432 protein-coding genes, 4 tRNA genes, 1 other RNA gene, 2 pseudogenes and 1 riboswitch (2 of these 440 running past the window's edge) are annotated in these 453,382 nt (G+C 68.8%); of the genes and pseudogenes, 254 read left to right on the top strand and 185 right to left on the bottom strand.

All coding sequences use genetic code 11. The features are described 5' to 3' along the window. Positions 1-146: the 5' end (the start) of a YqaJ viral recombinase family protein gene (locus KVY00_RS06495; protein WP_255572849.1), read on the bottom strand. It extends 409 nt beyond the left edge of the window; 146 of the gene's 555 nt are visible here — the first part of the coding sequence; it begins with the start codon at positions 144-146; its stop codon lies beyond the left edge, outside the window. A gap of 343 nt (positions 147-489) precedes the next feature. Here KVY00_RS06495 and KVY00_RS06490 point away from each other — a divergent pair, with 343 nt between their 5' ends. The 6 genes from KVY00_RS06490 (at position 490) to KVY00_RS06465 (ending at position 7,267) form a co-directional block, all read left to right on the top strand. Continuing rightward, positions 490-1,212, top strand: a complete 723-nt coding sequence (locus tag KVY00_RS06490; protein ID WP_223044871.1) for a response regulator transcription factor — start codon at positions 490-492, stop codon at positions 1,210-1,212. A 477-nt stretch (positions 1,213-1,689) separates the two neighbouring features. Further along, entirely contained in the window at positions 1,690-2,199 is a 510-nt protein-coding gene (gene rplJ / locus KVY00_RS06485; RefSeq protein ID WP_223044870.1) for a 50S ribosomal protein L10, read from the top strand. A gap of 80 nt (positions 2,200-2,279) precedes the next feature. Next, complete coding sequence (rplL, locus tag KVY00_RS06480) at positions 2,280-2,663, top strand: 50S ribosomal protein L7/L12 (protein WP_017883632.1); 384 nt, start codon at positions 2,280-2,282, stop codon at positions 2,661-2,663. A 230-nt stretch (positions 2,664-2,893) separates the two neighbouring features. Next, the gene (locus KVY00_RS06475) at positions 2,894-4,030 is read left to right on the top strand and encodes a nucleoside/nucleotide kinase family protein (protein WP_223044869.1); all 1,137 of its coding nucleotides are present in this window, start codon (positions 2,894-2,896) and stop codon (positions 4,028-4,030) included. Continuing rightward, the gene (locus tag KVY00_RS06470; RefSeq protein WP_223044868.1) at positions 4,023-5,207 is read left to right on the top strand and encodes a nucleotidyltransferase family protein; all 1,185 of its coding nucleotides are present in this window, start codon (positions 4,023-4,025) and stop codon (positions 5,205-5,207) included. Before KVY00_RS06475 ends, KVY00_RS06470 begins: the two co-directional genes overlap by 8 nt. 119 nt (positions 5,208-5,326) lie before the next feature. Beyond that, entirely contained in the window at positions 5,327-7,267 is a 1,941-nt protein-coding gene (locus tag KVY00_RS06465) for a right-handed parallel beta-helix repeat-containing protein (protein ID WP_223044867.1), read from the top strand. 20 nt (positions 7,268-7,287) lie between these two features. Here the strand turns inward: KVY00_RS06465 and KVY00_RS06460 are convergent, their stop codons facing one another. The 6 genes from KVY00_RS06460 to KVY00_RS06435 all read right to left on the bottom strand — a co-directional run bounded on the left by KVY00_RS06460 (position 7,288) and on the right by KVY00_RS06435 (position 15,071). After that, entirely contained in the window at positions 7,288-8,472 is a 1,185-nt protein-coding gene (locus tag KVY00_RS06460; protein WP_223044866.1) for a right-handed parallel beta-helix repeat-containing protein, read from the bottom strand. 13 nt (positions 8,473-8,485) lie between these two features. Continuing rightward, positions 8,486-9,466 (bottom strand): acyltransferase family protein, encoded by a 981-nt coding sequence (locus KVY00_RS06455; RefSeq protein WP_223044865.1) that lies wholly within the window; start codon positions 9,464-9,466, stop codon positions 8,486-8,488. A 106-nt stretch (positions 9,467-9,572) separates the two neighbouring features. Then, positions 9,573-10,895: an O-antigen ligase family protein gene (locus tag KVY00_RS06450; RefSeq protein ID WP_223044864.1), complete on the bottom strand. Its 1,323-nt coding sequence runs from the start codon at positions 10,893-10,895 to the stop codon at positions 9,573-9,575. Next, entirely contained in the window at positions 10,892-12,232 is a 1,341-nt protein-coding gene (locus tag KVY00_RS06445) for a lipopolysaccharide biosynthesis protein (protein ID WP_223044863.1), read from the bottom strand. Before KVY00_RS06445 ends, KVY00_RS06450 begins: the two co-directional genes overlap by 4 nt. A gap of 31 nt (positions 12,233-12,263) precedes the next feature. Continuing rightward, positions 12,264-13,949 (bottom strand): asparagine synthetase B family protein, encoded by a 1,686-nt coding sequence (locus tag KVY00_RS06440; RefSeq protein ID WP_223044862.1) that lies wholly within the window; start codon positions 13,947-13,949, stop codon positions 12,264-12,266. Positions 13,950-14,072: 123 nt separating this feature from the next. Then, positions 14,073-15,071 (bottom strand): glycosyltransferase family 2 protein, encoded by a 999-nt coding sequence (locus tag KVY00_RS06435; RefSeq protein WP_223044861.1) that lies wholly within the window; start codon positions 15,069-15,071, stop codon positions 14,073-14,075. Between the two features lie 53 nt (positions 15,072-15,124). Between KVY00_RS06435 and KVY00_RS06430 the strand changes: the two genes are divergently transcribed. Next, complete coding sequence (locus tag KVY00_RS06430) at positions 15,125-16,249, top strand: glycosyltransferase family 4 protein (RefSeq protein WP_223044860.1); 1,125 nt, start codon at positions 15,125-15,127, stop codon at positions 16,247-16,249. Positions 16,250-16,329: 80 nt separating this feature from the next. Here the strand turns inward: KVY00_RS06430 and KVY00_RS06425 are convergent, their stop codons facing one another. The 4 genes from KVY00_RS06425 to KVY00_RS06410 form a co-directional block, all read right to left on the bottom strand. Continuing rightward, complete coding sequence (locus KVY00_RS06425; protein ID WP_223044859.1) at positions 16,330-17,586, bottom strand: nucleotide sugar dehydrogenase; 1,257 nt, start codon at positions 17,584-17,586, stop codon at positions 16,330-16,332. Positions 17,587-17,606: 20 nt separating this feature from the next. Continuing rightward, positions 17,607-19,139, bottom strand: a complete 1,533-nt coding sequence (locus KVY00_RS06420) for a sugar transferase (RefSeq protein WP_255572802.1) — start codon at positions 19,137-19,139, stop codon at positions 17,607-17,609. A gap of 262 nt (positions 19,140-19,401) precedes the next feature. Further along, positions 19,402-19,950 (bottom strand): hypothetical protein, encoded by a 549-nt coding sequence (locus KVY00_RS06415; protein WP_223044858.1) that lies wholly within the window; start codon positions 19,948-19,950, stop codon positions 19,402-19,404. Positions 19,951-20,103: 153 nt separating this feature from the next. Beyond that, positions 20,104-20,943, bottom strand: a complete 840-nt coding sequence (locus tag KVY00_RS06410) for a helix-turn-helix domain-containing protein (RefSeq protein ID WP_223044857.1) — start codon at positions 20,941-20,943, stop codon at positions 20,104-20,106. Between the two features lie 125 nt (positions 20,944-21,068). On the opposite strand from KVY00_RS06410, the gene lepB reads away from it, so the two are divergent. The 15 genes from lepB (at position 21,069) to KVY00_RS06335 (ending at position 40,662) form a co-directional block, all read left to right on the top strand. Then, complete coding sequence (gene lepB / locus KVY00_RS06405; RefSeq protein ID WP_223044856.1) at positions 21,069-21,827, top strand: signal peptidase I; 759 nt, start codon at positions 21,069-21,071, stop codon at positions 21,825-21,827. Positions 21,828-21,990: 163 nt separating this feature from the next. Then, positions 21,991-23,592: a polysaccharide biosynthesis tyrosine autokinase gene (locus tag KVY00_RS06400; RefSeq protein ID WP_223044855.1), complete on the top strand. Its 1,602-nt coding sequence runs from the start codon at positions 21,991-21,993 to the stop codon at positions 23,590-23,592. Between the two features lie 41 nt (positions 23,593-23,633). Then, positions 23,634-24,146: an arsenate reductase/protein-tyrosine-phosphatase family protein gene (locus KVY00_RS06395; protein WP_223044854.1), complete on the top strand. Its 513-nt coding sequence runs from the start codon at positions 23,634-23,636 to the stop codon at positions 24,144-24,146. Between the two features lie 195 nt (positions 24,147-24,341). Then, positions 24,342-26,090 (top strand): ABC transporter ATP-binding protein, encoded by a 1,749-nt coding sequence (locus KVY00_RS06390; RefSeq protein ID WP_223044853.1) that lies wholly within the window; start codon positions 24,342-24,344, stop codon positions 26,088-26,090. Next, positions 26,090-28,081 (top strand): ABC transporter ATP-binding protein, encoded by a 1,992-nt coding sequence (locus KVY00_RS06385; protein ID WP_223044852.1) that lies wholly within the window; start codon positions 26,090-26,092, stop codon positions 28,079-28,081. Before KVY00_RS06390 ends, KVY00_RS06385 begins: the two co-directional genes overlap by 1 nt. A gap of 91 nt (positions 28,082-28,172) precedes the next feature. Continuing rightward, positions 28,173-28,391, top strand: a complete 219-nt coding sequence (locus KVY00_RS06380; protein WP_223044851.1) for an LPXTG cell wall anchor domain-containing protein — start codon at positions 28,173-28,175, stop codon at positions 28,389-28,391. A gap of 56 nt (positions 28,392-28,447) precedes the next feature. Continuing rightward, positions 28,448-28,544, top strand: an RNA gene (gene ffs / locus KVY00_RS06375) — signal recognition particle sRNA small type. A gap of 20 nt (positions 28,545-28,564) precedes the next feature. Beyond that, positions 28,565-30,067 carry a phytoene desaturase family protein gene (locus tag KVY00_RS06370; RefSeq protein WP_223044850.1) on the top strand — a complete coding sequence of 501 codons (1,503 nt, stop codon included), beginning with the start codon at positions 28,565-28,567 and terminating at the stop codon, positions 30,065-30,067. A gap of 77 nt (positions 30,068-30,144) precedes the next feature. Further along, a complete protein-coding gene (gene pta / locus KVY00_RS06365) occupies positions 30,145-32,265 on the top strand; it encodes a phosphate acetyltransferase (RefSeq protein ID WP_223044849.1) in 2,121 nt (706 codons plus the stop codon). A 21-nt stretch (positions 32,266-32,286) separates the two neighbouring features. Then, entirely contained in the window at positions 32,287-33,474 is a 1,188-nt protein-coding gene (locus KVY00_RS06360; RefSeq protein ID WP_223045215.1) for an acetate/propionate family kinase, read from the top strand. 123 nt (positions 33,475-33,597) lie between these two features. Further along, positions 33,598-36,795, top strand: a complete 3,198-nt coding sequence (locus KVY00_RS06355) for a DNA polymerase III subunit gamma and tau (RefSeq protein WP_255572800.1) — start codon at positions 33,598-33,600, stop codon at positions 36,793-36,795. A gap of 46 nt (positions 36,796-36,841) precedes the next feature. Then, positions 36,842-37,438, top strand: a complete 597-nt coding sequence (gene recR / locus KVY00_RS06350) for a recombination mediator RecR (RefSeq protein ID WP_223044847.1) — start codon at positions 36,842-36,844, stop codon at positions 37,436-37,438. A 440-nt stretch (positions 37,439-37,878) separates the two neighbouring features. Next, complete coding sequence (locus tag KVY00_RS06345; protein ID WP_223044846.1) at positions 37,879-38,178, top strand: hypothetical protein; 300 nt, start codon at positions 37,879-37,881, stop codon at positions 38,176-38,178. Positions 38,179-38,296: 118 nt separating this feature from the next. After that, positions 38,297-39,574 carry an aspartate kinase gene (locus KVY00_RS06340; protein WP_223044845.1) on the top strand — a complete coding sequence of 426 codons (1,278 nt, stop codon included), beginning with the start codon at positions 38,297-38,299 and terminating at the stop codon, positions 39,572-39,574. Between the two features lie 20 nt (positions 39,575-39,594). Continuing rightward, on the top strand, positions 39,595-40,662 hold the full coding sequence (locus KVY00_RS06335; RefSeq protein ID WP_223044844.1) for an aspartate-semialdehyde dehydrogenase: 1,068 nt from the start codon (positions 39,595-39,597) through the stop codon (positions 40,660-40,662). A 266-nt stretch (positions 40,663-40,928) separates the two neighbouring features. Here the strand turns inward: KVY00_RS06335 and KVY00_RS06330 are convergent, their stop codons facing one another. Both KVY00_RS06330 and KVY00_RS06325 read right to left on the bottom strand, forming a co-directional pair. Beyond that, positions 40,929-41,972 carry a metallophosphoesterase gene (locus KVY00_RS06330; RefSeq protein ID WP_255572799.1) on the bottom strand — a complete coding sequence of 348 codons (1,044 nt, stop codon included), beginning with the start codon at positions 41,970-41,972 and terminating at the stop codon, positions 40,929-40,931. Further along, positions 41,965-44,643: a transglycosylase domain-containing protein gene (locus tag KVY00_RS06325; RefSeq protein WP_255572798.1), complete on the bottom strand. Its 2,679-nt coding sequence runs from the start codon at positions 44,641-44,643 to the stop codon at positions 41,965-41,967. The genes KVY00_RS06330 and KVY00_RS06325 overlap by 8 nt, the downstream gene beginning before the upstream one ends. A 111-nt stretch (positions 44,644-44,754) precedes the next feature. On the opposite strand from KVY00_RS06325, the gene KVY00_RS06320 reads away from it, so the two are divergent. After that, positions 44,755-44,922, top strand: coding sequence for a DUF4177 domain-containing protein (locus KVY00_RS06320; protein ID WP_017883616.1), 168 nt, complete (start codon positions 44,755-44,757; stop codon positions 44,920-44,922). A gap of 1 nt (position 44,923) precedes the next feature. Further along, positions 44,924-45,400 carry a RidA family protein gene (locus KVY00_RS06315; RefSeq protein ID WP_223044843.1) on the top strand — a complete coding sequence of 159 codons (477 nt, stop codon included), beginning with the start codon at positions 44,924-44,926 and terminating at the stop codon, positions 45,398-45,400. A gap of 136 nt (positions 45,401-45,536) precedes the next feature. On the opposite strand, the gene acs is transcribed toward KVY00_RS06315, so the two are convergent. Next, on the bottom strand, positions 45,537-47,525 hold the full coding sequence (gene acs / locus KVY00_RS06310) for an acetate--CoA ligase (RefSeq protein ID WP_223044842.1): 1,989 nt from the start codon (positions 47,523-47,525) through the stop codon (positions 45,537-45,539). A 257-nt stretch (positions 47,526-47,782) separates the two neighbouring features. Between acs and KVY00_RS06305 the strand changes: the two genes are divergently transcribed. From KVY00_RS06305 to tmk, 7 genes are all read left to right on the top strand, one after another. After that, complete coding sequence (locus KVY00_RS06305) at positions 47,783-48,784, top strand: CpaF family protein (RefSeq protein WP_223044841.1); 1,002 nt, start codon at positions 47,783-47,785, stop codon at positions 48,782-48,784. Beyond that, positions 48,781-49,815, top strand: a complete 1,035-nt coding sequence (locus tag KVY00_RS06300; RefSeq protein ID WP_255572797.1) for a type II secretion system F family protein — start codon at positions 48,781-48,783, stop codon at positions 49,813-49,815. Before KVY00_RS06305 ends, KVY00_RS06300 begins: the two co-directional genes overlap by 4 nt. 179 nt (positions 49,816-49,994) lie before the next feature. Then, positions 49,995-50,327 carry a DUF4244 domain-containing protein gene (locus tag KVY00_RS15620; RefSeq protein WP_317133969.1) on the top strand — a complete coding sequence of 111 codons (333 nt, stop codon included), beginning with the start codon at positions 49,995-49,997 and terminating at the stop codon, positions 50,325-50,327. Between the two features lie 145 nt (positions 50,328-50,472). After that, positions 50,473-50,832 carry a TadE family type IV pilus minor pilin gene (locus tag KVY00_RS15555; protein ID WP_394358283.1) on the top strand — a complete coding sequence of 120 codons (360 nt, stop codon included), beginning with the start codon at positions 50,473-50,475 and terminating at the stop codon, positions 50,830-50,832. Then, positions 50,829-51,632, top strand: a complete 804-nt coding sequence (locus tag KVY00_RS06285; protein ID WP_223044839.1) for a M23 family metallopeptidase — start codon at positions 50,829-50,831, stop codon at positions 51,630-51,632. Before KVY00_RS15555 ends, KVY00_RS06285 begins: the two co-directional genes overlap by 4 nt. 198 nt (positions 51,633-51,830) lie before the next feature. After that, positions 51,831-54,692, top strand: a complete 2,862-nt coding sequence (gene topA, locus KVY00_RS06280) for a type I DNA topoisomerase (protein ID WP_223044838.1) — start codon at positions 51,831-51,833, stop codon at positions 54,690-54,692. Positions 54,693-54,941: 249 nt separating this feature from the next. Continuing rightward, complete coding sequence (gene tmk, locus KVY00_RS06275) at positions 54,942-55,574, top strand: dTMP kinase (RefSeq protein ID WP_223044837.1); 633 nt, start codon at positions 54,942-54,944, stop codon at positions 55,572-55,574. A gap of 18 nt (positions 55,575-55,592) precedes the next feature. Here tmk and KVY00_RS06270 read toward each other — a convergent pair whose 3' ends face one another. Both KVY00_RS06270 and purL read right to left on the bottom strand, forming a co-directional pair. Continuing rightward, positions 55,593-56,111 carry a SecDF P1 head subdomain-containing protein gene (locus KVY00_RS06270; protein WP_223044836.1) on the bottom strand — a complete coding sequence of 173 codons (519 nt, stop codon included), beginning with the start codon at positions 56,109-56,111 and terminating at the stop codon, positions 55,593-55,595. 328 nt (positions 56,112-56,439) lie between these two features. Beyond that, positions 56,440-58,854, bottom strand: coding sequence for a phosphoribosylformylglycinamidine synthase subunit PurL (gene purL, locus KVY00_RS06265; RefSeq protein WP_255572796.1), 2,415 nt, complete (start codon positions 58,852-58,854; stop codon positions 56,440-56,442). A 719-nt stretch (positions 58,855-59,573) separates the two neighbouring features. Between purL and KVY00_RS06260 the strand changes: the two genes are divergently transcribed. From KVY00_RS06260 to KVY00_RS06240, 5 genes are all read left to right on the top strand, one after another. Continuing rightward, positions 59,574-60,569: a hypothetical protein gene (locus KVY00_RS06260; RefSeq protein ID WP_223044835.1), complete on the top strand. Its 996-nt coding sequence runs from the start codon at positions 59,574-59,576 to the stop codon at positions 60,567-60,569. A 395-nt stretch (positions 60,570-60,964) separates the two neighbouring features. Beyond that, positions 60,965-61,966 carry a siderophore ABC transporter substrate-binding protein gene (locus tag KVY00_RS06255; RefSeq protein WP_223044834.1) on the top strand — a complete coding sequence of 334 codons (1,002 nt, stop codon included), beginning with the start codon at positions 60,965-60,967 and terminating at the stop codon, positions 61,964-61,966. Between the two features lie 83 nt (positions 61,967-62,049). Further along, positions 62,050-63,042, top strand: coding sequence for an ABC transporter permease (locus tag KVY00_RS06250; protein WP_394358282.1), 993 nt, complete (start codon positions 62,050-62,052; stop codon positions 63,040-63,042). A 2-nt stretch (positions 63,043-63,044) separates the two neighbouring features. Then, positions 63,045-64,076 carry an iron chelate uptake ABC transporter family permease subunit gene (locus tag KVY00_RS06245; protein WP_255572794.1) on the top strand — a complete coding sequence of 344 codons (1,032 nt, stop codon included), beginning with the start codon at positions 63,045-63,047 and terminating at the stop codon, positions 64,074-64,076. Between the two features lie 104 nt (positions 64,077-64,180). Then, a complete protein-coding gene (locus tag KVY00_RS06240; protein ID WP_305069222.1) occupies positions 64,181-64,897 on the top strand; it encodes an iron ABC transporter ATP-binding protein in 717 nt (238 codons plus the stop codon). A gap of 177 nt (positions 64,898-65,074) precedes the next feature. Here KVY00_RS06240 and KVY00_RS06235 read toward each other — a convergent pair whose 3' ends face one another. After that, the gene (locus KVY00_RS06235; protein WP_223044832.1) at positions 65,075-66,355 is read right to left on the bottom strand and encodes a glutamyl-tRNA reductase; all 1,281 of its coding nucleotides are present in this window, start codon (positions 66,353-66,355) and stop codon (positions 65,075-65,077) included. Positions 66,356-66,470: 115 nt separating this feature from the next. On the opposite strand from KVY00_RS06235, the gene hemE reads away from it, so the two are divergent. The 6 genes from hemE to KVY00_RS06205 are packed head-to-tail and all read left to right on the top strand — an operon-like array spanning position 66,471 to position 73,784. Continuing rightward, on the top strand, positions 66,471-67,589 hold the full coding sequence (gene hemE, locus KVY00_RS06230; protein WP_223044831.1) for a uroporphyrinogen decarboxylase: 1,119 nt from the start codon (positions 66,471-66,473) through the stop codon (positions 67,587-67,589). Then, entirely contained in the window at positions 67,579-69,237 is a 1,659-nt protein-coding gene (locus KVY00_RS06225) for a protoporphyrinogen/coproporphyrinogen oxidase (protein WP_223044830.1), read from the top strand. Before hemE ends, KVY00_RS06225 begins: the two co-directional genes overlap by 11 nt. Before the next feature lie 8 nt (positions 69,238-69,245). Then, positions 69,246-70,310: a hydroxymethylbilane synthase gene (gene hemC, locus KVY00_RS06220; protein ID WP_223044829.1), complete on the top strand. Its 1,065-nt coding sequence runs from the start codon at positions 69,246-69,248 to the stop codon at positions 70,308-70,310. A 53-nt stretch (positions 70,311-70,363) separates the two neighbouring features. Next, the gene (locus KVY00_RS06215; RefSeq protein ID WP_223044828.1) at positions 70,364-71,494 is read left to right on the top strand and encodes a uroporphyrinogen-III synthase; all 1,131 of its coding nucleotides are present in this window, start codon (positions 70,364-70,366) and stop codon (positions 71,492-71,494) included. Continuing rightward, positions 71,491-72,462: a porphobilinogen synthase gene (gene hemB, locus KVY00_RS06210; RefSeq protein ID WP_223044827.1), complete on the top strand. Its 972-nt coding sequence runs from the start codon at positions 71,491-71,493 to the stop codon at positions 72,460-72,462. Before KVY00_RS06215 ends, hemB begins: the two co-directional genes overlap by 4 nt. Next, on the top strand, positions 72,459-73,784 hold the full coding sequence (locus KVY00_RS06205; RefSeq protein ID WP_223044826.1) for a glutamate-1-semialdehyde 2,1-aminomutase: 1,326 nt from the start codon (positions 72,459-72,461) through the stop codon (positions 73,782-73,784). The genes hemB and KVY00_RS06205 overlap by 4 nt, the downstream gene beginning before the upstream one ends. A gap of 235 nt (positions 73,785-74,019) precedes the next feature. Here the strand turns inward: KVY00_RS06205 and purQ are convergent, their stop codons facing one another. The 3 genes from purQ to KVY00_RS06190 form a co-directional block, all read right to left on the bottom strand. Beyond that, a complete protein-coding gene (gene purQ / locus KVY00_RS06200; RefSeq protein ID WP_223044825.1) occupies positions 74,020-74,724 on the bottom strand; it encodes a phosphoribosylformylglycinamidine synthase subunit PurQ in 705 nt (234 codons plus the stop codon). Continuing rightward, the gene (gene purS, locus KVY00_RS06195) at positions 74,724-75,011 is read right to left on the bottom strand and encodes a phosphoribosylformylglycinamidine synthase subunit PurS (RefSeq protein ID WP_223044824.1); all 288 of its coding nucleotides are present in this window, start codon (positions 75,009-75,011) and stop codon (positions 74,724-74,726) included. The genes purQ and purS overlap by 1 nt, the downstream gene beginning before the upstream one ends. A gap of 236 nt (positions 75,012-75,247) precedes the next feature. Continuing rightward, positions 75,248-76,147 (bottom strand): phosphoribosylaminoimidazolesuccinocarboxamide synthase, encoded by a 900-nt coding sequence (locus KVY00_RS06190; RefSeq protein ID WP_223044823.1) that lies wholly within the window; start codon positions 76,145-76,147, stop codon positions 75,248-75,250. A gap of 254 nt (positions 76,148-76,401) precedes the next feature. Between KVY00_RS06190 and KVY00_RS06185 the strand changes: the two genes are divergently transcribed. Beyond that, positions 76,402-77,313, top strand: a complete 912-nt coding sequence (locus KVY00_RS06185) for an SRPBCC family protein (protein WP_223044822.1) — start codon at positions 76,402-76,404, stop codon at positions 77,311-77,313. A gap of 32 nt (positions 77,314-77,345) precedes the next feature. Here KVY00_RS06185 and purD read toward each other — a convergent pair whose 3' ends face one another. Further along, the gene (purD, locus tag KVY00_RS06180; RefSeq protein WP_223044821.1) at positions 77,346-78,608 is read right to left on the bottom strand and encodes a phosphoribosylamine--glycine ligase; all 1,263 of its coding nucleotides are present in this window, start codon (positions 78,606-78,608) and stop codon (positions 77,346-77,348) included. Between the two features lie 58 nt (positions 78,609-78,666). On the opposite strand from purD, the gene KVY00_RS06175 reads away from it, so the two are divergent. From KVY00_RS06175 to KVY00_RS06160, 4 genes are all read left to right on the top strand, one after another. Further along, the gene (locus tag KVY00_RS06175; RefSeq protein WP_223044820.1) at positions 78,667-79,020 is read left to right on the top strand and encodes a sterol carrier family protein; all 354 of its coding nucleotides are present in this window, start codon (positions 78,667-78,669) and stop codon (positions 79,018-79,020) included. A gap of 105 nt (positions 79,021-79,125) precedes the next feature. Further along, positions 79,126-79,569, top strand: a complete 444-nt coding sequence (locus KVY00_RS06170) for a hypothetical protein (protein WP_223044819.1) — start codon at positions 79,126-79,128, stop codon at positions 79,567-79,569. A gap of 34 nt (positions 79,570-79,603) precedes the next feature. Beyond that, positions 79,604-79,891 carry a Sec-independent protein translocase subunit TatA/TatB gene (locus tag KVY00_RS06165; protein ID WP_223044818.1) on the top strand — a complete coding sequence of 96 codons (288 nt, stop codon included), beginning with the start codon at positions 79,604-79,606 and terminating at the stop codon, positions 79,889-79,891. Positions 79,892-79,923: 32 nt separating this feature from the next. Beyond that, positions 79,924-80,193, top strand: coding sequence for a twin-arginine translocase TatA/TatE family subunit (locus tag KVY00_RS06160; RefSeq protein WP_223044817.1), 270 nt, complete (start codon positions 79,924-79,926; stop codon positions 80,191-80,193). A 106-nt stretch (positions 80,194-80,299) separates the two neighbouring features. Here the strand turns inward: KVY00_RS06160 and purF are convergent, their stop codons facing one another. Further along, positions 80,300-81,760 (bottom strand): amidophosphoribosyltransferase, encoded by a 1,461-nt coding sequence (gene purF / locus KVY00_RS06155; RefSeq protein ID WP_223044816.1) that lies wholly within the window; start codon positions 81,758-81,760, stop codon positions 80,300-80,302. Positions 81,761-81,824: 64 nt separating this feature from the next. Here purF and purM point away from each other — a divergent pair, with 64 nt between their 5' ends. Further along, positions 81,825-82,979, top strand: coding sequence for a phosphoribosylformylglycinamidine cyclo-ligase (purM, locus tag KVY00_RS06150; RefSeq protein ID WP_394358274.1), 1,155 nt, complete (start codon positions 81,825-81,827; stop codon positions 82,977-82,979). A gap of 86 nt (positions 82,980-83,065) precedes the next feature. On the opposite strand, the gene ispF is transcribed toward purM, so the two are convergent. The 3 genes from ispF to KVY00_RS06135 all read right to left on the bottom strand — a co-directional run bounded on the left by ispF (position 83,066) and on the right by KVY00_RS06135 (position 85,021). Further along, complete coding sequence (gene ispF / locus KVY00_RS15650) at positions 83,066-83,551, bottom strand: 2-C-methyl-D-erythritol 2,4-cyclodiphosphate synthase (RefSeq protein WP_255572793.1); 486 nt, start codon at positions 83,549-83,551, stop codon at positions 83,066-83,068. Then, entirely contained in the window at positions 83,548-84,345 is a 798-nt protein-coding gene (gene ispD / locus KVY00_RS15645) for a 2-C-methyl-D-erythritol 4-phosphate cytidylyltransferase (protein WP_223044814.1), read from the bottom strand. Before ispD ends, ispF begins: the two co-directional genes overlap by 4 nt. Before the next feature lie 190 nt (positions 84,346-84,535). Next, complete coding sequence (locus KVY00_RS06135; protein WP_223044813.1) at positions 84,536-85,021, bottom strand: CarD family transcriptional regulator; 486 nt, start codon at positions 85,019-85,021, stop codon at positions 84,536-84,538. A gap of 170 nt (positions 85,022-85,191) precedes the next feature. On the opposite strand from KVY00_RS06135, the gene KVY00_RS06130 reads away from it, so the two are divergent. Then, positions 85,192-85,785 carry a DNA modification methylase gene (locus tag KVY00_RS06130; protein WP_223044812.1) on the top strand — a complete coding sequence of 198 codons (594 nt, stop codon included), beginning with the start codon at positions 85,192-85,194 and terminating at the stop codon, positions 85,783-85,785. A gap of 258 nt (positions 85,786-86,043) precedes the next feature. On the opposite strand, the gene KVY00_RS06125 is transcribed toward KVY00_RS06130, so the two are convergent. Continuing rightward, positions 86,044-86,739, bottom strand: coding sequence for a response regulator transcription factor (locus KVY00_RS06125; protein ID WP_223044811.1), 696 nt, complete (start codon positions 86,737-86,739; stop codon positions 86,044-86,046). Continuing rightward, positions 86,739-87,974 (bottom strand): sensor histidine kinase, encoded by a 1,236-nt coding sequence (locus KVY00_RS06120; RefSeq protein ID WP_223044810.1) that lies wholly within the window; start codon positions 87,972-87,974, stop codon positions 86,739-86,741. Before KVY00_RS06120 ends, KVY00_RS06125 begins: the two co-directional genes overlap by 1 nt. Before the next feature lie 139 nt (positions 87,975-88,113). Between KVY00_RS06120 and phoU the strand changes: the two genes are divergently transcribed. The 3 genes from phoU to rlmB all read left to right on the top strand — a co-directional run bounded on the left by phoU (position 88,114) and on the right by rlmB (position 91,335). Next, on the top strand, positions 88,114-88,755 hold the full coding sequence (gene phoU, locus KVY00_RS06115; protein WP_223044809.1) for a phosphate signaling complex protein PhoU: 642 nt from the start codon (positions 88,114-88,116) through the stop codon (positions 88,753-88,755). 124 nt (positions 88,756-88,879) lie between these two features. Next, on the top strand, positions 88,880-90,331 hold the full coding sequence (gene cysS, locus KVY00_RS06110; RefSeq protein WP_223044808.1) for a cysteine--tRNA ligase: 1,452 nt from the start codon (positions 88,880-88,882) through the stop codon (positions 90,329-90,331). Beyond that, complete coding sequence (rlmB, locus tag KVY00_RS06105; RefSeq protein ID WP_223044807.1) at positions 90,328-91,335, top strand: 23S rRNA (guanosine(2251)-2'-O)-methyltransferase RlmB; 1,008 nt, start codon at positions 90,328-90,330, stop codon at positions 91,333-91,335. The genes cysS and rlmB overlap by 4 nt, the downstream gene beginning before the upstream one ends. 12 nt (positions 91,336-91,347) lie before the next feature. Here rlmB and KVY00_RS06100 read toward each other — a convergent pair whose 3' ends face one another. Beyond that, positions 91,348-91,728 (bottom strand): Rv3235 family protein, encoded by a 381-nt coding sequence (locus tag KVY00_RS06100; protein ID WP_394358273.1) that lies wholly within the window; start codon positions 91,726-91,728, stop codon positions 91,348-91,350. Positions 91,729-92,152: 424 nt separating this feature from the next. Here KVY00_RS06100 and KVY00_RS06095 point away from each other — a divergent pair, with 424 nt between their 5' ends. Next, positions 92,153-93,664: a sensor histidine kinase gene (locus KVY00_RS06095; RefSeq protein ID WP_223044805.1), complete on the top strand. Its 1,512-nt coding sequence runs from the start codon at positions 92,153-92,155 to the stop codon at positions 93,662-93,664. Between the two features lie 121 nt (positions 93,665-93,785). On the opposite strand, the gene KVY00_RS06090 is transcribed toward KVY00_RS06095, so the two are convergent. Together KVY00_RS06090 and KVY00_RS06085 are read right to left on the bottom strand one after the other, a co-directional pair. After that, positions 93,786-94,328: a hypothetical protein gene (locus KVY00_RS06090; RefSeq protein WP_223044804.1), complete on the bottom strand. Its 543-nt coding sequence runs from the start codon at positions 94,326-94,328 to the stop codon at positions 93,786-93,788. After that, on the bottom strand, positions 94,325-96,145 hold the full coding sequence (locus tag KVY00_RS06085) for a PspC domain-containing protein (protein WP_223044803.1): 1,821 nt from the start codon (positions 96,143-96,145) through the stop codon (positions 94,325-94,327). Before KVY00_RS06085 ends, KVY00_RS06090 begins: the two co-directional genes overlap by 4 nt. A gap of 114 nt (positions 96,146-96,259) precedes the next feature. On the opposite strand from KVY00_RS06085, the gene KVY00_RS06080 reads away from it, so the two are divergent. Both KVY00_RS06080 and KVY00_RS06075 read left to right on the top strand, forming a co-directional pair. Beyond that, positions 96,260-97,639, top strand: a complete 1,380-nt coding sequence (locus KVY00_RS06080; RefSeq protein ID WP_223044802.1) for an ATP-binding protein — start codon at positions 96,260-96,262, stop codon at positions 97,637-97,639. An 87-nt stretch (positions 97,640-97,726) separates the two neighbouring features. Further along, the gene (locus tag KVY00_RS06075; RefSeq protein ID WP_223044801.1) at positions 97,727-98,422 is read left to right on the top strand and encodes a LuxR C-terminal-related transcriptional regulator; all 696 of its coding nucleotides are present in this window, start codon (positions 97,727-97,729) and stop codon (positions 98,420-98,422) included. Between the two features lie 28 nt (positions 98,423-98,450). Here the strand turns inward: KVY00_RS06075 and KVY00_RS06070 are convergent, their stop codons facing one another. Beyond that, positions 98,451-99,974, bottom strand: a complete 1,524-nt coding sequence (locus KVY00_RS06070; protein ID WP_255572792.1) for a phospholipid carrier-dependent glycosyltransferase — start codon at positions 99,972-99,974, stop codon at positions 98,451-98,453. Between the two features lie 39 nt (positions 99,975-100,013). Between KVY00_RS06070 and KVY00_RS06065 the strand changes: the two genes are divergently transcribed. The 9 genes from KVY00_RS06065 to infB all read left to right on the top strand — a co-directional run bounded on the left by KVY00_RS06065 (position 100,014) and on the right by infB (position 114,507). Continuing rightward, positions 100,014-101,801: a proline--tRNA ligase gene (locus KVY00_RS06065; protein WP_223044800.1), complete on the top strand. Its 1,788-nt coding sequence runs from the start codon at positions 100,014-100,016 to the stop codon at positions 101,799-101,801. A gap of 464 nt (positions 101,802-102,265) precedes the next feature. Beyond that, positions 102,266-102,559 (top strand): WXG100 family type VII secretion target, encoded by a 294-nt coding sequence (locus KVY00_RS06060; protein WP_223044799.1) that lies wholly within the window; start codon positions 102,266-102,268, stop codon positions 102,557-102,559. Between the two features lie 55 nt (positions 102,560-102,614). Next, positions 102,615-102,917, top strand: coding sequence for a hypothetical protein (locus KVY00_RS06055; RefSeq protein WP_223044798.1), 303 nt, complete (start codon positions 102,615-102,617; stop codon positions 102,915-102,917). 26 nt (positions 102,918-102,943) lie between these two features. Continuing rightward, on the top strand, positions 102,944-104,968 hold the full coding sequence (locus tag KVY00_RS06050; RefSeq protein WP_223044797.1) for an alpha/beta hydrolase: 2,025 nt from the start codon (positions 102,944-102,946) through the stop codon (positions 104,966-104,968). Positions 104,969-104,988: 20 nt separating this feature from the next. Further along, positions 104,989-105,615, top strand: coding sequence for a hypothetical protein (locus KVY00_RS06045; protein ID WP_223044796.1), 627 nt, complete (start codon positions 104,989-104,991; stop codon positions 105,613-105,615). 1 nt (position 105,616) lies between these two features. Then, the gene (locus tag KVY00_RS06040) at positions 105,617-110,269 is read left to right on the top strand and encodes an FtsK/SpoIIIE domain-containing protein (RefSeq protein ID WP_223044795.1); all 4,653 of its coding nucleotides are present in this window, start codon (positions 105,617-105,619) and stop codon (positions 110,267-110,269) included. Positions 110,270-110,377: 108 nt separating this feature from the next. Beyond that, the gene (nusA, locus tag KVY00_RS06035) at positions 110,378-111,373 is read left to right on the top strand and encodes a transcription termination factor NusA (protein ID WP_223044794.1); all 996 of its coding nucleotides are present in this window, start codon (positions 110,378-110,380) and stop codon (positions 111,371-111,373) included. Between the two features lie 105 nt (positions 111,374-111,478). Continuing rightward, positions 111,479-111,736, top strand: a complete 258-nt coding sequence (locus tag KVY00_RS06030) for a YlxR family protein (protein ID WP_223044793.1) — start codon at positions 111,479-111,481, stop codon at positions 111,734-111,736. Positions 111,737-111,810: 74 nt separating this feature from the next. Continuing rightward, the gene (gene infB / locus KVY00_RS06025) at positions 111,811-114,507 is read left to right on the top strand and encodes a translation initiation factor IF-2 (protein ID WP_223044792.1); all 2,697 of its coding nucleotides are present in this window, start codon (positions 111,811-111,813) and stop codon (positions 114,505-114,507) included. Positions 114,508-114,684: 177 nt separating this feature from the next. Here the strand turns inward: infB and KVY00_RS06020 are convergent, their stop codons facing one another. Together KVY00_RS06020 and KVY00_RS06015 are read right to left on the bottom strand one after the other, a co-directional pair. Beyond that, on the bottom strand, positions 114,685-115,095 hold the full coding sequence (locus KVY00_RS06020) for a VOC family protein (RefSeq protein WP_223044791.1): 411 nt from the start codon (positions 115,093-115,095) through the stop codon (positions 114,685-114,687). A 10-nt stretch (positions 115,096-115,105) separates the two neighbouring features. Beyond that, positions 115,106-115,549, bottom strand: a complete 444-nt coding sequence (locus KVY00_RS06015) for a helix-turn-helix transcriptional regulator (RefSeq protein ID WP_223044790.1) — start codon at positions 115,547-115,549, stop codon at positions 115,106-115,108. Between the two features lie 195 nt (positions 115,550-115,744). Here KVY00_RS06015 and rbfA point away from each other — a divergent pair, with 195 nt between their 5' ends. Then, entirely contained in the window at positions 115,745-116,179 is a 435-nt protein-coding gene (gene rbfA / locus KVY00_RS06010; protein ID WP_223044789.1) for a 30S ribosome-binding factor RbfA, read from the top strand. Positions 116,180-116,252: 73 nt separating this feature from the next. Here the strand turns inward: rbfA and KVY00_RS06005 are convergent, their stop codons facing one another. Further along, positions 116,253-117,137, bottom strand: a complete 885-nt coding sequence (locus tag KVY00_RS06005) for an HhH-GPD family protein (protein ID WP_223044788.1) — start codon at positions 117,135-117,137, stop codon at positions 116,253-116,255. 299 nt (positions 117,138-117,436) lie between these two features. Between KVY00_RS06005 and truB the strand changes: the two genes are divergently transcribed. The 11 genes from truB (at position 117,437) to hpf (ending at position 130,159) form a co-directional block, all read left to right on the top strand. Further along, positions 117,437-118,423 carry a tRNA pseudouridine(55) synthase TruB gene (gene truB, locus KVY00_RS06000; protein WP_255572791.1) on the top strand — a complete coding sequence of 329 codons (987 nt, stop codon included), beginning with the start codon at positions 117,437-117,439 and terminating at the stop codon, positions 118,421-118,423. Then, positions 118,420-118,776 carry a hypothetical protein gene (locus KVY00_RS05995; protein WP_223044787.1) on the top strand — a complete coding sequence of 119 codons (357 nt, stop codon included), beginning with the start codon at positions 118,420-118,422 and terminating at the stop codon, positions 118,774-118,776. Before truB ends, KVY00_RS05995 begins: the two co-directional genes overlap by 4 nt. 264 nt (positions 118,777-119,040) lie before the next feature. After that, the gene (locus KVY00_RS05990; RefSeq protein WP_255572847.1) at positions 119,041-119,259 is read left to right on the top strand and encodes a WhiB family transcriptional regulator; all 219 of its coding nucleotides are present in this window, start codon (positions 119,041-119,043) and stop codon (positions 119,257-119,259) included. A 77-nt stretch (positions 119,260-119,336) separates the two neighbouring features. After that, entirely contained in the window at positions 119,337-122,543 is a 3,207-nt protein-coding gene (locus KVY00_RS05985) for a glycosyltransferase (RefSeq protein WP_223044785.1), read from the top strand. After that, a complete protein-coding gene (locus tag KVY00_RS05980; protein ID WP_223044784.1) occupies positions 122,540-123,937 on the top strand; it encodes a DUF5719 family protein in 1,398 nt (465 codons plus the stop codon). Before KVY00_RS05985 ends, KVY00_RS05980 begins: the two co-directional genes overlap by 4 nt. Positions 123,938-123,998: 61 nt before the next feature. Next, entirely contained in the window at positions 123,999-124,436 is a 438-nt protein-coding gene (locus KVY00_RS05975) for a hypothetical protein (RefSeq protein ID WP_223044783.1), read from the top strand. A gap of 57 nt (positions 124,437-124,493) precedes the next feature. Further along, positions 124,494-125,177: an MtrAB system response regulator MtrA gene (gene mtrA / locus KVY00_RS05970; RefSeq protein WP_305069218.1), complete on the top strand. Its 684-nt coding sequence runs from the start codon at positions 124,494-124,496 to the stop codon at positions 125,175-125,177. 8 nt (positions 125,178-125,185) lie between these two features. Continuing rightward, positions 125,186-126,910, top strand: coding sequence for an MtrAB system histidine kinase MtrB (mtrB, locus tag KVY00_RS05965; protein WP_223044781.1), 1,725 nt, complete (start codon positions 125,186-125,188; stop codon positions 126,908-126,910). Beyond that, positions 126,907-128,607, top strand: coding sequence for a GerMN domain-containing protein (locus KVY00_RS05960; RefSeq protein ID WP_223044780.1), 1,701 nt, complete (start codon positions 126,907-126,909; stop codon positions 128,605-128,607). Before mtrB ends, KVY00_RS05960 begins: the two co-directional genes overlap by 4 nt. A gap of 118 nt (positions 128,608-128,725) precedes the next feature. Then, positions 128,726-129,508, top strand: coding sequence for a ComF family protein (locus KVY00_RS05955; RefSeq protein ID WP_223044779.1), 783 nt, complete (start codon positions 128,726-128,728; stop codon positions 129,506-129,508). Positions 129,509-129,526: 18 nt separating this feature from the next. Then, positions 129,527-130,159, top strand: coding sequence for a ribosome hibernation-promoting factor, HPF/YfiA family (hpf, locus tag KVY00_RS05950; RefSeq protein ID WP_223044778.1), 633 nt, complete (start codon positions 129,527-129,529; stop codon positions 130,157-130,159). Positions 130,160-130,262: 103 nt separating this feature from the next. Here the strand turns inward: hpf and KVY00_RS05945 are convergent, their stop codons facing one another. Next, on the bottom strand, positions 130,263-130,997 hold the full coding sequence (locus KVY00_RS05945; protein WP_223044777.1) for a polyprenol monophosphomannose synthase: 735 nt from the start codon (positions 130,995-130,997) through the stop codon (positions 130,263-130,265). Between the two features lie 132 nt (positions 130,998-131,129). On the opposite strand from KVY00_RS05945, the gene secA reads away from it, so the two are divergent. From secA to KVY00_RS05920, 5 genes are all read left to right on the top strand, one after another. Further along, entirely contained in the window at positions 131,130-133,916 is a 2,787-nt protein-coding gene (gene secA / locus KVY00_RS05940) for a preprotein translocase subunit SecA (protein WP_223044776.1), read from the top strand. A gap of 67 nt (positions 133,917-133,983) precedes the next feature. Then, positions 133,984-134,958, top strand: a complete 975-nt coding sequence (locus KVY00_RS05935) for a DsbA family protein (protein ID WP_223044775.1) — start codon at positions 133,984-133,986, stop codon at positions 134,956-134,958. 35 nt (positions 134,959-134,993) lie between these two features. Continuing rightward, positions 134,994-135,069, top strand: a tRNA-Thr gene (locus KVY00_RS05930). A gap of 230 nt (positions 135,070-135,299) precedes the next feature. Next, entirely contained in the window at positions 135,300-136,268 is a 969-nt protein-coding gene (locus KVY00_RS05925) for a DMT family transporter (RefSeq protein ID WP_223044774.1), read from the top strand. A gap of 206 nt (positions 136,269-136,474) precedes the next feature. Beyond that, on the top strand, positions 136,475-137,419 hold the full coding sequence (locus tag KVY00_RS05920; protein ID WP_223044773.1) for an HtaA domain-containing protein: 945 nt from the start codon (positions 136,475-136,477) through the stop codon (positions 137,417-137,419). Positions 137,420-137,533: 114 nt separating this feature from the next. On the opposite strand, the gene KVY00_RS05915 is transcribed toward KVY00_RS05920, so the two are convergent. Both KVY00_RS05915 and KVY00_RS05910 read right to left on the bottom strand, forming a co-directional pair. Next, positions 137,534-138,349 carry a heme ABC transporter ATP-binding protein gene (locus KVY00_RS05915; protein ID WP_255572789.1) on the bottom strand — a complete coding sequence of 272 codons (816 nt, stop codon included), beginning with the start codon at positions 138,347-138,349 and terminating at the stop codon, positions 137,534-137,536. Continuing rightward, a complete protein-coding gene (locus KVY00_RS05910; RefSeq protein ID WP_223044772.1) occupies positions 138,349-139,416 on the bottom strand; it encodes a FecCD family ABC transporter permease in 1,068 nt (355 codons plus the stop codon). The genes KVY00_RS05915 and KVY00_RS05910 overlap by 1 nt, the downstream gene beginning before the upstream one ends. A gap of 163 nt (positions 139,417-139,579) precedes the next feature. Between KVY00_RS05910 and KVY00_RS05905 the strand changes: the two genes are divergently transcribed. From KVY00_RS05905 to KVY00_RS05890, 4 genes are all read left to right on the top strand, one after another. Next, positions 139,580-140,719: a heme/hemin ABC transporter substrate-binding protein gene (locus KVY00_RS05905; protein WP_223044771.1), complete on the top strand. Its 1,140-nt coding sequence runs from the start codon at positions 139,580-139,582 to the stop codon at positions 140,717-140,719. A 136-nt stretch (positions 140,720-140,855) separates the two neighbouring features. Next, entirely contained in the window at positions 140,856-141,641 is a 786-nt protein-coding gene (locus KVY00_RS05900) for a LytR C-terminal domain-containing protein (RefSeq protein ID WP_255572788.1), read from the top strand. A 200-nt stretch (positions 141,642-141,841) separates the two neighbouring features. Then, a complete protein-coding gene (gene groL, locus KVY00_RS05895; RefSeq protein ID WP_223044769.1) occupies positions 141,842-143,461 on the top strand; it encodes a chaperonin GroEL in 1,620 nt (539 codons plus the stop codon). 1,037 nt (positions 143,462-144,498) lie between these two features. Further along, positions 144,499-144,858: a hypothetical protein gene (locus tag KVY00_RS05890; protein ID WP_223044768.1), complete on the top strand. Its 360-nt coding sequence runs from the start codon at positions 144,499-144,501 to the stop codon at positions 144,856-144,858. A 176-nt stretch (positions 144,859-145,034) separates the two neighbouring features. Here KVY00_RS05890 and KVY00_RS05885 read toward each other — a convergent pair whose 3' ends face one another. Then, positions 145,035-145,820 (bottom strand): ABC transporter permease, encoded by a 786-nt coding sequence (locus KVY00_RS05885; protein WP_223044767.1) that lies wholly within the window; start codon positions 145,818-145,820, stop codon positions 145,035-145,037. Beyond that, positions 145,817-146,695 carry an ABC transporter ATP-binding protein gene (locus tag KVY00_RS05880; RefSeq protein ID WP_223044766.1) on the bottom strand — a complete coding sequence of 293 codons (879 nt, stop codon included), beginning with the start codon at positions 146,693-146,695 and terminating at the stop codon, positions 145,817-145,819. Before KVY00_RS05880 ends, KVY00_RS05885 begins: the two co-directional genes overlap by 4 nt. Positions 146,696-146,804: 109 nt before the next feature. Between KVY00_RS05880 and KVY00_RS05875 the strand changes: the two genes are divergently transcribed. Then, the gene (locus KVY00_RS05875) at positions 146,805-148,121 is read left to right on the top strand and encodes a sensor histidine kinase (RefSeq protein ID WP_255572787.1); all 1,317 of its coding nucleotides are present in this window, start codon (positions 146,805-146,807) and stop codon (positions 148,119-148,121) included. Further along, complete coding sequence (locus tag KVY00_RS05870; RefSeq protein WP_223044765.1) at positions 148,118-148,777, top strand: response regulator; 660 nt, start codon at positions 148,118-148,120, stop codon at positions 148,775-148,777. The genes KVY00_RS05875 and KVY00_RS05870 overlap by 4 nt, the downstream gene beginning before the upstream one ends. 84 nt (positions 148,778-148,861) lie before the next feature. Here the strand turns inward: KVY00_RS05870 and KVY00_RS05865 are convergent, their stop codons facing one another. Genes KVY00_RS05865 through KVY00_RS05850 form a run of 4 tightly spaced genes read right to left on the bottom strand, consistent with a single transcriptional unit; the run spans position 148,862 to position 152,736 of the window. Then, complete coding sequence (locus KVY00_RS05865; protein WP_223044764.1) at positions 148,862-150,346, bottom strand: sensor histidine kinase; 1,485 nt, start codon at positions 150,344-150,346, stop codon at positions 148,862-148,864. A 1-nt stretch (position 150,347) separates the two neighbouring features. Continuing rightward, positions 150,348-151,049 carry a response regulator transcription factor gene (locus tag KVY00_RS05860; RefSeq protein ID WP_223044763.1) on the bottom strand — a complete coding sequence of 234 codons (702 nt, stop codon included), beginning with the start codon at positions 151,047-151,049 and terminating at the stop codon, positions 150,348-150,350. 57 nt (positions 151,050-151,106) lie between these two features. Further along, a complete protein-coding gene (locus tag KVY00_RS05855) occupies positions 151,107-151,748 on the bottom strand; it encodes a beta/alpha barrel domain-containing protein (protein WP_223044762.1) in 642 nt (213 codons plus the stop codon). Between the two features lie 10 nt (positions 151,749-151,758). Then, positions 151,759-152,736 (bottom strand): sugar-binding transcriptional regulator, encoded by a 978-nt coding sequence (locus KVY00_RS05850; protein WP_223044761.1) that lies wholly within the window; start codon positions 152,734-152,736, stop codon positions 151,759-151,761. A gap of 114 nt (positions 152,737-152,850) precedes the next feature. Here KVY00_RS05850 and KVY00_RS05845 point away from each other — a divergent pair, with 114 nt between their 5' ends. From KVY00_RS05845 to KVY00_RS05820, 6 genes are all read left to right on the top strand, one after another. Continuing rightward, the gene (locus tag KVY00_RS05845; protein WP_223044760.1) at positions 152,851-153,858 is read left to right on the top strand and encodes an ABC transporter permease; all 1,008 of its coding nucleotides are present in this window, start codon (positions 152,851-152,853) and stop codon (positions 153,856-153,858) included. A gap of 38 nt (positions 153,859-153,896) precedes the next feature. Beyond that, complete coding sequence (locus KVY00_RS05840) at positions 153,897-154,892, top strand: substrate-binding domain-containing protein (RefSeq protein ID WP_223044759.1); 996 nt, start codon at positions 153,897-153,899, stop codon at positions 154,890-154,892. A 2-nt stretch (positions 154,893-154,894) separates the two neighbouring features. Next, positions 154,895-156,424: a sugar ABC transporter ATP-binding protein gene (locus KVY00_RS05835; RefSeq protein ID WP_223044758.1), complete on the top strand. Its 1,530-nt coding sequence runs from the start codon at positions 154,895-154,897 to the stop codon at positions 156,422-156,424. A gap of 87 nt (positions 156,425-156,511) precedes the next feature. After that, entirely contained in the window at positions 156,512-157,135 is a 624-nt protein-coding gene (locus KVY00_RS05830; RefSeq protein ID WP_223044757.1) for a KpsF/GutQ family sugar-phosphate isomerase, read from the top strand. Between the two features lie 37 nt (positions 157,136-157,172). Next, a complete protein-coding gene (gene xylB, locus KVY00_RS05825) occupies positions 157,173-158,675 on the top strand; it encodes a xylulokinase (RefSeq protein ID WP_223044756.1) in 1,503 nt (500 codons plus the stop codon). Beyond that, positions 158,672-159,334 (top strand): transaldolase family protein, encoded by a 663-nt coding sequence (locus KVY00_RS05820; RefSeq protein WP_223044755.1) that lies wholly within the window; start codon positions 158,672-158,674, stop codon positions 159,332-159,334. The genes xylB and KVY00_RS05820 overlap by 4 nt, the downstream gene beginning before the upstream one ends. 10 nt (positions 159,335-159,344) lie before the next feature. Here KVY00_RS05820 and KVY00_RS05815 read toward each other — a convergent pair whose 3' ends face one another. The 3 genes from KVY00_RS05815 to KVY00_RS05805 all read right to left on the bottom strand — a co-directional run bounded on the left by KVY00_RS05815 (position 159,345) and on the right by KVY00_RS05805 (position 163,463). Next, a complete protein-coding gene (locus tag KVY00_RS05815) occupies positions 159,345-161,021 on the bottom strand; it encodes a DNA repair helicase XPB (RefSeq protein ID WP_223044754.1) in 1,677 nt (558 codons plus the stop codon). Between the two features lie 209 nt (positions 161,022-161,230). Further along, the gene (locus KVY00_RS05810; protein WP_223044753.1) at positions 161,231-163,183 is read right to left on the bottom strand and encodes a helicase-associated domain-containing protein; all 1,953 of its coding nucleotides are present in this window, start codon (positions 163,181-163,183) and stop codon (positions 161,231-161,233) included. 13 nt (positions 163,184-163,196) lie between these two features. Then, a complete protein-coding gene (locus tag KVY00_RS05805) occupies positions 163,197-163,463 on the bottom strand; it encodes a hypothetical protein (protein ID WP_255572786.1) in 267 nt (88 codons plus the stop codon). 160 nt (positions 163,464-163,623) lie between these two features. On the opposite strand from KVY00_RS05805, the gene KVY00_RS05800 reads away from it, so the two are divergent. Further along, entirely contained in the window at positions 163,624-164,001 is a 378-nt protein-coding gene (locus KVY00_RS05800) for a cold-shock protein (RefSeq protein ID WP_223044751.1), read from the top strand. Next, complete coding sequence (locus KVY00_RS05795; protein ID WP_223044750.1) at positions 163,994-164,692, top strand: DUF3027 domain-containing protein; 699 nt, start codon at positions 163,994-163,996, stop codon at positions 164,690-164,692. Before KVY00_RS05800 ends, KVY00_RS05795 begins: the two co-directional genes overlap by 8 nt. Before the next feature lie 100 nt (positions 164,693-164,792). Here the strand turns inward: KVY00_RS05795 and serC are convergent, their stop codons facing one another. Continuing rightward, positions 164,793-165,911 carry a phosphoserine transaminase gene (serC, locus tag KVY00_RS05790; protein WP_223044749.1) on the bottom strand — a complete coding sequence of 373 codons (1,119 nt, stop codon included), beginning with the start codon at positions 165,909-165,911 and terminating at the stop codon, positions 164,793-164,795. A 168-nt stretch (positions 165,912-166,079) separates the two neighbouring features. Here serC and KVY00_RS05785 point away from each other — a divergent pair, with 168 nt between their 5' ends. The 4 genes from KVY00_RS05785 to KVY00_RS05770 all read left to right on the top strand — a co-directional run bounded on the left by KVY00_RS05785 (position 166,080) and on the right by KVY00_RS05770 (position 169,361). Beyond that, positions 166,080-166,772, top strand: coding sequence for a metal-dependent transcriptional regulator (locus tag KVY00_RS05785; RefSeq protein ID WP_223044748.1), 693 nt, complete (start codon positions 166,080-166,082; stop codon positions 166,770-166,772). Between the two features lie 90 nt (positions 166,773-166,862). Further along, complete coding sequence (gdhA, locus tag KVY00_RS05780; protein WP_223044747.1) at positions 166,863-168,215, top strand: NADP-specific glutamate dehydrogenase; 1,353 nt, start codon at positions 166,863-166,865, stop codon at positions 168,213-168,215. Between the two features lie 302 nt (positions 168,216-168,517). Beyond that, positions 168,518-169,183, top strand: a complete 666-nt coding sequence (locus KVY00_RS05775; protein WP_223044746.1) for an NlpC/P60 family protein — start codon at positions 168,518-168,520, stop codon at positions 169,181-169,183. A 102-nt stretch (positions 169,184-169,285) separates the two neighbouring features. After that, a tRNA-Arg gene (locus KVY00_RS05770) sits at positions 169,286-169,361 on the top strand. A 273-nt stretch (positions 169,362-169,634) separates the two neighbouring features. Here the strand turns inward: KVY00_RS05770 and KVY00_RS05765 are convergent. Then, entirely contained in the window at positions 169,635-169,907 is a 273-nt protein-coding gene (locus KVY00_RS05765; RefSeq protein WP_223044745.1) for a hypothetical protein, read from the bottom strand. A gap of 449 nt (positions 169,908-170,356) precedes the next feature. Here KVY00_RS05765 and KVY00_RS05760 point away from each other — a divergent pair, with 449 nt between their 5' ends. Then, positions 170,357-170,578 carry a hypothetical protein gene (locus tag KVY00_RS05760; protein ID WP_223044744.1) on the top strand — a complete coding sequence of 74 codons (222 nt, stop codon included), beginning with the start codon at positions 170,357-170,359 and terminating at the stop codon, positions 170,576-170,578. Positions 170,579-170,617: 39 nt separating this feature from the next. Continuing rightward, a complete protein-coding gene (locus KVY00_RS05755) occupies positions 170,618-171,268 on the top strand; it encodes an SOS response-associated peptidase family protein (protein ID WP_223044743.1) in 651 nt (216 codons plus the stop codon). 82 nt (positions 171,269-171,350) lie between these two features. On the opposite strand, the gene KVY00_RS05750 is transcribed toward KVY00_RS05755, so the two are convergent. From KVY00_RS05750 to KVY00_RS05615, 29 genes are all read right to left on the bottom strand, one after another. Continuing rightward, positions 171,351-171,698 (bottom strand): DUF7882 family protein, encoded by a 348-nt coding sequence (locus tag KVY00_RS05750; RefSeq protein ID WP_223044742.1) that lies wholly within the window; start codon positions 171,696-171,698, stop codon positions 171,351-171,353. 152 nt (positions 171,699-171,850) lie between these two features. Beyond that, positions 171,851-172,282, bottom strand: coding sequence for a hypothetical protein (locus tag KVY00_RS05745; protein ID WP_223044741.1), 432 nt, complete (start codon positions 172,280-172,282; stop codon positions 171,851-171,853). A 157-nt stretch (positions 172,283-172,439) separates the two neighbouring features. Then, complete coding sequence (locus KVY00_RS05740) at positions 172,440-172,760, bottom strand: hypothetical protein (protein ID WP_223044740.1); 321 nt, start codon at positions 172,758-172,760, stop codon at positions 172,440-172,442. Then, the gene (locus KVY00_RS05735; RefSeq protein WP_223044739.1) at positions 172,757-173,092 is read right to left on the bottom strand and encodes a hypothetical protein; all 336 of its coding nucleotides are present in this window, start codon (positions 173,090-173,092) and stop codon (positions 172,757-172,759) included. The genes KVY00_RS05740 and KVY00_RS05735 overlap by 4 nt, the downstream gene beginning before the upstream one ends. Continuing rightward, positions 173,089-173,220 (bottom strand): hypothetical protein, encoded by a 132-nt coding sequence (locus KVY00_RS15550; protein ID WP_255572785.1) that lies wholly within the window; start codon positions 173,218-173,220, stop codon positions 173,089-173,091. The genes KVY00_RS05735 and KVY00_RS15550 overlap by 4 nt, the downstream gene beginning before the upstream one ends. Continuing rightward, positions 173,221-173,949, bottom strand: coding sequence for a CHAP domain-containing protein (locus KVY00_RS05730; protein WP_223044738.1), 729 nt, complete (start codon positions 173,947-173,949; stop codon positions 173,221-173,223). Between the two features lie 54 nt (positions 173,950-174,003). Beyond that, entirely contained in the window at positions 174,004-174,318 is a 315-nt protein-coding gene (locus KVY00_RS05725; protein WP_223044737.1) for a hypothetical protein, read from the bottom strand. A gap of 16 nt (positions 174,319-174,334) precedes the next feature. Continuing rightward, positions 174,335-175,615, bottom strand: a complete 1,281-nt coding sequence (locus tag KVY00_RS05720) for a M14 family zinc carboxypeptidase (protein ID WP_223044736.1) — start codon at positions 175,613-175,615, stop codon at positions 174,335-174,337. After that, on the bottom strand, positions 175,615-176,934 hold the full coding sequence (locus KVY00_RS05715; RefSeq protein ID WP_223044735.1) for a hypothetical protein: 1,320 nt from the start codon (positions 176,932-176,934) through the stop codon (positions 175,615-175,617). Before KVY00_RS05715 ends, KVY00_RS05720 begins: the two co-directional genes overlap by 1 nt. Positions 176,935-176,944: 10 nt before the next feature. Continuing rightward, positions 176,945-177,274, bottom strand: coding sequence for a hypothetical protein (locus KVY00_RS05710; protein WP_223044734.1), 330 nt, complete (start codon positions 177,272-177,274; stop codon positions 176,945-176,947). Continuing rightward, complete coding sequence (locus tag KVY00_RS05705) at positions 177,275-177,733, bottom strand: hypothetical protein (protein ID WP_223044733.1); 459 nt, start codon at positions 177,731-177,733, stop codon at positions 177,275-177,277. Positions 177,734-177,743: 10 nt separating this feature from the next. Continuing rightward, the gene (locus KVY00_RS05700; protein ID WP_223044732.1) at positions 177,744-178,892 is read right to left on the bottom strand and encodes a peptidoglycan DD-metalloendopeptidase family protein; all 1,149 of its coding nucleotides are present in this window, start codon (positions 178,890-178,892) and stop codon (positions 177,744-177,746) included. 26 nt (positions 178,893-178,918) lie between these two features. After that, the gene (locus KVY00_RS05695) at positions 178,919-179,980 is read right to left on the bottom strand and encodes a hypothetical protein (RefSeq protein WP_223044731.1); all 1,062 of its coding nucleotides are present in this window, start codon (positions 179,978-179,980) and stop codon (positions 178,919-178,921) included. A 12-nt stretch (positions 179,981-179,992) separates the two neighbouring features. Then, entirely contained in the window at positions 179,993-180,766 is a 774-nt protein-coding gene (locus KVY00_RS05690; protein WP_223044730.1) for a hypothetical protein, read from the bottom strand. Next, positions 180,763-183,696 carry a phage tail protein gene (locus KVY00_RS05685; RefSeq protein WP_223044729.1) on the bottom strand — a complete coding sequence of 978 codons (2,934 nt, stop codon included), beginning with the start codon at positions 183,694-183,696 and terminating at the stop codon, positions 180,763-180,765. The genes KVY00_RS05690 and KVY00_RS05685 overlap by 4 nt, the downstream gene beginning before the upstream one ends. Positions 183,697-183,730: 34 nt before the next feature. Beyond that, complete coding sequence (locus KVY00_RS05680) at positions 183,731-183,973, bottom strand: hypothetical protein (RefSeq protein WP_223044728.1); 243 nt, start codon at positions 183,971-183,973, stop codon at positions 183,731-183,733. An 86-nt stretch (positions 183,974-184,059) separates the two neighbouring features. Further along, positions 184,060-184,512, bottom strand: coding sequence for a hypothetical protein (locus KVY00_RS05675; RefSeq protein WP_223044727.1), 453 nt, complete (start codon positions 184,510-184,512; stop codon positions 184,060-184,062). A gap of 88 nt (positions 184,513-184,600) precedes the next feature. Next, positions 184,601-185,197: a hypothetical protein gene (locus KVY00_RS05670; RefSeq protein WP_223044726.1), complete on the bottom strand. Its 597-nt coding sequence runs from the start codon at positions 185,195-185,197 to the stop codon at positions 184,601-184,603. A gap of 66 nt (positions 185,198-185,263) precedes the next feature. After that, on the bottom strand, positions 185,264-185,674 hold the full coding sequence (locus KVY00_RS05665; protein WP_223044725.1) for a hypothetical protein: 411 nt from the start codon (positions 185,672-185,674) through the stop codon (positions 185,264-185,266). 2 nt (positions 185,675-185,676) lie between these two features. Next, on the bottom strand, positions 185,677-185,958 hold the full coding sequence (locus KVY00_RS05660; RefSeq protein ID WP_223044724.1) for an HK97 gp10 family phage protein: 282 nt from the start codon (positions 185,956-185,958) through the stop codon (positions 185,677-185,679). Positions 185,959-185,973: 15 nt separating this feature from the next. Then, positions 185,974-186,384: a hypothetical protein gene (locus KVY00_RS05655; RefSeq protein ID WP_223044723.1), complete on the bottom strand. Its 411-nt coding sequence runs from the start codon at positions 186,382-186,384 to the stop codon at positions 185,974-185,976. 2 nt (positions 186,385-186,386) lie between these two features. Next, positions 186,387-186,743 carry a hypothetical protein gene (locus tag KVY00_RS05650; protein ID WP_223044722.1) on the bottom strand — a complete coding sequence of 119 codons (357 nt, stop codon included), beginning with the start codon at positions 186,741-186,743 and terminating at the stop codon, positions 186,387-186,389. Between the two features lie 20 nt (positions 186,744-186,763). After that, entirely contained in the window at positions 186,764-187,081 is a 318-nt protein-coding gene (locus KVY00_RS05645; RefSeq protein WP_223044721.1) for a hypothetical protein, read from the bottom strand. Beyond that, on the bottom strand, positions 187,081-187,995 hold the full coding sequence (locus tag KVY00_RS05640; protein WP_223044720.1) for a phage major capsid protein: 915 nt from the start codon (positions 187,993-187,995) through the stop codon (positions 187,081-187,083). The genes KVY00_RS05645 and KVY00_RS05640 overlap by 1 nt, the downstream gene beginning before the upstream one ends. Positions 187,996-188,006: 11 nt before the next feature. Then, on the bottom strand, positions 188,007-188,372 hold the full coding sequence (locus tag KVY00_RS05635; protein WP_223044719.1) for a DUF2190 family protein: 366 nt from the start codon (positions 188,370-188,372) through the stop codon (positions 188,007-188,009). A 1-nt stretch (position 188,373) separates the two neighbouring features. Continuing rightward, entirely contained in the window at positions 188,374-189,579 is a 1,206-nt protein-coding gene (locus KVY00_RS05630) for a head maturation protease, ClpP-related (RefSeq protein WP_223044718.1), read from the bottom strand. After that, positions 189,576-191,018, bottom strand: coding sequence for a phage portal protein family protein (locus KVY00_RS05625; protein WP_223044717.1), 1,443 nt, complete (start codon positions 191,016-191,018; stop codon positions 189,576-189,578). The genes KVY00_RS05630 and KVY00_RS05625 overlap by 4 nt, the downstream gene beginning before the upstream one ends. A gap of 13 nt (positions 191,019-191,031) precedes the next feature. Further along, complete coding sequence (locus tag KVY00_RS05620; protein ID WP_223044716.1) at positions 191,032-192,615, bottom strand: phage terminase family protein; 1,584 nt, start codon at positions 192,613-192,615, stop codon at positions 191,032-191,034. After that, complete coding sequence (locus KVY00_RS05615; RefSeq protein WP_223044715.1) at positions 192,545-193,003, bottom strand: hypothetical protein; 459 nt, start codon at positions 193,001-193,003, stop codon at positions 192,545-192,547. Before KVY00_RS05615 ends, KVY00_RS05620 begins: the two co-directional genes overlap by 71 nt. A gap of 128 nt (positions 193,004-193,131) precedes the next feature. Here KVY00_RS05615 and KVY00_RS05610 point away from each other — a divergent pair, with 128 nt between their 5' ends. Beyond that, positions 193,132-193,611, top strand: coding sequence for a GNAT family N-acetyltransferase (locus tag KVY00_RS05610; protein ID WP_223044714.1), 480 nt, complete (start codon positions 193,132-193,134; stop codon positions 193,609-193,611). A 5-nt stretch (positions 193,612-193,616) separates the two neighbouring features. Here KVY00_RS05610 and KVY00_RS05605 read toward each other — a convergent pair whose 3' ends face one another. The 19 genes from KVY00_RS05605 to KVY00_RS05520 all read right to left on the bottom strand — a co-directional run bounded on the left by KVY00_RS05605 (position 193,617) and on the right by KVY00_RS05520 (position 205,110). After that, entirely contained in the window at positions 193,617-193,916 is a 300-nt protein-coding gene (locus KVY00_RS05605) for an HNH endonuclease (protein ID WP_223044713.1), read from the bottom strand. Between the two features lie 77 nt (positions 193,917-193,993). Beyond that, positions 193,994-194,707: an FxLYD domain-containing protein gene (locus tag KVY00_RS05600; protein ID WP_255572783.1), complete on the bottom strand. Its 714-nt coding sequence runs from the start codon at positions 194,705-194,707 to the stop codon at positions 193,994-193,996. 442 nt (positions 194,708-195,149) lie between these two features. Then, positions 195,150-195,803 (bottom strand): hypothetical protein, encoded by a 654-nt coding sequence (locus tag KVY00_RS05595; RefSeq protein WP_223044712.1) that lies wholly within the window; start codon positions 195,801-195,803, stop codon positions 195,150-195,152. Next, positions 195,793-196,095, bottom strand: a complete 303-nt coding sequence (locus KVY00_RS05590; RefSeq protein ID WP_223044711.1) for a hypothetical protein — start codon at positions 196,093-196,095, stop codon at positions 195,793-195,795. Before KVY00_RS05590 ends, KVY00_RS05595 begins: the two co-directional genes overlap by 11 nt. An 84-nt stretch (positions 196,096-196,179) precedes the next feature. Next, positions 196,180-196,314: a hypothetical protein gene (locus KVY00_RS15545; protein WP_255572782.1), complete on the bottom strand. Its 135-nt coding sequence runs from the start codon at positions 196,312-196,314 to the stop codon at positions 196,180-196,182. Continuing rightward, positions 196,311-196,544: a hypothetical protein gene (locus tag KVY00_RS05585; RefSeq protein WP_223044710.1), complete on the bottom strand. Its 234-nt coding sequence runs from the start codon at positions 196,542-196,544 to the stop codon at positions 196,311-196,313. The genes KVY00_RS15545 and KVY00_RS05585 overlap by 4 nt, the downstream gene beginning before the upstream one ends. 13 nt (positions 196,545-196,557) lie before the next feature. Then, positions 196,558-196,923 (bottom strand): hypothetical protein, encoded by a 366-nt coding sequence (locus KVY00_RS05580; protein WP_223044709.1) that lies wholly within the window; start codon positions 196,921-196,923, stop codon positions 196,558-196,560. Positions 196,924-197,194: 271 nt separating this feature from the next. Then, positions 197,195-199,660, bottom strand: a complete 2,466-nt coding sequence (locus KVY00_RS05575) for a phage/plasmid primase, P4 family (RefSeq protein ID WP_223044708.1) — start codon at positions 199,658-199,660, stop codon at positions 197,195-197,197. A 4-nt stretch (positions 199,661-199,664) separates the two neighbouring features. Further along, entirely contained in the window at positions 199,665-199,853 is a 189-nt protein-coding gene (locus KVY00_RS05570; protein ID WP_223044707.1) for a hypothetical protein, read from the bottom strand. A gap of 62 nt (positions 199,854-199,915) precedes the next feature. Continuing rightward, complete coding sequence (locus KVY00_RS05565; RefSeq protein WP_223044706.1) at positions 199,916-200,548, bottom strand: hypothetical protein; 633 nt, start codon at positions 200,546-200,548, stop codon at positions 199,916-199,918. 51 nt (positions 200,549-200,599) lie between these two features. Further along, positions 200,600-201,472 (bottom strand): hypothetical protein, encoded by an 873-nt coding sequence (locus KVY00_RS05560; protein ID WP_223044705.1) that lies wholly within the window; start codon positions 201,470-201,472, stop codon positions 200,600-200,602. Positions 201,473-201,481: 9 nt separating this feature from the next. After that, positions 201,482-201,829 carry a hypothetical protein gene (locus tag KVY00_RS05555; protein ID WP_223044704.1) on the bottom strand — a complete coding sequence of 116 codons (348 nt, stop codon included), beginning with the start codon at positions 201,827-201,829 and terminating at the stop codon, positions 201,482-201,484. Then, positions 201,826-202,182, bottom strand: a complete 357-nt coding sequence (locus KVY00_RS05550; RefSeq protein WP_223044703.1) for a hypothetical protein — start codon at positions 202,180-202,182, stop codon at positions 201,826-201,828. The genes KVY00_RS05555 and KVY00_RS05550 overlap by 4 nt, the downstream gene beginning before the upstream one ends. Then, positions 202,179-202,451 carry a hypothetical protein gene (locus KVY00_RS05545; RefSeq protein WP_223044702.1) on the bottom strand — a complete coding sequence of 91 codons (273 nt, stop codon included), beginning with the start codon at positions 202,449-202,451 and terminating at the stop codon, positions 202,179-202,181. Before KVY00_RS05545 ends, KVY00_RS05550 begins: the two co-directional genes overlap by 4 nt. Further along, positions 202,448-202,888 carry a hypothetical protein gene (locus KVY00_RS05540; protein ID WP_223044701.1) on the bottom strand — a complete coding sequence of 147 codons (441 nt, stop codon included), beginning with the start codon at positions 202,886-202,888 and terminating at the stop codon, positions 202,448-202,450. Before KVY00_RS05540 ends, KVY00_RS05545 begins: the two co-directional genes overlap by 4 nt. Next, positions 202,885-203,484 (bottom strand): hypothetical protein, encoded by a 600-nt coding sequence (locus KVY00_RS05535; RefSeq protein ID WP_223044700.1) that lies wholly within the window; start codon positions 203,482-203,484, stop codon positions 202,885-202,887. Before KVY00_RS05535 ends, KVY00_RS05540 begins: the two co-directional genes overlap by 4 nt. 226 nt (positions 203,485-203,710) lie before the next feature. Next, a complete protein-coding gene (locus KVY00_RS05530) occupies positions 203,711-204,013 on the bottom strand; it encodes a hypothetical protein (RefSeq protein ID WP_223044699.1) in 303 nt (100 codons plus the stop codon). 84 nt (positions 204,014-204,097) lie between these two features. Then, complete coding sequence (locus tag KVY00_RS05525; protein ID WP_223044698.1) at positions 204,098-204,337, bottom strand: hypothetical protein; 240 nt, start codon at positions 204,335-204,337, stop codon at positions 204,098-204,100. Then, complete coding sequence (locus tag KVY00_RS05520) at positions 204,334-205,110, bottom strand: phage antirepressor (protein ID WP_223044697.1); 777 nt, start codon at positions 205,108-205,110, stop codon at positions 204,334-204,336. Before KVY00_RS05520 ends, KVY00_RS05525 begins: the two co-directional genes overlap by 4 nt. Positions 205,111-205,182: 72 nt before the next feature. Between KVY00_RS05520 and KVY00_RS05515 the strand changes: the two genes are divergently transcribed. Beyond that, positions 205,183-205,653, top strand: coding sequence for a hypothetical protein (locus KVY00_RS05515; protein WP_223044696.1), 471 nt, complete (start codon positions 205,183-205,185; stop codon positions 205,651-205,653). Here KVY00_RS05515 and KVY00_RS05510 read toward each other — a convergent pair. Genes KVY00_RS05510 through KVY00_RS05500 form a run of 3 tightly spaced genes read right to left on the bottom strand, consistent with a single transcriptional unit; the run spans position 205,625 to position 206,327 of the window. After that, positions 205,625-205,813, bottom strand: coding sequence for a hypothetical protein (locus KVY00_RS05510; protein WP_223044695.1), 189 nt, complete (start codon positions 205,811-205,813; stop codon positions 205,625-205,627). The genes KVY00_RS05515 and KVY00_RS05510 overlap by 29 nt on opposite strands. Next, positions 205,810-206,091 carry a hypothetical protein gene (locus KVY00_RS05505; protein ID WP_223044694.1) on the bottom strand — a complete coding sequence of 94 codons (282 nt, stop codon included), beginning with the start codon at positions 206,089-206,091 and terminating at the stop codon, positions 205,810-205,812. Before KVY00_RS05505 ends, KVY00_RS05510 begins: the two co-directional genes overlap by 4 nt. Next, positions 206,088-206,327, bottom strand: coding sequence for a helix-turn-helix domain-containing protein (locus KVY00_RS05500; protein WP_223044693.1), 240 nt, complete (start codon positions 206,325-206,327; stop codon positions 206,088-206,090). The genes KVY00_RS05505 and KVY00_RS05500 overlap by 4 nt, the downstream gene beginning before the upstream one ends. A gap of 121 nt (positions 206,328-206,448) precedes the next feature. On the opposite strand from KVY00_RS05500, the gene KVY00_RS05495 reads away from it, so the two are divergent. The 4 genes from KVY00_RS05495 to KVY00_RS05480 all read left to right on the top strand — a co-directional run bounded on the left by KVY00_RS05495 (position 206,449) and on the right by KVY00_RS05480 (position 209,383). Continuing rightward, positions 206,449-206,922 (top strand): helix-turn-helix domain-containing protein, encoded by a 474-nt coding sequence (locus KVY00_RS05495; protein WP_223044692.1) that lies wholly within the window; start codon positions 206,449-206,451, stop codon positions 206,920-206,922. An 11-nt stretch (positions 206,923-206,933) separates the two neighbouring features. Then, complete coding sequence (locus KVY00_RS05490; RefSeq protein WP_223044691.1) at positions 206,934-207,332, top strand: ImmA/IrrE family metallo-endopeptidase; 399 nt, start codon at positions 206,934-206,936, stop codon at positions 207,330-207,332. 18 nt (positions 207,333-207,350) lie between these two features. Then, a complete protein-coding gene (locus KVY00_RS15540) occupies positions 207,351-208,022 on the top strand; it encodes an SHOCT domain-containing protein (RefSeq protein WP_255572781.1) in 672 nt (223 codons plus the stop codon). Between the two features lie 140 nt (positions 208,023-208,162). Next, on the top strand, positions 208,163-209,383 hold the full coding sequence (locus KVY00_RS05480; RefSeq protein WP_223044690.1) for a tyrosine-type recombinase/integrase: 1,221 nt from the start codon (positions 208,163-208,165) through the stop codon (positions 209,381-209,383). A gap of 316 nt (positions 209,384-209,699) precedes the next feature. Here KVY00_RS05480 and KVY00_RS05475 read toward each other — a convergent pair whose 3' ends face one another. Beyond that, positions 209,700-210,227 carry a hypothetical protein gene (locus KVY00_RS05475; protein WP_223044689.1) on the bottom strand — a complete coding sequence of 176 codons (528 nt, stop codon included), beginning with the start codon at positions 210,225-210,227 and terminating at the stop codon, positions 209,700-209,702. Positions 210,228-210,271: 44 nt separating this feature from the next. Between KVY00_RS05475 and KVY00_RS05470 the strand changes: the two genes are divergently transcribed. The 6 genes from KVY00_RS05470 (at position 210,272) to KVY00_RS05445 (ending at position 218,678) form a co-directional block, all read left to right on the top strand. Beyond that, the gene (locus tag KVY00_RS05470) at positions 210,272-211,042 is read left to right on the top strand and encodes a CYTH domain-containing protein (protein WP_223044688.1); all 771 of its coding nucleotides are present in this window, start codon (positions 210,272-210,274) and stop codon (positions 211,040-211,042) included. Further along, positions 211,039-211,248: an HPP family protein gene (locus KVY00_RS05465; protein WP_223044687.1), complete on the top strand. Its 210-nt coding sequence runs from the start codon at positions 211,039-211,041 to the stop codon at positions 211,246-211,248. The genes KVY00_RS05470 and KVY00_RS05465 overlap by 4 nt, the downstream gene beginning before the upstream one ends. Before the next feature lie 175 nt (positions 211,249-211,423). After that, on the top strand, positions 211,424-212,845 hold the full coding sequence (locus KVY00_RS05460; RefSeq protein WP_223044686.1) for an NAD(P)/FAD-dependent oxidoreductase: 1,422 nt from the start codon (positions 211,424-211,426) through the stop codon (positions 212,843-212,845). Then, the gene (locus KVY00_RS05455) at positions 212,842-213,222 is read left to right on the top strand and encodes a cupin domain-containing protein (RefSeq protein ID WP_223044685.1); all 381 of its coding nucleotides are present in this window, start codon (positions 212,842-212,844) and stop codon (positions 213,220-213,222) included. Before KVY00_RS05460 ends, KVY00_RS05455 begins: the two co-directional genes overlap by 4 nt. 218 nt (positions 213,223-213,440) lie before the next feature. Further along, positions 213,441-214,805 carry a uracil-xanthine permease family protein gene (locus KVY00_RS05450; protein ID WP_223044684.1) on the top strand — a complete coding sequence of 455 codons (1,365 nt, stop codon included), beginning with the start codon at positions 213,441-213,443 and terminating at the stop codon, positions 214,803-214,805. Positions 214,806-214,874: 69 nt separating this feature from the next. Next, on the top strand, positions 214,875-218,678 hold the full coding sequence (locus KVY00_RS05445) for an AAA family ATPase (RefSeq protein WP_255572780.1): 3,804 nt from the start codon (positions 214,875-214,877) through the stop codon (positions 218,676-218,678). A gap of 275 nt (positions 218,679-218,953) precedes the next feature. Here the strand turns inward: KVY00_RS05445 and KVY00_RS05440 are convergent, their stop codons facing one another. Next, entirely contained in the window at positions 218,954-219,232 is a 279-nt protein-coding gene (locus tag KVY00_RS05440) for an FmdB family zinc ribbon protein (RefSeq protein WP_223044683.1), read from the bottom strand. A gap of 144 nt (positions 219,233-219,376) precedes the next feature. Next, positions 219,377-220,015, bottom strand: coding sequence for a 5-formyltetrahydrofolate cyclo-ligase (locus tag KVY00_RS05435; RefSeq protein ID WP_223044682.1), 639 nt, complete (start codon positions 220,013-220,015; stop codon positions 219,377-219,379). A gap of 70 nt (positions 220,016-220,085) precedes the next feature. On the opposite strand from KVY00_RS05435, the gene galU reads away from it, so the two are divergent. From galU to KVY00_RS05410, 5 genes are all read left to right on the top strand, one after another. After that, on the top strand, positions 220,086-221,012 hold the full coding sequence (galU, locus tag KVY00_RS05430; RefSeq protein WP_223044681.1) for a UTP--glucose-1-phosphate uridylyltransferase GalU: 927 nt from the start codon (positions 220,086-220,088) through the stop codon (positions 221,010-221,012). 3 nt (positions 221,013-221,015) lie between these two features. Further along, the gene (locus KVY00_RS05425) at positions 221,016-221,639 is read left to right on the top strand and encodes a GNAT family N-acetyltransferase (protein ID WP_223044680.1); all 624 of its coding nucleotides are present in this window, start codon (positions 221,016-221,018) and stop codon (positions 221,637-221,639) included. A gap of 29 nt (positions 221,640-221,668) precedes the next feature. After that, entirely contained in the window at positions 221,669-222,766 is a 1,098-nt protein-coding gene (locus KVY00_RS05420) for a hypothetical protein (RefSeq protein WP_223044679.1), read from the top strand. Between the two features lie 166 nt (positions 222,767-222,932). Beyond that, positions 222,933-223,008 (top strand) — tRNA-Ala (locus tag KVY00_RS05415). 250 nt (positions 223,009-223,258) lie between these two features. Next, complete coding sequence (locus KVY00_RS05410) at positions 223,259-223,693, top strand: hypothetical protein (protein ID WP_223044678.1); 435 nt, start codon at positions 223,259-223,261, stop codon at positions 223,691-223,693. Positions 223,694-223,948: 255 nt separating this feature from the next. Here the strand turns inward: KVY00_RS05410 and KVY00_RS15640 are convergent. The 13 genes and pseudogenes from KVY00_RS15640 to KVY00_RS05345 form a co-directional block, all read right to left on the bottom strand. Beyond that, a pseudogene (locus tag KVY00_RS15640) lies at positions 223,949-224,866 on the bottom strand (recombinase family protein); the annotation flags it as partial. Between the two features lie 261 nt (positions 224,867-225,127). Further along, entirely contained in the window at positions 225,128-225,991 is an 864-nt protein-coding gene (locus KVY00_RS05400) for a hypothetical protein (protein ID WP_223044677.1), read from the bottom strand. Then, positions 225,991-226,437, bottom strand: a complete 447-nt coding sequence (locus tag KVY00_RS05395) for a hypothetical protein (RefSeq protein ID WP_223044676.1) — start codon at positions 226,435-226,437, stop codon at positions 225,991-225,993. Before KVY00_RS05395 ends, KVY00_RS05400 begins: the two co-directional genes overlap by 1 nt. Continuing rightward, positions 226,434-226,745: a hypothetical protein gene (locus KVY00_RS05390; protein WP_223044675.1), complete on the bottom strand. Its 312-nt coding sequence runs from the start codon at positions 226,743-226,745 to the stop codon at positions 226,434-226,436. The genes KVY00_RS05395 and KVY00_RS05390 overlap by 4 nt, the downstream gene beginning before the upstream one ends. Then, the gene (locus KVY00_RS05385; protein WP_223044674.1) at positions 226,742-227,599 is read right to left on the bottom strand and encodes a replication-relaxation family protein; all 858 of its coding nucleotides are present in this window, start codon (positions 227,597-227,599) and stop codon (positions 226,742-226,744) included. Before KVY00_RS05385 ends, KVY00_RS05390 begins: the two co-directional genes overlap by 4 nt. 238 nt (positions 227,600-227,837) lie before the next feature. After that, positions 227,838-230,009: a type IV secretory system conjugative DNA transfer family protein gene (locus tag KVY00_RS05380; protein ID WP_223044673.1), complete on the bottom strand. Its 2,172-nt coding sequence runs from the start codon at positions 230,007-230,009 to the stop codon at positions 227,838-227,840. After that, a complete protein-coding gene (locus KVY00_RS05375; protein ID WP_223044672.1) occupies positions 230,002-230,226 on the bottom strand; it encodes a hypothetical protein in 225 nt (74 codons plus the stop codon). Before KVY00_RS05375 ends, KVY00_RS05380 begins: the two co-directional genes overlap by 8 nt. A gap of 178 nt (positions 230,227-230,404) precedes the next feature. Next, positions 230,405-230,578, bottom strand: a complete 174-nt coding sequence (locus tag KVY00_RS05370) for a hypothetical protein (protein WP_223044671.1) — start codon at positions 230,576-230,578, stop codon at positions 230,405-230,407. Positions 230,579-230,628: 50 nt separating this feature from the next. Continuing rightward, positions 230,629-231,321 (bottom strand): MT-A70 family methyltransferase, encoded by a 693-nt coding sequence (locus KVY00_RS05365; RefSeq protein WP_223044670.1) that lies wholly within the window; start codon positions 231,319-231,321, stop codon positions 230,629-230,631. 246 nt (positions 231,322-231,567) lie between these two features. Then, entirely contained in the window at positions 231,568-231,864 is a 297-nt protein-coding gene (locus KVY00_RS05360; RefSeq protein WP_223044669.1) for a hypothetical protein, read from the bottom strand. Position 231,865: 1 nt separating this feature from the next. Further along, positions 231,866-232,192, bottom strand: a complete 327-nt coding sequence (locus KVY00_RS05355) for a hypothetical protein (protein ID WP_223044668.1) — start codon at positions 232,190-232,192, stop codon at positions 231,866-231,868. Positions 232,193-232,219: 27 nt separating this feature from the next. Further along, on the bottom strand, positions 232,220-232,900 hold the full coding sequence (locus KVY00_RS05350; RefSeq protein ID WP_223044667.1) for a hypothetical protein: 681 nt from the start codon (positions 232,898-232,900) through the stop codon (positions 232,220-232,222). A gap of 219 nt (positions 232,901-233,119) precedes the next feature. After that, a complete protein-coding gene (locus KVY00_RS05345; protein WP_223044666.1) occupies positions 233,120-233,686 on the bottom strand; it encodes a hypothetical protein in 567 nt (188 codons plus the stop codon). Positions 233,687-233,770: 84 nt separating this feature from the next. On the opposite strand from KVY00_RS05345, the gene KVY00_RS05340 reads away from it, so the two are divergent. The 3 genes from KVY00_RS05340 to KVY00_RS05330 all read left to right on the top strand — a co-directional run bounded on the left by KVY00_RS05340 (position 233,771) and on the right by KVY00_RS05330 (position 236,703). Next, complete coding sequence (locus KVY00_RS05340) at positions 233,771-235,456, top strand: hypothetical protein (protein ID WP_223044665.1); 1,686 nt, start codon at positions 233,771-233,773, stop codon at positions 235,454-235,456. Positions 235,457-235,602: 146 nt separating this feature from the next. Further along, a complete protein-coding gene (locus KVY00_RS05335) occupies positions 235,603-235,935 on the top strand; it encodes a hypothetical protein (RefSeq protein WP_223044664.1) in 333 nt (110 codons plus the stop codon). Positions 235,936-236,106: 171 nt separating this feature from the next. Continuing rightward, entirely contained in the window at positions 236,107-236,703 is a 597-nt protein-coding gene (locus tag KVY00_RS05330; protein ID WP_223044663.1) for a DUF3846 domain-containing protein, read from the top strand. A 155-nt stretch (positions 236,704-236,858) separates the two neighbouring features. Here KVY00_RS05330 and KVY00_RS05325 read toward each other — a convergent pair whose 3' ends face one another. Both KVY00_RS05325 and KVY00_RS05320 read right to left on the bottom strand, forming a co-directional pair. Continuing rightward, the gene (locus KVY00_RS05325; RefSeq protein WP_223044662.1) at positions 236,859-237,542 is read right to left on the bottom strand and encodes a hypothetical protein; all 684 of its coding nucleotides are present in this window, start codon (positions 237,540-237,542) and stop codon (positions 236,859-236,861) included. Next, complete coding sequence (locus KVY00_RS05320) at positions 237,539-239,011, bottom strand: glycosyltransferase family 2 protein (RefSeq protein ID WP_223044661.1); 1,473 nt, start codon at positions 239,009-239,011, stop codon at positions 237,539-237,541. Before KVY00_RS05320 ends, KVY00_RS05325 begins: the two co-directional genes overlap by 4 nt. A 375-nt stretch (positions 239,012-239,386) precedes the next feature. Here KVY00_RS05320 and KVY00_RS05315 point away from each other — a divergent pair, with 375 nt between their 5' ends. From KVY00_RS05315 to KVY00_RS05280, 8 genes are all read left to right on the top strand, one after another. Beyond that, positions 239,387-241,258 carry a DNA methyltransferase gene (locus tag KVY00_RS05315; RefSeq protein ID WP_223044660.1) on the top strand — a complete coding sequence of 624 codons (1,872 nt, stop codon included), beginning with the start codon at positions 239,387-239,389 and terminating at the stop codon, positions 241,256-241,258. Further along, entirely contained in the window at positions 241,255-244,179 is a 2,925-nt protein-coding gene (locus tag KVY00_RS05310) for a DEAD/DEAH box helicase family protein (protein WP_223044659.1), read from the top strand. Before KVY00_RS05315 ends, KVY00_RS05310 begins: the two co-directional genes overlap by 4 nt. After that, entirely contained in the window at positions 244,176-246,059 is a 1,884-nt protein-coding gene (locus KVY00_RS05305; protein ID WP_223044658.1) for a KAP family P-loop NTPase fold protein, read from the top strand. Before KVY00_RS05310 ends, KVY00_RS05305 begins: the two co-directional genes overlap by 4 nt. Then, complete coding sequence (locus KVY00_RS05300; RefSeq protein WP_223044657.1) at positions 246,049-246,891, top strand: hypothetical protein; 843 nt, start codon at positions 246,049-246,051, stop codon at positions 246,889-246,891. Before KVY00_RS05305 ends, KVY00_RS05300 begins: the two co-directional genes overlap by 11 nt. Then, positions 246,888-248,186: a hypothetical protein gene (locus KVY00_RS05295; RefSeq protein WP_223044656.1), complete on the top strand. Its 1,299-nt coding sequence runs from the start codon at positions 246,888-246,890 to the stop codon at positions 248,184-248,186. Before KVY00_RS05300 ends, KVY00_RS05295 begins: the two co-directional genes overlap by 4 nt. Further along, positions 248,186-248,974, top strand: a complete 789-nt coding sequence (locus tag KVY00_RS05290) for a TatD family hydrolase (RefSeq protein ID WP_223044655.1) — start codon at positions 248,186-248,188, stop codon at positions 248,972-248,974. Before KVY00_RS05295 ends, KVY00_RS05290 begins: the two co-directional genes overlap by 1 nt. After that, on the top strand, positions 248,971-250,428 hold the full coding sequence (locus tag KVY00_RS05285; RefSeq protein ID WP_223044654.1) for an ApeA N-terminal domain 1-containing protein: 1,458 nt from the start codon (positions 248,971-248,973) through the stop codon (positions 250,426-250,428). Before KVY00_RS05290 ends, KVY00_RS05285 begins: the two co-directional genes overlap by 4 nt. A gap of 128 nt (positions 250,429-250,556) precedes the next feature. Beyond that, the gene (locus KVY00_RS05280) at positions 250,557-253,181 is read left to right on the top strand and encodes a TrlF family AAA-like ATPase (RefSeq protein WP_223044653.1); all 2,625 of its coding nucleotides are present in this window, start codon (positions 250,557-250,559) and stop codon (positions 253,179-253,181) included. 12 nt (positions 253,182-253,193) lie between these two features. On the opposite strand, the gene KVY00_RS05275 is transcribed toward KVY00_RS05280, so the two are convergent. From KVY00_RS05275 to KVY00_RS05250, 6 genes are all read right to left on the bottom strand, one after another. Next, positions 253,194-253,493: a hypothetical protein gene (locus tag KVY00_RS05275; RefSeq protein ID WP_223045360.1), complete on the bottom strand. Its 300-nt coding sequence runs from the start codon at positions 253,491-253,493 to the stop codon at positions 253,194-253,196. A 263-nt stretch (positions 253,494-253,756) separates the two neighbouring features. Continuing rightward, on the bottom strand, positions 253,757-254,830 hold the full coding sequence (locus KVY00_RS05270) for an IS1249 family transposase (protein WP_255572618.1): 1,074 nt from the start codon (positions 254,828-254,830) through the stop codon (positions 253,757-253,759). A gap of 170 nt (positions 254,831-255,000) precedes the next feature. Beyond that, on the bottom strand, positions 255,001-255,618 hold the full coding sequence (locus KVY00_RS05265; RefSeq protein ID WP_223044652.1) for a methylated-DNA--[protein]-cysteine S-methyltransferase: 618 nt from the start codon (positions 255,616-255,618) through the stop codon (positions 255,001-255,003). Next, the gene (locus KVY00_RS05260; protein WP_223044651.1) at positions 255,615-256,106 is read right to left on the bottom strand and encodes an RNA polymerase sigma factor; all 492 of its coding nucleotides are present in this window, start codon (positions 256,104-256,106) and stop codon (positions 255,615-255,617) included. Before KVY00_RS05260 ends, KVY00_RS05265 begins: the two co-directional genes overlap by 4 nt. Positions 256,107-256,272: 166 nt before the next feature. Further along, the gene (locus tag KVY00_RS05255; RefSeq protein WP_223044650.1) at positions 256,273-257,463 is read right to left on the bottom strand and encodes a MarP family serine protease; all 1,191 of its coding nucleotides are present in this window, start codon (positions 257,461-257,463) and stop codon (positions 256,273-256,275) included. Between the two features lie 52 nt (positions 257,464-257,515). Continuing rightward, complete coding sequence (locus KVY00_RS05250; protein ID WP_223044649.1) at positions 257,516-258,139, bottom strand: hypothetical protein; 624 nt, start codon at positions 258,137-258,139, stop codon at positions 257,516-257,518. 146 nt (positions 258,140-258,285) lie between these two features. Between KVY00_RS05250 and KVY00_RS05245 the strand changes: the two genes are divergently transcribed. Continuing rightward, positions 258,286-259,209, top strand: a complete 924-nt coding sequence (locus KVY00_RS05245) for a LysR family transcriptional regulator (protein WP_223044648.1) — start codon at positions 258,286-258,288, stop codon at positions 259,207-259,209. Positions 259,210-259,337: 128 nt separating this feature from the next. Here KVY00_RS05245 and fdhA read toward each other — a convergent pair whose 3' ends face one another. Then, positions 259,338-260,555, bottom strand: a complete 1,218-nt coding sequence (gene fdhA, locus KVY00_RS05240) for a formaldehyde dehydrogenase, glutathione-independent (protein WP_223044647.1) — start codon at positions 260,553-260,555, stop codon at positions 259,338-259,340. A gap of 130 nt (positions 260,556-260,685) precedes the next feature. Here fdhA and KVY00_RS05235 point away from each other — a divergent pair, with 130 nt between their 5' ends. Further along, positions 260,686-261,945, top strand: coding sequence for a LuxR C-terminal-related transcriptional regulator (locus KVY00_RS05235; protein WP_255572775.1), 1,260 nt, complete (start codon positions 260,686-260,688; stop codon positions 261,943-261,945). Between the two features lie 19 nt (positions 261,946-261,964). On the opposite strand, the gene KVY00_RS05230 is transcribed toward KVY00_RS05235, so the two are convergent. From KVY00_RS05230 to KVY00_RS05220, 3 genes are read right to left on the bottom strand one after another with little or no spacing between them, the layout of a single operon-like run. Next, complete coding sequence (locus KVY00_RS05230) at positions 261,965-262,252, bottom strand: DUF6457 domain-containing protein (RefSeq protein WP_223044646.1); 288 nt, start codon at positions 262,250-262,252, stop codon at positions 261,965-261,967. Further along, positions 262,249-262,965, bottom strand: a complete 717-nt coding sequence (gene mobA, locus KVY00_RS05225; RefSeq protein ID WP_223044645.1) for a molybdenum cofactor guanylyltransferase — start codon at positions 262,963-262,965, stop codon at positions 262,249-262,251. The genes KVY00_RS05230 and mobA overlap by 4 nt, the downstream gene beginning before the upstream one ends. Further along, the gene (locus KVY00_RS05220) at positions 262,962-264,302 is read right to left on the bottom strand and encodes a molybdopterin molybdotransferase MoeA (protein ID WP_223044644.1); all 1,341 of its coding nucleotides are present in this window, start codon (positions 264,300-264,302) and stop codon (positions 262,962-262,964) included. The genes mobA and KVY00_RS05220 overlap by 4 nt, the downstream gene beginning before the upstream one ends. 151 nt (positions 264,303-264,453) lie before the next feature. Here KVY00_RS05220 and fdhD point away from each other — a divergent pair, with 151 nt between their 5' ends. The 4 genes from fdhD to nrfD are packed head-to-tail and all read left to right on the top strand — an operon-like array spanning position 264,454 to position 270,753. Then, the gene (gene fdhD / locus KVY00_RS05215; RefSeq protein ID WP_223044643.1) at positions 264,454-265,314 is read left to right on the top strand and encodes a formate dehydrogenase accessory sulfurtransferase FdhD; all 861 of its coding nucleotides are present in this window, start codon (positions 264,454-264,456) and stop codon (positions 265,312-265,314) included. A 9-nt stretch (positions 265,315-265,323) separates the two neighbouring features. Then, positions 265,324-268,644 (top strand): formate dehydrogenase, encoded by a 3,321-nt coding sequence (gene fdh, locus KVY00_RS05210; RefSeq protein ID WP_223044642.1) that lies wholly within the window; start codon positions 265,324-265,326, stop codon positions 268,642-268,644. Further along, positions 268,641-269,627: a 4Fe-4S dicluster domain-containing protein gene (locus KVY00_RS05205; RefSeq protein WP_223044641.1), complete on the top strand. Its 987-nt coding sequence runs from the start codon at positions 268,641-268,643 to the stop codon at positions 269,625-269,627. The genes fdh and KVY00_RS05205 overlap by 4 nt, the downstream gene beginning before the upstream one ends. 28 nt (positions 269,628-269,655) lie before the next feature. Then, positions 269,656-270,753, top strand: coding sequence for an NrfD/PsrC family molybdoenzyme membrane anchor subunit (nrfD, locus tag KVY00_RS05200; protein ID WP_223044640.1), 1,098 nt, complete (start codon positions 269,656-269,658; stop codon positions 270,751-270,753). A 93-nt stretch (positions 270,754-270,846) separates the two neighbouring features. On the opposite strand, the gene selD is transcribed toward nrfD, so the two are convergent. Then, positions 270,847-271,839, bottom strand: coding sequence for a selenide, water dikinase SelD (gene selD, locus KVY00_RS05195; RefSeq protein WP_223044639.1), 993 nt, complete (start codon positions 271,837-271,839; stop codon positions 270,847-270,849). A 175-nt stretch (positions 271,840-272,014) separates the two neighbouring features. Here selD and KVY00_RS05190 point away from each other — a divergent pair. The 10 genes from KVY00_RS05190 to KVY00_RS05145 all read left to right on the top strand — a co-directional run bounded on the left by KVY00_RS05190 (position 272,015) and on the right by KVY00_RS05145 (position 282,000). Further along, a tRNA-Sec gene (locus KVY00_RS05190) sits at positions 272,015-272,110 on the top strand. Positions 272,111-272,202: 92 nt separating this feature from the next. Continuing rightward, on the top strand, positions 272,203-273,531 hold the full coding sequence (gene selA / locus KVY00_RS05185; RefSeq protein ID WP_223044638.1) for an L-seryl-tRNA(Sec) selenium transferase: 1,329 nt from the start codon (positions 272,203-272,205) through the stop codon (positions 273,529-273,531). Between the two features lies 1 nt (position 273,532). Next, a complete protein-coding gene (gene selB / locus KVY00_RS05180) occupies positions 273,533-275,359 on the top strand; it encodes a selenocysteine-specific translation elongation factor (protein WP_223045199.1) in 1,827 nt (608 codons plus the stop codon). A gap of 123 nt (positions 275,360-275,482) precedes the next feature. Further along, a complete protein-coding gene (locus KVY00_RS05175; protein WP_223044637.1) occupies positions 275,483-275,890 on the top strand; it encodes a TOBE domain-containing protein in 408 nt (135 codons plus the stop codon). Beyond that, positions 275,887-276,726 carry a molybdate ABC transporter substrate-binding protein gene (modA, locus tag KVY00_RS05170; protein WP_223044636.1) on the top strand — a complete coding sequence of 280 codons (840 nt, stop codon included), beginning with the start codon at positions 275,887-275,889 and terminating at the stop codon, positions 276,724-276,726. The genes KVY00_RS05175 and modA overlap by 4 nt, the downstream gene beginning before the upstream one ends. Before the next feature lie 78 nt (positions 276,727-276,804). Next, entirely contained in the window at positions 276,805-277,617 is an 813-nt protein-coding gene (locus KVY00_RS05165; RefSeq protein WP_255572774.1) for an ABC transporter permease, read from the top strand. Between the two features lie 56 nt (positions 277,618-277,673). Beyond that, a complete protein-coding gene (locus KVY00_RS05160; RefSeq protein WP_223044635.1) occupies positions 277,674-278,807 on the top strand; it encodes an ABC transporter ATP-binding protein in 1,134 nt (377 codons plus the stop codon). Between the two features lie 318 nt (positions 278,808-279,125). Next, complete coding sequence (moaA, locus tag KVY00_RS05155) at positions 279,126-280,208, top strand: GTP 3',8-cyclase MoaA (RefSeq protein WP_223044634.1); 1,083 nt, start codon at positions 279,126-279,128, stop codon at positions 280,206-280,208. Positions 280,209-280,378: 170 nt separating this feature from the next. Continuing rightward, on the top strand, positions 280,379-280,846 hold the full coding sequence (locus KVY00_RS05150) for an apolipoprotein A1/A4/E family protein (protein WP_223044633.1): 468 nt from the start codon (positions 280,379-280,381) through the stop codon (positions 280,844-280,846). Between the two features lie 38 nt (positions 280,847-280,884). Next, positions 280,885-282,000, top strand: coding sequence for a cysteine desulfurase family protein (locus KVY00_RS05145; RefSeq protein WP_223044632.1), 1,116 nt, complete (start codon positions 280,885-280,887; stop codon positions 281,998-282,000). A 47-nt stretch (positions 282,001-282,047) separates the two neighbouring features. On the opposite strand, the gene KVY00_RS05140 is transcribed toward KVY00_RS05145, so the two are convergent. Both KVY00_RS05140 and KVY00_RS05135 read right to left on the bottom strand, forming a co-directional pair. Continuing rightward, a complete protein-coding gene (locus KVY00_RS05140; protein ID WP_223044631.1) occupies positions 282,048-282,461 on the bottom strand; it encodes a molybdenum cofactor biosynthesis protein MoaE in 414 nt (137 codons plus the stop codon). Then, positions 282,454-283,620 carry a ThiF family adenylyltransferase gene (locus KVY00_RS05135; RefSeq protein WP_223044630.1) on the bottom strand — a complete coding sequence of 389 codons (1,167 nt, stop codon included), beginning with the start codon at positions 283,618-283,620 and terminating at the stop codon, positions 282,454-282,456. Before KVY00_RS05135 ends, KVY00_RS05140 begins: the two co-directional genes overlap by 8 nt. A gap of 227 nt (positions 283,621-283,847) precedes the next feature. On the opposite strand from KVY00_RS05135, the gene KVY00_RS05130 reads away from it, so the two are divergent. From KVY00_RS05130 to KVY00_RS05105, 6 genes are all read left to right on the top strand, one after another. Then, the gene (locus KVY00_RS05130) at positions 283,848-284,108 is read left to right on the top strand and encodes a MoaD/ThiS family protein (RefSeq protein ID WP_223044629.1); all 261 of its coding nucleotides are present in this window, start codon (positions 283,848-283,850) and stop codon (positions 284,106-284,108) included. Between the two features lie 13 nt (positions 284,109-284,121). After that, complete coding sequence (locus tag KVY00_RS05125; RefSeq protein ID WP_223044628.1) at positions 284,122-285,513, top strand: molybdopterin molybdotransferase MoeA; 1,392 nt, start codon at positions 284,122-284,124, stop codon at positions 285,511-285,513. Further along, positions 285,506-286,006 carry a cyclic pyranopterin monophosphate synthase MoaC gene (moaC, locus tag KVY00_RS05120; RefSeq protein ID WP_223044627.1) on the top strand — a complete coding sequence of 167 codons (501 nt, stop codon included), beginning with the start codon at positions 285,506-285,508 and terminating at the stop codon, positions 286,004-286,006. Before KVY00_RS05125 ends, moaC begins: the two co-directional genes overlap by 8 nt. Further along, positions 286,003-286,548 carry a MogA/MoaB family molybdenum cofactor biosynthesis protein gene (locus tag KVY00_RS05115; RefSeq protein ID WP_223044626.1) on the top strand — a complete coding sequence of 182 codons (546 nt, stop codon included), beginning with the start codon at positions 286,003-286,005 and terminating at the stop codon, positions 286,546-286,548. The genes moaC and KVY00_RS05115 overlap by 4 nt, the downstream gene beginning before the upstream one ends. A 46-nt stretch (positions 286,549-286,594) precedes the next feature. Then, entirely contained in the window at positions 286,595-288,133 is a 1,539-nt protein-coding gene (locus tag KVY00_RS05110; RefSeq protein WP_223044625.1) for a SulP family inorganic anion transporter, read from the top strand. A gap of 80 nt (positions 288,134-288,213) precedes the next feature. Continuing rightward, positions 288,214-289,044 (top strand): HNH endonuclease family protein, encoded by an 831-nt coding sequence (locus KVY00_RS05105; protein WP_317133967.1) that lies wholly within the window; start codon positions 288,214-288,216, stop codon positions 289,042-289,044. A gap of 71 nt (positions 289,045-289,115) precedes the next feature. On the opposite strand, the gene KVY00_RS05100 is transcribed toward KVY00_RS05105, so the two are convergent. The 4 genes from KVY00_RS05100 to KVY00_RS05085 form a co-directional block, all read right to left on the bottom strand. Continuing rightward, the gene (locus KVY00_RS05100) at positions 289,116-290,108 is read right to left on the bottom strand and encodes a C-terminal binding protein (protein ID WP_223044624.1); all 993 of its coding nucleotides are present in this window, start codon (positions 290,106-290,108) and stop codon (positions 289,116-289,118) included. Continuing rightward, positions 290,105-291,748, bottom strand: a complete 1,644-nt coding sequence (locus tag KVY00_RS05095) for a thiamine pyrophosphate-binding protein (protein WP_255572773.1) — start codon at positions 291,746-291,748, stop codon at positions 290,105-290,107. Before KVY00_RS05095 ends, KVY00_RS05100 begins: the two co-directional genes overlap by 4 nt. Before the next feature lie 11 nt (positions 291,749-291,759). Further along, positions 291,760-293,115: an MFS transporter gene (locus KVY00_RS05090; RefSeq protein ID WP_223044623.1), complete on the bottom strand. Its 1,356-nt coding sequence runs from the start codon at positions 293,113-293,115 to the stop codon at positions 291,760-291,762. Positions 293,116-293,237: 122 nt separating this feature from the next. After that, positions 293,238-294,908 (bottom strand): amidohydrolase, encoded by a 1,671-nt coding sequence (locus KVY00_RS05085; protein ID WP_223044622.1) that lies wholly within the window; start codon positions 294,906-294,908, stop codon positions 293,238-293,240. Between the two features lie 198 nt (positions 294,909-295,106). On the opposite strand from KVY00_RS05085, the gene KVY00_RS05080 reads away from it, so the two are divergent. Then, positions 295,107-296,030: an Lrp/AsnC family transcriptional regulator gene (locus KVY00_RS05080; protein WP_223044621.1), complete on the top strand. Its 924-nt coding sequence runs from the start codon at positions 295,107-295,109 to the stop codon at positions 296,028-296,030. A 196-nt stretch (positions 296,031-296,226) separates the two neighbouring features. On the opposite strand, the gene KVY00_RS05075 is transcribed toward KVY00_RS05080, so the two are convergent. Beyond that, a complete protein-coding gene (locus KVY00_RS05075; protein WP_255572771.1) occupies positions 296,227-296,919 on the bottom strand; it encodes a lysophospholipid acyltransferase family protein in 693 nt (230 codons plus the stop codon). Positions 296,920-297,076: 157 nt separating this feature from the next. Between KVY00_RS05075 and KVY00_RS05070 the strand changes: the two genes are divergently transcribed. The 5 genes from KVY00_RS05070 (at position 297,077) to KVY00_RS05050 (ending at position 301,974) form a co-directional block, all read left to right on the top strand. Then, a complete protein-coding gene (locus KVY00_RS05070; protein ID WP_223044620.1) occupies positions 297,077-297,889 on the top strand; it encodes an ABC transporter ATP-binding protein in 813 nt (270 codons plus the stop codon). Then, the gene (locus KVY00_RS05065) at positions 297,886-298,527 is read left to right on the top strand and encodes an ABC transporter permease (protein WP_223044619.1); all 642 of its coding nucleotides are present in this window, start codon (positions 297,886-297,888) and stop codon (positions 298,525-298,527) included. Before KVY00_RS05070 ends, KVY00_RS05065 begins: the two co-directional genes overlap by 4 nt. Next, positions 298,524-299,345 (top strand): ABC transporter permease, encoded by an 822-nt coding sequence (locus tag KVY00_RS05060; RefSeq protein WP_255572770.1) that lies wholly within the window; start codon positions 298,524-298,526, stop codon positions 299,343-299,345. Before KVY00_RS05065 ends, KVY00_RS05060 begins: the two co-directional genes overlap by 4 nt. Then, positions 299,342-300,301, top strand: coding sequence for an ABC transporter substrate-binding protein (locus KVY00_RS05055; RefSeq protein ID WP_223044618.1), 960 nt, complete (start codon positions 299,342-299,344; stop codon positions 300,299-300,301). The genes KVY00_RS05060 and KVY00_RS05055 overlap by 4 nt, the downstream gene beginning before the upstream one ends. A 107-nt stretch (positions 300,302-300,408) precedes the next feature. Beyond that, positions 300,409-301,974: an FAD-dependent oxidoreductase gene (locus tag KVY00_RS05050; protein WP_223044617.1), complete on the top strand. Its 1,566-nt coding sequence runs from the start codon at positions 300,409-300,411 to the stop codon at positions 301,972-301,974. A gap of 13 nt (positions 301,975-301,987) precedes the next feature. On the opposite strand, the gene KVY00_RS05045 is transcribed toward KVY00_RS05050, so the two are convergent. Together KVY00_RS05045 and KVY00_RS05040 are read right to left on the bottom strand one after the other, a co-directional pair. Further along, on the bottom strand, positions 301,988-302,410 hold the full coding sequence (locus KVY00_RS05045; protein WP_223044616.1) for an NUDIX hydrolase: 423 nt from the start codon (positions 302,408-302,410) through the stop codon (positions 301,988-301,990). Positions 302,411-302,622: 212 nt separating this feature from the next. Beyond that, positions 302,623-303,405 (bottom strand): M15 family metallopeptidase, encoded by a 783-nt coding sequence (locus KVY00_RS05040; protein WP_223044615.1) that lies wholly within the window; start codon positions 303,403-303,405, stop codon positions 302,623-302,625. A 32-nt stretch (positions 303,406-303,437) separates the two neighbouring features. Between KVY00_RS05040 and KVY00_RS05035 the strand changes: the two genes are divergently transcribed. Then, complete coding sequence (locus tag KVY00_RS05035; RefSeq protein WP_223044614.1) at positions 303,438-304,688, top strand: CapA family protein; 1,251 nt, start codon at positions 303,438-303,440, stop codon at positions 304,686-304,688. Positions 304,689-304,717: 29 nt separating this feature from the next. Here KVY00_RS05035 and KVY00_RS05030 read toward each other — a convergent pair whose 3' ends face one another. After that, the gene (locus tag KVY00_RS05030; RefSeq protein WP_223044613.1) at positions 304,718-305,593 is read right to left on the bottom strand and encodes a carbon-nitrogen family hydrolase; all 876 of its coding nucleotides are present in this window, start codon (positions 305,591-305,593) and stop codon (positions 304,718-304,720) included. A 76-nt stretch (positions 305,594-305,669) separates the two neighbouring features. On the opposite strand from KVY00_RS05030, the gene KVY00_RS05025 reads away from it, so the two are divergent. Further along, positions 305,670-306,245, top strand: a complete 576-nt coding sequence (locus tag KVY00_RS05025; protein ID WP_223044612.1) for a DUF4916 domain-containing protein — start codon at positions 305,670-305,672, stop codon at positions 306,243-306,245. 24 nt (positions 306,246-306,269) lie between these two features. On the opposite strand, the gene KVY00_RS05020 is transcribed toward KVY00_RS05025, so the two are convergent. The 4 genes from KVY00_RS05020 to KVY00_RS05005 are packed head-to-tail and all read right to left on the bottom strand — an operon-like array spanning position 306,270 to position 308,589. Further along, positions 306,270-306,734, bottom strand: a complete 465-nt coding sequence (locus KVY00_RS05020; protein ID WP_223044611.1) for a SprT-like domain-containing protein — start codon at positions 306,732-306,734, stop codon at positions 306,270-306,272. Continuing rightward, positions 306,727-307,602 carry a spermidine synthase gene (locus tag KVY00_RS05015; RefSeq protein ID WP_223044610.1) on the bottom strand — a complete coding sequence of 292 codons (876 nt, stop codon included), beginning with the start codon at positions 307,600-307,602 and terminating at the stop codon, positions 306,727-306,729. The genes KVY00_RS05020 and KVY00_RS05015 overlap by 8 nt, the downstream gene beginning before the upstream one ends. Then, positions 307,599-307,910 (bottom strand): glutaredoxin domain-containing protein, encoded by a 312-nt coding sequence (locus KVY00_RS05010; protein WP_223044609.1) that lies wholly within the window; start codon positions 307,908-307,910, stop codon positions 307,599-307,601. Before KVY00_RS05010 ends, KVY00_RS05015 begins: the two co-directional genes overlap by 4 nt. A gap of 10 nt (positions 307,911-307,920) precedes the next feature. Then, the gene (locus KVY00_RS05005; RefSeq protein WP_223044608.1) at positions 307,921-308,589 is read right to left on the bottom strand and encodes a phosphatase PAP2 family protein; all 669 of its coding nucleotides are present in this window, start codon (positions 308,587-308,589) and stop codon (positions 307,921-307,923) included. Positions 308,590-309,018: 429 nt separating this feature from the next. Here KVY00_RS05005 and rpoB point away from each other — a divergent pair, with 429 nt between their 5' ends. The 9 genes from rpoB to tuf all read left to right on the top strand — a co-directional run bounded on the left by rpoB (position 309,019) and on the right by tuf (position 323,526). Further along, the gene (gene rpoB, locus KVY00_RS05000; RefSeq protein ID WP_223044607.1) at positions 309,019-312,516 is read left to right on the top strand and encodes a DNA-directed RNA polymerase subunit beta; all 3,498 of its coding nucleotides are present in this window, start codon (positions 309,019-309,021) and stop codon (positions 312,514-312,516) included. A 43-nt stretch (positions 312,517-312,559) separates the two neighbouring features. Next, complete coding sequence (locus KVY00_RS04995; RefSeq protein WP_223044606.1) at positions 312,560-316,456, top strand: DNA-directed RNA polymerase subunit beta'; 3,897 nt, start codon at positions 312,560-312,562, stop codon at positions 316,454-316,456. Positions 316,457-316,630: 174 nt separating this feature from the next. Next, complete coding sequence (locus KVY00_RS04990) at positions 316,631-317,695, top strand: hypothetical protein (protein ID WP_223044605.1); 1,065 nt, start codon at positions 316,631-316,633, stop codon at positions 317,693-317,695. Beyond that, entirely contained in the window at positions 317,692-318,174 is a 483-nt protein-coding gene (locus KVY00_RS04985; protein ID WP_223044604.1) for a hypothetical protein, read from the top strand. The genes KVY00_RS04990 and KVY00_RS04985 overlap by 4 nt, the downstream gene beginning before the upstream one ends. A gap of 2 nt (positions 318,175-318,176) precedes the next feature. Beyond that, a complete protein-coding gene (locus KVY00_RS04980) occupies positions 318,177-318,812 on the top strand; it encodes a spermidine/putrescine ABC transporter substrate-binding protein (protein WP_223044603.1) in 636 nt (211 codons plus the stop codon). 276 nt (positions 318,813-319,088) lie between these two features. Next, a complete protein-coding gene (rpsL, locus tag KVY00_RS04975) occupies positions 319,089-319,460 on the top strand; it encodes a 30S ribosomal protein S12 (RefSeq protein ID WP_017885335.1) in 372 nt (123 codons plus the stop codon). Beyond that, positions 319,460-319,930: a 30S ribosomal protein S7 gene (gene rpsG / locus KVY00_RS04970; protein ID WP_223044602.1), complete on the top strand. Its 471-nt coding sequence runs from the start codon at positions 319,460-319,462 to the stop codon at positions 319,928-319,930. Before rpsL ends, rpsG begins: the two co-directional genes overlap by 1 nt. 116 nt (positions 319,931-320,046) lie before the next feature. After that, positions 320,047-322,167 carry an elongation factor G gene (fusA, locus tag KVY00_RS04965; RefSeq protein ID WP_223044601.1) on the top strand — a complete coding sequence of 707 codons (2,121 nt, stop codon included), beginning with the start codon at positions 320,047-320,049 and terminating at the stop codon, positions 322,165-322,167. Between the two features lie 165 nt (positions 322,168-322,332). Continuing rightward, the gene (gene tuf, locus KVY00_RS04960; RefSeq protein ID WP_223044600.1) at positions 322,333-323,526 is read left to right on the top strand and encodes an elongation factor Tu; all 1,194 of its coding nucleotides are present in this window, start codon (positions 322,333-322,335) and stop codon (positions 323,524-323,526) included. Positions 323,527-323,727: 201 nt separating this feature from the next. On the opposite strand, the gene KVY00_RS04955 is transcribed toward tuf, so the two are convergent. Continuing rightward, positions 323,728-325,965 carry a M1 family metallopeptidase gene (locus tag KVY00_RS04955; RefSeq protein WP_223044599.1) on the bottom strand — a complete coding sequence of 746 codons (2,238 nt, stop codon included), beginning with the start codon at positions 325,963-325,965 and terminating at the stop codon, positions 323,728-323,730. Positions 325,966-326,238: 273 nt separating this feature from the next. Here KVY00_RS04955 and KVY00_RS04950 point away from each other — a divergent pair, with 273 nt between their 5' ends. The 35 genes from KVY00_RS04950 (at position 326,239) to glmM (ending at position 349,537) form a co-directional block, all read left to right on the top strand. After that, entirely contained in the window at positions 326,239-328,038 is a 1,800-nt protein-coding gene (locus tag KVY00_RS04950) for a polysaccharide biosynthesis protein (protein ID WP_223044598.1), read from the top strand. Next, positions 328,035-329,132, top strand: coding sequence for an MraY family glycosyltransferase (locus KVY00_RS04945; RefSeq protein ID WP_223044597.1), 1,098 nt, complete (start codon positions 328,035-328,037; stop codon positions 329,130-329,132). Before KVY00_RS04950 ends, KVY00_RS04945 begins: the two co-directional genes overlap by 4 nt. Positions 329,133-329,642: 510 nt before the next feature. Then, positions 329,643-329,951, top strand: coding sequence for a 30S ribosomal protein S10 (rpsJ, locus tag KVY00_RS04940; RefSeq protein WP_010156393.1), 309 nt, complete (start codon positions 329,643-329,645; stop codon positions 329,949-329,951). Positions 329,952-329,966: 15 nt separating this feature from the next. After that, positions 329,967-330,620, top strand: coding sequence for a 50S ribosomal protein L3 (gene rplC, locus KVY00_RS04935; RefSeq protein WP_223044596.1), 654 nt, complete (start codon positions 329,967-329,969; stop codon positions 330,618-330,620). A 3-nt stretch (positions 330,621-330,623) separates the two neighbouring features. Next, positions 330,624-331,292: a 50S ribosomal protein L4 gene (rplD, locus tag KVY00_RS04930; RefSeq protein ID WP_223044595.1), complete on the top strand. Its 669-nt coding sequence runs from the start codon at positions 330,624-330,626 to the stop codon at positions 331,290-331,292. Continuing rightward, positions 331,289-331,588 (top strand): 50S ribosomal protein L23, encoded by a 300-nt coding sequence (gene rplW, locus KVY00_RS04925; protein ID WP_223044594.1) that lies wholly within the window; start codon positions 331,289-331,291, stop codon positions 331,586-331,588. The genes rplD and rplW overlap by 4 nt, the downstream gene beginning before the upstream one ends. Before the next feature lie 22 nt (positions 331,589-331,610). Further along, a complete protein-coding gene (rplB, locus tag KVY00_RS04920; RefSeq protein ID WP_223044593.1) occupies positions 331,611-332,447 on the top strand; it encodes a 50S ribosomal protein L2 in 837 nt (278 codons plus the stop codon). A 24-nt stretch (positions 332,448-332,471) separates the two neighbouring features. Beyond that, positions 332,472-332,753: a 30S ribosomal protein S19 gene (rpsS, locus tag KVY00_RS04915; RefSeq protein ID WP_105804995.1), complete on the top strand. Its 282-nt coding sequence runs from the start codon at positions 332,472-332,474 to the stop codon at positions 332,751-332,753. 25 nt (positions 332,754-332,778) lie between these two features. Next, entirely contained in the window at positions 332,779-333,159 is a 381-nt protein-coding gene (rplV, locus tag KVY00_RS04910) for a 50S ribosomal protein L22 (RefSeq protein WP_223044592.1), read from the top strand. A 4-nt stretch (positions 333,160-333,163) separates the two neighbouring features. Then, complete coding sequence (gene rpsC, locus KVY00_RS04905) at positions 333,164-333,922, top strand: 30S ribosomal protein S3 (RefSeq protein WP_017885321.1); 759 nt, start codon at positions 333,164-333,166, stop codon at positions 333,920-333,922. A 2-nt stretch (positions 333,923-333,924) separates the two neighbouring features. Beyond that, positions 333,925-334,344, top strand: a complete 420-nt coding sequence (gene rplP / locus KVY00_RS04900) for a 50S ribosomal protein L16 (protein ID WP_223044591.1) — start codon at positions 333,925-333,927, stop codon at positions 334,342-334,344. Continuing rightward, entirely contained in the window at positions 334,344-334,655 is a 312-nt protein-coding gene (rpmC, locus tag KVY00_RS04895) for a 50S ribosomal protein L29 (protein ID WP_017885319.1), read from the top strand. Before rplP ends, rpmC begins: the two co-directional genes overlap by 1 nt. A gap of 2 nt (positions 334,656-334,657) precedes the next feature. Next, positions 334,658-334,930 (top strand): 30S ribosomal protein S17, encoded by a 273-nt coding sequence (gene rpsQ / locus KVY00_RS04890; RefSeq protein WP_017885318.1) that lies wholly within the window; start codon positions 334,658-334,660, stop codon positions 334,928-334,930. Positions 334,931-334,961: 31 nt separating this feature from the next. Beyond that, positions 334,962-335,330 (top strand): 50S ribosomal protein L14, encoded by a 369-nt coding sequence (gene rplN / locus KVY00_RS04885; RefSeq protein ID WP_017885317.1) that lies wholly within the window; start codon positions 334,962-334,964, stop codon positions 335,328-335,330. A 4-nt stretch (positions 335,331-335,334) separates the two neighbouring features. Continuing rightward, a complete protein-coding gene (gene rplX, locus KVY00_RS04880; protein WP_223044590.1) occupies positions 335,335-335,697 on the top strand; it encodes a 50S ribosomal protein L24 in 363 nt (120 codons plus the stop codon). Beyond that, positions 335,698-336,258, top strand: a complete 561-nt coding sequence (rplE, locus tag KVY00_RS04875; RefSeq protein ID WP_223044589.1) for a 50S ribosomal protein L5 — start codon at positions 335,698-335,700, stop codon at positions 336,256-336,258. It abuts the gene before it with no gap. 117 nt (positions 336,259-336,375) lie between these two features. After that, a complete protein-coding gene (gene rpsH, locus KVY00_RS04870) occupies positions 336,376-336,774 on the top strand; it encodes a 30S ribosomal protein S8 (protein WP_130109250.1) in 399 nt (132 codons plus the stop codon). 6 nt (positions 336,775-336,780) lie between these two features. After that, positions 336,781-337,317, top strand: coding sequence for a 50S ribosomal protein L6 (gene rplF / locus KVY00_RS04865; RefSeq protein ID WP_223044588.1), 537 nt, complete (start codon positions 336,781-336,783; stop codon positions 337,315-337,317). A gap of 3 nt (positions 337,318-337,320) precedes the next feature. Beyond that, positions 337,321-337,695 carry a 50S ribosomal protein L18 gene (gene rplR / locus KVY00_RS04860; protein WP_223044587.1) on the top strand — a complete coding sequence of 125 codons (375 nt, stop codon included), beginning with the start codon at positions 337,321-337,323 and terminating at the stop codon, positions 337,693-337,695. A 23-nt stretch (positions 337,696-337,718) separates the two neighbouring features. After that, positions 337,719-338,387 (top strand): 30S ribosomal protein S5, encoded by a 669-nt coding sequence (gene rpsE, locus KVY00_RS04855; protein ID WP_255572769.1) that lies wholly within the window; start codon positions 337,719-337,721, stop codon positions 338,385-338,387. Continuing rightward, positions 338,387-338,575 (top strand): 50S ribosomal protein L30, encoded by a 189-nt coding sequence (rpmD, locus tag KVY00_RS04850; RefSeq protein WP_223044585.1) that lies wholly within the window; start codon positions 338,387-338,389, stop codon positions 338,573-338,575. Before rpsE ends, rpmD begins: the two co-directional genes overlap by 1 nt. Next, complete coding sequence (rplO, locus tag KVY00_RS04845) at positions 338,572-339,033, top strand: 50S ribosomal protein L15 (RefSeq protein ID WP_223044584.1); 462 nt, start codon at positions 338,572-338,574, stop codon at positions 339,031-339,033. The genes rpmD and rplO overlap by 4 nt, the downstream gene beginning before the upstream one ends. Before the next feature lie 213 nt (positions 339,034-339,246). Beyond that, positions 339,247-340,572, top strand: a complete 1,326-nt coding sequence (gene secY, locus KVY00_RS04840; RefSeq protein WP_223044583.1) for a preprotein translocase subunit SecY — start codon at positions 339,247-339,249, stop codon at positions 340,570-340,572. Next, complete coding sequence (locus KVY00_RS04835) at positions 340,569-341,168, top strand: adenylate kinase (RefSeq protein WP_223044582.1); 600 nt, start codon at positions 340,569-340,571, stop codon at positions 341,166-341,168. Before secY ends, KVY00_RS04835 begins: the two co-directional genes overlap by 4 nt. Positions 341,169-341,171: 3 nt before the next feature. Continuing rightward, complete coding sequence (gene map, locus KVY00_RS04830) at positions 341,172-342,014, top strand: type I methionyl aminopeptidase (protein WP_223044581.1); 843 nt, start codon at positions 341,172-341,174, stop codon at positions 342,012-342,014. 196 nt (positions 342,015-342,210) lie between these two features. Further along, positions 342,211-342,432, top strand: a complete 222-nt coding sequence (gene infA / locus KVY00_RS04825; RefSeq protein ID WP_017885304.1) for a translation initiation factor IF-1 — start codon at positions 342,211-342,213, stop codon at positions 342,430-342,432. A gap of 67 nt (positions 342,433-342,499) precedes the next feature. Next, positions 342,500-342,616 (top strand): 50S ribosomal protein L36, encoded by a 117-nt coding sequence (gene rpmJ, locus KVY00_RS04820; protein WP_017885303.1) that lies wholly within the window; start codon positions 342,500-342,502, stop codon positions 342,614-342,616. A 241-nt stretch (positions 342,617-342,857) separates the two neighbouring features. Continuing rightward, complete coding sequence (gene rpsM / locus KVY00_RS04815) at positions 342,858-343,226, top strand: 30S ribosomal protein S13 (RefSeq protein WP_017885302.1); 369 nt, start codon at positions 342,858-342,860, stop codon at positions 343,224-343,226. Positions 343,227-343,274: 48 nt separating this feature from the next. After that, the gene (rpsK, locus tag KVY00_RS04810; RefSeq protein ID WP_017885301.1) at positions 343,275-343,673 is read left to right on the top strand and encodes a 30S ribosomal protein S11; all 399 of its coding nucleotides are present in this window, start codon (positions 343,275-343,277) and stop codon (positions 343,671-343,673) included. Between the two features lie 201 nt (positions 343,674-343,874). Then, complete coding sequence (locus KVY00_RS04805) at positions 343,875-344,861, top strand: DNA-directed RNA polymerase subunit alpha (protein ID WP_223044580.1); 987 nt, start codon at positions 343,875-343,877, stop codon at positions 344,859-344,861. A gap of 45 nt (positions 344,862-344,906) precedes the next feature. Beyond that, complete coding sequence (gene rplQ, locus KVY00_RS04800; RefSeq protein ID WP_223044579.1) at positions 344,907-345,422, top strand: 50S ribosomal protein L17; 516 nt, start codon at positions 344,907-344,909, stop codon at positions 345,420-345,422. A 493-nt stretch (positions 345,423-345,915) separates the two neighbouring features. Then, positions 345,916-346,785: a tRNA pseudouridine synthase A gene (locus KVY00_RS04795; RefSeq protein WP_223045194.1), complete on the top strand. Its 870-nt coding sequence runs from the start codon at positions 345,916-345,918 to the stop codon at positions 346,783-346,785. Between the two features lie 421 nt (positions 346,786-347,206). Beyond that, positions 347,207-347,653 (top strand): 50S ribosomal protein L13, encoded by a 447-nt coding sequence (gene rplM / locus KVY00_RS04790; RefSeq protein ID WP_223044578.1) that lies wholly within the window; start codon positions 347,207-347,209, stop codon positions 347,651-347,653. 37 nt (positions 347,654-347,690) lie between these two features. Next, complete coding sequence (rpsI, locus tag KVY00_RS04785) at positions 347,691-348,170, top strand: 30S ribosomal protein S9 (protein WP_223044577.1); 480 nt, start codon at positions 347,691-347,693, stop codon at positions 348,168-348,170. A gap of 17 nt (positions 348,171-348,187) precedes the next feature. Continuing rightward, entirely contained in the window at positions 348,188-349,537 is a 1,350-nt protein-coding gene (glmM, locus tag KVY00_RS04780) for a phosphoglucosamine mutase (RefSeq protein WP_223044576.1), read from the top strand. 101 nt (positions 349,538-349,638) lie between these two features. On the opposite strand, the gene coaA is transcribed toward glmM, so the two are convergent. Beyond that, positions 349,639-350,661, bottom strand: a complete 1,023-nt coding sequence (coaA, locus tag KVY00_RS04775) for a type I pantothenate kinase (protein ID WP_394358272.1) — start codon at positions 350,659-350,661, stop codon at positions 349,639-349,641. A 32-nt stretch (positions 350,662-350,693) separates the two neighbouring features. Between coaA and glmS the strand changes: the two genes are divergently transcribed. From glmS to KVY00_RS04735, 8 genes and pseudogenes are all read left to right on the top strand, one after another. Continuing rightward, positions 350,694-352,544: a glutamine--fructose-6-phosphate transaminase (isomerizing) gene (gene glmS, locus KVY00_RS04770; RefSeq protein WP_223044575.1), complete on the top strand. Its 1,851-nt coding sequence runs from the start codon at positions 350,694-350,696 to the stop codon at positions 352,542-352,544. 59 nt (positions 352,545-352,603) lie between these two features. Further along, a pseudogene (locus tag KVY00_RS04765) lies at positions 352,604-352,951 on the top strand (holo-ACP synthase); the annotation flags it as partial. Between the two features lie 134 nt (positions 352,952-353,085). Then, on the top strand, positions 353,086-354,222 hold the full coding sequence (alr, locus tag KVY00_RS04760; protein ID WP_255572768.1) for an alanine racemase: 1,137 nt from the start codon (positions 353,086-353,088) through the stop codon (positions 354,220-354,222). Next, positions 354,219-354,896: a tRNA (adenosine(37)-N6)-threonylcarbamoyltransferase complex ATPase subunit type 1 TsaE gene (gene tsaE, locus KVY00_RS04755; RefSeq protein ID WP_223044573.1), complete on the top strand. Its 678-nt coding sequence runs from the start codon at positions 354,219-354,221 to the stop codon at positions 354,894-354,896. Before alr ends, tsaE begins: the two co-directional genes overlap by 4 nt. Further along, positions 354,893-355,582 (top strand): tRNA (adenosine(37)-N6)-threonylcarbamoyltransferase complex dimerization subunit type 1 TsaB, encoded by a 690-nt coding sequence (gene tsaB, locus KVY00_RS04750; RefSeq protein WP_255572767.1) that lies wholly within the window; start codon positions 354,893-354,895, stop codon positions 355,580-355,582. The genes tsaE and tsaB overlap by 4 nt, the downstream gene beginning before the upstream one ends. Then, on the top strand, positions 355,579-356,136 hold the full coding sequence (gene rimI, locus KVY00_RS04745; RefSeq protein ID WP_317133966.1) for a ribosomal protein S18-alanine N-acetyltransferase: 558 nt from the start codon (positions 355,579-355,581) through the stop codon (positions 356,134-356,136). Before tsaB ends, rimI begins: the two co-directional genes overlap by 4 nt. 91 nt (positions 356,137-356,227) lie before the next feature. Next, positions 356,228-357,310, top strand: coding sequence for a tRNA (adenosine(37)-N6)-threonylcarbamoyltransferase complex transferase subunit TsaD (tsaD, locus tag KVY00_RS04740; protein WP_223044572.1), 1,083 nt, complete (start codon positions 356,228-356,230; stop codon positions 357,308-357,310). A gap of 124 nt (positions 357,311-357,434) precedes the next feature. Further along, positions 357,435-357,866, top strand: a complete 432-nt coding sequence (locus KVY00_RS04735) for a hypothetical protein (RefSeq protein ID WP_223044571.1) — start codon at positions 357,435-357,437, stop codon at positions 357,864-357,866. A gap of 330 nt (positions 357,867-358,196) precedes the next feature. On the opposite strand, the gene KVY00_RS04730 is transcribed toward KVY00_RS04735, so the two are convergent. The 3 genes from KVY00_RS04730 to KVY00_RS04720 form a co-directional block, all read right to left on the bottom strand. Then, positions 358,197-359,417, bottom strand: a complete 1,221-nt coding sequence (locus KVY00_RS04730; RefSeq protein WP_255572766.1) for a class I SAM-dependent methyltransferase — start codon at positions 359,415-359,417, stop codon at positions 358,197-358,199. Positions 359,418-359,497: 80 nt separating this feature from the next. Then, positions 359,498-359,905 (bottom strand): DUF4190 domain-containing protein, encoded by a 408-nt coding sequence (locus KVY00_RS15530; protein ID WP_255572765.1) that lies wholly within the window; start codon positions 359,903-359,905, stop codon positions 359,498-359,500. 48 nt (positions 359,906-359,953) lie between these two features. After that, positions 359,954-360,391, bottom strand: coding sequence for a DUF4190 domain-containing protein (locus KVY00_RS04720; protein ID WP_223044569.1), 438 nt, complete (start codon positions 360,389-360,391; stop codon positions 359,954-359,956). 255 nt (positions 360,392-360,646) lie between these two features. Here KVY00_RS04720 and groES point away from each other — a divergent pair, with 255 nt between their 5' ends. The 3 genes from groES to guaB all read left to right on the top strand — a co-directional run bounded on the left by groES (position 360,647) and on the right by guaB (position 363,546). Then, positions 360,647-360,943, top strand: a complete 297-nt coding sequence (groES, locus tag KVY00_RS04715; protein ID WP_223044568.1) for a co-chaperone GroES — start codon at positions 360,647-360,649, stop codon at positions 360,941-360,943. Between the two features lie 108 nt (positions 360,944-361,051). After that, entirely contained in the window at positions 361,052-361,975 is a 924-nt protein-coding gene (rarD, locus tag KVY00_RS04710; RefSeq protein ID WP_223044567.1) for an EamA family transporter RarD, read from the top strand. A gap of 68 nt (positions 361,976-362,043) precedes the next feature. Next, entirely contained in the window at positions 362,044-363,546 is a 1,503-nt protein-coding gene (gene guaB / locus KVY00_RS04705) for an IMP dehydrogenase (RefSeq protein WP_223044566.1), read from the top strand. A 60-nt stretch (positions 363,547-363,606) separates the two neighbouring features. Here guaB and KVY00_RS04700 read toward each other — a convergent pair whose 3' ends face one another. Beyond that, positions 363,607-364,548, bottom strand: coding sequence for a helix-turn-helix transcriptional regulator (locus KVY00_RS04700; protein ID WP_223044565.1), 942 nt, complete (start codon positions 364,546-364,548; stop codon positions 363,607-363,609). A gap of 103 nt (positions 364,549-364,651) precedes the next feature. Between KVY00_RS04700 and KVY00_RS04695 the strand changes: the two genes are divergently transcribed. The 7 genes from KVY00_RS04695 to guaA all read left to right on the top strand — a co-directional run bounded on the left by KVY00_RS04695 (position 364,652) and on the right by guaA (position 373,098). Then, on the top strand, positions 364,652-366,631 hold the full coding sequence (locus tag KVY00_RS04695) for an AMP-binding protein (RefSeq protein ID WP_305069216.1): 1,980 nt from the start codon (positions 364,652-364,654) through the stop codon (positions 366,629-366,631). 47 nt (positions 366,632-366,678) lie between these two features. Continuing rightward, positions 366,679-367,089 carry a DUF485 domain-containing protein gene (locus KVY00_RS04690; RefSeq protein ID WP_223044564.1) on the top strand — a complete coding sequence of 137 codons (411 nt, stop codon included), beginning with the start codon at positions 366,679-366,681 and terminating at the stop codon, positions 367,087-367,089. Beyond that, the gene (locus tag KVY00_RS04685; protein ID WP_223044563.1) at positions 367,086-368,702 is read left to right on the top strand and encodes a solute symporter family protein; all 1,617 of its coding nucleotides are present in this window, start codon (positions 367,086-367,088) and stop codon (positions 368,700-368,702) included. Before KVY00_RS04690 ends, KVY00_RS04685 begins: the two co-directional genes overlap by 4 nt. A gap of 100 nt (positions 368,703-368,802) precedes the next feature. Then, positions 368,803-369,924 (top strand): GuaB3 family IMP dehydrogenase-related protein, encoded by a 1,122-nt coding sequence (locus KVY00_RS04680; protein WP_223044562.1) that lies wholly within the window; start codon positions 368,803-368,805, stop codon positions 369,922-369,924. 195 nt (positions 369,925-370,119) lie between these two features. After that, positions 370,120-370,926 carry an SURF1 family protein gene (locus KVY00_RS04675; RefSeq protein WP_223045187.1) on the top strand — a complete coding sequence of 269 codons (807 nt, stop codon included), beginning with the start codon at positions 370,120-370,122 and terminating at the stop codon, positions 370,924-370,926. Positions 370,927-370,989: 63 nt separating this feature from the next. Further along, complete coding sequence (locus KVY00_RS04670; RefSeq protein ID WP_223044561.1) at positions 370,990-371,457, top strand: DUF3817 domain-containing protein; 468 nt, start codon at positions 370,990-370,992, stop codon at positions 371,455-371,457. A 57-nt stretch (positions 371,458-371,514) separates the two neighbouring features. Then, positions 371,515-373,098 carry a glutamine-hydrolyzing GMP synthase gene (guaA, locus tag KVY00_RS04665; protein ID WP_223044560.1) on the top strand — a complete coding sequence of 528 codons (1,584 nt, stop codon included), beginning with the start codon at positions 371,515-371,517 and terminating at the stop codon, positions 373,096-373,098. A 567-nt stretch (positions 373,099-373,665) separates the two neighbouring features. Here guaA and KVY00_RS04660 read toward each other — a convergent pair. Next, positions 373,666-374,520, bottom strand: coding sequence for a Bax inhibitor-1/YccA family protein (locus KVY00_RS04660; RefSeq protein WP_223044559.1), 855 nt, complete (start codon positions 374,518-374,520; stop codon positions 373,666-373,668). Positions 374,521-374,657: 137 nt separating this feature from the next. Between KVY00_RS04660 and KVY00_RS04655 the strand changes: the two genes are divergently transcribed. Further along, the gene (locus KVY00_RS04655) at positions 374,658-375,698 is read left to right on the top strand and encodes a glycerophosphodiester phosphodiesterase family protein (protein ID WP_223044558.1); all 1,041 of its coding nucleotides are present in this window, start codon (positions 374,658-374,660) and stop codon (positions 375,696-375,698) included. A gap of 140 nt (positions 375,699-375,838) precedes the next feature. Here KVY00_RS04655 and KVY00_RS04650 read toward each other — a convergent pair whose 3' ends face one another. Further along, positions 375,839-376,831, bottom strand: a complete 993-nt coding sequence (locus tag KVY00_RS04650; protein WP_255572764.1) for an asparaginase domain-containing protein — start codon at positions 376,829-376,831, stop codon at positions 375,839-375,841. A 215-nt stretch (positions 376,832-377,046) separates the two neighbouring features. On the opposite strand from KVY00_RS04650, the gene KVY00_RS04645 reads away from it, so the two are divergent. After that, positions 377,047-379,632, top strand: a complete 2,586-nt coding sequence (locus KVY00_RS04645; protein ID WP_223044557.1) for an ATP-dependent helicase — start codon at positions 377,047-377,049, stop codon at positions 379,630-379,632. A gap of 82 nt (positions 379,633-379,714) precedes the next feature. Here KVY00_RS04645 and KVY00_RS04640 read toward each other — a convergent pair whose 3' ends face one another. After that, complete coding sequence (locus tag KVY00_RS04640; protein ID WP_223044556.1) at positions 379,715-380,344, bottom strand: TetR/AcrR family transcriptional regulator; 630 nt, start codon at positions 380,342-380,344, stop codon at positions 379,715-379,717. Between the two features lie 241 nt (positions 380,345-380,585). Here KVY00_RS04640 and KVY00_RS04635 point away from each other — a divergent pair, with 241 nt between their 5' ends. From KVY00_RS04635 to sucD, 4 genes are all read left to right on the top strand, one after another. After that, positions 380,586-381,563 (top strand): GGDEF domain-containing protein, encoded by a 978-nt coding sequence (locus KVY00_RS04635; protein WP_255572763.1) that lies wholly within the window; start codon positions 380,586-380,588, stop codon positions 381,561-381,563. Then, complete coding sequence (locus KVY00_RS04630) at positions 381,556-382,584, top strand: GGDEF domain-containing protein (protein ID WP_223044555.1); 1,029 nt, start codon at positions 381,556-381,558, stop codon at positions 382,582-382,584. The genes KVY00_RS04635 and KVY00_RS04630 overlap by 8 nt, the downstream gene beginning before the upstream one ends. Positions 382,585-382,793: 209 nt before the next feature. Continuing rightward, complete coding sequence (sucC, locus tag KVY00_RS04625; protein ID WP_223044554.1) at positions 382,794-383,960, top strand: ADP-forming succinate--CoA ligase subunit beta; 1,167 nt, start codon at positions 382,794-382,796, stop codon at positions 383,958-383,960. Positions 383,961-383,991: 31 nt separating this feature from the next. Then, positions 383,992-384,894: a succinate--CoA ligase subunit alpha gene (gene sucD / locus KVY00_RS04620; RefSeq protein ID WP_223044553.1), complete on the top strand. Its 903-nt coding sequence runs from the start codon at positions 383,992-383,994 to the stop codon at positions 384,892-384,894. 177 nt (positions 384,895-385,071) lie between these two features. On the opposite strand, the gene KVY00_RS04615 is transcribed toward sucD, so the two are convergent. Further along, positions 385,072-386,082 carry an epimerase gene (locus KVY00_RS04615; protein WP_223044552.1) on the bottom strand — a complete coding sequence of 337 codons (1,011 nt, stop codon included), beginning with the start codon at positions 386,080-386,082 and terminating at the stop codon, positions 385,072-385,074. 83 nt (positions 386,083-386,165) lie between these two features. Here KVY00_RS04615 and KVY00_RS04610 point away from each other — a divergent pair, with 83 nt between their 5' ends. Beyond that, entirely contained in the window at positions 386,166-387,212 is a 1,047-nt protein-coding gene (locus tag KVY00_RS04610) for a hypothetical protein (protein ID WP_223044551.1), read from the top strand. A 30-nt stretch (positions 387,213-387,242) separates the two neighbouring features. Here KVY00_RS04610 and KVY00_RS04605 read toward each other — a convergent pair whose 3' ends face one another. Then, positions 387,243-388,112, bottom strand: a complete 870-nt coding sequence (locus tag KVY00_RS04605; protein WP_223044550.1) for a GAP family protein — start codon at positions 388,110-388,112, stop codon at positions 387,243-387,245. Positions 388,113-388,220: 108 nt separating this feature from the next. Between KVY00_RS04605 and KVY00_RS04600 the strand changes: the two genes are divergently transcribed. From KVY00_RS04600 to purH, 11 genes are all read left to right on the top strand, one after another. Continuing rightward, entirely contained in the window at positions 388,221-389,453 is a 1,233-nt protein-coding gene (locus KVY00_RS04600) for a sensor histidine kinase (protein WP_223044549.1), read from the top strand. Next, the gene (locus KVY00_RS04595; protein WP_223044548.1) at positions 389,440-390,126 is read left to right on the top strand and encodes a response regulator; all 687 of its coding nucleotides are present in this window, start codon (positions 389,440-389,442) and stop codon (positions 390,124-390,126) included. Before KVY00_RS04600 ends, KVY00_RS04595 begins: the two co-directional genes overlap by 14 nt. Before the next feature lie 220 nt (positions 390,127-390,346). Next, positions 390,347-391,369, top strand: coding sequence for an aliphatic sulfonate ABC transporter substrate-binding protein (locus KVY00_RS04590; protein WP_223044547.1), 1,023 nt, complete (start codon positions 390,347-390,349; stop codon positions 391,367-391,369). 2 nt (positions 391,370-391,371) lie between these two features. Continuing rightward, positions 391,372-392,193, top strand: coding sequence for an ABC transporter permease (locus KVY00_RS04585; RefSeq protein ID WP_255572762.1), 822 nt, complete (start codon positions 391,372-391,374; stop codon positions 392,191-392,193). Continuing rightward, positions 392,190-392,984: an ABC transporter ATP-binding protein gene (locus KVY00_RS04580; RefSeq protein WP_223044546.1), complete on the top strand. Its 795-nt coding sequence runs from the start codon at positions 392,190-392,192 to the stop codon at positions 392,982-392,984. Before KVY00_RS04585 ends, KVY00_RS04580 begins: the two co-directional genes overlap by 4 nt. 64 nt (positions 392,985-393,048) lie before the next feature. Next, complete coding sequence (locus KVY00_RS04575; protein ID WP_223044545.1) at positions 393,049-394,794, top strand: cell division protein PerM; 1,746 nt, start codon at positions 393,049-393,051, stop codon at positions 394,792-394,794. Between the two features lie 20 nt (positions 394,795-394,814). Continuing rightward, a riboswitch (TPP riboswitch) is annotated at positions 394,815-394,924 on the top strand. Further along, positions 394,918-396,054 (top strand): thiamine ABC transporter substrate-binding protein, encoded by a 1,137-nt coding sequence (locus KVY00_RS04570; RefSeq protein ID WP_223044544.1) that lies wholly within the window; start codon positions 394,918-394,920, stop codon positions 396,052-396,054. (Overlaps the previous riboswitch by 7 nt.) Position 396,055: 1 nt before the next feature. Beyond that, entirely contained in the window at positions 396,056-397,801 is a 1,746-nt protein-coding gene (locus KVY00_RS04565; protein ID WP_223044543.1) for an ABC transporter permease, read from the top strand. Beyond that, positions 397,801-398,382 (top strand): nucleoside/nucleotide kinase family protein, encoded by a 582-nt coding sequence (locus KVY00_RS04560; protein ID WP_223044542.1) that lies wholly within the window; start codon positions 397,801-397,803, stop codon positions 398,380-398,382. Before KVY00_RS04565 ends, KVY00_RS04560 begins: the two co-directional genes overlap by 1 nt. Positions 398,383-398,549: 167 nt before the next feature. Beyond that, the gene (gene purN, locus KVY00_RS04555; protein WP_223044541.1) at positions 398,550-399,209 is read left to right on the top strand and encodes a phosphoribosylglycinamide formyltransferase; all 660 of its coding nucleotides are present in this window, start codon (positions 398,550-398,552) and stop codon (positions 399,207-399,209) included. A gap of 117 nt (positions 399,210-399,326) precedes the next feature. Continuing rightward, a complete protein-coding gene (purH, locus tag KVY00_RS04550) occupies positions 399,327-400,985 on the top strand; it encodes a bifunctional phosphoribosylaminoimidazolecarboxamide formyltransferase/IMP cyclohydrolase (protein WP_223044540.1) in 1,659 nt (552 codons plus the stop codon). Between the two features lie 280 nt (positions 400,986-401,265). Here purH and KVY00_RS04545 read toward each other — a convergent pair whose 3' ends face one another. The 13 genes from KVY00_RS04545 to KVY00_RS04485 form a co-directional block, all read right to left on the bottom strand. After that, complete coding sequence (locus KVY00_RS04545; RefSeq protein ID WP_223044539.1) at positions 401,266-401,586, bottom strand: hypothetical protein; 321 nt, start codon at positions 401,584-401,586, stop codon at positions 401,266-401,268. A gap of 2 nt (positions 401,587-401,588) precedes the next feature. Then, positions 401,589-402,527 carry a phage major capsid protein gene (locus KVY00_RS04540; RefSeq protein ID WP_255572846.1) on the bottom strand — a complete coding sequence of 313 codons (939 nt, stop codon included), beginning with the start codon at positions 402,525-402,527 and terminating at the stop codon, positions 401,589-401,591. A 35-nt stretch (positions 402,528-402,562) separates the two neighbouring features. Continuing rightward, a complete protein-coding gene (locus tag KVY00_RS04535) occupies positions 402,563-402,754 on the bottom strand; it encodes a hypothetical protein (protein WP_223044538.1) in 192 nt (63 codons plus the stop codon). An 11-nt stretch (positions 402,755-402,765) separates the two neighbouring features. Continuing rightward, on the bottom strand, positions 402,766-403,188 hold the full coding sequence (locus KVY00_RS04530) for a hypothetical protein (protein ID WP_223044537.1): 423 nt from the start codon (positions 403,186-403,188) through the stop codon (positions 402,766-402,768). Positions 403,189-403,200: 12 nt separating this feature from the next. Beyond that, entirely contained in the window at positions 403,201-403,749 is a 549-nt protein-coding gene (locus KVY00_RS04525) for a hypothetical protein (protein ID WP_223044536.1), read from the bottom strand. Then, complete coding sequence (locus tag KVY00_RS04520; RefSeq protein WP_223044535.1) at positions 403,746-405,053, bottom strand: phage portal protein; 1,308 nt, start codon at positions 405,051-405,053, stop codon at positions 403,746-403,748. Before KVY00_RS04520 ends, KVY00_RS04525 begins: the two co-directional genes overlap by 4 nt. Further along, the gene (locus KVY00_RS04515; protein WP_223044534.1) at positions 405,050-406,501 is read right to left on the bottom strand and encodes a terminase large subunit domain-containing protein; all 1,452 of its coding nucleotides are present in this window, start codon (positions 406,499-406,501) and stop codon (positions 405,050-405,052) included. Before KVY00_RS04515 ends, KVY00_RS04520 begins: the two co-directional genes overlap by 4 nt. Then, positions 406,501-406,887 (bottom strand): DUF6093 family protein, encoded by a 387-nt coding sequence (locus tag KVY00_RS04510; RefSeq protein ID WP_223044533.1) that lies wholly within the window; start codon positions 406,885-406,887, stop codon positions 406,501-406,503. The genes KVY00_RS04515 and KVY00_RS04510 overlap by 1 nt, the downstream gene beginning before the upstream one ends. Positions 406,888-407,497: 610 nt before the next feature. Continuing rightward, positions 407,498-407,908, bottom strand: a complete 411-nt coding sequence (locus KVY00_RS04505; protein WP_223044532.1) for a helix-turn-helix domain-containing protein — start codon at positions 407,906-407,908, stop codon at positions 407,498-407,500. A gap of 33 nt (positions 407,909-407,941) precedes the next feature. After that, positions 407,942-408,238 carry a hypothetical protein gene (locus KVY00_RS04500; RefSeq protein ID WP_223044531.1) on the bottom strand — a complete coding sequence of 99 codons (297 nt, stop codon included), beginning with the start codon at positions 408,236-408,238 and terminating at the stop codon, positions 407,942-407,944. Next, the gene (locus KVY00_RS04495; RefSeq protein ID WP_223044530.1) at positions 408,231-408,464 is read right to left on the bottom strand and encodes a hypothetical protein; all 234 of its coding nucleotides are present in this window, start codon (positions 408,462-408,464) and stop codon (positions 408,231-408,233) included. Before KVY00_RS04495 ends, KVY00_RS04500 begins: the two co-directional genes overlap by 8 nt. A gap of 2 nt (positions 408,465-408,466) precedes the next feature. After that, positions 408,467-408,868, bottom strand: a complete 402-nt coding sequence (locus KVY00_RS04490; protein WP_223044529.1) for a hypothetical protein — start codon at positions 408,866-408,868, stop codon at positions 408,467-408,469. Then, a complete protein-coding gene (locus KVY00_RS04485; protein ID WP_223044528.1) occupies positions 408,861-409,055 on the bottom strand; it encodes a helix-turn-helix transcriptional regulator in 195 nt (64 codons plus the stop codon). The genes KVY00_RS04490 and KVY00_RS04485 overlap by 8 nt, the downstream gene beginning before the upstream one ends. Before the next feature lie 127 nt (positions 409,056-409,182). Between KVY00_RS04485 and KVY00_RS04480 the strand changes: the two genes are divergently transcribed. The 3 genes from KVY00_RS04480 to KVY00_RS04470 all read left to right on the top strand — a co-directional run bounded on the left by KVY00_RS04480 (position 409,183) and on the right by KVY00_RS04470 (position 411,443). Then, positions 409,183-409,893 carry a helix-turn-helix domain-containing protein gene (locus tag KVY00_RS04480; RefSeq protein ID WP_223044527.1) on the top strand — a complete coding sequence of 237 codons (711 nt, stop codon included), beginning with the start codon at positions 409,183-409,185 and terminating at the stop codon, positions 409,891-409,893. Then, positions 409,868-410,944, top strand: a complete 1,077-nt coding sequence (locus tag KVY00_RS04475; RefSeq protein WP_223044526.1) for a tyrosine-type recombinase/integrase — start codon at positions 409,868-409,870, stop codon at positions 410,942-410,944. Before KVY00_RS04480 ends, KVY00_RS04475 begins: the two co-directional genes overlap by 26 nt. Before the next feature lie 145 nt (positions 410,945-411,089). After that, positions 411,090-411,443, top strand: coding sequence for a hypothetical protein (locus KVY00_RS04470; RefSeq protein ID WP_223044525.1), 354 nt, complete (start codon positions 411,090-411,092; stop codon positions 411,441-411,443). Positions 411,444-411,668: 225 nt separating this feature from the next. Here KVY00_RS04470 and KVY00_RS04465 read toward each other — a convergent pair whose 3' ends face one another. From KVY00_RS04465 to KVY00_RS04445, 5 genes are all read right to left on the bottom strand, one after another. Then, complete coding sequence (locus tag KVY00_RS04465; RefSeq protein WP_255572761.1) at positions 411,669-412,055, bottom strand: META domain-containing protein; 387 nt, start codon at positions 412,053-412,055, stop codon at positions 411,669-411,671. A 48-nt stretch (positions 412,056-412,103) separates the two neighbouring features. Further along, entirely contained in the window at positions 412,104-413,630 is a 1,527-nt protein-coding gene (locus KVY00_RS04460) for an aldehyde dehydrogenase (NADP(+)) (protein ID WP_223044524.1), read from the bottom strand. 183 nt (positions 413,631-413,813) lie between these two features. Then, positions 413,814-415,640, bottom strand: a complete 1,827-nt coding sequence (locus KVY00_RS04455) for an ABC transporter ATP-binding protein (RefSeq protein WP_223044523.1) — start codon at positions 415,638-415,640, stop codon at positions 413,814-413,816. A gap of 95 nt (positions 415,641-415,735) precedes the next feature. Next, entirely contained in the window at positions 415,736-416,761 is a 1,026-nt protein-coding gene (locus KVY00_RS04450) for an agmatine deiminase family protein (protein WP_223044522.1), read from the bottom strand. 170 nt (positions 416,762-416,931) lie between these two features. After that, positions 416,932-420,663, bottom strand: coding sequence for a multifunctional oxoglutarate decarboxylase/oxoglutarate dehydrogenase thiamine pyrophosphate-binding subunit/dihydrolipoyllysine-residue succinyltransferase subunit (locus KVY00_RS04445; protein WP_223044521.1), 3,732 nt, complete (start codon positions 420,661-420,663; stop codon positions 416,932-416,934). 242 nt (positions 420,664-420,905) lie between these two features. On the opposite strand from KVY00_RS04445, the gene KVY00_RS04440 reads away from it, so the two are divergent. The 3 genes from KVY00_RS04440 (at position 420,906) to KVY00_RS04430 (ending at position 426,377) form a co-directional block, all read left to right on the top strand. Beyond that, positions 420,906-422,249 carry a hemolysin family protein gene (locus KVY00_RS04440; RefSeq protein WP_223044520.1) on the top strand — a complete coding sequence of 448 codons (1,344 nt, stop codon included), beginning with the start codon at positions 420,906-420,908 and terminating at the stop codon, positions 422,247-422,249. Continuing rightward, on the top strand, positions 422,246-423,292 hold the full coding sequence (locus KVY00_RS04435; protein ID WP_223044519.1) for a hemolysin family protein: 1,047 nt from the start codon (positions 422,246-422,248) through the stop codon (positions 423,290-423,292). Before KVY00_RS04440 ends, KVY00_RS04435 begins: the two co-directional genes overlap by 4 nt. Before the next feature lie 115 nt (positions 423,293-423,407). Beyond that, the gene (locus KVY00_RS04430) at positions 423,408-426,377 is read left to right on the top strand and encodes an Ig-like domain-containing protein (protein ID WP_223044518.1); all 2,970 of its coding nucleotides are present in this window, start codon (positions 423,408-423,410) and stop codon (positions 426,375-426,377) included. Positions 426,378-426,538: 161 nt separating this feature from the next. Here the strand turns inward: KVY00_RS04430 and KVY00_RS04425 are convergent, their stop codons facing one another. From KVY00_RS04425 to metX, 6 genes are all read right to left on the bottom strand, one after another. After that, the gene (locus KVY00_RS04425; RefSeq protein ID WP_223044517.1) at positions 426,539-427,126 is read right to left on the bottom strand and encodes a hypothetical protein; all 588 of its coding nucleotides are present in this window, start codon (positions 427,124-427,126) and stop codon (positions 426,539-426,541) included. 92 nt (positions 427,127-427,218) lie between these two features. Next, on the bottom strand, positions 427,219-428,490 hold the full coding sequence (locus KVY00_RS04420) for an ABC transporter permease (RefSeq protein ID WP_255572759.1): 1,272 nt from the start codon (positions 428,488-428,490) through the stop codon (positions 427,219-427,221). Next, a complete protein-coding gene (locus tag KVY00_RS04415; RefSeq protein ID WP_223045180.1) occupies positions 428,487-429,152 on the bottom strand; it encodes an ABC transporter ATP-binding protein in 666 nt (221 codons plus the stop codon). The genes KVY00_RS04420 and KVY00_RS04415 overlap by 4 nt, the downstream gene beginning before the upstream one ends. A gap of 248 nt (positions 429,153-429,400) precedes the next feature. Beyond that, entirely contained in the window at positions 429,401-431,056 is a 1,656-nt protein-coding gene (locus tag KVY00_RS04410) for a hypothetical protein (protein WP_255572758.1), read from the bottom strand. A gap of 3 nt (positions 431,057-431,059) precedes the next feature. Then, the gene (locus KVY00_RS04405) at positions 431,060-432,112 is read right to left on the bottom strand and encodes a hypothetical protein (RefSeq protein ID WP_223044516.1); all 1,053 of its coding nucleotides are present in this window, start codon (positions 432,110-432,112) and stop codon (positions 431,060-431,062) included. Between the two features lie 334 nt (positions 432,113-432,446). After that, positions 432,447-433,652 carry a homoserine O-acetyltransferase MetX gene (gene metX / locus KVY00_RS04400; protein ID WP_223044515.1) on the bottom strand — a complete coding sequence of 402 codons (1,206 nt, stop codon included), beginning with the start codon at positions 433,650-433,652 and terminating at the stop codon, positions 432,447-432,449. A 308-nt stretch (positions 433,653-433,960) separates the two neighbouring features. Between metX and KVY00_RS04395 the strand changes: the two genes are divergently transcribed. Beyond that, complete coding sequence (locus KVY00_RS04395) at positions 433,961-434,815, top strand: EamA family transporter (RefSeq protein WP_223044514.1); 855 nt, start codon at positions 433,961-433,963, stop codon at positions 434,813-434,815. Between the two features lie 218 nt (positions 434,816-435,033). Here KVY00_RS04395 and KVY00_RS04390 read toward each other — a convergent pair whose 3' ends face one another. The 4 genes from KVY00_RS04390 to KVY00_RS04375 form a co-directional block, all read right to left on the bottom strand. Next, on the bottom strand, positions 435,034-436,356 hold the full coding sequence (locus KVY00_RS04390; RefSeq protein WP_223044513.1) for a bifunctional o-acetylhomoserine/o-acetylserine sulfhydrylase: 1,323 nt from the start codon (positions 436,354-436,356) through the stop codon (positions 435,034-435,036). A gap of 145 nt (positions 436,357-436,501) precedes the next feature. Continuing rightward, on the bottom strand, positions 436,502-437,842 hold the full coding sequence (locus tag KVY00_RS04385) for an amidase family protein (protein WP_223044512.1): 1,341 nt from the start codon (positions 437,840-437,842) through the stop codon (positions 436,502-436,504). Then, positions 437,839-439,287, bottom strand: coding sequence for an MFS transporter (locus KVY00_RS04380; RefSeq protein ID WP_223044511.1), 1,449 nt, complete (start codon positions 439,285-439,287; stop codon positions 437,839-437,841). The genes KVY00_RS04385 and KVY00_RS04380 overlap by 4 nt, the downstream gene beginning before the upstream one ends. Before the next feature lie 70 nt (positions 439,288-439,357). After that, positions 439,358-440,050, bottom strand: coding sequence for a helix-turn-helix transcriptional regulator (locus KVY00_RS04375; RefSeq protein WP_223044510.1), 693 nt, complete (start codon positions 440,048-440,050; stop codon positions 439,358-439,360). A 123-nt stretch (positions 440,051-440,173) separates the two neighbouring features. On the opposite strand from KVY00_RS04375, the gene KVY00_RS04370 reads away from it, so the two are divergent. The 6 genes from KVY00_RS04370 (at position 440,174) to KVY00_RS04345 (ending at position 447,931) form a co-directional block, all read left to right on the top strand. Continuing rightward, positions 440,174-440,965 (top strand): SDR family oxidoreductase, encoded by a 792-nt coding sequence (locus KVY00_RS04370; RefSeq protein WP_394358281.1) that lies wholly within the window; start codon positions 440,174-440,176, stop codon positions 440,963-440,965. Positions 440,966-440,970: 5 nt separating this feature from the next. Beyond that, positions 440,971-441,663: a uracil-DNA glycosylase gene (locus KVY00_RS04365; RefSeq protein ID WP_223044509.1), complete on the top strand. Its 693-nt coding sequence runs from the start codon at positions 440,971-440,973 to the stop codon at positions 441,661-441,663. A 205-nt stretch (positions 441,664-441,868) separates the two neighbouring features. Next, positions 441,869-442,459, top strand: coding sequence for a 50S ribosomal protein L25/general stress protein Ctc (locus KVY00_RS04360; protein WP_223044508.1), 591 nt, complete (start codon positions 441,869-441,871; stop codon positions 442,457-442,459). A gap of 164 nt (positions 442,460-442,623) precedes the next feature. Further along, positions 442,624-443,214 carry an aminoacyl-tRNA hydrolase gene (pth, locus tag KVY00_RS04355; RefSeq protein WP_223044507.1) on the top strand — a complete coding sequence of 197 codons (591 nt, stop codon included), beginning with the start codon at positions 442,624-442,626 and terminating at the stop codon, positions 443,212-443,214. Next, entirely contained in the window at positions 443,211-447,005 is a 3,795-nt protein-coding gene (gene mfd / locus KVY00_RS04350) for a transcription-repair coupling factor (RefSeq protein WP_223044506.1), read from the top strand. Before pth ends, mfd begins: the two co-directional genes overlap by 4 nt. 98 nt (positions 447,006-447,103) lie before the next feature. Continuing rightward, complete coding sequence (locus KVY00_RS04345; protein WP_223044505.1) at positions 447,104-447,931, top strand: MazG nucleotide pyrophosphohydrolase domain-containing protein; 828 nt, start codon at positions 447,104-447,106, stop codon at positions 447,929-447,931. Positions 447,932-447,938: 7 nt separating this feature from the next. Here the strand turns inward: KVY00_RS04345 and KVY00_RS04340 are convergent, their stop codons facing one another. Continuing rightward, a complete protein-coding gene (locus KVY00_RS04340; RefSeq protein ID WP_223044504.1) occupies positions 447,939-448,304 on the bottom strand; it encodes a GntR family transcriptional regulator in 366 nt (121 codons plus the stop codon). Beyond that, on the bottom strand, positions 448,301-449,371 hold the full coding sequence (locus KVY00_RS04335) for a hypothetical protein (RefSeq protein ID WP_223044503.1): 1,071 nt from the start codon (positions 449,369-449,371) through the stop codon (positions 448,301-448,303). The genes KVY00_RS04340 and KVY00_RS04335 overlap by 4 nt, the downstream gene beginning before the upstream one ends. A gap of 224 nt (positions 449,372-449,595) precedes the next feature. On the opposite strand from KVY00_RS04335, the gene hisS reads away from it, so the two are divergent. Beyond that, positions 449,596-450,903, top strand: a complete 1,308-nt coding sequence (gene hisS / locus KVY00_RS04330; protein WP_223044502.1) for a histidine--tRNA ligase — start codon at positions 449,596-449,598, stop codon at positions 450,901-450,903. Positions 450,904-451,072: 169 nt separating this feature from the next. On the opposite strand, the gene KVY00_RS15525 is transcribed toward hisS, so the two are convergent. After that, a complete protein-coding gene (locus KVY00_RS15525) occupies positions 451,073-451,972 on the bottom strand; it encodes a cytochrome b/b6 domain-containing protein (protein ID WP_255572756.1) in 900 nt (299 codons plus the stop codon). Between KVY00_RS15525 and KVY00_RS15520 the strand changes: the two genes are divergently transcribed. Continuing rightward, complete coding sequence (locus KVY00_RS15520; protein ID WP_255572755.1) at positions 451,971-452,099, top strand: hypothetical protein; 129 nt, start codon at positions 451,971-451,973, stop codon at positions 452,097-452,099. The genes KVY00_RS15525 and KVY00_RS15520 overlap by 2 nt on opposite strands. Before the next feature lie 1,037 nt (positions 452,100-453,136). On the opposite strand, the gene KVY00_RS04320 is transcribed toward KVY00_RS15520, so the two are convergent. Then, positions 453,137-453,382, bottom strand: the 3' portion of a protein-coding gene (locus tag KVY00_RS04320) for an electron transfer flavoprotein subunit alpha/FixB family protein (protein ID WP_223044500.1). The gene runs 807 nt beyond the window's last position; 246 of the gene's 1,053 nt are visible here — the last part of the coding sequence; its start codon lies off the right edge, out of view; its stop codon occupies positions 453,137-453,139.

The raw sequence follows: 453,382 nt of genomic DNA, 5'->3' as shown, positions 1-453,382 counted from the left end.
TTGCCGGTGAAGCGGCTGCCGTGCAGCTTCTCGTGAGCGGCGGCCTCGATCGCACGGGCGCTCGTGAGTTTCGCGACGTCGGTCGCGGTGATGCCGCGCGCCCGGGCTCGCATCCACGCCATGCGATCCGTTCCGTCGGTGACCATGCGGGTCAGGTAGGAGGGGATCGTGTCGCTCACCGCTCCAGTCTTCCACGCCCGGACGCGGAGTGCGCTCCAAGCCCTCCCGCGCGCCTCGAAATCCAGCTGTTGTCGCCTAAAAGACCTGAGTAGAAAGGAAATCTGGAAAGTTTGCTGATAATCCTGCCAGGGGGTGCAGATGCTCATCATCTGTTGGGTGCGGTGGCGGAGAGGGAAGCATTAGGCTCGTACCGACAGATTCCCGCGCGCTCGGCAGTCATCGCGCTCGGGGGTACAGAGTTCTGGTGCGTCTCGGCGCTGACTTCTTCTCAGCGCATGCGTGCCAGGTGAGAAGGGCACTCAGGCAGACATGGAATCTCAGGCATTGAAACGCGCCGATGGCGGAAAGATGCGCGCGCTCGTCGTCGACGATGAGGAATCGATCACGCAGCTCGTCGCAATGGCGTTGCGCTACGAGGGGTGGGATGTCGACACCGCTTCGACGGGTGAGGAGGCGCTTCAGAAGATCCGGTCGTTCGAACCCGACGTCGCGGTCTTCGACATCATGCTTCCCGATTTCGACGGCATGCAGTTGCTCACGCGCGTGCGCTCCGACGGTCGGATGTTCCCGGTGCTGTTCTTGACGGCGCTCGATTCGGTCGAGGATCGCGTCAACGGTCTCACCGCGGGCGGCGATGACTACGTGGTGAAGCCGTTCAGCCTCGAGGAGCTCATCGCGCGGCTGCGCGGCCTGGTGCGCCGCTCGCAGATGGCGCTCGCGCAGCAGCCCGATCCGGTGCTGCGGGTCGGCGACCTCACCCTCAACGAGGACAGCTACGAGGTCGCTCGCGCCGGCGAATCGATCACCGTCACCAACACGGAGTTCGAGCTGCTGCGCTACCTGATGCGCAACCCGAACCGCGTGCTGTCGAAGGCGCAGATTCTGGATCGGGTGTGGGCCTACGACTTCAACGGCAAGTCGACCGTGGTCGAGCTCTACATCTCCTACCTGCGCAAGAAGATCGATGCCGGCCGCGAGCCGATGGTGCATACGGTGCGCGGTGCGGGCTACATGCTGAAGCCCGCTGGCTGAGGCGGCTTTCTGGGAGTCGCCGCTGCGGCATTGCCGCGGAGACGCGCCTCTGTGCTTCCGCGGGACGCGGAGACTGCGCCGAGCCTGACTGTTTCAGTGAGACAGACTGTTCTAGAGCCCCTGAAACAGTCAGTCTCACTGAAACAGTCGCGTTCGGCGGGGGCGGGGCGAGTGGCGGCGGGCGAGCGGTCCCGGGAACAGACAAGATCGGGCTCTTCGCGAAAGTGTGATAGAGTTTCCGACGGCCAAAGACCGTCGGTAGGGTCCGTGAGGATCCCGTAACGTTCGCGCAAGCGAAGACCTGCGCAGGTACGAACTCCTTGAGATACGGGATCGCGATCCCGATCTTCACAGAAGCTCCGTGCGTGCGCGCCGGAGCTTTCGTCGTTTCTGAGCCCGGCTCAGGGCGCGGGGCATCCGAGCGGCACGGCCCCCGAGCGGCATCCGCCGCACGGGTACGACAAGCTAGGGAGCGCCATGGCTACGAAGGACGCTACGGTTGCCGATCTTCAGAAGAAGTTTGAAGAGTCGACCGCCGTTCTGCTGACTGAGTACCGCGGTCTCACGGTTGCCCAGCTGCGGGATCTCCGCAACAGCATCCGCGAGCACGCGACGTACGCTGTGGCGAAGAACACGCTGACCAAGATTGCGGCCAACAACGCCGGGATCACCGCTTTCGATGACGAGCTCGCCGGTCCCTCGGCTCTCGCCTTCGTGCACGGTGACACCGTCGCGGTCGCCAAGGCTCTGCGTGACTTCGCCAAGGCAAACCCTCTTCTGGTGGTGAAGGCGGGCTACTTCGATGGCAACGCCCTGACCGCTGCAGAGGTAGGCAAGCTTGCCGATCTCGAGAGCCGCGAGGTGCTGCTGGCCAAGGCCGCAGGCGCCATGCAGGCTGCTCTGGTCGGTGCAGCACAGCTGTTCGCCGCCCTGCCCGCCAAGGCCGCACGCGGTTTCGGTGCGCTGCAGGAGAAGCAGGACGCGTAAGGATTCGGCACACGCCGGTTCACTACACACAAACCCGCCTTGCACGCACCGCGTGAGGGCAAACATCAAGGAGAAACACAATGGCTAAGCTTTCGACTGAAGAGCTGCTCGAGCAGTTCAAGGAGCTCACCCTCATCGAGCTCTCCGAGTTCGTGAAGGCGTTCGAGGAGACCTTCGACGTTTCGGCTGCTGCTCCGGTTGCGGTTGCTGCTGCTCCGGCTGCCGGTGGCGCTGCCGAGGCCGTCGAGGAGAAGGACGAGTTCGACGTCGTTCTCGAGTCGGCCGGCGACAAGAAGATCCAGGTCATCAAGGTCGTGCGCGAGCTGACCGGCCTGGGCCTGGGCGAGGCGAAGGCTCTCGTCGAGGAGGCTCCCAAGAACGTGCTCGAGGGCGCGAAGAAGGAGGACGCCGAGGCGGCCAAGGCTAAGCTCGAGGAGGCCGGCGCGGGCGTCAAGCTCGCCTAAGTCTTCGGGCTTACGGCTCTTCGCATCAGCGAAGCGGGGCGGGATCACCTTCGGGTGGTCCCGCCCTTTTGCGTTTGCGGGGCTGTGCCGCTTCGAAGCGGTGCGCGCAATACGAAATGCGCCAGGCTGGCGCCGAAACCTGCGGTGGCGACCTGCTCTTCGAGAGCTGCCTGCGAGAATGGAACGGGGGAATTGTCGTTTTCTGGGGGGCGCAGAAGAGGTGCAACCGCTTGAACACGAATCCTTCCCGGGTAGTCGCCGGTGTGGAGGCGCTCGGCGCAACGGTGCTGGTGCGGGCGGTCGAGCCGATCGACGAGCGTCTGCTCGAAGCGCTGCTCGCCCCTTGGAGCGACGCGGGAATGCGACGATCGCCCCGATCGCCGCACGGCGAGCCGATGCCCGGAGCACCGAGCGTCGCGCTGCACCCCCTGGTCGAGGCGCATCTCGATGAGGCTGCCTCGCGGCTCAGCACGGAGGTCACGCTCGCGGCGCTGAGGGATCGCGCGGGCACTCACCTGCTGTTGCACGCTGCGGGTGTCGCGCGCGCCGACGGTGCTGTGCTGGCGATCATCGGCCCCTCGGGCAGGGGCAAGACGACGACTGCGCGGCAGCTGGCGGTCCGCCTCGGGTACGTGACCGACGAGGCGGTCGCGATCGCGCGCGACGGGAGCGTGCTGCCGTATCGCAAACCGCTCAGTGTGGTGACGGCGGGGCGCACGGAGAAGGTGCAGATCGCGCCGACGGATCTCGGTCTGCTGCCGCTGCCCGACGCCGGTCTCGGGATCGCGGGGCTCGTGCTGCTCGAGCGCGCGGGCGAGGGCGAAGAAGCCTCCAGTGTGGAACCGGTGGGCCTCGCCGAGGCGCTGGTCGAGATCGCGCAGCAGACGAGCTATCTGGCCGAACTGACCGACCCGCTGGTCGCGATCGCGCGCACTGCCGAGGCGACGGGCGGGGTGCGGCGGTTGCGTGTGGGGGTGCCGGATCGGATCCCGGAGGCGATCGACGACCTCTACGCTGCGGGGGAGTGCGAGCCCTGGGAGCAGATCCTGCCGATCCGCGATTCCAGCCCCGCCGGCCCGCACGTCCCCAGCGTCGGCTACGCCCCAGCGGAGCGCGTGCTCGACGCCGTCGAGTGCGCGACAGGTACCGTGGTGCTCACCGCTGATCGCGAGGTGCGCCTGCTCACCGGTATCGCTCCGCTGGTATGGCGCGGCCTCTGCGAGGGGGACGACTGGGCGCGCCTCGAGCGTCGCGCGGTCGAACGCTTCGGCGCACCCCCGCACGGCACGGTGCGCGAGGCCCTGGTGGAGGTCTGCGACGCGCTGGTCGACGCGGCCGTGCTCGAACGCGATGAGCGCGGTGAGTGAGATGGGCGCCGCGCACGATGCGGGAGTCGCGGTGGATGGCACCTCGACGGTCTGGGTCGCGATCGCCTACGCCGCGCTCGATATCCGCGGGCTCGACACCGCGGCGCAGCGCGGGATCGAATGCATGGTGCTGCCGACGCTGCCCTGCGACGAACCGATCGGCCTGCACGGCGACGCGGCCGAGCTGTGGATGCAGATGGTCGATGGACCGGTCGCCGATGCGATCCTGACGGATCCGCAGCGCGCCCTGGCGCGGGAGTTCGCAGAGTTCGGCCTCGCCTCCCAGAACCCGGATCACCCGGCGCGGGTCACGGCGGTCGCAGCCCCCTGGCTGTCGTCGCCGCTGCACGAGATGCTCTACGCGCTGGTGCACAGCGCGGCCTTCGAGCGAGGCATCGAGCTCGTGTTCATCAAGGGGCCGGCGCTGCACCGGCAGGGGTTGCGCGACCGTGAGCACTCGGCCGACATCGACGTGCTGGTCGATCCTCGTCGCATCTCCGAGTTGCAGGAGGCGCTGAGCCCCTGGGGATGGATCGTGCGTCACATTCTCTGGGACGTCACCGATCTCTCGCACTCCGTGACGCTCGCGCCGACGATGTGGGGCTGTGAGATCGACCTGCACCGCCGATTCCCCGGCGTGGGGCTGGGCGACGACGAGGCCTTCGCCGTGGTGCGCGACTCCGCGGAGCAGATGGAGTTCGCCGCCGTGAAGGCTCCCGTGGCCGAGCCCCTCGTCAACGGCCTGTTCTCGGCGTTGCACTTCGCGCGCCCGGCCCCGCCCGGCCAGCGCCCGCACAGCGGCGGGCCGGAGGAGGCGGTGGGGGTGCTGCGACGCTGCGGGGCCGGGGTGATCGGGATCGCGGATCGCCTCGGGGCTGACGCTGCCCTCGAACCGCATCTGCGGCGCGCGTTCCCCGAGGAGACGATCGTGGTCACGAACCCGTTGCCTTTCAACTGGACCTGGCTCACGCAGCCCACCCGCGCGAGGTACTACCTCGCCGCGCTCGCCCACGTGCGCTGGCCCGATAAGCCGCGTCTGGTGAAGCGGCTGCTGTGGCCGACACAGTCCGATGTGGGGGAGCGGGACGAGGGTGCGGAGCCCGGCGGGAGCGCGCTCAGTGTTCGGGATCGTCTCGCCCGACTCGGCCGGATCTTCGCGGCGTTCAGGAGGAGCTGATGAAAGCGCGTAGTTCAAGAAATACGAGGGATTCTGTCGGGCCGCATGCTGTCGGGATCGACGTCGACGTGGCTCTTCCCGAAGCATGACATAGCCCATTACTCGAAAGGCAGCATTCAATGACGAATCAATTCTTCGACCGTGAACCGGTGACGGAGCCCAGTGCCGAGGCCGGCGCGGTATCTCGGGCTGCCGGCACAGGTGACAGCGTCGACGCCGCAGATGACCAGGCCGTGACTTTCGCAACGCCCACTCCAGAATTAGATAGCGCAGTGGCGCAACTGCTGTCCGATGACAGCTCGCAGACGTATGACGCCGGCGGGCGATCGTTCTACCTGAGTGTCGGCGTGGCCGCCGCGGGTACCGCGGACAATCGGACTGCTCTGGTGGCTGGAGCCAGTCGAGCAGAGGCTCTCGGGCAGCACATCGCGTTGCTGCCCGGAGTGCATCGAGTCGCATCGAACCTCACCATTTCTCAGCCGGTGCTGATGCATCCTGGCGCCGTTATCCGCCCGGATAACGGCGTCGCCGTCACGCTCGCCGGAGGTCTCAGTTCTCCGGTCGGCATGTGCTTCGATCAGTCTCAGGGCGGTGTCGTGAGGCCGGAGCGAGTCGACTGGCACCCGTACTGGTGGGGGCCTGTCGGCACGAACGATGACAGCTCAACCTGGCGCGAGATGGTTCGTGCCCAGATGTCCGTCTCGAGCGATGAGGATCGCAAGATCACGGTTATCGCTCCGCTCGGCGTGAATCGCATCGCCGGCGTGTATTTGGAGAGCACCCACCTTTCTGCCTCCAGCAGCATTTTCAAGCCACCGGTGGGCCACACCGGTAATCACGGATATATGGTCCGGATGGGTCCCTGGACCGTCATCGACGACGGCACCTGGCACAGCGATGGGCTGCACAACTTCAGGGTCTTCCAGCAGGAGGGTCCCCGGTGCGCAATTCGGGGTGCTGCAGTGATCTGCCTCGGCAATCGCGAAACGTACGGTCTGTACGTGGTCAATACTCCCGGAGCGTCGGTCACTCCGAAAGTCATGAACTGCCGATTTTATGGCGGTGACGGGACAGGAGTCGCTATCCGCCTCGGGTCGCCTGACGCCGAGTTGACGAACATCTGGATCGGTCTCAACGAGATCGGCATCTTGGATGAGGGAGGCGCGGCAACGCTGATCAACTGCCATGTCTGGGGATGCTCTCAGTGCGGCGTGTCTCTCAGATCGGGGTCGAAGCTGTCAGCCTCGTATATCGAGACGAACCCTGTCTGGGGGCTGATCCTCCGTGAATCTCTCGGAGTAGCGGTTGAAGGCACGAGATTCTGGCTCAACGGCACCACAGGCAACACCGAGAGCGGGGGTGTGCTCATCACCCAGACTAGGGCGAATGGAACTACCGCCGCCGGCGGCGACAACATCATCACGGGTTGTGTGTTCGACGACTCCTACGAGACCGCCGTGACGATCGTGAATGCTCGTTCGAATCAGATTGTGAACTCGAATTTTACGTCTCGGCGGTTCCTGAACGGCACGCAACCAGCAGCGAGAAGCGCAGTGAGAATCGATGAGGCTTCGCGTGACAATGTGGTCGAGATCCATGCTGTGAAGCAGTTCTTCACTGGCGATGTTGTAGTGGACGAATCACAGTCGAACACCGTCACGGCAGGCCGCATCGAAGCTGCGAAGTTCGATGGCATGAGCATCGGCACCGGCGGCTTCACCCCCTATCTCGTGCGTCGATCCATAGGCATCGGGCAGTACACCTTCAGGGGGCACGCCTTCATCACCTCGACGCAACAGGTGAATCTGCGGCTGAACCAGGAGAACGTGAGTGCGGGGTACTGGGGCGCCTCCGATGTCGGTGGAGTCGCCCGGCCTCTGAGACATGCCGGAGGAGGCTTCCAGTCGATCCCCTCAACGGGAGGAGAAGCGAGGCGCGTGGAGTTCTCCGGTTATGCCGACGTCAGTTCGAGGGGAAGCTTCACTCTCTCGGTATCAGCCGAAGGAACGGGAACGGCGCAGATTCACTTCGCGAGTATCGAATTCACAAAGTACCTGTAACGGACTCTCGGCGGCACGCCTCAGGTGATGTTGCCGAGAACCTGGTTGCTCGTTCCGACGAGTCTGATTCCGAAGTTCACATGGTGGTCGTCAGGCGCATTGCAGCCCATGACGATGATCCGGTCGGAATCGCCTGCGCTCACGATCCCGTACGCCTGTGTCTTCGTGGGGCGCTCGTCGTAGAAGACGCACCCCTGCACGATGGCGTCCGTGTGATTGTAGAAGTTGAGTCCGACCCCATTGTTCTCCTGGATATCGCACCCGATGAACCGGTCGCGCTTGCCATACTGCGTACGGGCACCTCCGAGTTCGTTTCTCCAGAGCCGAACTCCGACGAACGTCGCTCCGAACACATCGTAAGAACCCGAGAACAGCCCGTACCCCTTGTTGTGCTCGAGGTACATGTTCACGAATCGGGATCCGCCGCAAGCGATGAGATAGAGCCCGTGGCTGTCGCACTCCCATACATGAATATTCGTGAACATGTGACCACCGTCATTCAGGCGGATCCCCTGCTCGCTGCACAGCGCCACCCAGAGATTGAGCGCTTCAGTGTCGTAGCAGTAGGAGCGTCCCCAGATTCCGCGTCGGCACCGGACGATCATGACGTTCTGGATCCGGTTCGCGTGGGCACTGTTCGAAGCAGAGGTGCCCCACAGATGGATGCCGACGCCGGCTCGCTCAGAGTCCCTGGTGCTGCTGCCGTAGATATAGATATTGTCGATCAGGGCGCGGGAGGTGTTGGTGATATCGATCGCAACAGTCTCGACACCATCGAGGTGGAATGCGAGATCGCGCAGTATGGCGCCGGTACGAGTTCGGATGATGAACTCCGCGCCGGGAGCAGGCTTGAGGATCGTTCCGCCCCAGTTCGCGCCCGCGCCGCTGATCCTCATCACCTCACCGGGAATAGTGATCTCACCCATCGTGTAGGTGCCGGCCGGGAACACCAGAGGCCAGCCCTGAGCGTAGGCCAGGTCGACCGCCGCCTGCACTTTCGCGGATTCGTCTCCCACACCGGTCAGGTCAGGGACAACGTATCCGGCGCGATCAATACGCTTCGATAGGAGCGCACCGGTCTGCGATTGCCGATCTGCGATGAGTGCCGCGGTGAGAGAATCGAGACTGCTCTCGAGAACGTAGGGCGAGTCGTCTCGTTCCACGCCCTCCTGGTTGGGCCGTTCGGGAATCAGTTCGCTGTTCATGCCGCCAACCTCTCTATCGTTGTTCTGCGGTTCTTGGAGTCACTCGGGGCACGCCGGTGAGCCACTGAGAGAAGCGCGTTCTCAGGGCGATCAGGGCTACCCCGACGGGGATCAGCAGCGCCAGCGCGAATAGGAGCGGCAGGGGAACGCCTGCCTCGAATCCGAGCCAGATGACGGTCGAGTGCACGAGGACGACCGTGAAGCCGGTGAGCGCTGCGTAGCTGATCGCAGCGCTCACCCTCGGAATGAGATTTCTCGCCCAGGTCTCGGCGAGTATCACGAGAGCCCAGCTGATGAGAATCGCCACGAGATAGCTCAGCACGGGCGTGCCCCAGTCTCCGCTCTTGATGTTCACGGGCAGGGAGAGGCCTGAAGCCACCAGCGCTCCGGAGACCACGAGAGCGGTGACGGAGGTGAGAATTCTTGCCCCTGTGCGCTCGATAGGGAGATGTCTCGCGAGCTGCCCCGCAGCCAGGAACACGAGCGCGGGGAGAGCGTTGCCGAGTGCGAGGGGAGTGGAGGCCAGTTGGGGGCCGAAGAGCGTGCCGAGCAGCGCGCCCACCACCGTACACCCGACACGGACTGCGATCGGCGTGGTGCTGAGCATTCGCCAGATCACTGCCGTCGCGAAGAGCGCGAAAACGAACCAGAACGTGTTGAACGGGCCTCCGACCCCGCGCCCTCCATAGAGCGGTTCCCAGAGCTTTGCGGGCGTCGCCTCGTCGAAGATGAAAAGCGCGATGGACCAGGGGACGTACAAGGCGATCAGCCAGAACGCGTACGGCTTGAGCAGCGTCGAGGTGCGACGGCTTATCTCCTCGCGCAGCCCGCGCCCCGATTTCCACAGATAGCCGCTGAGGAAGAAGAACACCGGCACGTGCCAAGGGAAGACGAGTTCGCGCATTACGGGCGTCATCCATACGTGGCCCGCAACGATGGCGACAATGCCGAGGATTCTGACGGCGTCGACTCCTGCGTTGCGATTACCTGCCATGCTCCGAATGTATTTCAGCGACTCCCCCCAGGCCTCAGGTCTGCGTGAACTTGGCGGAAACGGTGTCGAACGGGTGCGCATTCACCCAAGACACACTCAGAGACAGCTATCGCAGGGTGGTTTCCTCGCTGCTTTCTGAGTGCTCACTCTGATCAGAGAACTTCGTAGTCTGCCGGTTGTTTTTCGTTGAGCCGGTCAGTATCCCATTAGGAACGGCGAAGAGCGACAGCGCGATCCAGAGGGTCCCATCCAGAGCCATCGGATTCGAAACCACCTCGAGCAGGCCGAGCATGAGGAAAGCCGTTCCGAACGCCGCGGCAGGCGCAAGTCGCTTCTCGAACATGGCAGTCGAGACCAGACTCTGCCGCACCCAGAGGAAGAGCAGAATGAGCCCGATGACGCCGCCGCCGAAATAGACGAAGATGTAGAGGCTGTGCTGGTACAGCTGAGAAACCAGGCCAGAGCTCTGCAAATACGCCCAGCGGTCGACTCCAAGACCCCCGATACTGTTCTCGGAGACGGCCTCCAGCGCGCGCGACCAGATCCGCCCCCGTCCGCTGAAATCGGTAGGTAGAGCGGTCATTGCGAGCCTGAAGGCGATGACGAAGAAGGTGAGCGCGAGTGCGGTGAGTGTAAGCCGACCGACAATCCCGGGTGCCCCGTCGCGTCGTCGATCGACCATCGAGATGATGAGAGCGAGACCCAGCGCGACGAGCAATGTGTACTGCGAAGTGCGGGATTCGGTTGCGAGCAGCCACGCGATGCTCAGCAGCAGGGGGAGCAAGGACTTACGGAGTCCGTAGGTGAAGAGCCACAGCAGCAGAGCGACTACCACCTGCTGCGACAGGTAATTTTCTGAGATGTACGGGCCCTTCAGCATGCCGTCGAAGACGCCGCACTTGTACTCATCGCAGGCACGCCAGGCGTCGGATATGAACGGGGTCATCAGTCCCGGGATGCTCACGGCGATCATTGCGAGTGGGGAGAGCTGTTCCCGGGTGACCGGGCTGTGTTTCCAGCTGAATAGGAAGATCAGCCAGATCGCTCCCGGTGCGAAGCGCATCAGCAGTTCCCCTACACCGGTGAAGAACTCGTTCTGCACGATGTTCACGCCGAACAACCATGCCCATACGAGGGTGATCAGCAGCACCGGCGCCAGAGACGCCGGAGGGGCCATCTGCCTCCTGCGGCGAGCCAGAGAGAAGAGCATCAGCAGCACGAAGAACGCGGCGTAGGCGAGCTTGAACACACTGGTGCCTCGAAGAATCTCCATGTCGCCGACGACGCCCCCGATGATGAGGGCCGCGAGCGCGAGTGTGCTCGCGCGGATATCGGGATCGCGCAGCAAGCGGGCCAACGGAGGAAGGGAACGCAGCAGCACCAGGAGGGAGAGTACTGCGATGACGATTTCTGCGGTGTTCTGGATCATGCGATGTGCGCCTCATCATCACTCAGCGAATCGGCGTCCGGTCGACTGGACGCGCCCCTCCGGTCGAATCTGTGCGCAAGCAGGAACGCATTGGCGAGCCAGAACAGAAGGAATCCGGCGAGCACTCCTCCGAGGAGGCGCACCGTTCCCAGCAGCTCGAAGGGACTCATGATGAGCAGCGAAAACACCACGATCACCTGGAGCAACGCGAGGGCGAGTGCCCAGCCCTGCGCCTCCAGCGCAACGAAGATCGTCGAGATCGGGGTGGTCAGTGTGAGCATGAACGTCCAGGGGACCAGCGCCTGCGCGATCCGCCCTGCCTCCGCCCACTCGTTCCCGAACAGTGCGGGGAAGAACCAGGGGGCGAGGAGATAGAAGAGCGTGAAGCCGGGCAGTGAGATCAGCAGGGCGCGAGCAACCGTCGCTCTCACAAGCCGGAACATGTGGCCGGGCCCGGTCGTTGCGAGCTTCTGCAGGAAGACCGATGAGACCGCACCGTTCAGCAGCTTCACGGGCGCGATGGTGCCGCTGAACGCGAGGTTGTACTGACCGAGCCCTGAGACCGCGATGTTGCCGATCAGAATGTTGACCCCGGCCTCTCTCACCGCGTCGAGTACCACGTTCGGCCCATTGAGCAGCGGCATCCTGCGATAGCGGACCGCCACCTCACGCATGGTCGGCGCATCTCGCGGCATCGGGGCGCGCAGTTCGGGGGCTCTCAGCGCGACGAGCACCAGGGCCAGCGCCTGGCCGAGCAACAAGCCGAGCAGCAGGCCCTCGAACCCGCCGGTGACGAAAGCGAAGAGCAGTTGGAAACCCCCGACGGCAATGGCAGCGACGGCCTTATTCGCCGCGAGGACCGCGAAAGCCTTCTGCCGCGTGAGCCAGAACTGCGTGTTCGCGATCTGGGCGGTGAAGAAGACGACACCCGCGGCAGCGAGGGCCCAGTAGGAGAAGGCCCGGTTGTCGTAGACCTCCTCGATCCATCGCCTGGCGAGGAACAGAACCGACGCGAGTAGCAGAGAGGTGATCGCGATTGTGCGGGAGGCGAGCCGATGCAGCACTCGCGCCGTGGTGTTCGAATCGGGTAGCACGATGGCCATGTCGTAACGCAGCGAGGCGAGACTCGTGCCCACGATCGCGACCGACTGGATGATCACGAACAATCCGAAGTCTGCCGGACTGTACAGCCGGGCGAGCGGCACCATGATGAGGAAGGTGAACGCGTGAGCGGCAGCCGTACCGGTGAATACGGTGGTCACGTTCTTGAACGAACGCCCCGAGCCCACGAACCATCTGAACGCCTTCGGCGCCGGTCTTCGTGTTCGCTGAGTCATGGGCATCACCCCGCGTTCGACAGCATCTGCATCAACGGACCTGATCGCTCAGGAAGTACATGCGGTGCATGGTGGTAACCGTGATCGCCTGCACCCGATCCCACGCCGTGCCGTCGCCGCGCAGCGAGCGTTTCAGGTTCGAGCGCGTCTGCGCATTGATCGGGATCCGATCCGCATATTGCTCGGCCTCCTCTACGAGTTGTCGGAACGCCTGGTTCTCGGCGTACCAGAAATCGGCAGGGTTCATATTGTTCAGCAGGAATCGCAGGGGGAGTCGGCGCGGCTCAGAGCTTCGATTGAGTCGAGCCTGCGCCTCCACGAGAATTCTGTTCATCGCCTTGCGCGCGAACCTGCCGACAGTGCGTATGGGACGCTTCTCGCGAGGCAGGATCTGTGTGCTGGGGGTATCGAGCGCGTGGGGATAGAAGGCCTGAATCCAGTCGAGTTGGAACCGATGGCTCAGCCGCCATTCGAGCGGCATACGGAACGCGAAGTCGAGGACATCAATGTCGGCGAATGGGGAGGCTGCAAAAGTGAAATGCGACCTCATCAGGTACGTTGCTGCCTGTCCACGGAATCCCCGTGTGGTCATGATGAAGATCTCCTCATCATCAGTGCTGACGCCGCGTCCGGGAGGCTCGATGTTGATGCGGGAATTCGCGCCTGAGCCAGGCTGGGCCGGTCGTCGTTGGGGCGAGGAAGCATAGGTGTCTGCAACTGCACCACCGAAAAGCCCTGTGTGCTCGAGCCCGAACTTCGAGAAGTTGAGCGCCTGCAGAGTCGAGAAACCACCGGTGATGCTGCCGTAATAGCACATCCCGGAGTTGAGCTGCAGGATCGCTTCGGGGGAGAGGAGGGAGCGACCGCTTCCGGTCGGGTGGTAGAAGCTGTCATTGCCGAGTTGCTCGGCGAGTCGAAGCGCATAGCGCCGGTCATCGCTGTGCCAGTCGCTGTAGGTGACATTGGTGATCGGGCCGTAGCCGAGATCGCGTGCGACCACGTTGACCATGCGGGCGTCCAAACCCCCGGAGATGTCGGCCAGGTGACTGTACCCGTACTCGAGATCCTTATCGAAGCAGCGTCGCACCGCGGTGCGGAACAGCTGGTCGAACCGCGCGAGTGCGTCATCGTAGCTGAGGTTGGAGTGAACGGGCGTGTGCTCCAAGCGCCAGTATTCGATCTCGACGGCAGGCATGCTTCCGTCGAAGGGAACCGAGAGCAGAGAGCCCGGGGTCGCCCGCCGAACCTCCTCGGCGAACGTGTGGTCGTCGGTCATGAATCCGTAGCTGAGCATCATGCGGGCTGCGTGCTCGTCGAAGGTGGGCCGCTGCCCCGCACCGTCGAGCAGGCGCATGAGCAGGTCGAAGCTGTTCGACGCGAGTGGCCCGGCAGTGCCCTGATACAGGAAGGCGGCGGTGTCCCCGGTGTGGTTGCCGAATACCTGCAGCGTGTTCTTGGCGAGGTCGAGAACGGCACCGCTGAAGGGTCCTCGCAGCGTAGCCAGCGTTGCCGTCACGCCATCGGCGTTCATCATCGAGTGGAGCAGGGCCTCGATGGAGTCCACTCCGCGCTCGTGGAGCAGCTCGTGCTTGTTGAGCAGCACCCCGTCGAACAGAATCACGCGTTCGTCGGTCACGCTGAGGCAGCGATCCTCCATGAATCGCCCGTCGGGACACCAGCCGAGCACCATCCCCGAGACCTCGACGGTCTCGTACACCGCTGGGATGCATGCAGCAGCCGAAGACGGGGCGACGACCCAGTTGTTGCGATCCCGGTCGGGAACTCGGTTTCTCATCTGTGCCTTTCTCTGAGCGTGGGGTGTCGAAGAAGCCGACGCCCTTCAGGCCTGTTGTGATACCTCGGAGGAGCGTTCGGATGCTTGTGATGATCCGCGTCCCCTGCTCATCAGCCGGTTGATGAGCGGTCTCGGCACGAGGCCTCCCAGGCCCAGGATCAACGTCGAGGCCGCCGGGAGACGCCGGGTCGCTGCGATCGCCCGCGCGGTGCGCGCCACCCCGGCCGGCGACCGCGATTGGAAGGCGTATCTGAGCACCTGCCCTGCGAGGAAATCGGATAGCACGCTCGGATCCCAGACGCCGCGCCGGGTCTGCGCCCAGGCGAGCGAGGATCGCCAATCGGCGCTGGAGGAGATGGATCCGTCGGAACCGGTCCACACGGTCGCCAGCGGCTCGGGGATCTGCATGATCGATGCGCCGGCCCGCTCGAGCCGATCCAGCCAGTCCCAGTCCTGATGGCGGGGGAGCGTCTCATCCCACGGAACCCGACGGGCAAGCTCGGTGCGCGCCACGAGCGTGATGGAGAAGATCGTCGGGCGCCCCACCGAAGCCCTGCGTCGGCGGAACAGGTACTCGGCGAAGGGCTGGTCTTCGCGCTTGACCGTCGTGGGGATCGGCGGGCTCGTGGTGTGCGTACCGGGATTGCGGTAGACGGCCTGCGAGCCCACCACATCGGCCTCGCCGGAGACGAGCACCGGCATCTGCACAGTCAGCTTGCGAGGCGACCACTCGTCGTCATCGTCGAGAAAGGCGACGTAGGGGTGGGAAGCATGCTGAATGCCGAGATTGCGCGCGGCCCCCGCTCGCCGGCCCCCGCCGGTGTAGAGCACGGCATCCGCACCCGCGGCGAGGCCCTGGTCGAGCGCTCCATCGGCCAGATCCGCGATCACGAGGATTTCGATATCGCCCGAGTAGTCCTGGCCTCGAACCGAGGCGATGGCGCGGGCCAGATCGGCGCGCCCCACGGTGGGGATGACGACGGATACTCCGGGGCTTTCCGCGCCCCGAGCGGGCACGCCGACTCGCCGTGAGGGTCTCTTCATCACAGGGTGAGCCTAATTGAGTGGTGGGCGGAAATCGCGCGTAAACTGGGATTATGTCGCGTATCGTTGCGGTCACCCCCTGGTTCCCCAGTGAGAAGAAGCCCGCAGCGGGGGTCTTCAATCTTCGCGACGCTCAACTGCTGGCGGCATCGCACGAGGTGACCGTCGTTCATCTCGCGGAGAGCCGGGACCGGTTCCCCGACGAGCCGTCGCAGCGGCGGCTCGACTCGGGTATCGAGGTGATCCAGGTTCCATACCGGCAGCTCGACCCGGTGTCAGCCCTGACGGCGCGACGAGTCGTGCGTGATCAGCTCGCATCGGCCGACTTCGTGCACACGATGGCCGCTCACGCGCTGCTGCCGGTGCGGCTCGCGACGCCGAGAGTGCCCTGGGTGCACACCGAGCACTGGTCGGTGCTCATCGGTTCCCGGCTCGCCCCTCGGAAGAGGATCGCGAAACAGATTTATGCGCCGCTGCTGAAGCACCCGGATGCGGCTGTTGCCGTGGGAGGCGCGCTCGCCGCCGCCGTGGACGCCTACCGCTCGGAACGCACACGCATCATCGACAACTGGGTCGCGCAGGCGCAGCCCGGCAGCGGCACCCCGGTTGCGCCTGAAGCCAGGGGCGACTCACCGCTGCGCCTCGTATCGATCGGCAACCTGATCGAGCGCAAGGGCCCGAAGCAGTCGATAGACGCGGTGGCCGAACTGCAGCGCCGCGGAGTGTCGGCCAGGCTCACCTGGCTGGGGAGCGGGGAGCTGCGGGAGGAGGCCGAGCAGCACGCGCGGCGGCTCGGGATCGCGGATCGCATCGACTTCGTCGGCGCCGTTCCCCCTGAGGGCGTGCCGGGCTACCTGCGGGATGCGCACCTGTTCATCGCAGCGACGAGCAGCGAGACCTTCGGCGTCGCGATCGCAGAGGCACTCGGCCACGGTCTGCCCGTCGTCGCGAGCGGTTCGGGCGGCCACGTGGAGTTTCTGCCGCCCGAGGCCTCGCGCATCGTCCCGCGCCGCGACGGGGAGTCGTTCGCCGATGCGATCGAGGCCCTCTGCGCAGACCCCGCGCGCTGGAGCGCCGAGCAGATCATGGGCTACGCCGCCGAGCGATTCTCCCCGCGGCGGCGGGAGGAGGCCTACCTCGAGGTGTACGCGGCGGCGGCCGAGCGGTTCGCGCGCTGAAACGCGGAGTCCCGAATTGCTGCTTCCGGGTCGGGGGAAACAGCAATTCGGGACTCCGCGTCTCGTGGGGGCGCGCCCGCTCAGAGGCGCTTCGCGTCGCCGGCTCGGCTGATCCCGCGAGTATCGAAGAACCGTGATGCCTCCGCGGCCAGCGCGTCGACATCCACGCCGGGCAGCCGCTGCAGCAGCAGTGTGAGGTCGCTCGCGCGGTTCGCGTCGGCGAGATCCTGAACCCGGGCCAGGGCCGGTGCACCGTTCAACCGCCACTCGGGCACGAGCGGGTCGTAGTAGCTCACCTCCGCGCCCTTCCTGATGAGCAGATCGGCGATCGTCGAGGCGGGGCTCTCGCGAGTATCGGCGATCCCGCTCTTGTAGGTGACCCCGAGCAGCAGGATCCTGCTGCCCTTCAGCGGCTTCCGGTCGTCGTTCAGCAGATCCTGCACCCGCGAGACGACGTACGCGGGCATCGAAGAGTTGATGTCCTCGGCGAGTTCGACGAAACGGAACGGGCGCCCGAGCACCTGCCGCACGCGGTGACTCAGATAGTTCGGATCGATGGGAATGCAGTGACCCCCGACGCCGGGGCCGGGGGTGAAGGCCTGAAACCCGAAGGGCTTCGTCGCCGCCGCCCCGATGACCTCCCACACGTCGATGCCGAGTTCGTGGCACACCATCGCGAGTTCGTTGACGAGGCCGATGTTGATGTGGCGGTAGGTGTTCTCGAGCAGCTTGGTCAGCTCTGCCTCCGCCGTGCCCGACACCGGCACGACCTCGTCGATGAACCCGGCGTAGAACTCCACTGCGCGGCGCAGCGACTCGGGGTCGTCGGCCCCGACCACCTTCGGCGTGTTGCGAATGCCGTAGACCGGGTTGCCCGGATCGATCCGCTCGGGGGAGAACGCGACGAAGGCGTCCACGCCCACGGTGAATCCGGCGGCCTCGAGCACGGGCACGACCTCGGTGGCGGTGGTGCCCGGGTACGTCGTCGATTCGAGCACGACGAGCACACCCTTGCCCGCGTGCTCCGCGATCGCGCGTACGGCATCGTGCACCGGCCCGAGGTCGGGTGCCTTCCCCTCCCGCAGCGGCGTCGGCACGCAGATGATGATGGCCTCGGCGTCGCGATACTCAGAGACCTCGGTCGAGGCGCGGTAGCCTCGCGCCAGCATGTCGGCGATCGCGGCATCGGAGAGGTCGTCGACGACCGATCGGCCCGCATTGAGCCGCGCCACCCGCTGTGCGCTCAGGTCGAGGCCGATCACGCTGTGGCCCGCCTCGACGGCACCCTGGGCGACGGGAAGCCCCACGTAGCCCTGCCCGACAACAACAACCCTCATTCGGGGTCCTCTCTCGATCTTCAGTGCGCGCCCACGGGGCGGATCACCGTTCTGACGGTCTTCAGGAGCAGTACGAGGTCGCCGACCAGCGACCAGTTCTCGACGTAGTAGAGGTCGAGCCTGATCGCGTCCTCCCACTCGAGGTCGCTGCGGCCGCTGACCTGCCAGAGTCCGGTGATCCCCGGCTTGAGCAGGAGACGGCGGTGATGCGAATCGGCGTAGAGGGCGACCTCGGCCGCCCGCTGCGGGCGGGGGCCGACCAGGCTCATGGTGCCGAGGAACACGTTGAAGAGCTGGGGCAGTTCATCGAGCGAGTACTTGCGGATGAACCTGCCGACGGGCGTGATCCGCGGATCGTTCTCCACCTTGTGCAGCGGCTTCTCGGCGGTACCCTGCGCGTCGAGCAGCGAACGCAGCTGATCGTCGGCCCCCTGCACCATGGAGCGGAACTTGAACATCGGAAACGGCCGGCCGTTCAGACCGATGCGCTCCTGCGAGTAGAAGACGGGGCCGCGGCTCGACAGCTTGACTGCCAATGCGACGGCGAGCATGACCGGTGAGGCGAGAATCATGAGGGCGGCCGAACCGAGGAGGTCGAGCATCCGCTTGAGGAAGTACTTGCGACCGCCGAATGTCGGCAGCTCGACGTGGATCAGCGGCAGGCCCGAGACCGGTCGCGTGTGGATGCGTGGCCCGGCGATATCGGTGATCGTCGGGGCGACGACGAGATCGATATCGCGGTTCTCGAGCTGCCAGCTCAGATCCCTCACCTGCGCGGGGTGGAAATCGTCGGATCCGGTCAGGATCACGATGTCGGCGTCGAGCCGATCCACCGCTTGCATCGCGTCGTCGAAACCGGCCACGACCTCGACTCCCTCGACCAGTTCACCGGTGGTGCCCTTCTGAGTCGCGGCCCCCACGATCCAGAACCCGTTGGCGGGGCTGCGCATGATCTCCCGTGCCACGTGCTCGCTCTTCACTCGGTCGCCGATGAGCAGGGTGCGGTAGACGCTGCGGCCCTCGGAGCGCCATCGGTGCAGACGTTTGCGCCAGAGCCAGCGGCCGAGCAGCAGGAGCAGGAGCCCGACCGGGAGCGCGATGAGCAGGTAGCCCCGGCCGACGTTGGCCTTCGCGAGGTAGGCGACGACCGCGAACATGCCGAACGTCGCGAGGGTGGAGGTCAGCACGCGCTTGTACTCGGTGGAGCCGACCCCGAACACCTTGGAGTCGCGGCTGCCCGCGGCGCTGAGGCAGAGAAGCCAGCCGAGGGCGATCACCGAGGAGAGCAGCGCGTAGGCGAGCTCGAACTCCGAGGGGCCCCGGAAGCGCACCTGCACGTCCTCATCGATGCCGTAGCGCAGCAGTTGCGCGCCGAAGACCGAGAACACCACGATCGCGATGTCGGTGAGCAGGATCCTGCGCCGGTAGCGCCGTTCCCAGCGCCGGTTGTCTCGTGCGGAGGGGTGTATCGAAGGGCGCATCGACGGGCGCGTCGTCGCGCGCGTCTGCGGTTGCGCATCGGCTGAGACGGGGTGCCGACGGGTGACCAGCATTGAGCGCCCTTCCACCGGAGGAGAATCCGGGAGTCGAAAAGGTGCATCCGCGGTCAGGGTGCTCGTGACCGCGAACGCGAAGGACAGATGAGCGGTTGCGCCCGCAGGTGTCCGATGTGAGGCGCGAAGGGTGGTGCAGAAGCCGCGTCTGCCCTCGAGCGTGCGCTCGAGTTCCCCGCAAACGGGCCGCTGGGAGCACGGGAGCTGTTCCAGAGGAGAAAACATCCTCCGGAACAGCTCCCATGCGTGCCGGTGAGCTTCTTCAGCTCGGGGCGACGGTGTGCTTGTTCAGGTTCGAACGGTTCTGAACGCGCAGATCGGCCGTGATCTGGTTGGTGTTTGAGAGCGGGGGCTCCGCGCCGCCATCGTGAGTGATGACGATGCCCGGCACGTTCACGGTCGTGGTGCCCGCGTTCGACAGGGTGATGCCCTGGTGGGTGAAGGTGTAGACGCCGCTCGCGCTGTCGAAAACGTAGGTCCACTCGCCGATGGCGCCGCTCGCGCCGAGAGCCGAGCCCTCGTTCGAAGCGGTGAAGCCGGCGGGCACGTTGAAGGTGAAGGTGATCGGACCGGTGAAGTTGTCGCCCGCGCCGCCGTCGCCGACGAACTCGACGTAGTTCTCGTTCGGGCGGAACTCGGCGTTCGTACCGGCGTTGTTCGAACGGATGTTCAGACCCGAATAGCCGTCGGTGATCGATGCCGCGGCGAGAGGAGCCGAGACGGCGACCGCGACGACGGGGGCGGCCCAGGCGGCGCCCTTGATGACGGTGCGGCGGTCAACGCCCTTGCTCTTGTTGATGTTCTCGGTCATATGTCGCGACCGTCCTTTCTTCGTTGAGGAGTTCACACTGGGAAACCGGACCGGTGGCCCGGCGAAGTCTCACAGCCCAATTTCAGCCCGGTGAGTCGTGGAGCAGACGTGCGAGCCGTCTCCTTGTCGCAGTCGGTATCGCTCACGGCGCAATTAGCGCTCGTCGCCCGAGCGGGGAGGGGCGCCGCCCACCGACGATTTCGCGGCTCGGCGAATGCGCGACGGCGAGTCGTACCCGGCCTCACCGAACGCCCTCGCCAGGCTGGAGGCCCCGCTGAACCCCACGTGGATCGCGATCTGGGAGATGCTCAACGCCGAGTAATCGGGGTCGCGGAGCATGTCGTGCGCGTGCTCGATGCGCAGGCGACGCATCTCCCGACGGATCGTGGTGCCGTGCTTGGCGAACTCCCGCTCGAGCTGGCGCCGGGAGAGGTTCACCGCCTCGGCGAGATCGTCCGACGTGAGGCTGCCATCGGTGAACTGCGCCTCGAGCACCGACATCGCGCGGCGGTACGGATCCCGAGCGCCGCGGGGCGTCGGCCCCGCTCCCGTCGTGTCTGCGAAGAGACCCTGGATCATCTCCTGCATGAGGCGCTCGATGTAGTAATCGCCGATGCGGGATCGCTCGGCCGTGCGCAGCGTCTGCCTGGCGAAGGAAGCCGCGGGCCCGAGCAGCGCGGTCTGGTTCGTCAGCATGCGCGGGGCGCTCTGCACGAGCGAGCTCGCGAGCTCTCCCGGGCCCGAGATGACGAGGGCCTCCGTGCCGTACTCTGCGATCGCCTCGAAGCTCTGCCCGGGCAGCGCGAGCACGCCATGCCCTTCCGAGAGGGCGCCCGTCAGACCCCGTCCGCGCACCACCGCGCGCCCTTGACCGATGAGCAGCAGCATGATGCCGGCGCCGGATGCGCAGTGCAGACTCTCGTTCGTCGAGAGCAGAGCCGAACGTACGCTGACGGAGCCGAACGCAGCCGTCTCCCACCTCGGGGAACCCATAGGATCATGCCTTTCCGAGGCCACGACGGCCCCAAACCTGATCCCCCAGGTAGGTGACTAAGCGTACCCGCATTCTCGCGACTCGGGTGCACGACGGCCTCGCGAGTGGTGAGACACTTGGGCGCATGACCGTGCAGACCTCCCGTGCAGAAGCGAAGCCCGAGGCGCGGCGCAGGGTGTTCTCTCACCCGCTCGCGCACTTGCTCGCGGCCCTGATCCTCATCGGGCTCGTGCAGGCGTTCGTGGTCAAGCTCGTTCTGGTGCCGTCGGGGTCGATGGAGCAGACGCTCGAGACGGGGGACCGGGTGCTGGTCGATCGGCTCGCCTACGCGTTCGGTGATGCGCGGCCCTCGAACGGTGACGTCGTCGTGTTCAGCACGCGGGAGGAGCTCTGGCCCGGCGGCAATCACCCCGAGCCGGCCTCTGCCGCGGGCTGGTTCAAGCACGGGGTGCGATGGGTGCTCGGCGACCTCATCGGGATCGGGCCGACGACGGATCGGCTCATCGTGAAACGGGTCATCGGCACTCCGGGCCAGATGGTCGAGTGCTGCGGCGAGCACGGTCGCGTGATGGTCGACGGCCGGGAGATCCCCGAGCCCTACGTGTTCGAGGACCTGCCCTTCCGCCCCGAGGAACTCGACTGCGATACGGCGCAGGTCTCGCTCCGCTGCTTCGGCCCGGTGGCCGTGCCCGAGGGCATGCTGCTCGTGCTCGGCGACCACCGCAGCAGGAGCGAAGACGGCGTCGCGGAGTGCCGTGGATCCGCCTCTCCCCAGGCCGACGGCAGCGGTGCTGACTGCGTGCGGTGGGTCAGTGAGGAGGACGTGATCGGCGAGGCGTTCGCGGTGGTGTGGCCGCTGGGGAGGATCGGGAACGTCGAGTAGAGCCGGGGAGTTCTCTCCGCGCGGCCTCCGATACCGTACGCGACATCTTTGCGATATCCGCGGATTCCACCTCCGTCGGGCTGGGTACCATACCTGGGAATCGTCGTTCGTTTGCCGCCGACGAGCGCAAGACGGATACGGCAGAAGCTGAGGAGAATGCCGGGTGGAACTCACCGATTACTGGAAAGTGCTGCGCGCCCACTGGGTCTCCATCCTCGCCATCGCCGTTCTCGGAACGCTGGTCGGGTTCGGGTGGGCCCTGCTGCAGCCCAAGGTCTACACCGCGAACGCCAGCGGCATCGTGTCCGCCGGAGTCGGCACCGACATCGGTTCGGCCATGGCCGGTGAGAACTACGCCAAGTCGAGGGTGAAGTCCTATCTCGACCTCGCCATGTCCCGTTCGGTCGCCGCGAGTGCGGCGGAGGCGACCGGGCTCAGCGACTCCCCGGACGCACTGCTCACGCGGGTGCGGGTCGAGAACCCGCTCGACACCGCGACCCTCAAGGTCTCGGCATCGGCGGGGACGCCGGAGGAGGCGCGGGACCTGGCCGAGGCCTGGGTCGTGGCCATCGGAGACCACGTCTCCGAACTCGAGAACAGCGGTGCGGGGGCGGACGGGGCGATGTCGATCGTGACCTTCCGATCCCTCGATGCCGCGCAGCTGCCGTCCTCTCCGTCATCTCCGAACACGAAGCTCGCCGTGGCCATCGGTTCGCTCGTCGGCGTCGTCGTCGCCATCGGCTACGCCCTGCTGCGCCGTGTGTTCGACCGCCGGGTGCGCTCGACCGCCGAGGTCGAGCAGGAGACCGGAACGGCCGTCATCGGCACGATCCCCGCGCACAGGGGCTTCGACGACGATAACCGCATCATCCTCAGCACCGGCGGCAACGACCGCAGCCAGCGCGGCGCAGACGAGTACGCGGTCGCCGAGTCGCTGCGCGAACTGCGCACCAACCTGCAGTTCATGAACATCGACGACCCGCCGCGCAAGATCGTCGTCACCAGCGCGCTGCCGGGGGAGGGCAAGTCCACCGTCATCAGTAACCTCGCCAACGCCATCGCGGCCTCCGGGAGGCCCGTCATCGTCATCGACGGCGATCTCCGCAGGCCGATGCTCGCCAAGACCTTCGGCCTGCCCGAGGGGGCGGGGCTCACCGACGTGCTCATCGGGCGGGCGAAGATCGTCGACGTGCTGCAGCCCTGGGGCACCTCGGGGAAGCTCTTCGTGCTCGGCGCGGGCAAGGTACCCCCGAACCCCAGCGAACTGCTCGGGTCCAAGAGGCTCCACAGCCTGCTCGACGAGCTGGCCGAGCTCGCGACAGTGCTCATCGACGCCCCGCCGCTGCTGCCGGTGACCGACGCCGCGATCCTCACCGCGCGCACCGACGGCGCGCTCGTCGTGACCCGCGCCCGCCGCACCACCTACGACGAGCTCAAGGCGGCGCTCGCGAACCTGGGGAAGGTCAAGGCCCACACCCTCGGCATCATCATCAACGGCGTGCCGATGCGAGGGGTCAGCGCCGAGGGTTACGGATACCGGTACCGCTCCTACTACGGGCGCACTGCGACCGAGCCCGCCGCGGCCGCTCCGTCAGCTGCCCAGTCGGCCGCCTCGTCGGCTGCCCCGTCACCCGCCTCGTCGGCCGCCTCGTCGTCGGAAGCGCCGGCGCAACCGGTCAAGCGCTCCTCGTACCGGGCTCCCCAGCAGAGCGAACCCGTGCCCGCTGCTCCGGCCAGCCGGCGGAGAGCGAGAACGGCTGAATGAGTCGGAGGGCGAGGCGTGAGACCCCCGTCGCTATTCTCACGGTGTGCACGGGCAATATCTGCCGCTCGCCGCTGGCCGAGCAGATGCTCCGCCTGCGACTCGGGGGAGATCCCCGCTTCGAGATCGGCAGCGCCGGTCTGCACGCGGTCGTCGGTTCGCCGATGGACGAGGAAGCGGCTGCGCAGCTGCGCCTGCACGGGGGCGATCCCTCGACTCCGAGAGGCGAGCAACTCGGCGAGGGGCACGCGGCGGCCGCCGATCTGATCCTGACCATGACCCGGGGCCAGCGCGACGAGGTCGTGCGACGCCACCCCGAGACGATCAAGCGCGTATTCACCCTCGCCGAGCTGCGGCAGCTCATCGAGCAGGTCGAACCCGTGGGCGATCCGCGATCCCGTCTTGCCCGGGCAGCGGAGATCCGCGGTGCCGTGCGCCTCCGCTCCGAAGACGACGTGCCCGACCCCATCGACGCTCCCACTGCCGTGCACGCCGCGGTCGCCGCGCAGATCGTGGAGCTCACGGACGCGATCGCGGAGGGCCTCGCCCGTCCCTGAACCGATTCTTGCCGTCGAGGTGCTGGTCACAGTGGGAGTTTTCTGCTAGCGTTGCTGGGCCGAACTCTCAGCGTTTCCGTGCGCAAGCCTCGCAGGTGCCGCTTTTCTCCCGTCTCGTAGACCGCTTCTCCATGAATGTCAGTGGTCGTCGGTAGCGTGCGTGCATCGACCTCACCACCTCTAGGAAGGATTCCGGTGGCTCTTCTCCAACTGACCCTGCACCACGCGAAACGGTACTGGCCGTTCGTCGTCGCGGTGCTCGTACTGCAATTACTCGCAACCATCGCCGCCCTGTGGCTGCCCAGCCTCAACGCCCAGATCATCGATCGCGGCATCATGACGGGCGACACCGACTTCATCTGGAGCACCGGCGGTGTCATGCTGCTCGTGTCGCTCGGGCAGCTCGTGACGGCGGTCGGCGCGGTCTACTTCGGCGCCCGCGCGAGCATGGGCATCGGCCGCGATCTGCGCCGCCGGGTCTACCGCAAGGTCGACTCGCTCTCCACGCTCGAGGCCACCCGCTTCGGGGCGGGCACGCTCATCACGCGCGGCACGAACGACGTGCAGCAGATCCAGATGCTCGTGCTGATGACCTTCAACTTCATGGTCACCGCACCGATCATGGCGATCGGCGGCATCATCATGGCGCTCCGCGAGGACGCGGGGCTGTCCTGGCTCGTGTGGGCCTCGGTGGCGGTGCTCGCGGTCATCGTGGGCTTCCTGGTGTGGTTGCTGCTGCCGCTGTTCCGCAAGATGCAGGATCGCGTCGACGCGATCAACGGCGTGCTGCGCGAGCAGATCATGGGCATCCGCGTCGTGCGCGCGTTCGTGCGCGAGGATTTCGAGGCCGATCGCTACCAGACCGCCAACCGCAACATCACCGAGGTGTCGGTGAAGGTCGGCAACGTCTTCGTGCTCATGTTCCCCGTCATCATGATGGTGCTGCACATCGCGACCGGCGCGGTGCTGTGGTTCGGCGGGCACCGGGTCGACGCCGGCCTGGTCGAGGTCGGATCTCTCACCGCGTTCCTGCAGTACCTGCTGCAGATCCTCATGGCGGTCATGATGGGCGTCTTCATGACCATGATGATCCCTCGCGCGGTGGTCTGCGCCGAGCGTCTGCGCGGACTGTTCGACACGACCTCGGAGCTCTCCTTCCCGGAGGCGGAGACCGTCCCCTCGCCGCAGGCGGGGCGCGTCGAGTTCTCCGGGGTGACCTTCGGGTTCCCCGGCGCCGAGCTGCCCGTGATCAAGAACGCGTCCTTCGTCGCCGAGCCCGGTAAGACCACCGCGATCATCGGCTCGACCGGTTCCGGCAAGACGACACTGCTGAATCTCGTGCTGCGTCTCTTCGACCCGCAGAGCGGCAGCATCTCGATCGACGGCGCACCGGTGAACGCGCTGACCCGCGAGCAGCTGGCAGCCGCCGTGAGCCTCGTGCCGCAGCGCCCCTACCTGTTCTCGGGCACGATCGCCTCGAATCTGCGCTTCGGCAACGAGCACGCGACCGATGACGAGCTGTGGCAGGCGCTGCGCGTCGCGCAGGGCGAGGACTTCGTGCGCGCGAAGGAGCACGGCCTCGACGAACCGGTCTCGCAGGGCGGCACGAGCGTGTCCGGCGGGCAGCGCCAGCGGCTCTCGATCGCCCGCGCGCTCGTCGCGAAGCCTCGCGTCTACCTGTTCGACGACTCGTTCTCGGCGCTCGACGTCGCCACCGACGCCAGGCTGCGCGAGGCGCTGCCGTCGGCGACGGAGGGCGCGACGACCATCATCGTCGCGCAGCGCGTTTCGACGATCACCGAGGCCGACCAGATCCTCGTGATGGAGGACGGTGAGATCGTCGGGCGCGGCACCCACGAGCAGCTGCTCGAGAGCAACGCGGTGTATCAGGAGATCGTCGAGTCGCAGCTCGAAGCGGCCGACGCGAGCGGAGGTGTGGCCTGATGGCGCGCAAGAAGAAGCAAGACGCCGGCTCGGCCCCCGACGGTGCGGTGACCACCGCGACCGACGAGTTCGAGCTGCCCGACGACTACCAGCCCGATAACGACGACTGGTCGGGCTCGCAGCCCGTCAAGAAGGCGAAGCACTTCTGGCCCTCGGCGAAGCGGCTGTTCGGCCTGCTCGCGCCCGAGAAGGGGCTGTTCTCCTTCGTCGTCGTGCTCGTGGTGTTCTCGGTGGTGCTGACCGTGATCGCTCCGAAGGTGCTCGGCCAGGCCGTCGACGTCATCGTGACGGGCGTGATGGGGTCGCAGATCGACTTCGGGCACCTCTCGCGACTGATCCTCGCCGTGATCGCGCTGTACTTCGTCGCCTCGGCCCTGATGTGGCTGCAGGGCTACATCCTGAACCGGCTGGTGATGCGCATCGTCTACGGCCTGCGCGAGGACATCGAGGCGAAGCTGAACCGACTGCCGCTGAGCTACTTCGACAGCCGCCAGCGCGGCGACGTGCTGTCCCGCGTCACGAACGACGTCGACAACATCCAGCAGGCGCTGCAGCAGGCGTTCTCGCAGCTGGTGCAGTCGCTGCTGACCGTCATCGGCATCACCGTGATGATGTTCGTGGTGTCGTGGCAGCTCGCCCTGATCGCCCTGATCGCGCTGCCGCTCTCGGCCGTGATCGTGGGCATCGTGGGCGTCCGGGCCCAGAAGCTGTTCGTCTCGCAGTGGAAGTACACGGGCGCGGTCAACGGTCACATCGAGGAGTCGTTCACCGGCCACGAGCTGGTGCGCATCTTCAACCGCGACCGCGAGATGGCCGAGGAGTTCGACCGCCGCAACGAGGAGCTGTTCCAGGCCGCCTACCGCGCGCAGGCGCTGTCGGGCACCATCATGCCGTCGATGCAGTTCGTGCAGTACCTCACCTACGTGCTCATCGCGGTCGTCGGCGCGCTGCGCGTCACCGGCGGCCAGATGACGCTGGGCGACGTCACCGCGTTCATCCAGTACTCGCGCGAGTTCGCGCAGCCCCTCGCCGAGATGGGCGGCATGGCCAACATGCTGCAGTCGGGCGTCGCCTCGGCCGAACGCACGTTCGAGCTGCTCGACGCCGATGAGCAGGAGCCCGAGAACGCCGCGGAGAGACTGCCCGAGCGCAGCGAGGGCCGTGTCGTGTTCGAGAACGTGTCGTTCAGCTATGATCCGGCCGAGCCGCTGATCGAGGATCTGTCGCTCACGGCCTCGCCGGGCGAGACGGTCGCCATCGTCGGGCCGACGGGTGCGGGCAAGACCACGCTCGTCAACCTGGTGATGCGGTTCTACGAGCTGAACTCCGGCAGGATCACGCTCGACGGCGTCGACATCACCCGGCTGTCGCGCGCCGAGCTGCGCGGGCACGTCGGCATGGTGCTGCAGGACGCGTGGCTGTTCGACGGCACGATCCGCGAGAACATCCGCTACGGCCGCCTCGACGCGAGCGACGACGAGGTGGTCGAGGCCGCACGGGCCACGATGGTGGATCGCTTCGTGCGCCAACTGCCCGACGGCTACGACACTGTGATCTCCGAGAACGCGTCCTCGCTGTCGGCGGGGGAGCGCCAGCTGCTCACGATCGCGCGCGCGTTCATCGCGAACCCGTCGCTGCTGATCCTCGACGAGGCCACCTCGTCGGTCGACACCCGCACCGAGGTACTGGTGCAGCAGGCCATGCAGGCGTTGCGTACCGATCGCACCTCGTTCGTGATCGCGCACCGCCTGTCGACGATCCGCGACGCCGACACCATCCTCATGATGGAGAACGGCAGCATCGTCGAGCAGGGGTCGCACGAGCAACTGCTCGCCCGCAAGGGTGCCTACTACGAGCTCTACCAGGCGCAGTTCGCCGGCGAGGTCGACGAGGCGCACGCCGAGGAACTGCTGACCGGGGCGATTCCCGTCGCCACCGGTGAGCCTCCGCTCGGAACCGGTGCGGCGCCCGCACCGGAAAGCGGGCAGTAGTTCAGTCGGAGCGCGGGCGGTGAACCATTACCGCCCGCGCTTTCCGTATCCGCGGCTAAGCTGAGACCCAAACACGGGGAGGACAGAGCATATGAGGTCACTGTCGAATGACCTGGCCGTCACCGGCGGCTCGGACAACACGGTGTTCATCGTCGTTGCGATCATCGTCGTCGTCATCGCGCTCGCGCTGATCCTGTTCGGCGTCATGCGCAAGCGACGCGCATCAGCGACGGAGGGAGCGGAGCCTGAAGCCGGGGGTGCCGTCCCCGGTGAAGACGGGAGTGCCGGAGACACCGGCGTCGAGCGCTGACCTCGAATGATCCGTCCCCACGATTCGATGCGGGCGGGGTGCGTCCGGTAGACTGACATGGCTCCCCACGTGGCGCTATCTTCGGAAACTCCCCCAGGGCAGAAATGCAGCAAGGGTACCGGGGCTCTAGCGGGTGCGTGGGGAGTCTTATCTTTCCGCGCTACGCTGTGCACATGACTTCAGCAGGCGCCGCCGTCATCGGAGCAGGCCCGAACGGCCTCGCCGCGGCCGTCACCCTCGCTCGTGCCGGAGTGCCCGTGACGGTCTACGAGGCGGCGGAGACCATCGGCGGCGGAACCCGCACCCAGGAGCTCGTGCGCCCGGGCGTGCTGCACGACGTCTGCTCCGCGATCCACCCCATGGCGCTCGCCACCGGGTTCTTCCGAGCCTTCGAACTCGAGCGCCGCATGGAGTTCGTGATCCCCGAGGTGTCGTACGCCAACCCGCTCGACGGCGAGGCCGGGCGCTGGGGCGGCGGGGCGGATCGCGCGGCGCTCGCGTATCGCGACCTCGAGCGCACGGCGACCGAGCTGGGCCGTGACGGCTCCGCGTACGCGCGCTTCTACCGGCCGCTGCTGAGCCACCTCGAGGGCGTCGTCGATTTCGCGCTCGGCGGGTCGATGCTGCGCTGGCCGAGCGATATCCCTGCGGCGATCCTCACGGGCCTGCGAACCCTCGAGCAGGGCACGCCGCTGTGGAACGCCCGCTTCCGAGAGCAGGCGGCGCCCGCCCTCATCTCCGGGGTCGCGGCGCACAGCATCGGCCGCATGCCGAACCTGGCCACGGCCGGGGTAGGGGTCGTGCTCGGCGCGCTCGGGCACGCGCGCGGGTGGCCGGTACCGGTGGGCGGATCCCGAGCCATCACCGATGCGCTCGCCGCCGACCTGCTCGCCCACGGAGGCAGGATCGAGACCGGCCACCCCGTCAGCGACGTCCGCGAGCTGAGCGCATTCAAGGTGAAGCTCTTCGACACGTCGGCGCGCGGGCTGGCCCGGATCGCCGGCTCTGCGCTGCCCGGACGCTACCGGCGGGCGCTCGGCCGCTTCCGCTACGGGGACGCCGCCACGAAGGTGGACTTCGTGCTCGACGGGCCGATCCCCTGGAAGGATCCGCGGGTCGCCGCCGCGCCGACGGTGCACCTCGGCGGCAGCCGCGCAGAGGGCGCCGCTTCCGAGCTCGAGGTCTCGAGGGGGAGGCATCCGAGGCAGCCGTACGTACTGCTCGCGCAGGCGGCGGCGTTCGACCCGTCCCGGGCCCCGCAGCGCGAAGGCGGTCGGGATCTGACGCCCATCTGGAGCTACACGCACGTGCCGAGCGGTTCGACCGTCGACATGTCGGAGGCGGTGATCGCGCAGATCGAGCGGTTCGCACCGGGGTTCCGGGATCGGATCGTCGACCTGCGGGTGATCACGGCGGCCGAGTTCGCCGACTACAACCGCAACTACGTCGGGGGCGACTTCAGCGCCGGCGCCGTCTCGGTGCCGCAGTTGGTCGCGCGCCCCGTGATCTCGGCGGAGCCCTGGCGCACGCCCGCGGCGGGGATCTACCTCTGCTCCTCCTCCACGCCGCCCGGGCCGGGGGTGCACGGTCTCTCCGGGTGGTACGCCGCCCGCTCCGCGCTGCGGCACGAGTACGGTCTGCCCGAGCCCGACCTGGGGTTCGACGGCTCGGTCTGAGCGGTCACGGCGGTCCGAGCGCCGTCCGCCGACGGACCGAGCGATGAATGTCAGCGGCCCGGCATAGGGTGGAGAACGTGGCAGCAAGCATCTATCTCACCTCGGCCGAGGGGCGCACGGGCAAGAGCGCGGTGGCGCTCGGCGTGCTCGACGCCCTGCTCGCCGACGCTCCGCGCGTCGGTGTGTTCCGCCCGCTGATCCGCGCGGGCGACGAGCGGGATCGCGTGCTCGACCTGCTCCACTCCCGGGCCACGGCCGATGCGCCCTACAGCGCCTGCGTCGGCGTCACCTATGAGGAGGCGCACGCTGATCCTGACGCCGCTATGGCCCGCATCGTCGCGGCCTTCCGACGGCTGCGAGACCGCTGCGATGCGGTGGTCGTGGTCGGGTCCGACTTCAGCGATGTGGCTGCTCCGACCGAGCTCGCCTTCAACGCTCGGATCGCCGCGAATCTCGACACCCCGGTGCTGCTGGTATTGGGCGGCCGATCGAATGATGAGGCGGAGCACCTCGGCCAGCAGCCGGCCCGCACCGCGACCGAGATCGCGCAGCTCGCCGAACTCGGCATGGCCGAGCTGCGCAGCGAGCATGCGGAGGTACTCGCCGCGCTGGTGAACCGGGCCGATCCCGAACGCCTCGACGAGATCGAGCGCGCGGTGGCGGCCTCTCTGCCCGAGGGGCTCCCGGTCTGGGCGCTCCCCGAAGAACTCGTGCTGGTTGCACCGCCGGTGACCGAGGTGATCGAAGCGGTGAACGGCGAGCTGGTGCGCGGCTCCGAAGAACTGCTGGCCCGCGAGGTGCGCGACGTGGTGATCGCGGGCATGTCCATGGAGAACGTGCTGCCGAGGCTGCTCGAGGGCGCTGCGGTGGTGATCGCCGCGGATCGGGCGGAGACGCTGCTCGCAGTGACGATGGCGCACGAGGCGCCCACCTTCCCCACGATCGCCGCGGTAGTGCTCAACGGGGGCTTCGAGCTGCCCGCCCCTGTCGAGCAGCTGCTCGACGGTGTCGATTCGACGCTGCCGATCGTGCGCACGAGCTTCGGCACGTTCGATACGGCCCGGCGCATCTCTCGGGCGAGGGGGTTGCTCACCGAGGAGTCCCCGGCGAAGTTCGACACTGCACTCGCACTCTTCGCGCAGCACGTCGACGGGGCCGTACTGAGGGAACGGCTGCGCTTGCATCGGGGCGGCGTGCGCACACCCGTGATGTTCGCCTACGACCTCTTCGAGCGAGCCGCCGCCGCGAACGCGCACATCGTTCTTCCCGAGGGCGGTGACGACCGGATCCTGCGCGCCGCCAGCACCCTCCTGGCGCGAGGCACGGTGCGGCTCACGATCCTCGGCGATGAGGCCGCGGTGCGCAAGCGGGGCGGCGAACTCGGTCTCTCGATCGATGCCGCCGAGGTGATCGATCCGCTCGCCTCCCCGTTGCGCGAGCGTTTCGCCGCCGAGTACGCACGTCTGCGTGCGCACAAGGGCGTCACACTCGAACAGGCCCACGACGTGATGCGCGACGTGAGCTACTTCGGCACCATGATGGTGCATCTCGGGCTCGCCGACGGGATGGTCTCGGGGGCCGCGCACACGACGGCGCACACGATCCGTCCGAGCCTGGAGATCATCAAGACGAAGCCGGGCGTCTCGGTGGTCTCGAGCGTGTTCTTCATGGCGCTGGCGGATCGGGTGCTGGTCTACGGCGACTGCGCGGTCAACCCCGATCCGACAGCGGCTCAGCTGGCCGACATCGCCGTCTCCTCTGCCGAGACCGCCGCTCAGTTCGGCGTCGAACCGAGAGTCGCGATGCTGTCGTACTCGACCGGTGAATCGGGATCGGGTGCTGACGTCGAAAAGGTGCGCGAGGCGACCGCGTTCGCGCGAGCCGCGCGCCCCGACCTGCCGATCGAGGGGCCGCTGCAGTACGACGCCGCCAGCGACCCGGCCACGGGCGAGGCGAAATTGCCCGGCTCGGCCGTCGCGGGGCACGCGACCGTCTTCATATTCCCCGACCTGAATACCGGCAACAACACCTATAAAGCGGTGCAGCGCTCGGCCGGTGCCGTCGCCGTCGGCCCGGTGCTGCAGGGGCTCGCGAAGCCGGTCAACGACCTCTCCCGCGGGGCGACCGTTGAGGACATCCTGAACACGGTGGCGATCACCGCTGTGCAAGCCGGCGAGCAGCGCGGATCGCGCGAATAACACGGTAGGAGCGTCATGTCAGTGCACACCATCCTGGTCGTCAACGCCGGATCGTCATCGGTGAAGTACCAGCTGATCGACCCGGAGACGGAGGCCCGTCTCGCCTCCGGGCTCGTCGAGCGAATCGGAGAGGCCGATGGGCGCCTGGTGCACCGCAGCGATGATGGTCGCAGCGAGGAGCGGAGCGTCCATGTGCCCGATCACACCTCGGCGTTCTCGGCCATGGTCGATGCCTTCGAACGGGCCGGCACGCCGGTCATGGCTCTCGGTATTCAAGCGGTCGGGCATCGTGTGGTGCAGGGCGGCAGCGTATTCATCGCGCCGACGCGCATCGACGATGCGGTGGCCGAGCAGATCCTCGACCTCGGATCCCTCGCGCCCCTGCACAACCCGGGGCAGTACCAGGCGATCGTGGCGGCGCGCCAGATGCTCCCCGAGGTGCCGCACGTCGCGGTCTTCGACACGGCCTTCCATCAGAGCATGCCGGAACGCGCATACAGTTACGCGATCGATGCCGAGGTCGCCGAGCATCACGGCATCCGCCGCTACGGATTCCACGGAACGTCGCATCAGGTGGTGTCGCGTCGAGCCGCCGAGTATCTGGGGCGCCCGCTCGAGTCGCTGCGGCAGATCGTGCTGCACCTCGGAAACGGGGCCTCGATGTGCGCGATCGACGGGGGCAGATCCATGGACACCTCGATGGGGTTCACCCCGCTCGAGGGGCTGGTGATGGGCACGCGCAGCGGCGACATCGATCCCGGTGCCCTGCTGCATCTGCTGCGCGCCGGGTACTCCGCCGACGAGCTCGACCGTCTGCTGAACCACGAATCCGGGTTGATCGGCTACACGGGCAGCGGCGATTTCCGCGACGTACGCGCAGCCGCCGCCGGGGGAGATGCAGCGGCTCGACTGGCGATAGAGGTCTATGTGCACCGGATCCGCCACTATCTGGGGGCCTACCTCGTCGAGCTGGGCGGAGCCGACACCGTGGTATTCACCGCGGGAGTGGGCGAGAACAACGCTGCCCTGCGGGCGGAGGTGTGCGCCGGGCTCGAATGGTTCGGGATCCGGATCGACCCCGAGCGCAACGCGTCGAGCGCCTCGGGGGCCCGTCGCATCAGCTCCCATGACTCCCGCGTCGAGGTGCTCGTGGTGACGACCGATGAGGAAGCCGAGATCGCGCGGCAGACCCGCGCGCTCGTGGGGTGAGAGCGGACGCCGGCGGCGAGATTCGAGACGCCGGGCCGCCGTTTCGCGCCTGAAACGGAAGCGGTTCGGTGCTGCGGGCGAACGGACCGAAGAATGTCAGAGGTCGCAGGTAGCATTGACCCCGTGGTTGCCGCACTGTATCGCCGTTATCGGCCAGAATCGTTCGCCGAGATGATCGGTCAGTCCCAGGTGACCGAACCGCTCATGACCGCCCTGCGCACCGGGCGCATCGGGCACGCGTACCTCTTCAGCGGCCCTCGGGGCTGCGGCAAGACGACCTCGGCGCGCATCCTCGCCCGCTGCCTCAACTGCGCGGAGGGGCCGACCGACACGCCGTGCGGCGAGTGCCCGAGCTGCCGCGAGCTCAGCCGAGACGGCGGCGGGTCACTCGACGTCGTCGAGATCGACGCGGCGAGCCACGGCGGTGTCGACGACGCGCGCGACCTTCGCGAGCGCGCCGTGTTCGCGCCCGCCCGCGACCGCTTCAAGATCTTCATCATCGACGAGGCGCACATGGTGACGCCGGGCGGCTTCAACGCCCTGCTCAAGATCGTCGAAGAGCCGCCGCCCCACGTGAAGTTCGTGTTCGCGACGACCGAGCCCGACAAGGTGATCGGCACGATCCGATCGCGCACGCACCATTACCCGTTCCGCCTCATAGCTCCCGGCACCCTCATCGACTACGTGCAGTCGCTCTGCGACAGCGAGGGCGTTCGAGTCGAGCCGGGCGTGCTGCCGCTCGTGGTGAGGGCCGGCGGCGGATCGGTACGCGACACGCTCTCGATTCTCGACCAGCTCATCGCCGGTTCCGAGGGAGACCTCGTCACCGCCGAGCGCGCTGCCGGGCTGCTCGGTTTCACGCACGCCGAGCTGCTCGACGACGTGGTGGCCGCACTCGGGGTCCACGATTCGGCCGCCGCCTTCCGCGCCACGGACCGTGTGGTGCAGACGGGGCAGGATCCGCGACGCTTCGTGGAGGATCTGCTCGAGCGGTTGCGCGACCTCATCGTGGTGAGCGCGACGACGGTCGATGGCGCGGCGGCGGTGTTCCGCGGTGTGCCGCAGGACCAGCTCGCGCGCATGTTCGAGCAGGCTCAGAGCTTCGGCGCCGGTGAGCTCTCGCGCATCGCCGACGTCGTGAGCGGGGCACTCGACAAGATGGCCGGTGCCACGGCGCCCCGCCTCCAGCTCGAACTCATGATCGCTCGTGTGCTCGTCGCCCAGCAGAACGCTCCCCAGACGGCAGCCGCACCGCAGCGCGCAGCGGCTTCCGGTGGAGGCCCTGCGCAGAGCGGGGGCGGCCGGCTCGGGGTGGCGCAGGGCGGAGCAGCTGCCGGAGGGGCTCAGGTGGGTGCCGCGGGTGCTGCGGGTGCGGCCGCGGCTCGATCCGAGCAGGGCGGATCGCCGACGCCGGGCGCTGGAGGTCAGCACCAGCCCGTGCAGCAGACATCGCGTCCTGACCCGCTCGCCGCGGTCGCCGCGGCCCGGGGCGCCGCGGCCGGGGGGTCCGAGGAGGCGCGGCCGAACGCAGCAGAGACGGCTGCCTCGATCCGGGAGTTCCTGCGGGGGGATCCGGCCGGGGCGGAGCCTGCCGGTGCTGTGACGGCTGATCCGACTGCGGCAGAAACTGGAGGTGCTGGGACAGCGGATCCGACTGCGGCAGAGGCGGCCGGGACGGGCCCGGCCGATCCCGCCTCGTCTGCCGGTCCCGGGCAGTCAGCCGACCCGGTCGAGGCGGACTCGGCGGCGCCGGTCGCGCCTGCGTCGACCGCGCAGTCGGCCGCACCCACCGCCGATGATTCGAGCAGCAGGGCCTCGTCCCCGGCGGCCCACCCGAACGCGGGTGCCGCAGGTTTCGGTCGGCCCATCTCGGAGGTGCTGAGCGCGGCGCAGCTCGAGGGGATCGGGCGCGATACCGCATTCCAGGCATCTCCCGCGCCGGCCGAGCAGCGGCCCGCGCCGCAGACGCCCGTCGACGCAGCCGAATCTCGCAGCGGCGGACCGGATGAGCAGCCGCAGGCGCAGCGACCCGTGCAGCCCGCCGCGGCTCCCGGTGGCGCCGACTCGCAGGCACCGCGAGATCTCTCGCAGACGGGTGCGTCGGGAGCGGCTGAAACGGGGGCCGACGAAGCAGGGGAAGCGGAACCCGCTGCGTCGGGCGGCTTCGACGACCTGGTCGAGCTGTGGCCCGAACTGCTCGAAGAGATTCTGCACGCCGATCGCGATGCGTGGAACGCGGTTCGGGTCGTCACGCCTCTCGGGCTCGACGGAGAAGTGCTCACTGTCGGTCTCGCCTCGCAGTCCGACCTGGCGGCATTCAAGACCGTGGGGGCGAACCCGCTCCGCGAGACGATCAACGCTGCCATCGGCATCAACGTCAAGTACGTGCCGAAGCGCATCGCGCCCGGCACCGGCGCTCGGGAATCCGGGCCGCAGGGCGAGAGCTCCCAGAGCGGGCCGCAGCGCGAGCCCGACGCAGAGGAGCCTCATCGAGCGGGTGCGTCGGGCGCTCCGAACGGCCTGTCCTCTGACGACCCGGTGGCGCGAGCAGCAGCCCGGCTGAGCGGGCTGGGTCCGGCTCTGGCGGCACCCGCCTGGGCCGATCCGCCCCCCGCTCCACCGGCCGAGCCGGCAGCGGCACCGGCCGAGCCGGCCGTGGCACCAGTGGAGCCGAGCCCGGCTCCGGCGCAGGCTCCGGCTCCGGCTTCGGCTTCGGCTTCGGCTTCGGCTTCGGCAGAGGATACGGGATCCGCTTCTGCCGTGGATCGCGGCTTCGACGGGCGAGGCACGGTCGACCCGGGCTCCGCCGAACAAGGTTCCGCCGAAGCGGGCCCCGCCGAAGCGGGCTCTGCCGAACCAGGCCCCGTTGCGCCAGCGCCTACCGGATCAGGTCCTGACGAATCGGACGCCGATGGCTCGGGCGGCGGTGAACCAGGCCCTGCGGCTCGCAGCGATTCGGGGGCCGCGATCCCGCATCCCGCCAGGCAGCCGGATGACGACTACATCCCCGCGTCGTACGACCCCGACGGCGACCCGTACGCCGGTATGGCAAGTGACCCGTACGCTGACGGAGGAGGCGCGCCGGATGCGATCGGCGTCGGTCACGTCGCGAGTGCCGCGAAGCCGGCGGCGATCCCGGAACCGGCAGTGGAAACGGCATCGAAAGCGCCCGCGTCTGCCCCCGATCCTTCGTCCGATACCGACTCGAGCGCGGCGAAGCGCACCGCTCCGACTTTCACCCGCTACGGGGAGGCGGTCGTGCGCGAGGTGCTCGGAGCGCGATTCGTCGAGGAGCGGCCGCTCCCGCCGCGCGCGCCCTGACCGAAGCTCAACAGACCCCTCGACCCACTCCTGAGGAGATCCACTCGTGTACGACGGCATCGTCCAAGACCTGATCGACGAGTTCGGCAGGCTGCCCGGCATCGGCCCGAAGTCGGCGCAGCGCATCGCGTTCCACATTCTGCAGACGCAGAACTTCGACGTGTCTCGCCTCGCCGAACTGCTCACCGAGGTGCGCGAGAAGGTCAGGTTCTGCGAGGTGTGCGGCAACATCACCGAGCAGGAGCGCTGCTCGATCTGCCGCGACCCCCGCCGTGACCAGACGCTGATCTGCGTCGTCGAAGAACCGAAAGACGTGGTCGCGATCGAGCGCACCAGGCAGTACCGAGGGCTGTACCACGTGCTCGGCGGGGCCATCAGCCCCATCGACGGCATCGGGCCCGACGACCTCAGCATCCCGGCGCTCATGCGTCGCCTGGGGGAAGCCGAGGTGCGCGAGGTCATCATCGCGACCGACCCCAACCTCGAGGGGGAGGCGACCGCCGCGTACCTCTCTCGGCTCTTGACGAGCATAGAGGTGCCCGCCTCGCGCCTGGCCTCCGGCCTGCCCGTCGGCGGCGATCTCGAGTTCGCCGATGAGGTCACCCTGGGGCGCGCCTTCGAGGGGCGCCGCGTCATCGACTGACATCCCGGGGCTGGCCCGGCGGGGGAAAACGGGGTCGCTTGCGACTCTTCCCAGGCTCGGGAGGCGCCGCAAGCGACCCCGATTCCGGTGGGCGATGCCCGCGGCGGCCGTGCAGGATACTCCCGAGCACGCCCTGAGACCAGCCCCTGGACTCGTCACCCGCGAGAACGCGACCCTGGATGCGTGGACATGCGAGCAGCGCGAAGGGAATGACGATGAACGGGCAAGAGCCTCGGGGAGCGCGGGATCCGCAGGAACCGCGGGGTTCAGGGGATCCGCGGGAACCGCGAAGCCCGCGAGAGCCGCGGGATCCGATGGGCCCGCAGGAGCCGAGAGATCCGAGGGAGCCGATGGGCCCGCAGGAGCCGAGAGATCCGAGGGAGCCGCGGGATCCGCGAGGCCTTTCCGCCGAAGAGCGCCGGCGTCGCGACCCGACCAGCATGACCAACCAGCCCGCACTCCAGACCTCGACGGGGAGGATCTGGCTCGTGATGGGCGGTCTCTTCGCCGCGCTGAGCCTGATCCCGCTCGTCGCCCTGGCCCTCGGCGGCGGCCCCTCCATGCCGCTGGCGGTGACGACCATCGCAGCCGTGATCGTGCTCTACGCGGCGATGGTCGCGATCAGATTCACCGTCGAGAAGCGGCAGCGGAGGCTGTGGTGGATGGCCGCCTGCATGCTGATGATGGCCGCCGTAGCGCTGGTCGGCGTGTGGAGCTCGGCGATCGCGGAGGCTGCCTGAGCCGGCCCGCCGCACGGTCCGTCGCACGGTTCGTCGCAGGAGCGCACGCGGAAGGCGTCTGATGCGCGCCCCGCCTTCCGGTAGACTGGCCTCTCGCGTAGTTTTGAGGAGGACCCGCGTGGCGTTGATCGTGCAGAAATTCGGGGGCTCGTCAGTCGCTGACGCGGAGAGCATCAAGCGCGTTGCAAAGCGCATCGTCGAGACCCGCCGAGCAGGCAACGAGGTCGTCGTGGCCGTGAGCGCCATGGGCGACACCACCGACGAGCTGCTCGACCTGGCGGCTGCGTGCACCCCGATCCCGGCCCCGCGCGAGCTCGACATGCTGCTCACCGCGGGGGAGCGCATCTCGATGGCGCTGCTCGCGATGACCATCAAGGGGATGGGGATCGAGGCACTGTCGTTCACCGGCAGCCAGGCCGGCATGATCACGACCGCCGAGCACGGCTCCGCGAAGATCGTCGACGTGACGCCCGGGCGCGTTCGCGAGGCACTCGAACAGGGCGCTGTCGCGATCGTGGCGGGCTTCCAGGGTTTCAGTCGAGACTCCCGCGACATCACCACGCTCGGGCGGGGCGGATCCGACACGACCGCGGTGGCCCTCGCAGCTGCGCTGGGCGCCGACGTCTGCGAGATCTACACCGACGTCGATGGCATCTTCACGACGGATCCCCGAATCGTGCCCAAGGCTCGCAAGATCGACGCCATCTCGGCGGAGGAGATGCTCGAGCTCGCCGCCTCCGGCGCCAAGGTACTGCACCTGCGCGCCGTCGAGTACGCCCGCCGGCACGGCGTCGCACTGCACGTCCGCTCCTCGTTCTCGGACGAGCAGGGCACTATCGTCTACGACCCCGAGAAGGGGCATCCGAAGGGAGATCAGGTGGAAGAGCCGGTCATCACAGGTATCGCCGCAGAGAAGAGCGAGGCCAAGGTCACGGTCGGCGGAGTGCCCGACGCTCCGGGCAAGGCCGCCCAGATCTTCGAGATCGTGGCGAAGACGCACGCCAACGTCGACATGATCGTGCAGAACGTGTCGGCAGCCGACACCAACCGCACCGACATCTCGTTCACCATCCCCCTCGGCGACGGCCGCCGCGTGATCGAGGCGCTCGAAGCCGAGCGCGCGACCCTCGAGTTCGAAAGCCTGCAGTACGACGATCAGATCGCCAAGGTCGCCGTCGTGGGCGCGGGCATGCGCACCAGCACGGGAGTGTCGGCGCAGCTGTTCCGCGCACTGTACGAGGCCGACATCAACATCGAGATGATCTCGACCTCCGAGATCCGCATCTCGGTGGTCACCCGGGCCGACCTCATGGACAAGGCCGTGCGCGTGCTCCACACCGCCTTCGGCCTCGACTCCGACACCGAGGCGACGGTCTACGCCGGCACCGGCCGCTAGGCCGCCAGAAGGAGAAACACATGGCAGAGCAGCAGAGCTTCAACGTCGCGGTCGTCGGCGCGACCGGTCAGGTGGGGGCGGTCATGCGCCGCCTGCTCGACGAGCGCGACTTCCCGATCAAGAGCCTTCGTCTCTTCTCGAGCGCCCGTTCCGCGGGCAGTGTGCTCGAGTTCCGCGGCGAGTCGATCACGGTCGAGGACGTCGAGACCGCAGACAAGAGCGGCATCGACATCGCGCTCTTCTCGGCGGGCGGCACCGCCTCCAAGAAGTACGCGCCGGAGTTCGCCGAGGCCGGCGCGATCGTCATCGACAACTCGAGCGCCTGGCGCCTCGATCCCGAGGTGCCCCTCGTGGTGAGCGAGGTCAACCCTCACGCGATCGACGGCATCGTCGCGGCGGGCAAGGGCATCATCGCGAACCCGAACTGCACCACCATGGCCGCCATGCCCGTCATGAAGGTGCTCGACAGCGAGGCCGGCCTCGAACGCCTGATCGTCACCACCTTCCAAGCGGTGTCGGGTTCGGGGCTCGCCGGTGCGCGCGAGCTGGCGAACCAGGCGGTCGCCGCGGTCGAGTCCGGCGACCTAGAGCGCCTCGTGCACGACGGCTCGGCCGTCGCCCTCCCCGAACCCGAGGTCTACGTGAAGCCCATCGCGTTCGACGTGCTGCCGCTCGCGGGGTCCATCGTCGATGACGGCGCCGGCGAGACCGACGAGGAGAAGAAGCTTCGCAACGAGAGCCGCAAGATCCTCGAGCTGCCCGATCTGCTCGTCGCGGGCACCTGCGTGCGCGTTCCGGTCTTCACCGGGCACTCGCTCTCGATCAACGCCGAGTTCGCGCGCCCCATCTCCGCTGAGCGCGCGAGAGAGGTGCTGGCTCAGGCCCCCGGCGTCGAGCTGAGCGATGTGCCGACTCCGCTTGAGGCGGCGGGCCAGGATCCCTCGTTCGTGGGACGCATCCGCGAGGACCAGTCGGCGCCCGAGGGGCGCGGCCTGGTGCTCTTCATCTCGAACGACAACCTGCGCAAGGGCGCGGCTCTCAACGCCGTGCAGATCGCGGAGGCGGTTGCGGCCAATCTCGCGGCGTAGTCGCTGCGGGGAGCGGGGGTGCGGATCCTGATCTGCATCCCCGCTTTCGTCTGTCAGCGGGGCGCGTGTGCGTTCCCAGCCCGAGCGGGGCGCGGGCGCAGCGGGGCCCGGGCGCCGCAGCGGGACTCGGGCGCGCAGCGGGGCCCGGGCGCACCGGGACTCGGGCGCGCAGCGGGGAGCCGGCCGGGGCGGCATGCCTGGGGCGGCCCGCCTGGGCCAGGGGCCGCCCGCCTGAGGTCGGGGCCGCCCGCGCGCACCGGCGGCGGCTACCGAGCTGCCTCGAGCGTGATGAGCGTGGCCTCGGGGCGGCAGGCGAACCTGACGGGGGCGTAGATCGAATTGCCGAGCCCGGCGCTCACGTTCAGGAAGGCCGCGTGGTGCGCGTCGTACCAGACGCTGAGGCCCCGCGCCTGAGCCGTGGGCAGGTCGCAGTTCGACGTGAGCGCGCCGAGACCGGGCACGCGCACCTGGCCGCCGTGGGTGTGGCCGGCGAGAATCAGGTCGACCCGGTCGTCCAGCAGCTCGCCGAGCGCCTCCTGGTAGGGCGCGTGCACGACGCCGAGGCGCAGGGGCGCGGTCTCGGACGGGGTGGGGAGGATCGGGCTCTCAGCGGGAGCGGCTGAGGCCGGGGCGCCGCCGTCAGCGGGAGACTTCGCCGAGGACTCGGCAGGGGCAGGTGACTCCGCTGCGCCTTCGACGACGAGTGCGCTCAGCGCATCCCGCATCGCGCTCGGATCGTCGAAGCGGATATGCGGGTCGTTCAGGCCGAGCAGCTCGATTCGGGTGCCCTTGATCTCGAGGCGCGCGGCCGAGTTGTTGAGATCGATGGCGCCGAGCTGTTCGAGGCCCTTGGTCAGCGCGGCGTTATCGATGTCGGGCTCGCGGGTGCTGAGGCGACTCGGCTCCTTGAGGTACTTGACCGGATTCTTGAGGATCGGGCCGTAGTAGTCGTTGGATCCGTGCACGAACACCGTGGGGGTGTGCTCGATGAGCGGCGCCAGAGCCCGCAGCAGTGCCGGGCGGGCCTCCAGGTGCCCCATGAGGTCGCCCGTCAGCACCACGAGGTCGGGGCGCAGCTCCACGAGGGAGCGCACCCACTCGATCTTGCGGGTCTGCCAGGGGGCGAGGTGCAGGTCGGAGAGCTGCAGCACGCGAAGCGGGGCCGCGCCCTCGCCCAGCAACGGCAGCGTGTGCCGCCGCACGGTGAAGAGGCGCCGCTCGATGAGCGTGGACCAGACGGCGACGCCGACTGCGGCCGTTCCGAGAACGGCCGCAGCGGAGCGTCGAGACGTGGACACGGCGTTAGTCATCGCACGAGAGGGTCAGCGTGATCCGCGAACTCACTCGAGCCTCGGAGCCGCTCTCGGGGGAGACGGATACGACCTCGTCCTTGCGCGGGTTCGCCTTGCCGCCGGCCTCGCACGCGAAGGCGACCGACGAGAACCCGGCCCGATTCAGGGTGGATTTCGCGTCGTTGCCCGTCTCGCCGACCAGCCCGCCGGGAACCTCCGCAGCCTGGCCGTTACTGCGGTAGACGGTCACCGCCGAGCCCAGCGGCACCGACGAGCCGCCGGCAGGATCGCTGCTGGCCGCCAGACCCTGTGCGACGGAGGAGTCGACCTCGCCGCCGTCCACGACGGAGAACCCGACATCGTTGAGCATCTTCGATGCCTCGTCGAAGGACTTGCCCTTCACATCGGGGACGGTGACCATCGTCTGGCGGATCGACGCCTGCGAGGGCTCGGGGAACGCAGAGCCGCCATACTTCTGGTCGGCCACGTTCATCATGGCCGGCCAGATCGTCTGGTCGGCGTACATGAGGTTGCCGAAGGGCATGGTCGACACACGCGCCCAGGTGCCGTCGGGCAGCTGGATCGGGTCGGCGTTGCCCACCCAGGTGGCGGTCGAGACCGTCGTGCTCGAGCCGACGGTCCAGTTATCGACCACGTCGTCCGTGGTACCCGTCTTCGCGAGGTGCGGGATGCCGGTAGCCGAGCGAGCATGGCTCGCGAGCCCGTTGTTGACCGTGTACTCGAGCGCGTAGGCCACACCCGCGGCGACCTCGGGGGAGAGCGCCTCGGTGCACTTGCTCTTGGTGAACTTCACCTGCTCGTTGTTCGAGTCGAGGATCTGATCGATCGGCACCGGTGTGCAGACCGTGCCGTCGCCGGCGAACGCGCCGTAGGCGGTCGCCATGGTGATCGGGGCGATCTCGTCGATGCCGCCGTAGACGTTCGAGGGCACGACCGACAGGTCGCGGTCATCGCCGTTCAGGGTCGGAACCCGGATCTGCCCGACCTGCTCCTGGTTGATGTAGCCGGCATCGGCCTCCTCCTGCGTGAATCGCGGCTGATCGGAGGCGCGGTGGATCCCGAGCTTCTGAGCGGTGGCGAAGGTGTCGCAGAGATCCATGCGCTGCTGCATCGAGACCAGACCGCCGTTGACGGATCGCGCGATGGCCGTGAGCACCGACTGGTTGCCGCGTGTGCCCTCGTTGTCGTTGGTGAACTTGAACGATCCGTAGCCGTAGACCCCGTCGGGCAGGCACGAGGCCTGGAAGCTGCTCTCCTGCACCGAGCGACTGTTCACGTTCACTCTGTCTTGAACGGAGTGCCCCGTGCGGATCCACTCGGCGAGAGTGACCGGCTTGAATGTCGAACCGACCTGGAAACCGCTCGAGCCGCCGTACTCCTCATCGGTGTTGTAGTTCACCGTGGTGTACTCGGGGTTCGATTTCAAGAAGTCGTCGGCGTCGTTGAAGGGCCGGTTCTGCACCATCGCCAGCACCCGACCGGTGCCGACCTGCGTGCTGACGCTCGCGCCGCCCACCTTGATGCCGTCCATGAGTGCCGGAACCGTGTTGCGCATCGCCTCGAGGCCCGCCGCCTGCATGTCGAGGTCGATCGTCGTGTAGATCTGGAAGCCGCCGCGGTTGAACCTGAACTGGCGCTCCTCGGGGGTATCGCCGAAGGAGGGATCCTGCTTGATGTAGCGCAGCACGTAATCGCAGAAGTGGCCGAGGCCGAAGTTCTGCTCGGCGACGTAGCAGCCCTGCACGCGCGGGGTGATCTTGGGCTCGATCGGGGTGGCGACGGCCTCGTCGTACTGCGCCTGGGTGATCTTGCCGTGGCGCAGCATGCTGCCGAGGATCTTGTCGCGGCGCTCCTTGTTCGCGTCGAGGTTGTCGGGAACATCGAGCTGGTACAGCGACGGATTGTTCACGATCGCGACGAGGCTCGCGGCCTCGGCGAGCGACACGTCCTTCGCCGACTTGCCGTAGTAGTACTGCGCTGCCGACTCGATGCCGTAGATCTGGCGGCCGAAGAGGGCGATGTTGAGGTACCCGAGCAGGATGTCGTCCTTCGAGTACTGCTTCTCGATGCTGATCGCGTAGCGCATCTCCTTGAGCTTGCGATCCGCGTCTTGACGCATCGCGTCCTCGTAAGCCTTGTCGCGCTCATCCTTGTCGAGGATCGAGTACGCCTCCTGGATGAGCACGTTGCGCACGTACTGCATGGTGATGGTAGACGCGCCCGAGAGGCTCTGCCCGGCGGCGTTCTGCAGCACGGCGCGGCTCGTCGCGAGGATGTCGACGCCGCCATGGGTGTAGAACCGCGGATCCTCCTCGGCGACCGCCGCGTCCTTCACGAACTGCGAGATGCTGTCCCACTCGACCGTCTCGCGGTTCTGATCGTAGAAGGTGGCGAGCTCGTACACCGTCGTGTCGGCGCCCGTCGCGTAGAGCGTGGACGGCTCGGCGAGCTGGCCCGGGTCGAGGTGGCTCGGGAGCTTCTCGAAGATATCGACGGCTGTCTTCGCGGTGTGCCCGCTCAGCGCGACGACGGGGGTGACGGCTGCGGTGACGAGCACCCCGGCGATGACGCTCATGGCGATTGCGCCGAGGATGCCGCCGAGGGCACCTCCCGCGCTGCGTGGCCTGAAAGTGCGCACGCGCGCGGACATGGATGTCTGACGGGTCATAGAATCTAGGGTAGGCGACATAGCTGAAAAAACAGCAATGCGGGCGGCTTCGCGGTCGTGCGCGCCGTCGTCCGGACCGTATCGTCACCGCATACCGAGGGAGATCCGCACGTGAGTGAATCGACCGAAGCACCTCGCTGGGAGTACTTCGTCACGCCGCTGCTGCTGCACAACGAGGCACAGATCCTCAACAACTGGGGAGCCCAGGGATGGGAACTGGTGCAGATCATCGAGGGCCCGGCCGGCGGCAACGTCGCATATCTGAAGAGGAAGGCCTGAAATGACGTCTGTGATCGAGGAGCGCCTGAGCGATCTCGGCTTCGAGGTTCCCGAGGTAGCCGCGGCCGTGGCCGCCTACGTCCCCGCCCTGCGCGACGGCAACTACGTTTACACGGCGGGCCAGCTGCCCTTCGTGAACGGCGGGCTGCCGGCGACCGGCAAGGTCGGAGAGGGCGAGGGTCTCGTCTCGCCCGAGCAGGCCGAGGAGCTCGCGCGTCTCTGCGCGCTCAACGCCCTCGCCGCCGTCCGCGGCGTCATCGGCTCGCTCGACAAGATCGTGCAGGTCGTCAAGGTGACCGCGTTCGTCGCGTCCGATCCCTCGTTCACCGGCCAGCCGGGCGTCGCCAACGGCGCCTCGGTGTTCCTCGGCCGCGTCTTCGGCGACCTCGGCATCCACGTGCGTTCGGCGGTGGGCGTCTCCGTGCTGCCGCTCGACGCCCCGGTCGAGATCGAGTTCGTGTTCAAGGTCGAGGACTGAGCGACTCGCGCTTGAACGCTCGAGGGGCGGATCCGCACTGCGCGGATCCGCCCCTCGTCTCGTTCGCGGGCGACGGCTCTTCGCCGGCTCGCTCCGGGAGCAGCGCTCGTAGTCGGTGCGCCTACGAGCGCTGCTCCTAGCCCCTCTCGCTGCGAACGCGGGCCGAGATCGTCTGCATGACAGAGGTGTCGGCGAGCGTGGTGGTGTCGCCGATCTCCTTGCCCTCGGCCGCATCCTTGAGGAGGCGGCGCATGATCTTGCCCGAGCGCGTCTTGGGCAGCTCGGTGACCACGAAGATCTGCCTCGGGCGGGCGATGGCGCCGATCTGCTCGGCGACGTGCTTCTTGAGGGCGGTCTCGGCCTCCTCGGGGGTGAGCAGGGTCTGCTGCGATTTCAGGATCACGAACGCCACGACCGCCTGCCCGGTCGTCTCGTCGTCGGCGCCGACGACCGCGGATTCGGCGACCGCGTGGTGCTCGACGAGCGCGGACTCGATCTCCGCGGTCGAGAGCCGGTGGCCCGAGACGTTCATCACGTCGTCGACCCGGCCCAGCAGCCAGATGTCGCCGTCGTCATCGTAGCGAGCGCCGTCGCCCGCGAAGTACTGGCCGTCGAACTTCGACCAGTAAGTGTCGATGAACCGCTGATCGTCTCCCCAGATGGTGCGCACCATCGACGGCCACGGACGCTGCACCACGAGCAGACCGCCCTGGCCGTGATCCACCTGCTCGCCCTGCTCGTTGACGACGGCGGCGGTGATCCCCGGCTGCGGCACCTGCGCACTGCCCGGCTTCAAACCGGTGAGTCCCGGCATCGGGGCGATCATGATCGCGCCGGTCTCCGTCTGCCACCAGGTGTCGACGATGGGGGCCTGCCCTCCGCCGATCACCTCGCGGTACCAGCGCCACGCCTCGGGGTTGATCGGCTCTCCGACGCTGCCGAGCACGCGGATCGACGACAGGTCGTACTGCTCGGGCACCTGACGTCCGACCTTCATGCAGGCTCGGATCGCGGTCGGGGCGGTGTAGAAGATCGTGACGCCGTACTTCTGGATGATCGACCACCAGCGACCCCAGTCGGGCGTCTCGGGAGTGCCCTCGTACATGACCTGGGTGGCGCCGTTCGCGAGCGGACCGTAGACGACGTAGCTGTGACCGGTGATCCAGCCCACATCGGCGGTGCACCAGTAGACATCGGTCTCGGGCTTGAGATCGAACACGTCGCTGTGCGTGGCCGACGCCTGCGTCAGGTAGCCCGCGGAGGTGTGCAGGATGCCCTTCGGCCTGCCGGTCGTGCCGGAAGTGTAGAGGATGAACAGCGGGTTCTCGGCGGGGAATCCCTTGGCCTCGTGCTGGCCGTCGAACGAGGTGATCTCCTCGTGCCACCACAGGTCGCGCCCCTGCTGCATCGCCACGTCGTTGCCGCCGCGCTGCACCACGAGCACGCGCTCGACCGAGAGCGGCGTGCCGGTGTCGAGGGCGAGCGCGTCGTCGACCGTGGGCTTGAGCGCCGAGACGCGGCCCTTCCGATAGCCCCCGTCAGCGGTGATGACGAGCTCGGCCTGTGCGTCGTCGATGCGGGCGCGCAGGCTCTCGGCGCTGAAACCTCCGAACACGACGGAGTGCGCCGCTCCGAGCCGGGCCACCGCGAGCATCGCGATCACGGTCTCGGGGATCATCGGCATGTAGATCGCGACACGGTCGCCCGCCGAGACGCCGAGGCTCGTGAGCATGTTCGCGGCCCGCTTCACCTCATAGGTCAGTTCGGCGTAGGTCAGCGTGCGCGTATCGCCCGGTTCGCCCTCGAAGTGGATCGCCACGCGTTCCCCGAGGCCCGCTGCGACGTGGCGATCCAGGCAGTTCGCAGCCACGTTCAGCTCGCCGTCGGCGAACCACTTCGCGAACGGCGGGTTCGACCAGTCCAGGGTCTCGGTGAACGGTTTGGTCCACTTGAGCTGCCGCGCGCGTTCCGCCCAGTAGGCTTCGGGATCTTCCGCCGCCCGCCAGTACGTCGACGGATCGTTCACGTTCGCCTGCGCGCGGAACTCGGGTGTCGGCGGGTATACCTCCACCTCCTCGCGATGCTGCAGCGGGTGACTTTCGATGGTGCCGTTCTGGTCAGTCATGGACGCCCTTATCCGTTGTTGCCGGTGTAGCGCTCGCGGGAGCGACTCTGGCGGTCGAACCCGCGAAGCACGCGATTATTGCAGTTTCAGGCTATACCGTTTCGGGGCCCTCGTGCTCCCGCGATCTGTTCGCTCTGCTGCTCCGTATCTGCCCCATACTCCGCTCACAACGAGGCGAATCGAGCGAATGCGACTGACTTGTCCACAATCGGAGCGAATCGGCCGCGACGGCGCCTGAGGGCTGCTTTTCTTGGGGCATGACCGCTGATCCCGCCCCCGCGCTCCGTGCCCCGCCCGCCCGTACCGGCGGGCTCGGGATCGCGGCGAAACGCGCGCTCGGCGGCCTACTTCCGCTGCTCGACGACCCCGAGCTGAGAGATGTGCTGGTGCAGGTGCGCGGCGGACGGGGACAGCTCTGGGTCGATCGGAGCGGCAGGCTGGAGGCCGTCACCGGCTGGCACGCGGATGCCGCCGCCGTGGGGCGTCTGGCCACCGAGCTGATCGCCGCGGGCGGGCGCCACATCGACGAGCTGAATCCCTGCGCCGACGTGCGGCTCGGCGACGGGATCCGAGTGCACGCGGTGCTGCCGCCGGTCGCGGTGGAGGGGGCAGCGGTCTCGATCAGGGTGCCCAGGATCGGCCCCCTGAGTTTCGACGCGCTGGTACGCCGCGGGCTCTGCGATCCGGTCATGGGGGCCGCGCTCCGCGACGCCGTGGCGGCTCGTCGCAACCTGCTGGTCACGGGAGGCACCGGGAGCGGCAAGACCGCGGTGCTGGCCGCGCTCATGGATCTCGCCGACCCGCGAGAGCGGATCCTGGTGATCGAGGACGTCGCCGAACTGCGGCTGCGGCACCCGCACGCGCTCTCCCTGGAGACGCGGCAATCGAGCGCCGAGGGAGTGGGGGAGGTGACCCTCGACCGGCTGCTGCGGGAGGCGCTGCGCATGCGGCCCGACAGGATCGTGCTCGGCGAGTGCAGAGGCGCTGAAGTCGCGACGCTGCTCTCCGCGCTCAACACGGGTCATGACGGCAGCGCGGGCACACTGCACGCGAGCCGGATCACGCATGTTCCGGCCAGGCTCGAGGCGCTCGGCGCGCTCGCCGGGCTCGAGCCGCGCGCGCTCGCGCGTCAGGCGGTCTCGGCACTGCACGGGGTCATCCATCTGGAGCGGGCGCGAACGGGGCACCGGGTGGCAGGCGTCGGCAAACTCGTGCTCGACGGCGCGGGGCTGCTCGGAATCGAAGAGGTGCGGCCGTGAACCCGGAGCGGAGACGGGAGCCGCTGCTGATGGTGCGGCGGGTGCTGCTGGGGCTACCGGCGCTGCTGCGATCGTCTCGATCGCTGCGCGCGCCGACGCGGAGGGGGAGCGGCGGTACGGGCATCGGCGACGCTGGGGCGGCGACGTCGCCGACGAATGCCTCCGCCGCCGAGGTCGCTCTGCGCTGCTCGTCGATGCTGCGGGGCGGGGTGTCCCCGAGCCGGGCTCTGGCGCGGGCCACCGCGGAGACCGGCGCAGACCGCGAGGCCGGGATCGCGGACCGTATCGCCGGGGGCCTGTCGCCGCCGGAGGCGCTCGCCGCCTGCGCTGACCCGGAGTGGCGGATCCTCGCCGTCGCGTGGCGTCTCGCCGAGCAGAGCGGGGCGCCGCTGACTCCCGCGCTGCACCGGATCGGATCGGCGCTGCGGGAGTTGGAGCGCTTGCGGGAGCGCCGAGAGGTGCTGCTCGCCGGGCCGAGAGCGACGGTGAGGCTCGTGTCGTCCCTACCGCCCCTGGCACTGCTGCTCGGCTCGCTGCTGGGATTCGACCCGCTGCCGGTGCTGCTGAGCCCGATCGGGGCGGCGCTGCTCGGCTCGGGGGCCGTTCTGCTCGCAGCCGGGGTCGCCTGGAGTCGGAGCCTGCACCGGAGCGTCGCGCGTGAGGACCGCGTCGGCGGGATCGAACTCGAACTCGTCTGGATCGCGCTCGGGGGCGGCGCGCCTCCCGCGACGGCGCGACTCCGCACCGTCGACGCCGTCGACTCGCTGGGCGCGGAGTGGGTGCCGTTCGCGGCTTTCGAGAGTTCGGGGCTGCTGGCGAGAACCTTGGATGTCTCCTCCGGCACCGGCACGCCCCTGCGGCCCCTCCTGCTAGAGGAAGCCGGTGCCGCGCGCATGCGGTCGCACGCGGAGCTCGAGCGGGCCGCCGAGAAACTCGGCGTGCGGGTGCTCGTGCCGCTGGGAGTGTGCGTGCTCCCAGCCTTCATCGTGCTCGGCGTCGTTCCCGTGCTGATAGCGATGCTGGGGGTGTGAGACGCGCGAGGCACTTCGCTCACAAACCGTGGATTTCCGCGAACTCGCACGACTTATCCACGGATCCCCCGTTTTGCTCCAACCGGGTCTCTGCGCCCCCTCAGGATGGGGTGACCGGCGACAGCCGGGGCGGAACACCGCCGAGAAAACGTCCGAAACACACCACCAAGGGAGAACCCATGAATACCAGACTCGAACTCGCCTCGGACCGCGGAACCAGGGTGGCGAAGCGCCGCTCGGCATCTGCCCGCCCACGGAGATCGGCGCGGACGCCGCACCCGGCCCCGGATCCGATCCCGTTCACCGATGCAGGTGCCGGCGCGCGAGGCCCCGGCCTCGCGCGTGCTCGACAACTGCTCGACGACGAGCGCGGCGCGATCACCGCGGAGTATGCGGTTGTGATCATGGCCGCGGTAGCCTTCGCCGGGCTGCTCGTCGCGATCATGCGATCCAACGAGATACGCAGCATGCTCGTAGAACTGGTGCAGAATGCGCTGGGCACGGGCGGATGATCGCGGTAGCCGCGGTGGCGGTCGGGGCCGCAGTGGCCGCGGGGGCCGCAGCGATTGCGGGGGCCTCCGCGACCGTGGTGGCCGCAGCGGTCTCGGCTTCCGCGCCGGCTGCCCACGCGGGAATCGGTGCGCGCCCGCTCGAGCCATCCTCGATGCGTTCGGGCGCGATGAGCGGGGCACGGTCACCGCGGAGTTCGCGATCGTGATGCCGGCGGTGCTCGTGGTGCTGGGACTCGCCATCGGCGGGATCTTCATCGCGGCTCAGCGCATCACCCTGGTGACGACGGCTGCCGAGGTGGCCAGGCTCGAAGCCCGGGGTGATGAGGACCGAGCGCGGGCGAGGCTCCAGGAAAGCGGATCGGAGACCTCGGTGCACCGGGAGCGCAGTGGGCCGCTGCACTGCGTCACGCTCGGTTCGCGGCCGGGAGGAGGGCTGCTGTCGGCGATCAGTATCGAGAGCCGGGCGTGCGCCGCCGTGAGCGGTGAGCACGGGGTGGGGCCATGAGCGCTCCGTCTCTGCTCGCGTGCGCCGCGGCAGCCTTCTGCATCGGGTTGCCGGTGATCGCGGCCAGCGCTCAACTCGAAGCCGGCCATCGGGCGGCGGGGGCCGCGGACGCAGCGGCGCTCGCCGCAGCCGACGCCGTCTCCGGTTGGGCGGAGGGCGAGCCGTGCGCCCTTGCAGCAACGGTGGCCGCGGAGGTGCGGGGCGAGCTGACGCTCTGCGAGGTATCGGCTCCGCGAGCAGAGGCGAGGGTGGAGGTGCGGATCGGGGCACCGCTCGGCGGCGCTGTCGCCCGTGCGCGTGCCGGATCGGTACCGGGGGTACCGGGAGCATCGGGCGCGCCCGACGGCGTGGTCGGCGCGAACGGTTGGGCCTGGCCGTCGGATCGTCGAGCGCTCTCACAGGGGTTCCACGACGGATTCTCGATCGATCTCGCGGTCACCCCTGACGGCGCGCTCTACGCTCCCTACGAGGGTACGGTCGTGCGCGCGGGGCCCGACGGAGGCGGGGTGCCCGCGGCTTGCCTGGCGCGTCCCGAGTGGTGGCGCGGTACGAATCACACCGTGCTCATCCGCCATGAGTTCGAGGGCCGGGTGATCTACAGCTCTCACAACCACGTGGCGCCCGGTTCATCCCAGCAGCTCGGGGTGACACCCGGCGCGCGTGTGAGAGCGGGGCAGCGCGTGGCGAGTGCGGGGATGAGCGGCTGCACCTCCGGCCCGCACACCCACTTCACCCTCTCGACGACGCCCTCGAACGCGTACCCCGACATAGACCCGTTCGAATACCTCGGACGCCCCTGAGGAGGGGTGGCGGGCGAAGAGTGGCACGGAGGGGCGATGAGCGGTGATATGAATAGAGGATCGCCGGAGAACCCCGATGAGGGTTTCTTGCACGAGAGTGTGTATCGTGTCGGTGCAGAACCGCGTGGCGGTGCAAGGCGGGCGATCGGTAGGAGTGCGATCCCGCCGTCTGTGAGTTCGAAGCAACGAAGGAGCCCCGTGGAGGGTACGAAGAAACTCGTGATCGTCGAGTCGCCGACCAAGGCGCGCACGATCGGTGCCTATCTCGGCGACGATTACGAGGTCATCGCATCGGTCGGGCACATTCGCGACCTCGCCGAGCCTTCGGAGCTTCCGAGCGAGCTGAAGAAGGGGCCCTTCGGCAAGTTCGCCGTCGACGTCGAGAACGACTTCGCGCCCTACTACGTCGTCAACGACAACAAGAAGAAGACGGTCTCCGAGCTCAAGCGTGCCCTCAAGGGAGCCGACGAACTCTGGCTCGCCACTGATGAGGACCGCGAGGGAGAAGCCATCGCCTGGCACCTGCTCGAGGTGCTGAAGCCCAAGGTGCCGGTGCGGCGAATGGTGTTCCACGAGATCACGCGGGAGGCGATCGAGCAGGCGAAGCAGAACACCCGCGACCTCGACACCTCGCTCGTGGATGCGCAGGAGACCCGCCGCATCCTCGACCGTCTGTACGGCTACGACATCTCGCCGGTGCTGTGGCGCAAAGTCGCCCCGAAGCTCTCGGCGGGCCGCGTGCAGTCCGCCGCCACGCGCCTCGTGGTCGACCGCGAGCGCGAGCGGCAGGCGTTCCGCGCCGCAGAGTACTGGGGCCTGACCGCGACGTTCCGCCCGGGCGCGGACGCGCAGGACACCACCGACTTCGAGGCCAGACTCGTGCGTCTCGGCGAGAACCGCCTCGCGACGGGCGGCGACTTCGGCGACGACGGCGAGCTCACGGCGAAGGCGGCGAAGGCCGGTGTGATCGGTCTCGGGCAGCAGCGAGCCGAACGCCTGGCGCAGCTGCTCGCCGAGGAGGTACCGGCCACCGTCATCTCGGTCGAGACGAAGCCGCACACCCGCCGGCCTGCCGCACCGTTCACCACCTCCACGCTGCAGCAGGAGGCGTCTCGCAAACTGCGGTACAGCTCGCGCCAGACCATGTCGTTCGCGCAGTCGCTGTACGAGAACGGCTACATCACTTATATGCGTACTGATTCGCCGACCCTGTCGAGTCAGGCGATCCAGGCCGCGCGCAAACAGGCCGCAGAGCTCTACGGAGCCCAGACGGTGCCCGAGAAGCCCCGCGTGTTCAAGGGCAAGTCGAAGGGCGCGCAGGAGGCGCACGAGGCGATTCGTCCCGCGGGTGACACCTTCCAGCGCCCGAGCTCACTGAAGGGCAAGCTCACGCAGGGGGAGTTCGCGCTGTACGAGCTGATCTGGAAGCGCACGGTCGCGAGCCAGATGGCCGATGCCAAGGGATCGACCGACACCGTCACCGTCGGCGCAACCGTGGCAGAGGACGGCGCAAACGCCCCCATCCCGCTCGAGTTCACCGCCAGCGGTACCGTGATCACCTTCCCGGGCTTCCTGCTCGCCTACGAAGAGGGACGCGATGAGAAGCGCGGCGATGCCGAGCAGAACGTGTCGCTTCCCCAGCTCGCGGAGGGCCAGGCACTCGGCGTGGCCGACCCGGAGGCGAAGGGGCACGAGACGAGCCCGCCGCCCCGCTACACGGAGGCGAGCCTCACGAAGCGTCTCGAGGAGCTCGGCATCGGTCGGCCTTCGACGTATGCGGCGATCATCAGCACCATCATGGATCGCGGCTACGTGGCGAAGAAGGGCCAGGCGCTCGTACCGAGCTGGATCGCGTTCTCGGTCGTGCGTCTGCTCGAGGAGCATTTCAGCGAGCTCGTCGACTACGACTTCACCGCCGAGATGGAGAACGACCTCGACCGCATCGCTGCCGGAGACGAGGCGCGGGGCAAGTGGCTCGGCGACTTCTACTTCGGCACCGACAACCACCCCGGCCTGCGCGGCGTGGTCGACAACCTCGGCGAGATCGACGCCCGCGCGATCAACACCATCAAGATCGACGACCAGATCTCGCTGCGCAACGGCAAGTACGGTCCCTACCTCGAGGTCTTCGACGAGAAGTGCGAGGTCGGCGAGGACGGGGTGCTGAAGCCCCGCAGCGTCAACATCCCCGACGGCATGGCTCCCGATGAGCTGACACCGGAGAAGGCTCACGAGCTGGCGGAGGCCGAACCCGCCGAGGATCGCGTGGTCGGCCTCCACCCGCAGACCGGCAAGCGAGTCGTCGCCAAGAACGGCCGCTTCGGCCCATACGTTACGGAGCTGCCCGACGAGGGTGAGGAACTGCCGAAGGGGCAGAAGCCGCGCACGGCATCGCTCTTCAAGACCATGGACCCCGCGACCATCGACCTCGACACCGCGGTCGCGCTGCTCGACCTGCCCCGGGTCGTGGGTCAGGATCCCGAATCGGGTGCCGAGATCACGGCCCAGAACGGCCGCTACGGTCCCTATCTGAAGAAGGGGACCGACACCCGATCGCTGCCGAGCGAGGATGCGATCTTCTCGATCGACCTCGCCGGTGCTCAGGAACTCTTTTCCCAACCGAAGTACGGCGCACGGAAGGCGTCGAGCGCCCTCAAGGAGTTCGACGCCGATCCGGTCAGCGGCAAGCCGATCAAGGTGCGCGACGGCCGCTTCGGCCCGTACGTCACCGACGGTGAGACCAACGCCACGATCCCTCGCGGTGACAGCGTCGAAGACATCACCTTCGAGCGCGCAGTCGAACTGCTCGCCATCAAGCGCGCCAAGGGTCCGGCGAAGAAGAAGGCTCCGGCGCGCAAGACGGCTGCGAAGAAGACGGCAGCCTCGAGCGCGAAGTCCACCACTGCGAAGAAGACCGCGACGAAGCCCGCCGCGAAGAAGAGCACGGCGAAGAAGGCGGTCGACCCCGCCCGCTCGGCCGCGGCCAAGAAGGCCGCGGAGACGCGCAAGGCCAATGCGGCCAGGAAAGCCGCGGAGGCTGCGGAGGCCGCGGGCGAGTAGCCTCCCCGCGGTACCCCGCTGGACCGCGCGGTACCCTGCTGGAGCTTGCCGATACCTCGCTAGACCTCGCCGAAAGATCGAAAACGCATGTGTTTCCTCTGGGGAGCATGCGTTTTCGACCTTTCGGGGATGGATTGCGGGGCGGGGTGCGACGGGCGCGGGCGGGGCAGCCCCGTGCGCCGGGCGCGCCGGCGCCAGAGCGCCCGGACGCTCAACCAGCGGGGAACCGGAGATGAGAGACTGGACCCCATGAGCGGAATCTTCATCACTCTCGAGGGCGGCGATGGCGCGGGCAAGAGCACGCAGGCGGAGCTGCTCGGCGCCTGGCTCGAAACGCGCGGTTACGAGGTGGTTCGTACCCGGGAACCGGGAGGCACGCGCCTCGGCGCCGAGATACGCCGGCTGCTGCTGCATGGGGGAGAGGATGTCGGCGACGTCGATCCGCGCGCGGAGGCTCTGCTCTATGCGGCCGATCGTGCGCAGCACGTCGCCAAGGTGGTGCGGCCCGCGCTCGAACGCGGGGCCGTCGTGGTGCAGGATCGCTACATCGATTCCTCCCTCGCCTACCAGGGCGCCGGCCGCGTGCTCGAGGTCTCCGATGTGCGGCGCATCAGCGAGTGGGCCTCCGAGGGGCTGCGACCGCAGCTGACGGTGCTGCTCGATGTCGATCCGGAGGTCGCGGCCTCCCGGCGGGAATCGCGGGGAGGCACCGATCGGCTCGAGGGCGAGACCGACGACTTCCACCGCGCGGTTCGCCAGGGGTTCCTGGAACTCGCCGAGGCCGATCCCGACCGCTACCTGGTGCTCGACGCCGACCAGCCCGCCGAAGAGCTCAACGAGGCCGTCATCGCCCGCGTGGCGCCGCTGCTCTCCGCGCTGTAACGCCCGCAGGAGACAGGCTCAGCCCGTCATCCGCTCGTAGAGGCCCACCAGCCCTTCGCCCGAGAGGCTCACGACCCCGCCAGTGAGCTCGGACATCACTGCAGGCGTCGACTGCACCTCCCCGTCGACGATGATCGCCATCTGGTTCTGGGGCGCCGCGCGGTCGACGAGTCTCCCGGTGAACTCGCCGAGTCGTGCGGCATCCTCATCCTCCAGGTGGAGTTCGATGGACTCCGGGGTCGAGGGGGCGTCCTCGCTCTCGGCGATGAGCACTGCGCGGCCGCCGCCCAGGGTGATCTCGTCCTCTGGGTCGACGCGTACGCAGTGCGCATCCGCGGTGGCCGATGCAGGGACTTCGAATGCGTCGGTCGCATCGTCGGCGCAGTCTCCCGGATCGATATTCTTGACCGCGGCGAAGACCACGTCCGTCGTCAACGGCTCGCCGCTGTCATCGACCGCGCTCGTCTGCGCGCACCCCGTTGCGCCGAGCGCGATCGCGGTGAGCATGACGATGGTCGACATCCGACGGCGAGACATGCCCTCACCCTAACAAAGGCCCCGCGAGGCGCCGGGCGCGGCAGAAGGGGCCTGCCGGGGTGGCAGGGGTCGACCGAGGTCGGCCGGTGTCGGCGGGCTCTGCGACGGAAGCCGCCCTCCCGCCGGTGTAGACCTCTCGCACCGTTGCAGACCTCCCGCACCGCGTGAGAGGTCTGCAACGGTGCCGCAGGTCTACAACGGCGCCGAGCGGGGCGGCGTTAAGAATCGATGACCCCGCCTGGGCGACCGACGAAGGGCCCGGCTGCCGAGGCGCGAAGAAGCCCCTGCGGCGCTCGCGCCGCAGGGGCCGTGACACTGCTTCGGCAGGCTACTCCGAGATGCCGGGACCGGGGGCCTGCATCGAGCGCTCGAAGCGCGCCGCAGCGGCATCCGCGACGGCCTCGCGCGGATCCTCTGCAATCACTGCGCCGAAGCGCTCGGGCAGCGTGGCCTGAGACGCCGCGCGCAGCTCCGCGAGCGGCAGGGTGAAGCGATCCTGCACCTCGATGACCGCGGCATCGCCCGCACCGTCGGTGACGCCCACGCGCAGCACCGGGAAGCCGCGGCCCTCGCACAGGCCGCGGAACTTCACCTCCTCCTCGTGCGGCACCGCGACCAGCACGCGCGCCTGCGACTCCGAGAACAGGGCTGCCGTCTCGTCGACGCCGTCGCGCGACACGATCTCGTCGATCCACACTCGCGCGCCCACACCGAAGCGGAGCGCGCCGTCGGCCAGTGCCTGGGCCAGGCCGCCCTCGGAGAGGTCGACCGCACCCGAGATCAGCCCGCCCTGGGTGCCGGCCTGGAGCAGCTCGGCGAGCGCGCGCTCGGCGTCGAGGTCGGCGACCGGCGGGCGTCCGCCCAGGTGCTGGTGCACGGCCTCGGCCCACGCCGAGCCGTCGAGCTCGTCACGGGTCACGCCGAGCAGGTACAGGTGCTCGCCCTGATCCTGCCAGCCGCTCGGCACCCGGCGCGCGACGTCGTCGATGATGCCGAGCACACCCACCACCGGGGTGGGATGGATCGGGGTGTCGCCGGTCTGGTTGTAGAGCGACACGTTGCCGCCGGTGACGGGCACCTCGAGTGCGAGGCACGCGTCCGAGAGACCCTCGACCGAGCGCGAGAACTGCCACATCACCTCGGGGTTCTCGGGGCTGCCGAAGTTGAGGCAGTCGGTGACGGCGGTGGGCACCGCGCCCGCGGCCGCCACGTTGCGGTAGGCCTCCGCGAGCGCGAGCTGCGAGCCGACGTAGGGGTCGAGCTGGCAGTAGCGGCCGTTCGCGTCGGTGGAGATCGCGACGCCCAGACCGGACTCCTCGTCGACGCGGATCATGCCGGCGCCGTCGGGGAACGAGAGCGCCGTGTTGCCGAGCACGTACTTGTCGTACTGGTTGGTGACCCAGTCGACGGCGGCCTGGTTGGGGGAGGCCGCGACGGCGAGCATCTGCGCGCGCAGATCGTCGCCCGACGCGGCGCGGGCGAGGCCGGCCGCGCGAACGCCGGAGGCCTGCAGCTCGTCGATCCAGGCGGGGTAGGCGACGGGACGCTCGTAGACCGGGCCGTCGACCGCCACGGTCGAGGGATCGACGTTCACGATCTCCTCGCCGCGCCAGTTGATGACGAGGCGGCCGGTGTCGGTGACCTCGCCGAGGACGCTCGTCTCGACGTCCCACTTCTCGGTGACCGCGAGGAACGCGTCGAGCTTCTCGGGCGCGACGACCGCCATCATGCGCTCCTGGCTCTCCGACATGAGGATCTCCTCGGCGGTGAGCGAGGGATCGCGCAGCAGCACGCTGTCGAGCTCGATGAACATGCCGCCGTCGCCGTTGGCCGCGAGCTCGGAGGTGGCGCAGGAGATGCCGGCAGCGCCGAGATCCTGGATGCCCTCGACCAGCTCGCCGCGGAACAGCTCGAGGCAGCACTCGATGAGCACCTTCTCGGCGAAGGGATCGCCGACCTGCACGGCGGGGCGCTTGGTCGGGCCGCCCTCGCTGAAGCTGTCGGACGCGAGGATCGAGGCGCCGCCGATGCCGTCGCCGCCGGTGCGTGCACCGAACAGCACGACCTTGTTGCCAGCGCCGGAGGCGTTGGCGAGGTGCAGGTCCTCGTGCCGCAGCACGCCCACGCCGAGGGCGTTGACAAGGGGATTGGCCTGGTAGACGCGGTCGAAGACGGTCTCGCCGCCGAGGTTCGGCAGACCGAGGCAGTTCGCGTACGAGCTGATGCCCGAGACGACGCCGTGCACGACGCGCGCGGTGTCGGGGTCGTCGATGTCGCCGAAGCGCAGCTGATCCATCACCGCGACCGGGCGCGCACCCATCGAGATGATGTCGCGGATGATGCCGCCCACGCCCGTCGCCGCGCCCTGGAAGGGCTCGATGTAGCTCGGGTGGTTGTGGCTCTCGACCTTGAAGGTGACGGCCCAGCCCTCGCCGATGTCGATGACGCCGGCGTTCTCGCCCATGCCGACGAGGAGGCGCTCCTTCATCTTGTCGTTGACCTTCTTGCCGAACTGGCGCAGGTAGATCTTCGACGACTTGTAGGAGCAGTGCTCGGACCACATCACCGAGTACATGGCGAGCTCGCCCGAGGTGGGGCGGCGGCCGAGGATCTCGCGGATCCTGTCGTACTCGTCGGGCTTCAGACCGAGGGCGCCGTACGGCTGCTCCTTATCCGGTGTCGCGATCGCGTCCGCCACCGTGTCGGGGCGAGGGGCATGGGTGGGGGCGGCGGTGTCGGTCACGCTCGATGTGCTCCAGTGAGTGAGGGATCGGGATCGGCTCCGCGAGCCGAAACATGCAGGCTCCAGTCTATCCCTCCTCGTGCCGGGAGTCCTCCGTCGTGCAGGATGACTGAGGCGACTCGCGAGGCGATCCGTTGCCGTTTCACAGGCGGACGCGCGAGACTTGGTGCATGAGCGATCCGAACACGAACGCACCTCAACCGAATTCGTCGGAGTCCGAGTCCGAGCTGACGGCCGGGTCAGAGCCGACCCAGGCTTCACAGCCGACCCCGGAATCCGAGCAGGTGTCGGGTTCCGAGCCTGCGCCGTCGCCTCAGTCGACGCCGGAATCCGAGCCATCGTCTGAGCCGGCAGCATCGGAGCCGGCGTCGTCGGGTCACTGGCTGAAGCCTGATCCGGGGTCTCGCCCCGCGCGCGAGGAGGCGCCGCAGCTCGACCTGCAGGAGCCCTTCTCCTGGCAGAAGGAGTCGAGCGCCGGATCGGAGGAGCCGGCTCCGAATCCCGACGCGTCGGCTGCTCCTGCGGGGCAGGGCCCCGCGGCGCCGAGTGCTCAAGCCCAGGGCTCTCAGCACCCCAGCCCCCCGGCAGCACCGGCGTCGAGCGCGGCACCGCCGGCACCGAGCCCGGCACCGCCGGCGCCGAATGCGACAGCCCCGACCCAGGGCGCGCCCGCTCCGGAGCCGAGTCCGGCTGCCCACGCACACGGCACGGCCGCCCCGGTGCACGGTGCGCCGGCCGCGGCCGCTCAGGCGCCCCAGCAGCCCGCGAAGAAGCGCGAGCGCGCTCCGAAGCCCGGGCGAGCGGCGAAGTCCGAGGACGCCGGCCTGTCGACGTTCCTGAAGGTCAGCATCATCCTGCTCGCCGGCCTCACGGTCGCATCGATCTCCCTGCTCTTCATCGGCGACTTCGAGGGCAAGTTCGAGCGCGTCTTCTCGACGTTCGCGCTCTTCGCCGTGTTCGTGCTGTTCACGGCGCTCGACACCCGTCGCGAGCAGAAGTCCGAGTGGTATGCGCCGGTGGCGCTCATCGCCAACGCGTACATCCTGGGTCTGCTGCTCATCGTGATCTGGATGACGCCGTACGCGGCGTTCGGGCTCATGCTCGAGATCTTCTGGAAGTCGGTGTTCGTGATCCTCGTGACGAGGCTCGTGATCCTCTGCTGCCAGCTGCTGCTCGGCATGGGCGTGAAGCTGCCCGTCGTGGTGACCCGTTTCGCCTTCGTGACGAGTGTGCTGGCCGTGCTGTCGGGCATCCTCTTCACCGCTCCCGTGGGCATCGAGGCGTTCGATCTGCATATCCCGGATCTGTACTGGAAGATCGCCACGGCGCTGCTGATCCTGACCGCCCTCGGGCTTTCGATCACGCTGCTGCTGCGCTGGTCGTACGGTTCCGCGGCCCGAGAGGCCGCCCGTGCCGCGCGGGGGCCGGCGCCCTACATCGGCGCTCCCCAGTCGGGCGCACAGGCTCCTCGCGTGCAGCAGGCCGGGCCGGTGCAGCAGGCCCCCGCGCAGCCCCGGCCTGCGCAGCCGGTCGCTCCGCAGCAGCCGGCTCAGCAGCCCCAGCAGGCCCCGAGGCCGTCCGGATCGCAGGGGCCCCAGCAGCAGCCTCAGTCCCAGCCGTTGCTGCCGTGGCCGACGTTCCCCGACGGGCGCCCGCTGCCGGCCGGCCCCGACGGCCAGCCCGACTTCTCCGCGCTGCAGCAGCACCGCGGCTGATCCCGGGGCTCGAGATCCGCGGATGCGGGTCGAGCATGGGTGCTGAGGGCCTCTTTGCGCGCCGGGAGACGTTCGGGATACACCCCTCCTGAGTGTCTCAGGATCCTGACGAATGCCCAGCCGCCCTCAGGGCTGCTGGGCATTCGTGCGTCCGAAATGGCTCTGATCAGCGATTTCGAGAAAGAGGCGGGAATCGTCTTGAACATCAGATGAACGTATGTATAGGCTTACTACGGGTTCCCCCGAGCGCTTCATGAGGGTCGGGGGTCGTGAAGCACTGACGCGCGCACCGCCTCGGTGCTCTTGGCCTGAGGGCCTGCTCTTCTGCACGCCCAGTGCTGCTCGGTGCCCGTTGCATCTCGCCCGTCGTACCTCGAACATTCAGGAGCCGAACCGTGTCCATCCGCACCACCCGCAGCGCCGCAGCTGCTCTGACCCTGGGCGCCGCGCTCGCACTCTCCGCCTGCGCCTCCAGCGCCCCCGCCTCGGAAGAGCCGTCGGAGCCTGCGAAGGCCGCCACCGTCACCATCACCGACAACCACGGTGAGGTCGAGGTGCCGGTCAACCCCGAGACCGTCGTAGCGCTCGACAACACGGCCTTCGACACGCTCGACGAGTGGGATATCGAGCTGGCTGCGGTGCCGAAGGATGTCATGGGCACGGTCTGGCCCGACTACATCGACGACGAGAACGTCGCCAACGTCGGCAACCACCGCGAGCCGAATCTCGAGGTCATCGTGGCCGAGCAGCCCGACCTCATCATCGGCGGTTACCGCTTCGGCGACTACTACGACCAGATCAAGGAGCAGAACCCGCAGGCCGTGGTCATCGAGATCGCTCCGCGCGAGGGCGAGGACGAGTTCAGCGAGCTCAAGCGCCAGACCGAGATCCTCGGCCAGATCTTCGATCACGAGGACGAGGCGGCCGCGCTGAACAGCGACCTCGACGAGGCGATCGCCGGCGCGAAGGACGCCTACAACGGCAGCGACACCGTCATGGCCGTGAACACCTCGGCCGGACAGATCGGCTACATCGCCCCCGTGGTCGGCCGCTCGCTCGGCCCCGTGTTCCCCGAGCTCGGCTGGAAGCCGGCGCTCGAGGTCGAGGGTGCGACCGACGACCACCAGGGCGACGACATCAGCGTCGAGGCCATCGCGGATTCCAACCCCGACTGGATCGTCGCGCTCGACCGCGATGCTTCCTTCGTGCCTGAGAACCGCGAGCCGGGCTCGGCGCCCGCGGACGAGCTCATCAGGGCCTCGGAGGCACTGCAGAACGTCACCGCCGTGCAGAAGGATCAGATCGTGATCCTCGACCCCAACTTCTACCTGACCGAAGGCATCCAGGCGTACACTGAGCTGTTCAACCAGCTCGAGGAGGCATTCTCCGCCGCATGAGCCGCACGGCCATGACCCCAGAGGGTCGCGACAGCGGGGCGCACGTTCACGAGAACGGGCGCCCCGCTGGGCGTGTCCACGACATGACGGTGGTCGGGGGCACCCGACCTGTCGCGCCCGAGCTCGCCCCGCCGAAGCGCCGCCCCTGGCTGCTCATCGCCGCGATCGCGGTCGTGCTGGCGCTGCTCGTGGCGTCGCTCGCCGTCGGCGTCTACGACATCGCGGGCAGCGACTTCGGGTCCGAGATGTTCTGGATCACCCGCGTGCCGCGCACCATCGCGCTCGTGCTCGCCGGCGCCGCGATGGCGACGAGCGGGCTCGTGATGCAGATGCTCACCCAGAACCGCTTCGTCGACGCCACGACGTCGGGCACGACCGAGTGGGCGGCGCTCGGGCTGCTGCTCACCACGCTGCTGCTGCCGGGCGCCGGCCTGGTCGGCAAGATGGTGATCGCGAGCTGCTTCGCGTTCGTCGGGGCGATGCTGTTCATGCTGATCCTGCGCCGCATCGTGATCCGCACCACGCTCGTCGTCCCCCTGATCGGCATCATGCTCGGGGCGATCGTCAGCTCGCTCACCACCTTCATCGCGGCGCAGACCAACCTGCTGCAGATGCTCGGGGTCTGGTTCATGGGCAGCTTCACCTCGGTGGTGCGCGGTCGCTACGAGGTGCTGTGGGTGGTGGCGATCGTCACGCTGCTCGTGTTCCTCATGGCGGATCGGATCACCGTCGCCGGCCTCGGCAAGGACGTGGCGACGAGCGTTGGCGTGCGCTATGAGGCGATCCTGCTCGGCGGCACCGCGCTCGTGGCGGTCGCGGCGGGGGTGACGACGGTGGTCGTGGGCTTCCTGCCGCTGCTGGGGCTCGTGGTGCCCAACATCGTCTCGATGATCCGCGGCGACAACGTCCGCAGCAATCTGCCGTGGGTGTGTCTCGGTGGCATCGCGCTCGTGGTGCTGTGCGACCTGGTGGGGCGGATCATCATCATGCCGTTCGAGATCCCCGTGTCGATGGTGCTCGGTCTCGTCGGCTCGGCGGTCTTCATCACGCTGCTGCTGAGGCAGCGGGGAAGGTGAACGTGGAGAGCAGCATCGTCAGACTGGCGAGCACCGGCGAACCGCCGCTCGTCGCCCAGCCCCGCGGGGCCCGGTGGCGGGAGGCCCTGCCGATCGTGATCGTCTTCGCAGTGGCGGCGGCCCTCGCCGTCGCGATCCTCGTCTACGGCAATCCCGCGCCCGTGGGCAGCCCCGGATTCTGGATCATCGCCCAGACGCGCCTCACCTCGCTCGGCACCATCGCGTTCGTCGCAGTGAGCCAGGCGCTCGCGACCGTGCTGTTCCACACCGCCACGTCGAACCGGATCCTCACCCCCTCGATCCTCGGCTTCGACGCACTCTACGTGCTCACCCAGACCGTGCTCGTCTTCGTGTTCGGCACCGCGGCGGCGAGCATGGAGGGCATTCCGAAGATCATCGCGCAGAGCGTGCTGATGGTCGTGTTCGCGACGCTGCTGTACGGCTGGCTGTTCTCGGGGCCGCGCGCGAATCTGCACCTGCTGCTGCTCGTCGGGGTGGTGCTCGGGATCGGATTCGGCTCCGTGTCGACCTTCCTGCAGCGCATGCTCACGCCGAGCGAGTTCGACGTGCTGAGCGCCCGACTCTTCGGCAGCATCAGCAAGGGCAACCCCGACTACCTGCCGATCGCGGCCGGTCTCGTCTGCGCGATCCTGGTTTTCGTGTGGCTGCGCCGCCGCACCTACGACGTCGTGGCGCTCGGGCGGGACGTGGCGATCGGCCTCGGGGTGAACTACCGGCGCGAGGTGGTCACCGTGCTCGTGCTCGTCGCGGTGCTGGTCTCGGTGTCGGCGACGATGGTCGGGCCGATGACGTTCTACGGCTTCCTCGTCGCGACGCTCGCCTACCAGTTCGCGCGGGGCGACTCGCACGCCGAGATCATCCCGCTCGCCATCGGCATCGCGCTCGTCACCCTGCTGGGCGCCACGTTCGTGCTCAAGCACGTATTCGCCGCGGCCGGCCTCGTCACCGTGATCATCGAGTTCGCGGGCGGCCTGCTGTTCCTGATCGTCCTGCTGAGAAAGGGGATGCGTTGACCGACGCACACATCGAGACCGCGGCGGAGGCCCCGTCGGGGTCCGATCCCGCCGCCTCCGGCATCGAGCTGCGCGGCGTCGAGAAGACGTACGCCGGCCGCCACGTGCTCGGGCCGGTCGACCTGAGCCTCGAGCGGGGCGGAGTGACCGCGCTCATCGGGCCGAACGGGGCGGGCAAGTCGACGATGCTCACCATCATCGGGCGCCTGCTCGACCCCGACTGCGGTCGCGTCTCGATCGGCGGCCTCGACGTGCGCACCGCCAAGTCGAAGCAACTGGCCAAGGTGGTGTCGATCCTCAAGCAGGAGAACCACTTCATGGCCCGCCTCACCGTGCGCCAGCTCGTCACCTTCGGCCGGTTCCCGCACTCCGCCGGCAGGCTCACCGAGACCGACCAGCGGGCGATCCACGCGGCCATCGCGTTCCTCGACCTGGCCGGGCTCGAGGACCGCTTCATCGACGAGCTCTCGGGCGGGCAGCGGCAGCGCGCCTTCGTGGCGATGGTGCTCGCGCAGGACACCGACTTCGTGCTGCTCGACGAGCCGCTGACCGGGCTCGACATGCGGCACGCGGTCAGCATGATGGGCCAGGTCCGCGCGGCCGCCGACGCGCTCGGCAAGACGGTCGTGCTGGTGATCCACGACGTGAACTTCGCCGCGGCCTACGCCGACCGCATCGTGGCGCTCGCCGAGGGGCGCGTCGTCGCCTCGGGCACCCCCGAGGAGATCATCACGTCCGAGGTGCTCGAGCGCGTGTTCGAGACGCCGGTCGACGTGGTCGAGCACGGCGGGCACCGCGTCGCCGTGTACTACCGGCCGTAGGGGCGCCGGGGCCTCGCCCGAACTTCGGATCTTACCCGAAGCTCGGATCTCGCCCGAAGCTCGGATCTCACCCGAAGCTCGGAGCTCACCCGTTATTCGGACGGGCAGGCAGTGATCTGCTCCGAAGTTCGGGTGAGCTCCGAACGAAGGGACGAGGATCGACGCGCGAGCGTCAGCCTACTCCCCGAAGAGCGCCGACACGGCCGCGGCGGCCTCGGTTGCGCGACCCTCCCGGCCGAGCTCGCGCAGCCGCACGGTCGGGCGGTGCAGCAGCCGCCCCGCGAGGTGCCGCAGGGCGGCCTCGATCTCGCCGCCTCCGTCGCGACCCGCACCCCGGGAACGGGCGCGCGCGATCTCGTCGTCGAGGATGTCGTTCACGAACGACCTCAGCTCGCGCAGAGCCGGCACCGCCTCCCGCTCGGCGCGGGTCGCGGCGTACTCCGCGGCGGCGGTGCGCACGATGTCGCGGGCCTCGAGCTCGGCGCCCAGCTCGGGGATGGGGGCGTGCAGCGCGATCGTCTCGAGGTCGAGCAGCTCGACGCCCGCCACTCCCGCGACGTCGGGGGCGATGTTGCGCGGCAGCCCCATGTCGATGAGCAGCCTGGGCCGAGGGGCGGGGCGGGGGCGGGGATCGGCCTCGAGCCCGCCGAACCGCGCGCAGAACGGCGGCGCGCCCTCGGTCACGGTCTCGTCGAAGCGCTCCCTGGTGAGCAGGGGCTCGTGCACCGCGCTGCAGGCGACCACGAGGTCGGTGTCTCGCAGCTCGGCGTCGAGCGCGTCGGAGGCGACCGGGCGGATGCCGTGGGAGTCGGCGAAGGCCTCCGCACGACCTGAGGGCGAGTAGACCCCGATCCTCGTCGCTCCCCGGGCGCGCAGCGATGCGAGACTCGCTCCCGCGTATGCGCCCGTGCCGATCAGCAGCACCCGCGCCTCGGCCCAGTCGCCGACGCGGCTGTCGACCATCGTCAGCGCGAGCTGCACGAGCGAGCGGCCCTTGCGCTGCAGGCCCGTCCGGTGCTTGATCTGCTTCGAGACGAGCAGGGCGCGCTGGAAGAGGCGCTCGAGCTCGGCGCTCGACCGGCCGGCGTCTCGTGCGGCGTCGATGGCGCGCCGCACCTGACCGGCGATCTCGCCCTCGCCGACGGCGGCCGATTCGAGGCCGCTGGAGACGGCAAACAGGTGCTCGGCCACGGTGTCGCCCCGGTGCACGGTGCAGGCCCGCTCGAGTTCGGCGGGGTCGAGGCTCGCCGCTCTGGCGAAGCCGCTGAGCGCCTCCTCCGGTGCGAGCCCCGGTGCGTCGAGGTAGGCCTCGAATCGGTTGCAGGTCGCGAGCACGACGGCCCCGCGTGCGAACTCGGAGTCGCTGAGGGCGGCGGTCACCGGCTCGGTGCGACGCTCGATGCGCTCGAGCAGTGCGAGGTCGGCGCGTCGATGATCGACGGTGAGGCAGAGCAGCATGGGGGTTCTCGGCAGGGTCTCGATCGGGGCTGGGGCGGTGACCGGATCATCCCAGCACCCGAAGCTGAGTAGATCAGATCTTTCACATCAGATCTATAAGCTAACATCTCGATCGATGAGATCACTCCCAGCTTCGCACCCGCTCGTCGACGCACGCACGAGCGACGCCCCTCTGATCCGCGCCCTCCGGGGCGATCGACCGGAGCGCCAACCCGTCTGGTTCATGCGCCAGGCCGGCCGCTCGCTGCCCGAATACCGCAGCATCCGCGCAGACCATCGTATGCTCGACGCCTGCGTGAATCCCGAACTCGCGAGCGAGATCACCCTGCAGCCCGTGCGGCGGCACGGCGTCGACGCCGCGGTCTTCTTCAGCGACATCGTGGTGCCCATGAAGCTCGCGGGGGTCGACGTCGATCTGGTCGCCGGCCGCGGGCCGGTCTTCGCCGAGCCCGTGCGCACGGCCGCCGACGTGGCGCGCTGCCGAGCCGAGTTCACGGCGGATCGCCTGCGCGAAGCACTCGAACCCGTGCGCGAGGCGGTGCGCCTGACGGTCGACGAGCTGGGCGGCACCCCGCTCATCGGCTTCGCGGGCGCCCCGTTCACGCTGGCCGCATACCTCGTCGAGGGTGGCCCGTCCCGCGATCACCTGCGGGCCCGCACCCTCATGCACTCCGACCCCGAGACCTGGCGCGAGCTGCTCGCCTGGGTCGCCGACCTGAGCGGTGTCTTCCTCGAGGCGCAGGTCGAGGCCGGCGCGAGCGCGGTGCAGCTGTTCGACTCGTGGGCCGGGTCGCTCAGCGCGGCCGACTACCGCGCGCACGTCGCCCCGGCTTCCCGGCGCACCCTCGACGCGGTGCGCGGGTTCGGTACCCGGCGCCCCGTGCGCGAGGGGCAGGACGCTCGCGACGAGACCGTGCCGATGATCCACTTCGCGGTCGGGTCGGGGCACCTGCTCGAGGAACTCGCCGAGGTGGGCGTGAGCGCGCTCGGCGTGGACTGGCGCACCCCGCTCGACGAGGCGAGCCGCCGACTCGGCGACGCGCTGCCGCTGCAGGGCAACCTCGACCCCGCGTACCTGGGAGCGCCGGCCGAGCGGCTCGAGGCGCATCTCGACGATGTGCTGCGGAGGGGATCGCGCGCTCCCGCGCACGTGCTGAACCTGGGGCACGGGGTGCCGCCGGAGGCCGATCCGGCGGTGCTCACGCGCATCGTGGAACTCGCGCATGACCGCTGATCTACCCGATCCGGGTCGCGTCGACCCCCGCGGCACGGTCGCGGTGGTCGGCGGGGGCGTCTCGGGACTCGTCGCGGCCCGGAGACTCGCCCAGGCGGGGTGCGCGGTCACGCTCTTCGAGAGCGAGCCCCGGCTGGGCGGGCGGATCCGGAGCGCCGATCACGACGGCGCCGCATTCGACATCGGCGCCGAAGCATTCGCGACCCGCGGCGGCACGGTCTCCGAGCTGCTCGCGGAGCTCGGGCTCGAGCACGAGGTCGTGCGCCCGGCGGCGCTCGGATCCTGGCTCGTGACCGCCGATCGTGCGGTGCCGCTGCCCCCGGCGGGCACGCTCGGGATCCCCGCGGCCCCGCTGTCGTCCGCCTCGCGACGGGCGCTCGGCCTCGCCGGAGCGCTGCGCGCCGCGGTCGAGCCGCTGCTGCCGCGCGGTTTCGGGGCGCGCTCGGGGCCGGGTGCGGATGCCGAGGCCACGGTCGGCTCGGTCGTGCGTCGACGGCTGGGTTCGCGCGTGCTCGATCGTCTCGTGCGCCCCGTCTGCCTCGGCGTGCACTCGTCCGACCCCGAGCGGCTCGCCCTCGGCTCGGTGCCGGGGCTCGCGGCCGCCTTCGAGCGCACCGGATCTCTGATCGCCGCGGCCCGTGAACTGCGGGGGAGCCAGCAGGCCGCCGGGGGCGCGGTCGCGGGCCTGCGCGGCGGCATGACCGTGCTGATCGATGCGCTCGCGGCAGAACTCGACCGCCTCGGAGTGCGCGTCGAGACGGGTGTGCTCGTCGAGAGCGTCTCGGGTGAGGCGGGCGCGACCGATCCTGCGGGCCGTGAGAGTCGCGAGCGCCGGATCGCCGTCCGCTCGGCTCCCGACTCGACCAGCGGCGCGACCCCCGAACCCGACCCCGATGCGGTACGCGAGACGCACCGCTTCGACGCCGTGATCCTCGCGGTTCCCGAGTCTGCGGCGAGGGCGATGCTCGGCGCGCCCGATCGGGCGGGAGCCGAGACCCTCGTCGAGGTCGTCGCGCTCGTGCTCGACGACCCTCGCCTCGACGCCGCGCCGCGCGGCACCGGAGCGCTCGTCGCGAGAAGCGCCGAAGCGGATGGTGGATCGGGCGGCTCCGTGCACGGCGCGAGCGGATCGGCAGGGGAGCCGATCCGTGCGAAGGCCCTGACCCACGTCACCGCCAAGTGGGCGGAACGCGCGCGGGAGATGGGCCGAGGAAAGCACGTGCTGCGCCTCTCGTACGGCCGAGCGGGCTCCCCGCCCGAGACGCTGCAGCTCGACGACACCGCCGCCCGCCGCCTCGCGGTCGAGGACGCATCGCGGATCCTCGGCCTCCGACTCGCCGAGCGCTCGGTGCTCGCCTCGACCCGTCGCACCTGGACCATGGGGGCGCCCGCCGGAGGCCGGGCCGCCGATCCCGAGATCATCGCGCCGCCCGGCGTCGTGCTCGCGGGGGACTGGGTGAGCGGCACCGGTCTCGCCTCGGTCATCCCCGGAGCGCGCGCGGCGGCGCAGGATGTCATCGAGCACCTCCGCGGAGCGGAGCCCGGCGCCGTGGCGCACGATCCCGCGGCGCAGACCCCCGAGACCGGGGCCGCCGGCCCCGATCCCTCGCCCAGAACCCAGCACAGAGCAGAAAGCCGAGTGGCATGAACAGCGGTATGAACGCACACCCCGACGACACGCGCACGAGCGGGCGGGTCTTCCGATCCGACACGCCCCTCGCCGCAGCCCCCGGGCTGCTGCGCGTCGGCACCCGGGGCAGCGCGCTCGCCGTCGCGCAGACCACGACGGTGGCCGAGACGATCGCCGCGGCCACCGGTCTCGACGTCGGGCTCGTGATCGTCACCACCCACGGCGACACCTCGCGAGCCCCGCTCTCGCAGCTCGGTGGAACGGGCGTCTTCGTGAGCGCTCTGCGCGACGCCCTGCTCACCGGCGAGTGCGACCTGGCGGTGCACTCGCTGAAGGATCTGCCGACCGGGCCCTGCCCCGGCATCGCGCTCGGCGCCGTGCCCGAGCGCGCCGACGCCCGCGACGCCCTCTGCGCGCGCGACGGGCTGACGCTGCAGGAGCTGCCGACCGGAGCCCGAGTCGGCACCGGTTCCCCCCGCCGCGTCGCCCAGTTGCTCAGGCGCCGGCCCGACCTCGACGTGGTCGACCTGCGCGGCAACGTCGACACCCGGCTGGGGCGCGTCGAGAGCGACCTCGACGCGGTCGTGCTGGCGTGCGCCGGCCTCGACCGCCTCGGCCGTTCGAGCGTCATCACCGAGCGCTTCCCGCTCGACGAGATGCCGGCCGCCCCCGGGCAGGGCGCACTGGCCATCGAGGTGCGGGCCGACGACCTCGCGCGCGAGCCCTACGCCGAGGCCCTGAGCGCACTCGATCACGCCGAGTCGCGCGCGTGCGCGCTCGCGGAGCGTGCGGTGCTCGCAACCCTCGAGGCCGGGTGCGCGGCTCCCATCGGAGCCACCGCGCGCGTCGTGGACGGCGCGCTCGAACTGAAAGCCGAGGTTTCGGCACTCGACGGGACGCAGGGGCTCTCCACGGGGGGCGCGCTGCCGTGGACGGCGGCGGATCCCGAGCACCGGCAGATCCCCGACCGCCTCGGGCGCACCGTGGCCGAGAGCCTGTTCGAGATGGGTGCAGCGATGATCGCTCCGCTCGGCGGAACCGAGCCCGGCGCCGAGCGGCCGGGCGGCACGAGACCCGGGGGCCCGCGGTGACTCCGACGGACCTCCCGGAGGCCGGATCCCGCGATCCGCTTCCCTCCAGCGAGATGAGGACCGCGTCCCGGCCGCGCTCTGGCTCTGGCGCCGGCTTCGGCTCTGGCGTCGGCTCTGGCGTCGGCCCTGACCCCGCCTCCGCTCTGCCGCACGATGGGCAGCCGCTCGCCGCGCGACGCGTGCTCGTGCCGCGCGGCGGTGCCGCGGGGGAGCGCTGGGCCGCCGCGATCCGAGAGCTCGGCGGCGAGCCCGTTGTATCGCCGCTCACCGAGACCGCTCCGCCGGCCGACACGGGCGCGCTCGCCGCGGCCGCGGAGCGCTGGAACCGGGGCGAGTACGACTGGCTCGTGGTCACGAGCGCCAACGCGGTCCGCGCTTTCGCCGAGGCGGGCGCGCGGCCGGGAAGTGCTGCCGTCGCCGCGGTCGGCCCGGCCACCGCCGAGGCGCTGCGTGAGCGCGGCTTCGAGGTCGCGCTCACGCCCGAGCGCGACTTCTCGGCGACCGGGATCGCCGAGGCGCTGCTCGCGCGGATCGGGCCGGGCGGGAACGCCCGGGGCGCCGGTGCCGATGCCCGGACCTCCGACGACCGGGCCGCCGATGCCCGGACCGCCGACGGTCGAGCGGCCGATGCCCGGGGAGCCGACGGCCGCGGAGCCGACGGCCGGACCGCGCCGCAGGAGCGGAACGGCAGCGCGGCGACGGCACCCGTCCGACTCCTGCTTCCGCTGTCGGAGATCGCATCGACCGAACTCGAGACCGCGCTCGCGGCAGCGGGCCACGACCCCGACCGAGTCACCGCCTACCGCACCGTCCCCGCGGCCCGCGACGCCGCCGCCGAGGCGGAAGTCGCAGCAGGTCGCATCGACGCGATCCTCGCGATGAGCGGCAGCGGCGCCCGTGAGATCGCCCGCCGCTTCGCGCCCCTGCCGCCAGGCACGCTGATCATCGCGATCGGCGGCCCGACGGCCCGCGCCCTCGCCGGATGCGGTGTAGAGGCTGCGGCGGTCGCGTCCGAGCACACCGTCGACGGGGTGCTCGCGGCGTTCGTCGCGGCGCTCGATCCCGCGTCTGAACCGGATCCCACGTCCAGGCCCGATCCCGCACCTGAACTCGATCCCGCCGCGGATCCCGCCAGCCCAGCCCGAAGCACCCGCCGATCCGACCACGGAGGAACCACCGCATGATCCCCACCGTCCGCCCCCGCCGCCTGCGCAGCACCCCGGCCATGCGCAGGCTCGCAGCAGAGACCCGGTTGCATCCGGCCGAGCTGATCCTGCCGGTCTTCGTGCGCGAGGGAATCGACGAGCCGCGCCCGATCGCCTCGATGCCCGGTGTGCTGCAGCACACGCTCGACTCGGTGCGCCGCACCGCCGCAGAGGCGGCAGAGGCCGGCATCGGCGGCGTCATGCTGTTCGGCGTGCCCGCCGTGCGCGACGCCGAGGGCAGCGCTGCAGACGATCCGCAGGGCATCCTCAACGTCGCCACCCGCGCTGTCGCGGCCGAGGTCGGCGACGCGCTCGTCGTGCAGACCGACCTCTGCCTCGACGAGTTCACCGACCACGGCCACTGCGGTGTGCTCGACGCGCGCGGGGAGGTCGACAACGACACCACACTCGAGCGCTACCGGGCGATGGCCCTCGCGCAGGCGGAGGCGGGATCGGCCCTGCTGGGACTCTCGGGGATGATGGACGGCCAGGTCGCCGCCGTGCGCGACGCGCTCGACGAGGCCGGGTACGAGAGCACCGCGATCCTCGGCTACTCGGCCAAGTACGCCTCGGCGTTCTACGGGCCCTTCAGGGAGGCCGTCGACTCGCAGCTGTCGGGCGACCGGCGCACGTACCAGCAGGATCCGGCGAACCGCCGCGAGGGCCTGCGCGAAGCCGAGCTCGACATCGCGGAGGGCGCCGACGTCGTCATGGTGAAGCCCGCCATGAGCTACCTCGACGTGCTCTCCGACGTCGCGTCGGTGAGCCCCGTCCCCGTCTGGGCCTACCAGGTGTCGGGCGAAGCGGCCATGATCGAGGCCGCGGCCGCGAACGGCTGGATCGACCGGCGCCGCACCATCGAGGAGTCCGTGACCGGCATCAAGCGCGCGGGGGCCGATGCGATCCTGAGCTACTTCGCCATCGAGCTCGCGGGGTGGATCCGATGACCGCCGCGCAGACCGATCGCAGCGCCCTGCTCGCCGAGCGCGCCGCGCGCGTGATCCCCGGCGGGGTGAACTCGCCGGTGCGCGCGTTCGGCTCCGTCGGCGGCACCCCGCGCTTCCTCGTCTCCGGACGGGGCCCCTACGTCACCGACGCCGACGGCAACGAGTACGTCGACCTGGTCGCCTCGTGGGGGCCGGCACTGCTCGGGCACGCGCACCCCGCCGTGGTCGAGGCCGTGCAGGCCGCTGCCGCGCTCGGTCTCGGCTTCGGGGCCTCGGTGCCCGAGGAGGCCGAGCTCGCCGAGGAGATCATCGCCCGCATGCCCGAGGTCGAGCGGCTGCGCCTCGTCTCGACCGGCACCGAGGCCACCATGACCGCGATCAGGCTCGCGCGGGGCGCCACCGAGCGCCCGCTCGTCGTCAAGTTCGCGGGCCACTACCACGGTCACTCCGACGGCCTGCTGGCGGAGGCCGGATCGGGGCTCGCGACCCTGGCCATGCCCGGTTCTGCGGGGGTCACCGCCGAGACCGCCGGTCAGACGCTCGTGCTGCCCTACAACGACCCGGCGGCGCTCGCCGCGGCCTTCGCGGAGCACGGCGAGCGCATCGCCGCCGTGATCGCCGAGTCGGCGGCTGCGAACATGGGGGTGCTGCCTCCCGCGCCCGGGTTCACGGAGTTCATGATCGAGACCGCTCACCGGCACGGTGCGCTCGTGATCCTCGACGAGGTGCTCACCGGATTCCGGGCAGGTCCCTCGGGATACTGGGGGATCGAGCAGGCGCGCGTGACCTCGGGGGAGGCGCCCGACCTCTTCACCTTCGGCAAGGTCGTGGGCGGAGGGCTGCCGCTCGCTGCGCTCGGCGGGAGGGCCGAGATCATGGATCTGCTCGCGCCCCTCGGGCCCGTCTACCAGGCGGGCACGCTGTCGGGTAATCCGCTCGCCGTCGCCGCCGGGCTGACGACGCTGCGCCACGCCGACGTCGCCGCCTACGCCGCACTGGGGGCGGCCGCCGACGCGATCTCGGGCGCGGTCGCCGATGCCCTGAGCGCCGAGGGCGTGCCGCACCGCGTGCAGCGCGCGGGAACGCTCTTCAGCGTGCTCTTCGGGGAGTTCCCCGAGGCTCCGCTGGACTATGCGACGGTGCAGCGCCAGGAGACGCAGCGGCACCGGGCGTTCTTCCACGCGATGCTCGAGGGCGGCGTCAATCTGCCGCCGAGCGCCTTCGAGGCCTGGTTCGTCACCTCGGCGCACGACGAAGCGGCGATCTCGCGCGTGCTCGAGGCGCTGCCGGCTGCGGCTCGGGCCGCTGCGGAGGCCGTGTAGCGTTCGGCGCGTCGCAGCGGGTGGCGGCCGGTAGGGGGCAGCGGTACAGCAGCGGCCGTTGTAGACCTCCTGCACCGGTGTGGACCTCTAGAACAGTGCGAGGGATCTACACCGGTGCCGGAGGTCTACACCGGCGAAGGGAGCCGTCCTCTATTGAGCGCCGGCGACACCCGACGAAGACGATGAAGGGCGGCGGATCATGCGATCCGCCGCCCTTCACCGTTGTCCGTCGCGGCTACACCCGGGCCGCGAGTGCGGCGACGGCGCTCTCGAAGAAGCGCAGACCGTCGATGCCCGACCGCATGGCCTCGGCGGTGTCGGGGCCGAAACCGGGCTCGACCGCGTGCTCGGGGTGCGGCATGAGGCCGACCACGTTGCCGCGCTCGTTGGTGAGGCCCGCGATGTCGTCGAGCGATCCGTTGGGGTTGACGCCCGCGTAGCGGAACGCGATGAGCCCCTCGCCCTCGAGGCGATTCAGGGTCTCGTCGTCGGCGATGAAGCCGCCGTCGCCGTTCTTGAGCGGGATCACGATCTCCTCGCCCTGCTCGAAGCGGTTGGTCCACGCGGTGTCGGCGTTCTCGACCACGAGTCGCTGATCGCGGCGGATGAACTGCTGGTGCGCGTTGCGGATCAGGCCGCCGGGCAGCAGGTGGGACTCGACCAGCACCTGGAAGCCGTTGCAGATACCGAGCACGGGCAGGCCCTTACGGGCGGCCTCGACGACCTCCGTCATGATCGGGGAGATCGCCGCGATCGCGCCGGGCCGCAGGTAGTCGCCGTAGCTGAAACCGCCGGGCAGCACGATCGCGTCGACGCCCTGCAGGTCGTGATCGGCGTGCCAGAGAGCGACCGGTTCGGCGCCCGCGATCCGGATCGCGCGCTGTGCATCGCGATCGTCGAGAGAGCCGGGGAAGGTGACGACGCCGATGCGGGCGGTCATCAGCGGGCCTCGCCCGCGGCTGCGCGAGTCTCGACGGGGGCGCCGTCGACGCTGATCGCCACGACGTCCTCGATGACGGAGTTCGAGAGGATCTCGTCGGCGACCTGGCGCACCTCGGCGAGCACGGCGTCGGTCACCTCGCCCTGGACGGTGAACTCGAAGCGCTTGCCGATGCGCACGTTCTCGAACTTGTCATGGCCGAGGCGGGCGAGCGCCCCGGTGGTCGCCTTGCCCTGCGGGTCGAGCAGTTCGGCCTTGGGCATGACATCAACAACAATCGTGGGCACTAGAGAGCCTCCAACTCGAGAACACAGAAGTCGAGCATCAGTCTACCCGGTGCGGGCGCGTCCCAGGCGGTTCGGCACTTCGTGATCGAGATGACGCTTGCAGCCCTTCTTCGGCACCGTAGGGGCCACAGGCGTCATCTCGATCACGGGAGGGGGAGCGCAGGATCCTGCAGCTCGAAACTCCCGCCGGATGACGTGGCGCGAGCTGCGCGCAGGATGAGGGCTAAAGGCCCCGATCAGGATCGGGCCGTGAGGCGCTCGTAGAGCTCCGCGTAGCGGTCGTAGGTCTGCGCGACGATCTCGTCGGGGAGCACGGGCGGCTCGCCCGTGCGATCCCAGTTGGCCGAGAGCCAGTTGCGCACGATCTGCTTGTCGAACGACGCCAGGCGATCCGCCCGCGAGTTCTGCTCGTCGAAGTACGCAGCGGCGTCCCAGTAGCGCGATGAGTCGCTCGTGAGCACCTCGTCGGCGAGCACGAGATCGGCGGGACCCCCGGATCGCGGATCACGACCGAACTCGAACTTGGTATCGGCGAGCACCACGCCGCGCTCCGCGGCGAGGTCCCGAGCGGCGGTGAAGATGCGCAGCGAGGCCTCGCGCAGCGCGGCGGCCACGTCGGCCCCGACGAGCTCGACGCTCTGCTCGTAGGTGATGTTCTCGTCGTGCTCGCCGAGCGGCGCCTTGTACGCCGGGGTGTAGATCGGCGTCTCGAGCAGATCCCCGTCCTCGAGGCCCGCGGGCAGCTCGATGCCGCACACCGCCCCCGTGCGCTGGTACTCGGCGAAGCCGGATCCGGTGAGGGCCCCCCGGACCACGCACTCGATCGGGTGCATCTCGAGCCTGCGAGTCACGACCGCGCGATCGGCGACCTCCTCGGGAACCCCGGGAGCATCTTCGCCGGCCAGGTGATTGGGGAGGTCGATGCGCTCGAACCACCAGTTCGACAGCGCGGTGAGCAGGGCCCCCTTACCCGGGATCGGCGGCTCGAGCACGTGGTCGAACGCGCTCACGCGGTTGCTCGCGACGACGAGCAGGTGGGCGTCCGATCCGTCGGCGGGAACGTAGAGATCGCGCACCTTTCCGGAGTAGACGTGCTTCCATCCGGCGAGCTGCTGGGGCGAGGAGAGATCGGTCACCGCTCCATTCTTCCACGCGAATGATCATTCGAATGGCGGCTCGAACGGCTCTGCCGAGCATCGACCCGGCCGCTCGGCGAATTGCCACACGAATGAGACCTCGTTGTCAGCGGGTGCGACTACTCTTCAATAGTGAGGGGAACCTCCGCGCCCGGTCGCTCGCCGGGAGCCGGGCGCGAGGAACGTGGTCATCCCGGTGAGCGACGCTGAGGAGAAACATGATCCCGCTGGGACCGGTGGTTGCGCGGAGCCGGATGAGGGCAGCGCGGGCCGGCGTCTGGACGTACGTGAGCGACCCGGAGCGCCGCTCGGAGTGGTGGCCCGACCTGCAGATGGAGGGCCGCATCGGCGGAGAGGTCGTCGAGCGCTGGAGCGAGGGCTCTGGCGAGGAGATGGTGAGCCGTGACGCCTCGGGCCGCATCGACGTCTGGGTCGAGGGTCACGCGATCGGGTTCACCTGGCGAGAGGCCGGGGATGCGCGCGACACGGCCGTGCTGCTGACCCTGCGCGCCCAGGGCGAGGAGACCGGCGTCACCGTCACGGAGACAGGGTTCGACGCGCTGCCCGCCCCCGCGGAACGCGCGGCCGCTTCGCAGCAGGGCTGGGAGGTGCTGCTCTCCGCGCTCTCCGATGCGATCGATCGCGGCGTCGCCGCGGGCACGATCGGAGCAGATGGCGGGGCCGGGCGGGGTTTCGCGGCGGATCCCGTAGCCGAGCCCGCGTCCGCGTCCCAGGGGGCGCCCGAGGCGGAGACCCCAGTGGATAGCTCAGTGGGGACGGATGCCCCGGCTGAATCGGATGCCCCGGCTGAATCGGATGCCTCGGCAGACCCGGGGACGCCGGTCGAACCCGCGCCCGGCTCGGTGTCGGAACTGCGGCCCCTCGCCGCCCTGGAGCCGAGCCCGGCCTGGACCGGCGAGATCGAGCTCGCCCCCGAGGAGGTGGACGGCGAGGTCGTCGAGGTGGAGGCCGAGATCGAGATCGAGGTCGACGCCGAACCGCAGCCGGGCGAGCACCTCGAACTGGACACCGCGGTGGTGCCGGTGATCGGACCCGGACGCTCGGGCGATCGGGAGCGCTCCTCCGACGGCGATCGGGATCGCTCCTCCGACGAGGAGAGCCTGACGGGCGATCCTGATTTCGACAGCCTTCTCCGAGGCCTCTGACCGCCGCCGCTCAGTCGGCCTCCGATCCGCCCCTACGCGACCCGCGCTGCGATGTCCGTGCGGTGCTGCGAGCTCTCGAGGCCGATGCGTCCCACTGCCTCATAGGCTCGGGATCGGGCCTCGCCGAAGTCGGCGCCCCGCGCGACCACGCCGAGCACGCGACCACCGGTCGCGATCCAACCCCCCTCGTCGTCCCGCTGCGTGGCGGCGTGCACCAGGTGCACGCCTTCGACCTGCTCGGCCGCGTCCAGCCCGGTGATCTCGCGGCCGGTCGCGACCTCTCCCGGGTATCCCTCGCTCGCGACGACCACGATCACCGCGGGGTCGTCGGAGAACTCCGGGGCGGGCTGAGCGGCGAGCTCGCCCCTCGCCGAGGCCAGCAGGTAGCGGCTCAGCGGCGACTCGAGGCGGGCCAGCACGACCTGGGTCTCCGGGTCGCCGAATCGCGCGTTGAATTCGATGACCCGCACGCCCTTCGAGGTCACGATGAGCCCGCAGTACAGCAGGCCGACGAACGGAGTGCCCTCCTCCTCGAGGCGGCGCACCGTCGGCAGCGCGACGGTGCGCGTGATCTCCTCGACGAAGGAATCCACGCCGCCCGGCAGCCAGGGAAGGGGCGAGTACGCCCCCATGCCTCCCGTGTTCGGCCCCTCGTCGCCGTCGAAGATGCGCTTGTAGTCCTGGGCGGGGGTGAGCGGCAGCACGTCGTGCCCGTCGGCGAAGAAGAACAGCGATACCTCCTGCCCGTCGAGGAACTCCTCGATCAGCACGTCCCCCTGCGGGGCCCACGTCGCGACGTGGTTGAGCGCGGCGGCACGATCCTCGGTCACGAGCACGCCCTTGCCCGCGGCCAGGCCGTCGGCCTTCACCACGTAGGGCGCGCCGAACTCGTCGAGCACCGATCCCGCATCCTCGACCGAGGCGACCCGCACCGCGCGCCCCGTCGGCACCGAGGCGGCATCCATGATGCGCTTGGCGAAGGCCTTCGACCCCTCGAGCTGGGCGGCCGCACGATCGGGCCCGAACACCGGCACTCCGGCCGCGCGCAGCGGATCCGCCACGCCCGCCACCAGCGGCGCCTCCGGACCGACCACCACGAGGTCGAAGCCGCGCGCGCTCACGAATTCGGCGACCGCTGCGGGGTCCGTGTAGGCGAGCGCCGGGGTCTCGACCCCGCTGGCCGCGATACCGGCGTTGCCAGGCGCGCAGACGATCTCATGATCGGCGGACTCGGCGAGGAGAGCGAGGACGATGGCGTGTTCGCGGGCACCCGGCCCCAGGACGAGAATCTTCACGCTTCCAGGATAGTCGGGCGACGGGGTCTGCCCCGTGTTCGGAGTAGGGTTGGGCGACATGGCGAAGCGGAAGGTGTCGATCGAGGACGGGCGGGCGGCGCTCGCCGCCGCGCGGGCGGGGGAGAGGGGCAGGATCGTGCTCGCGACCGCGGTGCGCTATCTGCTCGAGGAACTGGCCGAGCGAGCTCCCGGCAACTCCGTCGAGGTGCGGGTGCCTCCCTTCGGCGCCACCCAGTGCGTGCAGGGGCCCCGCCACACGCGCGGCACCCCTCCCAATGTGATCGAGACGGATCCGGAGACCTGGATCGCGCTCGCGACGGGCGAGCTCGGCTGGGAGACCGCGCTGGGCGAGGCGCGCGTGGTGGCCTCGGGATCACGCGCCGACCTCCACGGCTTGCTGCCGCTGGCCTGAGAGGGCGCGCCGACGGGCCACGGCGCCGCGCATCGCGGCACGCGGATCCTTCCACGACCCCTGAACCGGGAGGCGACGCACAGCCGCCGCTGCGAGAATGGACCCATGAGTATTTCCGATGCAGCGAGCGGCCAGCCGCAGCGCGCCGCCGTCGATCCCGAAACCGCTGTGCCCGAAACCGCCGTATCCCAGTCCGCCGTACCGGGGACCCCCGTTCAGAACGGGCAGAGTCCGCTCGAGGATGCGCTCGACCAACCCGCAGCCGTGATCGAGGAGACCGAGCACGAGGTGGAGTTGCAGCGCACGGTGCGCTACGGACGGGTGCTCGTCGGAGCCGCGGCCCTCGGAGCGATCGTCGCCGCGATGGTCTGCCTGCTCTTCCCGATCCCGGAGGGCGCCGAGTACACGATGGGGCAGGTGGTCGGCTTCAGCGCGATCATCGGAGCCGCGATCGGCCTGGCCGTCGGGGGCCTCTTCTCGCTCGTGCTGGGGGTGCTTGCGCGTCGCGGCAGCGGATTGGGCATCGCAATCCAGCGGGACGTGCGATAATCGCCCCATCCTACTCACGAACGGAGTTCACCGGATGCTTGGAAACCTGAGCGGAGCGCATCTCGTCGTCATCCTCTTCATCGTGCTGCTGCTCTTCGGTGCGCCGAAGCTGCCGGGGCTCGCGAAGAGCCTGGGTCAGTCGATGCGGATCCTGAAGAAAGAGGTCACCACCGATACCGCGTCCGAGACGTCGCAGACGGTGGCTGACGAGGCTGCCGTGTCGCAGCCTGTATCGGCAAAGGCCGCTGCCGCGGCCCCTGCGGCTCCCGCAGCAGCGCCCACGGGTGAGAACGCTGGGCCGCAGCGCCCCGACGTGCCATAATGATCTGACGCTGACGATCGGAGTCTCACCGCATGCTCGGTAACCTCAACGGCCCCACCCTGGTGGTCATCCTCATCATCGTGCTGCTGCTCTTCGGCGCGCCGAAGCTGCCGGGGCTCGCGAAGAGCCTGGGTCAGTCGATGCGCATCCTGAAGAAAGAGGTGCGCAGCGACGACGAGGGGTCGGCGGGGCAGAGCAACGATGCCGCGGATACGACGTCCCCCGCCGCACCGCGGAGCGACGCCGATGGCAACGAGCGGCGAGATCCCGGCAGCGGGGCCGCTCCGGGCGACCGGCCGTAGACCTTCGAGCAGAAGCGGGTGCCGTGCTGAGAAGCACGGCACCCGCTTCTGGCGTTTCCGGGGGCCCTCCGGTGTTCGATCGCGGCCCGATCGCCGCTGGAGCCGCTCAGCTCTCCTGGGTCTGCTCGACCCAGGAGAGGTACTCCGCGTCCACGGTGCCGGCGATGTACTCGCCCGTGAAGCAGCTCTGCTCGAGCTCGGTGACGCGATCCTGACCCTGCATGATCGCCCGGTTCATGCCCTCGACGCTCATATAGATGAGGTGGTCGGCACCCAGTTCTGCGGCGATCTCGGCGGGGGTGCGGTCGTGGGCGATCAGCTCGGCCCGCGAGGGCATGTTGATGCCGTAGACGTGGGGGAAGACGACCGGGGGAGCTGCCGAGGCGAAGACGACGGACTTCGCGCCGGCCGCTCGGGCCATCTCGACGATCTCGCGTGAGGTGGTGCCGCGCACGATCGAGTCGTCGACGATCAGTACGTTCTTGCCCTTGAACTCGATGCTCATGGCGTTGAGCTTCTGGCGCACGCTCTTCTTGCGCACCGCCTGGCCGGGCATGATGAAGGTGCGGCCGACGTAGCGGTTCTTGAAGAAGCCCTCGCGATACTCGATGCCGAGCTTCTGCGCGACCTGCATGGCGCTGGGGCGGGCGGAGTCGGGGATCGGCATGACCACGTCGATGTCGAGGTCGGGGAGCTGCTGCTTGATCTCCTCGGCGAGCACGTCGCCCATGCGCAGACGCGCGTCGTAGACGGCGATGCCGTCGAGCACGGAGTCGGGTCGCGCGAGGTAGATGTACTCGAAGGCGCAGGGCACGAGACGGCTCTGAGCCGCGCACTGTCGCGACGCCATCGAGCCGTCGGGGGAGATCAGGATCGCTTCACCCGGTTCGACGTCTCGCACGATCTCGTAGCCGCCCGATTCGAGCACGAGCGACTCCGAGGCGACGACCCACTCGTCGGCGCCGTTCTGAGCGGTGCGGCGGCCGAGCACGAGCGGGCGGATGCCGTTCGGGTCGCGGAAGGCGAGCAGCCCGTATCCGGCGATGAGGGCGATCGTGGCGTAGGAGCCCTCGACGCGCTCGTGCACACGGGAGACGGCGTCGAAGACCTGCTCGGCGTCGAGCGACAGGCCCGAGATACCTGCCTGGAGCTCGTTGGCGAGCACGTTGAGCAGCAGCTCGGTGTCGGAGTGCGTGTTGAGGTGGCGGCGATCCACGTTGTAGAGCTCCGCGGTGAGCTCACGCGTGTTGGTGAGGTTGCCGTTGTGCACCAGGATGATGCCGTAGGGGGCGCCGACGTAGAACGGCTGCGCCTCCTCTTCCGCGGCGGCCGAGCCGCGCGTGGCGTAGCGCACGTGCCCCAGGCCGATACTGCCCATGAGGGTGCGCATGTCGCGGGTGCGGTAGGCCTCGCGCACCTGACCCTTGGCCTTCACCATGTGGAAGAAATCGCCGTCGAGCGTGGCGATCCCCGTGGAATCCTGTCCGCGGTGCTGCAGGAGCAGGAGGCTGTCGTAGATCTGCTGGTTGACCGGTTCTTGCGAGACGATTCCGACGATGCCGCACATGCTGGTGTGAATGCTCCCTGGGATGCGATGGAGCGTCAGACAGACGCACGGACTAGTGTCCCACATGCCGCTGTGCTCTGCTGCCGGGGCGCGGACGGCACGGTACGCTGGTGGGGTGAGCGAAAACGCGTATGCCCGGTCCGGAGTCGACACTGCAGCCGGCGATCTCGCCGTCGAACTGATGAAGTCGGCGGTTGGCCGCACTCACGGCCCCGAGGTGCTCGGCGGTGTGGGCGGCTTCGCCGGCATGTTCGATGCGAGCGCGCTGCTCGGCTACCGCCGCCCGCTGCTCGCCTCCTCGACCGACGGTGTCGGCACGAAGGTCGCGATCGCCCAGGCCATCGACAAGCACGACACGATCGGGCAGGATCTGGTCGCGATGGTCGTCGACGACATCGTCGTGGTGGGCGCGAAGCCGCTCTTCATGACCGACTACATCGCCTGCGGCAAGGTCGTGCCCCAGCGCATCGCCGATATCGTGCGCGGCATCGCCGAGGCCTGCGAAGCCACGGGCACGGCGCTCGTCGGCGGCGAGACGGCCGAGCACCCCGGCCTGCTCGGACCCGACGATTACGACGTGGCGGGCGCCGCGACGGGCGTGGTCGAGGCCGATCGCATGCTGCAGCCGGCGCTCGTGCGCGACGGCGACGTGGTGCTCGCGATGGCGGCCTCCGGGCTGCATTCGAACGGGTTCTCGCTCGTGCGCCACATCCTCGCCGAGCGCGGCATCGGTTACGGCGACCGCAGCGAGGAGCTGGGCGCCAGCTACGGCGAGGCGTTGCTCACCCCCACCGCGCTGTACACGGCGCCGCTGCTGCGCGTGCTCGAGGATCCCTCGCTCGACGGCGCCGTCCACGTGCTGAGCCACGTCACCGGCGGCGGGATCGCGGCGAACCTGGCGCGCGTGCTGCCACAGGGGGCGTGGGTCGAGCTGGATCGGGCCTCGTGGTCGCCGCTGCCGGTATTCAGGCACCTCGCCGAGCTGGGCGGGCACACGCTCGAGTCGCTCGAGGGCGCGTGGAACCTCGGCATCGGCATGTTCGCGGTCGTCGAGGCGGATCGCGCCTCGCAGGTCGCGGCGGCGCTCACCGCCGAGGGGCTCGACACCTGGGTCGCGGGCACGATCTCGACTGCGGCTCGCGATCTGGAAGGCTTCGAGCAGGGCGCCAAGGGCGTCGACGGCGGCGCCGTGAAGCTCGTCGGAGCGTACTCGCGGTAGGGGCGCTCCCGCTCGTTCAGAGTTGATTGCTCAGGGCTGTTCGGTCAGACCTGTTCGATAGATCAGAGCTGTTCGATCAGAGCTGCTCAGACCTGCTCGATGAGCGCGGTCGCGATCGCGGCGAGGCCCTCGCCGCGGCCGGTGAAGCCGAGGTGATCGGTGGTCGTCGCAGCGAGGGAGACCGGAGCTCCGACGAGTTTCGACATGCGCCACTGCGCCTCGTCTCTCCGCGGAGAGAACCTGGGCGAGTTGCCGACGATCTGCACCGAGACGTTGACGGGGCGCCACCCGTGCTCGGCGAGTCTCGCGAGCGCGAGCCGCACGAACCGCGTGCTGTCGGCTCCCTCGGTTCCGGGCTCATCCACGCCGACGAGCCCCCCGATGTCTCCGAGCCCGGCGGCCGACAGCAGGGCGTCGACGACCGCGTGGCAGACGGCGTCGCCATCGCTGTGACCCGAGAGGCCCGGCTCGCCCGGCCACTCGAGGCCCGCCAGGCGCAGGGGCGATTCCGCATCGTAGGCGTGCACGTCGAAGCCGTTGCCCACGCGGATCGCCGGGATCTGCGCGTTCACAGGGAGGCCCCGTGCGATCCGGCGGGCGCGGCTTCGCGGCCGAGCAGGTTCTCCGTGAGGAAGTGCTCGAGGATCGCGAGGTCGGCCGGCGTCGTCAGCTTGTGAGCGCGCTGCTCGCCCTCGATCGTGCGCACCCGAGCACCCGCGCGCTGCACGACCTCGGCGTCGTCGGTGGGGGCGTCGTTCTCCCGCTGGATCTGCGCCGTGGCGTGCGCGGCAGCGAGCGTTTCGCGCACGAAGCCCTGCGGGGTCTGCACGGCGACCAGCGTCGCGCGATCCACGGTCTCGTGCACGATCCCGTCCTCATCGACGCGCTTGAGGGTGTCGACGACGGGCAGCGCCGGCACCACCGCGTCACCGGTGCGCACCACCTCGGCGAGCACGCGCTCGAAGAGCTCGGCGCTCGCGAAGGGGCGGGCTGCATCGTGCACGAGCACCGTCTCGACGCTCTCGGGCAGCGCCTCGAGGCCGAAGCGCACCGATTCGTGGCGCTCGCGGCCCCCGTGCACCACCGAGACCTCCCACGGCGACTCCTGGGGCAGCACCTGATCGACGATCTCGAGCGCGAGCGCGGCGTGCGATTCGGGGGCGACCACCACGAGGTGCCCCGTGTGGGGGAGCGAGGTGACGACCCCGATCCCGAACTCGAGCAGTGCCCGTCCGTGCAACTCGACGAACGCCTTCGGGGCGCCTGCGCCGAGGCGCTCGCCGCGGCCCGCGGCGACGAGCACCACGCCCAGCGAGGGGAGCGCGTGCGGAGTCGATCCGGAGATGTCGTTCGCGAGTGAGTTCATGGCCCCAGCGTACCGCCGGAGCCGGGCGAACGATGAGGAGATCGTTCCCCAGGTAGGAAGAAATCCCAGGATCGGCCCGCGTGGGAGCGGATCTCCTCCTTGGAGGCCGAAACGCGCCGGAAACGCGAAACGCCCCGCTCGGGGCGGGGCGTTTCGGGTGCGGGGTCGGGATCCCGAGGTCCAGACCTACTTAGGAGGCGAGCACCTGATCGAGAACCTCGGAGGCCTTGTCCTCATCGGTCTTCTCGGCGAGCGCGAGCTCCGAGACGAGGATCTGGCGAGCCTTCGCGAGCATGCGCTTCTCGCCGGCGGAGAGCGAGCGCACCTCCTGGTCGCGGCGCCACAGGTCGCGCACGACCTCGGACACCTTGATCACGTCGCCCGAGGCGAGCTTCTCGGTGTTGGCCTTGTATCGGCGCGACCAGTTGGTGGGCTCTTCGGTGAAGGGCGCACGCAGCACCTCGAACACGCGCTCGAGCCCCTCCTTGTCGATGACGTCGCGCACGCCGACGAGCTCGCAGTTCTCGGCCGGGACCTCGATGGTGAGGTCGCCCTGGTCGACCTGCAGCTTCAGGAAGAGCTTCTCTTCACCGCCGAGCTTGCGCTTCTTGACATCGATGATCCTGGCGGCACCGTGGTGGGGGAAGACAACGGTCTCTCCGACCTCAAATTGCATCGAGTTTGCTCCTTCTACAGCAGTTCAGGTACTAGAATACCACACTCGTCACTTGTTGGTTAGGGTTGCCTAAGCTGCAAGCGCCGAACGCGGACGGTTATGATGAGTTCAAACTGTGTTCGCGGTTTGCGACGCACGTCAACGAATCGACCCACGGCTCGGAGGACCTCTTGAAGATTCGGATCGCCTCGTCCGTCGCTCTCGCGGCGGCACTCGCGCTCGGCGCGACCGGATGCAGCCTGATCGCGCCCCAGGGCACGCTCGAGCCCTACGCTCCCAGCGACGGCCGCGATGTCTCCACGGAGCACGTGGATGTGCGCAACATCATGCTCGTCGCGGATGAGACCGGCGAGAACTTCAACGTCGTGTTCAGCGCAGTGAACCGCAGCGGCAGCGACCAGCAGCTCACCATCAACTTCGTCGGCGAGGGGTCCGCTTCGGCGAGTGCCGAGTTCGACGTCCCCGAGGGGAACACCCGCTTCGGCAACCCCGAGGGCGAGCAGACTCCCGTGCTGGTGGCACTGCCCGGGGTCGAGGTCGGTTCGACGGTCACCGCGTACTTCCAGGTCGCGGGTACCCCCGAGGTCGAGTACGAGATCCCCGTGCTCGACGGCACGCTCGCCGAGTACCGCGATTACGTGCTCCCCGCCGATTTCTCCGACAGCAAGGCCGATAAGACCGACAAGGCCGACGAGGCGACCGCCGCCGACCAGGAAGCCGATCAGTCGCACGTCGCCGAGAACGAAGAGGGCGAGCCCCAGTAAGGTTCCCGATCGCAGAGAGCCCCGGATCCCGAGCGGATCCGGGGCTCTCTGCGTGAGGCGCCGCTTCCCGCGCCTGTTTCTCTTGCCCTGAGCTTGTCCAACGGGGCGGATCTCGCGTCCTGTTCTTCGGAGCTCTCCCGTATTTCGGATCGGAGCCAAGCGAATCGATCCGAAATACGGGAGAGCTCCGAACGAGTGGCGGTGTCCCCCGCGATCTCAGGGGGCGAGGAGGTTCAGGCGGCTCAGCGAGCCGAGCCCTCAACCGAAACGGTAGCCCACGCCCCGCACGGTGGAGATGAGCTTGGGGTTCGAGGGCTCCTCCTCGATGCGGGCGCGGATGCGCTTGACGTGCACGTCGAGCGTCTTCGTGTCGCCGTAGTAGTTGCTGCCCCATACGCGGTCGATGAGCTGCCCGCGCGTCAGCACGCGCCCCGAGTGACGCATGAGCATCTCGAGCAGTTCGAACTCGCGCAGCGGCATCGCGATCTCCTCGCCGCGCACGGTCACGGCATGGCGTTCGGAGTCGAGGCGGATCCCGAGCTCTTCGAGCACCATCTCGTCGCCGGGGCCCACGCGCTCTTCCTCGCTCACCCCGGATCGGCGTAGAGCGGCGCGCACGCGCGCGAGCAGCTCGCGCGTCGAGTAGGGCTTCGTGATGTAGTCGTCGGCCCCCAGCTCGAGGCCCACGACGACGTCGATCTCGCTGTCCTTCGCGGTGAGCATGATGATCGGCACCTGCGAGGTCTGCCGGATCGCGCGGCAGACCTCAGTGCCGGGCAGCCCGGGCAGCATGAGGTCGAGCAGTACGAGATCCGGCTGCGCGCTGGTGAACGCTCCGACCGCCTCGCCGCCGTCGTCGACCACGGTGACCCGATAGCCCTCGCGTTCGAGCAGGAAGGAGAGCGGTCGGGAGATCGACTCCTCGTCCTCGACGAGCAGGATGTGCTGTGCCACTACCGGTGTCCTTTCTGGGGGGCCGCCGGAGCGGCAGGCTGCTGCGGGGTCTCCGCGTGCTCGCGGGCGGCGCGCTTGGCCTTCTTCGCGCGCTTGGAGATCTTGGCGGAGCCCTCGGGGTCGTAGAGCGGGAAGGTGAGTGTGAAGCTGGATCCGATGCCGGGCTGCGACCACACGTCGACGTCGCCCCCGTGCGCGCGCATCGTGTGCCTCGTGATGCTGAGCCCCAGCCCGGTGCCGCCCTCGCCGCGGGTGCGGGCGCCGTCGACGCGGTAGAACCGCTCGAAGATGCGGCCGAGGTGCTCGGGTGCGATGCCCTCGCCCTGATCGGTGACGGTCACGAGGAAGTTGCGGCGCTCGATCGTCATGCCGATCCCGACCCTCCCGCCCTCGGGTGAGTGCCTGATCGCGTTGCTCAGCAGGTTCGCGACGGCGGCGCCGAGCGAGGTGGGGCGGCCGAGGATCAGCGCGTCGCGCCCCTTCGCGGAGTCGTCGGTGATGACCAGCTCGATGCCGTGCTGCGCCGCGAACTCGCGATGGGACTCGGTCTCGCTGCGCACGAGGTCGCGCAGCGAGACGGTCTCGCGATCCTCCGGGCGCAGCGACGACTGGGCCTCGGAGAGCTGGATGATGTCGCGGCTGAGCTCCCCGAGCCTGCGCGACTCCTTGACGAGGCTCTTCGCGAACCCGCGCACGAGCTCCGGCTCATCGGCGGCCTGCTGGACGGCTTCCGAGAGGAGGCCGATCGCGGCGATGGGGGTTTTGAGCTCGTGGCTCACGTTCGCGATGAAATCGCGTCGCATCGCGTTCACCCGTTGTTCCTCGCCGAGGTCTTCGGCCAGCACGACCACGAAACGGCGCTGGATGCGCACGATGTGAATGCGGACGGTGTCGGAGGGGTCGGTCGGATCCGGCTCGTGGGTGTCGGGCACCCCCGAGGTCATCACCCGGCGTACTCGGAGCAGGAACTCCGGGTTTCGGATGTCGTCGTCGCTGATGTGGCGCTCCTGGCGGGCAACCGGATTCGCATACACGGGAGTGAGCGAGGAGTCGAGGATCACCGCGAACATGTCGATCTCGTCGAGGATCGTGGTGGCCACGTCACCCAGCTCGGGTCTCAGCTCTGCGGCCCTGCGGATGCCGGCTCTGCGCAGGCTCAGGATCGCGACGGCGACGGCCGCGCCGGCCACTGCTCCCAGTGCTGTCGAAGCGAGAACGAGCAGGGTCGGGTCCATGTCTTTTATCGTAGAGGTGGCCCCCGGTGCGAGATCCAGAGTTCAACTGTTGTTCACCTGCCCGTGCGCAGGGGTTCATCGGCCCGGCCCAGACTGGTGAGGGTGCCCGTGGGGCGCGAAGACTCAGAGAGGAAACCGCATGCGTGAGGTCTTTCAGCAGGAACTGCGCGAGGTGCAGGAGCGCCTGGTCAAGATCGCCGAGCTCGTAGAGGAAGCGATCGAGAATGCGACCGCGGCGTTCGGCAACTCCGACGTGGCGCTCGCGGAACGCGTGCTCGACGGCGCCGACGAGATCGATGTGCTCGCGGCGGAGCTCGACCAGCTCACCATCGACATCCTCGCCAGGCAGCAGCCCGTCGCCTCTGACCTCCGGCTCATGGTCGGCGCGCTGCGCATGAGCGCCTCGCTCGAGCGCATGGGCGACCTCGCGCAGCACATCGCCCAGCTCGCGCGCTACCGCTACCCCGAGAGTGCGATCCCGAAGGGGCTGAAGAAGATCTTCGTGCGCATGGGCGCGCTCGACGTCGAGATGGCGAGCAAGATCGTCGAACTGCTCAGCACGCAGGAGCCCAGGGTGATCGCGGAGGTGCGCGACCTCGACGACGACCTTGACGAGCTGCACGCGAAGGTGTTCGAGAAGGTGCTGAGCGACAAGCTCGCCGCGAACCCGATGGGCGCGGTCGACGCGACGCTCGCGAGCCGGTACCACGAGCGCTTCGGCGATCACGCTGTGAGCATCGCCAAACAGGTGCAGTTCTTCCTGAGCGGCACACTGGACTGATCCGCGCGGACGCGACTGCGTCGGAGTCGCAGGATCCTGCGACTCACTCCGTTCACGCAGGACGACCACGTCGAAACAGTCCTGATGCACCGCTTCGATCAGCTGACGGCAGTAGGCTTGCAGGGTGAGACAACGCATCTACGATTCGCGTGCGCAGCAGGTCGTCGATTTCGAGCCCATCGAGACGGGCCGGATCGGCCTCTACGTCTGCGGCCCGACCGTGCAGTCGGCGCCCCACATCGGGCACCTGCGCAGTGCGCTCGTCTACGATCAGATGCGGCGCTGGTTCGAGGCGACCGGTCACGATGTCACCCTGATCCGCAACGTCACCGACATCGACGACAAGATCCTCGACAATGCGCGTGCCGCGCAGGAATCGGGATCAACGGAGCAGTGGTGGGCGCTGGCCTACCGGGTGGAGCGCGACTTCACTGCCGCCTATGACGCGATCGGCGTGCTGCCGCCCACCTACGAACCGCGGGCGACGGCGAACATCGCCGAGATGATCGCTCTCATCGAGCGGTTGATCGAGCGGGGGCACGCCTATACCGCGGCCGACGGCTCGGGCAGCGTCTACTTCGACACCGCGAGCTGGGCGGAGTACGGCGCGCTCACGCGGCAGAGCCGCGAGCAGATGGAGGACGCGGCCGATTCGGAGCCGGTGGGAAAGCGGGATCCGCGCGACTTCGCTCTGTGGAAGGCCCACCGTGCGCACGAGCCGGAGTCGGCTTCGTGGCCCTCGCCGTGGGGTCGTGGCCGACCGGGGTGGCACATCGAATGCTCGGCGATGGCGACGCGCTATCTCGGCGAGGAGTTCGATATCCACGGCGGCGGCCTCGACCTGCGATTCCCGCACCACGAGAACGAGTTGGCCCAGTCGACCGCTGCCGGGCAGCCGTTCGCGCGGCACTGGATCCACAACGGCCTCGTCAACACGGGTGGTCAGAAGATGTCGAAGTCGCTCGGCAACTCGCTCTTCGCCGCTGATCTGCTCGCGGCGTCGCGGCCGATCGTACTGCGCTACTTCCTCGGTTCGGCCCACTACCGCTCGGTACTCGAGTTCTCGGAGACCTCGCTCGCCGAGGCCGAGGCGGCGTTCTCGCGGATCGAGGGGTTCCTGGAGCGGGCGGAGGGCGCGGATCTGCGCGAGCGACGCGAGTCGCAGAATCGCGGAGAGGGCCTCGCTTCGGCAGTACCCGCAGCCTTCGCGGAGGCGATGCTCGACGACTTCGCGATCCCGCAGGCCCTCGCCGCTCTGCACGGCTCGGTGCGCGCCGGCAACGCGGCGCTCGACGCCGGGGACGCCGAGCAGGTTCTCCGCTCCGCAGCCGAGGTGCACGCCATGCTCGATGTGCTCGGCCTGAACCCGACCGATGCGGCGTGGGCCTCGGGATCCGGCACCGACGATGCGTCTCGCACCGCGCTCGACGCGCTCGCAACCGCGCTCATCGAGCAGCGCGCCGAGGCCCGCAAGAACAAAGACTTCGCCACGAGCGATGCGATCCGCGACAGCCTGTCGGCTGCGGGGATCGCGCTGGAAGACACCCCGAACGGAACCCGCTGGAGCCTGTCATGAGTAATAAGAAGAGCCGTACCGGCGCCGTTCGCAAGAAGGGTCTCGGCAAGGCCGTCGGCTCCGGGGGGCAGGGCCGTCAGGCCCTCGAGGGCCGCGGGCCCACACCCCGTGCCGAGGATCGCGAGTACCACCCCGCCCACAAGGCGAAGAAGGCGCGCGAGCGCTACGAGGCCGCCAAGCAGCGCCATGCGGCGGGCGGGGCGGGGCGGCCCGCGGGAGGCGGGACCCGCGGCGGCTCGAAGAAGGACGAATCGGAGCTCGTTACCGGCCGCAACGCGGTGCTCGAGGCGCTGCGCACGAGGATCCCCGCTACCGCGCTCTACGTCGCCGCCCGCATCGAGATGGACGACCGCACGCGGGAGATCCTGCGCCTCGCGACCAACAGGAACCTGCCGGTGCTCGAGGTGATGCGTCCCGAGATGGACCGTATGACCGAGCGCGACACGGTGCACCAGGGCGTCGTGCTCAAGGTGCCGCCCATGGAGTACGCCCACCCGCTCGAGATGCTCGACGAGATCATCGACCGCGACGAGGTGCCGCTGATCGTGGCGCTCGACGGCGTGACCGATCCCCGCAATCTCGGGGCGATCATCCGCTCGACCGCGGCATTCGGGGGACAGGGAGTGGTCGTGCCCCAGCGCCGCTCGGCCGGCCTCAACTCGGCGGCGTGGAAGACTTCGGCGGGTGCTGCCGCGCGCATCCCCGTCGCCATGGCCTCGAACCTCACGCAGACCCTCAAGGAGTTCAAGAAGCAGGGGGTGTTCGTGCTCGGCCTCGACGGCGGCGGGGACGTATCGCTGCCCGGGCTCGAGCTCGCCGACCGACCGCTCGTGCTGGTCGTGGGCAGCGAGGGCAAGGGGCTCTCGCGACTCGTGACCGAGCACTGCGACGCCGTGGTGTCGATCCCGATCTCCTCGGCCACCGAGTCGCTGAACGCCGGGATCGCCGCGAGCGTGGCGCTCTACGAGGTGTCGAAGCTCCGCGCGGAGCAGTCTTCACGGTGAGGCCATGCGCCGTCAGAGCACGGTGAGGTCGGTGGCGCGCCAGCGACCCGAGACGTACTCGAAGCGCAGGGCGACCGCGCGGGTCCTGGGCTCCGCATACAGCACCACGGTCGCCTCGACGATGTGAGGCAGGGGCTGCCCGATATGCGCTCGACCGGGAGTCGCCACGATGCGTCGCTCATCGCCGTAGAGCGTGCGGCGCTCTGTGCGCGCCGCACGGCGCTCTCGCAGCTGCTGGACGACCTCCGGGGTCACCCAGCCGCCGAGCTGGGCGACGGCGCGCGACCCCTCGAGCGCTTCGAACGCGAAGAGCGCCAGCTTCTGGATCAGCCGCGTTGCGGGTGGCGGGATATCGGTGCTCGTCAGGCTGCCGAACGACGGGTGGACCGGCACCTCCTCCTCAACGAGGCGGAGATGGCGCTCGGACCGGGAGTCGGGCGAGCGCGGCGGTTCGGGTGGAAGCGCGGGAACTGCTGCGAGCGGCCGTTCTTCTTCGAACGACGGTACGGACTGCGCGGGCGCTACCGGGAGCGATTGAAGGCTGCGAACGGCCGTGAGGGCTGCGGAACGGGGCATGGCGGAGTCCTTTCGGTGTGTGAGTTCGTGATCTGCGAGGCCGTGAACCGGAGCCGTCTCCGTGTTCCACCGCCCTGATTTCAGCGATAGATGTTGTAGAACTCGGTGGAAGCCCCACACTAAGGAACGCGCATTGTGAGGGGTCAAGAGACTTCTTCGCCCTGGTCGTGAAGTGTTCGAAGGCACCCGTTGCGCCCGGAGCTGCACACGCGCCGTGCATGCGGGCCACTAGGCTGGTGGGGTGGCAACTCTGCGTGATCTCGCGACGAAGTACTCGACCCTGAACGAAGAGGAGATCGAGTGGCTCGAGCTGCTCGCCCTCGATTGGCAATTGCTGGCCGATCTCGCACTCAGCGACGTCGTGCTCTGGGTGCCGACCGAAAACGGCGATTACCTCGCGGTGGCGCACAGCCGCCCCGCGGGCTCGGTGACCCTCTTCTACCGGGACATCGTCGGCGAGTTCCTGCGCCCGGACTGGCGCGAACTGGTCGATGCGGCCATGGGATGCGGAGAACCCGTCATCTCGACCTCGCCGGCCTGGTACGAGGAGAACCCCATGCGTCTCTCCGCCTACTCGGTGAGCCGACGAGACGGACAGGGCGCCGAGCACGGCCCCTTCGCGGTCGCGACCGTGCACACGAGCGTCGCCGACACGCAGACGGCCTCGCGCATCGGCGCGGCATTCCGCGAGGTCTCCGGTGACATGTTCTCGATGATCCAGCACGGTCTCTTCCCGTCGCCCGGCACATCGTCGGTGCGCGAGCACGGGGCGCCCCGCGCCTCGGACGGACTCGTGCGCATCGACCTCGAGGGCATCGCAACGTTCGCGAGCCCCAACACCCAGACGATCTTCAACAGGCTCGGCTACCGCGACGAGCTCGAGGGCGAGAACTTCTCGGAGGTCATCGCAGACATCGTCAAGGGACAGTTCGACACGAACGAATCGCTGCCGCTCATCGCGCAGGGCAAGGTCGCCAAGCGCGGCGAGATCACCGCGCGGGGCCGCACGGTCAACCTGCGTTCGATCCCGGTGATCCGCGACGGGGCCAGGGTGGGCGGCATCGTGCTCACGCGCGACGTCACCGAGATGCGCCAGCAGGCGCAGGAGCTCATCACGAAGGACGCGACGATCCGCGAGATCCACCACCGGGTGAAGAACAACCTGCAGACCGTGGCATCGCTGCTGCGCGTGCAGGCGCGCCGCGCTCGGAGCGAGGAGGCGAAGCAGGTGCTCGGCCAGGCGATGCGTCGTGTCGCCGCCATCGCGGTGGTGCACGACACGCTGTCGACGGGGCTCGCGCAGATCGTCGACTTCGACGTGGTCTTCGACCGCGTGCTCGGACTCGCCGCCGAGGTCGCGAGCCTGCACAACACCACTGTTCACCTGCGCAAGGAGGGCGAGTTCGGGGAGCTGCCGTCGGAGTACGCCACGCCGCTCGCGCTGGCGCTCACGGAGATCGTGACGAACGCGGTCGAGCACGGCCTGGCCGGTCGCGAGGGCGAGGTGTTCATCCACGCGGATCGCACCGACGAGCGTCTCTCCGTCGAGATCGTCGACACCGGCACCGGGCTTCCCGGCGGTACCGTGGGCGACGGGCTCGGCACCCAGATCGTGCGCACGCTGGTCGAGGGCGAGCTGGGCGGCAGTATCATCTGGGGGCCCGACCAGGGCGGCGGAACCCGCGTCGCCGTGCAGGTACCGCTGCACTGGATCTCGGCCCAGACTCGCGAGATCCCGCGCATCCCGGCATAGCGGAGGCCGCGTCGGTGAGCGTCTCACCGACGCGGCCTCCGGGCTGCCGGATCGGCTAGCGCTTGCCGACCCGGCGCTCGCTGCTGACCCGCGTGAGCCGCTGATCAGCGCTTGCCGCCGATCAGCGCTTGCCGCGCAGCAGGATCACCGCCCCAACCACCAGCAGCAGAACTCCGAGACCGATGACGGTCGCGGTGATCCACCAGGCGGTGTCGAGTTCGCCGGATCCGAAGGCGCGCTGCGCCGTGTAGCCGCAGAAGGCGAGGATCAGCGCTCCCCAGACGATCGGACCCGTGCGGGGGCCGACGCGACTGCATCCGTGAGACTGCTGCGGGAGTTTCGTCTCGGTGGCCGTCGCGGTGGTCGTGCCGGTGGTCGTGCCGGTGGCGGCTGTGCTCGGCTCGCCGATATCCGGTCCTCCCGCAGCGGTTCCGCCGACGGTCGGCCAGTCCGCGCCGGATCCACCCGAACCGGGACCGCCCGAACCGGGACCGCCCGCACCGCCTGCCCGAGTGCTCTCGAAATCGGCCGGGGGCGGTGGGGGCACGAGGTCGTCGTGCCCGTCGGCGACGGGACCCTGCCCGCCCTGATCCTGCGCGCCGCGGTTCTCCGAACTCCGGTTCTCCGCGCTCCGCCCCTCGGTGGGGCCTCCGCTGATGCTCATCGTGCCATCTCCTGTTCGAGGTCGTCCACAGTCTCGCGCAGATCGTCGCGCCGTCGCTCAAGCTCCTGCCGGTCGCTCGAACTCAGCCCGGGCTCCTCGAGCTGCCACTCCACGCGGTCGAGCTCCTCCTGCGCCTCGCTCAGGCGCTCGCGTTCGGCTTCGGTCTGCCGCTCAGTCTGCTCATCGGCTCGCCGCTGCTCTTCGAGGCGCAGGCGTTCGGCAGCACTCGGGTTCGAGCCGTCGCCCTCGATGCGCACGTTGCCGGCGAGCAGGTAGACGGTGACGTGCGCGACCGAGTCGTCGTCGAACGCGTCCCGAGTGCCGGACAGCGCTGTGCCTGTGGCGTGGGAGAGGAAGGGGCCGGACACCCGGAACCCGTCTCGCCCCGCGGTCTGCTCCTTGATGTTGCCTGCGAGCACCCTCACCCGCACAGCGGTGGGGCGGTGCTCGGGGAGCTGCACGGTCGTGCTGCCCGCCAACTGCCAGACCTCGATATCGCGCTGCTCGTCGGGATTCGAGTCGAGCCCGCGCAGATCGAGATTGACGTTGCCTGCCACGACCACGCTGCCGGCCGAGCCCAGGCCGTCCACCTGTACGTTGCCGAATGGCTGGAAACGGATGCCCCAGGGCAGCACCACCGTGATGAGGAGCGCGAACACACCGCAGGCGGAGAGGAACCCGACCCATCCGGTGTGCCGGCCGCGCACACCGGCGACGATGAGCGAGAGCGCCAGCACCGCGAGCGCCGCGACGATGGCCGCGATCAGCGGAGCGGGAGCAACGCTGCTGACGGCCGGAACCGTACCGAGGCTCATCATCCAGAGCGCCGTGCCGCCCGCGGCGAGCAGTGCGAGGGCGAGGGTGATCACCGCTTGCGCAGGCCCCATGCGGTGCGCATCGTGATGCTCCGCGTAGCGCGCGCTCCACTCGTCCGCCTGGCGACCGACCTCCTCGCCCCAGCGAGCAGCCTTGACCCCCGCCTGCTCGCCCCAGGCCGCCGCTCCGTCGGAGGCGCGGCGCGCGAACTCGTCGGCGCGCTCGGCGAACGAACGGGTATCGGCGGGAGGAGCTGACGCGGGGTCGGCCTGCGGGTGGCCGAGACGCTCTGCGCCAGAGCCGTCAGAAGCCGCGGCGAAGCCCGCTCCGCGGGGCGGCTCCGGCGACATCGGCTCCGGCGCTGCGGAGCCCGGTGCCGAGGAACTCGGAGGCGCGGCACCGGAGGCCGCGTCGCGTGCAGCTGAGGCGTGTCCCTGATGGTCAGCAGCGCTGTGCTGCTGCGCGCGCTGCTCCCGACCGCGCTGCAGCAGCACTCTGCGCAGCCACAGGAAGCCGAGCACCAGCACGGCGATCCAGAACAGCCACGCGGCCGTGCGCGGGATCCAGAGCGGCACGTTCAGCGAGGACCACAGATCCCAGCCCCAGAAGCCGGGAGCGCCGAGCAGCGGTGCCCCGGTCAGCACGAAGCCGAAGAGCGCCGGAATGATGACGAGCGAGGCGAAGATGATCGCCGCCGTCAGCACCCCGGCCGACGCTCGCCCCCGGAAGATGTCCTCCACGTGGATGCGACCGGTGAAATCGGGGAGCAGCAGCCAACCGACGAGGTAGAGGATCACTCCGGGGCCGCCGAGCAGCGCGAGCACCACGAAGATGCCGCGCACGATGAGCGGGTCGATCCCGGCCTTCGCCGCGATGCCGCCCGCCACGCCGGCGAACCAGCGATCGGTGCCGCGTACGATGCCGAGGCCGCGGAGCCAGGCGAAGAAGCCCTGCCCTGCGGGGGCGCCTCCCTGGCGTTCGGATTCTGATGATTCGTTCATGCTTCGAGTCTGACGCCGACCACTGACATCGTGCCATCGGGGATCACCCTGATCGATCCCTGACGTTTCGCCCCCGAGCCCGTCAGTGTCGGTGGTGCGTGCTTGGATGGAATCATGCAACGACCGCCCCTCACCCGCTCGCGCGACGCCGGCGTCCTCGCCGGTGTCTGCGCCGGCCTCGCCGAGCATCTCGGCTGGTCGGTCACGGTGGTGCGCGGCGCCATGCTTCTCGGGTGCCTTCTGGGAGGCGCCGGCGGGTTGCTCTACCTCTGGTTCTGGGCGACGGTGCCCCTCGCGGGCGAGACCGACGGCGTCGTGCCGCTGCGGCGCGCGCTGACCCGGCCGTCCACGGGATCGGTGCACTCCGCACGGCCCTCGCCCCGGGTGGCGGGTGCTCGCGGGTCGAAGCAGTGGGAGCCTTCCCTCTCCGATCGAAGGGCTCGGGCGACTTCGCCGGAGGACCCCGATGACGACCCGACGGCTCCGAACGGCGATGAATCGCCGAGGCGCGCGCGATGGCCGATCGCCGAGCTGCTGCTCGGGGTATGCCTGCTGGTCGCGGGCACGGGTCTCGTGCTCGATCGCCTGGGCGCCCATCTCGAACTCGAACTGCTGCTTCCCGCGCTGGCGGTGCTGGTCGGAGTGGGGTTGACCTGGTGGCAGATCGCCGATCGCGATCGCCCCGACCGCAATCAGCTGCCGCGCGTGCTCGGCGCCCTCGCCCTGGTGGCGGTAGGGGTGCTCATGATCTTCGTGACGTCGCGCGAACCGAATGCCTGGACGGTGATCGCGGCCTCGCTCGCGGTGCTCGCGGGCGTCGCGCTCGCCATCGCACCCTGGCTGCTGCGCATCAATCGCGAACTGATGGCCGAACGGGCAGCGCGAGCCCGCGAGGCCGAGCGCTCGGACATCGCGGCGCACCTGCACGACTCGGTACTGCAGACCCTTGCGCTCATCCAGCAGCGCTCCGAGCCCGGAAGCGAGGTCGCGAGGCTCGCTCGCGGTCAGGAACGGGAGTTGAGGGAATGGCTGTTCCGCGCTGCGGACGGCGCTCCGCAACCGCCGCGCGAAGCCGTCGAAGCCGACCTTCGGTCGCAGGCGGCGGCTCTGGAGGAGGGACACGCGGTGCGGTTCGAGATCGTCTCGGTTGGAGGGAGTGCGCTGGCACCCGAACCGATCGTGCTCGCTGCGCGGGAGGCGATGCTCAACGCGGCGCAGCACGCCGGCGGAGATGTGACGGTCTACATCGAATCGACGAGGGATCGGATCTCGATCGACGTGACGGATCGAGGCCCGGGGCTCGACCTCGACCAGCTGCCAGAGGGGCGGATGGGCGTGCGGGAGTCGATTCTCGGGCGGATGGAGCGGGCCGGGGGCACGGCGAGGATACTGCCCGGCCCCGGTGGGGGCACATCGGTGAGACTCGAGATGCCCGTCCAGGGCGCCGAGCCGGAAACCGCGCCGCAGCATGACGGCTCGGGGAGCGAACAGTGATGGAACGGGCGGCAGCGGAGCGAGTGGTGAGGGCACGATCGGCGATGGAACGGGCAACGGATATCGAATGGCTGCGGAGAGAATGAGATGACTGATTCAACGACGGATGACCTCGATCGATCGGCGGCGCGGATCAGGGTGGTGATCGTCGATGATCACCAGATCTTCCGCACCGGTCTGCGCGCCGAACTCGGCGAGCAGCTCGATGTCGTGGGTGAAGCCGCGAGCGTCGACGAGGCCGTGGAGCGCATCGCCGCGCTCGTGCCGGACGTCGTGCTGCTCGACGTGCACCTCCCCGGCGGTACCGGCGGGGGTGGCGCCGAGGTCGTGCAGAGACTATCGGGCCAGCCGGCGCTGCGGGGGACGCGGTTTCTCGCACTCAGCGTCTCCGACGCCGCCGACGACGTGGTGAGTGTGATCCGAGCGGGCGCGCGCGGCTACCTCACCAAGGCCGCTTCGGGTTCCGAAGTGACAGCGGCGGCGGTGCGGGTGCACGGCGGCGACGCGGTGTTCTCGCCGAGGCTGGCGGGTTTCGTGCTCGACGCCTTCGGCGCCGGCCTCGGGGAGACTGCGGCGGCCGACGACGAGCTCGACCGGCTCTCGGCGCGCGAGCAGGAGGTGATGCGCATGATCGCCAGGGGCTACGCCTACAAGGAGGTCGCGGCCGAGCTGTTCCTCTCGGTGAAGACCGTCGAGACACACGTCTCCAACGTCCTACGGAAGCTGCAGCTCTCGAACCGCCACGAGCTCACTGCGTGGGCGCTCCAGCGTCGGCTGCTCTGAACCGCGGTGCTCGCAGAGCGCCGCCGCGTCAGCTCCACCCGGGCAGCCACATATGCATCTGCCAGAACCAGTCCGCGATCGGCATGCCCGACCAGACCGGGAAGAAGAGCACCGCCAGCAGTACCGCCGTGATGAGGAAGATGAGCACGGAGATCCTGCGACCGAGCAGCGTCGCATCAGTCGGGTCGAGCGGGCGAGGCGCGGAGGGCTCCGTGGACGAACGGATCGGGATCCCGCACAGCGCCCCCAGCACGAGTGCCAGCGCGAGCGCCGAGAACGGGGTCAGCACCACCGCGTAGAACTGGAACACCGCCGATCGCGAGAACGTCAGCACCCACGGCAGCCACCCCGACAGGTAACCGATGAGCACGAAAGCCCCGGCCAGGGTGCCCGGCCTGCCGAGAAACTCTGCTCTGCCGGGCTCGGGGCCGATCCCGAACCGACCCCGCGAGCCGAGGAACGCTCTCAGTACCCACCACATGAGCACGCACAGCGCGACGACGCCGCCCCAGGTGATGAGCGGGTTCGGCAGCGGAGAGATGCCCGACACGCACTCGTGCCAGACGCAGCCCTTCGTCGAGCGCGCCTCGTACATGGCCGTCGGCACGAGCGCCAGAGGCCAGGTCAGCGGGTGCGATTGGTACGGGTGCTCAGCGGTCAGGGTACTGTGCCAGGACAGCATCTCCGCGTGGTACTCGAGGAGCGCGGCAGGCCAGGGGGTTCCCGGCGTGCGGGCCCAACCGCCGGGATGCAGGATCCAGCCCGCCCAGCTCACGAGGTAGGCGAGAGCGGCGGTGGGCAGCGCGATCACCGCGGAGACTCCGGCCTGGAGCGCGGCCCACCCGACGGCGCCGCGCTCGCCGCGGCGCAGCCGCTCGAGCAGATCCCGCACCGTCACGAAGACCAGGAAGAACGCGAGCGGATACAGTCCCGACCACTTGACCGCTGCTGCGGCTCCGAAAGCGAGCCCCGCGGCGAAGAGCCACGGACGCCAGATCAGGATCCGCCCCCGTAGCGGCCCCCGCCGCGATCCCCACTCCATATCCCGCCACACGAACAGCGCACCGAGCGCCACGAACAGCGTCAGAAAACCGTCGAGCAGCGCCACCCGGGTGAGCACGACGTGCACACCGTCGATCGCGAGCAGCAGCCCTGCAGTGCAGGCGATGAGGATGCTGCGCGACAGCAGCCAGCCCAACCGCATCACGACCGCGACCGTCGTCACACCCGCGAGTGCGACGGCACTGCGCCAACCCCAGCCGTTGTCAGGCCCGAAGATCAGGATCCCGATCCCGATCAGCCATTTCCCGAGCGGCGGATGCACCGCATTCGATGGGGCATCCGAGAACGCGGTCGCCCGCGCCCCCGCCATCGACGGGTCGTCGTCGGCCCACACCGTCGGGAAGCCGTGCGCGAGCTGACTGATCGCGTCGCGCACGTAGTAGAGCTCGTCGAAGACGAGCACGCCGGGCCGATCCAGCGCCCAGAATCGCAGCACCGCGGCGATCCCGAGCACCAGCGCGGGCGCGATCCAGCGCAGCGAACCCCTCACGCACCCCAGCCTAGAGCGTGGCAGCGCTACGATAGTGAGGTGATTACGCGGCTCAGCAACTACTTCCTGAAGACTCTTCGTGAGGATCCCGCCGACGCCGAGGTGGCGAGCCACAAGCTGCTCGTGCGCGCCGGCTACATTCGCCGACAGGCGCCGGGCGTGTTCGGCTGGCTGCCACTGGGCCTGCGCGTCAAGGCGAAGCTCGAGCAGATCATCCGCGAGGAGATGGAGGCCGCCGGCGCCCACGAGGTGCACTTCCCGGCGCTGCTGCCGCGCGAACCCTACGAGGCCACCGGGCGGTGGGAGGAGTACGGCGACGCGCTGTTCAGACTGAAGGATCGTCACGGCGCCGACTACCTGCTCGCGCCGACCCACGAGGAGGCCTTCACCCTCATGGTGAAGGACATCGTCTCGTCGTACAAGGACCTGCCCCTGTCGCTCTACCAGATCCAGGACAAGTACCGCGACGAGGCGCGTCCCCGCGCCGGTCTGCTGCGCGGGCGCGAGTTCACGATGAAGGACGCCTACTCCTTCGACGTGTCCGACGAGGGGCTCGACGCCTCGTACCAGAAGCAGCGCGACGCCTACGAGCGCATCTTCTCGCGGCTCGGCCTGGAGTACGTGATCGTGTCTGCCGATGCCGGGGCGATGGGCGGATCGCGCAGCGAGGAGTTCCTGCTGCCGATCGGCATCGGCGAGGACACCTTCGTGCGATCGGCAGGCGGCTACGCCGCGAACGTGGAGGCCTACACCACCCCCGTTCCCGACCCGGTTCCGGCCGAGGTGATCGCCGGTCTGCCTGCGGCAGAGGTCTTCGATTCGCCCGATACCCCCACGATCGACACCCTCGTGGCGCACACCAATGCGGTGCTTCCCCGCGCGGACGGTCGCGAGTGGACCGCCGCGGACACGCTCAAGTGCCTCGTGTTCGCCGTGACGAACCTCGAGGGCGAGCGCTCCCTCGTGGTCATCGGCGTGCCCGGCGACCGCGACGCCGACATGAAGCGCGTCGAGGTCGCGTTCCCCGGGTGCGAGGTCGAGCCCGCGACAGCCGCCGACTTCGAGAAGCACCCCGGCCTCGTCAAGGGCTACATCGGCCCGACGCTGAACGGCGCACCGCTGCTCGGCCTCGAGGGGACGACGGGGATCCGCTTCCTGCTCGACCCCCGCGTCATCGACGGAACCCCGTGGGTGACCGGAGCGAACGAGCACGAGAAGCACGTGGCGCATCTCGTCGCCGGCCGCGACTTCACCGCCGACGGTGTGATCGACGTCGCGACCGTGCGCGACGGGGATCCGGCCCCCGACGGCTCGGGGCCGATCGAGACCGCGCGCGGCATGGAGATCGGGCACGTCTTCCAGCTCGGCCGCAAGTACGCCGAGGCGCTCGGCCTCAAGGTGCTCGATGAGAACGGCAAGCTCGTGACCGTGACGATGGGCTCCTACGGCATCGGCGTGACCCGCATCATGGCGATCCTCGCCGAGCTGCACCACGACGACCGCGGCCTCATCTGGCCCGAGTCGGTCGCGCCCTTCGATGTGCACCTCGTGGCGACCGGCAAGGACGCAGCGGTGTACGACATCGCGTCGGCGCTGGCGGACTCGCTGTCGGGCAACGGCGTCGACGTGCTGTTCGATGATCGACCCAAGGTGTCGCCCGGCGTGAAGTTCGGCGACGCCGAGCTGCTGGGCGTGCCGCGCGTGGTCGTCGTGGGGCGCGATGCCGCCGAGGGCTTCGCCGAGGTGTGGGACCGCGCGGCGGGAACGAAGGATCGCGTGGCGATCTCCGAGGTGCCGGCGCTCTTCGCCGGGGCGTCCGCGGAGTAGACTCCCCGGGCCGAGCCCTTCCGGGGGTCTTCCTCGGGATTCCCGGCTTCCCTGGCTTCCGCGGCTTCCCCGGCTTTCCCGGGGAGCTTCGGTCCTCAGGCTGTGTCGAAAGGCGAGTTCCGCATGCTGGATCCGAGATCCGCATGTGGAACTCGCCTTTCGAGCGAGTGCGGCGGTTTGTGCGTGGGTGGGCGGCGCGTGTGTGGGCGGTGTGACGGGCCGGTGCGGACCCTGAGCGGACCCTGGCGGACCCTGGGGGTAGCCACCGCGGCGAGGGATCCCGAACTTCGCTCACAGCGCCGCAATCTTGCGATTTCCGTCAACTTATCCACAGATTCGCATAGCGCCCCCATGGTGGCCGCACGGCGAGGTTAGCGTTCTGTGTACCCGGAACACCTTCCGGTATCGCAGTCACCAACCTCGTGAGCCGCTTCGGCTCGCGGCCGATCGGATCGGAGTCCACCATGGCGAACATCAACGTCTCGTATGCAGAGATGGAACGAGCGGCGGCCCAACTGGGCGCCGGGCGCGATGAGATCACCCAGAGGCTGCAGTCCCTGCGGGCGCAGATCGCCGAACTCGTGGCGTCCGGCTTCGTGACGGATCAGGCCTCCGCGCGATTCGACGCGGCGTACACCGATTACACGAACAGTGCGAACACGGTCATCGCCAAGCTGACGGAGATTCAGGCCTTTCTCACGCAGGCCGCCGCCGCGATGCGCGACATGGACGCGCAGATCGCGGCGAGGATCGGCTGATGGCATCCGCGCCGGCGCGGACCGCCTGAACCGCGGGGGAGAGAAGGAAACCGGTATGGCTGAACTGACCATCCTCGATAGTGCACTCGAGGGCGCGATCTGGCACACCGTGCGCGCCGTGAACGAGATGAGCGAAAACGTGCCGCGGCCGAACGACGGCTTCGCCGGCCTCACCGGGATTTCCGGCGAGGTCGAACTGCACCTCCGCGGCCTCCAGGTGGGGCGTGCAGCACTCGCCGATGCGGCGTTGACCGCTGGACGGGGCTTGCACGGGCTCATGCACGAGAGCGATGCGCTCGACGCTCGGCTGGCGGGTTCGCTGAACAGCGGATTCTCGGTGCAGGGGGCGGAGCGATGATGGTTCCCGGCAGGCATGAGGCCGTTTTGAGCGAGCCATCGCCGATCATCGGTGATATCGCAGCGGCAGAGCAGGCGGTGTCGTTCGCGAGGTCCGTAGCTGAGGGATGCATGGCGTACCTGGTGTCGATCGAGACCGCCTCGCGCATCCTGGTTGGCGCGACCGGCGCTGCCGTGCGGCGGATGCAGGCGAAGCTCGACACGACGTTGCTGACCGGCGCCGTGAAGCTGAAGGATAGCGCTGACGCGGCGCAGCGGGGTTTCGCGTTGTACGTCTCTTCGATCGAGGGAATCCACATGCGTGCACGGACGGTCCAGCAGAGCGTGGACGGGCACCTCGCTGTGATCCGCGCCGAGACATCGGTGATCGAGGACATTGCCGAGCGGATCCGCCGGAGTGCACCGATGTCGTGGGAGAGCCCGCCACCCCCGGTGCTGCCGGGCCCGGCGCTCGATCCGACGCGCACGGCCGGCATGGACGAACTGGAGGAGGAAGCGGCGCGGCGCGCGCTCGTCGCCGCCCACGAGACCCGGTGGCAGCACGCCGTGATGTCGTGGACCGACGCCCTCGATGGGATCCGCGACGAGCGCGCGAACTGGGAGAACCTGATCGCAGAGCGGAGGGAATCAGAACGGGCACTGGTTGCGACGCTGCGGGACACAACGCTGGGGCAGTTGATCACGGTGGGTTCGATGCCCGGCGGAGCAGGGCCGAAGCTCGCGATCGGGCACGGAATCGCGGGTGAGCTCTGGGGGAAGAGCGCCGCCCCTGTGGAGGTGACGAAGAACCATCCCGCGCTGGCCGGGCTGTTTCCAGGCGGCGACGGTTCGGGAGCCTGGGATTCACCACCTGATCCGGGCGCCGTCGCGGGCTGGTGGGGAGGGCTCGACGACGCGACTCAGGAGCGGCTGATTCACGAGGTGCCGTGGGTGATCGGCAACCTGCCGGGATTGCCGTACGTCGTGCGGGATCTCGCGAATCGCGAGATGCTCAAGCTCTATGCGAATCACCCGACGCTGCTGACTCCCGAGCAGCTCAAGGTGGCGGCCGAAGTGCAGGAGATTCTCGCGCGGGAGGCTGGCGAGAGGATACCGAATCCTCCTATCCAGGTCATCGCGCTGGACCTCAGCCATCGGGTGCCGAAGGCGGCACTGAGCTACGGTGACTCCGACTCCGCCACCCACACGAGCTGGGCGGTGCCCGGTATGGAGAGCGACGCCCACCTCGTGCTTCCGGATTGGGACGCGGCGAGCCGCAGTCTCTACGCCGCACAGAATGATATCTACGGGTTCACTGGTCGGGGCTCCGTGATCTCCTGGCTCGGTTACGACACCCCTGACCTCGTGGACTCCCTGAACTCCGATGGAGTGCTCTGGCCCCACGCGGCGCGCGAGGGCGCACCCCGGCTCGCGGCGGAACTCGACGGTGTCCAGGCGGCACGCGCCGCCGGGACGCACGAGACCCCCTCGGTCGCGGTGTTCGCCCACTCCTACGGCACGACCACGGCGGCGACTGCTCTCACCCTGGTACGGCACCCGGTCGACAGCCTCACGCTCATCGCCTCCGCGGGCATCGACGCCCGCACCGTGCCGTCATACGAGGAGCTGCGTGTCGAGGAGGCCTGGCCTGGCCAGGCGGCAATCTATACGACCCACGCCGCGAAGGACTTCCTTGCGCCGTCGGGTGCGGGGCTCTCGGGGCGCGGCCAGCCGAACCCCGAGGCGAGAGGAGTGTTCTGGCTGCACGCCCTGAGCCCCGTGTACGAGGGCGCGCTCTCGTTCTCCTCGGACGGGGATCCGGAGCTCGGGCTGCTGCGCACCGACGGTCACTCGATTATCGGGGAACGAGAGAAGCGCGGCTTCGCCGGTATCTCCTCGTCGATCGGGCACGGGTATCTCGACATCGACACTCAGTCGCTGAGCAGCCTCGCGCAGATCACCACGGGGAGGATCAGCGAGCGCCTGGCCGACTCCCTCGTAGTGACGGAGAAACCGCCGGGGGAGTGGTACATGCGGCCCCACGGCACACCGGCCCTGCGTCGTGCGGCGTGAGGAACAGGAAGGAGAAGCACGTGATGGGCATCCAGTTACGGGTCTCCTTGGCGCTGCTGTGCGGTGCGCTGCTCCTGATGGGCTGCGTGCAGGACAGACCGATCGTATCGATGCCGGGAGGGAGGAACTCGATGACGCTCGAGGAGCAGCGGGAGTGGGTCGCAGAGCATCTTGACGCCGCCGTGACGGCAAGCAATATCTCTTCGGGATGGACCTGGAAAGGAGGCGCGGTCGAACCGCTATGGACTGGAGCGATCGACGAGGACCGGTCAATGATCTTGGAATCGCTCTTCCCGAACAACTGCGGCGATAACGCCGGCCGTCTCGACATGTCGCTCAAGAACACCGACGCCGAGGATCCGTTGGCGGCGACGGCGCGGGTGCGGGAGTTCTGGGAGTCCGAGGGCCACGCGGTACGCGACCTGTACGCGACGCACAACGATATCGAGCCCTACTTCATCGTGGACTTCGAGGACGGCGGCAGCTTCTCGATGCAGGCGGGTGCTACGGGCATGACGATGTCGGTGCATACGGCATGTGCGGCGGGTGCCATGGTGAGACCGCGGGGCTCCTCCGGAGATGACCCGGCCAACCCGTTCGCGGAGGAACTCGAGCGCCGCGGCGAAGGCACGGCATCGGTGGACTGAGATGAAGCTTCGCGTATCGGTGGTGCTGCCGCAGGGTGGCATGCAGGATGTGACGCTGTCGTGCGACGTCACGGCGACGGTCGGCGACGTGGCGCGATCCCTCATCCGCGCCGGCCTCAGCTCCGACCCGCACCTCGGTGAGAACGCCCATCGCAGGCTCGCACCCGTCACCCTCCGCGCCAGCCAAGGTGTCGGCGCGGCCGCCGTGCTGCTCGATCCGATGTCGTCCGTCGCCGCCTCGGGGCTGCAGTCCGGGCTCGTGATCCAGCCCGTTCCCGAGTTCGGCGCGGACGGGGCGGCGCTTCGGCTGGTGGAGGCCGTGGCGTTCGTCGAAGTGCTCACCGGTGCGCAGCGGGGCGTCCGTTACAGCCTGATCGCGGGCAGCAATCTCGTGGGGCGGGATCGCGCGTGCCGGGTGCAGCTGCTCGATCAAAGCGTCTCGCGCCGTCACGCCGAGGCACGCGTCGGGGTGGACGGCAGCATCACAGTGAGCGACCTCGGCTCGGCCAACGGCGTCGTCTGCGACGAACGACGGTACACATCGATTCGGATCGTGGGCCCCACGTGCTTGCGCCTCGGTGAGATCGAGCTCCGGTTCACGTCCGTCCACCCCGTATCGCAGTCTCCGCCGGTGCACCTTTCGCATCGCGTCATGCACACGCGCTCGCCGCGGGTCGCGCCGCTATTCGTCGCCTCCGAACGCGAGCTGCCCTCACCGCCCGCGCCCGCGACGCACACGCGGATCCCGGTGCTCGCCGTGCTCGCCCCGATGATCATGGGCCTCACCCTGTACGCCGTCACCCGCTCGCCCATGAGCCTGATGATGGTGGCCTTCTCGCCCGTGATGATGATCGGGTCCTGGGCCGACGCCAAGCTCGGGGGCCGCCGACGGCACAGGAAGGAGGCGGCGCGCTTCGAAGACGACCTCCGTGCGGAGCGCACTGAACTCCTCAGCCTGCGAGAACGCGAGATCGAAGTGCGCTCCGCCGAGACCCCGGCCCTCTGCGAGGTGCGCGCGGCGATCGAGCAGCGCGGCGAACTGCTCTGGACGCGACGGCCTGAACATCGGTCGTTTCTCGAGATCCGATTCGGAGAGGGGATGCTGCCGAGCCGCACGCGAGTCGTGCTACCCGAGCGCGGCGAGACGCCCAGAGAGCAGTGGCGGAAACTGCGGAGCGTCGCCCAGGATTTCGAGCGCGTCGGGCCTGTGCCCGTGATCGAGCGGCTCGAACGCTGCGGCTCGGTCGGCGTCGTCGGAGAGCGGCCGTGGGCCGAAGGCATCGCCGCGGCGCTCGTCCTCCAGCTGGTCGGCCTGCACTCGCCTCACGAGCTGGTGCTCGCCTGCTTCGCCGAGTCGCAGTATGAAGGAAACTGGGGTTGGCTGAAGTGGCTGCCCCACGTCGATCCGGTGGGAAGCCCGATTCGAAGCTGGCAACTCGCAGACTCGGAGGTGAGTGCGGCTCGCCTGCTCACCTCGCTCGAGGGCCTGCTCGACAGGCGCCGGGCGAACCGGTCCTCCCGCGCCGGCATTCGCTCCCACCTCGCCGCTCGCACTCGCAACGACGAGGCTCAGGGCGAAGCCGTCACCGATCTCCCGACGCTTCCCTCGGTGGTCGTGCTGGTGCTCGACGCGCCGGGCATCGAGCCGGCCCGGCTCATCGAGATCGCCGAGGCAGGTCCGGATCACGGCGTCCACGTGATCTGGGTGAGTGAGGCGCGGGCAGCGCTCCCGGCGGCCTGCCGTACCTTCATCGAGGCCGACCGAGGGGAGTGCAGGGTGCACTTCGTGCGATCCGCGACGACCGTGCCGCTCTCCCGTCATGTGCACCTCGACTCACCACTGGCGTACGAACTCGCGAGGCGACTCGCTCCTGTCGAGGACACCGCTGCGCGCGTGCTCGATGAGAGCGATCTCCCCGGAAGCGTCGACCTGCGCGAACTGCACGGCACCGATCTCATCGGGGGAGCGGCCCCGATCATCCAGGCGTGGACGAGCAGCGGATCCCTCGTCTCAGAGTGGAGGAGCGGGCAGGAGCGTGCACCGGTCTCCCTCGCCGCGGTGGTCGGCCAGGGGCCAGACGGACCCGCGATCCTCGACCTGCGCTCGAACGGCCCGCACGCCCTCGTCGGCGGCACCACGGGAGCGGGCAAGTCGGAGTTCCTGCAGACGTGGGTCATGAGCATGGCTGCGACCGTGAGTTCCGATCGGCTCACTTTTCTGCTCGTCGACTACAAGGGAGGCGCCGCGTTCGCGGAGTGCGTCGACCTGCCGCACACCGTCGGCCTCGTGACCGATCTCACCCCGCACCTCGTGCGTCGCGCGCTCACCTCGCTGCGAGCCGAGCTCCGCTACCGCGAAGGACTCCTCGCAGCGCACGGGGCGAAGGATCTCATCTCCATGGAACGGCGCTCCGATGCCGCCGCACCGCCCGTGCTCGTCATCGTGATCGACGAGTTCGCGGCTCTCGCCCGCGAGATGCCCGAGTTCGTCGACGGTGTCATCGATGTCGCCCAGCGGGGGCGATCCCTCGGTCTGCACCTCGTCATGGCCACTCAGCGTCCGGCCGGCGTCATCACCGACAATCTGCGCGCCAACACCAATCTGCGCATCGCACTGCGAATGGCCGACGAAGCCGACAGCACCGACGTGATCGGTGTGAAGGACGCCGCCTTCTTCGACGTGGAGACCCCGGGGCGAGGTGCGATCAAGGTCGGCCCGGGGCGCATCACTCACTTCCAGACGGGCTACCTCGGCGGGCGCGCCTCGCCCGAAAGCGCGTCGGCGAGTATCGAGGTGCGATCCCTCGGCTTCACCGAGAGCGAGCCGTGGAGTATCCCCGCCGAAGCACCGCGGGGCGGGCAAGGCCGGCGAGGAACGCGGGACATCGAGCGGCTGCGCGACGGGATCGCGGCGGCCGCACGGCAGCTGCGCCTCGCCGCACCGCGCAGGCCGTGGCTCGACCCGCTGCCCGCAGTACTGACTCCGGCCGAGGCGTCTGCGCTGGTCGGCGCGTCCGGGACCGCCAGGGGGTGCGCACCGGCTGAACTCGACACTCGGAGGCGCGGCAGCAGCGAGGACTCCGCGAGGGGTGTTCTCATCGGCCTGGGCGACGACCCCGCCGCCCAGGCGCGGCGTCCGGTGCGCATCGATTTCGAGGACGTGGGCAGCATCTCCGTCATCGGGGCCGGCGGCACAGGCAAGACGAGCGCTCTCATCTCGCTCGCGGCCGCAATCAGCGCCGACGCTGATCGCGATGCCGTGCAGCTCTATGCCGTCGATGCGGCCGGGGGCGGCCTCGGCACCCTCGGCGCCTTGCCCACGGTAGGAGCTGTGGCCCCGCTCGCCGACACCGAGCTGGTGAGCCGAGTGCTGCGCCATGTACGAGAGCTGGTTGCGGAACGCGGCCCGCGGTATACCGCGGCGCGGGCGAACGGCATCGAGGCGTATCGCGCGACGACGTCAGGCGGACAGGAAGCCCGCGTCCTCCTGATGATCGACGGCTTCGCCGCGTTCAGACAGACGACCGAGACCCTTACCGCAGAGGATTCCCCGTTCCGGTTGCTCGCCGAGATCATGCAGCGCGGGCGCGCAGTCGGAGTGCACGTCGTGCTCACGGCGGATCAACCCTCGGTGATCCCCGCCTCGATGGCAGCGAGCTTGCAGCGGCAGTTCGTGCTCAGACTCGCGAACCCGCACGCCTACGGGGTTCTCGGCGTGCCGCCCGAAGCGCTCGAGAAATCTCCGCCGGGACGGGCGGTGCTCGCCGGAGACGACCGCGAACTGCAGTTCGCCCTCATCGGAGGGACAGATCTCGCCTCACAAGCCGCGGCGATCGACGCGCTCGCCGCCGAGCTTCGCGATCGCGTCACTCCGGCACCGAGGATCGTCAACGCGCCAGACCGCGTATCGCTCGCGGAGCTTCCGCAGAGTATCGATGGAGAACCGGTGTACGGCATCGACGTGCGGACGCTCGATCCGGCGGTTCTGCCGAGCAGTGGACTGGGGGTCATCGCCGGACCGAGCGGATCGGGACTCTCCCAGGCCGCGCTCAGCTGCGTCGTCGCCCTCGAGCGAGCGGCCGGTGAACGCGGCGAGCGGGTCGAGGCGGTACTGCTGAGCTTCGCGGAGTGCGGGATCGGCGCGCGTCGCGAGTGGGCTCACCTCGCCCGCGGCGATGAGTCCGTCGAACGGCTTGCGGCTCGGCTCGTCATCGCGCTCGGCGGGAAGCCCGCGGCTTCGGCCTCCAGCGCGGGCCCGTTCACTGGCCTCAGCGCCGAGCGCGAGGATCCCGCTGCTCCGCCGCTCCGCTTTCCCGGCCCGGGCGCCCGCGGAGTCATCGTGGTGGAGCGGCCGGCCGAAGCCGAGGGGACGGCCGCGCTGGCGCAGCTCGTCGCGCTCGCGAAGGCCGCCCGCAAAGCCGGAGTGCTCGTGCTCTTCGAGTTCGAGACGGGCACGGCGAGTGCCGTCTGGGAGCTGTACCAGGCCCTCAAGCAGCCGAGCTGGGGGATCTCGCTGCAACCCGACCAGCACGAGAGTCAGACGCCGTTCCGCGAGGACCTCGGACGCGTGCGGCGCGCGCACTTCCCGCCTGGGCGGGGTTTTGCGATCGCGAGCGGAAAGGCGACTCCGGTTCACGTCGCCGTCACCGACTGAAGAGAGGCGAGATGAGGTAGAGATGCTGCGCCGGCGAGTGCGCTACCCTGGAAGATCGGCCCACGGGCTGCATAGCTGAATAGACATCTCAATATCAAGGAGGCCACCGTGAAGATCGAACTCGTCACGCTGCGACAGATCGAGCGTGAGAAGGAGATCCCCTTCGACGAGCTCGTGGAGATCATCGAGCAGGCGATCCAGTCCGCCTATCTGCGTCATGCCGAGAATCAGAACATGTCGGTGCCGAAGGAAGACGAGGTGCGGGTCACGCTCGACCGCAAGAGCGGCGAGATCTCGGTGCTCGTTCCCGAGGTCGACGACGAGGGCCAGGTGATCGGAGAGGCCTTCGTCACCACCGACGAGTTCGGCCGCGTCGCATCGAGCGCCGCCAAGCAGGTCATCAACCAGCGGCTGCGCGACCTCAGCGACGATGCCGTCCTGGGGGCCTTCAAGGACAAGGAGGGACAGATCGTCTCCGGTGTCGTGCAGCAGGGGCCCAACCCCCGCATGGTGCACGTCGACCTGGGCGAGCTCGAGGCGATCCTGCCCCCCGAGGAGCAGGTGCCCGGTGAGAAGTACCCTCACGGAGCGCGGATCCGTGTGTACGTGACGAGCGTGTCGAAGGGGCTGAAGGGGCCTCAGGTGATCGTGTCTCGCACTCACCCGGGTCTCGTGCGCAAGCTGTTCGAACGGGAGGTTCCCGAGCTCGCCGAGGGCATCGTCGAGATCGTGTCCCTCGCCCGCGAGGCGGGGCACCGTACGAAGGTCGCGGTCCGCGCGAAGCAGCCCGGTATCAACGCGAAGGGCACCTGCATCGGTGAGATGGGCAGTCGAGTGCGCGCCGTGATGAGCGAGCTGGGCGAGGAGAAGATCGACATCGTCGACTACTCGTCGCAGCTTCCGGCGTTCGTCGCGAACGCGCTCTCGCCGGCGAAGGTCACCGACGTGTTCATGCTGAACGAGTCGCTGAAGCAGGTGCGCGCTCTGGTGCCCGACTTCCAGCTCTCCCTCGCGATCGGCAAGGAGGGTCAGAACGCCCGCCTCGCTGCGAAGCTGACGGGCGCGAAGATCGATATCCAGCCGGACTCGATCATGAACGACTGACGTTTCTCGGAGAGCGGATTGAACGACTGACGGAGATCTGCAACCCGCCCGGGTATCGCTGTGAGCGGAGGCCCGGGCGGGTGTGTCGTGGAGGAAGCTGGTAGGATGGATTCGGTTCGGACCTGTGTCGCGTGTCGCAAGCGTGCGTCGCGCGCGGAACTGCTGCGAGTGGTGCTGCACGATGGACGACTGATTGTCGATGATCGAGCGGTGCTCCCCGGGCGGGGAGCCTGGGTGCATCCCACGGTGCAGTGTCTGAATCAAGCGGTGTCGCGCGGAGCTTTTCCGCGTGCGCTGAAGGTGTCGGGGAAGCCCGATGCCAGTCCCTTAGAGAACAGGCTGAAAACACTCATGGACAACTAATGAGCGGCTCAAAATGAGGCCCGTCCGATAACCAAGGTTCTCGCCTGTCTGGCGTGAACCCAGACAGGAGAAAAGTGGCAAACCCACGCGTACACGAGATCGCTACTGAGATCGGTGTCGATAGCAAGGTCGTTCTGGCCAAGCTGAAAGAAATGGGCGAGTTCGTCAAGGCGCCCTCGTCCGCTATCGCGCCCCCGGTGGCGCGAAAGGTCAAGGCCGCCCTCGAGGCGGAAGGCGTGACCAAGTCGGACGCCGAAGGCTCGTCCGCGGCTCCGAAGCCCGCGGCGAAGAAGTCGTCCGCGCCGAAGCCCGGCCCGAAGCCGGCTCCCAAGGCTGCCCCTGAGCCCCAGGCTCCCGCGGCCGAGAAGAAGCCTGCCGCGCCCAAGCCCGACGCGGCCCCGAAGCCCGGCTCCGCCGGGGCTCCCAAGCCCGGAAGCGCGCCGAAGCCCGGTGCGAAGCCTGCGGCCGCGCCCAAGCCGGGTGCGAAGCCCGGTGCTCCCAAGCCCGCCGGCCCGCGTCCCGGCAACAACCCGTTCGCCTCGAGCCAGGGCATGGGGATCCCCCGCCCTCCGCGCCCGGGCAACAACCCCTTCGCTCCCAACCAGGGCATGAACCGCGGTGGCGGCAATCGTCCCAACCCCGGCAACATCCCGCGCCCCGCTCCGCGCCCCCAGGGTGCAGGCGCCGGTCGTCCCGGTGGTGCCGGTCGTCCGGGCGGTGGTCGTCCGGGCGGCGGCGGTAACCGTCCCGGCGGCGGCACCGGTCCGGGTGCAGGCTTCGGCGGGCCCCGTCCCGGCGGCGGTTTCGCGGGTCGCGGTCGCGGCGGTCGCGGTGCCGGTACCGCCGGCGCGTTCGGTCGCGGCGGCTCGAAGAGCAAGGCCCGCAAGTCGAAGCGGGCGAAGCGGCAAGAGTTCGAGATGCGGCAGGCGCCGTCGATCGGCGGCGTGCAGGTTCCCCGCGGCGACGGCAACACGCCGATCCGCCTGCGTCGCGGCGCATCGCTCTCGGACTTCGCCGACAAGATCGATACGAGCGCATCGAACCTCGTGACGATCCTCTTCCACCTCGGTGAGATGGCGACCGCGACTGAGTCGCTCGACGAGGCGACCTTCGAGATCCTCGGCGACGAACTGGGTTACAAGATCCAGATCGTCTCGCCCGAGGACGAGGATCGCGAACTGCTCGAGGGCTTCGACATCGATATCGATGCCGAGCTCGAGGAGGAGGGCGACGACGTCCTGCAGCCGCGACCCCCCGTGGTCACGGTCATGGGTCACGTCGATCACGGTAAGACCCGACTGCTCGACGCGATCCGCAAGGCGGACGTGGGCGGCGGCGAGGCCGGCGGCATCACGCAGCACATCGGCGCCTACCAGGTCCACACCGAGCACGAGGGCGTCGATCGCGCGCTCACCTTCATCGATACGCCGGGTCACGAGGCGTTCACCGCCATGCGTGCCCGTGGTGCGCAGGTGACCGACATCGCGATCCTCGTGGTCGCGGCCGACGACGGCATCATGCCCCAGACGATCGAGGCGCTGAACCACGCGCAGTCGGCGAACGTGCCGATCGTGGTCGCGGTCAACAAGATCGACAAGGAGGGCGCGAACCCCGAGAAGGTGCGCCAGCAGCTCACCGAGTTCGGCCTGGTCTCCGAGGAGTGGGGCGGCGACGTCATGTTCGTCGACGTCTCGGCGAAGAACAACGTCGGCATCACCGAACTGCTCGACGCCGTGCTGCTCACGGCGGACGCCGGCCTCGACCTGCGCGCGAACCCCGATAAGGACGCGCGCGGCGTGGCCATCGAGGCGAAGCTCGACAAGGGCCGCGGCTCGGTCGCGACCGTGCTCATCCAGTCGGGTACGCTGCGCGTCGGCGACGCGATCGTGGCGGGTACCGCCTACGGCCGCGTGCGCGCGATGAGCGACGAGAACGGCGACGCGGTGCTCGAGGCGCTGCCCTCGCGCCCCGTGCAGGTGCAGGGTCTGTCGAGCGTGCCCCGGGCCGGTGACAACTTCATCGTCACCTCCGAGGATCGCACGGCACGTCAGATCGCCGAGAAGCGCGAGGCTGCGGAGCGCAATGCTCAGCTCGCCAAGGCCCGCAAGCGCATCAGCCTCGAGGACTTCACGAAGGCTCTCGAGGACGGCAAGGTCGAGTCGCTCAACCTCATCATCAAGGGCGACGTGTCGGGTGCCGTCGAGGCGCTCGAGGAGTCGCTCATGAAGATCGAGGTCGACGAGTCGGTGCAGCTGCGCATTCTGCACCGCGGCGTCGGCGCGATCACCGAGTCCGACGTCGACCTGGCCACGATCGACAACGCGATCGTGCTGGGCTTCAACGTCCGCCCGGATGTCAAGGCTCGCGAGCGCGCAGCGCGCGAGGGCATCGATATCCGCTTCTACAACGTCATCTACAACGCGCTCGAGGACATCGAGAACTCGCTCAAGGGCCTGCTCAAGCCCGAGTACGAGGAGGTCCAGTCGGGTGTCGCCGAGATCCGCGAGGTGTTCCGCTCCTCGAAGTTCGGCAACATCGCGGGTGTCATCGTGCGCAGCGGTACGATCACGCGCAACGCCAAGGCGCGTGTGATCCGCGAGGGCGTCGTGATCGCCGATGGCCTGGCCATCGAGTCGCTGCGTCGTTTCAAGGACGACGTCACCGAGGTCAGGACGGACTTCGAGGCCGGTGTCGGCCTCGGCAAGTTCAACGACATCCAGGTCGGTGACGAGATCGAGACCACCGAGATGGTGGAGAAGCCGCGGGGCTGAGTTCTCCGCTGAAAGGGGCCGGTGCACTCGCACCGGCCCCTTTCTCGTGCGTCGACCCCGTTGTCACCCCCGCCCAAGTAGGGGATCGAGATTCAGGCGGGTAGAAGCCGAGAGCCTCTCCCGCGTGGAGCGAGAACTCCTACCCGGGAGAGGCTCCGCCCCGCGGCGGCCCGGAACTCAGCCGAGCTGCTGCACACGGACGGTGTTGCCCGCCGGATCGCGGAAGGCGAAGTCCCGCGCGCCCCAGTCCTGGTCCATGGGCTCCTGCAGCACGTCGACGCCCGAGGCCTCGACCTTCTCGAAGAGCTGCTGCAGCTCGTCGGTGGCGAACACGACTGAGGCGTAGGCGCCCTTGGCGACGAGCTCGCGTACGACCCGGCGCTCGTCGTCGGTGAGGCCCGGGTCGATGGCCGGCGGAGTGAGCACGATGGAGGTGTCGGGCTGATTCGCCGGACCGACCGTGATCCAGCGCATATCCTCGTATCCGACATCGTTGCGGACCTCGAATCCGAGCACATCGCGGTAGAAGGCGAGAGACGCTTCGGGGTCGGTGTGGGGCAGGAACGTGACGTGAATGTTGATCTTCATGCCCGTCACGCTACTCGTCGCCGTGGCCGGAAACTTCTCGATTCCTGACCGGTTTCGTCGCGCGCATCGTGATGATGCCGGGGAGCCCGGTGAGGGGCCCGCATCCCTCTCTCCGGTAGCGCCCGGGGGACATACCCACGAGCTCGGTGAAGCGCGTGGTGAAGGTGCCGAGGGACCCGTAGCCGACCGCGAAGCACACCTCGGTGACGCTGAGGTCGCCGCGCCGCAGCAGCGTCATGGCGCGCTCGATGCGCCGGGTCATGAGGTAGCTGTACGGTGACTCTCCGTATGTCGCCTTGAACTCGCGGCTGAGGTGGCCGGCGGAGAAGCCGACGCCGCGAGCGAGCGACTCGACATCGAGCGGATGCGCGTAGTCGCGGTCGATGCGATCGCGGACCCTTCGGAGCAGTACGAGGTCGCGCAGCCGCTGGTCGTCGTCGTTTCTTCTGCTCACGAGACCATCATCCCCGATCCTCGGCCTGACGAGGCGAGATCGGGCCGGTTCCGACTCCGATGGGTCGGGCGGGCTAGGCTGCGTCCGATTCCGACGGATCGGGCAGGGCCGGGATGCTTCCGAACGGTCGAAAAGGGCTCAGTGAGGCGACGTCCGCAGCCGTTTTCGGCCTCTCGGGGGCGGTAGGCTTGGAGCATGAGCAATCCGAGGGCCGGCAAGGTGGCAGAGCGCATCCAGCAGATCATCGCGCGCAGGCTGGAGAAGGGGCTGCGGGATCCGCGCCTGGGTTTCGTGACCATCACCGATGTGCGCGTGACCGGCGATCTGCAGCACGCGAGTATCTTCTACACCGTGTACGGAGACGAGCAGGAGCAGGCCGACTCCGCGGCGGCGCTGAAGGCCGCAACCGGCATGCTGCGCACCGAGGTCGGCAAGCAGCTGGGCACCCGGCTCACCCCGACGCTGGAGTTCATCCACGACGAGCTTCCCGAGAGCGCGCAGCACCTCAACGATCTGCTCGCCGAGGCGAGGCGTCGCGATGAGGAGTCGGCGGCGCAGGCTGCGAGCGCGCAGTACGCGGGCGAGGCGGATCCGTACGTGAAGCCCCGCGAGGACGACGAGGATCGCTGAACCCGGCCCGAGCGCACCGCACTGTCCTCTGCTCCCACCGCCGAGCCTGTCGAAGCGGGCCGACGGCGCGGACCTACGGCAGCCGCACCTGCCCGTCGCTCTCCACGAGAAGCCCGTCCGCGATGAGCGAGTCGTAGGCGCGGCGCGGCTGCTCGGGATCGCGCACCCCGCCCGCGGCCGCGGCCGCGAGCGCCTCCTCCGCTGAAACCGGCGTCTGGGCGCCGCGCAGCAACGCCATGATCCGCCCCCGCACCTGCCGGTCGCTGCCCTCGAACTTCGCCTGCTTCGGCCGCTTCGAAGGGGCATTGTCGGGATAGCCCGCCCCGCGCCACTCGCACCAACGCGCGATCGGGCAGGCGTCGCAGCGGGGCGCTCGGGCGGTGCAGACGACCGCGCCCAGCTCCATCGCCGCGGCGTTGAACACTGCGGCCTCGCGAGGCTCCTCGGGCAGCAGTGCCGCCATGTCCTCGAGGTCGCGCGGGGAGGGCATTCCTGCCGCGGCCTGCCCGTGCACCAGGCGCGCGATGACGCGGCGGGTATTGGTGTCGACGACGGGGTGCCGCTCGCCGAACGCGAAGGCCGCGACCGCGCGCGCCGTGTAGGGGCCGATGCCGGTGAGGGCGAGCAGGTGCTCGACATCGGAGGGCACGCGGTCCCCGTGCCGGGAGGCGATCTCGACGGCCGCGCGATGCAGCCAGAGGGCGCGGCGCGGGTACCCGAGGCGATCCCACGCGCGCACAGCCTCCCCGGGCTCCTCGGCCGCGAGGGCGGACGGCGCCGGCCAGCGCTCGATCCAGGCGGTCCACCGGGGGAGCACACGATCGACCTGGGTCTGCTGCAGCATGAACTCGGAGACGAGGATCGCCCACGGCGTCGCATCGTCCGCGCGCCAGGGCAGAGCCCGGGCTTCGCGCTGGTACCAGGCGTTGAGTTCCCGGGCGATCGCTGTCGTGTCCACCCGCACAGCCTAGCGAGCCGCCCCGTCGTCGCGCCCGCTTCCCATGCTCGCCCTCGCCCGCCGCGGCTCCCGATTCGGGGTCAGTTTTGGCCGTGTCGCATCGCGCGACACGGCCAAAACTGACCCCGAATCGGTGACACGCACGAAAACGACCCCGAATCGGCGACACGCACGAAACCGACCCCGAATCGCAGGGAGAGGCGAGACGGCCTGCGGCGGAGAGGTGAGACGGCCTGCGGCGGGGAGGCGAGACCGCGTGCGGGGGGCGGGGCGGCGGGGCGGATCGCTAGGCTGGTCGGGTGACGAAGGATCCCCTGAACGCGCCCGCACAGCTCCCGCCGCAGGGAGCGATCCTGTTGATCGACAAAGCGGAGGGCTGGACCAGCCACGACGTCGTCGCGAAGAGCCGCCGCGCCCTCGGCACCCGCAAGGTGGGGCACGCCGGAACGCTCGACCCGATGGCGACCGGGCTGCTCGTGCTCGGCGCCGGCCCCGCGACCCGTCTGCTCACCCACCTGGTCGGGCTTGACAAGACATACACCGCGACGATCCGCCTCGGTATCGCCACGGTCACGGACGATCGCGAGGGCGACACGCTCGAGGTCGCGGACCCGGCCGCGGTCGCGGAGCTCGCGGCGGATCCCGCGCGGATCGCGGCCGCGGTCGCCGAGCTCACGGGCGACATCGAGCAGGCTCCGAGCGCGGTGAGCGCCATCAAGGTCGACGGGCGCCGCGCCTACGATCGGGTGCGCGCGGGCGAGCAGGTCGAGCTGAAGAAGCGGCCGGTGACGATCCACGCCTTCGAGATCGGCGACCCGACGCCCGGGGTCGCGGAGGAGGGGGCTCATCCGGTGATCGATATCGAGGCGACGGTGCGCTGCTCGTCGGGTACCTACATCCGCGCGCTCGCCCGCGACCTGGGTGCGGCGCTGGGGGTGGGGGGTCACCTCACGGCGCTGCGTCGAACGGACGTCGGTCCCTTCGGTGTCGCGGGCGCCATTTCGACGGAGGCGCTCGTGGAGGGCAGGATCGGCGCGCTCGCCGAACCGGCCGAGGTCGCGACGGCGCTGTTCCCCGAGCTGCGGCTCACGGAGGCGCAGGCGGTCGATCTGGGGCACGGCAAGCGCGTCGAGGTGGATCCGGCGACGAACCCCGATGCGAGGCTCGCGGCGGCCGTGGCCCCGGACGGGCGGCTCGTCGGCCTCGTCGAGGTGAAGAAGGGACGCACCCGCGTGGTGACGAACTTCCCGACCCCGGACAGCGCGGCGGGGGAGGGGGCGGCATGATCCTCTGGTACGCCGTGGTGACGATCGCGGTTGCGCTCGTCGGTGCCGTGCTGTGCCTCATCGCCGCGCTGCGCAAGCGCGGCCCCGACGACTTCACGATGGGGGCGACGCTGCTCGTCGCGCTGCTGCTGATCGCGCAGATCGTCATCTCGATCGCGGCGCCGTTCGCGGGGAATCATGCCGTGGGGGATCCGCTGGAGTTCTGGATGTATCTGATCGTGGCCTTCCTGCTGCCCCCGGCCGCCGGCTTCTGGGCGCTCGTGGATCGCACCCGGTGGGCGAACGCGGTGCTCGGCGTCGTGCATCTGGCGGTCGCGGTGATGGTGTACCGCATGCTCGTGATCTGGGGGTAGGCGCGCGTCGCGGGGTGCGTCCGGGACACGTTTGCGACACGCCGGCGTGTCTTTGAACCTTCAGGGATACTTGAGGGTTTAGACTTCCCGGCTTGACTTGAACGAATCACACCGATGTAATTGTTCAGGTACCAGTGCGAGTCGCGCATCCGGAGCCGAGGAAAGGAGCGACGTTTGGCAGAGCAGTCGCAAACCCCCGTTCCGGGCAACTGGTTCGTAGACCCGGTGTTTCTGGGCGTGCCGGGAGTCCGCAACGACGACGAGATGCTCGCGTGGCAGGCGGATGCGCTGTGCGCGCAGACGGACCCCGAGGCATTCTTCCCGGAGAAGGGCGGATCGACCCGCGAGGCGAAGCGCATCTGCGAGAGCTGCGAGGTCCGATCCGAGTGCCTCGAGTACGCGCTCGAGAACGATGAGCGCTTCGGCATTTGGGGCGGTCTCTCCGAGCGCGAGCGTCGTCGGCTGCGCCGCGAGGCCGGCTGAGACTTCACGAGCGGATTCGCATCCCCTCCGCATGGCTCCAGGGGCCGCGCACGTTCCGCGCCTAGACTGAGCGCGATATGCGTACGAGAGTAACCGCCATCCTGATCGCCCAGCGGGGCGGGGAGTGGCTCGACCAGACCATCGCCGGCATCGCCGAGCAGACCGCCCAGCCCGCCGCTGTGATCGCGGTGAACAACGGCGGTTCCGAGCGCGTCGGCGAGCAGCTCATGAACAGCGGTGCTGCGCGCGTCGTGGGGCTCTCCTCCCGTGTCCCGTTCGGTCAGGCCGTCGCCCGCGGGGTGCAGACCGTGCCGGTCGATCCGGAGATCGAGGATTGGATCTGGCTGCTCAGCGAGGACGCCTGCCCCGAGCCCGAAGCGCTCGAGCACATCCTCAGCAGTGTGCAGCGCGCCCCGTCGGTGGTGGTCGCCGGCCCGAAGCTGGTCGACTGGGATCACCCGGAGCGCATCATCGAGCTCGGCCAGAGCCTCACCCGCTACGGCTCGCGGTGGACGCTGCGCCGGCAGGAGCTCGATCAGCAGCAGTACGACCACATGCAGGACGTGCTGGGTGTGGGCCCCGTCGGAATGCTCGTGCGTCGCGACGTCTGGGACGAGCTCGGAGGCTTCGATCCCGCCCTGCCGATCTACGACGACGGCCTCGACTTCTGCGTGCGCGCCCGGCTGGCCGGGCACCGGGTCGAGGTCGCCCCCGCCTCACGGGTGCGCTTCGCCCAGAGCGGCGTCGCGGGCCCCCACATCGACCGCCGTCGCTCCCTACTGCGCACCGCGCACCGGCAGGCGCGCACCGCGCAGCTGCATCGGCGGATCTCGTACGCGCCGGCCCCCGTCGCCTTCTTCGAGTGGCTCGGGCTGCCGATCTACGCCGTGCTGCGAGTGCTCTGGGCGCTGATCCGCGAGCAACCGGGATTCATGATCGGCGAGTTCGCGGCGGCCTTCACGGTGTTCTTCAAGCCTCACGCGATCATCGCCTCCCGACGGCGGATCCGCAAGCACTCCACGGCGGGATGGCCCGCGATCCGGCAGCTGCGCATCGACCCGAAGAGCGTGCGCACGGCCCGCATGATCGATCGCGAGGCGATCCTCGCGTCATCGGGACGGCAGCGGAGGGAGCTGCACTTCATCTCGAGCGGAGGCCTCGCGGTGCTGGCCGCGGCGGCCGTGGCGGCGATCGCGCTCACCTGGTGGGCGTTCCCGCAGACGAGTCTCGCGGGCGGCGGGCTCGCCCCGCTGAGCCCCATCGACCAGCTGTGGTGGAATACCCGCCCGCTCGGCGGGGTGCCCGCCGACCCGTTCACCTGGGTGCTGGCGCTGCTCGGCACGCTGACGTTCTGGAATCCCTCGCACGCGCTCGTGCTGCTCATGATCGCGGCGATCCCGCTCACGGCGCTCGGGGGCTGGATCTGGGCGGCGCAGCTCACCGAGTCGCGCGCTGCCCGCGTGCTGCTGAGCCTCGGCTTCGCCCTGAGCCCGGTGCTGCTGGGATCCCTCGACGCCGGGCGGCTGCCGACGCTGGTGCTCACGATCGTGCTGCCCTGGCTGCTGCTCGCGGCGACCCGCTGCCGCGAGTCGTGGAGCTGGGCGGGCACGGCGTCGCTGCTCGCGGCCGTGGCGCTCGCGGCCGCGCCGATCCTGATCCCCGCCGCGATCGTGCTGCTGGTGGTGGGCCTCTTCACCACGCTCAGGGGGGCTGCGCGCGTGCTCACCACGGCGCTCATGCCGGCGGTGCTGTTCGCGCCGAAGGCCGTCTACGCCCTCACGAACGGCCGGCCGCTCGACCTGCTGCGCGACCCGGGTGTGGTCGCACCGTTCGATGCGGGAACGACCTGGCACCTGCTGCTCGGCTTCCCCGAGTTCGGCCTCGAGGGCTGGGGCGGCATTCTCGAGGGGATCGGCCTCGGCGGCCCGCCGGCGACACTGCTGGTGGGCGTGCTCATGGCCCCGATCGCGCTGCTGGCCCTGCTCGGACTCTTCACCGGGCGGGTGGCCGTCACGCTGCTGAACGCGGTGCTCGGCGGGCTCGGCATGGCCACCGCGATCCTCGCCGCGCAGCTCCACCTCGCGGTGACCGGGGATCAGAGCGTCGCGGTGTGGACCGGGTCAGGTCTCGCGGTGTACTGGATCGCGGTGCTGAGCCTCGCGGCGGTGGGAGCGACCACGCTGCAGCGCGGCGCGGCCCCCGTGGTCGCGGTGGGCCTCACCGCGGCGCTGATCGCGGTCGTTCCGGTCGCAGGAAACCTGCTGCTCAATCGTGTGCCGTTCGTTCCAGCCAGCGCGCAGATGCCGGCACTCGTGCAGGCCGCGGGCGAGAGCGACCCCGGCGTCCGCACGCTCGTGCTCACGCCCGAGGCCGCGCACAGCGTGCGGGCCGAACTGGTGACGGGCAGCGGACTGCGTCTGGATCGCATTCGCTCGGCGCTCGGCTCGCCCCACGAGACGGCGGAGGACCAGCGCCTCGCCGCCCTGGTCGGCGGCCTCGCGAGCGTCGGCGGCCCGGATATCCGCGAGGACCTGCAGGCCGAGGGGATCGGCTTCGTGCTGCTCGTCGAGGGCGGCAGCGATCTCGAACGCGCGGAGCTGCAGCGCGTGTTCGATCAGCACGCGTCCCTGGCGAGCGCGGGGCTCACGGAGCAGGGGCTGCTGTGGCGAGTCGTCGATCCCGAGACGATCACGGAGCCCGAGGGCGATGCGGCGACCCGGGTCGGCGGCACCTCGCTGACGGGTCAGACGATCTGGGGGATCCAGCTGGTCGTGCTGCTCGGCGTGCTGCTGCTCGCGCTGCCGACCGGCGAGGTGACCTACCGGCCCGAGCGGAGGAAGCGGCCGAACCGTCGGGCCGCGAAGAAGGCGCGTGCCAGGGTCGCATCGGGTGCGGTCGCGGGTGCAGCCACGGTCCCGTCACAGGAACTCGTCGCGGACGCGCCGGAGGACCAGACGGACGCGCCGGAGGATACGGAGGCGCCGGAAGATACGGACACGCCGGAAGCGCAGGATGCGGCGGAGGCGGCGATCGTCGATGCCGCGCCCGTCGCGGAGGATCCGGAGACCGGACCGGAGCCCGAGCTCGCCGACGGCGGGCCAGTCGTGGAGCCGACCGGCGACGATCCTGACTCCGGGGCTGCGATCGAGGATCCCGATCCCGAGACCGCCGGCGACGATCCTGATCCCGAGGCCGCGAGCGAAACCCCGGACGCTCCCGAGAACCCCGACGCTCCCGACGAGAGCACCCGGGCCGAGCACCCCGAGAACGGAGGCGAGCGATGAGCAAGCGTTCCAGTGCGCTGCGCGGCGGAGCCCGCGCCGCGACGGGCCTCGCCGTAGTCGGCGTGTGCGCCGCGGCCGTGGTGCTGCTGGGCCAGACCGAGCTGCCCGCCGTCGAGCAGGAGCCGATCGCGGTGACCGTCGACAGCACGCAGAACACGGCGCGCAGCCTCGTCTGCGCCGGGCCCTTCTCCGAGCTCGGAGCCGATCCCGCTCGCCCGGCCGTGGCGATCCCCACGGGGTCCCCGACGGTGGCCGTCTCGGGTACCGCGGCGGAGAACACGCATCTCGAACGCCCCGAGGGCGGCGATTCCCTGCCCGCGGTGCTGACCTCGCCGGTCTCCGAGCCGCTGGCCGCCGCTCAGGTGCAGGCGGTGAGCACCGAGAGTCTGAGCGGTGCGGTCGCGAGTTCGTGCGCCGAGCCCCTGAACGAGCAGTGGCTGATCGGCGGTGCGACCTCCCTCGGCGTCTCGACCACGCTCAGCCTCGGCAATCCGGGCACGGTGCCGGCGACGGTGCTGATCGGCGTCTACGACGAGTCCGGCCCGGTCGACTCCGTGCAGACGGCGGGAGTGCTCGTCGCGCCCGGCACCGACCAGACCGTGTCGCTCAACGGCTACGCGCCCGAGCGCGAGCGCCTCGCGGTGCGCGTGGTCAGCACCGGCGCGCCGGTCACGGCCAGCATGGGCGTCGGTCAGACGGAGGGGATCTCGCCGTTCGCGGTGTCGTCGGTCGATCGGCAGGTCGAACCGGCGACCGCCCTGGTGATCCCGGGAGTCCTCAACCGCAGTGACCACGGGCACGGCCCGAGCGACTCGGGGGAGAACGACGACACCCCGGTGGTCGTCCGAGCACTCGCGCCGGCGGGCGAGGAGGCTAGCGCCCACGTGCGGGCCGTAGACGAGCACGGGAAGAGCACCGACCTGGGCGACATCGAGCTCGCCGCCTCCGCTGTCGGCGAGCTGTCGATACCCCGGTGGCCGGAGGACGCACAGGCCGTGATCGTCGAGGCGGACGTGCCGATCATCGCCGGAGCGCTCGGCTCGGTGACCGACAGCGACGGCCACGACTACGAGTGGTTCGCCCCGGCTCCCGCGACGACGGCCGACATCCCCGCGGCGGCGGCGGTGGTCGGCGGCGGCGAGCTGATCGTGGTGAACCCCGGCGGGGAAGAGGCCCGGGTAACGGTCGAGAGCGCCGACGGCAAGGGCGAACCGCACGAGCAGACCATCGAGGCTGGAGCGGCTGCCGTCGTGCGCGCCCCCCAGAACGCGGTGATCACCAGTTCGGCTCCGGTCCACGCCGGCGTGCGGTACGTGCGCGACGGCGCGGTGGCCGGCTACCCGATCCTGGCCCCCGATCCGCGCGACGGGGAGATCACGGTCTACACGCGGTAGGGACGATGCTCCGGCTGAGCCGGTCGAGGCTCGGCCGGCGGCGCCCGCGTAGACTGGACGCATGTTCCGTCGCGAGCGCAAGCCCACAGCCCCAGCGCGGGCGAATCGACGGCACGGCCGGCGGCCCATGCGGTCCTCGCTCACGGGGCCGGGGCTGCCCGACCCGAACGCCAGGGTGCTGCGCTTCGAGATCTACGCCAGGGGTGCGGTCGAACTGCTGCAGTCGCACTTCCCGGACGAACTGCGCAACGTCCAGATCGGCTTCCAGACGGCGCCCTCCGGGCGAGGGGAGAGCCGTCTCCCGCTCTTCTACTCGATCGACAGGCAGGCGCGCACGATCATGATGTTCCGCATGCCCATCCAGCGCGCACGCGGCCTGCACGTCGATGACGAGGAGCACCGCCGCTATTTCGTCGAGCACTGCGTCTACCTGGCGGTGTGCGAGTACCTCGGGCGCGAGCCGTGGGAGCTGCTGCCGGGCCGCTTCGAGCACTATTGATCCGCAAGTGTCGTTTCAATCCACCGTGCCCCAGCGGAAGCGACCATAATGGAGAATATGAGCGCGCGCATCCTGGTGGTTGACGATGACAGGGCACTCGCCGAGATGCTCGGCATGGTGCTGCAGGGCGAGGGATTCGTCACGGAGTTTTCGGTCGACGGTGCCGAGGCGGTCGAGAAGTTCCGCGAGATGCGGCCCGACCTGGTACTGCTCGACGTGATGCTGCCGGGGCTCGACGGCATCGAGGTCGCCGAGCGGATCCGGGCGGACTCGGGCACCCCCATCATCATGCTCACGGCCCGCACCGACACGCGCGACGTGGTGCGCGGCCTCGAAGCCGGGGCCGACGACTACGTGGTCAAGCCGTTCAACCCGGCTGAGCTGATCGCGAGGATCCGCGCCCGCCTGCGAGACCCGCAGCAGGATGCGGCCGAGACCCTCCGCATCGGCGACCTCACGATCGACGTCTCCGCGCACGAGGTGCGGCGGGGATCGCAGTCGATCCCGCTCACGCCGCTCGAGTTCGACCTGCTGGTGATCCTCGCCCGCAAGCCCCAGCAGGTGTTCACCCGCGAGGTGCTGCTCGAGAAGGTGTGGGGCTACCAGTACAAGGCCGACACGAGGCTCGTCAACGTGCACGTGCAGCGCCTGCGGGCGAAGGTCGAGCAGGATCCCGATCACCCGACCATCATCACGACCGTGCGCGGTGTCGGCTATCGCGCGGGCGCGCCCGTCGAGTAGGAGCTCCCGTGCCCACCAGCCGATCGCAGCCCGACCGATCGCACCGGGGCAGAACGCGGCCGGGGATCGCGCTGCGACGTCTTCGACTGAGCTGGATCAGGCTCACTCAGCCGGTGCTCGGCCCCTTCCGCAGGCGCTGGCAGCGCTCGTTGATGCTGCGTACCATGACCATCACGGGCATGGTGACGGGGTTCATGATCCTCATCGCCGGCGTGTTCATCCTCACGAGCATCAGCGACGACCTCTACTCGTCGCGCCGGGATCAGGCGCTGCAGGATTCGGCGCGCGCCACGCTCGCGGCGCAGCGGCAGATCGACGCGTGGGACACTTCGGACGGGGGCGGGCTCAGCCAGCTCGCCCTGTCCGTGCGCCGCACCGTGCAAGACACCTCGGCGAGCCAGCTCGTCTACCTGCGCCGTCAGGCCGGGCAGCCGGCCGACCCGGTGGCGCCGCAGGCGGGTGTGACGAGCGTGATGCTGCAGGACGCGGTGAGCACGGAACTGAGCCGGGCGGCGCTCGATCGCGACACCCCGCAGCACTGGCAGGCGGTGACGTTCCAGACGGAGGACGGCTCGCAGCCCCCGGGCATCGTCGTCGGCTCCACCCTGGTCTTCCCGGGTACCGCGGGCAATTACGATCTCTTCATCGGATACAACCTCGCGGATACGCAGGACACGCTGAGCTTCGTGCAGCGCACCCTGCTGATCACCGCGGCCGCGATGATGGCGTTCATCGGCATCCTCGTGTGGATCATGTCGCGCATCGTATTCCGCCCGATCCGCGCCGCCGCCGATACCAGCCGGCGACTGGCGGGGGGCGAGAACGACGCCCGCATGCCCTCGCAGAACGACGAGCACTTCGACGCGCTCTCCGAGGGCTTCAACGACATGGCCGACACGCTGCAGGCCCGCATCCACGAGCTCGACCTCCTCTCGGAGATGCAGCAGCGCTTCGTCTCGGACGTCTCGCACGAGCTGCGCACCCCCCTCACCACGATCAGGCTCGCGAGCGAGGTGCTGCAGGGCAGCTCGGAGGAGCTCGCGCCGGGCCAGCAGCGCGCCGTCGAGGTGCTCGGAACGCAGGTGGAGCGCTTCGAATCGCTGCTCGGCGACCTGCTCGAGATCTCCCGCTACGACGCGGGCAGGGTCACCCTCGACACCGAGCCCACGAATCTCGTCTCGCTCGTGCACGAGGTCGTCGACGGCCTGCAACCGCTCTCGGAGAGCCTCATCGAGGTGCGCCCCCTCGGAGGGTACGCACCGGTCGACGTCGATGCCCGTCGGATCCGTCGCATCGTCTCGAACCTCGTCGGCAACGCGATCGAGCACGGCGAGGGGCAGCCGATCGTGGTGACCATCGACTCCAACGCCGCAGCCATATCGGTCGCGGTGCGCGACTGGGGCGTCGGCATGAAGCCTGAAGACGTCGAGCACGTCTTCGACCGCTTCTGGCGCGCGGATCCCTCTCGCAAGCGCACGCTCGGCGGCACGGGGCTCGGACTCGCGATCGCGCAGGAGGACGCCGCTGTGCACGGCGGCATCCTGGAGGTCTGGTCGCGGCCCGGCGAGGGATCCAACTTCCGGCTCACCCTGCCGAGGGGGGAAGCGATCGAGAGCTTCATGTCGCCGCTGCCGCTCGTTCCCGATGACGTCGAGCCCGAGGCGGGCGACCCGCAGAAGACCGGTGGCTGGCTGCGCCGACCGGGCAGGCGTATTCGAAGGGGCAGACGATGAGCGAGCGGAGGAACGGAGCGCGCGGGCGCGGCGGCCGGAGGGCGACCCGTCCGGCGGTCGCGCTGACCGCGGCGGCCCTGCTGCTGAGCGGTTGCGCGGCGATCCCGTCGTCGGGGCCGGTGCAGACCGGGCTCACGGATCTGAGACAGGCGGATCAGCCCTGGCAGAACATCCCGGTGGGTCCGTCGCCCGGTGCGAGCCAGAAGGATGTCGTGCGCGGGTTCGTCGAGGCGGCTTCGTCGGGATCCGACGACTACGCCGTGGCGCGGGAGTTCCTCGCCCCGGAGTACGCGGAGCAGTGGGATCCGCACTTCGGTGTGCTCATCGACGACGGCAGCAGGCCGTACCAGGAGGAGGGCGAGACCGCGGGGATCCTGTCGCTCTCGGCGGTCGCGAAGGTCGATTCGCGCGGGGTCATGCTGCCGGTGCAGCCCGGTCCGTCCACTGATATGCGCTTCGAGTTCACCCGGGTCGAGGGGGAATGGCGGATCGCCTCGGCTCCCGCCGGCATCATCCTCGACAGCACCACGTTCACCTCCACGTGGTCGGCCAGGCAGCTGTACTTCGTGGGCCCCGGCGATATGCTCGTGCCCGATACCCGGTGGTTCCTCAACCGGGCATCGCTGCCGACCGCCATCGTGCGCACGCTGCTCGAGGGCCCGTCGGAGCGGCTGCGCGAGTCGGTGCACAGCGGATTCCCGTCGGGAACGACGCTCGTCTCGAACACGGTGCCCGTCGACGACGGCCGCGTGCGAGTGGATCTCAGCGGGGCTCTGCTGCAGGGCGGTCAAGCGGGTCTCGCCGAGGCCTATCAGCAGCTGCGGATGAGCCTGCAGACGGCGGCGGATGTCAACGGGGTCGACCTGTACGTGGACGGCGCGCAGGCGCAGGTGCCGGATGACGACGAGGGGCCGCACGTGCTCACCGAGGTGTATGAGCCCGCCGTGCTGAGGGGCGGCAGGTTCGGGTCGCTGATCGCCGGGGGATTCAAACCGGCGACGGGCTTCGCCGGCACCCTCGCCGACTTCCATCCCGAGGCGGTGTCCCTCTCCCTCGACGGCGGGGTGGCCGCCGTGCTGAACGACGAGGGAGTGACGCGCATCGACGACTCCGGACAGGTGCTCGTCGACGCTCGCGACGGGCTGCTCGAGCCGAGCGTCGACGTGTTCGACTACGTGTGGACGGTTCAGCCTGCGACGGCGCAGCAGCTGCAGGTCTGGGGGCCCGACGGCTCGTCGATCTCCGTACCCGCTCCGTGGCTGGCCGGGAGGAGTCCGGCGGCGGTGAGGATATCGCCCGAGGGGGCGAGGATCGCGGCCCTCGTACCGGGGGAGACCGGCTCGCAGGTGCTCGTAGCGGGGGTGATACGCGATGAGAACGGCGTGCCCGTGGCGACGACCGAGGAGGCCGACATCCAGATGTGGGCGCCCGGGGACCCCGTCGATCTCGACTGGGTCGGCCAGCAGAACCTCGTGGCGCTGACCAGGGTCGACGGCGCGGGCAAGGTGACGCTCGGAGGACCGGGCAAGCTCAGCGGGGAGCAGGGCGGATCGGTGCCGGGCGCCTCCCGCGTCTCGGGCGGCGGCGGAGGCACGCAGATGCGGGTCCTCGGCGAGAAGGGCGACCTCTTCTCGGCGCAGGCAGGCGGGTGGCAGCGCTCGGCCGTGGACGTGGACCTGCTCGCGAAACGCGGGTAGCGGGGCGAAACGGGGGGACTTCGCTCACAACGAGGGAGATCATGGGGATCCCGCCGTCTTCTCCACAGATTCGCCCCGGGAGCCCGACGGAGGCGCCCGCGGGATGCAGGATCTGAGTATGTCCCTCATCGCGAAAGTCACCGAGACCCTCCTCGATCTCCTGGCGCTGCTCTGGCCGACGGCATGCGTGAGCTGCGGCGAAGCCGACCGCGATTGCTGCCTGCCCTGCCTGGTCGAACTGCGGCGTCCATCCGAGCCGCTGCAGCCCGATATCGGAGTGCTCTGCTTCGCGAGGGGCGTCTACGACGGCCCGCTGCGCGCGGCGCTCGTCGCCTTCAAGCACGGCGGCCGGGTGGGGCTCGGCCGCGAGCTGGGCGCGCAGCTGCGAACCCCGTTGCGCGAGGCGCTCGCCCGCTGTCGGGGCCCCGCGGCTCCCGTCGTCGTCACGGCGCCGTCGCGTCGCTCCTCAGAGCGTCGCCGAGGCTATCGGCATGTGGACCTGCTGGTGACCGCGGCTCTGCGCGGGCAGGGGATCCGCGTGCTGCGCGTCGCCGCGCTGCGGGCCGGCCGCGGGCGGCGAGGCCAGGTCGGCCTCAGCGTCGCGGACCGCGCGGAGAACGCGAGGCGGGTCGCCGTGAGACGCGCTAGGCGCGCGGTGCTGCGAGGGCGGGAGATCATCCTGGTGGACGACGTGATCACCACCGGCGCAACCGCGCTGGCCTGCCGAGAAGCACTCGAGGCGGCGGGCGGGCGGGTGGTCGCCGTCGTGGCGCTCTGTCATGCGCGCCGCCGGGACACGCGCGGTGCGCATGCGTCGCACGACGAGGTGGCACCCAAAACCCCGAGTGCAGTAGAGTTCGGGAAAGGCGTAACGGTGCGCCACAGAGGCCCACCCGCCTGAGTCACTTGGGAGGTCACCATGGACGTGAACATCCGCGGCAAGAACGTCGGGATCACTGACCGCTTCGAGAACTACGTCGAATCGAAGACCGAGAAGGTGTCGGGCCTGTTGCCGCGGGCGCAGGCGCTCGAGGTGAAGGTCTCTAGGCAGAGCGACCGAAGCCCCAAGCACGGCGATCTCGTGGAGATCACGCTCATCGGCCCCGGGCCCGTGATCCGCGCCGAATCCGCCGGCGGAGACAAGTACTCGGCCTTCGACATGGCCTACGGTCGGGTGCTCGAGCGCATCCGCCGCATGAAGGACAAGCGTCACGACCGCCGCGGTCGCGGCCGGCTCTCGCTCGCCGATGCCGCAGCCCATGACTTCTCCGAGATCGACGTCACACCGGCTCCCGCCGAGGTGATCGATGCGGTCGCGACCGGCAGCATCCCCCTTCCCGAGCAGGAGGGCGGCGAAGAGCAGTACTCGCCCGTCGTGATCCGAAGCAAGGAGTTCCCCGCCGAGCGGCTCTCGGTCGAGGACGCGGTGGATCAGATGGAGCTCGTCGGCCACGACTTCTTCCTGTTCGTGGAGGCCGGCACCGGTCGCCCCAGCGTGGTCTACCGCCGCAAGGGGTGGAACTACGGCGTGATCTCGCTCACCGAGGAGTAGCGAGGCCGATGCCCGGTGAGAGCGTCGTCCCCTGAATGCGTCGCTCCCTGGGCCCTCGTCGCCTGAGCCTGCCGTCCCCCGAATCCGTCGAGGGGCGGCAGGCTCAGTTCATTCCGCCGAAGCGCAGCCTCCAACCGCGGCGCAGCACGTTCCAGAGCGCTTCGAGCACGATCCCGCCCGTCATCTTCGAGCGGCCCCCGGTTCGCTCGACGAAGGTGATGGGCACCTCGACGACGGGGCAGCCCAGCCGCTCCAGTTCGCACGCGGTCTCCACCTGGAAGCCGTAGCCCTCGGAATCGAGCGAGTCGAGATCCAGCCGCGTCAACCAAGACGCCTCGATCGCTCGGAATCCGCTCGTGAGGTCGTGCAGCTCCGAACGCAGCGCGATCCTCGCCACACGCGTGCCGGTGCGAGAGATCCAGCGCCGATAGCGCGGCCAACCGACGATCCGCCCGCCGGCGATCCAGCGCGCACCGATCGCCGCGCCCCCGCACTCCCGCGCTGCATCGAGCAGGCCCGGCAGCTCCTCCGGGAGGTGAGAGCCGTCGGCGTCCATCTCGACGATCAGCCGATACCCCTCAGCGATCCCGACGCGGAACCCGGCGATGTACGCGGTGCCGAGACCGAGCTTCCCCGCGCGGTGATGCACCCGAATACGGGGGTCGGCCTCGGAGAGGCGATCCGCGAGCAGTCCCGTGCCGTCGGGGCTGCGGTCGTCGACCACGAGCACGTGCGCCTCCGGCACCGCCCGCAGCAGCTGGGAGAGCACATCGGGCAGCGTCGCGCGCTCGTTGTAGGTGGGCAGGACCACGAGCACCTCGCGCGAGGGTTCGCCCACTGGACCTCCATTCGGGCAACTCCCCAGCCGGCACCGGGTTTCGCCTTGCTAAGCTGAGGAGTTGTCACAATTCGGCAACGGCGGTGAGGGCGCAAAGCGGCCCACTCTGCAGAACCTTACAGGAGACACAACGTGGCGACAGTTCTCGAAAAGCTCCTTCGCGTCGGCGAAGGTCGTACTCTGAAGAAGCTCCAGCGATTGGCGAAGACGGTCGCCGATCTCGAGAGCTCCTTCGCCGACCTCAGCGACGAAGAACTGCGCGGGGAGACCGTCGAGTTCCGTGCTCGCCTCGAGAAGGGCGAGAGCCTCGACGATCTGCTGCCCGAGGCCTTCGCCGCGGTTCGCGAAGCCGCGAAGCGCACCATCGGCCTGCGCCCGTTCGACGTGCAGGTCATGGGCGGCGCCAACCTGCACCTCGGCAACATCTCCGAGATGAAGACCGGTGAGGGCAAGACCCTCGTCGCCACCATGCCCGCCTACCTCAACGCCCTCGCGGGCAAGGGCGTGCACATCGTCACGGTCAACGACTACCTCGCCACCTACCAGAGCGAGCTCATGGGCCGAGTCTTCCGGGCGCTCGGCATGACCACCGGCTGCATCGTCGCGGGGCAGGATCCCGCCACTCGCCGCGAGCAGTACAACGCCGACATCACCTACGGCACGAACAACGAGTTCGGCTTCGACTATCTGCGCGACAACATGGCGTCGAGCTCGGCGGAGCGCGTGCAGCGCGGTCACTTCTTCGCGATCATCGACGAGGTCGACTCGATCCTCATCGACGAGGCCCGCACCCCGCTCATCATCTCCGGCCCCTCCTCGGGCGAGGCGAACCGCTGGTTCGCCGAGTTCGCGCGCATCGCGCGCAAGCTCGAACCGGGCGTGGACTACGAGGTCGACGAGAAGAAGCGCACGATCGGCGTGCTCGAGCCGGGCATCGAGAAGGTCGAGGATCACCTCGGCATCACCAACCTCTACGAGTCGGTGAACACCCCCCTGATCTCCTTCCTCAACAACTCGATCAAGGCGAAGGCGCTCTTCACCCGCGACAAGGACTACGTCGTGCTGAACGGCGAGGTGCTGATCGTCGACGAGCACACCGGCCGCATCCTCGCCGGTCGCCGCTACAACGAGGGCATGCACCAGGCGATCGAGGCCAAGGAGGGGGTGCAGGTCAAGGCCGAGAACCAGATGCTCGCGACCGTGACCCTGCAGAACTACTTCCGCCTCTACGAGAAGCTCTCGGGCATGACCGGTACGGCCGAGACCGAGGCCGGCGAGTTCATGTCGACCTACAAGCTGGGTGTGGTGCCGATCCCCACCAACAAGCCCATGCAGCGCAAGGACCAGCCCGACCTCGTCTACAAGAACGAGGAGGCGAAGTTCAAGCAGGCCGTCGAAGACATCGCCGAGCGCCACGAGAAGGGTCAGCCCGTGCTCGTCGGCACCACGAGCGTCGAGAAGAGCGAGTACCTGTCGCGCCTGCTTGCCAAGAAGGGCGTGCGCCACGAGGTGCTGAATGCCAAGAACCACGCGCGCGAGGCCGCGATCATCGCGCAGGCCGGTCGTCTCGGCGCCGTCACCGTCGCTACGAACATGGCCGGCCGCGGTACCGACATCATGCTCGGCGGCAACGCCGAGTTCCTCGCAGTGCAGGAGATGGCCGCGCGCGGCCTCTCCACGGAAGACGATCCCGAGGCCTACGAGGCCGCGTGGGACGACGTCTTCGAGGCCGTCAAGCGCACCGTCGCCGAGGAGGCTGAGAAGGTCGTCGCAGTCGGAGGCCTCTACGTGCTCGGCACCGAGCGCCACGAGTCGCGTCGCATCGACAACCAGCTGCGCGGCCGCTCGGGCCGTCAGGGGGACCCCGGCGAGAGCCGCTTCTACCTGTCGCTCGCCGATGACCTGATGCGCCTCTTCAACTCGGGCGCCGCCGCGGCGCTCATGAACCGCGACAGCTTCCCCGACGATCTGGCGATCGAGTCGAAGGTCGTCACGCGGGCCATTCAGAGCGCGCAGAGCCAGGTCGAGCAGCGCAACGCCGAGATCCGCAAGAACGTGCTGAAGTACGACGACGTGCTGGATCGCCAGCGCAAGGCGATCTACGGCGACCGTCAGCAGATCCTCGACGGCGAAGAGATCGAATCCCGCATCGACTCCTTCCGCGAGCAGACGATCGACGCGATCCTCGATTCTCACGGCCTCGACGGCGAGTGGGACTTCGACGCGCTGTGGAGCGATCTCAAGCAGGTCTACCCGATCGGCATCACCATCGACGAACTCGTCGCGGAAGCGGGGGGCACCCGCGTCGACAAGGCGTTCCTGCGCCGGGAGATCCTCTCCGACGCCGAGGTCGCCTACCGCAAGCGCGAGGAGGAGCTCGGCGAGGAGGCCATGCGCGAACTCGAGCGCCGCGTGGTGCTCGCCACCATCGACCGTCGCTGGCGCGATCACCTCTACGAGATGGAGTACCTCAAGGAGGGCATCGGGCTGCGCGCGATGGCGCAGCGCGACCCGCTGGTCGAGTACCAGCGCGAGGGCTTCACGATGTTCGAGGGCATGATGGGGCAGATCAAGGAGGAGTCCATGGGGCTGCTCTACAACCTCGAGGTGAAGGTGCGCCCGGCAGAGGGGCCGCAGGACCACGTGCACCTCGAGGGTGGCGGCCTCGAGGATCAGCAGACCCCGGATCAGTCCAAGCTCAGCTACACCGCCCCCGACGAGGACGGCGCTCCCGCGGTGAGCGGTGCTCAGGACGAGACCGACAGCACCGCACCGCGCACGCGCGGCGCGGGCCGCGGCAAGAAGCAGGCCGGAGCCCAGGCGCAGCAGCCCGCTCAGCGCGGCGCATTCGGCCAGCAGGTGCCCGGTGACGCCGCCTCCGGCAACCGGGCCGAGCGTCGAGCCAACAAGAAGAAGTAGCGGCGCGGCAGCGCGTCATCGCCAGCTAAGAACCCGACCGCCGGTCCCCGGCCCCGTGGAGAGAGCCATGTCAGAGAAACTCACCAAGAACGAGCGCCGCGAGCGCGCACGCGAGCAGGCGCGCCTCGCCCGCGAAGCGGAGAAGCGCCGCGAGAAGCGCGGCCGATTCCTGCTGCAGGGAGGCATCGTGCTCGGCGTGCTGGCGATCCTCGCCGTCGTCGCCCTGATCCTCACGCAGACGATGAAGCCGGCAGGCCCCGGCCCCGAGAACATGGCGTCGGGCGGCGTCGTGTTCACGAAGGACCTCAAGGTCGTCGAGACTCCCGCACTGCAGTCGGGCGAGGATCGCGAGGCGCCCGAGGTCGACCGCAAGCAGCTGCCGCTCGACGTCACCACCTACGTCGACTACATGTGCCCCGCGTGCGGCGCGTTCGAGCAGCAGTACGGCACCATGCTCGAGAACTACGTCGGCAGCGGAGACGTGAACCTGCAGGTCTATCCGCTGAACTTCCTCGACAGTGCGTCGCTCGGCACCAAGTACTCCACGCGTGCGGCCAACCTCTTCAGCTGCGTCGTGGAGCAGCAGCCCGACGTCGCATTCAAGCTGCACAACACCCTGCTGAGCGCCGACGTCCAGCCCGCGGAGCGCACGGCCGGTCTCACGGACGATCAACTGCTCGAGCAGGCGGAGGCCGCCGGTGCGGAGCTCACCACCGAACTGCGGCAGTGCGTGAAAGACGTGCGCTTCGGCAGCTTCATCGCCGCCAACTACAAAGCGGTGAGCGAGAACGGCGTGCAGGGCCTCGCCAAGGGCGCCCAGCTCTTCGACTCGAACGGCACTGAGCTGCAGCCCGCGGGCGAGCCCCAGCGCCTCGTGAGCACGCCGACCGTCATCGTCAACGGTCAGCAGTGGAACCAGGCTCGCGACGGCGACCTCGAGTCGTACCTGCTCAAGGTGAAGAGCGAGGTTGAGAAGAGCGCGGCCAAGGCCGATTCGGCCGATGCTTCCGGCGATTCCGCTGATGAGGGGGAGTCGGAGTAAGCTGATCGGGGCGGTGCTCGGCACCGCCCCGTTTCGCCGCCTTAGCTCATCTGGTAGAGCAGCAGCCTTGTAAACTGCAGGTGGTCGGTTCGAGTCCGACAGGCGGCTCCAGTAAGAAACGCGGCAGCGTTTCGTCGCAGAGCCGCGGCGCCCACAGGCGCCGGCCACGGAGCGAAGCGAGGGCCGGGCTCCACGCTGGCCCCGCTCCGCGGGGCCTTTTGCGTGTCGCCGCCTGGCGGCCTGCGAACCGACACCGGTGTCGCGAGCTCCACCGGCTTCCCGCGCGCAACGCTGGCGCGTTGCCCTGAGCGCGGCGCACCGCGGGGACTAGGCTGTGGGGAGTGTCTAGTTCCAAACTGCCCGTCTGGGCTGCACTCCTGGGTTCGGGTATCGCCGGAATGCTCGTGGCGGTACAATCGCGTGTCAACGGGGGCCTGAGCCAGCAGATCGGCAACGGCTACGTGACCGCCGTCGTCTCCTTCGGATCAGGTCTCGTCGTGATGTGCATCGCAGTGCTCGTGTCGCGGCGCGCGAAGGCGGGCCTCGTGAGCCTGCGGGCCGAGGTGACGGCCGGTCGCCTCCCGCTGTGGACGCTGCTCGGCGGGGCCGCGGGCGCCGCCTTCGTGCTGGGGCAGGGCCTCGTGGCTCCGCTCACGGGGCTCGCGCTCTTCACCGTGGGCATCGTTGCCGGCCAGGTGCTCGGCGGTCTGATCCTCGATCGAGCCGGCCTGGGCCCGGGCGGCCGCATCGATCCGACGCCTCTGAGGCTCGTCGGCACCGGTCTGGCGGTGCTCGCCGTCATCATCTCGGTCGGTCTGGATCTGGCCGTATCGCACGCGGTGTGGCTCGTCGTCTTCCCGGTGCTGATCGGAGTGGGCGTGGCGGGGCAGTCGATGGTGAACGGCCTGGTCCGGGCGGCCGCGAGGAGCGCCGTCACCTCCACGTTCGTGAACTTCGTCGTCGGTACCGCTGTTCTCGCGGTGATCGCGGTCGTGTCCGTGGCGATCTCGGGTTGGCCGACGGAGTGGCCGACCTCCCCGCTCTACTACGTGGGCGGCGTCATCGGCACCGTGTTCATCGCGGTGGCCGCCATGCTGGTGCGAGCGGCCGGTGTGCTGCTGCTGAGCATGTCGAACGTGGCGGGACAGCTGATCGCGTCGCTGCTGCTGGAAGCGGGGCTGCCTCTCGCGGGCGGGGTGACGGTCGGGATGGCGATCGGCACGGCGGTCGCGCTGCTCGCCGTGGTGATCGCCTCGCTGCCGAGCCGGAGATCGGAGGGGCCGGCCGCCGGCCGCGGATCGCGCGTCTGAGGCGCGCGGCTGCGCCCGACGGGCGCCGCACCCGATGGACGCCGCGGCCGATCGCGCGGCGCACGGGCGGGCCGGTCTATTTGCATCGTCCGGCGCTATTCGTCAGACTTGCTAGCGATGCCGCGCCGGGTGTCGTCGAGCAGACCGGGCCGTTCGCGGGAACCATGACGGGTGCCGGCGCAGTGACGAGGCGATCGAAGGGCAAGATGACGAAGCTATCCGCCGTGATCCGCGCACTCACCGGGATCGTTGTCCTCGGAGGCGCGGTCGTCGCGGGTACGGCTCCCGCGATGGCGTCCCCGGATCCCGCACAGATCGCACGCGCTCAGCAGGAACCGGCGGGTTGCGCCATCGAGTCGGCCGAGCTGACGTGGGGTGTGAAGGAGAGCTTCCGCTCGTACATCAGCGGGTCCATCGCGAACGGCGAGTGGACCGTGAGCGACGACATGCGCTACGAGACCCCCGACTTCATCTGGGACCGGGCCGAGGGAAGCGTCTCGGGGAGCCTCGAGGAGGGACGGATCGCGTTCACCGGCGCTGTGCACTTCACCGGGCACGACGGCGCGATGCAGCTCGACCTGAGCGATCCCGCGATCGAATTCTCCGGAGAGAACGAGGCGTACCTGGTGCTCGGCATCGGTGCCACCGACGCCGCGAACGAGGGCGGTGCGGCCGCGACCGCGGAGGTGCGCGCCGCGGAGATCGATCTCTCGGGCGCGCTGTCGGCCGAGGGCGACACCCTCGAGATCGCGGCAGCACCGGTGCGGTTGACCGAGAAGGGTGCCGAGGCCTTCAACGGCGGCTACGGGGGGTATGTTGCGGGTGACGAGCTGGATCCGATCTCCCTCTCGGCGACCGTCGCCGGGTGCGCGCTGGCCGAGATCGAGGCGGGCGGGGGATCGCCTGACGAATCGAGTGAGCCGACCGACCAGGGCACGCTCCCGGTCGAACCGCGGGAGGCGGATCCGGGGATCCCTTGGGCCCCGATCATCGTGGCGGGTGTCGCGCTGCTCGCGATCGGCGTCGCGTCGGGCCTGCTCATCGCCGGCCGCCGCGGCCGGTCGCAGCCGGAGTCCGATCCCGAGCGGGGCTCCGATCCGCCCTCCGCGCCCGAGCGGGGATCAGCGCCGCCCTCCGCGCCCGACGCCTGATCGAGACTGCCTATTTCTGGCGAGGGAGCCTGCAATTCGCGCGAATCATGGGCTGTCTCGATACTTCTAGGCAGGTTCGATGCCGGAGGCGAAGACCGCTCCGGCCCGCCTTCCTCAGAGGCTCCGCCGCGGCAGCACGATGCCTTTGCCGGTGACGGGGTGGGGGATCACCTCGACCGGAGTCCGGTACACCTCGCTCACGGTCTCGGCCGTGAGCACCCGATCCGGAGCATCGCATGCGATGAGGCGGCCGTCGCGCAGCAGCGCGATCCGGTCCGCGTAGGCGCCGGCAAGGTTGAGGTCGTGCAGCACCACGAGCACGGCGTCGCCGGCGCGGGCGCGCTCGCGCGCGATCCCGAGCACCGCTTCCTGGTGCCCGAGATCGAGCGCGGCCGTCGGCTCGTCGAGCATCAGAACGCCAGTGCGACCGGCCATGACCCGGGCGAAGCCGGTGCGGGCGCGTTCGCCACCCGACAGCGACGGCACCCGGCGATTGCCGAGGTGCGCGACATCAGCCGCGGCGACGGCCTCGGAGATCGCGGCGTTGTCCTCGTCCTCGAGCGGGGTGCGCCGCCACGGTGCCCGCCCCATCTCGACCACCTGGTGCACGGTGAACGGGAACAGCAGCTGGTTGTCCTGCAGCAGCACGCCGCGTCGCCGCGACAGCTCGGCGAGCGACCAGTCGGTGATCGCGCGATCGCCGAAGCGCACCGATCCGCGGTCCGGTGCGACATCGCCCGAGAGCAGGCTCAGCAGTGTCGACTTGCCGGCCCCGTTCGGCCCGAGCAGGGCGAGCACCTCGCCGGCTCGCAGCTCGAGCGACACCGAATCGAGCAGCACACGGCCCCCGCGCTCGAGGTGCACGGATTCCGCGGCGCAGACGATGTCGCCCGCGACGGCGCGCTCGGGAAGCTCGAAGAAACGGGCCATCAGCCCCAGCCTCCGCTCCGCTTGCGCGTGCGCCTCAGCAGCCAGAAGAAGAAGGGCCCGCCGACGAGCGCCGTGAGCATGCCGATCGGCATGTCGGCGTTCGGCACGATGGTGCGTGCGCCGAGATCGGCGAGGGTGAGCAGCAGGCCGCCGCCGAGCGCGGAGGCGGTGACGAGCGGCAGGTGCGCCGGGCCGAGGATCATGCGCATGAGGTGCGGGATCACGAGCCCCACGAACGAGATGATGCCCGCGAACGCGACCGCGGCGCCGGTCAGCAGCGCCACCACGAAGATCATGCCGATGCGCAGCAGCTCGACGTTGACGCCGAGGTGGCGGGCGTTGCGCTCGCCGAGTGACAGCAGGTCGAGCCGGTGAGCCGCGAAGTAGGCGGAGAGCAGGCCCACCGCGATCACGGGGGCGATGACCGCGACCTGGGACCAGCGGCTGCCGGCGAGGCTGCCGAGCTGCCAGAAGACGATCTGCTCCCGCGACTGCGTGTCGCCGAGGAAGGTGAGCAGGGCGATGCCCGCGCCCGCGATCGCGTTCACCGCGATGCCGGTGAGCACCAGGGTGACCACCTCGGTGCGGCCATCGGCCCGGCTCATCGCGTACACCACGAGGGTGGCGGCGAGCCCGGCCGCGAAGGCGAACACCGCTGTCGTCCACTCGCCGAACACCGTGACGCCGAAGACGATGGCGAGACCCGCGCCCACCGCGGCTCCGGAGGAGATGCCGATCACGCCCGGCTCCGCGAGGGGGTTGCCGAAGATGGCCTGCATGAGCAGGCCGGCGACCGAGAGGCCCGCTCCGATGAGCACGGCGATGGCGACGCGGGGGAAGCGCACGGACCACAGCGTCTGGTCTCCCATGGGGTGACCGGGCAGGGGCAGCCAGTCGATGCCGACGCGGTGCAGCAATGAGCCCAGCACCTCCTGCGGCGGGATCCCGAGCTGCCCGGTGCTGCCCGAGAGCACGATCGCGGCGACGAGCGCCACCGCGAGCGTCGCGAACAGAACGGCTTTGGTCGTCGCGCGACGGTCACGTGCCACGGACGAGGAGGGGGTCATACGAGCTCGGAAAACCTTTGCGTGGATCACACGGGGGAGCGCGGCTCGGCCGGTGCGAGAATGAGGTGGATCTTCGAAGTCCACTAATCATCATACCTAGCTTGGGTTAGGCTAAACCCCGGTATTCGTCGGGGGAAGAGCGGAAGAAGAGAGGTCGGGCTGCATGAGGATCGGATCGAGGCGGGGGATCGTCGCGCTCGCCCTCGTGACGCTGATCGGCCTCGGTGCGAGCGGCTGTCAGACCGGGCCCGGGCGAGGAGGCGCGGCCGGGGTCGAAGCCGTCGAGCTGCCGCCGCTCAGCGAGGTCACCCCGCTCGACGATCCGACCTCCTACGAGGGTCCCACCACCGCCGTCGTCGGCGGCCCGAGCATCCCCGTTCTCGCCGACGCTCCCGAACCCCGACTGCCCGTCACCGTCGTCTCGCACGACCGCTCGGGAGACACCGAGGTGACGGTCGAAGACAGCTCGCGCATCGTGCCGCTCTCGCTCAGCGGGTCCGTGGGCGAGCTGGTCTACGCATTCGGCATGGCGGACGACATCGTGGGCCGGGACGTCTCGACGGTTTTCCCCGGCTCCGACGACGTTCCGGTCGTCACGAAAGACGGTCACTCGATCGACGCCGAGGGGGTGCTCGCGCTCAACCCGAGCCTCATCATCACCGACGGCAGCATCGGTCCCACCGATGTGGTGCTGCAGCTGCGCGATGCCGGCATCCCCGTCGTCACCGTCGACCGCGCCGTCGACGCGGAGACGAGCTTCATCACCGCGCAGCAGGTCGCCGATGCGCTGGGAGTCGGGGAAGCGGCGCCCCCGCTCATCGACACCCTGCGCCGGGCGATCTCCGAGAAGGAGGCCGAGGTGCAGCAGATGCTGCCCCCTGACCCGGCCGATCTGCCCCGGGTCGCCTTCCTCTACGTGCGGGGCACCGCCGGTATCTTCTATCTCTTCGGCGAGGGCAGCGGCATCGATTCCCTCATCCGCTCGCTCGGGGCCGTCGACGTCGCCGCCGAGATCGGCTGGGAGGGCGAACGGCCGATGACGGAGGAAGCGTTGATCGCGATGGATCCCGACATCATCATCGTGATGTCGAAGGGGCTCGAGAGCGCGGGCGGCGTGGACGGCCTGATCCGTGCGCAGCCGAGCATCGGCCTCACCTCCGCGGGGGAGCACCGGCGCATCATCGATATCGACGACTCGGTGCTGCTCGCGGGCGGCACCCGCATCCCCGATGTCATCGACGGTCTCGCGCGCGCGATCTACGCACCGGATTCGCTGCAGGATCCCGCCGAAGCCGGATCCTGAGGATTCGCTTCGACCGCCCGGGGCGACGACTGCGAAACCGTCGCGTCGTCGGAGAACTGTCAGGATGCGGCAAGGTACGCTAAGGGGGAATCGCGGGGGAGTATCCCGGCGGCCGAAGGATCAGACGGGAGCAGGGGTGGCGCAGAAGACCGAGGGCACGACCGAGCCTCGTGGCGCGCGCCAGGATTACCCCGAGGATCGCTTCGATCGAGTGCCTCGCAGCGGCCGGGTCGGAGCGCATCGTTTCACCGCCCAGCCCCGCTACGTCTCGCAGTACCTGATCGCCGCTCTGCTCGGTTTCGCGCTGCTCACGGCTGCGGGCATCGGCTTCGTGATCGCGATCGACAAGGCGGGCCAACTGCCGGGCGATCGTCCGAAGGGAACCTCGAGCACGGCCCAGACTCCGGATGCCGTGCTCGATCCCGAGGCGACCGTGGCCGTGCTCAATGGCACTGAGACCACCAATCTGGCGGCCGCACTCGATCAGATCATCACCCAGGAGCAGTGGGGCACGATCCTGTTCAGCGGCAGCGCCTCCGCGAGCGACGTGCAGATCTCCGCGGTCTTCTACAGCGACGAGGCCGATGCATCGGCAGCGGCGGGTCTCGCGGCCAAGCTCGGCGGACTCTCGACCTACCAGGCCGACGAGTACCAGGAGTACGGATCGCAGCTCGTCGTGCTGCTGGGGGCCGACTACGCGGGGCCGGGGATCGAGGAGGCGAAGAATCTCGACGGCGCCGGGTCCGAGGAGCCCGCTGAGGGCGAGCCTCAGATCGATCCCGAGACCGGATACGAGATCGACCCCGAAACCGGTCTGCTCATCGACCCCGCGACGGGCTGGCTGATCGACCCCGTCACCGGCTGGCCGGTGGACCCGGCTACCGGCATGGCCGTCGATCCCGCCACCCTTCCCGCTGAGTGACGGTCGCCGCGCCTTCGCGATGACGAATGATCGGGCTGCGTGTTCGCTGATCGCGAGCACCGCTGCTTGCACTCGACATGCTTGAGTGCCAAGATTGGTGTTAGCAGTCGATTCGGCTGAGTGCTAAAACATCCGTGCGTCGGTGCCTGCGCCGGCACGGAGCTGACCATCGGTAGAGACGTCCGGGAGGGGCGAAGTACATGGCAAAGATCATTGCGTTTGATGAGGAAGCGCGTCGTGGACTCGAGCGGGGTCTGAACACCCTCGCCGATACGGTTAAGGTGACGCTCGGCCCGCGCGGCCGCAACGTCGTGCTCGAGAAGAAGTGGGGCGCCCCCACCATCACCAACGACGGCGTCTCCATCGCCAAGGAGATCGAACTCGACGATCCGTACGAGAAGATCGGCGCCGAGCTCGTCAAGGAGGTCGCGAAGAAGACCGACGACGTCGCGGGCGACGGCACCACCACCGCCACCGTGCTCGCTCAGGCGCTCGTGCGCGAGGGCCTCCGCAACGTGACCGCGGGCGCCGACCCGATCGCGATCAAGAAGGGCATCGAGAAGGCCGTCGCCGCCGTCTCCGCTCGCCTGCTCGAGAACGCGAAGGAGATCGAGACCACCGAGCAGATCGCCGCCACCGCGTCGATCTCCGCCGCCGACGAGCAGATCGGCGCACTCATCGCCGAGGCCATCGACAAGGTCGGCAAGGAGGGCGTCGTCACCGTCGAGGAGTCGAACACCTTCGGCACCGAGCTCGAGCTGACCGAGGGCATGCGCTTCGACAAGGGCTACCTCTCGGCCTACTTCGTCACCGACGCCGATCGCCAGGAGGCGGTCTTCGAGGATCCCTACATCCTCATCGTCAACAGCAAGGTTTCGAACATCAAGGACCTGCTCCCCGTCGTCGATCCCGTGATCCAGTCGGGCAAGCAGCTCCTCATCATCGCTGAGGACGTCGAGGGCGAAGCGCTCGCCACCCTCGTGCTCAACAAGATCCGCGGCATCTTCAAGTCGGCCGCCGTCAAGGCTCCCGGCTTCGGCGATCGCCGCAAGGCCATGCTGCAGGACATCGCGATCCTCACCGGCGGCACCGTCATCTCCGAGGAGGTCGGTCTCAAGCTCGAGAACGCGACCCTCGACATGCTCGGCACCGCGCGCAAGGTCATCATCACCAAGGACGAGACCACCATCGTCCAGGGCGGCGGCGAGGAAGAGCAGATCGCCGGCCGCGTGCAGCAGATCCGTCGCGAGATCGAGTCGACCGATAGCGACTACGACCGCGAGAAGCTGCAGGAACGCCTCGCGAAGCTCGCCGGCGGCGTCGCCGTCATCAAGGCGGGCGCGGCCACCGAGGTCGAGCTCAAGGAGCGCAAGCACCGCATCGAGGACGCGGTGCGCAACGCGAAGGCTGCCGTCGACGAGGGCGTGCTGCCCGGCGGTGGTGTCGCGCTGATCCAGGCCGGCAAGGACGTCTTCGACGGGCTCGGCCTCTCGGGCGACGAGGCGGTCGGCGCCAAGATCGTCAAGGCCGCCATCGAGGCGCCGCTGCGCCAGATCGCGCTCAACGCGGGCCTCGAGCCCGGCGTGGTCGCCGATCGTGTGGCGAGCCTGCCCCTCGGCCACGGCCTGAACGCCGCGACCGGTGAGTACGGCGACCTGGCGGAGCAGGGCATTCTCGATCCCGCCAAGGTGACCCGTTCGGCGCTGCAGAACGCCGCGTCGATCGCCGGCCTCTTCCTCACCACCGAGGCCGTCGTCGCCGACAAGCCCGAGCCGGCTGCCCCCGCGGCGGCTGATCCGGGCGCAGGCATGGACTTCTAAGTCCGAGTCCCTTTCGAACAGGGGTCGCACCTTCGGGTGCGGCCCCTGTTCTGCGTTTCCCCTTCGTTCTGCTGTCCCACATCCCCTTTGCGCCCGCCGCCCCCATCCTGTGCGCCCCGCCGTCCCGCCATCCGGCCACCCCGCCACCCCGCCATCCGGCGTCCCGTCGCTCTGCCTGCTATCGAGATGACGCGTGCTGCCCCTGTCCGGTCGAGATCGGGGCAACAGGCGTCATTTCGAGGAGGTTCACGGGTTTCCCGTCCCGAACGTGGGAAGGGTACTTCGTCCACAGGTATGGGGCAACACAGTATCCCGCCTATTTCGGGCAGGGTGCTGTGGAGAACCGCGTTTCGGCGGGCGGAAGCCTGCAGGATGTGGGCATGCCCGGAACCCTCGATCAACCGCATCCGTACGAACTGCCCGGCCGCGCCTTTCTCGTGGGTTCGGCGGTACAGAGCGACCTGAGCAGCAAACAGCTTCGTCATCCCCGGTTCGAAGCCCCCTATCGGGGCGTTCGGCGCCTTCGGCGTGACTCCGCGCATCCGAAGACCCTCCGCGAACGCGTCGCGCAGTCGGCGTCCGATTACTTGCCGTTACTGCGGCTGTCGCGCGGCGAAGCGTTCAGCCACACGACGGCGCTCCACCTGCACGGTGCGCCCATCCGCACTCCGCCGGATCTGCACGTGTCGATTCCCCGCCCGCACGGACCTGCGCGCGGTGTGCTCGTCCACGGACATCATCACGGCACGGAGGTGGAACCGTGGCAGGTCCGAGTCGAGGGGATCGAGGGGCTCGAGGGGGTCGCCTTCGCCTGTGTGCCGCCGGTGACCGCGCTCATCCAGTCGGCTCCGCTGCTGAGTTTCCGGGAGCAGGTCGTGGCTGCTGACCACCTGGTGAAACTCCGTGGTCGCGGTGCATGCCAGTGGTCGTTGGTCGGTCTCGAACAGCTTCTGGAGGCAGCGGAGGCTTCGAACGCGAGAGGTATCCGGAGACTGAGGGCGGCTTTATGCGTCGCTCGGGTAGGGGCGGAGTCTCGTATGGAGAGCCTGCAGCACTTCGAACTCGCGAGAATGGGGATCGATGACCTGGAGCTGCAGGCCGAGGTCTATGACGCCAAGGGGTGCTGGATCGGCAGGTTCGATGCCGTCGATCGCCTGAGGAGGCTCATCCTCGAATACGACGGCGAGCAGCATCGGCTCGACCGGAAGCAGTATCTGCGCGACCAGCGTCGGCTCGACCGGGCAAGAGATGCCGGCTACGAGGTGAAACGCACCCACCTCGAGGACTTCCAGCCCCGAGCGCTCGAACAGACGCACGAAGAAATGTGCGCCTTCTTGCAGCGACGGCCCCGCCGGGTCGCACCGGGTCTCGCCAGGTACTTCGCCGAGCCCTACTAACGAACCGCGTTACCGCGCGCCGAGCTCGAGATGACTCACACGGCCCCTATCGGGCTGAGATCGGGCCGAACGCGTCATCTCGATCGACTGCGGTGTGCGGAGTGCGGAGGCTGTGCTCGGCGAGCGGGCGAGGGGCGGACGGCGGGGAACGGCGCGGGCGAGGGGTCGGGGTCCGCTCACTCCCAGCGGAAGAAGAGCGCCGCGATGCTCGCCCCCACCACGGCGGAGACGCCCAGACTGATGAGGTGCGCGGGGTCGACCGCGGCACCCGCCCAGGCCGCCGACAGGGCCTCGACCCCGGCGCCGAACGGTAGCGCCTCGCCTACGACGGCGAGCCATCCGGGCAGCGAGTCGCGCGACCCGAACATGCCGCCGAGCGCTCCGAGTCCCAGGAATCCGATGATCCCGAGCGCCACCGCCGCGTTCGGCGTGGGCGAGACCGAGGCGACGACCATGCCGACTCCGTACATGGCGAGCATCGTGAGCAGCAGCGCGCCGAGCGCCGCCCACGGGTGCACCGGCGGCCGCGCGCCGAAGAAGGCCGCCGCGACGCCGTAAGCGAGTGCGATCCCGAGGATCGCCTGCGCGAAGCTCACCGCGACCTGCGCTCCGAGCACCGCGAGCGGTGAGAGCGGCGTCGTGGCGAGACGGCGCAGCACGCCGGTGCGCCGGTAGGTGGCGAGGAAGCTCGGCATGTTGGTGACCCCGATGAGCGTCGCGACCATGACGAAGACGAGGGGCAGCACGTACAGATCGAGCGCGCTGCGGCCGTTCGCGACGATCTCGGTCCCCGCGCCCGAGGCCGAGGTGAGCAGGATGAGGATCGGCAGGCCGAACGGAACCACGAGCCCCGCCGTGTCACGCGCGGTCATCTTCGCCTCGCAGACGCAGAGCCGCAGCCAGGCGGAGACACCCGGCCGGCGCGGGGTGTGCACGGGAGTGTCGGCGCGGTCGAGAGTCATGCTGCTTCCTCCTCTTCGAGATGCTTGCCGGTGAGTGCGACGAAGGCCTCGTCGAGGTCGGCGGCCCGGGCCCTCTCGATGAGCGCCGCGGGTGTGCCTGTCGCGAGCACGCGCCCGGCATCGAGCAGAGCGACGCGGTCGCACAGCCGTTCGACCTCCTCCATGGCGTGGCTGACGAGCAGGATCGTGCATCCCTCGTCCCGCAGTCGCTCGACGGTCGTCCACATCTGACGCCGCGCTTTCGGATCGAGGCCCGTGGTGAGCTCGTCGAGGATCACGACGCGCGGGCGCCCGGCGAGCGCGATCGCGATCGAGAGCCGCTGCTGCTGACCGCCCGAGAGCTTGTCGAACCGCACGCGCCGCTGCTCCTCGAGCCCGACGAGTCCGATCAGCTGAGCGGCCGGCCGGGGGTCCGGGTAGAAACCGCGGTACAGGTTGATCAGTTCGTCGACGGTGAGCGCGCCGTGCAGGGTCGCACTCTGCAACTGCACGCCGAGCAGGTGCCGCAGCGCGGCGCGGTCGCGCTGCGGGTCGAGGCCGAGCACCCGCACGGTGCCGCGGTCGTGCCGCCGGGGCCTGCGCAGGCCCGCGATCACCTCGACCGTCGTGGTCTTGCCGGCCCCGTTCGCACCGAGGAGCCCGAATATCTCGCCGTGCTCGACGCGCAGGCTGATGTCCTCGACGGCGACCTTCCGCCTGTACTGCTTGCGCAGCCCCTCGACGACGACCGCCGGGTCGGAAGCGATCGCGCCGGTGCCGGCTGCCGCACCGGTACCGGCTGCCGCACCGGTGCCGGCCGTAGAGCTGTCCGCCGCGGACGCGCTGTCCGTTCGCGCCCCGGTCTCCGTTCTCGCTGCGTCGTGATGCGTATCCATGCCCATCACGCTAGGTGCGGGGCGGAGGGAACACCCGTGCCGCCGGTCACCTCTTCGAACGTGACTTCCGGCACCTGCGCGACGCAGTGCGGACCCGTACGCTGGAGGCATGCGGCGCTTCAACCCCGAACTGTGGTCGGGCGTCGCGATGTTCGCGGTGATGCTGGTCGCAGCGGGCCCCGCGCTCTTCGGAGGGGCGCCGACGCGGATCCCGCATCCCGTCTGGGTGGGGCTGTTCATCGTGATGCTCCTCGCACTCACGGTCGGGCTCTGGGGAGCCGAGGATCTGCAGCGCCCCAGCTTCCGGGTGCACGGCTCGTTCGGGATCGCGGTTCTGGCGTCGTGGGTGCTCGTGCTGGGTGCGGGCGGCCGCGGACTCGTCGCGATCCTGCTCGTGGTGACGGTCTCCGTCTGCCCGTATATCGCGCCGTTGCGGGCGGGATGGGTGCTGATCGCGCTCAACCAGCTGGTGCTGTTCCTGGCCTTCGTGCCGTGGAGGCCGCCGCCGGAGATGTCCGGGCAGGGGGCGGCCACGCGGGAGGCGATCACCGAGCTCTCGATGTTCGGCGTCTTCTATCTGCTGATCCAGGCGGCCTCGCTGCTGAGCTCGGCCGCGCTGCTACGCGAGCAGCGGGCGCGCCGTGATCTGGCGGAGGCGCACGTCGAGCTGCAGGCCGCGTCGGCGCTGCTGGCGGAGTCGACGCGCACCGGCGAGCGGCTGCGCATCTCGCGCGAACTGCACGATCTGATCGGGCACCAGCTGACCGTGCTGACGCTCGAACTGGAGGCCGCCAAGCATCGTGCCCCCGCCGAGGCGGCGGCGATCCCGCACATCGAGCGCGCCGATACCGTTGCGCGCGATCTGCTGTCGAGCGTGCGCGCGACGGTGGGGGAGCTGCGGAGCGGCAGCGGCGACCTGCGCGAGACGCTGCAGCGCGTGGTGGAGGATCTCACCGAGCCCCGCGTCGTCCTCGAGGTGGAGGAGGCGCTCGAGCTCGACGAGGAGCGCACCGTGCTGCTCGTGCGGGCGGTGCAGGAGATCGTCACCAATACGATCAGGCACGCGCACGCGCGCGAGTTGTGGATCGAGGTGCGCGCGACGGGCTCGGGGGTGCTGCTGCGCTCGTGCGACGACGGCTGGGGTGCGCGCGAGGTCGCGCTCGGCAACGGGCTGCGGGGACTGCGCGAGCGCTTCGAGGCCTTCGGAGGGAGCGCGGCCTTCGACGGCGGCCGCCGCACTCGCGGGGACGGCGGATCCGACGGCCCGGGCGGATTCGGTGTGACGGCCCGGCTGCCGGTGGAGACGATTGAGGGATCGCGGGGCGCGGCCTCCACGGCGGCGGAGGGCCCGGGCGCGGGAATCTGTGCGGGACCGGGCGCGGGGCCCGCCGCAGCCGCGGCGCCCGCGGATCGGGGGCCGACGTGACCCGAGTGGTGGTGGTCGACGATCAGGCCCTCGTGCGTCAGGGGATCCGCACGCTGCTCGAGATCGCCGGTGTCGAGGTCGCGGGCGAAGCGGGGGACGGAGGAGAAGCGCTGGCGGTGATCGGCGAGGTGCAGCCCGACGTGGTGCTGCTCGACCTGCGGATGCCGCATCGGGACGGGATCTGGGTGCTGCGGAGGCTGCGCGAGGCGGCGGCGGAGGATCCGGATCGAGATGTTCCCGTGCTCGTGCTCACCACCTTCGACGACGACCAGCTCGTGCTCGACGCTCTGCGTGCGGGGGCGAGAGGCTACCTGCTCAAGGACGTCACGCTCGAGCAGCTGACCCGCGCGGTCGAGACACTCGCGAGCGGCGGCACCCTCATCGCGCCGTCGGTCACCGATCGCCTGCTGCGCACCCTGCGTTCGGGGCCGGCGCCGGCCGACGCGCAGGCGCCCCCGGTCGACCCGCTCACGGAGCGCGAGCTCGAGGTGCTGCGCCTCATGGCCGAGGGGTACAGCAACCGCGAGATCTCGGACGCGCTGTTCCTCGCCGAGGGGACCGTGAAGAACCACGTCTCCGCGATCCTCACCAAGCTCGACGCGCGGGATCGCACGCGGGCCGTGCTGCGCGCGCTGCGCGAGGGTGTGCTCGGCTGAGCCGCGCTATCGATCGGGTGCGCGACGAGTCCTCGCCCGGGAGCGGTCGCCAGGCCCGCAACAAGCAGGGCCTCCGCGTCGAGACTACGCCTGCAGCCGCGGCACCGGCACGGTGTCGTCGGAGGGCGGCGGCGCCGGGAGGTCGACGCGGAACGTCGCTCCACCGCCGGGCGTCTCGAACACGCCGACGGTGCCGCCGTGCGCATCGACGATCGATTTCACGATGGCCAGGCCGAGGCCCGAGCCGCCCGTCTCACGGTTGCGCGAGGTGTCGGCGCGCCAGAATCTTCCAAAGATCTTCTCGCGGATCTGCTCGGGGATGCCCTCGCCGTGGTCGACGATCTCGAAGCGCGACATCGGGGGCCTGCCCTCCGGGATCTCGGCCGGGGGCACGGCGGACACGACGACCTCGATGGGGCTGCCCTCCGGTGTGTGCCGCATGGCATTGCCGATCAGGTTGGTCATGAGCTGGCGCACCTTGTGCTCGTCGCCGAGCACCTCGGGGGCCGTGGGGTCCTCGATCACCTGCACCTCGCGATCCTGCGCCTGGGCGCGCGCGTCGAGCGCGGCGTCCCGGGCGAGGCGGTTCAGCGGCAGGGGCGCGAGCTCCATGGGTCGACGCTCGTCGAGGCGCGCGAGGGCGAGGAGATCCTCGACCAGCGAGGTCATGCGGATCGCCTCCTTCTCGATCCGCTCCATCGCCTGCCGCACCTGCTCGTCCTCCTGCAGGGCCCCCATGCGGTACAGCTCGGCGTAGCCGCGGACCGAGACGAGGGGCGTGCGCAGCTCGTGGCTGGCATCGCCGATGAAACGGCGCATGCGCTCGATGGTGCGCGCCTGATCCTCGAGGGAGCCGTCGAGCCGATCGAGCATGATGTTGAGCGATTCGCCGAGGTGCCCGACCTCGGTGTGCGGGCTCGACACCATGATGCGTTTCGAGTAGTCGCCGCGCGAGATCTCGAGGGCGGTCTGCTCGACCTCGGCGAGAGGGAGGAAGGTCGCGGTGACGAGCAGCCGGGTGAGGGCGGCGCCGAGCAGGATCACCGCCACGCCGAACGCGGTGAAGATGACCACGTACTGCGTGAGCACCTGATCGACGAAGCTGGACATGGCGATGAGCAGGGTGCCCTTGACGGCGCCGTTCTGCACGATCGGTATCGTGATCGCCTGCCACTCGGTGCCGTCGGGGCTCGACATCGGCGTGAATCCGTCGCTGTTGATGCTGCCGGCCGGCGGCACCTCCGGCGTGGACGACGACCTGTCGCCCCGGGCGTTGTCGTACTGCAGGGTGCCGTCGGGGCCGAGTAGCGCGACGTAGTACCTGCGGTTCGCATACAGGATGTCGTCGCGCCCGAGGTTGTTGACGTCGGCCTGCGGCGCCAGCGCCTCGGCGGGATCGCTGCGCAGCTGAATCAGCGTGTTCGACTGATTCAGCTCGAGCATCGGTCGCAGCACCGACAGGGTGCCGACGCCGGCCACGATGAGTCCCAGGAAGAGGATGAACACCGTGACGCCGGTGATCTTCGCGCGCAGCGAGACATCGGCCCAGCGATCGGCGAAGCGCGTCACGCTACTTCGTCTCGGTCTTCAGCATGTACCCGAAGCCGCGCTTGGTCTGGATCAACGACTCCTCGGTGAGGGGGTCGAGCTTGCGGCGCAGGTACGAGATGTACGACTCGACGATGCCGGCGTCTCCGTTGAAGTCGTACTCCCAGACGTGGTCGAGGATCTGCGCCTTCGACAGCACGCGGTTGGCGTTCTGCATGAGGTAGCGCAGCAGCTTGAACTCGGTGGGGGAGAGCTCGACCGGGGTGCCCGCGACCGAGACCTCGTGGGTGTCCTGATCCATCGTGATGGGGCCGACGGCGAGCACCGAGTCCTCGTCCTCCTGGATGGTGCGGCGCAGGACGGCCTTGATGCGGGCGATGATCTCGTCGAGGCTGAACGGCTTCGTGACGTAGTCGTCCCCGCCGACGGTGAGGCCCTCGACCTTGTCCTCGGTATCGTCCTTCGCGGTGAGGAAGATGATGGGGGCCGTGTAACCGGCGGATCGCAGCCGCTTGGTCACGCTGAAGCCGTTCATATCGGGCAGCATGACGTCGAGCACGATGAGGTCGGGCTCTTCTTCGAGAACGGCGGAGATGGTCTGCGCGCCGTTGCCGACCGCGCGCACTCCGAAGCCGGCGAATCGCAGGCTCGTGCTGAGCAGCTCGCGGATGCTGGGCTCGTCATCGACGATGAGGATCCGGGGTCCCTTGTTCTGCGTAGTCATGCTTCCAGTCTCTGGAAGATTGCTATGAAGTAGCTGGAAATGCGTCGGCGGGGATCGCTAACCCGCGCGCTGCCCGGAACGGCCCTGCACGTTCGCGATCCACGCCGCTCGGTCGTCGGCTCCCACCAGGCTCGTGCCGCTCACGATCCAGTTCGCTCCGCGATCCACGAGCCGCGCGGCGCGCTCCTCCGTCACGCTGCCGTCGACACCCACGCGACCGAACCCGAGGCGCGAAGCCTCGGCGACGAGGTCGTAGCTCGCGGGATCGAACGCGGAGCCGGCGTGGCCCGGGCGGATGGTCATGACCAGCGCTCCCGAGGCGAGCGGATCCTCCGCGTCAGCGGCCGCGCGAAGCTCGTCGAAGCTCGAGACGGCGGCGACGGGGAGGGCGCCGTGCCCTCGAATGAGGCCGAAGCACTCGCGCCAGTGCGGTTCGCTCACGTGCACGGCCACTGCATCGCAGAACTCCGCCCACTCGGCGATCGCGGGCCGGGGATCGCGGTGCATGAGGTGCGCCTCCGCTGCCGCTCCCGCCCCGAGCCGGCGTGCCTCCGCGGGGGTGAAGCCTCCCGCGGGGCCGATGGTGCCATCGGCGTGGTCCCAGTGGAAGCGGGCCAGGCCGTCGTCGACGAGGCGGCGGGAGACACTCTCCAGCTCGGGCGGGGCGACCGACCAGAGCGACGCGGCGACGCGGATCACAGGGCCGCCCTCATGCGTTCGACCCGGTCTGCTCGGCCACGGCGATCGCGGCCTCGGCCAGCTCGGCGTCGACGACGAGTTCGGAGATCAGCCTGGACCGGGCCAGTGCGACGACGGCGGTGGCCTTCTCCGTTCCGGCAGCTACGGCGATGACCCGGGGGATGGCGCGCAGCCGCTCGGTGGTCACGGCGATGCAGCGCTTGGCGAAGTCGGACGCGACCTCGCCGCCGTCGCGGTCGAGCAGGGTGACGCCGATCTCGGCGACCGCACCCTGCGCCAGGAGCTCCTGCCTGGCCTCGGGCGAGAGCGAGTTGTAGAGCTGCGAAGACGGCGGGTTCCAGGACCCCACCGCCATCACGGCGGTGGTGACATCACGGTGGTGGTCGAGTACGCGCGCGATGTCCGACTGGCGCCTGAAGACCTCCGCGGTCTCCTCGTCGTCGGCGACGAGCGGGGCGAAGAGAGGGAGCATGTCGCCTCCGGAGTGGTTGCCGATCCGGCGCACGACCTCGACGGGGGAGAGATGGCGCGTCATCTCGGTGGCGCCCGTCATCTGCACCACCGAGACCTGGGGGAGCGACTCGATGGCCTCGGCGGTGGATCCGAGCGCCCGGCCCCAGCCCATGCCGAGTGTCTCGCCGTCGCGCAGGGTGGTGCTCAGCAGCCTCGCGGCCTCGCGGCCCACGGTGCCGCGCACCTCGTCGAGGGTGCCGAACGCGGAGACGGCGGTGACCCGCTCGAGGCCGAGCACTTCGCCCGCCCGCTCGGAGAGGGCCTCGTCGAGCATTCCGCCGTCGTCGATGCTGATGGTCACGATCCCCTCGTTGAGCGCAAGGTCGAGCAGGCGCGCGACCTTGAAGCGGGAGACGCCGAGGCTCTCGGAGATCTGCACCTTGCTGCGGTCGTCGAGGTAGAAGAGCCGCGCGACCCGGGCGGCGAGGGCGCGGTCGGCGGCCGAAACGGCTTCGGTGGGGGATCGCTTCGGCATGGGATCCTCTCTGATCGGCAGCTTGCGTGCGCGGGGGTGTTCGCTCTATTATCCATGTATCACAGATGAGCGCGCAACGTGCTCAAATGAGCGCTTGTGCAAGGAGGCATTCGAATGAAGCGGAGAATTCCGAACGAGGTCGGCATCGCAGTCGTCGTCCTGCTGGTCGCCGCGGTGCTGGCGATCATCTCGCCGACGTTCCGCACGATGTCCAACCTCGAGGTGCTGCTGCTGAACGGCGCTGTCGTCGCCTTCCTCGCGCTGGGCCAGACCTTCGTGCTGCTCACCGGCGGGATCGACCTCTCGACGGGCTCCAACATCGCGCTCACCGGCATCACGGCGGCGCTGCTGATGAAATCGGGGCTGCCGTGGTGGGCTGCCGCTCTGTCGGCGATCCTGCTGGGCCTCGCAGTGGGCGTCTTCAACGGAGCAGCGGTCTACTACCTCAAACTCCCTCCCTTCATCGTGACGTTCTCGACGAACGGCATCGCGCTGAGTATCCCGCTGATCCTCACCGGCGCGAGCTCGGTGAACGTTGCCGACCCGATGTTCGCGATCGTCGGCCGCGGCTCGATCTTCGGCATTCCGATGCCGATCCTCCTGGTCGCCCTCGCCGCGATCATCTTCAGCGTGCTGCTGCGGTACACCTCGACCGGCGTGCACCTCTACGCCGTCGGCGGCAACGCCGAGACGAGCCGGCTGGCCGGCGTGCGCAGCGGCGGCATCATCATGTTCGCCTACGCGATCAGCGGCCTGTGCGCTGCGATGGGCGGCATCATCGTGACGAGCCGTCTCATGGTGGGCTACCCCAGCGCGGGCTCGGGCAACGAGCTCTTCTACTCCATCGCCGCGGCGGTCGTGGGCGGCGTCAGCCTGTTCGGCGGCGTCGGCACGGTGGTCGGCGCACTGCTCGGAGCCGTGCTCATCGCGACCGTCTCCAACGGAATGAACGTGATCGGCGTCGAGAGCTACTGGCAGCCCCTCGTGATCGGCGTCATCATCCTCATCGGCGTCATCATCGACACCCATCGCCGCAGCATCTCGATCGGCACGCTGTTCAGCCGGATGCTGCGAGGCAACACCGGGCAGCAGCCCGTGACGACCACGACCACCTCCTCCTGACCCATACCCGAAGTACTCATCCAGATCTAGGAGAAATCATGCGACACAAGACACTGCTCGCCGGTGCGGGTGCAGCGCTGCTGCTGCTTCTCACCGGTTGCGGCGCCGTCGATACCGGCACCAACGCCGGCGGCGACGCCACTCCGGCCGCCGATGTGCGACCCGAGTCCTGCGACTCGGAGAACCCGTTCATCGCGGTCGCACTGCCCAACCTCACCAATCCGTATTACGTGGCCATGAAGGCCGGCTTCGAAGCCGCGGGTGAGGAGGCGGGCTTCGACGTGCAGGTGCAGATCGCGAACGACGACGATGCCGAGCAGCTGTCGCAGGTGCAGGCCATGCTGCAGCAGAAGCCCTGCGCGCTCGCGCTGAACGCGGTCAAGTCCGAGCCGGGCGCCGCGATCGTCTCCGCTGCGAACAAGGCGGGCGTACCGGTGTTCACGGTCAACGTGGGCGTCGACCCCGAAGCCCTGAAGTCCCAGGGCGCCTCGATCGTGCAGTACCTCGGCGCCGACAACTTCGCCGGCGGCAAGCAGGCCGGCGAGCAGGTCATCGCCGATTTCGGCGCCGACGCGGAGCTCAAGATCGGTTTCGTGACCGAGCCCGACGAGACTCCCACGGTCACCCGTGACAAGGGCTTCAGCGAGGCTATCGCGGCCAACCCCAACGCCGAGGTGGTCGCCACCGTCGACGGCAACGTGAAGCCCGATGACAGCCTCAAGGCCACCACCGAGATGCTCTCGGGCAACCCGGACATCAACGTGATCTTCGCGAGCACCGGCCCCGCCACCTACGGTGCGCTGCAGGCGCTCGGCGCCAGCAGCGACGTGAAGGTGTACGGCTTCTGCGCCTCCGAGGTCAAGCTCGACGGCCCCTACGCCGGCTGCGTCGCTCAGGAGCCCGAGGTCTACGGCCGTCAGGTGATCGAGCAGATCAACGGCTGGATCGACGGCGAAGAGCCCGAGGCGGAGATCCTGCTCCCGCTGAAGATGTTCGGCCCGGGCGAGACCCCGGCACCGGGAGAGGTCGGCTGACCATGAACGCGACAGGGACCGAGATGTCCGGCCGTGGCGCCGGGCTGCAGGTCGATGGAATCGTGAAGAGCTACGGCGGCACGACCGTGCTGCACGGCATCTCGGTCACTGTCGCCCCCGGCGAGGTCGTCGGCCTCGTCGGACACAACGGAGCGGGCAAGTCGACGCTGATGAAGTGCATCTCCGGGGCGGCCAAGGCCGACTCGGGGAGCGTGACCGTCGACGGCGAGGCGGTACGGCTCGGCGACCCGACGGCCTCGATCGAGGCGGGGATCGCGACCGTCTACCAGGAGCTCTCGCTCCTCCCCAACCTCACGGTGATGGAGAACGTCTTCCTCGGGCGCGAGAAGAAGCGAGGCGGCCTGCTCTCGAAGGAGTCCATGCGGCAGGCCAGCAGGGAACTCATCGAGGAGTTCGAGCTCGGGATCGATCCCGACACCCCGGTGAGCGAGATCCCCGTCGCGATCCGACAGCTGCTCGAGGTCGCCATCCGCACCCATCGCAACGCGCGCTACCTGCTGCTCGACGAGCCCACCACGTCGCTCGAGGGCAATCAGGTTGCACGCTTCCTCGACACGGTCCAATCGCTCGCCGCGCGCGGCTTCGGCATCGTGCTGGTGAACCACAAGCTCGAAGAGCTGTACGAGGTCTGCTCCCGAGTAGTCGCCCTCGTCGACGGCGAGGTGCGGATCGACGCGAAGGTCGGCGAGGTCGGCCGCGACGAGGTGGTGGCGGCGATCGCGGGCGAGGATATCGATGTGTCGACGCTCGGGCACAAGCCGCACGCTCCCGCACCGAGCGACGCCAAGGTCACCGTCGAGGCCAGAGGGCTCACGACCCGCACCCTGCGCGACGTGAATCTGCGCGCGTACGAGGGCCGGATCCTCGGCATCTACGGGCTGGTCGGCGCCGGTCGCACCGAGACCCTCCGCGCGATCGCGGGCATCGATCGGATCGAAGGCGGCGAGCTGATCGTCGACGGCGCGAAGCGGCACCCCAGGTCGCCTTCGGAGGCGTCGAAGCTCGGGATCGCCTACGTCACCGAGGAGCGCAAGCAGGACGGGATCGTTCCGCAGCTCGACTCGACCCTGAACCTCATGCTCCCGGTCCTCTCCACGGTCTCGACGGCCGGCTTCCTGCGCCGACGGGCCATGCACCGCCGCGCCGACGAGCTGATGAACGTGATGCGCGTGCGCGGGAACCGCCAGGCTCCGGTGGAACGGCTCTCCGGAGGCAACCAGCAGAAGGTCATCCTCGCTCGGGCGCTCGCTCAGAAGCCCAAGATCCTGCTGCTCGACGAGCCGACGAAGGGCGTCGATCTGGGCGTCAAGGCCGAGATTCACCGGCTGATCAGGTCCCTCGCGCACGACGAGGGCCTCACCGTCATCCTCGTCTCGAGCGAGGAGGAGGAGGTCGCGGATGTCGCGGATGACGTCATGGTCATGAGCGGCGGCCACGCCGACGGCGAGTACGTCGCCGACGACGACCGCACCCCTCACGCGCTGCGGCGCATCGCCTGGGCGGCCGCGTAGGCCGGGTCGGCCCCGCCCGTACCCTCCGCGCGCGCCGCCGCGGGCCCGCAATCCCACTCGAACCACTCAAGAACTGGAAGCCACGACATGTCCCTCGACGCCCGACTCCTCGAAGCCGCCCGCAAGACGATCACCGATGAGGCCGCGGCCGTCGCAGCCGCCGCCGAGCAGCTCGATGAGAGCTTCCTCTCGGTGTTCGAGCAGCTGATGGCCTGCACCGGGAAGGTCTTCGTCGTCGGCTCGGGCACCTCGGGCGCGATCGCGCGACGCATGGCGCACCTGCTCAGCGTTTGCGGCACTCCGGCGGCTTACCTGGCGCCCATGGACGCGCTCCACGGCACCATGGGGGTGCTCGCCCCCGGCGACATCATGATGACGCTGTCGAAGGGCGGCGAGACCACGGAGATCAACGACCTCATCGAGCTCGCCAAGCGCCGCGACGTGAAGATCATCGCCATCACCTCCAACCCCGAGTCGACCATGGCCGGCCTCGCCGACACGGTCGTCGTGCTGCACAACCGGGAGGGGGCTGATCCCGGCAATGTCATCGCGATGGGCTCGACGCTCGTCACGGCTGTCTGGGGCGACGCGCTCGCGATCCTGCTCATGCGGCAGCGCGGGTACACCTGGGAGCAGATGCTCGAGACGCACCCGGGCGGCGCGGTCGGGAAATCGCACACGCGACCGAGCGCTCTGGACCCGATTCGGTAGTCTCGAGCCCAGTCGGATCGGATCCAGGAGAACACGCATGGCCATCGTCGCCGGAGTCGACGCGTCGACCCAATCGAGCACCGTCGAACTGCGCGACGCCGACAGCGGGGTGCTGCTGGGCGGCGGCCGCGCGCTGCATCCGCTGACCTACCCTCCGGTGAGCGAGCAGCGGCCCGAGGCGTGGTGGGAGGCGTTCACCTCGGCGCTCGGCGCGGCTGCGACCGATGCCGGCGTCGCGATCTCCGATATCGACGCGATCAGCGTCGCGGGCCAGTGCCACGGCCTCGTCATGCTCGACGCCGATGGCAGGCCGCTGCGCGCCGCGAAGCTCTGGAACGATACGACCTCGGCCCCGCAATCCGAGCGCATGGTCGCCGAGCTGGGCGGAGACGCCTGGGCGGAGGCGGTCGGATCGGTGCCCATCGCCGCCTTCACGATCTCGAAGCTGGCGTGGATGGCTGAGCACGAGCCCGAGGTGCTGGCTCGCACAGCGCGGATCATGCAGCCTCACGACTACCTCACCTTCCGCCTCACCGGTCGCGCGGTCACGGATCGCTCGGAAGCCTCCGGCACCGGGTACTACGCCGCGCACGAGGGGCGCTGGCGCCTCGATCTGCTCGACCGCTTCGTGGCGCCGCGCGATTGGGCGCCGATGCTCTCGACGGTGCTCGGGCCGGACGAGCCGGCCGGAACCGTCTGCGCGGCCGCGGCGGACGAACTCGGTCTGCGCAGAGACGCGATCGTCGGCGCCGGCGGCGGCGACCAGCATCTCGGGGCCGTGGGCCTGGGGCTGCGGGACGGCGACGTGGCGTACAGCATCGGCACCTCGGGTGTCGTGATGACCATGAACGAGCAGCCGGTGTTCGACGGCAGCGGGATCGTGACCGGCGTCGCGAACGCGGTGGGCGGGTACCTGCCGCTGGCCTGCACGCTCAACTCGACCAAGGTCACCGACTGGGCCGCGCGCACGCTCGGCGTCGGTATCGAGGAGCTCGGCGCGATGGCGCTCAGCGTCGACGCCGAGGGGGCGCCGCCGGCGGGCAGGCCGGTGTTCGCTGCGTACCTCGACGGGGAACGAACGCCCAACAGGCCGTTGGCGACAGGGACGATCGCCGGCCTGACCACCGCGACGAGCCGCGAGGAGATCGCGCGGGCGGCCTTCGAGGGTGTGCTGTTCGGCATGCTGAACGCGCACGAGCACCTGCAGACCGTGGGCGCCGACGCCGATGGCGAGGTCATGGTCATGGGCGGCGGTGCGAGAGGGATCGCCTACCGCCAGATCCTCGCCGACCTTCTCGGGCGACCGGTGGTGGTGCGCGACGTGGAGGAGTCGACGGCACGCGGAGCCGCGATCCAGGCTGCCGCGGTGCTGCGCGGCCGGCCGGTGGCGGAGCTCGCGGAGGAGCTGCGGCCGGCCGCCCTCGTGGCGACCGAACCCCGAGATTCGGACTACACGGCGGTTCGCGAGCGCTATCGGACGCTCGCGGAGTGGACTGGAACGGACCGCGCTGGTGACGACGCAATTGGAGGAGTCAGATGAACACGCGCCGCATTCGATGGTACGCCGACTCGGCGAATGAGGGCGAGGTGCTGCGACTGCTCGACGAGGGGCTCGTGTGCGGCGTGACGACCAATCCCGAGATCCTACGCGCGGACGGCGTGACGCTCGGGCGCCTGCCCGAGCTCGCGCGCAGCTGGGTGGGGCACGGAGCCGAGGAGGTGTTCTTCCAGACCTGGGGGAGCACCGCCGACGAGATGGTCGAGCATGCCCGCGAGCTGCTCGGGATATCGCCCCGGGTGTGCATCAAGGCCCCGGCGACCGAGATCGGGTTCTCGGCCGCCGCGCGACTGGTGAAGGAGGGGGCCACGGTTCTCGTGACCGCCGTGTACAACCCGGTGCAGGCGCTGGCAGCCGCGTCCATCGGAGCCCGGTACATCGCGCCGTACCTCGGGCGGCTCGATGACGCCGGCTACGACGGCGCGGGCATCATCGACACGATGGCCAGCGCGGTCGCCGGAACCGGCACCGAGGTGCTCGCGGCGAGCCTGCGCTCTCCCGACCGCATCCTCGACCTCGCCCAGTGCGGCGTGAACGCGTTCACCGCTAAACCGGCCGTGCTGCGTCAGGCGCTCCGCGCAGAGGCGTCGGATGCATCGGCCCGCGCCTTCGAGGAGGCCATGGAGAGCGTCGTCGACTAGAGCTCGTCGGTTAGAGCTCGTGGGCGTCGAGGATCGTGTAGCTGTACCCCTGCTCGGCGAGGAAGCGCTGACGGTTCTGCGCGAAATCCTGGTCGACCGTGTCGCGGGCGATCAGCGTGTAGAACGACGCGGTGATGCCCTCAGCCTTGGGGCGCAGCAGTCGGCCGAGGCGCTGCGCCTCCTCCTGACGTGAGCCGAAGGAACCCGAGATCTGGATCGCCACCGATGCGTCGGGGAGATCCACCGAGAAGTTCGCGACCTTCGACACGACCAGGATGCGCTCCTCCCCGTCGCGGAACGCCTGGAACAGCTGCTCGCGCTCGTCGACGGGCGTCTGCCCCGTGATCAGCGGTGCGTCGAGCGCCTCCGCCATCGCTTCCAACTGGTCGATGTACTGCCCGATCACGAGCACGCTCTCGCCCGGATGCTTCTCGATGATCCTCTGCGCGATCCGCTGCTTCTCGGGCGTCGACGATGCGATGCGATAGCGATCCTGATCCTCGGCCACCGCGTAGTCCATGCGCTCCGACTCGGGGAGATCGACCCGCACCTCGAAGCACGCCGCGGGCGCGATGAAGCCCTGCGCCTCGATATCCTTCCACGCTGCGTCGTAGCGCTTCGGGCCGATCAGACTGAACACGTCGCCCTCGCGGCCGTCCTCGCGCACGAGGGTCGCGGTGAGGCCGAGGCGGCGGCGCGCCTGCAGGTCGGCGGTGAGCTTGAACACCGGCGCGGGCAGCAGGTGCACCTCGTCGTAGACGATCACGCCCCAGTCCTGGGCGTCGAGCAGCGAGAGGTGCTGGTACTCGCCCTTCCGGCGGCTCGTCAGGATCTGATAGGTGGCGATGGTGACCGGCTTGATCTCCTTCACCTGACCGGAGTACTCGCCGATCTCCTCCTCGGTGAGCGAGGTGCGGCGCAGCAGCTCGTCGCGCCACTGACGGGCCGAGACGGCGTTGGTGACGAGGATCAGCGCCTTCGCGCCGACCGCGGCCATCGCCGCGGCGCCCACGATCGTCTTCCCGGCACCGCAGGGGAGCACGACGACTCCCGACCCTCCGCGCTGGAAGGCGTCGACGGCCTTCGCCTGGTAATCGCGGAGCTGCCACCCCTGCTGCTCGAGGTCGATGTCGTAGGGATCGCCGGGCGTGTAACCGGCGAGATCCTCGGCGGGCCACCCGCGCGCCACGAGCTGCTGCTTGAGCTCGCCGCGCGCCCAGGGCTCGAGCGGGTAGGTGCGCTCGTCGATGCGGTTTCCGAGCAGCGGGGCGATCTTCTTGGCGCTCGTGACCTCCCGCAGGATCGCCGGGTCGTCGGAGCGGAGCACGAGCTGGGGCGCGGTGCTGCCGTCGTCCTGCGCACGTGATGGATCGCCGGATCCCTCCAACCGCTCGATCGTGAGGCGGCCGTACCGCCGCATCGTGTCTTCGATCTCGCTCGCCACCCCGGTCGGCACCGGGAACTTGGCGTAGCGGTTCAGAGTGCCGAGGATCTCCTCGGCGGTGTGGCCGGCGGCGCGCGCGTTCCACAGCCCGAGCCTGGTGACCCGGTAGGTGTGGATGTGCTCGGGCGCGCGCTCCAGTTCGGCGAAGACGGCGAGCTCGTGGCGGGCGTCCTCGGCATCGGGGTGCGCGACCTCCAGGAGCACGGTGTGGTCGCTCTGCACGATGAGGGGGCCGAGAGTCATAGCTGTCGAGTTTACGCGGCGCAGCTTGGAACCTGCCCCGCCGCGGCCCCGTCGGATCGCGGAGTCCCGATCTGCTGCTTCGAGCACGGTGGATCCAGCAGTTTGGAACTCCTCGTTTCGAGGTGGCGGAGGTGGCGGAGGTTGCGGAGGTGGCGGAGGTGGCGGAGGCGGCGGAGCGGGCGGGCGGCGGGGTGCGGCGGGCAGGCGGATCAGGCCGGGTCGACCGCGGTGATAGTGCTGATCGGCAGCGTGCGCTCCACGCCCGCGGCCTGGTCGCTCGCCCGAAGCCTGCCCGCCGTGACCGACACGGGCAGCAGCGTGAAGGTGTGGCTCTGGCCGCGCGCCTCCGCTGTGACGCGCACGGGGCTGCGATCCCGGATCGCGAGTTCGAGCCGCCGCGTGAAGTCCCCCGTGCCCGGTTCAGAACGAGCAGCTGCGAAGACCCGGTCCACGAGCGCGGCGAGGGGTTCCGGCAGCCCGTCCTCGAAGCGCGCGGCGGCGGAGGGGACGGGCGGCGCGGAGGCAGTTTCGGGTACGCCGCCCGATCCCGATCCTTCCCCCGCGCGCTCGAGGGAGGGGACGTCGGAACCGGCTTCGGCGGCGGGTGAGGCGGCCCGCCTGCCCGTCGCGGGGTAGCGGGCATCGCCGAGGGCCGCGAGCACGTGGTCGATGCGCAGGCGGGAGAAGAGCAGCGTCGCGCCGGGAACCTCGGATCGGCCGGATGTGGGATCCCCCGGCGCGGGGCGATGCAGCTGCAGGTGCTGCAGCGCCCGGTCCACGAGTAGGGTCTCGGCCAGGTCGGGGCGTGCGACCACGAGACGGGTGCGGCCCTCGTCGCCGTCGTTCTCCTCGACGAGGATGCTGCCCAGGCGCTCGGCCAGGGAGGTCAGCAGATAGTCGAGAGGCTGCGGAATGCCGGTCGACGAGAGCCGCTCGAAGTCCTCTCGGGCCTCGGCTGCGGTGCGCCCCCGCTCGAGGGCCGATGTCACCGACGCCTCGGTGATGCGCCGCGTCGAAGCCACCCCCACGTGCTCGGGGACGGTGAGGGACGCGATGATCGCCTCATCATCGGGCGAGAGCGGGCCGGGAACGACCACGCTGAGGTCGGGCTGTACGTACACGCCGGGGGAGACGCCCGGGAACAGCTGCTCGACCGCGGAGAGAGCCGCGTCGAACTCGCCGTCGAGCAGCATCAGGCCGACGTCGCTGAGGCGCCCCTGCGCGGTGAGGCCCAAGTGCTCGAGGTCGTCGACGAAGGACCGAGCCGCGGCGAACTCCGCTTCGGGGAGCAGAGGGAACCTGCTCGGAAGCGCCGCAGCCGCCCCCGCGAGATCAGCCCCGTCGCGGTGCTGCAGCGAGGCGCGCAGCGGGGGCGCCATCGCCGCGAGTGCGGCTTCCGCGAGGATCAGCCATCGACGGGTGTGCGAAGACCCCAGCCAGTCGCGCGCACCGGCAGCCGGGATCAGCGCGGCCTCGGAGATCGCGGTCCTGGTGAGGCCGGCCCGGCCGAGGGCCGTGAGTGTGCGGGTGAGGTCGGCGACGTCGACGCTCGTCGTCTCCGATAGAGCGCGCACCGCCGCCACGGCGACGGTGCCGCTGCGGTTGAGGCGGCCCGGGCGCTCCTGCAGCGCACGCAGGCACTCCGCGGCCTGCGCCACGGCGGTGAGGGCCTCGGCGTACCAGGAGCCGTCGCGGTCGGAAGCCGCGTCGTCACTGCCCGTGGCGGCGTCGGTCGCGGGGTCCGCGGCATCGGGGACGCTCGAGTCCTCTGAAACGGTCGCGGGATCGGAGAGAGCTTCGGGATCGATGCCCACCTCCCGGAGCGCGTCGCGCAGCACCGCGTCGACCTCCGGCAGCGTCACGGGATCCTTGTCGTCGCCCTGCCCCTCGTGCCGTTCGACCCCGAGCAGCCCGAGACCGGTCAGCTCGTCGACCTCGGCGGATCCGGCGAGGAGATCGGGTCGCAGCAGAGCAGCGAGGTGCGGACGGTCGAGATCCGCCAGCGTGCGTGCGATCGACTCCGGTCGCAGCAGCTCGGTCGCGAGGCCGATCGGATCGAGCACGTTCGCCGGGGACTGCACGCGTCTGCGGCGTACGAGCGCCTCGAGCGACGGCCGTTCCATCTCGGCGATGGCGGAGGCGAGCGCGAGGATGCCGCTCATGACGGGGAGGCGCTCAGCGCTCGCCGGTGCGTCGGAACTCGGCGCGGCGCCGGCGCTGGCTCAACACGATGAGCAGGATCAGCAGGACGAAGCCGACGGGAAGCCCGAACAGCGAGATCCCGTAGACGAAGGGCCACAGGCCCTCGGCCATGGCGTAGCGGTCGTTCATGCCCACGATGAGCGTGGCGAAGAACGACAGGAGCGCCACCGCGATGATGGTCAGCGACGCGTAGGCGAGAATGCGCTCGAGAAGCGAGGGGGAGCTGGGTTCGGTCGACATCCGCTCCATCTTATCCCCGCTCCCTCCGAGCGCACCGGGGGAGGCGCAACTCGTGACACGACCTCTCAAGCTCCGCGGGCTAGACTTGGGCCGGTATGCGAACACGCAGTGATCGCGACTCGACACGCGGGTGATCCGCCGAACATGAGAGGGACGAGGCATGCCGAACGGCAAGGTCAGGTTCTATGACGAGGCGAAGGGCTTCGGGTTCATCCAGGGGGATGACGGAGCGCAGGTGTACCTGCATGCGTCGGTGATCCCTGACGGCGTCGACGTCCAGGCGGGCACCCGCCTGGAGTACAGCGTCGCCGACGGCAGGAAGGGGCCGCAGGCGCTTTCCGTGCGGGTCCTCGAGACTCCGCGCATCGCCAAGCGCAATCGCAAGTCGGCCGACGAGATGGCCGTCATCATCGAGGATCTCGTGAAGCTGCTCGATGGGCTCGGGAGCCGACTCAAGAACGGCCAGTATCCCGAGCGCGCCCAGGCCCGCAAGGTGGCCACGATGCTGCGCCGAGTGGCGGATGACTTCGATGTCTGAGCGGAACGACGCCGGGCTCGAAGCGCCCGTGAGCGAGCTCGACGCCGAGCCGACCGTCGCCACAGGGCAAGCTGCGGACGCGGCGGAAGCGGTGGAGCCGACCGCCGATCCCGTCCTGCTCGCGGCTCGTCAGCAGGCGAGGGAGGCCCTCGCCGAGATCGCCGACCCTGCGACGATCGGGGCTGAGGCGGGCCACGAGGTGCACGAGGCCCACGTGCTCACGCTCTTCTTCGAGTGCGGGATGGCGGGCTACCCCGGCTGGCGCTGGGCGGCCACCCTCGCCCGCGTGGACGAGGATTCGCCCGTCAACGTGCTCGAGGTCGAGCTGCTGCCCGGCGAGGGATCGGTCGTGGCGCCCGAGTGGGTGCCGTGGTCGGTGCGTCTGGCGCAGTACCGGGAGACCCAGGTCCGCCAGGCGGCTGAAGAGGCCGCGGCGGCCGAGGAAGCGGCATCGGAGCTCAAGGACGAAGACGATGCGGACGCCGAGGCCGACATCCTCGACAACGATTTCAGCGACTACGACGATGAGATCGACGGAGTGGATCTCGAGGACGAGGCAGACGACGACCTCGATGACGACGCCGAGGATCTCGATGACGACGCCGACGACACGGATCTCTTCGACGACTCCGATGACGACGAGGAGCCGGACGACGCGGACGGCGGCGATTCGGCTTCCGACCGCGCCTGACCGCGAGTCCGGCCTCCGACCGCCGGGCACTCATGCACTGAGCCCCTGTTCTTCTCGACGGATTCGAGGAGAACAGGGGCTCAGCGCGTGAAGCCCGGATCTAGCCCAGGCGCTCGAGCACGTAGTCGATCGCGCCGGTCAGCTTGCGCACGTCGTCGGGCTCGATCGCGGTGAACGTCGCGATGCGCAGCTGGTTGCGGCCGAGCTTGCGGTACGGCTCGGTATCGACGATGCCGCTCGCACGCAGCGCCTTCGAGATCGCGGATGCGTCGACGGAGTCGTCGAAGTCGATCGTGACGACCACCTGCGAGCGGTGATCCGGATCCGCCACGAACGGCGTGGCGACCGAGGTGCGCTCGGCCCAGTCGTAGAGCACCTGCGACGACTCGCGGGTGCGCTCGGCCGCCCAGGAGAGACCGCCCTGGCCGTTGATCCAGCGCACCTGCTCGTCCATGAGGCCGAGGGTCGCGAGCGCCGGGGTGTTGAGCGTCTGATTCTTGCGCGAGTTCTCGATGGCGCCGGCAAGGTTCAGGGTCTCGGGGATGTAGCGGCCGGAGGCAGCGACGCGCTCGATGCGCTCGACGGCCGCGGGGGAGACGAGTGCGAACCACAGGCCCCCGTCGGAGGCGAAGTTCTTCTGCGGGGAGAAGTAGTAGACGTCGACCTCGCGGGCGTCGAAGTCGATACCGCCGGCACCGCTCGTCGCGTCGACGACCGTCAGCGATCCCGCATCTCCTGCCACGCGCCGCACGGGGGCCATGACACCCGTGGAGGTCTCATTGTGGGGGTAGGCGTACACGTCGACGCCCTCGACCGCCTCGGCCTCGGAGTGCGAACCCGCGTCGGCGTTCCGCACATCGGGAGCGTCGAGGAAGGGCGCCGAGGCGGCGGCCTTCGCGAACTTCGCCCCGAACTCGCCGAAGGCGAGGTGCTGGCTGCGGCGTTCGATGAGGGAGTGCACCGCCGAATCCCAGAAGGTGGTCGCCCCGCCGTTGGCGAGGAGGATCTCGTAGCCCTCGGGGGCGCGGAACAGGTCGGCGAGGCCGGCGCGCACGCTGCCCACCAGGTCTTTCACCGGAGCCTGCCGGTGCGAGGTGCCGAGCACCCCCGGCTGCAGGGTCGAGAGGAAGGCGAGCTGCTCGTCGCGGACCTTGGAGGGACCGCAGCCGAAGCGGCCGTCGGCGGGAAGGAATTCGGATGGGATCGTGATGTCGGCCATGCGCTATATCTTATCGACGGCCTCGGACGTTCCGGAGTCGCGAGCGCGGGCGGGCTCCCCCGGACGGATATGCGACGGCGCACGGCGCGGCGGCGCCCCGAAGATGCTTTAGGCTAGAACCCCCGGTGCAGGGCGTCGGGGCGATAACGATGTGCAGAGGGGACGGCGATGACGGATCTCATCGATACGACCGAGATGTATCTCCGCACTATCCTCGAGCTCGAGGAAGAGGGGATCGTGCCGCTGCGCGCCCGCATCTCCGAGAGACTCCGCCACTCCGGCCCCACGGTGTCCCAGACCGTCGGCCGGATGGAGCGCGACGGTCTTGTGGTGGTGACCGACGATCGTCGGCTCGAGCTCACGCACGACGGGCGCACCAAGGCCGTGCACGTCATGCGCAAGCACCGCCTCGCCGAGCGACTGCTCGCCGATGTGATCGGCCTCGAGTGGGAGTACGTGCACGAGGAGGCCTGCCGCTGGGAGCACGTGATGAGCGAGCGCGTCGAGCGCAAGCTCATCGACATCCTCGGCCGCCCCACGGAATCGCCCTACGGCAACCCGATCCCGGGCCTCGAGGAGCTGGGCGGGATCCGCACCGGTTCCTTCCAGTCGGGGGTCACCGGCCTCGGCGAACTGCTCATCGAGACGGATCGACCGGTCACCGCCGCCATCAAGCGGCTGGCCGAACCCATGCAGGTCGATCCCGAGCTGCTCGAACAGCTCGCGGCCGCGGGCGTCGTGCCCGGCAGATCGGCCACCTTCAGTCGCAGGGGTGACGTCGTGCACGTCGAAGTCGACGGGTCCGACGAAGCGATCGACCTCCCGTTCGAGGTCGCCGCCCACATTTTCGTCTCGGTGTAGAGGCGAACCCGCGCGAGCGGGTGAACTTGAAAATGAGACGGGCCTGCACCGGCCCGTTCGCAATGGAGCTGATAGACCGAGGAGTCCACATTGTCGCTGCCCACCCCTGAGGTGCACCTTCGCACCGTAGCCGAGACCGTCGAACTTCGAAGCGCCGGGGAACCCGAGTTCCTGCAGGCCGTGCATGAGGTGCTCGACACCCTCACCCCGGTGCTCGCCGAGCACCCCGAGTTCATCGACGGCGGCATCCTCGACCGCCTCGTCGAGCCCGAGCGCCAGCTGATCTTCCGCGTGCCGTGGACCGACGACGAGGGGTTCGTGCGGGTCAACCGCGGTTTCCGCGTGCAGTTCAACTCGGCCCTCGGCCCCTACAAGGGCGGCCTGCGTTTCCACCCCTCCGTGAACCTGTCGGTGATCAAGTTCCTCGGCTTCGAGCAGATCTTCAAGAACGCGCTCACCTCGCAGCGCATCGGCGGAGGCAAGGGCGGATCCGATTTCGATCCGAGCGGTAAGAGCGACGCCGAGGTGATGCGCTTCTGCCAGAGCTTCATGACGGAGCTGGTGCACCACATCGGCGAGCACACCGATATCCCCGCGGGCGACATCGGCGTCGGCGGCCGCGAGATCGGCTTCCTCTTCGGCCAGTACCGCCGCATCACGCAGCGCTACGAGGCCGGCGTGCTGACCGGCAAGGGCGTGGGCTGGGGCGGCGCCGAGGTGCGCACGGAGGCCACCGGCTACGGGGCCGTGTTCTTCGCCGAGGAGATGCTGCTGCGCGCGGGCGAGGGGATCGAGGGCCGCCGGGCGGTGGTCTCGGGATCGGGCAACGTCGCGACCTATGCGATCGAGAAGATCCAGCAGCTCGGCGGCAAGGCGATCACCGCCTCGGACTCGAGCGGTTACGTCGTCGACGAGCAGGGTATCGACGTCGACCTGCTGAAGCAGGTCAAAGGCGTCGAGCGCGCCCGCATCTCGGAGTACGCCGAGCGCCGCCCCGGTGCACGCTTCGTGCCGACCGGCGCGGTGTGGGACGTGCCGGCCGAGATCGCGCTTCCGTGCGCGACGCAGAACGAGCTGAACGCGGATCACGCCCGCGCGCTCATCGCGGGCGGGGTGCGCGCCGTCGCCGAGGGCGCCAACATGCCCACGACCCCGGAGGCCGTGGAGCTGTTCCAGGAGGCGGGCGTGCTGTTCGCCCCCGGCAAGGCCGCCAACGCGGGGGGCGTGGCCACCTCGGCGCTGGAGATGAGCCAGAACGCGGCGCGCTCGCGCTGGGATCGCGACAAGAGCGAGTCCCGTCTGCACGACATCATGCGCGACGTGCACTCGGCCACCTACGAAGCATCCGAGCGCTACGGCCGGCCCGGCGACTACGTGCTCGGCGCGAACTCCGCGGCATTCGTCACGGTGGCGCAGGCGATGCTCGAGCAGGGCGTCATCTAAGCGGTCCGCGCGCTGTCGCGCTCGGGTCGAATCTCTCGATGTCGAGATACTTCAGGGGTTCCGAGCGACTCGGGATCCCTGAAGTTTCAAGGCAAGTTGAGACTTTCGTGACCTGAGCGTGACATTCCCGTGATCTTCGGTTACTCTTAAACGGTCGCGGCTCGAAAGGGCCGTTTCTCACGCAGAGAACCGCAAAGCAACGTTAGGCAGATAATCTCGTGACTCAGAACCCCAGCACGGAGCTCGTAGCCTCCGGCGTCCCCGCTCAGCCGGCCTCGCGGAAGGCGAAGCGAATCGCACAGATGGCGGGTGCAGCCGCACTCAGCTTCGGCCTGGTGGGTACCTTCAGCCTCCCGGCATACGCAACCGCTCCCGATCCCGAGGGCACCATCGACGGCTACCAGGCTCCGGCCCAGTCGCTCGAGGCCAACGCGGTCGATGATGCGGTCGTTCCGATCACCGCTCCCGAGGGCGCAGTCGGAGCCGAGATCCTCGAGCAGGAGCGCAAGGCGAAGGAAGAGGCCGAGGCTGCGAAGCGCGCCGAAGAGCTGAAGGCGCAGCAGCGGCAGCAGCAGACCACTCAGTCGGGGCAGAGCTCCGAAGGGTCTGCAGCCCCCAGCGGTAAGGACATCCCCGCGGGTGCCGGTGCAGAGGGCATCGTCTCCGCTGCTCTGGCTCAGCTCGGTGTGATGCAGGACTGCACCGCGCTCGTCGAGAACTCGCTTCGCGCCGTGGGTATCCCCGCCGGCGATCTCGGCACGCAGATCGGCGAGTACACCGGCCTCGGCGGCACCCTCGTCACCAGCGGCGACTACGCTCCCGGCGACGTGCTCATCTGGTCGGGCCGTCACGTGGCCGTCTACATCGGCAACGGGCAGGCCGTTCACGGCGGGTACGGCGGCAACCAGACCGTCGTCGCCAGCGCCTTCATCGACGGCGCCCCCAGCGGTGTCGTGCGATTCGGCTGATCCGATAAGTTTTCACGCGGCGGGCGGGGCTTCGGCCCCGCCCGCTTCGTCGTCTGCGGGGTAGCGCTGCTAGACTCGCAGAGGCCGTTCATCAGCGGCCAAGCCTTGGTAGCTCAGTGGATAGAGCACTTCTCTCCTAAAGAAGGTGTCGGAGGTTCGATTCCTCTCCAGGGCACCAGACATCCAAGCCGCCTACTCGCCAATGTTCTCTAGGGGAGTAGGCGGCTTTGCTCTTGCCCGGATCGGGTGCTTTGCCCACATTTTGCCCACACTCCACGCGTGCTCCTTCGCCTCAAGCGCGGTACTCTCATCGCATGTGGACCTGTATCGCCTGCCACGGTCCCGCCGACTGTGCTGGCGGGGTCGTGCGCTGCCGTGATCCCGAGTGTGCAGTGGTGCGGATCCTGCCAGCGCTCCCGGAGCGGCTGCCCTGGGAGCCTGAGAAGTAGCGTTACCGCTTGGGTTGTTTCCGCTCGACGGCGTTCGCCCACACCCACACGTCCTGTGGTCCAGCCCATCCCGGCAGCTCCAAACGTACGAGCACGGCTTTCGGGGTGTACGCGATCACCTCACCATCGAAGAGCTTGTCGTCAACCCAGGTGCGGATGAGCTGTAGTGAGACCGTCACCGGCACCGGGTCGCATTCGCGCGGGAGCCCGGTTTCTTCAGCTTGCCTTTTCGAAAGCCCCAGCGGGATCACCCGCGCATTCCACCGGTCGATCATGCGGTCAATATCGGACTCCTGGACAGAACTGGGGCGCCCATCCCGTGATCCCATCAGACTGTCTCCGCTTCCCAATGGTCCCCGTGGCGACGGAGCTCGAGGAGTGCGGTCTCGGTGCCGCCATCGCGTCGCACCCGACACGTCCAGCCGGTCTGTAGCGAGGGCGAGTGCGTGATGAGGGGGTGCTCGATCGTCTCGATAAGAGGCGTGGGGGTGCCTTCGACTCGCCATCTCGCACGTCGGTACACGAGCCGATCAGGTCGGCCGTCTGTCGTCCAGACCACGATGCTCTCCGGCGCGTCCGGGAGGCGAGGCCCGAAGATTGATTCGAACATATGTTCGATTGTAGGCCCCGATTTCGGGAGCGCAAGCCGACAGCGAGAGTCGCTAAATATGCGACGAGCGACGCTCACCACCCAATGTCAGAGGAGCGGTGTAACCTCCTCGACATGGCGATACGAGACAGCACCGGCCTCGATGCGAGCGCATCCCGATACGATGCCGAGCACGCGGAAACGGTCATCGCGGAACTCGAAGCCCAATACGCGGCCGGCGAGATCGAGCGACACGCATACCTCGAGAAGAAGCGCGGACTCGTGCGCCTCTTCCTCAAAGCCACTACGCAGCCGAAGAAGCGCCGCCGCAACGTCGAGAACTACGACGGCGACTAGGGGCTACCGCAGTCCCAATGCGCGGCGTAGCCTGAGCGCATGTGCAACTCGTACGGGCTCGGCGGCTACCTCCACGACGGCGAAGAGCCGCGCAGCCCGCTCCGACCTCTGGACCAGCGCGAGTCCGAGCGTGCGATCGCAGAGTGGGCGCAGGGCCGCGGCGGCAGGGCCGCGATCACGGGGTCGAAGGCCCGCAACCTGAACCCCATCATCCGCGCCGGATCCGATGATCGTGAGCTCGTGTTCGCGTGGTGGTGGCTCTGGCTCGACTCGTCGGGGCCTGCGAAGTTCTCGGCGTTCAACGCGCGCGACGACAAGCTCATGCGCTCATGGAAGAAACCGTTCCAGACTCGCGCCCTGCTGCCCGCCGACTGGTATGTCGAGAAAAAGGGGCGATTCACATTGCCTCAGGGCGAGCAGTTCGGGATCGCGGCCATCACCTCCACCGTCACCACCGACGACGGCGACCTCATCACCTACTCGATGGTGACCCGCGACGCCCCGGCCGGGAGCGAGGCGGCGGAGTACTGGCCGCGGATGCCGCTCGTGCTCCCGCGCGACATGCACGATGAATGGCTCGACCCCGAGCGCCCGGGCGACGCATCGCTCGTCGCCGAGGTGCAGCACGCGTCGGAGGAGATCTCGCGGGAGCTCATCACCACGGCTCCGGAGACGCCCGCACTCTTCTGAGCTGCAGCCCTCAGCGTTACTTCGCGGCGGGTAAAGGGTAGCGGTGGGAGTGGGTGCCCCGAGCCCACTCACCGTCCTAGATCTATTGGGGTTCCGTGGCGCTCCGCGCTGACGATCGGTCCCGCTCGCGGAGCAGCTTGTTGGCTTCTTCCTCCGTGATTAGCGTGAGGCCGCGGGGAGTGTCGGCCATGTGTTCCATCACCTGCACCCACTTACTATTCAGAGATGGTCGCCGACTTCCGCTGAAGTGGAACATGAGCGGGACAGAAGGTGAGATCCACACGGATGTTCGGCCCCGACCTGGGTCGGGCCAGTTCAGCACGAAGCATTCCTTGCGCCGCAGCTTGCTGTGAATGGCGGCCTTCACGTGAGCAAGCTGCCGGTCGTCGACTTCGAAGCGCTCCTTGCCGCCGTAGATCAGGTACCCCATGGCCTAAGCCTGCCACACCTGTAGTGGACGTGGAAGAGAGACCTGACCACTGCAGTAACGAAGAAAAGCGCCCCCGCTCCTCCGAAGAGGGGCGGGAGCCATTTAGAGGAAGCTCGGCGCCAGGCTTCCGCGAAGAAGTGAACCGGCTTAAATCACCACTGTGACTCAGGAATTCCAGCGACCTCTAACGAGCAGTACGCAACGGCCTCAGTCATTGTCGCGGAGTAACGGTCCATTCCCGACGGGATGCATTCCAGTACCTGCATGGAGTCCGGGCCAGCGTAACCCGACTCTTCCAGGCCTCTCTTTACGTTCAGAATCGAATCCCAGAGCGCTTCTTGAGCTGCGTCAGTGGTTACCTGGCCTGCATAAGAAAGCACCTTGTTCGTCTCAGTCGCGATTTCCTCTTGAGTGTGCTCGCCACCAAGGAGGTGGTACACCATATAGATCGCGCTTTCAGTGTCTTCTGTTGAATCACCATTCTCAGATGATGACTTTTGGGTCGGAGAGGAGCATCCGAGCATAGTTGCTCCTATGAGGAGGATTCCGAGGAAAGCTGATCCTGCACTCGAGGCTTTCATCATTAGCCGGCTCCTGCCTATACTCACGACTCGCTGGAGTCCGTCTATTCGTGTGAAACTACTGAGAGCTTACTGCAAGAGAGTGATGCCCTGTGGAACAAAATTAGCCCCCGCACCCGTGCTCGTGAGAGCAGGGGGTGCGGGGGCGCAGTGCGTTGAGCTACTTCGCGTAGCGAGGTTCGTATTGAGGTCGGGCTGCCGAGCCGAGCATGATCTTCTCGACTCCCGGCCAGCGATTGCCGAGCCACTGCGCGACCTTCTGGTAGAGCAGAATAACCGCGGCGATCACGAGCGCCTGGAGCAGCGCGAGGGCGGGCACCGACACGATGCCGGCCTCCGCGATCAGCTCGTCAACCCACGCGAGCGCGGCTGCGAGGGCGGGGATCTGGGCGACGAGGCGGGCGACGAGCACCGCGACGAGCGCGGCCATGATCGTGCGCCGGTCCTGCACCTTGCGATCGGTCTTGGTCTGGGAGGTCATGGGCGGTCCTTTCGGGGGTTGAGGGTGTCTTCGATGTCGGCTGACCACTCAGCCGACCAGTCGAGGTGCTTGTCGACCTTTCGAGTGAGATCACGGATCTCCTCGCCGCGCTGAATGTCTCGCGTGTCGAGACGACCGACGTCCTTGCGGATCCCACGCAGCTCCGACATCTGCTCGTGGTGGCGTTCGTCCAGCTCTTCACGCAGATTGGTGGAGTGAGAGTTCTTGACCTCTTTGCGTGTCGTCGAGGAGTCACGAGACACCTTGCCGAGGACACCGAGCGAGAGAGCTTGTACTGCGGCGATGATCGCGATCCAGATCCCTTCTGTCATTCGTCCTCCCGGTCTCGCCACTTGCGGTCCTGATGTCGGCGGTGCCACATGATCGCGGTGAGCACGCCGAGCACGAGGAGGACAACACTGTAGCCGGAGGCCACGAGCCAGGCGTGCTCACCGAACATCTACTTGCCCTGGCGGAGGAGAGCGCAGTCGCGCTTGATCGCGTTGGCCTGGGACTCCGAGATCTCCTCGAACGTGCCGGTGCCGTAGGCGCGTGCGATGCCGCTGTTGTACTTGCCGTTCGCGGACTCGAACTCGTGGTAGAAACCCGAGCCCGCGTTCGTGATGATGTTGATCTGCTTGCCGGCGCGCTTGAACCAGAAGCCTGCGTTCTTGGATGCCATGAGATCCTCTTTCTCGCTCGCTGTGAGCGTCTTGGTGCGGCTCGCGTCGGGCGAGCCGGTGGTGAGTGCGCGGGGTCGGAGGTAGCCGATGATCCCGCTGAGGGTGAGGTCGGCGATCTGGACCGCGCCGGGGTTCTGGGTGAGGCAGCGCAGCATCCGCCCGCCGTGAGTCACCGCGAGGACGGTCGCGACGTGAGACCACGGGTACCAGGCGGACCCGTACTCCCAGAACGCGACATCACCCGCTCGCGGCGTCGCCGACGCGGGGAGGATGTCGAACCACTGCGTGAGGCCCGCCGCGCGCGCGTTGTGGTAGACGTTGCAGGCGTACCCGCCGTGGGGACGCGTGCCTCCCGCGTTGGTGTAGGTGGGCCAGGCGGGCACGCCGAGCCACATCGCGTAGTGAGACCACTGGTCCCAGCACTGCGCCCCGAACACACCGTCCACATCGATGTACTGATGGCGCACGCGCGCGACGTAGGCCGCGAGATCAGCTTCAGTAGCCACGAGACCTCCTTCCGTGAAATAAGTGAGCCCCGCACAGGGGCGGGGCTTGTGGGGTTAGATGATGGCGGGTACGCCGTCGTCGTCGAGTCCGAGTCTTTGGGTGCGGGTGCCGGGCTCGACGTACAGGGTGCCGTCCTCGTCTACGTCCAGGTGCGGGGTGGAGATCCCGAGCCGGTCGAGTGCCGCGTTGATCGCGAGTCGTGCCGCCAGATTCAGCACATCACTCGATGTGACGGCTTCTAGGAGGTACGGGTAGACGATCAATCGCACCCGCCGGTCCACGGCGTCTTGGGCGAGGGAACCGGCGCGGCGGATCTGCGCTGCGGCCTCCGCGTCGGTCGCTTCACCCCAGCTTCCGAGAAGGATCATCATGCCCGCCCCCCGTTCATCTCTTCAGCTCGTACCGTCGGCTACCGACCTTCGCCGAGATCCCTTTGGCGCGATACCTCCGGCTGCCAACCTTGACCCACACTTCTTTCACCGCGTACCGGCGGCTGCCGACCTTGACCCAGATCGTGCCGAGGCTGCTGCTCTGCTCCGGCACGATGGGTACTGCGGGCCGTGACGGTCGAGGCGTCCAGTTGATCGCGCCCGAGTAGAACACGCTCCGCGGGTCGAAGAGGAGCACCACGAGCGCGCGGGCAGCCTGGTGCGAGCTGATCTGGCGGCCCTCCGCGACGATGCCGTGCATGTCGAGGAGACCTTGCGGGATGGGCACCTCATCAGGGATGGTGTACGAGTCCGCGGGGTCGGTGATCTCCGGGAAGAGCGGATCCCCCTCGGCTGCAAGCCCTTTCGACCCGATGTACACCTTCGAGGTGCCTGCCTCGGCGGCGGCGATCGAGGCCTGCTGGGCCGCGTCAAGAGCGGCAGAGTTGTCGCTGTGGTATCCACGCACTGCTTCCATCCAGATCAGGTTGCTCGCCACCCGGTCACTGGTACGCCTACGCATCAGGGACTCGGTGAGGAGCGTGATCGCATGGTGAAAATGGCCGGTGCTCTGGAGGATCGATCCAGGTGTCGCGCCCGGCCCCGGCCTGCTGGCAGTGGAGTACGGGCGGGCCGTGTATCCCGCATCCTCGATGGCTTGCGTGGCCCGGTCCAGGATCTGATCGAGGTGGGGCGCGAGCTCCGGGGCCAATGCTGGCGTGTTTCTCACGGAGTGCGCGATGTGCTCGGGATAGTCGGCATCCCACTCGTGCAGATCCTGGATGATGACGGGCCGGTGCTGCGTGATCAGCGGCGAGATCGCCCGATTCTCCGGGTTGCGAAGCAAATACCAGCCGTTGTTGACATCGAACCCGTGGGCGGGGAATCGCGTCACGGGAGGCTCGGACCCGTCCGGGTTCGCTTCGGGGACGACGATCACCTGGTGTGTGGCGAGGTAGTCTTCGTACCCGTCCCCGATGCGATATGCGAGATCTCGCAGGAAGATCAGCGCCGCCTCGCGGGAGCACCACTCGGTGCCGTGCTGACCCGCGACATACATGATGGTCGACCCGGCCGGGTTTCCGACTGCCACCGACCAGATCTCTCGCCCTCGGCTCGTGGTGCCCGTGAGGGTGAGTTCCGCATCGGTTTCACGCTCGACGGTTTTCAGGAACTCGGTCATCTCCGGGCGGGGGGTGAGCCGCCCGGTCAGTTCGAAATGCGTTCTGACCGGCATCAGGCACGACCTCCCCCCGAGTTGACGATGATCGAGTTGAACCGGGTGGGTGCGACGCTCTGCAGCACGCCCACACCCGCATCCCCGGACACAAGACGGGTATCTTCTGCGATCAGCTGCCAGTCCTTCGGCTCCGTCTGGCCGACCTTCCATGCGGAGGCGGACAGCAGCTTCCCCTCAACCCGGAACCGCACATTGAAGGGGGTATCGGCTTCGAGGCCGCTGACCGGGACCGACGCCAGCGATTCCACGCTGCTCGCGGTGAAGTAACTGATCTGGAGCGTCGGGTCCGCACCCCCGGTGACGCCCGCGAAGTAGCCGACACCCGAACCCGTGCTGTACCGCTGGAATGCGCCGCCGGGGTGTCCCTCGAACGAGCCCACCTCCATGCGCACCAGCGACTCCGCGTCACGGATGCCGTTGAACCACAGGAACCGGCCGAACTCGCGCACAGCCGCCCTCACCTCCACGCCGTTCCCGTCAGGGAACGGGTGGCTGAGCGTCAGCGTCCAAGCAGCGGGGGTGGTGTACCCGACGTTCGCCAGTGTGCCGTCCCACTCGTTGCCGCAGTGCTGCCGGTCGAGGACATACAGCACCTCCCCGTCCTTGAACGCCGTGTACGGGTCGTACACCTTCTTCGCGAGCGGGATCGCCTTATAGGTGGCGTCGTTCGTAGTAACGATCTTCTGCCACGCACCCCACGACGGGGTGACGGTGTCCAGCGCCTCCCGGAACCACATATTCGTGCCCGACAGGAGGAGATGAGCGGCCGAGTACCGGTTCCCGGTCGGATACGCGAGCAGGGTCGCCGCGTTCGAGATCACGCCCCCGGTGACATCATCCGGGAGGTTGGTGTAACTCGCTCCAGTGGGTAGACTCCACGAACCCCAGTAGTCACTCGTCGAGAGCGTGTTGAGATCGCCCCCACCGGCAAACACTCCGCGGCGCGTGCTGGACGCGACGATACTGGAAACCTGCACATCGGTCGTGGAGGTGCGCCACGCGTTCCACACCCCAGGGGTCAGCGACTCCCGGAAGAAGAACTGGGTGCCGACGATCAGGAACTGCGCCGACGCATTCGCGAGCCCGCTGGCCAGGACGACCAGCACCCCATTCTGCTGGGGCGCTTGAAACTCGGGAAGGTTGTGGTAGACGGCATCCGTGAAATTCAGGGCGTATGCCCCCGCATCACTAGCGCCGTAAAGCTGATTCAGGTCGGTGCCAGAGGTAGCGAGACCACGGTCGGGCTTCACCGTTCCCCACCATTCATCCCGCGCCGCCTCGGTGACAAGCCTGCGAGTCTTCGGCTGTAGTGCCATCTGTAGCTCCTTAAATAGTCGTGATGAATGGGGCGCCGTCTTCGTCGAAGCCCATCCTGAAAGTCGTGTTGCCCGGCTCATAGACCGGGGTGCCGTCCTCATCAAGCGCGATGTTCGCCGCGGTCAACGTGGATACATCGATCGCGTCGACGGCCAAGTCATAGATCTGGTCCCGGATTGTGGGATCGTTCGAGAGCAGGTCAGACACCACCGGGGCAGCGCCAGCCCGGACGCGGGAATCCACAGCCTGCTGCGACGCCGAGAAGCTCTTGTTGACGTTCGCCGCGAGAGTGGGATCCGTGACCGGGTTGTCGCGGCGGATCGGGATCATGCCAGCCATTTAGACCACCGACCCTTCTTCGCCGTACCACTGCCCGCCGGGCGAATCCAGATCTACGTAGATCCCCTGCGTGACGTTGTTTTTCGGATCGTTGGGCTTACCCCAGCCGTAGGACCAGGTGCCCGGGTTCGGGGGGAGCTGGGTCATGTCGCCGATCGCGCCACCCATCGGCGGGGCGAAAAACTCCGCCCAGACCGACCAGTGGTTTTGGCCGTCGCGCTGCCACTCACACACGAACTGGTACGGCATCGGAGGCCGAACCGAGTTCGACGCTTCGAGCCGTACCGAATACTCGCCCGTCGCGAGATCCACCGTGATCGGGATCCGATCATCATGAATATGACCCGTCACCCCAACACCGGGCTGCTTCGGCACCGCGAAAAACTGGGCGTTGCGGGAGGCCAAAAAATTGAGCCGCTGCGCGTTCGTCAGCCGGCCCGTGAACGTATGAATCGACATACTGCCTCCGTTACTTCTTGCCGTAGGCGTCCATAAACGAGCGCGGGTTCACCTGCACGCCGTCGATGAACGTTTCCCAGTGCAGGTGCGGGCCGGTCGATGCGCCGGTCGATCCGACGTGGCCGACGATCGTGCCCTTCGCGACCATCGCCCCTGGCTGTAGCGCGGGGGCTTCGACGAGGTGGAAATACCCGGTTTCGAGCTTCTTCCCGCCGCGCATTCCGTGGTCGATTTTGATGTGGTAGCCACCGAAGTTGTCCACCCACCCGGACGCGACAACGGTGCCCGCAGCAGGAGCCGGGATCGGTGTCCCAGACGGCTGCCCGAAATCCATACCCGTGTGGTAGTCGCCCATCTCAGGACGAGGCCCAAACTCCGACGTAACCGACGACAACGGGAAAGGCCACTCAAACGGGCCACCGAGCGGCCCACCCACGGCGGGATCGACCTTCCGCAGATACCCGGCCGAGTTCACGCCGAGCCAGTGCAGACTGTCAGTGTTCGTCGTGGTGGGGACGTCCCGCACCTGGATACCGAGAGCACCGACAGCTACCGAGTTACCGCCAGACGACACAAGAATCGAGTCCTCGGTGACGCTCACCTGCGACCTATTGAGCATCAGCTTCACCGAGCCACCCTCGGCCCAGACCTGACCACCATTCGCGAACCGCACCCGCCCTGCTCCAGCAGAGGGGTCGATCGTCATGTCGCCGACCTTGATCTTGCCGTCCTCAGTCACGATCAGGTCGTTCTCGAGGGTGGTCTTCCCGCGGAGCCTCGTGTCGCCGGTCACGTCGAGCTTGCCCAGGATCTCGGTGTCACCCGTGATCTTCACATCACCGGAGATTTCTCCGTCGCCTTCGAGCTTCCAGTCGCCAGTCCAACGCAGCATCCCGGAGCCCGTGAGGTCACCCGTCATGCCGACGTTGCCGGTGATGGTGCCCGGGCCCTCCATGGTCCAAGGGCCGACCTGGAGGAGGGTGCCAGTGACTTGCAGGCTCCCGGAGACTACAGCTGTGCCGGTTACCGAAAGCCCGCCGTTCTCGATGCGGATCCAGCCGCCCCCGTAGATTCGGAGTCCCGCGGAGCCGATCGAACTGTTCTGGAGGGTTGCGACGACCTCGTCGCGGATCATGCGCACGAGCTGCTGGATCGACATGCCCCGCCCGGGATGATCTACCGCCATCACGCACCCCCTACCGGTTGCACGCCGACCTTCACGAACTCAGTGAGGTCGGTGCTGATCTTCACGACGCGGCGCGTACTCCACCCATCCGCGATCCAGGGATCCCCGCTGACATGGATACGCACCGTGTCGCCGACGTCGATGCCCTCGGACGCGAGCACGCGGAAATCCCACTGCAGCGTCGGGGCACCATAGAGCGCGAGATCTCCAAGAGCCTGCTGGTCAAGCTGCAGTGGATCCGACACGCGCTTTACCGCAGTGATGCGGTCCAGGATCGGGTACGGGGTGTCTGCTGCGACGCGGGAGCGGGCGAGGATATCGACCTCCGACCCCTCGCCAAGCCGGGCCGCGTTGGTGGTGAGCCGGGCCGCGTCGTCGGCCTCGGCGAGGTCAGTGATCATCGGATCCGCGACGGACGCCGCGAACTCGCGCGTGACCCCCGACGACCAGGCGGGCCCGGCCCGGAACCCCCAGTCGAAGCGGTCTCCCACCCACCGCGGTTGCAGGTAGATGTCGAGGCCCTCGTCCATCAGGCCAGTGAGGAGGTCGGCGACCATCTCGAAGTGGTAGCCGAGGATCTTCCGCGTCACGACGTCGCCGCCGCCCACAGACACGCGAGTCACCGGGAAGCGGGTGCGGTCGAGCAGCCCACCTGTGTTGCGTGCGCGGTGGATCGCCTGCCATGCCTGCTCCCCGAGCACCCCGGTCACCGTCGTCGACCACGCCGCCGTGTACGGGTGCGCACGATCCCAGCCGCCCCTACGCGCGAAAAGAGCCCACGCGTCCTGCAGCGTCACCTTGACCTCGGCGCCGCCGAGGGTGGCGGAGCGGGCGATGACGTATCCGCCGTACTCGACCTTGCCGTCCCGCTCAATGACGATGATGCGCCGCCACGGGTCGATCATGTCGCGCAAGGCCGCCTTCGACCACGTACCATCGAACGGCACCGTGACCGTTCCGGAGCCGCCCGCTGAGAGCAGACGCTCACCGCTCGCGTCCGAGATCGGCAGGCGATCGAGGATCTCGCCGGTGAACCCGTCGCAGGAGTAGGCGAGGATCATGCAGGTCTCCTCTCAGATGTAGGTTCGCGGCGTCTCGACCGTGAGATCGATGCCCGCGGACGCGTTGTGCACGAGCGGCGTGCCCGGCAGCACCGTCCACGGCCGGAATGCCCCGATCGCGCGCGTGAGGCGCGTACTGCCGGCATAGACGCCGCCCGTGCGGAGATCGATACGATGCGTCGCTCCCACCGCGAGCGGCGCAGTCACTTCGATCACGCCCGACCCGGCGGTGATCGTGTAACCACCAGACCCGGACACGCGCCGCGCGTAGATCGTGGGGATGGCCGGGAAATTGCCCCGGTTCAGGGCCGGCTCGCCAGCGGCGCTCGGGTGCACATCACCGTAGAGACGTGGATCCCGGCACACGAACTGTAGGTCGTAGTCGACACGGAATGGGTACTTGCTTTGCCCGTGATCACGAACCGCGGGCGGTGCGGCGATGCGGCCCCGGCAGCTGAGCAGCTGCCCCTGGTGCTCGGCTCGGATGGTGACGAGTCGGCCGTCGCCGCCGACGCCGAGCACGTCGGCGCGCAGCTTGCCCTGATCGATCGTGTTCTCCGTGAGACCCATCGCGGCGATCGTGATCGCTCGAGCTCCCCGGTACACGGGCAGGTCGAACTCGCCATGCTCGCCCGGCACGGGTACTGTCTCGGCGCGCACGGTGGCGCCGCCGTCGAGGCCGGTGAGGCCGTCCGGCCGCAGGAACAGGCCCCGCGGTCGGACGTCCTCGAGGCTCGGGCGGCCGTAGATCGAGAGTTTCCCGATCATGATCACTTCGCGTGTCATAGCGCCGCCCTCACCATCCCGTCCAGCTGCTGCTGCGCAAGAGACGCCGCGACCTGCGGATCCTCATGCGCGAAATTGTTGTGCTGCTCGATATGCGCCGGCGCCCGCCCGCCCCCGTCGCCGGGAGCCTGGGCGGTGCTCGCGTTGACGGTGGCCGCGACCTGCGTCGAGGCACTCGTCATCGCCGACCGGGCACGCCGGGCGGCACCCTCCGCCATGCCGACGAGCGAGTCCCCCAGGGCGGGGGCTTCGTCGTCGACGCCGGCGACCGCGCCGCGCACCACGTCACGGCCCGGCTGCATCATCCGCTTCGCCGGCGAGGCGATCCCGAAGAAGTCCTTGAACCCCTCGAACGCGGACGAGGCGAGCTCGATGATCGCGTCGAGGAGCGCCTGCCCCATCGACGCGAGACCGTTGATGATGCCCATCACGATCTGCGCACCGAGGTCGAGCCAGTCGACCCCCATCAGGCCGTCCCAGATCGCCGAGATGATCTGCGGGAGCATCTCGATAATCTGCGGGATCGCAGCGAGCAGACCCTCGATCAGCGCGACCACGAGCTGAATGCCTGCCTCGATCAGCTGCGGCAGCATCTCGATCAGACCGGCGATCAGCTGCAGCACGAGCTCGATCGCTGCCGTGATCAGCTGCGGCAGCGCCTCGATGAGTCCCTGCACCAGCGACAGCAGCAGCTGGATCCCGCCCTCGATGATGAGGGGCAGATTCTCGACGATCGCCGTCAGCAGCCCCATCACGAGCTGCAGCGCGGCCTCGATCAGCTGGGGTAGCGCCTCGATGAGTCCCTGCACCAGTGCGAGGAGGAGCTGGATGCCGCCCTCGATGATCTGCGGCAGAGCGCCGATGATCGCCGTCAGCAGGCTCTGCACCAGGCGTAACGCGCCGTCGATCAGCTGCGGCAGGGCGGAGATGATGCCCTGCAGCAGCGCCGTCACCAGCTGTACCGCGCCCTCGATCAGGACCGGGAGCGCTGAGATGATGCCGTCGAGGAGCGCGGTCACGAGGTTGATCGCGCCCGACACGATCACGGGCAGGTTCGCGAGGATCGTGTCGATCAGGCCGTTCAGGAGCACGATCGCGCCGGACACCAGCAGCGGGATCGACTGCACGATCCCTTCCACCAGCGCGTTCACGATCGACACCGCCGCGTTCATGAGCGCGGGCAGCTGTGCGAGGATCGACTCGACCAGCTGCGGCACGAACCGCGCCACCTCGAGAATCATCCCGGGGAGCGCGGCGACGACCTGCTCGACGATGCCCGTGATCGATGCGACCACGGCGCCGGCGTCCCCACCCGAGAGCGCGAAGCCCGCGAACGCGGCCGCGGCGACCCCGAGCGGGCCGCCCAGCAGTGCGAGCGGCCCGGTGAGGCCGCCGAGGAGCCCGCCGAGCAGCGGGATCCGGGCGAGCAGGGTCGCAAGCCCGCCCGAGCCGAGCGCCGCGAACGCCGCCCCGACCGGGGCGAGTACCGGTATCAGGCCGGAGAGCTTCGACTTGACGTCCTCCGACCCGGACCCGATCTTGTTGAGCAGCTCCGTGAGCCGGTCGATGCCGGGGCCGAGGGTGCGATCGAGGACCGCGCCGATCCCCGCGGCCCGGTCCTCGAAGGTACCGAGCACAGAGGTGACCGACGCGATCAGCGGGCCGAGCTTCGCGTAGAGGCCGTACATTTCGCCGGTCTCTTTGTCGATCCCGCCGAAGATGTTCGCGCCCGATCGCCCGAGGGAGGCGATCATGTTCTTCCAGGCGCCGGGTACGGTCTTGCCGATCTGGTCGGCGACCGTGCCCGCGGCCGCCTCCGCCGCCTTCGAGAAGGTCTCGAAATCGACCTTGCCCTCGGACGCCATCTTGAAGACTTCGCCCGCGGTGACGCCGAGCTCTTTCGCGAGCTCCTGATAGATCGGGATGCCCTTGTCGGCGAGCATCCCGATCACGTCGTTCTGCACACCGTTGGCCTGCGTCGCGGCCTTGTTGAAGATGGAGCCCATCTCGTCCATCGAGACGCCCGCCGCGGCCGCGTTGTTCGCTACGCGCTTCAGGTGGGACTCGAGCGCCCGACCTGGCTTGATCTGCGCCGCCATCGCCCCGGCGGCGACGTTCGCCGCCTCACCGAGCCCGAACGCAGTGCCCTTCACCGAGGCGGTCGCGTTCTGCATCACCTTCGCGACGGTGGTCCCGTCGTGGCCGAGACCGGTGAGCTTCGCCCGCGCCGTGTCGAGCGCGGTCAGGCGGGAGAACCCTGCGGAGAACGCGATGCCGAGCGCGGCCGCGGCACCGGTAACACCTACGGTTGCGGCGCCCTTGAACGCCGCACCGAGCGCCTGCCCGGCCCGCGCTCCCATCGATGCCGCACCCGACACCATGGAGCGCAGACCGTTCGACGCCGACGCGCCGAGCCGGCCCCACCACGACGACGTCGCGGACGCCGACGCCGCGGCCTTCACCGCATCCTGCGCGCCCTTCAGACGGGCCGTCGCGGCAGCCACCTGGTCGGTGGCGGTCTTGTGGGAGCGGCGCGCGGTGGCGAGCCTCTCCTCGGCGGCGATCGCGCGCGCGGACTCCGCACCCGACTTCGCGACAGCCTCGCGCAGGCGCGCCTCCGCGACACGGACCTTGCCGGCTTCGTCCTGCTGCTTCAGCCGGGCCTTGGAGAGCCCTGCCGACGCGGCTGTGACCTCACGGTTGAGCTTCGACGTGGCGGCCGCGCCGAGATCCCCGGCCGACGACTTCAGCGCGTTCTTCATGTCGCGGCCGAGGCGGGTGCCGGCAGCAGCACCGGCGCCCTTCATCGATGACGCGAACCCCGCCGACGCGGCAGCGCCGGCGCCCTTGACGCCGCGCACGACCTGGCCCTTGAAGCCGCGCATCGTGGGGAAGATCGCGACATGGCCCGCTCCGACCTGGCTCGACATGCACACCTCCGGGATGGCTCCGCCATCGCGGCGGTTAGGTACTGAACTGGATCTCCGTGAGGAGCTCGTCGTGCGCCGCCTGAGTCTCCTCCGGGGTGACCTGTCCCTCGGGATCGAACGGCATCACCCGGTGCGCCTCTTTGCCGTAGGCGGAGGTGACCAGGAGCAGGTCGGGCATCGACATCGGGAACCGCCACCCCGCGACCGCGGCGAACAGCTCCGTGCCGGTGTCGTCGAGAGCGGCCTCCACGAGATCGCACGCTTCACCCCAGGACACCGACCGGCCCACCCCGATATCCCACGCCGAGACGCCGTATCGGCGGAACGTGGCGACCAGGGCGGGCCGGTGCGTCGCCCACAGGTCTACGAGGCCAAGGATTTTCCCAGTGCGGTCTTCGTGATCTTCTCGAAGGTGCCGAAGAATCGTTCGGCGTAGATCACGACCGAGGCGAGGTTCTGCTGCTCGAGCTCCGTCACGGACTCGTCCTCGCCGATCACGCGGAAGAGCTCCTTGATCTGGTCGACGGGGTTGTCGGCGATCGAGGTGATCGCCTCGAGATCCGCGACCGAGAACGTCAGCGGCGCCTTGATGATCGTGCCGTCCGGGAACCGGCCTGCGAAGATCTTGCCCTCGATGATCACGGTCTTCACCGCCGCGACCTCGGCGGCGAGCGCGATGGCTGCTTCTTCGGCGGCTTCGTCCCAGGTGTCGAAGATGGATGCGTCGATGTCGCCGCTGTTCGGATCCCACACCACCGGTTCGGTGGGCGGGGCGGTCTTCTGCGGCTTAGTAGTCGCGGGCTTCTTGGTAGCCATCTCTGTGTCTCCTTCGGGTTACGGGTGGGTCGGGTTGGTGGGTGAGGCTGGCCGGGGCGACCCGATGACACCCCGGCCAGCAGCTGGGTTATTCGCCGGATGCAGGCGGTACGGTCGCGGCGGGGCGGCCGTGCCACATCTTGAACGGCGAGTCGATGCCGGTGCCCGGCTCCCGGAACAGGGGATCCTCGGTCCAGGTGAGGGTCACGCTGCGGCCGCGGACCTCGCCGCGGGTGCCCTGGTCGACCTCGATCGCGGTGACCTGTGCGGCCCCGTTGTATCGGTCCTCAGCGCCGCCCTTGAACTTTTCGGCGAGGAACATGAGGACCTTCGCGTCGGGCAGGTTCGAGTCGACGTAGATGATGCCGTTCGCGTCGGGGGTCTTGCCCTCGGTGAGCTTCAGCACGGCCGGCGTGTTCTCGGCGAGGTTCACCTGCACCGCGCGGGTGCCTTCACCGGGGAGCTTGGGGCCCTTCTGCCAGAACTCGATCGCGTCCCCGCTCTCGCGCTGGTGTTGCGGGGCGCCGTCCTGCTTCACGAGGCCGAGCATCTCGTACGCAGCAGGGAGCGTGAGCGGGGTCTCGCCCATTTCCGTGTCGGCGAGCACGTTCTCAGCTGCGTACGGTGCGACAGCCACGAGGCCGCCGATGGGGACGGCGACGGCGGACAGGTTGTATTCCTGCATGGTTCCTCCAGAAAAGTGAGAAAGCCGCCCGTGGCGGCTGGTGGTTGATGAATGGGGTGCCGACGCTCACCAGGAGCCGACGACGGTGTACTGGACGGTGAAGTAGCGGCGCGCCACATCCAGCTCGTCCTGCACGGGGTAGGGGCCGTTACAGTCGTCGACCGACGCGATCGGCGACCCCTCGGCTTCGACGATCGCGTCGTCCGTGAGGATCGCCATGACCCGGCGGGCGAGATCATTCGCGGGCTGGTCGTGGCGGCGGGAGCCGGCGAGCACGCTCACCCCGATCGACCGATCGAAGGTGATCTTCGACTTCCGATTACCGGAGTCGTCCCGCACCACGATCAGCGGGCGCGCGAGCGGCACCTGCAGGTCGGCCGGCTCCTTGTTGCTGATATCCGCACCGAGCGCGAACACGGGTGCTCGGAGGTATCGGGTCAGCCACAGCTCCATATCAGGAGCGAGCACGAGCGCCATGATCACCGCCTCCCAGCCGATTTCAGCGACCGGGCAAGATTCCCCGTCTTCGCCTCGATCAGCAGCGACTTCGGATCCGTCGCCTCCACGAGCGCGACCCGGCGGTACCGGGCCTGCCGATACCGCTTCCGGATGCTCTTCTTGTAGTCGGCAGAGTCCACCGGCGCCGACGCTTTCGCCGCCGCCAGAGCCTCATCCGCGACCTCGTCGACGAGGGCCTCAACGCCCGGCATCCGCAGCGCCTGATCGAACCACGCCTGGTCCGGTACGAAATCACGTGCCACGGTTGCTCCTCTCGGTCAGCCGACCGCGCGGGTCAGCGGGATCTCACGGGGCGGCGTCCACCCCGTGAACGGGTTCGTGTCCGCCGCAGGCGGGATCCCCTCGATCGAATAGACCTCGCCGAGCAGCTCTGTGCCGGCCGGGATACTCCGCACGCCCTCGGGTAGCGGCGGGTCGAAGGTGCCGGTGAACACCCGGTCGCCCTTCTGGACGTCGAACTCGCCCTCGCAGTAGAGCGACTTCGCCTCGAGCGCCTGCTCACGGGTCGCGTCGGCGAGCATCGACGTCGAGGTCTGCGCGACGAACGCGCCAGGGACCTCGAGCACGTCGGCGCGATCCCAGTCTCCGGCCACCTGGTCGCCGGAGTATTCGTCGTCGACGAGGCCGGCGCGGAGGCGGTAGACGGTGCTGCCGTACGGGAACTCCATGCTCAGTACCTCTCCGGCCAGATCCGCGACACCGGCCGCTCCTTCGGGAAGCTGCCGAGCGACAGCCCTTGGCCGTTCGTGCTCGAGCAGAGCGCGCGCAGCGCGCGGGTCGGGTCGCCGTCGAAGGCGGACGTGATCGCGCCGTAGTCGACGGCTGCCGATCCGATCCGCTGCGACTTCACGAATCGCAGCCCGCGCGCGGTGATGTCCTTATAGACGCGTCGCAGGATCGCGATCGCGTCCTTCTGCTCCTCGCTGCCGTCAGCGAACGAGGAGATGCAGGGGGCGATGCCGCGAGCGACGAGGAGCACCTCGCGTGCGAGGTCTTCATCAGTGCCGACCATGTCGTGCGTGATCACGTCAACGCCCCCTGTCTCTCTTACTTCTTCGGCTTGCCGACGAGGCCGACAGCCTGGGCGTGCTTGACGCCCTCCTTGGTGAACTCGTCACCGACCGGGGCCCCACGGTAGACGTACCGCTCCCCGCCAGCGGCGAGCGGGAGGACCGCGACCGGGGCGGTCACGACAAGGGCCGGCGCCTTCGTCGTGGTGGGCTTGGCCTGCGAGGGCTTCGCCGCGGCCTTGTCGGCCTCCGCCTTCTCCTCGGCAGCCTTGGCCTCGGCAGCCTTTTCGGCCTCTGCCTTCTCGGCTGCCGCCTGCTCTTCGGCCGCCTTCTCGGCGGCGCTCTGGCCGGCCATCAGAGGCCCGTCCCGACGAGCTGCGCGCCCGCGAGGGGCTCGGTGACGACCGGCACCGTGACGCGGCGCCCGCGGAGCTTGTAGCCCTCGGTGTCGTCGTCTCGGATGCTCTTGACCTCGACGCCGAAGTCACCGGCCGAGGCGTAGCCCGGGCTGTTGAGCTTCTCGTCGGCCATGCCGCCCAGCTGGTCCCGATCCACCAGAAGCGGGTTCGGGCCCTGGAAGTGCGGGGTGGTCGCCCAGGTGAGCCCAAGCGCGTCCACCGGGAGGTTGCCCTGCACCGCCGTCGCGCCGGACTCGCGGGGGAGCGCCTTGTCGTCGATCAGCATGCCGATGACCTTCGCGTACTGCGCCGGACGCAGCACGACCGTGTCGAGCTCGAGCCCGAGGCCGAGCTCCTCACGCTGGGCCTGGAGCGTGATGAGGGACTCGACCGCGGCGCCCGCCGTGTCCCAGGCGCCCGCGTTGAAGGTGCTCGAGACGCGCGACGCGATCACGGCCATCGCGACGGAATCGACGTAGCGCACGATCGAGTTGCTGACTCGGAGGATGCCGCGGTCGACCGGGGTGCGACCCTGACGGGCGATCTTCTCGTCGGAAACGATCGTGTCCAGACCCCACTTGTCGGTCTTCGCCGAGACGACCTCGCCCTCGTCGAGCACGACGAGCGGGAACTCGCCGAGCGGCGCGATGGACTCGGGATCGGTGCCCGCATCGACGGGCTCGCCGGTCTCGTAGAAGATGCCCCCGCCGGTGGCGTCGAAGCGCCCCTGGAGGAGGTAGTCGGCGATGAACCGCATCTTCGTGATGTCCGCGACGCGGCGCGCGATGAGGTTCGGCCGGGACAGGAACAGGTGCAGCTGCTCCGGGGTGAGCGTCCCCGAGGGGTGGCTCACGGGGTAGGTGTAGGCCATGTCATCTCCTCTCAGATGAACAGGACGTCGATGACGTCGTTGTCGGCGGCCGCGGCCTCGATGGCAAGGCCGATGGGGTTCTCGGTGGTGCCGAGCGTCTGCGCCTTCCCGGCCGCAGCCGAGGAGACCTTGTCGCCAGCCGCGATGGGGCCGCTCGCGGTGAGCTGCTGCACACCGCCGGCGCGCGTGAACACGGTCACCCGCTCGCCGGCCTTCGCGTCGAAGCCCGCGACGCCGACCACGCTCGCGGAGTCGGCGCCCGCCGGCCCGACCGAGCGGTTGCCGGTCACCTCGACGAGGCGCCCGCCGGTGACGTCGGCCGAGGCGGTGAAGGTCACCGACTGGCCGGGCTTGAACTTGGGCAGGTAGTCAGCCATCTCAGGCCCCCTTCTCGGTCGAGCCGTACACGGCGCCGTACAGGGCGTCGTCGGCGCTGGTCAGGGTGTCGGAGTGACCGACCTCCTGCACCGGGACGGCGTTCTTGGGGAAGGACTCGAGCAGCGCCGCGATGCCCTCCTCGTCCTTGTCGAGCTGCGCGCGCCAGCTGTCGCGCGCCGACGCGGCGATGCGGCCGTCGCGGAGCGCCGCGGCCACGATCGCATCGCGCCGGGCGGACTCCTGCTCGCGGCGAGCCTGCGCGCCGAGCGCGGCGTTCTGGCGCAGCTCCTCCAGGGTGGCGGCGTCCATCACGACGGCGCCCTCGGGGATGGCGGCGGACGGTGCCGCCGGGGTCTCGGCTCGCTCCTCGAGCGCCTCGTCGAGCGCCGCGAGCAGCGTCTCGTCGGAGGCGTCGGCATCGGTCACGCCGAGCCGTTCTCGAATGCCAGCCGTCAGATCGTCGTAAGCCACGACGTTCTCCTTTCGGTTGGGGTCACCCGGCTCGGACGAGCTCGGGGGCTTGGGGGCATCCGCGCGCGCGGCGGCGCGGCGGCCGTCCGATCGCGCGAACACCGACAGGTCGAACTTCGCCTTCGCGGCCTCGGCGTCCCCGACGCCCTCGATCCGGTCGGCGAGCTTCTCCGCGACCGCCTGCTCGGCGGTGAGGAACCGGTCCTTGTCCATCTCGGCGAGCCAGTGCTCGACTGGGTCGCCCGACTTCGCCGAGTAGATCGACGCGATGTTCCGGTCGAAGTGGTTCTCGAGCTCGTCAGCGACCGCCCGCAGATCCGCCGCATCGCCGATGACGACGCCCCACGCGTTGTGGATGTAGAGCTGCGTGTTCTGCATCATCACGAGCTCGTCGGCCGCCGCGGCGATGAACGACGCCGACGACGCCGCGATGCCCTCGACGACCGCGACGACGCGCGCCGGGTGAGCGCGGAGCGCGTTCATGATCGCGATGCCCTCCATCACCTCGCCGCCAGGTGAGTTGATCAAGAGCCGGATCTCGGTCGTCTCCGGCGGGAGTTCGTCGAGGACGCGCGCGAACTCCTTCGCGGATACGCCCCACCACTCGCCCCAGCTGTCGATGGGGTCGTAGAGGCGGAGCGTCGCGACGGTCCCGTCGGAGCGCGACGTCGGCGCCTCGGCGCGGATGGGGGTGCGCTGCACGTCTCCACGGGCAGCGTGTCGGAAGGGGTTCATGCGGCCTCCTCGGGCTCGTTGTTCGGGATCCGACTCGCGTCTGGACCGTCTCCTGTCAGGTCCGCGCCGGCGAGCCGGATAAGCTCGCGCGCTTCGTCCTGCCGCAGCGGGACCTTGTCCGTCGCGAGGTACACCTTCTGCGCGATCTCCGCCGCGGCGCGTGCTCGCGCGGCGGCATCGGCGTCCGAGTCCTCTTCGCGGCCCGCGGTTGGCGCCGCCTTGACGGGGGCGCCGAAGCGTTCCCGGATCCACGCCTCGAGCGGCTCGTCGACCTCGATCGCTCCGCAGTCGATGAGGGCCCGGATCGCTTCGGCAGTGACCGGCTGCTGCTCGCCGATCGCCGCCGGCACGAGACGCGGCGCCGGCTCCGAGGTTCCCCAGTTCAGGTCGACGAGGTCCTCGATGACGTGCTGGTTGGTCACATCCGCGATGTGCTGGGCGACGGCGTTCAGGGAGTCCGTGAAGAAGTTGGCGAACGTCGACCCCAGCGCCCAGGACCCGGTCTCGGTGCCGAGGTTCAGGAAGTGCGCGAGCACCGCTCGAGCGATCTGCTCGTCGTAGTACCGGATCGGCTTGTCTAGGTCGGGGATCTTCCCGGTGACGCCGACGAACTGCAGCGTGGAGCCGTGCGCGAGAGATGCGCCGGCGGCGTCACCCGCGCGCGCGCCCTTCGCGATGTCCAGCCCGCGCGCGATCTCCTGATCCGCCCAGGCGACGATCTCCTCGTAGGAGGCGCCCTCGGGAGGAGGGGCCGCGGTGAACACCGGCAGGCCGAGCCCGTTCCGCTCCGCGGCGAGCGCCTGGATCCGAAGCACGCGGTCCTTGAGGATCCACATCTTGTACGCCGACCGCAGCAGCGACTCACCTATCCAGTTCGCGCCCTCGCGCTCGTTGACGAACGCGACGAGACGATCGACCGGGATCTCGACCTCGGCGCGCCCATCGCGGCCGTGCTGCTTGATCGCGACGAGGCCGCCGTCCTTCGCCACCTCGACGTCGGCGATCGTCCGCGGGGGCCGCCACGCGAGCTTCCCGAGATGCGTCGCGCCAGAGCTCTGGTCGTACACCTGCTCGAAGAAGCTGTGGCCGTAGACCAGCTCGAGCAGCGCGAGCCGCAGGAACTCCTTGAACGAGAACCGGCCCTTCGTCCGTAGCGGAGCGACGAACGGCTCGCCCTTCACCGGAAGACCGAGGTCGCCAGCGACGTGGGCGACGACCTCCGGCCGGCAGCCCGTGCCGTCGATGACCCACTCGGTGCGCATGATCGGGAGCGTGACGGCGCGCAGCACCGACTTCACCTGCGGGTCCTCACGGCGCATCCGGTCGAACACGTCGATGGAATGCGGCCACTGCAGGTCCGGGTTCTCCTCGTGCGTCTCCGCCGTGAGCTTCCCCCATCCGAGAACCCCGGCGTCCGCCTGGTATCCGATCTCAGCCAAGGCGGACCCCCTCTCAGAACCCCGCAGATCGGAGGTCCACTTCATCTCGTGCGACGCTGTCGCGGGTCAGGACCGCGGCCTTCGGCGGCGGCGGCGTTCGCTTCTTCGGTGACGCCTCGGACTTGATGACGCCCCACACCGCCCACGTGACGGATTGGGCGTGCGAGATCGGTTTCGTTGGATCGGACGGCTCCCACGTGAAGCCGGCCCGCCCAATCGCGCGCGTGGTCGCGAGCTCGAGCGAGCGCGTCACCTCGCGCTGATCACGGTGCAGCACCAAGCCGTCATTCGATAGCTCGATGAAGATCGAGTGCGCGGCGGCGATCTCGTCGAGGTTCATCGCGAGGTACTTCACGCCGACGCGGTCAAGGTCCGCGAGGATCATGGCCGCGTTCTTCGGGTCGACGACGACGAGCGCGTTCCCGAGCTCCGCTTTCAGCGCCTTCACTTCGTCGGCGACCCACCGCACCTTGCGGTCCGTCTTGTGATGCTCGACCGCGATGTGATCCTCGTCGACGCGAATTGCCTTCGAGATCGTCGCGTATCCACCGCCCCGGCCGACCGCGATCGCGATCACGCCGCCGTCGCCATGCACCGGGTAGTCGCCCGCGACGCGCTTCCACACCGCGATGTCGAGCTCGGAGAGCTTCTCGGCTTCCTCCTCGCGGCGATTCGGCCAGATCGAGAACCGCAGACGCTTCACGGCTTCCGGGTCGAGACGCGAGATCTCATCCTCGATGGTCGCGCGCGTCAGGCCAGGCCGGTACCCCAGGCCAGGGTTGCCGGCGCGCCACACCTGCGGGTCGCGGATGTTGATCTTCGCGGCGACGTCGGGATCGTGCGAGCCCTTCGGGTTGAACTCCGCCCACCCGGTGCGGGGATCGGTGCCGGACCGGCCACGGTCGCGCACGCCCTCCCAGTACTCGGCGTTGTTGAGCTCGTCGGGCACGGTGCCGGTGAAGAGCACCTGCGTGTTGTCCACCGCCGACATCGTCGGCAGTAGCGCATCCATGGCCGCCTGCGGCGTCTCCTGCGCCTCATCGACCACGAGCACGTCAACCGTGAAGCCGACGCCGGCGTTGCGCGAGCGCGCCATGAACATCAGGCGGTTCCCGTTGGCGAGCTCGAAGCCGCGCCACTGGTTGTTGTCCTTGATGCCACGCTCTCCGCCGAGCAGCTCACCCATCAGCAGCGGCGACGCCGTGATCACCCGTTTCAGACGTCGGAACGCCTCGACCGCGGTCTTCACCTCGTGCGCGGAGTGCAGGATCGTCTTCGGCTCCCCGTCAGCCTTCGGCCACAGGAAGAGGTGCGCGAGCTCGTACGGCAAGATGATGTTGCCCTTGCCGTTCTGACGGCTGACGAGCACACCGAACTCCGTGCACACCCACCGCTCGGCGGCATCGATCGAGAGGATCGCATCGAGCGTAAGCTCCTGCCAAGGATCCTCACGCAGACCCGCAACCGCGGCGAGGTCGAGCGCCTCACCCGCGCGCGAGCCGGCACGCTCGGGGATGCGGAGGAGGCTAGGCTCCTGCAGCCCGAGCAGCTTCCCGCTGCTCCCGCTCTGCTCTGGCAGCAGCAAGCTGGTCGCCAAGGGTGACCCCCTTCGTCGACTGGCCGTTGCCCTGGATCTCCGCGATCTCGCGCAGAATCTCCCGCTGTTCCCGCATCTGCAGGTACGCGCGCGCCGGATCCGACACCTTCAACGCCGCGACGAGCTCGCGCGACTGCTCGAGCATGTCCCGCAGCGTCTCTAGCCGGGAGACGTGCCCGTCGTCGGTGCGCGGCGCCGGCGGAACCGCAGCCGCGGCCTTCGCGGCCTCGCGCTCCACTTGCTTCTCGCGCCGCGACTCGGCCGAGTTCGACCGGTCCCGCGAGTTCTGCCGCTTCGCATCCCGGCAAGCGTCACAGACCGGCGTCTTCTCCCTCAGATGGCGCCGATACGCCGCGTACGTCCCGCACGGAGCCTTCGGACGCGCCATATCGCACCCCCTCAACTCAATTCGCACCCCACACGAATTCGCACGGGGGGATTTTCGCCACGCCCGCGCGGGAAGCTGGCAACGGATGAGGGCTCCTGGATTTTTCCGGGGGCATGTACGGTCTTCCTATGGAGGATTCGCCGCTGTCGCTTGTTGAGCTTCGTCCGCGCAAGAAGCGTGTGTACTGGTATGTGTTTGAACCGTCAGATGAGTTCGAGAAGCCGTGGTGGCGACCAGAGGAGACGGTCTCGGATAGAGAGCACTGGCTCTCAGTACAGCACGATGGCTCGGAAGTGGGGCGCTGTAAGTTCACCCTCGATGAGGGGGTTGTTTCCCATCCGCAGTTGGGCGATATGCCGCATGGTCAGTTAGACATCCTTGCGTTCGAGGTGGCTGTGTCGGCACGCGGCAAGGGTGTAGGGCGCGATACTGTTGCGGCGATCCGTGCGGCGTACCCGCTGCCGAGGTTGACGGCGTTGAACGATAACGAGAAGTCTCGGGGCTTCTGGGACAGTTTGGGATGGGTGCGTATCGAGCATCGGATTCCCTCGCTTCGCAGCGAGAGAGTCACTTACTCGGAGCCCTTCCCTCGCAAGGTGTCAGGCTAAGTAGATCACGTTGCCGCCCAGATCTCGACGGGTGCCACGTCGCCCTTCATGCTGTTACACCGACGATGGAACGGGCTGAGGTCCTGCTTCACGAGGTGGCCGCCGTTCGCGAGCGCGGTCGGATGATCCGCGGTGAAGCTCATGGGATCCGTGTGGGGGAGTGTGGTGTCGATCAGTTCACCGCAGCCGTAGTCGCTGCCCCAACCGCAGGGCAGGTTCTCGCGGGCCGTGCGGCGCTTGAGAGCAGCCTGCTTCCGGCGGTATGCGCGGTGACCCTTGCCGTTGCGGATCTGCTGCGTGCCCACGGTCACCTCCCGGGAATGACTGAGCCCCGAGGCCAGTCGGGCTCCGGGGCTCAGGCAGTGATGATGTTAATGGACGGTTAGAAGCCAGTGATCTCCTTGAACCGGACCTCAGCGATTTCATCTATCGCATCGAAACAGTGAGCTTCGAACTTCCACTTGCCGTTGGCGTCAATCGTGTTCGTATTCGCAAGGCAAGTGCCGAGGTTTGCTCCTGCGGCATCGTAGGTATCGAAAGTGATCTGTACGTAGTTCGTTATCGCTTTGTCGCTGTTGTTGGAGACGTAGCCAGTGACGACCGCAGAGAATCCGTACTCGTCAGCTGCAGCACTCCATCCCTCGTCAAGAGTGAGGCGCTCCCTAGGTGCTGGCGGAGCTTCTTCTTCCGGTTCGGGAGCAGTTGTTGCCGATTCAGACGGCTCGGCTCCGCTCTGTTCGGCACCTTGGGATGCGGCCGATTCCTTCGCCACAGATTCGACTGCGGCGCCGAGACCCGCCGTGGTGAAACAGGACGTGATGAGAGCCAACGCGGCGAGAATCAAGCCGGTCAGGGCGAAGGCTCTCGGCTGCTTCATTGCGAGCGCAACGATTCCGAATACCACGCCGGTCAGTCCGAGAATGATGCCGAGTACCGGGACTAGGCCGAGGAGGAAGGCGACGATACCGATCACGAGGGCCGTGACGGCGAGCCCCTTCGGCGCAGAAGGTTGTGGCTGCGGGGGAGCGTACTGCGGTGGAGGCGGCGCGTAGGTGGGTTGGATGTGGGGCGGCTGTTCGCCGTTCGGTGTGCTCATGAGCAGATCATGGCAGACGCCCGTCGCTTACAAGCGCTGCTTTCGGGATTCCGTGATGATTTGGTTATCCCGAGCGGTGTGCGCGGGCTGTGGGCGCCCTGGCCCGACGCGCACCGTGGTTCGGAAGGAATGAGTAAGGGCCGGTGCCGCGAGGTGTTTCGCGTTCCGGCCCATTTGCTCAACCATCACAGTAGGGTCAACCCCCTTTACCCCTGCAAGAGGTGAGGTGCTGACGGCGTGTCGCCTTTGTTTTCGCGGTTTCTGAGGTCGCGGAGACTGGCCTCTCGCCACCATCTCAGGAGGTCCGTGTGCGCGACGATGCGGCGGCCCTGGTCGTCCCATTCCATCGGCAGGCCGCGCTTGCGCCACTTCCTGATGGTCTGGGGGTGGCGTCGCACGCGGGCGGCGGCTTCCCGGTAGGTGTACCAATCGCGATTCTCGATCACGGGCTGTCTCGCTCTCGGATAGGGATCTTCTCGACTGGGGCGCCGGCGCGGTCCCATTGGGCTTCGCAGGTGTCACACCGGTAGCCGGCGAGACCTTCTGCGTCGTAGACGGGGGCGATAGTGCTCTCACCGCAGGCGGGGATCGGGCAAGGCCTCGGCCGGTATGCCTTGAACTTCGGCTCGGCGCGCGGGTAGCGGCCCCGCATTTTGCGTACCGATGCGGCGAGGTGGTCGGGTGCGTCGCCGAGCTTCCCGTCTGCAGCGAGTTGTTCGAGGTCGGGGAGGAGGGTGACGAGCCATGTGCGGATCTCGCTGGCCCACGCGTACGCCTCGTCAGGGCGACAGGAGGGGAGGCCCTGGGGTTCGTATCGTCCTTGCCAGAGTCCGGTGCGTACGGGGCGGGGAGAGGGCAGCCCGGTGCGGTCTGCAACCTCCCTTGCGAAGAGCACGAGTTCGACGTAGAGGGCGTCGGCGTCGTCGGCCGCGGTGGCGTTGTAGGGGAGGCGTGCCGGGTCGCTGCCGCCCGAGACCCTGACGGCCTCGGTGTCCTGCGCCTTGATGGTGTTCTCGACGAGTTCGCGCATGTGCAGGATCTGGAACGGGACCTGATCCAGGTGCCACTTCAGCCAGGCGGCCCAGTTATCGAACATTCGAGCCCCCTCGGAGGTGGCGGTGTACGGATCGCGAGGTCCGGTGCTCGCGTTTCTCGCGATCACGGAGCACGCTCACCACTAACAGCTCAAGGGCAGCAATGAGCATGCCCGACCACAAGACGTTGTTCCAGAAGCCGTCCTCCGGCTGCCAGCGGATCACGATGCTGATGAGGAGCAAGCCGGCCAAGCCGCGGATGCCGGTTCCGAGTTCCCATGCCAGATTGCGTTTCATCATCTGGACCTTCTCTCGGCGGCGCGTCGCCTCCGGGGTTTCAGGTGTGGTGCTCATGGTGTTCTCCTGTCAGGTCGGTTTCGGTGACACCGAGACGAGCGAGCGCGTCGATCTCGACGGCGGTGAGGTTGCGGAGGGTGCTCATGCCGCCCATGCCTCGAGTTCAGGGGCGGTGAGCACGGCGCTGCAGTCTCGGCAGAGGGCTTTGATGTTGGAGCCGGGCGTGCGGGGGATCCCGCAGCGGACGCAGGGGATGGGCTTGCCGTGGCTGCTCATCGGTTGTGCTCCTTGATGTCGTCGAGGGCCTGGCCGAGTTCGGTGATTGTGGTGATGTGCCGTTTGAGCGGGGTGATGAAGATGCGGAGGCGGCCGGTGCTGGTGTGGGTGCCTTCGCCGACGGTGGTGCCGTCGGGGCTGGTGATGTGGATGATGGTGCCGGTGCGGGTGCTGCGGTAGCCGGCGGTGGTGATGGTTTCTTCGAGGAGTCGGGGGCTGATCTTCGTCATGCAGATGGTCCTTTCAGAACGGGGTCGTGTCGGGCGACGGCGCCTCTGGTGCGGTGTCGTCGGGGTCGGGGATGGTGATGGGGGTGCCGGGGAGGCGGACGTTGCATTGGTGGGCGGGGAGGATCTGGTCGGGTGGGCCGCAGTAGTGGTATCGGTGCCAGTAGTGGTCGCGGAGCGAGAGCCGTGGGGTGCGTTGGCGGGTGTGGAGGTTGTAGACGGGGCGGTCGAGGATGACGCAGGAGCTTTCGACGCCGGGGCTGATGTGGGTGGGGTCGGCGCGCATGAGGGGGACGCCGACTGCGGCGGCGAGGTCGTATTCGGCTTCGATGACGGGTGCGCTGCAGCGGGGACAGGTAGCGGGGAAGGCGTGCCGCTTCATCGGACACCTCCGAGGCGACGAGTGCCCGATAGCACCGGAATCTCAGTTGAACGTGTCGTGCGCGCGTATAACCCAGTCACCCTGTTACCTATCAATGAGCTGGGGCAACTGGAAAAGTTGGGCACTATCGGGCACTGTGCCCCGGTTCTCCGCATGATCTCGCGGTTTTCGCGAGTGCCCGAGCCTCGAATTGATCGGGCACTATCGGGCACTATCGGGCACTGAGCTTCGGTGACACAGTGCCCGATCTTGCGGACCGCCCCAGGGGTGCTCATCGGTCGCTCCAGTGGGTGCCGAACAGGCGACCTTCTGTCTCCTCGTCGGCGGGGTCGTCGGGGGTGGTGAGCATGACGCCGGTGTAGTAGCGGCGCCCGTTGGAGCGCACGACGTCGATGTCGAACTTCTGACGGAGCTGCCGGCCGAATGACTGGCCAGAGAGCTCGTGCTCGTTCTCGTCGCGGCACCACTGGTCGTAGACGCGGCGCAACTCCGAGGTCGCGACGCGGGCGTGTTCGCCGCCGCCGAGCAGGCACCGGTCTTCGACGAAACGGGCGAGGTGGTCTTCCTCCTGCTGGTAGGTGGCGGTCGCGGCGCGCACGGAGGCGGGCTCGGTGAGGCCGCTCTTCACGTAGTCGACGCAGCCTTGGATGAGCCAGGCGAGGATGCCGGGGCCTTCTTCGTCGACGAGGCGCTGTTGAAGGTTTTCGATGCGCTCGGTTTCGGGGATGATGCGGGTGAACGGGATGAGGCGTAGCCTGCGCCAGAAGCTGTTGCCGCCGGACTCGACCTTGGGCTGGTTGTTGCCCATCAACCAGAGCGTGTGCGACGGGTTGAACGTGAAGAAGTCCTGTCGCATGAAGCGGGCGGTGATCTTGTCGCCGCCGGTGAGGGCTTTCACCTTGGCTTCGTCGAATCGGGTGCCTTCGTTGATTTCGGCGGCGACGACGAAGCGGCGGCCCTGGAGTGAGGCGAGTTCGGTTTCGTGGCGGTCGCGGCCGGCGAGGAGGAACCCGTGCGGGGCTTCGGTGGCGTAGTCGCCGAGGAGCGTGGTGATGGTTTCGAGGAACACGGTTTTGCCGTTGCCGCCGGCGCCGTGGAGGAAGGGGAGCACGTGCTCGACGACTTGGCCGGCGAGGGAGAGGCCGGCGAGGCGTTGGACGTAGGTGATCATGGGCTGGTCGTCTCCGAAGGTGGTTTGCAGGAAGCGGTCCCAGAGCGGCGTCGCCTGCGCGGCGGGTGCGATGGTGGTTTGTTTCGAGTGGTAGAGGTGCGGGGTGGCGGGGGTGATGGCGCCGGTGGTGAGGTCGACGACGCCGTCGGGGGTGTTGAGTTGCCAGGGGTGGGTGTCGAATTCGGCGGCGGGGGTGCGTAGTTCGGGGAGGGCGCGGGCGAGGCGCACGACGTTGGTGAGTTGGCGGGTGCCGAGCGATTTGATGCGGTGCTTGCGTATCTGTTCGTAGTCGGTGGGGAGGCGGTCGGCGATGTCGAGGGCGGCCTGCAGTGCGGGGGCGTCGTCGGGCGCCCATTCCCATCGGGTGCCGGTCCATTCGGCCCAGCGTCCGGCGTCGGGGATGAAGCGGAGGCGGGCGGAGTATTCGGCGGCGAGGAGGCGGGCGTTGCCGGCGTCGGTGAGGGCGCTGGGGTCGGATCCGACGAGCGCCGACCCGGCGGCCGCGGGGGTGGGGGTGTCGGTGCCGGTCGCCTCGGCGCTGTGGTTGTCGGGGTTGGGGACGGCGGTGAGGTGGCGGGCGGGGGTGAGGACGCGGGGTGCGCGGTGCCCGTATCCGTCGGCGGCGAGCTGCTTTGCGGCGGCGGTGTGGTCGCCGCGGTGCTCGAGGAGGGCGTAGGCGCCGAACTTCGTGTATGGGGTTTCCGGGTCGAATTCGGTGGAGCTGGTGAAGACGTAGAGGCGGTCGCGGTCCGATGCCTTGCCGGTGGATGCGCTGATGCCGTGCTTCTTGCCGGGGCGGCACCAGTAGCGCAGTTGGCCGCGCTGGTGGATGAGGGTCCACCCGTGGGGGGTGAGGATTTCGGCCCAGTCGGTGCGCTGTTCGTAGTCGTCGCCGGGGGTGATGTCGCCGTCCTGGTGGCGGTATGTCTTCCAGAGGTCGGCGACGGGTCCGGCGGGTGCGGGTGCGACCGGGTCGGGGGTTTCGTCGAGGGTGCGCACGAGCGCGTGGAGGGTGTCGCGCTCGGCTGCGGTGAGGGTGGGGATGGTGGTGGGGCCGCCGGCGAGGCGCGCCCACGGCTTCCCGGTGGGGTGGGCGGTGCCGCCGGTGGGGGCGAGCACGACGAATCCGCCTTCGCCGCGAGTCTCGGCGAGGGTGGTCTTGTCGGGGGCGGCGGCGAGCTTCGTGTTGCCGGGTACCGCCATGCCGTCGAGGCGGTAGAACCAGTGCACGCCGCCGGAGGGGCTGAGTTCGAGCCAGCCGGTGTTGATGCGCTGCCACAAGTCTGCGAGGCCGGAGGCTTCGGCGAGCTGCGCGAGTTCGGGAAGGTGGTGGGCTGCGCGCCCTTCGAGTTCGAGCATTTCCACGCCGCCGGACACGGCGCCGGTGATCATGCCGACGCCGTGCTGGGTGTCGCGCATGAACCAGGCGTCGAGTTGGTCGACGTCGGCGCGCTCGAGCGTGTACGGCTTCCAGGCGATCGCAGGCCGCTTCGTGCCGTCGGTGGCGACGGGGACGACGGAGATGCCGGCCTGGTAGAGCTGCGCTATGGTTTCGGCGGTGTGCACGGGGCTACTCCTGGTCGCGTCGGGTGACGCGTGTGGCGGGGACGGTGGTGTCGATGCGGGGGTAGGCGTTGAGGCTGGTCGCGGTGATCTGGTGGCCGCGTCCGCGGGGGCGGATGGTGAGGATCTTCCAGAGGTCGGTGTCGCCGTTGATGCGGATGATCTCTCCGACGGTGAGGGGGCGTGGTGCGGGCATGGTGGCTCCCGGGGTTGGGGCCGGGCCGCCGCCGCGTTGCAACGGCGGCCCGGTGGGGTGGGTTAGAAGGTGCCGGCGGCGATGTGTCCGACCTGCTCGGCGGTGATGCCGAGCGCTGCCCCGATCTGGGCGTGGTCGAGGGCTCCGATCGCGAGGAGCTGCTTGGCCTTGTCGGCCTGCTCCTGGGTGACGCCGGCGGGGAGCGCATTGAACCCGTCTGCCTGGGGTGCGGGCGGCTGCTGGGGTGCGGGAGCCTGCTGCGCGGCCGCCGGGGCGGACGCGGCGAGGCCGGACGCGGGCGGCGTGTACTGCGCCTGGTACAGCTTCGCCGGGTTCGCCGGGTTCTTCGAGTTCGGATCGTTCCCGACGTAGGTGACGGTGAGCAGGCCACCGATCGCGACGTCCTGCTGGCCGGCGGCCTGGATCGCCTGCGCGATCGCGGTTCGCATGTTCTTCGACGACACGTAGATGGTGCGGGCGCCGTCGTCGTTGGCGTCCTCGTGGGGCACGTTCGTGTCCTCGAGGGGTACGACGATGTCCATCTTCGGGTCGCCGTTGGGCCAGAAGTCGAGGTCCTGGGATCCGAACTTCGTGGCCTGCTTCTCGAACGGCATCTGCGCGATCTTGCCGGTGACGGTGGTACCGACCTGGAGGAACTTCGCGGCGCGGCCGCCGCTGGGTGCGAACAGAGACATGGGTTTCTTCTTTCTGGTTGTGCAGTACTTCGGTTGCTCGGTGCTGCGGGGTTACTGGAAGAGGTTCGACCGCCGCGGTTGCGGGGTCTGGGGGTACTGCCCGAGGCCGGGCAGAGGTTGGGGGAGCGCAGGACTGGGGGCCGGCGCCGGGGTGAGGGGGCGCGGGGTGACGGGACCGTGACCGGGCTCGAACACGTTGCGGCGCTCCGGGGCGGGGCGCTCGCGGGAGCACCACGGGCACCACTCGTCGTCGCAGAGCGGCTTCGCGCGCAGCGCGGCCTCGAGGCCGACGATCTGCAGCAACCCCCAGAGCGCATTGAGGCGGTTGAGGGCCTCGGCGGCGATGTGCGGGTTGTAGGGCTCGTGCCACCAGTACGCCTTCGACAGTTCGCCGTCGCGGGGGAGGAACGAGATCGCGACGTGCTTCGCGTCACCCCACCCTCCGGTCTCGGTGAAGCCCTTGCCGTAGAGGTGGGCCTGCACCCGGTACTGGCGGGAGGGGCCGTGGAGGCGGTACTTCGTGAGCTGCTTCGGGCCGACGACCTTGTGATCGATCACGGTCCCCGAGGGCACATGGAACAGGTCGGAGTGCCCGGTGATGGGGATCGCGTCGGGGCCGGTGCCGAGCATCCCGACCGTGATCTCCCACTCCGTCACCCAGTCGGAGCGGGCGACGTCCCCGGACGGGTTCGTCGCGTCGAACCAGCGCTCGAGCTGGTCGTGCACCGCGGTACCCACGGCGGGCTTCCACGCAGGCGGGCGGGGTGGTTCGTCGACACCGGCGAGCTTGTACAGGATGCGGCGGTCGCATTCGATACCGATCTCGCTGGGGCCGATCCGCTTCTGCAGGCTGCGCGGGTGCGCGGCGATCGCGGCTTCGATCACCCCCAAGTAGAGGGCTTCGACGGTGGGATGCTCGGACATCGGGGACGCCTATCGGATCGTCACGGACGGCGCCGAGTACGTCTTGTACGGTTCGAGCGCGGCTGGCGCGAACTGCTGCTTCATCGCGTCGGTCGAGATCACCGGCTCGTACAGAGTGGGGAAGCTCTCGGCGGGGTAGTCGGCGGCGAGACGCTTCTTATCGACGGTGCCGCGGCGCGAGATCGTGACAGTGGCGTGCTCGTGCTTATGCGTACCCTCGCCGAGCGCTTCGACCAGACGCGCGTCGAGGGTCTCCTTCTCCTCCTTGATGCGCTCGGCCATCGCCTTGAGCTCGGCGAGGCGCAGGATCCACTCACCGACGTGCGCGTCGGTGGCCTGTTCGATGGTGGTGTTCATGAGGGGGTTCCTTCCTGGGTGGTGTGGTCCTGTCCGAGGAGTCGGAGCAGGGTGGGGAGCGTCAGGGTGACGTTCCACGCTTCGGGGGCGGCACGGTCGATGCCGGCGAGCCCGGTGGGGGCGACCACGACGCCGAGGTCGGCGTCCGCGTCGCCGCGGTTCACTTCGGCGATCTCGAGGCGCATGTCCTGGTGCTCGGCCGAGCTCACGGGATCCGGAAACACGGTCACGACAATCGACTGCCCAAGCGGCGTCGTAAGGCCGGTGATCGTGCTCGACTGGACAGTGTCGCCGGGGCCGTCATCGAGGAGCGCGCGTACGATCGCGGCGGCTCCGAAGGCTCGAGCGCTCATCTCGTGGCCTCGCGATCCGCGAAGGTGTTCCGGTGCTCTCCGCTGTGACCTTTACGCAGGGTGCACAACGTCACCGTGATCACGCTGTCGAATGCGTCGAGTACGCCGTCCCACCTGATCTCGAATTTGCATTGCGACTCGCGGAACGCCGTCGCGGCCACTTTCAGGCGTTCCTCCGCGGCCTCGTAGGCGGTCACCGCCTTGCGGTAGTCGTGCTCGAGTCGACGGTGCTCGGCATCCAGTTGGGCGGGGGTCATGTTCGCGCTCATGCTGCATCTCCACCCGAGGGGGCGAGCGGGGACAGTGGGGTTACCGGCGCCGGCTCGGTGTCCTCGTCGACGATCTCGGCATCCTCGACACCGGCCTCGAGCTCGAGCGGCGCCACCTCAGCGACATCGGCGAACTCCTCGCCGTCGTCGCCGTTCAGGTCGAGGGTGTCGGGCTTTCGGCCGAGACGCTGCTCGGTGGCGTCCTGCAGCAGATCGCGGGCGTCGTCCTCGAGATCACCGGAGACGGGCTCGATGCGGAGCACCTTCACCTCGGGGATGAGCTGGTAGTCCTCGTCCTGCGTGATCTTCGCGGTCTTCAAGACGACGATCGCGACGGTGTGGTCCTGCGACCGGTATCGGTCGACGAGCGCCGGCGCGATCGCGGCGAGCCCGTTCTTGTCATCCTTCGGCAGCGCCGAAGCGAGCTTCACAGTCATGATGTGGGGGTACCTTCCGGGTTGGTCGTGCGGTGCGGCCACCGGACGGCGGCCACGGCCTCCGCGCGTTGCCGCGTGGAGGAGTCGATGGGGGAGCCCAAGTGCCGGGCGCCCATGCAGGCGAGCGCGAACCCGTCTGCGACGTTGTCATTGCCGAGCGTCAGGTGCGGGTGCTCGGCGGCGAGCGCAGCCACCACCTCCCGCTTGTCCGGGCCCTTCCTGGTGTTCTTCACGGGCTGGTGGCCGGCGGCGTACTTCGCCCGGGTGCGCGGGTAGGCCTGGGCGACGTCGTGGCCGCGGGAGTGGAGGTAGGCGACGGTGCGCCACCACAAGCCCGCACGCTCGTGCGCCTTCCCGTTCCGAGAGCCGAGCGAGGGTGCCTCCACGACGATCAGGCAGCGCGTGATGGGGATGTGCGCGACTATCCCCTCGAGTGCGGTGTGGAGGCGGTCGAGAGTGCCGGACAGGCTCGGGTCAGGGGCGGGTTTCGTCTCGACGAGACCGAGGCGCACCTGCCCGGTCTCGAGGCCGATGACGGCGACACCGGTGCCCGTGAGGCTGAGGTCGAGACCGACCGAGTAACGGGGCGCGGTCACTGCTTCACCGCCTGGTCGATGCGGTGTGAGAGGCGGACGAGCCACCCCCACCACCCAGCAGGAGTACGCCCGCGACGACCCACACCGGCACCGCGGCGACGGGCCCCCACCCGTACGGGATCAGTCCCGCCAGCGTGCCGAGCACCGACATGGTCGCGAGCAGACACAGGCACCGCCAGATCAGGAGCGACGGGGAGCACCTTCGTCTCCGGGACACGGCCCGCATTCACCGCTCGCCCCGCTTCTGCTGCTCAGCGTGCGCGATCCGGCGCTCTTCCTCGCAGTTCGGGCACGTGCAGCCCAGGCGGATCCGGTCGAGGATCGCCCGACCCTCAGGCGAATCGACCGCGATCCCGGTGCGACCGCTGCGACGGATCTCGTTCTCCATCGCGTCGCTCGCGAGCTCGAGCATCTTCGCGAGCACACGCTCACGCTTCCGACGCTGAGCCTCCGCGCGCAGCGTGAGCACGAGATACGTGCCCGACACGATCACCACCGCGACCGACGCGGTGAGGGCGAATGCTTCCATGATGGTTTCCTTCCGAAATTGGCAATGCTGTAGCTGGCCCTCCCCAGCGAGGGCGCAAAATTTGGGCTGGGAGAAGAGCGGCGGTTAGGAAGCTCGGCCGACGTGACGAGTCGATTCGACCCAGTCGTCGATCTCCTGCTGCTCGTAGATCACGGTCTTCTGCGACGGCTTCCGCCAGTCCGGGCGAAGACCCTTCTTCCTGCGATCCGTGAGGATCTCTACCGTCAAGCCGGGCACGCGCTCACAGACCATCTCGGGAGAGAGCCACACCGGCTCGCGCGTGGCCCCCTTCACGGGCCGCAGCGGGGAGACGGTGGCGCTCATGCTGCGGCCCCGCCCAGGTCGAGCGCGAGCTGGTCCTGCGGCGCGTACTTCTCGATGAAGTACTGCTGCCCCTTGCCGGTGACCTTCGGCGTCTTCGTGAGCAGCACGTGCCCGTCCGGATGCTGCCTGGTGGACTCCTTGATCTCAAACAGGCCCAGCTCCATCGACTTCTGCGTCGGCATGTTCCAGTCCGAGCCGCGGCGCCGGATCAGGTACCCGTCGGCACGGAGCTTCTCGAACAGGCGGTTGGCGCCGAACGCGGCACCGTTCGCGCGGAGGATCTTCGCGAGATCCCCCACGAGGATCGTCGACGGCGACGCCGCCACAGCCTCCGCGAAGTGCACCTTCGGAGCGTCTGCCGTGATCTTCGCCTCGAGCTGCTCGACCCGGCGCGCGGTGATCGCGAGCGCCTGGTGCACGATCTCATCCTCCGTGAGCGCCGGCTGCGCGTTGTAGGAACCGGTGCGGCGGATCTGGGGGAGCACCTCCGACGTGATCCACCGACGGAACGCTGCTGCCTCGGGCTTGTCGGAGCGGATCACGACCTCGTACATGCCCGCCTCGCTGACGAGGATCATCTTTTGGGCACCACCCGGAGTGGGAAGGGTATGCGTCTGGCGCACACCCTCGTCGAGACGCGAAGCGAGTCGGCCTACGGCGGCGATATCGAGGACCCTCGCGAGGTCGGTGAGCACGAACCACGGCTCACCCTCCACGAGCACGACGCGCACGTGGTGCTCGCCGAAGTCGAACGGTACGATCTGACTGGACATTGGGTTTCCTACTTCCTGATGTCTGGCCCCGCATGGCAGTGCGGGGCATCTTTCGTTGACGAGAGGGTGGGCATGTCGAATTTCATCGACGAGAAGACAGGCATGTCGGACCTGGTGGTCGGAATCCTCTTGGCGATACTCGCCAGCACTGTCATCCCCTGGGTGACCTCTCTGGCAAGCGCCTGGCTCGAGGCGCGACGCGACCTGAAGAACCGCAGACGCGAACTCTTCGAGAGAATGTTCGTCACAAATGTCCGAGACAACTTCCGAACTCCCGCCACCGATGCCGAGGAGAGGCAGCGCGACATCGACTCACAGAACAAAGAGGCGAACGCGGCGGTTACAGCCCTGCGCTCGAGCTTCGGGCTATTCGACAAGACCGTCGAGAAGGTCGCCTTCGATGGCTGGTCCTTCCGCAAGCCGGATGATCCAAAGTTTGAGATGCTGCGACTGTGGGCTAACGGCCACGTATGGATCGCGAGATGGAAGGCCCGCAAGTTAGCAAAGGCGGACATCAGCTCATCACCAGACCAACAGCGATAGTCGAGACGGTAAGTCCGACTGCGACTGCGATGATGATCCAAGCCTCATGGGGCAAGACCACCCCGCAGAGCGTCAGGATCACCCACAGCAAGCCGACGATGATGGCGGCGACGATGAATGATGCGAGCCACCCGAGAAACGCGACCAACAACTCGATCATGCTCCCACCGCCTCACGGTCGGCGAACGTGTTCCGGTGGCCCCCGGTGTGCCCCTTTCGTAGGTTGCACCGGGTCACACGCACCACGCTCCGACCATCGAATGCCCGCGTATTCGAACGCCGGATCTCGGTACCGCACTGCGCCTTGAGGTACTCGTCGCCGAGCCGGTCAGCACGCTCCTGCGCTGCCCGATACGCGATCCGCGCCGCCAGGTAGTCAGCCTCAAGCTGCAGGTGCGCCGCGTCGAGCTCTGCCGGGGTCGGCTTCCGCGCGCTCACGACGCCACGGCCAGACGACGCGGCTTTGCGAACTCCGACCACGGAATACCGAAGTGCTCACCAAGCTTCGCGAGCTCATCGAGCGTGTACGCGACCTCGCCATGCCAGCGACGCGACGCCGCCCGCTCACCGAGCCCGAGCACCTCCCCGAGCTGCTTGATAGTCATGCCGTTGGCGGCAACTTCGGCCCGCACGTTGGCGGCTACCTGACCCTGTGTATCGTGTTTCTGTCTCATGGCATCCATCATGCGCGTTTAAACGCGCAGGTGCAACTCGCAAATACGTTGTACGCGCTTTTTCGCGCGCATAACGCTCATCTAGTGGCAGATTCCCGCCTCTGCGTGTACTGTGGGCTCCATGCCAAGAGGAACGAAAGATGAAGCCGGCCCCGCCGCTCAGGCAGTAGCTGAGTTGATCCGTCGCGAGATGGGCGCTCAGCGCGTTTCGGGCCGCCAGCTCGCCGAGCGCATCAACAAGGGGGAGACCTACCTGAGGGAGCGCCTAAGCGGCAAACGCTCCTTCGACCTGAACGACCTCGACGACATTGCCGACGCCCTGAACCTCGATGTGATCGTGATTCTCGAACAGGCAGAGAACTCTGTCCGTCAGGCCGCAGCACCGCGCGCCGTAGTGAACATGAGCGACTACCGCCGCACAGACTCCGAAGCCGAGAATGTCAGTGGCCCGGAGCAGACTGCCACCGTGACACCCATCCCCACAGACCGCGACCTCACCGCCGAGGAAGCCGCCGAAATCCTCAGAACCTACCCCCACGCAGCCGACAGCCGCCCCGGCCGCGACGAAGAACAAGAAGCCGACCGCCACCCGTAGAACGGAGCACTATGGATCGTCACCCGATCGCGCGCCGCCTACACGCCGAAGCCGAACGCCTCGGCCTCACCATCAAGCGCGCACCACTCGAGCCACCACTTCGCGGCGCGAGCGTCCCCGCACTCGACCTCATCATCGTCGACCAAGCGCTCGTCCTACCGCAGTACCTCGAAACCTGCGGCCACGAGATCGGACACGCAGTACACGGCCACGGATGCACCGACCCACACACCGAAGCGCAAGCCTGGCGCTGGGCCTCCAACTTCCTCGTCAACGTCGACGAGTACGCACGATCCGAGCGGATCAACCCCCACCCCGCATCGATCGCCCAAGACCTCGACCTCACCACCAACATCATCATCGAATGGCAAAGGCACCACGGCAGCCAGCTACTCACCAAGGCTGCCTGAAACGAAAGGAAACCGAGAATGGGACTCTTCGACAAGATGAAAGACACCGCCACACAAGCGATGTCCGATGCCAAGCAGGCCGTCGCCAAGACCCGCGCCGACATGGTTGCGGAGTCCCGCGACGCCGAACCCACTACGGTCGTCACCGCCGGCCCCCAGCCGCTCTACGAGGCGGTGAGCCACATCGACGGCAAGAACGCAACGGTGCGACTCTGGCCCGACCGCATCGAATGGGAACGCAAGCGTGGCGTCTCCGGCGCGAAGGTCACCGCTGGCGTCATGACCGCGGGACTCTCCATGCTCGCGACAGGAGTGAAGGGCGGCAAGGACGCCTACGACATGGTGCTGCTCGAGCACATCACCAACGTCTCGAATCGCAAGGACGGGATGCTCTACCACCTCGTCGAGGTGCAGACCGCATCCGGCGGCGCCATCAACACCATCGCCTTCCGCGTCAGCCGAGACGAAGCAGCGCAGTTCCGTCAGGCGATCCTCAGCGCGATCCAGGAGCACAAGGCCGGATCGTCTACCCAGGTGAACGTCAACGTCGCGCAGCAGACCACGACTGCAGCTCCTGCGGCACCGGACGCCGCCGCGCAGTTGCAGCAGCTCGCCGGCCTCCGCGACGCGGGGATCCTCAGCGAAGCAGAGTTCGAAGCGAAGAAGACCGAGATCCTCGCTCGCATGTAGAAGCGAGCCAACGCAAAAGGCCCCCGCAGCGCGTTCCGCCGGCAAGCAAGAACCGCGCCACGGGGGCACACACCGAACCTCATGAAAGGAGATCCGATGAACAACACGATAGTCGAGCGCGCCCGAAACAGGTCGCGCTGATGGCTACGATCAAGCCGTACACCACCGCATCCGGCAAACGATACCGAGTCCGGTACCGGAAGCCCGACGGCTCCCAGACCGACAAGCGCGGTTTCAAGACGAAGCGCGAAGCCGAGCTGTTCCTCGCCTCGACGACGATCTCGAAAGCCACCGGGGACTACATCGACCCGCAGGCAGGGCGCACCACTATCAGTGCGCTCGGCGAGACGTGGCTCGCCGGGCAGACGCACCTCAAGCCATCCTCTGCTGCCGCGTTCGCGGGGTCATGGCGCACGCACGTCGAACCTCAGTGGGGCGACCGCCAGGTCGCGTCGATTACCTACTCCGAGATCCAGGCATGGGTGGCAGACCTCACCGCAGGAATCCCCGGCGTCAAAGAAGGCGAATGGAAGCGGAAGCCGAAGAGTGCCACGACCGTGCACCGCGCCCACAGCGTCCTCTCCGCGATACTCGACACGGCAGCACGCGACAGGCTCATCGCTTCGAACCCCGCCCGAGGTGTGAAGCTCCCACGCAAAGGGCGTCGGCGCCACGCCTACCTCTCGCACGCGCAGGTCGCGCACCTCGCCCGCGAAGCCAAAGAGCACGCCCTGCTGGTCAACCTGCTCGCCTACACCGGCCTTCGGTGGGGAGAAGCGACCGCGCTGCGCGTCGAGGACATCGACCAGATGCGGAAGCGCCTGCGAGTATCCCGCAACGCCGTTACCGTCGCAGGGAAGATCATCCCTGGCAGCCCGAAGACCCACCGCGCCCGAACGGTGCCCGTACCGGCCTTCCTCCTTGCAGACCTGCTCGAACACATCGAAGGGCGCGGGCCCGACGCGCTCGTCGTCGGCGACGGTGTGACCTATCAAGCGGCACCGGCTGCGGGCCGCAACTGGTTCTCCGGCGCGGTGAAGCGATGCCGAGCGGTCGACGGCACTTTTCCAGCTATCACACCGCACGATCTCCGCCACACCGCCGCCTCGCTCGCGATCCAGACGGGCGCGAACGTGAAAGCGGTACAGCGGATGCTCGGGCACGCCTCCGCTGCGATGACCCTCGACGTCTACGCAGACCTCTTCGAAGACGATCTCGACGCAGTTGGGGCAGCGATGGATGACGCTCGGCGTGCCCACATTTTGCCCACACCCGACCGCCCACAGCGACCCGCGACGCCCCTTCACGCCCCTCAACTCCCGCAGGATTATGCGGAAGTTGAGGCTACTACTGGGGCCTGAGGCTAATCGATTCCTCTCCAGGGCACTCAGTCGCTTCGCTCCTTCGCGCCCTGTCGAGGCGTCATGCTGAACCTTGAACGTGACTCGCAGGCTCGTCACGCGGCGTGGCCGCGCAACGCTGGCGCGTTGCTTTCAGCGGCCGGCCGGGTTCGATTCCTCTCCAGGGCACAGCATTGGCGTGGCAGGCGAAGCCTGCCGCGGATCCTGCCCGGATCCGGAGTCCCTTATTTCGGATCAGACCGTTCTTTCGGACCGGATCACCAGGGTCAGCTCCGAAAGAACAGCGTGAGCCGAAGTATCGGCCCGGCGTCCACTGCTACACCGGCGGGTCGATGAGCAACCCGGCGCGTTCCGCCAGGAACTCCGAGAGCGGGGGAGCCCCGTTCAGATCGGCTCCGGCCCGCCAGCGCACGCGCACCTCGCCGTCGGCGAACCCCACCGGGCACTCCGGGGGCAGCGAGGCCAGCGCACTCGCATCGAGTGGAATCGGGGCGGCATCGTAGTTGACGGGCGATCCGACCTCGAATCCGCCGCGCAGCGCGGCCGCCGCGAGTTCCCTGCGTTCCTCCCGGGAGACCGACTGGTAGCCCGGTCGTCCTCGCTCCGCCGCGCGGGTCGCCCGCCCCACCGCGTACAGGCCGCCGTCGGTGCCGAGCAGGAGAGAGCCGAGTCGCCAGACCTCGCCGAGTCGCTGCATGGTCGCGGGGCGCGTCCAGAGCAGCACGCGGCGCGGGGGGACGTACTCGGCGAGCGCCTCGGTCGGGACACCCGCGGCGCGCAGCCTCGACACGGTCTCGGCGCACGCCCGCTGTGCGCGCTCCGCGGCTGCGACCTCCTCTGCCATCCGGCCAGTGTATCCGGCGTCAGTAGAGCCCGTATGCTGTCGGTGTGACTGAACAGGCAGATGCGCAGGCCGCCGGATCGCTCGAGATCGAACGGAAGTACGAGGCAGCGGTCGGTCTGACGCTGCCGCCCGCAGAGGCGTTTCTGACGGTCGGCCTCACGGCCGATCCGCCCGCTGTCCAGCATCTCTCGGCGCGATACTTCGATACCGCCGCGGCCGATCTCGCGCGCCTGGGGTTCGCCGTGAGGGTGCGCCGCGGGGGCAAGGACTCCGGGTGGCACCTGAAGCAGCGCACCGAGCAGGGCAACCGAGAGCTGCTATGGCCTCTCGATCCGGCGACCGAGGGGATGCCGGGGCCCGACGCGATGCCGGAGGCGCTCCGGGCCGAGATCGAGACCCGGGTCGGCGTGCCGGCCTCGCGGCTCGTGCCGATCGCCGAGCTCGAGACCGAGCGTACGACGGTGGTGCTGCGCGACACCGCCGGCCGCGAACTGATCGAGCTGGCCGACGATCGAGTGCGCGCCGTCGCAGGTGAGAGCCGGGTGCGGCGCGCGTGGCGGGAGTGGGAGGCCGAGGCGCTGCCCGACGCCCACGCGGAAGGCGGTGCGGCGGGCGCGGCCGAGGTGCTGGATCGCGTGGAGCCGGTGCTCATCGCCGCGGGGGCGACTCCCTCGCTGAGCTTCGCGAAGATCGCGCGGGCGACCGGGCAACTGGTCGCCGTCGCGCGGTCGAAGGGAGCCGGGGAGGATCGGATCGCGGCGCTCGAACGGCTCGACGCCTCCGATCAGGAGGCGGCGCGTACGCTGGAGGCATGAGCAGCGGATCGAAGTCGCGGAAGCAGTCGGGAAAGCAGGACGAGGCCGCGGCGCGGGCGCGTCGCAAGCAGATCATCGTCGCGCTGGTGATCGGGGCCGTGGTCGGAGTGGTGATCAGCGCGCTCACCGAGTTCTGGCTGTGGCTGCCCGCGGGTCTCGCGATGGGTCTCGCGACGGGCGCGATCATGAAGCCGCCGAGCGACTAAACCCCGGCGATCGGCGCGAGCGCGGCGGTGGTCAGCTAGAAACGACCGGTACCGTGCGGATCGCCGCAGTTTCGTGGATGCCGAAGCGCCTCGCTTGTAAACGTCGTTGACATTCGCATTTACATTGTGACGGCGATGTGCGAGGATCGATCAGGAAATCGAGGACGAGGATCCCATGCAACCCACCATTTTCGAAACCAACCGCCCCGCCGCGAAGATCATCGACGACTCGCTGGCCGATACGAAGCTCGCAGTCTTCTGGACCGAGGACGTCGCCGACTCCGCGGCGCGTTATCCCGCGCTCGACGGCGATCAGCGCGTCGACGACGCCGTCGTGGGAGGCGGGTACGCCGGACTGTGGACCGCGATCAAGCTGAAGACCGAGCACCCCGACCGCCGCGTCGTGCTGCTCGAGGCCGTGCGGGTCGGCTGGGCGGCATCCGGACGCAACGGCGGTTTCTGCGAGGCGAGCATCACGCACGGCGAGCCGAACGCCGAGTCGCGGTGGCCCGACGAGACGGGCACACTGCGTCGTCTCGGCTACGAGAACCTCGACGCGATCCAGCGCTTCATCGAGCAGAACGAGCTCGACGTCGATTTCGAGCGCACCGGCCAGCTCGCGGTCGCGAACGAGCCCTATCAGACCGAGTGGCTCGGCGAGAGCGAGGACCCGCACGTCATCACGCTCGACCGCGAGCAGGTGCAGCAGCGCATCAAGTCGCCCACCTTCCTCGGCGGCGAGTTCTCGCCGCTCGAGAACGCGAATCTCCACCCCGCCAAGCTGGCGGCCGAGCTGGCGCGCCACGCCGCCTCCATCGGAGTCGAGATCCACGAGCAGAGCCCGGTGACGAGCCTCGCGGGGTCGGCCGACGCTCCGATCCAGCTCACCACCGACCGCGGCACCGTGTTCGCGGAGCGGGTCGCGCTCTGCACCAACGTCTTCCCCTCGCTGCTCAAGCGCTACCGCTTCCACACGGTGCCCGTGTACGACTACGTGCTGATGACAGAGCCGCTCACCGACGAGCAGCTGGCCTCGATCGGCTGGGAGGGGCGAGAGGGCCTCGCCGACATGGCCAACCAGTTCCACTACTCGCGGCTCACCGCCGACAACCGCATCCTCTGGGGCGGCTACGACGCCGTGTACTTCGCGGGCGGGCGCATCAAGCGGGAGCACGAGGACCGCATGGAGAGCCACCGCAAGCTCGCCAGCCACTTCTTCACCACGTTCCCGCAGCTCGCCGGCGTCAAGTTCACGCACCGCTGGGCGGGCGTGATCGACACCTCGACCCGTTTCTGCGCGTTCTTCGGCCAGGCTCACGGGGGTCGAGTGCAGTACGTCGCGGGCTTCACCGGACTGGGGGTCGGGGCGACGCACTTCGCGGCCGACGTGCTGGTCGACCGCTTCGAGGGACGCGTCACCGAGCGTACGGAGCTCGAGATGGTCAAGCAGGTGCCGCTGCCGTTCCCGCCCGAGCCGGCCGCGTCGATCGGCATCAACCTGACGCGCTGGTCGCTCGACCGAGCCGATCACAACGACGGCAAGCGCAACGTGCTGCTGAAGACGCTCGACGCGCTGGGGCTGGGGTTCGACTCGTGAGCGGCGTGCTGCCCGAGGGGCGCAACGAGGCGGTTCGCGGTCTTTCGCTCGATGTCGAGCTCGAGGCGGTGCCGGCCGACGATGTCGTCTCGGGCGAGCCCCGGCAGGGCATCACCGAGCTCGGAGGCATCGGCGGGGTCGAGACCGGCATCTGGGAGCTGCGCGGGGGAGTGGTCACCGATACGGAGACCGACGAGTTGTTCGTCGTGCTGTCGGGCGGGGCGAGGATCGAGCTGCTCGAGGTGCCGGGCCATCCGGAGGAGACGGGCCGCACGGTCGAGGTCGGCCCCGGCGACGTGATGCGCCTCGTCGCGGGCACCCGCACCCGGTGGTCGGTCGAGGACCACATCCGCAAGGTCTACATCGCAGCGGAGTAGCGATGCTCGGAGGGCTTCTGAGACCGCCGCCGATGTAGACCTCCGGCACCGATGGAGACCTCTCGAACCGTGCGAGAGGTCTACTCCAGTGCGGGAGGTCTCCATCGGTGCCGGAGGTCTGCGACGGTAAGAGCGGTGCAGCTCGCCGCGCCGGCGCCAGGCGCATTAAGATAATGCGTTGGCGCGAGCGCGTCGAACCCGAACCCGAAGGAGCCACCATGGCGCTGCCCTGGAAGCTGCACCGAGACGGCAAGCACGTCTCTTCCGACGCGATCGTGCTGCCGGAGGAGCGCATGACCTGGCCGCGCACCATCGGCTTCGGCGCCCAGCACGTCGTGGCGATGTTCGGCGCGACCTTCCTGGTGCCGCTGATCACGGGCTTCAGCCCGACCGCGACCCTGTTCTTCTCGGGCCTCGGCACCCTGCTCTTCCTGCTCATCACCGGCAACCGGCTGCCGAGCTACCTCGGCTCGTCGTTCGCCTTCATCGCGCCCATCATGGCCGCGACCGCGAGCGGCGGGGACGACAGCGCGGCCGGTCTGGCACGAGCGTCGTTCGGGATCCTCTCGATCGGCGTGCTCATGGCGATCGTCGGCATCGTCGTCACGAAGTGGGGCACGGGCTGGATCAACGCCCTCATGCCGCCCGTGGTGATGGGCGCCATCGTGGCGCTCATCGGCTTCAACCTCGGCCCCGCCGTCAAGAACAACTGGAACGCGACCGAGCTGTCGGGCTGGGTCGCGCTCATCACCCTCGTCGCGATGCTGCTCATCACGGTGCTGTTCCGCGGGCTCATCGGCCGTCTCTCGATCGTGCTCGGCGTGGTCGTCGGGTACATCGCCGCGGTGGCGATGGGCGAGGTCGACTTCTCGACCGTGAACGAGGCCGCCTGGATCGGGCTCCCCGCCTTCCACGCCGTCGGCAACCCCTTCGCCGACCCGACCCTGTGGGGGCTGCTGCCCGCCTTCCTGCCCGTGGTGCTCGTGCTCATCGCCGAGAACGTCGGCCACGTGAAGAGCGTGGGGCTCATGATCGACCGCGACCTCGATCCTGTCACGGGGCGGGCGCTGCTCGCGGACGGCGTATCGACGGTGCTCGCGGGCTTCGGCGGCGGATCCGGCACCACCACCTACGGCGAGAACATCGGCGTGATGGCCGCGACGCGCGTCTACTCGACCGCGGCCTACTGGGTCGCCGGCGTCATCGCGGTGCTGCTCAGCTTCTCGCCGAAGATCGGCGCCCTCATCAACACCATCCCCGCGGGTGTGCTCGCGGGCGTGACCGTCGCCCTCTACGGCCTCATCGGCCTCATCGGCGTGAAGATCTGGATCGACAACCGTGTCGACTTCGGCAAGCCCGTCAACCAGTTCACCGCCGCGGTGGCGCTCATCATCGGCATCGCCGACTTCACGCTGCAGCTCGGCTCGGTCGTGTTCAACGGGATCGCGCTCGGCACGATCGCGGCGGTCGCGGTCTACCACTTCATGAGCGGTCTGTCGCGGCTGCGCGGCGGAGAGGTGCAGGTCGCGGACCCGGTGGTGACCGCCGAGACCGGGACGACGCGAGTACCGGCCGACGGGTAGTCGGCGGACACCCGGCGAAACACCGCCGGCGTTGCGGTGATTTTCGGGCTGGCGGCTTAGGGTGGCCGTGTGTGGAGTGTAGATCGGCGACGGCAGAACAGTGCCAATGATCGCGACAAGGTTGCGCCGGAAGAGGCGGTCACCGATGTCGTGCTGCCTCAGAACGAAGGCTCCCTCGCGAAGGCTCCCGATGCTGCGCCCCAGAAGCAGGAGAAGGATCTCGCCGCGCAGCTGGCCGGACCCGTCTCGCTCGTGGACGCCTACGCCGACGAGCACGCCGAATGGCGGCGCGAACTCGCGCGCATCGGCGGCCGCAACCCCCTGCTGCACTTCGACGACCGCCCCGCCAACCGCATCGAGCTCTCGACCACGCACCCGGGCGGCCTGCCCCAGTTCATCACCGGCAACAAGATCCTGCTGTCGGCCCTGATCCGCGACGATCTCGCGCTGCGCCACGCTCGGGCCGCGGCCGGCCGCGTCACGGACAAGGCCATCGAGATGCGCACGGTGCGCGGCCTCGAGACCGTCAACCTGGGCGTCGGGATCGCCAAGTGGAGTTTCGAGGGCGAGGAGTTCTGCGCGCCGATCCTGCTGCGCCCGCTCGCAATCCGCCGCTACGGACGCGACTTCGAGCTCAAGCTCAAGCAGTTCCCCGTCGTCAACTCCGAGCTGATCCGCGCTCTGCGCGAGCAGTTCGGGATCTCGGTCGACGCCCGCGCCCTCATCGAGCTCTCGCAGTCCGAGGGCGTCTTCAAGCCGCAGCCCGTGATCGACCGACTGCGCCAGATGGCCGCGGGCGTGCCGGGCTTCGTGGTGCAGCCCCGGCTCGTGGTGTCGTCGTTCCACAACGTCTCCGAGCGCATGGTCGCCGACGCGAAGGATCTCGATTCGCCGATCCTCGAGGCCATCTGCGGCAACGAACCGGCTCGCCGGCGGCTCTCCGAGACGTACCGCCCCGTGAGCCCGACCCCGCCCGACGAGCGCTCGCCCGACACCGACCGCAACCTCTACGACGCCGACGTCGAGCAAGACGACGTGCTGGCGCAGATCGATGCCGGGCACTCCCTCGTGGTGCACACGCTCCCCGGCACCGGCGGCACGCAGACCGTGGTCAACGCCATCGGCAATCTGGTGCGCGCGGGCAAGCGCGTGCTGGTGGTGTCGCCGCGCCGAGCGGCGCTCGACGGCATCACGCACCGCCTCACGCGCGCGGGCCTCGCGGGTCTCGCCGTGACGCCGCGGCGCCTGCGCCGCAACCTGGTCGAGGCGATCAGTCGCAACGAGAACGCGCGCGGCGAGCAGCTGCGCGACGTCGACGAGGCCCTCATCCGCCTGCGGGGCGTGCTGCTCGACTACCAGAAGGCGCTCTCGACGCCCGACGAGCGCTACGGCGTCTCTCCGCTCGACGCCCTGCGCAAGCTCACCGTGCTCGCCCTCGACGAGCGGCCGCCGAGCACGACGGTGCGCCTCGACGACCAGGCCCTGGGACAGCTCACGCTCGACCGGTCCTCGGTCGCGGAAGCGCTCACCGAGGTGGCCCGGCTCGGCCAGTTCCAGTACGGCCCCGAGGATTCGCCGTGGTACGGCGTGAGCTTCAGCACCACCGAGGAGGCGCGCAACGCCTACGGTCTCGCGGTCGATCTCGCCGAGTCGCAGCTGCCACGGCTCATCTCGATGGCGAACGAGGTCATCGGGCAGACCTCGATGCGCCCCTACGAGACGATCGCCGAGCTGGGCGTGTACCTGCGGCTGCTCATGGGGATCCGCGACACCCTCGACCGCTTCACCCCGGAGGTGTACGACCGCTCGCTCACCGAGGTCATCGCCGCCCACGCGCCGCGCGGCGGAGACGAGATGTCGTCGGCCAACAAGCGCCGGCTGCGCAAGCTCGCGCGCGAGTACGTGCGCCCCGGCGTGCACATCACCGATATGTACTCGCGGCTCGTGCAGATCCAGCAGCAGCGCGTGCTCTGGCAGCGGTACACGACCGTCGTCGGCGCCAGGCCGGAGGTGCCGCTCGGGATCGCCGATGTGGTGGTGGCCTTCCAGGCGGCCTATCAGGATCTCGACGAGCTCGACCGGGTGCTCGGCACGGCGGGCGACGCGGATCGCCTCAAGAACCTGTCGCTCGGCAAGCTCGCTCACCGCGTCTCCGATCTCGCTCGCGAGTCGGAGGTGCTGCAGAACATCCAGGAGCGCACCACGGTCGTGGAGCGCATGCGTGCAGCCCACCTCGAGCCACTGCTCGACGACCTCTCGGCGCGCCACGTGCCGGCCGAGGACGTCGCCGCGGAACTCGAGCTGGCCTGGTGGCAGTCGGTGCTGGAGCGCATGCTGCAGACCAACCAGGCGCTGCTGAGCGCCAACACCAGCGTGATCGAGCGTCTCGAGGCCGACTTCAGGCTCGTCGACGACGCCCACGCCGGTGCGAACGGAGCGCTGCTCGCGAGCTCCCTCGCCGACGCCTGGCGAGTGGCGGTGCTCGACCACAAGGAGGAGGCCCTCGCACTGCGCGAGGCCCTGCGCAGCGGATACGTCTCGCCCGCGGTGCTCGCCCAGCGCTCGCCCAACCTGATGGCGGTGCTCGCCCCCGTCTGGGTGATGTCGCCGTACGAGGTCGCGCAGCTGCCCGACACCATGCGCTTCGACGCGGCGCTGCTCGTCGACGCGGGCGCTACCACGCTCGTGGAGAACCTGGGGGCGATCCGCCGAGCCGACCAGGTGATCGCGTTCGGCGACACCATGACGCAGACCCCGGCGCCGTTCGACATCTCGGTGGGCGGCTCGCTCGACGAGGGCGAGGAGGATCCCGTCGACGTCGACGCCCTGCATCGCAGTTCGGCTTTCGCGCAGTTGAGCGAGGTGCTGCCGACGCTCACCCTGACCCGGAGCTATCGCGCGGGCGGCGAGGATCTCACGAACCTCGTCAACAACCGCTTCTACGACGGTGCGATCCAGACGCTGCCGTGGGCGGGCAGCTTCCTGGGCCACTCGAGCCTGACCTACGAGTTCGTGCCCGGCGGCCAGGGGCTTCCCGACCAGCACACGGGCGCGGTCGAGAGCACCGACGCAGAGGTCGACCGCGTGGTGCAGCTCGTGCTCGAGCACGCGAGCGACCGACCGCGCGAATCGCTCATGGTGATCACCGCGAGCGAGCGGCACGCGGTGCGCGTCTACCAGGCGGTGCTGCAGGCCTTCTCGAAGTTTCCGCAGTACCGCGAGTTCCTGCTGGGGGAGCGCGCGGAGCCGTTCGCCGTGCTCACCCTCGAGCAGGCGACCGCGCAGAGCCGCGACCGGGTGATCTTCTCGATCGGATACGGGCGCACCCCGCACGGACGGGTGCTGTCGAACTTCGGCGGTCTCGGCCGCCCCGGCGGGGAGCGTCTGCTCGCGGTCGCGATGACCCGCGCCCGTCGTGCCATGACGATCGTCAGCTGCTTCAAGCCCGAGCACCTCGACACCGGACGCATCAAGCACGGCGTGGTCGAGCTGGCCGAACTGCTGGCCTTCGAGCATCCGGCGCCCGAACCCCCGGCCCTGCCCGCGGAGCGCGATCCGATGATCGGCGAGCTCGCCGACCGGCTGGAGGCGATGGGCCTCACCGTCGCGATCGACTACCGGGGAGCGATCCCGCTCGCGGCCTCGCTCGGGGATCGTGCGATCGCCATCGACCTCGACCTGGGCGGCGTCGACGGCGGCGACAGTCTGCGCGACACGCTGCGTCTGCGCCCCGCCGTGCTGCGGCGCCTCGGCTGGCACTACCACCGCGTGCACAGCTTCGATCTCTTCGCCGACCCCGACGAGGTCGCGCTGCGGATCGCGCGCATCGTCGGCTACGACGAGGCGGGCGACGCGGAGGCGGAGCAGGCGTGACCGGGGAGGCCCCGTCGGGCAGTTCGGGATCGCTCCCGGGCGCCCGGGGTGAGGGTTCCGGTGCGCGTGCGGGTGAGCGGATTAGCGACGGTGCCGAACGTCGGGCGCGTGTTCCGCGCAGGCCGCGTCGGGCGAGCCTGCCCGCTCCCGCGGGCAGCGATCCCGAACCCTACGACCCGCCCGTCGAGAGGCGCTCAGAGGCCGAGAACGACGACCGCCTGCTCGGTGATCGCCCGCCTCACTGGGGGTGAGCTCCCGGAACGGGGAACGCGGGGTCAGGAGGCCGCTGGGGACTTCGACGGCGCGGAAGACGAGGAACTGCTCGAGGACGCGGATCCCGATCCCGAATCACCCGAGGGCTTCGAACCGGAGCCGCCCGAGCGCGAGTCGGTGCGGTAGAAGCCCGATCCGTTGAAGGTGACGCCCAGCGAACCGAACACCTTGCGCAGCTTGCCGCCGCACTCCGGGCACTCGGTCAGCGCATCGTCGGAGAAGGACTGGTAGATGTCGAACGCGTGCTCGCAGGCGGCACAGCGGTAAGCATAGGTAGGCACGAGACAAGATTCTACCGCTCGCGCGGGTGACCCACTTCTCCGTCACCCTGCGCGATGGAGGAGCCGCAGAATCCGCGACTGTGCCGCGCCTCTCCGTCATTCTGCGCGATGGGGGAGTCGCAGAATCTCCGCCAGCGCCGCGAGTCACCGGGAGAAGGTACGGATCGCGGAGGGCGTGACCACCCCGTCGACCGGCACATCATGAGGCTCGCGCGGCAGCTCGGGCAGTACGTCGCGATCGTGCACGACGGCGAAGACGGGCGGCAGCCGATCCGCCGCGGAGAGCATCCGATCGAAGTAGCCCAGCCCCCATCCCAGGCGCGTGCCCCGCAGATCGACGGCGCAGGCCGGTACCAGCATGAGGTCGACCGACGCGATCGCGGAGACCGGCACGAGTTCGCCCCCCGGCTCGGGTATGCCGTGCCTTCCCGGTACCATCTGCTCGCCGTCGAAGCGCCTCCACGCGAGCCTGCTCCCCGGCAGCGAGATCGGCAGCAGCACCTCGACGCCCGTGCGATGCGCCCAGGTCAGGAACGCCGAGGTGTCGGGCTCCCCGAGCAGCGACGCGTAGCAGGAGACGGACTCCGCGCCACGATCCCGAACCAGTGAGATCAGCCGCTCGGTGAGCGCGACCGCCGCCGCGCGCCGCTCCTTGTCGCTCATCGCCGCGCGCCTGCTGCGCACCTCGTCGCGCAAGTGCCGCTTCAGCGCAGCGACGCCCTCCGGGGAGGCGTCGACCGCGGGCGGCGCCTCGATCCAGCCCTCGTCGCGCCCGCTCTCCATGCGAGACAGCCTACGACGAACCGGTCCGAGCAGCTTGGAGGCGCACACGACGCAGACTAGGCTGGTCGCCATGACAGACACTCAGCCCGTTCGTAGTTCGGTGGCCAAGGCGGTCATCCCCGCGGCCGGTCTCGGCACGCGCTTTCTCCCCGCCACGAAGGCGATGCCGAAGGAGATGCTGCCGATCGTAGACAAGCCGGCGATCCAGTACGTCGTCGAGGAGGCCGCCTCGGCCGGCCTGAGCGACGTGCTCATCATCACCGGGCGCAACAAGTCGAATATCTCGAATCACTTCGACAGCGTTCCCGAGCTCGAGTACGCGCTCGAGAGGAAGGGCGACGAGGGCAAGCTCGCGAAGGTGCGCGAGTCGAGCAATCTTGCCGAGGTGCACCTGCTGCGCCAGGGCAAGCCGGCGGGCCTCGGTCACGCCGTCGCGTGCGCTCGCCGCCATGTCGGCGACGAATCGTTCGCCGTGCTGCTCGGCGACGACCTCATCGACGACCGCGATCCGCTGCTCGATCGCATGATCGCCGAGCACGACGCCAGGGGGGCGACCGTCATCGCGCTCATGGAGGTGCCGCAGGAGTCGATCCACCTGTACGGCTGCGCGGCGGTCGAACCGACCGACGATCCCGACGTGGTGCGGGTGACCGGGCTCGTGGAGAAGCCGTCGGCCGAGGAGGCCCCGTCCAACCTCGCGGTGATCGGGCGGTACGTGCTGCGGCCCGAGATCTTCGACATTCTCGACGACCTCGAGCCCGGCCGGGGCGGCGAGATCCAGCTCACCGACGCGCTCAACCAGCTCGCGGAGGGCAAGGGAGACGGCCCCGTGTACGGCGTCGTGTTCCGCGGCCGCCGCTACGACACCGGCGATCGCGCCGACTGGATCAAGGCGAACGTGCTGCTCGGAGTGGATCACGACGAGCTGGGCGAGGAGATCTCCGACTGGATCATCGACTTCGCCGAGCAACTGCGCGCGCGCCGCTCCGACGGCTGAGGCATGCCCCTCGGCCGCCCGATCGAGGAGCCCGCGCCGCTGCGCGCCGGTCGCGTCGAGCTGCGGGTCATCCGCGGCCGCGACGCCGATCCGCTGCGCGCTCTGCTCTCCAGAAACCGGGGGTGGCTGCAGCGCTGGGAGGCGACGCATCCGTCGGGTAGGAGCGTGACGCCGGGAAGCGTCTCGATGAAGCCGACGGTGAAAGCCCTGCGCCGGCAACTGCGGGCGGGGTCGGGGGTGCCCTTCGTCGTGATGCTCGACGGCGAGGTCGTGGGGCAGCTGAGCGTCTCGGAGTTGAGCGGCGGAGCGCTGCAGTCGGCGCAGATCGGGTACTGGGTATCCGAGCACGTGGCCGGACAGGGCGTGACGCCGGTGGCAGTCGCTCTGGCCATCGACTACCTGTTCGCGGAACTCGGGCTGCACCGCGTGGAGATCTGCATCCGCCCCGAGAACGCCGCCTCCCTGCGCGTGGTCGAGAAGCTCGGACTGCGCTACGAGGGCAAGCGGGAATCGTACATCCACATCGACGGTGCGTGGCGGGATCACGAGTGCTATGTCGTAACGCGTGAAGAAGCCGGCGCCGGGATGCTCGCCCGCTTGCGAGATCGCGGCGTGCCGGGAGCGTAGGCGCGCGTCGAGGCCGTACAGTGATGCCCATGACTGGCGGCGGAGTACTCGGAGGCGGCGTGATCTTCGTGGTGGCGGCGCTGCTCTGGGCAGCCGTGCTGGTGCCCGCGTGGATCCGCCGCAGGGAGTTCCGCGCGGCCGAGCGGAATGCCGCGAGGCTGCAGCGCACCCTGCGTGTGCTGGCCGAGACGACGGAGGTGCCCCAGGAAATGCGTATCGAAGCGACCGCGCGCGAGGCTCTGGCACAGGAGAAGCTGCTGCGCACCGCGCAGAAGCGGCAGGAAGCCGAACGCGAGGCGCAGCTCGCCGAGGCGCGGGCCGAGCAGGTGCGCGCCGAGATCCGCGCCCAGCAGATGCGTCGCAAGCAGGCCGCAGCTCAGCGCGCGGCCAAGCTGCGCAGGCCCGTGGCGCGCCGTGTTCGCGCGCTCTCGGCGCTCGGCGCACTGCTCGGGCTGGTCGGCGCGCTCGTGGGCGCGGGCTTCGCCGTCGCCGGAAGCGGGCCGGCGCTCCTCGGCTGGAGCGTGCTGGTGTTCGTCACCTCGATGGGTGCCCTCGTGCTGCTCGCGCCGGGCCGCGTGCGCGTACGCTCGATCGAGGCCGAGCGCGTCGCGATGCAGGAGCGGCCCGTCGCCGCCGTCCCGGTCGAGGACGAGCCGATCGCGACGGGGGAGACCGAGCGCACGGCAGAGGCCCACGCCGCCGCCCAGCGCGCGGCTGCCGAACGGATCGATCGGGCCCGCGCCATGGCTCGCGCGCGCGCCGAGCGTCCCGTCGCGCGCGAGAACCAGACCGACTCGATCCTGCTGCGGGAGGCCCGAGCGCAGGTCGGGGCCGCGCGCGCCGGGGCAGCCAAGGCTGCGGACCCCGCCTCCGACCCGAGTCGCGCAGCCGGAACGCCGGCCGACCGGCCTTCGAATGCTCCGATCCCCGCCAGGCCCGCGGCACCCGCGAACGCGCGGGAAGCCGGAGACGCCCGCCGTGCCGCACGCCGCGCGCCCGGCGCCGCCGTGAGCGCGCAGGAGAACGCCGCCCGCGAACGCCTGCGGCAGATGGGTGTGATCGGCGATACGAGCAGCGGGTTGCCCGACCTCGACGCGGCCCTGCGTCGCCGCCGCAACGCCGGCTGAGGCGGTCGCGGGTGCTCATCCGAGCGCCCTCCAGGCAGGAGATCCCCGTCCAAGCGGGAGTAACCACGGAGAAGCGCCCGCACAGAACAGGATCTCCTCCCCGGAATGGGCGTGGGCCGTCGATTTCACTTCCGGGCGGTGCGGCTGCTAGAGTAGATCGCTGTCAGGGTCTGTGGCGCAGTTGGTAGCGCGTCTCGTTCGCAATGAGAAGGTCAGGGGTTCGATTCCCCTCAGATCCACCATAAGAGGCTTACTGCAATCGGCGTCCTCGTAAACGCCGCTAGGCAGGTCGAGCCAGAGGTTCGTTATTTCGGCCAGGCCGCCCTTCGGGGCGGCGTTTGGCGTTTCTGGTCCGCTGTGGCGCGCTGTCGCGGCTTGTGTGGCGGTACGGGCCTCCTCGGGCGTCGCGCCTGCTGTGAGGGCTTCCCAGCCGCGTTCGGCGGCGAGGAGCTCCCGTAGCGGTGAGCGGATGTCGTCACCAACGACTTCGTCGTGGGCGATGTAGACGTGGGCGAAGATGGCCTGGTTGAGTTTGCGGCGGGTGGCTTCGCTGGCGTGGAGGTACAGCTCGTAGGGGTTCTCGAGCAGATCGAGGTGCGCGTCGAGGAACGCTCTGCCGCTGGAGAGGCCGCCGTGGACTTGGCTGAGTTGTTCGGTGACGCGTTGCCGGTCGCGGGCGATCTCGCGGAGGCGCTGGCGGATGCGTTCTTGCGGGAGCGAGCCGTCGGCGGCGAGGTCGAGGAGGTTGTCTTCTTTGACGGTGAGCTGTGCGAGCTGGTCTTCGAGGTTCTTGCGGAGCAGTTGCTGCGCGGCGACCTGGTCGTTCAGGGCGCTTTCGATGTGGTTGCGCACGGCGGCGACGAACGCGGGGCTGAGCCGGATGGTCTTGTAGTGCTCGGCGACGGCGTCTTCGACGCGGTCGATTGAGGAGTATGGGGCGTCGCAGAGGTGGTCTTGCACGCCGCGGCAGAAGAAGTAGCCGTAGTCGGCGTTGCCGTGCCTGCCGGTGCTGCGCATGAGGATCATGCGTCGGTTGACGTGCTGTTCGAGGCGGCACTGCCCGCACCAGATGGTGCCCTTGAGGTAGTGGTCGTGGCGCTTGCGGCGTTCGCGGGCGTAGCCGCGTTCGTCCATGAGCTGCTGTACCTGGTTGAACAGCTCCTCGGAGATGAGCGGTTCGTGCCTGCCGGGGTAGGTCTCGCCTTTGTAGCGGACTTCTCCCAGGTAGTAGCGGTCGCGGAGCATTTGTTGGATCTTCGAGTCGGAGATCGGCCCGGCCGGACGTCGCTGGGTGGCCCGGGTGCGCAGCCCTCGGTCGGTGAGTTCTTCTGCGATGTCCTGGAACGTTTTGTCGCGTGCGGCGTACAGCTCGAACGCGAGTTTCACGAACGGTGCGCGTTCGGGGTCGACGTGGACGGTGTTGATCTTCCGCCCGTCGATGTTCTCGGTGACGTTGAGGTACCCGATGGGCGCGCGGCCAAGGGTGCCGCCGTTCTTGGCCTTCTGGCCCATCTTGTAGGCGATATCGGCACCGTCCTCACGGGAGCGGTACTCGTTGAACGCGGCGAGGATGCCGTGCATGAGCTGCCCGACCGGGGTGGCGTCGATCTGCTCGGTCGCGGAGATCAGGGTGACTCCGCGTTTTTGCAGATCGGCCATGACGATCGCGTCGTCGGTGCGGTTACGGGCGAAGCGGGAGAGCTTGTAGACGATGACGTAGTCCACGTCGCGGTCGCGGCGGATGCGCTCTAACATCTCCTGGAACGCAACCCGCTTGGTCATTTCGGTGGCTGACCGGCCGGGCTCGATGTACTCGTGCACAATCGTCAGCCCGAGCGCTTCGGCCTTGCGCTGGCAGGAGATGCGCTGCGCGGGGATGGAGATGCCTTCAGGGTCGTAGTCGGTGTTCACCTGCCCCTTGGATGACACGCGCAGGTAGATCACGGCCCGACTGCCGGGTGGTGCGTCGACCGCTCCGGTCGGCAGCGACGAGACCGTGCCCTCATCGGTGCGGGCGTCGTCCTCCTTCTCGACCGGGGCGAGTGCGGGCGGTATCCCGTCGAAGGCGAACGGTGCGAGGTCGGTATCAGGCAGGCTCATGGCTGCCCTCCTTCCAGTGAGAGCAGCTCTCCGACGCGAGTGGTGTGTCGCGGCTTGAGAGAGTGGTGTTGTGGGAGCGGCGCCCCGATATTGATCGGGCCGGGGCGCAAGCCCGAAGCATGAATTGCCATCGGCTGCGGTCTCCGTTTACCTTCCCATTTTACCTCGCTTGACCAGGTATTTTGCCGTTGTTGACTATTCCGCATCGCTTTCCGTCTGCCCTCCGAGAACACCGCCCCATCGCGACGGGAGACGGCTCGGCTATTTGTGGAAGACATAGACCCGGCCCTCCTCCTCGACGAGGTCGAAGGCGTCCGCGACTTCTTCGCGGAGTGCCTCGTAGTCGGGGTTCATCTGTTCGATGACGAGTTGGCGGTCCTCGGCGTAGGTGAAGACGTCGCGTTCGCGTTCGTCGACTTCCGTGAGTTCGTGGATTGCTTCCTCGAAGGTCGTGAAGACGCCGAGGTAGCAGTCATGGAAGTCCTCCATGATGTCGCCGCTCATCGCGTTGGTATCCGGCAGGCTGAGGTAAGCGCGGAGTGCTACATCCCTGTCGACGGCGAGTTCCCCGAGTGTCTCGGTCAGCTCCTGGATGTCTTTCGCGCCGTAGATGCCGGGGACGTTGACGCGCAGGTACCAGTCGCCCACCTCGACCCCTGTGGGGACAAGGATGTTGTCGAGTCGTGGCGGGTAGGCCTCGACGTAGAGCACAGATTTCGCATCGGGGTGTTTCTGGCGGATGAGGTGGACACCGAGCCAGTCGATGAGTTCCTGCGTCGAGGCATTGACCTCTTCGTGATTGTGCAGGCTGAGGTACTCCTCGCGCAGGGCTTCGTAGTTGCCTTCGCCGGTGCGGGCGAAGTTCGCCAGCGCACTCTCGCGGCCGAGACCGCGTCCGAGCACGTGCGCGATGCAGCGCGCGGTGCCTTGATCGACGTCGCGCTTCTGCTCCATCGCCTCGGCGATGCCGGAGGCGATGAGTTCACCGAAGCGGCGCGCGGCGACCTCGTAACGTCGCCAGTCGGGTGTTCCACTTTCTTGTACAGGACGAGGCATGCCTGCTCGGTCGGGTGAGCAAGAAAGTTGTTCACCCTGCCCCGGGGTCGGGAGCTGTCGTTCGCTCATCACAACCGCCCTCCTCTCCAGGTGATGTCGGCGGCCATCGGCTTGATGCCGTCCCGGGTGAAGACGTGCAGGATGCCTTCGGGGGTGTTGAAGATGTGGAAGTAGCGGCTGAGATAGTCATAGATGGCCGCGTGGTCGAGTCGTACAGCGGCTATGGGGATGCCCATGTGCGTGGTCATCTTGTGGATGATTTGGAACCAGCCGAGCTCGTCCGCGACGTGCTCGACGAACGCCAGGCGCCCCTCGAAACTGCCCGCGTAGCTGGTCTCGAAGTCGAGCCAGGACTCGGTGAGCGGCTCCAGCGGCTCTGCGGCGTGTTCAACGGACTGCAGATGCGCGCGGTAGAGCGTGGCGGCTTCGTCGTAGTAGCGGGCGGCCTTGGAGCGCTCGTCTTCGTCGCCCGGCGTCTGGTCTGGTGGCGGTGCGGGATAGCTGTGCTCGGTCATGATCGGCCTCCGCTGGTGAACAGCACGTAGCGCGCGAGCGCATCGACCCAGGCCTCCTCCTCGAACGGAACCTCGACCCGGTCAAGCTCATCCAGGAGAGCCTCGGCATCCAGTTCCCCGGTGAAGGCGAAACGTTCGAGTGCGGTGCCGGGGCCGTCATGCAGCATCGCTGCCACCGTTCGAGCGAACGCGACCTGAAGGGCTTCCCTGTCAAGCGCGAGCATGTTCTCTACCGCTCGGCGCGTTCGGGTAGACGGCGTGGCGTTGTTGCTAGCCGTTGATGGTGAAGTTGTTGTTGGTGAAGTCATAGTGAACCTCCTTTCGGATTAGGTGATGTGTAGGGGGCGACCACGGCGAGAGACTGCTCTGCGGTGGCCGCGTGGAAGAGCGCGGCGTTGAGGCGGCGGTCTTCCTGGATGGCGCGCCGGATCTTGTCGGCGCGCTCAGTGGTCGGGGTTGTCCAGACGACGAGCGGGAACAGCCCATCCTGGTTCGCCTGCTCCGCGCCGGACTCCCAGTACCGCTGGTACAGCCCGGACTTGCGCAGCACCGCAGGCAGGTGCTCGGTGTCGCGGTCGATCTCGACGAAGCTGTGCGTCTCGCTCTCGGTGTCGGCCGTGACGATAGCGAGATCCGGCTTGAGGGTCAGCCCTCCGCCGTGTGCGGCCTGGAACGACCGCCAGGAGGCGGGCTCGGCCTGCAGGTCGAGGATGTCGAAGCCGTGCGAACGTGCCTTCTCGTGAAGGGTCGCGGCGTACCGGGCGACCTCAAGCGTGTGGGCCAGGAACCCGGCTCCGGGGTCGACGTAGCGCCGCCTGCCGCTCTCGCCACGTCGGGCCCGTAGGAGGCGTTCTCCGGCGGCGGCGAGTTGCCATACGGTTTGGCCCGAGCCGTGGCCTTTGCCGCCGACACGGCGTCCGACACGGGCGATGACACCGTGCTCCTCGAGCCGGTACAACACCCGGAGCGTGAGCCGGGTCGCCGTCCCCTGGGTGGCGAACCCCGGTCGCCCATCCGATTGGGAGCCGACGGGAAACTCGAGGCGCTGGATGAGACGAGTGTCGAGGAGCCGGAACTGTTCCAGGTCTTCCAGTACCCGCAGATCACGGTCGGTCAGGTGCAGCAGCAGGTCGTCGATCTTGTAGGGGGTGCGCGGCGTCATGCGGCACCTCCCGGCTGCCTCCGGTGGTGGGCTGAACCGTGGCTCGGGGCGCGGTCCCTCACTCCGCTCGAATGAGCGGGAGTCCCATCCCTGTTCGGCAGGGGAACGCCGGAACAGTGGCCGACAGGGGGACGTGTCAGCAGAGCGAACGGAGCATCGAACGGATCACGGAACGGATCAGGAACGACACTGCTGCTCGAACGCCCACTCGTGCCTCCCGTGAACGTCGTGATCATCGTCATGATCGCCTCCTGCGCTGATGCGACGGCGCCTCGGGCAGCTCGCCTGTGGTCAGCGAGACCCCGTCAGGTGACGGGCTCTCCGTGCTCTTGGCAGATTGGGCTGCTGCGCCGTCGCCTGCGAACCGCTCGCGGTAGGCGGCACGGATCTTCTCGGCGTGGCCGGCATCCGGTGCGGGCGGTTCTGTCTTGGCGGAGAACCAGCCTGCCGGGGCGCCGTCGGTGACGAGGTTGCAGTAGATGTGCCGGAGCGCGAGGGCCTGGAAGTCCTCAGCCTTCAGCTTGGTGGTGGTCCTCGCCAGTGCGGTGGCGTCTTTTGGGCTGGCGGCGAAGGTGATGAGGTTGCGGGCGTTCAGCTCGATGGCGTCGACGAGGGAGGCCGGCACCTGGCCGCGTCCCTGGAAGGCGGTGTGCCAGCCGATGCCGTAGCTGCGGCTGGTGGCGTAGGCGTCCTCGATGCTGGTCGGGATGTGCAGGTAGCGCTGCACCTCGTCGACGAAGACGAAGCCGGGGCGCTTTCTCGGGTCGTCCTCGGTGGCGCGTTCCTGGGTGGCGATCCAGATGCTGGCGACGATGAGGCCGCCGAGCAACTGGGAAGCACCCGGCCCGATCAGCGCATCGTTCAGCGGGACAAGCACCGCCTTCGGCTCCGGGTCACGCCAGATGTCGCGGAGCCGGAACTTCGGGCTCGACTGGCCCAGCACCGCCGCGACGTTCTTTCTGAGCACGTACTTGCGCAGCTTGTTCAGCGGCGCCGCCACGATGTTCGCCCGGTTCGCCGGGGAAAGCTCGTTGAACGTCGCCCAGTAGCCAGCCAGTACCGGGTCACCAGAGACGGCGCCGATGACGCTCCGGCGATACCCGTCGTCCGACAGCAGCGTCGGCAGATCCAGCAGTGTGTGCGGGACGCCTCGTCGCTGCCCGTCGGCGACGAGGGTGAGGAGACCGGCGAGCATGAGGTCTTCGGTTCTCGGCCCCCACCCGTCGCTGAAGACGGTCTTGAAGACTTCAAGGATGCCATCGACGACCGGGCCGGGATCACGATCCCCGATGTCGAGCGGGTTGAAACCAACCGGGTTCGGCTCGGCCGCGTCGATAACCACGATTCGTCCGGCAGCGTCTTTCGGCGCACGCCTGACGATGGCGTCGACCAGTTGCCGCTTGGGCTCGATGAGCACCAGCGGACGCCCTGCCTGGATGTCCGACAGCGCCAGGTGGGCGAAGATTTCGCTCTTGCCCGACCCGGTTCCGCCCGTGATTGCCGTATGGAGCAGCCGGGCCTCCGGCGTCATCCCGATGTACCTCTCGATCCCAGGGGCGGTGCTCCTGGCGAACACCGACACCTCCTCCGTGACGCCGCTGGGCGGCGGGATGAGCTTCGGGTGCCGGGGTGGCAGGCCGGGCAGCTCCAGCTCGTCGACCGGCCACGCCAGCAGCCCGATGAGCTGCGGGGCGGTCAGCGGGAGCGCCCGCCACGGTGAGGTCGTCGCGGCCTGCCACTTCGCGGGCGTTTCGTTCGTCAGGGAGATCCGTGCGCCGGGGGCTTCGAGCTGTTCGAGGGCGGAGAGGAACTGGCCACGGAGCTGCTGGCGGCGCTCGGGAACGGCAGCGGTGACGCCGATGCGCACCGTCACGTCGATCCGAGCCTGCCCCGCGTTCTGCGCCAGCCGGCGTCGCGTCTCGGACGGCGCAGACCCCGCGCCGCGCAGCAGCAACTCGGGTATGGACGTGCTCGGGTCGTGAATCTTCGCAGGCACTACGGCCGGCCTGCGGCCCCGGCCGAGCACCACCTGGAGCGCGAGCGTCTCACCCTTCCGGCGTCCCGCCAGCACGCTGTAGATGCCGTGCAGCACGTCCTCGATGGCGTCGTCTCGCAGCGGCATCGCCCTCGGGGCGAGCGTCAGGCGCGCTACCCGCTCCGGGGCCTCGGGTCGGGTACCCCGGAGGGCTCTGGCCTCGGGAAGGTACGAACGCAGCAGGGTCCGAATTGTCGGCTTGCCGGACTCGGCCCGGCCGACCAGGTGCGTGATGCCGTCGTCGTTCGCCCAGGTCTCGAAGACCAGGGGACGGGGCGACTCCGGGGTGCTGAGCCGTTCGAGCAGCCGCTGCACCTGCGTCACGGTCAGGTCAGTGCTCGGCAGCAGCCTCGTGTAGTGGATCTGCTCAGGCATCAGGCACCTCCTTCGTGGCCGTTCCCGCCGAGTTGTGGCGGGTGTGCTGCCGTTCGTGTTCTTGGGCGGCTTCCGCTTCCAGGCGGGCCTGTTCGAGGCCTGCGGCGGTGAGAATGTTCGCGATCTGCTCAGGACGCAGATCGTGATTCAGTTCGCTAAAGACCCAGACCCTGCGATCAGGACGTTTGCGGTAGCGACGTTGAGATTTCCGACTCATACAACACACACCTCCTTCCGGCGAGTTACCGGCTTACGTTTGCTACGTGCAGTCGCAGAAGGTCGTGCGGATTCCGCTTGACGCGGGTTTCGGATGATTACGAAGTATTCATTTCCCTTTGTCAAGGAGGATTGTGTATTCCACAACGACTTTCCAGTGGTGAACATGGCTGTGCTTTTCACCAGCGATCCCGCCAGCGGCGGTAGAACAGCGCTCCGAGCCACACGGCTCCGACGATCCCGGTGATCAGCAGCAGCCAGCCCCAGATCGCCGCGAGCAACTCGAGCGCGAGCGTCAGCATGATCACGCAGAGCAGCGCGGCGAAGCAGAATCCGAGGATGCGTGAGGCCACCGTGGCTGGCTCCTTGTCGTTCTTGCCGGGCTGTTTCGAGGGAGAGAACATCAGGCATCACCGGCCCCTCCGCCTGCCGCGTTCTTGGGGCGAAACGTCTTGTCGGCAGGTACCGGATACCCCCACGGCGCGAAGTTCACGTCGCAGGTCTCCAACTCGTTGCCCCAGAAGCCGTAGCGGGGGTCGGGGCGACGGGTACGGGCGAACAGTTCGAGGATGCGGGCATCAGATCCCGCGATCCTTTCTGCGATGGCGTACTGCTCGAGCGGCTTCTCGGCGTGACGACCGGATGGAGAGACGAACCAGTCGGGCTGCGAGCGGTAGTCGGAGACGACGTTGCCTCTCGTGCCGACGAGCAGGATCTCAGAGGCGTGACGGATGCCGATGTGCTTCTTGCCGAAGCCGTAGCGGTTGAGTTTCCCCCAGGTGATCCAGTCGCCCAGTTCGTAGCCCCACGCCTTCATGACGTCCTTGGCTTCCTCGATGAGCGACTTCGTCGTCCAGAGGAACAGCCACGAGTCGGGCTTGGTGTGAGCACGGATGGCGTCGCCCATCCCGACGATGCGTCTGAGCGGCATCGTCGGGTAGTGCTTCTCCCCGCCCATGCCCTGCCACGGCGGGTCGGCGAGCACTGCGTCATATGGTTCGGCGGCTTCCACGTTGCTGGTTGTCGAGGGCATCGACGCCTCCAGAGGGTCGGTGGTGAAAGCGTCTTTTGCGTCCTCGATGGCGTTGGTGTTCATGGATGTGAAGCTCCTTTCTCCGCCCGAATTTGTTGAAGCGCTTTTGGCTTCACGGGCGGCGGATGGACGTTTATGGAGGGTTGAGAAGATTTCGTCAATGGTCCGTTCGGGATGTTGTGCATCTGACGGCATCCCGAACGGATCGCCTCGTTCAGGGGCGGGCTTGCCCGTTCTCTTGGGCGGATTTCGTTGTTGTGGAATTGGCAACGGGAGGACGAGAAAGTGCTGCCCTCCCGTTGCCACGGGTCAGCTCGTCGGTGGGGTCTTCTCGGCCGAGAGGCGCGCCTGGCGTGTCATCTGCCGGGAGGCTTCGTCTCGTTCGGCGGCGAGCTGAGTAGCGAGGGAGAAGATCGCCTGACGGAGTCGTTCCTGTTTCTCGTCGAGTTCGGCCTCGATCCTCGCGATGCGCCGCTGGCGACGGCGCTCGAGCCGGTCCCGGATGCTCTCGATGAGCATCTGGCCGAGCAGGTAGAGACCGACGCAGATGTAGGCACCTGCGACGAGGAAGCAGCCGGCGCTGAGAACGCTCCCGATGGCGGTCATGTCAGAGCCTCGCGATGCGCTGTCCGGCCGAGATGGCGTAGCTGGCGATGAGCTGCTCGTAGAACTGGCCACCTGCCGGGGCGACCTTCATGTGGGCCTCGGCCTGGGAGACGAGGGTGGCGACGTTCGTCAGCGCGTGGGAGACCAGGAAGGCGCGGGCGCTTTCGGCGGTGGCCTCGACCTCGACCCGGGAGGTGATTTGCTCGATCTCCTGACGGGTCTGGCGTGCCAGGGCGTTGCTCTGGCGGCGCTCAGCGGCCGCACCGGGCGAGATGCTGAACAGGCCACCGCTCGGAGTGCTGTTCTGGGAGGGGATGAGAGCGGACATGATGATTCCTGCCTTTCGGGATGGGTGTCAGTGGATGAACGGGGACGAGGAAGACCACGGCGTGGACGCCGCCGACTGGCCGAGCGACGGATCAGCCGCGAGAGCGGCGTCGATCAGGTCGTGGAAGCGATCCGGGCCTGCGTACCCGGTGCCGGTCGTGCGGTGGAGCCGGCCCTGGGCGACACGCTGGATGAGGTCGGCGTAGTCCGCCCTGCCCTGCTCGGACAGGCCCGGAGTGAAGACGACGGCGGGATGCTCCGGACGGCGCACCACCCGGAGTCCGAGGCGTGTGGCGACAGCCGCGAAGTCCTCGGTGTGGTGGATACGGCCAGGTCCGCTCGTCCCAGCGATGCCGTAGAGGTGGGTGATGGCGTGCGCCAGCTCGTGCGTGAGTGTCGAGATGACGCTCCGTGCGTAGACCACCGGGTCGAGGTTCTGATGCGCTGAGTGGCGCAGCGCGACGGTCAGCTTGTCGAAGAACTCACCCGCAAGGCTCCACGCGCAGGACGTGTAGCTGCCGAGCAAGCCAACGACACGGTCGCCGTCGCCGCAGACGACAACGCGGCGGCGAACCGTCTCCGCAGTACCGGGCAGACGATGATCCACGCGGGCGGCCAGGTCGACGGCGACAGAGCGCAGGAGTTGGGAGGCAACGGAGGCATCGGTGCGTGCGCCGAAGCCGGGTGGCGGCGGGTTGCGATGATCCATCTCGTCTCCTTTCGAGAGAGGAAGAGCCGGAACCCGGGTGCGGGTCCGGCGGTGACGAGATCAAGTGGAACCCGGTACAGGCGGTACAGCATTCGAGGGGCTGTACAGGGCTGTACGGAGCGTGAATTGGCTGTTCAGGGCATGGAAAAAGCCCGCACTCGGTTGAGTGCGGGCGGGTGGCCCAGTGGTGTATCTGGTGGTTGCGACCGGAGTCGCTGGCTACGTCGTTTCGCGCGTGTAGGCGTCGTGCCACGGGAGCTTGCGGGCGATCCCTTCGTCGCGGTAATGCTCGAAGGTTTCGCGTTGGAGCACCGGGTGGTCGTAGTCGACGTTCCATGCACGGGTGTCGAACGTGTCGAACGCCTTGCTGAATGGCATGCCGAAGAGCGTGGGCTCCTCAGATGCCGGAGCTGCGGGAAACGCTGACACGATTCCTGGGAACTCTGAGGCGAGGAGCGAACGGTTGAACACGCCGTTCGACCATGCGTCGCTGATGACGAGCGCTGCCTGCAGGAACATTTCGTAGGTTTCGCAGTACAGGTAGAACGGCATCGCTTGCGAAGCTTTCCCCTGGTTGAGGAAATCCTCGCGGTCATAGTCGGAGGTCGTGGAGGCGACCAGCCACAGATAGACCAGGTCGAGCGTGCAGCTCGGAGCCCGGCCGTCCAGAACGTCGAGGGATTCGAGCGCCAGGGCGACGTATTCTGCGTCGCTCGTGAAATGGTCGAATCCGATGACGGTGCCGCGCACCGTCGGGACATAATGGATGGAATAGTGATGGGCCATAGGTGGCCTCCCTTCAATTGGGGGCCAACCCGGAGCGTATTATAAAGCAATTATTGACATTTGTCAATGATTGATAATTGACGTATGGTCTCCGCCCCTGATAATGCAGCGCTCCGAAACGAGCTGGAACTCCTGCTCTTCGACGCCGACGAGGTGCCCCGCGACACCAGCGGGATGGAAACGCTCAACCGGCTCGCTGCTGCGCGCGCTCGGGAGGCCTCGGGCGGCGGCGTGCTCAACGATCCCGGCTTCGCCTGGTTCCTCATCGCCCACCTCGTGCGGACAGCGCCGAAGAGGCCGGAACACGTCGAGGCGCTCATCGCTGCCCGCCACCTGCTGGTCTTAGGCGACTACGACGACACGGCGCTGGAAGAAGCACTCAAGGGGCGCACCTGGAAGATCTTCCTGAGGAGCGCGGGCACCACTCCCGATAGCGGGGAGTCGCCTGAGGAGTTCCTTGGCCGTTCGAAGAGCGCCCGTGGAGCGCTGGCGGGGATCGCTGCGGGCTTCGCGACCTCACGCAATACGTTCCGCAGAGGCGGCAAGTACCGCACCCTGGTCGTGAACACGCTCCGCGACGAACTCGTCGCCCTGCTCGATTCGAAGCCCGCGATGCGCAAGCTCTGGACACAGTATGAGCATGAACGCGCGGACGGCTCCGAGGGCCGCTTCATGCCTGCCGCCGCAGGAGGCTGGGGGCCACCGCGCAACACATGGCTGCACACGCTGCGACCAGACCATCCGGTGCTGAACTCGCGCGACGATCACCCGCAGCTTGGTGACAGCACGAACTTCTTCCGGATCGCGGAGGTGAGCGAGGCTGGCGATCTGCTGACGATCCCGACCCCGCACGTCGTCGTTGAACCAGGCCGGATCTACCGAGGCATGATCTGGGTCAGCAACGACGCCGACCCGACGCGCACCGATGCCATCGCGACAAACGTGCGTGTGCGCGTCAAGGGCGAGGGCCGCTTCAACGGATCGGCGCGCCTGACAGCCGAGATACGCGCGGACAACACCGAACACACACTCATCTGGGACTCGAGCGTTATCGCCCTGCCCTCACCCGATCCGAGCGTGGCACTGCGCATCGCCCCGAACTCGGCCACGCTATGGTCGAGCCGGGACATGCAGCGCCACACGCCGCTGGACGCCCATGCACTCTTCAAGGCTGAAGGCGTGCGCATTGGGATCGACGGCAAAACCGACGGACTGCTGCCACCCGAGCAGGACTCGCTTACCTTTGTGACGTTCGACTTCGTCCTCGACAAACCGGACTTCACATTGGCCCTGGAAGCGCGCCCATATATGCCAGGTGAGGATGTGCAGGAGCCCTACCGGGAGCGGATGGAGTTGGAACCCGGCGATGTGATCGAGCTACGCGTGCGCTACAAGAACACGGGCAGCGTGCAGCAAGACAACGTCCGGGTCGAACTCCTCCGCCTGCCGAAGGCATTCCACCACTACGGCAACACCATCGAGATCTGCAACAGCAAGACCGGCGGCGCATGGAAGACCTTCACGCCCGACTCTGACCGCTTCGGCTACTACTCGCTCGGCTCATACGCGCCTGGGGGCGAATGCTTGGTGCGGTTCCGCATCAAGGCGCAGAAGCCATCGCTCTACGACTACGGCCAGGGAATCTACTGGCCGGTGATGGACAAGCTCGTCAGGATCTTCACCGACAACGGCAGCAAGAACGCCGGGCTGAAGATGGTGCTGTTCTCGAACGCCAGACCACTGCTTCCGCATGCGGAGGAGCGTTTGTGATCGTGCCGTAGTTTTTACAACGTCCCGAACGGACCATTGACTCGATATAGATTCCCGTCATAATCAGCGATCACCTCGTTCCTGCCATGCGGCTTGAACGTGATCCATCCAGGATCGCGGGCCGCACGCATGAAGGAGGTCTCGCCATGAGCGAGCAGACACCCGCTACGTCGGCATACGGCAGCGCCGCCTACAAGGTGCTGTCGGTGCGCACCAGTGAGGATACTCGAGCCCAGCTCGAAGTCCTTGCCCTGCTCAACGAGCGCAGCGTGACCGAGGAGACTCGGATCGCGCTGGAGCACTGGGTCGAGCAGTCCAAGTCCGACCCTGCGGTGCTCAAGCGGGCTGAGCAAGTGCGAGCCGAGATCGAGCGCGACGCCGAGACGAAGCGCAACGCGATCAACGCCGTCCTTGGAGGCAAGGACACCAAGGTATCGGCTCGCACCACCAAGCAGGCATCGGCTTCCTCCGACGCCTGATCACCCCACCATGCAGCGGTGGCCGCCCGGAGTCGAGAGCTTCCACGCTCTCCTCCGGGCTGGCCGCCGCCGCATCACTCTGCACTCGTCACGATGTCGGGCTCGTCCGTGTCATGCGGCCGCAGCAGGAACCATCTCGGTTCCCGGTCGCTCGCACGAAGGAGGCGAATCATGGTCAAGGGAATCTATGTCCCGGTCGATGAGAGTGAGCCGCTCGAACAACGCGAATTCGCGACGCTCGACGACTACCAGGCGGCTGTGGACGGTTGGATCGAGGCGGTCGATGTGCCCAGCCTCGGCATCACCATCTACGTCAACGAGGAGGGGTTGCTGCGGCACCTGCCGTTCAACCCCAGGGCCTCGTTCCTGTGGTGGTTCCACGTCCCCGGTGCGCACCAGGCGATGCTCGTCGGCAACGCCGTGATCGTGGGACTACCCGACGAGAACGGTGACAGCACCGACATGCCACGGGAAGTCGTCGATCTGCTGACAGTCGCTCGCGAGTACGCCGTCGCCATACAGATCGGCGGCGCCTCGGAGTCCAGCGGATCGAACGGCAAGCTGTCCAGCATCCTGCTGCCACTCACTCACGGCGACCCGAGCTGGTGCCTCAGCGTGACGCGGCATGAGGACTACTTCTCGGCCGCAGCATGGGCCGTGGTCTTCCGCGAGCGGTGGACTGATGCGGTCAACGTGAGGGTCGTATCCGCCGTGGAACTCCCTCGTCGCATGCAGATCCTCATGGACGCGCTGCCCCCGGTGGACTGACCGACCGTCGTGTGCCTGGCGGCATCCGACCGAGCTTGAGTGCTATGCGCTCTCGCTCGGCGGGTGCCGCCTTTTACCTGCCCGAAGCATGGTGTCAGCGCGTGCGTAGAAGACGTCTTCTCGCGGGAGCTACGCTGCGGGACTGTATGACTGTGCTACTTCTTCGCGGCTTCTGCGAGTTTCTGGTTGCTGACTATGTAGACGTTGCGGCTCCAGTGCCAGTCGGCGATGAGGGCTGAGCCGTCGAACCATTCGCGGTCGCCTTCTGCGAGGTAGACGCCTGCGGCGTCGTCGGGGATGGCGTCGGCGTCGTCGACGCTGGCGATGAGGGCGAACTTGGTGCCGTTGGAGTAGTAGAGGTAGTGCTTCGCGCCGTACATGGTGTCGCAGTCCTCAGTGCTGGCCGTGGTGCTCGCGCCCGGCTCTCCCTTGATGGTCTTGGCGATGCCTGCGGGGTCGCGTGGGATGGCGTCGATGACGGCTTCGCGTTCGAGGTCGGCGAGGAAGCCGAGGTCAGCGTCGCTGTCGAAGCTGCCGCCCGCGCAGGTACCGGTGCTGATCGGATACCCGCCGTGCTGTTCTTTGTAGGTCTTGAGTGCTGCGGCGAGGCGGTCGAGGTCGGCAACACGCTTGGCGTCGCCGCGAGGCAGATCCTTCTCCTCTTCCTGCTTTTCGGCGGTCTGGGAGGCGGAGTCGTTCTTCGTGGTCGTGGTCTGGCCGGTGAGGCTTGGCAGGGTGAGCCGGATGAGGCCATAGGTGATGCCGACGGTGACGGCGATGATCAGGACGGTGAAGACGATCCGGCTGCGGGTTTCTCGTTGCTGTTGGTAGCTGCTCATGCTGCTTTTTCTCCTGCTGCTACTTCGGCGGCAGCGACGCGCTTAGGTTGCTGTTTCGACTCCGCGGCGAGTTTCGGGGTCGGCTTCCACGCCACCTCACGGATGCCCGCGAGCCATTTCAGGACGGCCACGAGTGGGCCGGCGGTGTCGATGACACCGGCGAACGGCGTGACGACGAGTACGAGGACGTGGTCGCGGAGCTTCTGCAGACGGTTCATGCCGGTGTAGCGGAGGTTGTAGAACAGGCCGAGCTGTGTACCTGCCATCCAGAGGACGAGCCCGATCGAGGTGATGATGCCGTAGACGGTCAGCTCGGGCGCGACGACCGTGATGGTGCCCTCCCTGACAGCCTCAGCAGCGAGGATGAGCAGGATAACGACGTTGGAGCCGAGCGCGAGAAGCGAGACGGGGAAGCCGAGGGCGTAGGTCAGCACGCGCAGGCGGATGACGACGTTGATGTGCCAGCGATCCTTCCGCGACAGACGCATCCAGTCGGGCTGCTGGCGAATGTGCGCGAGGGCCTGCATCGCACCGAACACCCAGCGTTCACGCTGCTTGTAGGCGGCCTTCAACGTGAATGGCGGCTGCTCGATCATCTCGGTGTGATGCCACCCGAAGACGTTCTTCCCGAACTTGAGATAGGCGGCGAGCCCGAAGACGAGGTCTTCCGCGATGAGGGCGGAACCATCGAGGTTGCCGATGTCCCAGCCGATCTGGTTCTCCAGATCCTGACGGACGACGAGGTTCGAGCCGTGCAGGTGCATCGGCGGCGGGCTGGTCATCACGGAGTAGCACTCGTGGCAGCCGAAGGGACGGTTCGATTCCATCGCCTTGTTCAGCAGCGTCGTCTCGTTCCAGTCCAGACCATAGGAGATCATGCCTTCCGAGATCCCGACCGGATGACGACTCAGCCGATGCACCAGGCGAGCGAGGTTGTCGGGGGTAAAGACGGATTCCTCGTCGTAGTGCACGACGTAGGAATCGGTCGGGGTGGCGCGGTGCTGCTCGACCATGTACTCCAACGCGCGGGCCTTGAGACGGGTGTCCTTCGGTGTGCGGTAGTCCGTCGGCAGCAGGTACGGCGTCACCGGGATGACGGCGTTGCGATAGCGGGTCTGGAGTGCGGCGACCTCGTCGGCATCCTCGGTGATGATCTCCACCCAGACGACCTTCTGCAGCACTGGATAGCGGGCGACGCCCGCGAGGACGTTGTCGATACCGCGTTGGACGACGGAGAGCGCACCGCCCTTGGTGGTGATCTGGATCAGGAAGCGATGCGTGTTCCCTTTGCGCTTCGCATAAGCGAGGGATGCGGTGAGCTTCCGGTTGGTGACCTTCTCACGTGAGACATGCTTGTGAACGCTGGCTTTGATCACCATCCACCAGAAATAGAGATAGGTGAAGATCAGGAGCACCATCGCTCCGAGCAGGAACCAGCCGACTGGTGAGAGATCCGGAACCAGACGCACTACGCGACGGCTCCGAAATCACCCCCTCGAACAGCGAGGGTGCAAAAAGACTTGAAGATGGTGTGGTGGAAAGCCAGATGCATTACTGCTTCGGAATATATCATGAATTACTTGCTGAGACAATACTGAAAGCGCCTCTCGTCAGCATTTATCTCTCGCTTTGCGATATTCCTATTCCGGCAAATTGAGGATTATGAGAGAATAGAAGGTAGATCGCAGCGTCCCGGTCGAGCCGTCCGGCTCCCGCCTGCGACAGCATGACCCGCCCGAGCGGCGCGGCACCTTAGCAGTGTCGGTGGCCGCCGGTACCGTGGGACACGGCACTATGAGCACAACTTAAGACGCGCCCTCGGCGCGGAGGAGATCACACACAGCATGAGCAAGTCCCTACTGGAGCAGCTACCCGGCATCGTCGCCGCAGGTAAGCGGCAAGCGGCACAGATCCTGGAGCAACTGGAGGGGCGGAACCGCGTCAGTCTGCAGACACGTGAGCTCGTGATCCCTTCGAAGGATCGCGGTGGCTTCAACTTCTGGGGTAACGACGGTGCCGACCCGACCGAGACACCCAACCGTCTGATCTACGGCGACAACCTCCTCGCGATGGCCGCACTCCTCGCGGGCGATGAGGACACGCCGAGTTTGCGCGGAAAGATCGATCTGATCTACATCGACCCGCCCTTCGACTCCAAGGCCGACTACCGGACGAAGATCACCCTGCCGGGCGCGACGATCGACCAGAAGCCGACGGTACTGGAACAGTTCGCCTACTCGGACACATGGTCGGACGGGACGGCGTCGTATCTCGCGATGATTGCCCCGAGGCTGGTTCTCATGCGGGAATTGCTGTCGGAGCGTGGGTCGATCTATGTCCACCTTGACTCAAATGTTGGCCACTACGTCAAGATCGTGCTCGACGAGATATTCGGAAAGCGCAACTTTCAACGCGAGATCATTTGGCGGATCGGTTGGATATCGGGGTATAAGTCAGCGGCGAAAAACTGGATCCGCAATCACGACGACATCTACTTTTACGTCAAGGATCGTGATCGCTTCCACTTCAACAAGCAGTACATACCTTACCCCGACGACTACGTACGGCGAGATGGGAACCGTCCAACGGGTCAGGGATACCCGATCGAGGATACGTGGAACTCGTCAGAGATGGACCGTCTCGACTCCATCCAGATCATGAGCTTCTCAAAAGAAAAGGTGGGGTACGCAACCCAGAAGAATGAGTCGCTCCTGGAACGCATCATCACGGCTTCCTGCCCTGAAGGTGGTCTTGTCGCTGACTTCTTTGTTGGATCCGGTACGACGGCTGCAGCCGCTGAAAAGCTTGGCCGCCGCTGGGTAGTCAGCGACCTTGGAAAGCCCGCCGCCATGATCACCCGCAAGCGCCTCATCGACCAAGATGCTAAGCCCTTCCTCTACCAGGCCATCGGCGACTACCAGGTGGAGCAAGCACGTTCGACGCTTGGGCGCTCGTTCCGTGTCGGCGATCTTGCGAAGGTGGTGCTCGACCTCTTCGGTGCGCTTCCCCTGCCGCCCGAAGAGAACGTGAACGGCAGCCTTGGCCGGTTGCCCGGCACGCGCACGCTTGTCTATGCGGACAGCCCATCGCGCCTGACCACGATCTCGACGTTGAAGCGTGCACAGGGCTATCGCGAGGTCAAGATGGGTGGCTTCGACAAGGTTGTGGTGCTCGGCTGGAACTTCTCGGCCGGTATCGGACAAGACATCACTGACCTCAACGATCCGAACCTCGAGGTACTGGTGATCCCACCGGATCTGCTTGATCGTCTGAAGAAAAAGGGAGCGGACAAGCTCGCTACCGATGTACGTTTCTCCAGCTTGCAGTACCTCCAGGCCGAGGTTGCCGCGCGCACCACGGACGGAGAACGTGAGTCTTTGGCAGTGAACCTGCAGAACTACGTGCTGCTGTCACCGGATGCGATCAACCTCGATCAGGCAAACCGAGCAAAGCTCCAGGACGTGATGAACACCGAGCCACTAGCGCTCATTGAGTACTGGGCGGTCGATCCCGACTACGACGGCGAGGTGTTCCGCTCGGTCTGGCAGGACTACCGGGGCAACACCGAGAACGACGGTGATGAGCTGCGGGTCGTCACGACCGCAGTACTCGACCTGCCTCGTGCGGATGATCCGCGCACAGTCTGTGTTCGTGCGGTTGACGTGTTCGGTTTCGAGTCTGAGGTCGTTATCTCAGGTGTGGAGGTGCAGCCATGAGCGGCTTTGCTGACTTCCCGCTTGCCAAGGGGCTTTCTGCGGTCGTTGACCCGCTGATCCCCGGGATCGTCGATGGCACCGGTTCGAAGCTGCTCGACCAGGTCACTCCGGTGACGGCCGAGCTACTGCGTTTCTGGTTTCAGCAGGACTACTGCGAACTCCGCGAGCTGAATTTCCACGCCGGACAGCGCGCCGCGATTCTCCACATCATCTACGCGCACGAAGTCCTCGGCACGGCCCGTCTCCGTGATCTCTACGAGGCAGTCGCTCCGGAAGCGATGCTTGAGGGCGGCGTACTTGGCGAGGTGACGCGCGACCGCCACGACCACCCGAAGTACGCGGCGAAGATGGCCACGGGCACTGGTAAAACGTGGGTGCTGAACGCGCTGCTGGTCTGGCAGTACCTGAACAAGCTCGCGAACCCGCAGGATCCGCGCTTCTCCAGCAACTTCCTGCTCGTCGCACCGGGTCTCATCGTGTACGACCGGCTCCTCGACTCGTTCCAGGGTAAGGAGCAGAATGGCGAGCGAGACTTCTCCACGAGCGACATCTACCGTCAGCAGGATCTGTTCATACCGGACACCTACCGCACGCAGGTCTTCACGTTCCTTCAGTCCTCCGTCGTCACCAAGACCGAGATCGGTCGCAAGGTCACCGGATCGGGCCTGATCGCGATCACAAACTGGCATCTACTCGCAGGCAAGGAAGACCCCGACTTTCTCGACGATGACGAGGTCGAAGCGCCTGGCGCCGAGATCGACCCGAAGGCCGCAGTCGAGAGTTTCTTCCCGCTCACTCCTGGCACGAGCGCTGGGAACGCGCTCGATGTGCTGGACCGACGGTTCCTGCGGGGCGGCCCACTCCAAGCGCTGAAAGACCTGCCCGATCTCGTCGTGTTCAACGACGAGGCACATCACATCCACGAGGTGCGCAAGTCCGATGAGGTCACCGACGTCGAGTGGCAGAAGAGCCTGAGTGAGATCGCCTCGACAAAGGGACGCCGTTTCACCCAGGTCGACTTTTCCGCGACCCCATACAACGAGGTCGGATCGGGGCGCTCGAAGGGCAAGGCCTACTTCCCTCACATCGTCGTCGATTTCGACCTCAAGTCCGCCATGCGTGCCGGACTCGTTAAGTCGCTTGCGCTTGATAAGCGCAAGGAGATCGCGGCGCTACCACTGGACTTCAAAGCGGAGCGCGACGAGCAGAAGCGCGTCACCGGCCTGTCGAACGGTCAGCGCGTCATGCTCCAGGCTGGTCTGAAGAAGCTCCAGATCCTCGAAGAACAGTTCGCCGACGCCGATCCCGACAAACACCCGAAACTGCTGGTGGTCTGCGAAGACACCAACGTCACACCGCACGTCGTCGAGTACCTGCAGAGCACTGGGCTTTCTGAGGACGACATCCTGCGTGTCGACTCCGGCCGCAAGGCCGAGCTTGGCCCGAAGGACTGGGAGCCCATCCGAGAGAAGCTGTTCGACGTCGACCGGCACAAGCAGCCCAAGGTCATCGTCTCGGTGCTCATGCTCCGTGAAGGATTCGACGTCAGCAATATCGCAGTCATCGTGCCGCTGCGCTCGTCAAAGGCGTCCATCCTGCTGGAGCAGACGATCGGGCGCGGTCTGCGCCTGATGTGGCGCGGCGACCCCTCGATCGACGAGCTTAAGGCCGAGACCCGGGAGCGAATCAGTAAGGGGCTCGAGCCGACCAACTACTTTGACGTGCTGTTCATCGTCGAACACCCAGCGTTCAGCGACTTCTACGATGAACTGCTCAGCGGTGGACTCATGGTCGAAACCGGCGACGACGCGGACGGTACTGGTGCAACCGGCGACCTGGAGCACGTTGATCTCAGACCTGGCTACCAAGCGTACGACTTCGAGATTCCTGTCATCTTGCGCGATGCCGACGAGGAACTACGTCAGCCGAGCATCAATCCGCTCGAGCTTGCGGCGTCGCCGTACCCACTTGACCTGATCATCAAGACCGTCGGCAAGGGTGACCGGTTCGTTTCGCACGACGCCGAGACTGGTACACAGTACGGTGACTACCGCGTCGATGGCGGAGTGCTGACTGCCACTGGCTACAACGACTACCTCTCCCGCATGACGACGCGCATCACCGAGGCGCTTGGCCGGACGATGACGAAAAGTCAGAGCAAGTATAACGAGAACGCGAAGTTCCCGATTCTCCAGGCGTACCGTCCGCTGCTCACCGGTTGGCTCGACAGCTACATCCGTCACCGCCTATTTGGTCAGGAGTTTGACCCGCTGGCCGAAGAGAACTGGCGCGTGCTGCTGCTTGACGACGTCGCGCACAGTATCGCCGGAACGTTCGCCACCAGGCTTGTCGAGCTCCAGGACAGCCAGTTGGTGGCCTCAGCCGAAGTACAGCACCGTTCACTGTCCGAAGTCGCCACGATCCCCGTTCGCGGTAGCACCGCCGAAGAAGTCAACAAGTGCATCTACCCGAAACTGCCAGTCCCATCCCAAGGCGGCGGGCTTGAGCGACGCTTCATCCGCTGGGCTGACAAAGACTCTGGCATCGAGGCCCTGGCCAAGGTGCACGAGTACCGGCACGATTTCCTTCGTCGGCCGTACCTGAAAGCCGATGGCATGCCCGCGCAGTACTCGCCAGACTTCCTCATCCGCACGCCGTTCACCATCTACGTTGTCGAGACGAAGGCGCAGTCTGCGCTCAGCGACGAGAATGTGCAGCGCAAGCAGAAAGCGGCGTTGGCATGGTGCGAGCAGATCAATGAGCTACCCGAGGAAGAGCGCGACGGCAGGGATTGGGCATACGTGCTACTGGGCGAGACCATCGTCAACGAGTGGCACGAGAAGAACGCCACGGTGACCGATCTTCTCGAATACGCGCGACTTCGTCGCACCACCACGGCACGCCAGGAGCGGCTGCTATGACCTCCTCATACCCGCTCTGGTCGGATGAGCCCGCCACCCAGGATCTGCTGGCCTTTCGTGCCGTGGCGGAGACGGCCGCGGACGCCATCTTCGACGATGGACTCGACCCGGTGGCAATCGGTCTGTCTGGTGCTTGGGGCAGCGGCAAGACCAGTGTGCTGGAGTTGATCAAGTCCGAGATCACGGAGCGCTCCAAAGATAGCGATCGCAAGGTGCTCGTCATCTCGACGCAGCCGTGGCTTTACGACCCGGCAGTCGGCCCGAAGGAGAGCCTCCTTGCTGAGGTGCTCGGCGCACTCAGCAAGGAGTTCAAAGAGTCAGACCCGGTTGGCAAGGCTGGCCTCGAAGCCTTTAAGAAGCTCGTTCGCAAGGTGAACTGGTCGAAGGCGGTCAAGATGGCCGCGAAGACCGCCATCACCATGCAGCTGCCAAACATCGATGACGTCTTCGGGCTGGTGAGCGACGAGCCTGACAGCCTCGACAGCGAGAAAGGCATGACCGCCTTCCGCGAAGAGTTCGAGACGTTGTTGGCTGATCCCGCGCTGGCCCACCTGTCGCGTGTGGTGGTGCTCGTCGACGATCTCGACCGCTGCCTGCCGGACACTGTGGTCGAGACCCTTGAAGCGATCAGGCTGTTCCTTTCGGCCAAGCGCATGTCCTTCGTCATCGCGGCCGATGAGGATCGCGTCGCCGAGGCGATCCAGCAGAAGCTCAAGACTGCGGCTCCGAAAAACGAGGATGAGGATCCGGCCAAGCTCTACCTGCACAAGATCGTCCAGACGACCATCCCTCTTCCCGCGCTGAGCCGATTCGACACCGAGGCGTATCTTTTCCTCCTTCTCGCGAAGTCCGAGCTGAGCGAAGACGAGGCGGCATATGCGTCCTTCGTCACGAAGTGCGACGAGCTGCGCATAGGTGGCGGCAGCCTCGACGACCTGGAGGTCGAGGATGGCAGTGTGCTGGCGGAGCACCTTGTCACGGCCACACGCCTGACGCCAATCCTCTATGAGAAGTTCCACGGCAATCCGCGCCGCATTAAGCGGTTCCTCAACGACCTGAATGTACGCCAGGCCGTTGCCCGGCGTCGTGGATTCGAGCTGGAGCCGGATGAGGTTGCCAAGCTCATGGTGCTGGAGCGCATCCTCACCGATGACTTTGAGACCGTGCTCGGCTGGCTCGCGTCGAACCAGCTGCGCGACAAGCTTGACGCGCTCGACGTTGCTGCGAACGGTCGCGTAGAGACGATTGAGGAACCTGCGTCTGAAACTTCCGAGGAAGAGACGCCGAAGGAGCGCGGCGCCAGAAAGAAGCCTGCCGTTACCGAGCCGGAGCCAGAGCCCGCTCGTGATGACGACTTCAGCGACACTCTCCGCCGCTGGGCGAAACTCCCGCCCGTACTTGATGCATCCGCCATCTCCGGGTACCTCTACCTTGCTGCCTCATTCGCCAAGATCGAGGTCATCGACACCGGGCTACCCGAGCGTCTCCGCGACCTCGCGGTTGCCCTGGCCTCGAGCCTCAAGCTCGACCGTGCAGGCGTCACCGACGAAACCTTGAAGCTGCTTCCAGAGGGCGACGCCCAGATCTTGGTCGGCCATCTCGGACGCCGAACTCGCGATCAGCCCGCTCTGCAGAAGTTCACCGTCGAGAGCCTGCTTCGCCTCGCGGCGCAGCAGCCCAGTACCCAGCCGAGTGTTGTGGCGGCGCTGAAGAGTCTTCCCGCCGCCCACGTCGAACCGGCGACGATCATCAAGCTTCGACCGCTGGATCAGGCGGTCTATCGGCCGGTGCTTGAGGCCTGGCGGGACGGGTCAGACGACCAGCAACTCCAGCAGTCTGTGGGCATCGTCGAGACGGCGTGGAGCGGCAATGGGAACTAGCGGCTCATTCGGCGGCAGCGGTGGCAAGGACGCAGGCGACCTGCGCGACAACATTGCGGCGTGGCTTGATGCCGCAGGTGGGCCAGGCGCCGCCGATGGTGCTGACACGAGCGGCGCGGACGGAGCCGACCACGTTTCTGATCCGCCGCGTCCCGGAACTCCGGCGCAACCGCGTGTAGACCTCGGGCCGGCGCTTCGCGTCCTGCTCAACTCGCGCGGACGCGGTGGGCGCAGCGACGGCCCGGGTGGTGGCGGCGGGGGCGGTGCCCGAGGCGGAGGGGGTGGCCGTTCATCGGGTGGTGCCACCCGCTCTGTCGGTCGGGTATCTCGGGCAGCTGGGCGAGCTGGGCGGCTTGCGCTTGCCTACTCGTCTGGCAACCGGGAGGCCCTGCGTGAGGCTGGTCTCAACTACGACGAGCTGCAGTCGCTCGGTGACCCTGTCGCTATCGGGCTCAAGATCATCGAGGCGACCTTTGAGTCCCAGGCCGACAGCACAGTTGCGGATGCTGAGGAACGCGACATCGTCGCGACCGTTGTCGAGTGGATCTTGGAGCAGCCTGCGGATCATCCGCCGACGCCGGAGGATGTCGTCAGGAAGTCGATCGAGACAACGATCGCGGAGACCGCGTTGACCGAGGTGTCAGCGACGATCTACGCCAAGGACGCCAGCTTCGAGAAGCGCCGTAGCTTGGAGCGCCAGATCCGTGATGTGGCAGCGGAGTATGCGGCGCAGGCAACCCTGAACCCGGCAGGCGCGACCGAGCAGCAGATGGCGCAGGCCATCGAGAACGGCATCCGCGATATCGGGCAGATCTTCGGAGTCACGTCATGACCCGGCTGCTGCTCACACTCTCCGAGGCAGCTGCTGATGCCGGCCTTGAGGAAGGCGGCTTCGACGAGGTCTTCCTCTGGACGCGCAACGGCCGCACCACCTTCACTGGCGGTGTCGATCCCCACCTGGCCGGCCTTGGCGTGGTGAACCCACGCAACGTCGACCTTGTCCGGATTGCGCTCGGTGTTCTTGCCGCTGATCGATCAGTGCACCGTGAGGCCGGAGGCTCGAGCTGGAACGCACGGGACTTTGACCTCACCGTTGAGGTGACCGATCCTGAAATCTGGGCGCCGCTTGCCGAGCAGCTATCCCGCACGGTCGGGTTCCTCTCGGGTGACAGCTGGGCATTCGCCTTCACTCAGGCTCCTTTGGCTGAGGCGACCGGACTGCCGATCGAGGAGCAGCACCACGACCGGACGGTGCTTCTGAGCGGGGGCGCTGACTCGGCCGCTGGCGCACTGTTGTCCGCAGTCGAGCTGGGCGGGAACCATTCCCAGTCGCTGGTGTCTCAGTACAGCTCGACCGCGATCTCCCCGGTGCAACAGGGCATCGTCAGCGCGATTAACGAGCTGATACCCGGTATCCGGCAGGTGCATCATCAGTTCCACCTCCATCGTGGATCGAGGCGCCTTGACGGCTCATCGTTCCGCAGCGAGACGTCGACGCGCTCGCGCTCACTGCTCTTCCTTGCGCTCGGGCTTGCCGTCGCTGAGCGCGCTGGCTCGACGCTCTGGATTGCCGAGAACGGCTTTGCCTCGCTCAACCCGCCGCTCGGCCCCGATCGCCGTGGCAGCCTGTCGACGCACACCACCCATCCGCGCTTCCTACGGGAACTGTCTGCGCTGATGCACAGCGTGGGCGGTCATGGCCTTATCGAGAACCCCTTCGAGACGCTCACGAAGGGCGAGATGTTCCGCCGTGTGGCAGATGCCGTTGGCATCGACGCCGCCTCGGCCTACCTCAGCAGCACAAACTCCTGTTCGCACACCGATGGGCGCTACAGCGGAGCGCCAGCTGGTTCCTCCTGCGGTGTCTGCTTCGGCTGCCTCGTCCGCCGAGCAGCTTTCACCGCCGCCGGCATTCCAGACGCCACGACCTATCTCTCCGAAGATGCGAGTGGCAGGTACGGCACGTTCGTCCGGCAGAAGTCGATCGTTGAGCCGCTCCGCGACTTCGTCGACCGAGGCATCCGGCCACGCGACGTGATGGCGATGTCACTGCCGGAGGGATACACCGCGCAGGACGCGCTCGCGCTGTCCCGGCGTGGAGTTGAGGAACTGCGGGGGCTCTTCTGATGGCACCCCAGCTTCCCCCGCTCGACCTGCATGCGCATATCAACCCGAAGACTCGCTCCGCCGACCTCGAGCGGCTCGGCGCAGTCGTGTTCGCGGCGACTCGATCGTTGGACGAGTACGAGTCCGTCAGAGCTCGTCGCGATCAGGTCACGATCTGGGGCGTCGGCTGTCATCCAGGCGTCGCGCAGGCGCAGCAGGACTTCGACGCAACGAGGTTTAGCTCATTGCTCGCGTCGACCGCCTTCGTGAGTGAGATCGGGTTGGACGGGCGCTCAAAGGTGCCCATTGCGGATCAGGAGCAGGTGTTCGCCTCGGTGCTTAGCGCGCTTCAGAGGACCCCCCGCGTCGCCTCTATCCACAGTTCAGGTGCGTCGGGCCGCGTTCTGGGCGCGCTGGAGCGAACGCCGATCAAGGGTGCTGTGCTCCACTGGTGGCGCGGCAACGAGGCCGAGACGTTGCGGGCGATCGAACTCGACTGCTGGTTCTCGATCAACGCCGCAGGGATGAAGTACCCGGCTGACGTCTCGCTGATCCCGCTCGAGCGGATTCTTACCGAGACCGACCATCCGTCCGGTGATCGCACATCCACTTTGCCGCGACAGCCGGGTTCCGTCGACGACGTCGAACAGGCGCTGGCGAGGATTTACAGTCTCGATGTCCAAGCTGTCCGCAGGCAGGTCTGGGCGAACCTGGTCCGCCTTGTGGGTGAGACGAACGTTGACGGCCTTCTCCCTGCCGCTGTTCGGCGGATGATCGCCTTCGCGCGTGCGAACGGAGCGCCGCGATGAAACCAGCCAAGGAGACCTCAGCAGTCAAGCTGCCGTTTGAGACCGGCGAGTACCTCATCACCTGGCAGGTGCCCGACCGTAGGGGTGGCCATCTGGCGATTCCGGGACTTCTGACCGTTGAGCAGGGGAAGTACCCAACCGGGATCCTGTACGGCGATCTGCCGATCGAGTGGGTGTCCGAAGGAGCCACGGGAGTCGCCTCGTTCCCACAGCGCCACGCCTTCGACGTCCTCACAGGCCGACTCTCAAGCGGGGCCTACGTGGCCCTGATGAACGGCGAACTCAGCTACAGCTTCCCAGGAAGCGGCCGAGCCGTGGGAGCCTTCGCAGCACTGTCACTTGACGCATTCGACACGGCGGAACACCGGAAGTACGCCTCCATCGAGCTCCAGATCGAGGGGCTGGAATCGGTCGCGGGGGTCGCCCCAATCTCTCGCGTCAAAATGCCGATGAAGGCTGGCGACGAGCCAGTCTGGGAAGCCACCGTCGACAAGGACGCCAAGTTCACCTGGAGCGTCGGCGGCCAGTCGATGATTTTCAGCTACGACTACAGCGTGCGGGCGCTCGACGGCTACGAATTCAGGATGGCCTTCGGCCCTGTCCTGCGCCTCAACTCAGACGAGCCACTGACGGTTGTCGATTGGTGGCTTGAGTGGGTGCGCCCTCTCCGCCAGCTCATCTCACTCCTGACGGGTGCTCCCCGTGAGCTTCGGTACCTTCTCACGCTGGTCGATGAGGCCGCCCCGCGCTCGCACCGCGACCAAGTGTTCGGCTGGGACATCACCCACCTGCCCGTCAACTCAACCCGCGCTGCCGTCGAGGAGATTCGTTCGGCGGTCAACCTTGCGAACGACGACCTGAGCCTGCTCGACCTACTACATGCCTGGCAGCGACAGATCACGGCTAGGCACCCTCTCTTTGAGACCTACGGTGCGATGGCAACGGCTACTGACCAACATCCCCGCTCGAGGTTCCTACTTCTGCTCCAAGCGCTGGAGGGATCATACGGCTTCGAGAACCGCGCCAAGCATGAGGCGAACAAAGAGAAGTACGGCCTCAAGCGGGAGAGCATACTTGCGCGTGCCCAGCAACTTCTCGAGAAGGCCGACTTCACATTCATCAACAAGAACCTCCGTCGGGAGGCTCAGCAGGGCCTCGACTCGGCGCTCTCAGATCTACTGAAGCGACTACCGGACGAAGTCTCGGAGGAACTCACGAAGACCGAACTGATCAAGGCCGTTCGCAAGGAAGACACCGGTAAAGGAACGCTCCCGCTCCAGACTGCTCTCACAAGAGCCCGAAACACACTGTCGCACGGCTCAGGCTCATTCGAACCCCAGCACTTGGCGATCGTGGCTGACATCCTCGAACGGGCGGTGCGTTCTGAGGCCATCCGATTGCTTGGTGCTCCGCTCGGCGCGCAGGAGCGTGCAGCCAGGAACGGGGAGCGCTGAGGGAATGGTGGCGGCTTCACACTGCAGGATTCCGCCGACCGATCGGCTGGTGTCTGCCGCCAGATTAGACAGGTAACGCGAGCGCGGGCAACGATGCCCGTCAGCTCGGAGAAAGCTTGGGGGATGAGATGAACGATAAGACTGGCCCCGGGGCACGATGGGTGCGAGCCGCACTCCAGGTGAACCCCTACGAATACCAAGGGAAGAACGCGCCGTCGGCGACGTACAACACGGAGGCGGACTACAACAAGGCCCTGCTCGACGAATGCGAAGCGCAGGGTATCGAGCTGTTCGCCATCACGGATCACTGGAAGGTCGACTCCGCACTTCAGCTCATCCGCGACGCAGCCGATCGGGGCATCGTTGCCCTTCCCGGCTTCGAGGCGAACTCCGACGAGGGCATCCACATCCTTGTGATCTTCGAAGCGGGCACCAGCGCAGCGACGATCAACGCCGCGATCGGGATGTGCGGGGTATCACCTGGCTGCGCCAACGGGACAACCGGCGAGCCGTTTACCGACATCCTCGAGAAGATGACCGCGCAGGGCGCCCTCGTGATTCCTGCCCACGTCAACGTTCCGAACAGCGGCCTCCTGACTGGCCGCGCTGGACAGCCACTCGTCACCAAGATCAAGCACCCGGACCTTCATGCACTCGGCATCACACCGAGCCAACCCGATGGCACAGACCAGGCGGCGATCCTCAACGGCACCAAGCCCTATGACAGGGCTCACCCGCTTGCCGCGATCCATGCCGACGATGTGACGAAGCCGTGCGCCCTCCAGAGCGAGGGGGCGAGCTGCTGGTTCAAGGTCAGTCGCCTCTCCGTGGACAGCCTCAAGCTCGCTGTCCGAACGCCTGAGACTCGAGTCTCGCTGGAGGATCCCGCAATCGAACCGCGCCCCACCCTGAAAGAAATCTCGTGGGTCGGCGGCTTTCTGGATGGCGTGACGATTCCGCTTTCGACCGATCTCACGACACTCATTGGCGGACGAGGCACTGGGAAATCGACGGCCATCGAGAGCCTCCGATTTGTGCTGGGGCTCACCCCGATCGGTGCGGAGGCGAAGCGAGACCATGACGGCATCGTGAGCGGTGTGCTCAAGTCGGGCACCGTGGTGAAGCTGCTCGTCGAGACCACCTCGCCGTCGGTGCGTACGTTCACCATCGAGCGCTCTGTCAACAACCTTCCGGTAGTGAAAGACGAGAGCGGTACTGCCACCAACCTGCGGCCAGTCGACGTCATCGCAAACGTGGAGATCTTCGGGCAACACGAGCTTGCCGAACTGACGAACGACAGCTCGAAGGTCGCGAGCATGCTGCAGCGGTTCCAAGGGAGTGGCGAACTGACGGCCGAGCACATCGAGACTTTGGCCAAGCTCAAGCTGAACCGAGAGAAATTGACTCGTGCAGAGGAGGGGCGAACCCAGCTCGAGGATGAGCTTGCGGACGTCCCTCGGCTCGAGGAGCAGGTGCGGCACTACACCGACACGGATGTGCCGACTCGCCTCAAGGAAGTCACGCGACTCACCCAGGACGAAGCGGTATTCACTGAAGCAACGGCGCGCGTGGCCACAGCTCAGGAATCGCTAACAGCGCTCACCGACCCGCAGCTGATCACGAAGCTTGAGGCCGCGTTCGAGAACATTGACGACTCACCCAGATCTGACTATCTCAAGCGCGCTCAGGCTGCGTCGACGGCACTTGCCGCCAAGCTGACGGCCCTTGCGGCTGAGGCCCGCACAGCGCTCGACGCGGCATCTTTGGAGATCGAGACAGCGAAGACCGAATGGTCAGACGCAGTTCGCGAGCAGCGCGACGAGCACGATGAGGTGCTTCGCAAGCTCGTGGAGGAGGGGCTGGAGCCCAACAAGTACCTCGACACGACCAGGGCACTGGAGACGTTGAAGGCCAAGGAGTCTCGACGCGCCGGTATTGCAACGAGCCTTCGGGGCCTGCAAACCGAGCGGGACATCCTGCTGCAGGCGCTCGCAGGCCACGAGAACGATCGGGCACGAGAACTGACCGAAGCGATCCGTGCCGCGAACGCCGCGACTGGCGGCGTCGTGATCGTAAAGCCCGTCCCCGCGTCGGATCGGAAGCACATCAAGTCGTTGATCGAGCAGTCCATCTCCGGTCAGCGCAATCGCATCATGGCGGCTATCGACCAGGACAACTTCTCAACGCGAGCCTTCGTAGAGGCGGCGCGAGCCGGAGAGTCGGAACTGAGCGCACAGTTCTCGATCAGCGGTGCACAGGCGCGGTCTCTGCTTGAGGCCGGAGAGCCTCTTTTCCGACAGCTCGAGGAGCAATCAGTGGGGCAAGCGGTGGAGGTTCAACTCGACGTTCAGGCAGGAACGGGCACGCGCGAGTTCAAGAAGATGGACGATCTGTCGAAGGGGCAGCGCGCGACCGCCCTGCTCCTTCTCCTGCTCGGCGCATCGAACGCTCCGCTCGTGATCGATCAGCCCGAGGACGATCTGGACAACCGATTCGTCTATGACGGCATCGTCACCAACCTTCGGACTCTGAAGGGTAAGCGTCAGATCATCGCGAGCACTCACAATGCGAACGTTCCAGTGCTTGGCGATGCTGAGTTGATCGTGGCTCTCGAAGGGGATGGTCAGAATGGTCGAGCTGCAGCGGACGGCATCGGTTCCCTGGACGATGTGACCATTCGTTCCCACGTTGAGAACGTGCTCGAGGGCGGGCCAGCAGCTTTCAACGCTCGACAGCATCTTTACGGGTTCTAGCGTGAAGTCCGGTCAGTACCGTCCATGTGAGTCACGCATTGCTATGCCGCTTCGTATAAGCATCGTGCGGATCGTTGTTGCGTCGAAATTGAGCTGCGCGCCGACACTCGCGAGCGAGAGGCCAGACTCATAGAGGCGTGCGGCCATGTCGACTTGGCTCGGACTCATGCCTTTCGACCGCTTCGCCGTGCCCGTCCTATCGAGTACCTCGCTGACCGTGACGCGATGAATACCGTGCTTCGCCGCGATCGCTTTCATCGTCTGCCCTGCCCGATACTCGGTGACGATGGCCCGCTCCGTCTCAGCAGGCAAGTGCTTCCCTTTGCGCGCCGAGCGCGGAGGCTGAGGCACGCGTCGCGGCGCAGCACCGTTGATCTGACATCGAGCCTCTGCCACCAGGCCATCGAGTCGGCGGACTGTCTCGTTTTGATTGCAGTAAGTCCGTAGGAGCCCCACCAACGAGAAGCGGGGCCGATCAGTGAGAAATCACTGATCGGCCCCGCTTTTGCGTTCTCGGCGGACCTCGTTCAGGGCGTGGGTTACCGGCCAGAAAGAGTGGATGGCGTTGGGCGTGTTCAGGCCCGGCCGGCCCAGCCGGTTCGTTTCCAGAGTCCTTCGCTGGCATCGAGGCCGGTGTCGTAGAGGGCGGGTCCGGTGGGTTCTTCCTGTGGTTTCGGTGGTGGCTTCTGCGGTTCCGGAGCGGCAGTGTTGAGTGCCTCGTCGAGTGAGAGTTCGTGCAGGGTGAGGAACCATTCCGCGGCTCGCCTGCGGTGCTCCTCGCTCATGCCGCGGTGACGCTTGAGGAGGTCTCGCAGTTGCGCGTTCACGCCGCCTTCCAGCGGGGAGGTCGTGCGTGGGTTCCCGTAGATGATGTAGGTGAACAGCAGGTTTTTCCTGACCACGTTGCGGACCAGGAGCCAGGCTTTGCGGAGTCGGTCATGGGTGAAACCGAAGTTCCCGTTTCTCAGCAGAGTTCGTTCGCGGGTGAGGTGTCCGAATGCGCGCCACCATTCATCGAGTCGGATCTGCCACGAGATCGCGGCGTCCTCGTCCCAGACCTCGCCCAGCTGCATCACGAGCTGGCGCAGGGCGCGCCCGGCTCTGGTGCGTGGATTCCTCGTGAGGTGCCGGGTCACGTTCAGTTGCAGGTGGAACAGACAGCGTTGATGCTGCGTGTGCGGCCATGCCTGCCGGAGTGCGGACGGGAGCCCGCTGCCACCGTCCGAGACCAGCACCCCGGGAGACGGGATCTGCTCGAGCAGCGCGGCCCAGGCTGCGGTGGTTTCCCCGCCTGACCACTGCCAGGCGAGCACCCGGCCGGTGTCGGAGAGCGCGATCAGCAAGCACCACGATCCGATCCAGATCCCATCGACCATGACCGCGTGGAAGATCGTCTTGCAGGGCGGCAATGTCGGCCGCATGCCCCAGCACCAGGCCGTTCTACGGCGGAACGTGCGCCCGGTCCGGGTGCCATCGATCTCGGGTTGAGAATGCTTGCCCGTGAGCCAGGACACGAACTCGCGCAACTGCTCACGCTGGGTGAGATCGGGGCGTTTCCGAACGCTCGAGGTGCCGCAGTTCTTGCATCGCCAACGCTGTGTTCCTGAGGGGTGTTTCCCGTTCTTCACGAGTTTGGTCCCGCATAGCATGCAGAAGGTCGAGTTCAGGGGATTCGGCACAGTTAAGGGTGCCGGGGTATAACGATCCCGGTTTTACCGCGTGTTCACGCGGCTAGACGCCGTTTCCATCCACTCTTTCTGGCCTATAACCCCAGGGCGTTATGAGTCAGAACGTTGCCCGGGTTCGCGCGAGAACACCGTCATGATCCGCCCCGCTCCAGTTCGAGCAGGGTCGTCTTGGCGTCCAGGCCGCCGATGTAACCGCCGAGCGATCCGTCGGTGCGCAGCACCCGGTGGCACGGCACCACGACGGGCAGCGGGTTCGTAGCGCAGGCGCTGCCGACAGCGCGCACGGCCTTCGGGCTGCCGACCATCTCGGCCATCTCCTTGTAGCTGCGGGTCTGGCCGTAGCCGATCTCGGGCAGATGCCGCTGCACCAGCTGACGGAACCCTCTCGACAGCGAGAAGTCGAGCGGCAGGTCGAAGGTCTCGCGCCGGTGCGCGAAGTACTCGTCGAGCTCGCGCGCGGCGGTGTCGAGCTGCCCGGGGGAGCGCAGGATGCGCGGGCCGACCTTCATCGCCAGGGTCTCGAGCACCCGGTCGTGATCCTCGTTCGCGAAGGCGACCCGGATCAGCCCCTTCGGCGTCGACGCCAGCAGCAGCTCGCCGACCGGGCTGTCGACGATCCGATAGGCGACCTCGACGAGACCTTCGGCCTGCGCCGTGGCCTCCAAGCGACGGTGCAGCTCCTCGAGCTTCGAGGGGTCGACGGGCGCTGCCGGGGCGGTGAGGGCGTCATCGCTTCGGGTGTCGGTCATGATCGTGCTCCTTTCACGGCGCAGCCCGGGTAAGTTCTTCGCAGGGTCTTCAGTCCGTCGGCGGCGGCTCTTCTGGCGGCGTCGACGGTGCCGCCGAGGATCTCCGCGATCTCCGCGTGAGACATCCCGACGAGGTATCGGAGGGTGATCGAGAGCCGCTGCTTCTCGGGCAGCCGGCCGACCGCCTCCCAGAGATCGGTGTCGCTCGCGCCGGGGATCCCGAGTGCCGTCGGGGCCTCGGGCAGCTCCTCGACCGGCAGAGGGTCGTGCTTCCCGGCACGGTGCACGTCGATCGCCTTGCGGCGGGCGATGGTCACCAGCCAGGCTTCGACGTTCGCCGTGTCCGAGAGCTCGGGGTAGGCGCGCATCGCGGCGAGGAAGGTCTCCGACCAGGCGTCGTCGGCGTCATGGATCCCGAGCAGGGATCGGCAGACGCGGAGGACGGTGATGCCGTGATCGGCGACCACGGTCTCGAACGGGGCTTTCATATCGATCCAGTCATGTTCATCCCATCGAATGCGCTTCCGTCTCGTCTGCTGCGAGATCCGGCGTCAACAATCGCTCTCTGTACCGTGAAGACGTCGGCGAGCCCCGAAACGTGAGATCGACGTCCGGGGCCGCTCCGAGCGCTGATGCCGCTCTCGCGCGAGGAGGCTACCTGACGCACTGCCCGGAGGATACGGGCGCCGGATCGGCGGAGCCGTCGACCGACGCGAGCACGGGCAGCAGCTCGGCGAGCGTCATGGCGTAGCCCACCTCCGAGCGTGCCGTGTCGCGGGCGAAGACCACGCCGGCGACGGCGCCCTCCTCCGTGAGCAGCGGCCCGCCGGAGTTGCCGGGCTGCACGTCGGCGTCGAGCGTGTGCACGGAGCGGGGCGATCCGCCCGTCCCGTAGATGTCGGGGACGGAGATCGTGCCGGTAGCGAGCACTCCCGCCGGAACCGTGCTGAACGGCCCGCCGTGCGGGTAGCCCTGCACCGCGCCGACTCCTCCGGGTGCGAGGGCGTCGTCGAGGGGCAGGGGAGCCGCGTCGACGTCGACGGCGATGACCGCGAGGTCGTCGACGGGGTCGAAGTACACGATGCGTCCGTCGCGCGCGGGCTCTCCGGGCAGTTCGACCAGCGGTGTCTCGATACCGGCGACCACGTGGGCGTTGGTGACGACGCGGTCCTCGGCCACGACGAAACCGCTGCCGGTCGGGATGGTGCCGCAGCCGTAGGCGATCCCCGAGATGCGCGCCACCGACGCCGCTGCCGCGGAGAGCGCCGGATCGTCGGTGTCGATCTGCGCGGGATCGGGCGCCGCGAGCACGAGGTTGCCGTCGATCAGCCCGTCGATCGTCGGCAGGACGGTGTCGCCGAGCACCGCCGAGTGCAGCCGGGCCATTGCGGCGACGAGCGGATCCGGAGTCACCCGGTCGATGTAGCGCAGCACGGACGACGAGGCCGCGGCCGCGGAGACTCCCGGGATGCCCGAGGCGGCGACGCCCGCGCCGATCAGCGAGACCGAGGTCACCGCCGCAACCAGGCCGAGCGCGCCGCCGAGCAGCCGCTCCAGCGGCTTGAGGCGGATCCGATCTGCTCCGCGGCGCACGATCCCGCCGATGCCCGCGCCGATCGAGGCGCCCAGCACGAGCAGCAGCACCGCGGAGGCGATCACCGCAGGGCTGCGCCAGCCGGCCTCGGGCAGCTCGCGAGCGATGAGCGGCAGCACCCAGGGGGAGGCGGCCGCACCGGCGAGAAGCCCGCAGAACATGCCGAGCGCCGAGAAGAATCCCGCTCTGAACCCCGCTACCAGGCCCACGAGCAGCAGGATCAGGATGACGACATCTGCGATCCCGAGCATCGGCCCCTCTCACGAACGTGCGGCGCCGGGTCGGCGCGCTTCGGCGCTGAGCTTACATCACGGGAATGGGATGGGGCCGGGTCGGTTCGGGATCGGCCCCGGCGGCTCCCGAAGCAGCGGCTTCAGCCGCTTCGGCCTCCTCCGCCGCGGCTTCCGAAGCATCCGCCGCCGCAGCCTCCTCCGCTCGCAGCCAGGGCAGGCTGATCGGGATGGTGTCGAAGGCTGAGGGGTCCTCGGGCTCGACGTGGCGGGAGGGGTCGAGCCAGGGCAGGCTGATCGCGAGGGCGTCGGTGACGCTCGGGGTCCACGCGCCAGGCGGGATGTCAGCCGGCTCCTCCTGCTGGGCGTCAGCGGTGGAAGCGGCAGGCGTGGCGGATGCTGCAGTGAGGGAAGCTGAGGGATCACCCGGCGCAGCCAGGCGCATCCTCGCCCAGCGGCTCCGCAGCGCGCACAGTACGCCGTGGGCGCCGATGACTCCCCACACCAGATTCGACGCGACCGCGGGCCACGCGCCGTACATCAGCGCTCCGCCCGCCGCCATGAATCCGCCGATCGCGTTGAGGGAGGCGTAGCGGATAGCGGTGGGCGAGGCCCAGCCGCGCCAGATCATGAGGTAGGCGGAGAAGGTGCCTGCGGTGCCGAGCCAGCCGAGCGTGGCTCCGACGAAGTCTTCCAACGGTGTTCCTTGTGCGTTTCGATGCGGGCACGGTTGACGCGGATCGGAAGCAGAGCTTCCCGGGCGTCGAATAGCACCATTCTGCGCCCCGACAATGGTTCAGCACAATCGAATAAATGAGAATCGGGCATTTAGAATAAGTGAATATGAGGATCAACGTCGCGCGCCTGCAGTACTTCCTCCAGATCTCGCGCAGCGGGGGTGTGCTGGCGGCGGCCGATGTGCTGGGGCTCACGCCCTCCGCGGTATCGCAGCAGCTCGCGAGGCTCGAGGCGGAGGTGGGTGTTCCACTGGTGGAGCGCAGCCCCCGAGGCATCGTGCCGACCGCCGCCGGCCGCGAGCTGATCGAGCTCGCCGAGAACGTCGAGCGAGAGGTCAACGAGGCGGCCCTGCGGGTCGGTGCGGTGAGCGACCTGCCGAGCGGGCGCGTGCGATTCGGCGCGTTCCAGAGCTTCATCGGCGGCCTGCTCGCGCCGTCGCTTCCGCAGTGGCGGAGCGAGCTCTCGGGTGTCGATCTGCTCGTGGTCGAAGCCGAGCAGACCCAGTTGCTGCGCGCGCTCCGTACCGCGGACCTCGATCTCATCGCCACGGAGTTCGACGAGTCCGTCGATCCGGCCCCGCTCGGGCCGGGAGTACGGGAGGCCCCGCTGCTCGACGATCCGTGGGTGCTGGTCGCGCCCGCGGGCACCCAGGCCGCGATGGGTGTCGTGGAGCTCGAGAACCTACGGCTTCCGTGGCTCGAGGTCGACTCCGGGGCCGGCGCGTCGCACGCGGTGCGACGGGTGCGACGGGGCCTTCGCAACTCGGTCACGGCCCCGCACCGGTACAAGAACCACCAGACCGCGCTCTCCCTCGTCGCCGCCGGTGAGGGCGTCACTCTCATGCCGCAGCTCGCTCTGCGGGAGCAGACTCTGAACGGCGTCGAAGTGCATGAGCCGCCCGGGCTCGGGGTGCGCCGCATCGCGCTGCGCTATCGGGCGGGGCGGAAACCGAACCCCGCCGTTGCGGCTGCCGTCGACTTCCTGCGCTCGCTCGCGGCTTCGGGGGAGCCGTCGGACCAGACGGTGTAGCCGCGTCGATGCTCGCCTGGGTGAGCGACGCAGTGCCTGCGCCCGAAAACGCGGAGTCCCGATCTGCTGCTTCGCCCGAGGGGGAGGCAGCAGATCGGGACTCCGCGTTCGCGTCGTCGCCGCGGCGACTACGACTTGATGTAGCCGTTCGGGTTCAGCACATACTTCTTCGCGGCGCCCTGATCGAACTCGGCGTAGCCGCGCGGGGCGTCGTCGAGCGAGATCGGCGTCGCGTTGACCGCCTTCGCGATCTGCACCTTGTCGTGCAGGATCGCCTGCATGAGCTGGCGGTTGTACTTCATGACCGGGCACTGGCCCGTGGTGAACGACAGCGACTTCGCCCAGCCGAGACCGAGACGGATCGACAGCGATCCCACCTTCGCGGCCTCGTCGATGCCGCCCGGGTCACCGGTCACGTAGAGGCCCGGGATGCCCAGGGCGCCGCCCGCCTCCGTGATGTCCATCAGGGAGTTGAGCACGGTCGCGGGCGCCTCGTGACTCGCGTCGGATCCGTGGCCGCGCGCTTCGAAGCCGACCGCGTCGACTCCGCACTCGACCTCGGGCACCCCGAGGATCTGCTCGATCTGATCACGCGGGTCGCCCTTCGAGACGTCGACGGTCTCGCAGCCGATCGAGCGTGCCTGCGCGAGGCGATCCTCATTGAGATCTCCGACGATCACCACACCCGCGCCCAGCAGCTGCGCGCCGACCGCGGCGGCGATGCCGACCGGGCCGGCCCCCGCGACGTACACCGTCGAACCGGGTTTCACGCCGGCGCTGTAGGCGCCGTGGAAGCCGGTGGGGAAGATATCGGAGAGCATCGTGAGATCGAGGATCTTCTCGAGCGCCTGATCGCGGTCCGGGAACTTCAGCAGGTTCCAGTCCGCGTAGGGCACGAGCACGTACTCCGCCTGACCGCCGACCCATCCGCCCATGTCTACGTAGCCGTAGGCGCTGCCCGGCCGGTCGGGGTTGACGTTCAGACAGATGCCGGTCTTGCCCTCCTTGCAGTTGCGACAGCGACCGCAGGCGATGTTGAACGGCACGGAGACGATGTCGCCGACCTTGATGAACTCGACGTCGGGACCGACCTCCACCACCTCGCCAGTGATCTCGTGGCCGAGCACGAGCCCCTCGGGAGCGGTGGTGCGGCCGCGCACCATGTGCTGGTCGGAGCCGCAGATGTTGGTCGCGACGGTGCGCAGGATGGCGCCGTGCGGCACCTTGCGACCGACGTTCGCCGGGTTGACGCCCGGCCCGTCCTTCAACTCGAACTCCGGATAGTCGGTGTCGATGACCTCGACGACCCCTGGGCCCTTGTACGCAACAGCTTTGTTACCTGACATCAGCGTCCTTTCTTTCGGAGGTCGACGGTGACCTGGCCCCAGCCTCGCGTGCTCCCGGGAGGCTCACAACTGCTCGCGAGGATGAGGGGAGCCATACCTTCGGGTAGGCGTTCGAGACTATGCTCATGTCATGTGTAGTGAAGTCTCCCGCGAGGCCCTGCTGCGGGGCCTCTCGGATGTGCTCGCCTCGCCTCTGCGACTCATGCTTCCCGCCCTCTCGGAGCTGATCACGCCGCTGGTGTCGCACACCGCCCTCGTGATGCTCGCGGCCGATGTCGGAGGCGGACGAGTACAGGGCGCCGGCGATCCGGTGTTCGTGCGTCGGATGCGGGGACTCGAGCTGGAGCGCCTGCGGAAGCGGCTCGAGGCGTCCGGCGGGATGCGGAGCGAGACGCTGGAGATCGCGGGCTCGGAGCACCGTACGCTGCAGCTGCTGTCGCGCAACGGTGCCCTGCTGGTGGTCGCCGGTCCGGGTAGCGGAGCTGAGACGCAGGCGCAGCTGCTGCTCGCCGTCTGGGACATCGTGGCGCAGCACGTGCAGGAGCGGGCCGACGAGGCGAAACCCGACTACCTGCAGCACGCTCGGGCGATCGCGGGGACGCGGCTGAAGGCGCTGACCGAGCTCGAGGACGAGTACGCCGCGGCCATGGAGTCGGTGCTCGCGGCGCTGCGCTCGAAGCGGCTCAATGACGCGCAGGCCCGAGCCGAAGCCCTCAGCCGAGCCGTCGCGGCGCTCTCCAGGATGTCGAGCACCGTCGAGCAGGTGCGCACCCTGACCGAGGAGTCGGTGACCGTCTCGTTCGAGCGTCTGAAGGAGGATCTGCGCGCGATCTCGCGCTACTCGCCGGTCAAACTGCAGTTCGCGGATCCGCCGGCCGACGGGCGGCCGCTGCCGGGCGAAGTGTCGCTCGGCGCCCGCGCCCTCGTGTACCGGGCCGTCCTCACCCTCGTGGAGGGGGAGGAGGTGAACCACATCCGCATCCACTGGGACTGCGACGGCACGAACCTGCTCATCCGCATGCAGGACGACGGGCCGGGCTCGGCCGCGGCGGCGAAGACGCTGCTGGGCAAGATCAGAGAGCGGATCTGGTCGCTGAACGGCACCGTGACCGTCGACACGACGCCCGGCTGGGGCACGCGGATCAATGTCACCCTGCCGCTCGATCCGCCCCGCACGCACCCGGCCTCATCGGCCATGGCCGGCATGCGACCTCGGGAAGTGCAGGTCGCGGCGCTCATGGTCGCGGGCTATCGCAACCGCGCCATCGCCGACGAACTGCGGATCAGCGAGAACACGGTCAAGTTCCACGTCTCGCGCATCCTGCGCCAGCTGGGGGCGGACTCGCGCGCGGAGGCCATCGCCGTGCTCACCGCCGGGCAGCGGGGCTAGCCGACGGGCTCGGGGCGGATCAGCCGGCGCCCCCGTCCCAGCCCTCGGCGAGCGCCGTGATCGCCGCCGCCCGTGCCGCGAGCGCCGATGAGGCGTCCTCGCCGGCAGCGGTCGCGCGCCCCATGGCGACGCCGAGCAGGAAGGTGCTGAGCGGGGCCGCCGGTCGGGCAACCCCGTGAGCCACGTCGCGGGCGACGTTCAGCACGGTCGCGATGTCGATATCGCCGGGATCGAGGCCGAGGCGCGCAGCCGCCGCAGCGAGCCAGTCGTCGAGGGCCTCGGGCGGCAGGTGGCGGGAGTTGCTCATGGTCGCTCCTTCGCTGCGGCGCGCCTGGCGCGCGCGAGATCTTCCGGGGTGTCGATGTCGGCGATCGTATCGCTCGGGGCGGGGAGCCGGATCAGCCGGGCCCCGGAGAAGGCGAGTCGCAGCGGCCGGTCGTCGAGGGAGCCCGCGGCTCCGAGGCCGGCGCGCAGGGACGAGGCGCGGTAGATCCCGGCGAGCCACTGGGGACGGCCATCGGGATCCTCGAGCAGTACGCCGTCCCAGCGCTCGCCGCCGAGCCGGTCGCTGCCCCGGGCACCGTCGCGCGGCGCATTCTCGTGCGGACCGCCGCCGTGCGCGCTATCGCGCGGCGTGCCGTTGCGCGGCAGCCGCGCGAACTCGACGGCGAGCGCGTCGCACACTGCCGCCGGGTGCTCGAGGTCGCAGGCGAGCAGCAATACCCACTCGGAGGCGCCGGTCTCCGCCCCGAAGCGGGTGTCGAGCGCGTCGAGACCCTCGGCGAGCGCTGCGAGCGGGCCGGAGAACGGCGGATCCTCCCGCACGGAGACGGTGCCGGGCGGTGCAGCGCTCAGTGAGCCGACCACGACGATGCGCTCGATCCCGATCCCTCGCACCGCGTCGACGACGCGATCGATGAGCCGCTCGTCGCGCAGCAGCAGAGCACCCTTGTCGACGCCGCCCAGGCGGCTTCCCCGCCCACCGGCCAGCACGATCGCATCGAGGGGCGCTCGGTTCATCGCGGCCCCACCATGAGGAGGCCGACGGGATCGCCCGCGGCGACGTCCCCGCGATCCTCGTCCACCACGGCGTAGGCCTGTACCGCGCCGTGCCCGCCGACGGCGTGGGAGACTCCGCGGGGGTCGACGGCGGGACGGCACAGGAGCGCCGGCGCCGCCGCGGCATCGCGGTCGTCGCCCGGCGCGCCGGGGTCTCCCGGATCATCGGCGGCGTTCGCTCCGGCTTCGAGCGTCACGGGCATGAGCTGCAGGCGACCCCGAGCCCCGCGCCACCCGACCGCCGCCACCGCCGGGATCAGCCGGGGGAGCGGATCGGCGCGCCCCTGCCAGGCGAGCAGTGCCGGGCGCACGAACACCTCGAAGCTCGTGGCCGCGCTCACGGGATTTCCCGGCAGGGCGAACAGCCAGGCGCCCGAGGAGAGGCGGCCGGCGCACTGCGGCTGACCGGGGCGGACCGCGACCCTCGCGGCGCGCACGCCGGGCTCCGACCGCACCGCGAGGCGCACCACGTCGTGGCTGCCGGGTCCGACGCCGCCCGTGGTGATGATCGCGTCGCAGTCGCGCGCGAGGTCGCGGAGCTGCTCACGCACGGCGTCGGCGTCGTCGGAGCATCGCCGCACCGCGACCGGCTCGATGCCGCTCTCGCGCAGCAGGCCCGCGACGAGCAGCGAGTTCGATTCGGCGATCTGACCCCGGGCGAGCGGTGCACCGGGCGGGCGCAGCTCGGCACCCGTCACGAGCACGGCGACCCGGGGGATCTCGCTCACCCGCACCTCGGCCACGCCGGCAGCGGCGAGCGCCGAGAGCCGCGCGGCAGTGAGCGCGTCACCCCCGCGGGCGACGGGCGATCCCGCGCTCAGGTCCTCGCCCCGGCGGCGGATGTTCGCCCCCGCCCGCACCGGCGCATCGAGGCGGATCTCGGTGCGACCCCAGAGCTCAGCCTCATGCGCGGTGTCGGCGGCTTCGAGTCGATCGGCCTCCGGCCCCGAGACGAGCTCGACGGGTACGACGGCGTCGGCGCCGGAGGGAACCGGGGCTCCCGTCATGATCCGCACGGCGGTGCCCGGAGCGACAGCCGGATCGGCGGCGCTCCCCGCGAGCACCTCGCCTGTCACGACGAGCCCGACCGGCTGCTGCGGCGTCGCGCCGGCGGTGTCGGGGGCGCGCAGTGCGTAGCCGTCCATCGCGGAGTTGTCCCAGAGCGGCAGGTCGTGGGCGGATCGCACGTCCTCGACGAGCGTGCGCCCGTGGGCCCGCTCGACGGGGAGCACGACCGTGCCGAGGCGCCCGATGCCGGCGAGGATCCATTCCCGCCACTCCGCAGCCGACACACGCATGGGGCTGATCCTACCCGCCGCCCGCCGCCGGGATCGCGGAGTCCCAAACTGCTGCTTCTGGCCCTGAGGTGCCAGCAGTTCGAGACTCCGCGTTTCGGAGTCCGTGAGCGCGAAGGCCGCGAGAGCGAAGACCGTGGGGTTCAATGGAGGTATGTCACGCATCGCCGCCCGCCGCCGAGTCACCCGCGTCACCGTCGGCGAGGCCCCGCGCCGCCGCGCCGACTTCCTCGCGGTCGAGGAGCCGCTCGAGATCAGGGTCGGCGGCAGAGCCCTCACCGTCACCATGCGCACGCCGGGCAGCGACGTCGAGCTCGCGGCCGGCTTCCTCGTCTCGGAGGGAGTGATCCACCGATCCGAGCATCTCGCCGCCGCGATCCACTGCGCCTCCGACGGCGAGGAGAACACCTACAACGTGCTCGATGTCGCGCTCGCGCCCGGTGTCGCGCCGCCCGATCCGAGCGTCGAGCGCAACTTCTACACGACGAGCTCGTGCGGGGTGTGCGGCAAGGCGAGCATCGACGCGGTCTCGACGGTCTCGCGCTACCGGGTGGACGAGGATCTGCTGCGGCTCGACCCCGAACTGCTCGCCGGGTTCCCCGACGCGCTGCGGGCGGGGCAGGCCGTGTTCGAGCGCACTGGGGGTTTGCACGCGGCCGCGCTGTTCGACGGCGCTACGGGGGAGATGCTGGTGCTGCGCGAGGACGTGGGTCGGCACAACGCCGTCGACAAGGTCGTCGGCTGGGCGCTGCAGCACGATCGCCTCCCGGCTCGGGGCTGCGTGCTCATGGTGTCGGGGCGGGCGAGCTTCGAGCTCACGCAGAAGGCGCTCATGGCGGGGATCCCGATGCTCGCGGCCGTCTCGGCGCCGTCGTCGCTCGCCGCGGAGCTCGCCGCCGAGGCGGGGCTCACGCTGGTCGGGTTCCTGCGCGGCCCCTCGATGGTGGTCTACAGCCGGGAGGATCGCCTGGATCCGGGGTCCTCGACTCTGGATGACCCCTCGCCCATCGGCTAGGGTTGGGGCATGGCGCGTTTCAGCCCGCTCGAGTGGCCGGTGTTCCGGCAATTCGCCTCTCCCGACCGGTTCGGGCGAGGCGACTCGGTCATGTCGCGCAAGACCCGCGAGATCGCGCCGCGCACCTCGACTGCCGACAGGGTCGTCCAGAGCGTCTGCCCCTATTGCGCGGTGGGGTGCGGCCAGAAGGTGTTCGTCAAAGACGAGCGGGTGGTGCAGATCGAGGGCGATCCCGATTCCCCGATCTCGCGCGGCCGGCTGTGCCCCAAGGGCTCGGCGAGCGAGCAGCTCGTCAATTCGGCATCGCGGCAGACCGAGATCCTCTACCGAGCCCCGTACGCGACCGAGTGGCAGAAGCTGTCGCTCAGCACCGCGATCGACATGATCGCCGAGCGCTTCATCGAGGCGCGCAAGAAGTGGTGGCAGGATCACGACGAGCACGGCCGCCCGGTGCGGCGCACCATGGGCATCGCGGCGCTCGGCGGCGCGACGCTCGACAACGAGGAGAACTACCTCATCAAGAAGCTGTTCACCGCGGCGGGTGCGATCCAGATCGAGAACCAGGCCCGCATCTGACACTCCGCCACGGTTCCCAGTCTGGGAGCCTCGTTCGGCCGAGGCGGCGCGACACAACCGCTGCAGGACATGGCCAATGCGGATTGCATCGTGATCCAGGGATCCAACATGGCCGAGTGCCACCCCGTCGGGTTCCAGTGGGTCTCGGAGGCGAAGGCGCGCGGCGCGAAGATCATCCACATCGATCCTCGGTTCACCCGCACCTCCGCGGTGGCCGACAAGCACGTCCCGATCCGGGCCGGCTCCGACATCGTGCTGCTCGGCGCGCTCATCAACCACGTCATCGAGAACGACCTGTGGTTCAAGGAGTACGTGCTCGCCTACACGAACGCGGCGACGATCGTGAGCGAGGAGTTCCGCGACACCGAGGATCTCGACGGGCTGTTCTCGGGGTACGACGCCGAGACCGGCACGTACGACCCCTCGAGCTGGGCGTACAAGCGGACCGGCGCGCAGAAGCGGGACGAGGCGAAGGACGCCGAGGGGGCCGATGAGCTCCAGGAGATGCACGGGTCCGGCCACCAGTACGGCAGCGGCGGGCCGGCGGCGGGCAATCGCTACCTCACGGACGAGACGCTGCAGGATCCGCACACGGTCTTCCAGATCCTGAAGCGCCACTACTCGCGCTACACGCCCGAGATGGTGCGCGAGGTCTGCGGCATCTCCGAGGAGGACTTCGCCTACCTCGCGCGCACGATCACCGAGAACTCCGGGCGCGACCGCACCACCTGCTTCGCCTACGCGGTGGGATGGACCCAGCACACCATGGGCGCCCAGTTCATCCGCACCTCGGCGATCCTGCAGCTGCTGCTCGGCAACATCGGGCGGCCGGGCGGCGGGATCATGGCGCTGCGCGGCCACGCGAGCATCCAGGGCTCCACCGACATCCCGACGCTGTTCAACCTGCTGCCGGGCTACCTGCCGATGCCGACGTCGACCGCCGAGACGCTGCAGGACTACCTCGCCGGCATCGCATCCCCCGACCAGAAGGGGTACTGGGCGAACGCCGACGCCTACACGGTCAGTCTGCTGAAGGCGTGGTGGGGCGACGCCGCGCGCGAGGACAACGACTGGGCGTACGACTACCTGCCGCGCCTCACCGGACCGCACGGCACCTACCAGACCGTCGCGAAGATGCTCGCGGACGAGATCGACGGCTACTTCGTCTTCGGGCAGAACCCGGCCGTGGGTTCGGCGCACGGCCGCATGCAGCGGCTCGGCATGTCGCATCTCAAGTGGCTCGTGGTGCGCGATTTCGCAATGATCGAGTCGGCGACCTGGTGGAAGGACGGACCCGAGATCGAGTCGGGTGAACTGCGCACGGAAGACATCGCGACCGAGGTGTTCTTCATGCCCGCCGCGAACCACGTCGAGAAGTCGGGCACCTTCACCCAGACGCAGCGCATGGTGCAGTGGCGGCACCAGGCGGTGCAGCCGCCGGGCCAGGCGCAGAGCGAGCTCGACTTCTTCTACGAGCTGGGGGTCAGGATCCGGGAGCGTCTCGCGGGCTCCACGGACCCGCGCGATCGTCCGCTGCTCGACCTCACCTGGGACTATCCGCTCGATGAGCACGGCAACCCCGATCCCGAGGCAGTGCTCGCGGAGATCAACGGGCGCTTCCGCACGGGGGAGCGGGCCGGGCAGCCGCTCTCGTCGTACACCGAGATGCGCGCCGACGGGTCGACCGAGGGCGGATGCTGGATCTACACGGGCGTCTACGCCGACGGAGTGAATCACGCGGCGCTGCGGCCCTCGCGCGACGAGCAGTCGGCGGTGAACCCGGACTGGGGCTGGGTGTGGCCGGCCAACCGGCGGGTGCTCTACAACCGGGCGTCGGCCGATCCCGAGGGGCGCCCGTGGAGCGAGCGCAAGAAGTACGTCTGGTGGGATGAGGCCCAGGGGCGCTGGATCGGCGACGACGTCCCCGACTTCCCGGCCACCCTCGCGCCCGGCACGCAGCCCGCGCCCGAGGCGGGCGGACCGGAGGCGCTCTCGGGCACCGACGCCTTCATCATGCAGTCCGACGGCAAGGGCTGGCTGTACGCGCCGAAGGGCCTCGTCGACGGCCCGCTGCCCGCGCACTACGAGCCGCAGGAGTCACCCGTCGCGAACCCCGTCTACGGGCAGCAGCGCTCGCCGGCGCGCGTGACCATGGCGCGCGAGGACAACCTCAGTGCCCCGAGCGACGACGAGCGCGGGGCCGGCGTCTACCCGTACATGTTCACCACCTACCGGCTCACGGAGCACCACACCGCGGGCGGGATGAGCCGGTGGCTGCCGTATCTCGCGGAGCTGCAGCCCGAGATGTTCTGCGAGGTGTCTCGCGAGCTCGCCGAGGAGTGCGGCCTCGAACCCTACGGCTGGGCGACCATCATCTCGCCGCGCTCCGCGATCGAGGCGAAGGTGCTCGTGACCGACCGGGTGAAGCCGCTGCGCGCGGGCGGGCGCACGGTGCATCAGATCGGCCTGCCCTACCACTGGGGCGTGGGCGGCGATGCGGTGGTGAGCGGCGACTCCGCGAACGATCTGCTGGGCGTCGTGATGGATCCGAACGTGCTGATCCAGGAGTCGAAGGCGGGATCCTGCGCCATCATCCCGGGGCGGCGACCGCGCGGCGAGGAGCTGCTCGAGCTCGTCGAGCGGTACCGGCGGCGCGCCGGAGTGACGATCGACACCGGCATGCGGCACGCCGACGATGCCGGTGGTCGCGAGTACGCTGGGGACGAGCCGCAGCACGAAGAGGGGGAGCGATGACCAGACTCACCGAATCCGAGCACGCCGCCCACCACGAGCACGTGCACCCCCGCAAGGGCTTCTTCACCGACACCTCGATCTGCATCGGCTGCAAGGCCTGCGAGGTGGCCTGCAAGGAGTGGAATCGCAACCCGGCCGATTCCGACTGGCAGCTCTCCGACTCCTCGTATGACAACTCCGAGGGGCTGGGCGCCGACACCTGGCGCCACGTGGCGTTCATCGAGCAGGGGCAGGAGCGCATCGAGCAGGCCCGCGAGAGCGGCCGCAAGCTCGTGAGCCTCGGCATGCCCACGGTGCGCAAGGATCCCGACGATCTCTCGGGTGCCGATACGACCCCGCCCGACACCCCCGACTTCCGCTGGCTCATGTCGTCGGACGTGTGCAAGCACTGCACCAATGCCGGCTGTCTCGACGTCTGCCCCACAGGCGCGCTCTTCCGCACCGAGTTCGGCACCGTCGTGGTGCAGGAGGACATCTGCAACGGCTGCGGCACCTGCGTGGCGGGGTGCCCCTTCGGGGTGATCGAGCGGCGCAGCGACGGGATCGCCGTGCCCAAGACCAACCGCGACTTCGTGCCGGGGGAGCAGGCGCCCACCCGCAACGCCGGCGTCGCCCAGAAGTGCACGCTCTGCTACGACCGCCTCACCGACGACCAGACCCCCGCGTGCGCGCAGGCCTGCCCGACCACGTCGATCAAGTTCGGCAGTCGCGAGGAGCTCGCGAAGATCGCCCGGGCCCGCGTGCGCGAACTGCACAAGCAGGGCCTCACCGAGGCGCGGCTGTACGGCGCGAACGAGCGCGACGGCGTGGGCGGCACGGGATCGATCTTCCTGCTGCTCGACGAGCCCGAGGTGTACGGTCTGCCGCCGGATCCGCAGGTCGCGACGAAGGATCTGCCGCGCATGTACAAGCGGGCCGGGCTCGCCGCGCTCGGCATGATCGGCGCCGTGGCGCTCGCGTTCCTCACCGGAGGGCGCCGATGAACCGCCTCGACTGGAAAGGTGAACGCCGGTGACGCTCTCGGAGTTCGACAGCTACCGTCCGCCCGAGAAACCGCGTCGCTTCGGCGGTAAGCGCAAGCGCCGCGGTGTCGGGCGCGGGGGAGCCGGGGCGACTGACGGCTCTCGCGAGATGTCGATGGTGCCCGAGGCGGAGTTCGCCAGCTACTACGACCGGCCCATCGTGAAGCCGCCGCCATGGGAGGCGCCGATCGGCGTCTACCTGTTCCTCGGGGGAGTCGCCGGCGGGTCGTCGCTGCTCGCCGCGGGAGCGCAGTTCAGCGGCAACGAGAAGCTGCGCCGCAACAGCCGGCTCGCCGCGATCGGCGCCGCCGGCGCGGGTGCTGTGGCGCTCATCGCCGACCTGGGCCGACCCGAGCGGTTCCTGAACATGTTCCGCACGCTCAAGGTGACCTCCCCGATGAGCGTTGGATCGTGGATCCTGGGGGCGTTCAGCGCGGGCGCGGGCGTCGCCGCCGTCGCCGAGGTCGACCGCATGACGAAGCGCAGGCTGCCCCTCGGGCCGCTGCGCAAGCTGCTGAACCTCGCCGAGAAGCCGGCCGGGGTCGCCTCCGCGGTGTTCGCCGCGCCTCTCGCGGCCTACACGGGCGTGCTGCTGTCGAACACGGCGAACCCCACCTGGAACGCGGCGAAGGAAGACCTGTCGTTCGTCTTCGTGAGCTCGGCGAGCCTCGCGGCGGGCGGTCTCGGCATGGTCACCACGCCGGTGGCCGACGCGAAGCCCGCCCGCATGCTCGCCGTGGCCGGCGCGGCCGCGGAGCTCACCGCCTCCGAGCTCATGGATCGGCGCATGGATCCGGTCGCCGCCGAGCCGCTGCACCACGGCGGCGCGGGTGCGATGCACAAGTGGAGCAAGCGTCTCGCCGCGATCGGCGGAGCCGGCGCGATCTTCGCCGGGCGCAGCCGCGCGGTCGCGGTGGTCTCGGGGGTCGCGCTGCTCGCGGCCTCGGCACTGACCCGCTTCGCCGTGCTCGAGGCCGGGCTCCACTCGACGAAGGATCCGCGCTACGTGATCGAGCCGCAGAAGCGCCGCCTCGAGGCGCGCCGCCGTGCGGGCATCGTCGACGACTCGATCACCACCGCGGAGTAGGCGCTGCGGCTCCTTCTCCGAGCCTGCCGAGGCGCGCGAACCTCCTGGCTTGTGATTCCTGGCTTCGACGGGCCCCGCGGGCGATAACGCGGTCTAGCGGACCGTGATCCCCGATCCCGCGACGGTCTCGCCGATCAACGGGTAGCCCGGCACCTCGCCCACGACCAGCAGACCGCCCGAGGTCTGAGCGTCGGCGAGCAGCACCAGTCCCTCCTCGCTGAGCGGTGCCTCGACGCTCAGGTGCGGGCGCACCCAGTCGAGGTTGCGACGCGATCCTCCCGGGATGAAACCCTCGTCGAGCGACCGCCTCGCCCCCTCGACGATCGGCACGGCGCTCGAGTCGAGCACGGCGCCGACGTCCGAGGCGCGGCACATCTTGTACAGGTGCCCGAGCAGGCCGAAACCGGTGACGTCGGTGGCGGCCCGCGCGCCCGCTGAGACGGCGGCGAGCGAGGCATCGCGGTTCAGCTGCACCATCTGCGCGATCGCGTGCTCGAAGACCTCGCCGGTGCGCTTGTGCCGGTTGTTCAGCACACCCACGCCGATGGGCTTGGTCAGCGTGAGCGGCAGGCCCGGCTCGGCCGCATCGTTGCGCATGAGCTGCGCGGGGTCGACCACACCGGTGACCGCCATCCCGTACTTGGGTTCGGGGTCGTCGATCGAGTGGCCGCCCGTGACGGGGCAGTTCGCCTCGGCGGCGACGTCGAGCCCGCCGCGAAGCACCTCCGTGAGCAGTTCCATCGGCAGCACCTCGCGGGGCCAGCCGACGAGGTTGATCGCGGTGATGGGAGTGCCGCCCATCGCGTAGATGTCCGAGAGCGCGTTGGCGGCGGCGATGCGACCCCAGTCGTACGCGTCGTCGACCACCGGCGTGAAGAAATCGGCGGTCGAGAGCACGGCGAGGTCGTCGCGCACGAGCACCGCCGCGGCGTCATCGCCGTCGTCGAGCCCCACGAGCACGTTCCCGGCGGTCTGCCCGACGAGCCCGCGCACCGCGTCCTCGAGCTCGCCCGGCGGGATCTTGCAGGCGCAGCCCCCGCCGTGCGCGTAGCCGGTCAGACGTCTGGGATCCCGCGCGGTGTCCATCCTCCGAGACTACCGGTTGCGTCTCTCCGAGCGCGGTCCGTACTTCGGATCTCTCCCTTATTTCGGATGAAACCCTGGCAATCCATCCGAAACAACGGCGAGGCCCGAAAGACGGATCACGATCGGGCAGGAGCGAGGCCCGGCAGCGGGGAATGAGGAGTGTAGGCTCGTCGGTGGAGGCGTCAGGGTTCCTGGTGGGCCCCCCGGTCTTCAAAACCGGTGAGGCCGAGTATCTCGGTCTGGCGGGTTCGATTCCCGTCCGCCTCCGCCATATGCCGATCGAAGAATATTGAGCTTCCGTCACGGGCGCATCGTTGCGAGGGCGCTCGTCGGCGCGGGTTCGACGGGCTGTGAGGGGAGCCGATGAGCGACGAGGATCATCGCAGGCGCATTCCCCGCACCGACCGACTGCTGGCGCTGCCGGCCGCACGAGAGGCGCGGGAGCGGATCGGCGACGCCGCGGTGCGACGCATCATCGACGCGCAGCAGCGCGCGGCACGCGAGGGGCGGCTGCCGGCGGAGCGGGTGGAGCCGGAGGTCGAGCGAGCGCTCCGGGCCGAGCGTCCGACCTCTCTGACGCCGGTGCTCAACGCGACCGGGGTGATCGTGCACACCAACCTCGGTCGGGCGCCGCTCGCTCGGCGTGCTCGCGAGGCGGTGCTGAGCGCGGCGGGCTACGTCGACGTCGAGATGGACCTCGAGACCGGTAAGCGCAGCGCGCGCGGGGCCGGTGCGCGCGAGGCGCTGCTGCAGGCCTGCCCCGACGCCGAGGACGCCGTGATCGTCAACAACGGTGCAGCCGCGCTGCTGCTCGCCGTCACGGCTCTGGCCGGAACGGGCGAGATAATCGTGAGCCGCGGTGAGCTCGTCGAGATCGGCGCGGGCTTCCGCCTGCCCGATCTGCTCGTCACCACGGGGGCCCGTCTGCGCGAGGTCGGCACGACGAACCGCACCCACCTCGACGATTACGCGCAGGCGATCGGTCCTGAGACCGGGTGCCTGTTGAAGATCCACCCCAGCAACTTCCGGGTGCAGGGCTTCACCGCGGAGGTCGGGACGTCGGAGCTGCGCAGCCTCGCCGACGAGCACGGGCTGCCGCTCATCGTCGACCTCGGTAGCGGGCTGCTGGACCCCGAGCCGACGCTGCCGGACGAACCGGATATCGCGAGCGCCCTGCGCGCGGGCGCCGACGTGGTGATCGCGAGCGGGGACAAACTGCTCGGCGGTCCGCAGGCGGGCCTGCTGCTGGGACGGAGCGCCGCGATCCGGCGCATCGCGACGCATCCGCTCGCCCGTGCGATGCGCAGCGACAAGCTCACGCTCGCGGCCATCGAGGCGACGCTCAGGATCGCGGAAACCCCGGTGTCGGCGGCGCTGCACGCCGATCCGGGGCGCCTCCGGGAGCGGACCCTGATGCTCGCGGAGCGGGTGGGCGCCGAGGTCGTGCCCCACGACGGGCGCGTGGGCGGCGGAGGAGCCCCCGGGGTGCCGCTGCCGGGGTGGGCGGTCGAGCTGCCCGAGTCCGCCTCGGAGCGATTGCGCGCCGGAGAACCCGCGGTCGTCGCCCGGGTGCATCAGGGCCGCTGCCTCGTCGACCTGCGCTGCGTGGCGGAGGAAGACGATGAGCGGCTTGCAGAGGCGGTGCTCGCGGCGATGCGCGATCCCGAACCCCGTCGGCTCGGGCTCCGCTGACATGTACGTCGTCGCCACCGCCGGCCACGTCGATCACGGCAAATCGACGCTCGTGCGCGCGCTCACCGGCATGGAGCCCGACCGCCTCGCCGAGGAGCGGCGGCGCGGGCTGACGATCGACCTCGGCTTCGCGTGGACGCGGCTGCCCTCGGGGCGCGAGGTCGCCTTCGTCGACGTGCCGGGGCACGAGCGCTTCCTCGCGAACATGCTCGCGGGCGTGGGCCCCGCCCCGGTCGTGTGCTTCGTCGTCGCCGCCGACAAGGGCTGGCAGGAGCAATCGTCGGATCATCGCGACGCGATAGCGGCTCTCGGCATCGAGCACGGCATCGTGGTGATCACGCGGGCGGATCGGGCCCCGGATCGGGTCTCGGAAACGATCGAGCAGACCCGGATCGCCCTGGTCGGCACCCCGCTCGAGCACGCGCCCGTGGTGGTCTCGGCGCTGCCGGCCGATGAGTCGGCGGGCACGGCCGGGCTGGGAGAGCTCGTCGCACGGCTCGACGAGGTGCTCGCCGCCGCTCCCGCCCCCGACGCCGCCGCGCGCGTGCGATTGTGGATCGACCGCTCGTTCACGATCAGGGGGGCCGGCACGGTGGTGACGGGAAGCCTCACCGCGGGCACGCTGCACCAGGGGGACCGCTTGCAGCTCGTCGGCGAGAGCGGGGCGCGGACGACAGCAGTGCGCGGGCTCCACAGTCGGAACGCCGCCGCGACCTCGGTGGCGCCGCACGCCCGCGTGGCGGTGAACCTGCGAGACGTGGTCGCCGACAGTGTGCACCGCGGAGATGCGCTCGTGACACCCGACGCCTGGCCGATCGTCGACGTGATCGACGTGCGGCGCACGACGGGGTCGGGCTTCTCCGACGCGCCCCAGCAGCTGGTGATGCACATCGGCACGGCCGCGGTGCAGGCGCGCCTGCGGCCGCTCGGCGACGACCACGCGCGGCTCGCCCTCGCGCGGCCGCTGCCCCTGCAGCTCGGCGACCGTCTCGTGCTGCGCAGCCCGGGCAGCCGCTTCGTGTTCGCGGGAGCGCTGGTGCTCGACGCGGACCCCCCGGCCCTCACGAGGCGCGGCGACGGAGCGCGGAGGGCGGCCGCGCTCGCCGCACGGTCGGAGACGGGAGACGCCGCAGTCGAGGTGGAGCGCCGAGGCGCGATGCCGGTCGAGTGTCTGCGCCGGCTGGGGCTGCGCGGACTCGATGCGGTGCCCGAGGGGATCGCCGCGGTGGGGCGCGACGGGGGCTGGTGGGTGCATCCGCCCGCACTGGACCGTTGGGCGCGCCGGTTGCGCGAGGCGGTGGCCGAGAAGCTTCGCGCGGATCCGCTCTCGCCGGGCCTGGCGGAGGGCGCGGCGGCCGACGCGCTGCTGCGCGCCGAGCCGCCGCTGCCGGATGCCTCGCTGCTGCCGCTCGTGGTGCGCCGTGCGGGGCTCGAGTCTCGCTCGGGGGCGCTGCGGCCGCCGGGAGTCGGCGTGGATCTCGGGGCGGCCGAGGCCGGGATCGCGCGGCTCGAGCGGCGTCTGCGCGAGCACCCCTTCGCGGCCCCGGAGGCCGACGAGCTCTCGGCGCTGCGACTCGGTGCTCGGGAGCTGGCGGCGGCCGAGCGCGCCGGCCGCCTGCTGCGGCTCGGCGGTGGGATCGTGCTGCTGCCCGCGGCGCCGGCGGAGGCGATGCGCCGGCTCTCGTCGCTGGAGCAGCCGTTCACCACGAGCGAGGCGCGGCGCGCGCTCGACACCACGCGCCGGGTGGCGATCCCGCTGCTCGAGCACCTCGACGCGCGGGGATGGACGCGGCGCATCGACGGAGTGCAGAGGACGGTCGTCCGTTAGCGCGAGCGAGCGCGATCGCTCGGATGCTGGTCGCGACGCATGTGCGGCCCGATGGGTCCATAGTCGGCGCATAGGCGGCGATGGTCGATGATTCGTGCCGCGCATGCGTATAGGATCGGTCGCATGACGCGCTACCGGGTTCGCGAGGCCGCACAGCTGATCGGGGTCAGCGATGACACGATCCGCCGCTGGGTGACGCAGGGACTGCTCGACGCCGACACCGATGAGGCGGGCCTGCAGGTGATCGAGGGCGTATCCCTGGCTGAGCGGGCGAAGCAGCTGGCACCGGAGACCGACGACGCGGGACCGGTGCTGCGCAGTGCCCGCAACCGCTTCACGGGTATCGTCACCCGAGTCGAAGCGGACGGCGTGGTCGCGGTTGTCGAGGCGCAGTGCGGCCCGCACCGGCTCGTGTCGATCATGACGAGGGAGGCCGTCGAAGAGCTCGGTCTCGACGTCGGCTCGCGGGCGACGGCGATCGTCAAAGCCACGAACGTGATCATCGAGACTCCCCGGAGGGATGCCGAATGAAGGCGAACGCTCCCGCGCACGCGCTGCGGTTCGGCGCGCTGCTGCTCGCCTCGGGCCTCGCTGCGGCGCTCGCCGGGTGCGGCGCGAGTGCGGGTCCGGATCCCGACCTCCGCGTATCTCAGGAAACCGAACCGGCGGCCTCGGAGGCCAGCGGCGACCTCACGGTGTACGCCGCGGCGTCGCTCGAGCCGGCGTTCGAGGAGATCGGCGGCTGGTTCGTCGAAGAGCATCCCGAGGCCTCGCTCGAGTTCTCGTACGACGGCTCCTCGGTGCTCGCGACGCAGATCCTGAGCGGTGCCCCGGCGGACGTCTTCGCCTCGGCCGACGCGCCGAACATGGAGAAGATCACGGCCGAGGGTCTGAACGACGGCGAACCCATCGGCTTCGCCACGAGCGAGCTCGCGATCGCGGTCGCTCCGGGCAACCCGCTGGGCATCGAGTCGCTCACCGACCTCGCGGGATCGGGCGATGATGCCCCGGTGACGGTGCTCTGCGCCGCCGAGGTGCCCTGCGGCAACGCAGCGCGCGCGCTGCTCGAGCGCGACGGGGTCGAGCTCGATCCCGCGAGCGAGGAGCAGAACGTCACCGCCGTGCTCACCAAGGTGCGCGAGGGCGAGGCCGACGCCGGGCTCGTGTACCGCTCCGACGTGCTGCGCGCTCGGGGCGAGGTCGAGGGCGTCGAGATCGAGCACGCGTCGGACGCGGCCGGCGACTACTTGATCGTGCCCGTCGCCGGATCCGACGCCCCCGATACCGCCGCTGCCTTCGCCGAGTTCCTCCGCTCCGAGCGCCCGCAGCAGCTCCTCGCCGACCTGGGCTTCGGGCCCGCACGCTGAGCCGTGCCCGATGCAACGGTGGCGCACCGGGGTCAGGGCCGCAGCCCGCGCTCGCCCCGGGGACGCGGAGCGCCGCGGGTGCGGAAGGCGCAGCAGACGCAGCGCGTGCGGCTCCCCGCCGGTGTGCTGCTTCCGGCCGCGATCGGCGCGGCGGTGCTGCTGCTTCCGCTCGGAGCCCTGCTGCTGCGCATCGACTGGGCGACCGTTCCCGCGACGCTCGCCGCCCCCGGAACGCGCGAGGCGCTCGCGCTCTCGCTCGGCACTGCGACGGTCGCGACCGGGCTCTGCTTTCTACTCGGCGTGCCCCTCGCGCTCGTGATCGCGCGCACCGAGGGCGCACTCGCCGCGGTGCTGCGCGCCTGCGTCACGCTGCCGCTCGTACTGCCCCCGCTCGTGGGGGGACTCGCGCTGCTGAGCCTGCTCGGGCGCGGGGGGCTGCTCGGGGACTGGCTGTTCGGGATCGGGATCCGCATCCCCTTCACGACCGCCGCCGTGGTCCTCGCGCAGACCTTCGTCGCGCTGCCCTTTCTCGTGATCTCGGTGGAGGGGGCGTTGCGGGGGCAGGGGAGCAGCTACGAGCGTGTGGCCGAGAGCCTGGGAGCGCGCCCGTGGACCGTGCTGCGCCGCGTGACTCTTCCGCTGCTCGCCCCCAGCCTCATCGCGGGAGGCATCCTCTGCTTCACCCGCGCGCTGGGGGAGTTCGGCGCGACCGCGCTCTTCGCGGGTAACGCTGCGGGCAGCACCCGCACCGTGCCGCTCGCGATCTACACCGCGTTCAACGGCGCCGGCGTCTCCCAGGACACGGCGCTGACTCTTTCGCTGCTGCTCGTGCTGGTCGCGATCGTCGCCCTGCTGTGCATGCGCTCGCGGGACGCTCGGGGTGCGCTGTGAGCGGCGCGGGGCGCGACGGTGCCCGGGCCGCCGTTCCGAGGGAGCTGCGGTGCGCGGTGGCGGTCGCTCGGGGGAACTTCCTCCTGGAAGTCTCGCTCGAGGTCGCTCCGGGGGAGATCCTCGGGGTGATCGGGCCGAACGGTGCGGGTAAGTCGACGCTGCTCGGCGCCGTCGCGGGGACGCTGCCGCTCAGCAGCGGCCGCATCGAGCTCGGCGGGCGCTGCCTGAGCCGCAGCGAGGAGGGCGCCGCCGAGGTATTCCTCCCACGATCCGCGAGGCGGGTGGGCCACCTCGATCAGCGAGCGAGGCTCTTCCCGCACCTCGACGCCGCCGCCAACATCGCGTTCGGGCCCCGCTCTCAGCGGGTGCCGCGGTCGCGGGCGGCGAGCCTCGCTCGCGAGTGGCTCGAGCGGGTGGGCCTCGAGGGCCGCGGCGACGCGCGAGAGACGGAGCTCTCGGGCGGCCAGCAGCAGCGGGTGGCCATCGCGCGCACGCTCGCGGCCGATCCGGATCTGCTGCTGCTCGACGAGCCTTTCGCCGCGCTCGATGTCGCGAGTGCGCAGCAACTGCGCGTCCTCGTCGCATCCGAGATCCGCCGGCTCGGGGTGCCCGCGATGCTCGTCACCCACGATCCGGTCGACCTCATCGCATTGGCCGATCGGGTGATGGTGATCGAGGAGGGGAGGATCGCGCAGCTCGGCTCGGTCGCCGAGGTGCTCGCGGCGCCCGCGACCGACTTCGCGGCGGAGTTCTCGGGGCGGGTGCTGCTGCGGGGCACCGCGGCGGAGGACGGCTCGCTGCAGCTGAGCGGTGCGCCCGTCGAGGGGATCCGCGGATCCGGATCCCTGCCCGGCCCCGGCCATCCTGCGGTGGCGAGTTTCGACCCCGTCGCGGTGCGGGTGAGCCCGCTCGCCGGTCCCGGATCCGACCTCGGACCCGGCCCCGGGGTCTTCTCGGCCTCGGCGGCCTCGTCGCACGGGCCCGGTGACGGGGCCGGCGCGATCTGGGACGGCACCGTGTCCGCACTCGCTGCGAGCCGCACCGGCGTGCGCCTCGAGTTCGAGGAGTGGCCCGGGTTCGTCGCGGAGGTGCCGGTGAGTCGCGCGCTCGATCCGGAGATCGCTCCCGGGGCGCGAGTGCGCATCGAGTTGAGCGCCGCCGAGGTGCGGTTCGCGGTTCCGGCCTCGTGAGCCGCTCGTGCCTCCTTCGACGGACTCAGGGACGGTGGATCCTCATCGAGATACGGATTTCGCACGCCGGACCGCGATCCTGCGTGCGAAATCCGCCTCTCGGCGGCGAAAGGATCGGCTTCGAGGGTGAGACTCGGGAGGCTCGCGGCCGGTTGGGGGTACGGCCGGGCTTTCTTGAAGTCGTGATCCCGGGAGCGCGCGACTCGATAGGAATGGACCGTCTCGATTGTTCCGGGGGCCTGGATAACCACCGGAGCACAGGACACGGACGCGCCCGCGAGACGCGATGCTAGGGTGAGTGCCGAAGTGAGGATTGCGATGCGATCGGATGAGCGGGAAACGGGAACCGGGCCCGGGGTGCGTCGACTCCCCTCGACCGGCCTTTCGGACGCCCGGGGCAGGCCCCTGCGCGATCTGCGAATCTCGGTGACCGACCGCTGCAACTTCCGCTGCGTCTACTGCATGCCCAAGGAGATATTCGGGCGCGACTACCAGTTTCTCGACCGCTCCGAGATCCTGAGCTTCGAGGAGATCGAGCGGCTGGCGCGCATCGGCGCATCCCTCGGCGTCGTCAAGCTGCGGATCACCGGTGGCGAACCGCTGCTGCGGCGCGGTATCGAGGATCTCATCGCGCGACTCGCCGCGATCCGGACTCCCGACGGGCATCCGCTCGACCTGGCGCTGACGACGAACGGATCGGCGCTGCCGATGAAAGCCGAGGCGCTGCGAGCCGCCGGACTGCGCCGAGTCACCGTGTCGCTCGACTCGCTCGACGACGCGCGGTTCCGCGCGGTCAACGACGTGCGATTCCCCGTGCAGCGCGTGCTCGACGGCATCGACGCTGCGAATGCGGCAGGGCTCTCGCCCGTGAAGATCAACACCGTGCTCAAGCGGGGGGTGAACGACGACGAGATCCTGCCCCTCGCCGAGCGCTTCCGCGGCACCGGCCACCCGCTGCGGTTCATCGAATACATGGACGTGGGATCCTCGAACGGCTGGCGCCTCGACGACGTGGTGCCCTCAGCCGAGGTGGTGCGCCGCATCGATGAGGTCCATCCGCTCGAACCGATGGCCCCGGCCGCGCCTGGTGAGACGGCGAAGCGTTGGCGGTATCGCGACGGCGCCGGTGAGATCGGGGTGATCTCGAGCGTCACGGGGGCGTTCTGCGGCGACTGCTCGCGCGCTCGCGTGTCGGCAGAGGGGAGGCTCTTCACCTGCCTCTTCGCCTCGAGCGGCTTCGATCTGCGGTCGCTGCTGCGCTCGGGCGCATCCGACGCCGAGGTGGCGCGGGCGCTGTCGGGGCTGTGGGAACGGCGGGACGACCGGTACTCGGAGCTGCGCGGCCTGAGCACCGCGGGGGAGGCCCCGGCCCGTATCGAGATGTCGTACATCGGGGGCTGATGCCGCGGTCCGCGCATCGGCCCTGTCGGGTACGGACTTCGCTCACATCAGACTGAATCGGGTGAACATTCGCGAGTTCTCCACAGATTCTGGGGGCGCGTTTCCGCCTCGCGATCCGCGACGTAGACTACGAATACGAACCGCGCAGAGCACTCGAGAGGAGGCGGCTCGTGTCCCCGGATATCCTCGCTACGATCCTGAGCGCAGTCGGAGTGCTGCTCGCGATGGCCGGCGGGTTCGGGTGGGTCATCACCCGATTCGACTCGCGCCTCGACGCGGGCCTCAGCGGGTTGGAGCAGCGGTTGTCGGCGCGGATCGACGGGGTCGAGGCGTGCAATGAAGAGACGGGGCGCCGCCTGTCGGCGCGGATCGATGGGGTCGAGTCTGGGCTGGAGCAGCGTCTGTCGGCTCGGATCGATGCGTTGGACGTGCGGTTGTCGGATCGGATCGACGGGGTGGAAACCGGGCTGGAGCAGCGTCTGTCGGCACGGATCGACGCGTTGGACGCACGGTTGTCGACCCGGATCGACGCGCTCTCGGATGAGGTCGGCGGGCTGCGTGGAGACGTGACCGAGCTGAAGGTCGCGGTCGCCCGACTGGAGGGGCCCGCGCGTCCGCCGTTGCTCATGCTGGGGTGACGGGCGTATCGTACGCAGCGCGCCGCTACACTGCGGGTATGTCGCAGCAGGCCTACCTCGATCACAACGGCACCACACCGGTCGCGCGGGAGGCACTCGAAGCGATGCTCCCGTACCTCACGGAGCGCTTCGGCAACCCCTCGAGCTCGACCTCTCAGGGACTCGCGGCTCGTAGCGCCGTCGAGAAGGCCCGCGAGCAACTCGCGGCGCTCATCGGCGCGCACCCTGACGAGATCGTCTTCACCTCGGGCGGCACCGAGGCGAACAACCTCGCGATCCGGGGTGCCGCCGTGCTCTCCCCGCAGCGGAGGCTGCTGACCTCGGTGGTCGAGCACCCGGCCACAGATCGACCGGTGGGCGGGCTCGAACGCGAAGGCTGGGAGGTCCGCAGGCTCGCCGTCGACTCCGAGGGGCGCGTCGATCCCGGTGCAGTGCCTGCCGGGGCGCTGGGGATCGGGACCCTGATCCTCGCGCAGAACGAGGTCGGCACGATCCAGCCGATCGCCGAGGTCGCGGATCGGGTGCGCGCCGCCGGCGGCGTCATGCACGCCGACGCAGCCCAGGCGGCCGGGAAGATCCCCGTCTCGGTCGACGGGCTCGGAGTCGACCTGCTGAGCATCGCCGGCCACAAGCTCTACGCACCCAAGGGCGTGGGCGCGCTCTACGTGCGGCGCGGCACGCCGATCGCGCCCGTGCTCGTCGGCGCGGGGCAGGAGCGGGGGCTGCGGCCGGGGACCGAGAACGTGGCGGGGATCGTCGCGCTCGGGGCCGCCGCCGAGTTGGCCGGCGAGCTGCTCGACGCCGAATCCGCCCGCCAACTGCATTTACGGGAGTTGCTCTGGGAGCGCCTGGTCGCGGGCCTCCCGCAGCTGGTGCGTGTCAGCCCGGCCGACGGATGTCTGCCGAACACGCTCATGGTGGCGGTCCCGGGGCACATCGGCGGTGAGGTGCTGGATCGGGCACCCGAGGTCGGCGCCTCCACTGGCAGCGCCTGTCACTCGGGGACCCACACGCCCTCGACTACCCTCATCGAGATGGGACTCGATCCCGACCTCGCGCTCGGAGCGTTGCGACTCTCGCTGGGCCGCGCAACGACCGAGCCAGAGGTCGCGGCCGCCGCGGACGCGCTGATCGCGGCAGTGAACGCCGGCTGACCGCCTCGCGGCCGGAGAGGTGCACCAGGCGGTCCCGGCAAGGACGCTTACAGCCCCACCCAGTCGGAGACGCCGTCGGCATAGTGCTGGCGCTTCCAGATCGGCACTTCATGCTTGATACGCTCGACCAGCTGCTCGACGGCCTCGAAGGCCTCGCGGCGGTGCGGGGCGGAGGCGGCTGCGACGAGCGCGGCGTCGCCGATGGCGAGTGCGCCGATCCGGTGCACTGCCGCGAGTCGCACCCCCGACCGACGCTGCTCCTCCGCGACGATATCCGCGATGAAGCGTTGGGCGTCGGGGTGCGAGCTGTAGTCGAGCGCGCGCACTCGCTCACCGCCGTCGTGGTCTCGCACGACACCGTGGAACACGACCACTGCACCGCACTCCGCAGCATCGACCGCGGCCCGCACCGCTGCCTCGTCGATGGTCTCGTCGGTGATCCTCGCCAGCGGTTCAGACATCGTGCCCCTCCAGCAGCTGCGGTGCGACGGCGGCGAGAGCGGTCACTCCGCCTCGCAGGTAGCGGACCTCGACGCCTCGCTCGGCGAGCAGGCGGGCGGCGCGGATGGATCGCGGATCGCGTTCGCAGTACACGGTGACGGGGCCCGGCCCGGTGGCGATCCCGAGCGCGGCATTCTCGGATTCGAGCTGATCGAGGGGCGCTGCCGTCGAACCGACGATGCGTCGCGCGGCGTGCTCCGAGGGTGTGCGCACGTCGAGAAGTCGCGGCGGATTCCCGGTGGCGAGTTCCGAGGCGAGCACCTCGGCCGACACCGCCGCGGGCAGCGGATCGGCTCCGTCGCAGAACCGCTCGTAGTCGACGAGCTCCGACACGGGCGATGCCTGCGAGTCCCGCCGGTACGGCAGCTCGCGGAAGGAGGCGGCGAGTGCGTCGTAGAGCAGCACGCGTCCGATGAGCGATTCGCCCAGACCCGTGATCAGTTTGAGGGCCTCGGTCGCGAGGAGGGAGCCGATCGTGCCGCACAGGCCGGGCAGCACGCCTCCGGTGCCGCAGTCCATCACATCGTCCGGCGGAGGCGGCGACGGGAAGAGGTCTCGGTAGCCGGGGCCGTAGCGGTGCCAGGCGACCCCGAGCTGCCCGTGGTACTGCAGAATCGCACCCCAGACGAGCGGTCTGCCGGTGAGCTCTGCCGCGTCGTTCGCGAGGTAGCGGGTGGCGAAGTTGTCGCTGCCGTCGATGACCAGGTCGTAGCGCTCGAACAGTTCGAGGGCGTTCGAGGAGTCGAGCCTGATGCGATGCTGCTCGACGCGCGCGCCGGGGTCGAGGCGGTTCACCGCGTCAGCGAGCGAGGCCGTCTTCGGGCGTCCGAGGTCGGCGGTTCCGTGCGCGATCTGGCGGTGGAGGTTCGAGAGCTCGACCTCGTCGTCGTCGACGATGCCGATCGTGCCCACTCCCGCGCCCGCGAGGTACGGCACGCTCGCGCTGCCGAGCCCTCCGGCGCCGATGACCAGCACGCGCGCCGCGTGCAGACGCGCCTGAGCCGTCTCCCCGAATCCGGGCAGCGGGAGCTGGCGTTGAGCGCGTCGCAGCCGCTCGGGCGGGAGCGAGGCGGCCGGCTCGACGAGCGGCGCCGGCCGTGCGGGATCGTCGGAGGGCATATCGCCATTGTAGGTCGCGCGGGACCGGCGCCCGGTGCCTTCCGGTGCCTTCCGGTGCCTCCCGGTGCCTCCCGGTGCCTCCCGGTGCCCGAGCCTGCCGCGCGGAGCGCGGGACCCGGCCCGGCCCCTGCCGAGATACGGGAATCGCATGCTCATCCGCGATCAGAGCCGCGAGATCCGTATCTCGGACGGGGTGTGGGTTCGCGACCGAGGCTACGATGGAGGGCATGACGGGCATCACGGTTCGGTACTTCGCCGCGGCGGCCGACGCGGCGGGCACGGCGCAGGAGGAAGTGCTGCTGAGTGCGCCGGCGACGCTCGACGCGCTGCGGGCGGAGCTCGCGGATCGGCACGGCGCCGCGATGCTGCGGGTGCTGCGCAGCGGGTCCTTTCTCGTCGACGGCGAGGTGCGACGCGACGGCGGGGAGATCGGCGCCGGTCCCGGCGGAACTGTCGTCGACGTGCTCCCGCCGTTCGCCGGCGGATGATGGGCCTCGAACGGTGAGCGCAACCGGGCGGGAAGCCGCGGGCGCGGGGCAGGGCATCGAGTCAGCGGCTGCTCGCACCGCCGAGGAGCATGCCGCGGTCTGCCGTCGCGTGCTGGGCGAAGCGTTGCTGCGGGCCCGCACTCGGGGGCCCGAGAGGCTGAGCGTCATCGACGCCGGCCTGCTCGGACGGGTGACGGCCGAGGCCACCGCCTCGCCGATCCCGCTGCCGCCCTTCGACAATTCGCAGATGGACGGCTACGCGGTGCGCTCCCACGATCTTGCGGAGGCGACCGAGGCGAGACCCGTGGAACTCCGGATCGGGATCGCGACCGCCGCGGGCGACGCTCCCGTCGAGCACGCGCCGGGCAGCGCGTCGCCGGTGATGACAGGTGCGGCGATCCCCCGAGGGGCGGACGCGGTCGTGCCGATCGAGCGGGTGCTGCCGCCCGAGTTCCCGGCGCTTGCCAGAGCCGGCCGGGGTGAGCCGCGGGGAACGGTGGCGTTCATCGCTCCGGTGCCGGTGGGGGAGTTCGTGAGGCGCGCGGGATCCGATCTCGGCTCCGGCGCGGAGATCCTCGCAGCGGGCGCCCGTCTCACCCCCGCTCGCATCGGCGCGCTCGCCGCGGCCGGTATCGCCGCGGTGCCGGTGCTGCCGCGCGTGCGCGTGCTGCTCTGCTCGACGGGGGACGAGATCGTGCCGCCGGGTCAGGCGAACGGCCTCGCCCCGGGGCGGATCCACGATGCGAACACCCCGATGCTCGCCGCGGCGCTCAGAGCCGTGTCGGCCGACGTGCGGGTGCTGCGATGCGAGGACGACCCCGCGGCGCTGCGGGCGGCGATCAGCGCGGATGCGCCGTGGGCCGACCTGATCGTGACCTCGGGCGGCATCAGCGCGGGCGCGTTCGAGGTGGTACGGGATGCGCTCGCACCGCTGGGAGCGGAGTTCGTGAAGGTCGCCATGCAGCCGGGAGGACCGCAGGGCCTCGGCGTGCTCGTGCTCGACGAGACTGACGGTGCCGACGAGGCGGACGACGCCGACGAGGCCGGCGGCGCCGACGAGACGGACGGTGGGCACCGGCTGCCCGCCCTCTGCTTCCCCGGCAACCCGGTGAGCGCGATGCTCTCGGCCGAGCTCTTCCTGCTGCCCGCGCTGCGGGAGTACGCGGGCCTCGCGCCCGAGCGGACGCGCGAGCGGCGGCCGCTCGCCCACGACGCCGTCTCGCCCGAGGACAAGCTGCAGCTTCGCCGTGGCACGCTCGCTCCCGACGGCCGGGTCGTGCTCAGCGGGCCGAGCTCCCACCTGCTCAGCGGACTCGCGGCAGCAGACGTGATCGCCGAGATCCCGCTCGGAGCCGGTTTCGCAGCCGAGAACACCCCCGTCACCGTCTGGAGGATCCATGACTGAGCCCCGCGCCGAGCGCCCCGCCGATCCCGGCCTCACCCACCTGCGCGAGGACGGCAGCGCGCACATGGTCGACGTGAGCGACAAGGCCGTCACCAAGCGCACCGCTCGCGCCGAGGCCGTGCTCGTGACCCTTCCCGCGGTCGTGCAGCAGCTCATGGAGGGGCAGCTGCCGAAGGGCGAGGCGCTCGGCACGGCCCGCGTCGCCGGCATCATGGCAGCGAAGCGCACGTGGGAGCTGATCCCGCTCTGCCATCCGCTGCCCATCAGCCGGGTGTCGGTGGACTTCGAGGCCGAGGGGGATCGGGTGCGGGTACTGGCCGAGGTGACGACGCGCGGTGTCACGGGCGTCGAGATGGAGGCGCTCACCGCCGCGAGCGTCGCCGCGCTGACCCTGTACGACATGATCAAGGCGGTGCACAAGCACGCGGAGATCACCGGCACGCGGGTGCTCGCCAAGTCGGGCGGCAAGAGCGGCGACTGGGAGGCCGCGTGAATGGCGTCGTCGGCGGTGGCGACGGCCCCGGCGGGTCGGAGGCCGGGCGTCGGGCCGTGGCCGTCGTCGCATCGACCAGCGCGGCGGCCGGCCGCTCGATCGACCGCACCGGGCCGCTGATCCGGGATTGGCTGGGGGAGCGCGGCTTCGAGACCGGGGCGCCGGTCGTCGTCCCCGACGGCGAGCCCGTCGGGGCGGCGGTGCGGGCCGCGCTCGAGGAGCGGGCCGCCGTCGTCATCGTCACCGGCGGCACCGGAGTCTCGCCGAGCGACCTCACCCCGGAGGTCGTCGACCCGCTGCTCGACGTGCGGGTGCCGGGTGTGATCGAGGAGATCCGCCGTCGCGGCCTCGCCTCGTCGCCGCTCGCGCTCATCACCCGCGGGGTGGCGGGCTTCGCCGGCGACACCTTCGTGGTCACGCTGCCGGGATCGCCCGGAGGGGTCGCCGACGGTCTCGAAGTGCTCGACGGCGTGCTCGAGCACCTGCTGCACCAGCGTCGAGCGCCGGGATCGCGCCACGACCCGGGACCGGTAGGCTGCTAGCCGACAGCTCGGGCCGCCGGCGCCCGCTTCGCTCGAAGGAATCGCAGTGACCCCTCCCCAGAAGACCGCGGACGAGCGCGCCCGCTACCGCCCCGATCCGTCCGTGCTCGCCGCGCTGCGCAGTCCACGGCTGCTCACCCGGGAGGTGCTCGCGGGCATCGTGGTCGCTCTCGCCCTGATCCCGGAGGCGATCGCGTTCTCGGTGATCGCCGGCGTGGATCCGCGCATGGGGCTGCTCTCCTCGTTCATCATGGCGACGAGCATCGCCTTTCTCGGCGGTCGGCCCGCCATGATCACCGCCGCGACGGGAGCGGTGGCGCTCGTCGTGGCACCCGTGGTGCGCGAGCACGGACCCGAGTACCTCATCGCGACGGTGCTGCTGGCGGGGCTGATCCAGATCCTGCTCGCGGTGCTCGGGGTCGCGAAGCTCATGCGATTCATCCCGCGCAGCGTGATGGTGGGCTTCGTGAACTCGCTCGCGATCCTCGTCTTCATCGCGCAGCTGCCCCAGCTGATCGGGGTGCCCTGGGCGGTGTACCCGCTGGTGGCCGGCGGGATCCTGATCCTGCTCCTCATGCCGCGGATCACTCAGGCGGTGCCCGCACCGCTCGTCTCGGTGATCATCGTGACCGCAGTGGTGGTCGTCTGCGCGATCAACGTACCCACCGTCGGCGACCAGGGAGAGCTGCCGCGCAGCCTGCCCGAGCTCGTGATCCCGAACGTGCCGCTCGAGTGGAGCACCCTCGCCGCGATCGCGCCCTACGCCTTCGCGATGGCGCTCGTGGGCCTCATGGAGTCGCTCATGACCGCCAAACTCGTCGACGAGATCACCGACACCCACTCGAACAAGACTCGCGAGAGTTGGGCGCAGGGGGTGGCCAACCTCCTCTCGGGCTTCGGCGGCGGCATGGGCGGCTGCGCCGTCATCGGGCAGACCATGATCAACGTCAAGGCGTCGGGGGCGCGCACGCGCATCTCGACGTTCCTGGCAGGCGTGTTCCTGCTGATCCTCGTGGTCGTGCTCGGCGACGTCGTGGCGATGATCCCCATGGCGGCCCTCGTCGCAGTGATGATCATGGTGTCGATCGAGGCCTTCGACTGGCACAGTGTGGCGCCCGCGACGCTGCGGCGGATGCCGAAGAGCGAGACCTTCGTCATGCTCGCCACGGTCGCCCTCGTCGTCGCCACCCGCAACCTCGCGATCGGCGTCATCGGGGGTGTGCTCGTCGCGTCGGTGCTGTTCGTGCGACGGGTCGCCCACGTCGTGCGGGTCGAGCGGGAGGTACGGCCCGCCGAGCACGCCGAGGAGGGCGGCCCCGGGCGTGCGCACTACACGGTGACCGGTGAGCTGTTCTTCGCGTCGAGCAACGACCTCACGACCCAGTTCGAGTACCGGCACGACCCTGAGCACGTGGTGATCGACATGTCGGCCGCCCACGTCTGGGATGCCTCGACGGTCGCCGCGCTCGACGCGGTCGTCACCAAGTACGAGCGTCTCGGGAAGCGGGTGGAGCTGACCGGCATGAACGCCCGCACGAGCGACCTCCACTCGCGGCTCACGGGCACCCTCGGCGGCGAGGGTTGAGCCGCGCTCCCGGAAGGTCGCGCGGACCAGGGCGCCGGGCCCGCGCGACGGGCGCCTCCCGCGTGCTCGTGATCGCTGCGTTGCCGGTCCTTCTGATCGCGGGGATCCTCCTGCAGGGCGCCGGCGGGGCCGAGAGCCCGGAGCACCGGGGCGACCGCGGCGGCACGGCCGTGCTGCGCGACGACGATGGCGCGGGCGCGGCGCGGGAGAGCGGAGGCGAGGGCGACCGGGAGGATCGGGGCCAGGATCCGGATCAGAACCAGGATCCGAGCGCCGATCCCGATCCGGGTCCATCCAGCGATCCTCCGGCAGCTACGGCCGCCGCAGCCGAGATGCTCGACGCCCTGCCCGTCAAGGGGCGGGCGCCGAAGACCGGCTACGACCGGCGCGAGCGCTTCGGGCACGGCTGGAAGGACCCGGATCGCAACGGCTGCGACGCCCGCAACGACACCCTGCAGCGCGACCTGACCGAGGTCGTGCTCGATGGGCCGTGCAAGGTGCTCTCGGGGGTGCTGCTCGATCCCTACACCGGTGCGCGGATCGACTTCGTGCGCGGCGATCAGACCTCGCAGGCGGTGCAGATCGATCACGTGGTCGCGCTCTCGGACGCCTGGCAGAAGGGCGCCCAGGCGCTCACGCAGGAGCAGCGGATCGCGTTCGCCAACGATCCGGTCAACCTGCTGGCCGTCGACGGCCCCGCCAACTCGAGCAAGGGCGACGGCGACGCCGCGACCTGGCTGCCGCCGTCGCGCGGGTTCCGCTGCGAGTACGTGGCGCGCCAGATCTCGGTGAAGACGAGCTACGGGCTGTGGGTGACCGCCGCCGAGCACGATGCGATGCAGCGTGTGCTCGACGGCTGCCCCGGGCAGCCGGGGTACACCTCGGAGCTCGCCGGCGTCCTATCGAGATGACGCTTGCCGCGCCCGACGGCGCTCGCCCAGGGCAGCGAGCGTCATCTCGATAGGGGCAGGCTCACCGAGCCCTACTCCGGGCGATTGACCGGAGAGTCGGGCGCGCCCGTTTCGAGCAGTGAGACGGCGTTCTGCGCCTGGATCCGCACGTACTCGACCTCGGTGCGCGCCGAGAAGTACGCGATGTGCGGGGTGAGCACTACATCGTCGCGGCCGAGGAGGGGGTGCCCCGGCTCGGGCGGCTCCTGATCGAGCACGTCGAGGGCCGCACCCGAGAGCTGCCCCGAGTCGAGCGCGGCGACCAGCGCGTCGTTGTCGATGAGCGCGCCCCGCGACACGTTCACGATCACGGAGCCGCGAGGCATCGCCGACAGGAACTCGGCATCGACCATGCGCTCGGTCTCGGGTGTGAGCGGCAGGTGGAGCGAGAGCACGTGCGACGACGCCCGCACCTCGTCGAGGCTCGCGCGCCGCACGCCGAGCGCGTCGAGCTCGGCCCGCACCTCGGCGGTGTCGGGCAGCATGGGATCGTAGCCGACCACCGAGCCGAAGAGGGGAGCGGCGAGGCGCACGAGCTCGCGCCCGATCCGCCCGAGCCCGATGACGCCGAGCGTCGTCTCGCTGAGGCGGGGCGGTGCCGCAGGCGCGCGATCGTTCCAGTCGCGCGGGTTCGCCGAGGCGGTGTAAAAGGGGAGCTGCCGCACGGTGCTGAGCAGGATCGCGAGCGCGTGGGTCGCGACCTCCTCGGTGGCGGCGCCCGGCACGTTCGTCACCCAGACGCCGCGCTCGGTCGCGGCCTCGACGTCGACGTAGTCGAAGCCCATCGACATGAGCGGGACGATTCGCAACTCGGGCAGCGCCTCGATGACCTCGCGGGTCACGGGGGCGTATCCGGGCAGCAGCGCGACGGCGCCCCGCGATCCCTCGATGATCGCCTCGGGATCGCGGGTGCCGAGCACCCGCACCTCGAAGCCGTGCTCCTCGAGCAGCCGGATGCCGATCGCGGGGTCGGTGTCGTCCACGTCGGTGTAGACCGCGAGAGGCCGCTCGCCGCGGGCGCTCACGAGGCGTCCGCTTCCGAGAGATCGAACGCCGCCTGATCGATGTGGATCAGCTGCAGGCCACCCTCGCTCACCGCCGCCTCGACGGCGCGCGCCAGTTCGCCCGGGTTGCCGGCGCTGCGGCCCCGCCCGCCGAACGCGTCGGCGACGGCGACCCAGTCGGGCTGCGCGAGTTCGACGCCCACCGGCGCGATGCCGGCGTCGGCCTCGTTCTGCTTGATCTCGGCGTAGCCGCCGTTGTCGACCACGATCACGGTGACGTCCTCGCCCTGCTCGACGACCGTGATGAACTCGTTCATGGAGAACATGAGGGCGCCGTCGCCCGTGACGACGAACGAGGGGCGGTGCGGTGCGGCGATACGGGAGCCGAGCGCCGCGGGCAGCCCGTAGCCGAGCGTGGCGTAGGTCGCCATGTACGGCATCGAGTTCGGCTCGGATACGCGCAGTGCGTTGAGCAGCCCCCAGTAGGCGATCTGCGAGGAGTCGGTCGAGACGATCGCGTGCTCGGGCAGGGCCGCGGCGATGCGTTCGGCGAGCACGGTGTTCGTCGCCGACAGCTCGGCCGATTCGGTGCGCGCGGCGGCGAGCGCCTCGCGCACCAGGGCCTCGGCGGTTTCGGTGCGCGCTGGATCCGGATCCTCGTCCGCCAGCGCGTCGAGGATCGCGGAGAGCGTGGCCGCGGCGTCGCCCACGAGGCCGACGTCGGCGCGCTGATTCTTGTCGATCTGCGACTCCAGCAGATCGATGCGGATCACGCTGCCCTCGGCGCGCAGCCGGTCGAGCCACAGCTCGGCCTCACCCAGCTTCGATCCCACGACGAGCAGCACGTCGGCCTCTTGGGCGACCCTCCGCCCCGCGGCCAGGCGCAGGTTCGAGCCGGCGGCGAGCGGGTGATGCTCGTCGAGCACCCCCTTCGCGTTGAGGGTCGTGACCACGGGTGCGGCGATCCGCTCGGCGAGCGCGCGCAACTCCGCGCCCGCCCCGCGCGACCCGCCGCCGGCCAGGATCGCGGGGCGAGCGGCGCCGGCGAGCAGCGCGGCGGCCTCGGCCACCGCATCTGCCGGGGCAGCCGGGGGAGTCGGGACCTCGCGCCGGGCGGTCGCGTCGGCTGCGAGGTCGGTCTCCTGCTCGAGTACATCGAGCGGGATCTCGAGGTAGACCGGGCGCGGCCGCGTGGTGGCGAACAGCTCGAATGCGTCGTGGATCGCCGCGACGGCCTCCTCGGCCGAGCGCACCCGGCGGCCCCACTCGACGATGGCGGAGGCCGCGCCGAGCTGATCCTTCGTCTCGTGCAGAGTACCCACGTCGGCGAACTCGGACCCGAGGGCCGGGCCCGGGGAGATGATGATCATCGGGCGCGACTCGCAGTAGGCGGTGCCCGCCGCCGAGAGGGCGTTGAGCAGGCCGGGGCCGCTCGTGGTGATGACCACGCCGGGCAGGCCCGTCTGCAGCGACCACCCGTCGGCGCCGTAGCCCGCGCCCTGCTCGTGGCGGGTGGTCACGGCCCGGATCCCGAGCGCGCCCAGCGGGCGGTAGAGCTCGAGGTTGTGGGTGCCCGGGATGCCGAAGATCGTGTCGACGCCGTAGGAGCGGATCGTCTCCATGACGACCCAGCCGGTCGTGCGCTTGGGGGTGGTTTCCATGGGTGCGAAACCTATTCCTTTCCGTGAGTGTCGACCGCGGTGGTGTCGAGGCGCGGGGTGAACGACCCCGTGACCGGAGCCGTGTCCGAGTGCTGCGGTGCGAAGCGCACACCGATGAAGGCCGCGAGCGCGAGCACGCCGAAGAACGCGACGACCGACCAGAAGTTGCCGTCGGTCATGATGAGCAGGGTGGAGGCGATCGCCGGCGAGAGGCCGCCCCAGACCGCGGCGCCGATGCCGTAGGAGAGCGACATCGAGGTGTACCGCGACTGCGGGCGGAACATCTGCGCCATGAGGGTCGAGAGGGGCGCCCAGGCGCCGCTCAGCGTGACGCGGATCAGGATCACGAACAGCCAGATCATTCCGACGTTCTTGGCCTGGATCGAGAGCACGAGCGGGATGATCACGATGAACGACGGGATGATGCCGAGGTACATGACCATCTTGGGGCCGATCTTGTCGCCGAGCGCGGCGATCGGCAGCGTCACGATGAACTCGACGAGCGACGCGATCGTCATGGCGCCGAGGATGATCGACGGGTCGAGCCCGATCTCGGGACTGTCGGCGTAGTTCTGCACGAAGGTCGTCGCGATCACGTAGCCGCCGGACGACATCGCGATGATGCCGAAACCGAGCAGGATCGGCAGCCAGTTGTTCTTCAGCGCGAAGAGCAGCGGGGTCGACTGCTCGTGCCCCTCGACCTTCTCCTCGAACACGGGCGTCTCCTCGACGCGCCAGCGCACCCAGAAGCCGACGGCGATGAGCACGATGCTGAAGAGGAACGGGATGCGCCAGCCCCAGCTCAGCAGCGCGTCCTCGCCGAGCGCCGAGAGCGCCCAGAACGCGCCGGTCGCCATCATGGCGCCGAGCGGGTTGCCCACCTGCGTGAAGCCGCCGTAGAAGCTCTTCCACTTCGGCGGGGCGCTCTCGACCGCCATGAGGCTGGCGCCGCCCCATTCGCCGCCGACGGCGAGGCCCTGGGCCATGCGGCAGATGATCAGCAGGATCGGGCCCCAGATCCCGATGGTCGCGTAACCGGGCAGCAACCCGACCAGGGTCGTCGCGATGCCCATGAGCACCAGCGTGATCGTGAGCGCAGGCTTGCGGCCGAGCTTGTCGCCGATGTGGCCGAAGATGATGCCGCCGATCGGGCGCATGAAGAACGCGACGGCGTAGGTGCCGAACGAGGCGAGGGTGGCCAGAGCCGGTTCGGCCTCGGGGAAGAAGACGTGCGGGAAGATGATCGCCGCCGCGGTGGCGTAGACGTAGAAGTCGTACCACTCGATCGAGGTGCCGACGAGGGCGGCCATGCCGCCTCTCAGGGCGCGTTTATGGGAGTTCGGCGCAGCGGCCGTGGTGGTGGACATGTGAGCTCCTTTGCTGGATGTCGGAGAAGGCTCGGGAAGGTGCCGAAAGGCGGAGAATGCGTGCGCGGTGGGGATGTAACACGCATTATCCGCCTTTCGGCGGGGATAGGGGACAGGAAGGATCAGCGGGTGAAGACGCGCTCGCCGCCGACCCAGGTCTCGGTCACCGAGATCTTCGCGAGCTCGGGCACCGGGGTGGCGTGCGGATCCCGGTCGAGCACCGCGAAGTCGGCGCGCTTGCCGGCCTCGATGCTGCCGAGCTCGTCCTCTCGCCCCAGCGCACGGGCAGCTGAGATGGTGTGGGCGCGGAGGGCGGTGTCGAGCGACACCGCGAGGTCGTCGGAACCGAGCTGGGTGCCGCGGCGGGTGATGCGCGAGACGGCGGCCTGCACGGCCTCCATCGGACGAGGATCGGCGACCGGCGCGTCGGAGGAGATCGTGACGGGCACGCCCGCGCGCTCGAACTCGCCGAGGGGGTTGAAGCGCTCGCCGGGGGTGCCGACGGCCTGCTCGACGCCCTCGCCCCAGTTGTAGTGGTGCTGGGGCTGGTTGACGGGGTAGATGCCGGCCTTCGCCATGCGGGTGATCTGCTCGGGGGTGGGCAGGCCGCAGTGCTCGATGCGGTGACGGGCGTCGGGGTCGGGGCGATCCGCGAGTGCCGCCTCGATCGCGCTGATCACCATCTCGAGCGCCGTGGGCGACTGCGAGTGCGTGGCGGTCTGCAGGCCGACGCGGTGCGCCTTCCTGATGAGCTCGGTGTAGTCGCCCGGCTCGTGGTAGAGCTGACCGGTGCGGCAGGGGTCGCCCACGTAGCCGTCGGGGAAGTACGCGGTCCAGCCGCCGAGCGTGCCGTCGGAGTAGAACTTGATGCCTGCGAAGCTGAGGTGCTCGTTGCCGAACTGGCCGTGCAGGCCCATCTCGATCGCCTCGTGGAGCAGGTGCGACAGCAGGTACATGCTCACGCGCACCTTGAGGTCGCCGGATTCCGCGAGACGCAGGTACATGTCGAACTCGCGTCGGCTCACCTGGGCGTCGCCGATCGTGGTGACGCCGCCCGCGAGGAAGTTCTCCTGGGCCGCGGCGAGCTGTCGCTTGTGCTCCTCGGGCTCGTCGGCGAGGTGGAAGTTGGGGCCGTGGTGCCCGATCTTGACGCCCTCGAGGCCGGTGAGCACGTTGCACGCCGCGTCGGAGAGCTCGCCCGTGAGCTCGCCGTCGGCATCGCGGAAGAACTCGCCGCCCTTCGGGTTCGGGGTGTCGCGGGTCACGCCGTGCAGTTCGAAGGTGTAGCTGTTGACCACTCCGCCGTGGCCCGACGCGTTCATGAGGTAGACCTCGCGATCGGTCGCCACCTGGTCGAGCTCGAAGCGGGTCGGGTGGCGGCGCTCGGCGAGGTTGCGCTGCTCGTATCCGTAGCCCCGGATCGGTCGGCCCGCGGGCAGCGTCTTCGCGGCCTCCTGCAGCAGGGCGACGATCTCGGGGATCGAGCCGGCCTTGTCGGGGCCGCAGTCGACCCAGCTCATCATTTGACCGAGCATGAGGGGGTGGGCGTGCGCGTCGATGAAGCCGGGCACCACCGTGGTGTCGCCCAGATCTACGAGCTCGGGCTCGAGCGCGCTCACCTCGGCGGCTGCGGAGCGGCACTCGGCCACGGTGCCGACGTGCGCGAAGCGGTCTCCGATGACGAGGAACGCCTCGGGGGTGCTCCCCGACTCGTCGAGGGCGTCGATGCGCGCGGCCGTGACGATCTTCGGCGCGGTCGGGACGGGGGCCTGGGTGAACGCGAGCTTGCGCACGGTGAACTCCTTCGTGTCGAATCGATACGAGAGTACGCGGCTCGGGCTCGCGTTGGAAGCCAGATTGTGCGTCAGTTTCGCTGTCGCCGCAGTTATGTCGTCACAGACTGGCATTTTTTCGAGCGGATGTGCTGCTCTGGCTCGTGAGACAGAATTTTTGATGCGATCCGTCGGGGATGGTTCTGGCAGGATGCAGGCATGGACGATTTCGATGAGGATCTCATTCGCGCCCTCCAGCTCGACGGGCGCGCGCAGTTCTCCGCGCTCGCGACGAAGCTCGGCGTGCATCGAACCCTCGTCGCCCAGCGGGTCCACGAACTGCTGGCCGCCGGCGAGATCCGGATCCTCGCGGCCGTGCACCCGCGCGCCGTCGGCCTCCCGATCCAGGCCAACCTGCAACTGCGCATCAGCGGATCCACCTCGCCCGTGTTCGAGCGGCTGCGCGAGTTCCCGAACGTCGTGTTCCTGTCGGAGATCAGCGGGCAGTCGCAGGCCGTGGTCGAGGTGTGGGCGGCCGACAGCGACGACGTGGGTCGCTCGGTGCGCGCGATCCAGGCGATCGACGGCGTGGACGAGGTGCAGTTCTCCCTCTACGACCGGGTGCTCCGGCGACTGCGGCTGGGGGAGGATCCCGAACCGACGGATCTCGAGTTCGACGACTTCGATATCGAGCTCATGGCGCAGTTGCAGACGGACGGCCGGCTCACCTTCGGCGAGCTCGCGCGGCGCACCGGGCGGTCGGCGTCAGCGTGCCGGGCGCGCGTGCTGCGGCTGCTCGACTCGGGCATCATGCGCATCGGGGCGGTGCGCAGCCGACGCAGCGCGACGACATCGGTGCTGTCGGGTGTGGGGATCATGCTCACCGGAGAAGCCGACGATCTGGCCTCGGCGGAGGAACTGCTGCTCGGCATCCCGACGATCGAGTTCGCCGCGCGCACGCTGGGCCGCTACGGGCTCATCGCGACGATCGCGGCGAGGTCGCTCGCCGATTACACGGATATCGTGCGGAGGATCCGCGCGCACCCCGGGGTGCGCTTCGTCGAGACCTGGATCCACGCCTTCGTCTGGCTCGAGCGCTACGAGTGGAGTCTCGACCGTCTGGAGCGCAATCGCCGGGCGTGAGGGGCTCGTCGCTGAGCCTGTCGAAGCGGCGAAACCCATACGCTATCCGAATCGCGTAGACCCCCCGAACGGCATAGGCCCACGCATTCGGGGTCACTTTCTGCCGTGTCACCGATCCGGGGTCACTTTCTGCCGTGTCGCCCGACGCGACACGCACGAAAACGACCCCGAATCGGGGAGGACGTGCGCGGTTCGCTCAGGCGCCGCGGCCTCCCGCGGCGTGGTCGTCGGCGAGCTCCTGGCCGGTGAGGGCGTGGATCGCCGTCATGATCCGCTCGGTGGCCTCGCGGCGGGCGCGGCCGCCCGGCAGCCCCGCGAGGTCTTCGAGCGGCACCGGCGGGCCGAAGCGCACCTCCACCCGGGCGGCCCGCCCCGTGGCGGGATCCCGCAGCTTGCGGTTCGTGCCGATGAGGCCCACCGGCACCACGGTCGCCCCGGTCTCGAGCGCGAGCCAGGCCGCCCCGGCGCGCCCGCGGTAGAGGCGGCCGTCGCGCGAGCGGCTGCCCTCCGGGAACACAGCGAAGACACTGCCGGAGGCGAGCACCCCGCGCCCCGCGTCGAGCGCCTCCTGCGCGGCCGACGAGGCCTCGCGGTGCACCGGGATCGCGCCGATCTGCCTGAAGAACCAGCCTCCGATGCGCGATTCGAAGAGCGATGCCTTCGCGAGGAACTGCACCTTGCGCGGCGAGAACGACGGGATGAGGATCGTGTCGAGCCCCGAGAGGTGGTTGCTGGCGAGCAGCACGGGGCCTGCCGCGGGTACGTGCTCGCGGCCCGACACGCGGGGCCGGAAGCGCAGTCTCAGCAGAGGTCTCAGCACCGCTCGGCCGATGAAGAAGACGGGGCCCGGGCGTGCGGTCGGCGTGGTCGCGGCGGTCGAGGAGCTCACACTGCGAGCCTATCCCCGGCCGACTCTCTCCGTCTGCCATCCCCGCCGCATACACCGTGGCGCGTCGTCTGGCAAGCCCCCTGTGCGGCGTCCGCGGGCGGTCGTTAGGGTGGGGTGAGCGGAACCACCGCGCGCCCGACCTCAGGGAGGTGACGACGTGATCGAGTTCGAGCACGTATCCAAGGCCTACCCGGGTGGAGCGACGGCCGTGCATGATTTCTCATGCGCGGTGCCCTCGCACCGCACGGTGGTGCTCGTCGGATCCTCGGGCTCGGGCAAGACCACGCTGTTGCGGATGGTGAACCGCATGGTCGATCCCACGCAGGGCCGGGTGCTCATCGACGGCGAGGACGTGCGCGACCGCGACCCCGTCGAGCTGCGCCGCTCGATCGGATACGTGATGCAGCACGGCGGGCTGCTGCCGCATCGGACCGTGCGCGACAACGTGGCGACCGTGCCGATCCTGTCGGGAACCCCGCGGCGAGCGGCGCGCGCGGCAGCGGGGGAGCTGCTGGAGCGGGTGGGGCTCGATCCCGCGCTCGGCGACCGCTACCCGGCGCAGCTCTCGGGCGGCCAGCAGCAGCGCGTCGGCGTCGCACGCGCCCTGGCTTCCGACCCCAACATTCTGCTCATGGACGAGCCATTCGGCGCCGTCGACCCGATCGTTCGCCGAGAGCTGCAGCACGAACTGCTGCAGCTGCAGTCGGAGCTCGGCAAGACGATCGTGTTCGTGACGCACGACGTCGACGAGGCGTTCCTGCTGGGCGACGAGGTGGTCGTGCTCGAGAGCGGGGGCAGGATCGCGCAGCGCGGCACGCCCCCGGAGATCCTCGCGGATCCGGCGAGCGATTTCGTGCGCGACTTCGTCGGTGCCGATCGCGCCGAGCGCCGGCTGCGCCGCGTCGAAGTGGGAGGCCGCAGCGTCGCCGTCGACGAGGACGGCCGGCCCGTGGGGGTGCTGGGCCGGTGAGCTGGCTGCTCGCGAACTGGGACGCCGTGGCCGGACTCGCGGTCGACCACCTGCTGCTCAGCCTGCCCGCGATCCTCGTGAGCGTGCTCATCGCCGTGCCGATCGGCCGCCTCGCGTTCCGCAGGCCCCGCATCGGCGGCCCGCTGCTCTCGCTCGCGACGCTCGCCTACGCGATCCCGGCGCTGCCGCTGCTCATCATCCTCCCCGCGATCATCGGCACGCCCCTGCGGTCGTGGCAGACGATGGTCGCCGCGCTCACGGTGTACGGCGTCGCGCTGCTCGTGCGCACCGCGTGCGACGCGTTCTCGGCCGTCGACCCCCAGTTGCGCGACGCGGCGACCGCGACGGGCTACTCGCCGCGGGGCCTGTTCTGGCGGGTCGACCTGCCGCTCGCGGTGCCCGTGCTGATCTCGGGCGTGCGCGTGGTGACGGTGTCGACGATCAGCCTGGTCACCCTCGGCGCGCTGATCGGCGTGCCCGGCCTCGGCACGCTGCTCACCGACGGCTTCCAGCGCGGGATCGCGGCGGAGGTGTGGACCGGGGTGCTCGCCACCGCGATCCTGGCGCTGCTGCTCGATGCCGCGGTGCTCGGGATCGGCCGGGCGCTCACCCCGTGGACGAGAGGGGCGAGGGCATGACCCCCGCCGCACTCGGCCTGTTCGGCGAGGCCCTGGGCTGGCTCGCCGATCCCGCGCACTGGAGCGGTGCCGGAGGGATCCCGAGCCGCATGCTCCAGCACCTCGGGGTGACCGCGCTCGTGCTCCTCATCGCGGGTGCTGTCGCACTGCCGGCCGGGGTGCTCATCGGGCACACCAGGCGCGGATCCGGGCTCGTCGGCGGGCTCACCGGGGCCGCCCGCGCGCTGCCCACCCTCGGCCTGCTCACGCTCTTCGGCCTCGCGTTCGGGATCGGCCTGACGGCGCCCCTGCTGGCACTCGTCGTGCTCGCGGTGCCGTCGCTGCTCGCCGGGGCGTACGCGGGGGTGCAGGCCATCGACCCCTCGGTACCCGCAGCGGCGAAGGCCGTGGGGTTCAGCCCGGCCCAGGTGATCCTGCGCGTCGAACTACCGCTGTCGCTGCCCGTCATGGTCGGCGGAGTGCGCGCGGCGACGCTGCAGGTCGTGTCGACCGCGACGCTCGCCGCCTACACGGCGGATATCGGTCTCGGCCGCTATCTGTTCGCCGGCCTCAAGTCGCGCGACTACGTGCAGATGCTGGCGGGCGCACTGCTCGTCGTGGCGATCACCCTGCTGCTTGAACTGCTGCTCGCGCTCTGCCAGCGCGCAGCCTCCGCCCGCTTCGGAAGGCCCGGATCCCGGGCTCCGCGCGCCAGGCCCGCGGGGCTCGGCGCGCCCGGCGATCCCGATCTCTCCGCCCCCTCCGACCCGCGCCCGCCCTCACCCGAACCATCCGACCGACCCGTCTCACCCGACCGACGAGAGGAAGCACGATCATGATCCATCGCCTTCAGCCCAGCCGAACCATCGGTCGTACCCCGTGGCGCCGCGCCGCGCTCGCCGCGGGCGCGCTCGTGCTCTCCGCGGGCCTCCTCACCGCCTGCGGGGGCGGCGACCCGCTCGCCGACCCCGACCCCGCGACGCCGGCCGAGGGGGACACCATCGTGATCGGCTCGCAGGACTACTACTCCAATGAGATCATCGCCGAGGTGTACGCGCAGGCGCTCGAAGCGGGCGGCTACGAAGTCGACCGGCAGTTCCGCATCGGCCAGCGCGAGGTCTACCTGCCCGAGCTCGAGGCGGGATCGATCGACCTCTTCCCCGAGTACAGCGGCAACCTGCTGCAGTACTGGGAGCCCGACACCGAGGCCCGCCTGAGCGACGACGTCTACTCCGCGCTCGAGCAGGCCGCGCCCGACGGCCTGCGCGTGCTCGAGCAGGCGCCGGCCACCGACCAGGACTCCTACATGGTGACCCGCGAGTTCGCCGAGCAGTGGGACCTCGAGCAGGTGGAAGACCTGGCTGAGGTCGACGAGCCCCTCACCCTCGGCGCGAACTCGGAGGCCGAGAGCCGCCCCTACGGCCCGAAGGGTCTCGCCGACGTCTACGGCGTCGAGGACGTCGCGTTCACCCCCATCGAGGACGGCGGCGGTCCGCTCACGGTGAAGGCGCTGCGAGACGGCTCGATCCAGCTCGCCATTATCTACACCGCCGACCCCAGCGTGGCCGAGAACGATCTCGTGGCGCTCGAGGACACGAAGGGGCTCTTCCTCGCCTCGCACGTCGTGCCGCTCGCGAGCGACCGCGTCGACGAGGGCGCAGAGCAGATCATCGACGAGGTCAGTGCGGCGCTCACCTCGGAGGACCTCCTCACGATGAACGGCCGCAGCGTGAACGACGAGCTGTCGCCCGACCGCATCGCGGGCGATTGGCTCGCCGAGAAGAAGCTCGTCTGAGGCCGGACCCGGCGGCTCCTTCTGCGAGATACTGCGATTCGCTCCGCTCGCGCAGCACGTCAGCGAGTCGCGGGACCCCGCTCCCGGGATCTGAAAGGATACGTGGCATGAACAGCATCAGCGTGGACCTCGCGATCGTCGGCTCGGGGTCGGGCAACTCGCTCGTCACCCCGTTCTGGGACGACAAGCGGGTCGCGATCGCCGAGCACGGGGTGTTCGGCGGCACCTGCCTGAACGTGGGGTGCATTCCCACGAAGATGTACGTGCGCCCGGCGGCGCTCGCGAGCAGCACCGCGGAGGCCGCGAGGCTCGGGGTCGACCTGCGGTTCGAGGGGGCCGACTGGCGAGGGATCCGCGACCGCATCTTCTCGCGCATCGACGCGATCTCCGAGGCAGGGGAGCGGTACCGCGCCGAGGAGCTCGACAACGTCGAGCTCGTGCGCAGCCGCGTGCGGCTCGACGGGCAGCGGGCGCTCGTGGTCGACGGCGCCGCGTCCGAGGCGGGGAGCGGTGAAGGAGCCGTCACCCGGGTCGAGGCCGAGCAGCTCGTCATCGCCGCCGGCTCGCGGGCGGTGCTGCCCGACATCCCGGGGATCGACCTGCCCGGCGTGCACACCTCCGACACGGTGATGCGCATCGACGAGCTGCCGCGTCGGGTCGTCGTGATCGGCGGCGGGTACATCGCGTGCGAGTTCGCCGCCGTCTTCTCGGGCCTCGGGTCCGAGGTCGTGCAGGTGGTGCGCGGCGACACGCTGCTGCGCCGCCTCGACGTCGAGATCTCGGAGTGCTTCACCGCCGAGGCCGCGAAGCGCTGGGACCTGCGGCTCGGCTGCTCGGTGGCGGAGATCTCCGAGGACGGGGCGGGCGGGTTGCTCGCGGAGCTGGTGCGGTCAGACGCGGGAACGGGATCTGACTCGGGATCTGACTCGGGATCTGACTCGGTGACCTGCTCTGGCTCGGGAACCGGCTCGGATTCGGAATCGGGGTCGGGATCCGGCTCACGGGAGGGCGACGACGGCCCGCTGCGCGCCGACATCGTGCTCGTGGCGACCGGTCGCCGCCCCAATTCCGATCTCGTGGGCGCTGCCGAGGCCGGCTTCGATCTGCACGACGACGGCCGGATCGCGGTCGACGAGTACCAGCGCGTGCTCTCGGGCGGGCAGCCGGTCGACGGCGTCTACGCTCTTGGCGATGTCTGCTCGCCGTTCCAGCTCAAGCACGTCGCCAACCACGAGGCGCGCGTCGTTGCCCACAACCTCGAGCACCCCGACGACCTGCGCCGTTCGCGGCACGAGGCTGTGCCGGCCGCGGTGTTCAGCGACCCCGAGCTCGCCCAGGTCGGGCTCACCGAGGCGGAGGCGGTCGAGTCGATCGGCGCCGAGCACGTCACCGTGAAGGTGCAGCGCTACGGCGACACGGCGTACGGCTGGGCGATGGAGGATCGGACGGGAGTCTTCAAGGCCATCGCCGACCGGCGCGACGGGCGCATCCTCGGCGCCCACGCGATGGGGTATCAGGCATCGAACCTGGTGCAGGTCGTGGTGATGGCGATGAGCTTCGGGATCGACGCGCACACGGCGGCTCGGGGGCAGTACTGGATCCATCCCGCGCTCATGGAGGTCGTGGAGAACGCGCTGCTCGGCCTCGAGACGCCCGCCGGCGACGTGCTCTGAGGTCAGACCCCCGTCACCGGCCGAGCAGCGCCGGGAACACGAAGTCGGTGTTGAGCGGGGCCATGTCGGGGCGCGCGGTCGCAGCCGGGTCCACCCACTCGAGGTATTCGATCTCGGCCCGCGGCTTCGCATCCGCGGCACCGTCCACGAGCGGGTGCTCGAAGACCGACGCCTCGACCGTGTGCCCGGGCTCGTTCGCCGCTACGGCGCTGAACACACCCAGATCGCGCAGGCGGTCGCGGTCGAGTGCGATCCCGAGCTCCTCCTCGAACTCCCGCACGGCGGTGTCGCGCGGATCCTCGCCGAGCTCGTGCTTGCCGCCCGGCAGCATGAGCGATGACGTGCCGCGCTTGCGCACGTTGAGCACGCGGCCGGATTCGTCGCGCATCACGACGGCGCTGACACGGATGATGAGGGTTTCTGCTGCAGCGGTCACCCGTCGAGCCTAGCGTTTCGCTCGGTGCGGGTTCTGAGCCGAAGGCGCTCCCTCCGCCTCGCCGGCGTAGACCTCCCGCACCGTTGTAGACCTCTCGCACCGCGCGAGAGATCTACAACGGTGCGGGAGGTCCACAACGGCGCCGAGGCTCCTCAGCCAAGTCGTGCGCTGCGCATCGCGGCGCAGGCCCTTCGGCGACCACGCAGTGCGAGCTACTCGGCGTAGTCGGGGGCCGGCGGCAGCCCGAAGAACTCCTCGAGGGTGGACGTGCCGCTCGCGCGCATCTCCTGCGCCAGCTCGACGCCGACGTAGCGGAAGTGCCACGGCTCGGGCATGAAACCGGTGACCTCCTGCTCGCCCTCGGGGTAGCGCACGATGAAGCCGTGCTCGGCCGCGTGCTCGGCGAGCCAGACGCCCGCGGGCGTCTCCCCGAAGCAGGCGGCCAGGTAGCAGTCCCCGTGGTCGTCGAGGTCGACCACGAGCCCCGTCTGGTGCTCGGAGTGCCCGGGGCGGGCCGAGTAGGTGTCGGCCGCGGCCTGGCCGTCGCGCGCGACGTAGTTGTCGTAGAGCGTCACCTGCGTGGCGTAGTCGCGGTAGGCGCTGATGATGCGCACCTCGTGGCCCGCCGCCGCGGCTGCGGCGACGAAGCCCTCGACGGCGCGCGCCGCGGGCTCGCGCAGGGGCTGCGAGAACTCGTTCTCGACGCCCTCGGGCATCGAGAGATCGGAGGGGGCGAAGTCGACGGGGGAGAGGGGACGCAGCTTGTTGCTCACCACCCAGATCGACGCGGGGTCGTCGATCGAGTGGGCGGCGCGGTCGAACTCGGGTTCGGCCGGCGGTTCGGCGGTGGGCTCCGCGGTCGGAGCGGGGGTCGCGGAGGCCTCGGCGGCGGGTTCGGGATCGGCCGCGGGCTCCGGGGCGCAGCCGGCGACCGGCAGCGCGACGCCGAAGAGCAGCAGCGCGGCGAGCGAGGGGCGGAGGATCCTGGCCGTCATGCCCTCAGCCTAATCGCGCATAGGGTGGGATCATGACGCAGGAGAACCCCGCCCGCTCCGGCCCGTCCCGGCGTACCAGGCTTACCATCACGATCGTCGTCGCGGCACTCGTGCTGCTGGGCGGCGGCACGGCGGCGGCGCTGTGGTGGGGCGGATCGGATCCGGATCCCGCACCGACAGCGGCCCCCGACCCGGCCCCCGAGCAGCCGGAGCCCGACCCGGGAACGGACGCGCCGGCCGAGGCCGATCCGATCCACGTCATCGCCATGGGCGACATGCTGCCGCACGACTCCGTGAACGCGAACGCGCAGCTGCCCGACGGCGGGTGGGACTACGGTCAGTTCTTCGAGGGCATCCGCGCGCAGCTGGATGCGGCAGACGCGACGTTCTGCAACCAGGAGGTGCCGAGCGCGGGAGCCGACTTCGGCATCAGCGGGTACCCGACCTTCAACGCGCCGACGGAGTTCGCGCGCGATCTGCACGACGCGGTCGGCTGCGACCTCGTCAACCTGGCCAACAACCACGCCGCCGACAAGGGCGCGGAGGGCATCGCGGCGACCCGCGCGGTGTGGGACGGGCTCACGCCCTCCGCGGTGAGCGGGGCCAATCGCAGCGCGGAGGAGCAGCGAGCGGTGCAGGTCTTCGAGCAGGACGGGGTGCGCATCGCGCTCGTCTCGTTCGCCGAGTACTCGAACGCTCCGATCGACGGCGTCTCGCTGAACATGATGGGGGACGACGCGCTCGTCGCCGAGCTGATGGCCGAGGCTCGGGATCAGGCCGACACCGTGATCGTCTCCGCGCACTGGGGCACGGAGGACTCGCACGAGGTGAACGAGGCTCAGACGGCGTTCGCCCAGCGCGTGGCCGACCTCGGAGCCGATGTGGTCGTGGGCACCGGCCCGCACGTGCTGCAGCCGGTCACCTGGCTCGACCGGGCAGACGGCGGTCGCACCCTCGTCTGGTACTCCATCGGCAACATGCTCAGCACCCAGCTCGAGCTCGCGCAGCGCACCGGTGCGATCGCCGGCTTCGACCTCGTGCGCGACGACGCCGGCGCGGTGCACGTGGAGAACCCCACGGCGATCCTCACCTACATGCACTACGAGTGGACGCCGGAGCAGGAGGCGGCGGGCGACCTCATGGCGCGGCACGGCCTGTCGATCACCCCGCTCTCGGCCTCGGGCGAGCTGCTGCAGCAGACGAGCTTCGGGGTGACGGCCGAGCAGCAGGTCGAGGCGTCCTCGGAGATCCTCGGGCCCGACGTGACCGTGCTGCCCGAGTAGGGGCTCGGGGTCGCGGCCCGGGGGCGACCTCAGGGGAGCGGATCGGCCGAGAGCGCCGCGTACTGCTCCGTGCTCAGCCGGTCGGCGATCACAGGGAACTCCTCGCGCACCTCGGCGACACGGCCGGTATTGACCTCGACCACGAGCACCTCCTCGCCGTCGCCGCACTCAGCAATGACGCGGCCCGAGGGATCGACGACGCGGCTGAAGCCGCCGAGCGGCACCGCCCGCTCGTCCTCGCCCTGCGTGCCGCACGCGTTGCAGGCCAGCACCCACACCTGGTGCTCGACCGCGCGCGCCTGCGTCAGCAGGCGCCAGTGCTCGCGGCGTGCCGCGGGCCAAGCCGCGGGCACCACGACGGTCTCGGCGCCGCGCGCGCTGAGCTCCTGCCACAGCCCGGGGAAGCGGAGGTCGTAGCAGGTGGTGCTCGCGGTCCGGCCGAGGGGTCCGGGCACGACGCTCAGCGAGCTCCCCGGCCTGAGCAGCTGCGATTCGAGCGACTGATAGCCGAACACGTGGATCTTGCGGTAGGTCTGCGCGATCCGCCCCTCCGCATCGACGAGCACCGCCGTGTTGTGCAGGGCCCCGTCGGCGCCGCGCTCGACGATGCTCCCCAGGTGGATCGCCGAGCCGAGGTCGCGCGCGACGCGTCGGCACATGGCCACGGTCGCGCCGTCGAGCGTCTCGGCGCGCTCCTCGTAGCGGTCGAACGCGAAGTACCCGGCGCTCCACAGCTCGGGCAGCACGAACAGGTCGATGCCGTCGTACTGGCGCAGCAGCTGCTCGACGCGGTCGATGCGTGCTTGGGGGGTCTCGGAGTCGGGGCTCGCGATCTGCACGAGGGCGATGCGGCGAACGCCGCTGGCGGGATCCGGGTTGGCGGTCGTCGGCTTCGTCGCGTTCATGCCCCCAGCCTAACGAGTGCGCCGCTCGCCGGGCAGGGAACGCGTCGCCGCCGTGCGGCGGTGCAAGAATGGCACCATGAGCATCGACACCGCGGAGCTGCCCGAACCGGAGGGGCCGGAGGATCGCCCGGCGCCGGCCGGCAACCCCGGCTGGCTGAGCGACGACGAACTGCGATTCGTCCGAGGCCGACTGCCGGTCGTCTACGTGGAGGCCGTGCCGGTGCGGCTCGACGGCCTCGGCAGCATCGTCGAGGTCGGGCTGCTGCTGCGCAGTACACCCGAGGGTGTGATCACGCGCTCGCTCGTCTCGGGACGGGTGCGTTTCGGGGAGACGCTGCGCGAGGCGCTCTTCCGGCATCTCGAGAACGATCTCGGCCCGATGGCCTTCCCGCAGATGCCGGCGACGCTCGTACCGCTGCAGGTGGCGGAGTATTTTCCGATGCCCGGCATATCGCCCTACGTCGACGAGCGTCAGCACGCGGTCTCGCTGGTCTACGTGGTGCCGGTCACGGGCACCTGCAATCCCAGGCAGGACGCGCTCGAGGTGAGCTGGATGTCGCCGGCGGAGGCGCTTTCGCCCGACACCCTCGACGAGCTGCCCGACGGCCGCGGACGCTTGCTGCGCGACGCGCTCGCCGCCGTGGGGTGCTAGGGCGGGCGAGAACGCGGCTCGGGATCAGGCCCGCCGCTGCCAGGCGATGACGTGGGCGCGCGAGAAGCCCCGCGCGCATCTGCCGCAGGAGGTGACGCGGGTCGGCTTCCTGAAGCGGTAGTGCTCGTGGCCCGCCGGGCACGATCCCACCCACGGAGCTCTCTCGTGCGCGATCTCGCCGTCGTGCGTGCGCCCGCCGACGTAACCGATCTCGGCCGCGATCCGCTTCCACTCCGGGCCGTGCCCGGCGTCGGGGCCGGCCATCGCGTGCGCCACCTCGTGCAGCAGCACCTGGTGGATCTCGTCGTCGTCGAACTTGTCGGCGAGGTAGCGCGACACCGTGATGCGGCGCTCGGTGTAGTTGCAGAGGCCGGCTCGACGCTTCGCGCGGTCGAAGTCGAAGCCCCACGCGCCCGCGCCGAAACGGGGCTCGAGGTGCATCCGGATCAGCGCTTCGGCCCACACCCGCACGCGCGCGAGCTCAGCCACGGCCGAACACCTCGGGCGGCGGCTCCGGGCTCGGGGCCGCGTCGGCGTCGGTGACGGGTCGCGCGCCCCGCAACCACTCGGTCAGTTCGCGGTCGACCAGCATGCGCGCGGGGTGGGGGCCTCCCGCGAGCAGACGGGGCAACCACTCGAGATCGGGGGCGGCCGCCCCGTCTGCGGATGCCGGATCGCCGGAAGCGAGCAGCACCACGTTGCCGAAGCGCCGTCCCTTCAGCACCTGCGGTTCGGCGATCGCGGCGACCGTGGAGAAGACCGAGGCGAGTGTCGCGACCTGGCCCCGGGTGAAGGCCTGACCGGCCCCGTCCGTGACGTTCACGACGACCACGCCGTCCGGAGCCAGGAGCGGCCTGATGAGCTCGTAGAACTCGGCACTCGAGACGTGGGCGGGGGTGCGGTCGCCCGAGAAGATATCGACGACGACGAGGTCCATCGCGCCGCGCATGCCCTCGGGTAGCCTGCCGAGAACCTCGCGCGCATCGCCGCGTCTGATGCGGATGCTCGCGCGGCGCGGCAGCGGAGCGGCTTCGCGCACGAGATCGACGAGCGCTCCCTCGAGCTCGATGATCTGCTGCCGGCTGCCCGGACGCGTCGCCTCCACGTACCGCGGGAGCGTGAACGCGCCTCCGCCCAGGTGCAGCGCCGAGATCGGCGCGCCGGCGGGGCGGAACAGATCGATCACGTGACCGATGCGGCGCACGTACTCGAAGAAGAGCTCGGACGGGTCGCGCAGATTGACGTGGGATTGCGGCGTGCCGTCGACGAGCAGCTGGATCGCGCCGGGCACCCACCGGTCCTCCTCGAACTCGGCGGTGAGGCCGGAGCCGAGGGTGACGGGGGCGGGCAGCCTCACGGCGCCGTCTCGGTCGTGGAGCCGTCGGCCTCGATCCGCGTCGCTCCCTCGGCCCTCGCGCCGCCGAGCCCCAGCTCCGCGATCTTCTGCAGCATGTCGGCGTTCGACGGCTCGACCTGGTGGCTGCGATCGGGGTAGACGATGACGGGGATGTTGGTGCGACCGCTGATATCGTGGGCCACCTCGGCGGCCGCGGGATCCTGCACCAGATCGACGTAGCGGTAGGGGGCGCCGGCCCGGTCGAAGATCAGCTTGGCGCGGCGGCAATCACCGCACCAGTCGGCCCCGAAGATGATGGTCTCGCTCATGACCACCAGCCTAGGCCGCACCTCCGACATCGGCGTTCGGCCGTCGGCGAACCCACATCCGCCGGCCGAGCACGGCCGCGCAGATCCCGAGCAGCGCGCCCGCGAGGGTGTCGCTGAGCCAGTGCACGTGCAGTGCCGCGCGGCTCCACATCATCACCAGAACCCACGAAGCGGCCAGGATCCACATCAGTCGTCTCACCCGTTCGTCGAGGGACTCGGTCTGCGCCGCCACCAGCGCGAGCGAGCACGCCAGTGCGGCCGCCCCCATCGAGTGCCCGGAGGGATACGAACTGCCGGAGGCGTGGAAGAGCGGATCCCACGGGCGCGGACGCAGTACGAGCGCCTTCAGGGTCTCGGATGCAGCGATGCCGATCACCATCGCGGTCGCGACGGAGGCCGCGTCGCGAGGGCGGCGGAGCGCGAGCAGCAGCGCCGCCGCGATCGCCGTGCACGCGGCGGCGCCGATCCCACTTCCCGCCTCGGCCATGAACACCGCGACCGCGTAGGCCGCCGATCCGCGGGCCGCTCCGGCGACGCCGTGCCACCACTCGTCGACGCCGAACGGGCCGGAGTGCACGAACCGCAGGTACGCTCCCAGCGCCGCGATGAGCACGAGGCCCGCGAACGCCCACGGGGTCGCGGTGCGAGTGAGCGAGGCGGCGCTGGGGGAGGCGGACATGCGATCCACGCTAGCCCGGCCTCCTGCGAGCATCCCGGAGCGGCCGCTGCTCGCATGCTCCATTCCGCACCGATCGACGCTCGCGCACCCCGTAGAGCGCTCGGCGAGGTGCAAAAGCGTCGATCGGTGCTTTGCGGATCAGGGGTGCTTGCCGCGGTCGATCGGCCCGGCGCCGATTTGCGTCCGGCGCGGCGAGCAATATGCTGGGAGGGACCTGGACTCCGCGAGGAGAGTTCCGCGAATGCAGTGGACAGACGGTAACAATGGTGTTACAGTCGATAGTTGCACTACGGACACCAGTGTGCCTTCATATATCGGTAGGCCCCGGGAGCTGGCGCGAAAGCGCAGATGAGCCTCGCTCGCGTGATCCGATGCATCTCTCGCAAGACCAGGTCAACCGGCCCGACGGGGCCCACGGAGGTAGTTTCCTTGGCTGCTGCGCGCAACGCATCGTCAACCACCCAACCGAAGAACGGTCGCAACCACTCGCGACTCTCCTTCGCCAAGATTTCCGACACGCTGTCGGTGCCCAACCTGCTGGCACTGCAGCTCGAGAGCTTCGACTGGCTCGTCGGCAACGACGCGTGGAAGGAGCGCGTCAAAGAGGCACAGGCCGAGGGGCGCGATGACATCGCGCTGAAGAGCGGCCTCGAGGAGATCTTCGACGAGATCTCCCCGATCGAGGACAACGCGGGCACCATGCAGCTCTCGTTCGAGAACCCGATCCTCGACGAGCAGAAGTTCACCATCGAGGAGTGCAAGGAGCGCGGTAAGACCTACGCCGCTCCGCTCTACGTCGAGGCGGCGTTCTACAACACCGAGACCCAGGTGCTGAAGAGCCAGACGGTCTACATGGGCGATTTCCCCATCATGACCGACAAGGGCACCTTCATCATCAACGGCACCGAGCGCGTCATCGTCTCGCAGCTCGTGCGCAGCCCCGGCGTGTACTTCGAGCGCGCACAGGAGAAGACCAGCGATAAGGACGTCTTCACCGCCCGCGTGATCCCGAGCCGCGGCGCGTGGCTCGAGTTCGAGGTCGACAAGCGCGACCAGGTCGGCGTGCGCATCGACCGCAAGCGCAAGCAGTCGGTCACCGTGTTCCTCAAGGCACTCGGCATGACCAGCGAGGAGATCCTCGAGGAGTTCGCCGGCTACGAGTCGATCGCGCTCACCCTCGAGAAGGACGGCATCCTCACCCAGGAGGAGGCGCTCAAGGACATCTACCGCAAGCAGCGTCCGGGCGAGCAGGTGGCCATCGAGGCCGCCAAGGCCCTGCTCGACAACAGCTACTTCAACCCGAAGCGCTACGACCTCGCCAAGGTCGGCCGGTACAAGATCAATCGGAAGCTCGGCGTCGACGCCCCCATCACCGACTCGGTGCTGTCGCTCGAGGACATCGTCGCGACCATCAAGTACCTCGTCGGCCTCCACGCGGGCACCGAGACGCTCCCCGGCGTGCGCGACGGCAAGGATATCGACGTCCGCCTCGACACCGACGACATCGACCACTTCGGCAACCGCCGCATCCGCGCCGTGGGCGAGCTCATCCAGAACCAGGTGCGCACCGGCCTCAGCCGTATGGAGCGCGTGGTGCGCGAGCGCATGACCACGCAGGACATCGAGGCGATCACCCCGAACACCCTGATCAACACCCGCCCCGTGCTGGCGGCGATCAAGGAGTTCTTCGGCACCTCGCAGCTGTCGCAGTTCATGGATCAGAACAACCCGCTCGCGGGCCTGACCAACAAGCGCCGTCTCTCGGCGCTCGGCCCGGGCGGCCTGAGCCGCGACCGCGCCGGCGTCGAGGTGCGAGACGTGCACCCCTCGCACTACGGCCGCATGTGCCCGATCGAGACCCCTGAGGGCCCGAACATCGGCCTGATCGGCGCGCTCGCGACCTTCGCTCGCATCAACGCCTTCGGCTTCATCGAGACCCCCTACCGCCGCATCGTCGACGGCAAGGTCACCGACCAGGTCGACTACCTGACCGCGCACGAGGAGGACGAGTACCTCATCGCCCAGGCCGGCGCCCCGCTCACCGAGGACGGCCGCTTCGCCGAGCAGCAGGTGCTCGCGCGCCCCCGCGGCTCCGAGGTCGTGCTGGTCGACTCCGATCGCGTGCAGTACATGGACGTCTCGCCCCGCCAGATGGTGTCCGTGGCCACGTCCCTCATCCCGTTCCTCGAGCACGACGACGCGAACCGCGCCCTCATGGGTGCGAACATGCAGCGTCAGGCCGTGCCGCTCGTGCGCAGCGAGTCGCCCGTGGTCGGCACCGGTATGGAGGGCTACGCGGCGATCGACGCGGGTGACGTGATCACCGCCCAGAAGTCCGGCGTCATCGAGGAGGTGTCGGCCGACTTCGTGACCGTGCAGCACGACGACGGCGGGTCGAAGACCTACTTCATGCGCAAGTTCGACCGCTCGAACCAGGGCACGAACTACAACCACCGCGTCATCGTGAAGGCCGGCGAGCGCATCGAGGCCGGCGAGGTCATCGCAGACGGCCCCGCCACGGAGAACGGCGAGCTCGCGCTCGGCCGCAACCTGCTCGTCGCGTTCATGTCGTGGGAGGGCCACAACTTCGAGGACGCGATCATCCTCAGCCAGAACCTGGTGAAGGACGACACCCTCTCCTCGATCCACATCGAGGAGTACGACATCGACGCCCGCGACACCAAGCTCGGCAAGGAGGAGATCACCCGCGATCTCCCCAACGCCAGCATGGAGGCGCTGAAGGATCTCGACGAGCGCGGCATCATCCGCATCGGCGCCGAGGTCAAGCAGGGCGACATCCTCGTCGGCAAGGTCACGCCGAAGGGCGAGACCGAGCTGAGCGCCGAGGAGCGCCTGCTCCGCGCGATCTTCAACGAGAAGAGCCGCGAGGTGCGCGACACCTCGCTCAAGGTGCCGCACGGCGTCTCGGGCACGGTCACCGCGGTCAAGGTGTTCGACGCCGAGAACGATAACGACGACGAGCTCGGCTCGGGCGTCAACCAGCGCGTGGTCGTCTACATCGCCCAGAAGCGCAAGATCACCGAGGGCGACAAGCTCGCCGGCCGTCACGGCAACAAGGGCGTCATCTCGAAGATCCTGCCCGTCGAGGACATGCCGTTCCTCGCCGACGGCACCCCGGTCGACGTGATCCTGAACCCGCTCGGCATCCCGGGCCGAATGAACTTCGGCCAGGTGCTCGAGATCCACCTCGGGTGGATCGCGAAGCAGGGCTGGAAGGTCGAGGGCAACCCGGAGTGGGCTGCGAAGCTCTCGAAGGAGGCCCTCGAGGCGGCGCCGAACACCAAGGTCGCGACCCCGGTGTTCGACGGTGCGACCGAGGCCGAGATCGCCGGTCTACTTGACTCGACGCTCGTGACGCGAGACGGCGAGCGGCTCATCGACTCCAGCGGCAAGACCCGCCTGTTCGACGGCCGCTCGGGCGAGCCCTACCCGTACCCGATCTCGGTCGGCTACATGTACATCCTGAAGCTGCACCACCTCGTCGATGACAAGATCCACGCGCGCTCGACGGGCCCCTACTCGATGATCACCCAGCAGCCGCTCGGCGGTAAGGCCCAGTTCGGCGGCCAGCGCTTCGGTGAGATGGAGGTGTGGGCGCTCGAGGCCTACGGCGCCGCATACGCGCTGCAGGAGCTGCTCACGGTCAAGTCCGACGACATCCTCGGCCGCGTCAAGGTGTACGAGGCGATCGTCCGCGGCGAGAACATCCCCGAGCCGGGTGTGCCCGAGTCGTTCCGAGTGCTGATGAAGGAGATGCAGTCGCTCTGCCTGAACGTCGAGGTGCTGGGCGCGGACGGCAACGCCGTCAACCTGCGCGACAACGATGACGAGGCCCACCGCACCGCGGAGGAGCTCGGAATCAATCTGTCCAGCCGCTTCGAGACCTCGTCCGTCGACGAGATCTAAGCCGCACCAGACGTAGATTTTTCAGATTCTCAAGGAGAATATTTTGCTCGAGGGTACAGATTTCAACGAGCTGCAGATCCGTCTGGCCACGGCCGACGACATCCGCAGCTGGTCGTTCGGCGAGGTCAAGAAGCCGGAGACCATCAACTACCGCACGCTGAAGCCGGAGAAGGACGGTCTGTTCGGCGAACAGATCTTCGGACCGAGCCGCGACTGGGAGTGCGCGTGCGGCAAGTACAAGCGCGTCCGCTACAAGGGCATCGTCTGCGAGCGCTGCGGCGTCGAAGTGACGAAGTCGAGCGTGCGCCGCGAGCGCATGGGCCACATCGAACTGGCCGCGCCCGTCACGCACATCTGGTACTTCAAGGGTGTGCCGTCCCGTCTGGGCTACCTGCTCGACATGGCGCCGAAGGATCTCGAGAAGGTCATCTACTTCGCTGCGTACATGATCATCGACATCGATGACGAGGGCCGCCGCGAGGACATGGCGGAGCTGGAGGCCGAGCTGCGTCTCGAGCTGAAGGCGCTCGAGGATCAGCGCGACATCGCGATCGCGCAGCGCCAGCAGCAGGCCGAGTCGGATCTCGCCGCGCTCGAGGCCGAAGGGGCGAAGGCGGATCAGCGCCGTCGCGCCGAGGCCTCGGCCGAGAAGGAGATGGCGGCGATCCGCAAGGGCTTCGACGACGACATCGCTCGGCTGCAGCGCGTGTGGGAGGACTTCCGCAACCTCAAGGTGGGCGACCTCAAGCCCGAGGACGCGGTGTTCGCCGACCTCATGGATCGCTACGGCGACTACTTCGAGGCCTACATGGGCGCCGAGGCGATCAAGAAGCGCCTCGAGTCCTTCGATCTCGAGGCCGAGGCCGAGACGCTGCACCTGCAGATCGCCGAGGGCAAGGGCCAGAAGAAGATCCGCGCGATCAAGCGCCTGAAGGTCGTCAGCGCCTTCCTGCAGACGGGTGCGAGCCCGGCCGCGATGGTGCTCGACGTCGTGCCGGTGATCCCGCCCGAGCTCCGCCCGATGGTGCAGCTCGACGGCGGCCGCTTCGCGACCTCCGATCTCAACGACCTCTACCGTCGCGTGATCAACCGCAACAACCGTCTGCGCCGCCTGCTCGATCTCGGCGCCCCCGAGATCATCGTCAACAACGAGAAGCGCATGCTGCAGGAGGCCGTCGACGCGCTGTTCGACAACGGCCGCCGCGGTCGCCCCGTGACCGGCACGGGCAACCGCGCCCTGAAGTCGCTGAGCGACATGCTCAAGGGCAAGCAGGGCCGGTTCCGCCAGAACCTGCTCGGCAAGCGCGTCGACTACTCGGGCCGTTCGGTCATCGTGGTCGGCCCGCAGCTCAAGCTGCACCAGTGCGGTCTGCCCAAGCAGATGGCGCTCGAGCTGTTCAAGCCGTTCGTGATCAAGCGTCTCATGGATCTGTCGCACGCGCAGAACGTGAAGGCCGCGAAGCGCATGGTGGAGCGCTCCCGCTCCGAGGTGTGGGACGTGCTCGAGGAGATCATCCGCGAGCGCCCCGTGCTGCTCAACCGCGCGCCGACGCTGCACCGCCTCGGCATCCAGGCGTTCGAGCCGCAGCTCGTCGAGGGCAAGGCCATCCAGCTGCACCCGCTCGTCTGCGCGGCCTTCAACGCCGACTTCGACGGCGACCAGATGGCTGTGCACCTGCCGCTGTCGGTCGAGGCCCAGGCCGAGGCCCGCGTGCTGATGCTCGCCTCGAACAATATCCTGAAGCCGTCGGACGGCCGCCCGGTGACCCTGCCCTCGCAGGACATGATCATCGGCCTGCACCACCTCACCACGGTCAAGAAGGACGCCGCCGGCACCGGCCGCGCGTTCGGCTCGATCGCCGAGGCGATCCTGGCGATGGACGAGGGCACCCTCGACCTGGGTTCGAAGGTCAAGCTGCGTCTCACCGGCTACACCGACGCGAACGGCGTCACCTCCGAGAAGCCCGTGCTGGTCGAGACCACTCTCGGCCGCGCGATCTTCAACGAGGCGCTGCCGGCCGACTACCCCTACTTCGAGCGCGTGGCCGACAAGGGCAGCCTCTCGGGCCTGGTCAACGACCTCGCCGAGCGCTACCCGAAGGTGGAGGTCGCGGCGACCCTCGACCGCATCAAGGACGCGGGCTTCTACTGGGCATCGCGCTCGGGTGTGACGGTGTCGCTCTCCGACGTCGTGACCCCGGCGAACAAGGGCGAGATCATCGCCGAGCACGAGAAGCGCGCGGCCAAGGTGCAGCGCGACTACGATCGCGGCATGATCAGCGACGGCGACCGCCGCAAGGCGCTCACCGACATCTGGACGGAGGCGACCGACGAGGTGGCCGCCGCGATGCGCGAGTCCTTCCCCGAGGACAACACCATCTTCCGCATGGTGTCGTCGGGCGCCCGCGGTAACTGGCTGCAGATCCGCAATATCGCGGGTATGCGAGGCCTGGTGTCGAACCCGAAGGGTGAGATCATCCCGCGTCCGATCATCAACTCGTACCGCGAGGGCCTCTCGGTGGCGGAGTACTTCATCGCGACCCACGGCGCCCGTAAGGGCCTCGCCGATACCGCTCTGCGCACCGCCGACTCGGGTTACCTGACCCGTCGTCTGGTCGATGTGTCGCAGGACGTCATCATCCGCGAGGAGGACTGCGGCACCAGGCGCGGACTCGACCTCCCGATCGCCGCGGCCGACGCGAACGGCGTGCTCGTGCGCGATGAGAACGTCGAGAACTCGGTCTACGCCCGCACCCTCGCCACCGACGCGGTGTCGCCCGACGGCACCGTCGTGGCGAGCGCCGGCGACGACGTGGGCGACGTGCTCATCGACAAGCTGGTGGAGGCCGGCGTGACCGAGATCAAGGTGCGCTCCGTGCTCACCTGCGCCTCGGCCGTGGGCGTCTGCGCCACCTGCTACGGCCGCTCGCTCGCGACCGGTCAGCGCGTCGACATCGGCGAGGCGGTCGGCATCATCGCCGCCCAGTCGATCGGCGAGCCCGGTACTCAGCTGACGATGCGTACGTTCCACACGGGTGGTTCGGCCTCGGCCGACGACATCACCCAGGGTCTGCCTCGCGTGCAGGAGCTGTTCGAGGCGCGCACCCCGAAGGGCGCGTCGCCGATCGCCGAGGCCGCTGGCCGCATCACGATCGAGGACACCGAGAAGAGCCGCCGCATCCTCCTCACGCCGGACGACGGCACCGAGGAGAAGCAGTACCCCGTGCTGAAGCGCGCCACGCTGCTCGTCGAGGACGGCGACCACGTCGAGCTCGGCCAGCCGTTCCTGGCGGGCACGCTGGATCCGAAGGACATCCTGCAGGTGGGCTCCACCACCGAGGACGGCAAGCACATCCCGGGCGAGCGCGCGGTACAGAAGTACCTCGTCGAGGGCGTGCAGGGCGTCTACCGCTCGCAGGGCGTGCCGATCCACGACAAGCACATCGAGGTGATCGTGCGCCAGATGCTGCGCAAGGTGACCGTGGTGGATCACGGAGAGACCGAGCTGCTCCCGGGCGAGCTCGTCGACCGTTCGCGCTACCAGCGCATCAACCGCGAGGCGCTGCTCGAGGGCAAGCGCGCCGCGACCGCGCGCCCCGAGGTCATGGGTATCACCAAGGCCTCGCTCGCGACCGAGTCGTGGCTCTCGGCGGCCTCCTTCCAGGAGACCACCCGAGTGCTCACGCAGGCGGCGATGGAGGGATCGAAGGATCCGCTCATCGGCCTCAAGGAGAATGTCATCATCGGTAAGCTCATCCCGGCCGGTACCGGCCTGAGCACCTACCGCGACGTCGAGGTCGAGGCGACCGAGGAGGCGAAGGCGGAGCGCTACCCGAACCGCCTGTTCGCGACCGAGGGCACCTTCGACGAGAACGACCTCTCGTTCGTGGACTTCGACAGCTTCACCGCTGACGAGTTCAACCCGGGCAACTACTCCTAACGGGGAGCGGCCCGGGCCGTGGAAAGGGCGCTCGTACTTCGGTGCGGGCGCCCTTTTTCGCGTGTTCTGCGCGCGGGCTCCCCGGAATGTCGGCGGCTGCTTGTAGTGTGACGGCCAGAGTATGTGCTCGGTGGTGACTCGGCGACCGAGCGCCCCACGACGAGAGGTGCAGCGATGAGCGACGACCGCGAGACCCCCGCATCGAGAGCCGCAGAGGCCCCCGAGACGTCGGCGAATCCGGGGGCGCCGGTGGAGGAGGCCGAGGCAAGCCAGACCGACGTGCTCGCCGCGGTGCAGCGATCGCGGAGCACGAGCTCCGATTCCGACGCGGGGTCGGAGCGCGAGGTCGTCGCGGCCGAGGAGATCGTGGTGGTGGACGCGGAGGAGGCATCGCCCGCCGACGAGGCCGAAGCCGAGCGCGCCCGCCGTGAGGCCGCCTCCGAGGTCGACACGCAGCTCGATCTCGAGACGCTGGGAGTCGGGCGTCCTGCCGAGCCCGCGGAGAGCGAGGTGGCTTCGCTGCCGGCGCTCGACGACCTTCCGTCGGCCTCCGCCGAGGCGCCCCTCCCGCCGGCTCGGGACGGCGAGATCCGCATCAGCGCCGACCACCCGATGGCGGCCCTCTACATGCAGACGCCCATGCCCCCCGACATCCGCGGCAATCGCGGCGCCGGCCTGCTCATCTCCGTGCTCGCCACCGTCGGGTTCGCGCTCGTGTACGCGGGGGTGTACGCCCTGGTGCTCGCGCCCTCGCTCGCTCCGTCGCAGTTCGTCGACGGTCTGACGGAGCAGCTGCTGAGGTGGAGCACCGCCGCCGCGGTGGCGGCCTTCTTCGTGAGTCTCTCGGTGCTCGTGCTGATCGTCGGCCGCGCAGGGTGGTGGGCCTATGTGCTGGGCGGGTTCCTCGTCGCGGGCGCGGTCTGGGTCGTGACGACCATCGGCGTCATGACCGATGTGAGCGGGTTCGGCGCGCTGTTCCACCTGCCCCCGCTGGTGATCGCCGAGCGTTTCGGCTTGACGGTGCCCGCGGTCGTGGCAGCGCTCGTCGCGCGGGAAGTCACGATCTGGTTCGGTGCGTGGATCGGCGGCCGCGGACGTCGCATGAAGCAGAAGAACGCGGAGGCGCTCGCCGAGTACGAGGCCGCGCTCGCCGAGTCCCAGGAGAAGCACTCGGCCTCCGACCAGCCCTTCGGCGCCTCGGTGGCCGGCCCGGCCGGTAAGCGGGCGACTCAGTCGTGACCGAAAGCCCCCGACGCGGTGTGACGCGCGGCTACGTCGCCGGCCTGGCTCTGGCCGGCGTGATCGTGGCCGCAGCGCTGCTCATCGCGACCTGGGGGATGCTCTCTCTCGCCATGCAGCGCGATCCGATTTCGAGCGACGGGGTGCCCCGGTGGGCAGCCCCGGTCCTGCTGTTCCTCGGTCTGGCACTGCTCGCCGCCGCGCTGTGGCAGCAGGCGATCGTGCTGCTGCGCGGCCGCCGCGGCCCCGCCTGGGGCACCGTCATCGCGGTCGCGGGCGGCGTGTACCTGCTCTGGTGCCTCGGCGGGATGCTGGCCGGCCTCTCGGTCGACGAGACCTGGGTGAGCCCGTTCGCGGCGGCGCTGCCCGTGATCTGGGCCGCGGCTTCGCTGCTGTTCTGGAGCGTGCTCGCGCGCCGGGTCTACACCGACCGCCCCGCCCCGAAGTGGCCGTGGGAGCGCGCGGGGGAGGACGAGTGATCGTGGCGGGCGCCATCGACGAGAGAGTGAACGCCGCCGTGGACGCCTGGCTGCGGTGGGTGCCGAGCTGGTCGCCGGGCACGCACCGCGGGAGATCCCGCCTCTGCCGGAGGTGCACCGGATCCCCGATCCTCGCAGCCGCCGGCCTCACGAACGATGTGCCGCACCAGGTCACCCACGCGCTCGTCTCGCGCATGCAGCGCATCATCGACAAGCGGGTGGACGAGTTCACGGCGGCCGAACTCCCCGCGCTGCACGAGGAGCTGACGGGGGAGGAGCTGTGGCGAGCGGGCGGCTACGATCCCGCGGAGGGGCTCGCCCCCGAGTACGAGGGGTTGGATCCGGATCCCGAGCCCGACGACAGCGAGCAGCCCTTCCTCTTCACGCTCGCCGGGCTCGCGGAGGAGAGCAAGCCCGAGCCGCCGCTCCCGAGGCCGCCCCTGAGCCATGAGGAGAAGCAGCGGCTGCGCCGGGAGATCGAGCTCGCCGACGCGCACGCCGAGGAGATCGGGCGGGAGGTCTGCTTCGCGCTCGTGGCGCACCGGGGGCGGATCGAGGCCGCGATCCAGCGCTTCGTCGAACCGCAGATCAGGGCGATGCTCGACGAACTGTCCCAGCACCTCGAGCCGCCGCAGTAGCCCGGCTCTTGCCAAGCCGCTCCACAGGGCGTAAAGTTAACCCTTGGTGCCCTCCACCGATGGTTTCGTCATGCATGTGACGGGGTGAGCGGGGGAGTGCTCACCGTCGGGTCCCTCGCTCAGCAGAGCTGACACCCCCACGGCATAGCTGCACTCGGTCGCCGCCGACGCGCTCGCGCGTCGTCTTCGACAGCAGCTCAGCGGCCGCGCAAGCGATCGCACATGCTTGACCATGAAAGCATTCCTGTCACCGTGCAGGACGAATGAGGAGAATCAGTGCCTACTATTCAGCAGCTGGTTCGCAAGGGCCGTACGCCGAAGGTCTCCAAGACCAAGGCGCCCGCCCTGAAGGCGAACCCGCAGCAGGCCGGGGTCTGCACCCGCGTCTACACCACCACCCCGAAGAAGCCAAACTCGGCGATGCGCAAGGTCGCTCGTGTGAAGCTCCGCAACGGGACCGAGGTCACCGCCTACATTCCGGGTGAGGGCCACAACCTGCAGGAGCACTCGCTGGTGCTCGTGCGCGGTGGTCGTGTCAAGGACCTCCCCGGTGTCCGTTACAAGATCGTGCGCGGCGCGCTCGACACGCAGGCGGTCAAGGATCGCCAGCAGGCTCGCAGCCGCTACGGTGCGAAGAAGGTGAAGTAATGCCCCGTAAAGGTCCCGCTCCCAAGCGCCCCGTCGTCGCCGATCCCGTTTACGGTGCCCCCATCGTCAGCCAGCTCGTCAACAAGATCCTGCTGGACGGCAAGAAGGGTCTCGCCGAGCGCATCGTCTACGGTGCACTCGAGAACGTCGCCGAGAAGTCCGGTCAGGACGCGGTGACGGTGCTCAAGAAGGCGCTCGACAACGTGCGTCCCACGCTCGAGGTCCGCTCGCGTCGCGTCGGCGGCAGCACCTACCAGGTGCCCGTCGAGGTGAAGCCGCACCGCGCGAACACGCTCGCACTGCGCTGGCTCACCAGCTACGCGAAGGCTCGTCGTGAGAACTCGATGACCGATCGCCTCACCAACGAGATCCTCGATGCTTCCAACGGCCTCGGCGCCGCCGTGAAGCGCCGCGAGGACACTCACAAGATGGCCGAGTCGAACCGCGCGTTCGCTCACTACCGCTGGTAGTCATCTGCGCTTCGAGCTTGTCGGGGTGGCGGATCCCGTCATCCCGACAAGCTCGATGAAGGACCGGCAATCCCGGCCCGCATAATCTTTTCACCCCCTATTCGGAGGAGACCCCTGTGGCACAAGACGTGCTCACCGACCTGAGCAAGGTCCGCAACATCGGCATCATGGCGCACATCGATGCCGGCAAGACCACTACGACCGAGCGCATCCTGTTCTACACGGGTGTCAACCACAAGCTGGGTGAGACCCACGACGGCGCTTCGACGACCGACTGGATGGAGCAGGAGAAGGAGCGCGGCATCACCATCACCAGTGCCGCGGTGACCTGCTTCTGGAACAAGAACCAGATCAACATCATCGACACCCCGGGCCACGTCGACTTCACCGTCGAGGTGGAGCGCTCGCTGCGCGTGCTCGACGGCGCCGTCGCCGTGTTCGACGGCAAGGAGGGTGTGGAGCCCCAGTCCGAGACCGTGTGGCGTCAGGCCGACAAGTACGGCGTTCCCCGCATCTGCTTCGTCAACAAGATGGACAAGATGGGCGCCGACTTCTACTTCACGGTCGACACCATCATCAGCCGCCTCGGCGCCAAGCCGCTCGTGATGCAGCTGCCCATCGGCTCGGAGAGCGACTTCATCGGCGTCGTCGACCTGCTGTCGATGCAGGCCTTCGTCTGGGAGGGCGACGCCAAGGGCGACGTATCCCTGGGCGCCGCCTACGAGACCCGCGAGATCCCCGCCGAGCTCCAGGCCAAGGCCGAGGAGTACCGCGCGCAGCTCGTCGAGACCGTCGCCGAGAGCGACGACGAGCTGCTCGAGAAGTTCTTCGGCGGCGAAGAGCTCACGATCGACGAGCTCAAGGCCGGCATCCGCAAGATGGTCGTGAACAACGAGATCTACCCCGTGTACTGCGGCTCGGCGTTCAAGAACCGCGGCATCCAGCCGATGCTCGACGCGGTCGTCGACTTCCTGCCGAACCCGCTCGATATCGGCGCGATCCAGGCGCACGATCCCCGCGACGAGTCGGTCGTCATCGAGCGCAAGCCGTCGGCCGACGAGCCGTTCTCGGCGCTCGCGTTCAAGATCGCCGTGCACCCCTTCTTCGGCCGCCTCACCTACGTGCGCGTGTACTCGGGCAAGGTCGAGTCGGGCGCCCAGGTCGTGAACTCGACCAAGGGCAAGAAGGAGCGCATCGGAAAGATCTTCCAGATGCACGCCAACAAGGAGAACCCGGTCGACGAGCTCACCGCCGGCAACATCTACGCGGTGATCGGTCTCAAGGACACCACCACGGGCGACACGCTCTGCGACCCGAACAACCAGGTCGTGCTCGAGTCGATGACCTTCCCCGAGCCTGTGATCGAGGTGGCCATCGAGCCGAAGACCAAGGGCGACCAGGAGAAGCTCGGCGTCGCGATCCAGAAGCTCGCCGAAGAGGATCCCACGTTCCGCGTGAGCCTCAACGCCGAGACCGGCCAGACCGTCATCGCCGGTATGGGCGAGCTGCACCTCGACATCCTCGTCGATCGCATGAAGCGCGAGTTCAAGGTCGAGGCGAACGTGGGCAAGCCCCAGGTGGCCTACCGCGAGACGATCCGCCGCGAGGTGCCGAAGTACGACTACACCCACAAGAAGCAGACCGGTGGATCCGGTCAGTTCGCGAAGGTGCAGATCTCGCTGGCGCCGCTCGAGACCGAAGAGGGCAGCGACAAGACGTACGAGTTCGAGGACAAGGTGACCGGCGGTCGCGTTCCTCGCGAGTACATCCCGTCGGTCGACGCCGGCATCCAGGACGCCATGCAGTACGGCATCCTCGCCGGGTTCCCCGTGGTCAACGTCAAGGCTCAGCTGCTCGACGGCCAGTACCACGACGTCGACTCCTCGGAGATGGCGTTCAAGATCGCGGGTTCGATGGCCTTCAAGGAGGCCGCGCGCCTCGCTCAGCCCGTCATCCTCGAGCCGCTCATGGCGGTCGAGGTGCGTACTCCCGAGGAGTACATGGGCGACGTGATCGGCGACCTGAACTCCCGTCGCGGGCAGATCCAGTCCATGGAGGATGCGAGCGGCGTCAAGGTCGTGCGCGCCCTCGTGCCGCTTTCCGAGATGTTCGGGTACATCGGCGACCTGCGGTCGAAGACCAGCGGTCGTGCGGTGTTCTCGATGACCTTCGACTCCTACGCTGAGGTGCCGAAGGCCGTGGCCGATGAGATCGTTCAGAAGGCTAAGGGCGAGTAATCCCGCCCGCTGTTCGGCGGCGGACTTCGGCTCCGCCGCCGAACACATCGCTCAGGTCGCGATCGCAGGCTTGAGCTTGTAACATAGGTACACACACCCCGTGCTCGCGTGCCCTCGAAACCGTCGAGGGAAAGTGAGTGCAACGATGTCCTGAGGAGGACCATAGTGGCGAAGGCCAAGTTCGAGCGGACCAAGCCGCACGTAAACATCGGAACGATCGGTCACGTCGACCACGGTAAGACCACTCTTACCGCGGCGATCTCGAAGACCCTCGCTGACAAGTTCCCGTCTGACGTCAACGTGCAGCGCGACTTCGATACGATCGACTCGGCTCCCGAGGAGCGCCAGCGCGGCATCACCATCAACATCTCGCACGTCGAGTACGAGACCGACAAGCGCCACTACGCTCACGTTGATGCCCCCGGTCACGCTGACTACATCAAGAACATGATCACCGGCGCCGCTCAGATGGACGGCGCGATCCTCGTGGTCGCGGCGACCGACGGTCTCATGGCTCAGTCGAAGGAGCACATCCTGCTCGCCAAGCAGGTCGGCGTTCCCTACCTGCTCGTCGCGCTGAACAAGTGCGACCAGGTCGACGACGAGGAGATCCTCGAGCTCGTCGAGATGGAGGTCCGCGAGGAGCTCACCAAGAACGGCTTCGACGGCGACAACGCTCCCGTCGTGCGCGTCTCGGGCTACCAGGCGCTCCAGGGCGAGGAGAAGTGGGTCAACTCGATCCTCGAGCTCATGGAGGCCGTCGACAGCAGCATCCCCGATCCCGTGCGTGACAAGGACAAGCCGTTCCTCATGCCCGTCGAGGACGTCTTCACCATCACCGGCCGCGGCACCGTGGTCACCGGCCGCGCCGAGCGCGGTACGCTGAAGATCAACTCCGAGGTCGAGATCGTGGGTCTGCGTCCGACGCAGAAGACCACCGTCACCGGCATCGAGATGTTCCACAAGCAGCTCGACGAGGCCTGGGCCGGCGAGAACTGTGGCCTCCTCCTCCGCGGCACCAAGCGCGAAGAGGTCGAGCGCGGTCAGGTCGTGGTCGCTCCCGGTTCGATCACCCCGCACACCAAGTTCGAGGGCACCGCCTACATCCTGAAGAAGGAAGAGGGCGGCCGCCACAACCCGTTCGAGACGAACTACCGTCCGCAGTTCTACTTCCGTACGACTGACGTGACCGGTGTCATCACCCTGCCCGAGGACAAGCCGATGGTCATGCCCGGCGACACCACCGACATGTCGGTCGAGCTGATCCAGCCGATCGCTATGGAGGAGGGCCTCGGCTTCGCGATCCGTGAGGGTGGCCGCACCGTCGGCGCCGGCACGGTGACCAAGGTCGTCGAGTAAGTCTCAGACTGACTGATCGGATCCCGATCCGCACCGAGAACCCCCGTTCCCCGAGCTTGTCGAGGGGAGCGGGGGTTCTTCGCGTCTGCGGAACCCCCGGGGTGCGTCGTTCACACCGCATCCCGGGTTCGTGACCGGCGCCGGGAATGCGACAGGGCGGGAGCCGGAGCCCCGCCCTGTCGTGTTCTCCGAGGAATTCGTCTACTCGACCGAGGTCCCGGCGTCCTCCGCTGCCCGGCGGCGGAGCAGCAGGATCGTTCCTGCGACGAGCAGTAGCGCGCCGGTTCCGACCGCCCACGGCGCGATGTCTGCGCTCGCGCCAGTGGTGGGAAGCGCGTCGTTCCCGGACGTACGCGGGGGAGTGCCGCCGTCGGCATCGCCGCTCGCACCGGCACCGTCCGAGCCTGCGCCGTCGGGGTCGCCGGTGCCGTCGGGACCGCCTGTGCTGTCGGGGTCGCCGGTGCCGTCGGGGTCGCCTGTGCCGTCGGGATCGCCTGCGCCGTCGGGACTGCCGGTGCTGTCCTGGTCCGGGGCCGTGGTGTGGCCGACGGCGCAGGTACCGCAGAATGCGCCCAGCGAACCCGAGGCGGTCGCGTCGAGGGCGGCGCTGTAGGCGCGATCCTGCACCCGCACGGCGAACGACGCGGTCGTGGACTCGGTGCCGGTGATCTCGGGCACTTCCCAGGTGAGCGTTGCGCCGTCGAGCGACAGAGCGGGATCGAGGGCCGCGTCATCGAGCTGCGCATCGTCGAGGACCTCGGAGAGGTCGACCGTCGCGGTCCCCGCGAGTGGGACCTGTCCGGTGTTCTTCGCCGTCAGCGTGTATACGATCTCGCCGCCGGGCACCACCTCGCCGCCCGCGGGATCTGCGGCGAGGTCGAGAGTCCACGTCGACGGCCAGGCGGGCTTGTCGCGCTCGTAGAGCCAGTCCTGGAAGAACGCCGCGAGATCCTTCCCCGACTTCTCCTCAGCAAGCGCGATGAAGTCAGCGGTCGACTTGCTCTGCCCGCTGTTCGACTGGGCCCAGGTCGAGAGGAGGTCGAAGAAGACCTCGTCGCCGATGACCTGGCGCAGCGCCTCGTAGGTCATCGCCCCACGCGTGTACGACTGCCACCCGAAGAGCTCGACCTGATCCGTCATGGCCGCTGGCGCGACCTTCCACCTGTCGTGCGCCGCGTCCGTGTCGTCCCAGATTGCGAAGTAGGTCTCAGCGGTGGTCTTGCCCGGCTCCGCGCCGAGCCCGATCTCCTGATCGAACATCGCCGACGAGTAGGTGGCCTGCCCCTCGCTCATCCAGATGTTGTTCCAGTCGTCGGGGGTGACGGCCGCGCCGAACCACTGGTGGGCGATCTCGTGCACGAGCGTGCTGAGCCCGGGGACTCCGGGGAAGTACGAGCGGTCCTGCGTCTCGAGCGCGTAGCCCACGTTCGACTCGTGCACGATGATGCCGGTGCTGTTGCCGGGGTACGGGCCGTACTTGGACTCCAGGAAACGGTGGATCTCCTGCATCCGGCCGAGACGGTCGATCGTCGTGCTCTTCTGCTCCGGCGTGAGCGAGGCGTCGATGAACGACCACTCGGGGATCTCGCGACCGTCGCTCAGCGTGATCGTGCTCTGGTGCAGATCGTAGTTGCCGATCCCCACCATCGCGGACATCGTCGCCTGCTGCTTCTGCTGCTGCCAGTGCCAGGTCGTGGTGCCGTCGCCGTTGTCGACGGATCCGACGAGCTCCCCATTGCTCACAGCCGAAGCCGGGAGTTCGTTCATCGTCGTGGGGACGGTGATCTGCGTATTGAAGGTGGCCTTGTCCGCCGGCGTGTTGTTGCTCGGCAGCCAGGTCATGGTGCCCACCGGCTGACCGAGCGCGATCACGCCGTTCGGGGTGGCGACCCAGCCCTCGCTCGAACCGTCGTTGTCGATGTGCATGCTGGGAACGCCCGAGTACTGCACGACCGTGGTGAACTCGCCCTGCACCGGGGCGGCCGGGGTGATCACGAGCTTGTACGACTCGGACGGCTTGTCGACCGCGGGCCGTGTGAATGTCGCGGGCTCGCCGTTCACGGTCACGGAGTCGACGGTCATCCCCTCGAAATCGAGGGAGAACGACCTGAGCGCTTCGGGTGCGGTGGCGGTGATCCCGGCCGTCGCGTCGAGGTCTCCCGCGGGTCGATCCTCGGTGGCCGTGTGCGTGTAATCGAGGTCCACGTCGTAGTGGAGCACATCGTAGCCGCCGTTGCCGATGCCGGTGAAGAGCGAGTCGCCGTAGCTCGACGAGCCGTCGATCGGGGTCGCATGCGCAGCGGTCGCGCCGATGAGCGGTAACGCGGCGGCGAGCAGCGAAGCCGCCGCGACGCGGGCGCCTCGGCGTTCGGAGCGCCGCGGGCGCCGGAGCGGCGGAGGCTCGGGCGTCGAAGGGCGGGCGGCGGATCTGACAGTCATAGCGGGTGCACCTCTGTTCCTTTGCGTCATTGCAGGGGAGCGGGCGCAGCGAGCGGCGCCCACGCCCGGGGCCATCGCCGAAGGCGATGGGATCCAATCTATAGAGGTCTCCGCGCGGGCCGTGCGATGCATGTTCGATGGGGGTCCATACCCGGGCTTGAGCGGTGGTGCTCGGGACGGCGCGGTGCGGCTCGCGGCCAGGAGCTGAGCGGTATCCTCGAAGTGTCCCGAGGCTCAGCCTCTGATCGGTCCAGCAGAGCGAATGGAGAACGAGTGCCGCAGACCCCAGGCGAGCGCGTCGCCCACTTTACCCGCCAGTACGGGCTGCTCTTCCTGCTCGACGCCGCTTCCTGGGCGATCGGGATCCTCGCCGCTCTCGTACTGCGCTTCGACTTCAACCTCAACCGCATCCACTGGGGCTGGACCCTCGCGGTGATCGGCATCACCGTGGTGCTGCAGCTGCTCGGCGGGTGGATCTTCTGGCTGTACCGCAATCGATACGAGGTCGGCAGCTTCGACGAGGTGCGGGCGCTGGTGCTGAACATCACCGCCGTGATGATCGTCGCCTGGGTGTTCGCCTTCCTCGTCGGATACGGCAATGGGATCCCGCGCAGCACGATGATCATCGCCGCCCCGATCACCTTCAGTCTCATGGGGGTGTCGCGATATGTGCTGCGCCTCTACAACGAGCGGCAGCTGAAGCCGGGCGCCGAGGCGGAACGGGCGCTGCTGTACGGCGCGGGATATCTGGGCGTGCAGACCGCGAAGCGTCTGCTCACCGACTCCAAGGGGTCGGTGCTGCCGGTCGGATTCATCGACGACGATCCTGAGAAGCGGCACCAGGAGGTCAGGGGAGTGCGGGTGCTCGGCGGCTTCGAGGATCTCGCCGAGGCCGCGCGGCAGACCCGCGCGACCCGGCTGATCGTGTGCATCGGCGATGCCGACGCGGCGATGATGCGGCGCGTCGATCAGGCCGCGGACGAGGCGGGGATCACCGCCATGGTGCTGCCGCCGCTCGAGCAGATCCTGCAGAACGCCTCTGCGATCTCCAACGTGCGCGAGCTGTCGATCGAGGATCTCATCGGCCGTCACCCCGTGCGGCTCGAGACGGAATCGATCGCCGAGTACCTGCAGGATCGTCGCGTGCTGGTCACGGGCGCAGGCGGGTCGATCGGATCCGAGCTGTGCCGCCAGCTCGCGCGCTTCGCCCCGAGCGAGCTGATCATGCTCGACCGCGACGAGACCGCGCTGCAGGAGACGCAGCTGTCGATCAGCGGCCACGGGCTCCTCGACACCAACGACGTGGTGCTCGCCGACATCCGCGACGAGGCCGCTCTGCAGCGCATCTTCACCGCCCGTCGGCCCGAGGTCGTGTTCCACGCGGCCGCGCTCAAGCACCTGCCCATGCTCGAGCAGTATCCCGACGAGGCGTGGAAGACCAACGTGCTCGGCACGCTGAACGTGCTGCGCGCGGCGCAGGCGGCGCACGTCGGAACGTTCGTCAACATCTCGACCGATAAGGCAGCGAACCCCACCAGCGTGCTCGGCCACTCGAAGCGCGTCGCCGAGAAGCTCACAGCGTGGATGGCGCAGCAGACGGGCCAGCGGTACCTCTCGGTCCGCTTCGGCAACGTGATCGGCAGCCGGGGCTCCATGCTGCCGACCTTCCGCAAGCTCATCGAGGCGGGCGGACCCCTCACGGTGACACACCCCGAGGTGACGCGGTTCTTCATGACGATCCCGGAAGCGTGTCAGCTGGTCGTGCAGGCCGGCGGCATCGGGCGGCCGGGCGAGGTGCTGATCCTCGACATGGGGGATCCCGTGCGCATCATCGACGTCGCGCGGCGCATGATCGCGCAATCGGGCAAGGACATCGAGATCGTGTTCACCGGGCTGCGGCACGGGGAGAAGCTGCACGAGGAGCTGGTGGGCGTCGGCGAGGGCGACGAACGTCCCTTCCATCCGAAGATCTCGCACGCCCACGTCGACACGATCTCGCCGGAGGTGCTCGACCATGAGGGGTGGGTCGCCCGTCTCGACCTGACCGAGGCGGCCGAGGAGCGCGTGCAGTGATCGGGATCGGAGGCGCGTTCGTCATCGGCGCCGTCACGCTCGTGCTCAGCCTGCTGCTGCCCTTCGCAGTGAGGCCCTGGCTGTTCAAACTCGGCATCATGGACGTTCCCAATGAGCGCTCCTCGCACGAGAAGCCGGTGCTGCGCGGTCTGGGGCTCGCGGTGCTCATCGCGATGGCGGTCGGCGGCGGTGCCGGTGCGCTGCTGCCGCCACTTCTCGGCGAGTCCTATGTCTCGAGCACCCTGATCACCGTGGTGCTCGGTTCGCTCGCGGCCGGCCTGCTCGGCCTCGCCGAGGATCTGCGGGGCCTGAGCGTGCGGATCCGCAGCCTCTGCCTGCTGCTCATCGCCTGCTGCGTCTCCACCTCGATGCTGTGGCAGCCGCAGCTCTTCTCCGAGGCATCCGGCCTGGCGAGCCCGGTGATCCTGCAGTGGGTGTCGGGCTGGCCGACCCAGAGCCCACTGCCGCTGTGGGGCCTCATCCTGCTGGCGGTCTATGCGATCCTGTTCATCTCCAGCTACATCAACGTGGCCAACTTCATGGACGGGCTGAACGGGATCAGCGGCTTCCACGGGGTCATCGCCGGCCTCGCGTTCGGTGCCGCCGGATATCTCACGGGCCACGGCTGGCTGCTGCTCGCCGGCCTCGTGCTGGCCGCCGGATTCGGCGGGTTCCTGCCGTGGAACCTCACCAGGCCCGGCGCATTCCTCGGCGATGTCGGCAGCTATCTGCTCGGGGGAGCGGTTGCGATCACGAGCTTCGCCGCGCTCGTCTCGGGCGTGCCGTTCCTCGCCACGATCGGCCCCATGGTCATCTACTTCGGCGACGTGGGGGTCACGCTCGTGAAACGGGTGCGCGCCGGCCACAAGTGGGACGAACCGCACAAGGAGCACGCCTACCAGCGCATCCAGCAGCTCGGCTACACGCATGTGCAGGCCTCGCTCATCACGGCCGGATGCACCGCGCTGGCGTCGCTGCTCGGCCTGGCGTCGCTGTTCACGGGTCTCTGGGGCACGCTGGCACTGCTCGTGGGCGGTCTCGCGGTGGTGGTCTTCTACACCCTCCTTCCCCGTCTGCTCCCGCGCCGGGCATAGACGCGACGAGAGTTCACGGGGCCCGCTTCTCGGGCGGTGAGGGGATTGGAGTTCTGCGCGCCTCGGGGCCGCGCGGCGCGACGGAGGAGCGACGCGCGAGGGGTCCCCGTCTAAGCGCAGAAACCAATCCCCGAACCGCGACACGCCCGGGTTGCATCAACTCCCGCACCCGTGCGAGGATAGACAGGTTCAGTACTCCGCGCCTTTGCGCGGATCACTGCCAGGCAGTGCATCATCGCTCGGGTTCGTCCGGGGCGAGTGAGGCCGCGGGTAGCGAACACCACCCGTGCATCGAAGCGGCTCGGCGAAAGCCCGGTCGCTTCATGTGTGCGGGGCCGCCTCTGCGCAGGTCGCAGGCGCGGTTCTTGACAGGTGAACAGAGACCCAGCACGGAGCGCTCGTCAGAGCGCGTGTGCCAGGGCGCTGGTACGCAAGACGTCCAATGCCGGCGCGCCTCCCGACATGCTCGGGGAGTGCAGCGGTACGACGCAAGTAGAAAGTAGAGATGTCATGGCGGGACAGAAGATCCGCATTCGACTGAAGTCGTATGACCACGAGGTCATCGACAGCTCCGCACGTAAGATCGTCGACACGGTGACCCGCGCGGGTGCGACTGTGATCGGCCCCGTGCCGCTCCCCACGGAGAAGAACGTGATCGCAGTGATCCGTTCGCCCCACAAGTACAAGGACAGCCGCGAGCACTTCGAGAAGCGCACGCACAAGCGCCTGATCGACATCGTCGATCCCACCCCGAAGGCCGTCGATTCGCTCATGCGTCTCGATCTGCCTGCCGACGTCAACATCGAGATCAAGCTCTAAGGGGGGATCCGCAGCATGTCAGTAGCACGTAACGTGAAGGGTCTTCTGGGCACCAAGCTCGGTATGACGCAGGTCTGGGATGAGAACGGCAACGTCGTCCCCGTGACCGTCATCGAGGTGGCCCCCAACGTGGTCACCCAGATCCGCACCCCCGAGGTCGACGGCTACAGCGCCGTTCAGATCGCCGCGGGTCAGATCGATCCCCGCAAGGTCAACAAGCCTTCGGCCGGTCACTTCGAGAAGGCGGGCGTCACGCCTCGCCGTCACCTCACCGAGGTGCGCACGGCCGACGCGGCCGAGTACTCGCTCGGTCAGGAGCTCACCGTCGACGCCACCTTCGAGGCCGGTCAGAAGATCGACGTCGTGGGTACCTCGAAGGGCAAGGGCTTCGCGGGCACCATGAAGCGCCACAACTTCAAGGGCGTTTCGGCTTCGCACGGTGCGCACCGCAACCACCGCAAGCCGGGCTCGATCGGTGGCGCCGCCACCCCGGGTCGCGTCTTCAAGGGACAGCGCATGGCCGGCCGTATGGGCGGCGATCGTGTCACCGTGCAGAACCTCACCGTGCAGGCGATCGACGCCGAGAAGGGTCTCATCCTGGTCAAGGGTGCGGTTCCCGGCGCTCGCGGTCGTCTCGTTTTCGTTCGCAACGCAGTGAAGGGGGCGTAGTTCATGGCTACCGCTACCAAGCTCGAGGTGCTCGATGCCCAGGGCAAGAAGGCCGGATCGGTCGATCTTCCCGAGGCCATCTTCGGCGCCGAGACCAACGTCCCGCTGATCCACCAGGTGGTCACCGCTCAGCTCGCAGCTGCGCGCCAGGGTACGCACAAGACCAAGAACCGCGGCGAGCGCTCCGGTTCGGGTGTCAAGCCGTTCAAGCAGAAGGGCACCGGCCGCGCCCGCCAGGGTTCGGTCCGCATGCCGCAGCACCGCGGCGGCGGTATCGTGCACGGTCCCGTGCCGCGCGATTACGCACAGCGCACCCCCAAGAAGATGATCGCTGCCGCGCTCACCGGCCTGCTCTCGGATCGCGCTCGCGCGAACCGTCTGCACGTCGTCGAGTCGTTCGGCATCGGCGAGAAGCCCAGCACCAAGTCGGCTCGCGAGTTCCTCGCATCGGTCGCGCCGGGCAAGCGTGTGCTCGTGGTCATCACCCGTGAGGATGAGGTCACCGCGCTCAGCGTTCGCAACCTGCAGCACGTCCACGTGCTGTTCCAGGATCAGCTCAACGCCTACGACGTGGTCGTCAGCGACGATCTCGTCTTCACCAAGGCAGCCTTCGACGCGTTCGTCGCCGGCCGCACGGTTGACACCAACACCGCTAAGGAGGGCGCGAAGTGAGCCTGCCTAAGTCTGCACACGACGTCATCATCCGCCCGATCGTCTCGGAGAAGAGCTACAACCTCATCGACGCGAACGGCCAGTACACCTTCGAGGTGCAGCCGACCGCGAACAAGACCGAGATCAAGCTCGCCATCGAGCAGGTCTTCAGCGTGAAGGTCGACAAGGTCCGCACCCTCAACCGCAAGGGCAAGACCCGCCGCACGAAGTTCGGCATGGGCAAGCGCAAGGACACCAAGCGCGCCATTGTCACGCTGAAGTCGGGCTCCATCGACATCTTCACGGCTGCGCTGTAGAAGGGGCGAAGAGGAACACAACATGGCTATTCGCAAGTACAAGCCGACGACCCCGGGTCGTCGCGGCTCGAGCGTTGCTGATTTCGCTGAGATCACGCGTTCGACGCCTGAGAAGTCGCTGCTCCGCCCGCTCCCCAAGACGGGCGGCCGCAACAACCAGGGCCGTATCACCACCCGTCACATCGGTGGTGGACACAAGCGCCAGTACCGCGTCATCGACTTCCGTCGCAATGACAAGGACGGCGTGAACGCCAAGGTCGCGCACATCGAGTACGACCCGAACCGCACGGCGCGCATCGCGCTGCTGCACTTCGAGGACGGCACGAAGCGCTACATCATCGCCCCCAACAAGCTGAAGCAGGGCGACATCGTCGAGTCGGGCGCCGGCGCGGATATCAAGCCCGGCAACAACCTGCCGCTGAAGAACATCCCCACCGGTACGGTCATCCACGCGATCGAGCTGAAGCCGGGCGGGGGAGCGAAGCTCGCTCGTTCCGCCGGCGCGTCGGTTCGCCTCGTGGCGAAGGACGGCCCCTACGCCCAGCTGCGCCTGCCCTCGGGCGAGATCCGCAACGTCGACGCGCGCTGCCGCGCGACCGTCGGCGAGGTGGGCAACGCCGAGCAGTCGAACATCAACTGGGGCAAGGCCGGCCGTATGCGCTGGAAGGGCGTCCGCCCGACCGTGCGCGGTGTCGTCATGAACCCGGTGGATCACCCGCACGGCGGTGGCGAAGGCCGCACCTCGGGCGGTCGTCACCCGGTCAGCCCCTGGGGTCAGAAGGAAGGCCGCACGCGCCACCCGAACAAGGAAAGCGACAAGCTCATCGTGCGTCGCCGCCCGACCGGCAAGAAGCGTTAAACGGCAGGTAGGAGAGAGTAGAAGATGCCTCGTAGTCTCAAGAAGGGCCCCTTCGTCGACAACCACCTGCTGAACAAGGTGGTTGCCCAGAACGAAGCCGGCACCAAGAACGTGATCAAGACCTGGTCGCGCCGTTCGATGATCATCCCCGCCATGCTGGGGCACACCATCGCGGTTCACGACGGTCGCAAGCACATCCCGGTGTTCGTCACCGAAACCATGGTGGGTCACAAGCTGGGCGAGTTCGCGCCCACCCGCACCTTCCGTGGCCACGTGAAGGACGACAAGAAGGGCCGTCGCCGCTAAGCGGTGACGTGAAGGAGGAAGAGAAATGGTGGAGTCGATCGCACGCGTGCGTCATATCCGCATCACCCCCCAGAAGGCCCGTCGCGTTGTTGACCTGGTTCGCGGAAAGAACGCCCAGGAGGCCCTCGCCATCCTGAAGTTCGCCCCGCAGGCGGCCGCGGAACCCGTGTTCAAGCTCGTCGCATCGGCGATCGCGAACGCGCGTGTCAAGGCCGACAACGAGAACCTGCGCCTCAACGAGGACGAGCTCGTCGTTGCTCGCGCCTTCGTGGACGAGGGAGCGACGCTCAAGCGTTTCCGCCCTCGTGCACAGGGCCGCGCATTCCGCATCAACAAGCGCACGAGCCACATCACGGTCGTTCTGCAGACCGCTGACGAGCTCGCCGCCGCGAAGAAGGGAGCCTAACGGTATGGGCCAGAAGATTCATCCCTACGGCTTCCGCCTCGGGGTCACCACCGACCACGTGTCGCGCTGGTTCTCGGACTCGACCAAAAAGGGTCAGCGTTACGCCGACTACCTGGCCGAGGACATCAAGATCCGCCAGCACCTGACGAAGCAGCTTGACCGCGCGGGCGTTTCCCGCGTCGAGATCGAGCGCACCCGTGATCGCGTCCGCGTGGATATCCACTCGGCGCGTCCCGGCATCGTCATCGGCCGCCGCGGCGCCGAGGCCGAGCGCATCCGCGCCGACCTCGAGAAGCTCACCGGCAAGCAGATCCAGCTGAACATCCTCGAGGTGAAGAACCCCGAGGCCGACGCTCAGCTCGTCGCTCAGGGCATCGCCGAGCAGCTCGCTGCTCGCGTGGCGTTCCGCCGTGCGATGCGCAAGGGCCTGCAGGGCGCTCAGCGCGCCGGCGCCAAGGGCATCCGTATCCAGGTCTCCGGCCGTCTCGGCGGCGCCGAGATGAGCCGCTCGGAGTTCTACCGCGAGGGTCGTGTGCCGCTGCACACGCTGCGCGCGAACATCGACTACGGCTTCTACGAGGCGAAGACCACCTTCGGCCGCATCGGCGTGAAGGTCTGGATCTACAAGGGTGACCTCACCAACAAGGAACTCGCTCGCGAGCAGGCGGCCCAGAAGCCGTCGCGCGACCGCGGCGATCGTCGCCGCGCGCCCCGTGGCGCGCAGGCCGAGGCTGCACCCGCTGCAGCAGGAGCGGAGAAGTAAGCATGCTGATTCCCCGTCGAGTCAAGTACCGCAAGCAGCACCACCCCAGCCGCAGCGGTCAGTCGAAGGGCGGCACCACGGTCGCGTTCGGCGAGTTCGGTATCCAGGCCCTCACCCCCGCTTACGTGACGAACCGTCAGATCGAGTCCGCTCGTATCGCGATGACCCGTCACATCAAGCGCGGCGGCAAGGTGTGGATCAACATCTACCCCGACCGTCCCCTCACCAAGAAGCCCGCGGAAACCCGCATGGGTTCGGGTAAGGGTTCGCCCGAGTGGTGGGTGGCCAACGTCAAGCCGGGCCGTGTGCTCTTCGAGGTCGCCGGCGTCGACGAGCAGCTCGCTCGTGAGGCGCTGACCCGCGCGATCCACAAGCTGCCGCTCAAGGCCCGTATTATCAAGCGCGAGGAGGGCGACGCGTAATGGCGATCGGTACCAAAGAACTGGCCATCACCGAACTCGATAGCTTCGAGGACGAGCGTCTGGCCGAGGAGCTCAAGAAGGCCAAGGCCGAGCTCTTCAACCTTCGTTTCCAGTCGGCCACCGGCCAGCTGGAGAGCCACGGCCGCGTGCGCCAGGTGAAGCGCGACATCGCTCGCATCTACACCGTGCTGCGCGAGCGCGAGCTCGGTCTCCGGGTGACCCCGGCGGCCGCCCCTGCTCCCGCCAAGGCGAAGAAGAGCAGCAAGAAGACCGAGCAGGCGGACGCCGCCGCTGAGACGAAGGAGGCCTAAGAATGGCTGAGGTCGAGAAGGAACAGCGCGGCTACCGTAAGGCCCGCCGCGGTTACGTCGTCAGCGACAAGATGGACAAGACCATCGTCGTCGAGGTCGAGGATCGCGTGAAGCACCCGCTCTACGGCAAGGTCATGCGCCGGTCGTCGAAGGTCAAGGCCCACGACGAGCAGAACACCGCAGGCATCGGCGATCTCGTGCTCATCCACGAGACCCGCCCGCTGAGCGCCACCAAGCGCTGGCGTCTGGTCGAGATCCTCGAGAAGGCGAAGTAAGCCTCGCGCTTACTGAGTGAAGGAGTAACAAGTGATTCAGCAGGAATCCCGACTCAAGGTCGCCGATAACACCGGCGCCAAGGAGTTGCTCACCATCCGTGTGCTCGGGGGCTCGAAGCGTCGTTACGCCGGTCTCGGCGACACGATCGTCGCGACCGTGAAGGACGCGATCCCCGGCGGCAACGTGAAGAAGGGCGACGTGGTCAAGGCCGTCGTCGTCCGGGCTCGCAAGTCGACCCGTCGTGCCGATGGCTCGTACATCAGCTTCGACGAGAACGCAGCCGTCATTCTCAAGGCAGACGGGGAGCCCCGCGGCACCCGTATCTTCGGGCCGGTCGGCCGTGAGCTGCGCGACAAGCGGTTCATGAAGATCGTCTCGCTCGCACCGGAGGTGATCTAGTCCTATGGGCGCAAAGATCAAGAAGGGTGACCTCGTCGAGGTCATCTCGGGCCCGTCGCAGGAGCGCGGCGGCTACAAGGGCAAGCAGGGCCGCGTCATCGACGTGCTCACCGAGAGCGACCGCGTGGTCGTCGAGGGAGTGAACTTCGTGACGAAGCACGTGCGCGTCGGCCAGTCGGATCGGGGCACCCGCGAGGGCGGCATCGAGACCGTCGAGGCCCCGATCCACGTCTCCAACGTCGCTATCGTCGATCCCGAGACGAAGAAGCCGACTCGCGTCGGGTTCCGCGTCGAGGAGGTCGAGAAGAACGGCAAGAAGAAGACCGTTCGCGTGCGCTACGCCAAGCAGTCTGGGAAGGACCTCTAAATGACTGAGACCAAGGTTCAGCCCCGTCTCAAGCAGAAGTACCGGAACGACATCGTTCCGCAGCTGCGCGAAGAGTTCGAGTACGCCAACATCATGCAGGTTCCGGGCATCGTCAAGGTGGTCGTGAACACCGGTGTCGGCGATGCCGCTCGCGACAGCAAGGTGATCGAGGGCGCTATCGCCGACCTCACCAAGATCACCGGCCAGAAGCCCATGGTGACCAAGGCCCGCAAGTCCATCGCGCAGTTCAAGCTGCGCGAGGGCCAGGCCATCGGCGCCCACGTCACCCTCCGCGGTGACCGCGCGTGGGAGTTCCTCGATCGCCTGATCAGCCTCGCGCTGCCCCGAATCCGCGATTTCCGCGGTCTTTCGGACAAGCAGTTCGACGGAAACGGCAACTACACCTTCGGTTTGACCGAGCAGAGTGTGTTCCACGAGATCGATCAGGATAAGATTGATCGAGTGCGCGGTTTCGACATCACTGTCGTGACCACCGCGAAGTCCGACGACGAGGGTCGCGCGCTGCTCAAGGCGCTCGGCTTCCCCTTCAAGTCGGAATAACTGAATAGTCCAAACGGTGAGGGTGCTCGGGAGTTTCCCGGGCACCCGATCCGTGTGTCACCCAGGTCGCACTCCGTGTAACGGTGTGTGATACCAGGCGAGAAAGAAGAGTCACTCATGACGATGACTGATCCGGTAGCAGATATGCTGACCCGGCTGCGCAACGCCAACTCTGCGCATCATGACGACGTTTCGCTCCCCGGCTCGAAGCTGAAGGAGCGGATCGCTGAGATCCTCAAGCGCGAAGGCTACATCAAGGACTGGAAGGTGGAGGCGGCTCGCGTCGGCACCACCCTCACCATGTCGCTGAAGTACGGCCCGAACCGCGAGCGCTCCATCGAGGGCATCAAGCGCGTATCGAAGCCCGGCCTCCGGGTGTACGCGCGCTCGACCGAGATCCCGAGCGTGCTCGGCGGCCTCGGCATCGCGATCCTGTCCACCTCCTCGGGGCTCCTCACCGACCGCGAGGCTGAGCAGAAGGGCGTTGGCGGGGAAGTCCTCGCTTACGTGTGGTAAGCCGTCATGTCACGTATTGGTAAGCTTCCCATCACCGTTCCCGGTGGTGTAGACGTCAAGATCGAGGGCCAGAAGGTCACGGTCAAGGGTTCGAAGGGCGAGCTGTCGCTCGTCGTCGCCGAACCGATCCGCGTTGCTCTCGAGGACGGCCAGGTGCTGGTCACCCGTCCCGACGACGAGCGCGACTCCCGAGCGCTGCACGGTCTGACCCGCACGCTCATCAACAACAACATCATCGGTGTGACCGAGGGCTACTCGAAGCAGCTCGAGGTCGTCGGCACGGGTTACCGCGTGCAGCAGAAGGGCCAGGGCCTCGAGCTCGCGCTCGGCTTCTCGCACCCGGTGAACGTCGAGGCGCCGGAGGGCATCACGCTCGCCGTCGAGGGCAACACGAAGATCATCGTGAGCGGCATCTCGAAGCAGGCGGTCGGCGAGGCCGCTGCGAACATCCGCAAGCTGAAGAAGCCGGAGCCCTACAAGGGCAAGGGCATTCGCTACGCCGGTGAGAACGTCCGTCGCAAGGCAGGAAAGGCTGGTAAGTAACCCATGGCCGCTTCAGTATCTCGGGCTAAGGGTCGTACGGCTGCTCGCATCCGTCGCCACACCCGCCTGCGCAAGAAGATCGTCGGCACCGAGGCGCGTCCCCGTCTCGTCGTGAACCGCTCGGCTCGCCACGTCTTCGTCCAGATCGTCGACGACTCGAAGGGCGTCACCGTCGCTTCGGCTTCGACCATGGAAGCCGATCTGCGCGCGTTCGACGGCGACAAGACCGCCAAGGCGCGCAAGGTCGGCGAGCTCGTCGCAGAGCGCGCGAAGAACGCCGGTGTCGAGGCAGTCGTCTTCGACCGCGGCGGCAGCAAGTACGCAGGCCGCGTCGCAGCGATCGCCGATGGCGCTCGCGAAGGGGGGCTGGCCCTGTGAGCAACGAAACGAAGGAGCAGGAAGTGTCTGCTGAGACTCAGGCCGCCGAGGCGCCGGCTCAGGATCACCGCAACGAGCCCCGCGAGCAGCGTCGCGGCAGCCGTGACCGCGGTACCCGTGGCGAGCGCGGCGGACGCGATCGCAGCGAGAGCCAGTTCCTCGAGCGCGTCGTGACCATCAACCGCGTGTCGAAGGTCGTCAAGGGCGGCCGTCGCTTCAGCTTCACCGCGCTCGTCGTGGTGGGCGACGGCAACGGCACCGTCGGTGTCGGCTACGGCAAGGCGAAGGAGGTGCCCCTCGCCATCTCCAAGGGTGTCGAGGAGGCGAAGAAGAACTTCTTCCGCGTGCCCCGCGTCGGCAGCACCATCCCGCACCCCGTGCAGGGCGAGGCCGCAGCCGGCGTCGTGCTGCTGCGTCCGGCTGCTGCCGGTACCGGTGTTATCGCCGGTGGTCCGGTCCGCGCCGTGCTCGAGTGCGCCGGCATCCACGATGTGCTGAGCAAGTCGCTCGGCTCGTCCAACACCCTGAACATCGTGCACGCGACCGTCGAGGCGCTGCAGCAGCTCGAGGAGCCCCGCTCCGTCGCAGCCCGCCGCGGTCTCGACTTCGACCGCGTCGCCCCGGCTCGCATCGTGCGCGCCGAGGCGAAGGCCGCGGCCGACGCTGCCGCGAAGGCAAAGGCAGGTGCGTAATGGCGAAGAGCCTGAGGATTACGCAGACGAAGTCCGTTATCAGTGAGAAGCAGAACCAGCGCGATACCCTGCGCAGCCTCGGCCTCAAGAAGATCGGCCAGTCGGTCGTTCGTGAGGACACCCAGGCTAACCGCGGCTACGTGCGCGCTGTCGCTCACCTTGTAGAGGTTGAGGAGATCGACGCATGAGCGAGAAGAACGAGGAGCGCGAGCCGGTGCTCAAGGCGCATCACCTGCGTCCGGCTCCGGGCTCGAAGAAGGCCAAGACCCGTGTGGGTCGCGGCGAGGGCTCGAAGGGCAAGACCGCGGGCCGCGGTACCAAGGGCACCAAGGCCCGGTACCAGGTGAAGGCCGGCTTCGAGGGTGGGCAGATGCCGCTGCACATGCGCACCCCGAAGCTGCGCGGGTTCAAGAACCCGTTCCGCACCGAGTACCAGGTCGTCAACGTCGCCAAGCTCGCAGAGCTCTACCCGCAGGGTGGGGACGTGACCGTCGAGGATCTCGTGTCGAAGGGCGCCGTCCGCAAGAACCAGCCCGTCAAGGTGCTGGGCGACGGCGATCTGCAGGTCAAGCTCACCGTGTCGGTCGACAAGGTCTCCGGCTCTGCCGAGCAGAAGATCGTCGCCGCCGGCGGAGAGATCAAGTAAGGGTCCGTCAGGACTCGAACACTCGAGCATGACTCGGGTAGTGGGGGCGCGGCGGGGTCGGCACACGTGCCGCCCCGCCTCGCCCCCGCTTTTTGTTTGAGGGATCGCCGCTCGGCCGATCCCTGTTTTTCAGGCCCCACCATCCATGTAGGCTGGTGCAATCGGTTCTCGTCGTCAGGCGAAGGCCCATACGACGTTCCCAGGAGGCAGATTTTGTTCAGCGCCATCGGACGGATCTTCCGGACCCCTGATCTGCGGCGGAAGATCGTCTTCACGCTCGCGATCGTTTCCCTTTTCCGGCTCGGATCCTTCATCCCGGCACCGTTCGTTCAGTTCGACAATGTGCAGGCCTGCCTCGTCGCCAATCAGGCGCAGGGCACCTCGGGCCTCTACGACATGATCAACCTGTTCAGCGGCGGCGCTCTGCTGCAGCTGTCGATCTTCGCGCTGGGCATCATGCCCTACATCACCGCCTCCATCATCACGCAGCTGCTGCGCGTGGTGATCCCGCACTTCGAAGCGCTGCACAAGGAAGGCCAGGCCGGGCAGGCCAAGCTGACCCAGTACACCCGCTACCTGACGATCGCGCTCGCGGTCCTCCAGTCGACCACGCTGATCACCGTCGCCCGCTCGGGCCAGCTGTTCGGCGCGGTAGCCAACCAGGCGTGCCAGAACCTGGTCTCGCAGGAGTGGTGGGCGATCCTCATCATGATCATCACGATGACCGCCGGCACCGGCCTCATCATGTGGTTCGGCGAGCTCATCACCGAGCGCGGCATCGGCAACGGCATGTCGCTCCTCATCTTCACCTCGATCGCGGCGACCTTCCCCAGCGCCATGTGGATGATCAAGGAGTCGAAGGGCTGGGAGGTGTTCCTCCTGGTGCTCGCGGTCGGCCTCGTCGTCGTCGCCGCCGTCGTCTTCGTCGAGCAGTCCCAGCGCCGTATCCCGGTGCAGTACGCGAAGCGCGTGGTCGGGCGGCGCACCTATGGGGGCAGCAGCACCTACATCCCGATCAAGGTCAACATGGCCGGTGTGATCCCGGTCATCTTCGCCTCCGCGATCCTGTACCTGCCCATGCTGATCACGCAGTTCAACCAGCCGCAGATCGGCGAGGAGCCGAAGGCCTGGGTCGTCTGGATCCAGAACAACCTCGTGTACGGCGATCAGCCCGTGTACATGCTCGTCTTCTTCCTGCTCACCATCGGATTCACCTTCTTCTACGTGCAGATCACCTTCAACCCCGAAGAGGTCTCCGACAACATGAAGCAGTACGGCGGGTTCATCCCCGGCATCCGCGCCGGACGACCCACCGCCGAGTACCTCAACTACGTGCTCACCCGTATCACCAGCGCGGGATCGCTCTACCTGGGGCTGATCGCGCTCATCCCGCTCATCGCGCTCGCGTTCTTCGGGGCCAACCAGAACTTCCCGTTCGGCGGTGCTTCGATCCTGATCATCGTGGGTGTCGGTCTCGAGACCGTCAAGCAGATCGATGCTCAGCTGCAGCAGCGCCACTACGAAGGGCTTCTCAAGTGACCGATACCCAGACCACACGACTGCTGATCATCGGCCCGCCGGGTGCGGGCAAGGGCACCCAGGCCTCCGCGATCGCGGAGCGCTACGGGGTGCCGGCCATCTCGACCGGAGACATCTTCCGCGCCAACATCAAGGGCGGCACCGAACTCGGCAAGCGGGTGCAGGCGATCATCGAGCGCGGCGAGCTCGTGCCCGACTCGCTCACCAACGAGATCGTCGAGGATCGCCTCGCGCAGCCCGATGCGGCCGCCGGATTCCTGCTCGACGGATACCCCCGCACGGTCGATCAGGTGCACGCGCTCGACAACATGCTCGACGGCTCGTCGCTCGACGCGGTCGTGCTGTTGGAAGCCGACGTCGACGCGGTCGTCGCCCGTCTGCTGAAGCGCGCCGAGATCGAGGGCCGCGCCGACGACACCGAAGAGGTGATCCGCCACCGCCAGGAGGTGTACGCCGAGCAGACCGCGCCGCTCATCGCGCTATTCTCGGAGCGCGGGATCCTGGTGACCGTCGACGCCCTCGGCACCGTCGAGGAAGTGGCCCAGCGCATCGCCGAGGGGCTCGAAGCGAAGCTCGCCGCTCCGGTGGAGCGCTAGGCCGTGGCCCGTCGGGGGATCCTGCGCCGCTCCATCTACAAGTCGCCGGCGCAGCTGCGGCTGATGGTCGAACCGGGACTCGCGACCGCGGCGGCCCTCGCGGCGATGCGCGAGGCGGTGCGCCCCGGTATCACGCCGCTCGAACTCGACGCGCTCGCAGAGGAGGCGATCCGCTCCCGCGGCGGCGCCCCCAACTTCATGCTCGAACCCGGCTACCGCCACACCATCTGCGCGAACGTCAACGAGCACGTGGTGCACGGGATCCCGACGGATCGCCCGCTCGAGCCGGGCGACATCGTGGCCCTCGACGCGGGGGCAGTGGTGAAGGGCTGGCACGGCGACGCCGCCATCACGGCGGTGCTGCCCGATCATGCGCGGTCCGAGCGCACCGCTGAGATCCAGAAGCTCAGCGACGTCACCGAGGCCGCGATGTGGCGCGGGATCGCGAGGCTCGCGTCGGCGTCCCACCTGAACGAGGTGGGGGAGGCCGTCTCAGCCTACGTCCGCTCGCACAGCGATTTCGGCGTGCTCGAGGATTACATCGGCCACGGCATCGGACGCAGCATGCACGAGGATCCACCGGTCTTCAACGTGCCGGTGAAGCGGCGCGGGCCCGAGGTGAAGCCCGGGCTCGTGGTGGCGATCGAACCCATCATCTCCGCGGGCGGGATCGACACCGTGGTGCAGGACGACGACTGGACGGTCACGATCGCCGACGGCTCGATGAGCGCTCAGTGGGAGCACTCGGTCGCCGTGCACGAGAAGGGGATCTGGGTGCTGACCGCCGAGGACGGCGGAGCGAGCGGTCTCGAGCCGCTCGGGATCACTCCGGTTCCGATCCCGTAGGCATTCCTGTCGATCCCGTAGCCGCATCGGCGTGTCGTGAACCTCGGGTTTACAAATGCGCCACGCCCGGGTACTCTTGATCTTTGGTGCTTTGCGCCTGTTTTCGTGTTCGCGGCGGAGGATCCGCTTCGTGCTCGCAGGCAAGTTCAGGGCATTCGCAAGACCAGCACAAACCTACGCAAGCGATAGTGAGGCTATGGCGAAGAAAGACGGCGTCATCGAGATCGAGGGACAGGTTGTCGAGGCTCTGCCCAATGCGATGTTCCGCGTTGAGTTGACCAATGGACACAAGGTGCTCGCTCATATCTCCGGAAAGATGCGCCAGCACTACATCCGCATCCTCCCCGAGGACCGCGTGATCGTGGAGCTGACGCCCTACGATCTGACCCGCGGCCGCATCGTCTACCGCTACAAGTAGGTCGCTGGAAAGTAACGGCTCGCGGCACCCCGCGAGTACGAGGACAGCGAACTATGAAGGAAACATCATGAAGGTCAAGCCCAGCGTCAAGCCGATCTGCGATCACTGCAAGGTCATCCGTCGTCACGGCCGCGTCATGGTGATCTGCAAGAGCAACCCGCGCCACAAGCAGCGTCAGGGCTAGCAGGTCGTCATGCTGCGTGAGCAAGTCGTCGCAGAGTCTCATACGAGATCCTGCGGTTCGCAAGCTCACGCAGGGTGACGAGACTGCTCGAGCAGAACACGCAACTCAATAACTGATCCAGCGCATCGAAGAGCCCGCACGGACGCAGACCACCGTCTGTCGACGTGCGGGGGACACCTCGGGTCGGAGGCCCGAACCCCCGATGCGCACCAAACCTCCACGATCCGCAAGGAGAGCCAACATGGCACGTCTCGCAGGAGTCGACATCCCGCGCGATAAGCGCGTCGAGATCGCACTCACCTACATCTACGGCGTCGGCCGCACCAGCGCGCTGAAGACCCTCGCCGACACCGGCATCGACGGCAACATCCGCGTCAAGGACCTCACCGACGACCAGCTCGTCGCGCTCCGCGACTACATCGAAGGCAACTTCAAGGTTGAGGGCGACCTCCGCCGCGAGGTCGCAGCCGACATCCGCCGCAAGGTCGAGATCGGCAGCTACCAGGGTCTCCGCCACCGCAAGGGCCTGCCCGTGCACGGTCAGCGCACCAAGACGAACGCTCGCACCCGCAAGGGCCCGAAGCGCACCGTCGCCGGCAAGAAGAAGTAACCGCCGGTTCACTGACCGAACACACAGAGCTTTTCAGGAGAACACTCAATGGCTGCACCCAAGACCGCGGCTCGTAAGCCGCGTCGCAAGGACAAGAAGAACGTCGTCGTGGGCCAGGCCCACATCAAGTCGACGTTCAACAACACGATCGTCTCGATCACCGACACCACCGGTGCCGTGATCAGCTGGGCCTCCTCGGGCGGCGTCGGCTTCAAGGGCTCGCGCAAGTCGACCCCCTTCGCCGCTCAGCTCGCCGCGGAGTCGGCTGCGCGCAAGGCGCAGGAGCACGGCATGAAGAAGGTCGATGTCTTCGTGAAGGGTCCGGGCTCGGGCCGCGAAACCGCGATCCGCTCGCTTCAGGCGGCAGGCCTCGAGGTCGGGTCGATCACCGATGTCACCCCGCAGACGCACAACGGTTGCCGTCCGCCGAAGCGCCGTCGCGTCTGAACTGATTGTCTAGCCGACTGCGGTCGGCTTCGACTGCCGCCCTCCGCGGCGTCGAGGCACCCAGATCGACATCGGCGAATGCTAGCGGCTTCCGGCCGCAACGGAATCCCGTTGCGGCCGGTCGCCGAGGCTGTTTCAGTCCTTCCCTTTCCCATCAACGCATGAGTCATATAGCGGACTCCAGCGAAAGGACCACACACAGTGCTCATTGCACAGCGACCCACTCTGACTGAAGAATCGATCTCCGAGTACCGTTCGCGCTTCGCCATCGAGCCGCTCGAGCCCGGCTTCGGCTACACGCTCGGCAACTCCCTGCGTCGCACCCTGCTCTCGTCGATCCCCGGTGCCGCGGTGACCAGCGTGCGCTTCGAGGGCGTTGCCCACGAGTTCACGACGATCCCCGGTGTGACCGAGGACGTGACCGAGATCATCCTCAACATCAAGGATCTCGTCGTCTCGAGCGAGCACGACGAGCCGATCACGGCATACCTGCGCAAGACCGGCGCCGGTGAGGTGACCGCCGCCGACATCTCCGCTCCCGCGGGTGTCGAGGTGCACAACCCCGAGCTCGTCATCGCGACTCTGAGCGACACCGCGCAGTTCGAGCTCGAGCTGACCATCGAGCGCGGCCGCGGCTACGTCTCGGCTGCCCAGAACCGCAACGAGGACGCCGAGGTCGGCCGCATCCCGGTCGACTCGATCTACTCGCCGGTGCTCAAAGTCACCTACCGCGTGGAGGCCACGCGTGCGGGTGAGCGCACCGACTTCGATCGCCTCGTCGTCGACGTCGAGACCAAGCCCGCCATCACGCCCCGCGACGCGATCGCGTCGGCCGGTTCGACCCTCGTCGAGCTGTTCGGCCTGGCCCGCGAGCTCAACACCGCCGCCGAGGGCGTCGAGATCGGCCCCGCGCCGGTCGAGGTCGTGGCCGAGGGCGAGCTCTCGATCCCGATCGAGGACCTGGATCTCTCGGTGCGCAGCTACAACTGCCTGAAGCGCGAGGGCATCAACACGGTGAGCGAGCTCGTCGCGCTCTCCGAGGCGCAGCTGATGAACATCCGCAACTTCGGCCAGAAGTCCGTCTTCGAGGTGCGCGACAAGCTCACCGAGATGGGCCTCTCGCTGAAGGACGCGGTGCCCGGCTTCGACGGTGCGCAGTTCTACAGCTACGAAGACGACAACAACTAACGACCCGGCGCTGCTCGCCTGATCGCACACTTACTGGAGTAAACAATGCCCAAGCCCAACAAGGGCCCCCGCCTCGGAGGCGGCCCCGCACACGAGCGCCTCATGCTGAACCAGATGGCGTCCCAGCTCTTCGAGCACAAGCGGATCCAGACCACGGAGACCAAGGCTAAGCGCCTGCAGCCCGTGGCCGAGCGCCTCGTGACCTTCGCCAAGCGCGGCGACCTGCACGCCCGCCGTCGCGTGATGCGTCAGATCCTCGACAAGAGCGTCGTGCACGAGCTCTTCACCGAGATCGCCCCGCTCGTCGAGAACCGCGAGGGCGGCTACACCCGCATCATCAAGACCGGTTTCCGCAAGGGCGACAACGCGCCCCTCGCAGTGATCGAGCTCGTGCTCGAGCCGGTCAACCCGAAGCCGAAGGCGAAGAAGGCTGCTGCCGAGGAGCCCAAGGCCGAGGAGGTCGTCGAGACCCCCGCCGAGGAGACCGAGGTCGCCGAGGCCGAGACTCCCGCCGAGGAGGCAGCCGAGACCGAGGCTCCGGCCGAGGAGAAGGCCGAGTAACGTCTCGACTCCCGCACGACGAAGCGCCCCGCGATCCCTCCAGGAACGCGGGGCGCTTCGCTGTTCTCTCCCGCCGTCCCTTCCCGCGCCGCTCTCCCTCCTGGTCCCGGGCTTTCCCGCCATTCCCGCGTTCTTTCCTCATTCCCGCCCTGCTTACTCGTGCTCGCCCTGCTTCCTCGTTCCCGACCTGCTTCCTCGCCGAGATGACGCGTTCCGCCCTCGCGCTGCGATATGGGGGCCGAATGTGTCATCTCGATCGGGGGGGGAGAGAGAGAGGCGGGCCGGCACGACGGGTCGGGACGGCCGGCTGCGGATCTGGCAGGATCGAGGAGTGATCCTCGACCGACCAGACCGCCCCGTGCATGTTGAGCCCGACCGTCCCGTGCACGCCGACGCCTCTGCCGTGCACGCTGGGTCCGACGCACCTGCTCCCGCTGGGCCGCACGCCGAGTCCGCACCCGCGACCGCGGGCCGGCCCGCGGAGCGCACCCGGCTGCGGCTCGACCTCGCCTACGACGGCACGGACTTCTCCGGGTGGGCTGCGCAGCCTGGATTGCGCACCGTGCAGGGCGAGCTGGAGCGGGCCATCGGCCTGCTGCTGCGCACGGGCCCCGAGAACGCGGGCGTGCGGCTCACCGTCGGAGGCCGCACCGACGCGGGCGTGCATGCACGGGGCCAGGTCGCGCACCTCGATGTCACGGACGCGCAGCTCGCGAAGTGGAGCGCTCGGCGCGGGCAGGCGCGCCGCACCGAGGCGGAGGAGTCCGCGACCCGAGCTCGTAAGCTCAACGGCGTGCTGAAGCGCGGTGCGCCTGACATCGCGGTGCATGCGGTGAGGATCGTGCCCGACGTGTTCGATGCACGATTCTCGGCGCTGCGCCGGCGCTACGAATACCGGCTGCGGGGGGAGGGCATGCGCCGCGATCCGCTCACCGCGCGCTTCACCGCCGAGGTGCCGCGGCCGCTCGATCTCTCGGCGATCCAGCGCGCCAGTGACGAACTGCTCGGCCTGAACGACTTTACGACCTTCTGTAAGGCGCGCGAGGGGGCCACCGCCGTGCGCGATCTGCTCTGCTTCGAGTGGCGCGAGACGGAGGACGGCGCCTACGCGGCGCGCATCGAAGCGGACGCCTTCTGCCACTCGATGGTGCGGGCGCTCGTCGGGGCGGTTGTCGCGGTGGGCAGCGGGAGGATCGGGCACGATGAGCTGATCCGGCTGCGCGACGCCCGTGCGCGATCCAGCAGGTTCACGGTCATGCCGGCTCACGGGCTGTCACTCGAGGAGATCGCGTACCCGTCCGACGAGGCGCTCGCAGCGCGAGCCGAGCAGACGCGGGCGAAGCGGGCTCCTCTCGACGGCTGACGGCTGCCGGCCTGAGGCCGAGCGCAGACGGCCGACCGCCGACGTCTGGCTTCTGATGGGTGACGGCCGACGGCCGACGTCGCGGATCCATGGCGGGGCCTTCTTGAAGTCGTGGCCCCGGGCGAGCGTGCGAGTCGGCCTCAAAGTATCGAGCCGGGCTGCAATTCACGCGAATTGCAGCCCGGCTCGAGAGGAATGGACCGTCTCGATTGATCCAGGGCCTGGAAAGACTGCAACGAAGGCCCTGGAGGCCTGCAGGCCCTGGAGATCATGGAGAGGCTCCGCGATCCTGTGCTAAAGTTGATCCTTGGTGCGTAAGCACCCGATTTGTTGAGCCCTCCATCGCTCGCGCACCCATAGGGGACCGGGCATCGGAGCGGGATCCACGAACACCTCCAATTCGACAGAAAGCAGCACTCTAGTGACTCGCACTTATTCGCCGAAGGCCTCCGAGCAGAAGCACGACTGGCTCGTCATCGACGCCACCGACGTGGTGCTCGGCCGCCTGGCCTCGCACGCGGCGGCTCTGCTCCGCGGCAAGCACAAGCCGACGTTCGCCCCCCACATGGACATGGGCGACTACGTCATCATCATCAACGCCGACAAGGTCGTGCTGACCGCGGGCAAGGCGGCCAAGAAGAAGGCCTACCGCCACTCGGGCTACCCGGGCGGCCTGCGCTCGGTGAGCTACACCGAGCTGCTCGAGAAGAACCCCGAGCGCGCCGTCGAGAAGGCCATCCGCGGCATGCTGCCGAAGAACTCCCTGGGCGCCGACATCTTCCGCAAGCTGAAGGTCTACGCGGGCGCAGAGCACCCGCACGCGGCTCAGCAGCCCACCCCCTACACCTTCGGCCAGGTCGCGCAGTAATCGCGGCGCAACGAGACGTTAAGAGAGAGACTTCACAGTGACTGAAGAGCAGACCGTGGCCCCCGAGAGCTACACCACCGAGACGCCCGCCTCGCAGGCGACCGCGTCGACCCCCCGCCCCGCGCTCACCGTTCCCGGTGCAGCCGTCGGCCGTCGCAAGCAGGCCATCGCCCGCGTGCGCCTCATCCCCGGCTCGGGCAAGATGACCGTCAACGGGCGCGAGCTCGACGAGTACTTCCCCAACAAGCTGCACCAGCAGCTCATCACCGATCCCTTCACCGTGCTCGAGCTGAACGGCTCGTACGACGTGATCGCCCGCATCGTCGGCGGCGGCCCCTCGGGTCAGGCCGGCGCCCTGCGTCTCGCGATCGCCCGCGCCCTGAACGAGATCGACGCGGAGCACAACCGCCCGACGCTCAAGAAGGCCGGCTTCCTCAGCCGCGACGCCCGCATCAAGGAGCGCAAGAAGGCCGGTCTCAAGAAGGCCCGCAAGGCGCCTCAGTACTCGAAGCGCTAAGCAGGAAGCACCCTCTCATGGGACGCCTGTTCGGCACCGATGGGGTTCGTGGTCTGGCCGGGGTCGATGTGACCGCCGAGCTGGCCATGAACCTCGCCCACGCAGCGGCTCTCGTTCTCGGGCGTTCAGCCCGGAGCGAGAGCCGTCGCGCTGTAGCCGTGGTCGCTCGCGATCCGCGAGTGTCCGGTGAGTTCATCGCGGCGGCCGTCTCGGCCGGTCTGGCCGCTGCCGGCGTCGATGTGCTCGACGCCGGCGTGATCCCGACTCCCGCCGCCGCCTACCTCGTCGCCGACACCGGAGCCGACTTCGGTGTGATGGTCTCGGCCTCGCACAACCCGGCGCCAGACAACGGCATCAAGTTCTTCGCCGAGGGCGGCCGCAAGCTGGCCGACGACATCGAGGACGAGATCGAGGCCGCGATGAGCGGCACGAGGATCGCGGTCACAGGCCGGGAGGTCGGTCGGATCCGCCGCTTCGCGGACGCCGAGGACCGTTACCTCGTGCACCTGCTCGGCACGCTCGAGGGCGTCAAGTTGGACGGGCTGCACGTCGTGCTCGACTGCGCGCACGGCGCCGCGGCCGGGATCTCGCCGGACGTGTTCAGCGATGCCGGGGCGAAGGTGACGGTGATCGGCAACGATCCCGACGGCTTCAACATCAACGACGGTGTGGGTTCCACCCACCTCGAGCCGCTGATCGCTGCTGTTCGCGCGCACGGCGGCGACCTCGGCATCGCCCACGACGGTGACGCCGACCGCTGTCTCGCGGTCGACGGCGACGGCAACGTGGTCGACGGCGACAAGATCATGGCGATCCTCGCGCTCTCGATGTCGGCCCGAGGCAAGCTCGAACGCAACACGCTCGTCGCGACCGTGATGTCCAACCTCGGACTGAAGCTTGCCATGGCCGACAACGGCATCGACGTCGTCGAGACCGGGGTGGGCGACCGCTACGTGCTCGAGGCGATCAACGAGCACGGCTACTCGCTGGGAGGCGAGCAGTCGGGGCACGTCATCATGAGCGACTACGCGACCACGGGTGACGGCATCCTCACCGGTCTGCACATCGCCGCCGAGGTGAAGCGCACCGGCAAGTCGCTCGCCGAACTGGCGCAGTGCATGACCGTGTACCCGCAGGTGCTCGTGAACGTGCGCGGCGTCGACCGCACCGGGGTCTCCGGGGACGATGTGCTGCAGCAGGCGGTGCACCAGGCCGAGCTCGCGCTGGGCGGCAAGGGCCGCGTGCTGCTGCGCCCCTCGGGCACCGAGCCCGTGGTGCGCGTGATGGTCGAAGCGGAGCACGAGGAGCAGGCGCAGCGCCTCGCCGACGACCTCGCCGAGATCGTGAAGGAGCGGCTCGCGGTCTGAGTCGCGCGTCGAAATGCAAGAAGGCCCGGTCGCATGACCGGGCCTTCTTGCATAGCGGCGGGATCGGTCGCGCAGTGGCGAGCGCGGGCCGCGGCCAGCCCCTACAGTTTCCTGAGCAGCACCTTCTGGACCCGGTGATCGGCCTCCTTGCGCAGTACGAGGGTGGCCCGCGCCCGCGTCGGCCTGATGTTCTCGATCAGGTTGGGCTCGTTGATGTTGTTCCAGAACTCGTCGGCGACCGCGATCGCGGCCTCGTCGTTGAGCGTCGCGAACCTGCGGAAATGGGAGCGCGGGTTCGCGAACGCGCTCTCCCTGAGGCGCAGGAACCGGTCGCGGTACCAGCGCTGGATATCGGCGATGCGCGCGTCGACGTAGACGGAGAAGTCGAAGAGGTCGCTCACCGCGACGGGGTGCTGCATCGAGGCCGGCTGCAGCACGTTGAGCCCCTCGACGATGAGGATGTCCGGCTGCCGCACGACGATGTACTCGTCGGGCACGATGTCGTAGACGAGGTGGCTGTACACGGGCGCGCGCACCTCTTCGACGCCCGCCTTGACCTGGGACACGAAGCGCAGCAGCGCGCGCCGGTCGTACGACTCGGGGAATCCTTTGCGGTGCACGATCCCGCGCCGCTCGAGCTCGCGCGTCGGGTGCAGGAAACCGTCGGTGGTGATCAGCTGCACGTTCGGGGTCTCGGGCCAGCGCGCCAGCAGATCCCGCAGAATACGCGCGACCGTCGACTTGCCGACCGCCACCGATCCGGCGATCCCGATGACGAACGGGCTCTGGCGCTCGCCGTCGCGCCGCAGGAAGCCGCGCGTGCGCTGATGCATCTCGCGCGTCGCGATCGCGTACTGATTGATGAGCCGGCTGAGGGGCCGGTAGACCTCCGAGACCTCGGCGAGATCGAGCGGCTCGCCCAGCCCGCGGAACGCATCGATCTCCTGCTCGGTGAGCGGCATCGGCGTCTCGCCCGCCAGCCTCGCCCACTCGGCACGATCGATCTCGGTGAAGGGCGACGTGAACTCGGGGCGCATGAGCGCCTGAGTATCGGTGCTCAGTGCGGCGGGCTCCTGGGAGGCGTCTTCGACACGCGCAGGATCCGGGGTGCTGTACTCGGCCATTATTCATCCATCGTGCCACTAAACTGAGCGTCATGTGTGGAATCGTCGGATATGTCGGCCCCAACGATACGGTTGAGGCGCTCATCACTGGTCTGCGCCGCCTGGAGTACCGCGGCTACGACTCCGCGGGCATCGCCGTGATCGATGAGAGCGGTGAGCTGGCGGTGCGGAAGCGCTCGGGCAAGCTCGCCCGTCTGGAAGAACTGCTCGAGGCCAGCCCGGTCCGGGCCACGGGCACCGGCATCGGCCACACGCGCTGGGCGACCCACGGCGGGCCGACCGACGCGAACGCGCACCCGCACCTGGGCGACGACGGCAAGCTGGCGCTGATCCACAACGGCATCGTCGAGAACTTCGCGGAGCTGCGCTCCGAGCTCGACGCCGACGGCATCGAGCTGATCAGCGAGACCGACACCGAGGTCGTCGCAGCGCTCGTGGGGCGCGAGGTGGCGCGGCAGGGCGATCTCGAGACGGCGTTCCGCACGGTGGTCACCCGCCTCAGCGGCACGTTCACGCTGCTCGCCATGCACCGCGACGAGCCCGGCAAGGTCGTCGCGGCCCGGCACCACTCGCCGCTCGTCGTGGGTCTCGGAGACGGTGAGAACTTCCTCGGATCCGACGTCGCGGCGTTCGTCTCGTCGACCCGCCGCGCGGTCGCCGTCGCCGAGGACAACATCGCCGTCATCACTCCCGACGAGGTGCGCATCACCGACTTCGCCGGCAACCCGGTCGAGTTCTCCGAGTACGAGGTCGAGTGGGACGCCGACGCGGCCGACAAGGGCGGCTGGTCGTCGTTCATGGCGAAGGAGATCAACGAGCAGCCCGACGCCGTCGAGAACACGGTGCGGGGCCGCATCTCGGCCGACGGGGTGGAGATTCCCGAGCTGACCGAGCTCGGTGACGAGCGCCTGCGCAGCATCGACCGCATCGTCATCATCGCGTGCGGCACGGCGTCCTACGCCGGCCAGGTCGCCGCCTACGCGATCGAGCAGTGGGCCCGCATCCCCGTCGAGGTGCAGCTGAGCCACGAGTTCCGCTACCGCGATCCCGTGCTCTCCGATCGCACGATGGTGATCTCGGTGAGCCAGTCGGGCGAGACGATGGACACGCTCATGGCCGTGAAGTACGCCATCGAGCGCGGCGTGACCACCGTCTCGGTGTGCAACACCCAGAGCGCCACGATCCCTCGCGAGTCCGACGCCGCGGTCTACACCCATGCGGGCCCCGAGGTCGCGGTCGCCTCGACGAAGGCGTTCATCGCCCAGGTCACGGCCCTGTACCTCGTCGGTCTGCACCTGGGGCGCGTGCGCGGCACCCTCTCGGCGGAGGACTCGGCGCAGGCCGTGCAGCAGTTCGAGGAGCTGCCCGCCAAGGTGCGCGAGGCCGTCGACACGCACGACCAGATCGCGCAGCTGGCGCACTGGATGGCGGACACCCGCTCGGTGCTGTTCCTCGGGCGCCACGTGGGCTTCCCGGTCGCGCTCGAGGGCGCGCTCAAGCTGAAGGAGATCGCCTACATCCACGCGGAGGGCTTCGCCGCCGGCGAGCTGAAGCACGGCCCGATCGCGCTCATCGATCACGGGCAGCCCGTGTTCGTGCTGGTGCCGAGCCCGCGCACGTCGCCGCTCATGCACTCGAAGGTCGTCTCGAACATCCAGGAGATCCGCGCCCGGGGCGCTCGCGTGATCGCCGTCGTGGAGAAGGGCGACACCGCGGTGCTGCCGTTCGCCGACGACGTGATCCGTCTGCCTCTGGCCGACTCGCTCTTCGAGCCGCTGCTGCAGGTCGTACCGCTGCAGTGGTTCGCGCTCGAGCTCTCGACGGCGAAGGGCCTCGACGTTGACCAGCCGCGCAACCTCGCCAAGTCGGTGACGGTGGAGTAAGCCCGCGCGCTCGGAACGAGTGAACGCAGGGATCGCAGCCGCCGCACACCGGGAGTTTCATGATTCGGGGCATCGGGGTCGACACCGTCGACATCGCGCGTTTCGAGCGCCAGCTCGAGCGCACCCCGGCTCTGCGAGAGCGATTGTTCACCGGCGCGGAGCGAGCGCTATCGCTTGCCTCGCTGGCGGCTCGCTTCGCCGCGAAGGAAGCGCTCATCAAGGCGCTCGGGGGGTCGGGGAGCCTGGGGTGGCACGACCTCGAGGTTGTTCGGGATCGGGATCGAGCGCCCGCGTTCGTCATGACGTCGGCGCTCGCGTCGGCGCTCGCGGATCGTGGAGCGGAGCGCGCCCACCTCTCGATGACGCACGACGCGGGTGTGGCGACGGCCTTCGTGATCGTGGAGGGGGCGGAGACCGGATCGGGTCCCGGGGCCGGGGCGGGAGCGTCGATGTCGGAGGCCGCGGGTAGAGTCGCATCAGCGTCGGCAGCGGAACGATCGGTGGCCGATCTTCCGACGACGGATCAAGGATCGGAGTCCAGATGAGAACGGGTGCAATGCGCGTAGCCGAGATCTCGCTGCCCGCCATCAGGCAGAACGTCGCGCATCTGCGGAACCTCACGGGCGGTTCGGTGATTGTGGTGGTCAAGGCCGACGGCTACGGGCACGGCGCGAGGATCGTGGGCGAGGCCGCGCTCGCGGGCGGTGCCGCGATGCTCGCGACCGCCGATCTCGAGGAGGCGCTCGCGCTGCGGGAGGCGGGCATCGAAGCCCCGATCCTGTGCTGGCTGCACGGCGCACGGGTCGACTTCGCGGAGCCCGTCGCCTCCGATATCGAGATCGGGGTCAGCCACCTGCAGCAGCTCGAGGCGCTCGCCGATGCCGCGAGGCGAGTGGGGCGCCGGGCGACGGCCCAGCTGAAAATCGATACGGGGCTCAGCCGCAACGGTGCGGCTCCCGAGGAGTGGCCCGAACTCTTTGCCCGCGCCGCGGAGCTCTCGGAGGAGGGCCTGGTGCGGGTGCGCGGTATCTTCAGCCACCTCGCCAACGCCGGTGACGAGCACGACCGGGCGCAGGCAGCGCAGTTCGACCGGGCGATCGCGATGCTGCGCGAGGCCGGTGTCGATCCCGAGATGAAGCACCTGGCCGCGAGCGCGGCGACGCTCTCGTCCCCGCATCTCCACTACAACACCGTCAGGGTGGGCATTGCGGCCTACGGACTGAGCCCGTTCGCGGACAAGACCTCTGCGCAGCTCGGGCTCGTGCCCGCGATGACGCTGCGCTCCGAGATCGTCGCGCTGCGCGGTGTGCCCGCGGGCACCGGGGTCTCCTACGGCTTCAACCACGTGTGCGAGACGGCCACGACACTCGCGCTGGTGCCCATGGGGTACGCGGACGGCATGCCCCGCGCCCTCAACGGCTCCGGGGCGTGGGTGACGGTGGCCGGGGAGCCGCGCCCCATCGTCGGGCGCATCGGCATGGATCAGTTCATCGTCGACGTCGGGCCGCTCGCCGGTCGCGTGAGCCTCGGCGAGCCCGTGGTGCTGTTCGGCGACCCGGAGCTGGGGCACCCGCCGGTGGAGACCTGGGCGGGGCTCATGCGCACCATCAACTATGAGATCGTGGTGGGGGTCGGACCGCGCGTGCTGCGGATCCCCGTCGATGAGGATCCGGCATGACTCTCGGTGACGACGCCGGCAACACGGTGCGGTTGAGCATCGCGGATCCCGATGCGATGCACGAGCTGGGGGTGCGACTGGGGCGTCTGCTGCGGGCCGGCGATCTGGTGCTGCTGACGGGCCCGCTGGGCGCGGGCAAGACCACGCTGACACGCGGGATCGGCGAGGGCCTCGGCGTGCGGGGGCCGGTGCAGAGCCCGACCTTCGTGCTGGCCCGCACGCACCCGTCGCTCGTCGGAGGGGCGCCGCTCGTGCACGTCGACGCCTACCGGATCGGCGGCGCGGAGCGCGGCGGTGCCGACGGGACCGGCGCCGACGGGCGCGCCGCGGATCGTGGCGACTCGGACGGCGCCGGTGCAGTCGAGCTCGACGACCTCGATCTCGACTTCGAGGGATCCGTGGTGGTCGCGGAGTGGGGCGCCGGGATGGTCGAGCCGCGCGGCTCATGGATGGAAGTGGTCATCGAGCGCCCGGTCGGCAGCGGCATCGACGCGGGGGCCGCGGAACCCGATTGGTCCGAGGCGCCGGTCGAGGCGCGAATCGTCACCGTCACCGGATACGGGCCGAGGTGGGGCGCAGGGGAGACTGATCCGCTGGGGCCGATCTCCGAGCAGAGCATTGGCCCGCGAGCGCATGATTCACGGACCGACGGAGACGAGAGGGGATCACGGTGACGGGCGACGGGGTGTCGATTCCGGGTGCCGGGAGTCTCGGCGTGCGCGAGACTGAGGCACCGGAGCTCGGCGATCGAGTGCTGCTCGCGGTCGACACGGCCATCGGCACGAGCGTGGCGCTCGGAGTCGGAGGGCGGGTCTTCGAGGTCTCGAGCGACGACCCCCGAGGGCACGCCGAGGCGATCGGCGGGCTGCTGGCCGCGGTGTTCGATGCGGCCGGGGTGCCGGCTGCGGCGGTCACGGGTGTGGTCGCCGGTATCGGGCCGGGGCCGTTCACGGGATTGCGCGTCGGGATCGCCGCCGCGCACGCGTTCGCCCTGGCTCGCGGAGTGCCGCTTCTGCCGCTCCAGGGCCACGAGGCCGTGGCCCTCGAAGCACTCGAGGGAGCCACGAGCGGCGTCCGAGTGGTGCAGGACGCGAGACGGCGCGAACTCTTCGTCACCGAGTTCTCCGGGCTCGACTGGGCGGGCGTTCCCGAGCGCTCCTCGGGGCCGCGGCTCGTCGCTCGTGCCGACTACGAGGCGGTGCCGAACGAGCTGTGGCCCGAGCGGATTCCCACCGGGGCGCTCGTGCGCCTCGCGTCGAGACGCCTCCTCTCGGGGAAGGACTTCGAGCCCGACCGGGCCGTGTACCTGCGTGCCCCAGACGTCAAGCAGCCCGGTGCTCCGAAACGGGTATCGACGTGAGCGATGATCGGGACTCCGGGGCAGCCGAGTCGCACGCGGGGTCTCAGCCCGAGAACGCGGAGTCCGAGACCGGGCACGAGAGGGGCGAAGCCTCGGAATTGAGTCTGCGCGATGCCGGCGAGAACGACCTCGACGCGATCTGGGGGATCGAGAGCTCGGTGTTCGGCGCCGAGGCCTGGAGTCGGGAGATGATGCGGGAGGAGCTCACCGCTCCGCATCGGCGCTACCTCGCGCTCGTCGACGGCTCCGGCGCGGTGCTCGGCTACGCGGGGCTGCTGGCAGTCGGAACCGAGGGAGACGTGCAGACGATCGCGGTCTCCCCGGGGGCCCGCGGGGAGGGCCACGGCCGACGCCTCATGAACGCGCTGCTCGATGAGGCGGAGCGCTCCGGGGTGCGCGAGGTCTTTCTCGAGGTGCGCGCCGACAACCCGGTCGCGCAGACCCTGTACCGCTCGCTCGGCTTCGAGGAGCTCGGGGTGAGGCCCCGCTACTATCAGCCCGACGGAGTGGACGCGGTGATCATGAGACTCGAGATCCGGAAGCGCTGCTCGTGAGCGGTGCCGCAGCGCCGCGGGATCCCGGGAGCCTGCGATTCGCGAGCCCACGCAGGATGACGACGCTGAAACGATGGTTTGGAGAGGGCATATGAGTAGTGCAGAGCCGCTCGTGCTGGGCATCGAGACCAGCTGCGATGAGACCGGGGTCGGCATCGTGCGGGGGCGCCGGCTCCTGGCCAACGCGATCGCCTCGTCCATGGACGAGCACGCGCGCTTCGGCGGTGTGGTGCCCGAGGTCGCGGCCCGCGCGCACCTCGAATCGATGACGCCCACGATCGAGCGGGCGCTGCGGGAGGCCGGGGTGAGCCTCGACGACCTCGACGCCGTCGCCGTCACCTGCGGTCCCGGCCTCGCGGGGGCACTCATGGTGGGCGTCGCGGCGGCCAAGGCGCTCGCCGTCGGTCTCGGCAAACCGCTCTACGCCGTGAATCATCTCGTGGGGCACGTCGGGGCCGACCTGCTGCAGGGCGAGGGCCTACGCGAGGCGGTGGGGGCGGTGGGGGAGCTCGAACTGCCCACGATCGCGCTGCTGGTCTCGGGCGGGCACACCTCGCTGCTGCTCGTGCGCGATCTGATCGGCGACGTCGAGATGCTGGGGGAGACGATCGATGACGCCGCGGGCGAGGCCTTCGACAAGGTCGCCCGCTTGCTGGGTCTGCCGTACCCCGGCGGCCCGCAGATCGACCGCGTCGCCGCTGATGGGGATCCGAACGCGATCCGATTCCCGCGCGGTCTCACGCTGCCGAAGGATCTCGAGCGCCACCGGTACGACTTCTCGTTCTCGGGGCTCAAGACATCGGTGGCTCGCTGGGTCGAGAAGCAGGAGCAGAGCGGGGAGCCCGTTCCGGTCGCCGACGTGGCGGCCAGCTTCCGCGAGGCGGTCGCCGACGTGCTCATCACGAAGGCGCTCGCCGCCTGTCGCGACCTCGGAGTGCCTCGCCTGCTGCTCGGCGGCGGTGTGGTCGCGAACGCCCGGGTGAGGGAGCTCGCCCGCGAGCGCTGCGACGCAGCGGGCGTCGAACTGCGTGTACCGCCGCTCTCCCTGTGCACGGACAACGGTGCGATGATCGCCTCGATCGGGGCGCAGCTGGTCGCCGCGGGGCACGAGCCGTCGGGGCTCGGGTTCGGCGCTGATTCGACCCTGCCCGTGACGGAGATACAGGTGCGCTGACACTGCCGGGGACCGGCCCCGGCGGGTGACCCGGCGATTCGGGGTCGCGACTGCCCGGTGATCTTCATTATTGTTGAAGGGCGATCGGGGGAGCGCCCCGTCGAGCTTTGATCGAAGGAGCAACATGTCTGATACGCAGCCCGGCAACGAGCCGTCCTCGAACCCCGTCCCTCCCATGCCGCCGGCTCCCTCCGCGCAGCCTGCGGCCCCCGCCTACGGAGCCGCTCCGGCTCAGCCGAAGAAGGCGCTCGCCATCACCGGTATGGCGCTCGGCATCGCAGGCCTCGTGCTCAGCTGGGTGCCGTTCCTCGGCGTCGGCCTCGCGCTCGTCGGACTCGTGCTGAGCATCATCGCCCTCGTGAAGAAGCAGCCCAAGGCGTTCTCGATCACGGGCCTCGTGACCTCCATCGTCGGCCTCATCATCGGCGCGATCGTCACCATAACCGTGATCTGGGCGCTGGGTGCGGGCGTCGACGCGGTGCAGCAGTGCATGAACGGAGCCGAGTTCGTGGAGATCGCCGGCCAGACGGTCTCCTGCTCGGACGTGAACTACTGAGCCGCGGGGCGACCCTGAACTACTGAGCCGCGGGGGCGAGCCTTGAGCGGGTCGGGTCCGGATCGTTCCGGACCCGACCCGCTCAAGGCTCGCCCCTTCCCGCTCTCCTTTCCGTCGTCGAAACCGCCTCCCGCCGTCGAGACGGCCGCCCGCTGTCGAGCCTCCTCCCCGCTGTCGAGACCGCCTCTGGGGCTTACTGCGAGAGGCGGTCTCGGCGCCAGGACCCCGTGTGGATCCTGCGACGGGGCGAGTGCGGGGCGGGTGTGACGTGGGGCACGGAACGGGTATGACGTGGGCACGGGGCGGTGCGAAGCACGCGGTGTGAAGGCGTCAGCAGCGCTCGGCGAGCAGAGCGACGTGCTTGCCGAGCTCGTCGCGGGTGAGGAGCAGCGTCGCGCTCCGAGATCCTCGGAGCTTCAACCTGCGCCGCAGCGCCGCGGGGTCGACGTCGGCGCCGCGCTTCTTGATCTCGAGTGCCCCGATGTCGCGGGCCGCGAGCGCGCGGCGCAGATCCTTCTCCCGCGAGCTCAGTCGCTCGATGACGCGGAAGGCATCGGCGAAGGCCGTGTCGACGAGTTCGTCGCCGGTGAGATACGCGATGCCATCGGAGACCATGCCCGCGTGAAGCCGCTCGGCGAGTGTGCCGATCAGGCGAGCGCGGATCACCGCGCCGTCGGGTTCGTAGAGGTATTCGCCGAGCGGCCGCGTTGCGACGTCCTCGGCATCGTCCGCCGCGGTCAGTTCTGCTGAATCCTCGGCCCCGCGCAGCACGAGCGCCGAGCGGCGCACGCCGGGGCGCGCCGCGTCACCGAACCAGAGGCCGGTCTCGACGAGCTGGCCGTCGATCGAGATCCACTGCGCCTCGGCGTCCTCCGGGATCAGCTCCCGGTCGAGGCCCGGCCCGAGCTTGATGCCCGCGGGATGCCGACGTGCGAGGTCGAACGCGAAGTCCAGTGAGGGCGAGTAATCGTCGGGCGAGGCGAGCCTGCGGGTGCTGCTGTGCCCCGCGGTGCGCCGGGCGGGGTCGAGGAAGACGGCGTCGGCGTCGCCCGGTCCCAGCGATTCCGCATCGCCTACGAGCACGAGCGGAGCGGCGACGCCGCGAGCGCCCGCTGCTGCTGAGAGGTTGTGCTGCGCGAACTCAGCGGTGAGCGGATCGAGCTCCACGGGGCGGACCTCGAGGCCGGCTGCCAGGAACGCGAGTGATTCCGCGCCGATGCCGCAGCCGAGATCGGCCACCGACCGGCAGCCCGCCGAGACGAACCGCTCGGCGTGCAGCCGGGCCACGCGCGATCGGGTCGCCTGCTCGAGCGCGGCCCGGGTGAAGAGCATCGAGTTCGCGGCCTCCCCGAACTTCGCGACGGCGCGGCCGCGCAGCTCCGTCTGCGTCAGCGCAGCGGCGAGCAGCGCGGGGTCGGCGCCCTCGGCGCGCAGAGAGCGGGAGAGCTGATCGAGCGTGCGCCCGGCTGCGATACCCGCTGAGATGCGTTCGAGCACTGCGGCACCCGCCGGCGCGGCGAGTTCTCGCCAGCCCGGGGCTTCCTGAGCCACGCTGCGTGGGGCGGATCCCGGAGAAGCCGAGGGGGCCGCGCTCTTCGGGCGCTGGGGCATCTCGGGGGAGCGCCGCCCGCTCAGAAGCTGCCGCTCGATGCGCCCGCGATCCCGAGCCCCACCACGATGATGAGCACGTAGAAGAGCAGGATCAGCACCCAGAAGCCGATCGCCGCATAGCCGACGATGAGGCCCGCGATGGCCATGCCGCGCCCGTTCTCACCGGTGCGCTTGATCTGGTTCAGTGAGATGTGCCCCATGATGACGCCGGCGACGGCGAAGATCGCGAAGGTGAAGAATCCGACGATGCTGGCGATCATCGAGACGATGGCCAGGACGTTGGTCGGCGCGGCCGGCGGGTAGACCTGGTAGGGAGCCTGCTGCCCGTAGGGCTGCTGGTACTGCGGCTGCGGAGGTGCGTATTGCGGCTGCGGGGGTGCGTAGCCGGGCTGGGCGTCGTCGCCGTTGGAGGGCTGGTTCTGGGACACTGCGAGTTTCCTTTCGAGAGGCGCGGGAGGCCCGGGTCGAGAGTCGGATCAGTAGTAGAGGTCGCTGCTGGAGAAGGCGCTGCCCATGGCCGCGAACATCATCACGAAGAAGCTGATGTAGAGGAAGATGAGGATCGCGATGAGGGCGAAGTAGGCGTAGCCCACGATGAGGCCGGTCAGCGCCAGGCCTCGGCCGGGATCGCCGGTGCGCTTGATCTGGGAGAGGCCCATGTGCCCGAAGACGATGCCGGCGATGGGCACCAGGAAGCCGAAGATGACGGCCAGCACGGCGTACGTGTTGGTGGCGCCGAGCGTCGTCGCGGTGGCCGGCTGCGGGCGGTAGGGGGCCTGCTGCGCGGGCTGCTGGTACCGGGGTGCCGCCGTGCTCGCCTGGGGCGCGCCGCCCTGCGGGGTCTGCGAGTACTGCGGCGCGGTCGGGGACGGGGCGCTGCGTTCTGGCTGCTGGGGAGGGTTCGGGGTGGTCATGACTGCTCCTCGAGCGGTTGCGGGCTCCCGATCCGCCCGGGGCGCATCGGCTGTCCCTTCGATTGTAGGCGGCGCGGTCGCGGAGGTCGCGGGGCGCGTCGCGCGGACGCGGATCCCGTTCGCTTTCGGCGATCCTCGGATCGCGAATTGGCACTCCCCTTGCGAGAGTGCCAACGAGGGTCCTAAACTCTGCTGTAGGCGCGCTCGCACGGGGCGAGCGCGAGAGAACCTTCAGACATTGGAAAGAGGTCAACCGTGTCGGTAGCCATCAAGCCGCTCGAGGATCGTATCGTCATCAAGCAGGTCGAGGCAGAGCAGACCACCGCGTCCGGTCTGGTGATTCCGGATAGCGCCAAGGAGAAGCCGCAGGAGGGCGAGGTCGTCGCAGTGGGCCCCGGCCGCGTCGCGGACAGCGGCACCCGCATCCCGCTCGACGTCAACGTCGGCGATATCGTGATCTACTCGAAGTTCGGCGGCACCGAGGTCAAGGTCGGCGGCGACGACTACCTGGTCCTCTCGGCCCGCGACATCCTCGCGGTCGTCGAGCGCTAAACGCTCGTTTCCGTTCAGAGCCGGGCTCCGATCTCATGATCGGGGCCCGGCTCTATGCGTGCCCTGGCTGAGGGCGCGCGGTGCCGGGGGAGGGCATAGACTGGATCGGTGAATCGAACACGCGCTGGACTCGGGTACGGTCTGGGCGCGTACCTGATCTGGGGAGTCTTCCCGCTCTACTTCGGCCTCATCGCGATGGTCGGGCCCTTCGAGGTGGTGCCCTGGCGGGTCGGCGCGACGCTCGTGTTCTGCGTGATCCTCGTCTCCCTGACGCGGCGCTGGTCGCAGGTGACGGCGATCCTCCGTTCCCCGCGACTGCTGGGCTGGTTCGCGCTGTCGTCCCTGCTGCTCTACGCGAACTGGCAGCTCTTCGTGGTCGGCGTCATGACGGGGCACGTGCTCGAGACCTCGCTCGGCTACTTCATCAACCCGCTCTTCACGATCCTCATCGGGGTGGTCGTGCGCAAGGAGTCGCTCACGCGCCTCCAGTGGTGGGCGGTCGGGATCGCCGCTGTCGGTGTGACGACGGCCGCGATCGCGTACGGCGTGTTCCCCTGGATCGCGCTCGGGATCGCGGCGTCCTTCGGTCTCTACGGCGCCGTGCACAAGCATGCGGGGGAGCAGGTCGACGGCATCACGGGTCTCACGGTCGAGACCTTCGCCTCGCTGCCGATCGCCGCGGTGCAGCTGCTGATCGTCGCGAGCACGACGGGTATCACCGCCTTCTCCTTCGGTCCGGGCATCGCCGCGCTCGTGCTGCTCAGCGGCATCATGACGGCGGTCCCGCTGATCCTCTTCGGCGAGGGGACGCGTCGACTGCCGCTCTCGTACATGGGATTCCTGCAGTTCCTCACGCCGATCCTCGGCTTCCTCTACGGCTATTTCGTGATGCACGAGGAGATGCCCGTGAGTCGATGGATCGGGTTCGTCGCGGTCTGGATCGCACTCGTGATCCTCATCGTGGACATGCTGGGGCAGATCCGGCGTTCTCCCACGGCGCAGACGAACACCGGGCCGATTCCCTTAGACTGAAAGGGCGAGGCGCCGCGATCCGGTCGCCTGAGCCCCACTGGCCCCACTCACACAGCAAAAGAGGTTCCATGGAACAGCGTGATCCCTTCGCGTTCACCGGTCTGACCTACGACGATGTGCTGCTGCTTCCCGCGCACACCGACGTCATCCCGAGCGAGGCCGATACCTCGACTCAGCTCACGCGCCGGATCCGCCTGAACATCCCGCTGATCTCGGCAGCCATGGACACGGTGACCGAGACCCGCATGGCGGTCGCCATGGCCCGCAACGGCGGCCTGGGCATCCTGCACCGCAATCTGTCGATTCAGGATCAGGCCGAGATGGTGGATCGGGTCAAGCGCAGCGAGGCCGGCATGATCACCAACCCGGTGACCACCTCGGTCGATGCGACCGTGGCCGAGGTCGACGCGCTCTGCGGCGAGTACCGGGTGTCGGGTCTCCCGGTCGTCGACTCGAACGGCGTACTGCTCGGCATCATCACGAACCGCGACATGCGCTTCATCGACCCGAAGGATCGCTCGCAGGTGCGAGTGGCCGAGGCGATGACGAAGATGCCGCTCATCACCGGACCGGTGGGCATCTCGCGCGACGACGCAGCGGCGATCTTCCGCAAGCACAAGATCGAGAAGCTCCCCCTGGTCGACGACGAGGGCCGTCTGACCGGTCTCATCACGGTCAAGGACTTCGACAAGGAGGAGCAGTACCCGCTCGCCACGAAGGACGACGCGGGCCGTCTGCGTGTGGGCGCGGCGGTCGGGTTCTTCGGTGATGCGTGGAAGCGCGCAGGCGCGCTGCTCGACGCCGGGGTCGATGTGCTGGTGGTCGACACCGCCAACGGCGATAGTAAGGGCGTGCTCGACATCATCGCCAGGATCAAGAGCGATCCGGCCTTCGCGGGCGTCGATGTGATCGGCGGCAACGTGGCGACCTACGCGGGCGCGAAGGCGATCGCCGATGCGGGCGCCGACGCGGTCAAGGTCGGCGTGGGGCCCGGTTCGATCTGCACCACCCGCGTCATCGCGGGCGTGGGTGTGCCTCAGGTGACGGCGGTCTACGAGGCGGCGAAGGCCGTCACGCCCGCGGGCATCCCGGTGATCGCCGACGGCGGTCTGCAGTACTCGGGCGACATCGCGAAGGCGCTCGTGGCGGGCGCCTCCTCGGTGATGATGGGGTCGCTGCTGGCGGGCACCGACGAGAGCCCCGGCGATCTGGTGTTCGTCGGCGGCAAGCAGTACAAGAACTATCGCGGCATGGGGTCGCTGGGAGCGCTGCAGACGCGCGGCGAGCGCACCTCGTACTCGAAGGACCGCTACTTCCAGGCCGACGTGCCGAGCGACGAGAAGCTGATCCCCGAGGGCATCGAGGGCCAGGTGCCCTACCGCGGCCCCGTCGGCGCCGTCACCCACCAGATGATCGGCGGCCTGCGCCAGTCGATGTTCTACGTGGGGGCGCGTTCGGTGGAGGAGCTCAAGCAGCGCGGCGAGTTCGTGCGTATCACCTCGGCGGGCCTCAAGGAGAGCCATCCGCACGACGTGCAGATGGTGGTCGAGGCGCCCAACTACAAGCGCTAGGCCGAGATCCTGCGACTTCGCGCAGGATGACGGAATAGCTCGCTCGGGGCTGATTCCCGGTCAGGGGATCAGCCCCTGCATGCGTGCTGCGGACACCGCGGCGTGGCGGGTGGATGCCTCGAGCTTCGCCATGGCCGTCTTGAGATAGCTCTTGATGGTGCTCTCGGTGAGACCGAGGGCGCGACCGATCTCGGCGTTGGTGCTGCCGAGCGCGGCGTGGGAGATCACGTCGAGTTCGCGGGCCGTCAGCTTCACCGGCTCGCTGTCCGAGCACGGCGTCCGTGACCTCACGGACGCCTCCGATCCGCTCGGGGTCTCGACCGCGCCCGAGGGCCGGTCCGCGCGGGAGCGACCCGGTTCAGCGTCGAGCGAGGCGAGCCTGCGTTCGACCTCTGCGATGCGCGCCCGGAGCGCCGGATCGGGTACGGCCGCGGCGATGCTTCGCAACTCGGCGTGGCTGCTGCGCAGCGCCTCGAGCGCAGGGCCGGGCAACCCACGTGATTCCCGCTCCGCGGTGAGCCGCGCCGCGAGACGTGCGGCGCGCCGCTCGATCTCGTCCTGCATCTTGATCTCCCGCGCGAACTCGGCGCTGACCGCCGCCGCGGACTGCGCGAACTCGGCACCGGCGAGGGTTCCCTCGCGCGCGCCTCCGTAGAGCACCGCGCGAGGGATGCCGTCGACGAGCACGGGGAACGCGAAGAGCGTCACGATGCCCTCGCCGAGCACCTGGGCGTCGTAGTCGTGGGTGATGTGCCGCGAGTGCTGATAGTCCATGGTCAGGCGCGGTCGGCACTCGGCCATCGCCCGGCCGCCGAGACCGCGTCCGGTCTGCACGCAGAGCCCGCGAAGGCTCAGGGTGCGGTGGCCGGTGATCGCCGTGACGGTCGCCGATCCGCGCGATTCGAACCCGCCGAATGCCAGGGGGAACCCCGTCGACGCGGCGAATTCGGCAACGGCGAGTTCGAGCAGGCTCTGGTGCTCTTGTGGATTCAGTCGCTGCATCGGGACTACCAACTTTCGAGGGTATTGCCTGAACTCCTGTGCTCAATAGCCTAATCCACGCACACAGCGACGAGGTCGTCGCGGGATTTCAAAGGAGAAATGAGTGAGCACAGCAACATCGATCCATAGGCCGGGAACGCGCTACCCCGATGTCTACGCGAGGAGCATCGCGGATCGCGAGGGCTTCTGGTTGGAGGCGGCCGAGAGCGTGTCGTGGGACACCGCGCCGACCCGCGCGCTCGATGAGCGCAGCCCGAGCGAGTGGCGCTGGTTTCCCGACGGCACCCTGAACGTCTGCTACAACGCGCTCGACCGCCATGTCGATGCGGGCCGGGGCGCCGAGACCGCGCTGATCTACGACTCCGCGATGACGGGCACTCGGGCTGCCATCAGCTACGAGCACCTCCGCGATCGGGTGGCGCGCTTCGCCGGCGTGCTGCGGGAGCGTGGCGTCGCGGCGGGCGACCGCGTGCTGATCTACCTGCCGATGACGCCGGAGGCGGTCGTGGCCATGCTGGCCTGCGCGCGCATCGGCGCCATCCACTCGGTCGTGTTCGGTGGCTTCGCCGCGAACGAGCTGGCGGTGCGGATCGTCGACGCGAGACCGCGGGTCATCGTCACCGCCTCGGGCGGCCTCGAACCGAATCGCACGGTGGAGTACCTGCCGCTCGTGCAGCGGGCGCTCGAGATCGCGGGCGGGCAGGCTTCGGGGGTGGAGTCCGTGATCGTCCGCGACCGCGAGGCGGTGCCGGGCTCGGCGGCCGACTTCGCCGGCGAACGCGAGATCGCCTGGTACGACTGGGCGGCTCTCGAGGAGGCCGCGGTGCCGGCGGATCCCGTGCCCGTGCGCTCGGAGGACCCGCTCTACATCCTCTATACCTCGGGCACCACGGGCAGCCCGAAGGGCGTCGTGCGCGACAGCGGCGGATACGCCGTGGGCCTCAGCTGGGCGATGCGCAACATCTACGACTTCGGGCCGGGCGACACGATCTTCACGGCGTCCGACGTCGGATGGGTGGTCGGGCACTCGTTCATCGTCTACGGCCCGCTGCTCGCGGGCGGTACGACGGTGCTCTACGAGGGCAAGCCGGTGGGCACCCCGGATCCCGGGGCCTTCTGGCGCATCCTCTCGAGCTACGGGGCGAAGATCCTCTCCACGGCCCCGACGGCGCTCCGTGCGATCCGGCGCGAGGATCCCGAGCTCGAGGAGCTCGCGGGGTACGACCTGTCGTCGCTGCGAGCGATCTACCTGGCGGGGGAGCGGATGGATCCCGAGACCTGGCACTGGATCAACGACGGCCTCGGAGTTCCGGTGGTGGACCACTGGTGGCAGACGGAGACCGGTTGGATGATCTGCGCGAACCCGTTGGGCATCGAGACGCTGCCCGCCAAGGCCGGGTCGACCTCCGTACCGATGCCCGGATTCGACGTGCGCATCGTCGACTCGAAGGGCGACGACGTCACGGCTCCCGGAGTCGAGGGCAATATCGCTATCAAACTGCCGCTCGCGCCGGGTGCGCTGCTCGGTATCTGGGGCAGCGAGCAGCGCTTCGTCGACTCCTACCTTTCGGCGTTCCCCGGCTACTACGCGACCGGCGACGCCGGGTACTACGACGAGGACGGCTATCTCTTCGTCATGGGCCGCACCGACGACGTGATCAACGTCGCCGGGCACCGGCTCTCGACGGGATCGCTGGAAGAGGTGCTGACGCGCCACCCGGCGGTCGCGGAGTGCGCCGTGATCGGCGTGCACGACGAGCTCAAGGGGCAGCGGGCCGCGGGATTCGTCACGCTCAAACACGGCGAGGACGTCGTGCGCGAGGATCTCGCCGCCGAACTGGTGCGGATGGTGCGCGAGCACATCGGGCCCGTCGCGGCGTTCCGCGACGTGACCGTGGTGGACCGGCTGCCGAAGACCCGCTCGGGCAAGATCCTGCGCAAGACCATCCGGCAGATCGTGGACGGCGAGGAGTACCGCGTGCCCGCTACCATCGAGGATCCCACCGTCATCGACGCCCTGATCGAGGCGCTCGGCGGCACGGTGTCGGCACCGCCGACGCAGGCGGTGCCGGTGCCGCGCTGAGCGATCCTCTCCCGTGTTCCGCAATTCCCATGAGGCAAGGAGGCCCCATGTCCAATGAACCCCGGGGGTTCGAGGAAACCACCCCCATCGACTACGAAGCATTCCAGGGGCGACCCGAGTTCCAGGAGTACAAGCACCGGTTCCGGCGCTTCGTGTTCCCGCTCGCAGCGGCGTTCATGATCTGGTTCCTGCTGTACGTCGTGCTCGCCGCGTACGCCCACGAGTTCATGGCGCAGCCCCTGCTCGGTTTGAACGTCGGGCTGTGGCTCGGCCTGGCGCAGTTCATCACGACCTTCGGCATCACCATGTGGTACGTATCGTTCGCCAACAAGCGGCTCGATCCCGCCACCGTCGCGCTGCGTGCCGAGCTCGAGGATATCGAGCGCTCCGCGAGCGGCGGCTCGATCGGCCGACGCACCGATGACGATCCGACCGACACCGAGGGAGGCGCGCGATGAATACCACGATCTTCCACTTCCAGGAGGCGGGTCAGCAGAACCCTGTGCTGAACATCGGCATCTTCCTCGCCTTCGTCGCGGTGACGATGGTGATCGTGATCCGCGCCAGCCGCAACAACAAGAGCGCGGCCGACTTCTACGCGGGCGGTCGCTCGTTCTCCGGGAGACAGAACGGCCTCGCGATCGCCGGGGACTACCTCTCGGCGGCGTCGTTCCTCGGCATCTGCGGGGCGATCGCCATCAACGGCTACGACGGCTTCCTGTACTCGATCGGGTTCCTCGTCGCGTGGCTCGTAGCGCTGCTGCTCGTCGCCGAGCTCATGCGCAACACCGCCAAGTTCACGATGGCCGACGTGCTGTCGTTCCGACTGCGGCAGAAGCCGGTGCGCATGGCAGCAGCGCTCACGACGCTCGCGGTGTGCTTCTTCTACCTGCTCGCGCAGATGGCGGGAGCGGGCGGTCTCGTGTCGCTGCTGCTCGGGATCGACGACAAGCTGGGCCAGTCGCTCGTCATCGCGGTGGTCGGTGTCGTGATGATCTTCTACGTGCTCATCGGAGGCATGAAGGGCACCACCTGGGTGCAGATCATCAAGGCCGTGCTGCTGATCGCCGGTGCCTGCGCGATGACCGTCTGGGTGCTCGCGCTCAACGGATTCAACTTCGGGGCCGTGCTCGACGCAGCCGTGAACAACCCCGAGAACACGAACGGTACGGCGATCCTTGCCCCCGGTCTGCAGTACGGGGCGAATCCGATCGACTTCGTATCGCTCGCGCTCGCCCTGGTGCTCGGCACCGCCGGCCTGCCGCACGTGCTGATGCGCTTCTACACGGTGCCGACGGCGAAGGAGGCGCGGCGCTCGGTCGTGTGGGCGATCTGGCTGATCGGCGTCTTCTACCTGTTCACGCTGGTGCTGGGGTACGGCGCCGCGGCGCTCGTCGGCCCCGAGACCATCGCGAATGCCCCGGGCGGGCAGAACTCGGCCGCGCCGCTGCTCGCGCTCCACCTCGGCGGCCCGCTGCTGCTCGGCTTCATCTCGGCGGTGGCGTTCGCCACGATCCTCGCGGTGGTCGCCGGCCTCACCATCACGGCGTCGGCCTCGTTCGCTCACGACATCTACAACAGCGTGATGAAGCGGGGGCAGGCGTCGGCGAAGCAGGAGGTGCGGGTCGCGAAGATCACGACCCTCGTGATCGGCGCGGCCGCGATCCTCGGCGGCATCGGCGTGCAGGGGCAGAACATCGCGTTCCTCGTGGCGCTCGCCTTCGCGGTCGCCGCCTCCGCGAACCTGCCGACGATCCTCTACTCGCTGTTCTGGAGCCGGTTCACCACCCGCGGAGCCGTGTGGTCGATGCTGGGCGGACTGATCTCCGCCGTGCTGCTGATCGCATTCTCGCCGGTGGTCTCCGGCGATCCCACCGCGATGCTGGGCGACGGCGTGGACTTCGCCTTCATCCCGCTGAAGAACCCGGGCATCATCTCGATCCCGCTCGGCTTCCTGCTCGGATGGCTGGGCTCGATCACCGACTCCGGGCGAGAGTCGAAGAAGCTGGCCGCCGAGATGGAGGTGCGCGCGCTCACCGGCCACGGCGCGGAGCCGCCCGTGCAGCACTGAGTCGCTGAAGCGCAGGGGCGGCGGACGGCTTCGGCCGCCCGTCGCCCCGAACCGTTCCGGTCGGGGACGCCGCACAGGAGAGGCCCGGTAGACTGGGAGGGTGAGCAACGAGATCGAGATCGGGCGGGGCAAGCGCGCCCGCCGCGTGTACACCTTCGACGAGATCGGCATCGTGCCGACCCGGCGCACCCGCGACCCCGAGCTCGTCTCGACTTCGTGGTCGATCGACGCCTTCCACTTCGACATCCCGGTGCTCGGCGCGCCGATGGACTCGGTCATGTCGCCCGCCACGGCCATCGAGCTCGGGCGTCTCGGCGGCCTGGGCGTGCTCAACCTCGAGGGCCTCTGGACCCGGCACGAGGATCCCGAGCCGCTGCTCGCCGAACTCGCGGGCATCGAGGACGAGGTGCGGGCCGTGCACCGCATGCGCGAGCTCTACGCCGCGCCGATCCGCCCCGAGCTCATCACCGCCCGCCTGGGCGAGATCCGCGACGCCGGGGTGACCGTGGCGGGCGCGCTCTCGCCGCATCGCACCGCGGAGTTCACGGACACGGTGGTGAACGCCGGCGTCGACCTGTTCGTGATCCGCGGCAACACCGTCTCCGCCGAGCACGTGGCGAAGGAGGGGCTCGAGCCCCTCAACCTCAAGCAGTTCATCTACGAGCTCGACGTGCCCGTCATCGTCGGCGGAGCGGCCACCTATCAGTCGGCCCTCCACCTCATGCGCACCGGCGCCGCCGGCGTGCTCGTCGGGTTCGGCGGCGGCGCGTCCTCGACCACCCGCGCGACGCTCGGAATCCGCGCCCCCATGGCGACCGCGATCGCCGATATCGCCGGGGCGCGCAGCGACTACCTCGACGAGTCGGGCGGCCGTTACGTGCACGTGATCGCCGACGGCGGCCTCGGCACCTCGGGCGACCTCATCAAGGCGATGGCCTGCGGCGCCGACGCCGTGATGCTGGGCGCCGCCCTCGCGAAGGCGTCCGATGCCCCGGGCCGCGGGTGGCACTGGGGGCAGGAGGCGCACCACGAGGATCTGCCGCGGGGGAGGCGCATGCGCGTCGCGCCGGTGGCGCCGCTCGCAGAGATCGTGAACGGGCCGGCGCACGTCGCCGACGGCAGCGCCAACCTGATCGGCGCTTTGCGTCGGGCGATGGCGACGACGGGCTACTCGGAGCTCAAGGAGTTCCAGCGCGTCGACGTCGTGCACGCAGAGCGCTAGGGGGCCGCGAGGCAGTTGTCTTCGACCCAGCCCCCCTCACCGGACTCGCCCGACCCGGGTCGGCAGTCCGCTCAGCCGATGCAACCGGATTCACGGTCGTCTGCGTCCGCGTCTGCGTCTGCATCCGCGCGAACGGACCCGCCGCAGCGGTCGAAACGCCCCGAGTACCTGGGCGAGCCCACGCTCGGGCGCGTGATGCGCAGGCCGCGCTGGATCCTCGCTCTCGTGTTCGCCATGATCGTGGCCTCCGTCTTCGCGTGGCTGGGGCAGTGGCAGATGGACAGCGCTGTGCGCAACGCCGCCGTCGAGGAGGTCGACACCGAGACGCCGCGCCCCCTCCAGGAAGCCTCTGACACCCTCGTCGGAGTCACCGACGAGGGAGCCGGCGTGGTGGTGCACCTCGACGGAGCCTTCGTCCGCGGAGACTCGCGCGTCGTGTCCCCGCGCGTCAACGACGGGCAGACCGGAGCCTGGGTGGTCGGTCACCTCGTGACCGAGGCGCCCGACGCCGCTCCGGGCGCGCACCTCGCCGTCGCGATCGGCTGGGCTGCGGACGAGGCCGCCGCGGAGCGGGCGATCGAGAAGCTCGAGGCGGATCCCGAGTTCTCCGAGCCGCGCACCATCGAAGGGCGCTTCATGCCTCCCGAGGGGCCGCAGGTGCCGAAGGCGGGCGAGGACCCGCAGGTGATGCACACCATGATCCCGGCCTTCCTCGCGAACGTCTGGACCGGCGTCGACAGCCCCGTCTACTCCGGCTATCTCGTGATGCACGACTCGGGGGCCGCCGAGCCGCTGCTCGCCGAGGCCGGGCTCGACCCCGTCGACTCGGTCGCGCCGCTGCCCGCGGAGACCGTGAACTGGCTCAACATCTTCTACGGCGTCGAGTGGATCGTGTTCGCGGGCTTCGCGCTCTTCCTCTGGTACCGCCTCACGCGCGACGCCTGGGAGAAGGAGCACGAACTCAAACTGCTTCAGGCGGCGGACGCGGAGGCGGCCCGCTGAGTCCGCCAGCGGACCCCCGCTTCCTTCGCCAAGCTCAGGGAACGACTCGATAGAATGGAACCCATGCAACTGCAGCCCAAGCCGTCCGACTACCCGCGCATTCGCAAGGCCTTGAGCTTCTACAAGGTCACCTCGGTGATCACGGGCGTCATGCTGCTCCTGCTCGTGGCCGTGATGGTCATGAAGTACGCCTTCAACGTGCAGCTCTTCCTGTTCACCCCCGACGGCTTCGCGCACTTCTACCCGCTGGCCCCCGAGGGAGTGGAGGCCGACTTCCTGCCGCAGGGCTTCGACCTGTTCAAGGCGATCCTCATCGCCCACGGCTGGTTCTACGTGATCTACCTCGTCTCCGACTTCATGCTGTGGAGCCCGATGCGCTGGAACTTCTGGCGCTTCATCCTCATCGCGCTCGGCGGCGTGATCCCGTTCATGTCGTTCTTCCTGGAGGCTCGCATCGTGCGCGAGGTGGATGCCTTCCTCGAGGCCCGCGAGGCCGAGGCCGCACCTGCCGCGGAAGCGCCGCTTCACTAGACTTCTATCCCAGGATCGCGCCGACGGCGCGTTCCATCAATCCCTGAAAGGCCTGCAATGGCAGAACAGTCAGATACGGATCACCGTCCGGTCCTCGTGGTCGACTTCGGCGCGCAGTACGCGCAGCTGATCGCTCGTCGGGTGCGCGAGGCCGGCGTGTACTCGGAGCTCGTGCCGCACAGCATCACCGCGGCCGAGGTCGAGGCCAGGCAGCCTCTCGGCATCGTGATGTCGGGCGGCCCGTCCTCCGTCTACGAGGAGGGGGCGCCGCAGTTCGACCCCGCGATCTTCGAACTCGGCATCCCGATGCTCGGCATCTGCTACGGGTTCCAGATCATGGCGCACACTCTCGGCGGCACCGTCGGTAACACGGGCGACCGCGAGTACGGCGGCGTCGAGGCGCAGATCATCGGAGACGGCGGCGCGATCCTGGGCGGCCAGCCCGAGAAGCAGAACGTCTGGATGAGCCACGGCGACGCCGTGCAGCAGGCCCCCGAGGGATTCGAGGTGCTTGCGCGCACTGCGGTCACCCCGGTGGCGGCGTTCGGCTCGCCCGAGCGCAAGCTCTACGGCGTGCAGTGGCACCCCGAGGTGAAGCACTCCGACCACGGCCAGCGCATCCTCGAGAACTTCCTGCACCACGTGGCGGAGATCCCCGCCGATTGGAACGCGGGCAACGTGATCGCCGAGCAGGTCGAGCGCATCCGCGCCCAGGTCGGCGACGCGCGGGTCATCTCGGCGCTCTCGGGCGGCGTCGACTCCGCCGTCTCGACCGCACTCGTGCACAAGGCCATCGGCGACCAGCTCACCGCGGTCTTCGTCGACCACGGCCTGCTGCGTCAGGGGGAGCGCGAGCAGGTCGAGCGCGATTACGTGGCGTCGACCGGCGTGAAGCTCATCACGGTCGACGCGGCCGACGTCTTCCTCGGGCACCTCGAAGGCGTCACCGATCCCGAGGAGAAGCGCAAGATCATCGGGCGCGAGTTCATCCGCGCCTTCGAGAAGGTGCAGCTCGACCTCGTCGCCGAGGCCAAGGCCGAGGGCGAGAAGGTGAAGTTCCTCGTGCAGGGCACGCTCTACCCCGATGTGGTCGAGTCGGGCGGCGGCTCGGGCACCGCGAACATCAAGTCGCACCACAACGTCGGCGGCCTGCCCGACGACCTCGACTTCGAGCTGATCGAGCCGCTGCGCACCCTCTTCAAGGACGAGGTGCGCGAGATCGGGCGCGAGCTCGGCATCCCCGAGGCGATCGTCGGTCGCCAGCCGTTCCCAGGCCCCGGTCTCGGCATCCGCATCGTGGGCGAGGTGACCCGGGATCGCCTCGAGACGCTGCGCGCCGCGGATGCGATCGCGCGCGAGGAGCTGACGGCGGCCGGCCTGGACTCCGAGATCTGGCAGTGCCCCGTCGTGCTGCTCGCCGACGTGCGCTCGGTGGGAGTGCAGGGCGACGGCCGCACCTACGGGCACCCGATCGTGCTGCGCCCGGTCTCCTCGGAGGACGCGATGACGGCCGACTGGACCCGCGTGCCCTACGAGGTGCTCGCCCGCATCTCGAACCGCATCACCAACCAGGTGCCCGAGGTCAACCGAGTCGTGCTCGACGTCACCTCGAAGCCTCCGGGGACCATCGAGTGGGAGTGAGCCGCGCAGCAGCTCACTCCCGCTCGATCGAGGGGGCGGCCAGCCGCTGAAGGCAAAGCGGAGCTTTGCGCGGCGTTGCCGCTGAGCGCGCCTCACGCTCAGCCGACGTGCGAAGCACGGAGGATGCTAGCCGCGCAGCAGCTCACTCCCGCTCGGGATGAGCACTGTGTGGCACGCGAACGCGGCAGCGGGCGCTTGGGAGTGAGCGCCTCGGCGTAGCGCAGGAGAGCCCGGCCTCGGCCGGGCTTTTCTGTTGCGCTTGCCGGACGGATCCCGATCCGGCTTCCGGCCCCGATCCGGCCGTCCCGTACTTCGGATCACACCGCAAATTCGGATGAGATCGCGTGAATCGATCCGAAGCAACGGTGAGCTCCGAAATACGGACCCGGGGAACGGAACCGGGCCCGGGGAACGGAGCCGGACCCGGGGAACGGAACCGGGCCTGGGGAACCCGGGGAACGGAGCCGGGCCCGAGGAACCGAACAGGACCCGAGGAACGAAGCCTGGCGGATGCACGAAGGCCCGGACCGCACGGTCCGGGCCTTCGCTCTGCCTATCGGAGACGGATCAGTCGTTGCCGCGCAGGATCGCGAGGATGCGCAGGATCTCCACGTACAGCCAGATCAGGGTAACCATGAGGCCGAAGGCCGCCGTCCAACCCCACTTCTCGGGCACGCGCCGCTGCACGCCGTTCTGGATCAGCTCGAAGTCCATGACCAGCGAGTACGCGGCGAGGAACACGGCGAGCACGCCCACGATGATCCCGAGGGGGATGCCGAACACCTCGATGCCGGTGCGCATGCCCCAGGCGGACTGCGCGACATCGCCTGATCCGAAAATCATCATGCCGACGTTGATGAGCGAGAACACGAGGTAGCCCACCATCGCGATGAGCACGATCTTGGTCATGCGGGGGCTCGTGCGGACCTTGCCGCTGCGGAACAGCAGCATGGTGACGCCGAACACGGCGAAGGTGCCGATCAGGGCCTGGGTCACGATGCCGGGGTACATGCCCTCCATGAGGCCGGACAGGCCGCCGAGGAAGAGCCCCTGGAACACCGCGTACAGCACGATGAGCGGAACGCTCGGCTCCTTTTTGAAGGAGTTGACGAGGCCGAGCACGAGGCCGACGATCATGCCGGGGAGCATGAGGATCGGCATGAACCAGCCGACCGCGGCGCCCGCGAGCACGATGAGGAAGAGCCCGATGGTCTTCGAGATGGTGTTCTCGTAGGTCATGGGACGCTCGGAGGGCGTGACGACGGGCGGCTGCTCGCCGCCGAAGCCCGCCTGCGTGACGGGTTCGTCGATGCCGGGGCGCTGCGTCTGCGCAGCGGGCTGATCGTAGATGCGGCGCAGCTCGTCAGCGGTGAGGGTCTTGCCGTTGAGTGCCGGGTTGTTGCTGAGAGCCGGGTTGCTCATGCGTCGGAATCCTTTCCTGGCGTATGGGTCTCTTCCACCCTAACGAAGAAGGGGCTTCCGGGGCTGTGACTCTGCCTGATCCTCGCGCGAGTTCGCGCAGCGCGGATCGGCGATACGGCGCGGATAGGCTGGGACGCATGGAGACCCCGGATCCTGCGCCCCTCATCATCGGCCACCGGGGTGCGCCCGGGTACCGGCCCGAGCACAGCGCCTCGTCTTACCGCCTCGCGTTCGAGCTCGGCGCCGACGCCGTGGAACCCGACATCGTCGCGACGCGCGACGGCGTGCTGGTCGTGCGGCACGAGAACGAGATCTCCGGCACCACGGATGTGGCTCAGCGCCCCGAGTTCGTGTCGCGACGCACGACGAAGACGGTCGACGGCCGGCGTCTCACCGGCTGGTTCACCGAGGATTTCACCTGGCAGGAGCTCTCGACCCTGCGCTGCATCGAGCGTCTGGGGCGGGTCCGGCCCGACAACCGGGAGTTCGACGGCGCTGAGCCGATCCTGCGGCTGCGCGACATGCTCGCGATCGTCGACGAGGAGAGCGCTCGGAGGGGCCGGCCCCTGCGGGCGGTCATCGAGGTGAAGCACGCCGCGTATTTCGCGGGCCTCGGTCACGACCTCGGCGAGCTCCTGATGGGCGAGCTGGCCGCGACCGGGTGGGATGAGCGGCCGGATCGCCTGGTCGTGGAGTCGTTCGAGCTCGGGGTGCTGGATCGGCTGCGCGCCGCCGGCGTGCGCGCCGACCTCGTGTTCCTCGCCGAACGCTTCGGATCGCCGGCGGATGAGCCGGTGGGCGACGCCCCGCGGCGCAGTTTCGCCTGGTACCGCAGCGATGCCGGGCTCGATCTGCTCGCGGCGCGGGCCGGCGACGGGCGACGCAGGGTCGACGGGATCAGCGTGGCAAAGGGCAACCTGATCCGGGTGAACGCGCTGGGACGCGCGACGGGGGCGACCGACCTGGTGGAGCGGGCGCACGCGCGCGGCCTGCTCGTCTACACCTGGACGCTCAGGCCCGAGAACCGCTACCTCAACGTGCGCTATCAGACTTCGCTGCGCGGCGCGGAGTGGGGAGACTGGCAGGGGGAGTTCGGGCTGCTGGTGGGTTCCGGGGTCGACGGCGTCTTCGTGGATCACCCCGACCTCGGGGTGGCGATCCGCGACGCCCAGAGGTAGCCCTACGCAGCGGCTCGGTCCATCCAGCGGCACCGATTCAGGTAAAAGCACCTCGTCTCGCTCGATCGCGGTGCTGGAAGGTGAATCGGTGTCCGAAGGCGGAAGGCGTGGGGGTCCCCGTCGGCGGGGGACCGTCGGAGTCACGCGTCCGGGACCAGCTCGCCGACGAGATTGCTCTCCATGAGGCTGCGTAGCTCTGCACCGCGGTGCCCCCTGTCGAGCAGGAATCCGAGCTTCGCGGCGGCGGCCTCGAGCGTGAGGTCGGATCCGTCGATCGTGCCGGCGGCTGCCAGCTCGCGCCCGACCGCGTAGCGGGCGAGATCCACCCCTCCGGTCGCGCACTGGGTGACGGCGACCACCGGCATCGACGCGCAGACCTCCCGGAGCGTGCCGAGCATGCCGGGCCGCGCCATGGGGGCATTGCCCGATCCGTAGCACTCGAGCACGAGCCCGTCGGGGCGACCGCCGACGGCGGCACGCAGATCCGCCGCGGTGACGGCAGGGGTGAACCTGAACGAGATCACCCGCGCGGGTGCGGCGGGGGAGTCCTGACCCGAGGGCGCCGCGGGCACACCCGCGGCGTTCGGGGCGAGGGGGCGCTCGGCGCGGAAGGCGGAGAGCGAGACGCTGTCGTGCTTGACCGCTCGGACCGCGGGGAGGATCGCGCCTCCGAATGCGACGGAGACGGGAGACTGCGGCGCTGCCTTCACCGAGGCGCGGATCGCGAGGGTGAGATTGTCGACCGCGTCGGTGCGCGGCGCGCCGTGGGGCAGCTGGCTGCCGGTCACCACGACGGGGCTGCCGATGCCGGAGAGCTCGAAGGCGAGCCTGGCCGCGGTGTGCGCGAGCGTGTCGGTGCCGTGCAGGATCACGACGCCCCGCGGCTTGTGCGTGCGCACGCGAGCGCTGATCGCGCGGGCGATGCGCGGCGCGGTCTCGGCGTCGGCGTTCGCGCTGTCGATGGCGGGGAGCAGATGGTTGATGCGGGCCTCGATGCGGAGGGGCCGGCAGATGCCGGCGACGAGTCGCTCGAGGACCTCGGGGAAGTCGGGATCGGACGCCAGGCCCGCGTCGGTCTCGTGCATGCCGATCGTGCCGCCCGTCGCGAAGACGAGCACGCTGGGAGTAGCCATTCCCCCATTCTCCCGCACGTGCGCCCGTACGCGCGGACACGTGAGGACGGATCCTCGCGAGACCGACGGTTTCGGCGAGGCTGACTGCTTCAGGGGCGCTGAAACCGTCGGTCTCGCTGGAACCGTCGTGTTCGGCGGGAGGGCGCGGGGCGGCGGTGGGGCTGTCGCGGCCGCGGACGGGAATGTCAGAGGTCCCGCCTAGACTGGATCCCACGATGAGCGAGTTTGAACTTCTGGAGCCCGGCGCTCCATTCGGTGGTCCTTCTGCGGGCGGCGCCCGGGGTGCGGGCGGGCAGGATCCGCTGCTCGACGGCCTGAACCCGGCGCAGGAGCGCGCGGTGGTCTCGCGCGGGCCCGCGCTGCTGATCGTCGCGGGTGCGGGATCGGGCAAGACCCGCGTGCTCACGCACCGCATCGCCCACCTCATCCGCAATAAAGAGGCGTGGCCGAGCCAGATCCTCGCGATCACCTTCACGAACAAGGCGGCCGCCGAGATGCGCGAGCGCATCGAGGGACTGCTCGGCGAGGGCGCCCAGGGTATGTGGGTGTCGACCTTCCACTCGGCCTGCGTGCGCATTCTGCGTCGCGAGGCCGAGCGCTTCGGCTACGTTTCGGGTTTCACCATCTACGACTCCGCCGACTCCCGCGCCCTGCTCAAGCGCATCATCAAGGAGCTCGACGCAGACACGTATGGTTTCACCCCGGCCAACGCCGGTTCGAAGATCTCGAAGCTCAAGAACGAGCTGAGCGATGCCGACGACTACGCGGCGACCATGAACGAGAGCGATCCCCGCGACCGCCTGTTCGTCGAGATCTTCAAGATGTACGAGCAGGAGCTGCGGCGCGCCAACGCGTTCGACTTCGACGACCTCATCGGGCAGACGGTGCAGCTCTTCCGCGCCCACCCCGACGTGGCCGCCGTCTACCAGCGCCGCTTCCGCCACATCCTCGTCGACGAGTACCAGGACACGAACCACGCCCAGTACTCACTCATCCGCGAGCTCACCCGCCCCGTCGAACCGGAGGAGGTGGATCGGCTGACGCCGCCGGCACGCGACCGGGAGCTCGATGCGAGCGGCAGGATCCCGCCGGCCAGCCTCACGGTCGTCGGCGACAGCGACCAGTCGATCTACGCGTTCCGCGGCGCCGATATCCGAAACATCGTGGAGTTCGAGCGCGACTTCCCTGGGGCCGAGGTGGTCAAGCTCGAGCAGAACTACCGCTCGACGCAGAACATCCTCTCGGCGGCCAACGCCGTGATCGGCAACAACTTCGATCGGCAGGAGAAGAACCTCTTCACCACCGAGGGCGACGGGGCGAAGATCGTCGGCTTCACCGGCTACTCGCAGCACGACGAGGCGCGGTTCGTCGCCGAGGAGATCGAGGATCTACACCGGGGCGGCATGGCCTACGGCGACGTGGCGGTGTTCTACCGCACCAACTCGCAGACGCGCGCACTCGAGGAGCTGCTGATCCGATCCGCGATCCCGTACCGCGTGCTCGGCGGCACCAAGTTCTACGAGCGCGCCGAGATCAAGGACGCGATGGCGTACCTCACGAGCATCGCCAACCCGTACGATCCGATCGCGTGGTCGCGCCTGCTGGGCGCGCCCAAGCGCGGGATCGGGCCGATGGCCGAGGCGCACCTCGCGAACTTCCAGGAGGCGCAGGGCATCTCGTTCCACGAGGCGATGCTGCGGGCCGATGAGGTCGGCGCGCTGGGGCCGAAGCTGCGGGGCACCGTGCAGCAGCTCGCGGGACTCCTGACACGGGCGGCTCGCATGGCGGCCGGGGGCGGTGCGACCGACGACTCCGCGGAGGAGGCGAAACCCGCCCCGGTCGGCGACGTGCTCAAGCTGATCCTCGACGAGACCGAGATGATCGAGAAGCTGCGCGCCAAGCGCGATCCGCAGGACGACGCGCGCGCAGAGAACCTGGAGGAGCTCATCGCGGTGGCCCGTGAGTTCGATGCGAAGCAGCCGGGCGCGGGCCTGCTCGCCTTCCTCACCGAGGTCAGCCTCGTGGCCGCCGCTGACGACCTCGACGACACGAGCGGCACCGTCTCGCTCATGACCATGCACACGGCCAAGGGCCTCGAGTTCAAGGCCGTATTCATCACCGGTGTCGAGGAGGGGCTGCTGCCGCACCAGATGTCCGTCGACGAGGTCGGCGGCATCAACGAGGAGCGCCGGCTCATGTACGTCGGCATTACTCGGGCGCGCGAACAGCTCTATCTCACGCTGGCCTCTACCCGCGCGACCTTCGGCGACGTGTCGGTGGCGATGCCGTCGCGGTTCCTGCAGGAGATCCCCGAGGGGCTGATCGACTGGCGGCAGTCTCCGGGCGAGGTCACGGGGCGCGGGGGCACGGAGTCCCGCGCGCTCAACGCGCCGCGCTCCTCGGGGTACGGCTCCGGCGGCGCGCGCTCCCGCGGCCGGGTCGACTCGTCGGTCTCGTTCGGCGCCGCGGGGTCTCGTGGCGGTTCAGGGGCCGCGGCCGTCAGCGAGCCGGCGAGCGGCAACATGCAGTCGGCGCTGGAGAAGTGGCGCGAGCGCAAGCGTCAGGCGAAGGCGGCGCAGGCCGCGGGCGGCGGCTTCCCCAACATGATTGGGGGAGCGGCCCGCGACAACGGCGATCTCGAACTCGCCTCGGGCGATCGGATCCGGCACGACGAGTACGGCGAGGGGCGGGTCACGGGCGTCACCGGCGTCGGATCGAAGCGCATCGCGCACGTCGTGTTCGATGCGGTTGGCGAACGCAAGCTGCTCGTGAAGCTGGCGCCGATCACCAAGGTCGACTGAGCGGGATCCCGGGTCCGACTCGATACAGGCGGCCTGGTGAGGCCGGGAGACGCACCCGGCGATCCGCCCCGCCCTCAGCCGCTCACCCGATGAGGGTGCGGTAGTCCTCCAGTATCCGCTCGAGGTCGGCCTCATCGGCGGAGATATCGCCCTCGCGCTGCATCCACTCGCCCATCTGCGAGGTGATGATGCCGTGCGCGAGCGAGGCCGCCATCGTCGCCTCGCGTACGGGCGAGCCGAGTTTCGAGTGCTCGGGGTGCGCGAGGAGCCAGGCCGTCGCCGTCCTCGTGATGTGGTGGGCCGATTCGAGCGTGGTGATGAGCGCCAGACGCCCGGCCTCCGGCTGCTCCGCGATGAGCCGGGCCCGCAGACGCGCTACTTCGGTGTTGACGTTGCTATGGCCGATGGCGGCGAAGATCAGCCGGAGGATGCCGAGCGTGAGGTTGTCGGGGCAGCTGTCGAGCACGAGGAAGGCCTCGTCGCCCTCGGGAATGGTAATCGCGCGACCGACGATGGCGTAGTCGCGGCCCGCGAAGTAGTTGAAGAAGGTGCTGCGGGAGATATCGGCCATCTCGCAGATCGTCTCGACGGTGACGTTCTCCACTCCGTGCTCGAGAGCCAGCTTCACCGCGGAGGTCTCGATGATGTTCTCGGTCATCCGGCGCTTGCGCGCCCGCAACCCCTCGCGCTTCGGGGCCTCGTTCTGCTCCACGTCCACCTCCGTCGTCGCTGACCGCCGGAGAGGGCTGCGTCGGGCATGAGGCCTCGTCGGCGGAAGCGCTCCCACGATACTCGCCGAGGCTGGGAACCGGCGGTCGGACACATCGAGAACAGGGTGAACCCGGGTGAAGGCGAGGGTGAAAATGCGGAGTTTCCTCCAGGGGGTATGTGTAACCTGTCAGAAATGCCGATCGGGTGCGCGGCAGGGGGATATACGGGGGAAGGCGAGAGCTATGAAATGGCTGTCCTCGTTGAAACGACGCCATAATCCGCATTCTCTCTACATCCTGCTCGCGGCTTTGATGCTGGGCCTCACGCTGCTGGTCGATGTGCTCTTCCACCGGGACATGATCAATCCCGCGCTCACGTGGTCTCTTCTGCTGTTCTGCGTGGCGGGCGGCGCGGTGGTCTTCGTGCTGGGTAAGCAGGTGCCGAGGTGGGTCGGCATCGTGAGCGTGGTGATCTTCATCGTGGCCCAGACCTTCTACCTCAGCCTCGCGAACGATCCGCAGTCGGTGATCTCCTCAGTGCAGCAGTTCCCGGTGGTCGCGTTCTACCTGGGGTGGTTCGTCCGCCCCCGCGTCGCGATTCCGCTGATCCTGACCTGCGTACTCGTCTTCGGCACGACGATGTCGATGAATCCGCTGCTGTCGCCGACGGGGCCGATCGGAACCCCCGTGGCGGTGCACGCCCTGCTCGCGATGCTCTTCTGCTTCAGCGCCGGAATGTACCTCTGGCGCCGGCAGGTCAGGGCGGCGACTATCGATCCCCTCACCGGCGTCTACTACCGTCACGCGCTCATGGAGCGGGTCGAGCAGCGGCTCCAGCGGCGCTCGACGCAGAGGGATCCGTTCTGCTTGGTGGCCATCGACTTCGACGACTTCAAGCAGCTCAACGATGTCCACGGGCACGCCGCGGGCGATGCCGCCCTGTTCGAGACAGCGGCGGCGTGGCGCGCCTCCGTCAGATCCTGGGACGTGATCGGCAGGATCGGCGGCGACGAGTTCGTGCTGCTGCTCCCGCACACGAGGGCGTGCGAGGCCGAGAGGATCGTCGACCGTCTGCGGGAGGGATCGCCGTATCCCTGGTCGGCCGGGATCGCGCAGTCGCGGACCGGCGATACTGCCGAGGCGATGCTCGCGCGGGCCGACCAGGACCTGTACGCGGAGAAGCAGCGGAAACCCGGACGGCGGGTGCGGAACAGTGGATAGCTCGCTGACCTCGATCATGGCGCGGGACATGGACCGGCTCGCCGCGCTCGTGCGACGCTTCGTGCGGTGGCAGACGCCGTTCTCCGTGGTGAGCGCCCTGGTGCCGTTGATGCTCGTGATCGTATTCGCGGTCGATCTGCTGATCGGCCATCCGGGCATACATCGGCGCGCCGTGACCCTGTGGTTGGCGCTGTACCTGGTCGCGACGCTGCTCCCGCTCGTGCTCGGGCGGCGATATCCGCTCTGGGCCGGCCTCCTGGTGGTCGCCGGGATGGAGGCCTGGTCCAGTTACTTCCTGGTCTTCTCGGATCACAGTCATGCGGAGATCAACGCCCTGTTGGAGCTTCCGCTGGTCGCGCTGTACGTCGCGTGGTTCTACCCGGCCGCCGTCGCGTGGGCCTTCATCGTGCTGAGCATGCTGCGCGTGTCGGTCACCCTGATCTGGCATCCCGAACTGGGGACCGGGATCGGGTCGCCGGTGATCATGATCGGTTACGCACTGATCATCATGCTGTTCTGCTTCGAGGGAGCGCGCGCGGTGCGGCGGCAGCTCACCGCGCAGGCCAACGTCGACGCCATGACGAGTGCGCTGAATCGGCGGGGCCTCGCGGAAGCGGGCCCGCGGGCGGTGCGGCTTGCTCGGAGGGCGGGGGAGCCGCTGTCGGTCGCTGTAGTCGATTTCGACGACTTCAAGAGAGTGAACGATCTGGGAGGCCACGCGGCGGGAGACGCCGCTCTGCGGGAGTCGGTGAGCGCGTGGTCCGCGATGCTCGGGATGCGAGGGTACCTCGGCAGGGGGCGTGGTTTTGTGGTGCGGCTCGGCGGAGACGAGTTCGCGCTCGTCGGGCGCCTCGGGGCCGGCGAACTCGGCTCCGAGCTGAATCGGCTGCACGACGAGTCTCCGTTCAACTGGTCCTGGGGCGTGGTCGCGGTGCAGCCGGGCGAGGGACTGAACGAGGCGATCGCGAATGCCGACGCCGAGCTGTATCGTGCCCGGAGGGCGCGGCGGGGCGACGGGTGATCCGGTATCCCTGATCCCGGATCCTGATCCTCCCCTCGCCGCGCATCGGTCTTGCCCGGGCTCTGCTCGCCCGGGCCCCGTTCGCCCGGACCCCGCTCGCCCGGGCCCCGCCCACTCGGCGGTGGTAGACTCTCGAACTGGTCGACTTATCTCGACATCGAGACATTTTTGCCTCGGGTAACCCGAAAATCCCAAGCAAAGGACAGTACGTGGATCTGTACGAGTACCAGGCACGAGATCTTTTCGAGCGATACGGAGTGCCGGTGCTTGCCGGCATCGTCGCGGACACCCCCGAGGAGGTGCGCGCGGCCGCCGAGAAACTGGGCGGCGTCGTCGTGGTGAAGGCTCAGGTCAAGACCGGCGGCCGCGGTAAGGCCGGCGGTGTGAAGGTCGCGAAGAACCCCGACGAGGCGTTCGAGGCGGCGCAGGCGATCCTGGGGCTCGACATCAAGGGCCATATCGTGAAGCGCGTGATGGTGGCGGCCGGGGCCGACATCAAGCAGGAGTTCTACTTCTCCGTGCTGCTCGATCGAGCCAACCGCTCGTACCTCTCGCTGTGCTCGGTCGAGGGCGGCATGGAGATCGAGGTGCTCGCCGTCGAGAAGCCCGAGGCTCTCGCCCGCATCGAGGTCGACCCGATCACCGGTATCGACGCGGCGAAGGCCGAGGAGATCGCGCGCGCCGCGAAGTTCCCCGAGGAGCTCGTCGGCAAGGTCGCGGCGGTGTTCGAGAAGCTGTACGAGGTGTACGTCGGCGAAGACGCCACGCTGGTCGAGGTCAATCCGCTGGTGCTCACCGGCGAGGGCGACATCATCGCGCTCGACGGTAAGGTGTCGCTCGATGCCAACGCCGACTTCCGCCACCCCGAGCACGAGGCGCTCGAGGACAAGTCGGCGGAGGATCCGCTGGAGGCGAAGGCCAAGGCTCAGGACCTCAACTACGTGAAGCTCGACGGCGAGGTCGGCGTGATCGGCAACGGTGCGGGGCTCGTGATGTCGACGCTCGACGTCGTGGCCTACGCCGGTGAGAACCACGGCGGTGTGAAGCCCGCGAACTTCCTCGACATCGGCGGCGGAGCCTCGGCCGAGGTCATGGCGGCCGGTCTCGACGTCATCCTCGGCGACCCCCAGGTGAAGTCGGTCTTCGTGAACGTGTTCGGCGGCATCACCGCTTGCGACGCCGTGGCGAACGGCATCGTCGGCGCTCTGAACAAGCTCGGCGATGCGGCGAACAAGCCGCTCGTGGTGCGCCTCGACGGCAACAATGTCGAGGAGGGCCGCGCGATCCTGAACGAGGCGAATCACCCGCTCGTCACCCAGGCCGCCACCATGGACGAGGGCGCCGACAAGGCCGCCGAACTGGCCAACGCCCGCTAACCGACGAAGACTCACCGAAAGAAGCAACAGAATGTCGATCTTCCTGAACAAGGATTCCAAGGTCATCGTCCAGGGCATCACCGGCGGCGAGGGCACCAAGCACACCGCGCGCATGCTCGCGGCGGGCACCAGCATCGTCGGCGGCGTGAACGCCCGCAAGGCCGGCACCACCGTGACCCACACCGATGCCTCCGGCACTCAGGTCGAGCTGCCCGTCTTCGCCTCGGTGGCCGAGGCGATGGAGCAGACCGGCGCTGACGTGTCGGTGGCGTTCGTGCCCCCGGCCTTCACCAAGGACGCCGCGATCGAGGCCATCGACGCCGGCATCGGCCTGCTCGTGATCATCACCGAGGGCGTGCCCGTGAAGGACTCGGCCGAGCTGTGGGCGCACGCGAAGGCGACCGGCGGCAAGACGCGGATCATCGGGCCGAACTGCCCGGGCATCATCACCCCGGACGAGGCCCTCGCCGGCATCACGCCGGCGACCATCACGGGCAAGGGGCCCATCGGTCTCGTCTCGAAGTCGGGCACCCTGACCTATCAGATGATGTACGAGCTGCGGGATCTCGGCTTCTCGACCGCCATCGGCATCGGCGGCGACCCCATCATCGGCACCACGCACATCGACGCCCTCGCCGCATTCGAGGCCGACCCCGAGACCAAGGCGATCGTGATGATCGGCGAGATCGGCGGCGACGCCGAGGAGCGCGCGGCCGAGTTCATCAAGGCGAACGTGACGAAGCCGGTCGTCGGCTACGTCGCGGGCTTCACCGCGCCCGAGGGGAAGACGATGGGGCACGCGGGAGCGATCGTGTCCGGTTCGGCCGGCACCGCGCAGGCGAAGAAGGAGGCCCTCGAGGCTGCCGGCGTGAAGGTGGGCAAGACCCCCACCGAGACCGCCGAGCTGCTGCGCGAGGTGTACTCGGCGCTGTAGGCGTTACTGCGCTCTGAGCAGGCGCCCTCCCCTCGGGTCATTGAGGGGAGGGCGCCCGTCTTTCCGGCGATTCGCACGAGACCGGCAGAAAACAGCCTCCAAGGCCCGCTCTGCTGCGAATCACCGGAATCATGACGGTTGAACCCGAGGCTTCTCGAAGAAGGTCGTCGGCGTGCCTCAGCTCCGTGTGCGATCGAAGCTCTCACGCAGGGCGGGTTCCAGATCGGGGTAGGCGAACTCGAACCCGGCCGCCTCGAGGCGTGCCGGCAGCACCCAACGGCTCTTGAGCACGAGCTCGGTCTCCGTGCGGATCCCGATCGCGCCGATCTCCAGCGCCCAGCGCGGTGTGGGCGGTCCGATCCGCACCCCCAGCACCCGACGCACCGCCGCCATGAACTCGCGGTTGTCCACGGGGTGCGGCGAGCTGACATTGAGCGGGCCCTCGAACTCGGGGCGCCGCTCCAGGAAGTCGAGCACGCGCGCCACATCCTCGATGTGCACCCAGCTGAACATCTGGCGCCCGCGACCCGTGCCGCGCGCGTGGGCCGTGCCCGCGGCCCGGCGCGCTCGACTGACCGGCCACCAGCCGTCGTACTGCGGGCCGCCGAGGCCCAGGCGAGCCAGCGCGCGCAGCGGACCCAACACGCCGCCGTGTCCGAGCACGATCGCGCTGCGCAGGGCCACCCGCCGTGTGCCGGGCAGGTCGTCGCGGAAGAGGGCGCGCTCCCACGTCTTCGCGACGTCGACGGAGAAGCCGGTGCCGATCTCGCCGTCATCCTCGGTCATGGGGCGATCCTCGGCGTGCCGGTAGATCGTCGCGGTCGCAGCATTGGCCCAGAGCGGCGGGGGCGTCTCCGCGACGGCGATGGCCCGTGACAGCTCGGCGGTGGTCGCGAGGCGGGAACGGAAGATCTCGGCTCGGTTCTCGGGCGTGTACCGGCAGTTCACGCTCTTCCCGGCGAGCCCCACCACGAGGGCGGCGCCGTCGACGGCCGAGGCGATCCCGCGATCGTCGCCCCAGCGCAGATCGGCCCCCGAGCGCCCGATCGTCACGACCTCGCGGCCGGCCTTGCGGTAGCGGTCGGCGAGATAGCGCCCCATGAAGCCGCCGGCGCCTCCGATGACGACGCGTCCGGGTTGCCGATCGGGAGCGGGCTCGGAGTCGGGGACGTGCGGGTGCGCGGTCATACGGCCAACCTATGCGAGGGAGCGCCAGTACCCGCTGATAGGCCGGCACGCCCCTGCACCCGGCGCTCACTACACTGGAGCCCATGAACCAACCCCAGGGCGCCCACCTCGTCGGCAGCATCAACTTCGACGATGCCGAGACCACGATGCGCACCGCGGCCGAGCACCTCGGCGCGCATCTCAAGCGCATTCCCGACGGCGAGGTGGGGGAGCGATTCCACTGGATCGCCTTCCAGCCCGACCGCCTGGGCCGCACTCCGGGTATCGAGCGCGTGGGCGATACTCCGATTCCGCTGCGCATGCTCGATATGCGGCCGGTTCGGATCGCCGAGGGCGTCTCGGCCGATGAGCTCGAACTCGCGCCCCTGGGGTACGCCGAGGCCGCGCTCGAATCCTGGGAGGTCTTCGCGCGCCTGAAGCGCGAGGGCGCGATCCCCGGACGCATCCGGTTCCAGGTGTCGCTGCCGACCCCGCTCGGAGTGGTGGGTAGTTTCGTCCGAGCGGAGGATCGCGCCGCGTTCGAACCGGTTTACGAGGCGGCGCTCGCCGCCGAGCTCGACCGCATCCTCGACGCCATCCCTCACGACGAACTCGCGATCCAGTGGGACGCGGCGCTCGAGTTCGCGATCCTCGAGGGCAGCAGCTACGCGGGCAACCGCTACGAGTGGTTCGACGATGTGTGGGCCGGCACGAGCGAGCGTCTGGCCCGCCAGATCGATCGGGTTCCCATCGAGGTCGAGGCGGGTGTGCACCTCTGCTACGGCGACGTCGCTGAGAAGCACTTCGTGGAGCCCGCAGACACGGCGAATCTCGTGCGCTTCGCGAACCTCGTGGTGGAGGCCGCCGCGCGACCGCTCACCTGGCTGCATCTGCCGGTGCCGATCGAGCGAGACGACGCCGAGTACTTCGCCGCGCTCGAGGGGCTGGCGATCCCGCAGCAGACCGAGCTCTACCTGGGGCTCGTGCACCGCGAGGACGGCGTCGAGGGTGCGTCGCGGCGCATCGCAGCCGCGCAGAAGCACGTCTCGCGTCCCTTCGGAGTCGCCACCGAGTGTGGGTTCGGGCGCGCGCCCGAGGGGACGACGGTACCGCTGTTCGAGACGCATCGGGCGGTCTCCGCGGCGCTGTAGGCGACGGGACGCGACTCCGGGTGATCCGGCTCAGCCGATGAACGGCAGATCGAGTCCGAGCTGAGTCGCACCTGCGCGGGCCAGCAGGAACCCGATGATCCCCAGGATCCACGCGGTGTTCTCGGCGCCCGTTCGCTGGAGCCAATCGGTGAGACGCTGCAGCGGCCGATCGACGGCCCGGGCCGCGACCACCCGGGCGGTGAGCAGCAGTAGGGCGGGCAGGATCATGACGAGGCAGTAGCCCGCGAGCATCGCGAAGCGGCTCGGCATGCCGAGCGGAGCATCCGCGATCAGGGTCATGCCGATGAGATAGGGGAGCATGCCGGCGATCTCGGCGAGTCCGGCGGCGAGGGCGACTCCCATGACCGCGGCGCGGCTGGTGCCGTCCGCGAGCAGGCGCTCGCGCCAGCGGAGGAGCCGGCCGCTTGCCTGGGCCGGTGCTCGCTTGGCCCCCGCCGCCCCTCCCGGTGACCGATGCTGCTGCGCACCCGCGTCGCTCTCGGGGTTCGCCCCGGTGCCGTCCGCCGCGACCGCGGCGGGTTCGACGGTGGCTCTGCGCTTTCGGGAATCCGAGATCCCCATCAGGATCCCCGCCGCGAGCAGGGCCAGCCCGGCGACGAAGAGCACCGTCTGCCCGAGCACCGAGTCCAGGAACTCGCGGCCGACATCGATCACGTTGACGAGGCCCAGGGTGAAGAGCACGCCGATCACGAGGTAGAAGAGCGTGATCGTGCCGAGGTACAGCAGGATCCTGGCCACCTTCGGTCTGCCGGGCGCGATGAGGAAGAACAGCGGGATGAGCAGCGTGCCGACGCTGAGACCGTCGAGCAGGGCGAGGATCGCGAGCGCGAGGGGGAGCGGGACATCGGTGAGGACGGGAAGCTGGGCGGAGACGAGCATGCTGCCACTTTCGCGTGCGCGCCCCGTGTGCCGCATCGGCGGAAAGCCCGAGTGCCCCTCCTACTTTGGTCGGAGAGGAATGTCGGTGGTGCCTGCTTGGATGGGAGCATGACCACCGACACCCTGGAGCCGCGCGGCGTGCTGCGCAGGATCGCCGCTCGCCCGGCGGCTCTCGCGGCGCTCTACCTGCTGCTCGCCGTCGTGCTCGCGGCGCTGGGCTGGTCGGGGCTGTGGAGCGTGTTCTCGTTGCTGCCGGATCGGGTCTCGCCGTGGTGGACGCTGGTGACAGCGTCGGCGGCCTGTTCGCTCCTGCCGCTGCGGCCCCGTGCTCCGGGCGCTGCGACCCTGGCCGCAGCGGTCGTCTTCGTCGCCGATCTGCTCACGGTCGGCGGCCTCGTCCCCCTGCTGGTGCTGCTCGATCTCTTCGACGCGCATATCGTACGACTCGGCCCCGAGCGACGCCGAAGACTCCTCGTCGTCCTGGTGCCGAGTACGCTGGCGCCGCTCGTCGTGGCCTTCGCGCTCTCGGGCGAGCTGCGCGATGCGGTGATGGTCGGCATCCAGTTCGGCGCCCTCGTGGGGATGGCCTACTGGTACGCGAACTTCAAGGCGCAGTCGCGCGAGATGGTCGAGTTGTACCGGCAGCGCGCCGAGGACGCGGCCCGGCTGGCGGAGCTCGACCGGGCGTCCGCGGTGAGGAGCGAGCGAGAACGCATGGCGAGAGAGCTGCACGACGTCGTGGCGGGCCACGTGTCCGCCGTCGCGATCCGCAGCGAGGCGGCGCTCGGCCTTCCCTCGGAGACGGGCGATGCGGAGGCCGCGCGCGGTGCGCTGCGAGCGGTGCGCGACGCGAGCCTCGAAGCGCACGGCGCTCTCCGGTCGATGATCCGGGTGCTGCGTACGGGGGAGCAGGATCTCGCTCCGCCGGGGCGGGCGGATCTCGCCGACCTCGTCGAGGCCGCCAACGGTGCGGGAGTCACGGCGACGCTCAGCGATGAGTCCGTGGCCGAGCTGCCGGCGCCGGTCGACCAGGCGATCGGCAGCATCGTGCGGGAGGGGCTCGCGAACTGCGTGCGGCACGCCGCGGGGGCGGAGGTCGAGGTGCGAGTGACCGTGGCACTCGATGAGGCGCGGGTCGACGTGGTGTCCCGCGGCGGCGCCGCGCTCGCGCGGCCATCGCTCGAGGGCAGCGGGATGGGGATCGCGCTGCTGCGAGAACGGGTGCTCGCACTCGAGGGCGAGCTCTCCGCCGGCCGCGAGGGCGAGGGCGTGTGGGCGGTGCGGGCGCGTCTGCCGGTGCCGGTTCGGCCGAGCGAGAGGATCCTGCATGAACGGAACTGACGGTGGCGCGCCGAGGGTGGTGCTCGCCGACGACCACGGCATGATCCGCGAGGGGCTGCGCATGATCCTCGAGTCCCACGGTATCTGCGTCGTGGGCGAGGCCGGCGACGGTGCGGCCGCGATCCGCAACGCTGCTGCGCTGCGCCCCGACGTCGTGCTCATGGATCTGCGCATGCCCGGTGTCGACGGCGTCACTGCCACGCAGCGGATCGTGGCCGAGGGCAGCTCCGAGGTGCTGGTGCTCACGAGTTTCGACGAGGATGAGCTGGTGTTCGACGCGATCCGGGCCGGCGCGGCGGGGTTCCTCTTGAAGACCACCGAGGCGGCGCCCCTCGTGGAGGCCGTGCGGCGAGTGGCCGAGGGAGAGGGCGTGCTCGACCCCCGGGTCACTCGGCGAGCGCTCGCGGCGCTCGCCGAGGCCCCTGCGTCGCCGGAGCCGACGCCCCTGCCGGGCCTCGACCAGCTCACGGCGCGCGAGCGCGAGGTGCTCGCCGCGATGCGCGCCGGCCGGTCGAACGCGAGGATCGCGGTGCAGCTCGGGATCTCGGTGCCGACCGTGAAGACGCACGTGTCGAGCATCCTCGTGAAACTCGGAGCCGAGAGCCGGGCGCACGCGGCGGCGCTCGCCCGCGACGCCCCGCTCGCCCGCGACGCCCCGCTCGACCCGCGCTGAGCCCGCGAGCGGCGGGGCCGGCATCGCGGCCCGCGGATGGGGCGACCGTGACCCGGCGTCGCCCGCACCTCCGGGATCCGGCGTTCCGCGCCTGCCGTAGAATGGTGGGGTTGCGCGGGCAGAGCCGCGCGCTCTCGCCGATCCCGGAGCTCGGCGATCCGCCGAACCGACCTGCCCTCCCGCACCGACCGGCCGCCAGGCCCGCCCCGAAAGGACCCCCGTGACCCGCCGATTCCTCCGTTCGCTCTCCGTCACCGCCGCAGCGACCGCGGCCCTCGCCCTCGGCCTCACCGGCTGCGCCGGAGGCGCGGGCGCCGACTCGGGAGAGAAGGGCGCGGCAGCCTCAGGTGAGACGATCCGCATGGGCACGCAGCCCTGGCTCGGCTACGGGCAGTGGTACGTGGCCGAGGATCAGGGCTTCTTCGCGGATCGCGGCGTCGAGGTCGAGCTGTCGAGCTTCAACGCCGACGCCGATGTGAACGCGGCGCTCGCCGCCGGCCGCTTGGACATGGCGAACGTGGGTGCGCAGGCCGCGCTGCAGTTCATCGAGCAGGGCGTCGACGTGTCGATCGTGCTCATGCTCGACTCGGCCACCGAGGCCGACGCGATCATCGCGGGTGACGGGGTGTCGAGCGTCGAGGATCTCGCGGGTAAGAAGGTCGGCTTCGAGCGCGGAGCGACGAGCGAGATCCTGCTCGCCGAGGCCCTCGAAGAGGCCGGCATGGGCTTCGACGACATCGAGACGGTCGAGCTCTCGGCCGACAAGGTGACACCCACCCTCGTCTCGGGCAGCATCGACGCGGGCGTCACCTACGAGCCCTACATCAGCGAGGCGCTCGGTTCTGGCAAGGGCATCGACACCGTGGCCACGGCGGGCGAGTACCCCGGCCTCATCACCGACGTGCTCGTGGTTCGCGACGAGGTGCTCGAGCAGCGACCCGACGAGGTCACCGAGGTGCTCGCCGCCTGGGACGATGCGGTCGCCTACTACGACGCGAACACCGACGAGGCCCGCGAGATCATCGCGACGGGCGTCGGCACGGACGCCTCCGAGCTCGAGACCGCCTTCGACGGCGTGCACTTCTACTCCCTCGCAGAGAACCGCGAGCTGCTGAGCGGAGAGTACCTCGAGGAGACGCTGCCCGCGCTCATCGAGGTGGCGAAGCGCATCGGCCTCGTCTCGGGCGACGTCGACGCCGCCAGCGCGATCCGCACCGGCTTCCTCGGGGAGCCCGTCGACTGAGCATGGCACCCTCACCCAGCAGCGCCCCTCGCCGGCGCAGGCGTGCCCGCATCGCCTCACCCCTGGGCCGCTCGGCCTACCTCGCGACGGCGGTGATGACGTTCGTAGTGCTCATCGCGGTGTGGACGGCGGTGAGCGCGAGCGGGCTCGTCGATCCCATGTTCCTCCCGGGGCCGGGCGCGGTGTTCGGCGCGCTCGGCGCCCAGGCGGCGAACGGCGAACTGTGGAGCGACATCGGGGTGAGCTCGTTGCGCATCGTCGTCGGCTTCGTGATCGCCACCGTCATGGCGGTGCCGATCGGCACCCTCATGGGGGTGAATGCCCGGATCGAGGCCGCGCTCGAACCGCTCATGGACTTCATCCGGTACATGCCGGTCGTGGCATTCGTGCCGCTCACCATCGTGTGGGCCGGCATCGAGGAGAACCAGAAGTTCCTAATCATCTGGATGGGCACCTTCTTCCAGCAGGTGCTGATGGTCGCCGACGCGGTGCGCCGCACACCCCGCAACCTCGTCAGCCTGGGCGAGACGCTGGGCCTCAGCTGGATCCAGCTGCTCACCCGGATCGTGGTGCCGTCGGCCATGCCGCGCATCTGGGACGCGCTGCGGATCACCCTCGGCTGGGCGTGGACCTGGCTCGTGGTGGCCGAGCTCGTGGCGGCCTCGAGCGGCATGGGCTTCAGGATCACGGTGGCGCAGCGCTTCTTCCAGACGGATCTCATCATCGGTTACGTCTTCGTGCTGGGGCTGCTGGGCCTCGTGCTCGATCAGGTGATGCGAGCCGCCGGGCGTCGGATGTTCGCGTACCAGGAGGGACGCTCATGAGCGGGCAGGATCGGACGAGGGCTCCCAAGCTGCGCATCGGCGGCCTGGTGAAGCGCTTCGGCGCGGGCGGAAGCGCCGTGACCGCTCTCGAGGGCGTGGATCTCGAGGTCGCCGAGAACGAGTTCGTCTCGATAGTTGGGGCTTCGGGGTGCGGTAAATCGACGCTGCTCTCCCTGGTCGCGGGTCTCGAGGAGCCGACGGAGGGCACGATCGAGGTGGGCGGGCGCGAGGTCGTCGGGCCGGGGCGGGATCGCGGGGTCGTGTTCCAGCAGGCGACCCTGATGCCGTGGCTCACCGTGCAGCAGAACGTGGAGTTCGCGCTGCGGGGGGAGCCCGGGCTGACGCGCTCGGAGCGTGCGGATCGCGCCCGCGAGTTTCTGCGGCTGGTGGGGCTCGAGGGCTTCGAGCGCTCCTATCCGGCGCAGCTCTCGGGCGGGATGCAGCAGCGGGTCGCCCTGGCGCGCTCGCTGAGCTACGGCCCGGACATGCTGCTCATGGACGAGCCCTTCGGCGCACTCGACGCGCTCACCCGGCGCACCATGCAGGAACTGCTGCTCGAGGTGTGGGAGCAGCACCGGCTCACGGTGCTGCTCGTGACGCACGACATCGACGAGGCGGTGGTGACGAGCGATCGGGTGGTCGTGATGAGCCCGCGGCCCGGTCGCGTGCAGCGAATCGTCGACGTGCCGATCCCGCGCCCGCGCACGTTGGCCTCGGAGCGCACCCCCGAGTTCCAGGGGCTGAGCGACGAGATCCTCGCGCTCATCCGCGTGCACCCCGCTGCCGAGTGAGCGGCGTCCGCGAGCGGTTCGAGCACCGAGCAAAGCATCGAGTGAGCAGAGTAAGCTGCTGGCGATGAGAGCCATAGTCACAGCGGTGGTTGCCGCGATCGAGGCGGCTGCCGTCGCCGTCGCGGGTCTCGCGGCGGTCACCGTGCCCGCGCTGCTGCTGTGGACGGTGGTGTTCGGTCTCGCGGCCGAACCGAACGCGGTCGTCGCGGCGGTCGCGGGCGCATGGCTGCTCGCGCACCGGGTGCCGATGCGGCTGGAAGTCGATGCGCAGACCGCGCTGAGCCTCGGTCTCGCTCCCGAGCAGCTCGAGTTCGTGCTCTCCCTCGCGCCCCTCGGCATCACGCTCATCACCGTGCTGCTCGCGGCGAGGGCCGGGTGGCGGTTCGGCGCGCGCGGCGGGATCGGAGCGGCGGGAGCGCTGGGCGGGATGCTCGGCTTCGGCGCGGTGGCCTTCGGAACGGCCACGCTGGCGGCGCCGCTCCAGGTGTGGCCGCTGTGGCTGGCTGCTCTGGTGCCCGCGGTCGGGTACGGCGCGGTCTCGACCGCTGCGTTCTGCGTGCGCGCGATGCGCGATGAGCACGACTGGTGGCGGGCCTGCGTGCGTGCGGTTCAGCGGGGCGTCGAGCGTGCCGGCGCCTCGGCGTGGGCCGCGGTGCTGCCTGCGCGGGCGGGGGAGACCGGGCGTCTCGCGGTCGCGATGCTGGTGGCCCTGCTGGGGCTCGCGGGCCTCGCCTTCGCCGTCGCGATCGTCGTGGGATATCCGCACGTGATCGCGCTGACGCAGGGCCTGCACCTCGATCCGCTGGGCTCCGTGCTCGTGTTCATCGTGCAGGTCGCGCTGCTGCCCGTCGCGGTGATCTGGGGCGTCGCCTGGCTGACCGGAGCCGGCTTCTCCGTCGGGGCGGGGAGTTCGGCGACACCGTTCGAGGCGCTGCTCGGGCCGCTGCCCGCGCTCCCGCTCTTCGGCGCGATCCCGCAGGGCTGGGGGGCTCTCGGGGCGCTGGTCCCGGCTCTGCTGGTGCTGACCGGGGTCGCGATCGGCGTGCTGTTCGCCCGCCGACCGCAGCAGCGACGGGTCGGCTGGATCGCGGCCCTCGTCACCCCCGTGGTGGCGGCACTGCTGGTCGGACTCGCGGTGGCCGCGCTGTGCGCGCTCGCGAGCGGATCGATCGGCCCGGGGCGGCTCGAGACCGCAGGGGCCGAGCCGTGGATCGCCGGCGGTCTCGCCGCTGCCGAGCTCGGCGCGGGCGCACTCCTCGGAATCGCGGCGGCTCGCATCGACCTGGGGCGGATCCGCGAGGCGCTCCCGGAGACAGCCCGTGCGATGAGCGAGCGCGTGCGCACCGTGCGGGTGCCGGGCCGGCGCCGTCGGAAGAACGCCGAGGCCCTGCCCGCGCTGAGCGGGCTCGGCGGCGATGCCGGGCGCTCCGAGGGAACCATCGATGTCGGCGTCGATGCCGATGAAACCGTCGACCTCACCGCTGATGCCGATGCCGCCGACGCCCTCGATGCCCTCGATGCTTCCGCGGGTGAGGAAGCTGCAGGGGCCGGCCGCGAGCGCGAGGCTCCCGGCCTCGACGGCTCCGAAGCATCAGGATCCGCGGCTGACGGTCCCGCGGCTGACGACCCCGACAGCGATGACTCCGACCTCGGCGAGACCGCGGATCTCGCGGGAGCCGTCGACGATCTGGACGAGCAGGACTCGGAAGCCCTGCTGCGCGCCTACGCGTGGGACGGGCGGCCGCTGGACGACGGCGATCCCGAACCCCCGCACCGCTCCCGGTGGCGTCGGGGCCGCGAGGAGCGGTGACCGCAACCTGTTAGGCTGAGAGGGCAATCCACGGGAGTCCCGACGCGCGGGGCTGAGAGGGAGCACGCGAGCTCCGACCGTTCAACCTGATCTGGTTCATGCCAGCGGAGGAAGGAAGCCTCGATGGTGCCTGTAAGTCGTACATCCCCGATCGCCCGAACCCGTCGCACCGCGATCCCGGTGATCGCGCTCACCGTGGTCTGCGCGCTCGCGTTCACCGGGTGCTCGGGATCGGAGTCCGGCGGCGGATCCGCCGAAGCCGACAAGGTCACGCTGGTCGTGCACGACTCGTTCCCGAACGACGAGGTCGCCGAGGCGGCCAGCGCCGCGACCGGGTACGACGTCGAGGTGATCTCCGCGGGCGACGGCGGCGAACTCACCAACAAGCTCGTGCTCACCGCCGGCGCCCCGATCGCGGACGCCTTCTTCGGTGTCGACAACATCTTCGCCTCGCGGCTCGTCGACAACGACGTGGTGGTGCCGTACACCCCGTCCGAGCTGCCGAAGGGAGCCCTCGAATACGCCCTGGGCGCAGACGGCTCCGAGGGGGACGGGGCGGGCAGCGGCAGCGATGCGGCACTCGCGCTCACGCCCGTCGACACCGGAGCCACCTGCATCAACATCGACACCGCATGGTTCGAGGAGAAGGGGCTCGACGAGCCCGAGACCTACGAGGATCTCGCCGATCCCGCATACCGCGACCTCACCGTGCTGCTCGATCCGACCGCCTCCTCCACCGGCGCCTCCTTCCTCGTCGGCACGGTCGCGGCCTTCGGCGAGGACGGTTTCGCCGACTACTGGAAGCGGCTCACCGACAACGGCGCCCGCATCGAGCAGGGCTGGAGCGACGCCTACTACGGTCAGTTCACGCAGGGCGGCGAGGGCGGCACCAGGCCCATCGTGGTCTCCTACGCCTCGTCGCCCGCCTTCACCGTCGACGACGAACTGACCGCGAGCACCACGAAGGCACTGCTCGACACCTGCACCCGTCAGGTCGAATACGCGGGTGTGCTGAGGGGGGCCGCCAACGAGGCGGGCGCGAAGGCCGTGGTCGACTATCTCGTGTCGCACGAGTTCCAGCAGACGATCCCCGACGCCATGTACATGAGCCCCGTCGACGACACCGTCGAGATGCCCGAAGCGTGGGCGAAGTTCGCTCCCGAGCCCCGGGCGGACCAGACCCACGACCTCACCCCCGAGGAGATCGAGCGGGGTCGCGAGCGCTGGCTGGGGACCCTGGGCGACACGATCGGTCTCTGACGTGCAGCGGCGGAGGACGACCGCCGCGCGTGCGAGCGCGTGGGCCGTCGCGGGGTGGACCCTCGCGACGGCCCTGCCGCTCGCCTTCCTGATCGTCTTCTTCCTGTGGCCGGTGCTCTCGCTCGTGGCCACCGGCTTCGTCGCGGACGGCCGCCTCGACGCCTCCGCCGTGCCCGAGGTGTTCGGATCGGCCCGAACCTGGCGGGTCATCGGGCAGACGCTGCTGCAGGCGGGTCTCGCGGCCGCGCTCGCCGTGGGGCTCGGAGTGCCGGCCGCGTACGTGCTCTACAAACTCGACTTCCCGGGCCGCACACTGCTGCACGGGCTCATGACCGTGCCGTTCGTGCTGCCGACGGTGGTGGTCGGCGTCGCCTTCTCCGCGCTCTTCGGGCCCGCGGGGCCGCTCGAATGGCTCGGGCTCGATCGCACGCTCACCGTGCTCGTGCTCGCGCTCGTGTTCCCGAACGTCGCGGTCGTCGCGCGCACGGTCGGCAGCTTCTGGGCGCGTCTCGACGAGAGCTCCGCGATGGCGGCCCGCGTCATGGGAGCGGGGCGGATCAGGGCGTGGGTCACGGTCACGCTGCCGGCCCTCGCGCCGGCGCTCGCGTCGGCTGCCGCCCTGGTCTTCCTGTTCTGCTCGACATCGTTCGGCATCGTGCTGATCCTCGGCGGGCGGGAGTTCTCGAACGTCGAGACCGAGATCTACCGGCTCACCGTGCAGTTCCTCGACCTGCGCGGCGCGGCGGTGCTGTCGCTCGCACAGTTCGTCATCGTGGGGGGGACGCTCGTCGTCTCGGCGCGGCTGCGGCGAGCGGGGGAGCGGGCGGTCGAACTGCGCGAGGATGCGCCGCGCGAGAAGCGGCCGGGGATCGCGGATCTCCCGGCGATCCTCGTCTTCTCGCTCACCGCGCTGCTCCTGCACGCCGCGCCGCTCGTCACCCTGCTGATCCGATCCCTGCGCGGAGGCGGTGCCGACTCGGCAGGCGGATGGACGCTCGCGCACTACGCCGCCCTCGTGCGCCCGCCGGCCGAGCTGCCCCTGGATGAACCGGTGATCCACGCGATCGGGTTATCGATCCGCATCGCCGCGCTCGCCGCCGCGCTCGCGCTCGCGCTCGGCCTGCTGCTCGCGCTCGTGCTGTCGCGCCGCCCCCGGTCGCGCGGGCTGCAACGGGCCCAGGGGCTCTTCGACGGGCTCGTGATGCTGCCGCTCGGGGTCTCTGCCGTGACGCTCGGCTTCGGCCTGCTCATCACGATGCACCGGCCGCTCGGGATCGGCTTCGATCTGCGCACCTCGACCGTGCTGATCCCGATCGCCCAGGCGCTCGTCGCACTGCCTCTCGTGGTGCGCATCCTGCTGCCGGTGCTGCGCGGCATCGACGAGCGGATCCGCTTCGCCGCCGCGACCCTCGGCGCCGGCCCGCTCACCGTGCTCGGTACCATCGACCTGCCGCTGCTCGGCCGGAGCGCGGGGCTCGCGCTCGGGTTCTCGTTCGCGGCATCGCTCGGCGAGTTCGGGGCGACCTCCTTCCTCGTGCGTCCCGGCGCCCAGACCCTGCCCGTCGCCGTCGGAGAGTTGATCGGCCACCAGGCGCCCGGCAGCTACGGGGCAGGGCTCGCGGCGGCGGTCGTGCTCGGCGCCTTGACTGCGGCGATCATGCTGGTCGCCGAGCGGATGCGCGTGGGCGGACGGCTCGGCGCGAGCGCCGGGTCGCGCGGTGCCGCGCGGCAGGGGGAGCTGTTCTGATGGAGACTCGGGATCGGCGCCCGGAGTGGACGCCTCGGCCCTTCGACGTGCTGCTGATCGACGGCCGGTCGGGGTCGGGCAAGACCTCGCTCGCGGCGCGCATCGTGCGGGAGCTGCGCGGTTCGGGCGGCGCGGGATCGTGGACCGGATCCGAGCCTCAGCTGCTGCGCGTCGAGGACCTCTATCCGGGGTGGGACGGGCTCGCGGAGGGATCCCGAGCCCTCGCGGGAGCACTCGACCGAGGCCGCTACCGCCGCTACGACTGGTATGCCGAGGCGTTCGCCGAGGAGCACCGCATCGCTCCTCGCCCGCCCCTCGTGATCGAGGGATGCGGCGCGATCACGGCCGAGAACCTCGCGGCGGCGCGGCGGTGGGCGGAGCGGGCGCTTCCAGGGCCCGTCGCCGGGGGAGCGGTGCGCAGCCTATGGCTCGAGTGCCCGGCGGAGCTGCGGCGATCCCGAGCCCTCGCGCGCGACGGCACGAGCTACGAACCGCACTGGGAGCGCTGGGCCGCCCAGGAGGAGGCGCACTACGCCCGGCACGAGCCGTGGTTCCTCGCGGACGAGGTGCTGCGCGTTTGAGCTTCACCCGGGGCCGCCCGAGCTCCGCCGTCCCGTATTTCGGAGCTCACCCGTTATTCGGATGAAACCCGGGCGATCCCATCCGAATAACGGGTGGGATCCGAAGTTCGGGCGGCCTACCCTGACCGGAGGAAGAGCCCGGATCCGCGGCGGGTAGACTGGGGCGCGTGCTGAAACTTGCGGTTCTGATCTCCGGCGGCGGCAGCAACCTGAAGGCGCTGCTCGACGCGGCGGCGGATCCCGAGTTCCCCGCCCGCGTCGTATGCGTGGGCTCCGACACCGACGCCCCGGGCCTCGCCCACGCCGAGGCTGCCGGGATCCCGACCTTCATCGTGCGACCCGGGGACTACGGCGATCGCGAGGAGTGGGGGCGGATGCTCTCGGCCGCGATCCAGGAGCACGGCGTCGGCACGGCGTCCGCGGCTGCGAATGAAGCGAACGCGCCGGCGTTCGCCGAGCAGTCGGGTCCGCACACGGCGGACGGCCTCGTCGTGAGCGCCGGCCTCATGCGCATCCTCCCCGCGGGTTTCGTGCGCGAGTTCTCGCCGCGCCTCATCAACACCCACCCCGCGCTGCTCCCGCTCTACCCCGGCGCCCACGCGGTGCGCGACGCGCTCGCCGCGGGCGCGACCGAGACGGGCGTGACGGTGCACGTCATCGACGAGGGGGTCGACACGGGGCCCGTGCTGCGCCAGGCCCGCGTCGAGATCCGCGACGGCGAGAGCGAGAGTGAGCTGCACGAGCGAATCAAACAGCTCGAGCGTCCGCTGCTCGTGCGGACCGTCCGCGACATCGCCCTCGGCGAGCTGATCCTGCCCGGCCTGTGAACACCCGAACCGAAACCCGTCATCCTGCGCGCGACCGCAGGATCTCAACCCCGCACCACCCGGATTCCGCGATCTGCTCCGCAGACGCAGAATGACGAACCGATCATAAGGAGCCCGATGGCAGTCCAGAGCCACGACCCCAGCCTCTACGAGCATCGAGACATCGTGCCGATCAGGCGCGCGCTCATCTCGGTGAGCGACAAGACCCGCCTGCTCGATCTCGCCGCCGCGCTCGCCGAATCCGGCGTCGAGATCGTCTCGACCGGGTCGACGGCCGCGACCATCCGCGAGGCCGGCCACCCGGTGACCGACGTCGCCGAGGTCACGGGCTTCGCCGAGGCGCTCGACGGCCGCGTGAAGACACTGCACCCCGCGGTGCACTCGGGCCTGCTCGCCGACCTCCGCCTCGCCGACCACCGCGCGCAGCTCGAGCAGCTCGGCTTCGCCCCGTTCGAGCTCGTCGTGGTCAACCTGTACCCCTTCGAGCAGACGGTCGCCTCGGGCAAGCCGGCCGCCGACGTGATCGAGAACGTCGACATCGGCGGCCCCGCCATGGTGCGCGCCACCGCGAAGAACCACGCCAACGCCGCGATCGTCGTGTCGCCCGGCCGCTACGACGAGATCATCGAGGCGGTGCGCGCCGGGGGCACCACCCTCGCGCAGCGCCGCTCGCTCGCCACCGAGGCCTTCGTGCACACCGCGCAGTACGACGCCGCGGTCGCCAACTGGTTCCTCGACCAGGAGGACGCCGAGTGGGGCGACGCTCCCGCCGATGAGGCCCCGGCTCAGGACGGCTCCATCGACAGCATCTTCGAGACGACCGAGGGCTACGTGGGCTACGAGGTCTTCGGACTGCGCGAGGCCGTGCTGCGCTACGGCGAGAACAGCCACCAGCGCGCCGCGCTCTTCACGGAGAACGAGGGCGCCGGCATCGCCCAGGCCACGCAGCTGCACGGCAAGGAGATGTCGTACAACAACTACGTCGATGCCGACGCCGCGCTGCGCGCCGCTTTCGATCACGAGCGCCCCGCCGTGGCGATCATCAAGCACGCGAACCCCTGCGGCATCGCGGTCGCCCCCGAGTCGGCCGAGGACCCGATCGCCGCGGCCCACGAGCTCGCGCACGCCTGCGACCCCGTCTCGGCCTTCGGCGGCGTGATCGCCGCCAACCGCACCGTCACTGCGAAGATGGCCGAGACGGTCTCGGGCATCTTCACCGAGGTCATCGTCGCGCCCGCCTTCGACCCCGACGCGCTCGCGATCCTCACCCAGAAGAAGAACGTGCGGCTGCTCGTGCTGCCGGCCGACTTCACCCCGAACCCCGTTGAGATGCGCCAGGTCTCGGGCGGCTTCCTGCTGCAGGACGCCGACCGCTCCTTCAAGCCCGCCTCCGAGTGGGAGCTCGCTACCGGCGATCCGGCCGATGCCGCGACCCTCGCCGAGCTCGAGTTCGCCTGGCGCGCCTGCCGCGCGGTGAAGTCGAACGCGATCCTGCTCGCCTCGGACGGCGCCTCGGTGGGCGTCGGCATGGGCCAGGTCAACCGCGTCGACTCGTGCCGTCTCGCGGTCGAGCGGGCGGGCGATCGCGCGAAGGGCGCCGTCGCCGCGTCCGACGCGTTCTTCCCGTTCGCAGACGGGCTGCAGGTGCTCATCGACGCCGGCGTGCGCGCCGTCGTGCAGCCCGGCGGATCCGTGCGCGATCCCGAGGTCATCGAGGCCGCCCAGGCCGCGGGCGTGACCATGTACTTCACGGGGGAGCGCCACTTCTTCCACTAGCGGAAATAGGCGGTTGGCGATAGTCGTGCTTCGTCGTGAGCCGCTATTTCATGCGGGTTGTGGGGTTGTAGGCGATAGGCCGAAATAGTCCGCAACTGGGGTTCGTGCGGACTCTCTGCGGACAGCTTGCGGACTGCGGACTGCGGACAAAAGGTGAGGCCCACCCGTCATTTCAAATGAGGGTGGGCCTCTTCGCGCAGGAAAGGTCTTAGAGGGTGAAAGGTAACCCTCTCCCTAACCTTCGGCCCAGTTCGACAAAATGCCGTTGACGCGAGTCTAGTTACGCCGCTTTGCGACGGTAGCCGTCGAGCACCATACGCTCGACCAGACTGAAACCCTCGAAGACAGTCATGCGGACGCTGTAGTCATCGAGCGCGACCGTGATCTTGCCTTCGGGGTTCTGAGTGAGTCGTGCAGTCGCTGCCACGATCACAGCCGAGATCGGGTCATCGGGCACGTCATAGGTGAAGCCGACACCGCGAGTGTATGACTTCACCCATGCTGTGATGATCGGCAGGTGCTGCCCGGCCAGACTGACGACGGCACTATCGCCAGCCTGACCGAGAAATGCAGCAACGTCAGCCGCTGCAGGCGCTGCCATGATTACGCCTCAGTGTCTTCAGCGATCACGACGACAGCTTCAGGGTTGAGCGGCTGAGCGTCATAGCGTGCGGTTACGCGGATCGCCTGCTGATCGTAGTCACCGAAGGTCTGATCGAGAATCTTGACGGTCGGTGCCTGATCGCGTGCGACGGCGATCTGGCTGAAGTCAGCGAGAACGCTGGTGCCTGCAGGGATACGTGACGTGATGATGACCTGAGACCCGAAGAGACGGAACACGCCGTCCTGAGTCGGGTCAGGGGTGAGAACGTACTGGTTCGACCCGGTGGCCTGCTTCACCTTGCGAAGCGTCACGAAGTCGGCAGGGTTCATGATGATCTTCGCGGCAGCGGTGTTCGCGTTCGCGCTGAGCAGCTTGCCCCATGCATCGATCATCGAGTCGAGCGTGATCGCCGCGTCGACGGTCTGCACGCCGTCATAGTTGATCAGGCCGAGCGGGGTGCTCTGAACGCCGCCCACGACGTCGCCAGTGCCGGTGAGGAAGGCCGCGTCGAGCTTGTCGGCAACGTCCTTGACGAGACGATCCTTGATCGCTGCATCGAGCGACACGACCGACTGACGGGCAAGCTCATTGCTGAAGCGGGTGAGGGTCTTGACCGACTTGATCGAAGAGGGCAGCAGCACGATCTCGTCGAAGCTGACGTCTTCGTCGTCGATCTGCTCATTCTCGCCGTACCAAGTGACATCGGTTGCGCCGCCCATCTTTGGCACGCGCACGGGGGAACCGTCGGTGTCGAAGATGCGGGGGCCTGCCGAGAGGAAGACGCTGGCCTGCTCAAGCGGCTGAACGAGAATCTTCTGAACCTGCTCAGCGGTAAGTTCAGGCGAGTTAGAAACGGAAACGGACATGATGTTCTCCAAACGTGAGAGATGAACTCGGATCACGTTGAGGATCAGCCGCAACGAAAAGGGGCAGGCCATCAAGACCTGCCCCAATTCTATACCCCTATAGGGTACTAGCCAACCCAGACTTGATTGCCGGGGTTCTCGCTCACGAGCATCGGGATACCGGGGCCAAGTGCCAGGCAGTGGAAGCGACCCTGAGTGTCCTTCAGCTCGACATACCGGGGGGTGTCGGGGATCACCCATGCGGTGTCGTAGTCTGCGACTTCGATCGTCTGGCCTGCATAGTGAATCGTGTACGTCATCGTCAGTCCTTCTAGCTTGCGTTTGCCTTGAGCAGTCCGCTCAGGCTCACCGTATCCGATGCCACTGACACGCCCTGCCCGATGCTGCCCGACGGCTTGCGCGACGCAAGGTGCGGCTTGGCCTGCAGCAGCGCGTCAATAGCCGTGATCATCTTGTCGGGGTCGACGATATGTTCATCATCGAACGCGAGGTCGCTAGGGTCTGCGAGACGCCCCGTAGCGGCCACGAGAGCGGTGTGCAGGCGTGCCGCGATCTCGTCGCGATCAGACGCGCGCTGACGGTACTTCGCGTTCTCGTCACGAAGCTTCTCAACGTAGTCGCGCGGGAAGGTGTCACCCTCCTCGACGGTCGCGTCTGTAATTCCATCGTCAGGGGTCAGTTCTGAAATCTGACCCTCTTCGACGGTCTCTTCGGTTTCCACAGTCTCAGCCATGATTCATCCTTCCTAGTAAACGGCCGGTCGGGGTGTGTAATCGGTTTTCACGGGCATAGCGACACACTCGCAACCCGAATGAGTCGGCATCGGGTGACTGATCGGCCAGACACGGCCTTCACGCCACCACCAGCGACACAACTGGCACGGGTCGGGGTCAAGCTGCCTCACCCATCCCGAAGCGTCAGAAACGGCGATAGCGTCGCTATAGGCCGTCTGCGCTGCCTCAAGCGGTGCGTTCAAGCTCAGCCGCTCAAGCTTCATGATCACGTCGCCGTCACCATCGAGCACGGTCGCCAGCGAGTCGAGATAGGTCTTGCGCTTGCGTTCAGCAGTCACGCCCTTCGACGCCGCCAGCGTGCCGTTCATGTGGGTCAACTCGACCGCGACGGCCATGTCAGCCGCTGCAGCAGCAGACGCGCCGGCCATGCCAAGCACGCCCTCAGACAGACGCATGAACTCAGCCCGGTCGATGTAGCCCTTGCCGTACAGAGACCACGCGGCCATGATCTTCTGTTTCGAGTCCTGCCGGATGCGGCCCAGCACGCCCTGATAGCTCACTGTGCCGTGTCCTCGACGATGAACTTGCTCAGGTCGACCCCGGCCATATCGAGCGCCTCAGCGCGCTTCTGCGACCGGATCGTCGCGATCTCTGCCGGGGTGTAGCCCAGCGGGTTCGCCAGCAGCGACTCAAGCGGCACACCGATAGTCGAGAGCTTCACGGCAGCGTCGGCAACCTGCCCCGGGGTGCGAGTCTCAGGCGACGCCCAAACTGTCTCGAAGTCGACGCTATTGCGACCGTCACGAACCTTCACGATCAGGTCAGCGACCCGCGCCCACGCCCGACCATAGACCCGCTGCTTCGCCTGCGCCTTCGACACAAGCGACGCCTCAGCCGAACGGATCGCGTCAGCCGACGGCGGCTGATCACCATTCAGGCCGAGATAGTGCGGGGGCAGACCTGAGATCGCGCCGATCTGCTGAGTGATCACGGCCGAGAGGTCGCCATAACCGTCGAGACGTGCCGGGTCGAACTGGCCGAACTTCGTTTCGGGGTTCTCCGACTGCCACACGCGATCCTGCTCAGACGCGAACGGGTTGACCGGGTTGCCGTCTTCGTCCTCGACGATCTCAAGACCCGTCACCCATCGGCGCGGACGTGCGAAGTACTCAGACGTCACCATCGCGTCGACCATGACCTTGTTGAGCGCGTCGGTGAGATCAAGAATGTCGTTCATCTCGCTCGACCCGTACACGTCGAGCAGACGCGAACGGTTCACGATCGGCACGACGGGCACTTCGCCAAGCGGGTTATCGATCACGTCGATCACGGTCATCGCGTTCTGCTTGCCCTTGTAGCGGGTGATCTTGTCGGGTTCGTACACGACCGCGTAATGCTCTTTGCCATCCTCCCAACGCTTCACAGCGGCACGCACAGCACCAGTCGCGGGGTCGTGATCGGTGATCATCTGCTTCGCGGACTCGACCGTCACCAGCGGGTTACCTGCAGCGTCGACCCAAACGATGACATACGAACGCCCATAGGTCAGCGCGTCGACGTGCGCGAGCTGCGCCTGAGTATCGAGATCGCTACGCTGCCACGCCTCCCAGACCGACTCGTCGGCAGCGTCAGCACCGAACGGCCTGAAGCCCGTCACACGCAAACGCTCAGCGACCGACGACACCAGCAGCCGGGGGAAGTTCACCGACAGCGCGTTCAACCGCCCATCGAGCGCGGCACGCGACTTCGCCTGCATGAACGCGGCCGGCTGACGGCCGTTGTAGTAGCTATCCAACGTCGACAGACCCGACTGCGCTTCGTCGAGCTGCCCTGACAGAGTTTCCAAAATATCCTGAGTGCTCAAAACGAGACCACCCTTCCCTTAGTTTTCCGGTTGTGCCAAGCGGCACGGTCAAAAGCGACGATTGACGCGACCGAAGCGTCGATCTTGCGCGGTGAGTTGCGCTTGTCCTTGTGAACGATTGCGCCCACAGCGGTCTGAGTGGCGACGGTCTGCCCGATGTGCTGCGCCAGTACGCGGTCGCCATTGTGCGTCATCGTGCCGTCGATCACGGCGGCATAGAGACGATCAGTAGCCGGCCCCATACGGTTGCGGTAACCCGTGTTGTACTCGACGACCTTGCGCGCGCCGTGCTTCTTGCCCCACGCTTCGATCTCCGAACGCCACCCCCACGGATCAGCCGCGAGCTCGACGACGTGGTAAGTGTCGAAGCACCAGTCGACCGTCGCCGTGACCTCGCCACGGGGCACACGCCAGCCCGGTTGCTTCGGGTTCACCCAAATCTTGATCGGCGCGATATGCCCGTCCATCGTGCAGGCCACCAGCGCCGTCGAGTCGCCAGACGCTGACCCGTCGAAGCCCAGCACGATCTTCTCGCCCGGCTCAAGCTCACGATCAGACGCGCGCTTCTCCCAGACACCGAACGGCAGCCAAGAGTCTTCAGAGCCGACCCACTGGCCCAGACGGTAACGCCTGAACGCGGCTTCACGCATCGTCTTCGCGACCGACATGAGGCCGTCGGCCGTGAGAAAGTCGCCAAGCGCCGGGTTCGCGGTCGCCCACGCCTCTTCATCTAGAATGTCGCAACCTTCAGGGGCCGCGAACTCTTTGAAGTAGAACGCCGGGTCAGCGTGCTTGCGCCCATACTTCACGAGATCGAACATCACCGAGTCTTGCGAGTCCGAAGGCGTCGAGATCGCCAGCGTCAACGACTCAGGCCGCTTACCCGCGACCGACGTTGCCGCCTCCCAGTCGTCAGCCGTAACCGTGTGCAACTCGTCCACGATCAGCAGCGACGGGTCGAAGCCCTGCAGCGCCGCGACCGTCGAAGCGGCCGTCACAAGTTCCCCGCCAGTGTGAGGAACCTTGATCGACGCCTGCAGCAGATGCGCACGCTCAGCAAGCTCAGGCGACAACTCGATCATGCGCGACGCGATCTTCAGAGTGTGCCGTGCCACCTGCTCAGTGCCAGCGACCACCATGACCTGCGGTGCGGCCGTCTCCGAAGCGAACAACTCATAGAGCGCCAGCAGCGCCGCCAACGTCGTCTTCCCATTGCCACGCGGCAACGACACAAGACCAGTGCGCGGCCGGCCCTCAGTCGGGAAAAGACCCTTGACGATCTCAAGCTGCCACGGCCGCAACACGAACGGCTCACCAGCGCCCACGCCCTTCGGCATCGGCACAAACGTCTCAGCGAACCGCTGCAGCCTCTCCCAGCCCGGCTCAGGCCAGCCCGTGAAGTCGAGCGGGTCAGCAGTAATCGCGCCCTTAGCGCCAGCCCTCGCCACTAAGACTCCTCGACCACGGGGTAACGATGCGCCGTCGTCTGACCAGCCTGTGCAGGCCCAGACACGCGATAGGTGCGCCCCACAAGCGACACGTCAGCCGTCGACGCCTCAACCATCACCACAGCACCAGTCGGCACCACAGCAGCACCAGACGGCAGTGACACCACAACACTCGTTTCGGTGAGTTGCTGCCCAGCCGGGTTCTGCACCGACGCGGCCGCTGACGGATACTTCACGCGCGCCCTGCCGGTGTAGAACGTCTCCACCAGAGTCGGCACCGGATCAAGCTGACCAGGTGGCCTGATGTTCTCCCACCGGCCGACCAAAACCGTCTCAGACATACGCGATTCGGCCATGCGCCGGCCGCTCAGAACAGCGTCAAACATCGTCCATACCTCCTGAATGAGAACCGTTCTCGATTAGTGTCAAAATGTTTGCCATTCCCCGGGGGTCTTTAGAGACACGTTCGGGGTCTCCTGCCCGTCCTGTTGAAGAGCGGACTGCGCCCCGCTTGCTGTTGCATGATCTGCAGACGACGTCGACGTCCTTGAGTGATCGTGCGGGCCAGCGCAGGTGGTCGCCGGTGAGGTCGTCCTTGGCACCACAGTCAGAGCACCATGGCTGAAGTCGTCGAGCTTGCTGTGACAGTCGTGACCATGCTGATCCGTAGCCGCGTTGGTGTGCTGTTCCACGGTCAGGGTTCTTGACCGGTCGGTGCTCACTGCAGCGTCCGTCTTCGCAGGGTTCACCACAGTTGTTGAACGTGCAGAGCTTCATAGTCCTCCTTCCGAGAACTGATCTATTCCCTCTCGTCGTCGCGCAAGCGACGATGAGGGATAAAGATGAGGGATCAAATAAGGGTTCTTCTAAGGGTTTAGGTGACACGGTGACACCCTCCCCACTGACACGGTGACACCCGGGGGTGTCATGGTGACACCCTCCCCGGGTGACATGGTGACCTCTGGGCTTCGACCCTCACGCTGAGTTATCCACAGGTCACGCTGCATAGCCGGGCACCTCTTCACCGCTCTTGAACTGGTGCGGCATCGTGTCGTAGGTGATCTTGCCGTCGACCGGATCGAAGTCGGCCCACGCCCTCACGGGAAGGTTCTTCGCGGCCCGTGACTTCTTGTCGTACATGGGCAGGCAATAGCGGTTCGTCAGCGACTTGCCCGTGTCGGCGTGCACCCATGGTTCGATCTCGATGACTTCGTGTTCAGCGAGAAACTTGATCGAGCGGATCACGGTTCGTTCGCTCAGTTGGGTCTCCATGGCGAGACGCTTGATGCTGGGCCATGAGCGGTGTGCTTCGTCGTTGTAGTGGTCGGCGATCATCACAAGCACGAACTTGTCCGAAGACTTCAGGTCAACCCAGCCCAGCGCCCAGCGGTATGCACCCATGCTCATGATGATCACCTCCCTTCTACTTGCCGTTGCCGGCTAATCGTTCTCGACCGCCGTGACGATCTTCTTGGCTGAGCCGTCGAGAATCTGGCCCAGCGTCGTGCCTTCGGGGTAGCCCTTGAACATGTCGATCACCTTGTCGATGTTGCGGCGGCGGTTCGCTTCGATCTCGTCCGCGAACATGACCAGCCGCTGCGCCATGGCGATGATGACTTCGGGGTCGTCCTCTTCGAGCAGAAGCGCGTTGCCGTCTTCGTTCGTGATGCCGACGGCATGGGTCTCGGGGTGCTCGTCGTCTTGGAAGACGCCTACGATACGTGCAAGGTCAAACATTTGCGGCCTCCTTGTTGAGCTTGTCCATGAAGTCGATGAGGTCGCGAAGTTCGCTGACCAGGGTGAGCGCATCGCTCATGCTCAGCGACTCGCTGTAGTTCACGACCGACAGTTCCCACGGGCCGCCGTCGTAGCGGTCGATGAAGTGGTACTGCCGTTTGTTCAGGGCTGAGGGGAAGGCGTACTGCTCGATGCCGTCCTTCAGGGTGTGCGTGAAGGTGTCCATGATCAGACCTCTTCCTCAAATGCCGGGTTGCCGGGTTCGGTGTTGCGGCGCAGTTCGCGGGGTGCAGCCTCCATGAGGTGCACGGCGACGGCCTGCAGCGCGGCAGCGACCGAGAGCGCTTCAGCGGGGCGCAAGAAGGTCACGTCGTCGCCCGTGTCGAGACGGATCATGCCCGTCGTGTCGAGCACGCGCATCTCATTGCTGATGCCTGCCTGAGCGCAGAACTCGTCGTCTGACTCGATGTAGACGCGAGTGTGTGCGGTGGCAACTTCGAAGGTGCTGAAGCTCTTTTCGGGGGTAGACTGGTTCATGATCGTTCCTTTTCCTAGGGGATTGGTCTTGCCCTCTTCGCGACTGTCGCCAAACTGTTCCGCGTTGAGGGCCTTTTGCTTCGGGCTATTCACTAAATGCCTCCTCGATGTATGCCTCCACATCGGACAACCTGAACATCCGCCTGCCGCCGATCAGGGCGCTCTTCGGTGCTGTGCCGGTGTGGATCATCCATCGCATCTGAGCCTCACTCTTGCGAAGCATCTCAGCGGTCTCCTTCACTGTCAGCAGCGAGATCGCCACCGCCAACTGAGCCGTCATCATTCCTCCTATCGGTGCATCACCCTGATTGGGTGACTACAACACATCGTTGCAGACAACGGTCGCCATGTCAAACAACCCGGTGAACTGTTCCCAACAACGTGTTGCGGGGTGTAGTCTTTTCCTCATGGCGGCAGTAGAAAATGACTCGAACTTCGTTTGGGAACGGGCCTTTGTTTACAACATGGCGCGGCTGCGCAAGATGCGCGGCATGTCGCAGAATGAGCTAGCGAACCGCCTGACAGCGAAGGGGTTGCCGTTCTATCAAGCAACTGTGCAGCGCGTCGAGAATGGCGAACGATCCGTTCGTCTTGATGAAGCGTGCGTAATAGCTGAACTGTTCGAAGTGTCGCTTGACGCCATGATGACGAACTTCGAAGGCCCGATGGAGACCGCGTCATATTCGGTGGATCGCGTCAGGCGCTTCGCGGGTTCCCTTGTTGATGCCGGGCAAGAGGACTTCGGAGAGTTCTTGAATGAGTTTGAAATACTCAGCATCACCTTTGACGAGATGCTCACAGCATCGGGCCACAAGGCCACGTCCGAACTGTCTTGGCTTGCTGCATGGCTTATCAAGTGCGGTTGGGTGATCGAGTCTTGGATAGACGTTGAGCGGTACGCGAACGGTTTGACCGTGAAGAGCGGTGACTGGCATGAGGCGCATGTCACGATGGTTGAGGCATGGACTGAGCTTCAGTGGCTTCAAGACGAAAGCGTCGAGATGTGGCAGGTTCTCCCTGAGAAAGAGCGGCCTTGGTTCTTGGCGGACCTAGACCCGATTGAGCTTCAGCGATGGATTATAGGGCGCTCAAGTGGCGAGCATTCAGAAGCGCCCTAACGGGGTCTACCGGGCGCGGTATCGCGATCCTGACGGCAAAGAGCACGCGAGCCACCATAAGCGCAAGATCGACGCTCAACAATGGCTTGATCGCGAAACCGCGTCGATAGTCTCCGGGCAATGGGTCGACCCGAAAGCGGGGGAGATCACCCTTGCCGACTACTTCGAGGAATGGCAAGAGCGGCAGGTGTGGGCACCAGCAACCCGACGTAATGCCAGGAACTCGCTGAACCGTTGCACGTTCAAAGACGCGAAGATCAAGACAATCAGGAAAGCCGACGTCGAGACGTTCGTGAAGCACCTGCACGACGAAGGTCTGGCCGCGTCGTCGATCAAGACCGTCATGCGGTTCGTGCAGATGATCCTGAAGGCCGCGACCGAAGACCGTCTGATCGCGACTGACCCGACAGTCGGGGTGAAGCTGCCGCGAGTGTCGCGTGCGAAAGAGATGGTCGTGCCTGACGTCGAAGAGGTCGGCGCGCTTATCAATGCTGCAGAGCGACCCCTGAAGCTGCTGATCGCGCTGTGCGCGTTCGCTGGCCTGCGACGCGGTGAAGCTATCGCCGTGCAGCTAGGCGACTTCGACTTCGACGCTAAGGCCCTGAACGTGCAGCGTCAGGTGCGCGCTGCAGAGGGCGGCGGGAGCGAGTACGAAGCGCCGAAGCACGACAGCGGCCGCGTCGTCTATCTGCCTCAGAAGCTGCTCGATCTCGTGACCGATCACGTTGAGAACTTCGGGGTTCGTGGGCCGAGCAAGTGGCTGTTCTCGCTGACACCTGACGGGCCGGGCAGGGGATACCTTGAACCTCAGTGGCGCGACCTGAAGAAGAAGCTGGGCCACGATGATCTACGCCAGCACGATCTGCGCCACTTCTACGCGAGCGGCCTGATCGCTTCAGGGTGCGACGTCGTGACTGTGCAGCGCGCTCTGGGCCATGCGCAGGCATCGATCACGCTGTCGGTCTATAGTCACTTGTGGAAGACCGCCGAAGACCTGACTAGGGGTGCTGCAGCGGGTCTTATGGATGAAGCGAAGATTGTTCTCGAATAATCTTGCGGACTCTGTGCGGACTGACCCTTGTTCTGCCGCATGTTTTCGGGGGTTCTGCCACTTCTTCCACTGATCCCGCGTCGGGATCGAACCGCATCACCAGTAGGCCGCATCGTCCGCGGTGCGCGAAGAAGAAAGAGGGAACATGGAAATCGTCAAGGGCATTCTCGTCGTGCTGCACATCGTCGGCTTCGCGCTGGTGTTCGGCGGGGCGCTCGCGCAGATCCCCGCAGCGAAGAAGGGCACGGCGCGCGTGCTGCCGATCATGCTCTGGGGTGCGCTGCTGCTGCTCGTCACGGGCCTCGCGCTCGTCGGCATGATCTACGCGCTGGGCGGTGCGCCGAACAACGCGAAGATCGGCGTGAAGCTGATCGTGCTTCTCGCGCTGATCGGCCACGTCTTCGGCGTGCGCAAGAAGGAAAGCCTGTCGGCCGGAGGCCTGTACGCGATGGCCGGCATGGCACTCGTGAACGCGGGCATCGCGGTGCTCTGGCAGTAAGGCGCTGAGACGCCGGGCCCACGTGCCCGATGAGAGTCGGCCCGGTCTCGTTCTCGCAGTCCGTTTCAAGGGCTGAGAGAACGAGACCGGGCCGACTCTTGTGCCGGATCCGGGGGTCTTTCGCAGATGCAGACCTCCGGCGCCGTTGTATATCTCCCGCACCGTGCGAGAGGTATACAACCATGCGAGAGGTATACGCCGGCGGTGGGTCGGTTACGGCGGCGACTACTCCGCGGCGCGCTCGAGGGTGCCGATCTCGGCACCCTGCTCGTCGAGCAGCGTGAGGGTGTCGCCCGACAGCTCGGCGGTGCGGGCCTGCGAGAGCCAGGTGTCGACGCCCTCGCAGTACATGAGGGTCGAACGCATGGCGCCGAGGTCGACCGAGTCGCCTTCTGCGCTCCACTCGCCGCCGAGACTGTTGCAGCCGTCGTCGCCCGAGTAGCTGCCGTCCTCCTCGAAGATCAGTGAGGGTTCTCCGCGCGTGCCCGGCTCGCCCCACGCGCCGACGACCGAGGTGGCGTCGGGAGCGGGGTCGGCCGCGCATGCGCTGAGAGCGAGCAGCCCGGTGAGAGCGGTGGCCGAGAGCGCGAGCACGCGCAGTGTGGGTTTCATGGTTCCACCGTACGGCCGCGACCTATGCGTAGCCCTCGAATCCGGGAATCAGGCCCCGAGCCCCCGCCCCCAAGCGCGCGACTCGCCGGCGGGCGACACCGTCTGCGGCACGCGGAGCGGGTTGTCGTCGCGCAGCGCCTCAGGCAGGAAGGCTGCGGGGGCGTTCTGGAATGCGACGGGACGCAGGAACCGCGTGATCGCCGCGGTGCCGACCGAGGTGCTCGAATCGTTGGAGGTGGCCGGCCACGGACCGCCGTGCTGCTGCGCGGGCGTGACGGCCACGCCGGTCGACCACCCGTTGAAGAGCACACGACCGACCTGGCGGCTCAGCGCCGCGACGAGCGCGCGCAGCTCGGCGGCATTGGCGGTCTCGCCCGTCGCCTCGGCCTCGCCGAGGTGCAGCGTGCCGGTGAGGTTGCCCTCGTAGAACTCGGGCATGAGCGCGGCGAGGTCGGTGCCCTCCGGCGTCTCGACCAGGATCGAGAGCGGGCCGAACGCCTCCTCGACGAGGGCCTCCTTGCCTCGGCGGAAGTCGGCGAGCGACACCGACACGACGGTGGGCGTCGCCCACCCCTGACCTGCTTCGTCGAAGCGGATGCCGCCGGGGACGACGGTGCTCACACCGGGGGAGGCGAGGATCGCGGCGCGTCGCTCCTCGAAGCTGCGCGCGATGCGCGGATCGAGCAGGCGGTGCTCGGCCCCGAACTCGCCCGCGACGGCCTCGATGGCGGACGGGAGCGCGGATCCCGCGGGCACGAACACGAAGCCGGGCTTCGTGCAGAGCTGGCCCGCCGACCCCGAGACGCTCGTGAGGAAGCCGCGAGCGATCTCATCCGCGCGCTCGGCGATGGCCGCGGCCGTGACGAATACCGGATTCACACTGCCGAGCTCGCCGTAGAACGGGATGGGGGCGGGGCGTGAGGCCGCGATGTCGGCGAGCAAGCGGCCCACCCCGATCGACCCCGTGAAGGCGCCCGCCTTGATCCGCGGATCCTTCAGCACCGCGACCCCCGCCTCGCGACCGTGGATGAGGTGGAATACCCCCTCGGGCATGCCGGCTGCGGCGAGGGCTTCGCGCGCGACCTCGGCCGTCGCGTCGGAGAGCTCGGGGTGGCCGGAGTGCGCCTTGACGATGAGCGGGCAGCCCGCGGCGAGGATCGAGGCGGAGTCGCCGCCGAGCACCGAGAACGCGAAGGGGAAGTTCGAGGCCGAGAAGTTGATCACCGGCCCGAGGGGGACGTGCGTGCGGCGCACGTCGGGGCGGGCGCCGAGCGCGAAGTCGGGATCGGCCGGGTCGATCCGTGCGTCGAGGTATCCGCCGTTCACGAGCGTGTCGGCGAAGAGACGCAGCTGCACGGCCGTGCGCACGACCTCCCCGCTCAGGCGCGCCTCCGTGAGCCCGGTCTCGCGCATCGCGATCTCGACCAGGCGATCCTTCGCAGCCTCGAGCGCGTCGGAGACCGCGACGATCGCGCGGGCCCGGTCGAGCGGGGCCGTGGCGGCGAACGCCGGCGCAGCGGCGGCTGCGGCGGCGACGACGGATTCGAGTTCGGGGGAGAGGGCTTCGTTGGTCATGTGGAGATTGTGCCACGCTCGAGCGGGGCGCGGGCTCGCGGGTCTGCACAGTGCGGGAGGTCGAGGCCGTGCGTACTCGGCCACGCCGCAGCCAGGAGTGCCGAATCGCTGCTATGGGGACCGCGGATGCAGCAGAATGGGACTCCGCGTTTCAACGTAGTGACGGCGTAGCATCGCCACCGGCTACCCGATCACGTCGAAGCTCTTGAGCCGCTTGCGGTCGGCCTTCGACGCCGAGTGCTGCAGCGCGAGCAGCTCGGCGTAGATGCCGCCGGACGCCGCCAGCTCGGCGGGCGAGCCGATCTCGTCGACGCGCCCATCGCGCAGCGTGACGATGCGATCCACCTCGGCGATGGTCGAGAGCCGGTGCGCGATGATGAGGCTCGTGCGATCCCGCATCAGGTCGTCGAGACCCGCCTGCACCAGCCGCTCCGACTTCGTGTCCAGCGCCGACGTCGCCTCGTCGAGCACGAGGATCGGCGCGTCCTTCAGCATCGCGCGCGCCACAGCGATGCGCTGCTTCTGCCCGCCCGACAGCTTCATGCCGCGCTCGCCGATCACGGTGTCGTATCCGTCGGGCAGCTTCGACGCGAAACCGTCGACCGCGGCGCGGCGAGCGACCGCCTCGATCTCCTCGCGCGTCGCCTCGGGGCGACCGTAGGCGATGTTCTCGGCGATGGTGCCCGAGAAGAGCGAGGGATCCTGGAACACCACCCCGATGTTGCGGCGCAGCGCCGCGAGATCCGACCCCGCGCCCGCAACCTCGATGCCGCCCTCGCGCACCGCGTACAGCCCCAGCAGCAGATTGATCAGGGTGGTCTTGCCCCCGCCGGATTCGCCGACGAGGGCGACGCGCTCACCGCGGCGCACGTCGAAGCTCACACCGTCGAGCACGAGTGCGTGCTCGTCGTAGCCGAAGTCCACATCGCGGAAGCGCACGGCCGGCCGCTCGGAGTCGGCGTCACCGATCCCCGCTGTCGCCTCGAGCTCTCGCGGCCTCGATCCCTCGCCCCCGACGACCGCGGGATCGAGATCCATCACCTCGAAGTACGAGCGGGATCCCGCCGCCGCCCGCTGCGCCGTGTCGACGACCCAGCTGAGATTCTGCACCGGCTGGCGGGCCATCGCCATGAGCTGGATCAGCATCACCATCTCGCCCGGCGTGAAGTGGCCCGTGACGGTGCGCACGAAGATCATCGCGTAGAGGGCGAAGAAGATGAGATTGAGCACGCCGCGGCGCACCGCGTCCATCGTGTGCCAGTAGCGCGACTGCTCGGAGGCGAGACGGACGGTCTCGCCGAAGTGCCCCGAGAAGCGATCGAGCTCGCTGCTCTCCCTCGCGAACGATTTGACCACGCGGATCTGCCCCACCACCTCGGCGAAGCGTCCCGAGGCCTCGTCGACGTGCTCGTTCTTCTCTCGCTCGATGCGCTGCCACTTGCGACTGGTCAGCGCCGTCAGCCACAGGTACGCGGGGTAGGCGAGCAGGAGGAGTACCGCGAGCGGCCAGTAGTGCCAGACGCTGATGGCGAGCACCGCGACCGTGGTCATGAGCATCGTCACGAACATGTTCGAGAACGTCTTCATGAAGTTGGTGATCTCGGTGATCGAGCGATTGAGACGCGCCACGATCGTGCCCGTGAGCTCGTTGTCGTAGTACCGCTGGGGCAGGGCGAGCAACTGCTCGAAGTAGCGGGTCGACAGGATCGCGCGCATGCGCTCGCTCATCACATCGCCCCAGTACCCGCCGAGATTGCTCACCACGGTCTCGACGAGGCTCGCGGCCAGCAGCGCGAGGGCGAGCAGCATCACCGTGCGGATCGCGCCGTCGGGGATGCCGGAGCCGCCCGAGACCGAGCCCACCGCGTCGACCACCGTGTCGGTCGCGGCGCCGGTGATGAACGGCACCGCGATACCCGCGATCGTGACGACGGCGGCCGCGGCCATGATGGCGAGGTAGTAGGGCGTGAGAGAACGCGTGAAACGCAGGATGCGCAGGATCGTGGACAAGCGGGGTTCAGCCTCCGGTGAGAATCGGTACGAACAGTGCAACGCCTCGGAGGCCGGAAGATTCCGGCCTCCGAGGCGTCACAGGGGAAAAGCGGTTACGCGACCTTGGGCTGCTGCTGCGTGATGCAGTGGATGCCGCCGCCGCGGGCGAAGAGCGGCCGCGCGTCGATCCCGATCACCTTGCGGCCCGGATAGACCTCGCGCAGCGTGGCGAGGGCCCGGTCGTCGGCGGGGTCGTCGAACGCGCAGGCGAGCACCGCGCCGTTGAGCACGACGTGATTGATGTAGCTGTAGTCGACGAAGCCCTCGTCGTCGCGCAGCGTCTCGGGGGCCGGCATATCGAGGATCTCGAAGCCGGACGAGGTGTCGGCGCGGTACTGCTCGGCGACCGCGCGGTTCGTCTTCGCGATGACGTGATCGGGATGCGCCTCGGCGTCCTGACGGTGCATGAGCAGCACCTCGGGCGACGCGAAGGCCGCGAGGATGTCGGAGTGGCCGCGCGTGCCGAAGGTGTCGTGGTCGCGGGTGAGGCCGCGGGGCAGCCACATGGCGCTCGTCGTGCCGATGGTGCGGGCGAGCTCGGCCTCGACCTGATCCTGCGTCCACCCGGGGTTGCGGCCCGGATCGAGCTGCACGGTCTTGGTGAGGATCACGTGACCGGTGCCGTCGACCTGGATGCCGCCGCCCTCGTTCGTCATCTCCGAGTTCACGAGCTCGGCGCCGGCCGCCTCGGCGACGATGCGACCGATGTGCTGGTCGTGATCCCACTGCGCCCAGTCCTGCGCGCCCCAGCCGTTGAACACGAAGTTCACGGCGCCGAGGCGACCGTCCTCGCCGATCACGAAGCTCGGTCCGATGTCGCGCATCCACGCGTCGTTGAGCGGTGCCGTCAGGCGATCGATCTGCGCGGACAGGTACTTCGAGGCGATCTGCTCGTCACCCGGGTTGACCACGACGGTCACGGGCTCGAACTCGCTCGCGGCGTTCGCGACGGCGGCCCAGGTGGTGCGCGCCTCCTCGACCTCCGCCTCCGTCTCGCCGAGCGTATAGCCGCTGGTCGGCCACGCGAGCCAGAGCCGCTCCTGCTCGTGTCCTTCGATAGGCATGCGCCAAGTAGTCATTCAACTGCTCCTTGAATCTCGCGGCGCCACCTCAAAGCAGGCAAGCAGGCCGCTAGCACTCAAGTGTATCGCCGCGCATGCGGTGGCGCGGGTGGGGCGAGAGGCGGAAAACGCATAAGGATCTCGCGATGCACGTGCGTTTTCCGCCTCTCAGCGGGAATCGGCCCCGCTCAGGATTCGTCGTCGAAGCGGAGCGCCCGCGCGATGAGCTCCTCCTGCTCGACGGCGTGCACCTTCGCCGATCCGGTGGACGGCGCAGCGGAAGCGGGGCGCGAGACCACGCGGATGAGGTCGTTCGCGAGGTACTTCGACAGCTCGAGGGAGACGAACGGCCACGCGCCCTGATTCTCAGGCTCGTCCTGCACCCACACGAGTTCGGCGCCGGGGTACTGGGTGAGCACGCGGCCGAGCTGCACCTTGGGAACCGGGTAGTACTGCTCGATGCGCACGAGCGCGACGCGCGGATCGGGGTTCTTCTCGAGCGCGTTGCGCAGATCGTAGTAGGTCTTGCCCGAGACGAGCAGCACGCGCTGCACCGCCTGGCGGTTCTCGATCTTGGGGTCGTCGAGCACGGGCTGGAACGTGCCGGTCGTGAAGTCCTCGACCGCCGACGTCGCCCCGCGGAGACGCAGCATCTGCTTCGGCGTGAAGACGATGAGCGGCTTGCGCGGGCGGGCGTAGGCCTGGCGGCGCAGCAGGTGGAAGTAGTTCGCGGGCGTCGACGGGCGAGCCACGATCATGTTGTCCTCGGCGCAGAGCTGCAGGTAGCGCTCGATACGGGCCGACGAGTGGTCGGGGCCCTGACCCTCGTAGCCGTGCGGAAGCAGCATGACGACGGAGGAGCGCTGCCCCCACTTCTGCTCGGCCGCCGCGATGTACTCGTCGATCACGGCCTGCGCGGTGTTCGCGAAGTCGCCGAACTGCGCCTCCCACAGCACGAGGGCGTCCTCGCGCTGCAGCGAGTAGCCGTACTCGAAGGCGAGCGCGGCGTACTCCGACAGCAGCGAGTCGTAGATCCAGAAGCGGGCCTGCTCGTCCGAGAGGTTGAGCAGCGGGATCCACTCCTGCCCGTTCGCGCGGTCGTGGAACACGGCGTGACGCTGAGCGAAGGTGCCGCGCCGCGCGTCCTGGCCCACGAGGCGCACGGCGGTGCCCTCCATGAGCAGGGAGCCGAGCGCGATCAGCTCGCCGAAGCCCCAGTCGATGCCGCCCTCGCGGCTCATCTCGACGCGCTTGTTGAGCAGCTGCTGCAGCTTCTGGTGAACGGTGAAGCCCTCGGGCTTGTTCGCGAACGCATCGCCCACGCGCTCGACCACCGCGCGGTCCACGGCGGTCTCGAGCGGAGCGGGGCCGGGGCCGCCGACCTCGCCGACCTCCGCGATCCCGCCGGAGCCGACGATCGGGATCGACCCGGTCTGGGCCGCGTGGGTCTCCTGGAAGGCGACCTCGAGGCGATCCTGGAAGTCCTGCTTCGCCTTCTCGTACTCCTCCTCGGTGATGTCACCGCGGCCGACCAGAGCGCTCGTGTACAGGCGGCGGGTGGAGCGCTTGGCCTCGATGAGGTCGGTCATGAGCGGCTGCGTCATCGAGGGATCGTCGCCCTCGTTGTGGCCGCGCCGGCGGTAGCAGACGAGATCGATGATCACATCGACGTGGAAGCGCTGGCGGTACTCGTAGGCGAGCTTCGCGACCCGCACGACCGACTCGGGGTCGTCGCCGTTCACGTGGAAGATCGGAGCCTGCACGACCTTGCCGATCTCGGAGGAGTAGACCCCGGAGCGCGAGTCGAGGGGGAGGGTCGTGAAGCCCACCTGGTTATTGATGATGATGTGGATCGTGCCGCCCGTGCGGTAGCCGCGCAGCTGCGACATCTGCAGCGTCTCGTAGACGACGCCCTGACCGGCCATGGCCGCGTCGCCGTGAATGAGGATCGGCAGCGTCGTGAACGAGCCGATGGGCTTGAGATCCTGCTTCGCGCGGACGATGCCCTCGAGCACGCCGTCGACGGTCTCGAGGTGCGACGGGTTCGCGGCGAGATAGATCGGAACCTGGGCGCCGTTCGGGGCGGTGAACACGCCGTTGGTGCCGAGGTGGTACTTGACGTCGCCCGAACCGCCCTTCTGCGACTGGGCGCCCTCGAACTCGCGGAAGATCTGACCGTAGGTCTTGCCCGCGATGTTCGACAGGATGTTCAGACGGCCCCGGTGCGCCATGCCGATGTCGACGCTGTCGACGCCGTCTTCGGCGGCATCGATGAGCATGGCGTCGAGCAGCGGAATCACCGATTCGCCGCCCTCGAGGCTGAAGCGCTTCTGACCCACGTACTTGGTCTGCAGGAAGGTCTCGAAGGCCTCGGCCTCGTTGAGCTTCTCGAGGATCCGCATCTGCTCGTCGTGGCTCGGCTTCGCGTACGGCACCTCGAGCTGCCCGCGCAGCCACAGGCGCTGCTCGGGATCCTGGATGTGCATGTACTCGATGCCGATCTTGCGGCAGTAGGAGTCGCGCAGCACGCCGAGGATGTCGCGCAGCTTCATGGTGCGCTTGCCGCCGATGCCGCCCGTGACGAACTCGCGGTCGAGATCCCAGAACGTGAGCCCGTGGTTCTCGATCTCGAGGTCGGGGTGCGTGCGCTGCACGTACTCGAGCGGGTCGACATCTGCCATGAGGTGTCCGCGTACGCGGAACGAGTTGATGAGCTCCTGCACGCGGGCGGTCTTGTCGACCGCGCCGGAGACATCGACGTGGATGTCGGTGGCCCAGCGCACCGGCTTGTACGGGATGCGCAGGGCGGCGAAGATCTCCTCGTAGAAGCCGTGGCCGCCGGTGAGGCGCTCGTGCACGAGCTTGAGGAACTCGCCCGACCCGGCGCCCTGGATGACGCGGTGGTCGTAGGTGCTCGTGAGCGTGATCGTCTTCGAGATGCCGAGCCGCACGAGCGTCTCCTCGGAGGCGCCCTGGAACTCTGCGGGGTACTCGAGCGCGCCGGCGCCGATGATGGAGCCCTGCCCCTGCATCAGGCGGGGTACCGAGTGCACGGTGCCGATGCCGCCGGGGTTGGTGAGCGAGATCGTGGTGCCCTGGAAGTCGGCCGCGCCGAGCTTGTTGTCGCGAGCGCGCTTCACCAGGTCTTCATAGGCCGAGAGGTACTCGTTGAAGTCGAGCGTCTCGGCGCGCTTGATCGAGGGAACCAGCAGCGAGCGGGTGCCGTCGGGCTTGGGCACGTCGATGGCGATCCCGAGGCCGATGTGCGCGGGGGCGACGATCGACGGCTTGCCGTCGATCTCCGCGTAGGCGACGTTCTGGCTGGGGAACTCCTTCAGGGACTGGATCAGCGCCCAGCCGATGAGGTGGGTGAAGGAGACCTTGCCGCCGCGGCTGCGGCGGAGGTGGTTGTTGATGACGATGCGGTTGTCGATCAGCAGCTTCGCGGGGATCGTGCGCACGCTGGTCGCGGTGGGGACCGTGAGGCTCTGATCCATGTTCTTGGAGAGCGTGCGCGACATGCCGCGCAGGGGGGTGACCTTGTCCTCCTGCTGATCCGTGGCCTCGGCCCGGGTCGCCTTGTGAGGGGCGTCTGCGGGGATCGGAGCCTCGCGAGGGGCGGCGTTGGTGGTGCGCGCGGGCTGCGTCGAGGTGGGGACCGGCGTGGTCGGCGGAGAGGCGGGGGCGGCCTGCGCGTTCGTCGCGGGCTGCGCGGCCGGCGCAGGCCGAGCCTCGGCAGGTCGGGCGTCGGTCTGCTGACCCGCCTCGCGACCGTACTGCTCGAGCACCGGCCACCATGACCGATCCACAGCGTTCTTGTCGACTTGATACTGCTTCCACAGCTCGTCGACGAGCCACTCGTTTGCACCGAAATCTCCTGAGAGACCAGCCTGTCCGGTGGTCTCCGTGCGCTCCGCCAAAGCGACTTCCCTTCGTTGATGTCGTATGTGGCAGCGTGTAGCCGGGGCCGGCTCCTTAGCCGGTTTCCAGTAGACAAGCCTACGCCTTTCGAGAGCCGGGTGGGGGATGAGACTCAGGACGAATCTCCATGGTCGGCTGCTAAGATCGGTAGGGCTATGGACTCAGACTCTCGAAGACCGTCAGACCCCCCGAGTATCGGCCGCGCTGAAGCGCGGCCCCTTCCCACGCCGAGGAGCGGCCGGTGAACGACTGGCTCCTTCTGCTCATCGGCATTCTTCTCACTTTCGGCACCGGCATCTTCGTCGCGGCCGAGTTCTCGCTCGTCGCTCTCGACAGGCACGACCTCGAGCGGCGCAGAGCAGACGGCCAGCGCGGTCTCGACCGCGTGATCCGCGGCCTCACCCGCACATCGACCCATCTCTCGAGCGCGCAGCTGGGCATCACGCTCACCACGTTGCTCGCGGGCTACACGCTCGAACCGGCCCTCAGCGGCTTCCTCGATGCTCCGCTCGGAGCGCTCGGGGTGCCGGAGGATCTGCGCCGAACCATCAGCGCCCCCGTGGCGGTCGCCCTCGCGACCGTGTTCTCGATGATCGTGGGCGAACTGGTGCCCAAGAACTTCGCACTCGCGAAGCCGCTCGCCACAGCGAGGGCGGTGATGCCGGCCCAGGCCGCGTTCACAGTGACTTTCAAGCCCGCGGTGCTGGCGCTGAACGGCAGCGCCAACGGCCTGCTTCGCGCGATCGGCATCGAGCCCAAGGAGGAGCTCTCGGGTGCGCGATCGGCCGAGGAGCTCTCGTCGCTCGTGCGGCACTCCGCGAGCGCCGGGCTGCTCGAAGCGGATACCGCGACGCTGCTCGATCGCACGCTGCGATTCTCCGAGCTCACCGCAGCAGACGTGATGACCCCGCGACTCCGCGTGGAGAGCGTGCAGCGGCTCGAGCCGGCTCAGGCGGTGCTCGAGCTCTCGGGCCGCTCGGGGTTCTCGCGATTCCCGGTGATCGACGAGGATCGGGACGACGTGGTGGGCGTCGTGCACGTGAAGCAGGCCGTGGCCGTGCCGCGGAGCAAGCGCGGAGAGGTGCCGGTCGCCGCCCTCGCCGAAGAGGTGGTGCGCGTTCCCGAGACCATGCACCTCGACCACCTGCTCGAAGAGCTGCGCTCCTCGGGGTTCCAGCTCGGCATCGTGGTCGACGAGTACGGCGGTACGGCCGGCATCGTGACGCTCGAGGATCTGGTCGAGGAGATCGTCGGCGAGGTCGCCGATGAGCACGACCGCGCCGCCGCCGGCGTCGTCGGCACCGCGGAGCGGATGACCTTCCCCGCCGACCTGCGCCCCGACGAGGTGCTCGAGCAGACGGGGATCGAGATTCCCGACGATGACTCGTACGACACGGTCGCGGGCTTCGTGCTGCGCGAGCTCGGCCGGATTCCCGAGCCCGGCGACGAGGTCTCGCTGCCCGACGGCGCGACGCTGCGGGTCGAGCGCATGGACGGGCGGCGAGTCGCGCGTCTGCGCTACACGAGTCCTCCTCAGCCGTCGCTGACCGCTGACGAGAACGGGCGAGAGGGGGACCGGGCATGAGCGACTGGATGGGAATCGTCTGGCTTGTCGTGCTGCTCGCCTTCAACGCCTTCTTCGTCGGCGCCGAGTTCGCCGTCATCTCCGCCCGCCGCTCCCAGATCGAGCCGCGGGCCGAGGCCGGCTCCAAGCGAGCCAAGACGGCGCTGTACGCCATGGAACATGCGACGCTGATGCTGGCGACGAGCCAGCTCGGCATCACCGTGTGCTCGCTGCTGATCCTGAACGTCTCCGAACCCGCGATCCACCACCTGCTCGAGGGGCCGCTCGCCTGGACCGGCCTGCCCGCCGAGGCGGTGTCGATCAGCGCATTCGTGATCACGCTGCTGCTCGTGTCGTATCTGCACGTGGTGCTGGGCGAGATGGTGCCGAAGAACGCCGCGTTCTCGCTGCCGGATCAGGCCGTGCTGCTGCTCGCTCCGCCGCTCGTCGCGGTGTCGCGCCTGCTCAAGCACATCATCGCCGCTCTCAACGCCGTCGCGAACGGCACGCTGCGGCTGTTCGGCGTCGAGCCGAAGTCGGAGACCACGAGCACCTACACGCTCGAGGAGGTCGCGAGCATCGTGAACCAGTCGACGCGCGAGGGTGTGCTCGAGGATCGCAGCGGAACGCTGACCGCGGCCTTCGAGTTCACCGAGAAGCGCGCCGAGGATCTGCTCGTGCCGTTCGAGCGGCTCGTCGTGCTGCCCGCGGGCGCCACGGCCCTGGATGTCGATGCCGCGGTCGCGAGGCACGGCTTCTCTCGGTACCCCATCGCCGATGCGGAAGGCGGGCTCGCGGGGTACGTGCACATCAAGGATCTCCTGAGGCTGGGGGAGGATCGGATCGCCGAGCCGATCCCCGGTAAGCGGATTCGCGAGATGATCTCGATCCACGCCGAGACCGAACTCGAGGACGTACTGGCCCGCATGCAGGCCCGCGGCATCCATCTCGCGCGCATCTACGACGGGGACGGCGCCGGTCTCGGCGTGGTCTTCCTCGAGGATGTGATCGAGGAGCTGGTGGGCGAGGTGCACGATGCGACCCGGAGACGGCGCTTCGACTGAGTCGCTACGAACTTAAAAGTGTGGACTGTGTCCAGATTCTCCCATAAGATCTAATTTTGGATGCCGTATAAGTTCGCAGGGGTGGGCGCGGTGGTCCGATCTTTGGGGGACATCGATGCTGAAACTTCGTTCGAAGCGCGCCCGACGTGACACACGACTCGTCTCGGGCGCGCTCGCGCTGCTGCTCGCGGCCGGTGCGCTGCTGGGGATCGCGGCGCCCGCGCAGGCGGCACCGCCCGAGGCGCCGTCGTTTCACATCACGATGGCTGCCAGCGGGGGTGACGTATCCCCGTACTTGGATTCTCTCAGCCGGATCACCGATATCGAGGTGCCGAACGATGTCTCTTCAGCGGTGGTGGGAGGCCGCATCATCTATCTCTCGACCTCTGCGGCACCGACGTTTCCCGAGTACACCACGTCAGCGACCGTGGAGTACACCGTCGAGCGCGAGGGCGAAACCGCGGTCGGTCAGATCAGCGTCACCTTCGTGCACAGGCCATGGGTGTACGCCTCGGGCCAGAACACGGCCGCGGTTGCCCCCGGCGAGACTGCGCAGCTCCAGGTCGAGGCGCTCGGCTACGGCTTCGAGGGCGGAGTCGCGACGGGCCGCAGCTCCTACGCGGTGCAGGCGCAACCCGCGTTCGGCACCGCGGCGGTGGCGAGCGATGGAACGGTCACCTATACCGCACCGGCGGATGCGGTGCCGCACAGCACCGCAAGCTTCAAGATCGTGGCGACCGACGGCTACGGGCAACGGCGCGAGACCTATCAACCGTTCACCTTCACGATCAAGGGAACGGCTGAGGCCGACACCTTCGATGTCGACATTCCTTACGGCAACGGGAGCACGGGTACACGGGTGGCGATCCTGCCTGACCACGCCCGCGGAGTGAACCCGCGCGTCATCAGCGTCCTGGCTAACCCGAGCAACGCCGCGGTCGCCTTCGACGCCGAGAGCGCGACGTTCACGCCGCCGCCGCGGAGCTGGGCGGCGCAGGACAACGGCTACTCGTTCGTCGCGGACTACCTCGTGATCGACGACAACGGCCCGGCATCCGGGCGGATCAACGTGCGCGTGCTGCGGCCTCCGGTCATCACGGGCCCGTCGTTCACGACGACGGTGCCCATCGGCGGCAGCGCGACCTCGGCCGTTCAGGTGCTGAACAGCTCGGTGATCCCCGCCACGGGCGGCTACAGCATCGCGACTCCGCCGAGCGTCGGCACGGCGACCGTCGATGACCAGGGCGTCGTTACCTACACCGCGCCCGCCGACATGACCACAGGCACCCTCGACAGCGCCGACGTGCGGGTCACCGACAAGGTCGGGCAGTCCGAGACGGTCGAGGCGCGGTTCGAGGCCTACGAGGGAGCGCACGCTCCCGACATCGAAGAGAATCGGCCGGACGCCGCGTTCGAACTGGCCCTGCTCGCGGGATCGAGCGGCGAAGGCAAGACCCTCGCCGGAGTGACACTCGTTTCAGGCGATGCGACGCTGAACCCGGATCTGGCGGCCGGCACGGTCGAGGTCACCCCGACTCATAGCTGGAGCGCCGAAGAGCCGACCCACGAGCTCGAGCTCGCGTACACGATCGAGGATGTCCTGGGCGGCACTGATACGGGCACCGCTACGGTCACGGTGCTATCCAAGCCGGCATTCGCGAGCACCGCGGAGACTGACCTGTCGAAGACAGTCGAGTTCGGCGATTCTGCGGTCTACTCGGCTCAGGTGGTGGCGCCGGGGAATCTCCCGCAGAGCGGAGCCTTCAGTGTGACGCGGCAGCCGATCGCTCTCATGAACGTGCTCGCAGTGGACCCGGTGACCGTGAACGACACCGGTCTCGTCACCGTCGACACATCGAGCCTGGCTGCAAACGGCAGTTACGAGTTCGACGTGCGGGTGGAGGATCTGGTCGGGCAGAGCGCCGTGCAGACGTTCCGGCTCGCGGTGGTGCCGGGGCCGGGCGATGCCGAGGGGGACTCGCAGGGCGGCTCCAGCGGGGATTCCGAGGGGGATCCGCAGGGGAGTTCCGACGGAGGCCCTGACGGGGATGCTGACGCGGGCCCTGACGGGGATGCTGACGGAGGCCCTGAGGGGGATCCCGACGGAGGCCCTGACGGGGATGCTGCGGCGGGCCCGCGGGGGGAACCCGATGGGGGTGCTGAGGACGATACGCAGGGGGATTCTGACGGCGGTCCGCAGGGCGGTGCCGATGGCGATCCCGACGGGGATCCGCAGGGCGAACCTGACGGGGACTCGGAGGGCGATCCGGGTTCGGGATCGCAGGGCGATGCCGACGGTAGCCCGCAGGGTGAATCCGACGGGGGTCCCGAGGGTGATCCGCAGGGCGATGCCGATGCTGGTTCCGAAGGGGATCCGCAGGGCGATGCCGATGCTGGTCCCGACGGGGGTCCGCAGGGTGCCCCTGACGGTGACGCGCAGGGGAGCCCCGAGGGTGGTGCGCAGGGCGATGCCGACGGTAGCCCGCAGGGCGATGCCGATGCTGGTCCCGAGGGGGATCCGCAGGGTGCTTCTGAGGGCGATTCGCAAGGAGATCCCGATGGCGGTCCTGAGGGCGGTGCCGATGGTGGTCCCGAGGGGGATCCGCAGGGTGCCCCTGACGGTGATTCGCAGAGCGATCCTGACGGCGATGCCGACGGTAGCCCGCAGGGCGATCCTGACGGTAGCCCGCAGGGGGATCCGGAGAGCGCCGCTGACGGAGCTCCGGAGGGGAGTGCCGAGGCAGGCCCCAACGGCGATACGGCAGGTGGCGTGACGGGCGACGCGCAGGGCGGTGCCGACAGTGAGCAGGGCGGTGCCGCCGGCGCTCGGGCGAGCGGCGATGACGCGCAGGGCCGCGCAGGGGCCGATGGGTCCGGCGACTCCCGGTCGGGCACTGGCTCGCGGAGCAGCGCGGACGGAAGCGGGGTTCCCGGGGCCGGTGGAGTATCGCAGCCCGACGTGGTGAACTCCTCGAAGCTCGCGCGCACGGGCGCGGGCGATACCCTGGGCGCACTCTTCTCCGCGGCTTTGCTGATCGCGGCAGCGGTGAGCCTTTTCGCCCGACGCGGCGCAGCGACTCCCTGAACCCTGCTTCGGGTCTCACCGATATTTCGGATCGGGAAGCCTGATCCCGTCCGAAATATCGGTGAGATCCGAAGTACGGGTCACCCGAGCTCGTGGGAGGCCCCGGTTGCTCGAGCCCGGGTGAGACCCCGGTTGCCCGAGCCGGTCGGAGGCCCCCGGCCTCAGCGCGCTTCGAAGACCAGGTGAGCGGCGAGCTCGTCGACGCCGAGGGTGTCCTCGGCGATGAGCGGATTGTCGGGAACCTCGAGTCGCACGTCGAACTCGGCGGCCTCATCGGTGAGTTTGGTGGGGGTGACGAGCAGGCTGGTCTCGGGCCGCGTGAATCCGTCGGCGGAGAGGGTGCCGACCGCGCTGACCGTCGCCTCATCGCTCACGTCGCGTCTCAGCGGAGCGGGTTCGGTGAGTTCGAACTCGGCGTCGGGCAGGCCGGCTGCGCTCACGTCGAGCCTCGCCTCGGTGATCACGCCGTCGAGCAGCACGATGTGGCCGCTCGCGGAGAGGGTCTCCGAGATCAGCGTCGAGAGTGCGTCACCGTCGGTCTCGGACAGCAGCCGGGTCTCGGTGACCTCGTATACGCGCTCCGTCGCGGCCTCGAGGAGATCGGACTCCGGCGAGGTGTGCAGCTCGATCGCCTGCACGGTCGAAGGCGAGGCGGGGGAGCAGGCGGTGAGGCACAGCGGCAGCGCGGCCGAAACGGTCGCCACCACGCTGACGGTGCGCACGGTACGGCGCGACGATACGGCGGTCACGGTTCGCGGGCTCCCTTCGCGGTAGACGAACACTCGCCGAGACTACGCTTTGAAAGTGTGAGGCCGGTGGGAGGGGCCGGCCGGACCGCGCGCTAGGAATCGCGGAGCGCGTCGACGGGTTCGATACGCGCCGCCTTGAGCGCCGGATAGGTGCCGGCCGCGAGGCCGACGAGCGCGCCCACCACGACTCCGACGGGTGCGGCCCACACGGCCAGCACGGGCGTCCACTGCTGCACGAGGCACACGCCGATCAGCGCGAAGAGGCCGACGACCACTCCGATGAGCCCGCCGAGCACGCCCGTGGTGAACGACTCGAGCATGAACTGGGCGATGATGTCTCGGGTGCGCGCCCCGAGCGCCCGGCGCAGGCCGATCTCGCCCCTGCGCTCCGAGACGGAGAGCAGAGTGACGTTGGCGATCCCGATCCCGCCTCCCAGCAGCGCGACGATGCCGATGGCGAGGAACAGCACGTTGACGTCGGCCTCGACGCCCGACTGCAGGGTGCTCGTGTCGGCCGGTGCCGACACCTTGAAACCGTCGGGGCTGTTCGGCGAGAGCGCGATCGGGGCCTGGTGGGCGACGACCGGCCCGGCGCCGACAGCGATGCGGATGTCCAGGCTCTCCGCGGCGGTCAGGCCGAGTTCGGCTCTGGCCGTCGACAGGGGAACGATCACCGAATCGAGCAGAGCGTTGCGGGTGCCCACGTCGCTCAGGATGCCGATGACCGTATAGGCCTGGTCGTCGATGAAGATCGCGGGTTGCCCGGTCACGCGGTTGATCCCGAGCTGCTCGGCGGCGTCAGCCCCGAGCACCACCACGCGATCCCGCCGCTCCTCGTGGCCGGAGTCGAAGAACCGGCCGGTGCCGATCTCCCCCTCCACGGTGTCGAGCAGCTCGGGCGATGCGCCGACCACGGGCGGGGGAACCTTCGGAGCGACGGAGGGATCCTGCACCCGCACCGCGTCGACGCGCGGCGCATCGGCCACCTTGGCGTACAGCGCGGCGTGCTCCACCCCTGCGAGGTCGCGCACGCGATCCACGGAGTCCCACGGCAGTCGGGCCGTGGCGCGCTCCTTGCCGCCGGGACCGGTGCTCTTGCCGGGTTCGACCGTCACCCGCGTCGCCGCCAGCGCATCGAACTGCTGCGCGATCTGCCCGGCAGCCGTCTGTGCGAAACCGATCGTCGCGACGAGCGAGGCGATCCCGAGCACCGTGCCGATGAGCGTGATCAGCAGCCGCGATGGCCGTGCGCCGACCCCCTCGAGCGACTCCCGGATCAGGTCGCGCCGCGAGATGCCCGGGATCGCGCGTCGCGCTGCTCGCGCCGCCCGTGCGCGCGCGGTTCTCTCGCGCCGGGCCCTCACGCGATCTCCGAGAGTTCGCCGTCGTGCATGCGCACCAGGCGGCGGGCGGATGCCGCCACCGCCTCGTCGTGGGTGATCATGACGATCGTGAGCCCCTCGGCGCCCAAGTCGTCGAAGAGCTCCATGACCGCCTGCGAGTTGGCGCGGTCGAGGTTGCCCGTCGGCTCGTCCGCGAGCAGCAGCCGCGGCGAGGTGCACACGGCGCGTGCGATCGCGACCCGCTGCCGCTCGCCACCCGAGAGCGTGGCTGGTGAGAAGTCGACGCGATGGGCGAGCCCGACGCGGTCGAGCGCCTCGCGAGCCGAGGGTTCGCGCTGCTCGCGCGGCAGGCCGGCGTAGGTGCCCGCGAGCATCACGTTCTCGAGCACGCTGCGCGTGGGGAGCAGGTGGAAGGACTGGAATACGAAGCCGATCGCGCGGGATCGGAGCGCGGCGCGCTCATCGTCGCCCAGCTGCGAGACGTCGATGCCCTCGAAGAGGAACCTTCCGGTGCTCGGCCGGTCGAGCAGGCCGAGCGTGTTGAGCATGGTCGACTTGCCCGAGCCCGAGGGGCCGACGATCGCGAGGTAGTCACCGCGCTCGACGGCGAGGTCGACGCCGCGCAGCGCGTTGACCGGGGGCGGGCCGGGGAAGAACCTCGTGACGTCCGCGAGCTCGATGATAGGGCCGGCATAGTCGGGATCACCGACCGTACCGCTGAGCGCGCCGGGTGCCGAGCCGCGCGGCTCGGCCCGGCGACGGGCTTTCGCCCGCGCTCGCGCGCGTCGCACGACCTCGCGGTCGCTCGCGGCGGGCCGGAGCGGGGCGACGGCGGTGGCGTCGGCTGCGGGATCAGCGTCGGTTGCGGGATCCGCGTCGGTTGCGGGATCCGCGTCGGCGAAGAGCGCTTCGATCCCGCTCGTCGACGGGCTCATCGGCCCACCACGACCTTGGCCCCGGCGGTGATGCGCGGGTCTTCGGAGGCGATCTCGACGTAGCCGTCGGCCGCGAGTCCGGCCTCGACCGGGATGTTCTCCGTCTCGGCGTCGGGGCCGTTCTTCGGGTCGATGAGCAGCTCGACACGGTCCTCGCCGCCCGATCCCGCTGAGAGCGCCGCGATCGGCACCGCGAGCACTTCTCCGTCGGTCGACGCGATCGGGATGCGCAGGCGCACATTGGTGCCGCGCAGCGCGTCGATCTGCTCCGGGGTGAGTTCGCCGGGGCTCAGCTCGACCGTGTACCGCCCCGCGCCGTCGTTCGATCCTCCGGAGCTGCCGGATCCGCCCGCTCCCTCCGGGTTCTCCCCGTCGCCGGATCCCGATCCGCCGCTCTTCGGAGCCGAGATCTTCTGCACCGTAGCCGTCAGCTCGGTGTCGTCGGGGCCGGGGAAGAACGCGGTGAGCCCCTCCTCGAGCAGTTCGGCGTCCTGCTGCGAGACCGAACCGACGATGGTGAGCGTCGCGCCCGACACACTCATGGGTGTGCCCGACAGAATGTCACCCCGCGCCACCGAGACCGCGTCGACGCGGCGCGGCAGATCCGCCAGGAACAGCACCTCGCTCGACGGCAGGGTCGGCAGCACGGCCTCCTGGGCGGTCGCGAGCTGCTGCTGCGCGTCGTACACCTGATCGGAGGCGGCGTTCACGGCGGCCCGCTCGCCGAGCACACTCGGCGCCTTGGCTTCGATCGCCTCGTTCAGCGCGGCCTGCGCTTGCGCCAGGGAGGTGTTGGCGTCGCGCACCGCACGCTCCGCGTCCCGCAGCATCTGCTGGGCCTCAGGGCCGCCCGCGGCCGCCTCGTAGCCGATCTGCTCGTAGAGCGTACCGACGGCGATCGCCGTGTCGTAGTCGAAGACGTCGGATGCGGGATCGCCGACCCCGTACCCCATGCCCGAGAGAGCGGCCTTCAGCTGCGCCACGTCGGGGCCTCGCATGCCGACCGAGAGCGTGCGGTAGGAGGGCAGCTCGCCCGGCAGCACGACGACGGGGCGCCCCGCGAGTTCGAGCGCGATGTTGCCCGCCTCGAACACCGTGCCGACCTCGGGTACGTGGCCCGTGACGACGGGGCGCTCGCCGGCGGCGGAGGCATCGATCTCCACATCGACGGCGTCGGCGTAGGTGATCTCACCGCGCGACACGATCGTGTTCTCGATGGTGCGCTGCTCGACGGGAGCGGTCACCGGACCGGGCTCGGGCGCCGCGGTGCGCGCCGCGAGTTCGGCGGGGGAGACGATGAACTGCATGACCCCGACCCCGACCAGCAGCGAGGCGACGGCCACGATGGCGAGCAGCATCACGAGGCGGGGGCCCGACCAGCTCCTGCGGGGTTTCTCCGAGCCGGTGCGAGGCGGTTCGGGCCCCTCGGGCCCCTCGGGCCCCTCTGGCACCTCGGGCGGCGCCGGTTCTTGCGAGAGCGTCTCGTCGCTCGGGGCCTGCGCGGCAGCGGAGGCCCCGGGATCCGGGTCGCCGGTCTCGAGTCCGAGGCTGAGAGCGGCCTCCGCGCTCGCGGCCTCCGCGCTCCCAGCCTCCGCGCTCTCGGCTTCGGCGCTCCGAGACGCGGCGCCCCTCCGGCGTCGAAGCGGTGCCACGGGCTACTTCTTCTCGTCGGCGCTGTACTTGGCGATGAGCGCGTCGAGCTCCGCCTTGTGCTCGTCGACGAACTTCTGCTCGAGGTCGAAGGTGATCTGCTGCACCTTATCGTCGTAGCCGAGCTTGTCCTTGCACTCCCAGTCGGTGACGGCCATCTCGATCTCGCGCTTCTTGATCTCCGACATCTGCTTCTCGCTCGGGCCCTGCCACTTCTCGGGATCCTCGCCCTCGGGCAGCTCGTAGAGCGAGTTCGACTCCTCCATGAAGACGTTCTGCGCGTGCATGGGGTTCGTCAGGTCGGTGTAGCCGGCGTCGGCCATGCACTCCGACCACTCGCGATCGAGCTTCGCGACGTCGTCGTTGGGGCTGGTGGCCGCGGGGTCCTCGTAGTTGTAGATCCCCGCCCACACTCCTTCCATGCTCTCGAACAGCTCGGCGAACTCCGGATCCTCCATCGCCGCCATACCTGGGCCGTACATCTCCTGGGTCTCGTGATCGGCGACGCCCGAGCACCCCATCTTGCTCCAGTCCCACTCGAAGGTGCCGTCCTCCATGGCGGCCATATCCTCCTCCGTGGGCTGGGGGCCCGACAGCGCCTCGTAGAAGGCCTGCTGCTCGGATTCGCTGAGGGACTCGATGTAGTCCTGATTGGGGTCGACGTACTCCTCGTCCTCGCCCGCGGCCTCCATCTCGGCACGGCCGGGGAAATCGGTGAAGCCGTAGCCGTACTGCTCGGCGTACTCGCGGCTGCCCCAGTCGATCTCCTCGTCGTCGAAGCTGACCATGCCGCCGTTCTGGGTGTTCGGCTGGTACTCGAAGCCCTCGTCGGCCATGCACTCGGCGATGAGTTCCTCGCGCTTCTCGTTGATCTTGTCGTAGAACTCCTGGTCCTGCTCCTGATCCCCGTAGAGCGCCGACATGTACTTGTTGAGCGGGCCCTCCTCGGGTTCGGAGGACTTCTTCGCGTCGCCGCCGCTGCACCCGGCGAGCGCGAGCAGCGACACGGTGATGAGCGCGGGCAGCGCGACTCGGGCGGAGATGGTTCGTGACGGCATCGGCACCTCATTCTGGGTTCGCTGGGCGATCTGCCCGTGCTCAGGCTAGCAAAACTTGTACTGCGGATCTAGTACAAGTTTTGTGAAGACAGTGTCAGAATAGCGCACAAGTGTTGATGAAACGGGGTGGGAGAGGAGTCTGAAGATTGCGATTCGGCAACAGAAACACCAGCCGCCGAGCCCGTACGTGCAGAGGCGCCGTGCGGGCGACGCTGAGTCGGCCCCTAAGTATCGAGTCGGCCGATATGTCGCGCGAAGTGCGGGACGCCTCGATAGAAACGGCCCGTCTCGATGGGGTGGGACAGTTCGAGGGGAGAGCCCGCGGGTGCCCCGCTCACACCTCGAGCAGGCGCCGCAGCTGCTCGCCCACCTTCTCGAACTCGATCAGGAACGAGTCGTGCCCGAACGGCGAGTCGATGCGCGTCGCGCGATCCCCGTCGAGACTGCCCGGCGTGTGGCGCGCGATCTCGTCCTGCCCCTCGAGCGTGAAGAGGCGATCGCTCGGGATCCCGAGCACGAGCGTCGGCAGCTCGAGCGTCGAGAGTGCAGCGCGCACACCGCCCCGCCCCCTTCCGACGTCGTGCGAGTTCATCGCCTGCACGAGGGTGAGGTAGCTGTTCGCGTCGAACCGTCGGGTGAACTTGTTGCCGTGGAAGTCGAGATACGACTCGACCGCGAAGCGGCCGCCGTCGCCGAGCGGGCTCACCGCCGACTGCCAGGCCCGGCCGAAGCGGTCGTCGAGCTCGGTGTTGCTGCGGTAGTTCAGCAGGGCGAGGCGGCGCGCGGTGGCGAGGCCGTGGTGGGGGCCGATGCCGTCGGGGGCGTCGTAGTAGTTGCCGCCGCGGTAGAACGGGTCGGAGCGGATCGCCTCGAGCTGCACGAGGTTGAGGCCGATCTGATCCGCCGTCGTGACCGGGGGAGCTGCGATCACCGCCAGCCGCTCGGCGCGATCCTGGTGCGAGATGCCCCACTCGAGCGCGTGCATGCCTCCCATCGAGCCGCCGATCACCGCGGCGAAGCGGTCGATGCCGATCCCGTCGGCGAAGCGGGCGGCCGCTGCGACCTGGTCCCGGATCGTGAGATAGGGGAACCGGCCGCCCCACTCCTGCCCCGCGGGGTCGAGCGATCCCGGTCCCGTCGAGCCCTGGCAGCCGCCCAGCACGTTGGGTGCGACGACGCAGTAGCGGCTCGTGTCGAGCGGCAGCCCCGGTCCCACGATCTCGCTCCACCAGCCGTCGGTCGGATGCCCGGGCCCCGCGTCTCCCGCGAGGTGGCTGTCACCGGTGAGCGCGTGGAACACGAGGATCGCGTTGTCGCGGCGCTCGTTCAACTCGCCGAAGGTTTCGTAGGCGATGCGCACGTTCGGGATCTCGACCCCGGCCTCGGTCGTGAGGGAGCCGATCGTCACGAACTCGCGATCGCCGACGGGATCGCCGTCGCGCCAGCCTCCCGAGATCGGCGGCCGCCCCATGAGCGCGCGCAGCTGCGCGTCGGTGATGAAGTCGGTCGGGAACGAGTCCTCGGGGGTCTGCCAGTCCATAACTCACCATTCTGCCTCGGCCGGCGCTCGGGCGGGCGAATGTTACGCGGGCCTCGGGCCCGCCCCGCTCGCCCCTACCGCCTCGACCGCCCTGTCGGCTGAATCGGGGTCGTTTTCGTGCGTGTCGGATCGCGACACGCGGCCGAAAGTGACCCCGGATCGGGATCGGGATCGGGTGCGGGATCGGGATTGGAAACGGGTGCGGGATCGGGAACGGGGGCGGGGCGGCGATCGGTGCGGCGGACGGAGCAGCGCGGCGGACGCGGCGGCGCGGTGCGGCACAGCGGACGCGGCGGTAGGGTGTTGAGGTGCTCGCCGATCCGCCCCGCGTCCCAGCGAGTCTGCTCGCCGTCGCAGCCATCTTCAGCGTCCAGTTCGGCAATGCCTTCGTCGGGTCGCTCTTCGAGAGCGTCGGGCCGCTCGGCGCGGCCGCGCTGCGGCTGGGATTCGCCGCGGTCATCCTCATCGTGCTCGTGCGGCCGCGGGTGCGGGAGTGGAGCGCGCGAACCTGGCTGGGCGTCGTGCTGCTCGGGATCGGCATGGGCGGCATGAACGTCTTCATCTACCTGGCGATCGCGGAGATCCCGCTCGGCCTCGCGGTCACGATCGAGCTGATGGGGCCGCTCGCCGTGGCCGCCGCGGGGATCCGCCGGGCCGTCGACGCGGCCTGGGTGCTGCTCGCGCTCGGCGGCATCCTGCTGCTGGGCCTCGACGATACCGGCACGGTGACGCTTCGCGGCGCGCTGCTCGCGGGTGTCGCCGCGGCGTTCTGGGCGCTCTACATCCTGGCCTCCGCGCGCCTCAGCTCTCGCGTGCGGGGGATCGACGGGCTGGTCGCCTCGGTGGCGGTCGCGGCGGTCGTGATCGTGCCGCTCGGGGCCGGGCAGGCGCTGCAGGGTGTACGGCAGGATCCGGGGCTGCTCGGCGCCTTCGCCGTTCTGGCGCTGATGACCAGCGTGATCGCCTACGGGCTCGAGTTCCTCGCGCTGAAGCGCATGTCGGCGCGCGTGTTCGGCGTGCTGTCGAGCCTCGGGCCGGCCGTGGCCGCCCTCGCCGGTCTCGCGGTGCTGCACCAGCAGCTTGATGCCCGGCAACTGCTGGCGATCCTGCTCGTCGTGGCGGCGAGCGCCGGGGTCGTGGCGAGCTCCCGTCGCACGGTCTGACGCGGTCTGCCATCCTGCCCGCCGGGTCTGCCCTGATCGGTCCCCGCCCATTCGGTCCCCGCCCATTCGGTCCCCGCCCATTCGGCCCCCGCCCATCCCGTCTTTCGGAGCACACCGTTTATTCGGATCGGATCGCTTGGGTTTGATCCGAATAAACGGTGTGCTCCGAAGAACGGGAGGACACGCCCGTGCCCGAGCGCGCGACGAACAGCGGCGCGCTACGCCCGCGCGTTCGATTCGGCGACGACACGCCGTGCCGCGGCGAAGCCCCGCTCGAGGTCGGCCTTGATGTCCGCGATGCTCTCGAGACCGACGGACAGGCGCACGAGGCCCGGGGTGACGCCGGCGGTGAGCTGCTGCTCGGGGGTGAGCTGCGAGTGCGTGGTCGAGGCGGGGTGGATCACCAGGCTGCGCACGTCGCCGATGTTGGCGACGTGGCTGAACAGTTCGAGCGCGTTCACGAACGCCTTACCCGCCTCGACCCCGCCTTTGAGGTCGAACGAGAGCACAGCGCCCACGCCCTTCGGCGCGTAGCGGTTCGCGAGGGCGTACCAGGGGCTCGACGGCAGCCCCGAGTAGGAGACGCCGGCGACGTCGTCGTGGTTGTCGAGCCACTCCGCGACCTCCTGCGCGTTCTGCACGTGGCGCTCCATCCGCAGCGACAGCGTCTCGATGCCCTGCAGCAGCTGCCACACGCTCTGCGGAGCGATCGCCGACCCGAGGTCGCGCAGCAGCTGCGTGCGCGCCTTGATGACGAAGGCCACGCCGTCGCCCACCGCGCCCGTGTAGCTGATGCCGTTGTACGAGGGATCGGGCTCGGTGAGCCCGGGGAAGCGATCGGCGTGCTGCGACCAGGGGAAGGTGCCGCCGTCGACGATCACGCCGCCGAGGGTGGTGCCGTGGCCGCCCAGGAACTTGGTGGCCGAGTGCAGCACGATGTCGGCGCCGTGCTCGAGGGGGCGCACGAGGTAGGGGCTGGCCACGGTGTTGTCGACGATGAGCGGCAGACCGTTCTCGTGCGCGACGTCTGCGACCGCGCGGATGTCGAGGATCGCCGAGCGCGGGTTGGCGATCGACTCGGCGAAGAACAGCTTGGTGTTGGGGCGCACGGCGCGCTGCCAGGCCGCGGAGTCGTCCTGGTCCTCGACGAAGGTCACCTCGATGCCGAGCTTCGCGAGCGTGAACTTGAACAGGTTGTAGGTGCCGCCGTAGATGGAGCTGGACGAGACGATGTGGTCGCCCGAGCCCGCGATGTTCAGCACGGCGAAGGTCGACGCCGCCTGGCCGCTCGCGAGGAAGAGCGCGGCGGTGCCGCCCTCGAGAGCGGCCACGCGCTGCTCGGCGACATCCTGGGTGGGGTTGGTGATGCGGGTGTAGATGTTGCCCGGCTCGGTGAGCGCGAACCGGTTCGCCGCCTGGTCGGTGTCGGAGAAGACGTAGGCCGTGGTCTGGTGGATCGGCAGCGCGCGGGCGCCGGTCGCGTCGAGCTGCTGGCCCGAATGGATCTGCTTGGTCTCGAAGCCCCAGGTCTGGTCGGTCATGAAAACTCCTCGGTGAGTGGGTCGTGCGGTGGACGGGCGCGGTAGTCGACGCGTTCGCTCGGATGGGCGATGCTGTCGAGACTACGAACTGCGCCTGAGAAGGACAATGGTGCCAGACACGGCGCGTAACGTTGCGCGGCCCCGCTCACCCCTCCGGCGCGAGCGCCGTCTCGAGCTCTCGGGCGAGGGCGAGGGCGCTCCGGTCGTCGAAGCGGTGTCCCTGGAGCGTGACGCCGACGGGCAGCGCTCCGCGGGCGACCGGCGCAGGAACCGTGACCATGGGCACACCGAGCACCGTGCCCTGCGCGGTGTTGCGCGTGTACAGGTTGAAGATGTGCAGTTCGCGCCCGAGATGCTCGACGATGCCGCCCATCCCGAGCGCCGGCGCGGGCGCGGGTGCGGTGGGGAAGAGGAGCGCGTCCAGCTGCTGCGAGGACATCAGGCGGGAGTAGGCGGAGCGGGCCGCGAAGACCCGGGATCGGGCCTCGGTGTAGGCCTCGGCCGTCACCGGTGACCGGAGCTCCGCGAGCAGCACCGACCGCACGTCGGGGCTCGCGACCTCGCGCACGAGACGCTCGAACGCGGCCTCGGGCGGGAGCCCGAGTGCGCGGCCCGCGGCATCGCCGAGCAGCCTGCGGGATTCCCACATCACCAGCGGGGTCTCGGCCGCCATGGCCGCCTCCTGGATCTCGTCGAAATCGGCGTGCACCGTCTTGAACCGGGCGGGCAGGCGGTCGAGGGCGGCCTCGAACGCCGCTCGGGTCTCGGGGCGGAGGTCGTCGCACAGCCGCGTCGGCAGCCCGATCCGGATCGGCCTGCCGGCCGCCCCCGCCGTACGCGCCGCGCCCGTCGCGTCTGCCGCGCCCGTCGCGGCACGGGCCGGCCGCTCGTCGGCGACCCAGCGATCCACCCGCTCGAGGTCGTTGACCGATCGCGCGAACACCCCGGGGGTGTCCCGAGTGGTCGACAGCCCGAGGATCTCCGAGGTCGGCCAGCGCCCGGTGCTCGGGCGGAACCCCGCGATCCCGCAGTGCGCGGCCGGGATCGACACCGAGCCCCCGGTGTCGGTGCCGAGCGCGATCGGCACGGCTCCCGAGGCGACCGCCGCGGCGCTGCCGCCCGAGGAACCGCCCGCCGAGAACCCCGGATGGCTCGGGATCCGCGCCGCGCCGAACGCGGCGTTATCCGAGGTGATGCCGAAGGCGAGCTCGTGCATGTTCGTCGTGCCGACGACCACGGCGCCGGCCCGCCGCAGCAGCGCGACGACGGGCGCATCGACCTCCTCGGGCACGGTGTCGAACACCGGGCAGGCGGCCGAGCGGCGGAAGCCGCGCACCGCGATGTTCGCCTTGACCGCGATCGGGAACGGCGCGTCGTCGTTCTGACGGGGCTGCTCCTCGATCTGCGCCGCGGTGGCGAGCTGGGTCCAGGTGCCCTCGTCGGGGTGCTCGATCGGTTCGACGATGCGCGCGATGCTCGTGCTCACTGGGAGATCTCCTCCAGATTCTTGCCCCGCGTATTCACTGCGAGGAGGTTGACGAACGAACCTAGCACCAGGAACGCGACGAGCCCCAGCATCGTCGCCTGCAGCGGCAGCTGCCCGAGCGCCCCCACCAGGAGGAACACCCCGAGCCCGCCGCCGACGTGCCCGATGCTGTCGGCGAGCGCGTACGCGGTCGTGCGGAAGCGCGTCGGGAAGCTCTCGGCCGTCAGCGCGTACTGTGCGGGCACCCAGAGGTTCTGGCCGAAGAAGAGGATGATCGCCCCGGCGAACACGATGAGCGGCGACTCCCCGCCGAACGCCACGAGCAGGGCGCCGACGACGGCGATCCCGCCTCCGACCATCATCCACAGCTTCCGCTCGAGGCGATCCACCACGCTGCGGATCGCGAACGCCGCGGCGATGAAGCCGAGCAGTCCGACCGCCGACACCATGCCGGCCTCTCCCGGCGTGTAGCCCTGCCGCACGAGCACCGACGTGAACGCCCCCGAGAACGCGTAGATCGTCAGGTAGCCGAGGCCCCAGGCGGCGCCCAGCACCGCGAGCCGACGCAGATAGAAGGGCGAGCGGAAGAGCTCCCGGATCGCGCCCCAGGTGCTCGTCGAGGGCTCCGGGATCGCAACCGGGTTCGCATCCGCCGGGAGCAGCGGGGCGCGCCGGGTGGCGAGCGCCTCCATGCGGGAGATCACGGCGGCGGCCTCGTCGAGGCGCCCGCGATCCGCCAGCCACCTCGGAGACTCCGGAAGCGATATCCGCAGGAAGAGCGACACCACCGCGAGCACCGCGCCGATCCCGTACACCCAGCGCCACCCCGAATCGAAGCTCTCGGAGGCGAGCGCGAAGGGCAGACCCGAGGGCCAGTCGCCCATGGGCGTCGTGAGCCACAGGCCCAGCCAGATGCCCAGCGCCGAGCCGAACGCGGCCATGATGAAGAGCAGGCTCGTGTACTTCCCGCGCAGACGGCGGGGCGAGACCTCGCTCACGAAGACGTTGATGATCGCCAGGTCGGCGCCGACGCCGATACCGGTGATCAGGCGGGAGAGCACGAAGTGCGCCTCGTCGAACGACAGCATCGAGTACAGCGACCCGAGCCCCGTGATGACCATCGAGACGATGAGCATGCTGTGGCGCCCGAAGCGGTCGGAGAGCGGCCCGAGCAGCAGCGCTCCGATGCCGTAGCCGACGAGGCTCATGAAGACGGGCAGGCCGATGAACGCGTCCGAGTTCGTCGGCGAGCAGCCGTCAACGATCTGGAGGCAGGTCTGCACGAACGAGACGTTGATGTTGAAGATGTCGTACTGCACGAAGAGCATGCCGAGGCTGATCGTGAGCACCGAGGCGGCGGTCAGGCCCCAGCGGGGGAAGCGGTCGATGCGGCGGAGGAGTTCGGCTCGCGATGCCGATGAGACGGCCGCGGGTGACGAAGTCATCGGGGCTCCTTTGGTCGATGGAGATTGCGTCCCCGAAAGTCTCAGCCGGAGGAGGCCCCGCCCGCCATCGTCATTTCTGATGATGCCGGAGGAAGTGGGCGGCCAGCCCGGCCCGGTTGCGGGTGCCCGTCTTCTCGAAGCTGTGCGAGAGGTGCGTGCGCAGCGTCGCCGCGGAGATCCCCAGCCTGGCGGCGATCTGCTTGTCGCCCCAGCCCTCGGCGACCAGCTCGACGACCTGGGCCTCGCGCGGCGTCAGGCTCAGCGGCTTCCGCGGCTCCTCGGGCCGCCAGAGCCTCGTCACCAGGTCGCCCACGCTCTGCAGCACCCTGGCGTCGACGGTGTCGAAGGGGCGCGCGCGTCTGCCGCGCCAGAGTCGGAGGTCGATCGAGCCGGGGGCGGGCTGCGCCGCGAAGTAGTTCACCCCGTGGTACATGTCCCGTCGGTGCAGGAAGTCGCGCACGAACTCGTCGTCGGGATCCGGTGCGGGGGCGACCGTCGAGGTGCGGTGGCGTTCGAAGAGCCGCGGGGTCAGCGTGTCGACGTGCCGGAAGTGCCTGTCGTAATCCTCGAGCGCGTCCTCGCCCATGCTGATCTGCACGGGATCCGAGTACGGCCCCTGGGGATCGCACACGTAGGAGACGAAGATCTCGGCGCCGAGCAGCCGTCGCAGCGTCTCGCCGAGCTGCAGCCTGCGCTCGGCGAGGGGAGCGGAGGAGACGGCGATGTCGATGGCCTGGCACATCAGGGTGCGCGAAGAGTTCACGGCGGCCTCGGATTCGACGTCGAACGGAAAGCGTGCGGACTTCCATGGTAGCGGCCCGGAGCCTCGGCCGAGCCGCGGTATAGGCTCGGACCGGGAGGGCGCCGTCGAACGCGCCCGAGGATGATGGGAAGCGGGGTCGAGATGCTGAGACGGGTGGTGGTCACCGGAGCGAGTTCCGGGATCGGGGCGGCGACCGTGCGAAGATTCTCCGAGCTCGGATGGCAGACCGTCGCCGTCGCCCGCCGCGAGGACCGTCTGCGCGCGCTCGCCGCAGAGACGGGAGCGCACCCCGTCGTCTGCGACGTGACCGACGAGGAGCAGGTGTCGCGCCTGGCCGCCGAGGTCGCCGCGACGGGCGGGGCCACGGGGCTCGTCAACAATGCAGGCGGTGCGATCGGCACGGAGTCCGTCGAGCGCTCCTCGAACGAGGACTGGCGCCGTATGTTCGAGGTGAACGTGATCGGGCTGCGCTCGGTCACCGCCGCACTGCTGCCGGTGCTGCGGGAGGGCGCGCGGCGCACCGGGTGGGCCTCGATCCTGAACCTCACATCGACCGCCGGCCACGGCGCGTATCCCGGCGGTGGCGGGTACAACGCCGCCAAGTACGCGGCGCGGGCGGTGACGGAGGTGCTGCGCCTCGAACTCGCAGGCGAGCCCATCCGCGTCATGGAACTCGCCCCCGGTCTCGTGCACACCGAGGAGTTCACGCTCAACCGGCTGCGCGGCGACGCCGAGGCGGCCGCGAAGCCCTACACCGATGTCACTCCGCTTCTGGCGGAGAATGTGGCCCGCGTGCTGGTCGGCGCCTTCGAGCAGCCGCCGCACGTGAACCAGGACCTGATCGTGCTGCGCCCCGTCGCCCAGTCGAGTGTGTTCCACACCCACCGCGGCCCGCTCGTGCCGAAGGCGGAGTGAGCGCGATGGCGATGACACTGAGCGAGCTCGCCGAGAACGGCCACATCGCAGCCGACTGGGCCGAAGCCCTCGCGCCGATGGGGGATCGGCTCGCCGAACTCGGCCGCTTCCTGAACGCGGAGCGCGCGGCCGGGCATCGGGTACTGCCCGCGGGGGACCGGATCCTCGCCGCGTTCCAGCGACCGCTCGCCGACGTGCGGGTGCTGATCGTGGGGCAGGATCCCTATCCCACACCGGGGCATCCCATCGGGCTCTCCTTCGCGACCGCGCCCGAGGTGCGTCCGATCCCGCGCAGCCTGCAGAACATCTACAAGGAACTGCAGAGCGACCTCGGCATCCCGCCCGCGCCCCACGGCGACCTCACCGCGTGGGCCGACCACGGCGTCATGCTGCTCAACCGGGTGCTGACCGTTCGCGCCGGTGCCCCCGCGTCGCACCGCGGCAAGGGATGGGAGGCGTTCACGGAGCACGCGATCCGCGCCCTGGTCGCCCGAGGCGGCCCGCTCGTCGCGATCCTGTGGGGGAACGACGCCCGTTCGCTCGCGCCCATGCTGGGATCCGTGCCGCGGATCGAGAGCCCGCACCCCTCGCCGCTGTCGGCCTCGCGCGGCTTCTTCGGATCGCGCCCGTTCAGTCGGGCGAACGAGGCCCTCGTCGCGCAGGGGACGGATCCCGTGGACTGGCGGCTCGCCGGGTAGGCGGATCGCGGGGCCTGATCGTTTTGATAAGGCGGACGGTGAGGTAAGATAGGTGGCTGTACTTCGGCGAGGGGCGCTCCAGCGCCCGTGATCGACGCGGTAGAGCCTCTTTGCGGGCCCTTCTGACGCGCCACACGGCGAGACAACATCAAGCAGGCGGGTCACCGCCTTCGGTTGGGCGAAAGCCCGCAAGGAGAAGAACATCATGAGCGAGACGAATCAGCTCGTCGCCACCACGCGCACCAACTTCGGCAAGGGTGCGGCCCGCAAGCTGCGCGCCGCCGGTCAGACCCCCGCGGTCGTCTACGGCCACGGCACCGATCCCGCGCACATCGCGCTCGAGACCCACCCGCTGAGCCTCATCATCCGTCACGCCAACGCCGTCATCGAGCTCGACATCGAGGGTCGCAAGGAGCTCGTGCTCGTCAAGGACGTGCAGAAGGATCCGGTGCGCCAGATCATCGAGCACGTCGACCTGCTCGTCGTGAAGAAGGGCGAGACCGTCGAGGTCGAGGTCCCCGTGCACGTCACGGGCGAATCGTTCTCGGGCACCAACGCCCTGCAGGAGCTGAACACGCTCCGCCTCAGCGTTCCCGCGACCTCGATCCCCGAGCACGTCGAGGTCAGCGTGGAGGGCCTGGAAGAGGGCGCTCAGATCCTCGCCGGTGACGTGACGCTGCCCAAGGGCGCGACGCTGCTCGACGCGGTGGAGCAGCTGGTCGTGCACGTGGTGACCCCGCGCGGCACCGCCGCCGACGAGGCCGAGGAGGCCTCGGAGGAGGAAGCCGCCGAGTAACTCGGAACCGGCATTCGGGCCCGTCGGAGCGTTGGACGACCACCGCTCCGACGGGCCTCCTGTTTCTGTACTGCAAGAATGTCGGTGGTATCTGCGAGCATTCCACCCGAAGGGAGGAGCAGATGCTCCGGTTCTGGCGCACGCGAGAGAAAGTCGAGGAGCGCATGTCGGATGACAGCTGGCTCATCGTCGGCCTGGGCAACCCCGGGGCGAAGTACGAGGCGACGCGGCACAACGTCGGGCAGATGGCGCTCGACGTGCTGGCGGGGCGCCTCGGGGCGCGCTTCTCGCCGCACCGCGCGGGCGCGCGCGTGGCCGAGGGCCGCGTGCGGCCGGGCGGGCCGAAGCTGATCCTCGCGAAATCGAACGGGTACATGAACACCTCCGGCGGCCCCGTCTCGGGGCTCGCCAAGTACTACGGCGTGCCGGCCGAGCGCATCATCGCGATTCACGACGAGCTCGACATCCCCTTCGACTCCATCAAGCTGAAGCAGGGTGGCGGCCACGGCGGCCACAACGGCCTGCGAGACATCGCCAAGGCGCTCGGCACCCCCGAGTTCTTGCGTGTGCGGGTGGGCATCGGTCGGCCGCCCGGGCAGCAGGACGCGGCCGACTTCGTGCTGCGCCCCTTCGGGTCGAGCGAACGCGGTGCGCTGGCCGTGCTGCTCGAGGATGCGGCGGATGCCGCCGAGGCTCTCGTGGACGAGGGCCTCCTCGCCGCTCAGCAGCGCTTTCACGGAAGGGCCGTCAAATGACACTGCGCGGGATCGACCGCCTGCTCGAGGCATCTCCGTCATTCGCGCGAGCGCTCGAGACGGCCGACGGATCGGTGGCGACCGACGCCGAGTTCTCGGTCGCCGAGGGGCTGCGGGCTCCGCTCATCGCGGGGCTGCTGCGGAGGCGCCTCGAGGCGGGGGACCGCGGGGCACTGCTCGTGATCGCGGCGACGAGCCGCGAGGCGGATGCGCTGCGTTCGGCACTCGGCTCGCTCGTCCCCGAGGCGGTCACAGCGGAGTTCCCGGCTTGGGAGACGCTGCCGCACGAGCGACTGAGTCCGAGCGCGGAGACCGTCGGGCGCCGTGTGGCCGCGCTGCGACTGCTGCGGGAGCACGCGGACGACGCGCACGGTTTCCGTCCGCTCATCATGGTCGCCTCCGTGCGGGCTGCCCTACAGCCGGTCTCTCCGCACGCCGCGCAAGCCGAGCCGCTGGTGCTGCGCGCAGGGGAGGATCCCTCACGATCCCCGGGGCTGCAGGGGGTCCGCGCTGCCTCCGCTCCCGGGGGAGCGCTCGACCTGGTCGCCCGCGAGCTGGTGCTGCGCGCCTACACCCGCGTCGACATGGTCACGCGACGCGGCGAGTTCGCGGTGCGCGGTGGCATTCTCGACGTCTTCCCGCCCACGGCCGAGCAGGCGCTGCGCGTCGACTTCTTCGGTGACGAGGTCGACCAGATCCGCCGCTTCGCGGTCTCGGACCAGCGCAGCGCCGGCGACCCGATCCCCGAACTCGAGCTCTGGCCGGCGCGCGAGCTCCTGCTCACCGACGAGGTGCGCGAGCGCGCGGCCGAGCTGCTGCCGCGCTTCCCCGCGCTTTCCTCGCTGCTCGAGAAGATGAGCCAGGGCATCCCCGTCGAGGGCATGGAGAGCCTGCTGCCGCAGCTCGTACCGGGCCTCGCCCCGCTCACCGCACTGCTGCCCGAGGGCGGTGCGGTGGTCGTCGCATCCCCCGAGCGCGTGGCAGGCCGAGCGGTCAGCCTCGCCGAGACCAACCGCGAGTTTCTCGAGGCAGCCTGGAGCGCCGCGACCGCGGGTGCGGACACCCCGGTGCCCACCGATGACAGCGGTATGCTCTCGGTCTCCGAGCTGCGCGCGGCGTCGCGCGGTCGGCCGTGGTGGACGGTCTCGACGTTCGTGGCCGATGAGTCGGAGCCGGCGGAGCAGGCTGGTCCCGGGGCGGCCGCGGAGCCCTCCGGCACCCGCGCCGCCGGGGAGCCCTCCGTCACCCTGCGCGAGCGCAGCGAGTCGCAGGACCCCGCGGCCCATGTCGCCGACGCGCTCGCGATCAACGTCGCGGGAAACCCGTTCCCCCGCCCCGCGAGCGGTGCCGATGCGACCGGCTCCGCGATCCGCCTCTTCTCCGAACGCCTGCGCGAGGGATGGCGAGTCGTCGTCACCGCGCAGGGCGTCGGGCTCGTCGAGCGCGCGAGGGATCTGCTGGTCGAGGCGGGGGCCGCCGCCCGCATGGTCGACGAGCTGCCCGAGCGGCTCGAGGACGGCGTGGTGTACCTCGTCGCGGGCACCGCCTGGTCGGGGTTCGCGAGCGAGGAGGCGAAGCTCCTGCTGGCGAGCGAGGCGGAGTTCTTCGGCCGCTCGGTGAGCTCGCAGGCAGCGAGCGGGCAGAAGCTCGCACGCCGCCGCGGCAAGAACGTGGTGGACCCGCTCAAGCTCGTCGCAGGCGACTACGTGGTGCACGAGACGCACGGCATCGGCCGGTTCGTCGAACTGACGCAGCGCATGGTGCCGACCGGTGTCGGACGCGACGCCACCAAGGCGCTGCGCGAGTACCTCGTGCTCGAGTACGCGTCGACCAAGCGCGGCATGCCCAAGGACAAGCTCTACGTGCCCACCGATCAGCTCGATCAGCTGTCGCGCTACGTGGGCGGCGAGGCGCCGCCGCTCTCGAAGATGGGCGGCAGCGATTGGGCCAATGCGAAGAAGAAGGCGCGCAAGGCGGTGCGCGACATCGCGGTCGAGTTGGTCAAGCTCTACTCGGCGCGCGTGGCGTCGAAGGGGCACGCCTTCTCGCCCGACACGCCGTGGCAGCACGAGCTGGAGGAGGCGTTCCCCTACGCCGAGACCCTCGACCAGCTCACCACCATCGACGAGGTCAAGCGCGACATGGAGCGCTCGATCCCCATGGATCGTCTCCTCGCGGGCGACGTCGGCTTCGGCAAGACCGAGGTCGCGGTGAGGGCGGCGTTCAAGGCGGTGCAGGACGGCAAGCAGGTCGCCATGCTCGTGCCCACCACTCTGCTCGTGAACCAGCACCTCGAGACCTTCCAGAACCGCTTCGCCGGGTTCCCGGTGCAGTTGCGAGCGCTCAGCCGGTTCCAGAGCGACAAGGAGGCGAAGGACACGATCGACGGACTCGCGGCGGGCACGGTCGACGTCGTCATCGGCACGCACCGCCTGCTCTCGGAGAGTGTGCACTACAAGGATCTCGGCCTCGTCATCATCGATGAGGAGCAGCGCTTCGGAGTCGAGCACAAGGATGCGCTGAAGAAGCTCAAGACCAACGTCGACATCCTCGCGATGAGCGCGACGCCGATCCCGCGCACGCTCGAGATGGCCGTCACCGGCATTCGCGAGATGTCGACCCTGGCCACGCCGCCCGAGGACCGCCATCCGATCCTCACCTTCGTCGGCGCGCGCAGCGACAAGCAGATCACCGCGGCGATCCGTCGCGAGCTGCTGCGCGAGGGGCAGGTGTTCTTCGTGCACAATCGGGTGTCCTCGATCAGTCGAGTGGCCGCGCAGATCGCCGAGCTGGTGCCCGAAGCGCGCGTCGCCGTGGCGCACGGCAAGCTCAGCGAGCACCAGCTCGAGCAAGTGGTACAGGATTTCTGGGAGCGCAAGTTCGACGTGCTCGTCTCGACCACCATCGTCGAGACCGGCCTCGACATCGCGAACGCCAACACGATCATCATCGACAACGCCGACAAGTACGGGCTGAGCCAGCTGCACCAGCTGCGGGGCCGGGTCGGCCGCAGCCGCGAGCGCGCGTACGCGTACTTCCTCTACGATCCCGACAAGCCGCTCAGCGAGACCGCGCACGAACGGCTCGAGACGCTCGCCACCAATAACGAGCTGGGATCGGGCATGCAGGTGGCGCTCAAGGACCTCGAACTGCGCGGTGCCGGCAACCTGCTGGGCGGGGAGCAGTCCGGGCACATCGCGGGTGTCGGCTTCGACCTCTACCTGCGGATGATCGGCGAGGCCGTGAATACGTTCAAGGGCGAGGAATCGACCGGCCCGGTCGAACTGGTGCTCGAGCTGCCCGTCGACGCGCACATCCCCGAAGAGTACGTGGAGAGCGAGCGGCTGCGCCTCGAGGCGTACCAGAAGTTCTCGGCGGCGTCGCACCCGCAGGCGCCCGAGGACCACGTGTCGCTCGTGCTCGAGGAGCTCACCGACCGCTACGGTGAGCCTCCCGCCGAGGTGCAGCGCCTCGCAGCGGTCTCGGCGCTGCGCCGCCGCGCCGCGAAACTCGGCCTGTCGAAGGTCGTGGCCGCCGGGCCCGCGCTGCGCATCGAGCCGGTCAAGCTGCTCGACTCCCGTCGAATGCGCATGAACCGCATGTACCCCGGGGCGCGGTACACGGAGGCGACGAGCACGCTCCAGATCCCCCTGCCCGGTGGCACGGCCTCCTCGCGCAGCCCGCTCTCGGGCGTGGGCCAGCGCAACGTCGGCGACGAGGGTGACATCGTCGCCTGGACGGGCCGCGTGCTCGCGACGCTGCTCGAGGAGGAGGCGGCTGCGGAGGGCTGAGGGTCTTTCCTGGACTAGTACGCCGATTCTTCGGGCGTTCCGAGGCTCGAGGCGTCTCCCTCAGGCCAGCGTCAGAGGCCCTCAGTAGGCTGGATCACATGGACCAGGACGACGATGCCGACCACCTCAGCCCTGCCTCGAGCGCTTCGCGGGCCGCGAGCGCTCCGGGTGCCTCGAGCGCTTCGCGGGCTCCCGACAACGTGAGTGGGGCGCCGGGCCAAGACGGGGAGACGCCCTCCCGGGAGGCGGAGGCCCTCGCCGCGGTGATGCGCACCGTGCGCACCATGGTGCAGCCCGGCGGCTGTGCCTGGCACGGAGCGCAGACGCACGAGTCGCTCACTCCGTTCCTGGTGGAGGAGACCGCCGAGTTCATCGACGCCGTGGAGCGCGAGCTGCCGTCGAACGAGGTTGCGGGGGAGCTCGGTGACGTGCTCTATCAGGTGCTGTTCCACGCCGCGATCGCGGAGCGCGACGGCGAGGGCTACGATCTCGCGCGAGTGGCCGAGGGGCTCGATGAGAAGCTCGTCGCCCGCCACCCGCACGTCTTCGGGGACCGCGGGTACATGTCTGTGGAGGAGCTGCACGCGGAGTGGGAGCGTCTCAAGGAGGATGCGGCGGGCGAGGAGCGCGGATCGCGGGATCCGCTGGAGGGGATCCCCGCCGGCATGCCCACGCTCGCTCGCGCCGCGAAAGTGGTCGAGCGTCTGAAGCGCGCGCGGCTCGTCGACCCGAGCGCGGGCGAGAGCTACCCGGATGATCCGCTCGCCGGATCGATCGGCCCCGACGAGCAGCGCATGGCCGAGAACGGCATCGGGGACGCGATGCTCGCGCTCGTGGTGCGGGCGAACGCGGCCGGCGTCGATCCCGACCGTGCGCTCCGGCTCGCGGTCGACCGCTTCACCGCCCGCGTCACACACGGCGATTAGGGCATTCTCAGGATCCGGGATCGCCCCACACCGCCCGCAGTACGGCCACCGCGTCGTCGATGCTCGATCCCTCGCGCTGCGCCGCCTCGGCCAGTGCGCGCGCGTGCTCGACGACCGCTCCGGCCGCCCGTGACGCGCCGGGGGCCACGCGGGTTCCCGCGGCGGTTCGGGTGACGACGAGCCCCTCCTGCTCGATCGTGCGATAGGCCTTGGCCGCGGTCGCCTGGGCCACCCCGAAGTCGCGGGCGGTCTGACGCACGGTTGGCAGGCGCTCGCCGTCGCCGAGCTGGCCGGAGCGGATCGCCCCGCGGAACAGTTCCGCGATGTCGTCGGCGGTGCGCGGTGCGGGAGCGTCCGGGCTTGCGGGAGTCATCGTGCGGCTCCGGTGTCGCTCGAGGCCGACGCCGTGGCGGGGGCGGGGGAGGACGGATCGGGATCCGGGGATGCCGCGCGGCGCCCGGCGAATACCGCGCGTCCGGTGTCAACCGCGAGGCGCAGCAGCAGCGCGGCTCCGATGCCCTGCACCACGTAGCCGCCCAGGTGCATGAGCGGTGCGATGCTCTGATAACCGGTGCCGACGACGAAGCGCTGAGGGTCGGGGGCTCCACCGTTGTCCTCGAAGACGCCGACGATGATCTGCCCGATGAAGCCGACGTGGGCCCACACCGCGCCGAGCGTGAGCAGCAGGCCGCCGAGCGCTAGGAGCGTGATGATCTGGGCTGTCGAGGCGCGTTCCTCGCGTACCTCCGCGGCCGAGGAGCGCGCGAAGAGGGGGCGGTTCGCATCCGTGCTGAGTAGGGCGACGAGCGCGAAGGCCGCCGTCAGCAGGACGAGCAGCGTCGCGAGGTGGTTCGGCCAGCCGGCGCCCCAGACGTAGCCCATGCCGTTCTGCATCGTCATGTAGACGGGCAACCCGGTCTCGGGTGGCACGATCCCGTAGCGATTCGCACCTGGCGGTGCGGAGACGCCGATGAGCAGCTGCCAGGCGGTGGTGACGAGGAGCAGCGAGGAGGAGGCGAACAGGATCCAGAGTGAGGCGCGCGGCGTGAATGCCCACCAGCGGCGCCTCGGGGAGATCGCGCCCTCGCCGGGTGCGAGCAGCGGTTCGCGTCGCAGGAGCAGGGCCGCCACCAGTATCACGAGTGCGGTCGCCGCGAGCGGTGCGGGCCGCTGCCACCAGCCGCCCCAGTTGTTCAGGGGGTCGAGTGTGGCGATCCAACTCGTGACGCTCCCGACGGCGACCACGGCGAGCGATCCGGCGATCCCGACCCAGCGGAGGGTCTCCACGCGGCGACCGCTCGAGGGCAGCGAGACGATGCGCCTGGGGCGGATCCATGAGAGTCCGAAGAGGATCAGGCCGAGGGTGAGCACCATCTCGACGGGTGGCAGGAATTGCAGGATTGTCCGAAGCCCCCAGAAGATCCAGTTCATGACTTCCATATCGCGCTCCCATCGCTCGGCGGCACGTGGCCGTGGATCTTTGTGCTGCAAATTTAGCACAATCTTGTATTGCGAGCGCAATACAAGATTGGATGTGCCGTCGAAATGACGCTCGTGGCCTCTCGCCCACGGTCGTGAGGGCGGCACTTGTCATCTCGAGCAAAATGATCCGAGACCCCGGGTCGGTCCGCCCGCCTGCCCCGCGCGTGGAAGAATAGGTGACCATGGCAGCACCCGTGAACCCGCCGCGCGGCATGCGCGATTTCCTCCCCGCAGACAAGGCGCGTCGTGAGCACGCGCTCGGCGTGATCAAGAACGTCTACCGCTCCCACGGTTTCGACGAGATCGAGACCCCGGTGGTCGAGGACTACGCGCGCCTGCACGCCGGGCTCGGGGGCGACAACGAGAAGCTGAGCTTCTCGATTCTGAAGCGCGGGATCCGGCCCGAGCAGTTGCAGGCCGCCGTCGAGGCGGGCAACGCCGAGCAGCTCGCCGACCTGGGCCTCCGCTTCGACCTCACCGTTCCGCTGTCCCGCTTCTACGCGAGCCACCGCGCCGAGCTGCCCCCCGTCTTCAGGGCCATTCAGATCGCTCCGGTGTGGCGGGCCGAGCGGCCGCAGAAGGGCCGCTACCGGCAGTTCGTGCAGGCCGACATCGACATCATCGGCGAGGCCGGGCTGCTCGCCGAGATCGAGCTGGTCACCGCGACATCGCAAGCCCTCTCGGCGCTCGGGCTCGAGGGCTGCGTGATCCGCGTCAACGACCGCCGCATCCTCTTCGGCCTGCTCGAGCACTGCGGTTTCGCCGCCGATACTCACGACCGCGCGCTCATCACTGTCGACAAGCTCGACAAGATCGGTGCCGCGGGCGTGGTCGAGGAACTGCGCGAGATCGACGCTGACGCCGCCGACCGGATCGGGGCTGTGCTCGCCACGGTGGAGCCCGCGCTCGAGGGGAAGGGGATCGCACTCACGCGATCCGCCATCGAATCCGTGCTGGCGGATACCGCCGAGAACCCGGGGGCTGCGGCCGGCATCGAGAACCTCGCCGCGCTGGGCGAGGCCCTCGAGGGCGCGCTGCCCGAGGGCGTGGAGGTGCGCTTCGATCCGACGCTCGTGCGCGGCATGGGCTACTACACCGGCACGATCTTCGAGGTCGCGCACCCCGGCTCGGGCAGCTCGGTCGGCGGCGGAGGGCGCTACGACGGGATGGTGGGGCGCTTCCTGGGGCAGGACGTTCCGGCGGTCGGGTTCTCGATCGGCTTCGAGCGGGTGGTGGATCTCATCTCCCTGCCCGAGTCGGCCGGCCCCGAAGCGGTCGCGCTCGTCTATGACGCCGAGGTGCCCTTCGCCGAACTGGTCGCCTTGAAGCGCGAGCTCGTCGCGCGCGGCCACCGCGTGCGGCTCGAGAAGCGGCAGAAGAACATGAAGGCGCTGCTGTCCCGAATCGCGGGCGAGGGCTTCACGAGCTTCGCGAACGCGCGGACGGGGATCGGCGTTGACGAGCTGGAGTTCCGCGCCCTCGCCTGCTGAGCGGGTTCGGCCGCATGACCCGGGCTGGACGTGCCCGGTGCGTTCGTTCGGATCTCACCGCTCATTCGGATCGGATCGTAGTGATCCGATCCGAATGAGCGGCACGATCCGAAATTCGGGACGCCCCGCGGAGCGCCTCCGGGTACGGTGCCGTCTTGTGCCAGCCGGGTTAGCGGTTGGTGATGTTGCCGGTGGTGCTTGCGATGGGGGCGAGGATGAGGGGTCGGGTGGCTGCGGTCGCGGCGATCGTGATGGCGAGGCCGGCGGCGAACCACCAGAACCCGGTCCAGGAGATGTCGGGGGTGCCGGCGTACATGTGACCGAGGTTTTTCAGGGCGCCGGTGGTGAACACGAGGAAGACGTGGATGATCACGAAGAGCACGAAGAACAGCATTGTGGGGTAGTGGATCGCGCGCGCCACGGGTGCGGGGTAGAACCTGTTCAGTTTCTCGGCGTGTTCGGGCCACCATTCGCTCATGCGGATGCCGGTGAGGATCGCGAGGGGGGCGGCGATGAACACGATCGTGAAGTACATGAGTTGTTGCAGGCTGTTGTAGTTCACCCACCCGTCTTCGACGGGCCATTCCAGCGTCAGGTACTGCAGGCCCGCGCTGAGCGCGTTCGGGAACACGTCCCAGCTGGTGGGCACGATCCTGGCCCAGTGCCCGGTCACGAACAAGAGCGTGATGAAGACGACGCCGTTGAGGATCCAGAGCACGTCGAGGCTGGTGTGGAGCCAGAGATAGATCGAGACTTTCTTGCCGCCGCGTTTCGGGGTGTAGAACGCGGGGGGTTTCTGCTGGTGCCTGACCGCGAGCCCGGAGCGGACGATGAGGGTCATGAAGAAGAAGTTCAGGAAGTGCGTCCATCTCGCCCAGGCCGGGAATCCGTCCTCGGTCTCGACGCGGGGGTGGTACTCGCCCGGGTAGCGGTCCAGGAACTCGGGTACGCCGGGGAGGGTGGTGAGGCCGCGGGCGGCGAGCACGATGATCCCGGCGGCGAGGATCGCGCCCCCGCCCCAGAGGGCGACGAGTTTCGCCCACTGGGACAGGGAGCGGGATCCGAGCATGACCGGCTCCCGCCGCACCCGCGACGACTGCCCGGTCGCGGGCTGGGGCGTCACGGTCGCGGACGCGGCCGACCCGGTGGCGGGCTGCGACGCTCCGGCGGGCGCGGCAGCCGGAGCGGGCGTCTGAGGCTGAGGCGCGGGCGCCGCAGGCGCGGCCGGTACTGGGTCCGTCGGCTCAGGAGCGGGCGCAGCCGTACCCGGCTCAGGAGCGGGCGCGGCGTTCGGTTCGGGATCCGGGATCGGACTCCCGGGTGCGGGGGTCGTCTGCGCCCTCGAGGCAGGGGCAGCGGCGGGCTCACTCGCGGGCGGCACCTCCGCGTCCTGAGGAGCGGCGTGCGCGGCGCGACCCGGAGCGGGCGCCGCCACGGGGGCGTGCTCCACGGGCGGCCAGGCCTGGCCGCCGGGGGTGCGGGGCAGGCCCCGGCGCAGGCGGACGCCCGCAACTGCACCGGTCCGGGCGCCGGACTCCTGCACCGGCACAGCCGACTCAGCAACGGCCGGTTCAGCAGCGGCCGGTTCCGTGACTGCCGGGGCGTCGACGGGCTGGACGGTCGGGGCGGCGGGGTTCGTGGGGCCAGTCGTGGCAACTGCCGGGGCGGCAGCGCTTGCCGGGGCGACAGCGTGTGTCGGGGAGGTCGTGGTCGCGGTCGGGGTGTCTGCCGGGAGCACGGGTGTGGCCGCGTGTGCGGGGGGCCAGGCCTGACCGCCCGGGGTGCGGGGCAGGCCCCGGCGCAGGCGCGGCCCGCCCGTGGCGGCTGCCGGCGTCGTGCCTGGGCTCGGGTGCGCGGCCGTCGTCCCTGCGTCGGGCGCGGTGACGGGCGTGGCAGGGGCGGGTATCGACGCGGGTGCGGCGGGAGTGCCGGCGGGTGCGGGCGTCAGCGGGACATCCGGGGCAGCGGCACTCGCCGGGCCGGCACTCGCCGGGCTGGCAGTCGTCGAGGCGACCGCGGTGTCTGCCGGGGCAGCAGCGCTCCTCGGGACGACCGTGGTGTCTGCCGGGGAGGCCGGAGACGCGGCCGCGGTCTCAGCCTGGGCTGTGGGTGTCGTTTCGTTGTCTGGGATGTTCGCGGCCGGTGGGGTGGCGTGTGCGGGGGGCCAGGGGTCGCCGCCGGGGGTGCGGGGCAGGCCCCGACGCAGAGCGGGGGTGGGGGTGGTCATGAGGGGTTACTGCTTTCGGGCGTTGAGGGCCGTGATCAGTTGCGGGACGATGGTGAACACGTCGCCGACGACGCCGTAGTCGGCGATCTCGAAGATCGGGGCGTCGGGGTCTTTGTTGATCGCGATGATCGTTTTCGCGGTCTGCATCCCGGCCCGGTGCTGGATCGCGCCCGAGATCCCGAGCGCGATATACAGTTGCGGGGACACCTGCACCCCGGTCTGCCCGACTTGATGCGATTGGGGCACGTATCC

Source organism: Leucobacter tenebrionis (assembly GCF_019884725.1).
Classification (GTDB): domain Bacteria; phylum Actinomycetota; class Actinomycetes; order Actinomycetales; family Microbacteriaceae; genus Leucobacter; species Leucobacter tenebrionis.
This window is presented reverse-complemented; position numbering and strand designations above follow the sequence as displayed.

Bases quoted from the DNA above. Each gene is read 5' to 3' on its own strand.
- KVY00_RS05715 (WP_223044735.1), bottom strand. From the start codon at position 176,934: ATGGCACTACAGCCGAAGACTCGCAGGCTTGTCACCGAGGCGGCGCGG.
- KVY00_RS05720 (WP_223044736.1), bottom strand. From the start codon at position 175,615: ATGCCGGTCAGAACGCATTTCGAACTGACCGGGCGGCTCACCCCCCGC.
- KVY00_RS04405 (WP_223044516.1), bottom strand. From the start codon at position 432,112: ATGCCGTCACGAACCATCTCCGCCCGAGTCGCGCTGCCCGCGCTCATC.
- KVY00_RS05850 (WP_223044761.1), bottom strand. From the start codon at position 152,736: ATGCCGAAGCGATCCCCCACCGAAGCCGTTTCGGCCGCCGACCGCGCC.
- KVY00_RS05420 (WP_223044679.1), top strand. From the start codon at position 221,669: ATGACTGGCGGCGGAGTACTCGGAGGCGGCGTGATCTTCGTGGTGGCG.
- KVY00_RS05995 (WP_223044787.1), top strand. From the start codon at position 118,420: ATGATCCTCTGGTACGCCGTGGTGACGATCGCGGTTGCGCTCGTCGGT.
- KVY00_RS05595 (WP_223044712.1), bottom strand. From the start codon at position 195,803: ATGTTCGATAACTGGGCCGCCTGGCTGAAGTGGCACCTGGATCAGGTC.
- KVY00_RS05325 (WP_223044662.1), bottom strand. From the start codon at position 237,542: ATGAGCAGCTACCAACAGCAACGAGAAACCCGCAGCCGGATCGTCTTC.
- acs (WP_223044842.1), bottom strand. From the start codon at position 47,525: ATGACTGACCAGAACGGCACCATCGAAAGTCACCCGCTGCAGCATCGC.
- KVY00_RS06080 (WP_223044802.1), top strand. From the start codon at position 96,260: ATGCAACGACCGCCCCTCACCCGCTCGCGCGACGCCGGCGTCCTCGCC.
- rplQ (WP_223044579.1), top strand. From the start codon at position 344,907: ATGCCCAAGCCCAACAAGGGCCCCCGCCTCGGAGGCGGCCCCGCACAC.
- KVY00_RS05450 (WP_223044684.1), top strand. From the start codon at position 213,441: ATGGCGCTGCCCTGGAAGCTGCACCGAGACGGCAAGCACGTCTCTTCC.
- KVY00_RS05880 (WP_223044766.1), bottom strand. From the start codon at position 146,695: ATGGATACGCATCACGACGCAGCGAGAACGGAGACCGGGGCGCGAACG.
- KVY00_RS05550 (WP_223044703.1), bottom strand. From the start codon at position 202,182: ATGAGCGCTCGAGCCTTCGGAGCCGCCGCGATCGTACGCGCGCTCCTC.
- KVY00_RS06225 (WP_223044830.1), top strand. From the start codon at position 67,579: ATGACCGCTGATCTACCCGATCCGGGTCGCGTCGACCCCCGCGGCACG.
- KVY00_RS05580 (WP_223044709.1), bottom strand. From the start codon at position 196,923: ATGAAGCGGCACGCCTTCCCCGCTACCTGTCCCCGCTGCAGCGCACCC.
- purF (WP_223044816.1), bottom strand. From the start codon at position 81,760: ATGTGCGGCATCGTCGGAATCGTCTCGCAAGAACCGGTCAACCAGCAG.
- KVY00_RS05435 (WP_223044682.1), bottom strand. From the start codon at position 220,015: ATGGAGAGCGGGCGCGACGAGGGCTGGATCGAGGCGCCGCCCGCGGTC.
- KVY00_RS04955 (WP_223044599.1), bottom strand. From the start codon at position 325,965: ATGACTGTCAGATCCGCCGCCCGCCCTTCGACGCCCGAGCCTCCGCCG.
- KVY00_RS06170 (WP_223044819.1), top strand. From the start codon at position 79,126: ATGAGTATTTCCGATGCAGCGAGCGGCCAGCCGCAGCGCGCCGCCGTC.
- tsaE (WP_223044573.1), top strand. From the start codon at position 354,219: ATGACTCTCGGTGACGACGCCGGCAACACGGTGCGGTTGAGCATCGCG.
- moaC (WP_223044627.1), top strand. From the start codon at position 285,506: ATGACTGAGCCCCGCGCCGAGCGCCCCGCCGATCCCGGCCTCACCCAC.
- KVY00_RS05935 (WP_223044775.1), top strand. From the start codon at position 133,984: ATGTCAGAGAAACTCACCAAGAACGAGCGCCGCGAGCGCGCACGCGAG.
- KVY00_RS04635 (WP_255572763.1), top strand. From the start codon at position 380,586: ATGAAATGGCTGTCCTCGTTGAAACGACGCCATAATCCGCATTCTCTC.
- KVY00_RS05980 (WP_223044784.1), top strand. From the start codon at position 122,540: ATGAGCAAGCGTTCCAGTGCGCTGCGCGGCGGAGCCCGCGCCGCGACG.
- KVY00_RS04650 (WP_255572764.1), bottom strand. From the start codon at position 376,831: ATGGCTACTCCCAGCGTGCTCGTCTTCGCGACGGGCGGCACGATCGGC.
- KVY00_RS04580 (WP_223044546.1), top strand. From the start codon at position 392,190: ATGAGCGGGCAGGATCGGACGAGGGCTCCCAAGCTGCGCATCGGCGGC.
- KVY00_RS05350 (WP_223044667.1), bottom strand. From the start codon at position 232,900: ATGGATCATCGCAACCCGCCGCCACCCGGCTTCGGCGCACGCACCGAT.
- KVY00_RS04585 (WP_255572762.1), top strand. From the start codon at position 391,372: ATGGCACCCTCACCCAGCAGCGCCCCTCGCCGGCGCAGGCGTGCCCGC.
- KVY00_RS05915 (WP_255572789.1), bottom strand. From the start codon at position 138,349: ATGGCCCGTTTCTTCGAGCTTCCCGAGCGCGCCGTCGCGGGCGACATC.
- hemC (WP_223044829.1), top strand. From the start codon at position 69,246: ATGAACGCACACCCCGACGACACGCGCACGAGCGGGCGGGTCTTCCGA.
- KVY00_RS05885 (WP_223044767.1), bottom strand. From the start codon at position 145,820: ATGACTCTCGACCGCGCCGACACTCCCGTGCACACCCCGCGCCGGCCG.
- KVY00_RS05975 (WP_223044783.1), top strand. From the start codon at position 123,999: ATGTTCCGTCGCGAGCGCAAGCCCACAGCCCCAGCGCGGGCGAATCGA.
- KVY00_RS05095 (WP_255572773.1), bottom strand. From the start codon at position 291,748: ATGGAAACCACCCCCAAGCGCACGACCGGCTGGGTCGTCATGGAGACG.
- KVY00_RS05385 (WP_223044674.1), bottom strand. From the start codon at position 227,599: ATGACGCCGCGCACCCCCTACAAGATCGACGACCTGCTGCTGCACCTG.
- KVY00_RS05460 (WP_223044686.1), top strand. From the start codon at position 211,424: ATGCAACCCACCATTTTCGAAACCAACCGCCCCGCCGCGAAGATCATC.
- purH (WP_223044540.1), top strand. From the start codon at position 399,327: ATGGCAGTCCAGAGCCACGACCCCAGCCTCTACGAGCATCGAGACATC.
- rplR (WP_223044587.1), top strand. From the start codon at position 337,321: ATGGCCGCTTCAGTATCTCGGGCTAAGGGTCGTACGGCTGCTCGCATC.
- KVY00_RS04435 (WP_223044519.1), top strand. From the start codon at position 422,246: ATGAGCGACTGGATGGGAATCGTCTGGCTTGTCGTGCTGCTCGCCTTC.
- KVY00_RS05810 (WP_223044753.1), bottom strand. From the start codon at position 163,183: ATGAGCGGCATCCTCGCGCTCGCCTCCGCCATCGCCGAGATGGAACGG.
- groL (WP_223044769.1), top strand. From the start codon at position 141,842: ATGGCAAAGATCATTGCGTTTGATGAGGAAGCGCGTCGTGGACTCGAG.
- KVY00_RS04615 (WP_223044552.1), bottom strand. From the start codon at position 386,082: ATGACCGCGCACCCGCACGTCCCCGACTCCGAGCCCGCTCCCGATCGG.
- KVY00_RS05560 (WP_223044705.1), bottom strand. From the start codon at position 201,472: ATGTCCGAGCATCCCACCGTCGAAGCCCTCTACTTGGGGGTGATCGAA.
- KVY00_RS05665 (WP_223044725.1), bottom strand. From the start codon at position 185,674: ATGGCGCTCGTGCTCGCTCCTGATATGGAGCTGTGGCTGACCCGATAC.
- hpf (WP_223044778.1), top strand. From the start codon at position 129,527: ATGGACGTGAACATCCGCGGCAAGAACGTCGGGATCACTGACCGCTTC.
- KVY00_RS04660 (WP_223044559.1), bottom strand. From the start codon at position 374,520: ATGAGCAACCCGGCTCTCAGCAACAACCCGGCACTCAACGGCAAGACC.
- KVY00_RS05300 (WP_223044657.1), top strand. From the start codon at position 246,049: ATGGGAACTAGCGGCTCATTCGGCGGCAGCGGTGGCAAGGACGCAGGC.
- purQ (WP_223044825.1), bottom strand. From the start codon at position 74,724: ATGACCGCCCGCATCGGCGTCGTCACCTTCCCCGGCTCTCTCGACGAT.
- sucD (WP_223044553.1), top strand. From the start codon at position 383,992: ATGTCGATCTTCCTGAACAAGGATTCCAAGGTCATCGTCCAGGGCATC.
- KVY00_RS05760 (WP_223044744.1), top strand. From the start codon at position 170,357: ATGGCGATACGAGACAGCACCGGCCTCGATGCGAGCGCATCCCGATAC.
- mfd (WP_223044506.1), top strand. From the start codon at position 443,211: ATGACACTGCGCGGGATCGACCGCCTGCTCGAGGCATCTCCGTCATTC.
- KVY00_RS06075 (WP_223044801.1), top strand. From the start codon at position 97,727: ATGACTGATTCAACGACGGATGACCTCGATCGATCGGCGGCGCGGATC.
- KVY00_RS05305 (WP_223044658.1), top strand. From the start codon at position 244,176: ATGACCTCCTCATACCCGCTCTGGTCGGATGAGCCCGCCACCCAGGAT.
- KVY00_RS05310 (WP_223044659.1), top strand. From the start codon at position 241,255: ATGAGCGGCTTTGCTGACTTCCCGCTTGCCAAGGGGCTTTCTGCGGTC.
- KVY00_RS05555 (WP_223044704.1), bottom strand. From the start codon at position 201,829: ATGAACACCACCATCGAACAGGCCACCGACGCGCACGTCGGTGAGTGG.
- KVY00_RS05990 (WP_255572847.1), top strand. From the start codon at position 119,041: ATGCTCGCGTGGCAGGCGGATGCGCTGTGCGCGCAGACGGACCCCGAG.
- KVY00_RS04345 (WP_223044505.1), top strand. From the start codon at position 447,104: ATGGACCAGGACGACGATGCCGACCACCTCAGCCCTGCCTCGAGCGCT.
- rpsH (WP_130109250.1), top strand. From the start codon at position 336,376: ATGACGATGACTGATCCGGTAGCAGATATGCTGACCCGGCTGCGCAAC.
- KVY00_RS04500 (WP_223044531.1), bottom strand. From the start codon at position 408,238: ATGTTTGACCTTGCACGTATCGTAGGCGTCTTCCAAGACGACGAGCAC.
- KVY00_RS06315 (WP_223044843.1), top strand. From the start codon at position 44,924: ATGACGTCTGTGATCGAGGAGCGCCTGAGCGATCTCGGCTTCGAGGTT.
- KVY00_RS05910 (WP_223044772.1), bottom strand. From the start codon at position 139,416: ATGACCCCCTCCTCGTCCGTGGCACGTGACCGTCGCGCGACGACCAAA.
- KVY00_RS04360 (WP_223044508.1), top strand. From the start codon at position 441,869: ATGAGCGAGACGAATCAGCTCGTCGCCACCACGCGCACCAACTTCGGC.
- KVY00_RS04545 (WP_223044539.1), bottom strand. From the start codon at position 401,586: ATGGCAGCGCCTGCAGCGGCTGACGTTGCTGCATTTCTCGGTCAGGCT.
- KVY00_RS05710 (WP_223044734.1), bottom strand. From the start codon at position 177,274: ATGGCTGGCATGATCCCGATCCGCCGCGACAACCCGGTCACGGATCCC.
- KVY00_RS04675 (WP_223045187.1), top strand. From the start codon at position 370,120: ATGCGCAGGCCGCGCTGGATCCTCGCTCTCGTGTTCGCCATGATCGTG.
- KVY00_RS06410 (WP_223044857.1), bottom strand. From the start codon at position 20,943: ATGGGTTCCCCGAGGTGGGAGACGGCTGCGTTCGGCTCCGTCAGCGTA.
- KVY00_RS05135 (WP_223044630.1), bottom strand. From the start codon at position 283,620: ATGCCCTCCGACGATCCCGCACGGCCGGCGCCGCTCGTCGAGCCGGCC.
- KVY00_RS05840 (WP_223044759.1), top strand. From the start codon at position 153,897: ATGCGACACAAGACACTGCTCGCCGGTGCGGGTGCAGCGCTGCTGCTG.
- rplE (WP_223044589.1), top strand. From the start codon at position 335,698: ATGACTGAGACCAAGGTTCAGCCCCGTCTCAAGCAGAAGTACCGGAAC.
- KVY00_RS05985 (WP_223044785.1), top strand. From the start codon at position 119,337: ATGCGTACGAGAGTAACCGCCATCCTGATCGCCCAGCGGGGCGGGGAG.
- KVY00_RS05345 (WP_223044666.1), bottom strand. From the start codon at position 233,686: ATGGCCCATCACTATTCCATCCATTATGTCCCGACGGTGCGCGGCACC.
- KVY00_RS04685 (WP_223044563.1), top strand. From the start codon at position 367,086: ATGAATACCACGATCTTCCACTTCCAGGAGGCGGGTCAGCAGAACCCT.
- KVY00_RS06445 (WP_223044863.1), bottom strand. From the start codon at position 12,232: ATGACTCAGCGAACACGAAGACCGGCGCCGAAGGCGTTCAGATGGTTC.
- phoU (WP_223044809.1), top strand. From the start codon at position 88,114: ATGCGTGAGGTCTTTCAGCAGGAACTGCGCGAGGTGCAGGAGCGCCTG.
- KVY00_RS04700 (WP_223044565.1), bottom strand. From the start codon at position 364,548: ATGCAGCGACTGAATCCACAAGAGCACCAGAGCCTGCTCGAACTCGCC.
- KVY00_RS05490 (WP_223044691.1), top strand. From the start codon at position 206,934: ATGGATCGTCACCCGATCGCGCGCCGCCTACACGCCGAAGCCGAACGC.
- KVY00_RS05570 (WP_223044707.1), bottom strand. From the start codon at position 199,853: ATGCCCGCACCACGCCCCCTCACCGTCGGAGAGATCATCCGCATCAAC.
- KVY00_RS05390 (WP_223044675.1), bottom strand. From the start codon at position 226,745: ATGACTTCACCAACAACAACTTCACCATCAACGGCTAGCAACAACGCC.
- KVY00_RS05465 (WP_223044687.1), top strand. From the start codon at position 211,039: ATGAGCAGCGGATCGAAGTCGCGGAAGCAGTCGGGAAAGCAGGACGAG.
- KVY00_RS05545 (WP_223044702.1), bottom strand. From the start codon at position 202,451: ATGAGCGCGAACATGACCCCCGCCCAACTGGATGCCGAGCACCGTCGA.
- KVY00_RS05245 (WP_223044648.1), top strand. From the start codon at position 258,286: ATGAGGATCAACGTCGCGCGCCTGCAGTACTTCCTCCAGATCTCGCGC.
- guaA (WP_223044560.1), top strand. From the start codon at position 371,515: ATGGCAGAACAGTCAGATACGGATCACCGTCCGGTCCTCGTGGTCGAC.
- KVY00_RS04990 (WP_223044605.1), top strand. From the start codon at position 316,631: ATGAGCGACGACCGCGAGACCCCCGCATCGAGAGCCGCAGAGGCCCCC.
- KVY00_RS05955 (WP_223044779.1), top strand. From the start codon at position 128,726: ATGTCCCTCATCGCGAAAGTCACCGAGACCCTCCTCGATCTCCTGGCG.
- KVY00_RS05360 (WP_223044669.1), bottom strand. From the start codon at position 231,864: ATGACCGCCATCGGGAGCGTTCTCAGCGCCGGCTGCTTCCTCGTCGCA.
- KVY00_RS06120 (WP_223044810.1), bottom strand. From the start codon at position 87,974: ATGGACCCGACCCTGCTCGTTCTCGCTTCGACAGCACTGGGAGCAGTG.
- KVY00_RS05740 (WP_223044740.1), bottom strand. From the start codon at position 172,760: ATGACCTCCCAGACCAAGACCGATCGCAAGGTGCAGGACCGGCGCACG.
- KVY00_RS05640 (WP_223044720.1), bottom strand. From the start codon at position 187,995: ATGGCCTACACCTACCCCGTGAGCCACCCCTCGGGGACGCTCACCCCG.
- rplO (WP_223044584.1), top strand. From the start codon at position 338,572: ATGAGCGAGAAGAACGAGGAGCGCGAGCCGGTGCTCAAGGCGCATCAC.
- KVY00_RS05510 (WP_223044695.1), bottom strand. From the start codon at position 205,813: ATGATCGAGTTGTTGGTCGCGTTTCTCGGGTGGCTCGCATCATTCATC.
- KVY00_RS06235 (WP_223044832.1), bottom strand. From the start codon at position 66,355: ATGCTGCTCTGCCTCACCGTCGATCATCGACGCGCCGACCTCGCACTG.
- KVY00_RS05835 (WP_223044758.1), top strand. From the start codon at position 154,895: ATGAACGCGACAGGGACCGAGATGTCCGGCCGTGGCGCCGGGCTGCAG.
- KVY00_RS04430 (WP_223044518.1), top strand. From the start codon at position 423,408: ATGCTGAAACTTCGTTCGAAGCGCGCCCGACGTGACACACGACTCGTC.
- tsaD (WP_223044572.1), top strand. From the start codon at position 356,228: ATGAGTAGTGCAGAGCCGCTCGTGCTGGGCATCGAGACCAGCTGCGAT.
- KVY00_RS04610 (WP_223044551.1), top strand. From the start codon at position 386,166: ATGAACCAACCCCAGGGCGCCCACCTCGTCGGCAGCATCAACTTCGAC.
- KVY00_RS04605 (WP_223044550.1), bottom strand. From the start codon at position 388,112: ATGCTCGTCTCCGCCCAGCTTCCCGTCCTCACCGATGTCCCGCTCCCC.
- infA (WP_017885304.1), top strand. From the start codon at position 342,211: ATGGCGAAGAAAGACGGCGTCATCGAGATCGAGGGACAGGTTGTCGAG.
- KVY00_RS05025 (WP_223044612.1), top strand. From the start codon at position 305,670: ATGAGCATCGACACCGCGGAGCTGCCCGAACCGGAGGGGCCGGAGGAT.
- KVY00_RS05400 (WP_223044677.1), bottom strand. From the start codon at position 225,991: ATGAGCGAACGACAGCTCCCGACCCCGGGGCAGGGTGAACAACTTTCT.
- KVY00_RS05260 (WP_223044651.1), bottom strand. From the start codon at position 256,106: ATGAAAGCCCCGTTCGAGACCGTGGTCGCCGATCACGGCATCACCGTC.
- KVY00_RS04480 (WP_223044527.1), top strand. From the start codon at position 409,183: ATGGCGGCAGTAGAAAATGACTCGAACTTCGTTTGGGAACGGGCCTTT.
- hisS (WP_223044502.1), top strand. From the start codon at position 449,596: ATGGCAGCACCCGTGAACCCGCCGCGCGGCATGCGCGATTTCCTCCCC.
- KVY00_RS05090 (WP_223044623.1), bottom strand. From the start codon at position 293,115: ATGTCCACCACCACGGCCGCTGCGCCGAACTCCCATAAACGCGCCCTG.
- KVY00_RS04570 (WP_223044544.1), top strand. From the start codon at position 394,918: ATGGTGCCTGTAAGTCGTACATCCCCGATCGCCCGAACCCGTCGCACC.
- KVY00_RS06205 (WP_223044826.1), top strand. From the start codon at position 72,459: ATGACCGCCGCGCAGACCGATCGCAGCGCCCTGCTCGCCGAGCGCGCC.
- rplC (WP_223044596.1), top strand. From the start codon at position 329,967: ATGTCAGTAGCACGTAACGTGAAGGGTCTTCTGGGCACCAAGCTCGGT.
- KVY00_RS05785 (WP_223044748.1), top strand. From the start codon at position 166,080: ATGACGGATCTCATCGATACGACCGAGATGTATCTCCGCACTATCCTC.
- KVY00_RS05035 (WP_223044614.1), top strand. From the start codon at position 303,438: ATGACGCAGGAGAACCCCGCCCGCTCCGGCCCGTCCCGGCGTACCAGG.
- rpsM (WP_017885302.1), top strand. From the start codon at position 342,858: ATGGCACGTCTCGCAGGAGTCGACATCCCGCGCGATAAGCGCGTCGAG.
- KVY00_RS05765 (WP_223044745.1), bottom strand. From the start codon at position 169,907: ATGATCGACCGGTGGAATGCGCGGGTGATCCCGCTGGGGCTTTCGAAA.
- rplP (WP_223044591.1), top strand. From the start codon at position 333,925: ATGCTGATTCCCCGTCGAGTCAAGTACCGCAAGCAGCACCACCCCAGC.
- selA (WP_223044638.1), top strand. From the start codon at position 272,203: ATGAGCGACGAGGATCATCGCAGGCGCATTCCCCGCACCGACCGACTG.
- KVY00_RS05775 (WP_223044746.1), top strand. From the start codon at position 168,518: ATGGCGGGTGCAGCCGCACTCAGCTTCGGCCTGGTGGGTACCTTCAGC.
- KVY00_RS05820 (WP_223044755.1), top strand. From the start codon at position 158,672: ATGAACACGCGCCGCATTCGATGGTACGCCGACTCGGCGAATGAGGGC.
- KVY00_RS05725 (WP_223044737.1), bottom strand. From the start codon at position 174,318: ATGATCCTTCTCGGAAGCTGGGGTGAAGCGACCGACGCGGAGGCCGCA.
- KVY00_RS05690 (WP_223044730.1), bottom strand. From the start codon at position 180,766: ATGACACGCGAAGTGATCATGATCGGGAAACTCTCGATCTACGGCCGC.
- KVY00_RS05600 (WP_255572783.1), bottom strand. From the start codon at position 194,707: ATGAGCACACCGAACGGCGAACAGCCGCCCCACATCCAACCCACCTAC.
- KVY00_RS04560 (WP_223044542.1), top strand. From the start codon at position 397,801: ATGGAGACTCGGGATCGGCGCCCGGAGTGGACGCCTCGGCCCTTCGAC.
- KVY00_RS04510 (WP_223044533.1), bottom strand. From the start codon at position 406,887: ATGTTTGACGCTGTTCTGAGCGGCCGGCGCATGGCCGAATCGCGTATG.
- KVY00_RS04505 (WP_223044532.1), bottom strand. From the start codon at position 407,908: ATGAGCATGGGTGCATACCGCTGGGCGCTGGGCTGGGTTGACCTGAAG.
- KVY00_RS05590 (WP_223044711.1), bottom strand. From the start codon at position 196,095: ATGAGCACCACACCTGAAACCCCGGAGGCGACGCGCCGCCGAGAGAAG.
- hemB (WP_223044827.1), top strand. From the start codon at position 71,491: ATGATCCCCACCGTCCGCCCCCGCCGCCTGCGCAGCACCCCGGCCATG.
- KVY00_RS06305 (WP_223044841.1), top strand. From the start codon at position 47,783: ATGACCGCTGATCCCGCCCCCGCGCTCCGTGCCCCGCCCGCCCGTACC.
- rpsQ (WP_017885318.1), top strand. From the start codon at position 334,658: ATGGCTGAGGTCGAGAAGGAACAGCGCGGCTACCGTAAGGCCCGCCGC.
- KVY00_RS06185 (WP_223044822.1), top strand. From the start codon at position 76,402: ATGAGGGCAGCGCGGGCCGGCGTCTGGACGTACGTGAGCGACCCGGAG.
- fdhD (WP_223044643.1), top strand. From the start codon at position 264,454: ATGTCACGCATCGCCGCCCGCCGCCGAGTCACCCGCGTCACCGTCGGC.
- KVY00_RS05860 (WP_223044763.1), bottom strand. From the start codon at position 151,049: ATGACTACGCAGAACAAGGGACCCCGGATCCTCATCGTCGATGACGAG.
- KVY00_RS05375 (WP_223044672.1), bottom strand. From the start codon at position 230,226: ATGAGTCGGAAATCTCAACGTCGCTACCGCAAACGTCCTGATCGCAGG.
- KVY00_RS15545 (WP_255572782.1), bottom strand. From the start codon at position 196,314: ATGAGCAGCCACGGCAAGCCCATCCCCTGCGTCCGCTGCGGGATCCCC.
- KVY00_RS06020 (WP_223044791.1), bottom strand. From the start codon at position 115,095: ATGAAGATCAACATTCACGTCACGTTCCTGCCCCACACCGACCCCGAA.
- rpsG (WP_223044602.1), top strand. From the start codon at position 319,460: ATGCCCCGTAAAGGTCCCGCTCCCAAGCGCCCCGTCGTCGCCGATCCC.
- KVY00_RS06040 (WP_223044795.1), top strand. From the start codon at position 105,617: ATGAAGCTTCGCGTATCGGTGGTGCTGCCGCAGGGTGGCATGCAGGAT.
- KVY00_RS05340 (WP_223044665.1), top strand. From the start codon at position 233,771: ATGGTCTCCGCCCCTGATAATGCAGCGCTCCGAAACGAGCTGGAACTC.
- KVY00_RS05480 (WP_223044690.1), top strand. From the start codon at position 208,163: ATGGCTACGATCAAGCCGTACACCACCGCATCCGGCAAACGATACCGA.
- lepB (WP_223044856.1), top strand. From the start codon at position 21,069: ATGACCGTGCAGACCTCCCGTGCAGAAGCGAAGCCCGAGGCGCGGCGC.
- KVY00_RS05645 (WP_223044721.1), bottom strand. From the start codon at position 187,081: ATGGCCGGCCAGAGCGCCGCCGAGAAGGCGGCCGAAGAGCAGGCGGCA.
- KVY00_RS05220 (WP_223044644.1), bottom strand. From the start codon at position 264,302: ATGCGTGTGTCGGCTGCGGAGTGGCGGGAATGGATCCTCGCCGGCATC.
- KVY00_RS06490 (WP_223044871.1), top strand. From the start codon at position 490: ATGGAATCTCAGGCATTGAAACGCGCCGATGGCGGAAAGATGCGCGCG.
- KVY00_RS06420 (WP_255572802.1), bottom strand. From the start codon at position 19,139: ATGCTGGTCACCCGTCGGCACCCCGTCTCAGCCGATGCGCAACCGCAG.
- KVY00_RS04485 (WP_223044528.1), bottom strand. From the start codon at position 409,055: ATGACGGCTCAGTTGGCGGTGGCGATCTCGCTGCTGACAGTGAAGGAG.
- xylB (WP_223044756.1), top strand. From the start codon at position 157,173: ATGGCCATCGTCGCCGGAGTCGACGCGTCGACCCAATCGAGCACCGTC.
- rplJ (WP_223044870.1), top strand. From the start codon at position 1,690: ATGGCTACGAAGGACGCTACGGTTGCCGATCTTCAGAAGAAGTTTGAA.
- hemE (WP_223044831.1), top strand. From the start codon at position 66,471: ATGAGATCACTCCCAGCTTCGCACCCGCTCGTCGACGCACGCACGAGC.
- rplV (WP_223044592.1), top strand. From the start codon at position 332,779: ATGGTGGAGTCGATCGCACGCGTGCGTCATATCCGCATCACCCCCCAG.
- KVY00_RS05175 (WP_223044637.1), top strand. From the start codon at position 275,483: ATGACGCGCTACCGGGTTCGCGAGGCCGCACAGCTGATCGGGGTCAGC.
- KVY00_RS06425 (WP_223044859.1), bottom strand. From the start codon at position 17,586: ATGAGGGTTGTTGTTGTCGGGCAGGGCTACGTGGGGCTTCCCGTCGCC.
- KVY00_RS05395 (WP_223044676.1), bottom strand. From the start codon at position 226,437: ATGACCGAGCACAGCTATCCCGCACCGCCACCAGACCAGACGCCGGGC.
- KVY00_RS06175 (WP_223044820.1), top strand. From the start codon at position 78,667: ATGGCGAAGCGGAAGGTGTCGATCGAGGACGGGCGGGCGGCGCTCGCC.
- KVY00_RS05265 (WP_223044652.1), bottom strand. From the start codon at position 255,618: ATGACCGACACCCGAAGCGATGACGCCCTCACCGCCCCGGCAGCGCCC.
- KVY00_RS06165 (WP_223044818.1), top strand. From the start codon at position 79,604: ATGCTTGGAAACCTGAGCGGAGCGCATCTCGTCGTCATCCTCTTCATC.
- KVY00_RS06060 (WP_223044799.1), top strand. From the start codon at position 102,266: ATGGCGAACATCAACGTCTCGTATGCAGAGATGGAACGAGCGGCGGCC.
- KVY00_RS05280 (WP_223044653.1), top strand. From the start codon at position 250,557: ATGAACGATAAGACTGGCCCCGGGGCACGATGGGTGCGAGCCGCACTC.
- KVY00_RS15525 (WP_255572756.1), bottom strand. From the start codon at position 451,972: ATGCTCGGATCCCGCTCCCTGTCCCAGTGGGCGAAACTCGTCGCCCTC.
- KVY00_RS05695 (WP_223044731.1), bottom strand. From the start codon at position 179,980: ATGATCCTCGCCTACTCCTGCGACGGGTTCACCGGCGAGATCCTCGAT.
- KVY00_RS06385 (WP_223044852.1), top strand. From the start codon at position 26,090: ATGGCGCGCAAGAAGAAGCAAGACGCCGGCTCGGCCCCCGACGGTGCG.
- KVY00_RS05795 (WP_223044750.1), top strand. From the start codon at position 163,994: ATGTCTGAGCGGAACGACGCCGGGCTCGAAGCGCCCGTGAGCGAGCTC.
- mobA (WP_223044645.1), bottom strand. From the start codon at position 262,965: ATGAACCGAGCGCCCCTCGATGCGATCGTGCTGGCCGGTGGGCGGGGA.
- KVY00_RS05230 (WP_223044646.1), bottom strand. From the start codon at position 262,252: ATGAGCAACTCCCGCCACCTGCCGCCCGAGGCCCTCGACGACTGGCTC.
- KVY00_RS06415 (WP_223044858.1), bottom strand. From the start codon at position 19,950: ATGACCGAGAACATCAACAAGAGCAAGGGCGTTGACCGCCGCACCGTC.
- KVY00_RS05270 (WP_255572618.1), bottom strand. From the start codon at position 254,830: ATGCTATGCGGGACCAAACTCGTGAAGAACGGGAAACACCCCTCAGGA.
- KVY00_RS04645 (WP_223044557.1), top strand. From the start codon at position 377,047: ATGAGCGAGTTTGAACTTCTGGAGCCCGGCGCTCCATTCGGTGGTCCT.
- rpmC (WP_017885319.1), top strand. From the start codon at position 334,344: ATGGCGATCGGTACCAAAGAACTGGCCATCACCGAACTCGATAGCTTC.
- rpsS (WP_105804995.1), top strand. From the start codon at position 332,472: ATGCCTCGTAGTCTCAAGAAGGGCCCCTTCGTCGACAACCACCTGCTG.
- KVY00_RS05750 (WP_223044742.1), bottom strand. From the start codon at position 171,698: ATGGGGTACCTGATCTACGGCGGCAAGGAGCGCTTCGAAGTCGACGAC.
- KVY00_RS05055 (WP_223044618.1), top strand. From the start codon at position 299,342: ATGATCCATCGCCTTCAGCCCAGCCGAACCATCGGTCGTACCCCGTGG.
- KVY00_RS04575 (WP_223044545.1), top strand. From the start codon at position 393,049: ATGAGAGCCATAGTCACAGCGGTGGTTGCCGCGATCGAGGCGGCTGCC.
- KVY00_RS06465 (WP_223044867.1), top strand. From the start codon at position 5,327: ATGACGAATCAATTCTTCGACCGTGAACCGGTGACGGAGCCCAGTGCC.
- KVY00_RS05290 (WP_223044655.1), top strand. From the start codon at position 248,186: ATGGCACCCCAGCTTCCCCCGCTCGACCTGCATGCGCATATCAACCCG.
- KVY00_RS05500 (WP_223044693.1), bottom strand. From the start codon at position 206,327: ATGAGACAGAAACACGATACACAGGGTCAGGTAGCCGCCAACGTGCGG.
- KVY00_RS05755 (WP_223044743.1), top strand. From the start codon at position 170,618: ATGTGCAACTCGTACGGGCTCGGCGGCTACCTCCACGACGGCGAAGAG.
- KVY00_RS04720 (WP_223044569.1), bottom strand. From the start codon at position 360,391: ATGACCACCCCGAACCCTCCCCAGCAGCCAGAACGCAGCGCCCCGTCC.
- KVY00_RS05495 (WP_223044692.1), top strand. From the start codon at position 206,449: ATGCCAAGAGGAACGAAAGATGAAGCCGGCCCCGCCGCTCAGGCAGTA.
- KVY00_RS04600 (WP_223044549.1), top strand. From the start codon at position 388,221: ATGACCACCGACACCCTGGAGCCGCGCGGCGTGCTGCGCAGGATCGCC.
- KVY00_RS06460 (WP_223044866.1), bottom strand. From the start codon at position 8,472: ATGAACAGCGAACTGATTCCCGAACGGCCCAACCAGGAGGGCGTGGAA.
- KVY00_RS05585 (WP_223044710.1), bottom strand. From the start codon at position 196,544: ATGACGAAGATCAGCCCCCGACTCCTCGAAGAAACCATCACCACCGCC.
- KVY00_RS05670 (WP_223044726.1), bottom strand. From the start codon at position 185,197: ATGCAGGAATACAACCTGTCCGCCGTCGCCGTCCCCATCGGCGGCCTC.
- coaA (WP_394358272.1), bottom strand. From the start codon at position 350,661: ATGGCCGAGTACAGCACCCCGGATCCTGCGCGTGTCGAAGACGCCTCC.
- KVY00_RS05875 (WP_255572787.1), top strand. From the start codon at position 146,805: ATGCGGCGCTTCAACCCCGAACTGTGGTCGGGCGTCGCGATGTTCGCG.
- galU (WP_223044681.1), top strand. From the start codon at position 220,086: ATGACAGACACTCAGCCCGTTCGTAGTTCGGTGGCCAAGGCGGTCATC.
- KVY00_RS05140 (WP_223044631.1), bottom strand. From the start codon at position 282,461: ATGTCTGAACCGCTGGCGAGGATCACCGACGAGACCATCGACGAGGCA.
- KVY00_RS05365 (WP_223044670.1), bottom strand. From the start codon at position 231,321: ATGAACACCAACGCCATCGAGGACGCAAAAGACGCTTTCACCACCGAC.
- KVY00_RS05005 (WP_223044608.1), bottom strand. From the start codon at position 308,589: ATGTCCGCCTCCCCCAGCGCCGCCTCGCTCACTCGCACCGCGACCCCG.
- KVY00_RS04670 (WP_223044561.1), top strand. From the start codon at position 370,990: ATGCAACTGCAGCCCAAGCCGTCCGACTACCCGCGCATTCGCAAGGCC.
- KVY00_RS05890 (WP_223044768.1), top strand. From the start codon at position 144,499: ATGGAGAGCCTGCAGCACTTCGAACTCGCGAGAATGGGGATCGATGAC.
- KVY00_RS05685 (WP_223044729.1), bottom strand. From the start codon at position 183,696: ATGTCGAGCCAGGTCGGAGCGGGCCATGTCGCGATCTTCCCCACGATG.
- KVY00_RS06135 (WP_223044813.1), bottom strand. From the start codon at position 85,021: ATGCAATTTGAGGTCGGAGAGACCGTTGTCTTCCCCCACCACGGTGCC.
- rlmB (WP_223044807.1), top strand. From the start codon at position 90,328: ATGAGTAATAAGAAGAGCCGTACCGGCGCCGTTCGCAAGAAGGGTCTC.
- KVY00_RS05525 (WP_223044698.1), bottom strand. From the start codon at position 204,337: ATGAGCGCCACCGTCTCCCCGCTGCGGCCCGTGAAGGGGGCCACGCGC.
- KVY00_RS05315 (WP_223044660.1), top strand. From the start codon at position 239,387: ATGAGCAAGTCCCTACTGGAGCAGCTACCCGGCATCGTCGCCGCAGGT.
- KVY00_RS04450 (WP_223044522.1), bottom strand. From the start codon at position 416,761: ATGACTACTTGGCGCATGCCTATCGAAGGACACGAGCAGGAGCGGCTC.
- KVY00_RS06285 (WP_223044839.1), top strand. From the start codon at position 50,829: ATGAGCGCTCCGTCTCTGCTCGCGTGCGCCGCGGCAGCCTTCTGCATC.
- KVY00_RS04735 (WP_223044571.1), top strand. From the start codon at position 357,435: ATGTCTGATACGCAGCCCGGCAACGAGCCGTCCTCGAACCCCGTCCCT.
- rplX (WP_223044590.1), top strand. From the start codon at position 335,335: ATGGGCGCAAAGATCAAGAAGGGTGACCTCGTCGAGGTCATCTCGGGC.
- KVY00_RS05675 (WP_223044727.1), bottom strand. From the start codon at position 184,512: ATGGCTACCAAGAAGCCCGCGACTACTAAGCCGCAGAAGACCGCCCCG.
- KVY00_RS05800 (WP_223044751.1), top strand. From the start codon at position 163,624: ATGCCGAACGGCAAGGTCAGGTTCTATGACGAGGCGAAGGGCTTCGGG.
- KVY00_RS05030 (WP_223044613.1), bottom strand. From the start codon at position 305,593: ATGAACGCGACGAAGCCGACGACCGCCAACCCGGATCCCGCCAGCGGC.
- KVY00_RS15620 (WP_317133969.1), top strand. From the start codon at position 49,995: ATGAATACCAGACTCGAACTCGCCTCGGACCGCGGAACCAGGGTGGCG.
- KVY00_RS05380 (WP_223044673.1), bottom strand. From the start codon at position 230,009: ATGCCTGAGCAGATCCACTACACGAGGCTGCTGCCGAGCACTGACCTG.
- KVY00_RS06450 (WP_223044864.1), bottom strand. From the start codon at position 10,895: ATGATCCAGAACACCGCAGAAATCGTCATCGCAGTACTCTCCCTCCTG.
- KVY00_RS05010 (WP_223044609.1), bottom strand. From the start codon at position 307,910: ATGAGCGAGACCATCATCTTCGGGGCCGACTGGTGCGGTGATTGCCGC.
- rplF (WP_223044588.1), top strand. From the start codon at position 336,781: ATGTCACGTATTGGTAAGCTTCCCATCACCGTTCCCGGTGGTGTAGAC.
- KVY00_RS04390 (WP_223044513.1), bottom strand. From the start codon at position 436,356: ATGACCGACCAGACCTGGGGCTTCGAGACCAAGCAGATCCATTCGGGC.
- KVY00_RS04335 (WP_223044503.1), bottom strand. From the start codon at position 449,371: ATGGAAGTCATGAACTGGATCTTCTGGGGGCTTCGGACAATCCTGCAA.
- KVY00_RS04460 (WP_223044524.1), bottom strand. From the start codon at position 413,630: ATGACCAACGAAGCCCTCTCCCCCGAACTCGAATCCGTCGTCGCCGCC.
- KVY00_RS05050 (WP_223044617.1), top strand. From the start codon at position 300,409: ATGAACAGCATCAGCGTGGACCTCGCGATCGTCGGCTCGGGGTCGGGC.
- KVY00_RS05655 (WP_223044723.1), bottom strand. From the start codon at position 186,384: ATGGAGTTCCCGTACGGCAGCACCGTCTACCGCCTCCGCGCCGGCCTC.
- KVY00_RS05830 (WP_223044757.1), top strand. From the start codon at position 156,512: ATGTCCCTCGACGCCCGACTCCTCGAAGCCGCCCGCAAGACGATCACC.
- KVY00_RS04535 (WP_223044538.1), bottom strand. From the start codon at position 402,754: ATGACGTACACGATTCACTATGCAGGCCAGACGATCGAAGTCGCAGAC.
- KVY00_RS15520 (WP_255572755.1), top strand. From the start codon at position 451,971: ATGACCGGCTCCCGCCGCACCCGCGACGACTGCCCGGTCGCGGGCTGG.
- KVY00_RS05235 (WP_255572775.1), top strand. From the start codon at position 260,686: ATGTGTAGTGAAGTCTCCCGCGAGGCCCTGCTGCGGGGCCTCTCGGAT.
- KVY00_RS04370 (WP_394358281.1), top strand. From the start codon at position 440,174: ATGGGAAGCGGGGTCGAGATGCTGAGACGGGTGGTGGTCACCGGAGCG.
- KVY00_RS06270 (WP_223044836.1), bottom strand. From the start codon at position 56,111: ATGTCTCGCCGTCGGATGTCGACCATCGTCATGCTCACCGCGATCGCG.
- purM (WP_394358274.1), top strand. From the start codon at position 81,825: ATGCCGCTGTGCTCTGCTGCCGGGGCGCGGACGGCACGGTACGCTGGT.
- KVY00_RS05705 (WP_223044733.1), bottom strand. From the start codon at position 177,733: ATGTCGATTCATACGTTCACGGGCCGGCTGACGAACGCGCAGCGGCTC.
- metX (WP_223044515.1), bottom strand. From the start codon at position 433,652: ATGGACTGGCAGACCCCCGAGGACTCGTTCCCGACCGACTTCATCACC.
- KVY00_RS05635 (WP_223044719.1), bottom strand. From the start codon at position 188,372: ATGGCTGACTACCTGCCCAAGTTCAAGCCCGGCCAGTCGGTGACCTTC.
- tmk (WP_223044837.1), top strand. From the start codon at position 54,942: ATGAGCGGAATCTTCATCACTCTCGAGGGCGGCGATGGCGCGGGCAAG.
- KVY00_RS05960 (WP_223044780.1), top strand. From the start codon at position 126,907: ATGAGCGAGCGGAGGAACGGAGCGCGCGGGCGCGGCGGCCGGAGGGCG.
- KVY00_RS05255 (WP_223044650.1), bottom strand. From the start codon at position 257,463: ATGCTCGGGATCGCAGATGTCGTCATCCTGATCCTGCTGCTCGTGGGC.
- KVY00_RS06455 (WP_223044865.1), bottom strand. From the start codon at position 9,466: ATGGCAGGTAATCGCAACGCAGGAGTCGACGCCGTCAGAATCCTCGGC.
- serC (WP_223044749.1), bottom strand. From the start codon at position 165,911: ATGGCCGACATCACGATCCCATCCGAATTCCTTCCCGCCGACGGCCGC.
- KVY00_RS06330 (WP_255572799.1), bottom strand. From the start codon at position 41,972: ATGACTAACGCCGTGTCCACGTCTCGACGCTCCGCTGCGGCCGTTCTC.
- KVY00_RS06325 (WP_255572798.1), bottom strand. From the start codon at position 44,643: ATGACCCGTCAGACATCCATGTCCGCGCGCGTGCGCACTTTCAGGCCA.
- rpsC (WP_017885321.1), top strand. From the start codon at position 333,164: ATGGGCCAGAAGATTCATCCCTACGGCTTCCGCCTCGGGGTCACCACC.
- KVY00_RS05530 (WP_223044699.1), bottom strand. From the start codon at position 204,013: ATGGAAGCATTCGCCCTCACCGCGTCGGTCGCGGTGGTGATCGTGTCG.
- KVY00_RS05920 (WP_223044773.1), top strand. From the start codon at position 136,475: ATGACGAAGCTATCCGCCGTGATCCGCGCACTCACCGGGATCGTTGTC.
- KVY00_RS05205 (WP_223044641.1), top strand. From the start codon at position 268,641: ATGACCAGACTCACCGAATCCGAGCACGCCGCCCACCACGAGCACGTG.
- KVY00_RS06090 (WP_223044804.1), bottom strand. From the start codon at position 94,328: ATGAGCATCAGCGGAGGCCCCACCGAGGGGCGGAGCGCGGAGAACCGG.
- KVY00_RS05735 (WP_223044739.1), bottom strand. From the start codon at position 173,092: ATGACAGAAGGGATCTGGATCGCGATCATCGCCGCAGTACAAGCTCTC.
- KVY00_RS05615 (WP_223044715.1), bottom strand. From the start codon at position 193,003: ATGGCGCGTCCGAAGGCTCCGTGCGGGACGTACGCGGCGTATCGGCGC.
- KVY00_RS06345 (WP_223044846.1), top strand. From the start codon at position 37,879: ATGACCAACCAGCCCGCACTCCAGACCTCGACGGGGAGGATCTGGCTC.
- KVY00_RS05905 (WP_223044771.1), top strand. From the start codon at position 139,580: ATGAGGATCGGATCGAGGCGGGGGATCGTCGCGCTCGCCCTCGTGACG.
- rplL (WP_017883632.1), top strand. From the start codon at position 2,280: ATGGCTAAGCTTTCGACTGAAGAGCTGCTCGAGCAGTTCAAGGAGCTC.
- KVY00_RS05630 (WP_223044718.1), bottom strand. From the start codon at position 189,579: ATGAACCCCTTCCGACACGCTGCCCGTGGAGACGTGCAGCGCACCCCC.
- KVY00_RS15550 (WP_255572785.1), bottom strand. From the start codon at position 173,220: ATGTTCGGTGAGCACGCCTGGCTCGTGGCCTCCGGCTACAGTGTTGTC.
- fdhA (WP_223044647.1), bottom strand. From the start codon at position 260,555: ATGTCAGGTAACAAAGCTGTTGCGTACAAGGGCCCAGGGGTCGTCGAG.
- KVY00_RS05080 (WP_223044621.1), top strand. From the start codon at position 295,107: ATGGACGATTTCGATGAGGATCTCATTCGCGCCCTCCAGCTCGACGGG.
- KVY00_RS05330 (WP_223044663.1), top strand. From the start codon at position 236,107: ATGGTCAAGGGAATCTATGTCCCGGTCGATGAGAGTGAGCCGCTCGAA.
- KVY00_RS05335 (WP_223044664.1), top strand. From the start codon at position 235,603: ATGAGCGAGCAGACACCCGCTACGTCGGCATACGGCAGCGCCGCCTAC.
- KVY00_RS05520 (WP_223044697.1), bottom strand. From the start codon at position 205,110: ATGTCCAGTCAGATCGTACCGTTCGACTTCGGCGAGCACCACGTGCGC.
- KVY00_RS05805 (WP_255572786.1), bottom strand. From the start codon at position 163,463: ATGTCGACCGAACCCAGCTCCCCCTCGCTTCTCGAGCGCATTCTCGCC.
- KVY00_RS05745 (WP_223044741.1), bottom strand. From the start codon at position 172,282: ATGATGAAAGCCTCGAGTGCAGGATCAGCTTTCCTCGGAATCCTCCTC.
- selB (WP_223045199.1), top strand. From the start codon at position 273,533: ATGTACGTCGTCGCCACCGCCGGCCACGTCGATCACGGCAAATCGACG.
- KVY00_RS05295 (WP_223044656.1), top strand. From the start codon at position 246,888: ATGACCCGGCTGCTGCTCACACTCTCCGAGGCAGCTGCTGATGCCGGC.
- KVY00_RS04465 (WP_255572761.1), bottom strand. From the start codon at position 412,055: ATGAAACCCACACTGCGCGTGCTCGCGCTCTCGGCCACCGCTCTCACC.
- KVY00_RS05355 (WP_223044668.1), bottom strand. From the start codon at position 232,192: ATGTCCGCTCTCATCCCCTCCCAGAACAGCACTCCGAGCGGTGGCCTG.
- KVY00_RS05845 (WP_223044760.1), top strand. From the start codon at position 152,851: ATGAAGCGGAGAATTCCGAACGAGGTCGGCATCGCAGTCGTCGTCCTG.
- KVY00_RS04340 (WP_223044504.1), bottom strand. From the start codon at position 448,304: ATGACTCCCGCAAGCCCGGACGCTCCCGCACCGCGCACCGCCGACGAC.
- KVY00_RS04365 (WP_223044509.1), top strand. From the start codon at position 440,971: ATGGCGATGACACTGAGCGAGCTCGCCGAGAACGGCCACATCGCAGCC.
- selD (WP_223044639.1), bottom strand. From the start codon at position 271,839: ATGGACACCGCGCGGGATCCCAGACGTCTGACCGGCTACGCGCACGGC.
- ispD (WP_223044814.1), bottom strand. From the start codon at position 84,345: ATGAACTCACTCGCGAACGACATCTCCGGATCGACTCCGCACGCGCTC.
- KVY00_RS05515 (WP_223044696.1), top strand. From the start codon at position 205,183: ATGTCGAATTTCATCGACGAGAAGACAGGCATGTCGGACCTGGTGGTC.
- KVY00_RS04470 (WP_223044525.1), top strand. From the start codon at position 411,090: ATGGAAATCGTCAAGGGCATTCTCGTCGTGCTGCACATCGTCGGCTTC.
- KVY00_RS04690 (WP_223044564.1), top strand. From the start codon at position 366,679: ATGTCCAATGAACCCCGGGGGTTCGAGGAAACCACCCCCATCGACTAC.
- KVY00_RS04655 (WP_223044558.1), top strand. From the start codon at position 374,658: ATGGAGACCCCGGATCCTGCGCCCCTCATCATCGGCCACCGGGGTGCG.
- KVY00_RS04530 (WP_223044537.1), bottom strand. From the start codon at position 403,188: ATGGCTGAGACTGTGGAAACCGAAGAGACCGTCGAAGAGGGTCAGATT.
- pth (WP_223044507.1), top strand. From the start codon at position 442,624: ATGTCGGATGACAGCTGGCTCATCGTCGGCCTGGGCAACCCCGGGGCG.
- rplD (WP_223044595.1), top strand. From the start codon at position 330,624: ATGGCTACCGCTACCAAGCTCGAGGTGCTCGATGCCCAGGGCAAGAAG.
- KVY00_RS04380 (WP_223044511.1), bottom strand. From the start codon at position 439,287: ATGACTTCGTCACCCGCGGCCGTCTCATCGGCATCGCGAGCCGAACTC.
- rpsK (WP_017885301.1), top strand. From the start codon at position 343,275: ATGGCTGCACCCAAGACCGCGGCTCGTAAGCCGCGTCGCAAGGACAAG.
- rpmD (WP_223044585.1), top strand. From the start codon at position 338,387: ATGGCGAAGAGCCTGAGGATTACGCAGACGAAGTCCGTTATCAGTGAG.
- moaA (WP_223044634.1), top strand. From the start codon at position 279,126: ATGCGATCGGATGAGCGGGAAACGGGAACCGGGCCCGGGGTGCGTCGA.
- KVY00_RS05130 (WP_223044629.1), top strand. From the start codon at position 283,848: ATGACGGGCATCACGGTTCGGTACTTCGCCGCGGCGGCCGACGCGGCG.
- rpsJ (WP_010156393.1), top strand. From the start codon at position 329,643: ATGGCGGGACAGAAGATCCGCATTCGACTGAAGTCGTATGACCACGAG.
- KVY00_RS05040 (WP_223044615.1), bottom strand. From the start codon at position 303,405: ATGACGGCCAGGATCCTCCGCCCCTCGCTCGCCGCGCTGCTGCTCTTC.
- KVY00_RS05815 (WP_223044754.1), bottom strand. From the start codon at position 161,021: ATGACTCTCGGCCCCCTCATCGTGCAGAGCGACCACACCGTGCTCCTG.
- KVY00_RS06215 (WP_223044828.1), top strand. From the start codon at position 70,364: ATGAGGACCGCGTCCCGGCCGCGCTCTGGCTCTGGCGCCGGCTTCGGC.
- KVY00_RS06335 (WP_223044844.1), top strand. From the start codon at position 39,595: ATGGCAGAGCAGCAGAGCTTCAACGTCGCGGTCGTCGGCGCGACCGGT.
- KVY00_RS05700 (WP_223044732.1), bottom strand. From the start codon at position 178,892: ATGTCGATCCAGCAGCTCGTGCGCATGATCCGCGACGAGGTCGTCGCA.
- KVY00_RS06160 (WP_223044817.1), top strand. From the start codon at position 79,924: ATGCTCGGTAACCTCAACGGCCCCACCCTGGTGGTCATCCTCATCATC.
- rpmJ (WP_017885303.1), top strand. From the start codon at position 342,500: ATGAAGGTCAAGCCCAGCGTCAAGCCGATCTGCGATCACTGCAAGGTC.
- alr (WP_255572768.1), top strand. From the start codon at position 353,086: ATGAGAACGGGTGCAATGCGCGTAGCCGAGATCTCGCTGCCCGCCATC.
- KVY00_RS05475 (WP_223044689.1), bottom strand. From the start codon at position 210,227: ATGGCAGAGGAGGTCGCAGCCGCGGAGCGCGCACAGCGGGCGTGCGCC.
- KVY00_RS06430 (WP_223044860.1), top strand. From the start codon at position 15,125: ATGTCGCGTATCGTTGCGGTCACCCCCTGGTTCCCCAGTGAGAAGAAG.
- modA (WP_223044636.1), top strand. From the start codon at position 275,887: ATGAAGGCGAACGCTCCCGCGCACGCGCTGCGGTTCGGCGCGCTGCTG.
- KVY00_RS05565 (WP_223044706.1), bottom strand. From the start codon at position 200,548: ATGTCTCTGTTCGCACCCAGCGGCGGCCGCGCCGCGAAGTTCCTCCAG.
- KVY00_RS04540 (WP_255572846.1), bottom strand. From the start codon at position 402,527: ATGGCCTGCCCCTTTTCGTTGCGGCTGATCCTCAACGTGATCCGAGTT.
- KVY00_RS06055 (WP_223044798.1), top strand. From the start codon at position 102,615: ATGGCTGAACTGACCATCCTCGATAGTGCACTCGAGGGCGCGATCTGG.
- KVY00_RS05610 (WP_223044714.1), top strand. From the start codon at position 193,132: ATGGAGGATTCGCCGCTGTCGCTTGTTGAGCTTCGTCCGCGCAAGAAG.
- glmM (WP_223044576.1), top strand. From the start codon at position 348,188: ATGGGACGCCTGTTCGGCACCGATGGGGTTCGTGGTCTGGCCGGGGTC.
- KVY00_RS05060 (WP_255572770.1), top strand. From the start codon at position 298,524: ATGACCCCCGCCGCACTCGGCCTGTTCGGCGAGGCCCTGGGCTGGCTC.
- KVY00_RS04495 (WP_223044530.1), bottom strand. From the start codon at position 408,464: ATGGACACCTTCACGCACACCCTGAAGGACGGCATCGAGCAGTACGCC.
- KVY00_RS05145 (WP_223044632.1), top strand. From the start codon at position 280,885: ATGTCGCAGCAGGCCTACCTCGATCACAACGGCACCACACCGGTCGCG.
- glmS (WP_223044575.1), top strand. From the start codon at position 350,694: ATGTGTGGAATCGTCGGATATGTCGGCCCCAACGATACGGTTGAGGCG.
- KVY00_RS15540 (WP_255572781.1), top strand. From the start codon at position 207,351: ATGGGACTCTTCGACAAGATGAAAGACACCGCCACACAAGCGATGTCC.
- mtrA (WP_305069218.1), top strand. From the start codon at position 124,494: ATGAGCGCGCGCATCCTGGTGGTTGACGATGACAGGGCACTCGCCGAG.
- KVY00_RS05540 (WP_223044701.1), bottom strand. From the start codon at position 202,888: ATGACTGTGAAGCTCGCTTCGGCGCTGCCGAAGGATGACAAGAACGGG.
- KVY00_RS06380 (WP_223044851.1), top strand. From the start codon at position 28,173: ATGAGGTCACTGTCGAATGACCTGGCCGTCACCGGCGGCTCGGACAAC.
- KVY00_RS05425 (WP_223044680.1), top strand. From the start codon at position 221,016: ATGCCCCTCGGCCGCCCGATCGAGGAGCCCGCGCCGCTGCGCGCCGGT.
- KVY00_RS04595 (WP_223044548.1), top strand. From the start codon at position 389,440: ATGAACGGAACTGACGGTGGCGCGCCGAGGGTGGTGCTCGCCGACGAC.
- rbfA (WP_223044789.1), top strand. From the start codon at position 115,745: ATGAGCAATCCGAGGGCCGGCAAGGTGGCAGAGCGCATCCAGCAGATC.
- KVY00_RS06030 (WP_223044793.1), top strand. From the start codon at position 111,479: ATGGATTCGGTTCGGACCTGTGTCGCGTGTCGCAAGCGTGCGTCGCGC.
- KVY00_RS05285 (WP_223044654.1), top strand. From the start codon at position 248,971: ATGAAACCAGCCAAGGAGACCTCAGCAGTCAAGCTGCCGTTTGAGACC.
- rplB (WP_223044593.1), top strand. From the start codon at position 331,611: ATGGCTATTCGCAAGTACAAGCCGACGACCCCGGGTCGTCGCGGCTCG.
- guaB (WP_223044566.1), top strand. From the start codon at position 362,044: ATGGAACAGCGTGATCCCTTCGCGTTCACCGGTCTGACCTACGACGAT.
- KVY00_RS06435 (WP_223044861.1), bottom strand. From the start codon at position 15,071: ATGAAGAGACCCTCACGGCGAGTCGGCGTGCCCGCTCGGGGCGCGGAA.
- KVY00_RS06370 (WP_223044850.1), top strand. From the start codon at position 28,565: ATGACTTCAGCAGGCGCCGCCGTCATCGGAGCAGGCCCGAACGGCCTC.
- KVY00_RS06085 (WP_223044803.1), bottom strand. From the start codon at position 96,145: ATGAACGAATCATCAGAATCCGAACGCCAGGGAGGCGCCCCCGCAGGG.
- KVY00_RS06250 (WP_394358282.1), top strand. From the start codon at position 62,050: ATGACGGTGGTCGGGGGCACCCGACCTGTCGCGCCCGAGCTCGCCCCG.